Genomic DNA, 324765 nt, shown 5'->3' on the forward strand with positions numbered 1-324765 from the left:
TTATAGAGGAAAAGCCAGATTTCAGAGATGCCGGGGTGGCGGAACTGGCAGACGCACAGGACTTAAAATCCTGCGGTGAGTGATCACCGTATCGGTTCGATTCCGATTCTCGGCACTATTTATGCGCTCATAGCTCAATTGGATAGAGTGTTTGACTACGGATCAAAAGGTTGAGGGTTCGACTCCTTCTGGGCGCGTATTTTAATTTAATCTGTTATTTCGGGAAGTAGCTCAGCTTGGTAGAGCACCTGGTTTGGGACCAGGGGGTCGCAGGTTCGAATCCTGTCTTCCCGACTCGTAAGATCGCCTATCTGGCGATTTTTTTTTGCAAAAAAATATTTTTAAATAAAAAAGTGTGAAGCTCTTTATCATCAAGAACGTCACGCTTTTTTTCTTTTGTTACCATGTTTTTAAAGAAATTTCTCCAGAGTGGAGGATGATTTTTTCATGATTGGCTAATTCTACTAAAAGAGCACCGTCAGGCATAATGTCACGAGCATATCCGATATAAGTTTTTTGATTTTGTTGGAAAGAGACTTCTCTTCCTAAAACAAATGAGCGACTTTTATAAAATGTTAAAATCTCTTTCGAATCTTTTTTAAGATTGGCAAAAAAATAATTCAAAAAAGTGGCGATAAAAGTTTCTTGACTGACCACCGGATTTCCTGAAAAAAGTGAAGTTGCTTGCTGAACTAAAGTTTCTGGAAATAAGTTTTCTGGAATATTAAAGTTTAAACCGACACCGATAATTGTTTCATAAACATCAGCACTACTAATTACACGAGTAGCCAAAATACCAGCCAATTTTTTTTGCTGCAAATAAAGATCGTTGACCCACTTAATCATAGGTTTTGCCGTCGTTAGCTTTTCGATTGTTTGGCAAAGGGCAACAGCAGTAATAATAGTAGGAAAAGTGCCGCTCTCAATATCAGAAATTTTTAAACTAAAATAAATCCCACCACCAGCAACTGTAAAAAATGGACGAGAAAAGCGGCCGTGCGCTTGGGTTTGTTGATCGGCTAATAACAGCACTGGGGCGGTATAAGGTTTAATTTCAGTCATAGTAGACTGTGATGCAACTTGAAAATGAATTTGTAAGTTTTCTGGCACGTCGCGACTTAATTTTTCGTATATTTTTTCAATTTCCATTGTTTTTTCCTTTAGTTTTTATTTTAATTGTAGCATTGACGCCCATCAAGAGCTATACTTTGGATACTAAAGAAAGGATGATGAAGATGGAAAAGAAACAATATATTTGCGATAAATGCGGCAATATGCATTATGAGGCCGATCAATTCCAAGCAACTGGCGGGAATTTCGCGAAAATATTCGATGTGCAAAATAAAAAATTCGTGACGATTTCTTGTACCCAATGCGGCTACACTGAATTGTATAAAGCAACATCTAGTGACGGTTGGAATGTGTTAGACTTTTTAATGAACTAATCTAATCTAAGTGGAGCACAGGAAAATGGAGTCAATGAAAATTGGCTCTATTTTTTTTGCGGAAAACAGTTGACAAGAGCACGTATTCTGTGTAAAATTAGGAGTTGCAAATGTTGCTTGAAATGAAAACAAAAACAGGGTGAAATATTGTCCATCCTCGTTTAATAGATGCACAAAAGTAGAAACTCGCTTGATCAAGAAGAGAAAATTCTATTTTTGTCTTTTTTTTGCCCAAAAATCAGGGGTAAAAGACGATGTAAAGAAAATTTAATCTTTGCAATGTTTTTGTAACATTTCTTCTTTTTGAATAAATAAAGGAGTGAAGAGCTTGGCTGGACACGTAGTTAAATACGGAAAGCACCGAGAACGTAGAAGTTTTGCACGGATTTCGGAAGTTTTAGAATTACCAAACTTGATTGAAATTCAATCCGACTCTTATCAATGGTTTTTAGATGAAGGCCTCAAGGAAATGTTTGAGGATGTCTTACCCATTGAAGATTTCAATGGCAATTTATCATTGGAATTTGTCGATTATGACCTGAAAGAACCAAAGTACACTGTCGCTGAAGCACGGGCACATGATGCCAACTATTCAGCACCACTACATGTAACTTTACGTCTTGCTAACCGCGAAACTGGCGAAATCAAAGCTCAAGAAGTTTTCTTTGGCGATTTCCCACTGATGACTGAACAAGGAACCTTCATTATTAATGGTGCCGAACGGGTTATCGTTTCTCAATTAGTTCGTTCACCAGGAGTTTATTTCCATGGTAAAGTGGATAAAAATGGTAAAGAAGGCTTTGGCTCAACAATGATTCCTAACCGCGGTGCGTGGTTGGAAATGGAAACTGACGCTAAAGATATTTCTTATGTACGGATTGACCGGACGCGAAAAATTCCAATGACCGCTTTAATTCGGGCGTTGGGCTTTGGCTCAGATGACACGATTCTATCGATGTTTGGTGATGCGTTAACTTTACGTAACACAATCGAAAAAGATCTTCACAAAAATCCAGGCGATTCCCGCGCTGAAGAAGGATTAAAAGATATTTACGAGCGACTCCGCCCAGGCGAACCTAAAACGGCTGATTCTTCACGGAATTTACTGAATGCTCGTTTCTTTGATCCAAAACGTTATGATTTAGCGAATGTGGGTCGTTATAAAGTCAATAAAAAACTCGATTTATCCACACGTTTATTGAATTTAACTTTAGCTGAAACTTTAGTTGATGCTGAAACTGGCGAAATTCTAGTCGAAAAAGGTGTCGAAATGACGCACGAAGTCATGGACAACTTGAAACCATATTTATTGGCCGGCTTAAATGCGGTCACTTTCTATCCTTCTGAAGATGCGGTAGTCACTGAACCTATGACTGTCCAAATCATTAAAGTGATTTCTCCAAACGATCCTGAACGGGTTGTTTCAGTTATTGGTAATGGCTACCTTGGCGATAAAGTGAAAACTGTTCGTCCCGCTGACATGATTGCTTCCATGAGTTATTTCTTTAACTTAATGGATGGTATCGGCAATGTCGATGATATTGATCACTTAGGGAATCGTCGGATTCGTTCCGTGGGTGAATTACTACAAAATCAATTCCGGATTGGTTTGTCTCGGATGGAACGTGTCGTTCGCGAACGGATGTCCATTCAAGATCAAGAAACCATTACACCACAACAGTTGATTAATATTCGTCCAGTTGTTGCTTCAATTAAAGAATTCTTCGGTTCTTCTCAGTTATCACAATTTATGGATCAAACCAATCCTTTAGGGGAATTGACTCATAAACGTCGGCTATCTGCCTTAGGGCCTGGTGGTTTGACACGGGATCGCGCTGGTTATGAAGTCCGAGATGTACATTACACGCACTATGGCCGGATGTGTCCAATTGAAACGCCAGAAGGTCCAAATATTGGGTTGATTAACTCGCTTGCTTCTTATTCTAAAGTAAATAAATACGGCTTTATTGAAACACCTTATCGCCGGGTCGATTGGAAAACGCACCATGTTACCAATCGTATTGATTATTTGACTGCTGATATTGAAGATCACTATATTGTAGCGCAAGCAAACTCCCCATTAAATGACGATGGAACTTTTAAAGAAGATATCGTTATGGCGCGTTCTCAATCAGAAAACTTGGAAGTAACGATTGATAAAGTAGATTACATGGATGTATCGCCTAAACAAGTAGTTGCTGTGGCTACCGCTTGTATTCCTTTCTTGGAAAACGATGACTCCAACCGGGCTTTGATGGGTGCCAACATGCAGCGGCAAGCTGTACCGTTGATTAATCCTCATTCTCCAATCGTGGGAACTGGGATGGAATTTAAATCTGCCCATGACTCAGGTGCTGCTTTATTATGTAAAAATGATGGAACTGTTGAATATGTAGATGCCGGCGAAGTTCGCGTGCGTCGCGCTGATGGTTCTTTAGATAAATATGTAGTTACTAAATTCCGTCGTTCTAACTCAGGAACAAGTTACAACCAACGTCCGATTGTTCATGTTGGTGAAATTGTAGAAGTTGGCGATACTTTAGCTGACGGACCTTCCATGGAAGAAGGAGAATTAGCTCTTGGACAAAATCCATTAGTGGCCTTCATGACTTGGGATGGTTATAACTATGAAGATGCTATTATCATGAGCCGTCGTTTGGTAAAAGATGATGTCTACACTTCCATTCATATTGAAGAATATGAATCAGAAGCACGTGACACGAAATTAGGACCTGAAGAAATCACAAGAGAAATTCCGAATGTCGGCGAAGATACTTTGAAAAATCTCGATGAAATGGGTATTATCCGCATCGGGGCTGAAGTAAAAGACGGCGATTTATTAGTCGGAAAAGTAACACCAAAAGGGGTCACTGAATTATCTGCTGAAGAACGTTTACTACACGCTATTTTCGGTGAAAAAGCGCGTGAAGTTCGCGATACTTCATTACGTGTTCCTCACGGCGGTGGCGGGATTGTTCACGATGTTAAAATCTTTACTAGAGCAGCTGATGACGAATTGTCACCAGGAGTAAACATGCTCGTTCGAGTTTACATTGTCCAAAAACGTAAAATTCATGAAGGCGATAAAATGGCTGGACGGCATGGTAACAAAGGGGTTGTCTCTTTGATTATGCCTGAAGAAGATATGCCATTCTTACCAGATGGCACACCAGTGGATATCATGTTGAATCCATTAGGGGTACCTTCACGGATGAATATCGGACAAGTTTTGGAATTACATTTAGGGATGGCTGCTCGGTCATTAGGTATTCATGTTGCGACACCAGTATTTGATGGCGCTAATGATGACGATGTTTGGGAAACAGTCAAAGAAGCTGGAATGGCTAGTGACGCTAAAACAGTCTTGTATGACGGACGGACCGGGGAACCATTTGATAACCGGATTTCAGTTGGTGTAATGTACATGATTAAATTAGCCCACATGGTTGATGATAAATTGCATGCTCGTTCGACTGGACCTTATTCTCTAGTAACGCAACAACCATTGGGTGGTAAAGCTCAATTTGGTGGACAACGTTTCGGGGAAATGGAAGTTTGGGCCCTAGAAGCATACGGCGCAGCTTACACATTACAAGAAATCTTAACTTACAAATCAGATGACGTAGTTGGTCGGGTGAAAACCTACGAAGCAATCGTCAAAGGCGATCCAATTCCAAAACCAGGCGTACCAGAATCATTCCGCGTATTGGTTAAAGAATTACAAGCTTTAGGTCTTGATTTGCGAGTATTAGATAATGAAGATGCAGAAATCGAATTACGGGATATGGACGACGACGATGATCTAATCACCGTTGACGCCATGGCTAAATTCCAAGAACAACAAAGTGCAAAAGAAATCGAAAAACAAGCCACAGTAGAAGATATCCAAGCAGACGAAGCACTAGACGAAGCAATCGACGATGAAGAGTAAGGATGTCGAAAAGGCGTTAAGCAGTGTAGAGAAATAGGAAAATAATTAAAAATCCCGGTTTTGGATTTTCAATTATTTTATCTTTTCTCCTAACTGCTGCCTTTGAGACACCGTCAATAAGGTCATCATCAAAGATCAATCTCGTCTGAACTTCGCCCTGTTTTCAGGGCAAGTTCTTGCTTGTTGTTAAAAATGAAATGGAGGGAATCCCTTTTGATCGATGTAAATAAATTCGAAAGTATGCAAATCGGGCTAGCTTCTCCGGAAAAAATCCGTAGCTGGTCTTATGGGGAAGTAAAAAAACCTGAAACTATCAACTATCGTACATTGAAACCAGAACGGGAAGGTCTGTTTGATGAACGGATTTTCGGACCGACTAAAGACTGGGAATGTGCGTGTGGTAAATATAAAAGAATTCGTTATAAAGGTATTGTTTGTGACCGTTGTGGCGTTGAAGTAACACGCTCTAAAGTTCGTCGGGAACGGATGGGTCATATTGAACTGGCTGCACCTGTTTCTCATATTTGGTACTTTAAAGGTATTCCATCACGGATGGGTCTTGTTTTAGACATGTCCCCACGTGCGTTGGAAGAAATTATTTATTTTGCATCATATGTTGTAATTGATCCAGGTGAAACTTCTTTAGAACGCAAACAATTGCTGACTGAAAGAGAATACCGGGAAAAATTAGAACAATATGGTAATACTTTCGTTGCTGCAATGGGTGCCGAAGCTGTAAAACAACTTTTGGACCAAGTAGAATTGGAAAAAGAAGTTGAAGAATTAAAAGAAGATTTAAAAACAGTTCAAGGACAAAAACGGACGCGGGCTATTCGTCGTTTGGATATTTTAGAAGCATTCCGTGCTTCTGGAAATACACCTTCTTGGATGGTGATGGATGTTATTCCAGTAATTCCTCCTGATTTGCGTCCAATGGTGCAATTAGAAGGTGGCCGTTTTGCGACGAGTGATTTAAATGACTTGTATCGTCGTGTAATTAACCGGAATAACCGTTTGAAACGTTTATTGGATCTTAATGCACCATCAATTATTGTTCAAAATGAAAAACGGATGCTCCAAGAAGCTGTCGATGCTTTAATCGATAATGGTCGCCGTGGCCGTCCGGTAACGGGTCCTGGTAATCGTCCTTTGAAATCTTTATCTCATATGTTAAAAGGGAAACAAGGTCGGTTCCGTCAAAACTTACTTGGTAAACGGGTGGATTACTCTGGTCGTTCCGTTATCATCGTTGGACCATCACTTAAAATGTACCAATGTGGTCTGCCAAAAGAGATGGCAATTGAATTATTCAAACCATTTGTTATGCGGGAATTAGTGAGCCGTGAAGTTGCTTCTAATATTAAAAATGCGAAACGCAAAATCGAACGTCAAGAAGATGTTGTTTGGGATATTTTAGAAGAAGTGATTAAAGAACATCCTGTTCTTTTAAACCGGGCACCTACATTGCACCGTTTGGGAATCCAAGCTTTCGAACCAATTTTGGTTGAAGGCCGGGCCATTCGTTTGCACCCATTAGTATGTGAAGCGTATAACGCCGACTTTGATGGTGACCAAATGGCTGTCCATTTGCCATTAAATGAAGAAGCACAAGCTGAAGCACGGATGTTAATGTTGGCTGCTAGCCACATTTTGAATCCAAAAGACGGGAAACCAGTTGTTACCCCTTCACAAGATATGGTGTTAGGGAATTACTACTTAACAATGGAAGAAGTTGGACGCGAAGGCGAAGGGAAAGTATTCCGTGATTTGAATGAAGCTGTCATGGCTTGGCGCAATGGGTATGTCCATTTGCACACGAGAATCGGGATTCAAACCAACTCTTTAGACAAACCATTTACCGAACAACAAAAAAATCAATTATTGATTACAACGGTTGGTAAAGTTATTTTCAATGAAATTATGCCTAAAGAATTCCCTTATTTAAATGAACCAACTGACTTTAACTTGGCTGTTCAAACGCCGGATAAATATTTTATTGATCCAGCTGTTGACGTATTGGCTCATATTCAAGAACAAGAGTTAGTTTTACCATTTAAAAAGAAAAACTTAGGTAATATTATTGCTGAAGTTTTCAAACGTTTTAAAGTAACTGAAACATCAAAAATGTTAGACCGGATGAAAGATCTCGGTTATAAACATTCCACTCATGCTGGGATGACTGTTGGGATTGCCGACATTACCGTCTTAGCTGAAAAACACGAAATTATTGAAGAAGCTCACCGCCAAGTGGCTGATTTTACAAAACAATTCCGTCGTGGTTTGATTACTGATGACGAACGATATGAACGCGTTATTGCAATTTGGACCAATGCTAAAGATCAAATCCAATTGAAACTGATGGAAAGTCTTGATGCAAAAAATCCAATCTTTATGATGAGTGATTCCGGAGCCCGTGGTAATATTTCCAACTTTACACAGCTTGCTGGGATGCGGGGCTTAATGGCCGCTCCAAATGGTCGGATTATGGAATTACCAATTATTTCTAATTTCCGTGAAGGTTTGTCGGTCTTAGAAATGTTTATTTCCACGCACGGCGCTCGTAAAGGGATGACCGATACAGCCTTGAAAACAGCTGACTCAGGTTACTTAACTCGTCGTTTAGTTGACGTAGCGCAAGATGTGATTGTTCGTGAAGATGATTGTGGGACTGATCGTGGCTTAGTCGTTTCGGCGATTAAAGAAGGCAACGAAGTCATTGAATCATTAGAAGAACGTCTTATCGGGCGTTATGCACGTAAATCTGTTTTAAATCCTGAAACAGGTAAAGTTTTAGTTGCGCCAAATGAATTAATTACTGAAGATATTGCTAAACAAATTATTGAAGCAGGTGTCACTTCAGTAACGATTCGTTCCGTCTTTACATGTAATACAAAACATGGCGTTTGTCGTCATTGTTATGGGATGAACTTAGCTACTGGGACTAAAGTTGAAGTTGGTGAAGCAGTCGGAACAATCGCTGCTCAATCTATCGGTGAACCTGGTACTCAGTTAACGATGCGGACATTCCATACCGGTGGTGTTGCCGGAGACGATATTACGCAAGGGTTACCTCGGGTTCAAGAAATTTTTGAAGCTCGGAATCCTAAAGGGCAAGCAGTTATTACTGAAGTAACTGGGACAGTGACTGATATTACTGAAGACGCTGCTACTCGTCAAAAAGAAGTGACCGTTTCTGGTAAAATCGATACGCGTAGTTACGTGGTACCATTTACCGCGCGGATGAGAGTCACTATTGGCTCAGAAATTCATCGGGGCGATGCATTAACGGAAGGTTCAATTGATCCTAAACAATTATTGCAAGTGCGTGATGCCATTTCAGTGGAAAACTATTTGCTTAAAGAAGTTCAACGAGTTTACCGGATGCAAGGGGTAGAAATTGGGGACAAACATATCGAAGTAATGGTTCGGCAAATGTTACGGAAAATCCGGGTCATGGATCCAGGTGACACCGAAATTTTACCAGGCACATTATTAGATGTTGCTGATTTCCGCGCGAAAAATTACGAAACGCTGATTGCTGGTGGCACACCGGCAACGAGTCGTCCAGTCTTGATGGGGATTACTAAAGCTTCATTAGAAACCAACAGTTTCTTATCAGCTGCTTCCTTCCAAGAAACAACTCGGGTCTTAACTGATGCAGCCATTCGTGGTAAACGCGATCCATTATTAGGCTTGAAAGAAAATGTTATTATCGGGAAAATCATTCCAGCTGGTACCGGGATGGCAAGATACCGGAACATGGAACCTAAAGAAGTCGGTATTACTTCAGATGCTGTTTATTCAATCGCCGACGTTCAAGCACAAATGGAACGGGAAGACGCTGAAAAAGAATAATTTAACAGCTGTTGAAAAATTTTAACTTGTTATATGAAAAATCCGCCAAGCTATCGTAAAGATAACTTGGCGGATTTTTTTAATATAAGGAGCTGACTGCGGCGAGATATTGGCGAAATTCAGTTAAAAAAAGAGGATCACTTTTAATAATTTTAGCACGTTTACCTAAAGACATTAAAAAGCGAAAACTAGCTTCTGATTTTGGTATAGTGAGCTCGATTAAAAATTCATCTTGATTAACGGCGGTCATCTTGGCTTCACCAAAACGCTCGACTAAAATATCGCGAATTAATTGTTGAGCTTGTAAGGTAATGGCAAAAAATATAGGTTGAAAAGATTGATGAGCTGGCGGTAAAATTTGGGAGGAGAAGGGTCGCGGGGTAAAAGTTTCTGTTAGTAAAACAACGTTAGTCATTCTAGAAAGGCGAAACGTCCGAAAGTCTTGGCGCTTGGTAGCAAATCCTTCAATATACCAACGATCGCTAAGATAGGCCAGATGATACGGCTCGATGATTCGCTGGGTGGCCACGCCGAGACGATCATAATAAGAAAATTCGATAAGGCGATGTTGGGTGACGGCTTGATTTATTTTTTCCGCAAGTTTTTTTATTTCAGTTTGTCCTTGCCACTTGGAAAATTGAATCGATAAAGACTCAGGAGATTTTTCTTGTTCCATCGCTTGAATTTTTGTAATAGTAGCACTCAATTCGGGGCTGGTGATTAATTGTTGGACACTGGAAAGGGCGGTTAGTAAATTTGAAATATCTTGAGCCGTTAATAATTTTTTGTCGACTTTATAATTAGGCAATAACCCAACGCCGCCGTTGCGTCCTCTCTGGGTGTAGACGGGAATATTGGCCAGACTTAAAGCTTCCACATCCCGTAAAATCGTTCGGGGCGTCACTTGAAAAATGGCGGCCAATTCTTTCGTGGAGACTAATTCTTTTTGCAGTAAAATCATTACCATGGAAATTAAACGTTCAATTCGCATTTTTTTACCTCGCTTAAATATATGACAGACTGCTGTCAGGTATTGTTTACTATAGTATAAACATACCAAAGGAAAGAAGGCAAAAACAATGACTCAATTTGAAATAAAGAATTTTCCGGAAATCACTTTATCCGGCTACGCAACAAGTTTACCTGTACCAACGATGGAAAATATTAATGAGGTTTCGAAAAGTAAATCGGCTCACTTTTTCCAATTTGCGCAAAGTGGAAAATTTGCAGCTCTAATGAAAGAATCCCGGGACCAAATTGGTTTTGCGATAAGTACGACATCAGAAGACCAGGCAGAATATTTTGCAGGTGCTAATACAACAGCTGTTGATAAAAAGGCCGTGACGAAGGTGATTCCAGCTGGAGATTATCTCGTTTTAGCAGCGAGTGGATCAGCAAGTCGGGAGTTATTTGACCAATTGATCGCAACATTTTTTGGCGAAATTTTACCAGCGAATCCAGAAATTCACTTAGCGGATCATTTTGTAGTGGAAGCTTTATTGAATGGCAACCCACTAGACTCTGAAGTAGAGTTGCGGGTGCCAGTTTCTCAAAAATAAAAAAAATCTCGACTTTAGGTAAGTATTTACCAAAGTCGAGATTTTTTTTTTTAGGCAGCGTCTGATTCATAAAGAGCAATGAGTTCAGTGAGTTTTTCGGCGATGATTTTTTCAATGTCGGGATAAGTATGGTCACTAGGTAAAAAATAACCGACTTGAAAAGTGGTAGTTTCATTGAGTTGGGATTGAAATTTTTGTTGGAGCGCGGGATTTTCAAGATAAGTAGTTAGTGAAAGATAATCGCCATCTTCAGCGTCTTGACTCGTCCAAATATAATAATTTTCTAAGTCAGTGAAGTGTTGGGCGGCAGTTGGCAGCTGGGCGATTTTTTGATTATAATCAGCCGGGCGAATCGGTGAATTGTCGGATTTGTAATGTTGATACATAAGGTAAATCCGAAAGTTTTTCCCGTTAAGCATAGTAGCTAGACAAGGAGCTTCGTCGCTGCGAGCAATGGTGCGATAAGGACACCAATAATGAGTCCGCAACTTCCAACCGTTAGTCCAACTTTCACATTTTATTTTGGTGAAAAGAAATGGGGTAGTCACGGCTAACTGCCAACTTTTGAAATCTAGCCAAGTTGCTTGGAAGATTTTTTTAAGTTGGGCGATTTCTTCTGGCGTGCGGACTTTTTTTAATTGACTAAAACCAAAAATTTCTTGGTGAAACGTGTTGAAATGGGTGGGGGTGAGATTCATGAGGTGACCGGCTTTCCTGTTCTTTTTATTTATTTTACCAAAAATTTTGAGTCGGCGCAGTTATTTTGCTATGATGAGAGTGATGACAAGGGCGAAACTTAAAAAAGGAATAAACGGCAGAGGCTGATTGGCGCGGGAAAAAAGCAGCCCAGAAAGACTGGCGACAATAATTAACATGAGCCAATGTTCCATGTGAAACAGCGGACTCCAAAAAAGCAGTAGCAAAAGATCGGCCAATCCGATTTTTCGGCCGGCCACAAGAAATAATCCGCCGAGAAAAATTACGGCTAGCCCTAACGTTTCCAAATGCCAAATACTTCCAGTGAATCCATAGGCGATAAGTAAAATGATTTGAGAAATTAGGAGCAGGCGCAAGTCCACTTGTTGGGTCCAAAAATCTTCGAGACTTAAAAGTAAGGCTGTAAAGAGCCAGAAAAAAATCAGCCAACTGTGCCAACAACTTAAAGAAAAAAATAAAAGCAGGCCGGAAAATATTTCTAGTAGTAAAATACTTTTAGGAATGAGTGTCGCGCAATGGCGACATTTTCCCCGTAAAATAAAATACGAAACAATAGGCAGTAAGTCATAGGCGGCCAGCTGCTGTTGACAAGCGTCGCAGCGGGAACGACCAGTAAGAAAATTTTCTCTGCTCGTCAGACGACTGACTAAAACATGGCCAAACGACCCGAAAATACTGCCTAATAAAAAATAGAACATTTGACGACGCTCCTTTCTTACATACTCTAATAAAACATACGTAAAGGAAAACAAAATGGAAAAATTATATGCGGGAATCGATCTAGGGACGACCCAAACTAAAATAGTTGTCTATAACAAAGACGGCGTGGTGCGCCATCAAGTGTATCGTAGCTATCAATTAGTGCAAGATCAACCAGGAATGGCGGAGTTGAAAATTTCCGATTTATTGCAAGCGGTGCAAGGATGTTTAGCCGAAGTCTGGCAACTTTTTGCCCCGCAACTTCAATTAGTCAGCTTCAGCTCGGCGATGCACGGGCTGTTAGTCCTTGATGAAAATGTTGAACCATTGACGGAGCTGCTGACTTTTGCCGACACCCGGGCTGTGAGTGTGACAAGCAAATTAACGGCAACACAAAGAGAAAATTTCTTGCAAAAAACCGGCGTGCCAGTGCATCCCATGGCTCCAGTTTATAAAATCAAATGGCTTGAAAAAAATCGCCCAGAAATTTTTGCCAAAGCCGGCTACTTTGTGGGCTTTAAAGATTATTTATGGTATTTATTGACTGGAAAATTATGGCAAGATGTCGCTTGTGGGGCAGCAACGGGCTTAATGAAAACAGACGGCGGCATTTATGATGAAGAAATTCTCCATTGGGCCGGCATTACCACTAAGCAATTGCCGCAATTAAAAGCCATGACAGAAAGTTTTTCGCCAGTAGCTAGTGATAAGTTCCCTTTTCTAAAAGGAGACGTGCCCTTTTTTATTGGTGGCAGCGATGGTGTTTTGGCTAATTTAGGCGCGGTAAAAACCGGAAATGAAGCGGTAATGACGATGGGGACTTCCGGGGCGCTGCGTTATTTAAGTCCGGTATTGCCGGAAGTTTTGCCGGAACAATTATTTTGTTACAACTATCAAGAAAATGGTTGGTTAATTGGCGGCGCCAGTTCGAATGCCGGTTCGACGTTAGCTTGGGGCAAGGAGCGCTTTTTTCCAGAAACTGAATTTAGCCTGGCCATTACTAAGGCGTTAAAAAGTACTCAACCGCCTGTTTTTTTGCCGTATTTATTAGGAGAACGGGCACCCTTATGGCAGCCAGAAGCGACCGGGAGTTTTTGGCAATTACGTTATGGGCAAGACAATGCTGATTTATTTTTTGGCGTGATTTTAGGTATTTTATTTAATATGAAAATTATTTTGCAAAGCGTGGAAGATGCCGCGGGTCCTAGAAGTGAAATTTTAGCCAACGGTGGATTTTTTCAAACACCAGCGCTGGCCCAACTGGCCGCCGATGTCTTGCAGCGACCATTGATTTTCCAAGAAAACAACGAAGCCTCAGCGTTAGGCGCAGTGAAAATCGCGGCTCCTGAGTTAACTTTTAAAGAGGCGCAAAAAATTGGCGCCACCGTAGTGCCGAAAAAAAATTATCAAAAACAATTTCAACAATTTGTCCGACTCTTAACCTTGAATGAAAAAATGTTTGCAGACGCCTAAAAAATGAGAGTGCTTCACGAAAATATTATTTGCCAGAAATAATATTTTATGATACACTTGAATTCTTTTGGCGAAAATGGTATAATACCGTAGAGGTGAAGCCGATGCCAACAACGTTAACGGCGATCAAGAAAGAACTTGAAGGTCGCTTAGGTAGCAAGATTAAATTAGTCGCTCAAACCGGTCGTAAACGACAAACCGAGCGGAATGGAATTTTGACGGAGACGTATCCATCTGTCTTTGTTGTGGATCTCAATCAGGATGAAAATTCTTTTGAACGTGTTTCATACAGTTATTCCGATGTGCTCACCCACACGGTAGAAATTCAATTTCAAGATGCTGAGCTAGTAGAAGTTATTGCTTAGCCTAAAACACCTTAAGGAAAGCCTTGAGGTGTTTTTTTGCGCGTTTTTTTGTTAAAATGCGGATAAAGCTAACTTTTGTGGTTAAAAATAAGGCTCGTCTACTGAAAATATATAAAGGAGTCGCCATGGAAATTTTAGAAAAAGCCCCCGCTAAAATAAATTTAGGCCTCGACACGCAATTTTTGCGCCCAGATGGCTACCACGAGTTGTCCATGGTGATGACCACGGTGGATTTGGCCGATCGGGTGACTTTAAAAGAAATCCCAGGAAATAAAATTATAGTCACTAGCAATAACGCATTTTTGCCGTTGAATAAAAAAAATCACGCCTATCAAGTGGCCCATTTTCTGAAAAATAAATACCATAAGGAAACAGGGTTACATATTGCTATTGAAAAAAACATTCCGATTGCCGCCGGTCTTGGTGGCGGATCAACGGATGCCGCGGCTACTTTGCGGGGACTGAATCGGTTGTGGAATTTACAATTAAGTAAGGCGGATTTGGCGGAAATCGGCTTAATCGCCGGCTCCGACGTTCCTTTTTGCGTGCATGGAAAAACCGCCCAAGTTACCGGATTTGGGGAAATTATTACGCCACTTAAAGAGCTACCAAAAATGTGGGTCGTTTTAGTGAAGCCGCCTGTTAGTGTGTCCACCGCCAAAATTTTTCAAGCGCTAGATGTTTCCAAAGTCACTCATCCAAATATCAACGCGCTAGTGGCGGCCGTCAACGCCCAAGATTATTCAGGAATTATTGAAAATTTAGGCAACTCTTTAACTAGTGTGACGAAAGAGCGCTACCCGATTGTGGAAAAAATCGAGACTAAGATGAAACAATTCGGCGCAGATGGCGTCCTAATGACTGGATCTGGTCCGACCGTTTATGGTTTGTGTCAAAATTATTCTCGCGCCAAACGCGTTTATAATAGTATGAAAGGTTTTTGCCACGAAGTTTATTTAGTTCGGACGCTGTAAAAAAAGATTAATTTCATCTAATTTTGTTATTTTATGACCCTGAACATGTGATGAACCATACATTTGAATGAAATTTCATATTATTTTATTCTTGACGAAATCCTTTTGGGCATGATAAAGTGGAGAAGTTGAAAATGGATTGAAAAATTCAAACGCCAAGAAAAAATAAAGGGAAACTTTCAAAGGAGACGACATGAAGAAAAAATTTTTTGCCGGACTTTTATTACTATTAATGCTCACTTTAAGTGGCTGCAACGCCGCTGAAGCCGAACAAAATGGCGACGGCACGCCCGTTGATGACGATAAACCAACCATTGTAGCGACTTTTTATCCTATGTATGCTTTTGTCAAAATGGTTGTCGGCGACACGGCCAATGTGGAACTCTTGATTCCCGCCGGCACCGAGCCCCACGATTACGAACCATCCGCCAAAGATATGGCCAAAATTGCCGACGCCGATGCTTTTGTTTATAATTCGGTGGAAATGGAAACTTGGGTGACTGACGTTTTAAAAAATATCGGCGACACGCCAGCCATTGAAGCGGCCAAAGAGATTGATTTAGTTGAGACTGACGATGAGGATGACCATTCCCATGATGCCCATGATCATAGTCATGATGAAGAAACTGAAACTGCCGCTGATGAGGAAGCCGTTGAAGGTGAAACCGAAACCGGACATAATCACAGCCACACGAAAGATCCCCACGTTTGGCTGGATCCTGTTTATGCGGCGATTGAACTTTCTACTATTATGCAAGAGTTGACCACGGCAATTCCTGGCCACGCAGACATTTGGTTGCAAAATGCAGTTGATGCTCAGTATGAATTTGACGCTTTAAATGAAGAATTTGAAGCAGCGCTCGGTTCAGCTACCCAACGCACCTTTGTCACTCAGCACGCCGCCTTTTATTATTTGGCGGCCCGCTATAACTTAGAGCAAGTGGCTATCGCCGGATTATCGGCGGAAGTGGAGCCCAGTCCGAAGCGTTTGGCCGAGCTGAAAGATTTTGTCGACGACAAGCAGATTTCCGTGATTTATTTTGAACAAAATGCCAGCCAAAAAATTAGCGAAACGTTAGCTAACGAAGCCGGCGTTGAACTAGCAGTTTTAGATCCGCTAGAAAGTTTATCCCCTGAAAAAATTCAAAATGGCGCCGACTATTTTTCCGTGATGCGGGAAAATTTAGCCAGCCTGACCCTAAGCATAAAATAAAGTGAGGCGAGTGCGATGCACTACATTGATGTCAAAGATTTAACTTTTTATTACGACGAAGAACCAGTCTTGGAAGACATTTCTTATTACGTGGATCCTGGCGAGTTCGTGACGTTAACCGGGGAAAATGGCGCCGCCAAATCAACCCTCATTAAATGCACGCTCGGTTTATTGACGCCAAGAAGTGGAACGGTGACGATTGCTAAAACCAATCAAAAAGGCGAGAAATTAAAAATCGGCTACATTCCCCAACAAATTTCTTCATTTAATGCCGGATTTCCTTCGACTGTTTTAGAACTAGTGACTTCAGGACGTTATCCGGATAAAAAATGGTTTTCTAAGCTAACAAAAAAAGATCACCAACAAGTCCAAAAAGCATTGGAAGCTGTGGGGATGTGGGAATACCGCAAGCGGAGAATTGGCGAATTATCTGGCGGCCAAAAACAGCGAATTTCTTTGGCGCGCGTTTTTGCCAGTGATCCGGATTTATTTATTTTAGATGAACCGACAACCGGGATGGATGAAGTGAGCCGGGGAGATTTTTATCAACTTTTATCCCACCAAGCCCATCATCATCAGAAAAGTATTTTAATGATTACCCATGATCACGCCGATATTAAAGAATATGCGGATCGCCACATTCGTTTAGTGAAAAAGGAGGACTCCCCATGGCGCTGCTTTCATATGAATTCTTAAGACGAGCCTTGCTGGCGGTTTTATTTATGGCCGGCATCGCCCCCATGCTGGGCGTCTTTCTAGTGGTCCGCCGGCAATCGCTTTTGGCCGACACCTTAAGTCACGTCTCGCTAGCTGGTATCGCCTTGGGATTATTTTTCAATCTTAACCCGACGTTTACCACGTTATTAGTCGTAGTAATTGCGGCGATTGTTTTAGAATATTTGCGGCGGATGTACGCCGGATATTCAGAAATTTCCATCGCGATTTTAATGGCTGCCGGGCTTTCGGTAGCGTTAGTTTTAATGAGTCTCAGCGAAAATGCCCAAGGAGTTAATATTCAAAATTATTTGTTCGGTTCAATCGTGACAATTACTTGGAGCCAAGTCTGGCTATTGGCGGGATTATTTGTCGCTTTGGCGATTTTATTTGTCCTGGTCAAACGGCCACTTTATGTGATGACTTTTGATGAAGACGTGGCGTCTGTTGACGGACTGCCGGTGTCCTTGATGTCAAGCATTTTTAATATTGTTTGCGGCGTGGCGATTGCCGTCATGATTCCGATTGCCGGCGCCCTGTTGGTTTCGGCGATTATGGTGATTCCCGCAGCGATTGCTATGCGGATTGGCAGAAGTTTCAACCAAGTGTTGGTAGTCGCCGTTGTGGTCGGACTGATCGGCATGCTGGGCGGACTTTACACGAGTTTTGAAGTCGACACGCCGCCTGGTGCGACGATTACGTTACTGTTTATTGCGATTTTTATTCTCGTTAATCTCTTTAAAAAAATTATTTTACGCTTCCGACAAAATCAAGCCGCGAAAGTTCGCGATAAAAATTAAGAAAATAAAAAACGTTGCCAACACCGATTTAGGTGCAGGTAACGTTTTTTTCCGAACTTTTTTTAAAAATTCGCAGAAATTCCTCGCTTTTTTCAGTAAATCCCCATATAATAATTGAGGCTTACGATTTTTTGTGCATTTAAAAATAAAATATTTTTTGGAGGAACTTTTATGAAAATTCGCCGCAGTGAACGACTGATTGATTTAACCCAATATTTGCTCAACCATCCCCATGAACTGATTTCGCTAACTTTTTTTGCCAAACGCTTTTCCTCAGCAAAATCTTCCATTAGTGAAGACATTGCGATTATTAAAAAAACTTTCAAAGAGCGGGGACTTGGCGTGGTGGAAACTTTGCCAGGGGCGGCCGGCGGTGTCGTGTTTACACCAGCCATTTCTGAGAGCGTCGCTAAGCAAATGATTGCCGATTTGTCAGAAAAATTATCCCAACAAGATCGCTTACTGCCTGGTGGCTACGTTTATTTATCCGATTTATTAGGGCAACCCGAATTATTGCGCCAAGTCGGCCAAATTATCGCCTCCAAATATCTCGGCAAAAAAATTGACGCCGTTATGACGGTGGCTACAAAAGGCGTGCCGATTGCCCAAGCCGTCGCTTATTATTTAAATGTGCCCTTTGTAATTGTCCGCCGCGACAGCAAAATCACAGAAGGCGCCACGGTGAGCGTTAATTATGTTTCCGGCAGCTCAGAGCGGATTGAAAAAATGGAACTTTCTAAGCGCAGTTTGAAATCCGGTTCGCGCGTCTTAGTGGTGGACGACTTTATGAAAGGCGGCGGCACCGTCAACGGCATGAAGTCCATGATTGAAGAATTCGACTGCGAACTTGTAGGCATCACCGTTTTTGCCGAATCGAATTTCAAAGGACGCCGCCAAGTAGAAGACTACACCAGCTTACTTTACGTCGAAAATGTCGACACCGCCACAAAAACCATCAGTGTCGTACCAGGGAATATATTTGAATAAGGATGTGAAAAATGCGTTATGTGGTGTAGAGAATTAGGAAAATTTTTCGAAAATCCCGAAGTTGGATTTTTAAAAATTTTATCTATTCTCCTAACCACAGCTTTTTTCACACCGTGAATAAGGATGTCGAAAAGCTGATTTGCGCTGTAGAAATTTAGGGAAATGGTGAATGAACGCAAAGCGGTCAGTAGGCATTTTGTCTAATTTCCTAAGCGCAGGCTTTGAGACACCGTCAAAAAAAGGATGTCGAAGGCGCGAACAGGGACGTAGAAAAATAGAGATTCTGAATGCGAATGGAACATTCGCCGGAAGAATCATCTTTTTTCCTAGTCACTGCGCCTAAGACACCGTCAAAAAAAGGATGTCGAAAGAACGGGTTGCTCCGTAGAAAATTAGAAAAACTGAGGATGAATGGAACATTCAACAGAAGTTCTATCTTTTTCCCTAACTGCTGGACAAAACACACCGTCAATCAAAACCCCACCCCAACAATCTGTGAAAGGAGCACTCATGTCTCTTTTTGGTAAAATTGATTTCAATCAGCTTTCTGATGTTGACCGAACGATTTATCAATATTTCGCCGACCACACCGAAAAAATTGGCTACATGCGCATTCGAGAAATCGCCAATGAATCCCACACGAGCGCTAGTTCCGTGATGCGTTTTATTCGCAAAATGGGCTTTTCTAGCTTTGTGGAATTTAAAGCGAATTTTAAAAATGAACCCCGCACTGAGCTAGAATTTTTTCAAACAGGTCAGCAACTTTTGGCAGCAGAAAATTTTCCTAATAATTTGTCACAGCATTTACAAGAAGTGGCACAATTTATTTACGAAGCGGAAAATGTCGTCTTTTTCGGCATGGGAGCGTCGGGTTCTTTGTGTGATTATGCCGCGCGAAAAATGGCGACGATTGGCTACAACAGCTTTGCCCTCACCGATCCCACCTATCCCATCGCGCAAAAATTGCGGAACACCGTCAACAATGTGATTATTGTTTTGTCGGTGACTGGGACTACAACGGAGCTTTTGGAAACCATCAATGGCTTTAAAAATCGGGACGATTATACGACGGTCGCTATTTGTGCTAATGAAAATAGTTTGCTGGCTCAACTGGCCGATCACACGTTGAGCTATCACGTGGATATCCGCCATGCCGATCGTTTTAACGATCTCACCAGTCAAATTCCCGCTCTTTTTCTAGTAGAATCACTCGTAGCTGAAGTGGAAAAATTAAATAATTAAACAATTAAAAATAGCCCGATTAGCTTGAAACGCTAACTCGGGCTATTTTTTTCTTGTGTAATCTGACGATACACGGTATAACTATTTTGTAACAAAGAAGGAGGATCGTGATGCTAGAAGTAGTAACCAGAAAAGTTGGTAATTCCATTTCTATTTCTATTCCAAAAAAATTAAATGTCGCTGCCGGGACTGAATTTGTTGTCTATAAAAGTAATAGCGGGAGTTTAATTTTTTCTCCAAAAATTAAAAATCCTTTTACTTCGAATAGTGAATTTAAAAACGACGAGACAAAAATTTGGCAAGATATCGCCCAAGAAGAGTGGCAAAAAAATGTATAAGACATTATCCTTGGAAGAATAAAATCAAATGAGTTCGCTGACCGAATTAGAGGGGAAGATTTCCTTTTAGTGAAGCAAATTTTAGACTATTCATTAGAAACTGATTTTTAATTTATCGAATTTAAACAAACAAAAAAACGTCTCTGGTGCGCTGTGTACCACGATGGCGTTTTTTTCTTTTTTGAAAAAATTTGCCAAAAAGTGATAAGAGGGTAGTAAATATATGGAAGGGTTTTATAATGAGTGTAACGAGGTTGGTGACAACCTGATGAACGGTGTCTTAAGAACTGCTCCTAGGAAAATAGATAAAACTTCTGTCGAATGTTCCATTCATCCTCAGTTTTCCTAATTTTCTACGGAGCAAATCGTTCTTTCGACAACCTATGATTCACGGTGTGAAAAAGGCTGTGGTTAGGAGAATAGATAAAATTTTTAAAAATCCAGAAGCAGGATTTTCGAAAAATTTTCCTAATTCTCTACACCCCAGAACGCTTTTTTCACAACCTTACTTTAAGGAGGAATTTTTATGCCAGAATTTCCAAAAGATTTTTTATGGGGCGGGGCTGTGGCTGCGCATCAAGTTGAAGGGGCTTATAATGTTGACGGAAAAGGGCTGAGTACAGCCGACGTGATGACCGCCGGATCCAATGGCGTGGCTCGCGAAATTACGGACGGCGTGCTCCCTGGAAAATATTATCCTAACCACGAGGCGATTGATTTTTATCATCATTACAAAGAAGATATCGCTCTTTTCAAAGAAATGGGAATGAAAGCTTTTCGGACTTCGATTAACTGGACGCGGATTTTTCCAAATGGCGATGAAGAAACGCCCAACGAAGCTGGATTGCAATTTTACGATGACTTATTCGACGAATTATTAAATGCCGGCATTGAACCAGTGATCACTTTGTCGCATTTTGAAATTCCGCTCCATTTGGCTAAAGTTTATGGTGGTTTCACTAATAAAAAAGTGATCGACTTTTTCGTTCATTTCGCTGAAGTTGTCTTCACTCGTTATCAAAATAAAGTGAAATATTGGCTGACGTTTAACGAAATTAATAATCAAGCAGATGGCGCTCATGACTTGCACACCTGGACCAACTCTGCGTTTATTGCTGGCCCTGGCGAAAATAAAGAACAAATGATGATCCAAGCTTCCCTTAATGAGCTGATTGCTTCGGCTAAAGCTGTTGCCATTGGTCACAAAATCAATCCGAAAATGCAAATCGGCTGCATGATGGCTTACGTGCCGGTTTATCCATATTCTGCCAATCCTGAAGATGTGTTGGCGGCTGAAAAAGTTATGCAGCGGAGATTTTTCTACAATGATATTCATGCTCGTGGCGAAATTCCTCGTTACGCGTTGGCCGATTGGGAACAAAAAGGCTACGAAATTAATTACAACGACGAAGAACTGGCGGCACTAAAAGCCGGCACAGTGGATTATATTAGTTTCAGTTATTATATGTCGGCGGCGGTCACCACTTTGCCGGAAATCAAAGGCTCTGACGCATCGGATGCTTATCCTGGGGCAAAAATTGTCCGCAACAATCACGTTAAAGCTAGCGACTGGGGTTGGCAAATCGATCCTGTCGGCTTGCGTTACGTTTTGAATACTGTTTACGAGCGTTATAATTTGCCATTATTTATTGTGGAAAATGGTTTCGGCGCTTACGATAAAATTTCTGACGATGGCAAAATTCATGATGACTACCGCGTCGATTATTTATCCGCCCACATTGAAGAGATGATGAAGGCTGTCGTTTTGGATGGCGTGGAGCTGATGGGCTACACTCCTTGGGGCGTGATCGATATTGTCAGCTTTGGCTCTGGCGAAATGGAAAAACGTTACGGCTTTATTTATGTGGACAAAGATAATCAAGGCCACGGCACGCTGGCTCGCAGCAAAAAAGAAAGTTTCGCTTGGTATCAAAAAACTATTTCTGAAAATGGAGCCAATATATGGCACAAATAGTTAACGGTTTTGTTCGCGCCAATGGAAAAAATCTCGTCAATGATGATGGGGAAATTCTGTTAAAAGGTTGGGGGATTGGCAACTGGCTTTTGCAAGAAGGCTACATGTGGCAAGCTTCTGGTATTTCTCGCATGGACCGACCGGCGAGAATGAAACAAGTGGTCGCCGAGCTTTTAGGTGACACCAACGCCGAAAAATTTTGGCAAGATTTTACCGATAATTATTTTACAATTGAGGATTTGCTGTATCAAAAAAGTATGGGCTACAACTCGATTCGCCTGCCACTCCACTGGGATTTATTTTTGGAAAATGAACCGGAAGCTGTTTTTAAAGAAGACGGCTTTGCTCTTTTGGAAAAAATATTTTCTTGGTGCCAAGAAGCCGACTTGTATGTGATTTTAGATCTCCACGGAGCACCTGGTGGACAAACGGGAGCTAATATTGACGATTCGGCTGACGATTTGCCCCGCTTATTTTTAGATGACCAACAATTTGCAAAAGGTGTAGCGCTCTGGCAAGAAATTGCCCGACGCTACGCCCAGAACCAAGTGATTGGCGGTTTTGATTTATTAAATGAACCGATTCGTCCGGGATTTGATCCCGTGCAAGAGCAATTTTTTGTAAATCGCTTATTCGCGTTTTATCAAGAAACGATTGCCGCTATTCGTAAGTTTGATACCTATCATATGATTTCACTAGAAGGCCATCATTGGGCCACCAATCCATTAATTTTTAACCAGCGTTATGACGATAATTATGTGATTCATTTCCACCGCTATGCCACGTTGCCAGAAAAAGAAAATTTCGCCGACTTTTTAGCACTTCAGGATAAATGGCAAGTGCCGCTCTGGTTAGGGGAAACTGGTGAAAATTTATTACCGTGGTTTTCTGGTATGACCCAAATTTGTGAAGCTGAAAATATTTCTTATCACTTTTGGCCTTACAAAAAAATGGGCAAAAATAATTGTCCGGTAACGATTAAAACGCCAAAAGATTGGCAACTTATTTTAGATTATGCCGCCGGAAAAAAACACCCTGGCGCAATGAAGGCACAAGAAATTTTTTCCCAACTGCTAGAAAATCTGAAATTAAAAAATTGCCAAAAAAATTCAGCGACCGATTTCGCCGTTTTACGTAACGGTCCTTACACCTTGCGCGCGACTGAATTTATGGAAAGTGTTGGCGAAAGACAGCCTAAAGAAAATCTTTTTAATTTTCACAAAGAGGCTCCAATTTCTATTGTTGAAGTGACTCCGCGACAAGAAAATCGTTTTTCTTTTGACAACGGCTGGGATCGATTCGGTTTAAAATTACAAAAAAATGATTGCGTAACTTACTCCGCTCCAAACTTTTCAGTAAAAAAACTTTTGTTATTTATTGAGTCTGGAAATGGACAAATTTCCCTGCAAAATAAATTATACCAAGTCACAGAAAAGTGTGTCATCAAGCATGATTACGTATCCAACCAATTGCTCCAACTCAAACAAATCGAAGGCACCTGTATATACACTCACTTTGATTTTTTATAGAAAACGGTTAAAAAAGTGCTTGCAATTTCGAAACGGTCGGATATAATAGAAACATAAAAACGTTTTTATTTAAGGAGGCAAGTCGCATGAACAAAATTACTATTAGGGATGTCGCTAAAGAAGCGGGCGTCTCCATTGCGACCGTCTCTAAAGCTTTAAACGGTGTAGATGTTGTTAAGCCAAAAACAAAAGAAAAAGTTTTGTTAGCGGCTGATCGACTTCATTATGTTCCAAATCTTATGGGCAAACAGCTCAAAGGAAAAACCACTTTAATGTTGGGTTTTTATACAAATTCTATCACGGGTCCTTATTTCTCTACTTTAGTTGATGCTATTGCTAAAGAATCCGAAGCTTATGGTTATGGCGTAAATGTTTTTATTTCTACCGATAAAAAAGTTGTCCTCAATAGTATTTTAGGAAATATTGTTGATGGTGTGATTGGTTTTGAAGATATGATCACTGCTAGTGACCTAGAAGCAATTAAACGAGAAAAAATTAGAGCAGTTTTTATTGATCGAAATATTTCCTCGGAGTCAATTGGTTCTGTGGTTTTTGATTCAGCCGAAGCAGGTTATCAAGCGACGAAGCACCTAACACAACTTGGGCATCGAAATATTGCATACATTGCTGGATTTAATGACGTGTATGACAATGAAGAACGTTTCAAAGGGTACTTAAGAGCTTTACAAGAAGCTAAAATTTCTTTTGACGCGAAATTAATTATTCGCGGCTATTTTGAAGAAGAAGCATCATTTAAGGCGACGGTAGAATTTTTAAAAAGTAATCCAAAGAGTGCGACAGCATTTGTGGCCGGCAACGATTTATCAGCCATTGGTGCTATTAAAGCCATGCGCACTTTGAATTACGATGTACCAAAAGATTATAGTGTGGTGGGCTTTGATGATATTGACTTGTTAGAATATTTTACCCCACCATTAACAACGGTCCAAAATCCAATTGTGCTACAAGGAAAAACAGCGGTACATCATTTGATTAGTTTAATTAATGGAGAAAGCGTCGGTCAATCGATAGAATTAAAAGGGAATTTAATCGTCCGACAATCAACCCATAAACTAGAATAAAAGTGACCATTGTTTTATTAGATATTAAAAACGTTTTTATTCGTGAAAAACGGAAGGAGAGTTCAAATGAGAGAAGTTGCAAAAGAAACGACGGGTGATCGTTTCAAAAAGTATTGGCAAACTTTTTTTAGGCAGTGGCAATTACAGTTGATGGCCATTCCCGGCGTAGTTTATATGATCATCTTTAGTTTTATTCCGATTTACGGCATTACGATTGCCTTTAAAAATTACACCGTCATTGACACTATGGAAAGTGCGCAATGGGTCGGGATGAGTAATTTCAAAATTATCTTAAATGACCAATATTTTTGGACATCAGTTGTCAATACGCTAGGAATTAGTGCTCTGAAATTAGCGTTTGGTTTTGTTTTACCAATCATCATCGCTGTCATGATTTATGAATTGCGGGACTCAGTTTTCAAGCGTGTCGTTCAAACTATTTCTTATTTGCCTCACTTTTTGTCTTGGATTATTTTAGGCGGAATGTTAATCACTTGGATGTCTTCCAATGGGATGATGAATCAAATATTGGGGATTTTTGGGGCAACGCCTAGCACCAACCATATGCTTGATGCCAATAAATATTGGTGGATTGCTTCATTAGCTGATGTTTGGAAAGAAGCTGGGTGGGGAACCATTTTGTATTTGGCTGCCATGTCCAGAATTGATCCAACTTATTATGAAGCAGCTCGGATGGATGGCGCTAGTCGTCTTCGTCAAATATGGAGCATTACGATTCCCATGATTAAAGGAATTATTTCTTTAAACTTAATTTTAGCCGTTTCAGGTTTATTCAACTCAAACTTAGATCAAACTTTAGTCTTGATGAATTCTCAGAACCAACCAAAATCAGAAGTCATTAACTCATATGTTTATCGAATTGGTTTAATGCAAGGCGACTTCTCGTATGCAACTGCCGTTGGTCTGGGTGTTTCGATTATTTCAGTAATCTTATTGGTCATTACCAATCTTGTAACTAAAAAATTAAACGACAACAAGTCAGTTTTATAGGAAGGAGAAATTCATGGAAACTTCAAAAAAGAAAATTAGTTTTTCTAAACGTCGGGCTAATAGTTTGGCTGATAAAGATTCAAAAATTTTTAATTTCGTGAACATTCTTCTTCTTGTCGTCTTCACGATAATTATCATTGTACCTATTTGGAATGTTGTTGCTTCATCTTTAGCTAGTAGTGAAGCTTTAGCTAAAGGAGATTTTGTTTTTTGGCCGTCAGAACTTTCTTTTGACAATTATAAACGGGTTTTAAATGATTCAACTTTATGGAACGCTTTATGGATTTCTGCTAGTAAAACCGTATTAGGCGTTTTAGCTCATACTACTTTTTGTGCAATTATGGCATTTGCCCTAAGTAAACGGAATTTAAAAGCTCGTGGTCTGTATTCCACGATGGGGATTATTACTATGTTTTTCTCCGGCGGGATGATTCCAACTTACTTATTGATTAAATCTTTAGGTTTACTAGATTCATTTTGGGTCTACATTATTCCAGCTCTCTTTAGTTATTATGATGTTGTCATCTTAATGAACTTTTTCCGTGATGTACCAACAAGTTTAGATGAATCAGCTAAAATTGATGGCGCCAGCGAATGGAAAATTTTTAAAGATATTTATGTTCCCTTGTCTAAACCAGCCCTCGCAACGATTGCTTTATTTCATGGCGTTTGGCAATGGAATGATTTTATGACCACCAAACTTTACATTACTGACAAAGGATTATACCCGTTGCAAATGAAACTTTACGAAATCATCACGCAGTCACAAGCTGCAAGTTCGCAAGGTTTGAATGCGGCGATTGCAATCAATACCACATCAAAGGGGGTTCAATTAGCAACCATTGTAATTACCACAATTCCAATTTTAGTTATTTATCCATTGCTGCAAAAACAATTCATCTCTGGAATGATGCTTGGGGCAGTGAAAGAATAAAAAGATTAAAAGAATCAAAAGAATACAAAAAGAAAAGGAGCAACAAAAATGTCAATGAAAAAAGGTTACAAATGGGCACTTGGTACTACACTTGCAGCAGCAAGTATTTTAACACTAGCTGCATGTGGCAGCGGCGATAAAAAAGAAAGCAGCACAAAAGCAACAGATTTGCCAGATCTTGGCGATCGTTATGAAGTCGACAAAACAAAAGCTGCTTGGACACTAGATACAAAAGAAGAAACAGATTTAACTTGGTATGTGAATGCTGACTGGTGGAATACTGAGTTTGGTGAAGATTTAGTTACTAAAAAAGTTAAAGAAGATTTGAATATTAATATTAAATTTGTGACCGGTGATGATACTAAATTAAATACTTTATTTGCCGGTGGCGATATGCCCGACATCGTAACAATTTTTGATTCAAACTCTCAAGTTGCACGGAAAGCTGAAAGTTGGGCACTACCTTTACAAGATTTAGCTGATAAATATGATCCGTATTTTTATGATGTAGCTGCTGAAGATACTTTAAACTGGTACAAATTATCAGATGGTAAATCTTATGGTTATCCAGATTATTCCAATACGGCTGATGATTATGCAAGTGGCGATATTTATTCACGTGATGCGTTTATCATCCGCAAAGATGTTTATGAAGCTATTGGTGAACCTGATATGTCTACGCCAGAAGGTTTCCAAAAAGCAATGGCTGATATTAAAGCACAATTTCCAGATTTAGTACCATTTGGCTTTAATGATTTTGCAGCTGATGGCTCTGGAAATGGTTCGATGGATGGCGTTTTACAAGACCGTTTAGGTGTTCCTTACTTAACTGAAGATGGCACATACTACGATCGTAACCTAGATGAAGATTACTTAACTTGGATTAAAACTTTCCGTCAAGCGCGTCAAGATGGCTATATTTCTGATGATTCATTCACCGATGATGGCGATCGTTTTAAAGAAAAAATTTCTACTGGTGAATATGCTACAATGCTAATTGGTAGTTTCGTAAACCAAGGAATTTCTTTACAAACATTTGCTTCTGCTAATCCTGATGGTGAATATATTGCTGTCGATGGTGTGATGAGTACTAAAGGAAATGAACCTACTTTAACACAAGCTGGGATTTCTGGTTGGATGATTAACTACATTTCTCAAAATGCTAAAGATCCAGCGAAAGCAATTCAAGTATTTACTTATTTGTTAAGTGATGAAGGTCAAATGTTAACTAACTACGGTATCGAAGGGGAAACTTATGAAGATGCTGGCGATGGTAAAGTCCAATTTACTGAAGAAACACGTAATATTCAATTAAACGACCCTGAAAAATTCCAATTAGAATATCGGATTGGCGAATTTATTCAATTTGGTCATGACCGTTACAAAGCTTTAAGCGATCAATCATATGTGGATGCTGTTAAACAATTGCAAGAATGGGGCGACGGAAAATTAACGCCAGAATTTGCCACTGAAAATATTGGACCAGAAGCTGCTAGCCAAGAAGCTCGTGCTTTAAGTGCTATTACAACAAACTGGGGAACAACTTTAGTCGGCATGCTTCGTTCTGATTCTGATGATGCAGCAGACGATCTATTAAATAAATACAAAGATTTCCAACAACAAAATAGCATCGACGCGATTAACAAAGTTCGTAACGAAAAAATTACTGAAAACAAAGAAAAATTAGGGATGGAATAAAACTTTGATTAGCTTACATCATTTGTTTTATGATGGTAAGTTTCTCATAAAGTTCTAGTAACATCGTTGATTAAGAAATGAGCTGTGACATTAGTCTTTTTGTGACTCATGCTCCAGCTCATTTTAATTTTTGGGAAAGGAAGTGGAAAAATGAACAACTTATTTAGTCCAGATCGCGGTATTTATAAGGCAATGGCTAAGCTTTATCAGTTACTAGTGTTAAATTTCATATTTCTTTTAACTTGTTTGCCAATTGTGACGATTGGTACGGCCATAAGTGCGGCCTATGCCACAAGTTTTAAATTACAAACTGGTTCCGAAGAGAAAATTGTACGTACTTATTTCAAAAAATTCAAAGAAAATTTATTTCAAGGAAGTCTAGTGTGGCTGCTTGTGATCGCCTTTGCCGCATTGATCTTTGCCGGTTATCAAGGATTAAGAAGTTTTTTCCAAACTTTTCCAGCAACATTTTATATTTTTGCCTTTGTACTAGGCGTTTTACTATTAACGTTGGAATTTGTTTTTCCTATGATGGCTAAATTCGCTAGCTCAACGCCGAAAATCTTTATTAACAGCTTGATTTTGGCACTGAAACATTTGCCATATAGTATGTTAATCTTTTTCATGTTTGGAGCAATTGGAGTTGCGTTACCACTTTTCATTCCGCAACTTTTTGTGCTGTGGTTGTTTTTAGGTTTTGGGTTAATGATTTATTTGAGCTCAATCGTGTTTCAAAAAATTTTTAGTCAATATGTAGATTAGATAGGAAGATGACTTATGTATGTGGGATTTGATATCGGTGGAACGACAATTAAGTATGGTTTATTAAATGAATTAGGATCGGTTTTAGAACAAAATGCAATCGACACGCGTCATGAACTAGTCGAGTTGTTGGCGGATTTGTCAGCGATTGTTAAAAATTATCAAGCACGCTTTGCAGATATTAAAGGCGTGGGTATTTCAGCTCCTGGGATTGTCCAAAAAGATGGTACTTTATTAACAGCTGGCGCAATTAAACCGATTTATGGTGTGAATTTAAAAATTGAGTTAGAGAAAATAATTGATTTACCAGTGGCTATTGAAAATGATGGAAATGCTGCGGCTATTGCTGAACATTGGATTGGAAATGCTCAAGGAATCGATAATTATTTGTGTATTGTTCTTGGCACGGGACTTGGTGCAGGGATTGTTTTAAACGGTCAAGTTTATCGTGGACAACATGGGATGGCTGGCGAGTTTGGTTGGATGTTGATTAAGGAATTACCCGCTGAAGATAATATTGAATTTGTTTCTATGAACTGGAAAGGGGCAGTAATTTTAGGATTGTGCCGCCTTTACACTGAAGCGCTGAGAGAAATTGACCCCCAGCAAGAAGATATTATTGATGCGCGGATTATTTTTGAGCGACGAGAAGCAGGGGAGCAATTGGCGACAGAAATTTTAGCCCAGTACTATGAAGATTTATCGGTCATGTTACTGAATTTAATTGCTATTTTTGACCCTGAGCGGATTTTAATTGGCGGTGGCATTTCAGCCAATGATTTATTTATGGAAGAATTAAAAGCAGTGTTTGCCAAAACATTAGCTCGCCATGAAAGTCTGGCTTATCTACCAGAGGAAATTATTGCAAAAATTATGCCCGCTGAACTGAAAAATAATGCCGGGATGATTGGTGCTGTTTATCAAATACATCAACAACTAAAAAAATAAAATAGGTGAATTCAATGCAAAAAGAAAATTTAGAAAATCTTCTTTCCACCATGACTTTAGCCGAGAAAATTGGGCAGTTAGTGCAGCTAACGCCTAATTTTTTTGAAGAAACGGGGGCAACTGGTGAAATTACGGGGCCGTTAGAAGAGATGGGGATGACTGAAGACGAGCTGTACACCATTGGTTCGGTTCTTGGAACGCATACGAAAGAAGAAGTTTTAGCGATTCAAAAAAGTTATTTAGAAAAGAGCCGCTTGAAAATTCCGCTAGTTTTTATGGCTGATGTGATTCACGGGTACGAAACGATTTTTCCAGTGCCGCTAGCACTTGCTTCAAGTTTTAATCCGGAACTCATTGAAAAAGTGGCTAGCTATTCAGCCAAAGAAACAGTGGAAGCGGGCGTTCATGTGACGTTTTCTCCCATGGTGGACTTGGTGCGCGATCCGCGTTGGGGTCGGGTGATGGAAGCGACGGGTGAAGATCCATTGTTAAATAGTCGATTGGGTGCAGCTTTTGTTCGTGGCTACCAAGGGGCGCCTGAAAAATTGGCGGAAGATTTTTCAAAAATCGCCGCCTGTGTGAAACATTTTGCAGGATACGGGGCGGCTGAAGGTGGTCGTGATTACAATACGGTGGATCTTTCTACGTTGAATCTTTACGAAAATTATTTGCCAAGTTTTAAAGCAGCAATTGATGCTGGGGCGAAACTTGTTATGACGAGTTTTAACGTGATGCAAGGTATTCCGTCGACCGCCAATCGTTGGTTATTGAAAAATGTTTTGCGTGATCATTTGGATTTTTCTGGTCTGGTAATTTCTGATTGGGGAGCCGTCCGAGAATTGGTGCCTCATCGCATTGCATCGGATTTAAAAGTTGCTGCTGAACTTTCTTTAAACGCCGGCTGTGATATGGATATGATGAGTAATGCTTATATGAAAAATTTGGCCGAGTTAGTAGCTGAAGGAAAAGTTTTAGAAGCGGATGTTGATCAATCTGTGCTGCATGTTCTAGAATTGAAAAATGATTTGGGCTTATTTGAAGATCCTTATCGTGGATTAATGGCTGAAAGTCAAAAAATCACCGCGGGATCTGAAATCCGTCAAGTGGCTAGAGAAGCGGCTAGTCAAAGTATGGTTTTATTGAAAAACGAAAAAAATATTTTGCCACTCAATTCACAACAAAAAGTGGCATTAGTCGGTCCAATGGCTGAAAGTCAAGATGTTTTAGGCGCCTGGTCATGGATAGGCAAAACGGAGCAGGCGGTGAATTTGGCAACTGGTTTAAAAAAAGTTTTGCCAGAATTAACTGTTGTGGGGACAAGTGATCGGCTGAAATTTTCCGAAAAAGAATTAGCGGATATGTTTATCGCCGCTAAACATGCCGACGTGGTCATCGTCGCTTTAGGAGAAAGTTCGCTGGAATCTGGCGAAGCTACCAGCAAAGGGGATATCAGTTTACCGAAATCGCAAATGAATTTGCTGAAAAAAATTTCCGAAATTAATCCGCAAGTTGTCACCGTCCTTTTTAACGGTCGGCCGATAATTTTAGGCGAAGTTGTGGCAAGTGCGCAAGCTGTCCTGGAAGGATTTTTCCCAGGAAGTGAAGCTGGAAATTCCTTAGCCGATGTGTTAACAGGCGTAGTTGCGCCGACTGGCAAGTTACCTATGAGTTATCCAGTAAGTGTCGGACAAATTCCCGTTCACTATGATGAATTATCCACTGGTCGACCACTAACGGAAAATTATGGCGGCGGCGGATATGTTTCATTTTATTTGGATCAACCGAACGCACCGCTGTTCCCATTTGGTTACGGGCTAACTTATGGCGCGCTAGAAATTTCTGAGGTGAATTTTACTGAGAAAATGAGTGACGAACTGCCTGTTAAAATTTTCCTTAAAAATGATGGTCCAACAGCAGTCACAGAAACGCTCCAGTTATATGTTCAAGATTGTTACGGAACTGTCGCTTTACCGAAGCGCCGTTTGCGGGAATTTACCAAAGTTACCGTCGCTGCAAATAGTAGCGAAGTCGTGACATTGAACTTAAAACCAGCCGATCTTTCTTACGTGCATTCTGATTTAGAAAATTTTGCTGACCCTGGTGAATTTGAAATATTTGTAGGCTTTGATTCCAATGCCGAAAGTTTCGGAAAATTTGAATTGATTTAACTAAAATGATCACTCAATCTTGTCTGTTGAGTGGTCTTTTTTTGTACTAAAGCGACTTTATCTTGATGATTTTCGACATTAGACAAGCGTTTGATTGGAAACGGCTTTATTTCTAGTTAAAATGAAGAAAATTAAGGCGGAGGTTAAGACGATGGCAAAAAAAGCAGATCATTATTTTTTAGTGGATCCTTGGAAGATGCGCTCCTTTAAAAGATATTCTAATTCAAAGCGATGAAAAAAATAATGGGGCAATCTAGTTAATTTCACGAATTTTTTCACAAATTTTTCTTTTAAGTTTTTGAGATAGACATAAATATTTACCTGCATATAAATTGCCTGCCTTTAATTTTTCTCGAAAATTTAATGTTTAATCATGTTATTTAGGACAGAAGAGAGGCCACTTGCGCCAAGAGTATTCAAATTTTGCGGATAATATTATATGATTTAGACAAATAAAAAGAAAGGAAAACATTTTCAAAAAATATCATTTAAAAGGGAGGGAATTTATGAGAAAAAAAGCGAATCATTGTTTCGTTGATATTAATACTTCCTTTATTATTCGGTTGTTTTAATAATGAGAAGAAAATCACAGCAAAAGAAATTGAGAAAATACAGTTATCTATTTCGTATATACAAACTGATGGTAAAAAGATAGATTTGAGAGAAGAAGTTTATGTTAAGGAGGGGGGAAGCCTTCTACTAGAAATGACTAATGTGCCCGATACACTACAAGGAAATTTATTGATTGATGAACGGTCCGAGATGAAGCTAATCGCAGGTTCTAGTAAGGAGTATTCGTTTAAAATCTAGGAGAAATAATTCCCCAGCTAGCTAGTGGTCCACATTTTGTGACCATTGTTTCAGAAAACGGGAAAATACTACTTTCAAAAAAATATTTGGTTACGTATGATGCTGCCCCTTAAATAAAAAACTTCAAAATCCCATTTATTTGAGATTTTGAAGTTTTTTTATTTTGTTTTTTTCTTCAATAACACCACGTATCCGGCAAAAATGACTAGTGAACTTGTGGCAATGACTACACCTAATTTAAAACCGGCTGGGACGAATTTTAGTTCTAATTTGTGCGATCCTGCGGGGATTTCTAAAGTGAGAAAGGCATTTTTAAAGTCTTTGATGGGAATTTTTTTGCCGTCTAGATAAGCTTGCCAACCAAGATCGTAAGGAATAGTAGTAAATAATGTTTGGTCTTCAGCCGTTTCAATAGTGGCGACAGCGCCGTTATTTTCCATAGTAAAATCGACACTATTTGCTTGAATATTTTCAGCAGAGCGTACGTAAGCAGCGGTATCTAGCAGGACGATTTTTGGTTTCATAAAAGTAACACTTGGGGTGCCGTACAAATTCAAAACAAAATCAATCGTCGTTTCTTCGGAGTAATTGCCCAAATCATAATATTGACCGGAAATATTGATTTGCGATTTATGCGTTTCGCCATTGATTAAAATGGCCGCGGTGGAACTTTCTAACTCGGCAAAATTCATTGGATACAAACTTAAGTAAGCTTGCTTACCGGCTGGAACCGTTACTTGAAAATGAATATCTTTGCCGACATTACTAGTTTCTTCGGCGTAAGTGACGCTACTATTTGTCTTAGTTACTTTTGTATTTTCAGTGGACGTTTCAACCGGCTCAATGAGTTGATAAAATGTTTCTTGCGTGCCGGCCAAAGCGTTAAATAAATTTGTTTGGCTAGTGAGATTATCGAGCTCGGGAAAATCGACATCGTAAATTGTCTGATCCGTTAAAATGCCAAGTCCGGCGGCGTATTGATTTTCAAAAAGTTTATAAGTATTAGCGACACTTGTTTGGGTGAAGCCGAATTTACTCAATTGATTTTGCGAAATATTATAGCGGACACCCAGCAAATTATCCATTAGCAACGTGTTATTGGCGTAACGAATATTTAAATTGGTGCCGCGGGAGCGAAAGCCCAGCTCATTGAGTAAACTCGACGAATTGCGATTGCGAATCGAAGAAAACATGGAAACGCCGGAATACCCGTAATTAAAACTATCATTACTGGAAACGCCGTTGAGATTTTCTAAGCGGAAAAATTGATTTTGTCCTTCATTTTCATCCGCATCTGTCACTAGTTGCTTAATATCTGGATACGGTTCGGTGTAAAGGGAGCGCGAGGCGTAATTCCAATCATCCAAAATCCCTTTAATCATCCCGCCGCTATTGAGCATAGCTTCGGCGATCATCAGCGCAGCCAAGGCGCGGGTCCAAGATTTTTGATCGAGCAAACGCAATTTGCCACTGGTGAACACTAAACAATACAGCAGCAAAAAACTAAGCGACAGCACCACCGACCAAATGCTTAAATAAGGATAACTTTTGCTAAAAAAGATTTTAATCAAAAGGAAAATCAGCGCTAAGCTAAGAAAAATTCCTGCAATAAGAAAATAATCTCGCCACTCAACTAGCCGGAAACTCCGCAGTGCTAAGGCAATGACTAGAAAGGAAAAAACAAAACTGTACCGGAATAAGAACATATTGGGCGCGTGCATCCCGTGCCAAAATAAATTCATAGGTACAATATAAAAACTAGCGCCAATCACGGCAAAAAGTCCGGCGAAAATAATTTTATTTCTGGCGGGAATTTTTCTTGAGAAAAAATAAAAAAGACAAAAAACTAAAGGAATCAAACCAATATAAATAAAAGGAATCGAGCCGTATTTCGTCGTGTCGTAAACGCCGATCATATTTTTTACTAGTAAATCTAAAGGCGCCGTAGCTTCGGTTTTTAATTTGGTAATGGTGGAAAATGCCTCGCCGTTAGTTCGCAGATCCAGATACGTGGGCAAAATAATTAACATCGCCGCACCGCCAGCAGTTAGCGACGTTAGCAAGTATTGAGCGATTTTTCGTTTGGCCCAAGCCCAATGCAAAATCGTGCGGGCGACAAAATACAAAAAGGAAAACAGTCCGGCCATAAAGCCAAAATAAAAATTTGACGTAAATAATAAAAAGTAGCTGACAAAAAGCAAGAGCGGTCGGCCTTCATCTTGGATTTTTTCAATCCCCATAATGACAAGCGGCAAATAAATAAAAGCGTCTAGCCACATAATTAATTCCGAATGGGCGGTAATGAAACTCATTAAAGCATAAGTTGTAGAAAAGCTGACTGTGACTGCCGTGGATAATTTAAAGCGTCTGGCGTAATAAAAAAACGTCAGCCCCGCCAGTCCGATTTTAATAATGGTTAAAAAATAAAGCGCATCGGGCATCATTTGGTTGGGGAAAAAAATCACTAATGGCGTCAATAAGCCACCTAAATAATAAGCCGCCAGCGCAAAAAAATTCAGTCCTAAACTAGTATGCCAAGAATAAAATAATCCTTGGTCGCCTAGCAACATATTGCGAAAACTAGCGTGAAAGTTGGAAAACTGCGAGAAAGCATCAGAAGCGAGAATGCTCCGTGTGCTCCCAGGATAAATGCCAGTAAATAAATAAATAATTACCATCGCCAAAAACGGCGTAAAAAAAGCCAGCAGTGCCCCGCGATTTACACGGGGTAAAATATTATTTTTCATGAAAAACTCCTCAAATTTGTTACTATTAGTGTATCACAAGGGTGAATTTTGCGGGTGAATTTTTTGTTACTTTTTGGCGTTTCTAAAAGCTTGCTTAAAAATTTTCTTTTCCCTTAAATTGAAGGTTGAAACCCGCTTATTTCCCTAGTCTTATGGTAAACTAGAAACAGTATAAAAAACTTTTTTAAGGGGGAATTTTTATAAATACAAAAAAAAATCGTGGCTTTGAAGTAGTGACCGAATTTATCACACAAGAAATTCAATTACCAACGCGGGCTACTAAAGCGTCGGCTGGTTACGATTTTAAAGCTGCCCAAAAAGTGGTGGTCCCCAGTTTATTTGCCGCGTTGTCCCGTGGTGAAAAAATCGCACCAACTTTAGTGCCGACCGGCGTTAAAGCCTTTATGCCAGAAGACGAATATTTAGCGCTCGTCATTCGTTCATCAAATTCCTTAAAACGCGGTCTTAGCATGCCCAATGGAATTGGGATTGTCGACAGCGATTATTACAATGCACCAGCTAATGAAGGGCATATTTTTTTTCAGTTGATTAATTTTGGCACAGAAGATGTTGTGATTGAAAAAGGCGAACGCATTGGTCAAGGTATTTTCCACAAATATTTTTTAACAGACGACGATTCCACCGATACAGCGCGTACTGGCGGCTTTGGTTCGTCAGGAAAGTGAGTGAGTAAGTAAGCGATGGCCAAAAAAAGTAAAACAGAATTTGTTTGTCAAAACTGCGGTTATAACTCGCCGAAATATCTCGGGCGTTGTCCAAATTGTGGCGCCTGGAATCAAATGGTGGAAGAAATTATTGCCCCAGAAAAAGAAACGCTGGCCGGACTTAAGACCGTGGCCGCTAAAGCTCAACGCCTTAAAGAAGTGAATTTGGAAAATCAACCGCGAACGAAAACGGCGATGCCAGAATTAAATCGAGTTTTAGGTGGCGGCGTGGTGCCGGGTTCTTTAGTTTTAATCGGCGGCGATCCCGGGATTGGAAAATCGACTTTACTTTTACAAGTGTCGGCTCAATTAGCAGCCAAAGCGGGGAAAGTTTTATATGTTTCTGGCGAAGAATCAGCCACGCAAATTAAAATGCGCGCCACTCGTCTCGGGGTGACGGCGGATGATTTTTATATTTATCCGGAAACTGATTTAGGATTAATTTCGCAAACGATTCAGCAGCTGAAACCAGATTTTGTCATTATTGATTCGATTCAAACAATGCAACACCCGGAAATTACTTCAGCAGCCGGTTCCGTTTCGCAAGTGCGAGAAGTCACCGCAAGCCTGATGCAAATTGCCAAAACTAGCCAGATTGCCATCTTTATTGTAGGCCACGTCACCAAAGACGGCGCCATTGCCGGACCAAGAATGTTAGAGCATATGGTAGACACGGTTTTGTATTTTGAAGGGGAACGTCATCATACGTTTCGTATTTTGCGGGCGGTGAAAAATCGTTTCGGTTCCACCAATGAAATCGGAATTTTTGAAATGCGGGAAGAAGGATTAAAAGAAGTTTTAAATCCTTCTGAAGTTTTTTTGGAAGAAAGACTGGCGGGCTCCACCGGTTCAGCGATTGTTGTTTCCATGGAAGGAACGCGCCCGATTTTAGTAGAAATCCAAGCGCTTGTTACGCCTACCATGTTCGGTAACGCCAAGCGCACAACGGCTGGACTTGATTACAATCGAGTCAGCTTAATTATGGCGGTTTTAGAAAAACGAGCCGGACTATTGTTACAAAATCAAGATGCCTATTTAAAAGCGGCCGGCGGTGTGAAGTTGGACGAACCGGCGATTGATTTAGCGATTGCCGTCAGCCTTGCTTCGTCTTATCAAGAAAAAGAAACGGCTGTAAATGAATGTTTTATCGGCGAACTGGGCTTAACCGGAGAAATCCGCCGCGTCAATCGTATCGATCAACGCTTAGGCGAAGCACAAAAACTAGGTTTCACCAAAGTTTATTTGCCAAAAAATAATCTCGACGGCCTAAAAATCCCCAAAGGCCTCACCCTAATCGGCGTATCAACAATAAGAGAAACCCTAAAAAAAGTCTTTGGATAAAGGATGTGTTTTGAACGGTTAATGGCGTAGAAAATTAGGAAAATGGTGTATGAACGCAAAGCGGTCAGAAGGCATTTTATCTATTTTCCTAGCCATTGTTCAAACCACACCGAAAAAAAGGATGTCGCAAGCGCGGTTAGGGACGTGGAAAAATAGGAATTCTGAATGCGAATGGAACATTCGCCAGAAGAATTATCTTTTTTCCTAGTCGCTGCGCTTAACACACCGAAAAAAAGGTTGTCGCAAGCGCGGTTAATGGCGTAGGAAAATAGGAAAATTTTTGAAAATTGCTTTTTGATTTTTAAATAATTTTATCTTTTTCCCTAGCCATTGCGCTTAAGACACCGTAAAAAAGTTACAACAAACAACAAACACAAAACAAAAATCTCAAAAAAACTAAAAAGGAGGATTTCTATGCAAAAACGAGTGATCATGATTCTAATGATCTTACTTGGTGTTACGTTGGGCATTTCATTTTTACCGGATGCTTGGCACGCGTTACAGTTGGATAATACGAATTGGCTGAACAATGTTTTAACAAATGCGGTGCTTGGTGCTATTATTTCTTTTATTATTGCAATGTTTTCCGCAAAATACATTGTTTCTGGGATTAAACGTATTGAAAAAGCTGTCAGCGAATTGTCCTTAACTTATTTATTATTTGGTTCGCTGGGGGCGATTTTAGGGCTCATTATTGGGGTTTTGGTTTCCATTCCACTTTATAATGTGCCGCTGCCATTAGTTAATTTGGCTTTGCCGATTTTTATTATGGTTTTTCTTGGCTACCTCGGCTTTAAAGTGGGCACCACCCGCATTGAAGAGTGGAGTAAATTATTTGCCGGCAAGAAAAAGGAAAAAGAAGGCGAAGTGCTGGAGCGCAAAGTGGGGGATCATTTTCATAAATATAAAATTCTTGACACGTCTGTCATTATTGATGGGCGGATTTACGATATTGCTAAGACGGGCTTTTTAGAAGGCGTGCTTTTGATTCCGAATTTCGTGTTGTACGAATTGCAATATATTGCAGACTCCGGCGACTCTTTAAAGCGTGTCCGCGGTCGGCGTGGTCTAGATATTTTAAATGCTTTGCAAAAAGAAGAAGATATTTCTGTTGAAATGTACGACGGCGATTTTGAAGAAATTTCTGAAGTCGATAGTAAACTGATTAAGTTGGCCAAATTGTTAGACGGCATCGTGGTGACTAACGATTATAATTTGAATAAAGTTTCTGAATTTCAAAATGTGCCCGTGCTAAATATTAACGCATTAGCTAACGCCGTGAAACCAGTGGTGATTCCGGGTGAAAATATGCATGTGCTAGTGGTGAAAGCCGGCACCGAGCGCCAACAAGGAGTCGCTTATCTAGATGATGGCACTATGATTGTCGTAGAAGACGGGCAACATTATATGAATCAAAATATTGAAGTTGTAGTTACAAGTGCTTTGCAAACGGCAGCCGGGCGAATGATTTTTGCTAAGCCAGTTCACGCGACTAAAAACATCGCCGAGAAATAAAAATTTTATTGGATAAATCTCGGTGAAAGTTTGGAAAATAAAGGATTTGTCCTTTACTATTTCACTAATTAACGTTAAAATTTTCATGAAAGAGCTTGAATTAAAATAAGAAAGAGGCGTGTCTTAATGACTAAAAAAGTTCGTGTTCGTTACGCACCATCTCCAACAGGTCATCTACACATCGGCAATGCTCGGACGGCGTTGTTTAATTATTTATTTGCTCGTCATAATGGCGGCGATTTTATTATTCGGATTGAAGATACTGACTTAAAACGGAATATTGAAGACGGCGAAAAATCTCAGCTAGATAATTTGGCTTGGTTAGGAATGGATTGGGACGAATCACCTGACAAACCAGGAGCATACGGTCCTTACCGTCAATCAGAACGTGGCGAAATTTATCAACCGTTAATTGATCAATTATTATTAAGCAATCATGCGTATCGTTGTTTCTGTACGGAAGAAGAATTAGAAGCTGAACGGGAAGAACAACGGGCTCGCGGCGAAATGCCTCATTACGGTGGCAAATGTGCCAACTTAACACCGAAAGAACAAGCGCAAAAAGCAGCAGATGGTTTTGAAAGTGTGGTACGTTTCCGCGTTCCGAAAAATACAGAATTTGAATTTATTGATATGGTTAAAGGTCATATTCAATTTGAATCTGATTCAGTCGGTGGCGATTTTGTAATTCAAAAACGCGACGGCATGCCAACGTATAATTTTGCCGTAGCTGTGGATGATCACTTGATGAAAATTACGCACGTGTTGCGTGGCGATGATCATATTGCCAACACGCCAAAACAATTGATGGTTTACGAAGCATTCGAATGGACGCCACCAATTTTTGGTCATATGACTTTAATTATTAATTCTGAAACAGGTAAAAAATTATCCAAACGCGACGAATCTATTTTACAATTCATCGAACAATACAAAGATCTTGGCTACTTGCCAGAAGCGATGTTTAACTTTATCGCTTTACTAGGCTGGTCACCAGTCGGGGAAGAAGAAATTTTCTCCCAAGAAGAATTAATCAAATTATTTGACGAGCATCGCTTGTCTAAATCGCCAGCGGCCTTCGATGCTAAGAAATTAGCTTGGGTCAGCAACCAATATATGAAAAAAATGGATGTTAAAGATTTGGCAGCCATGTGCTTACCTCATTTTGTAAAAGCGGGTCTTTTGCCTGAAGACTTAAGCGCTGATCAAAAAGTTTGGTTGGAAAAATTAGTTTCTTTATACCAAGAACAAATGAGTTTTGCCGCTGAAATTGTTGAGTTATCGGAATTATTTTTTGCCGATCATCCAACGTTAGATGATGCAGCGCGCGAAGTTTTAGCTGAGGAAAATGCGAGTGCTGTTGTGGCTGATTTTGCTGAAAAATTTGCTAAACTAGATGTTGTCAATAACGAAACTGTTTTAGCAACGATTAAAGCCGTCCAAAAAGATATCGGCATCAAAGGAAAAAATTTGTGGATGCCAATTCGTGTCGTAACAACTGGCCAAACTCATGGTCCAGGATTAGGCGAAGCGATTGAACTTTTGGGCAAAGAAAAAACTTTAGCTCATATCAAAGAATTAACGAAATAAGACTTAAAAAGCGCGCTTCGAAAAATTTGGAGCGCGCTTTTTTTAATTTCTCGACTACTAGAAAAATCCCTTGAAAGATAGTACACTGAAGGTGGAGAAGACTTATTTGTTTTCAGTTTTAATGGGCAAATAAATTTTTCGAGGAATTTATTTTTGAGTCGGCATTTAATCATTTAGCTGATGGACGGCTCAATCTTTCTAGGTAAAATTTTCCAAAAGAAAGGATGGAAATTTTTTGATTCAATTGTATAACACCCTCACGCGCACTAAAGAACCGTTTATTCCGCTCGTGTCTGGACAAGTGTCGATCTATGTTTGTGGGCCGACTGTCTATAATTATATTCATATCGGCAATGCTCGTTCGGCGATTGCTTTTGATACGATTCGGCGCTATTTTGAATATCGGGGTTTTGCGGTGAATTATGTTTCGAATTTTACGGATGTGGATGACAAAATTATTCACGCCGGCCAAACGTTAGGTTTAACGCCAGGGGAAGTGGCGGAGAAATTTATTGCTGCTTTTAAAGAAGATGCCGCGGCTTTAAATATTCAACCGGCGACTACTAATCCGCAAGTGACAGAATTTATCCCGCAAATTATTGCGTTTATTCAAGATTTAATTGAAAAAGGATTTGCTTACGAAAGTTTTGGCGATGTTTATTTTCGCACTCGGAAATTTAAAAATTACGGGCAACTTTCCGGCAAAAAAATTGACGAATTAGAAATCGGTGCCAGCCAACGAACCGGTCAAGAACAAGAGCGCAAAGAAGATCCGATTGATTTTGCTTTGTGGAAAGCAGTTAAACCGGGCGAAATTTTTTGGGAAGCGCCATTTGGTCCAGGGCGTCCCGGGTGGCATATTGAGTGTTCCGTGATGGCGACTCAACTTTTGGGCCCGACGATTGATATTCATGGGGGCGGTCAAGATTTGGAATTTCCCCATCATGAAAATGAAATTGCCCAAAGCGAATCAGAAACTGGTCAAAAGTTTGCCAATTATTGGATGCACAATGCCTTTGTTACAGTAGGTTCCGACGATGAAAAAATGAGCAAATCTTTAGGAAATTTTGTCACCGTCCACGATTTATTGCACACTGTTGACGGACAAGTGGTCCGCTTTTTAATGGCGACGACCCAATATCGTCGGCCGATTCGTTTTTCTAAAGAAAGTTTAGCTGAAGCCAAAAATAATCTTACTAAAATTCAAACGGCTTTTGATAATGCCAGCTTTTTATTGACGAAAGATATCGCTGAAACGAATAATTTGGACGGGGAAAATCTATTATCAATTGATCAATTTGAAAAACAATTTCAAGTGGCGATGGATGATGATTTTAATGCTGCTAATGGTTTGACGGCAGTCTATGATTTTGTTCGCTGGCTGAATAGTTATAGCGAGACGGAAGAAATTTCTCGCCTCGTTTTAAATGAATCTTTGACTAGTCTAACAAAAATAGTGAGCGTCTTTGGACTTGATTTGGCGCCAACTCAGACGGAGTCGTTAGATCATGAAATCGATGATTTAATTGAGCAACGAAATGCTGCCCGCGATGCTAAAGATTTTGCCAAAAGTGATGCGATTCGCGATCAGTTAAAAGCCCAAGGAATTGTTTTAGAAGATACGCCGCAAGGTACCCGCTGGAGGAAAATAAATGAATGATCTCTCTTTATTATCAGGCTTAACGCTAGCTTATGTTGGTGACGCCACTTATGAAATTTTCATCCGGCGCCATCTAGTAGAAATTGGGCAAACCCGTCCCAACACTTTGCATCGGCTGGCGACGCATTATGTTTCCGCCAAAGCCCAAGCGTTCTTAATGGAAAAAATGCTAGTTGAAAATGTTTTGACAGAAGTTGAAGTGAATATTTACAAACGCGGGCGCAACGCTAAAAGTCATACTTTTGCTAAAAATGCCGACGTGACTACTTATCGGGTGGCCACAGGATTTGAAGCGGTCTTTGGTTATTTAGATTTAACAGGAGAAAAAGCGCGGGTAGAAGAGTTAGCTGCCTGGTGCATCGAAAAAATTGAGGAGGCCGGAAATGAATAAACACCAAGAAAAAAATTTCTCTGGAGAAAAGAAAAAACGGCCAAGTCAGAGTCGTACTGATGAAAAACGTGGAGGACAAAATCGTTCCACTGAAAAACGCGATAACAAGCGTTCAGGAAAAAATCGTTTCGACCAAGTCGATCAATTAAATAAGCAAGATGAAATTGAAACGCCAGAAACAAATGAAATTGCATACGGCTATCACGCCGTGGTGGAAGTTTTAAAACAAGGAAAAGTTAATAAATTATTTTTACAAGCAGACGGCAAAGGGCAAAATTTTGAAACAGTAAAAGCACTGGCTCAAGAAAATCTTGTCCCGGTTAAATGGGTGCCAAAATCTAAACTCGATTTACTGACTGACGATGGCATTCACCAAGGATTTGTCGCCGGCACGACGCCTTATGAATATTTAACACTAGACGCACTTTTGGAGAAAACGGAAAATCCTAATCCATTTTTCGTTTTACTAGATGAGCTGGAAGATCCTCATAATTTGGGGAGCATTTTAAGAACGGCAGATGCCGCTGGTGTCGATGGAATTATTTTGCCGAAGCATCGGGCAGTGGGCGTAACAGGTACAGTTGTGAAAACTTCGACGGGTGCGGTGGAATACGTGCCGATTGCTCGCGTGGTCAATGTCAATATGGCGGTGAAAAAATTAAAAGAAGCTGGCTTTTGGATTTTCGGAACGGATATGGAAGGTACAAACTTCAAAGAGTGGAATGCCACTGGAAAAATTGTTTTAATCATTGGTAATGAAGGACGAGGAATATCGGCTGGTTTGAAAAAAGAAGTCGACGAAATGCTGACCATTCCCATGAACGGTCACGTCCAAAGTTTAAACGCCAGTGTGGCGGCGGCTATTTTAATCTATGAAGCATTTATGAAACGGAGGTGACACCATGAAAAAAGAATTATTAATTGTCGATGGCTACAATATGATCGGCGCATGGCCAGAACTAGTGGCTTTGAAGGATAAAAATTTGTTGGAAGAAGCACGGGAACAATTGCTAAAAAAATTATCCAACTACGCTAAATTTGAAGATTTGGAAATTATCGTTGTTTTTGACGCGCAATTTGTTCCAGGCATCACTCAAACGTATAACAAATATTCATTAGAAGTAATTTTCACCGAGGAAGGTCAAACTGCCGACAGCTATATTGAAAAAATGGCCGGTGAAAAAAATAATCGCCTGACCCAAGTAGCCGTGGCAACATCAGACTTGGCAGAACAATGGGTGGTCTTTTCCCAAGGCGCACTACGAGTTTCGGCTAATGAATTATTTAAACGTATTAAAAAAGCCGAAGAACAAATTCGCGGCAAAATGGAAGATGTTAAATTTGAAAATTTCCGCCGCAACTCACCTTGGAATGAAGGTCAATTAGATCAGCTTGATACTAAGTTGACGCAGTTGTCTGGGGCTCCACGCTTAAATAAAGTGGAACTAAAAGGGAAATTACCACAAACAAAAGAAAATAATCCCACCCACAGAATGTCTAAAAAACCTATCAATAATCTTGCGGCCACTAAAGCCAAACGCGGCTCAAAGAAAAATCCGAACCGCAAAACACCTTAAATTTAAGCAAAAAACAAAAACCAAAGCGCAAATGTGCTTTGGTTTTTTGTATCAGCAAAAAAGTTTTTGCAATATTTAAAAAACATTCCTAAATGAAAAAACAAAAATAAGCTAACAAAAATATTTGTAAATTTTTGCGAGTCAAGAAATAATTAAATGCAAATTTTCCAATATTGATAGTATTTTAAAAAATGATATTTAGCGAATAAATAATTTTTAGAAAAATTAAATAACAACTCATAAAGTAAAACCAAAAATTAAAAAACAGTCAAGATTTGGGAAGGTGTGATTAAAGCTTAAAAGCTGTTAAAAAGGAGATTAAAGCCCTTGCATTGTGTTTGCGAGATGTTATAATCGTTTTATAATAAAAAGACTGTTTTTAGGGGATGGTTAAAATGAAAAAATTTTTACAATCGTTTTAACTGCAGCTTCTCTTGGCTCAGCAATGCTACTTGTCAAACCAAAAGAAGTTGAAGCGGCCGTTCCCCGAATTCGAGCGGCGTATGTCATCGACTATATTGACGAGAATGGTCAAACGTTTTTTATAGATTTATACTATTCTAATAAATTTTTATCGCAAAAAATTGTTAATCCAAATGGGTCTGTAGATTATATTTATAGCATTGATGGTGGTAATTTTGAGTACTACGGAAATACTGTCCATTAATTCGTATCAAAATGGCGTGCTAACATATTCAGTTAACACGCCATTTTAAAAAAGAGGTGAATGTTATTTTTGAGTTAAAAAACTTTTTAACAAATAAGATTTTCTTTTTATTAATTCTCACCTTTAGTTTACTGATGGGTTTTGATATTTGGCGACTTACAGTTGTTGTGCCTTTTATTCAAACTATTTATCAAGTGAAAGAAAAAAATATTACTTTTATCAAAGAAAATTCTGCAGCAACAATTAATTCTTTAAAGGAATCTAGTAATAGCTATTCTCCTCAAAAAAAGGCTAGTCAAATTAAATATTTTGAAACAGTACCGCTACAGATGGAAGAATTATTGAATAAAGATGACTACCTTCAATTTAATCAACTCCATTTAAATGCCATTTTAGATGGCACTAATGTTTTGGGTATAATGGGACTAACCGGAAAGTATCCTATTTTTCAAGAAGCAATGGTTAAAAATTTAGTTGCTAATGAAATTGATGACACGGCTTTATTTGAACAAACACGTTCCTTGGGTCAAATGGGAATTATATTAAATTTGCCATTTATGACCGCACCAAGTTCTACTTTAGATAGAATACCAAATACTCAATTTATCCCGATTTTTTTATTTGGATTATCAGCTTCAGTTGCTCTTTTTTTTACTAATGATCAACGAAATCGACATGATGCATTTGTTAATTTATTACCTACTTTTCGAGGAAAAATAATTTTATTTCGTTTTATGATAGTTGCGTCTAGTTTTCTAGTTGCTGTTTTTATTTCTTTAAGCACCATTACGTTATTTCGTGGTTTGAATCCTAACTATGGATTTGGTACGTTACATTATCCATATTCCTATGTGAATCCAGCTGATGCGGCACATCCTTTCATAGTTACGATAGGGCAATATCTTTTAAAATATTTTGGATACTTAACTGTGTGGGCTGTTTTTATGACAAGTCTTGGATTTTTAGTGAGTCGGTTTACAAAAGAAGTCTTGGTAGTTTTAGGCGTTTTATGTTTGCCCCTTTTCATGAATAATCTTGGGCTACAAAGTCTAGTAGGAAAATTTTCCGGCGTCTTTCCGACAAACTATTTGCCATTTACTAATTTACTATTAAATCGTGGGGAATTGGCACTAGTTTCTGATTTGCGGGCCGTCATGGTTATTTTAAGTTGGAGCGTGTTCTTTCTGTTAGTTTCAGGCGTTGTGATTAAAGTGCGAGGACGAATTTAAAAAAATAGACCACCAAAAGTTAGGCTAAAAAGCTCAATTTTTGGTGGTCAATTTATATTTTTTCAATAGCGACGCGCAATAATGTTTTTTGCTTTTCTGGAGCGGATCTTCTTGGATCAGATAAGTAAATTTCTTGGTGGGTTTTTCCTACTCGCCGATAGCCATTTTCTTTTAAAAAAATTTCCAAAGTGGCAAAACTTTCTGCTTCATTATCATAGGGCCCGAGATGGAGAATTTGTCCGACGATTTGGGCCGGTTCTTTTTTAAAAATCAGTTCTTTGGCGAGAGTTTCTGAAATTTTGGCGGTGGCTCTTTCAATGGCTTGTTTCATAATTTCCGGTGTCACAAAATCCGGTTGTTGAATCATCAAATCATATTCAAAAAAATCTTTTTTAATTTCAGCAGCGCCAAAATATTTTTCTTGAATCGTCCAAAAACCCATCAGTGGATAAACAGTGAATGGGAAAAATCCCGGAATAGCGAAACCATTTTTTTCGCTCATGCGAATCTGGTACGCTACTGGATAAAGAGTCGCCACCCGTTCTTTAAAATCGGCCTCGTTAGGATCGCCCAAACCGTGAATACTCAAAAAATTTTGCGCCGGAATATTTAAAATCTGTGGTTTTTTAACGGCTTTATACCAAGGTTCACTTTTTCTCCATTCGTATTTTTCCATAATACTGTCTCCTTAAATCAGTTCGATTATTCTTAAAGCATTAAAAATCCCGTTGTCATCATTACTATCGGTCACAATATCAGCAGCAGCGCGCACATGTTCTTGCCCGTTAGCCATCGCCACGCCAATACCAGCTGCTTGAATCATTTCAAGATCATTATTACCATCGCCAAAAACAATAATATTTTCTGGTGTAATCTGGGCAGCGTCCGCCATTTTCAAAAGGCCCCGCGCTTTGGAATTGCCTTTAGGAATAATATCAACGCCAAATGGATGCCAGCGGACAAAATCAAACTGAGCAAAATTTTGGCGGGCAAATTGTTGGTCGAATTCTTCAGAATAAAAAGCAATCCCTTGATAAATTTCTTCTTGCAAATGGAACGTATCATCAAAATCTGGGACCAACGCTTTAAAACTATTCATGGCCATTTTTTCTTCATTAGAAATAATTTCGTGATAGCGGCGAATCGTCGATAAGTTCTGATAGACCACATCAATTCCTAGTCCGCTAGCAAACTGAACATAGTCGCTAAAAGCAGCGCGATCCAAAATTTCTTTGACCACTTGTTGATTGTCTAGAAAAGCTGCCGCACCATTGACTAGCAAATAATTTTCAAATTGCATCGAACGAATTATTTCTTCAGCTAAAAAATACGAACGCCCGGTAGCAATCGTCACCACGTGTCCAGCGGAGCGCAATTTTTTAATAGCGTCTACGGTGGAAGGCAAGACGAAACCTTGAGAATTTAAAAGCGTGCCGTCAATATCAAAAGCAATTAATTTTTTGTGAGGATTGTTTTTGTTTGACTGCATTTTTATTTGTGGTTCAATATTTGTATCTGATTTAATTTCCATAATATTCAATGACCTCCCGATAATCTGTGTACATATGCTTTCATTTTACCTTATTTTGTCTTATTTTGAAAAAATTTTTGAAAATTTGCCGTTTATGCTTTCATTTTCTGAAAAAGTGGCTATAATCAAAAAGAGCGAAGGGGGACAATTTGTGAAAATCTATCGGCAATTTTTTTATATTTTACTTTGTTCATTCATTGGTGAATTAATTAAAAGTTTGCTCGGGTTACCGATTCCTGGCAGCGTAGTAGGCATGATTATTTTATTTATTGCGTTAGAATCAAAAATTTTAAAAATCGAGGACGTCAAAGAGGCCGGAGCGTGGTTGCTTGGTAATTTGACGATTTTATTTGTACCGGCGGGCGTCGGAGTAATGGTGAGTTTTTCGGCGCTGAAAGATATTTGGTATATTTTGGCACTGGTTTCCCTGATGGTGACCGCCATTTCCATGGGAGTTGTGGGCGTGATTGTCCAAAAAATCAAGCGGCGCTTTGAAGGAAGTTATCTAGATATTGACGACAAGGCCAAGGAGGAGGACAAATGAAGGAGTTAACTAGCAATCCGTTATTTGGTTTGGTCTTATCGATTGGCGTTTTTTTGCTCGCTTCACGCCTGTTCAAAAGATTTCCATATCCATTTTTTAATCCATTAGTCGTTTCTACTGTTGTGATTATTTTATTTTTAAAACTTACCGGCATTTCTTACGACGACTATTATGAAGGCGGAAAAATGCTCAACACTTTAATCACGCCAGCGACAGTCGCACTAGGAATTCCACTTTATAATACGTTGCACTTATTAAAACGCCACGCCCGTTCGATTTTAGTCGGTATTGTCACCGGATCTTTGATCAGTGGCGTGATGATGATTTTATTCGGCCGCTTGTTTCGTTTGGAAGATGCGGTATTAATTTCTGTCGTCCCTAAAAATGTGACAACAGCGATTGCCTTAGAATTAGCTGAAGGTCTCGGCGGGATTTCGGCGGTAACTTTAGTGATGGTGATTTTTACCGGCATTTCTGGATCAATTATGAGTCCCTTTATTTTGAAATTATTTCGCGTTACTGATCCGGTGGCCCAAGGAATTGCATTAGGATCAACGGCGCACGCTATCGGCACGGCGCGGGCGATGGAACTAGGCGAAGTCCAAGGCGCCATGAGCGGCCTTTCCATCGGCGTCACCGGCACCATCACCGTCTTTGTCATGCCCGTCCTCTTGAATTTGTTAACATAGGATATTTTTTCTGCGTTTAAGGCTTATAAAAAATAGGGAAATGGTGAATGAACGGAGCGTTCAGCAGGCATTTCATCTTTTTTTCCAAGCCTTGCATAAAAAATACTGATAAATAGGATATTTTTTCTGCGTTTAAGGCTTATAAAAAATAGGGAAATGGTGAATGAACGGAACGTTCAGCAGGCATTTCATCTTTTTTTCCAAGCCTTGCATAAAAAATACCGAAAAATAGGATATTTTTTCTGCCTTAAACCAAATAAAAAAATTCGTTAGCCAGGTGCTAGCGAATTTTTTTATTCATCCAATTGTAATCGTTGCCAAAATAATTATTTTTTCGTACACTGAAAAAGAGGTAAGAAAAGATGAACAAAATAAAATTAAAAGATTGGATTTTAGCCGCTGAGTTTGCGGCCTTTATAGCCATTTTTGCGCAACTAACTATTCCATTGGCGAGTATTCCTATTACCGGTCAAACATTTGCGGTGGGCATGACGGCGACAATTTTGCCGAAAAAAACTGCTTTTTATGCGGTGGGTATTTATTTATTAATGGGACTAGTGGGTCTGCCAGTTTTTGCTGGCGGGAAATCTGGCGTCGGCGTTTTATTTGGACCTACTGGGGGATTTTTACTAGGATTTTTAGCGGCTGCGTTACTTATTTCTTTTTGGCTGGAAAAATTCGGCTACGTGACGCTTCATAGTTTGTTGGCTAATTTTTTAGGAGCGGCGGTAACTTTATTTATTGGCACTTTTTGGCTGTGGCTAGGATTAAAAATAAATTTTTCCGCCGCCCTAACCGCTGGCGCGTTGCCGTTTATATTGCCAACTCTGATCAATGCTAGTGCTTCGGCTTATCTTGGTCTGCTTGTCCGTCGCGCCCTGTTAAAGGCCCACCTCTTAAAAAACGAGCGCTAATTTTTTGACCTAGCCACTTTTTTGTGGTGAGATAAAGAAGAGAGGAGCGCTGTTTTATGTCTTTAAAAAAATTATTTATTCCGATCATTTTTCTGAGTCTTATTTTTCTGTCGGCTTGTCAAAAAGAAGAACCGATTGACGCTGAAGAGGCCGCTACTTTATTTATTAATCGGCTCGTTTACGAAAAAGAAAGTGAGGCTTTTGAAAAAAATTTCAAAGATAGCCAAGACTTAAAAGATGTGATGGACGAAAATGCGGAAAACTTCCAGCAAAATTTATTGGCAGGACTAATTACCGCTGATGAAACAATTAGTACGGAAACGGCAAACCAACTTTCTGAAAGTTTATTGACTCAAGTGCAAGAAAAAACCAGTTACGCCGCCGAAGTGAAAACGCAAGACGAATCGTCAGCTAAAATTACCTATCACGTAACTGGGTTAAATTATCCGCAAATTATTCAAAATACCGACGTCGATTTACTAACAGCTGCTCAAGGAGATAATACAATTTTAGATGATCAAGCGCGGCTGATGGCAACGATTATTGAAAGTCTGCAAAAAAATATTGACGCAGCCACAACGATTGAAACGCCACAAAATATTAGTATTACGCTAGAAAAATCCGGCACACAATGGTCTGTTACCCAAGATCAATCAGAAGCGGTGGCTAATTTATATTTAGCTTTTATTTCCGGAGCGAAAACGCAAGACGAATTGAGTGAACAACTCACGGCAGTAGCTGAAAAAGTAAATGCGGATTTAGAAGCGCAATTACAAGAAGACAATTGAGAATGGTTTTCATTTGAAGGACTTTAATTTACAAAAAACTAGGAATTGAGTAGTATTAGATTGTAATAAAGATAAAGAGGAGGAATGTTTTATGAAATACACAGAAACGAAGAAAGTTTTAAATCAATTGGTCGCCGACCTTTCTCAAGCAGTTGCCGTCATTCACCAAGCGCACTGGTACATGCGTGGTCATGGTTTCATGAATTTGCATCCTTTAATGGATACTTACATGGATCAACTTAACGATAATTTGGATGAAATTTCTGAACGCCTGATTACTTTAGACGGCGATCCTTACTCCACGCTAGAAGAATTTGCTCAACATACTGGTTTGAAGAGCCAACCTGGTACTTGGGACAAATCAATGGATGACCATATCGCACACGTGGTAGAAGTTTTCCGTTATTTACAAGGCGTTTTCCAAAAAGGAATTGACGCATCAGCCAAAGAAGGCGATGATGTAACAAATGATATTTTAATCGGCGCAAAAACGACCGTCGAAAAAAATATTTGGATGCTCCAAGCTCAACTTGGTCACGCACCTGAAATCGACAAATAAATAATGATTCAACAGAAGATCGGGGAAAAATTTCCTCGATCTTTTTTTTAGCAAGAATTCTTGACTTTGCTTGCAGAGTTGGCTAAGATAAATCTCTAAGAACTTAACACCACAAAAGGCCGCAAGATTTTTCGCTCATTTTTATTTTACTTGAGCCGAAAAACGCCTGAGTCCAAGCTAGAAAGTCAGCGCTGATTTTTTGGCTTTTTTTGTGTCTAAAAAAGGAGGAAGATATTTGGTGCAAGAATTTATTGAAATTTACGGTGCACGGGAAAATAATTTACAAAATGTGAATTTAAAAATTCCTAAACGCAAAATCACAATTTTTACCGGCGTTTCTGGTTCTGGAAAATCGTCCATTGTTTTTGAAACCATTGCTCAAGAAGCAGGACGGCAACTCAATGAAAATTTCAGCAATTTTGTTCGCGGCTTTTTGCCGAAATATACGCAACCTGATGTGGAAGAAATTAAAAATTTATCCATGGCGGTAGTTGTTGACCAAAGTCGAATTGGCGGCAACGCTCGTTCAACTTTAGGAACCATCACCGATATTTCTCCTTTATTGCGGCTACTTTTCTCCCGAGTTGGACAACCCTATGTCGGGCCGGCGTGGAATTTTTCTTTCAATGATCCTCATGGCATGTGTCCTACTTGTCAAGGTCTAGGCAAAATCGTCACCTTGAATTTAGATCACGCGCTAGATTTTTCCAAATCGCTAAATGATGGGGCCATTTTGCTGCCCGGTCATGGCGTAGGCACTTGGATGTGGAAACAATTTGTCGGCACTGACTTTTTTGATAATGATTTACCAATTAAAGATTATTCCAAAGAGCAATTGGATAAATTACTTTACGCCAAGCCGGAAAAAGTTGAGTCCCTTTTAATTGAAGGAATGAATTCGACTTATGAAGGTCTGGTGGAAAAATTCCAGCGCCAACAGATTAATACCGCCAATGTTTCTGAAGCAGCCGCCAAAAAAATGAAACCATTTCTAGCAGAAGAAAATTGTTATGCGTGTCACGGCACTCGTTTTAATCCGCAAGTTTTAGCTTGTAAAATCAATGGGCAGAACTTACCAGAGATGCTAGCTTTACAAATTGACGAACTGCTAGCAGTCTTAGCTGAAATTAAAAATGAAGAAGTGGCTCCGCTACTGGCGTCTCTTGTTGAGCGCTTAAAAAATCTCGCTGATATTGGTCTTGATTATCTCAGTTTAAATCGGCAAACCGCAACTCTTTCTGGTGGCGAAAGTCAGCGGGTCAAAATGGTTAAACATTTATCCAGCTCTTTGACAGATGTTTTATATATTTTTGACGAACCGTCAATCGGACTTCATCCCCGTGATGTCCATCGCCTCAATGAGTTGCTGAAAAAACTTCGCGATAATGGCAATACGGTGATTGTGGTGGAACACGATCCAGATGTGATTCAAATTGCCGATTATCTTATTGATGTGGGGCCGCTTGCTGGTCGCAATGGTGGGCAAATTATGTTTAGCGGCAGCTACGAAGATTTATTGAAAAGTGACACCCTCACTGGAAAAAATATGAAGCGCCAAATTCCTTTCAAAACAAATCCCCGCACGCCAAAAGAATTTTACCAAACAGAACCGTCCACGCTGCATAATTTAAAAAATACGGTGCTTAAAATTCCACAAGGTTTATTTACCGTAGTAACCGGCGTGGCAGGTTCCGGCAAATCCACTTTAGTGAATGGCGTCTTTGCCAAACAATTTCCTGAAGCGATTTTAATCGATCAATCGGCAGTCTCAACTAATATTCGCTCGAATCCGGGAACGTACACCGGAATTATGGATAATATCCGCAAATTATTTGCCGCTAAAAATAATGTTTCAGTGGGACTTTTTTCTTATAATTCACAAGGAGCTTGCCCGACTTGTGGCGGTCATGGCGTAATTAAAACCAATTTATCATTTATGGATACGGTTGAAACAGTTTGCCAAGATTGCCACGGCACCCGTTATAAAGAAGAAGTCCTCCAGTATCATCTAGGTGGAAAAAATATTGTGGATATTCTTGATTTGACGATTTCTGAGGCGCTGATCTTTTTTGAAAATAAAGATATCCTGAAAAAACTTACTTATATAGAAGAAGTTGGTCTAGGATACATGACGCTCGGTCAACCGCTGAACACATTGTCTGGCGGCGAGTGCCAACGGTTGAAGCTGGCTAAAGAGTTGAATAAAAAAGGCAATATTTATATTATGGACGAGCCTACCACTGGGCTTCATATGGCCGACATTCAATCGATTTTAAAAATTATCGACAAATTAATTGTAAAAGGCAACACGGTCATTGTCATTGAACACAACACGGAAGTTATGAAATCAGCTGACTGGTTAATTGATGTCGGCGTTGACGGCGGTATTTTCGGGGGCGAGATTTTATTTAACGGCCATCCGGAAAATTTAAAAAATGAATCCCGCTCTTTAACAGCGCAATATTTATTTTAAAAATAATGGGCAAACTAAGAACGACTCGTCAAATGGCGGTCGTTCTTTATTTTTTCTTAAACGCCATTTAAGTCTCGGTTAAGCTTGAAGTTTTACAATCACTTTAAGCAAAGAAAGTAGGTGTCTTATGAAAAAAATTGTCAAGCGCACTTTAATCACCATCTCAACTGTCGCCATTCTGGCCATTAGTGGCATCTTGATTTTTTTTAAAACAAATATTTTTCAAACGTATCGAGATCTTTGGGTGCAAACGGCCATGACTACTAGTAGTCATCAATGGCTGGCGACAACTTTTTTATCCCAAGAAGAAATTGATAATATTTTAGCCAACTATGTAGTAACTAATGATGAAAATTCTAGCGCCGCACTTGTGGCTATCACCGATACCGATACCGATAGCCAGAGCGCTACAGACAGCACCACTTCTGAAAATACGAGTATCACAGAAATATCTGGCGACACGTATACCGGTTATGTAGTGACCATTAAAGACCCCACAACTGTTCAGCTGATCAATACTTTAAACGCCGACAACACCGGCACTGAATTATCAGAAACCGTAAGTGAAAATAATATTCAAGTGGCTATTAACGCCGCCGGATTTAATTTTTCCCGTTCTCGCAGTTCTAGCGCTAATTCAGATGCGAATTCAAGTTCAGGAACGCTAGATTCACTAACAATTATCGACAGCCAACTTCTTTACGGCGATGAGACGGAAACTTATCCCATGATTGGCTTAACGGCCGAAGGAAAATTGCTTTTAGGAAATTATACTTATCAAGAAGCACTTGACGCAGGAATTGACGATGCGATTTCTTTTTCGCCATTTTTAATCGTTAATGGCAATGAACAAATTACGGAAACAGAAACTGGTGGCTACCAGCCTCGTACCGCTATTGGTCAAGCGGCAGACGGAACATTTTATTTTGTAGTCATTGAAGGAAGGTCAACAACTAGTCTGGGAGCAACATTATATGATCTGCAAGAAATTATGAAAAATCTCGGCGCTGTGAATGCTGTGAATCTTGACGGCGGCGGCTCTAGTGAACTTTTCTATGACGGCACGCTCGTTAACGATCTATCCAATGGTTCTGAACGCAGCATCCCCAATGCTTTTATCGTCACTGACTAAAAAATATAATAAAAAAAGAAGCAACGAAAGAAGATTTTTTTCTTTTCGTTGCTTCTTTTTTTAGAAAATTCTTCCAACTTTCAACAAATAAAGTTGCATTATGTTGCGTTTCGACACAAATGCAACACAAACCGTTGCATTTATCTTCGTAAAATGAGAAAATAAAACCAACACAAATTTTTTTGTGGCGAAACAATCACCTCCTCTTGAAAAAAATGGCTAATGAAAGTCATTTGTGTTGTTTGTCTAGAGGAGTTTGAAAATGAATTTTATGAAAAGAAAGTTCGGTGATGGCCTCTAAAAATGAAAAAAATGATCGTACCATCGTCTAAAGACGAATCTTTTGTCAGAGAAAATAATAGTCTGAAAATTCCGCCGAAAAAAGCGTTTTCCTTGTGAAAATGAGAAAAAAAGTAAAAAAACTTTTCAAAATTTTTTTTCGAAATACTAACTTTTTTTCGAGTTTTGTTATTTTATTATTTTTCTTTGTTGGGAAATTCAGCGTAACACATCTCTTTTTGCCAAGTATAATTATTGATTAAAATTGCAAGTATTGTTGAAGAAACAGAGAATTTTCTGTGATAATCCAATATTTTCTCTTGATAAATCAAGCTTGTGCAAGAAGGGCAAAAAAATATTTTATGCACCTATTCATCTAGAAAAATGTTATCTGACAATTCAAATATTTTTTTGAAAATCAGTTGACGACTTTCTGAAATTCTGTTATTATCATTTCAATCTCAAATGAGTTTTCTTTAATGAACGGCTTATTAAATGAGAAAAAGTGAATTTGGAGGAATACACATGCGTACACGAAATAAAGTATTTGCCACAGCCGGAGTTCTGTTAGTTTCAACTTTAGTTTTAGCAGCTTGCGGCAGCAATAATGATGAAGGCTCAAAAGATTCCACCGGCTCGTCTGAAGTATCAACAGAAGATCTACAATCTTCTTATAGCTATGTTTACTCAACTGACCCAACAACATTTGACTACACATTCTCTTCAAGAACAACTAACTCAACCCACTATGCTAACTTTGTAGAAGGTTTATTAGAAAATGACCAATACGGTAATTTAGTTGGCGCTGGCGCTGAATCTTGGGAAGTTAGCGAAGATGGCTTAACTTACACGTACAAATTACGTGAAGGAAACAAATGGGTAGATAGCCAAGGCAATGAATATGCTGATGTTACTGCTAATGACTATGTAGCAGGTTTGAAACATGCTGCTGACGCTCAATCAGAAACTTTATACTTAGTTGCAGGTTCTGTTGTAGGTTTGGCAGACTACGCAGACGGTACAAATTCTGATTTCTCACAAGTTGGCGTAAAAGCTGTTGACGACTACACAGTTGAATACACATTAAACGCTCCAGAACCTTTCTGGAATTCTAAAACAACTTACGGAATCTTATTCCCAGTTAATGAAGAATTCTTAAATGAACAAGGCGAAAACTTCGGTGCACCTGTTGCCGATTCTATCTTATATAATGGACCATTCTTGTTAACTAACTTTACTGCTAAATCTGTTATTGAATATACACGTAATGAAGCATACTGGGATAATGAAAATGTCTTCTTAGATGATATTAAATATACCTTCTATGATGGTTCTGATCCAAGTTCTTTATTTAAAGGATTTGACGACGGTACTTACGGAATGGCTCGGGTTTTCCCTAATGACGCTGGATTTGCTGATGTTGAAGCTAAATATGGCGATGACATTATCTGGTCACAAACTGGTGGGACAACTTATAACATGACCTTCAACTTGAACCGGGCAACTTACAATGCCACGACTAAAGATGAAGCTCAACAAGAAGATACACGCACAGCTATTTTAAACAAACAATTCCGTCAAGCTTTACAATTTGCTTTAGACAAAACAACGTATAACTCACAAAACGTTGGTGCAGAAGGCGCTGAAAAATCATTACGGAATACTTTTGTTCCTGGCGAATTTGTAACAATCGATGGTAAGAACTACGGTGACACAGTTGAAACAGAATTAGCTGCTTTAGATCCAGTTTGGGAAGGCGTTGACCTTGCTGATGGACAAGATGGTTACTACGATCAAGATAAAGCAAAAGAAGTTTTTGCTGTAGCTAAAGAAGCTTTAAGTGCTGAAAATGTTGAATTCCCAATTCATTTAGATCTTCCAATGGTAGAAACATCTGAAATCAATGTTAACCAAGCGAAATCTTTGAAAAAATCAATCGAAGATACTTTAGGAACTGACAATGTTGTAGTTGATATTCAATTGCTTTCTGAAGATGCATTCAATGCAGCAACTTATGATGCAACAACAGGTTCTGCTTCTGACTTTGATATCTCCACTGCTTCTGGTTGGGGTCCTGACTACACCGATCCTTCCACTTACTTGAATATTTACAATGCTGAAACAGGTGACATGTTACAAACATTAGGCCTTGATGCTACAGTTAATGTTCAAGGTGAAGATGCTGGTGCAGTTGCTAAAGAAGCTGTCGGCTTTGCCACTTATGATCAATTATTAGATGATGCAGCTGCTATTACTGACGATCTAGATGCTCGTTACACGGCTTATGCAAAAGCTGAAGCTTGGTTATTAGATGCTGTTATCCAAGTGCCAATTCGTGCTGATGGTGGTACACCTTCATTATCTCGTCAAATTCCATTTATTAAATCATATGGTTGGGCTGGGATTTCTGACTTAAAATTTAAAAATGTTAAAATTGGACAAGATCCAATTACGACAGCTGAGTATGAAGATGCTTTAGCAACATGGGAAAAAGAAAAAGAAGAATCAACTAAGGTAGAATAAAGTAGAAAAGTAAAACGTTAGTAAAAAGGCTAGCTAAATCCTAGCCTTTTTACTTGTTTTATTAATCTGATTGGTAGGAGGCAACAAGATGAAGAAATACTTTTTCTTTCGAATCATACGTTCTATAGTCAGTATTTTTTTAGTTACGACATTAACTTATGCACTAATTTATTCTTTGGTTCCTCGGCGAGCTATTTTTCAAAATGATTCAAACGTCTCGAAGCTCAAAGGTGATCCTGATAAATTAGAGGATTATAAAAATACGGCATATGGTCGGATGGACTACATTGATTATTATGGTTCCAAACAGTTAGTCGAAAAAGTACAAGAAGATTATCCAGAAGTAACAACTGAAGATACCGCCGAAAATCGCGAATTATATCAACAATGGGCGGATAATAACTCCGGTTGGGAAATCAAACAGTTTGAAATTAGCAAAGGTTTTTACGCGGTCAAAGAATTATCCTTGGTGACACGTGTTAGTCGTTTTTATAGTGATTTAATTAAAATTGATCATCCTTGGAAAATAAATGATCCAGATAATCCTGATTTGAAACGCTCCATTAAAATTGAAAATGACGACTCAGTTGGTTGGTCGTTAGTTGGTTCTGGAACCCAACATAAATACTTAATTTATTTCAACAGCCAGTTTCCATATATTCATCAAAACATAGTTACTTTTAATTTTGGGACGTCCTATCCAACATTTGCCGGACTACCTGTACTAGATGTAATTTCTGACGGGCAAGGGAAAAATAAAACTGAACAAATTATGATTGATGGGAAAGAATTCAGATCTAATGCTGATATTGCTTCTCGTGAATATACAATGACCAGTCAAATTTCTTCGTCAGCTAAAAAACAATATGACGACAATTACACAACAACGGAAAGTCTCCACGAAGATCCATCTATGGTAGGTACATCGATGCGGATGGGTATTGTGGGGGTTATTATTGCCTATCTAGTTGCAATTCCTATGTCGATTCTAATGGCCCGCTTTAAAGGGAAGTTAGTCGATAAGGTTGGGATTGCCATCGTTACAGTTTTAATTTCTGTACCTAGTTTAGCTTTTATTTATTTCTTCCGCTTTATCGGTAATAGTGCCTTTAATTTACCATTAATGTTTCCAACGCTTGGCGCGCAAGATCTTAAATCATGGATTATGCCAACGGTTATTCTTGGACTTCTTTCAGTTCCCGGACTTGTTATTTGGGTTCGCCGTTACATGATTGACCAACAATCAGCCGATTACGTAAAATTTGCTAAAGCAAAAGGCTTATCCGCTGGAGAAATTTCTCGTCGCCATATTTTTAAAAATGCGATTATTCCAATTGCCAATGGGATTCCTGGTTCTATTATTGGTGCAATTGGTGGAGCAACAATTACTGAAACAATTTTCGCCGCTCCTGGTATGGGGAAAATGTTACCTGATGCTATTAAATCTCATAACAATCCAATCGTTATCGGTTTGGTCTTAATCTTTACGACAATTTCAGTTTTGTCGGTCTTCTTAGGTGATATTACTATGACGATTGTTGACCCACGGATTAAATTAAATACGTCAAAAGGAGATGAATAAGATGGAAGTATCAAATAATAATGATAATCAAGGATTCTCCTTTGTTAAAATTGATCGTGCAGAATCAGAAAAAATTGATGCTCCAGCTTACTCCTATTGGCGCTCAGTTGCGCGGAAATTTTTCTCAAGTAAAGTAGCGATTGCCATGCTAGTTGTGATGGTAGCTGTTTTACTAATGAGTTTTATTCAACCGTTATTTAGTAATTTTGATTTAATGGATGTGACTCATATTAATGATCTAAGCCGTCGCTATAACAAACCAAATGCTGAATTTTGGTTTGGGACTGACGATAGCGGGAACTCATTATTTGATGCCGTTTGGGCAGGTGCTAAAACATCTATTTCAATTAGTGTGTTAGCAACAATTATTACGACTTTTCTTGGAGTAGTAATCGGTGCAATCTGGGGAAGTTCTAAAAAATTCGACCGGGTGATGTTGGAAGTCTATAACGTGATTTCTAACGTGCCAACTTTACTAATCGTTATCGTTTTAAGTTATAGTTTTGGTTCTGGTTTTTGGAATTTACTTTTTGCCATGTGTGTGACTAGTTGGATTGGGACAGCGTATTTTATTCGGGTCCAAGTTATGATTCGTCGGGATCAAGAATATAATTTAGCTTCTAAGACATTAGGTACACCAAAAATGCGTTTAATTACTAAAAATATTTTGCCATATTTGACTTCAGTTTTAGTGACTGATATTTCTCGGTCATTGCCAAGTTTTATTTCTTACGAAACATTCCTTTCGTTTTTAGGTGTTGGACTTGGCGCAAACGTGCCGTCATTAGGTCGTTTGATTTCTAAATACACGACCAATATGAGCAACCAACCATATTTATTCTGGATTCCAGTAGCTGTTTTAGCAACAGTGTCGGTTTCCTTATATATTGTGGGTCAAACACTGGCTGATGCCACTGATCCACGAACACACATGTAGGAGGAGGAGTAAGATGACTGAAGAAGAAAACATTTTGACTGTTAAAAATCTTTCCGTCAGTTTTAAAGTACGGAACCGCACACTTAATGCGATTCGTAACGTCTCTTTAAACTTAAAAAAATCTGAAACCCTGGCTATCGTGGGGGAATCTGGTTCTGGAAAATCTGTTTTAACTCGTAGTTTTACTGGGATGCTTGAAGCAAACGGGGAAATGACGGAAGGAACAGTTGTTTATAACGGTCAAGTTTTAAGTGATTTGAAAAAAGATAAAGACTGGGAAGGGATTCGCGGAAAAGAAATTGCAACTATTTTCCAAGATCCAATGACTAGTTTAAATCCAATTAAAACTATCGGCTCGCAAATTGCTGAAGTCGTAGTGAAGCATCAAAAGAAAAGTAAAAAAGAAGCGAAAAAAATCGCTATTGATTTAATGGGTCGGACAGGAATTCCTAATCCAGACAAACGTTACAATGAATATCCTTTCCAATATTCTGGTGGGATGCGTCAACGGATTGTTATTGCTATTGCTTTAGCATGTCGGCCTAATATTTTAATTTGTGATGAACCAACAACGGCTTTAGATGTTACGATTCAAGCACAGATTTTAGATTTAATTAAAGAGTTACAAGAAGAATATAATTTCACGACAATTTTTATCACTCATGACCTTGGTGTGGTAGCGGCGATTGCTGATCGGGTAGCTGTAATGTATTCCGGTGAAATCGTCGAAACAGGAACAGTAGAAGAAATTTTCTACAATCCAAAACATCCTTATACTTGGGCTTTGTTGTCCTCGTTGCCACAATTAGGCGATAAAGGGGACGCGTTGTATTCGATTCCTGGTACGCCACCTTCTTTATATAAAGAAATTGTCGGCGATGCTTTTGCTCCGCGGAATCCTTTTGCGATGGAAATTGATTTTGAAAAAGCACCACCATTTTTCCAACTAAGCGATACGCATTTTGCTAAAACTTGGTTGATGGATCCAAGAGCTCCGGAAGCGAAAAAACCCGAAGCTATCACAAACTTGCACGAACATTTTACTCAATTGATGAAAGCTGATACGTTCCAAGTTTTCTCAGAAGAAGGAGGCGAAGCGGTTGGTAAATAAAAATGAAGTTTTACTTTCAATCAAAGATTTAGAAATTGCTTTTGGTGAAGGAAAAAACCGCTTTGTCGCCGTTCAAGATGTCAACTTTGATATTTACAAAGGAGAAACTTTTTCTCTTGTTGGTGAATCAGGTTCCGGTAAAACAACGATTGGCCGGGCCGTCGTGGGTTTAAATCCAACGAGCAAAGGCGATATTTATTTTGAAGGTAAGAAAATTAATGGTCGTTTAAGTTCGAAAGAACGGGCGGACGTGATTCGTAATATTCAAATGATTTTTCAAGATCCATCGGCTTCGTTAAATGAAAGGGCCACTGTCGAATACATTATTTCTGAAGGATTGTATAATTTTAATTTATTTAAAGACGAGAAAGACCGGCTGCAAAAAGTTGAAAAAATTATTGAAGCAGTTGGACTTTTGCCGGAACACTTGTATCGTTACCCCCACGAATTTTCCGGTGGACAACGACAACGGATCGGAATTGCTCGAGCATTAATTATGAGCCCAGAATTAGTTGTAGCGGATGAACCAATTTCTGCTTTAGACGTTTCCATTCGGGCGCAAGTATTAAACTTGTTGAAGAAATTCCAAAATGAGCAAGACTTAACTTATTTATTTGTTGCTCATGATTTATCTGTTGTTCGTTTTATTTCTGACCGGATTGCGGTTATTCGTGCCGGACGTATTTTAGAATTAGCTGAGACGGAAGAATTGTTCAAAAATCCGTTGCATCCTTATACCAAAGCTTTGTTATCTGCTGTGCCAATTCCTGATCCAAAACTTGCTAAACGGAAAATTTTGACTGTCTATGATCCAGAGATGCACGATTATTCCGTTGACAAACCTGTTTTTCAGGAAGTAAAACCTGGTCACTTCGTTTATGGGAACGAAAGTGAACACGCGCAGTACGTCAAAGATTTGCAGGCGACGGAAAAGTAATTTCGTCTGGATAGGAGTGATTTCATGAGTTTCAACCATTTGTCTTTGGAGGAACGCAAGATTATTGAACGGGCCTTACACGAAAATTGGTCTTTATATAAAATTGCTAAAAAATTAGGTCGTCATCGCTCAACAATTGGCCGCGAATTAAAACGCGCCGGCATTGAAGTGGAAAATGAAGACGGCAAACGTGTCTTGCGTTATCGAGCAAAACTCGCCGAGCAAGAAGCACAAAAAAGAAAATTATCAAGTCACATTTAAAAAGCTCACGAAAAAATCTTATGGGAGATTTTTTCGGAGCTTTTTTTATTTGGCTTGTAGAAGATTTTTTTTCGTTGTAAGGTAATAGAAAGGATGTGGTGAGTTGGAAGAAAATAAAAAATCAAAAAATATTGAGATGCCAAATGAGCCGACGAAAAATAAACATATTTTAATGCAGATTTTTATTTCTACATTGTATCTTAGTGCGTTTACTTTTGGTGGCGGCTACGTCATTGTGACTTTAATGAAGAAAAAATTTGTTGACGATTTTCATTGGATTGACGAAACGGAAATGTTAGATTTAATTGCTATTGCTCAATCGTCGCCAGGAGCTATTGCCGTTAACGGCGCCATTGTCGTAGGTTATAAATTAGCTAGAATTCCTGGCGTTTTAGTGGCTGTTTTAGGAACAGTGTTGCCGCCATTTGTAATTATTTCTGTGCTGTCATTTTTTTATGAAGCTTTTAAAGAAAATATTTGGGTCAATTTAATGTTAACGGGCATGCAAGCAGGTGTCGGTGCTGTGATTGCCGCGGTAGTTTATGATATGAGTCGCAGTGTTTTTTCTGAGAAAAAAGTTAGTCTAGTAGCAATTATGATTGCCGCTTTTGTTGCTAATTATATTTTTAATGTCAATGTGATTTATATTGTGCTGATTTGTATTGGTCTGGGACTATTACAAGCGCTTTGGCAAAGGGGGCGCAGCGCGGCATGATTTATTGGAAATTATTTGTGAGTTTTTTAAAGATTGGTGCCTTTAGTTTTGGTGGCGGCTATGCAGCGCTGCCCTTAATTCAAGCCGAAGTTGTGGATGGTCATCATTGGTTAACGATGGCCAGTTTTACTGATCTGATTACGATTTCTCAAATGACCCCGGGACCGATTGCGATTAATACGGCGACGTTTGTCGGAACTACTACCGGTGGAATCTTAGGAGCAGTGGTGGCGACAATCGGGGCAATTTTACCGTCTTGTATCATTGTCACAGTTCTAGCGTGGTTATATTTAAAATTCCGCAATATGAGTGTTTTACAAAAAGTTTTACAAACTTTGCGTCCGGCAGTCGTAGCCATGATCGCTACGGCGGGTGTCTCGATTATTCTTAGTGCTTTTTTTGCTGAAAAAGTTGTGGCGCTAAAAAATTTAAATTTACCCATGGTAGTTATTTTTATATTATGCGTTGTGCTACTGACAAAATTTAAAGCCAATCCGATTTTTGTAATGGTTCTTTCCGGCGTTTTAAATGTGGCCGTCTACTTAATGACAACTTTCGTTTTTTAAAGGGCAGCTTGACTTGAGACGGGGTGTTTGGTACAATGATAGCTGTGTAAAATACGCAGCAAGAAAGTTAGTTTGTCGTCAACAGTGAAGCGCCTATATGGTTTATCATTTTTTAGAAGGTTCAATTGTGTAACCACGGCTGCTACGGTGAAGATTGAAGGCTTGACTGCACGATGTCGAAATTTTCATTCGCTTATTTTACTCCAAAAAATTTTATTGGAGGAAAACTCATGTCACGTTATACTGGACCAGCTTGGAAACAATCTCGTCGTCTCGGAATCTCTTTATCAGAAACCGGAAAAGAAATCGCTCGTCGTCCCTTTGCTCCTGGTCAACACGGACCAAACTCTCGGAATAAAAAATCCGAATACGGCTTGCAATTAACTGAAAAACAAAAATTACGTCATATGTATGGTTTGAACGAACGTCAATTCCGTAACTTGTTCGTTAAAGCTAGCAAAATTAAAGAAGGAAAACATGGTGTTAACTTCATGGTGTTATTGGAACGCCGTTTAGATAACGTTGTTTACCGTCTAGGTCTTGCTACAACTCGTCGTCAAGCACGTCAATTAGTAAACCATGGTCATATTACTGTCGATGGCAAACGCGTTGATATTCCTAGCTTCATGGTTGAAGTTGGTCAAGTGATCTCCGTTCGCGAAAAATCACAAAGCCTTTCAATCATTAAAGAAGCAGTGGAAGCAACTGTTGGCCGCTTAGCATTCTTAAGCTTTGATGATGAAAAATTAGCTGGTAGCTTAACTCGCTTACCAGAACGCGAAGAATTATCTCAAGATATTGATGAAGCCTTCGTTGTTGAATTCTACAACAAATTAATGTAATTTATTTACGAAAAAGCAAAACCTTACTCGTTGAGGTTTTGCTTTTTTTGTTTAATAAATTATATAGTTTACAAGTTTTTAATTTGCACTCGCGCTATTAGTATGGGAAGAAGTTTGTTCAGAAGTTGATTCATTGTTTGATGTGAAGGAATATGAATTCTGTTCCATTTTTAGAATTTCATCGTCAGTTAACGAGGATTCATTCGCAAGATTTTCAGCTGAAAATGCGTGCGATTCTTCTTGCCAGTAATGGATCTTTCCGGCACTGTCTTCAACAGCTATCACAATGACTGGCTTGTCAGTCAGTTCTACATTTTGTGGCATCAATAGCAAATTATTGGCATGTTCTGTTAGGTATAATGATTTCACTGTAAAATCTGTATCTGAAATAGAAAAGTTAGTCCCAATCCAGTTATAACTTATATATAGGAAGAAACTGTTGGCTGTAAAGTTTTAAAGTAAGAAATCACTTCTAAATCCAATATAGCAAAACTTGCAATTTCTTGGAATTTCCTGTAAAGTCTACATGTATGAAGAATCATGCACCTGTTACCGGGTTTAGCGAATCACCAGCGTTTTACTCCGTTTCAGGCAAGAAAGAAAAAGAGGTGAAATAACATGGCAGTTTCAAAAGAAAAGAAAAATGAAATCATGAGCGAATACGCTCGTCATGAAGGAGATACTGGTTCTCCTGAAGTGCAAGTTGCAGTATTAACTTATGAAATCAATCATTTGAACGAACATTTCCAAATCCACAAAAAAGATCATCATTCACAACGTGGCTTGATGAAAAAAGTTGGTCATCGTCGGAATTTACTCGCTTATTTGCGTAAAACTGACGTCCAACGTTATCGTGAATTAATTCAACGTTTAGGTTTACGTCGTTAATTTACTAAGGAGAAAGTGAGGTTCTGTATAGAATCTCGCTTTCTTCATATTTTTTTGAATAAAATTTGGGCCGCTACTATGCAAAGAAGAGAAAAGTTATTTAATGAAGGAAAATATTTTTTTGTTCTTTGTTTAGTAGAAAATATGGCCAAATAAAAGGAGCTTATTATGTCAGAAAAACAAGTTTTTAAAACAACATGGGGTGGCCGCGACTTGCAAGTAGAAGTTGGACAACTTGCCAAACAAGCCAACGGAGCAGTTTTAGTTCGTTACGGCGACACCGTCATTTTATCGGCAGTTGTAGCTTCAAAAGAAGCCCGCGACGGCGACTTTTTCCCATTAACAATTAATTATGAAGAAAAAATGTACGCAGCTGGAAAAATTCCGGGTGGATTTATTAAACGGGAAGGTCGTCCAAGTATGGAAGCGACATTGACAGCCCGCATGATTGACCGTCCAATTCGTCCAATGTTTGCTGATGGTTTCCGTAATGAAGTTCAAGTTACCAATATTGTGATGAGCGTTGAACAAGATTGTTCCCCGTCCATGTCAGCGATGTTTGGTTCTTCTCTTTCGATTTCAATTTCTGATATTCCATTTAACGGACCAATTGCAGGTGTTGAAGTAGGTCGGGTCAATGGCGAATTTGTTTTAAATCCAACCATTGAACAAAGAGAACTTTCTGATATTCAAGTCACTGTAGCTGGAACAAAAGATGCGATTAACATGGTGGAATCTGGCGCCAAAGAAGCTTCTGAAGAAGATATGTTAAATGCACTTTTATTCGGTCATGCGGCAATTAAAGAATTAATTGCTTTTCAAGAAGAAATTGTTAAAGCTGTCGGCAAAGAAAAAATGGAAATTTCTCTTTTGCAAATTTCTGCTGATTTAAAAGAAGAAGTTTATGCAGCTTACTATGATACGATGAAAACTGCTGTTTTAACTGAAGAAAAATTAGCCCGCGAAGATAATATTGACGCTGTGAAACATCAACTAAAAGGTGATTACGCTGAAAAAACAGCAGATCAAGAAAATGCAAGTCAAGTCTTAAAAGAAATTAATCAGTTAGCTGATGATTTGGAAAAAGATGTTGTTCGCGAATTAATTACGATTGATAAAATTCGCCCAGACGGCCGGAAAGTCGATGAAATTCGTCCGTTAGCTTCTGAAGTTGGCTTGTTGCCTCGCGTCCATGGTTCTGGTTTATTTACTCGTGGTCAAACACAAGCTTTATCCGCTTGTACTTTAGCACCACTTGGCGAACATCAAATTATTGATGGCTTGGGTACGGAAGATTTCAAACGATTTATTCATCATTATAATTTCCCACAATTTTCTGTAGGATCTACTGGTCGCGCTGGATCTCCTGGTCGTCGTGAAATTGGTCACGGTGCATTAGGCGAACGGGCTTTATTCCAAGTTATTCCAAGTGAAGAAGAATTCCCTTATACGATTCGTTTAGTAGCTGAAGTTTTAGAATCTAATGGTTCTAGTTCTCAAGCAAGTATTTGTGCCGGGACTTTAGCATTAATGGATGCTGGTGTGCCTATCAAAGCGCCTGTTGCTGGGATTGCTATGGGACTTGTTTCCGATGGCGAAAATTATACAATTTTAACAGATATCCAAGGTCTGGAAGATCATTTAGGCGACATGGACTTTAAAGTTGCTGGAACTCGTCAAGGAATCACTGCTTTACAAATGGATATTAAAATCGACGGCATCACTGAACAAATTTTAAGAGAAGCTTTAGCTCAAGCGAAAAAAGCGCGGATGGAAATTCTTGATCAATTGGAATCGACAATTAGTGCACCAAGAGCTGAACTTTCACCATATGCACCAAAAATCGAAATGATTCAAATTAAACCTGAAAAAATTAAAGCCGTCATTGGTAAAGGTGGAGACACCATCAACGGCATTATTGCTGAAACAGGTGTTAAAATCGATATCGATCAAGATGGTAAAGTAAGTATTGCTTCTAGTGATGCAGCAATGATTCAAAAAGCGATTGATTTAATTGAAGAATTAACTAAAGATGTTGAAGTCGGTCAAGTTTACATGGGTAAAGTGGTCCGCCTAGAAAAATTCGGCGCCTTCGTTAACTTGATTAAAGGCAAAGATGGTCTCTTGCATATTTCTCAAATCGCTAAAGAACGAGTGAATAATGTAGAAGATGTCTTGAAACTTGGTCAAGAAATTGAAGTGAAAGTAACTGAAATCGACAAACAAGGTCGCGTGAATTTGTCCCACAAAATTTTGCTGACTAACGACAATAAATAAAAATTATTTTGCTAACCAAAGTTTCGTACTTTGGTTAGTTTTTTTTTTGAAAATCATCAGTTTAAATTTCACTTAAAGGAGCAAAGCAGACTATAAAAAGGCAAAGATTCATGGTAGAATAACAAGGACTGAATCTGAATAAGGGGCTTTTTTCGTGAAAAAATTTAATCCGAGCAAAAAATTAATTATTACCTTGATTGTGGCCATTATTGTGGTAGCTGTTGTTTCTTTGACGGCGATGCAACGAGGAAAGAACAAACAAAATAATCTCGTCCAGTCGGTCATCAACGATACGACGGGTTTCTTCGATCGCGCTTTAACCGCACCAGTGTCTTGGATTGAAAATGGGGTCAGTGCTGTGTCGGATTTATTTGTAACCTATGATGAAAATAAAAGTCTGAAAGCGCGCATTGATGCTTACGATAATATTGCGGTGCAAAATAAAAACCAAGAAAAAGAAATTACCGAGTTGAAACAACAATTAGAACTCGATGCCACGTTAACAAGTTTTGAAACAATTAACGGGAATGTGATTTCTCGTTCGCCAGATAGTTGGCAAGATATTTTAATTATTGATAAAGGATCGATGGACGGCTTAGAAACCAATATGCCGGTGATGGCGCAAAAAGGATTAATTGGTCGTGTAATTGAGGTTAATACAGCGTCGGCCAAAGTGGAACTTTTAACTTCAGAAAACCAAAATTCCAATCATTTTCCTGTCAAAGTAAGTTCCGAGGGTGGCGAATCATTTGGCTTATTGTCCATGTATGATTCAGCCGAGCAATCGTTAGTTGTCACACAATTAACGGGCAGCGCGGAAATTAAAGCTGGCGACTTGGTGCAAACTTCAGGTCTCGGTGGAAATTCACCAGCCAACTTAGTCATCGGTACAGTAGCTAAAGTGAAAAATAATAGTTTTGGTTTGGATCGCCAAATTTACATTACACCTTATGCTCAAATGTATGATATTAATGTCGTTACCGTGGTGAAACGTCTAGTAGGTGACGGTCAATGATACAAAAAGGAAATTTGAAATATTACGCGCCCTTCATTTTTTTCTTGTTTATGTTATTAGACGCGCAAATTACTCGGGCACTAGAAGTTGTTAGTCAAGATACTGTCTTTTGGCACGCGCATTTATTAATGTTGGCCTTAGTGTTAGCGACGTTGAAACTTTCCAGACGCTACATGGTAATCAGCTCAATTGTGATTGGCTTAGTGATGGACAGTTATTATATTGGCATCATCGGAATTTATGCGCTAGGGTTGCCACTGCTAGTTCTGCTAGCTTACCAAATTTTTCAATATGTCGAACCGAATTTATTTGTTTTATTGCTGACAGTCATTATTTTGGTGACTTTTTTAGAAGTGGCGTTACTAGTCATTCAAATGATTTTCTCACTAGCAGCGATTGTGCCTGCCGTTTTTATTACCCGGACGCTTGGCCCAACCATTTTATTAAATGTCGCCATTTTTCTTATTTTAATTATCCCTTTAAAAAAATTATTCGGCTTTAAAAAATAGTTGCCTCAAGCGAGAATTTATGCTTAGCGGCAACTATTTTTTTATTTTTTTTAGGGAGAATGCAAGCCTTTTAAAAAAAATTGCGATTGAAACATTTTTGTAATATAGCGTATATCTCTTCGACACATTGCTATGCTACAATCAATTTGTTAGTTAAGAAAGATTAAAGAATAAAAAAATAAAAATGACCAGAAAAGTCGGAGGAATGAACTTGAAAAAGAAGTTTTTGACAGCTGTATTAGTTAGCGCCATAACGTTGAGTTCCCTAGCATTGCCAGTATTAGTGGCTGCTGACGATTTAGACAACGTGATCAATCAACAAACGCAAGAAATTATTGAGAGCCAAAAAAATATTGATAATTTAAATGCCCAACAAGCAGCAGCTGAAGATAAAATTGCTAAATTGGAAGCAGAAATTGCTGACATTCAAGCTGATGCACAAGAATTGCAAGCACAACAAGATAAATTAAATACAGAAATTGCTGAACTTGATGTCCAAATTTCTGATTTAACATCTCGGATTGCTAAACGAAATGAAGCACTTGAAGAACAAGCTCGTAACGTTCAAGTTTCTGGTCAAGAAACATCTGTACTGAATGCTATTTTAGAAGCTGAATCATTCTCTGATGCTATTTCACGGATCCAAAGTGTTAACACGATGGTTCAAGCGAATAACGATATGATGAAACAACAAGAAAAAGATAAAGAAGATGTTGTTTCCAAACAAGATGCTACGAAAGCTAAATCTGAAGAAGTAATGCAAGCACAAGTTGAATTGGAACAAAAATTAGTACCATTAAGCGCTAGCCAATTAGAACTTGATGTTTTAAAAGCTGATTTAGAATTACAAAAAGCAACTGAACAAGGAAATATTGAACAAGCTCAAACGAAAAAAGCTGAAGCAGAAGCTGAAAAAGAACGTCAAGAAGCTGCTGCTGCTGCGGCCGAAGCTGCTCGTGTTGCCGCTGAAGCTGAAGCTGCTCGTCAAGCTGCCGCAGATGCTGCTGCCGCTGCTGCCAACAATACTCCTGCTCCTTCTAACAATGGTGGTTCATCTTCAAATGGTGGATCTTCAAACGGTGGATCAAATGCCGTTGAAGTACCTAACACCGTTACTCCTCCAGTTTCTAATGCTGGTGGGATTGTCGGAACAGCACAACAATTTCTCGGCGTACAATATGTCTGGGGCGGAACAACACCAAGTGGTTTTGATTGCTCTGGTTTAGTACAATATGTTTATAATTTAAATGGCATTTCTTTACCACGTGTAACAACACAACAAGAATATGCTGGTACAATGATTCCAATTAGCCAAGCTCAAGCTGGCGACCTTTACTTCTGGGGCGCACGTGGCAGCACGCATCACGTAGCTATTGCTACTGGCGGCGGCGGATATATCCACGCTCCTAAACCTGGTGATGTTGTTAAAACTAGCAATGTTTCTTGGTACACACCAGACTTTGCGGTTCGTCTATAATTTAAAAATGAAAATGAAAATAAAAATGAAAAACCTGCCAACGCTGGCAGGTTTTTTTATTGTAAAAAAATAAAAGAAGGAAACAAAACTGTTTTTTGTTTCCTTCGCTTAAGTATTCCTTTTCGCTAACTTTATTTAATTTTTAATTCTTTTGAACTGGAGATGACTTTATGAACGATGCCGTAATCTTTAGCTTCATCAACAGACATCCAAAAATTCCGATCAGTATCACGAGCTACTTTTTCATACGATTGGCCAGTAGCATCAGCAATTAAACGGTTGACCCGCTCGCGCATTTTGATAATTTCTTTGGCTTCGATTTGAATCTCGGTGCTTTGACCTTGGACACCGCCAGATGGTTGATGAATCATGTAGCGCGTATTAGGTAGGGAGAAACGATGCGTTTTTTTAGCTGCAAGATAAATCGTAATCCCAGCACTTGCTACCCAACCAGTCCCAATCACATAGACATCAGGTTTCACAAATTGAATCATATCATGAATCGTGTCGCCAGATTCGACGTGGCCTCCTTGGCTATTAATAAATAATTTTATCGGATCATCAGACAATGACGCTAAAAGTAAAAGTTGACTTGAGACATCTTTAGCAACGTCTTGATTAATTTCACCAAATAATACAATCGTGCGATTGTCGATCATTTTTTGTGTTAAGAGATTTTGATTTTCTTTTGGTTGTTCTTTTGTTTCGGTTTCTTCAGACATTTAATCCCATCCTTTCATCTTACTCTGTACATTTTATCCTTTTGGTCAGGATTCGTCAAAGATTATGAAAAAAGAAAGGAAAAAAATGGTTTGGTTTTAAAAATTTCGTAATCGTCATAAAAATTTCGCGGGAAAATTTTATTCTTTAAGAAAGAGTAAAACTAAAAATGAAAAAAATATGAGAATTGATACACATCTTAATTACTGATTTTTAGTAAGAAAACGTTTGTTTGGTTTATTGGCTAAGAAATGCTCCTACAACCACAAGGACTTGGCCAAAAAAGTTTCTTATGAGAATCTCAGTTAAATAAGAAAATAATTGTAAACTAAAACAGATTTTTCCACTGTATGATAAATTAAAAATATAAAAAATGAATGAACTGAAACGGATAATTTTTGAATTTTTTGTGAAGAAAAGCGCAGATAAAGGGTTTTGTTTTACGGAAGCGGTTAATGGATTTTGAAAAATATTTAAAAAAGTATGGTAAATTTTGTAAAAGTTCGATATAATATAAACAGACAGAGAGATTTACTCAACTGTTCTAATCGCGTTAAATCGCAAAAAGGAGTGACGCCTGTGTTAACCTTATATACTTCCCCAAGTTGTACGTCTTGTCGGAAAGCGCGCGCATGGCTACAAGAACATGAAATTCCCTTCGAAGAACGGAACATCTTTTCAGAACCGCTTTCTTTAACTGAACTCAAAACGATTTTGAAAATGACTGAGGATGGAACGGAAGAAATTATTTCCACAAGATCTAAAGTTTTTCAAAAACTAAACATGGACTTAGACGACTTGCCTTTGAGAAGTTTGCTAGAATTAGTCCAAGAGAATCCTGGATTATTGCGTCGACCAATTATGATTGACGAAAAACGACTCCAAGTAGGTTTTAATGAAGATGAAATTCGTCGCTTCTTGCCAAGAGAAGTTCGACAATTAGAGTTGCGCCATGCTCAAATGATGGCCGGTCTCTAAAAAGCACATGAATTAAATGACATAAAAAATCGTTTCAGCAAAATTGATTTTGCTGAGGCGATTTTTTTACACTTCCTTAAAACTTTCTGAGTTTTAGTAGGTTTATCTTTACAATTCTTGCTTTTAGCTGGAAAATAAATTATAGTAGTACCATTCGAAAACGAATTGAGGTGCCTGAAGATGGATATGGAACGCTTAAATGAAAATACAATTCGAGTCATGATTAGAAACGAAGATTTAGAAGCGCGAGGAATTACTCTAAGAGATCTAATGAAGAATCAACAAGACACAGAAAACTTTTTTTATAGCATTTTAGAAGAAGTCGACCAAGAGGCACAATTTGAAGATTCCGATTCGGTGACCTTTCAAGTATTGCCTAACCGCAATGGCTTAGAAGTCTTGATTAGTAAAGATTTGGATTTGCCAGATGATTTTCCGTTTATGAATGTGGAACCGGCCAAAGATTTTGATGCGGCTGATTTTCAAAGTTTCCTACAAGATAAAATGGGGGACATGACGGATTTTGATGATGATCAAGAGGACGACCTGCTTTTTTCAAATGTTGATCAAGCGGCCAATATTTTTAAATTAAATTCTTTTGAAGAAATGATTTCGCTAGCTCAAAATGTTGAGTTGGAACATGGATTAACGAACTTGTATTTGTTGGAAGATATTTATTACTTAGAATTAGTCGATACCCCAGATGACGCCTCAGACTTTGAACGCAAAGTCGACCGGGCATTACTATTGGAGTACGCCCACGAAACAGATGTCACGGGCGCTTATTTACACGAACATGGCACTTGTGTCATGGAGCGGTCTGCCATCGAGCTGACACGTTATTACTTTCATGAATAATTAAATGAACTGCAACTTAAGGAAAGTCTTAAGTTGCAGTTTTTTGTAGGTGGACGCTTTTTGTCACGACTTTCACGGTGTATCTAAGCTAGCACTTAGGAAAAAAGAAAAAATGCCTTCTGACTGTTGCATAGTCATACACCGTTTTCCTATTTTTCTACGGAATGAAACGCTTTTTGTCACGACCTTTTTCTTTTTCTTGGTATAATGGGCAAAAGGGTGTGATTATTTTGTTAGAGCAATTGCAAGTGGAAGATTTTAAACGGGTGCTGGAAATTTTTGATAGTGCGAAATTGAAACTAAAAAATGACGGCGTAGATCAGTGGCAAACTGGTTATCCTAATATAGAAAATTTGTGGGCAGATGTAAAAAGTGGTGTCGGTTATGTTTGGCAAGAAGAGGGTCTTATTTTAGGTTACGGGGCGTTGATTTTCGGACAAGAGCCCAGTTATCAGCAAATAAAAGGAGCTTGGCAGACGAAAGAGACGCCGTATGCGACGATTCATCGCTTCTGCATCATCACCGGAGTAGCGCCTTTGACAAGTGATACTTTTTTACAGGCGTTAAGTGACCTTGCCAGACAGAACCAGGCGCAAAGTGTGCGGATCGATACTCATGATCAAAATATTCGGATGCAGCATTTATTAGAACGTTCGCACTTTCAATCGTGCGGGGAAATTATTTTACATGATACCGGTGAGGCGCGCTTGGCGTTTGAAAAATTGATTTAAAATGAGGTGGCAAATTTGTCGGAAGAAAAAAATGAAGTAAAAAAAACAGCGGAGAATTTGGCTGAAGATGCCCAAACTTTTGCTGTGGATGCTGACGACAAACAGGCACAAGCTTTAGCCGAAAAAATTTTATCCGAAGAAAATGAAAGCAGTGAAGAACGCCCAAATGATGCGCCAAAAAACGAGGGTAAACACCAAATAGTCGCCATTGGCAAAAAAGCGCGGCTCAAACAAATTATTAAAGTCTTGTATCGTTATCAAGTGGTCCCTAATTTTTTGCGAAAAGAACATCCAGAGAAAATTCGCCAAGCACTTGAAGAGTTGGGGGTAACTTTTATTAAACTCGGGCAACTTTTGTCGGTGCGCCCGGAAATTATTTTCCCCGCGTTACTGACGGAACTAGATATGTTGCAAGATAGCGTGCCGGCAGATGATATTGCCACGGTGGAAAAAATAATTGTTCAAGAAACTGGCGTTGCCGTCGACGTTTCTTTTAAAACTTTTGAAAAAGTGCCGCTCGCTTCTGCTTCCATTGGGCAAACGCATTTGGCAACTTTGCCTGACGGAACGACGGTGGCGGTGAAAGTTCAGCATGCGTCAGTGGAACAAACGGTTCATTTAGATTTGGAGTTGGTGGGGCGCCTGTTGCCGTATTTGGAATGGGTGGCGCCGGTGGATGTGGTAAATGTCCAGGCAGTCTTTGCCGAGGTGAAAAAAAGTTTATTAGAAGAAATTGATTATCGAAAAGAGGCGGCGTTTGGCCAGCGATTTTACCAATTGAATCATAGTGCGACTGTTAAATCACCGAAATTTTATCCCGAACTTTCCACCGCGCGCTTACTAGTGATGGAGGCGATGATTGGCACCAGTTTGAAAGTTTTTTTGGCAGATAGCCAGGCTAAGTCGGAGACGAAAAAAAAATTAGGGAAAATTTTAGTTGAAAATTACGTCAAGCAAGTTTTTGTAGACGGATTTTTTCATGCAGATCCCCATCCAGGAAATATTTTCATTCAGGAAAATCCGCCTCAAATTCAATTTATCGACTTTGGTATGATGGGCACTATTTCCAAAAGTTTGATGCAAAAGTTAGCCAATACCGTCGTTAGTTTGTATTTAAAAGACACTAAAGAAGTTGGCCGCAATCTGTTGACGCTTTGTAAACAAATCGGACCGACTGATGAAGGGCAATTTTTTCGGGAGTTAGATCCATTTTTGCAGGCTTATTATACGTTGCCGATTGAAGATATCGATTTTCAATCGTTGGCTGTCGAAATTGTCAGCTTATGTCAAAAAAATTATTTGCAAATGGACCCGGCCATCACGATGTTAGCTAAGGCGATGACCCTCTTAGAAGGCGTGGTGGGGCAAATGGATCCCAGTCTTTCTTTGTTGGAAGTGGCGATGCCCATTGCTAAACAACAATTGTGGGATCATCTTTCCGTGACACAACTAGTGAAAAATTTTGGTTGGGATTTTTTAAAAGCTTTTAAAGCCGCCCCGAAATTACTTCCGGAAACTATTAATGCCTTAGAAACTTATAATCACGGGCAAGGGCATCACAGCTTTGAGTGGAAAAATCAAAATCAATTTTTTATTCAGTTGAAAAAAATTAGCGATAGTTTTCGGTTAGGCATTTTTTTAAGTGCTCTTTTAGTGGCCGGAGCGATTTTACTAGCTTCTGGCTTTAAATCATTAGGTTATATTAGTTATATTGGCGCGCTCGTTTTAATGACGGGAGATTATTTGCAAAAAAAAATCCGCCAATTTTTAAGTCGGAAGAAATAAGGATTAGTTTCAAAAAAAAGACGGAACCAAAAAGAAGAATTCTTCTTTTTGGTTCCGTCTTTTTAGGCATTTTTTTCGGCATATAGTTGGCGCAAATATTGATATAAAGACATCAAACGGGCATATTCAAAGTCCAAGTCCCAATAATAAAAAGCTAATCGGGGATTATCTTTTTTTAAACGGGTGGAAGAGCTAATAATCAGATCAAAACCCTCCGCTGCACCAGAAAAATAATCGTAAGTGACAAAATTCAAACTTGTTAAAAAAGTTTCTAGCTGCTGAGTGAACAGATGATTGTGCTCAATAGCTAAAGCAACTTTTAATTTGTGGCGCTCTTGTTGATGCAATAGTGCGGGATGGACAATTTTTTTATAAAGGAGTGCCATTTCATCAATGCCTTTAGCAAAAGGGAGAAAAGGAGATTCGTTTACTTGAGTTTCTAAAAAAGTATTAGTGGCGGCAATAAAAGCTGGGGCAAAAACTTCGCCATTACTTTCTGCTGAAAAGCTGAGCATATTAGGGAAACGACCGTCAAAAACGTAAAAAGCAAAAGTGACTTGCAATAAATTAGCTAAAATCACTTTCCGGGAATTTTCTGGTAGCGAAGTTTCTAAAAATTCATCCTCACAAAAACGCAAAAATTTTTCGGCAAATTCAGCCACCGGATTATCCCGGCGGAAAAATTGTTCCAGTGTAGGATCTAAAAGTGGATCATCTGTTTTAGAAAAATAGGGCGCAAAAAGAGACAAAAAATAAAGATAGCTACTCTCGCCTTTAGAATGGGGGCCAACTTGAGGATCATTGGCCAAAATATTTAAATCATAGCGGGGATTATTGGCGAAAATAAAATCATAGCGATAATGATAAGAACAAAAATGACCGTGCTGGGCCCGAGCGTAAGAAACCGCCAAAAAATATTCCAGTTCTTGTTGACCAATGGTAGTCGACTGCAAAGGAAAATAGGACGAAAAATATTTATCGTAGTCGGCCAAATCTTCTTTCGGAAAAGAAAAAGGCCAAACCGTGCCACGAGTGCCTAACCATAAGACATAAAAATACAAGAGACGCACTTGATTCTCGTTACCGGTAATGGTCACCATCTGATAATTTATTTTCACATGATAACTTTGCAAAAAATGATTCAACGGTTTTAATTTCCGGGTTAACGTCGAGCGGCTGACAAAATAATCATCACAAAATTCATCTAAAGAGCGATCGTCAACATTAAGAGCATATTGTAAAAAAAAAACGGCAACGATTCTTTTAATAAATGATAACGATAAACATCAATGGATAAAGATAAAAGTCGCGAGTCAACGCCGTGATTTTTAATCAAAATTGCCGGATGCTCCGGCTCTATTTCAATAATTTCGCGATTTAATTCTCGCAAATGATGATAAACTTGTTGGTAAGTTAAATTCATTTTCTGACCGATGTCGTCAATGGAATAATGAGCAGGCGTTAAGGTCGTTAGTAGTCGAAAAATATTAAAACGCACTTGTTGGGAGCTATCAAACATTAATTGTTCAAAAATCATCCCGCACCTCCATAAATATACTTTCCCTCATTATAACGGAAATGGTAGGCAAAGTCATTGTTATAACGTTATTTTTTCCGGATAATAGCGGCGTAGGAATAAGGCGATGAAAAATCCTAAAAGGGCGACAGGAAGCCAGGAAAGTCCGAGGGAAAAAAGTGGTAAATGTTGGGCGAAGGCTAATAAAAAGCGCACCGGTTGGAAATTTTTGGCAGCAGGTGGTAAGGCATTGAGTCCTTCAAAAATGGCGGCTAAAAAAGTCGCGATCGTCGTAAGTTGATAAACAATTTTAGCATGATGAAATAATTGACTCGTTAAGACAAGTAAAATTAAAGTGATGGCGAGCGGATAAACAAATTGGAGGACTGGCACGGCGGCATTAATAATTTGAGTGAGGCCGACATTAGCAAAAATCGCTGGTAAAATGGTGACAACGACTAACCATTTTTTAAATGAAATTTTAGGATACATTTCAGAAAAAGTTTCGGAAAAGGCGGTGAGTAAACCAATCGCCGTTTTAAAACAGGCGAGAATGACTAGAAGAGCTAAAATAATTTTGCCGAAGCTACCAAAATAATAATCAGCAATTTGCGTCAGGGCGATGCCGCCATTTTCAGAAGGGGCGAATTGCCCGAGACTCATAGTGCCCATCAGCGAAAGACAAGTATAAATAATTCCCATCACCACCAGAGCCACAAGCCCGGATTTAATAGTCGCTTTCGTGAGGCTGCTCGTTTTTTTGACGCCCATTTGCTGCAAACTAGTGACAATAATAATACCAAAAGCCAAACTAGCCAAAGCATCCAACGTGTTATAGCCTTCTTTAAGCCCGGTGATCAGGGCGTTACTAGTGTAAGGCGGAATCGGAGCGGCAGAAAAATCTCCTAACGGACGTAAAAAAGCGATAAGAATTAAACTAAATAATAAAATTAAAAAAATCGGATTAAGAAATTTTCCAACATAATCTAAAATCTTGGCCGGTCGAACAGCTAAAAGAGCGGCGACTAAGAAAAAAATAAGCGAAAAAAATAGTAAAGCAGTACTAGTCATAGCGCTTGGCAAAAAAGGTTTTAAGGCAATTTCAAAAGAAGTGGAAGCAAGGCGGGGCAAAGCAAAGAAAGGACCAATGACTAAATAAAGAATAGTTGTAAAAAAAAGTCCGTATTTAACAGAAACGCGCTGGGAAACTTCTAAAATTCCTTTTTGACCAGAAACGCTAATGGCTAAGATGCCTAAAAAAGGAAGACCGATACCAGTAATTAAAAATCCGAGATTTGCCCACCAAACTTGGGATCCAGCATTTTGACCAAGATTTAAGGGGAAAATTAAATTCCCAGCTCCAAAAAATAATCCAAAGAGCAGTGAACCGACAAATGCATAATCTTTTAACGCTAATTTTTTTTCCATAAACACTCCTTCAAGTCATAGCTAAGCTAAATTATTGCTGAAAAATTTATTATTTCCAGCAAGAGCTTAGAGGTTGATGTTGTAATTTTTTGTTATTTTAAGTGTAGCGCGAATTTTTCTAAAGCACAATTTAAAATGAAGACAAAGGAGCGTTGTCGTAATTTATACATTTTTTTAATAGAAATTATGTTAAAATGTATGTAGATGAAAAAAAGGAATGAATGAAGATGGATATCGCTAAATTTGTGGCTGCCCGAAAAGCTTTAGGACTGTCGCAACAAGAACTCGCTAAAGGAATTTGTACGCAAGCGACGATTAGTCGTTTTGAAAAAAATGGGCAAGTGCCTTCAGTTAAAATTTTAACAAAATTATGCCAAAAAGTCGGCCTCGGCTTAGAAGAATTATTTCCCCAAGTCGCCGGTTCCGGTTCAGCGGTAGAAAAAAAGATGGAAGAAATTGAATTTTCCTTAATCATCACTCAATACCACGAAGCGTACCAAAACTTATTGACTATTGATTTTGGTAATTTAACCGAAGAACAGCAGCTGCGCTTTTTGTATTTGCGGGGCTTTTTAACTTTATTTTTAGGGATGGAGCCGACTGATGCGCTTTTTGATTTTAATCAAATTCTTGTCAGCACTAAAGCTTCGGAAAATAATTTGTTCACTATGTTAAGTTACACGGGATCAGGTTTGGTTTTTGTGGCGCTTGGCGATGTGGATAAGGCGGAATTTTATTTTGAAAAAGTTTTTGCTGAAATCCAAAGTTTTTCTCCTCAAAATAATCTCGATTTGTGGCGGGCACTAACGGTGTTATTTTTCAGTGGGAAATTTTACGCCGATCAAAAAGCTATTAGCCCAAGTAATGCTCTTTTGCGCCATGGACTCAGCATTTGTCGGAGTCATCATGTGACATATTATGTGGCGCGGATTTTTTTGCAGCTAGCTTTAAATGCGATTACTGAAGGGGAAAGTTTGGAAAAAATTCGCGAATATTTGCAAGATGCCCAAAGTTTTTCCAAATTTAATAATAATTTAGTCGAATTGGAAATTTTAGCCGAATTACAAGAAAAATATCATTTTTGCTAAGTAGCGCGTTAGTTACTGGCGTGTTAAAATAAGGGCGAGGTGTAAACAATGGAAAAAATTAAAATTTCAACCCAGTTCTTTTTAGTCGAAGGCGGCTGTAACGCTTGTGGCATGATTAATTGCGCTACTTACACATTGCATTTTGAAGATGGGAAAGAAGCGATGACTGATCAACTTGATCCTGTGCATTTGAGCCAAAGTATCGCTATTAAAGACGGCTGGCGCGAACATGTTGAGTCGGTGGGAATCGGCGAAGATGCGTTTTTTTTGAAAAAGGAAAAAAATGCTGTAGAAATTAGTGAAGATAGCTTTAAAACAACTTTTAAAAAATTTGACGGCACGCGTTTAGCGATTGCTAAAAAGGAATGCGAACTTGCTGAAGTGATGGATCAAACCAATACTTTATTGGTGGACTTTTTTGAGTTGCCAGCTTATGAATTTGAACTGATGGACTAAACTAAATAATAAAACGTGGTGACCATATGTCGCCACGTTTTTTTGCCAGTTGGCTTTATTTTTTATGCTTAATAAGCATAGATTTCTGATTGAATGGGCATTTGAACTTAAGGTAAGTCCGGAGTAGAATGAAAAGATAACAAAAGCCAAACGATAGAAGGTTAATACATGCAAGAAATCAGGCAACACATTCAAGAAATCAACCAAGAAGTGCTAACTGGTGAACGGGCGCTTTTTAAAATACACGATGCAAAAATTTTCGATTCCGTATTTCAAGACGGTGAGTCGCCTTTAAAAGAAAGTCGCAATCTCACGCTAGAAAATGATATTTTTCGCTGGAAATATCCTTTATGGTATAGCGAAAATATTACCGGAGAAAATCTCACTATGACAGAAACCGCTCGCTCAGGAATTTGGTATACTAAAAATATTACGATTAAAAATTCTTTATTGCAGGCACCCAAAATTTTCCGGCGGGCTGAAAAAATTCATTTGGAAAATGTCCAACTGACTAACGCCCAAGAAACCTTGTGGAATTGTTCAGAGATTACTTTAAATCACGTGACAGCGGTGGGTGATTATTTTGGCATGAATAGTAAAAAAATAAAAATTGCTGATTTCAATCTTTCTGGAAATTATGCTTTTGACGGCGCAAGGGATCTGGAAATTAAAAATGCCCATCTCAACACCAAGGACGCTTTTTGGAATTGTCAGCGCGTGGTAGTTCGCGATTCAATTATTGTGGGGGAATATCTCGGCTGGAATTCAGAAGATATTACTTTTATCAATTGTACGATTGAGAGCAATCAAGGATTATGCTATATGAAAAATGTCACCCTCATTAATTGTCAGCTGCTCCATACGGATTTGGCATTTGAGTATTCCACCGTCGATGCGCAAATTACCACCGAAATTCTTAGCGTAAAAAATCCGATTAGTGGGACCATTTCAGCGCAAGGCATTGGCGAAATTATTTTTGATGATCCAACGATTGAAAAAAATGCGACAAAAATCATTTGTCAGGAGGAAATATCTGATGTCATTTAATTTCGATGAAAAAATTGATCGCCGTAAGACCCATTCAGTAAAATGGTCCGGTGGGGAAAATGAATTACCTATGTGGGTAGCGGATATGGATTTTGCCGTAGCGCCGGCAATTCAAAACGTACTAGAAAAAAGAGTCAGCCAACGCATTTTTGGCTATAATATTATTCCGGAAACTTGGAACGAAAGCTATGTTAATTGGTGGGAGACACGCCATAATTTGCCGCTTCAAAAAGAATGGATTTTATTTTGTGCCGGCGTAATTCCAGCGATTTCTTCTGTCGTTCGGAAAATGACGATGCCGGGCGACAATGTGGTAGTCTTAACGCCAGTCTATAATATTTTTTACAATTCGATTGTCAACAATCAGCGCCACGTCCTCGCCAGTCCCTTAACTTATCAAGAAGAAAATTATACAATTGATTTTGCGGATTTGGCAGAAAAATTAGCTCGACCCGAAACGACTTTGATGATTTTTTGTAATCCCCACAATCCCATCGGACATATTTGGGATAGCGCCACGCTTAAAAAAGTTGGCGACTTGTGTCTGAAAAACCATGTCTTACTCCTGAGTGATGAAATTCATTGCGACTTAGCTCATCTTGGCAAAAGTTATACGCCAATGCTTTCTGTTAGTGAAGAAATTGCCCAAAATACGATTATGTGCGTTTCACCAACGAAAACATTTAATTTGGCTGGGTTGCAAACGTCGGCGATTATTATTCCTAATGAAAAAATTCGCGCCCGGGTCAATCGGGGAATTAATACCGATGAAGTGGCTGAGCCAAATAGTTTTGCCATTCAAGCGGCGATGGCGGCTTTTAACGAAGGGGGACCTTGGTTAGACGAGCTGACGGTCTATTTAGAAAACAATAAAAATCTACTGAAAAAAACTTTGACCGAAAAAATTCCAGAAATTAAAATCATCCCCGCCGATGCGACTTATTTAGCTTGGTTAGATTGCTCGGCAATAACGAGTCATACGGAAAAATTATGTGCAATCTTACTAGAAAAAACCGGGTTGCGATTGGCGGCAGGTTCTGTTTATGAAGGTAACGGCGCCAAATTTATTCGGTGGAACTACGCTTGTCCGCAATCTGATTTAAAAGATGGCTTGGATCGCTTTATCACTGGCGTAAAAATTTTTAAAGATCAACTAGCCTAAGTTTTTTTTGAAAAAAATCACTATATCGGCGATGAATGTTCCATATTTTATTGTAAAAAAATTTCCCGCAACAAAAATTATCGCCAAAATCCGAACATTAAAGTAGACCTGAGTCATTTCAAGTCTACTTTTTATTTACAGAAAATTTTTTCTAAGGTATCCTTAAACGCGGCAAAAAAATTGATTTTTGGAGGAATTTTTTTTGAAAGAGAAATTATTAACTTATTTTGAAGTAAAAAAATTAAATACCACCGTCCGACGAGAAGTGTTGGCAGGTTTTACGACTTTTATTTCCATGGCTTATATTTTATTTGTTAATCCTTCTGTGCTGGGCGCTTCAGGCATGGATACCGGCGCAGTATTTACAGCGACGGCTTTGGCTTCAGCTATTGGCTGTATTTTGATGGGCATCTTGGCGCGCCTGCCGATCGCCACCGCTCCTGCGCTAGGAATTAATGCCTTTTTTTCTTATTCCGTTTGTATCGGGATGGGCGTTTCTTGGCAGACGGCCTTAGCTGCGGTTTTTGTCGCTTCATTGATTTTTATTTTAATTACCGTTTTTAAATTACGAGAAATGATTATCGATGCCATCCCCCGCGACTTAAAATTTGCCATTTCGGGTGGGATTGGTTTATTTATTGCCTTTTTAGGACTTAGTGAAGGCGGGCTGATTGTTAATAATGATTCAACTCTTGTGGGTCTCGGTTCTTTCACGCAAAATAATACTTGGTTAACCGTTTTTGGTTTGTTAATTACAGCAATTTTAGTCGTGCGCCGAGTACCAGGTGGCATTTTTGTCGGCATGTTAGCAACGACCACGTTAGGTATTTTGACTGGCGTTATTGCGCTCCCTAGTGCAATTGTTTCTTCGGTTCCTAGTTTGGCACCCACTTTTATGGTGGCGGTCAATCATGTGAAAGATATTAATTCTTTACAAATGTGGGTCGTCGTTCTGACCTTTTTACTAGTAACTTTTTTTGACACCGCCGGCACGTTAGTCGGTCTCGGTAATCAAGCAGGCTTAATGAAAGATAATAAAATGCCTCGTGTTGGAAAAGCTTTGGCTGCTGATTCAACGGCGATGTTAGCAGGTTCCCTTTTAGGAACTTCACCGGTAGGCGCTTATGTGGAATCTTCAGCCGGAATTGCTGTTGGTGGACGTTCAGGAATTACCGCCATAACTACTGGATTATTTTTTGTTTTAAGTTTATTTTTCTCTCCATTATTATCAGTCGTCACTTCGCAAGTTACAGCACCTGCTTTAATTATCGTCGGTGTCTTAATGGCTCAATCTCTTAAAGAAATTAAATGGAATCAACTAGAAATTGCCATTCCGTCATTTTTAATTTTAATCGGCATGCCGCTCACCTATAGTATTTCAGATGGTATTGCCCTCGGATTTATTTTTTATCCAGTGACCATGCTAGCGGCCAAACGCGGTAGGGAAGTTTCACCAATTATGTACATTTTATTTTTTGTTTTTATCGGTTTTATGTGGATCTTAAATGTCAAATAAAAAAACGCGGGGCTGTTTATTGCAGCGCCGCGTTTTTTTGTTGAATCACTTCTAAAAATACTTGTCCGTATTTGTCCCGTTTACTTTCGCCGATACCTTTAATATCCAGTAAATCGTCTAAAGTTTTTGGCATTACCGTACACATTTCTTTTAACGTTTGGTCAGAAAAAATAACAAACGGGGGCACATGTTGTTCTTCGGCTAATTGACGACGCAAACTTCTTAATTCTTCGAACAAGTCGCCATCGACTTCCAGACTTACTTTTTTCACCGTAGCAGCCATTTTCCGGAAAACTTTTTCTTGGCCGGTTAAGACCAATAAGCCACGGGGGGTAATATTTAAAACTGGATATTGACCACCAACGGCTTGTAAAAATCCGGCAGCGACTAAATAATCAATCGTTTCACTAACTGATTTTTGACTCTGGTCTTTTAAAATTCCAAAAGTCGACAGCTGATCAAAATGCAAATCTTTTATTTTTTGAACTCGGGAGCCCGTTAAAACTTGGGCGACTAATACTTTGCCGAAGCGCTGATTCATTCTTTTGACACAAGATAAAATCTTTTGCGTCTCCAAAGTAATCTCTTGTTGCTCCCGATTATCTAGACAGTTGGAACATTTGCCACAAGAGGCCGTCACTTCGCCAAAATATTTTAAAATAAATTGTGGCAAGCAGTCTTCCGTATTGGCATAGGTGGTCATTTCTTGTAATTTCAAGAAAGCTTGCTGTTTATTTTTTTCGTCCATTTCATTTTGCTGAATAAAAAAATGTTGAATTTGGACATCGCGTAATTTAAAAAGCAAAATCACATCACTATCTAAACCGTCGCGTCCGGCTCTGCCGGCTTCTTGGTAATAAGCTTCCAGCGTTCCCGGCACTTGGGCGTGAATCACAAAGCGAACGTTGGATTTATCAATCCCCATCCCAAATGCATTGGTGGCCACCATCACCGGCGTTCGATCATACAAAAAATCTTCTTGATTATTTTGCCGTTCGCTAGCGGAAAGTCCGGCGTGATATTTTGTTGCAATAATTTTTTTGTGAGTTAATAACGAATAAATCCGCTCGACTTCTTTTCTAGTAGAAGCATAAATAATCCCGGAATTGGTAGGATTTATTTTTAAATAATCTAATAAAAAACGGTCGCTGTCTTGATTTTTAACAACTTGAAAAGCAAGATTCGGGCGAGAAAAATCTGTCTGCACTTTTTTTGAAATCTCTAAGCGCTGCATAATATCTTTAGCGACTTTCGGTGTAGCCGTAGCGGTTAAAGCCATAATCGTCGGCTGACTAGGTAATTTTTTAATAATTTCGGTGACGGTTAAATAACTCGGACGAAAATCGTGGCCCCACTGCGAAATACAATGAGCTTCATCAATAGCCACCAGATCAATCGGCAAGCGCGACAATAAATTAAAATAACCTGAGTCCAAGCGTTCCGGGGAAACATATAAAATTTTTATCGTGCCATTTGTTAATTCAGCCAAGCGTGTTTTAATTTGTGTGGCAGTCAAAGTACTATTAATAAAAGTGGCGGCAATCCCATTTTCGTTTAAGGCGTCCACTTGATCTTTCATTAAGGAAATTAGCGGCGAAATCACCATTGTGACACCCGGAAAAAGTAAAGCAGGAATTTGGTAACAAAGAGATTTCCCACCACCTGTCGGCATAATTGCTAAGACGTTTTTTTCTTGTAAGGCCGCATCAATAATTTCTTTTTGACCACCGCGAAAATTATCATAACCAAATTTTGTTTTTAAAATTGTTTCTGGCGTCATTTCATCCGTCCTTTCTGCTCGTATTATTGTAACAGAAAAAAGAAGTTAGAAAAAATAAAGCTAGAGAAAAATGATTTCATTTTTCCCTAGCTTTATTAAATAAACGTCTTTTAAATATTTTTCATTCCCGCTTCAGTAGTTAAAGCTAAAGCGACAGCACCTTTTTCTTTAGCAATTAAAGCTACCCGACTTTCAATCACGCGAGTATCCATCTTAATTTCCCGCGTTAATCCTGGTTGATTTAATTTTGGTTCAAAGAATGCTTTAAATTCAGCTAAACGTTCTGGCGTGCGGAAAACACGGCTAATCACAGTAATGTAAGTGGTAAATTCCATATCGCCACCCACTTTTTCTTCAAGCCAAGCCCAATCGTTACGAATCCAATCCCAAGCTTGTTGTTGACCATCGGGATTATTTAAAGTCAGCATGAACCAGCCCCGCAAGTCTTGAGGTTTAATTGTTTCAGCATCTTCAAATTTTCCAACAAGTTTTTCAACGAGAGCTGGATCTTTGACGCTCGTTACCGCCGCGCGCAAACTTTCTTGGTAAGCAGCATCTGGTGATTTGCGGTATTCAGTCAGTAACTGATTGAAAAGTTTAGCCGTGCCATAATTTTTCACTTCCGAAGATAAAACTAAAGGCCGAATCGGTGCTGGTAATTTACTTAAATCATCGGAAAATCCTTCAAATAAATTATGTGCTTGCGCGATGGTTTCAGGATTTTCGGCATAAAGGGAGGCCGATAAAACATAAGGACGCATTAATTGGTCGTCGTTGGATTCATCAGGCAACCCGCGCCAGCCTAAGCGCTCCACTTGATCTTTACTTAAGGCGTCAACGAAAGTTTTTAAATTTTTCTCTTCGCTTGATTTTGGTTCAACAAATTTTTTCAAATTATTAACGGCAGTATAAAGAGCTTGATTCACTACCGCCGATTCGCTAGCAGCAAAATCTTTCAATAACGGAATCATTTGTCCATAAGACATTTGGCCGCCTTCAGCTAATAAGCGCCAGTCTTGCAATAATTGGAATTCATCAATTGCCACAAAATCAGAATTATTTTCTAGTAAATCAGCCAACAAAGTGTCGTCATATTTAACGATAAAGTGCGAATTGTTGCCGATATTTAAACGGAATGGTTTTTTATTTTCAGCCCGTAATTTTTGATAATCCCCAAGAACAATATTTTTATCTGAAAGAAGAGCAGGGGCGGCTGCATAATTACTATTTAAAGGAATTTGCCATAAGCGACCGATCTCATTTCCTGCGCCGATGAAAAATTGTTTTTGGCTTAAAGTAAGTTGTCCATCAACGACACTTGCTTCAACGACAGGATAACCTGGTTGTTCTAACCAAGAGTGCATCACCGCACCCACGTCAAGACCAGACGCCGCACCGAGTGCATTCCATAAATCACTCCCGGTGGCATTTCCATATTGATGAGCGGCAAAATAATTTTTCAAGCCAGCTCGCAACGCATCGTCGCCAATTAAAGCCCGCACCATAACTAACATCCGCGCGCCTTTAGCATAAACAATCGCTGCGTCAAATAACGAATCGATTTCTTCAGGATTTTTTACTTCCACGTGAACGGATTGCACGCCGTCTGTAGCATCTCTTTGTAAAGCAGAAGGAGCATCTTGTGTTTGGAAAGTTTCCCAAATATTCCAGTCCGGTTCCAAATAATCGATGCAAACATATTCCATCATATTGGCGAAACTTTCATTTAACCATAAATCATCCCACCATTGCATTGTTACTAAATCACCAAACCATTGATGCGCTAACTCATGAGCAATCACTGTTGCCACCCGATGTTGATGGGGCAATGAAGAATTATTTGGATCAACGAGTAAATACGCTTCACGATAAGTTACTAGTCCCCAGTTTTCCATAGCACCGGCGGAAAAATCAGGCAAAGCTAATTGCCAAGAGTGAGGAAGTGGGTAAGGCGTTTGATAAAAATCTTCGTAAAATTCAATCGAGCTTTTGGCAATGTCTAAAGCAAAATCCAATTCAGCTGCGTCATGGGCATAAGTGGCAAAAACACCCACTTTAACGCCAGATTTCGTTACGTCTTGTTTATTTTGCATTTGCCCAAAAGCAAAAGCGACTAAGTACGTCGACATTTTAACCGTTTCTTCAAAATAATGAACGCCATCGACAGCTTTAATTTCCGGCATATTAGCTAAAATCGTTTCGCCATCAGTTTCGTCAAATTTAATCGCTAAAGAAAAAGTAGCTTTAGCTTCTGGTTCATCGACACAAGGAAAGGCTTGGCGAGCAAAATTCGTTTCAAATTGTGTCCCGATTAATTGTTTTTTCTCACCATTTAATTCGTAATAAGACGGATAAATCCCCATCATAGTGTCAGTAATTGGCGCAGTGTAGCTGACAGAAATTTTCACTTCACCAGCTTGTTTTACGGCAACGGTTAAAGAATTTTTTTCTTGATCAATCGTAAAATCAACTGCTTGATCGTTAAGCAAAACTTCACTTACTTGTAAATCTTTTTGATGGAGTAAGACCGTCGTTTCTAGCGCTGTTCCTCTGACTGTCGTTGTTCCGGAAAAAGATTTTGTTTGGCGATTAATGTCCAGGTAAACATCATAATGATTAGGTTGGAACGTTTCAAAAAATCGTTGCAAATGTATCAGTCCTCTCGAATTTTTCAGAATAATATAATTATACGGCTCGTGGTAAATTTCCGCAACGGAAAGGGTTATAAATGCCGAAAATGTTTGACATCTTGAAGCTTTAGCAGTTATTATGCCTTGATAGGTAAAATAATTAAAACATGCTAAAGGAGCAATAAAAAAATGCGCAATATTAAACTCACCATTGAATACGACGGCACCCGTTATCTTGGCTGGCAACGGCTGGGAGACTCTGACAAAACAATTCAAGGAAAAATTGAAAATATTATTAAACAAATGACTGGCGAAACAATTGAAATCACAGGTTCCGGTCGAACGGATGCTTCCGCGCACGCTCGCGGTCAAGTAGCGAATTTTAAAACAGAATCTACTTTATCTTTAAAAGAAATGCAAGCTTTTTTCCATCGTTATTTGCCAAATGATATTGTAGTTAAAGAAATTTCTGAAGTGCCAGAACGTTTCCACGCCCGCTACAATGCCACTGGGAAAAAATATATTTATTATATTTGGAACAACGAAGTACCAACGGCGTTTTCTCGTCATTATAGTTATCACGTGCCAGAAAGATTAAATCTTGTCAAAATGGAAGCCGCCGCTGAAAAAATGGTGGGCACCCATGATTTTCTTGGCTTTTCCGCCCTCAAAAAATCTAAGAAAAAATCCACCGTTCGCACGATTAATGAAATTTCTTTTCACCAAGAAGGCAGCATGCTAGCTGTAACGTTTGTTGGGGAAGGATTTTTATACAAAATGGTCCGCATTATGATGGGCACCTTATTAGAAGTCGGCTTAGGGGAACGCTCGGTAGATTCTATTGCCGATATTTTTGACCAAAAAGTCCGCGCCACCGCTGGCGAAACAGTCCCGGCCCAAGGATTATTTTTGGATGAAGTTTTTTATAAAAAATAAAGTTTAACTTTGCAAAGCCAGCAAGTGTAAAAAAACGAACGACCAAAAGTTTAGCGAAAAATATTTGCGACAAACTATTGACAATTGCGCCAACAACTTATAAACTACCAACAACATCTCCTTTAAATTGGTCCCGTGAGGCTAACAAGGTGGACAGTCTATTTTTAGTGCGGAGAAATTCTCGAAATTCTCCGCTGACTTGCCGCAGCCTCATGACCGTTAAACGTCATGAGGCTATTTTTTTTGGATTTGTTGGATAAAATGTTTCAACTAAAATTAGAAAAAGGAGGAGTACTATGGCCAAAATTATTTTAGATGAGTTGGCTATTCAAAAAGCATTAACCCGGATGAGTTATGAAATCATCGAGCAAAATGCTAGCTTAGATCAGCTAATTTTTGTAGGGATTAAAACGCGTGGGGCGTATTTAGCCGATCGTCTTTCACAAAAAATCGCCCAAGTGGAACAAACGAAAATTCCGGTGGTTCATTTAGATATTACCGATTATCGTGACGATCGCCGCGTGTCAGAAAAAGTTGTTACCGCCAGTCAATTTCCGCTAGAAATTACCGGCAAAAAAATTATTCTCGTCGATGATGTTTTGTACACCGGACGAACGATTAGAGCAGCCATTGAAGCTGTAATGGATGCCGGCCGACCAAAAAAAATTGCGCTAGCCGTTTTAATCGATCGCGGCCATCGAGAATTACCACTGCGACCAGATTTTATCGGGAAAAATATTCCCACCGCCAAAAATGAAGTTATTAAACTTCACGTTGTTGAAGTCGACGGACGTGATCAAGCGTTACTGTATTAATTGAAAACTAAATACGAAATATAAAGGAGCGCCTCAATGAAAAAAGTAACGACGCAACATAACAAAAAGGATTCAGATATTGTTTTAGACATTGCCGATCGTCCCACATTAGGTTTAGGCTTAGCTTTATCGTTGCAACATTTATTCGCCATGTTCGGAGCCACAGTGCTGGTGCCGATTTTGGTAGGCTTGGATCCGGGGATTGCTCTTTTTAGTTCAGGTGTGGGCACGCTGCTGCATATTTTAATTACGAAACGAAAAATTCCGGCGTATATGGGTTCCAGTTTTGCTTTTATTGTACCAATGCAATCATTAATGAAAACAGTCGGTTACCCCGGCATTGCCCAAGGAATATTTGCAGTCGGCGTGGTCTATCTCGTAGTAGCTTTAATTATTTCAAAAATCGGCACTGCTTGGCTGGATCGCGCCTTGCCACCAATTGTGGTAGGACCAATTATTATGACGATCGGCTTATCACTCGCCGGATCGGCAGCCGACAATGCCACATTAGATGCTGCGGGCAATTACGATTGGAAAATTTTAGTCGTAGCGCTGCTAACTTTATTAATTACAATTTTGTTTAATATGTTTTTATCTGGCTTTTGGGGACAAATTGCGATTTTACTAGGCATTGTCTGTGGATATTTAATTGCTTTATTATTTGGACTTGTTGATTTTCAACCAGTTATAGATGCGCCTTGGTTCCGTTTGCCAAAATTTGAAATTCCTTTTGTCAGCTACCCGATGGAATTTCACTGGTCGGCGATGTTAATGATGGCGCCGATTGCTTTTGTAACTATGACAGAACATATGGGTCACATTATGGTTTTAAATGATTTAACGAAGCGCAACTTTTTCAAAGATCCTGGCTTGCATAAAACGTTAACCGGCGATGGTGTCGCTTCCCTTTTTGCAGGACTTGTTGGTGGTCCGGCGATTACAAGTTACGGCGAAAATATCGGCGTGATGGCGATTAATCGGATTTATTCTGTCTATGTGATTATCGGGGCAGCAAGTTTGGCGATTGTCTTTAGTTTTGTTGGTAAATTATCTGCCCTGATTCAAAGTATTCCTGGCGCTGTTTTAGGCGGCGTAAGTTTTCTCTTGTTTGGAGTTATTGCTACAGCTGGTTTGCGCATTCTAATTGAAAATAAAATCGACTTTAATGCCCGCCGCAATTTAATGATTGCCTCAAGTATTTTAGTCATTGGGATTGGTAATGTCACTTTGCAATTAGACACATTCCAATTTTCCGGTGTGGCTCTTGCTACCGTGTTAGGAATTTTATTAAATCTTTTCTTACCGAAAAAAGCTGTCAGCGAACAATAATTAAAATAGAAGAAAAAATTCTCCTTGGTCTTAAGTCCAGGAGAATTTTTTTATTTAATGAAGGATTTTTGACAATTATCGTCTGAGATGATACCCTGTGTAACGATGAAACACTTGCTGTGGGCATAGTCCTGCAGCTTTTTTATGTAAAGGAAGTGAAAATGTGCTCCAATTAACGAATATTACTCAACAATTTGGCGACAAAGTGTTGTATGAAAAATTAAATTTGCAAATTAATCGCAACGAACACGTGGGACTAATCGGTCAAAATGGTGCCGGCAAAAGTACCCTCATTAAAATGATTACCGGTGAACTTTTACCCGATGATGGTACGGTGGAATATCCAAAAAATAGCCGCATCGGTTATCTCGATCAATATGTGGAAGTAGACGAAGAAAAAACAATTTTTGAATTCCTGAAAACAGCTTTTCAAACAGATATCGATAAAGAAGCAGAAATTGGTGAACTGTACGCGGAATATGGCGAAAATATGGACGAACGTTTATTAGAAAAAGCCGGCCAGTTGCAAACTCAACTCGATCAAGGGGATTTTTATCAAATGGATACCCTGATTGCTGAGATGGCTACAGGACTGGGGATTGATGTGTTAGGTTTAGATACGTTACTTAAAAACCTTAGTGGTGGTCAACGGTCAAAAGTTATTTTAGCTAAATTACTTTTAGAAAAACCTGAAATGTTAGTTTTAGATGAACCAACGAACCATTTAGATGATACGCATGTCGCTTGGCTGACAGAATTTTTACGAGATTTTTCGGGAACATTTTTAGTAATTTCTCATGACCGAAAATTTCTTAACGATATCACCACCCATATTGCCGATATTGAATTTGGCAAACTGACGAAGTACACCGGCAATTTAAAACAAGCGTTGGTGCAAAAAGAAGCCAATCGCGAATCTTATTTGCGTAATTACGCAGTACAGAAAAAACAAATTGAAAAAACCGAAGCTTATATTCGTAAATATAAAGCTGGATCTCGTTCGACGATTGCTAAAAGTCGTCAAAAACAATTGGAAAAAGTAGAACGCCTGACGCCACCATCTAGTACGGCGGCCCCTCATTTAGTTTTTCCTTATCGACCAATTGTCACAACTTTTGCTCTAGAAACAGATGAATTAGTAATTGGTTATGATAAACCACTTTTAGCGCCAATTAATATTTCCATTCGTTACGGCGAAAAAGTCGCCTTGCGAGGATTTAATGGTATTGGAAAATCGACACTCTTAAAAACTTTAATCGGTGAAATTTCTCCGTTAGCTGGTGTTTTTCATTTTCCGGACAATTCGATAGTCAATTATTTTTCTCAAGAACTTAACTGGGAAAATCCTTTAGCTACACCGCTCCAATATTTAAGCGACTTATTTCCAGAGGCAACGATTAAAGATTTGCGCCGCCAATTATCGCGGGCAGGTTTAGTCAACGAGTTGGCTCAAGAAAAATTGCGCCAATTATCTGGTGGGGAACAAGCGAAAGTAAAATTTGCCCAACTTACTATGAAAGAAAGTAACTTTTTATTCTTGGATGAACCAACGAACCATATCGACCAAGAAGCTAAAGAAAATCTCCAACAAGCCATCGCTCAATTTCCCGGCACCGTCTTAGTCGTTTCTCACGAACAAGAATTTTATGAAGATCTCGTTGATCGCGTTATTGATTTAGAAAACTAATAGAAATCTCCGTTTTTAGCGGAGGTTTCTTTTTTATTTAGAATTTTGTCCGTTAATGCGCTATACTGGTCCTAAATCACTAGATAGGAGAATGAACATGTTTATCAATCCGACGAAAAAAGCGCTAAGTATTTTTAACCAGTTGCCAGCGGTGGAAAATATTCCCCAAGCCCAAAAAATAGCGGCAGCTAATCCCTTTTTTTCTTGGCACGCCAATTATTTTAATGTCGATCGCAAAAAAGTCGTGGTCTTAGTCAATGACCTAACTTACGCGACGGTTGTTTTATACGACATTAACGCCAAAAATAAAAAAAATCTGGCAGAAATTATGACAGAAGGTATTCGCGTCGCCTTTAAATTAGCCGGCATACCACCAGTTAAAATCGATAAATATTTTCAAGAAGCTGGCGACTTTGAAATTTCTACCGGCTTTAATCGCCAAGTCAGCGGAGTGGTGACTTTAATGATTCAGGATCGTTTCCCTCGGACTATTAATTCTGAAAGCCGAGTGCAACGGGTCTTGATGCAAAGCGTGCAAAGTCAATTTTTTAAGCATGGTCAAGAACATATTTTTCCTAAAGACGAGCTTCAAAAGGCGATCAAAGAGCGGATCGTTATGGTCACCCCGCCGTTAGAAACAGAAAAAGACACGACTCAAAAAGAAACGTCCACTTATCAAATCAAAAAAACATGGGCGCCATTTCAAGAAGTCGCTCTACCAGAAGATGTTGATATTTCAGATCTTTCCAGTGCGGCTTATGATAAAGCAGGCGACAAGATTGAAAAAAATAACGAGCTAGTCTTAGCCGAGTTTGAAAATTATTTAAGAGAAGGTGAACAACTGAGTGAAAAAATAATTACGCGTCATGTGGACCGGGCAAAATGGTTTATCAATGAATATTTAATGTTTGACTTTTTGGAAACACCACTAGCAATCACTCAAGAACTCGACATGTTTTTAGCTGACTGGTATCCGCGTAAAGCAGCTTCTAGTCAAGCGGATTTGCGAGCGGCCGGCAGTGCGCTAAAAAAATTCGCCAACTTCTTGTATTTAGCTGATGAAATTTCTAAAGAAGAATTAGCTGATATTAAAGAAACAATTAAAGACAGCGTTGAATACGGAATGGGTTTCGTTTAAAAATTTTTGCCAGCTTTCTTTTTTGCCACGTTTTTAGTATGATTAATTTTAGCATTTGATCGCCTCCTTAATTTTGTGTAGTGACTTAATTATTGGGCAATCAAATGCTTTTTTTGAAAAATAACGACTACAAAACTCTTTTGAGTAGCAACAAAAAAACTCAAAGCGTATGATAAGCTAAGAAACTTGAGAGAAGGTTGACTATGATTACTTTTTTGCAAAATGTTTTTTATTTGCAGACTAAAAACACATCCTATTGGTTTCAAATTACTAAACACGGACATCTTGAACAGATTTATTATGGTCCCAAATTACCTATTCAAGATCCGACTGCTTTAATTTATAAACGAACCGCCCAAACTGGCTCGACCATTGCCTATGATGCTGCCGATATTTATTATGCCTTAGATGAATTGCCGCTAGAATATAGTCCAACTGGGGTAGGAGATTATCGCTTTTTGCCTAGTGAAATTCAGATGGCCGACGGTAGTTTTGTCAGTGATTTTTTGTATGACCGCCATGAAATTATTGATGGTGTCATTTCTTTGCAGAGTTTACCAACAGCTAAAGCGACAGTAGACGAAAGTCAAAGTTTGCGCATTGAATTAATCGATGCTCTGCATCACGTGCGCTATGAGTTATTTTATACCGTTTTTTTTGAAACAAATGTGATTACAAGAAAAGTGCGAGTTGTAAATCTTGGTGCTACACCGATTACGATTCACAAAATTATGAGTAGTCAACTTGATTTGCCTAACAGAAATTATCAGCTCCACACTTTTAACGGCACGTGGGCAAAAGAAACCCATCAACAAATCAAAGATATTCAAATTGGCGAATATAGTAATAGTTCCACTACTGGAGATTCTAGCAATCGCGCCAATCCTGGCATTTTGCTAGGCGAGAAGTCGGCTACTGAAAATCAAGGTTGGGTTTACGGAATGAATCTTGTGTACAGCGGGAATCATTATAGTCATATTGAACTTTCGCCTCACGGTTTATTGCGCACGTCCATGGGGATTAATCCTCAACAATTTCAATGGGCACTTTCCGCCAATGAATTTTTCGAAACGCCAGAAGTTTGTCTCAGTTTTTCAGCCAATGGGTTTAACGGTCTGAGCGGAAACTTCCACCATTTTATTAATCACCATATTATCCCGCAACATTTCCAAGAAAAACTGCGCCCGGTGGTTTACAACAATTGGGAAGCGACTTTTATGGATTTCAATCAAGCAAAATTATTAAAATTAGCCAAGCAAGCCAAAAATCTCGGGGCCGAAACGTTCGTCTTAGATGACGGTTGGTTTGGTACCCGTAACGACGATACGCAAGGTCTAGGAGATTATGCAGTTAATCGCAAGAAATTTCCCCAAGGTCTGAAAAGTTTCGCCGATAAATTACGCAGCACCGGACTAGAGTTTGGTTTGTGGTTTGAACCTGAGATGGTCAATCCTAATAGCCAACTTTACAAAGAACATCCCGAGTTTGCCGTCCAACTGCCGGGAAAAAATTCAGTTCTCGGACGCAATCAATTGGTTTTAGATTTATGTCAAAAAGAGGTCCGGACGTATATCATTGAAAATGTCGGGAAAATTTTAGATGAAACCGGCGCAACTTTTGTCAAATGGGATATGAATCGTCATATTGCCGAAGCATTTTCGGCAACTTTAACGAATCAAGGGGAATTTTATCATCGGTATATGATGGGTTTGTATGAAGTGCTAAGCCAAATTTTCGGCCCGCGCCCAGAAATTTTATTGGAATCTTGTTCTTCTGGGGGGAATCGTTTTGATTTGGGGATGCTTTGTTTTTCACCGCAAATTTGGGCCTCAGATGATACAGATCCCATTGAACGCTTGGAAATTCAAGGCGGACTTTCTTATTTGTATCCACCTTCGACTATTTCTTGTCACGTTTCCGCCAGTCCCCACCAACAAACTTTAAGAGCCACCCCGCTGTCCAGCCGCTTTAACGTCGCTTCATTTGGGGTCTTAGGTTACGAACTAGATCTTAATCTTTTAACGCCCGAAGAACGCAAAGAAATTAAAGAACAAATTACTTTTTACAAAAAATATCGCGCGACTTTGCAATTTGGAAAGTTTTCTCGCACCGATACGCTTAAATCCACGCAAAAAATTTGGCAGGCGCAAGGAACAGATCAAGAAACTGTCGCTGGATTTTTCCAAACAAAAACGCAAGCTTCCCCAAGTTATGATTTACTTCCAGTTTCCGGCCTAGCGGAAAATACTTTTTACAAAATGACTAGCAAACCACAACGAATTTTTATCCAACAATTTGGCGAATTAATTAAACATGTGACGCCAGTCAAGCTCAATCCCCATGGTCTTGTCATCAATACGATTGCCAAACATTATAGTTTAACCGATGCTAAAGAAGAATATTTTGGAACTGGCGGGCTATTTGCCAGCGGTGTTTTATTAAAAAATCAATTTATGGGCAGCAATTATAATGATCAGACGCGACTATTAGGAGATTTCGGCTCGACTTTATATGTAGTTTCAAAGGAAGAAGGAAAAGAAGTTGGACAATAAGCAAACGAAAAAGAATCGTTATTTTTTTGGCATCGGGACAATCGGTCGTGACGCGACTTACACGATGATTAGCATGTACCTAATGTTTTACTTAACCGATATTTTGAAAGTCCCCACCAGTATTATGGCGACAATTACGGTGGTCTTTATGGTGACGCGGATTTTTGATGCGGTAAATGATCCATTTATGGGCATTATTGTTGATAATACGAAAAGTCGTTTCGGCAAATTTAAACCGTGGATTTTCGGCGGTGGCTTATTGTCTTCGGTTTTTACAATTTTAATTTTTACTGATTTTGGCTTGCAAGGAACGGCTTTTGTCGTCGTCTTTATTTTGTTTTATCTTTTATGGGAAATTAGTTTTACCGCTAACGATATTGCTTTTTGGGGCATGTTGCCAGCGCTTAATCAAGATCAAAAAGAGCGGGAGAGAATTGGCGGCGTGGCACGGATTTGTGCTAACCTCGGCATGTTCACGATGGTGGTGGGTATTGTGCCAATTACTAATGCCCTAGGAAAAGTGACCGGCAGCATGACAAAAGCGTATCAACTGTTAGCAATTATTGCCGTGAGTGTGATGTTTGTTTTCCAATTAATTATGCTGTTAACCGTTAAAGAACAAACCCACACTAAACCGCAAAAAGCGACGCACTTTAAAGATATGATTCAAGTCATCTTTAAAAACGATCAACTGCTGTGGGTAACAGTTTCCATGACTTTATTTATGGTCGGCTACATTACGACTACTAGCTTTGGTCTTTATTATTTTAAATATGTTTACGGCGATGAAAGTATGTACTCGATTTTCGCTTTAATCTTAGGCGTCTCACAAATTATTTCTTTACTCGCTTTTCCACACTTAAGCAAATTTTTCTCGCGGAAAACTTTATATTTATGGGCGACTCTAATGGTAGTTGCCGGCTACATTTTATTTTATTTGGCCCCAACTAGCACTATGGCGGTCATCGGTATTGCCGGCGTCTTGATTTTTGTCGGTCAAGCGGCGATTCAACTATTAATGCTAATGTTTATCACCGATACCGTGGAATACGGTCAGTGGCGCTTTGGTCGGCGAAATGAAAGTGTCACTTTGTCCTTGCAAGCTTTTATTAATAAATTAGGCGGGGCGATTGCTAGTGGGATTGTTGGGATGACGCTGGTGATTTCCGGAATGAAAGACGCTGGCAATGCTGCGGGCATGACAGCTCAAGGAATCACCACTTTTAAATTTTTCATGATGGTCTTGCCACTTGTTTGTATTTTAGTCGGTTATGGCGTGTATCATTTTAAATACAAAATCGACGCCAAATTTTACAGCCAAATGTTAGTAGACTTAAAGGAGCGTGAAAATAATGACGCTGACCATGAAATCTAAAGTCAAAGAACTTTATGCCACACCAATCGGTAAAGATGTTTTTGATAAAGTCTTGCTACAAGTTAATAAATCGTCAAAATGGCTTTTAAATCCCATCGTTGGCAATTTATCTTTAGCCGCCATAAAAAAAATTTCTTTTAACAAACTCGATCAAAAGTTTTTCGATAAAATTTTATTTTTATTAAATAGCGAAAAAGATTTACCTTTAAATGACGAGGTGCCAATTGAACAAACTTGGTGGAAAGAAGCGATTTTTTATCAAATTTATCCGCGGTCATTTAAAGATAGTAATGGCGATGGTGTGGGGGATTTGCGAGGTATCATCGAAAAACTCGATTATTTGCAAGAACTAGGGATTACCGCTCTTTGGTTGTCACCAATTTATCAATCACCAAATGATGACAATGGCTACGATATTTCTGATTACCAAGCTATTCTTGCTGAATTTGGTACGATGACAGATTTTGATGAATTATTAGCCCAGCTCCACAAGCGTTCCATGCGTCTGATTATGGATTTAGTAGTCAATCATACTTCCGATGAGCATCCGTGGTTTCAAAAAGCCTTGGCCGATGAAAATTCTCCTTACCGCAATTATTACTTTTTTGAAGATGGAACGCCTGATACACCGCCAAATAATTGGAAATCATTTTTCTCAGGCCCTGCTTGGCGCTATTTTCCTAAACAGAAAAAGTGGGTCATGCATTTATTTACGAAAAAACAAATGGATCTCAACTGGGATTATCCGGCAGTCAGAGAAGAAGTTGCCCAGATGGTTCGCTGGTGGTTGGCAAAAGGCGTCGATGGTTTTCGCCTTGACGTGATTAATTATATTTCTAAAAATCCCGGCCTAAAAGATGGTGATGCTTTTGTGGGTGAACTGATGGAATTTTACGGGATTGAAGAATATTATTACGGCATTCATCTCCATGAGTATCTTCATGAATTAAAAGAAAATGCGTTTGCTCCCTTTGATGCTTTTTCAGTGGGGGAAACTCCTGGTGTCGGGATTGAAATGGCCAAACTTTTAACGGGCGATTATCGAAAAGAGTTAGATATGGTTTTTAATTTTGACCAATTAGAAACTCCAGGCCACGTCCGCTTTGATGATTACCGCTATGATTTGAATTTCTTGAAAGAATACTTAATGAATTATCAAACGAATTACGGCAATCATTATTGGATGAGCTTGTTTTACGAAAATCACGACAATCCCCACATGATTTCTAAAGTCAATCCAGATCCTTTTTACCGAGAAGTTTTAGGAAAATTATTAGGAACCATCCAAATGACTTTAAAAGGCACGCCTTTTATTTTTCAAGGACAAGAATTAGGTTTAATTAATAAAAATTATCAAAAAATATCCGATTTCAAAGATGTTGAAACCCTCAATAAATACCAAGAATTGCTAGCTTCAGGACAATCAGAAACAGCAGCGCTTAAAACAATTCTCGCTGGTAGCCGCGACCACGCTCGGGCGCCAATGCCGTGGAATAATTCCAGCAATGGCGGATTTACCACTGGAACGCCTTGGCTTTTAAATGATGAAGATTATTTATTAGTCAACGTAGAAAACCAAGAAGAAAATCCTAATTCCGTTTGGCATTTTTATCAAAAATTAATTGCGCTACGCAAAGAATTCGCTACGCTTATTTATGGCGCGATTGAATTTATTGAACCTGCGAGCAAAAATTATTTTTCCTATATTAGAAAAGATGATGCGGCAGCATTTTTAATAGAAATCAATTTAGGAACCGAACCATTAAAATCACCGCAAAAAAATGTCGGCCAGTTAATTTTAGGAAACTATACTGAAACGAATCAACAAACTTTACAAGCTTATGAAGCACGCATTTACAAAATAAAATAAAATTTTTATTCATAGTTTGAAAAATGAACATATAAAAAAGGAGAAAGCTAAAAACTTTCTCCTTTTTTTGTTATTTTAAATTGTTAAATCATTATCTCCAGCCTAGGCCAGGTGCCACATCTTTGATCATTGTTTCTAAAATGTGCATATTGTACTCGACGCCCAAGGTATTAGGAATCGTAATGAGTACTGTATCAGCTTCTTTGATAGCTTCATCTTCAGCTAGTTCTTTAATCAATTTGTCTGGTTCGCCGGCAAAAGTTTTACCAAAGACGGTGGGATTCCGGTGATAAGCCAGATAACCAACTGAATCTTGTTGCGGCTGACCATCGCGGCCAAATAACCGACGATCCAAATCCGTGGTGATTGGTTGAATGGAGCGCGTAACTAAAGTTCTTGGCTCAAAGTCGTGACCGGCTTTTTTCCAAGCTTCTTTATAAGCGCGCAATTGATTCGCTTGTTGAATGTGGAAAGGTTCGTTGGATTCGTAGTTCACCAAAGTCGATGATTGAAAATTCATTCCTTGTTCAGCCGCCCAAACAGCCGTTTGTTTTGAGCCTGCTCCCCACCAAATACGTTGGCGCAAACCTTCTGAGTAAGGTTCGATCCGCAATAAATCTGAACCTTGTGGAAATAAAGGTTGTGGATTAGGTTTAGCAAAAGGTTTTCCATCCAGCAATTTCAAAAATTCAAGCGTTCGTTGACGAGCCACTTCTTTCATTTCTTCTTCGCTATAATCGTAACCAAAATGTTGCCAACCGTCCAAGGCTTGTTCAGGAGAACCACGGCCCACGCCTAATTCCACCCGTCCTTGAGTAATAATATCTGCCAGACCAGCATTTTCAGCCATCATATAAGGATTCTCGTAACGCATATCGACTAGTCCAGTGCCGATTTCAATTTTACTTGTTTTCGCACCGATAGCCGCAAGCAGTGGGAAAGGCGAACCGATTTGAGCTGCAAAATGATGAACCCGGAAATAAGCTCCGTCAATCCCAATTTTTTCTGCTTCAACTGCTAGTTCAATTGATTGCAAATACGCATCACTAGCCGTTTTAACAAGTGATCCTTGATCCATCCAGTGACCAAAACTTAAAAAACCAATTTTTTTCATGATTAATAACCTACTTTGATTTCTACTTAGTCAGCAAAAAATTACTAACTTTTTGTAACAATTTGATTTTACTACTAACTATTTCAAAAGACGAATAATTGTTCTCGGCTTAATTATTTTCCTCTTAAAAAAAATTTCTCCGCCAAATCAGATGAAATGGCGGAGAAAAAAAGTGAATGGCGGTGAAAGAATTCAGCCAGATATTTAATTATTTATTTGACTCAAAAATTAAACTTTAGCTAAGGCATCATTGATGGGCGTATCACCACTGCGCATCATGATTACTTTTTTGCTAGTGTTGGGGTGATCAATAATTGACGCTAGTGTTTTGGCGACATCGGCAATCGGATTTGTTGCCACACTGCCGTCGCCGATTTGGATTTTTCCGGTTGCTTTATCAGTAGTTAAGCTAATAGGTTGTAAAATGGTGTAATTCAAAGAAGAGTTGGTAGTCAAATAATTATCGGCAAAAAATTTGGCGATATTGTAATCCATTAATTCATTCAACCCTTCACGATACCATTCTTCCGGCTGCAAAGAAAAGATTGAGCTGAGCATAATATAACGCTGCACACCGTTTTTTTCAGCAGCTTGCATTGTTTTTACAGCTCCAAAGGCATCCGTTTGCAATAAATCATTTCCTCTAGAACCAGCTACAAAATAAATAACATCTACCGAGCCGATAACAGCGGCAATTTTTTCTACAGATTCATGGAGATTAAGTTTTACGGCAGTAATTCCTTCCGCGGTAATTTTTTCTGGGTGACGTGAACCGGCGATTACTTCATGACCTTTTTCTTTCAAGTCAGCGATTAAATCTGTGGCCACTCGTCCAGAACCACCTACTACAAAAATTTTCATAAGATTACCTCCAGTTTTTTTTAACCATTTCCTTTACTATATCTCAAATAAATAAATTTGTAAGATTTAAGCGTTCAAGAGGTAGTAATCTTGTATATCCTTACGTAAAAAAAGAAATCTTTTTTCGTTGAAATCCGGAGATAAATTCAGCACTAAAATAAAAAAACATTCAAGACAAAGAATTAACTTTATCTTGAATGTTTTAATTAGTTTTATCTTAATAAATTGCACTTCTTTGACTAAGTCTTATCTTTTCCAATAATTTCCAAACTCACGCGGCGCATTAGACGTAAAAGTTCTTTCGTATCATCTTCACCAAACAAGTCTACCCAGCCATAAAAACGTTGCGTCATAGCTTTTTCGATTGTTTCAGCGACTTTCTGACCTTTTGGTGTGAGTTTTAAATATTGGCGTCGACGATCGACTTCATCACGTTCTTGTTTAATATAATCGTTGTCTAACATCACGCGAATTTGCCGGGAGATGGCAGCCTTAGTCACTCCGCGCTTTGTGGCAACATCGGACATCGCCACTTGTTTTCCATCGGCGACATCTCGCATAATTAAAAACTGCTCAAAGGATAAATTAAATTCCTTCGTCGGTTCCGAAACTAAATCGCTAATATATTTAAAACCTGACATGTACACATCAATATAATCTTCTAATAAAGCTCCCTGGTTGTCATTTTTCATGAATTGCTCGCTTTCTTTTTCCTTTATATTGAGCGTACCATATTATTCAGGATTTAGCGCGGTTATTTTACGTTTTAAAATAAATGGCAAGCTGAAGAGGGCCACGAAAACTAGAAGAATGATCGTATTGATAAATGGACTTGTTGCTAATCCATTTAACGCATAGCTCAGGCCGTTGAGTAAATAAGTTCCTGGTAAAAATTTGCCGATTGTTTGATACAAGCCAGACAACATAGCGTTTGGTAAAAGTCCGCCAGAAACAATCAATTGAACAAATAATAATCCTAAGCTGCCTAAGACGCCCAATGTTCCCCACCAGCGATCAAAGGCAAAGACGATTAAAGTAAATAATGAACCACCTAAAACTAACAATAATAATAAAGTGATCGGATGAGTTACTACCACACCCATCCACATTGTAACAAGTAAAATGCCAACAGCTTGTAAAACAATTGCCGTAGCTAATAGCGCAATTTTTTGCAATCTTGGTTGTGCTTGGAATCGGCGGCTGTAACGATTAAAACCAAGTTCAGTTAAGACCGCGCCGATAAAGAGAACCATCATCAGAACTAAGGGGGAGAGAACGGATAATAGTGGTTTGGATAAATTATCTACTTGTGTTTGATTAGTAACCGGCGTTACAAAATGTTCAACATTTGCCGCAGTAAAATTTAAATTGCTAACTTGTTTGCTACCGTCAGCTAATTTTTCATTAAGTGTCGCCATTCCTTCATCTTCTAAAATAATACCAGCACTTAATTGATCCGCGCCGTCATTTAATTGCGTTACGCCATCAATCAACGTTGGCACTTGCGCGTCAAGTTCACCGAGGCCAGCTGCTAATGCTTGCGAACCTGCAGCAAGTTGATCGCTATTGGCTACTAGTTGATGGCTGCCTGTAGCAAGTTGATTCACACCAGAAGTCAATGTTGGCACTTGACCATTTAATTGACTTAAACCATTTGCTAAATCAGAAGCGCCTGAATTTAATTGATTATTATTAGCCACTAATTGATTGCTGCCGTCAGCTGCTTGTTGAACGCCAGCTGTATATGCTTGAATGGAAGGAAGCAAGCCGCCTGATCCATTTAATCCAGCACTGACTTGTGCTAAACCATCGTGAATGGTATTGCTAGCTTGAATGGCACCCATCGTTTCAGCAGTATCGCCTTGTTGTTTCAAACCAGCGCTGACTTGTGCTAAACCAGCTTGAAGAGTGGCGATTGCTTGTTTAGATCCAGCAACAACAGTTGGTGTACCTTCTGATAATTTAGCAACAGCTGCTTTTAAAGTTTCCAATTGATGTTGAACATCTTCCATTGGTTCTTTCGTTTGTGCTAAGGCAGTTGCTGTGTTGGTTAAATCAGCACCAACATTTGTCGCATCGGCACCGGCATTGGTTAACGCCGTTTTGCCGTCATTCATGCTAGTTGTAAGTGATCCTTTTAATTGTGCTAATTTAATCGCAGCAGAAGGATCAGCTTTCAAAATGGCCATCGCTATTTCCGGATCAGCTAAAATTTCAGCCACTTCAGTAGCAGCATCGCCAGCAGCCGTAAAATTACTTCCCGCAGCTGTTAAATCAGTTTTCAAAGATTCCATATTGCCAGAAACATTAATTAATGATGTTTGCATGCTAGTAAGAGCTCCACCAACTGTCACTAAATCATTTACCAATTGCTGGCTTCCTTCACCGTTGACACTATAATTTAAATCGATGACTCCTTGATTCAAAGCATCAAGACCGGCAAGGAGTTCTTCAATTTGTGCTTGACCTTCTGCCGATTGTTGATCGATATTATTGGCTGCCTCACTTAAAGCGGCAGTTAATTGTTGACTACCGGCAGTCAATTGACCAATGGCATCATTAATTTGTTGTGTGCCACTATTTAAAGCTGCATTATTTCCAGCTAAAGTTGCAAGACCGGAATTAATTTGACTAGCGCCAGTCGTATATGAGGCGATGCCAGAATTTAATTGGCTGCCACCATCATTTAATTGAGTGACACCAGTTGCTAACGGCCCGCTGGCGGCTTGCAATTTATCAAGTCCGTCATTGATTTGACTAGCGCCGTCAGTGTAAGATGCTACGCCAGTATTTAAATCTGAACCGCCAGTAGCTAATTGATCAACGCCAGTAACTAGAGGTTGAGATTTATCTAATAATTCATGGAGCCCGCTAGTTAATTGTTGGCTACCAGAATTTAATTGTTCCGTACCAGCTTTTAATTGCTCCGTGCCGTCAGCGGCTTGACTGATGCCAGTGCCGAGCTCGGTTAATGCTGCAAAAACATTTTCGTTGTAAGCTGTTTGAACACTAGCGATTACTTCAGCTCGTAATTTTTCTGCCACTTGTTCAGTGATCATATGAGAAGCAAAGTTATTGTGATCAGACATTTCGATATCGATTTGACTAGCGGCAGGTGATTCGTCCAGCGCAGTCGTTGCATTTGTAGAAAAATTTTCTGGTAAGGTCACTTTCATCAGAAAAGTACCATTTTTAATGCCAGCATTGGCTTCTGATTCGGAAACAAAACGCCAGGCGACTTGGTCATTTTCAGATAATTTTTCCTCAACGCCGGTTCCGAGATCAACCATTTCTCCTTGAAATTCAGCGGGCTCGTCTTCATTGACCACCGCCACATTGATATTACTTGTGCTCACTTCTTGTTCATAAGTCACGAAATCCATCGCCACATACAATAAGAGCAGAGGAACTACAACAATTAAGCCTAACAAAAGTAAAAGCTTCGAACGTTTCTTTCCAGTATTCATAAAGTTACTACCACCTTTTTTCTCAATAGTTTAGTTCACGATATAAATAGTATATGCCGTGAACTTTATGAGTATCGCACATGGAAAATGAATCTGTCAAATTAATATTTAATTAAAAAAGAAAGAAGAAATGTATTTTTATAAATTGTATAAAAAGAAGAAAGCATCTTCTTTCTTGTGGTTATCATGTTTTTTTGCGGTTAATCTCGTTAACGAATATTAAAATATGGATTTAAATAAACGAAAATGAAAGAATTATTTTTTTGATTTTTTGTGTAGAAATTAGTAAAACGACCGCTAAAAATTTAGAAAAAAAAGCTTTAACGAAAAGTTTGCTAATCCGTTAAGCTATCGAATGAATCGGCTACACTAGACTAGACAAAAAAAATAAGGTGTGTAGAATAGAAAAAAACACACTGGAGGAATTTTTATGTCAAGACGTCCACGAAGAACTTATTCAAAAGAATTTAAACAACAGGTAGTCGATCTATATCTAGCCGGAAAATCACGGGTAGAAATTATTCGTGAGTATGAATTAACCGCTTCTTCTTTTGATAAATGGATTAAACAAGCAGAAACCTCTGGTTCTTTCAAAGAGAAAGATAACTTGACCCCAGAACAAAAAGAAATGATCGCTTTGCGCAAGCGAAACCAACAGCTAGAAATGGAAAATGATATTTTAAAGCAAGCAGCGCTGATATTCGGACGAAAAGACAAGTAATTGATGCCAATAAGCACAAATACTCGATATCAGCGATGTGTAAAGTCTTAGGGATTTCCCGTCAAACGTATTATTACCATCCAAAACTCGTAAAAAATGAAGCTGAATTGGAAGAAGCTATCACAGAAGAATTTGTTCGTAATCGCAAGGCTTACGGCACAAGAAAATTAAAACAAATCTTAGCGAATCGCGACATCCAAGTGAGTCGTCGGAGAATCGGTCGCATCATGAAACAACGGGGATTGAAATCGAGCTATACTTTGGCTCATTTCAAAAACCATTCCTCTTCCTGTAATGAATCAAAAACAGATAATATTTTAGCTCGAGATTTTAGAAATAAAGAGCCTCTGGAAGCTATTGTCACTGATTTAACTTATGTACGTGTTGGGAAAAAATGGCATTATATTTGTTTGATTCTTGATTTGTTCAATCGAGAAATTATTGGGTATTCTTGTGGCAAAAGAAAAGATGCAAGCTTGGTCAAGCGGGCTTTTACTCGTATTTCTTATCCATTGACAGAAGTGCAGCTCTTCCACACCGATCGTGGAAAAGAATTTGACAATCAAACGATTGAAGAGATTATTGGAGCCTTTGGCATTACTCGCTCTCTGAGCAAAAAAGGTTGTCCTTATGATAATGCAGTAGCTGAATCTACATACAAGTCAGTGAAGGTAGAATTTGTTCATCAATTTCGGTTTGAGTCTTTGGAACAGTTAGAATTAGAATTATTTGACTACGTCAATTGGTGGAATCATTTACGATTGCATGGGACACTTGGTTACGAGACACCAATTGGATTTCGTTATCAGAGATTGGCGAAGCGAACCCTTGATAATGAGCGCGGATATGATACACCGAGTGAGGCGGCTTCATTCATTTGAGTGAGCTTCTGCCGTAGAGAATCATATCCGAGGAGGCTCATTGTCAAGGGCAATCGGAATAATAACACGAGACAAAAAATGACACCTTATAAATTTTGTCAAAAAAAGTGTTGCCATTTCACTTTTACTTTACGATGATGGAAAGCTAGAGGTAATAAGCACAGATTGGAAGAAAAAAGAATCATTGGAGAAGTTAGGTGTGCAAAGAGGAATACTTAAATAAAAGGAGCAAATATAATGAATGACGATGATATTGGATTTGCTAATAATGTATCAATCGGATTTTTGGATGTATCGACAATGGAGTTGACTAGAATTGACCATGTGGATGAGAATCACTTTATTTTCACAAGAATTCAATCCTCGTTTGATTGGTTTTACCAAGGAGACGTGATGATTATTCCTGATCCAGTACCAACACCCAGAAGAAACTGGAATAAAATCGCTTCTGTAAACGGTCAAGAAATTGAGTGCATGGGAGAGTTTATTGTGTTCTTTCATTTTGAAAACATTAAAGGAAAATTGAATTTTGCAACATCGCTTTCTTTACCAGAATTTAATCATATAAAGCAAGGCTTGGCCGAGGTGTAATTTCTCATCTGAATCATTCAAAGCGGATAATCGAATACATTGAAGTTTTTTATTGGAATATCGTGCAATTAGAAGAAGCAAAGGAGGAATAATAATGAGGGCAAATCAAGTGAGCATTAAGCTGGAAAGATTTTTTGACAAAGAAAAATTGGGTGTTGAAGACTTGGAGATTAATGTTTATGCTGATGCAAATAATGTGTATGAGGCATTGACGGCTGCGTACTTTGAGGTGTTACAAGAGCTGCAAAATGAAGGAGATATTCATCTTCCTAAATTTGGTCGTAGAGAGCATTATCCTACGAATAACTTTATTTTCAAAAGAAATTTTTCGGATTTCTTGGAGCAAAGTGAATATGAAGATAAATGGAGAGATTTTAAAAAAGTATCTCCGACACTAGAGGAACAATTCCTAGAGAAAATGAATTTGAAGGACAAATATAATATATATGTAGATAAAAAACGGAACGACTACTTGAAAGAAAAAAACGAAAACTAACTTAGTATTTGAAAATTTGGAAACTAGATTTATTAGCTATATATTTTCCTTTTTTGGATAAAAAAATAAAAGCCTAGAAGCGCTGAATTATCAGCGGTATCTAGGCTTTTGTTTTGGACTATTCCCACTCCAATATTACGGGTATACCAGAAATGCTGTCGAATCAGTGATTCTAGCACTTTTTTAATTCTTAGCGGGAAACAAGATTGATTTAGTGAGCAACTAATAATATTGGGGATTTACAATAGCACACTTTATTAAAATCAGGAGCAAGTAAATTGACAAAATAAATTTTTCTGGTATTTTTAGAATGAACGTTCTAGAAAATAAAACACAGTATTTTCGTAAGGAAAGGAGCTTTGATTTTGGGAAGAAGTAAAGAATTTGAAGAAGAAGTCGTTTTGGAGAAAGCCATGCATGTCTTTTGGCAACAAGGCTATAATAATACATCCATGCAAGAGCTTGTCGATGCAATGGGAATTCATAGACGAAGTATTTACGATACTTTTGGGGACAAACACAACTTATTCCTCTTAACTTTGGATCTATACGAAACCACACTTGAAAAAGCAATCATGGAAAATCTATCTGAAAAAATGACTATACATGAACAATTAAAAATAATTTTTTCGATTTCAATTAGTGAAAAAAGTCATGCGGGATGCTTCCTTGTGAATTCTGCTACTGAATTAGCGAACGTGGATCCTCTGATAGAGGAGAAAATTCAAAAATATTTTGACCACGAAGAACATCAACTGTTCAATATCCTTTTATTTGCCCAAGAAAAGAATGAACTATCTGCCGCTACGGATATCGAAATACTGGCTAGCTATCTTCATAATGCTTCAGTTGGTATTCGTGTTTTATCAAAAACAACAAGAAACATCAAAAAATTAAATCGGATTATTGAGCAAACATTATCCTTTGTACAATAAAGGGGCAGACAATCATGAAATACACGGTTATTACGGTGCAAGTTCAGGAGTTGGCTATGGAATAGCATTAGACTTTATAGAAAAAAGGAAGAATTTAATTTTACTCGCTCGTCGGAAAAATCGATTAGGTGAAGATTTTAGAAAAGAATGCCACGGTATCCAGAAACGCTTTATGTAAATCCAGGGGAAGATATATCGACTATCCAACAATCGATTAAAAATTTGGAAACCGTCAATGCAGAATCATGGGTGGTTTCTTTAAAAGGAGAGAAATGAACAATGAAAGCAGCGCAAATAAAACGTTATTCAAAAGAGATAAATGTGGAAGTTACAGATATTCCCACGCCAAAAATTTCGAAAAATGAGGTGCTTGTGAAAGTCAAAGTGGCAGCCGTTAATCCCTTAGAAATTTTGAATATCACAGGAAGTGTGAAACTCATCCAGGACTATGAAAAACCTTTTACTCTTGGAAATGAATTGACGGGAATTATCGAAGAAGTCGGCAGTGAGGTAACGAATTTTAAGAAAGGTGACGAGGTTTATACCAGATTGCCGATTAATAAGATAGGTGCTTTTGCTGAGTATGTGGCCGTGGATCAAGGCGCAATTGGGTACTTACCTAAAAATCTGGATTTTGTGACAGGTGCCGGTGTTCCGTTGACCGGGTTAACCGCTTACCAAGCCCTAACAGAAATTTTACAAGCTAAGCCTGGACAATCTGTCTTTATTCCTGGTGGATCAGGCAGTTTTGGCCAAATTGCTGTGCCAATTGCACAACATCTTGGCTTGCGTGTAATTGTCTCTGGAAATGCCGGTGCCAAGGAGCGGATTATCCAAGCGGGAGCCGATCAATACTTAGATTATCGTAAAGAAAATTATTGGGAAGTTTTAAATAAAGTTGATTTTGTCATTGATACGTTGGGAGCAAAAGAAATTGATCGAGAACTTTCCATCATCAAACCGGGTGGCAAATTAATTAGCCTAATTGCCGGTCCTAATAAGCAATTTGCTATTAAGCAAAATTTACCAAAATGGAAACAAGGGTTGTTTGCTGTTGCTGGGGCTAAATTAGATAAAAAAGCTAAACAGCATGATGTGACCTATCACTTTATTTTTGTCCAAGCAAACGGACAACAACTACAAAAAATTACCGAAATTGTCGAAAAGGAGAACATTGTTCCAGCAATTGATCCTCATGAATTTACTCTAGATGAAGTTAATGAAGCGCTTCTACTGGTAAGAGATGGGCATCCCAATGGTAAGGTAGTGATTAAATTTGACTAAAAAAGAAAGTGAAAAAAATGATGCTCTGGAACAGGATTATTTGACAATCCCCAATCTTTTTTTGGAAACAAATAAGCATGTATTTGCTTATCGAGAAATGGGTGAGAAAGTAGGTATTCCGCTAGTAATGCTCCACCATTTATCCGCAACTTTGGATAATTGGGATTATCGAGTATTAAACCAATTAGCCAAAAATCACTGGGTCATTGTTTTTGATAATGTTGGAGTAGGACTGTCCACTGGCAACGTGCCCAGAACCATTGCTGAAATGGTGGATGATGCCTTGGAATTTATCCATGCTCTAGATGTTAATCAAATCGACCTTCTTGGCCTTTCTATGGGAGGGATGATTGCTCAAGAGCTAGTTGTAAAAGAACCTCAACTTGTTCGGAAATTGATTTTAGTGGGGACTGGTCCGAGAGGTGGACAAGGCATATCTGATGTAACAAGGATAACGAATAAAGACCTTGTACGTTCGATTTTTACTAGGAAAGACATAAAAAATTATTTGTTTTTTACTTCAACAGCAAATGGGAAACAAAAAGCCCAAGAATTCTTGAGTCGAATCCATGAAAGAATCGCTGTAAAAGATAAAAATATCCGACTTTCTAGTTACAATAATCAGTTGAAAGCAATCAACCGCTGGGGAAAAGATTCTCATTTGGAGTTATCAAGTGTCACCCAACCGACATTGGTAGTGAATGGTGATCACGATCGAATGGTCCCAACGATTAATTCTTATCAGTTAGCCAAGGAAATTCCTAATACGAAAATCAAAATATATGAAGACGCTGGGCATGGTTCATTGTTTCAATATCCAGATGAATTTACGCAATTAGTAACGTTCTTTTTAAAATAAAATAATGCGAAGAATCAAGATACAACTACTTTAAAACAAATGAAAAGTTATTCTTAGGCGTAGTGAATTTTTAGAGAAGCTGTCCTTGGAAATATTAATACTATACAAGTTTACGTAGATACTTCTAGCGGGAATGGCATTCTATCGGTGGCTGAGAAAAATCCTCTTTTGAAAACGACTAGGGACAATGCTTTTTTCTGAAGCTCAGATAGAGCTTGATATACCTGATTAATATCCACAATTGGCGAAAATCCTATTTTATTCTCATTAATCAATATTCGATTGGTTGTGGGAATATTTTTTTGTAAAGAATAATTATTTCTGTGGCGGAAACTGGTCATTCTTTTTGCTAATTTTTCTATAGAGGATCCCGTCAAATTAAGCCTAAATCAAAAATCCCGTCAGATTTCTCTAGCGGGATTTTGGCGGGGAACCTAATAAAAACAGGCTCTTTTTATCCATTCTACATTGAGCTAACTACCGTTAAATCAACATTTTGCAACCAAGTTAGGTTACTGCTTTATTCCCACTCGAGGGTATCTTCAGCAGCGCTAACCTGCGTCACTACTGGTTTTCTATGCTTCAACTGCCGTTTTGGCGGGGAGTTTGGCGGGGCTTAATTGATCGTACTTCACCGCCTGATTCCCCACGAATCGCACCTGATTCTGACCCGCCGTCTTGATCGTGATGTTGCCTGCGATCTGTTCGGCGATGTCCGCATCAAGCCCGCCCCACAAGTGTGAGTAGTGCTTCAGAGTAATCTCAGGAGACGAATGCCCTAAGCGCTTGGACAACACCAGCACCGAGACGTTGAACTCATTGATGAGATACGACGCGTGACTGTGGCGCAGCCCTTTGCCTTCGACTGGGTGCACCTGCGCCAACTTGGCGTAGCGGTGAATAATCCGTGAGATCGTGGACTTGGTCATCGGCAGGCCGTCGTAGGTCATGATGAAATCATCAATCCCACCCAGCCCGAAACTCGTCTGTACCTCCCGCCAGCGCCGTAGAATTGCCACGGTGTCATCGTCGAGCGTCAAGATGCGCTTGCCGCTGTCTGTCTTCGTGTAGTCGTGGCGTTCCCAGTCGTGCCGGTTCTTCATCACCAGCATGTGATCAACGTGTAGCTGCTTCTTGGCGAGATCAACATCTCGCCACCGCAGCGCCGTGCCTTCGTTGACTCGCACGCCAGTCAGGAAGTACAGCCACAACATCACGAAGTTCAGGTGTCCATAGATATCATCAATGCAGATTTGCGCAATGACTTGTTCAAACTCAGCTTTCGTCCAAAATGGCACGCTGCTTTTGGCCTTAGGAATCGCCTTGACTTGCTTCGACACATTGCTGGACAGATACTGCATTTGTACCGCATGGTCGAGGGACTTGCGGAAACAGCCGAACACCAATCCAGCATAACCTTGCGAGTAGCCGGCACCGCCGTCTTTCTCATCCGTAAGCAGCCACGTGCGGAAGTTCTGCACATCGGTGATATCGATATCACGCAACAGTTGGTCGCCAAACCGCGCGATGCAGATGTCAAAGCTACGATTACGGACAGCGAAGGTGCTTTCCTCCACGTCGGTTTTGTAGGCTGGGATATACGCGTCCTTCATGAACTGGCGATAGGTCATACGGAAGTTCGTAAACCCATGCGCCTCATGATATTCACGCTTCACCCGCGTCAGCTCCTTGTTCGCGGCAAACGCGGTATTGAATGGCATTCCTTGACTGTCCTTCCGCCCTTTTTTGCGGACGCGCTTGCCACTCATCTTGTCGGTGCCTAACTCGGTTTCATAGTAGAAATTTCCTTTGGCGTCTATGAATACGCCTGGATATTTGGTTTTACTCATTCTCAACAGCCCCATTCATCGGTGATCCGAGAATGGACTCAACGACAGAGCGCGGCACGCGCCCTAAGTTTCGGTTGAGATACAAGGGATAACCCTTTTGTACCATCCTTTGCTTCGCTTGTCTAATGATATCGCGCGCAGTGTGCTGCTTAAAGCCTAATGCCATCAGATCTTGATAGCAGACAAAACTTTTATCCAATTACGTCACTTCCTTCTCATTGATTGAAGTGAGATAATCAAACCAGATAGGACCCAAATCTTATCTGTGAAGGGTGGCTACTTGCTTTGGTCGGCGTAGTCGCTCTTTTTTGATGTCTCACTCGGTTCTGAATCCGTCAAAACGCCATTACGGTGGTGCTGATAGTGGTGAATCAAGTCCCAGTGGCGTTGCGTCAGCTTGCCGCCGTCAATGATTGCCTTCAACTCGTCTGTACCATTGTACTGATCAATCAGCTGCAACATCTTCAGCGACGGCGCAACCTGCTTCTTCAACCAGTGGGTAATGTGCGCATAACTCAATGGTTCAGGATCAGTTGAGAGTCGCAGCTTGTCGCGATTATTGCCGATGAAAGCGTCCCAGCGCGGATCTGTCGCCCACTGACTCTTCGCTTTGTGGCTCGGCGTCAAGAAGCGCAGGTAACGATTGATAATTCCAAAAACCACTTTTTCTGGATCACGTTCCGCCAACAAATTCTTAATTGCAGCAGCAGCGCGTTTGCGACGTAGCCGGACTTCAAAGCGCGTGCGTATCGGCTGATCTTCAATCGCAATTTCTGGGTATTTCTGATGTTGCTCAAAAGCCTTGTCGTAAATACAGAAGTACACCTCACTTTGCGGTGACCCCAGATACAAAGTTCTGCCCGATGCCTCCCACTGCTTCGTACGATTATCTCGAAAGCCGTGGAAACGCGAGGTGAATTCATCGCGGTCACACTTCTCAATCAAGGTCGGCACATCGAGTAAACCATTACGATCATTGATGGCGAGGTCAACGCGGGTGAAGTGACCGTCAAGCGCAATGCACGTCTCCAAGAAGTCGTACCAGGTGCGATTCTGTTGACGCAAGTACGATTCAACATAGCGGCAGCCTTGACCTTTCAACTCAATCATCGTGCCGCTATCCTCACTAGGATCATACCCGTCTGCATTCACATCTTGATATGGTGACAGTAGTACGTCGATTTCACCGCATTTTAAGGTCGCCGCGTATCCATAACGCGCGCCTTCTTTAAGATTGAAATGATTGAGGTTGAGCTGGAACAACTCGGTTACCAGTTCTTCATAGTCGTGCGACTTGAAAGTAACGCCCAAGTAATCAATACAGACGTCAATATTGTTCTGACCAGTCAACGATCTCATTGCTAACGTCAGCCGCAACCGCGCTTGTTGGTTGATTGGCTTATTTCCCGTCAGCAACTGGTTCAAATGCGACCGACTGTAATTAGCCGCCTTCGCTAATTGACCTTGAGTAATCTTATGCGTGCGCATCTCATCATGAAACTGGTTTAGCCACTCGGTATTCGTCATCCCGCCGACTAAGTTCAAATCTTTCAGCATGTTAGCTCCTTTCGAAGCAGCCTGACAGCAAAGCCGCCTTTCTGCGTGCGCAGAGTGGCTTGCCACCGGCGCTTTCGTCCTACTTACGTGTATTTTGTCTCTAATATTTGCCCCCCTATTAGAGACCGGGGGCTTGTGGCGGCCGGCTAACGCTGACCGCCACCGCTCGCGCTAGCGGCTTTCGCGCTGCACGCCGCGCACGGCGGCGTACGTTGCAAGACCCTTCCGGAAGGTCTGTGAGAACTTTCGCTCTCAACATATACAGACGGTTTGTAGGACGCGTTTTGAAACTGAAAGTTGAACTGTAACGGGATCTTAATGTTCATTACCGAATTACGTGACTACTGCCCCGAAGCCATGCTATGAAAATTCACTCGCTAACAATATCAGCTGCATGGTGCAAAATGACGAGCCATTTTACACGATTTCCGCTGAAACAATACACATGTAACAAAAAAGGCCTGTACACCATGGCAACTAGAGTCATGGTACAGACACAAAGATAATGGTTTACAGTGAGCAAATGGTTCATATTGCGGGTTGTTATGTCAATATTTCGGACAAATAAATGCGAATAGTCAGTGGTACAACTAACTATCTTTAGAGAATCATTGGTGCTACGTTGAAAATGGTGAACTGACAGATTTAGGGGTATGCCAAAAAAGCCGAAAAAAGATTATTTTTTCTCAGCCCTACTTATAAAGACTTAGTCGCTACGCGACTGACGAAATACGGTCCTGATTGTACCAGCGTATATAGCGATCAATACCAGCAATAGTTTCATGAACATTTTTAAAGGAGTGGTTATTCACATATTCGCGTTTTAAAAGTGAGTCAAAACTCTCGATCCGGGCATTATCTCCCGGACATCCTTGGCGGGAATAAGAATGTTTAATACCAGCTTTAGCCAGAGTGCTTTCAAATAAGGCACTGGTGTATTGACTTCCCATATCGCTATGAATGATGACTGGTTGATCTGAACGCTTTAAAATAGTTTTAATTGGTGCAGTAGCCAGTTCCTGGGTCATCTCAGATCCGATATTATAAGCGATCACCCGCCGGGTGGTCGGATTATAAACACTGGCTAAATAGAGCCATGAACGTTGAAGCGGAATGTAGGTAATATCGGTTACGAGTACCCTAGTCTGATCAGCTAAGTCTTTAATCAGATTGGGCCGTTGCGGATACTCAGTGTGGGTTTTCGGTTTACTGATCTTTCTGACCATCCGCGATCGTATCCCTAATTCTTTCATCAAGCGGTAGACCAGCCATTGACTGACTTTTAAACCAAGCATTTGGTAGAGCGCTACCGTTAATCTAGGATAACCATACATGGGATATTTTAACCAAAGTGATAATAACTGTTTTTTGATTAATTGATGTCGGCAGGCAGTTTTACTGGGTTGCCAATGACGATAACTGTAATAGGTGGAACGGGGAATCTTTAGCATTCTTAAAATATGAGTAATGCGGTGCTTTGCTTGCAAATTAGCTTGGACAATTTCTAAAACGACTGCTCGTCCTTTAGCTATTAGTTTTTTGCCAACAGCACCGCTGCTCGTTTTAAAATATCAAGTTCCTCCTTAAGTCGGCGGTTTTCCTTGATTAGGGCTCGTTCATGGTCCGAAAGGACCTGGGTATTATTGGGATCAGCTTGGTTAATCCATTTAGTAACAGTGGAGACACTAACGTTGTATTCCTTAGCTAAGGAATTAGAAGAGCGCCCTTTTTTGTGTAATGACACGATAGATGACTTAAATTCAGGTGAATATCGATTGGAAGATTTAATAGGCATAATAAAAGACTCCTTTGAAATAATTATAGCGAACAAGTTGTCCGTAATTACATCATAAGAGCCATTGGCGGATAAAGGCTACGTTAGTACAAAATTGAAGCAGGCTTGTCACGCCATCGGCGTAGATTTATGGACTCCTTCAAAGAAAAATCAGAAAGCAAATGATACTATCGACAACAGCTTATTAAGGAAATTTCGGAAGAAAGTAGAAACCGTTATTTCCAGTTTAAGTTTAATAGGTGTTCAAAACTTTAAAAATCGATCTCTGGCGGGGTTTGAAGCACGTTTAGAAGCAATTCTATTGACCTATAGCTTTATGCTGAAAAAGGCGCAGGTCAGCGTTTCTGGAACACTTAGATATTCACTTGGTCGTTTTTAAAATTAACTAGCACAACGGGTTTTACTATATACACAGAATCAACACACCGAATAGATGAGTGGTTAAATCAATAAAAAACTATCCACGACACTGATTTGCTTAATCCAACAATTCTAGTTTGGAAAGTTATCTGTCGTGCATAGTTTTTATTTTTTCTAATTTTCATTGTCTTCTTCACGGGCATATTTTTGCTTTATTTTTTCCGCATCTTTTTCAACCATCAGCCCATCTCTAATTTCAATAATCCGGTCACAGTACTGAACCAAGCGAATATCGTGTGTCACCATGATGATCGCTTTGTTTTTTTCCTTTGATTCTTTAGCCAAAATTTCTACAACTTCAAAAGCTCGTTCTGAGTCCAAGCTAGCGGTTGGTTCATCTGCCAAAATAATTGTAGGATCATTATATAACGCACGTGCAATCGCCACACGCTGACGTTCTCCGCCTGACAATTCCTCTGGATATTTTTTTACCAACTTAGAAACTCCTAGTTGATCAAATAATTTATCTTTCGATAAGTGCTGTTCCTTGCTACTAATTTTATCGACCAATTTCAGCTGATTTTCGACACTTAAAAACGGAATCAAATTTGAAGCTTGCAAGATAAAGCCAATTTTTTTAAACCTCAACTTGGCCCGCGTTTTTTCTTTTTCTTCACTAAAGTTTTCACCGTTGATTTTAACTTGACCCTCAGTAGGTGACTGTAGTCCCCCTGCAAGCGTAAGAAAGGTACTTTTTCCTGAACCAGAAGGGCCAATTATTGCGACAAATTCGCCTTTTTCAACTTTGAAATTTGTTGTTTTTAATGCTTCGATTGTTGTGTCGCCGTCTTTGAACTGTTTTTTAACATCAATGAATTCTATTGCGCTCACACTATCACTCCTAACCTATCGCCTTTAGAGGATCGATCTTTACAATCGTCCTAACTGAGAATAACGCACCTGAAACTGCGAACAATAGCATCAAAATACTAACACCTATCAAAAATAAGTAATTATTTTGATACGGAACCGCGGCTGGCAATAGAAAAGATGTCAAAATACTTGTTAAAGCACCTATTACAACACCCACAAAAGCCAATAAGAATGTTTGAACAATGACAGATTTAGCAATGTAGCCGCTCGAAATTCCTTGTGCCTTCATGACGCCAAATATTTTTTGCTTTTGCATGGTCAAGACATACACAAAAATACCAATAACAATTGCCGCAATAACAATAAGAAACCCAATCATAAAGCCAAAAGTAAGTACTTGTGCACTGTACCCTGGTAAATCATTGATGAAATTGCCCACTGAAATTTTTTCTAAATCATCAGGATATGCGGCAAGAGGTCCCCTAATCACAATGCCGTTGATTCGCGCATTCTCACTCGTATCCTCTTTTTCAAAGCGAATTTCTTGAAACGCGTTAATGCTCGTGTATAACACTGGTGAAACGCTAAATTTTGCATTTTCTGTAAAACCAACTACTGTGAGCTTTTTTTCATTCCCCGAAAGCGAAAGCTCATCACCTATTTTAATGCCGTATTGCTCCTTCACACTACTATCAGCAACCACTTCATCATTTGAAGCAAACATCTTTCCCTCAACTATTTTAGGTGCTAAGAAGCTGTCTGCCTCAATCCCAAAAAAACTAACGTCAATTTTTTCATTATCTTCTGAAGAATTGTCAACGATTACGCCAGGTGTTTGTGCAAGTAAGGCTTTATTTTTGGCATCTACATTGTCTAATTCCTTTCTGGCAATCATTGACATATTTAAATTTGAATTGGCTTCTTTACTCAATAAAATCGTATCTGCCTGCCATTTATCAATAGCTGTTCGATTGTCTTGTGCAAGTCCATAAGCAAGTCCTGTCAAGAAAAACACCAAATAGGCGATTAAGAACATTACGCCCATTACCAAGCTATATCTTAATTTAGCATGTTTTATTTCATTCCAAGCTAAAAACATATTGTCACCTCTACTAAAAAATGTTTATTTATATACGCATAATAACATAACCACAACCCGTTGTGCTAGTGAATGCTGAACTAGGCTGCCGTAAATGACGAATCCCCAGTAACTTTGTAGTTAATTTGATACAACTTTGACGCCTTGGTAATAAGGTTCTTATGTCAAGATTTCGGACAAATAAATGCGAATAGTCAGTGGTACAACTAACTATCTTTAGAGAATCATTGGTGCTACGTTGAAAATGGTGAACTGACAGATTTAGGGGTATGCCAAAAAAGCCGAAAAAAGATTATTTTTTCTCAGCCCTACTTATAAAGACTTAGTCGCTACGCGACTGACGAAATACGGTCCTGATTGTACCAGCGTATATAGCGATTGTCAATAGCGGTTTGAAAATGCAGGATTGGGGGTGCGGACATAATCCTGGACTAAAAATGAACTTAGGAGGAATATCCGTATGTTTTCCCACGAAGAACGTGTAAAAGCAATTCAGTTATTTTTAAAATATGATTGCTCCTACGCCGCTACCATTCGGAAATTAGGTTATCCGTCCGTTGGAGCACTACGTCAATGGTATAAAGAATATTTGGTATCTGGAGAGCTCCATCAGGAACTCCGGAAGAAGTCAAAGTATTCTGAAGAACAAAAAAGAGTCGCTGTGAATCATTATTTTGAATATGGTCAATGTTATGCACGAACCATTCGAATGCTTGGTTACCCAAATAAAGGCTCCTTACGACAATGGTGTGAAGAACTCGCACCAGGTGCTAGAAAACTTCGAAAAAGTGCGGTAAAGTTAACCAAAGATCAAAAAGAAGACGTGTTGAAAAAGTTCTATAAACCTCAAACCAACAGAAAAGGCTTAGCTGAAGCTGAAGGAATCAGTAGGGTTGCTCTATATCAATGGAAGGCCACTTATCTTGGAAAGGATTTCCCTCTGCGCATGACTTCAAAAAATCAAGGAAAACAAAAAGAATTACTTTTAAAGGAAGTAGAAGAGTTACAAGAACAAGTACACCAATTGCAGCTTGAGAAAGCATTACTCGAAGGAGCAGCTGAACTACTAAAAAAAGGAAAAGGCATCAATCTACTTCGTCTATCAAATCAAGAAAAGACTCTATTGATTGATGCCTTACGAAATCAATTCAACTTGAAAGATCTTCTTCAACAGCTCCAGTTGTCTAAAAGTAGCTACTTTTATCAAAAACAGGTACTTGAGCAACCGGATAAGTATTTTGAAGAACGCCAATTAATTGTCACGATTTTCAACAGTAATTTCTGCGCTTATGGTTACCGCAGAATTCATCAAGCTTTAAAAAATATGGGGAAAATCCTTTCTGAAAAAGTCGTACGTAAATTGATGTTCGAGGAAAATCTATTTGTTAAATTTTCTAGACGAAAAAAATACTCTTCGTATGCTGGGGAGATTACTCCTGCACAACCTAATTTATTGAATCGCAACTTCAAAGCAAAAATGCCAAATGAGAAATGGCTAACAGATATTACCGAGTTTAGGATTCCCGCAGGGAAAGTCTATTTATCCCCATTGGTTGACTGCTATGATGGCGCCGTTATTAGCTGGACTATTGGAACAAAACCTGATGCAGAATTAGTGAATACTATGTTAGACGCTGGACTCGCTACCCTTCAAGACCAGGAGCGTCCAATCGTTCATTCTGACCGTGGTGCTCATTACCGATGGCCCGGTTGGATCGAACGAATGAACAAAGCGAACTTGCCTCGTTCCATGTCTAAAAAAGGTTGCTCCCCAGATAACTCAGCGTGCGAAGGTTTCTTTGGACGATTAAAAAATGAGGTGTTTTACCAACGTGACTGGAAAAACACGACAATTAACCAGTTTATGAATCAATTGGATGACTATATCTATTGGTATAATAATCAACGGATTAAGTTATCTTTAGGGGGACTAAGTCCTCTTCAATATCGGAAGAAGCAAGGATGTATTGGTTAAAAAAGGTCCAGAAAAACATCCGCACCCCCATTATGGCGGTTAAAAATGTAGGTTTTTGGCGCTTACCCACCACTTCGTAGTCGATAGGATTTGCCAGTGATCTTAATCACGTGGGCATGGTGCACTAATCGATCGAGAATGGCGGCCGTTACGGTGGGATTTTGAAAGATGTCTACCCAGGTAGAGAGTTCACTGTTGCTCGTAATGATAGTCGAATGCTGCTCATATCTGGCGTTGATCACTTGGAACAGGAGATTGGCCTCGTCGTGATCGATTGGCAGATAGCCGATTTCATCAATGATCAGTAAGTCATACCTGGAAAACTGGTGAATGGCCCTGTCCAGAGTCCCTTTTTGATATGACGTCGTGAGCCGTAGAAGTAGGTCATGACAGTTGACGAACAATGTCCGCTTATTTTGCTTACAGGCCTCAATACCGATGCTGATGGCAAGATGAGTCTTACCAACTCCCGGACTACCTATAAAAATCAGGTTTTCGTGTTTCTCTAGAAACGCGAGGTCTTTGAAACCTTTGATTTCTTGAGGATTGATACTCGGCTGAAAGGCAAAGTCGAATTCCTTTAACGTTTTCTCTTGGGGAAATCTGGCGCGTTCAATCACGCGACCAATCTGCCGGCTTTCCCGCCAGGTCAATTCTCTCTCCGTTAGATCAAGCAATGCCTCAGTAAAAGAGAGTTGCTGCGAATTGATTTGGTCAATGTATTCTGGCAAATAGGCATTCATCTTACTCAAGCCAAGCTCATCGAGGTTATTCAGTACTGCTTGAAAATTACTTGTCATGGCGGCCTCACACTTCGTCATACTGACTTAGATGTTCAGTAATGTACGCTTCGATGTCCTTGTCGCTCCGACCCTTCAGTAAATCAGAACGAAGGATCTCCATCCGATCATGCTCATTATAATTAAACTGATGAGTGGTGATGTCGTGCGCCCGAATCATTTCTCCGTTATACTTAATTTGGATACGGCGCTCATCATTGGTCAGCTCAACGTCAACTGTGCGACCGATGTAGCGTGGATCTACCGAGTACTTACATTTGCGAAAGACCACCATTGATTCCTTCGACACGACACGGCGAATGCCTTCTTCGAAGAAGGGCTCAAGTAGACCGTCTGGTAGCTGATGCAGGTACTCTTTTTCTTCGTCTTGCCACTTGTACAGTGGAACTTCGTTGGTGGCCTGTGAGACCTCATGGTTCAACTCCTCACAGAAATCGTCAACGAGGTTGATTAGCTCGACACCGTCCGTAAATTCGTAATTATAGACGCGCAAGCGTTCAGTGGTGCGCGCCAGTGCCTCGACAACTCCCTTTGTTTGGGGGCGGAATGGCCGACAGGCGATTGGCTTATAACCAGCATCCTGACTAAACTGACGAAACCGTTCATTGAAAACTGGATGTCCAAACGAAGATTTTGTGTGATCGACGACTTGTTTCATGTTGTCAAACCAAATCTCCGTCGGGACACCGCCCGTGTGCACAAACGCGTCTTCTAGACACTCGAACAACGTGTCTTGGCTACGTTCAAATATCAACGTCATGTATTTCAGCTTGGAGTACGGTAACACATAAAGAAAGATGTTGAATCGATAGGGTGTGCCATCGCTGCTGTACAAGGTCATCTCTTCTTTCCAGTCTACCTGGCCGGAAAGGCCTGGCGTGTGCTCAACTCGAATAGTTGCCTTTTGGATCCGTTGCTTGCGAACTTTGCTGCAGTAGTCTCGCACAATAGTGTAGTGGCCCTGAAAGCCTTTCTTCTTGATGAAGAGAAAAATCGACATGGCTGAGCAGTGTAGTTCTAACTTAGCGTTGATCACGTCACGGTAGTCATCAAGCAAACTAGGACGCTGCTGAACGTGAACGCCGAGAATTGAATCATCACGAGCTTCTTCAAAGGCACGCTTAGCGGTCCGATAATCTACGTTGTACTGGCGAGCTAAGGCGGCATAATTTGGCTTTATATCGTCGTTCATATATTGTTTCACTCCTTGGCGAATATCATGTCTCATCGTGTTGAACCTCCTTGGTTACGATGAGAAACATGGTATCAAAAAATGTAGGAAAACCGACAATTCTGCATTGCCATTTTCCTACATTTTATGACCGCCATTTACAAGCGATCAATACCAGCAATAGCTTCATGAACATTTTTAAAGGAGTGGTTATTCACATATTCGCGTTTTAAAAGTGAGTGAAAACTCTCGATCCGGGCATTATCTCCCGGACATCCTTGGCGGGAATAAGAATGTTTAATACCAGCTTTAGCCAGAGTGCTTTCAAATAAGGCACTGGTGTATTGACTTCCCATATCGCTATGAATGATGACTGGTTGATCTGAACGCTTTAAAATAGTTTTAATTGGTGCAGTAGCCAGTTCCTGGGTCATCTCAGATCCGATATTATAAGCGATCACCCGCCGGGTGGTCGGATTATAAACACTGGTTAAATAGAGCCATGAACGTTGAAGCGGAATGTAGGTAATATCGGTTACGAGTACCCTGGTCTGATCAGCTAAGTCTTTAATCAGATTGGGCCGTTGCGGATACTCAGTGTGGGTTTTCGGTTTACTGATCTTTCTGACCATCCGCGATCGTATCCCTAATTCTTTCATCAAGCGGTAGACCAGCCATTGACTGACTTTTAAACCAAGCATTTGGTAGAGCGCTACCGTTAATCTAGGATAACCATACATGGGATATTTTAACCAAAGTGATAATAACTGTTTTTTGATTAATTGATGTCGGCAGGCAGTTTTACTGGGTTGCCAATGACGATAACTGTAATAGGTGGAACGGGGAATCTTTAGCATTCTTAAAATATGAGTAATGCGGTGCTTTGCTTGCAAATTAGCTTGGACAATTTCTAAAACGACTGCTCGTCCTTTAGCTATTAGTTTTTTGCCAACAGCACCGCTGCTCGTTTTAAAATATCAAGTTCCTCCTTAAGTCGGCGGTTTTCCTTGATTAGGGCTCGTTCATGGTCCGAAAGGACCTGGGTATTATTGGGATCAGCTTGGTTAATCCATTTAGTAACAGTGGAGACACTAACGTTGTATTCCTTAGCTAAGGAATTAGAAGAGCACCCTTTTTGTGTAATGACACGATAGATGACTTAAATTCAGGTGAATATCGATTGGAAGATTTAATAGGCATAATAAAAGACTCCTTTGAAATAATGGGTCTAGAATTTTTGGTGTTGGTAGTAATCAACACTGGAGATGCTAGACCCTTTTTAGATAACAAAAAGACACCTGGTCTCCCCGGTGCTATGCTTTAAGCGACCAAACCCAAACAAAGCGAGGTAATGAACAGGTGTCCAACATTGATAGTACGCTTAAATTGCTCGGAATTACAGATACAAATATCCATGTTTCTGATGTGAGAGATGAATACCGCGGCCGCGGTCAAGGTCGCAAGAGGTATCAGGTCATTCACGCAGAACTAACTTACTTTCTGGAACGTTGTCCCTATTGTGGAATGTCGACATTGCGGCGCAATGGGCACATTCGTACTCATATTCACGTTAATGGCCCAACAGACCGGCCAGTACTCCTAGCGATCGATAAGCAGCGTTGGCGCTGCGGTAATTGTAAATCCACTCTGACTGCCACCACCTCGGTAGTTAAGCCCAAGTATTCAATCTCAAATGGCCTAGTTGAGTACGCCTTAAAGCTCGCAATGAAATCGACTACTAGTAAGAGCATTGCCTCAATCACTGGCATTTCGACCACGACCGTTGGACGCATCCTTGATGATAATATCAATCCGCGACCGCTCAACTATCTCCCAACCAACCTTTGTTTCGATGAGTTTCGCTCAACTCACTCACAAATGGCCTTTATCTGTATCGACGCTGATACACACAAACGTGTGACTGTGCTTGGTGATCGGCTCTCAGACACCATCAAAAAATTCTTCGAGGAAAACTACTCTAGAGACGAAAGAGCGAAGGTGAAGCATATCTGTATGGATATGAACGCTGCGTATCAGAACTTTGTTCACGAGCTCTTCCCTAACGCCGAGATTGTCATCGACCGTTTCCATATCATTCAACTGCTAGGTCGAGCGATGGACCAGATGCGCGTTCAAGCGCTACGGCAAATCAAGGATAAACATTCTCAAGTGTACAAGGCGTTAAAACCAAACTGGAAAATCTACCATAAAGCCGATCCAGACGCCAAAACTAAACATTACCGCTTCGGCATAAACGAAAGCCTGACCGACCAAGAACTCATCGATATTGGCATCACGCCTTTCCCAAACTTACACAATGCTTATGAGACCTATATCGACATTCACGATGCTTTACTTAATTCACAAACAGAGCGCCTGAGTAACCTCATCAAGACCTACAGGTCGTGCGGTGAGCCAATGGACATCGCCATTGCCACACTAAGGAAAAACCTCAAAGGGGTTTTGAATGCTTCGCAAACCAGGCTTTCAAATGGCCCGCTAGAAGGCATCAATCGTAAGATCAAAGCGCTAAAGCGTAGCTGTTATGGATTCGCCAATCAAGAGCGGATGTTTGAACGGATCTACCAACTGATTGCTTAGCAAAGTCAGTGTCCGACACCCCGGGGAGCAGTATACCCAAAAACAGTGTTACAAAGCATAATTGTGGCCATCTGGCTTCACAGACGATATTTTTCGGTTCAATAACAAAAAATCCACTCCGAAGAGTGGACCTTTCAAAAGATAAAAACTATTAATCAACACCATTTGACACAGAGCCGAAATAATTATAGCGAACAAGTTGTCCGTAATTACATCATAAGAGCCCTTGATTGTGTACAGCATAGCACAACAAGATTTCATCGTCTAGATAGGACGGCGAAGAAAATTTCACACTCTTACCTAATATGCCGCTGACTGTAAGACGTCGCACAAAAATATCCCCGCCAGCTCGGCCCTAAATCGGCCCAAACTTGGCGGGGATTCTGGCGGGGAACGTAATAATTCCCCCGCCAATCGTATCCTTTGTATCTTCCGAAAATGCCGTTAAATCAACATTCCGGGTTCAATTTACATGTACTTTTTATTCCCACTCTACAGTTGCAGGTGGCTTACTTGTAATATCATAAACGATGCGATTGACGTGGGCGACTTCGTTTACAATGCGGACGGAAATTTTTTGCAAAACGTCCCAAGGTATGCGAGCAAAGTCGGCGGTCATGCCGTCAATGGAAGTTACAGCGCGGATGCCGACAGTGTAATCATAAGTCCGGCCATCGCCCATTACGCCAACACTTCTAATGCCAGGAAGGACGGTGAAGTATTGCCAGATTTCTCGCTCAAGACCGGCATTTTTAATTTCTTCTTGCAAAATAGCATCAGAATCGCGGACGATTTTTAATTTTTCTTCAGAAAGTTCGCCTAAAACGCGAATACCTAAACCTGGTCCAGGGAATGGTTGGCGCCAAACGATGCTATCAGGCATGCCAAGTTGAGTGCCTAAAGCGCGGACTTCATCTTTAAATAAAGTGTTCAAAGGTTCAATTAATTGGAATTTCATATCTTTTGGAAGGCCGCCGACATTATGATGAGATTTAATTGTTTGGGCCGTTTCCGTGCCACTTTCAATCACGTCAGTATAAAGCGTGCCTTGCGCCAGAAAATCAATCCCCACATCGCCAGCTAATTTAATAGCTTCATCGTTAAAGACATAGATAAATTCATTGCCAATAATTTTCCGTTTGGTTTCAGGATCAGAAACGCCAGCGAGTTTGTTTAAGAAACGATCTTTGGCATCGACTTTAATAATATTCAAGCCAAATTTTCCGCCGAGAGCTTCCATAACTTGTTGGCCTTCATTTTTCCGGAGTAGGCCATGATCGACAAAAATACAAGTGAGTTGATCACCAATTGCTTTTTGCAGTAAAACACCAACGACAGAAGAGTCCACACCACCGGATAAGCCAAGCAAAACTTTGCTGTCGCCGACTTGCGCGCGGATTTTTTCAATTTGCATATCGATAAAATTATCCATCGACCAATCGCCTGTGCAACCACAAACATCGAAGGCAAAATGGCGCAAAATATCATTGCCATATTCTGTGTGGCGAACTTCGGCGTGAAATTGAATGCCGTAAAAATTGCGATTCACATCTTGAATAGCGGCAATCGGACAGTCGCGACTCGTACCCACAGCCTCAAAACCGAGAGCAAGTTCAGTCACTAGATCACCGTGACTCATTAAAACAGTTTGCTTTTGCGGTGTATTTTTAAATAAAACTGCTTGATCGCTCAGGACTTCCAGTTCGGCTTTTCCATACTCGCGGTTATTGGCCGGTTGCACTTTGCCGCCTAGATTGTAAGTCATCAACTGCATCCCGTAACAAATACCTAAAATCGGAATACCCAGTTCATAAATTTCTGGATCGACGGGAAAAGAATTTTCATCGTAGACTGAATTAGGTCCGCCAGAAAAAATAATTCCTTTTGGCGCCATTGCTTTAATTTCTGCTGCGGTGGTGCGATGGCTTAATAATTCCGAAAAAACGCCAAACTCGCGAATCCGCCGCGTAATCAGTTGGTTATATTGACTGCCGTAATCAAGAACGATAATTTTTTCTAGATCATTTGTTGCCATAGTTGAGGTCACTAATTTTTCACCTGTCCTTTAATTTTTTTCAAAGCTTTTCACAAAAGTGTACCTGAAATTTCGGTAGAGTCAACTTTTTTGAGGATTCTCTTAATATTTCCGCAAAAAAATCTCATCAACCATGTGGTGATTGGTTTTATGAATAATAAAATCCGCCCGATTGCGCGTCGGTAAAATGTATTCCTGCAGATTTTTCAAATTGACATCTTGCCAGACTTGCTTGGCCACGGCAAAGGCTTCTTCTTCAGGCCATTTGGTAAATGTATGATAATAATTTTCCGGCTTGTCTTTGGCATAGGCCAACAAAGCTTTAAAACGATCAAGATACCATTTTTCAATGAGAACTGAGTCGGCATCGACAAAAATCGAAAAATCAAAGAAATCCGAAACATAAATTTGCTGATTAGCCGGCAGCTGCAACGTATTAATCCCTTCAACAATTAAAATATCTGGCTGATTAATATACTCAAATTCGCCCGGCACAATATCATAAACTTCATGAGAATAAAGGGGCGCTTTAATATCCTCTTGGCCAGATTTGACGGCGTTTAGAAATTCAACCAAAAGTTCCATATTATAACTTTCCGGAAATCCTTTGCGCTCCATTAAATTCCGGCGCTTAAGTTCCGCATTGGGATATAAAAAACCATCCGTTGTAATTAGTTCGACGCTACGTCGTTTAAACGTCCGCTGCAAAATAATTTGCAAAAGGCGGGCGGTGGTGGATTTTCCTACAGCGACAGAGCCGGCGATGCCTACAATAAATGGCGGAACCGTTTGATATTGATGTAAAAAAAGTCCTTTGCTTAGTTGCAATGACTCGAATTCTTTCATATATAAATGAATCAAATGGGTCAGTGGGACGTAAATATCTTGTACATCTTGTAGCGAAATGCGGTCGTTAAATCCTTTGATTTTTTGCAGCTCTTCTTCGGTAATCAACGGAACGCCATCTTTATAAAAATGGCGCCAATCCCGGCGCTTGATCGCATAGTAATTCATAAAATCTTCCATTAAATAGTTTCCCCCAGTGGTGCTAAACATCAATTATCTATTTTTCATCGATTTAAAGCGATGAAAACACGACCTTGATAGGCGGTGTCTCAGGCGCAGTGCCTAGGAAAAAAGAAACAGTACTTCCTGACTGCTTTGCAGTCATCCACCATTGTCCTATTTTCTTACAGTGCTCAGCACCCAAAACACATCCTTTTACTTCTTTTGTATTCTAGCATGTTTTAAATAGGGGGTAAACTGCTAGGGGCTTTAAAAATCGTCAAGGGCTGAAAAAAATGCTACTATTAGATTGAAAAATAGATTGCCAAAAATTAGCTGTAGTAAAAGTTAAATTAAAAAAACAAATGCTAAGAAACATTTGTAAAAAAATCCAACAAAAATGCAATTTAATCAGAAAGAAGGTTTTATTATGAAAAAAGTGGTGCTCTTTGGTGATAGTTTGACCGCCGGCTTTGATGGGCAGACGACAAGTGACGTGTTGACACAAGAAGTCGCACAAGATTTAGAAAATATGGGTTTTCCCATGACGGTGAAAAATTTTGGTCATCGGGGGGATACAACGTTTGATGCCTTGAAGCGTCTACCGGAAGTTTTGGCCGAAAATCCTGATTACGTGACGGTCTTTTTTGGCAATGATTTGCTCCATAATGAGGTCACTAAAGAAGAATATATAAAAAATATTCAATCGCTGACTGAAAAAATCGGTCCGGACAAAGTGATTTTGATTACGCCGGCTTATGTGGATCCTAAGTTGCATCATGAAGATCGTCGCGGGCAGGATATTCATAGTTACGGCAAGGCTTTGGTTGATTACGCTAAAGAAAATAATTTGTCGCATCTTGATTTGGCCTACCATATGACCGTTTACCCTAAAGCCGACGAATTTCTTTTGGCAGACGGCTTGCATTTGTCCAAATGGGGCAATGAACTGCTAGGCAATTTGATTGCTAGAAATATTAAAATTTTAGAGCTTAAGAAGTTGGAAGTGTAAATGGGGGATCATTATTTTACGAAAAATCCCAATGTTGAGCACAACGAGACGACTTTCACCTATACTTTAAAAAATCGTCAGCTGCATTTTACTACGGATGCTGGGGTTTTTTCTAAATCGACAATTGATTTTGGCTCGCGTTTATTAATTGAAACGTTTAGCCCAGACAACTTACTACAAGGGCCGCTCCTAGATGTCGGTTGTGGTTATGGTCCGATTGGCTTAAGTTTGGCGCCGGATTTTCCGCTAGTGGAAATGATTGATGTCAATGAACGGGCCGTAAATTTGGCGGTGAAAAATGCCAGTGCTAATCAGATTTCAAATGTTGAGATTCATTTATCAAATATTTATCAAGAGCTCCATGAACAAGAATTTGCGGCGATTGTTTCTAATCCGCCAGTGCGGGCTGGAAAATCGGTAGTCCATGAAATTTTAAGTGGCGCTTATGATTTGTTAAAAACAGGGGGCACTTTAACCATTGTTTTACAAAAAAAACAAGGGGCACCCTCGGCTGAGAAAAAAATGTTAGAAGTTTTTGGCAATGTGCAAGTTTTAAAAAAAGACAAAGGTTATTACATTTTGCAAAGTATCAAGCAATAAAAAAATACCAAAAAAACGGCGACGGATATTTTTTCTGTCCGTCGTTTTTTTTTTGCCAACAACTAGATAAAGTATTTTTTACAAAATTTCAACTAAAACTATTCAATATATAGATTTTTTGTTACACTATTAAAGATAAATAAAGACGAATAAAATCGAATTAAATAACAAGCGTTCTGCTGATTTTCATTTGAATTTGTCAGCGATTTTCAAAATAAATCCTGACAAAAAGTTTTTTCCTCAGCAAATATTTTTGTTTTTTTAATAGAAGGAATTTCTTTTTATATGAGGAGTTTTCTGTCAACGGTTTGTTCGTTAAGTAAATTAAAGTAAATCTTACAATAAGTGTTGACACCGCTTACTGATGGTGGTAATTTTATATAGTAAGATAACGTTTCACAAAAAATATTAAGTAGTTAAGTAAATAAAAGGAAGTGTTGACCAAATGCGCATGGTGGACTTGATTGAAAAAAAACGTGACGGCGGTGCTCTCACTCAAGAAGAAATAAATTTTTGGATTAATGGTTATACAAACGGTGAGATTCCCGATTATCAAGTGTCAGCTCTTTTAATGGCGATTTTTTATCAAGATATGACGGACGAAGAAATTACATTATTAACGCAAGCCATGGCTAATTCCGGCGAAACAATTGATCTGTCTGAAATTGCTGGGGTGAAAGTGGATAAACATTCAACCGGTGGCGTTGGTGACACGACGACTTTAGTTTTAGCACCGCTTGTGGCAGCTTGCGGCGTGCCGGTGGCTAAGATGAGTGGCCGCGGTTTAGGACATACCGGGGGCACCTTGGACAAACTTGAAGCCATTCCAGGTTTTCAAGTAGAAATTTCTAAAGAAGATTTTATTCAACAAGTCAACGATATAAAAGTAGCCGTTATTGGTCAATCAGGAGATTTAGCCCCGGCTGATAAAAAATTATATGCCTTGCGCGATGTTACGGCGACTGTCGATTCCATTCCTTTAATTGCCTCTTCCATTATGAGTAAAAAAATCGCCGCCGGAGCCGATGCCATCGTGCTAGATGTGACCACTGGTGAAGGGGCCTTTATGAAAAATATTGAAGATGCTAAACGTTTGGCATCAACGATGGTCCGCATTGGCAAACTTGCTAATCGGCAAACAATGGCGATTATTTCTGATATGAGTGAGCCACTAGGTGAAGCCATCGGTAACTCGCTAGAAATTTACGAAGCCATTCAAGCGCTGAAAGGCAATGGACCCAAAGATTTAATGGAATTGGTTTATGTATTAGGTAGTCAAATGATTGTTGTTGGCAAAAAAGCTGATAATTTAGATGAAGCCCGCACGATGCTTAAAGAAAAATTAGCAAGCGGCGAGGCATTAGAACTCTTTAAACAAATGGTGGCTCGTCAAGGTGGCGACACCAGTTATGTAGATCAACCGGAAAAACTTTTAACGGCGCAATACAAATTTGAATTTTTGGCAGAAAAATCAGGACACATTCAAAAAATCGTTGCTAACGAAATCGGCATTGCCGCCATGCTTTTGGGCGCCGGTCGCCAAACGAAAGAAGATGTGATTGATCCGGCAGTCGGATTAATGCTCCACAAAAAAGTGGGCGACTATGTCAAAGTGGGCGATATATTGGTAACAATTTATGCCAATTCAAAAAATGTGCAGGAAACACGAAAATTACTAGCCGAAAACATTTTAATTGGCGAAGAATTTATTGAACCTGTTCTAATTCATGATATAATTACGGAGTGAAGCGGAATAAAGACGAATAAAAGCAAGGCCGCACCAAAATTTAAATAATGCAGCACCAAATCCGAAAATCAGAAAGGAATTTTACTATGAAATTAAATAAAATGATTGATCACACTATTTTAAAAGCTGATGCTACTGAGTTAGAAGTGTTACAAGTAATTGAAGAAGCGAAACAATATGATTTCTTCTCTGTTTGTATCAATCCAACTTGGGTGAAATTAGCTAGCGAAAAATTAGCCGGCAGTGACGTAAAAGTTTGTACCGTGATTGGCTTTCCTTTAGGGGCCAACACTAGCGAAGTGAAAGCTTACGAAACCAAAGACGCCATTCATAACGGCGCCAATGAAGTAGATATGGTTTTAAATATCGGCGCATTAAAAGCCGACCAAGATAAAGAAGTGCAAAAAGATATTGAAGCTGTTGTAGCCGCCGCTGACGGCAAAGCACTCGTTAAAGTCATTATTGAATCGGCAATGTTAACGGACGAACAAATTGTCCGAGCATGCAAATCAGCAGTAGCGGCCGGTGCTAATTTTGTAAAAACTTCCACAGGGTTTGCTAAAGAAGGTGGCGCAAGTGTTCATGCCATTTCTCTTATGCGCCAAACAGTTGGACCTAATATCGGCGTCAAAGCTTCTGGTGGCGTTCATTCTTATGAAGAAGCTTTAGCACTCGTTGAAGCTGGCGCAAGTCGAATTGGCGCATCTGCTTCGATTGCTATTAGTAGCCAAGAAAAGTAGGTCGTTTAAAAATGACAAAACAAGAACTCGAAAAACTGGCCCAAGAAAATTTAGAAATGGCGTACGTGCCTTATTCTCATTTTCCAGTGAGTGCCGTTTTAGTTACTGATGATAATCAAGTATTCACCGGAATTAATATTGAAAATTCTTCTTATGGTTTATCAAATTGCGCTGAACGAACGGCGATTTTTAAAGCCGTCTCAGAAGGACATCTGCATTTTAAACATCTCTTCATTGCCGGTCACACGGACGAACCAATTTCTCCATGTGGCGCTTGCCGGCAAGTGATGGCTGAATTTTTCGCACCAGAAATGCCAATCACTCTTTTAAGTGATTCAGGTGAAACAAAGGAAACGAATTTAAGTGAACTTCTCCCTTATTCGTTTACCGAAAAACAAATGTAACACGCAGCACCATTAACTTTTGTCAATCGGTCTTAACCGACTATTGAAAATAAAAAATTTATAGGGGGCTTTACAGTAATGAAAAAGGCAAAATTGTTTGGATTTGGCGCTATGGCGTTAGCAACTGCATTAACCTTAGCAGCATGCGGCGGCGGAACCGATGATAGTTCAGCAGGAAGCGATTCTGGTGCCGCTGATGATGTAAAATCAGCAGCAATCATCACTGATACTGGTGGAGTTGACGACCGATCATTTAACCAAAGTGCTTGGGAAGGAATGCAAGCTTGGGGAAAAGAACATGGTTTATCAAAAGATAACGGATTTGCTTATTTCCAATCCACTAACGAATCAGATTACGCACCAAACATTGATCAAGCAATCAATGCTGGTTACCAAACAATTTTTGGTGTAGGTTACAAATTAACTTCTGCAATCGTTGATGGAGCAAATAATAGTTCAGATGTTAACTTTGTAATTATTGATGATGTCCCAGTAGATAAAGATGGCAATGAAGCAATTCCTGATAATGTTTCTGCAGCTACGTTTAAAGATAATGAAGGCGCGTATTTAGCTGGAATTGCTGCTGCATATACAACGGAAACAAATACAGTCGGTTTCATCGGTGGGGTAAAAGGAACTGTTATTGACCGGTTTGACGCAGGATTTAAAGCTGGTGTTGAAGCAGCAGCTGAAGAATTAGGTAAAGAAATTGAAGTTTTAAATCAATATGCTGGTGACTTTAATGCACCGGATAAAGGAAAAACAATTGCCCAAGCTATGTATGCGCAAGGAGCCGATGTAATTTATCATGCTTCAGGTGGTACTGGTAATGGTGTTTTCCAAGAAGCCAAATCAATTAATGAATCTGGCGATAAAAAAGTTTGGGTAATTGGTGTTGACCGTGATCAGTCTGATGAAGGTGAATACAAAGATCCAGAAACTGGTGATACAGCGAATTTTGTTTTAACTTCTACAACAAAAGGTGTTGGAACTGTCGTTGAAGACTTAGCTGAAAAAGCCAATGATGGTGAATTTCCTGGAGGCGAACATGTCGTTTACGACTTGAAAGCTGAAGGTGTTGGTTTAACGGATGGACAAATTTCTGATGAGGCCAAAGAAGCAGTTAAAGCCGCTCAAGATAAAATTATCTCTGGTGATATTACTGTGCCAGAAAAACCAGCCGAATAAAATTTTTCTAAAAAAATGAGGGTGAGGGTTCTTAAACTAGATAAATACAGCTAGTTTTGAGCCCTCGTTCATCATTATTTTATAGTTTGATTTCTATCCAAGAAAAAGTTTACACTTTATTTTGGATAGGAACCCAACCAGGAACCGAATGATTACAGAAAATTTTAAAAAACTAAGCTAGGAAGTGTGAGAATGGAGCAAGAAGAATTAGTAATCGAAATGCGAGATATTACTAAAGAATTTGGAACCTTTAAAGCCAATGATCAAATAAATTTGCAAATTAAAAAAGGAGAAATTCATGCTCTTTTAGGAGAAAATGGAGCCGGGAAATCGACTTTAATGAATATCTTGTCTGGACTTTTGCAGCCAACCGCTGGTGATATTTTTATGAATGGCCAAAAAGTAGAAATATCAAATCCTACTGTGGCAAATAAATTAGGAATCGGAATGGTCCATCAACATTTTATGTTGGTAGATGCGTTCAATGTTATTGAAAATATTATTTTAGGGAGCGAACCAACTAGAGGCGGCGTTTTAAATAAAGAAGAAGCTGAAAAAGAAATTGAAGAACTATCGAAGCGTTATGGTCTTGAAGTCAATGCACATGCCAAAATTAGTGATATTTCAGTCGGGATGCAACAACGGGTAGAAATTTTAAAAACATTGTATCGAGGCGCAGATATTTTAATATTCGATGAGCCAACTGCAGTGTTAACACCGCAAGAAATAGATGAATTAATGGAAATTATGAAAGGATTAATTAGTGAAGGAAAATCAATTATCCTAATTACTCATAAACTCAATGAAATAAAAAAAGTAGCCGACCGCTGTACGGTTATTCGTCGCGGGAAAAGTATTGATACTGTAAAAGTAGAGGACGTTTCTTCGCAAGAATTAGCTGATATGATGGTTGGTCGTTCTGTTTCGTTTAGAACTGATAAAAAAAGTATCGTTCCTCAAGAAGCGGTGCTGAAGGTTGAAAATCTAATAGTTAAAGATTCTCGAGGACTGGAAGCAGTTAAAAATCTCAGTCTTGAAGTACATGCTGGTGAGGTGTTAGGAATTGCTGGGATTGATGGCAATGGTCAAACGGAATTAATTCAAGCTTTAACTGGTTTACGTAAAGTAGAAAGTGGAAAGGTCTTTGTCAAAGGTGAGGACGTCACTAATGCTCATCCGAGAAAGATTACTGAAACTGGTGTTAGTCATGTGCCAGAAGATCGACATAAGTATGGTCTTGTCTTAGAAATGAGCTTAGCAGAAAATATTGCTTTACAAACTTATTATCAAAAACCTTTGAGCAACCGTGGAATTCTCAGTTATCGTGAAATAAATCGGCATGCCCGCGATTTGATTGAAGAATTTGATGTTCGAACTACTAGCGAGTTGGTACCAGCTAAGTCATTATCTGGTGGGAATCAACAAAAAGCAATCATCGCTCGTGAGTTGAATCGAGATACTGATGTCGTAATTGTGGCTCAACCAACCCGGGGTCTTGATGTAGGTGCCATTGAATATATTCATAAACGATTAATTGAAGCTCGGGATCATTTTAAGGCTGTTTTACTAGTGAGCTTTGAGCTTGATGAAATTATGAATGTTTCAGATCGAATTGCAGTTATTCATCAAGGCCAAATTGTTGGCGTCGTTCGGCCAGAAGAAACTTCAGAACGTGAATTAGGCTTATTAATGGTCGGATCCTCTTTGGCTGAAGCACAAGCAGAATTGAAACAAAAAGAGGGGGCCCTTTAAGATGAATTTGAAAAGTGAAAAAATTAGAAACTTAGCTGTCCCTATTTTATCGGTGGTTTTGGGACTTTTATTAGGTGCTGTTATTATGTTGGCTTTTGGATATAATCCAATTTTGGGCTACTCTTCAATGCTTAAAGGTTCTCTTTCAACAAATCGAACTATTGGCGAAACCTTGCGGCAAGCGACACCTTTAATTTTTACTGCTCTGGGTTTTTCGGTAGCAAGTGCCGCTGGTTTTTTTAATATTGGGTTAGCTGGTCAGGCTTTAGCTGGCTGGGTAGCAAGTGTTTGGATGGCGTTAGCTTTTCCTGACATGCCTCGCCTGTTGTTAGTTCCTTTGTGCATTATCGTTGGTGGACTAGCTGGTGCAGCCGCGGCCGCAATTCCTGGTTTTTTACGCGCTTATTTTGGGACGAGTGAAGTAATCGTAACAATAATGCTAAACTATGTCTTTTTATATTCATCAACTTACCTGATGCAAGTGGTTATGCCTGAAAGTTTCCGGGTTTCATTGGATTCAACCAATTCAATTTCTCCAAATGCTAGCTTACGAATTCCTTGGCTAACCGAATTATTTGGTGGATCAAGAGTGAATGGTGGTCTATTTTTAGCAATTATTGCATTGGTTTTTGTCTGGTTTCTATTGAAAAAAACTACATTAGGTTTTGAAATTCGTTCCGTTGGTTTAAATCCTTTTGCTTCAGAGTACGCCGGAATGAGTAGCAAAAAGACCATCGTTATGTCGATGGTCATCTCAGGAGCGTTGGCTGGACTTGGTGGTGTGGTAGAAGGTTTAGGAACGTATCAAAATTTCTTTGTACAGACCGCTTCTCTGTCAATTGGATTTGACGGAATGGCCGTTTCGTTATTGGGATCAGGTAGCTCTTTTGGTATTTTGTTGTCGGCGTTACTCTTTAGTGTACTAAAAATTGGTGGCTTAGGGATGCAAACAGCCGCTCAAGTTCCTTATGAAATTGTTAGCGTAGTAATTGCATCAATTATTTTCTTTGTAGGAGCTAATTACTTAATTCGTCTAGGATTGGCAAAAACAGCTAGAAGTAAAAAAGAAGTTCAAGTTGTTCAAGAAATTGAAACCAAAACAGACGACAAGCATAACCAGGAAGGAGGAGCCATTTAATGAGCGCTATTCAAATGATTCATTTAATTATTACTTCGTCTTTAGTTTATTCGACGCCGCTGGTTTTTACAGCGCTTGGAGGGACTTTTTCTGAACGTAGTGGTGTAGTTAATGTTGGTCTTGAAGGAATTATGGTAATGGGAGCTTTTAGTTCGGTTGTTTTCAACCTTACTTTTTTTGAACAATTTGGTTCTTGGACACCATGGATTGGTATTTTAGTTGGAGGTCTAGTAGGACTAATTTTTTCAGCTATTCACGCTTTAGCAACTATTAATCTGCGAGCTGACCATATTATTAGCGGAACAGTCATTAATTTAATGGCACCGGCTTTAGCAGTTTTCTTAGTTAAAGTGATTTATCAAAAAGGACAAACTGATAATATTAAAGGGAATCTTGGTTACTTCACCATTCCTGGATTAAGTAAAATTCCTGTATTAGGCGAAATCTTTTTCAAAAATACTTATTTGCCTGCTTATATTGCAATTTTAGTGGCGTTTTTAGCTTGGTTTTTAATTTTTAAAACTCGCTTAGGTTTACGATTGCGGGCGGTGGGAGAAAATCCACAAGCTGCTGATACGTTAGGGATTAATGTTTATGGAATAAAATATGCTGGCGTTTTAACTTCGGGATTTTTAGGAGGAATTGGTGGAGCTATTTTTGCCCAAACAATTACCGGGAATTTTGCAGTTGGAACTATCGCTGGCCAAGGATTTATCGCCATGGCCGCTATGATTTTTGGAAAATGGAATCCATTAGGTGCAATGGGTGGAGCTTTTTTCTTCGGCTTTGCGCAGAGCTTAAGTATTATTGGGGCTCAATTGCCAGTGATTTCCAAAATTCCTTCTGTCTATTTGCAGATTACACCGTATTTATTGACGATCATCGTTCTTGTCCTCTTCTTAGGCAAGGCATCAGGTCCGAAAGCCAATGGTCAAAATTATATCAAATCTAAATAATTGTTAAAAAAGGGGGGGACTACGGGAACAACGGCCGTAGTCTGCTCTTTTATTTTTTTAAAATGGCAAGCTCTGTGCTATCTTTAAAGAGAAAAAAATAAAGAAAGAGGGAAATTAAAATGTTTAAACGTGTACACTTAATTGTTATGGATTCAGTCGGAATTGGCGAAGCGCCTGATGCTGCGAAATTTGGCGATGTGGGAAGCGACACTTTAGGACATATTGCTGAAGTTGCCGGACTTCATATTCCTAATTTGGAAAATTTAGGTTACGGGAGCATTCGCCCGTTAAAAGGCGTTAAAGATGTCAAAGATCATCTTGGCTACGCGACTAAATTAGAAGAAATTTCTGTTGGTAAAGATACAATGACCGGTCACTGGGAAATTATGGGCCTTAATATCGATAAACCTTTCCGCGTTTTCCCTGATGGTTTCCCTGAAGAATTATTAGAAAAAATCCGCAAATTTTCTGGCCGCGGAATTGTTTGTAACAAACCCTATTCTGGAACTGAAGTAATTAACGATTATGGACAACATCAAATGGAAACAGGTGACTTAATTGTTTATACGTCAGCCGACCCCGTCTTACAAATTGCCGCACACGAAGATATTATTCCGCTAGAAGAATTGTATCGGATTTGCCAATATGTGCGCGACATTACTAAAGATGAACCTTATATGATTGGCCGGATTATTGCTCGTCCTTATGTGGGCACACCTGGTCATTTTGAACGGACAAGTAATCGTCATGATTATGCGTTGGATCCATTTGGTAAAACAGTTTTAGATTATTTAAAAGAAGACGGCAAAGATGTGATTGCTGTTGGTAAAATCAATGATATTTTCAATGGTCAAGGAATAACAGATTCTGTCCGTACTAAGAGCAATATGGATGGCGTGGATCAATTGTTAAAAGTGATGGATAAAGATTTTACGGGAATTAGTTTTACTAACTTAGTGGACTTTGATGCTAAATTTGGCCATCGCCGCGATGTAGTTGGTTACGGTCAAGCCATTGATGAGTTTGATGCGCGGATGCCTGAAATTTTAGCAGCTATGGAAGACGACGATCTTTTAATGATTACCGCCGATCACGGCAACGACCCAACTTTCCCTGGAACAGATCACACAAGAGAATTTGTGCCACTATTAGTGTATAGCAAAAATATGAAAGACCACGGCGCCCTTGCCCAAGGTCATTACGCAGATATTTCAGCAACGATTGCGGAAAACTTCGGCGTGGCGCAAACAGAAAATGGCGTTAGTTTCTTAAAAGATTTAAAATAATGATCTAAAATAATTTGCCGGAGGATATTATGTCGTTACTAGAAAAAATCCAAGCAACAAAACAATATTTAGTGGCTCAAGGAATTGGTGAAGTCGAATTTGGTTTGATTTTAGGATCAGGTCTCGGAGAATTGGCAGATGAAATTCAAGATGCCGTAAAAATTCCTTATCATGAAATTCCGTATTTCCCCGTTTCAACAGTTGTAGGACACGCGGGTATGTTGGTATACGGTACTTTAAGTGGCAAAAAAGTTTTAGCTTTGCAAGGTCGCTTTCATTTTTATGAAGGCAATAGCATGGAAGTTGTCACATATCCAGTGCGGGTGATGAAAGCTTTAGGCGCCCATTCCATCGTGGTGACGAATGCATGCGGCGGCGTAAATGAAAACTTTGTGCCAGGAGATTTAATGTTGATCGATGATCAAATTAATTTCACCGGAACGAATCCTTTAATTGGTGAAAATATTGAAGCATTTGGTCCACGTTTTCCTGATATGAGTGATGCTTATACGAAAGAATATCGCGATATTGCTCACGTTGTGGCGGAGAAAATATCTTTAGATTTAAAAGATGGCGTTTATATGGGCTTTTCTGGTCCAACTTACGAAACGCCAGCTGAAGTGCGGATGGCGCGAATTCTTGGCGCGGATGCAGTCGGAATGTCTACGGTCCCTGAAGTGATTGTGGCGGTTCATTCCGGCATGAAAGTATTGGGGATTTCTTGTATTACTAATTTGGCTGCCGGCATGCAAAGTAGTTTGAATCATGCCGAAGTAGTGGAAACTACTGAACGCGTCAAAGAAAGTTTTAAAACATTTGTGAAAGCTGTTTTGGAAAAATTATAAAATCTGACAAATTTTTGTCACGAAATAAAGGAGAAATTGAATGAGTGTCCATATTGGCGCTAAGCCAGGCGAAATCGCCGATAAAATTTTACTGCCGGGAGATCCGTTGCGGGCGAAATATATTGCCGAAACTTTTTTAGAAGATGCTGTTTGCTATAACGAAGTTCGCGGCATGTTGGGCTACACGGGTACTTATAAAGGCCAAAAAGTCAGTGTGCAAGGAACAGGCATGGGCATGCCTAGTGCAACAATTTATGCCACTGAGTTAATTCAAAGTTATGGCGTGAAAAAATTAGTGCGCGTGGGAACATGTGGCGCCTTATCAAAACATGTTCACGTGCGGGATTTAATTATTGCTCAAGGAGCAGCGACTAGTTCATCTATGGTGGAGAAAAATTTTGCACCAACATTCCATTTTCCACCGATTGCTGACTTTGATTTATTGTTGAAATCTTATCAATTTGCTAAAGAAAAAGGTTTCACCACCCACGTGGGAAATATTTTGTCAGAAGATACTTTTTACAAAGATGATCTGAAAGAAACTTTCCGCTTGGCTGAATACGGCGTGTTAGGTGTCGAAATGGAAGCCGCTGCGCTTTATTATTTAGGTGCCAAATACGACGTACAAACTCTAGCAATCATGACAGTCTCTGATCACATGATTACCGGCGAAGAAACCACCGCTGAAGAACGCCAAACGACTTTCTCCGATATGATGGAAGTCGGATTGGAAACAATTTTAGATTAAAAAAAAGCCGCCAGAAGAAAATCTGGCGGCTTTTCTTTGTTTTTCAGTCAACGCTTACAGTTTGTGGTAAAATGAAGTCGAGTTTCAAATAAACCTCTAGGAGTTGCAAAAATGATTATCCAAACAAAAGAAGATTTACTGAGCTATTTTCATCAATTATTTGATCCTACCAAAAAATATCGGCAAGAAAAAAATGGACGGTTGGAGTTAGGGACTAGTGCCACTCATTATTCAGATGATCAGGCGCAGATCGAAGGGTTTTTGCGTTTATTGTGGGCGGCAGGTCCCATGGCGGGTAACGGCAGCTTTGATTTGAAGGATTTTGATTATTTTAAAAAGGCGATTATTGCCTCGACGGATCCGGAAAATCCTGCGTATTGGGGTGAGGTTCATGATTTTGATCAGCTAATTGTTGAAATGGCGGCTCTTTCGGTTACTTTAATTGAGACAAAAAAGATTTTTTGGGATACGTTAAATCCAGATCAACAAAAAAATCTCTACAATTGGTTGAATCAAGTAAATTCAGTCGGTGTTCATGGCAATAACTGGCGCTTTTTCCGCATTTTAGTCAATGTGACTTTCCAAAAATTAAAACAACCATACTCCCAAGATTGGTTGGAAAAAGATTTGGCGCAAATCGATAGTCAATATCAAAAAGACGGTTGGTATTTTGATGGTTCAGAGCATCAACAAGATTATTATATTCCGTGGGCATTTCATTATTACGGCCTTTTATATGCACATTATATGAAACAAGAAGATCCGAAACATGCCCAACTATTCACTGCGCGGGCTAAAGAATTTGCGAAAAGTTTTGTTTACTGGTTTGATAATGACGGTTCAGCTGTAGCGTTCGGGCGGAGTTTGACGTATCGTTTTGCTCAAGGTGCTTTTTGGTCAGCTTGTGTATTTTGCGATGTGGAAGTGTTGCCGTTGGAGCAAATTAAATATCTCTTGTTGCAACATTTTTCTTACTGGTCGACGTTGCCGATTCAAAAAAATGACGGCATTTTGTCGATTGGTTATGGCTACGAAGATTTTTATATGGCGGAGCAATACAATTCGCCGGGTTCTCCTTACTGGGCGTTTAAGAGCTTTTTGATTTTAGCTGTGCCGGAAGATCATCCGTTTTGGAAAGTGACGGCGATGCGTCCGAAACGCCAAGAAAAATATTTTTTGCCGGCCGCTAATATGCTGATAACCAATCAAGCAGGAGAAAATGTCCAACTATTTCCCGTGAATCAAAACTCACCGCAAATTCATGCTGCTGAAAAATATGGCAAACTGGTTTATTCTTCAAGATTTTCCTTTAGTGTTGGCAAAGGTCCGCGGGGGTTAGAACAAGGGGCATTTGATAATAGTTTGGCAGTAGCTGAAGCAGGGACCGAATATTATTTTTCCAAAGAATTGCCTTCAACTTACGAAGTGACGCCAGAATTTACTAAGCAAACTTGGTCGCCGTTACCAGGAGTGGAAATTACAACGACAGTAGTTCCCTTTGGCACGTGGCATGTTCGGGTTCATGAAATCAATACTGCTCGGGCGCTGAAGGTAGCTGATGGCGGATTTTCTAATCGGACGTTCAATGGTCATGATAATGATTACGAGATTTCCGAATTGCTGGATGAAAAAAGTTTCACTAGTGAGGTAGGAACAACGGCTGCGGCAAATATTTTTGGCTATGAAGAAATTCAAACTATTTTTTCTGAACCAAATAGTAATTTAATTTTCCCTCATGCGCTATACATGGCGGCTACCACCAATTTGCCAGTGGGGCGGCACGTGTTGATTTCTGCGCATTTAGCAACGATTGGTGAAGCTACAAGTGTGCCAACCATTGATTGGCGGGGCAAAAAATTAACCATTACTGCAGGCGATCAATCAGTAACGCTGGAACAAAAAAATTAATAAAGCAAGTTAGCGAGGAAATTATGCAAGAAGAAATCATCCATAAATTAGCAGAAGAGGCGATTCGCCAATTTGGTAAAATGCCTTATGTGGCTACTAACGGGAAATATGACGACAAAGTGGAAAATAATATTTTTTGGTGGACTAATGGGTTTTTCCCTGGCATGATGTGGCAAATGTATCATGCCACTGGTGAAGAAATTTTTAGAGAAAGTGCCGAAAAAAATGAAATTCAACTTGACGAAGCGCTAGATAAATTTACCGGACTAGATCATGATATGGGTTTTGTCTGGCTGCACACGGCGGTGGCCAATTACCGAGTGACTGGTAAGGAACAATCAAAAATCCGCGGATTAAAAGCAGCTAATTTGTTGGCGGGGCGTTTTAATTTGGCAGGAGAATTTATTCAAGCTTGGAACCATCAGCCCGGCTGGTCGATTATCGATTCCATGATGAATATTCCGCTGTTATATTGGGCAAGTGAGGAAACGGGAAATCCTCGTTTCAAACAAATCGCTCAAGCCCACGCCGATACTTTATTAAAATATTTCGTCCGTCCAGATGTTTCAGTAGGGCACATCGGCGAGTTCGATCCTGAAACAGGTGAATTTATTCAATTATTAGGTGGCCAAGGATACGACAGTCATTCTGCTTGGAGCCGCGGGCAAGCGTGGGCCCTTTATGGGTTTGCCTTGAGTTATCATCACACAAAAGAAATTCGGTTTTTAGAGGCAGCTAAAAAAATTGCCAATTATTTTATCGCCAACGTTAGCCAAACGGATTATTTAACGTTGGTGGATTTTAAAGCACCTTATGAAACGCCAAAATACGATGCATCAGCAGGATGCTGCGCGGCTTGCGGCATGTTGGAATTAACAGAACTCGTCTTAGATGATGAGAAAAATTTATACCAGTCGGCGGCTGAAAAAATTATTAAAGCCACGACAGAACATTGGTTAGATCTAGATCCGACACGTGACGGACTAGTTCAAAACTCCAGTCAGTCCTATCATAACCCAGAAGAAAGCCACGTATCAATTGTTTACGGAGATTATTTTTACATCGAAGCTTTATTGCGTCTAGAAGAGAAAAATTTATTTTTGTGGTAAAAAAAATACAAAGAAAAAGCGAGCAGAAATCTGCTCGCTTTTTTGACAACCTGATTGACGGTATAAAAAAAGCAGCTCTTAGGAAAAAAGACAAGTTGCCTTCTGAGTGCAAGCACTCATTTGTCGCCTTGCTATTTTTCTACAGAGCTACCACTTTTTTTATAACCTTTTAAACGGTATCTCAGGAACAACGCCTAGGAAAATAGATAAAACTTCCGGCGAATTTTCAATTCGTCCACAGTTTTCCTAATTTTCTACGGCATTATTCGTTCCTTCGACATCCTAATGAACGGTGTCTCAACGCCTGCGCTTAGGAAATTAGACAAAATGCCTTCAGTCAGCAAGCTGACTTACACCATTTTCCTAAATTTCTACAGCGCAAATCGGCGTTTCGACATCCTAATTTTTAAAGGTAATATTTTTTGCTCATGGAAAGGTCGTCGTTTAGTTCGTAAACTAAAGGTTGACCAGTTGGAATTTCTAATGCCATGATATCGTCATCAGAAATGTTTTCGATATGTTTTGCTAAAGCCCGTAGTGAGTTGCCGTGTGCGGCTACTAAAACAGTTTGGCCATCAAGTAAGGCTGGGGCAATTTGGTCTTCCCAAAATGGTAAAGCCCGTTCCAAAGTTACTTTAAGGTTTTCACCGCCAGGAATCGTGCGTTGGTCTAAATGTGCGTAACGACGATCTTTAGCTGCTGATTTTGGATCAGATGCTTCCAATAATGGAGGCAATGTGTCGTATGAACGACGCCATAATTGTACTTGGTCAGCGCCATATTGATCAGCAGTTTCTTGTTTGTTCAAACCTTGCAACGCACCATAGTGGCGTTCGTTTAAGCGCCAAGATTTAATTTGTGGTACCCATAATTGATCAGATTCTTCTAAAATATAGTTACATGTTTTGATGGCGCGTTTTAAAACAGACGTGTAAGCTACGTCAAATTCAAATCCAGCGGCTTTAATTTTTTGGCCAGCTTCTTTTGCTTCTTTGACCCCAGTTTCGGACAAATCAACATCTACCCAACCGGTAAATTGATTCAATGCATTCCATTCACTTAAGCCGTGACGGACAAAAACTAATTTTAACATCGTGTACGCTCCTTTGAAAAAATTTATTTACTCTTTATTTTACACTGAATTACCTGTTTTATTCAAGGCTTAGGAAAATTTTCAAAAATTTTAGAAATTTACCGGCGACCTGTTGGCCTACCCTAACAATTGCGCCACAGCCTCATCGCTTAAATTAATATATTTGTAACACGTGCCAACTGAAACATGGCATTTATTGGCGATAAATTGAATCGTTTCTTTTTTTTCAAAATGTAGCTGACGAATTTTTTTGACGATTTTGGGATCAATCTTTGGCCGGCCGCCAACTTTACCTCGTTTGCGCGCTTCGTCCAAGCCGTGAATGGTCCGCTCCTTAATTAAATCACATTCCATTAGCGATAAAGCTTGCATCATTTGCAAATAAATTTCGCCGTGAACGTTGCGAGTATCAATTGCTTCAGCCAAGGAAATAAAATGAAGCCGTTGATGCTGCAGCTGCTCGGTAAAACTCGCTAATTGTCGGGTCGAATGACCAAGTGAAGAAAGGTGACTCACCACTAAGCAGTCGTCAGGATTCATTTCAGCTAGGAGCGCATTTAATTGCATCTTCTCATTGTTGGCAGTAATTATTTTTTCCACGCCAAATGTTTCCAAGGCTAAAAATTGTTGCTCGAGTGTTTGTGCCATATTGTGCCGTGCGTATCCAACGTTCATAGTGTCTCCTTTTAGTGTTTGTGGTGATAGCTGAAATAATAAATCGCCGACACCAACCCAGCTCCACCAAGAATATTTCCAGCATAAACAGGTAAGAAGTTGGCCCAGAAATCACCCCAAGTAACTAGTCCTTCAAAAATAGCAGCTGGAATCATAAAGGCATTAGCCACACTATGTTGAAAACCAATGGCAACAAAAGTCATCACAGGAAACCAAATCGCCAAAATTTTCCCAGCGGCATCCTTAGCCCCATAACAAAGCCACAAAGATAAACCAACAAACCAGTTACAACCAATACCTGATAAAAATTTTTGCAACATCGTGGCATCGATTTTCGTTTGAACAATACTATTTAATTCTTCCAAATAAACTCCGCTAGTCGTTAACCCAGTCAAATGTCCAAAAACATAAGCGACAAAAAATCCGCCAACCAAATTCGCTAGAGTAATCACGAGCCAATTTTTCAAAAGTTCACTAGTTTTTACTTTTTTATCAAACCAAGCGATGGACACGGCCATCATATTGCCGGTGATCAACTCGCCACCACCTAATAAAATAACAATTAATCCAATCGGAAAAATCGCCGCGCCAATCAAACTTGCCAAACTTCCTAATTGTTCAGCGACACTGGCAATCACTCGCAAATAAGCCATATATCCCAAACCAATCATCGCGCCACCTACAAAACCTAACAAAACTTTTGTCAGCAAAGGCTTTTTCACTTTTTTAACACCACTATTAATACTGATTTCCATAATTTCTTCCGGTGAAAACATTTCAATTCCTCCAAGTTACAATGATATTTGTTGATAAACGTGCCTTCGACAACCTTTGTTATCGTACTTCCATGACTTTCGGGCCTTCTGGGTAACCGACGATCACGGTGTTGACCTTGTTTAAAAATAAACCGTGCTCCACCACACCTGCTAAAGGACTTAAAGTGGCGGCTAATTTTTCTGGGTCCATAATTTTTTCAACATGCAAATCTAAAATATAATTATTTGAATCGGTTTTTACAATTTCTCCTTGGTCATCGACCCGCAAGACGGGCGCCAAGTCTAATGTTTCCAAATGATTTTTCAGTTGCACCGAGCCGTAAGGAATCACCTCAACAGGTAAGGGGAATTTCCCTAAATGTTCCACCATTTTGGAGGAGTCCACAATCCAAATGACTTTTTTAGAATAAGTCGCCACAATTTTTTCAAAAAGTAAGGCCGCACCGCCACCTTTAATCCCTTGAAAATCAGCGGAGATTTCATCAGCGCCGTCAATGGTCACATCTACAAAAGGCACTTCATCGATACTTTTCAAAGGAATATTTAATTGCTCTGCGTGAGCGGCAGTTTCTTTAGAAGTTGTCACGCCGGTAATTTTCAAGCCTTCTTCAGCGACGCGCCGGCCGATTTCTTCTACTAAATACCACGCGGTCGATCCTGTGCCAAGACCTACAATCATGCCATCATTTACATATTCGGCGGCTTTAATGCCCACCATCTGTTTTAAATTTGCCAAAAATCTATCGCTCCTTTTAGAAAAATTTCGCATAACTCTAGGCATTATAGCGAAAATCCTTGCAAAAAGATAGATAACGAAGGTAAAAAATATTAAAAAAATCAACAAGTAATTATATTCCTGAATAATTCATAGCCTTAATTTTTTTGAATAGTTATTTAAAAAAAACGGACGTTTCTTTAAACGTTCTCTCTATTTCTAACAAAATTTAATTTTTTGTTCTACTTTTCTTGGCTATTGCTATTAAAGTGAAAGTCAATTCAGTTTTTTGGCAGACTCCACCCCTTTGATTTTTCATCCTTTTTTTCTAAGGTTAGGAAGGATTTATTGGCACCGCCTTAGGCGCCTGAAAATTGCATAGAATTCGTTTTGTTGCACATGATAGCTTGATAATTTAAGGTATATTTTTCTGGCTGTTTGAACAAGTTTTCCAGCAATTTTAAGAAAATGTAAACGAATCGTCTGGATAGTCATTCCTTGGTCTATTTTTTTGAATGCAATCGTTTTTAAAAAATTAACAAGGTTGTAAGCAAGAACGCTTATCATCATTCTCGTATGATTTTCTACAAAACGTGGACTATCTGTCTTGTCAAAAAAGAAACCCGTTTTGGCTTCTTTGATAAAATTTTCCATCGTTCCGCGTTTTTCATAAAGAGAGAAGACAACTTTAGGTGAGACATTTTCGGATAAATTGGTCACAATAAATGCGTGATGAAAGAGAAGTTCACCACTCTCGCGAACCGATCGTATGCAGACACGACGAGGTTTTGACCAAGATTGTGCTTGGTAAAAGGAAGAAAAATAATATACCTCTTGTTCATCCCATTTTTGATTGTCATCGTATTGAACAAATTGTTCTGCCAACTGGCTTAACTTGTTATTATTTTTCAATCGAATGACGTAGTGACTGTTGGTATTCTCGCAAGGTTCATACACCTCTGGTGTTGCAAACCCACTATCACCACGTACGAGTATATCTGTAGTAGGTAATGCTTCAATATAATGAGATAGCAATGGTTCAATGAACGCTTTTATTCCTTTCGAGGTGTATTGATTTCCTGGACGTAGTTCTGCTTTTAAAAAGTCACCAGTTAGTCCATCAAAGGCAACTAGCGGATGATATCCATAGGTTTGATAATGTGCATTGTAATTTGTTTGTTCTTGACGTCCAAATGTATCGGAGTGAGTGGAATCAATGTCAATCACTAATTCGGTGTTATTGCGAATCAAACGTACTTGATCTACCAATGCTTGATTTAACGCTTGCAATTGATGAATATTTTTCTCCATAAAACGATCAAAAAAACGAGAAAGTGAAGATTGAGAGGCTAGTTGCTTCTTACCTAAAATGGCTTGAAATACAGGGTCTTGTCTTAAAATATTCGCTGAAGAATCAGCCGAATAACCACTAATCAATTGCAAGATAAGTTGTTCCAATATTTCCACGTTATCATGTGTATAATAATTGCGCTTGTCCTCTATGTGAAGGAAATGCTTTGCTAGTTTTGAAAATTGAAGAGTATCCATTAACTCCTTCATTAGAACTAACCCTGAATCACTGGATAAGCAGCCACCTGTGTGTGAAATTATCATCGTTGAATTGAATTTCATTTGATTGTCATGTAAACTAGTCATTAGAAGAACTCCTTTCTTTTGGTTGGTTTAAGCACCTTTACCATAACAGAACGGAGTTCTTTTTTCATCACCTAATGGGTGAAAATGAAAAATGAGTGTTTTGATTATTGTTAAGCGATTTGTGAGCATTCGAATAGAATGTATGAATTATTCAGGTATATTTTTTGTCGGATATTTTCCGCCATTTCCCAATGAATCCTCACAAGCGTCATCTCTACTAACTAAAATCCCTCCTCTTCAAGGGAAACACCTAAAATTTTATCAAAAAAAATCCTAAAAAGATTTGACAAGTGGAGTCAATCCATGATAATCTACAAAAGGTGCTTTACTGACAGGTCTTTTTGTGTGAATTGATATTATTATTAGTCACAAGAAAAAGTTTTTTTCTTTTTTGATAAAAAAAGAACCACCTGGATGTGTGGAACTAGCAGTAATTTTAGGAAGGAGGAAACAAGGAATGCCTACAATTAATCAATTAGTACGTAAACCTCGTAAATCAAAGGTAACCAAATCTGGTTCACCTGCCTTGAACAAAGGATACAACAGCTTTAAAAAAGCACAAACAGACTTGAATGCTCCTCAAAAACGTGGGGTGGCTACTCGTGTCGGAACTATGACACCGAAGAAACCTAACTCAGCTTTGCGGAAATATGCTCGTGTACGTTTGTCTAACTTAATTGAAGTTACAGCTTATATCCCAGGTATTGGCCATAATCTTCAAGAACACAGTGTTGTCTTAATTCGTGGCGGTCGGGTTAAAGACTTGCCAGGGGTTCGTTACCATATTGTTCGTGGTGCGTTAGATACAGCCGGCGTTAACGATCGGAAACAATCTCGCTCTAAATACGGTACCAAACGTCCTAAGAAATAAGTAACATAAACAACTACCGAAATAAATTTTTGTAAAGGAGGAGTTACGGATGCCTCGAAAAGGTCCAGTGACAAAACGCGATGTTTTGCCCGATCCAATGTATAACTCAAAATTAGTCACTCGTTTGATCAACCGGGTAATGGTTGATGGTAAACGGGGAGTTGCTTCTAGCATTATTTATGATGCTTTTGCAACAATCAAAGAAACTTCTGGCAATGATCCTTTGGAAGTTTTTGAACAAGCTATGAAAAATATTATGCCCGTCCTTGAAGTAAAAGCTCGCCGTGTTGGGGGTTCTAACTATCAAGTACCCGTTGAAGTTCGCCCTGAACGTCGGACAACATTGGCTCTTCGTTGGTTAGTAAACTACGCTCGTTTGCGTGGGGAACATACTATGGAAGAACGCCTTGCCAAAGAAATTATGGATGCCGCTAACAATACAGGTGCTTCTGTTAAAAAACGTGAAGACACTCATAAAATGGCTGAAGCCAACCGCGCTTTTGCTCATTATCGTTGGTAAGATCCTTTCTCTTTTGTCAATGCAACAATAACTTTAATAAAGAGAGGAGTAACGCCTACCATGCCTAGAGAATTTTCGCTAGAAAAAACTCGTAATATCGGAATCATGGCTCATATCGATGCCGGTAAAACTACTACAACTGAACGTGTTTTATATTACACTGGTAAAATCCACAAAATTGGTGAAACCCATGAAGGAGCTTCCCAAATGGACTGGATGGAACAAGAGCAAGAACGTGGTATTACAATCACTTCTGCTGCTACCACCGCCCAATGGAAAGGTTACCGTGTAAATATCATCGACACCCCAGGACACGTAGACTTCACTGTTGAAGTTGAACGTTCTTTGCGGGTTTTAGATGGTGCCGTTACTGTGTTAGATGCCCAATCCGGTGTTGAACCACAAACGGAAACTGTATGGCGCCAAGCAACAACTTATGGTGTACCTCGGATCGTTTTTGCCAATAAAATGGACAAAATCGGTGCTGACTTCTTGTACTCCGTTCGGACTTTGCATGATCGTCTGCAAGCAAATGCTCATCCAATTCAATTGCCAATTGGCGCAGAAGATGATTTCACTGGAATTATCGATCTTGTGACCATGAAAGCTGAAATGTACAAAAATGACTTAGGAACTGAAATCGAAGAAACCGAAATTCCTGAAGATTATGTTGAACTTGCTAAAGAATGGCGTGACAAATTAGTTGAAGCTGTTGCTGAAACTGATGAAGAACTCACCATGAAATATTTGGAAGGGGAAGAAATTTCCCAAGAAGAATTAAAAGCCGGCATTCGTCGTGCAACTTTAGCAGTTGAATTTTATCCTGTTTTAGCTGGTTCAGCTTTCAAAAACAAAGGGGTTCAATTATTATTGGACGCTGTTATTGATTACTTACCAGCACCAACTGATATTCCTGCGATTAAAGGAACAAATCCAAAAACAGATGAAGAATTAGACCGTCATGCTGACGATTCTGAACCATTCTCTGCTTTGGCCTTTAAAGTTATGACCGATCCTTTCGTTGGTCGTCTAACTTTCTTCCGGGTTTACTCAGGTGTCTTGCAATCTGGTTCATACGTCTTGAATGCTACTAAAGGCAAACGCGAACGTGTAGGACGGATCTTGCAAATGCACGCTAACTCTCGTTCTGAAATTCCTGAAGTTTACGCCGGTGATATTGCGGCTGCTGTTGGTTTGAAAGATACCACAACTGGAGATACATTAGCTGATGAAAAAAATCCTGTAGTTCTTGAATCTATGGAATTTCCTGAACCAGTTATCCAAGTGGCTATTGAACCTAAATCAAAAGCAGACCAAGATAAAATGGGTGTGGCTTTACAAAAATTATCTGAAGAAGATCCAACCTTCCGCGCTGAAACGAACTCGGAAACGGGCGAAACAATCATTGCTGGGATGGGCGAACTTCACTTAGATATTATTGTTGACCGGATGCGTCGTGAATTTAAAGTTGAAGCTAACGTTGGTGCACCACAAGTTTCTTATCGTGAAACTTTCCGTGGATCCACACAAGCTGAAGGTAAATTCGTCCGCCAATCTGGTGGTAAAGGACAATACGGACACGTTTGGATTGAATTTACACCAAACGAAGAAGGTGCCGGTTTTGAATTTGAAAATGGTATCGTCGGTGGGGTTGTTCCTCGTGAATATATCCCAGCTGTTGAAGCTGGTTTGAAAGCTTCAATGGAAAATGGTGTATTAGCAGGTTACCCACTTGTTGATATTAAAGCTCGTCTTTATGACGGATCTTATCATGATGTCGATTCATCTGAAACAGCTTTCCGTGTGGCCGCTTCTATGGCATTACGGGCTGCTGCTAAAAAAGCAAATCCAGTAATTTTGGAACCTATTATGGGTGTAGAAATTGTTATCCCTGATGAATATCTTGGAGATATCATGGGCCACGTTACTGCTCGTCGTGGACGCGTTGAAGGACTTGAAGCTCGTGGTAATTCACAAGTTGTTCGTTCAATGATTCCATTAGCAGAAATGTTTGGTTATGCTACAACACTTCGTTCTGCAACACAAGGTCGCGGTGTGTTCACCATGTCCTTTGACCATTATGAAGATGTACCAAAATCTGTACAAGAAGAAATCATTAAGAAAAATGGCGGCAACGCTAACTAGGCTTAATGTCACCCACAGCACCACCCAATAGAATGTATATTCCTTTGAGCGGTGTTGCGGTTTTTTTCGCGGAATTTTCCGCGCTTAACTAAGGATGATTGGGAGTTTTCCCGTCAGATAAAAAAATTAAAACTTTTTAGGAGGAATTTTCTCAAATGGCAAAAGCAAAATTTGACCGTTCGAAACCACACGTTAACGTTGGTACAATCGGACACGTTGACCACGGTAAAACAACTTTAACAGCAGCAATCACTACTGTTTTAGCTAAACAAGGTGGAGCTGAAGCTCGTGACTATGCTTCTATCGATGGCGCTCCTGAAGAACGCGAACGTGGAATCACAATCAACACTTCTCACGTTGAATATGAAACAGCAACTCGTCACTATGCTCACGTGGACTGCCCAGGACACGCGGACTATGTTAAAAATATGATCACTGGTGCTGCCCAAATGGACGGCGCAATCTTAGTTGTTTCCGCTGCTGATGGCCCAATGCCTCAAACACGCGAACACATCTTGTTGTCTCGCCAAGTTGGTGTACCTTACATCGTTGTTTTCTTAAACAAAGTTGATATGGTTGATGACGAAGAATTATTAGAATTAGTTGAAATGGAAGTTCGTGAATTATTAACTGAATACGATTTCCCTGGCGACGACATTCCTTTCATCGCAGGTTCTGCTTTGAAAGCTTTGGAAGGCGATCCTGCTTACGAAGAAAAAATTCTTGAATTGATGGAAGCTGTAGATACTTACATTCCAACTCCAGTTCGGGAAATTGACAAACCATTCATGATGCCAGTCGAAGATGTATTTTCTATCACTGGTCGTGGAACAGTTGCAACTGGTCGTGTTGAACGTGGCCAAGTGCGCGTTGGTGATGAAGTTGAAGTTGTTGGTCTTGCAGAAGCTACTTCTAAAACAATCGTTACTGGTGTTGAAATGTTCCGTAAATTGTTGGATTACGCTGAAGCTGGCGATAACATCGGTACTTTACTACGTGGGGTTGCTCGCGAAGATATCGAACGTGGCCAAGTATTAGCTAAACCAGGTACAATTACACCTCATACTAAATTCCAAGCTGAAGTTTATGTATTAACCAAAGAAGAAGGTGGACGTCATACTCCATTCTTCACTAACTACCGTCCTCAATTCTACTTCCGTACAACAGACGTTACTGGTGTTGTAGAATTACCAGAAGGCGTTGAAATGGTTATGCCTGGCGATAACGTTGGAATGACTATTGAATTAATCCACCCAGTTGCTATCGAAAAAGGAACTACATTCTCAATCCGTGAAGGCGGACGGACTGTTGGTTCTGGTATCGTTGCTGAAGTGAGCAAATAATTCTATAACCGATTAAAAAGCTGCTGACAATTGTCAGCGGCTTTTTTTGTGTTTAAATTTTGATCCGAAATGGTTGTTCATATTTGAGAAACCTCTTTCAAAAGCTTTCTATTTGTAACGATGATATACTGAAAATGAAGGGAGGAATTTACATGGCACAAGGTGGTTTTGGAATGCGTTCCTTTGCAAAAGACAGCTCCATTAAAGGAACGAAATTAAAAAAGGGAACAGCCAAACGAGTATTAACGTATGCTGCTCCTTACAAAAAGCTTTTAGTTCTTTTTCTTTTTTTAATTATGATGAATGCCGGCATCGGCGCATTGACTCCTTTGATTTTAAAAACTATTATCGATACCGGAATTACGAATGGGGATATTCCTTACATCGTTAAATTTTCTTTATTAGCAGGTGGATTAGCCGTTGCCAGTGCCTTTTTGACTTTAGGAGAACGCTGGTTGTCTTCTAAAATCGGCGAGGGAGTTATTTTTGATTTACAAAGTGAACTATTTGAACACATTCAAAAAATGTCATTGTCATTTTTTTCCCGTACAAAAACTGGCGCATTGGTTCAGCGGATTAATGGTGACGTAACTGGTGCCCAAGCAGTATTCACGCAAACCTTATCTAGTGTTTTTAGCAATACTTTATCCGTTACATTTGTCTTAATTGCGATGTTTTCTATGTCATGGCAACTGACTCTGGTGGCACTGTTACTCGTTCCAGCTTTTATTATCCCGGCACGAATTGTAGGACCAAAATTAGCAAAGCTCATGCGCGAATCTTATGACCTAAAAGCAGAATCCAATCAATTGTCTAATGAGCGCTTCAATGTTGCCGGAGCGCAATTGGCAAAGACATACGGTACACCGGAAGCCGATGCTCAGCAATATTCGGAACAAATTCGTAAAGTTCGGGACTTAAGCATTAAACAAACGCTGACCGGTTCACTGATGCGTGTCACCATTGGGACGGTCAGTGCGTTAGCTGTTGCTGTTGTTTATGGATTAGGCGGTGTCTTAGCGGTTAGAGGGAGCTTAACAGTTGGTATCGTTGTTGCCTTGGCTTCTTATCTAAATCGGTTGTACGGACCGATCACGTCACTGTCCAATGTCCAAGTCGATGTTTTGACTGCGATGGTTAGTTTTGAACGGGTCTTTGAAATTTTAGATTTAGAACCTAGCGTAAAAGAATTACCCGATGCGAAACCATTAAACGATTATGTAAAAAAGAATGGTGCCAGTGTTATTTTTGACCATGTCCAGTTTCGTTACCCTACAGTGAAGGAAGTTTCGCTGGCTTCTTTAGAATTGATGCCAGGAGCTGAGCGAGAATCGGAAGATCCGATTTTAAAAGATGTCTCCTTTACCATTCAGCCAGGACAGATGACAGCTTTAGTTGGTCCTAGTGGTGCGGGAAAATCTACTTTGTCGCAGTTAGTCACTCGAATGTATGACCCGCAAAAAGGTGAAATTCGAATCGGTGACTTTCCATTAAAAAATGCTACATTGGATTCGGTGCGTCAAACTATCGGAGTCGTCAGTCAAGATGCGCATATGTTCCACGATACGATTGGAAATAATCTGCGCTATGCCAAACCCGATGCAACTACGGCCGAAATTGAAGAAGCTTTGAAAGAAGCTTATATTTGGGAATTAATTTCCTCTTTGCCTGACGGAATCGATACGGTTATTGGCGATCGCGGCTACCGTTTATCTGGCGGTGAACGGCAACGTTTAGCTATTGCGCGATTACTTTTGAAATCTCCTGAGATTGTGATTTTAGACGAGGCGACAGCCCACTTAGATTCAGAGAGCGAACATTTTATTCAGGAGGCTTTTCAGACTGCTTTAGCCGACCGGACTTCTTTAGTCATCGCCCATCGCCTATCCACCGTGCGAGAAGCAGATCAAATTTTAGTTTTAGAAAAAGGCCACATCATTCAAAGGGGGACCCATGAAAAATTAATTCAAGAGTCTGGTCTTTATCAAGAACTGTATCATTTACAATTTGAATAGCTTTTGTTTTTCAATGAATAAACTGGGACTCGTAAAAGAAAATATATTTTTTAGGAAACTCAAGACGAAAATATTTTTTTGTCTTGAGTTTTTTTATTATGCAGCAAGAAGTTCGCTGTTTAGATTTTTAATCAGAATTATCAGAATATTCATTGACTTTTGTGTGAAGATTAGCTATAGTAAGAACAAGTTTTTAATTGGAGGTAGCTGATGAAATTAAAAAAATTATTTTTACTAAGTGTTTTTCTTTTATTGTTCAGTGGATGTACCGCGAAAAACACGCAAAAAGCGCAAGGGAATACAGCCAGTGGTGACACAATAAAAATTGGTTTGAATCTCGAACTTTCTGGTGCGGCGGCCGCTTATGGAAATCAAGAAAAAGAAGGCGCAGAATTTGCAGCAGCTGAAATAAATCGGAACGGTGGAATTTTAGGAAAAAAAGTGGAGCTGATTTTAAAAGACAATAAATCAGAAACTACTGAGGCTTTTACCGTAACGGCTAATCTGGCAAGATCTGGAGTGGTGGCAATTATTGGACCGGCAACATCAAGCGGGGCAAAAGCGGCGATTCCTAATTTAAAAAAATCTGGCGTACCGATGATTACCCCATCGGCTACCGATGATGCTTTGACCTTTAGCGATGGACAAGTCCAAGAATTTGTTTTTCGTTCTTGTTTCCAAGATAGTTTGCAAGGGACGATTTTAGCAAAATTTGCCGCTGAAAATCTTCAGGCGCAAAAAGTCGTTATTTTAGGAGATAATTCTAGCGATTATGCGGTGGGATTGAGTAAAGCCTTTAAAGAAAATTTTGTTGGCGAGATTGTGGCGGAAGAAAATTTTAGCGCAGGCGATAAAGATTTCCAAGCCCTTTTAACAAAAATTAATGGTCAAGATTTTGATGCTTTATATGTACCTAGCTATTACACGGAGGCCGGATTGATTATTAAACAGGCGCGGGAGATGGGAATTACCCAACCGATTTTAGGCGGAGATGGTTTTTCTGATCCAGAGATGATCGCTATTGCTGGGGCAAAAAATGTTTCTAATGTTTTTTACTCAAATCATTTTTCAACTTCAGCTCCAGCTACTAAAAAAGCGGCTGACTTTCTGGCTGAATGGCGCCAGAATTTTGGTAGCGATCCTTCTGCTTTTCAAGCTTTAAGTTACGACGCCCTTTACATGATTAAAGCGGCAATTGAAGAAGCTGGCGTGGCTAACTCGCTAGATATTAAAAAAGCTTTAGCTAATTTGCAAAATTTTTCTGGCGTTACTGGGAAAATGTCAGTCAATGATCAGCATAATCCGCAAAAAGATGTAGTCGTTTTAGGACTGACTGAAGGCGTGGAAACTTCAGCAGAAATAGTTTCGCCAGATGAGAAGGGGTGAGAGATTTGGAAATGTTTCTTCAGCAAGTACTTAACGGTTTATTTTTAGGAAGTATTTATGCTTTATTGGCATTAGGCTATACGATGGTTTACGGCATTATAAAATTAATCAACTTCGCCCACGGTGAGGTCTACATGATTGGCGCATTTTTCGGGCTTTATTTGATTGAAGAATGGCAAGCGAATTTTTTTATTGCTTTAATTGGGGCAATGATTTTTTGTGCTCTATTAGGAATGCTAATCGAATTTCTCGCGTATCGTCCATTGCGGCATTCTCCACGAATTACGGTTTTGATTACTGCCATTGGGATTTCTTATTTATTGCAAAATGTTATGATTTATTTTTTCACCAGCGCCACGCGACCATTTCCACAAGAAGTGTTACCGAAAAAAGAATGGGCTTTTGCCGGCGTTCAGTTGACGAGTATCCAGTTGACGATTTTGTTGACCGCCATTTTCTTAATGATTGCTTTACAAGTGATTGTCAAATATACAAAGATGGGACGGGCGATGCGAGCTGTTTCGGTTGATGAAAAAGCCGCACAATTAATGGGCATTAATGTCAATCGGACCATTTCTTTCACCTTTGCTTTGGGTTCAGCTTTAGCCGGAGCCGCCGGGGTGTTAATTGGTTTATATTATAATTCGGTAGATCCCATGATGGGAGCAATGCCGGGGATTAAAGCCTTTGTCGCGGCCGTTTTTGGTGGAATCGGCATTATCCCTGGAGCCGCCCTTGGTGGGGTGACAATTGGTTTACTGGAAACTGGCGTAGTAGCTACTAGTTTATCGCCGTTTAAAGATGCGGTGGTTTATTTGATTTTGATTGTTATTTTGTTAGTTAAGCCGGCTGGTTTATTAGGAAAAAATCGAAAGGAGAAAGTCTAATGAAAAAAAATCTCCGCGTTAATCTTTACTGGTGTGGTCTTTTTCTTTGCGGTTATCTTCTATTATATATGTTACAAGCGGTAGGTCTCTTTAATCTTTTTTTTGAAAATACCTTCGTTTTTATTGGGATTAATATTATTTTGGCGGTGGGACTTAATTTGATTATTGGTTTTTCTGGTCAATTTTCATTGGGTCATGCGGGATTTATGGCGATTGGTGCGTATGGAACGGCGCTTTTTTTGCAACAACACCAAAATATGACGGGTTTAATTTCTGGTCTAATTATTGGGATGACGTTATCTGGGGCGGTTGCTTTTCTTGTTGGCGGGCCGACCTTACGTTTGAAAGGTGATTATTTAGCGATTGCGACTTTGGGTGTTTCAGAAATCATTCGCATCATTATTATTAATTTGCCAACGGTCACTAATGGGGCAGCCGGCATTTTTCAAATTCCTAATTTAGTGACGTGGCCGATGGTGTATGGGGCGGTGATTGCTAGTACCTTAATTATTGTCAATTTCATCCATTCAGGGACTGGTCTGACAGTCCAAGCCATTGCCCAAGATGAAATTGCCGCTGAATCGGTAGGAATTAATACGACCCGCTATAAATTAACCGCCTTTGTGATTGGCGCCATAACAGCAGCGCTAGCAGGTGGGTTATATGCCAGTTACTTACAGACGATCACGCCAAAAGATTTCACCTTTAACAAGAGCATTGATATTTTAATTATTGTCGTCTTTGGCGGAATTGGCAGCATTACTGGAAGTATCGTAGCGGCGATTGTTTTGGGGATTTTAAATATGTTTTTACAAGACTTTGGTCAGTTGCGGATGATTATTTATGCGCTAGCTTTAATTATTATGATGCTCTTTAAACCTAATGGCCTTCTAGGAAAGAAAGAATTTTCTTTAGGCCAATTGCTGAAAAAGAAGGTGCGGTCATGAGTTTATTAGAAGTGGAAAAATTAACGAAAAATTTTGGTGGCCTGCAAGCAGTAGCTAATGTTTCTTTAAAAATTCAGCGGCGAGAAATTTTAGGTTTGATTGGACCTAATGGCGCTGGGAAAACGACTTTATTTAATTTACTCACCGGCGTCTATGCGCCAACGGAAGGTTTTATTGTCTTTGATGGGCAAAATATTACCAAATCTAAACCCAATCAAATCGCTAATCTTGGCGTGGGTCGGACCTTTCAAAATATTCGTCTTTTTAATCAATTAACCGTCGCTGAAAATATCGAAGTCGCCTTGCACCAGCAAAATGCCGACTTACTATCAGAAATTTTCCGACTACCACTTTTTTCTCAACAACAAAAAATACGACAAGAAAAAGTGGCGCAACTACTGGAATTTTTCCAGTTAGCAGACTACGCGAATTTACCAGCTAATAGTTTAGCTTATGGCTTGCAACGCCGTTTAGAAATTGCTCGAGCGCTGGCCTCCGCGCCTAAAATTTTATTTTTGGATGAACCGGCGGCCGGAATGAATCCTAGTGAAACAAAAGAGCTGATGGATTTAATTTTAAAAATTCATGATCAATATCAAATCGCGATTGTGTTAATTGAACATGATATGAAACTAGTAATGAACGTTTGCCAGAGAGTTTGTGTTTTGGAATATGGCCGCGTAATTAAAAATGGCACCCCTTATGAAGTGCAAAATGATCCGCGGGTAATTGCCGCCTACTTAGGAGGGGATGTGTGATGCTAGAAGTTGAAAATTTATCTTTGAATTATGGGGCGATTGAAGCAGTTAAAGGTGTGAGTTTTCATGTCAAGCAAGGAGAAATCGTCACTTTAATTGGGGCAAATGGTGCTGGAAAGTCTTCAATTTTAAAAAGTTTGTCCGGCTTATTACCAGTAGCCAACGGGAAAATCACTTACGAAGGAAGCGACCTTAGTAAAATGTCTTCTGTCCAAATTGTCAAAAACGGACTGATCCAAGTGCCAGAAGGTCGTCATGTGTTCCCGGGATTAACCGTCAAAGAAAATTTAGCGTTAGGTGGTTTTTTGCAAAAAAATAGCGCCCAGGAACTAACAGAAATTTTTGCCCGGTTTCCAATTTTAAAAGAACGAATCAACCAAGACGCCGCTACATTATCTGGTGGTGAACAACAAATGCTAGCTATGGGGCGGGCATTAATGAGCAAACCCCGCTTATTACTATTAGACGAACCTTCCATGGGGTTAGCGCCGCTTTTTATTACAGAAATTTTCCGCATTATTGAAGCCATTCGCAAACAGGGGACGACCATTTTATTAGTCGAACAAAATGCTAAGCGCGCTTTAGAAATTGCTGACCGCGCCTATGTTTTAGAAACTGGCCGAGTCGTTTTAGAAGGGGCTGCTAGTGATTTATTATCTTCAGAAATTGTCAAAAAAGCATACTTAGGAGGATAAAAAATGAGTATTTCAGATTTTATGAGTAGCGACTTAATTACCGTTACTAAAGAAACCAAAATTTTTGATTGTCTCGATTTAATGAAGGAAAACAATCTTCACCGTTTGCCAGTAGTCGATGGTCAAAAACTCGCCGGCTTAATTACAGAAGGGGTTATCAATGAGGCCTTACCGTCAACCGCGACTAGTTTGTCCGTTTATGAAGTGAATTATTTACTCAATAAAACAACAGCTGAAGAAATTATGATAAAAAAACTCGTAACAATTTCCCCAGAGGCGCAGCTAGAAGATGGTATTTATGCTATGCGGCAAAATAGTGTCGGCGTCTTGCCGGTGGTAAAAGAGGATCAGCTAGTAGGAATGATTACGAATAATGATATTTTTGATGCCTTTTTAAATATTTCTAGCTATTTTGAAACGGGAATGATGGTCACGATTGAAATTAGTCAAGATACGCCAGGCGTTTTAGCGCAAATTACCGCCGTCTTAGCTCAGGCAGGATTCTCGATTTTATCACTTCTTGTTTTGCGGAAAGAAAAAACATTAGTCGAACTAAGAATGCCAACAACACAAGAAAATAAAGTCAGCCGACTATTAAAAGAGTCCGGCTTTGAAAATATCACCACCCAACTGATAAATCCACCGAAAAAATAAAAAATCTTAACTATCCTGAATAATTCATACATTCTATTCGAATGCTCACAAATCGCTTAACAATAATCAAAACACTCATTTTTCATTTTCACCCATTAGGTGATGAAAAAAGAACTCCGTTCTGTTATGGTAAAGGTGCTTAAACCAACCAAAAGAAAGGAGTTCTTCTAATGACTAGTTTACATGACAATCAAATGAAATTCAATTCAACGATGATAATTTCACACACAGGTGGCTGCTTATCCAGTGATTCAGGGTTAGTTCTAATGAAGGAGTTAATGGATACTCTTCAATTTTCAAAACTAGCAAAGCATTTCCTTCACATAGAGGACAAGCGCAATTATTATACACATGATAACGTGGAAATATTGGAACAACTTATCTTGCAATTGATTAGTGGTTATTCGGCTGATTCTTCAGCGAATATTTTAAGACAAGACCCTGTATTTCAAGCCATTTTAGGTAAGAAGCAACTAGCCTCTCAATCTTCACTTTCTCGTTTTTTTGATCGTTTTATGGAGAAAAATATTCATCAATTGCAAGCGTTAAATCAAGCATTGGTAGATCAAGTACGTTTGATTCGCAATAACACCGAATTAGTGATTGACATTGATTCCACTCACTCCGATACATTTGGACGTCAAGAACAAACAAATTACAATGCACATTATCAAACCTATGGATATCATCCGCTAGTTGCCTTTGATGGACTAACTGGTGACTTTTTAAAAGCAGAACTACGTCCAGGAAATCAATACACCTCGAAAGGAATAAAAGCGTTCATTGAACCATTGCTATCTCATTATATTGAAGCATTACCTACTACAGATATACTCGTACGTGGTGATAGTGGGTTTGCAACACCAGAGGTGTATGAACCTTGCGAGAATACCAACAGTCACTACGTCATTCGATTGAAAAATAATAACAAGTTAAGCCAGTTGGCAGAACAATTTGTTCAATACGATGACAATCAAAAATGGGATGAACAAGAGGTATATTATTTTTCTTCCTTTTACCAAGCACAATCTTGGTCAAAACCTCGTCGTGTCTGCATACGATCGGTTCGCGAGAGTGGTGAACTTCTCTTTCATCACGCATTTATTGTGACCAATTTATCCGAAAATGTCTCACCTAAAGTTGTCTTCTCTCTTTATGAAAAACGCGGAACGATGGAAAATTTTATCAAAGAAGCCAAAACGGGTTTCTTTTTTGACAAGACAGATAGTCCACGTTTTGTAGAAAATCATACGAGAATGATGATAAGCGTTCTTGCTTACAACCTTGTTAATTTTTTAAAAACGATTGCATTCAAAAAAATAGACCAAGGAATGACTATCCAGACGATTCGTTTACATTTTCTTAAAATTGCTGGAAAACTTGTTCAAACAGCCAGAAAAATATACCTTAAATTATCAAGCTATCATGTGCAACAAAACGAATTCTATGCAATTTTCAGGCGCCTAAGGCGGTGCCAATAAATCCTTCCTAACCTTAGAAAAAAAGGATGAAAAATCAAAGGGGTGGAGTCTGCCAAAAAACTGAATTGACTTTCACTTTAATAGCAATAGCCAAGAAAAGTAGAACAAAAAATTAAATTTTGTTAGAAATAGAGAGAACGTTTAAAGAAACGTCCGTTTTTTTTAAATAACTATTCAAAAAAATTAAGGCTATGAATTATTCAGGACTATTTTTCAAAAAAACAAAATTTTTTCTCTTGCCAGAAAAAGTTTTGTTTTTTTTCTTTTAAGCTGGCTTTCAAAAGTTTTTTTCAAAAAAAACGCACAAGAGCAATCTTTTTTGAAAATATTTCTTGCCAAGCGTCAATATTTTTAGTACAATAACAAAGGTGCTGTGAAAAAAAGCAACACCCCAGTCGTAAAAGACTGAGACGGCGATGATTTGAGAGGTTGCGACACGCCCGGGCGCTTTGCCACGAACCAGCGTGACGGAAAATTTTCAATGAGCTATGTCTACTTTTAAAAATAGGCGAGGAGGGAAACAAAATGGCAAAACAAAAAATTCGTATTCGTTTGAAGGCTTATGAACATCGTATTTTGGATCAAAGTGCGGAAAAAATCGTTGAAACGGCAAAAAGAACTGGAGCAAGTGTTTCAGGTCCAATTCCATTACCAACTGAACGCAGTTTATACACTGTAATCCGGGCAACACATAAATACAAAGACTCACGCGAACAATTCGAAATGCGGACTCACAAACGTTTGATCGACATTGTGAATCCAACACCAAAAACAGTTGACGCTTTAATGAAGCTTGACTTACCATCCGGTGTAAACATTGAGATCAAATTATAATTTTAAAAATTAGAAAAATGGAGGTGTACTCATGACCAAAGGAATCTTAGGGAAAAAAGTAGGAATGACTCAAATCTTTACTGAAGCTGGCGAATTAATTCCAGTAACTGTAGTCCAAGCAACTCCTAACGTAGTATTACAAGTTAAAACGTTAGAAAACGATGGCTACGAAGCTGTACAATTAGGTTTTTCAGATCTTCGTGAAGTTTTGTCAAACAAACCTGCGAAAGGTCATGCTGCAAAAGCAAAAACGGCTCCTAAGCGCTTCATTAAAGAATTCAGAGATGTAGAGCTTGCGGAATACGCTGTTGGAGACGAAGTAAAAGTAGATGTATTTTCTGCTGGCGACATCGTTGATGTTACAGGTAAGTCGAAAGGTAAAGGATTCCAAGGTGTTATTAAACGCTACGGACAATCTCGCGGGCCAATGGCTCACGGTTCTCGTTACCATCGTCGTCCTGGGTCAATGGGTCCAGTTGCACCAAACCGCGTCTTTAAAAACAAACACTTAGCCGGTCGGATGGGCGGAGATCGTATTACGATCCAAAACCTTGAAATCGTTCGTGTAGACGTAGATAAAAATGTTATTTTAGTTAAAGGAAATATTCCTGGCGCTAAAAAATCTCTTATCACAATTAAATCAGCTGTTAAAGCTAAATAAACATACAGGAAGGAGGAACTAAGGAATGCCTAACGTAGCATTATTTAAACAAGACGGTACAAACAATGGCGAAATTAAGTTAAACGACGAAATTTTCGGTATTGAACCTAATGAAAATGTTGTCTATGATGCCATCATCATGCAACGTGCTTCATTACGCCAAGGAACGCATGCGGTTAAAAATCGCTCAGCAGTTTCCGGTGGTGGACGTAAACCATGGCGACAAAAAGGAACTGGTCGGGCACGTCAAGGATCAATTCGCTCCCCACAATGGCGTGGTGGTGGGATTGTCTTCGGACCAACCCCTCGTTCTTACAGCTACAAACTTCCAAAAAAAGTTCGTCGCTTAGCTATTAAATCAGTTTTATCTCAAAAAGTTTTAGATGAAAAATTTGTGGCAGTAGACACATTACAATTTACTGCACCAAAAACAAAAGAATTCAAACAAGTTTTAACAAACTTAGCTGTAGATTCTAAAGTTTTAGTAGTCTTAGAAGGCGGAAATGATTTCGCTGCTTTATCTGCTCGTAACCTTCCAAACGTTTCTGTCGTTGAATTTGACAATGTAAGTGTATTGGATGTTGTTAGTGCCGATAAATTATTGATTACTCAAGCTGCTCTTACTCAACTAGAGGAGGTGCTTGCATAATGGAATTACTAGACGTCATCAAACGCCCCATCGTCACTGAAGCTTCAATGCTGATCATGGACGACAAAAAATATACATTTGAAGTAGATACACGCGCTAATAAAACATTAGTAAAACAAGCTGTTGAAAAAGTTTTTGACGTAAAAGTTGAAAAAGTAAACATCTTAAACGTGAAACCTAAATTCAAACGTCAAGGTAAATACGATGGATATACACGGAAACGTCGTAAAGCAATTGTTACCTTAACTCAAGATTCAAAACAAATTCAAATTTTCGAAGCTGCTGAATAAGCAGTAAATAAACATAAGTAGGAGGGAAAAAGACGTGGCGATTAAAAAGTACAAACCAACCTCAAACGGTCGTCGTAATATGACAGCTTCTGACTTTGCTGAAATTACAACGCAAACGCCAGAAAAAACGTTACTACAACCATTGAGCAAAAACGCCGGCCGGAATAATAACGGACGTATTACAGTTCGTCATCAAGGCGGCGGTCACAAACGTCAATACCGTCTCGTAGACTTCAAACGGACTAAAGATGATGTTGTTGCTCTTGTTAAAACTATTGAATATGATCCAAACCGTTCAGCAAATATTGCCTTACTTCATTATGAAGATGGTATTAAAGCTTACATTTTAGCCCCTAAAGGATTAGAAGTAGGCATGCACGTTGTTTCTGGTGTGAATTCTGATATTAAAGTCGGTAATGCATTACCATTAACTAACATTCCAGTAGGTACTGTGATTCATAATATCGAATTAAAACCTGGTAAAGGTGGACAATTAGTACGGTCTGCTGGAACTAGCGCTCAAGTTTTAGGGAAAGAAGGCAAATATGTCCTCGTTCGTTTAAACTCTGGCGAAGTTCGGATGATTTTAGGTACGTGCCGGGCAACAATTGGTTCTGTTGGTAATGAACAACATGAATTAATTAATTTAGGTAAAGCTGGTCGTTCTCGTTGGTTAGGCAAACGCCCAACTGTTCGTGGATCAGTAATGAACCCTAACGATCACCCACACGGTGGTGGTGAAGGTAAAGCTCCAGTTGGACGTAAAGCACCTATGACTCCTTGGGGTAAAGTTGCTATCGGTCTTAAAACTAGAGATACAAAAGCTAAATCCAATAAACTTATTGTGCGTCGTCGTAACGATAAATAATAGCAGAGGAAATCTGAGAGGAGGTTCACCATGGGTCGCAGTTTGAAAAAAGGACCTTTTGCCGATGAGCATTTACTAGTTAAAGTAGCTGCTCAAAAGGATGAACAAAAGAAAAAAGTTATTAAAACTTGGTCTCGTCGTTCAACAATTTTCCCTAACTTTGTAGGGTTCACAATTGCTGTATATGACGGACGGAAACATGTACCTGTTTATATTCAAGAAGATATGGTTGGACATAAATTAGGCGAATTCGCACCAACAAGAACGTATCGCGGTCATACCGGAGACGATAAAAAAACGGCTAAACGCTAAGAGCGAGGGGAGGACTTAATATGGCAGAACAAATTACTTCAGCTAGAGCGACTGCAAATACAGTTCGCACTTCACCTCGCAAAGCTCGGATTACCATTGATCTAGTTCGAGGAAAAAGCGTAGGCGAAGCTATTTCTATTTTGAAATTCACACCTAACAAAAATGCCGGCATCATCGAAAAAGTTTTGATGTCAGCTATTGCAAATGCAGAAAACAACTTCGACTTAGATGTTGAAAACTTGTTTGTAAAAGAAGCTTTTGTTAATGAAGGACCAACGATGAAGAGATTCCGCCCACGGGCAAAAGGATCAGCTTCACCAATTAACAAACGGACAAGTCACATCACAGTTGTCGTATCAGAAAAATAAGGAGGGATAAGTAGTGGGTCAAAAAGTACATCCAATTGGTATGCGCGTCGGCATCATCCGTGACTGGGACGCAAAATGGTATGCCGAAAAAGACTATGCAGATTTCCTACACGAAGATTTACGTATTCGTAAATTTATCGCAACCAAACTAGCTGATGCCGCTGTGTCCACAGTTGAAATCGAACGTGCCGCAAATCGCGTGAATGTTTCCTTACACACAGCAAAACCTGGTATGGTTATTGGTAAAGGCGGATCCGAAGTTGAAAATCTTCGTCAAGCTTTAAATAAATTAACAGGCAAAAAAGTTCATATCAATATTATTGAAATTAAAAAACCTGATCTTGACGCTAAACTTGTCGGCGAAGGAATTGCTCGTCAATTAGAAAGCCGGGTTGCTTTCCGTCGCGCTCAAAAACAAGCGATCCAACGGACAATGCGTTCAGGCGCTCTAGGAATTAAAACTCAAGTTTCTGGTCGTTTAAATGGTGCTGATATTGCTCGTTCAGAAGGTTATTCTGAAGGAACTGTTCCATTGCATACATTGCGTGCAGATATCGATTATGCATGGGAAGAAGCAGCAACAACTTACGGAAAATTAGGAGTTAAAGTGTGGATTTACCGGGGAGAAATTCTTCCTGAAAAGAAAAACACTGCGAAAGGAGGGAAATAATCAATGTTAGTACCTAAACGGGTAAAACACCGTCGCGAATTCCGTGGTAAAATGCGGGGCGAAGCAAAAGGCGGTAAAGAAGTAGCATTTGGTGAATACGGTTTGCAAGCCATTGAATCTCATTGGATTACCAACCGTCAAATCGAATCAGCTCGTGTAGCCATGACTCGTTATATGAAACGTGGTGGGAAAGTATGGATTAAAATTTTCCCTCATAAATCATATACATCCAAACCAATTGGTGTGCGGATGGGTTCTGGGAAAGGGGCTCCTGAAGGTTGGGTTGCTCCCGTTAAACGCGGCAAAATTCTTTTTGAAATTGCTGGTGTACCTGAAGAAGTTGCTAAAGAAGCACTTCGCCTTGCTTCCCACAAATTACCAATCCAAACTAAGATTGTAAAACGTGAAGAAATGGGTGGTGAATCTAATGAAGGTTAATGATATCAGAGCATTATCCACTACCGAAATGCAAGCTAAAGAAAAAGAATTTAAAGAAGAACTTTTTAACCTTAGATTCCAATTGGCTACTGGCCAATTAGAAAACACGACGCGAATTAAAGAAGTTCGTACTTCTATTGCGCGGATCAAAACTGTTTTGAAAGAACAACAAGCTAACTAAATTGGAAAAGGAGGCCATTTAACACATGTCTGAAAGAAATCAACGTAAAGTTTATCAAGGACGCGTCGTTTCTGACAAAATGGATAAAACCATTATCGTTGTCGTTGAAACACGTAAAACGCATAAAACTTACGGCAAACGTGTAAAATACTCGAAGAAATTCGTCGCGCATGATGAAAACAATTCGGCTAAAATCGGTGATATTGTTACGATTATGGAAACTCGTCCATTGTCAGCTACGAAACGTTTCCGCTTATTAGAAGTTATTGAAGAATCTGTAGTTATTTAAATTAAATATTTTCTAGTCTGAAAGGAGGATACCTTCGTGATCCAAACAGAAAGCCGTTTGAAAGTCGCAGACAACTCAGGCGCTCGTGAAATCTTAACGATCAAAGTACTTGGTGGTTCTGGTCGCAAGTTTGCTGGAATTGGCGATGTAATTGTTGCTACGGTTAAACAAGCAACGCCAGGTGGGGTTGTCAAAAAAGGTGAGGTTGTTAAAGCCGTCATCGTTCGTACCAAATCAGGCGCTCGTCGTGCTGATGGTTCTTATATCAAATTTGATGAAAATGCTGCGGTAATTATCCGTGACGACAAAAGCCCAAGAGGAACTCGGATTTTCGGACCAGTTGCCCGCGAACTACGCGACAACAACTTTATGAAAATTGTTTCTCTAGCTCCAGAAGTTTTATAAGATAATTCGATCATAAAGGAGGTGCGCTTAAGCATGTTTGTTAAAAAAGGCGATAAAGTCAAAGTTATTACTGGTAAAGATAGAAATAAAGAAGGCATCGTTTTAGAAGCTTTCCCTAAAAAAGACCGTGTAATTGTTGAAGGTGTTAACATGATCAAAAAACACCAAAAACCTAACAACGCTGCTCCTCAAGGTGGAATTCTTGAAAAAGAAGCTTCTATCCATGTATCAAACGTTGCGTTAGTTGATCCAAAAACTGGTGAAGCAACCAAAGTTTCTTACAAAGTCATTGAGGGCAAAAAAGTCCGGGTTTCTAAAAAATCCGGCGAAGTAATCGATAATAATTCAGAAGCATAGAAAGGAGGACCTATTGTAATGGTGAACCGCCTAAAAGAAAAATTTACCAAAGAAGTTAGCCCATCATTAGTTGAGAAATTTAATTACAAATCTGTAATGCAAGTTCCTAGAGTTGATAAGATCGTTATTAACATGGGTGTTGGCGAAGCTGTTTCTAACACAAAAAGTTTAGATAAAGCTGTTGAAGAATTAACTTTAATTACTGGTCAAAAACCTTTAATTACCAAAGCTAAAAAATCAATCGCTGGTTTCCGTTTACGTGAAGGTATGCCAATTGGCGCTAAAGTAACTTTACGTGGAGACAGAATGTATGAATTCTTAGATAAATTAGTTAATGTTTCTCTTCCTCGTGTTCGGGATTTCCACGGCGTTTCAAAGAAAGCTTTTGATGGCCGAGGCAACTATACACTAGGCATCAAAGAACAACTAATTTTCCCTGAAGTAGATTATGATTTAGTAGATAAAGTTAGAGGGATGGATATTGTCATTGTGACTACAGCCAATTCTGACGAGGAATCTCGCGAATTGTTGACACAATTAGGCATGCCATTCGTAAAATAATAGGAGGCGTACTACTTGGCTAAAAAATCAATGATTGCTAAAAACAAACGTCCAGCAAAACATTCCACGCAAGAATACACGCGTTGTGAACGTTGTGGCCGTCCGCATTCAGTTTATCGTAAATTTAGACTATGCCGTATTTGCTTCCGTGAACTTGCCTACAAAGGACAAATTCCCGGCGTGAAGAAAGCTAGCTGGTAAGAAAAAAACTCTCAAAAAGGAGGTAAATCGTCAAATGGTCATGACAGATCCAATCGCAGATTTTCTAACGCGTATTCGTAACGCCAACATGGTGAAACACGAATCCTTAGAAGTGCCTGCCTCAAAAATGAAACATGATATTGCTGAAATCTTAAAAAGTGAAGGCTTTATTAAAAGTGTCGAATATATCGAAGATGACAAACAAGGCATCATCCGTGTTTTCTTGAAATATGGAAGAGACGATGAACGGGTCATCACGAACTTAAAACGGATTTCAAAACCAGGTCTTCGGGTCTATGTGAAAGCCAATGAAGTTCCCAAAGTGTTAAATGGTTTAGGAATTGCTATCCTTTCAACATCTGAAGGAGTAATGACTGACTCTCAAGCACGCGCTAAAAATACTGGTGGCGAAGTTCTCGCCTACGTTTGGTAATATCTAATATTTAAGGAGGTGTCATAAGTGAGCCGTATCGGAAATAAAATCGTTGAGCTCCCTGCAGGTGTTTCTGTAGATATGAATGGTCAAGAAGTGACTGTTAAAGGTCCAAAAGGCGAATTAACAAGAACTTTCTCACCAGACATTACCATCAACGTCGACGGAAACGTCGTAACTTTTACTCGTCCTAACGACGAAAAAGAAATGAAAACTATCCACGGAACAACTCGTGCCTTGTTTAACAACATGGTTATCGGTGTTTCTGAAGGATTCCAAAAAGGATTAGAACTTATTGGGGTTGGGTATCGTGCCCAATTACAAGGCTCTAAATTAGTTTTGGCTGTCGGCTACTCTCACCCAGTGGAAGTTGTTGCGCCAGAAGGAATTACTATTGAAGTTCCTGCAAATACGCAAGTACTAATCAAAGGTAGTTCAAAAGAAGCTGTTGGACAATTAGCTGCCAATATTCGTAGCATTCGTCCGCCAGAACCTTATAAAGGCAAAGGGATTCGCTATGTTGGTGAATTCGTACGTCGTAAAGAAGGTAAAACTGGTAAATAAAGCCAGTTGATCAAGTATTCAACAAAATATTAAAGAGGTGACCAAAGTGATTACAAAACCAGATAAAAATAAAACACGTCAAAAAAGACATCAACGTGTCCGTAATAAAATCTCTGGTACTAGTGAGTGCCCACGCTTGAACGTTTTCCGTTCAAATACTAACATCTACGCTCAATTAATTGATGACGTAGCGGGTGTGACACTGGCGAGTGCCTCTACCTTGGATCCAACCGTTACTGCTGGAACAAAATCCGAACAAGCTGCTGCTGTCGGCAAATTAATTGCCACTCGTGGCGTGGAAAAAGGCGTGAAAGTTGTCGTCTTTGACCGGGGCGGATATTTATATCACGGTCGGGTAGCTGCTTTAGCAGATGCTGCTCGCGAAAACGGACTAGAATTTTAAGGAAAAGGAGGAATACCATTCATGGCTTATATCGATCCATTGCATTTGGAATTAGAAGATCGCGTTGTATCTATTAACCGCGTTACTAAAGTTGTTAAAGGTGGACGTCGGATGCGTTTTGCTGCTTTAGTTGTTGTTGGTGATCGCCAAGGACACGTTGGTTTTGGTACTGGTAAAGCTCAAGAAGTTCCAGAAGCAATCAGAAAAGCAATCGAAGACGCAAAGAAAAACCTTGTAGAAGTGCCAATGGTTGGTTCAACCGTGCCCCACGAAACTCTAGGCGTTTTTGGTGGCGGCCGGATTTTAATTAAACCTGCTGTTGCCGGTGCTGGAGTTGCCGCTGGTGGTCCTGTTCGGGCTATCATGGAACTTGCTGGTGTTCAAGATATCACCAGTAAATCTCTAGGCTCAAATACACCAATCAATGTTGTTCGCGCAACAATTGAAGGCTTAAAACAATTGAAACGTGCTGAAGATGTTGCTGCTTTACGTGGCAAATCTGTAGCCGAACTTATCGGATAAGGAGGACTATACAATGGCTGAATTGAAAATTACTTTAAAACGCTCAATCATCGGACGTCCCCTTAACCAACGTGAAACTGTTAAAGCTCTTGGTTTAAAAAAAATCAATAGTAGCGTAGTTAAAAACGACGGTGCATCTATTTTAGGAATGATTAAAACCGTTTCTCACTTAGTGGACGTTGAAGAAGTAAAGTAAACAAGTTTGACTTAAGTTAAGGAGGTGCCAAATCAATGAAACTTCATGAATTAAAACCGTCAGAAGGATCTCGCCAAGTACGTAACCGTGTCGGACGCGGAACTTCTTCAGGTAACGGTAAAACAAGTGGACGCGGACAAAAGGGTCAAAACTCCCGTTCCGGTGGTGGCGTACGTTTAGGTTTTGAAGGTGGACAAACTCCATTGTTCCGTCTATTACCAAAACGCGGCTTTACCAATGTAAATCGGAAAGAATATGCGATTGTAAATTTTGATATTTTAAATCGTTTTGAAGATGGAGCAGAAGTAAACCCTGCTGCTTTGGTCGAAGCTGGATACATTAAAAATGAAAAAGCTGGAATCAAAGTATTAGCTAACGGGTCTTTAGAAAAGAAATTGACTGTGAAAGCAGCAAAATTCTCGAAAGCTGCCCAAGAAGCAATTGAAGCTCGTGGTGGATCAATCGAGGTGATCTAATGTTTAAACTTTTAAAAGATGCTTTTAAAATTAAAGACATTCGATCCAAAATTTTATTTACAGTAGGAATATTATTTGTCTTCCGTCTCGGAAGTCAAATTACTGTTCCCGGTATTAATGCCGCTGCTTTAAATGATTTGGCCTCATTGCCATTTTTCAATATGCTCAACATGGTTTCTGGTTCCGCGTTGCAACAATTCTCTGTTTTTTCCATGGGCGTCTCGCCTTACATCACAGCTTCAATCGTTATCCAATTATTGCAAATGGATATCGTGCCTAAGTTTGTTGAGTGGGGGAAACAAGGGGAAGTCGGTCGTAAAAAACTGAATCAAGCAACACGTTGGTTAACTTTGGTTTTAGGATTTATCCAATCAGTAGGGTTAACTGCCGGATTCAATGCTTTGGGTTCTAATTTTCAATTGGTCCAAGATCAAACAATTGCTAGTTATGTAGTGATTGGCTTGATTTTAACTGCTGGGACAATGTTTGTTACTTGGCTTGGTGAGCAAATCACCGACAAAGGGCTCGGTAACGGCGTGTCGATGATTATTTTTGCTGGTATTATTTCTCGTTTGCCGCATTCACTTTCCGAATTATATGAAGATATGTTCGTTAATGTGGATTCAAGCGATATTTTACCAAACGTCCTTTTTGCCATTTTATTGGTAATTGCCGTAATTGCTATTGTGACAGTAACTACTTATGTCCAACAAGCAGAACGGAAAATTCCAATTCAATATACAAAACGATCAGCAGGGGCACCTGCAAGTAGTTATTTGCCATTGAAAGTAAATGCTGCTGGGGTTATTCCGGTAATCTTTGCTAGTTCATTTATTTCCACACCAAATGCTATTTTGCAATTTTTCCAAACAAGATATGGTGGACAAGGCTGGTATGACATGTTGATGTCACTCTTTAGCTATTCGACAGTGCCAGGAGCTATTTTTTATACGGTCCTGATTGTCGCTTTCACCTTCTTTTATGCCTTCGTCCAAGTAAACCCTGAGAAATTAGCGGAGAACTTGACGAAACAAGGAAGTTATATTCCAAGTGTTCGGCCTGGTAAAGGGACAGAAGAATATGTTTCTAAATTATTAATGCGACTTTCAACAGTCGGTTCAATCTTTTTAGGTGCGATTGCGATTATTCCAATTATCGCCCAAATGGTTTGGAACTTGCCTTCTTCTATTGGTTTAGGAGGAACAAGTTTACTAATCGTTATCGGTGTTGCTTTGGAAACAGCTAAACAACTAGAAGGATTATTATTGAAAAAGAAATATACTGGCTTTATCAGTTAAAGGAAATTCAGGTTGGAGAACTTCTCCAACTTAAGTTTCCAACATTTTAGGAGGGTAACTAATGAACCTCATTTTAATGGGTCTGCCTGGTGCAGGTAAGGGAACGCAAGCGGAAGAAATTATTGACAAATATAGTATTCCTCATATTTCTACTGGGGATATGTTTAGAGAAGCCATGGCCAATGGAACTGAGCTTGGTAAAAAAGCGAAGTCTTTCATGGATCAAGGAAATCTCGTACCAGACGACATTACTAATGGTATTGTTAAAGAACGCCTAGCTCAAAGTGATACGAAAGACGGCTTTTTATTAGATGGCTTTCCAAGAACACTTGACCAAGCCCAAGCGCTGGACGAAATTTTAGCCGATTTAAACAAAAAACTTGATGCAGTAATTGAAATTGATGTGAAACCAGATGTTCTAATCGATCGTTTGGCAGGTCGCTTCATTTGTAGAACTTGTGGCGCTACTTATCACAAAACATTCAATCCACCAAAAGTGGAAGGAACTTGTGATCGTTGTGGTGGACATGATTTTTATCAACGTGAAGATGATAAACCAGAAGCCGTGAAGAATCGTTTGGATGTTAACATTAAAAATTCGCAGCCGATTTTAGCATACTACCAAGCGCAAAATCTTTTGCATAAAGTAGACGGCGATCGTGATATTCAAGACGTCTTTACCGACGTTAAAAAAATCATTGGAGCCTAAGTTTTTGACGTTTTCCCTAGTTGAAACTCTTGCCAATCATCTAACAGTTATGTTAGAATGTAACAGTCCGACTTTAGGAGTCATTCTATAAGAAGGTTTTGTAATTAGTTTCTGGTGAGAGCATGTGCTTTCGCCGTTTTATCGTGTATACGCGAAACAACTTCAAGGAGGTACTATGCGTGGCAAAAGATGATATGATCGAAATTGAAGGAAAAGTCGTCGAAACTTTGCCGAATGCAATGTTTAAGGTGGAATTGGAGAATGGGCACGTTGTGTTAGCTCACGTTTCTGGCAAAATTCGGATGCATTACATTCGGATCTTACCTGGAGATAAAGTTACTGTGGAATTGTCTCCTTATGACCTTTCCCGCGGTCGCATCACCTATCGCTTTAAATAATTGTACTCCGTAAATCTTTAGGAGGTAAACATCAATGAAAGTAAGACCATCAGTAAAACCAATGTGTGAACATTGTAAAGTAATTCGTCGTAAAGGACGGGTTATGGTAATTTGCCCAGCAAATCCAAAGCACAAACAACGTCAAGGTTAATAGGAGGTGTAGTCTAAATGGCTCGTATTGCAGGAGTAGATATTCCTCGTGATAAACGCGTAGTTGTATCCTTAACTTATATTTTTGGTATTGGGGACACTACAGCGGCAAAAATTCTAGCAGATGCTGGAGTTTCTGAAGATATTCGCGTTCGGGATTTAACAAATGAACAAACGGACGCAATCCGTGTAGAAGTTGATAAGTTAAAAGTTGAAGGGGATCTTCGTCGTGAAGTGAACTTGAACATCAAACGTTTGATGGAAATTAATTCTTATCGGGGTATCCGCCATCGTCGTGGATTACCAGTTCGCGGACAAAATACTAAAAATAACGCACGTACTCGTAAGGGTCCAGCTCGCGCTATTGCTGGTAAGAAAAAGTAACCAGAAAAGGAGGTTAGTCATTCATGGCACAAAAGAAAGTTAGTCGTAAACGTCGTGTGAAAAAGAATATTGAAGTTGGGATTGCCCATATTCATTCTACTTTTAATAATACGATCGTTATGATCACCGATGCGCATGGAAATGCTTTGGCATGGTCATCCGCTGGTGCGTTAGGTTTTAAAGGTTCTAAAAAATCAACACCCTTCGCTGCTCAAATGGCCGCAGAAACTGCGTCTAAAGTAGCAATGGAACATGGTTTGAAAACAGTTGAAGTAACTGTTAAAGGCCCTGGTGGTGGACGTGAAGCTGCTATTCGCTCTTTACAAGCTGCTGGTTTGGAAGTGACCGCTATTCGCGACGTCACCCCAGTTCCTCATAACGGATGTCGCCCTCCAAAACGCCGTCGTGTTTAATGTGCGCGCCCTTTTGAGAAAATTTGAAACGTCATTAAACAAGAACTGTTCGTTTTGAAAGGGGTATAGAAAAGAATGATTGAATTTGAAAAACCAAGAATCACGAAAATTGATGATGAAAAAGATTATGGCAAGTTCGTGGTTGAACCGTTAGAGAGAGGTTATGGGACAACCCTCGGCAACTCTTTACGGCGGATTTTACTTTCTTCTTTACCAGGGGCAGCTATTACGAATTTGCAAATTGATGGCGTCTTGCATGAATTTTCCACCATCAAAGGCGTTCGCGAAGATGTAACGCAAATTGTTTTGAATATCAAAGGACTTGCGTTAAAACTCTATGCTCAAGAAGAAAAAACATTGGAAATCGATATCACCGGACCAGCCACAGTTACCGCTGGCGACATTTTAGTCGACAATGATGTAGAAATCTTGAATAAAGATCTTTACATTTGTACTGTAGCACCTGGCGCGACTTTTCATGCCCGTTTAACGGTTAAACCGGGTCGTGGTTATGTCCAAGCAGATGAAAACAAACGCGAAGATATGCCAATTGGTGTCCTTCCCATTGATTCCATCTACACCCCCGTTCGTCGTGTAAACTATCAAGTAGAACAGACCCGTGTTGGTCACCGTGAAGACTTTGATAAACTGACAATGGAAATTTGGACTGACGGCTCTATTATTCCCCAAGAAGCTATTAGCTTAGCGGCTAAAATTTTGACGGAACATCTTGATATTTTCGTTAATTTAACCGATGAAGCAAAAAATGCTGAAATCATGGTGGAAAAAGAAGAAACACAAAAAGAAAAAATGTTGGAAATGACAATTGAAGAATTGGATCTTTCCGTTCGATCTTATAATTGTTTAAAACGTGCCGGAATTAACACCGTGCAAGAATTAACAAGTAAATCTGAACCAGAGATGATCAAAGTGCGTAACCTTGGTCGTAAATCTTTGGAAGAAGTGAAAGTTAAATTGCATGATTTAGGACTTGGCTTACGTAAAGACGATTAAATCTACAAAGGAGGTACGTACAAGTGGGTTACCGTAAACTAGGACGCACATCAAGCCAACGTAAGGCAATGTTGCGTGATTTAACAACTGACCTAATCATTAACGAACGCATCGTTACGACTGAAGCGCGTGCGAAAGAAGTGCGTTCAACAACAGAAAAAATGATTACTTTAGGCAAACGTGGCGATTTACATGCTCGTCGTCAAGCCGCAGCCTTCGTTCGTAATGAAGTTGCTGATGTTCGGGAAGAAAATGAAGAAGTTGTTATCGAAACAGCTCTACAAAAACTTTTCAATGACATTGCTGGTCGTTACACTGAACGTCAAGGTGGATACACTCGTATCTTAAAAATGGAACCACGTCGCGGCGATGCTGCGCCAATGGTTATCATTGAACTTGTCAAATAGTTTTTTCGCATCACTTTTATGATGATTCGTATTGAGTGTTATGATGATGGAGAAATCCAAGTCTAGCTCTGGCTCGCTTCTTGAGGATAACCTTAAGAAGCAGAGCACTCATCATAAGGTGTTTTTTTATACAAAAAAAAGGTGTCAAGACATTTGATAAAATCAGTGAGAACAATTGAAAAATACATAGATTTTTGGTAGTCTTAGAAAGAAAATAAAAAGGATGTGACCTGCATGACTGAAGCCATTAACATTAAAAACTTAACCTTCCGCTATTCTCCAGACGACAAACGAAATGCATTAGATGACGTGTCTTTGACAATTCAACAAGGGGAATGGGTGGCGATTGTTGGATCTAATGGCAGCGGCAAGTCCACCTTAGCTAAAACGATTAATGGCTTAATTTTGCCAGAACAAGGTAGCGTTGAAGTCTTTGGCCAAACATTAGCAGAAGAAAATATTTGGGATATCCGAAAGAATGTCGGGATGGTTTTTCAAAATCCAGACAACCAATTTGTAGGAGCAACGGTAGAAGACGATGTTGCTTTTGGGTTAGAAAATCAAGGGATTCCTAGAGATGAAATGGTGCAGCGGGTTATGAGCGCCTTAAAAAAAGTGCGGATGGAAGAATTTATGACGCGGGAACCCGTTCGTTTATCCGGGGGGCAAAAACAACGTGTAGCTATTGCTGGCGTGGTTGCCTTAGCACCGAAAATGATTATTTTAGATGAAGCAACCTCAATGTTAGATCCTAAAGGTCGACGTGAGGTGATTGCTACTATTCGTCAATTGAAAGAAGAAGAAAACTTAACTGTAATTTCTATTACCCACGATATTGATGAAGCGGCTTTGGCCAATCGGATTTTTGTGATGCAAGAAGGTCACTTGAAATTAGAAGGCACACCCGCGGATATTTTTGCTTACGGTGAACAATTAATTGAACTTGGGTTAGATTTGCCATTTGCAGAAAAATTAAAAGCAGCACTAGCTAAACTTGGTGTAACAGTGCCAGCAGCTTATATGACTGAAGAAAGGATGTTGGACTGGATATGGACATCACTTTTAAAGAAGTAGACTACACGTATCAACCCGGAACGCCTTTTGCTCAGCGGGCTTTGTTTGATATTAATTTAGAAATTAAATCAGGTTCTTATACCGCCCTAATTGGCCATACGGGATCAGGGAAATCAACGCTGCTCCAACACTTGAACGCGTTAGTTAAACCCACTAGCGGGACGGTAACGATTGGTACACGGGTGATAACACCTGAAACGAGCAATAAAAATTTGAAACCTGTCCGGAAAAAAGTTGGGATTGTCTTTCAATTTCCGGAAGCGCAACTATTTGAAGAAACGGTAGCCGCTGATATTGCTTTTGGCCCGAAAAATTTTGGGGCGAGTGATGAAGAAGGAATAAAATTAGCCGCCAAAATGTTGGATCTAGTTGGACTAGATGAAACGTTTATGGAACGTTCACCTTTTGAACTTTCTGGCGGACAAATGCGTCGAGTAGCCATCGCTGGAGTGTTGGCAATGGAACCTGAAGTGTTAGTTTTAGACGAACCAACAGCGGGACTAGATCCCGAGGGTCGTCGTGAAATGATGACGATGTTTAATCGATTGCACCGAGAAGAAAACTTAACGATTGTTTTAGTGACGCATTTAATGGAAGACGTCGTGCGGTTTGCTGATTATGTCTTAGTTTTAGAAAATGGACGCTTAGTAAAATCTGGGGAACCTGCAGAAATTTTTCAAGATACAAACTGGCTAGTGGAAAAACAATTAGGTTTACCACAAGCCACAGCTTTCGCTGAAAAATTAGCAGCACGCGGCGTTTCATTTAACAGTTTGCCGCTCACTCCGGAACAATTAGCTAAAGAATTAGTGGAAAAAGCAGGTGAAGTCCGTGAATAAATTATTGTTAGGCCGTTTCATTCCCGGAGATTCTCTTGTTCACCGCTTAGATCCGCGAGCTAAGTTTTTAGCTAGTTTTTATTTTATTATTATTATCTTCTTTGCCAACAACTGGGCTAGTTATTTACTAATGTTTTTGTTTGTCTTAGGAGCAATTTTCTTATCAAAAATTAAAATAAGTTTCTTTTTACGAGGCGTTAAGCCGCTGATTTGGTTAATTATTTTTACCACTTTATTGCAAGTGCTCTTTACAAAAGGTGGGACCGAATATTTTTCTTGGTGGATTTTTTCTATTACTGAGTTTGGCTTAATCAATGGGGCATTTATTTTTTGCCGCTTTGTTTTAATTATCTTTATGTCTACGCTACTCACCTTAACAACTGCGCCACTTTCTTTAGCTGACGCGCTAGAATTTTTATTGCGTCCGTTGCGGATTGTGCGTTTCCCAGTTCACGAAGTTTCCTTAATGTTGAGTATTGCTTTACGCTTTGTACCGACTTTAATGGATGAAACAGAAAAAATCATGAATGCCCAACGCGCACGTGGTGTGGATTTTGGCGATGGTAATTTATTACAAAAAATGAAAGCTATTGTGCCGTTGTTAATTCCCTTATTTGTTTCCAGTTTTAATCGCGCGGAAGATTTAGCTACCGCGATGGAAGCGCGCGGCTATCAAGGAGGCGACGGTCGGAGTCGATATCGCGTATTGCATTGGCAAATGCGTGATAGTTTGACGATGGTTGTTTTCGGTTTATTGACGGTAGCTTTAGTTTTTTTACGTCAATAAAAATTGATATTGTCAGGTAAGGAAGGAACAAATTCATGCGATACAAAGCAATCATTGCTTATGATGGGACAAATTTTCACGGCTTTCAAGTCCAACCGAATGGACGGACCGTAGAAGCTGAATTAAATAAAACTTTAATTAAAATCAATCGCGGTTTACCAGTAGTTGTGGCAGGATCTGGTCGAACAGATGCTCACGTCCATGCAAGAGGTCAAGTCATTCATTTTGATTTAGATGAAGCCCGCGATTTGGAAAAATTGCGTTACGGCATTGATACGCAAAGTCCGGCTGATATTGCTTGTTTGTCAGTAGAAGTTGCGCCTGATGATTTTCATGCTAGATATCATGTAGTAAGTAAAACTTATGAGTTTCGAGTGGATTTAGCCAGAGCGCGTAGTCCTTTTAAACGGCATTACGCTAGTTACTTTCCTTATCCGCTAGATGTTGAAAAAATAAATGCCGCACTCCAGCTGCTCTTAGGAACGCATGATTTTACCGGATTTTGCGCTAGTGGTTCGTCAGTGGAAAATAAAGTTCGTACAATTACTGAAGCGACGGTGGTCCATGATTTTGAAGCTGAAGAATTGTTATTTACTTTTTCTGGCGATGGATTTTTATATAAAATGGTCCGAATTATCGTCGGTACTTTATTAAAAATTGGCAATCACCGGATGCCAGTTGATCAGATTACGAAAATTTTATCAGAAAAAAATCGCCAACTGGCAGGACCAACTGCTCATCCGGAAGGTTTGTATTTAAAAGAAGTTCATTATAAATGAAAAAAGCCATTCTCTAGTGCTGTTAGCAGAACAAGAGAATGGTTTTTTTTATAACCTATTTTTCGGTATAAAAAAAGCTGTGACTAGGTGATTAGATAAAATGCTTGCTAATTGCGATGCAATCATTCACCATTTTCCTAAATCACTACGTCACAGACCGCTTTTTTAATAACCTATTTTTCGGTATAAAAAAAGCTGTGACTAGGTGATTAGATAAAATGCTTGCTAACTGCGTTGCAATCATTCACCATTTTCCTAAATCACTACGTCACAGACCGCTTTTTTTATAACCTATTATACGATTTTGATTTCTACGGGGATGTTGTTGCGAGTGGCTTTAGAATAAGGGCAGACTTGATCGGCTTTTTCGGCCAATTCTTTGGCGCGGTCTTCAGAGACGCCGTCAATATGAACTTCTAAAACAACTTCAACGTGGAAGCCTTCTACATCGTCAGCGAATAATGAAACGCGGGCTTTAACGATACTTGGATGAACATCTTTTTCAGCGTCCATTACGATTTCTAAAGCGCCATTGAAACATGAAGAATAAGCTGCGGCAAAAAGTTGTTCTGGGTTCGTAGCAGTAGGGACGCGTTTGCCTGGAGAAGTTACGACATGTTCAAAGCTATGGTCAGGTGAGTAAACTTTTCCTTCACGGCCGCCAGTATTTTCAGTTTGTGTTTCGTAAATTTTTTTCATCTAAAATGCCTCCAATGTTTTTTTCTAAATCTTTCATTTGTTGTAGGATCGTGAAATATTGTTCCGGCGTTAAGGTCAATTGGTTAAGACAGTTGCCGACTGCATTTAAAATGGCGTCTCGATTATTCAGTCCTTTTTCAGTGAGGGAAACAATTAATTTCCGCTCGTCTGCAAGGTCACGCGTCCGTGTCACATATCCGCTTTTTTCCATCCGTTTGATCATGGGAGTCAGCGTGCCAGAATCCAGCGTCAAATTATCGCCGAGTTCGTGAATCGTTTGCTGATTTTTTTCCCATAAAGAAAGTAAGACGAGATATTGAGGATAAGTTAACTGAAATTTTTCTAAAGCGACACTATACATTTTATTAAATGTTTTTTGTGTGCGGTAAATGGCAAAGCATAATTGATCATCTAAAGTTGTGGAAATCAAAAAATCACTCCTAACAAAATTAATTGTACACAATTTAATTGTGTACGTCAATAATAAATGCTCAAAATTTTCGCAAAAAAAATGTCGACAGTTAAGCGACATTTTTGAAGCATGTTATTGAGCTAATTTAAAAAATTTTTTGACTGTTTTTAAGCGGTGGTGCGGACGTTTTTAGTACCTTGAAAAGTTTTACGTTGAGCCATTTCTTGATCAATCGCATTTAACACTTCCCATTTTTTTAGCGACCAAGTAGGACCAATTAAATTTTCCCGCGGCGCATCGCCAGTAAGACGATGAATGGTAATTTCAGGAGGAATCATTTCTAACTGATTACAAATTAGTTGGACGTATTGATCTTGAGTCATGAGTTTTAAGCGACCTTCGCGATAATCTTTCACCATGCGAGTTTTGGTCATTAAATGCAAAAGGTGCAATTTAACGCCTTGAATATCAGAATCAAGGACCATGCGCCGAACATTTTCTTCCATCATAGGAATCGTTTCGCCAGGTAATCCATTAATTAAATGCACGCAGACGCGAATATTTTTAGCGCGTAATTTTTCAACGGCGGTTAAAAAAGTTTGATAATCATGGGCGCGATTAATCGTATCGCTAGTGGATTGAAAAGTAGTTTGTAAGCCCAGTTCCACCCATAAATATAACCGCTCGTTGAGTTCGGCTAAATAGTCAATCGTTTCATCAGGCAGGCAATCGGGTCGGGTGCCAATGGAAAGACCAACCACGCCAGGTAAATTGACCACTTGCTCATAACGTTGTCTTAAAACTTCAACGGGTGCATGAGTGTTAGTAAAATTTTGGAAATAAACAATATATTTTTTTGTGTCGGACCATTTGTGGTGCAAAAATTCAACTTCTGTTTCAAATTGTTGGGCAAAAGGCGCGCTAGGAGCCATAATAAAATCGCCAGAACCGGAGACGCTGCAAAAAGTACAACCGCCAGTTGCTACCGTACCGTCGCGATTTGGGCAATCAAAGCCGCCGTCAATGGGCACTTTGAAAGTTTTTTCGCCAAACACGTGACGCAATTCATAATTCCAAGTGTGATATCGTTTGGTGGGGTCATCGCTATAAGGGAAATTCATCGTTTCATCTTCTTTTTCAAAGGATTTTTAAAACGTTCAATAAAGGCGTAACGATAGTAAAGAGGATACGTTGCACAAAGCCAAGTCGCGCCAAAGAGGTAGCCGCCGATAATGTCACTTGGATAATGGACGCCTAAATAAATTCGCGAAAGACCGATTAATAAAATCACCACGCCAAAAAATATTTGCAAAGTACGTTGTAAATAGTGATTACTAGAAATTTTTGGCGCTAAAATAGCTAAGGTGCCAAATAAAAGGAGCGATCCGGTGGCATGGCCCGAGGGAAAACTGAGGGAAGTTTCAGTCACTAGATGGACTAAATCTGGCCGTGGTCGTTGGTAGACGAGTTTTAATAAATGATTAACGAGTCCCGCGCCAACAACAATGTTAAAGCCTAACCATAAAGTAGCGATATATTCTTTTTGTAAAAGGAAAAAAAGCATAAAAGCCGCCGTGATAATCGAAAGTGGGACCGGATTAGCAAATTGCGTAATCCATTTGAAAAAAGTTGTGACTGCATCAGGCAGCTGGCCGCGAATAAAATTTTGCACGGGTTGATCGAAAAATAGCCACTCGTCGTAAAATTTCACCAAGTAACCGAGAAAAACAAAAATCAAAGCTAAAGTAGACGCGGTGGAAAAATATTTTTGAGAATTTTTCATAAAAGTCCTTTCTGAAACTAACTGTAGTCATTATAACAAAAAAAGCGCCAGTCAGAAATGACCGACGCTGTTTATTTTATTCGTTGGAGCTTTCAGTTATTGCAGAAGATTGAGATTGGTTTTCATCAACACTTTCTTGAACAGTGTTTTCATCATCATCGTAGTCTTCATGGTAATCATCATCGTTAGCTTCATCATAATCATCATCAAAAGCTTCGTCATAGTAACCTCCGTAACTGTCTAAATTAATATCGCCAAGGGTAGTGTTTAGTTGCCAGAGATATTTTGTTTCGCTATTGCCAAATTCTTTCTGGTCGAACAAACTAATTTGGCCAGCGTCACTTTTTGCGACGATTTTAGTTTCGGTAGGTTTTTCATTAAAGTTACCATAAATGCTACCATGGGTCACAGTCAAATCTAAGTTGCCCATAATCCCATCAGAAAGATTTACACCCACTGATTGACCGTCTAAAGAAAATTCGCCGGTATAGTTCCCTAAAGTGATATCGCCTTTTGTTAGGGTAGTGGCAATTTTTTTGGTGGAGACATTTTGCAAATTCAAATTTAAATTGTCTCCAGTAACTGTTCCTTGATCAACTTTGACAGAAGACAATTCTAAAAATCCAGATTTGGCATTGGCATTTAGAGATTTAATGACAGAATTTTGCAGGGAAACGTTTGACTCATCGCCACTAGTAGAAAATTCATCCACAGTCAGGTTATAAAGATTAATCACTTCATTGTAAGAGGAAACGTCTAAACTTTCTAAACTCAGATCAGAAACGTAACCATTTGAACCAATTAAATGTAAATGTTTAACGGATGCTGGAATTTCAATAGTAAATTCTTGTTGTTGTATGACTCCGTCATTGATAGTGTTTAATGCTTTCTCAGCGGTGTCGTTGGTGGCAGTAGCAACTGTCAGTTGGTCATTTTTTAAATCAGCAGAAAGCGTCGTTTGACCAAGATCTAAATAACTGGCGCTAACTTTCACTTCATCGCTACTGCCAGCGACTAATTGGTAATAAAATTTCGTATTAACATCAATGGTTAAAGTATCGCTCTTTAAAGGAAATGATTCCGCATAAACGGTCGTTACGTCTTCTTTAGCGCCGGTAAAAGTGAAAGCCGCAATAAGTGCACCAACGACAATAAAAATCATACTAACGATTAGTAAGGCTAAACTTGATTTTTTCATTTGGCACCTCTCATAACTCGGCGATTAAAAGCCCAGTAGTTGCGGTTGGCTTGCGTTAAAAATTTGGTCACTGCTTGTCCAACTAAGAGGCCCAGTAAACCTAAACCAAATAATCCTATACAAATGCCAAGTTGGAAAAGGGCAACGGACATGGAAGAGACGGTGAAAAATAAAAATATACCAATAAGTGGGGCTGAAAGTAGACAAGTCACTATTAACCATGCGCCAACTAGAAGTAAAAAGACGCTAATGACTACCCAAATCATCACAAAAAGATTAAATAAGACTAAGCATAATTTAACTAAAAAATTGCTGGATTGACGAGATGTATTTTGTCGGCAATAATTTTGAGATTCTTGGTCATCTTCTTGAACGTCTTCTTGATAAGGATTTTCTTCAGCGTGACCAGAAGTGTAATCATGTTTATCAAAACGTGGTCCCTGATAATCGCGGGGGGAGAATTCTTGCCACCCATTGCGATAGATTTTTTTCTCCTCAAAAGAAAGATTGAAGCTAGAAAGAATTTCAGTGGCGATGTCTTTTGGTTTCCCTAAATTTTTTGCTATTAATTCCTCAGCTTGTCCGGTAGCTTTTCCTTCTTGAAAAAGTTGGGCATAGGAGGCTAAAATTTCATCTTTTTTTTCTGGCGCAAGAGGTTTTAAATAAATCGCCAGTTCCGTTAAAAAATGTTCTTCATTCATGGGCGGACTCCTTTTTTATTTTGTATCTTCACTATAGGAAGAAATTCAGCAAAAAACAAGAGGTTTTAGCGAAAATCAGTCTAAGGTAAAGCGCGCTCTCCGCCTTAAGACTGAGAAAAAATTCGCAAAAAAAGCGAACAAAAATCATTTGTCACCAATTTGTAATATGAATGGTCATTTTAAGATAACAGGCTATTTAAAAAAATGGCGTTGAAACAAGGTGTAATCGTCGAAAAAAAACAAGTGATTTACCAATGTTACAGGCAGTTTAAATCGTGCTTGTTCCCCTCTAGTCTTGCTTTAATAAATGGCGGATTCGGGCTATAATTGTATTAGTTAAGAAAAGTTTAAATTCAGAAAGTGAGAAGCGTATGAATCGTTTAGATATCCCTCGAAAATATTCACGGCGTCAGCTGCAACAAAAAAATAAGCGCGCCCAGCTTAAAAAAAATATTGCGCTAACTAGTTCGACATTGGCTTTAGCAGGGGTTTGTTTACCGCTAGCTAATGTTACTCAAGTTTCCGCCGATTCCATTGCACCAGCTGCTAGTTTTTCTGCCAATAATCAACAAGCCTTCATCGAGATGGTGGCAAGTTACGCGGCGAAATGTGCCAATCAAAATGATTTGTACGCTTCGATTATGATTGCCCAATCGATCTTAGAAAGTGGTTGGGGAACAAGCCAACTTGCCTCTAGTCCGAACTTTAATTTATTTGGCATTAAAGGAAGTTATCAAGGGCAAACAGTTTATATGAATACCCAAGAGTGGATCAATGGTCAGTATGTGACTAAATATGAACCATTTAGAAAATATCCATCTTATTACGAAAGTTTCCAAGATAATGCCAACGTGTTAAAAACGACGCGCTTTGGTAGCGGCCCTTATTTTTATGCTGGCGCTTGGAAAAGTAATACGAATAATTATCAAGAGGCGACGCTTTTTCTTACTGGGCGTTACGCCACTGATCCAAGTTATAATGTAAAATTAAATAATTTAATTGTCCGTTATAATTTAACTCAATATGATACGCCAAGTACAAATCCTGGGGGCAATACAAACCCAGGAAACGGTGGTGGTTCAAGTAGTAGCCAAACACCCATTTATTATACAGTGAAATCGGGCGACGGCTTGTGGCGGATTGCTCAAAATCATGGCGTGACCATTGCGCAATTACAACAATGGAATCATTTAACGAGCGAAATGATTCATCCAAATCAAAGATTAATTGTCGGCTATCAAGCGATCAGTAATCCAGAAACTAGCACCCCAGAAACAAATGTCCCTGAACAAGGCGGTAATGCGACTTCGCAAAATTATACTGTAGTTCGCGGCGATTCGTTATGGGCGATTGCACAAAAATTTGGCACGAGCATTAATCAAATTAAAACTTGGAATAATTTATCTAGCGATATGATTCATCCAGGCGATGTTCTTATTGTAGGTCAAAGTGCAGGTTCAACGACGCCAAATCCATCTACGCCAGCACCATCGACACCAAATCCTTCGACACCATCGACGCCAGCACCAAGTCAAACGACTTACACAGTCAAAGCTGGCGATGGCTTATGGCGGATTGCTCAAAATCATGGTGTGTCCGTAGCTCAGTTGAAACAATGGAATCATTTATCTAGTGATATGATTCATCCAGGCGATGTTCTGGTGGTTAGCCAAAGCGCTGGTTCAACGACGCCAACTCCAACGCCAAGTGCTACTTATAGCGTAAAATCTGGCGATACACTTTGGGCCATTGCGCAAAAAGCTGGAATTTCAGTGGATCAACTAAAAAGTTTAAATCAATTAACAACTAATACGATTTATGTCAATCAAGTTCTAAAATTAAGCTAACCTGAATAATTCATAGCCTTAATTTTTTTGAATAGTTATTTAAAAAAAACGGACGTTTCTTTAAACGTTCTCTCTATTTCTAACAAAATTTAATTTTTTGTTCTACTTTTCTTGGCTATTGCTATTAAAGTGAAAGTCAATTCAGTTTTTTGGCAGACTCCACCCCTTTGATTTTTCATCCTTTTTTTCTAAGGTTAGGAAGGATTTATTGGCACCGCCTTAGGCGCCTGAAAATTGCATAGAATTCGTTTTGTTGCACATGATAGCTTGATAATTTAAGGTATATTTTTCTGGCTGTTTGAACAAGTTTTCCAGCAATTTTAAGAAAATGTAAACGAATCGTCTGGATAGTCATTCCTTGGTCTATTTTTTTGAATGCAATCGTTTTTAAAAAATTAACAAGGTTGTAAGCAAGAACGCTTATCATCATTCTCGTATGATTTTCTACAAAACGTGGACTATCTGTCTTGTCAAAAAAGAAACCCGTTTTGGCTTCTTTGATAAAATTTTCCATCGTTCCGCGTTTTTCATAAAGAGAGAAGACAACTTTAGGTGAGACATTTTCGGATAAATTGGTCACAATAAATGCGTGATGAAAGAGAAGTTCACCACTCTCGCGAACCGATCGTATGCAGACACGACGAGGTTTTGACCAAGATTGTGCTTGGTAAAAGGAAGAAAAATAATATACCTCTTGTTCATCCCATTTTTGATTGTCATCGTATTGAACAAATTGTTCTGCCAACTGGCTTAACTTGTTATTATTTTTCAATCGAATGACGTAGTGACTGTTGGTATTCTCGCAAGGTTCATACACCTCTGGTGTTGCAAACCCACTATCACCACGTACGAGTATATCTGTAGTAGGTAATGCTTCAATATAATGAGATAGCAATGGTTCAATGAACGCTTTTATTCCTTTCGAGGTGTATTGATTTCCTGGACGTAGTTCTGCTTTTAAAAAGTCACCAGTTAGTCCATCAAAGGCAACTAGCGGATGATATCCATAGGTTTGATAATGTGCATTGTAATTTGTTTGTTCTTGACGTCCAAATGTATCGGAGTGAGTGGAATCAATGTCAATCACTAATTCGGTGTTATTGCGAATCAAACGTACTTGATCTACCAATGCTTGATTTAACGCTTGCAATTGATGAATATTTTTCTCCATAAAACGATCAAAAAAACGAGAAAGTGAAGATTGAGAGGCTAGTTGCTTCTTACCTAAAATGGCTTGAAATACAGGGTCTTGTCTTAAAATATTCGCTGAAGAATCAGCCGAATAACCACTAATCAATTGCAAGATAAGTTGTTCCAATATTTCCACGTTATCATGTGTATAATAATTGCGCTTGTCCTCTATGTGAAGGAAATGCTTTGCTAGTTTTGAAAATTGAAGAGTATCCATTAACTCCTTCATTAGAACTAACCCTGAATCACTGGATAAGCAGCCACCTGTGTGTGAAATTATCATCGTTGAATTGAATTTCATTTGATTGTCATGTAAACTAGTCATTAGAAGAACTCCTTTCTTTTGGTTGGTTTAAGCACCTTTACCATAACAGAACGGAGTTCTTTTTTCATCACCTAATGGGTGAAAATGAAAAATGAGTGTTTTGATTATTGTTAAGCGATTTGTGAGCATTCGAATAGAATGTATGAATTATTCAGGGCTAAATAAAAATTTTAAAAAAGATCGCAAAATTTAATTTTGCAGTCTTTTTTGTTTACGGTAACAGGCTGATTTTTCGCGCTTTTACTTGTAAATTTTTTTAAGTTTAGTAAAATTAAAGATAGTGACAGCACTTACAGGGAGGCTGATTTTTTGAAGGAAACAAAATGGTGGCAACAAGCGGTAGGATATCAAATTTATCCTCGTAGCTTTAATGATAGTAATAATGATGGAATTGGTGATTTGCCAGGGATTATGGAAAAAATTCCTTATTTGAAAAAACTTGGTGTGGATTTTTTGTGGCTAAATCCGATTTTTGTTTCGCCAAATGTGGATAATGGTTATGACATTTCAGATTATCAAGGAATTGCTCCGGAATTTGGCACGATGGAAGACTTTGACAAGCTCCTAGATCAGGCGCATCAAGCGGACTTAAAAATTATTATGGATCTGGTGGTTAATCATACGTCTGATCAACATCCTTGGTTTTTGCAAGCCAAATTAAGTCGCGACAATCCGTATCATGATTATTACATTTGGCACGACGGGAAAAAGGACACGCCGCCTAACGATTGGCCGTCGATTTTTGGGGGCTCAGTTTGGGAATATAATGAAGAATGCGGCCAGTATTATTTTCATACTTTTGCCAAAGAGCAGCCTGATCTCAATTGGGATAGTCCTAAGTTGCGGCAAGATATTTTGGAGATGATTACTTGGTGGCTAGATAAAGGAATTGATGGGTATCGAGTCGATGCGATTTCTCATTTGAAAAAAGCAGATTTTACTTTGCCGCAAGGAAACGATAACGCCCGACCCTTCGCCCATTTTCAAAATGTGGCCGGCATTGAAGATTACTTAAATGAATTGAAAAATGTTTTTGCTAAATATGATTTGCTAACAGTCGGTGAAGCGTCCGGAGTTTCTGCGGGACAAGCGCCAAGTTGGGTGGGGCCAGATGGTTATTTTAAAATGATTTTTGAATTTGACCATATCAATCTTTGGCAAAAAACGGAGCAAAAAATAAATATCCCGGGATTTAAAAAAGCTTTAAGCACTTGGCAAAATGGGTTAAGTCACGGTCAAGGTTGGAATGCCCTTTATATGGAAAATCATGATGTGCCTCGCTCGATTTCTCTTTTTGATGTGCCAGAGGATTTAGAAGTGACTGCCGGCAAAGCGATTGCCATGATGTATTTTTGTTTGCAAGGGACGCCGTTTATTTATCAAGGGCAAGAATTAGGGATGACCAATTTTCCTTTTACTAAAATTGAACAAATTGAAACGCAAAATTCCCACTATCAATATCAAGAATTGTTGGCCCAAGGATTAACAAAAAAAGAAGCGATGGTGGTGATTCAAAGTACCACTAGAGACAACGCCCGGACGCCGATGCAATGGGACGACAGTAAAAATGCCGGCTTTTCTGAAGTTAACTCGCGCCTGGCAGTTAATCCTAATTATAAAAAAATTAATGCCACAGCTCAAATAGATCAGCCAGACTCACTTTTTTCTTTTTATCAAAAGTTGATTCAGCTAAGAAAAAATCATCCGGTCTTAATTACTGGCGAATTTTTAGAACTCTTACCAGACCATCAGCAGATGTTTGTTTATAAGCGGCTAGGGGAAACAAAAGAATTCGCCGACTTTTTAGTGTTAGTGAATTTAACAGATGAAGTCGCCCGATTTAATTTGCCGGAACAAAAAGAGGCTCAGTTGATTTTAAGTAATTACACAGTGGAAAATTCATTAACGAATTCAGAAATTTTTCAACCATTTGAAGCGCGACTTTATCAAGTGGCTAGCGAAAAATAAATTTGAGATATGCTATACTTTTTTAAAGGGGGAATTTTTATGAAACATTGGTGGCAAGATGCGGTCGTTTACCAAGTGTACCCGCGAAGTTTTCAAGATAGTAATCACGATGGCATTGGCGATATTCCCGGAATTATCGAGCGCCTGCCTTATTTAGAAAAATTAGGGATTGACGCCATTTGGTTGTCGCCTGTTTATGCTTCACCTAATGACGACAATGGCTATGATATTTCCGATTATCAAGACATTATGCCCGAATTTGGGACGATGGCTGATATGGATCAATTGTTAAAAAAATCTTCTGAACATCAAATTAAAATTATTATGGATCTGGTGGTGAATCATACTTCTGATGAGCATCATTGGTTTCAAGAAGCGAAGAAAAGTCGCGATAATCCTTACCGTAATTATTATATTTGGCACGATGCTGTCAATGGACAAGCGCCTAATGATTTACTTTCGACATTTGGCGGATCGGCGTGGACTTTTGATGAAGCAACGCAACAATATTATTTGCATTTATTTTCCAAAAAACAACCTGATTTAAATTGGGAAAATCCAAAAGTCCGGCAAGAAATTTATCAAATGATGAATTTTTGGTTAGCAAAAGGCGTCGGTGGGTTTCGGATGGATGTGATTGATTTAATTGGCAAAGAACCGCTGAAGAAAATCACCGGCAATGGTCCGCATTTGCATGAGTATTTACAAGAGATGAATCAAGCGACGTTTGGTCATTCCGAGGTGTTAACTGTGGGTGAAACTTGGGGGGCAACGCCTGAAATTGCCAAATTATATTCCAATCCTGCTGGAGAAGAATTATCGATGGTCTTTCAATTTGAAACAGAAGACGTCGATCGCGTTTTCGGTGATAAATGGGAAATCGCTCCGGTGGACTTTGCCAAACTAAAAAATATTTTAGCCAAATGGCAAACCCAATTAGGCGATGAAGGTTGGAATTCATTATTTTGGAGCAATCATGATTTGCCACGGGTCATTTCCCGCTTCGGTTCAGAAAAATTCCGAGAAAAATCCGGCCAAGCACTAGCGACTGTTTTGCATTTTTTAAAAGGAACGCCTTATATTTATCAAGGAGAAGAGATTGGAATGGTCAATCGCAAAATGACTAGCCTCGAAGAAATTTCTGATATTGAAGCTAGAAATATGGCGGTAGATTATGCCAAACGCGGTTGGAGTCAAGAAAAAATTATCACCGCTCTTAATACTAAAGGGCGAGATACCGCGCGCTCACCAATGCAGTGGGATGAGAGTCTTCATGCTGGTTTTTCTGATGCCACGCCTTGGCTTTCCATTACTCAAGATTATCAAAAGGTGAATGTTAAAAAAGCACTAGAAAATCCGCAGTCGATTTTTTATACGTATCAAAAACTAATTGCTTTGCGGAAAAAATATCCGGTGATTGTAAGCGGAGATTTTAAATTAATTGAAACCATTCCTGAAATTTTTGCTTACTGGCGGACAAATGAGCAAGAAAAAATTTTAGTAGTAGCCAATCTTTCAGAAAATGTCCAAACATTTCAGTTGCCAAAAGAAATACAAGCAGCAGATTTATTAATTTCCAACACCGAAAACATCACCAATCAATTGCAGCCCTATGATGCATTTGCTTATTTGATTCATTTGTAAAGGGGGAATTTTATGGCTACCTTGGCTGATGTTGCTAAGCGCGCTAATGTTTCGAAGATGACTGTCAGTCGGGTGATAAACCATCCCGAGCAAGTGACGGTGGAATTAAAAGAATTGGTTTTTGCGGCCATGAAAGAATTAAATTATCAGCCAAATATTGCAGCCAAAGCTTTGGTCAACAATCGTTCACAAATTATCAAGTTATTAATTTTAGAAGAAATTGATGTGACGGAGCCTTACTATGTTTATTTGTTGATTGGCATTGCCAAAGCAGCCGAAAAAGCCCATTATTCTTTGCAAGTGGTCACCGATCCGCTGGTGGATATCGGCACGTGTGATGGTTATATTATTACCGGCTTTAGGCAGGAAGATTTTGAATGGATTAAGGCGCTGACTAAACCGGTGATTTTATTTGGCGAAAATGAAGAAGGCATTGATTTTGTCGATAGTAATAATAATTATGGAACGGTGATTGCCACCAATCATGCGCTAGAGTGTGGCTATGAACATTTGATTTATATTGGGATTGATGTGCCGGAAGTTTTTGAGCGGTCGCGGGAAAATGGCTACCAAGAAGTGATGGATACGGTGGAAAAACCAAGCAAAATTTTACGATTTGCAAATCGTTCGACTTTAACGGAACATTTTATTAAAGAACATTGGACGGAATTTGCTCCTAATACTTGTTTTATTTGTAGTAGTGATCGGTTGGCTATTGGCGTGGAGCGAGGAATTTTAGCACGCGGTGGTCGAATTCCGGAAGATTTTGGTATTATTGGTTTCGATGGTGTGTTTCTCGATCAAGTTTCTTCACCGAAACTCACCACTTTAAAACAAGCGATTACTAAAATGGGTGAAGTTTGCGGAGAAATGTTAGTTAAAAAAATTGACGAAAATGGCGCTTCACAAGGTTTTCGTCGTTTCTTACCGCAATTAAAAATTCGCCAAACGACAAAATAAATTTTTCTAGAGCAATAGAAAATAAAAATCTTTCGCTTACAAAATAAAATCCTGTTATCGCTAACAAAAAAGCTTTGGTAGAAACCAAGGCTTTTTTTGTTTATGCTTAGGTTAAGAAAATTTTTAAAAAAGAGGAGAGTTAAATCTATGCAAACAGCCGCAATTGAACATCGCCCTGAATCAGAATTCGCTTATTTATACACGAAAGAAAATTTTCGAATTCGTTTAAAGACAGCCAAAGATGATATTAAAGAGGTTCATTTAATCAGCGGGGACCCTTACGACTTTGCCGAAAAATGGTACGAAAAAAAAATTCCAATGAAAAAAACAGTGTCTACTAAATTACATGACTATTGGGAAATTGAAATCACTTCAGAAACCAAGCGAGTGCAATACGGTTTTTATATTAAAGGGGTTGATGGCCTAGAAGTTTTTTATGGCGATCAAGGACTTTATCCATACGCGGAGAAATTTTTAGCTGTGGCCAATTATTATTTCCGTCTGCCATATTTTCACGAAATCGACCGCTTTAAAGCGCCAGCTTGGGTGAAAAATACAGTTTGGTATCAAATTTTTCCTGAGCGTTTTGCCAATGGCGATAAAAGTAATGATCCAAAAGGGACGCTTCCTTGGGGTTCAAAAGATCCTGATCGCGATGATTTTTTTGGTGGCGATCTGCAAGGAATTATCGATCACTTAGATTACTTGGAGGATTTAGGGATTAACGGCCTTTATTTGTGCCCCGTCTTTAAAGCTCATTCCAATCATAAATACGATACGATTGATTATTTAGAAATTGATCCAGATTTTGGCGACAAAGAAACCTTTAAAAAATTAATTGATGCCTGTCACAAACGCGGCATTAAAGTGATGTTAGATGCGGTATTTAATCATACTGGAGACACGTCGCCGCTGTGGCAAGATGTGATTAAAAACGGCGCGGACTCTAAATATGCTTCTTGGTTTCATATTCATGAATTTCCAGTGGACCAATATAAAGAAGTGGGAGTCGAAAAAGCAGAAAATCTAACGTACGATACGTTCGCCTACACACCTCATATGCCAAAATTAAATACTGCTAATCCCGAGGTGCAAAAATATTTATTAAATATTGCTACGTATTGGATTTCCGAATTTGATATTGATGGTTGGCGCTTAGATGTAGCTAACGAGGTGGATCATCATTTCTGGAAAAAATTCAGAGAAGCCGTTCTAGCTGAAAAAGAAGATTTGTATATTTTAGGCGAAATTTGGCACTCTTCTCAACGTTGGTTAGAAGGCGATGAATTTGACGCGGTTATGAATTATGCTTTTACTGATAAAATTAAAGATTATTTCGTCAAACAATTAATTTCTGCTTCCGACATGGTTTCTGGGCTCAATGAAATTCAAATGCTTTACCGCGATCAAGCCAATGAAGTAGCGTTTAATTTATTAGATTCCCACGATACCGCCCGAATTTTAACTTTAATGAAAGAAGATCAAGAACGCGCTAAAACGGCTTTAACTTTTATGTTTTTGCAAACAGGTTCCCCTTGTATTTATTATGGGACTGAAATTGCCATGACTGGAGGCGACGATCCCGATTGCCGTAAATGCATGATTTGGGAAGCGGATAAACAAGATTCAGATATGCTGGACTTTACTAAAAAATTAATTGCGCTAAGAAAAGATTTTGCGGAACTTTTATCCACCGGCCACACCACTTGGGAAATTGACGATCAAAATGATTTTATTAAAATGGAAAAAACAGATGGCACCCAAACAATTACTGCTTATTTTAATGAAGGAAATAAAGAACAAATGATTTCTAAAGGCCATTTGATTTGCCAACAAAATGTTCAAGAGTCAGAAAACGATTTAACAATTGGTACTCATGGCTTTGCGATTTTTATTAAGTAAAAAAAGCTGTTATCGGTAACACACCGAAATCGATTGCAAAATGATTTTCTACAAGGGATAATAATAGAGAAGCAAGCAAATAAAAAATAGTTTCGAGGAGGAACAAACATGAAACAAGGATTATTGAAGAAGATTGGCCTAGGTTTAGTAGGTGTCGGATTAGTTGGGGGATTGGCTGCATGTGGTAGTAGTAACGACAGTGGTTCAGGAGATTCTGCTGAAGAATCTGGCACAAAAACCTTAACAGTTTCTGTTGACCAAGGTTATACCGAATACATTAATTCGATTAAAGATAAATTTGAAGAAGACAATGATGTTGAACTTAAATTAGTCGAAAAAGATATGTTTGATCAATTAGAAGCTCTTGCCCTTGATGGTCCGGCTGGTAAAGGTCCTGATGTAATGATGGCCGCTTACGACCGGATTGGTTCACTTGGTCAACAAGGACATTTAGCAGAAGTTACTTTGGGTAATGAAGCTGACTACGACGATACGGATAAAGCACAAGTAACCATCGATGGAAAAATTTACGGCGAACCTGCTGTTATTGAAACATTAGTTCTTTACTATAATAAAGATTTAATTTCTGAAGCACCGGAAACATTTGCCGACCTTGAAGCTTTGGCTCAAGATCCTCAATATGATTTCACTTCTGAAGCTGGCAAAAATATTGGTTTCTTAGCAAAATGGACTGACTTCTATTATTCTTATGGCTTACTTGCCGGTTACGGTGGTTACGTCTTTGGTGAAGACGGAACAGACGCTACGGATGTTGGTTTAAATACAGCAGGTGCGGTTGAAGGAATTACTTATGCTTCTGATTGGTTCCAAAATGTTTGGCCACAAGGAATGCAAGATGTTACTTCCGCTGGTGATTTTGTAACGACACAATTTAACGATGGCAAAACGGCAGCAATTATTGACGGACCTTGGGCTGCAGCTGGCTATAAAGAAGCTGGCGTCAACTACGGTGTAGCTCCAATTCCAACTTTAGACAATGGCGAAGCTTACCAATCATTTGGTGGTGGTAAAGGTTGGGTCGTTTCTAACTACTCAAAAAATAAAGATGTTGCTCAAAAATTCTTGGATTATGTAACGAACCAAGAAAACCAAGAAGCATTCTTTGAAGCAAGAAATGAAATCCCAGCCAATCAAAAAGCTCGGGAAACAGCAAATGACGGTAGCGATGAATTAACAACAGCCGTTATCGAACAATATGCTAACGCACAACCAGCTCCAAATATTCCAGAAATGGCAGAAGTTTGGACAGGCGCTGAAAACTTAATGTTTGATGCAGCTTCAGGCAACAAAACGCCACAACAATCTGCAGATGATTCAGTCACAATGATTACAGAAGCCATTGAACAAAAATATTAATTTGAAGTAAAGTGGCAGCGGAGAAACTTTCTTCGCTGCTTTTTTTAAAAGGAGGAATCCCTTGTGGAAGGAAGTCAAAAAAACGTCAAGCGCGCCATGTTACTGTCACTGATTCCCGGCCTTGGCCAAATATATAATAAACAACTTTTTAAAGGGCTAGTTTTTTTAGGCATTTTTGTAGCCTTTGTTGTGCAAATGATTGTCTCTGGTGGCCATGCATTAGCCGAACTGGTTCAACTAGGTGCCGTACCAATGGAAGATCATTCGCTCTTTTTATTAATTGGTGGTACGTTGCAATTAATTGTTACGGCGATTTTCTTATTATTTTATGGATTAAATATTTTTGATGCTAAACGAGTTGCCCAACGTTGGAGTCGTGGGGAAAAAGTAAACACAACAATTAAAGAAATTATTTTAAACATTGGCGATGCAGGATTTCCGTATTTGCTAACGATGCCAGCGTATATTTTAATGATCTTTACGATTGTTTTTCCCGTATTAGTAACTTTGTTTATCGCCTTTACTAATTACGATTTTAAACATATTCCACCGGCAAGTTTGATTGACTGGGTGGGCTTTGATAATTTTAAAAACATGTTTTTCTTAAGCTCTTATCGCAGAACATTTGGGGCGGTCTTTGGCTGGACGGTCATTTGGACGTTAGCAGCAACGACTTTACAAATTGTTTTAGGTGTTTTCACCGCCGTTGTGGCGCACCAAAAATTTATTAAATTCCGCCGCGTTTTTGGAATTATTTTCTTACTTCCTTGGGCGGTGCCAGCGTTTATTACGATTATGAGTTTCTCGAATATTTTTAATGATTCCATTGGAGCGATTAATACGCAAGTTATTCCCTTTATAAATAATTTGCCACTAATAGATATTCCATCTATTGCTTGGAAGACCGATCCTAATTGGACGAAAGTAGCGATTATTATGATTCAAGGATGGCTGGGATTTCCTTATATTTACGTAATGGTTACCGGAATTTTGCAAAGTATTTCTGAAGATTTGTATGAAGCGGCCAAAATTGATGGCGCCAATGCGTGGAAAAGATTTTTCAATATCACTTTGCCAGCTATTTTCTTAGTAGCCGCACCAACTTTTGTTACGCAATATACGTTTAACTTCAATAACTTTTCGATGATTTATTTGTTTAATAACGGTGGGCCAGGTTCTGTTGGTGGTGGTGCCGGTTCAACGGATATTTTAATTTCGTGGATTTATAAATTAACTACCGGAACGAGCCCGCAGTATTCCATGGCCTCGGCGGTTACTTTGATCATTTCTATTATTGTTATTTCTATTTCCCTATTGGTCTTTAAAAAGACTAACGCATTTAATTTGGAGGATTAACTAATGAAATCATTAAATTCTTCGGCCAAATTTCGCCGTGGTGTGACCCAGTTTTTCACCTACTTATTTTTAATTGTTTTGTCGATTATTATTATTTATCCATTGCTGATCACCGCATCTACTGCGTTTAAAACTGGAAACGTAGCGGCATTTTCATTGAGTTTTGATGCTGATTGGACTTTGAATAATTTTTCAAGACTTTTCAGTGAAACTTTATATGGTACTTGGTATAAAAATACTTTGATTATTTCTGTCTTGACGATGGTCATTCAAGTAGCAGTAGTTACTTTAGCCGGCTACACATATTCTCGTTATCGTTTTTATGGGCGGAAAACAAGTCTCGTTTTGTTTTTAGTCATTCAAATGGTTCCAACGATGGCGGCACTAACGGCCTTTTATGTGATGGCCTTTTTACTCAATGCGCTAGATCATTATTGGTTTTTAACGGCCATTTATATTGGTGGCGGAATTCCTATGAATACTTGGCTGATGAAAGGATACTTTGATACAGTGCCCATTGATTTAGATGAATCAGCGAAACTAGATGGCGCCGGACATTTCCGGATTTTTGGGCAAATTATTTTGCCACTAGTGAAACCAATGATCGCCGTCCAAGCATTATGGGCGTTTATGGGACCATTTGGCGATTATATGTTGGCGCGCTTCTTACTAAGAACGCCAGAAAATCAGACGGTAGCAGTTGGTTTGCAAACATTTATTACTGATGTTACTAATCAACGCGTTCCTTTGTTTGCCGCTGGGGCAATTTTAATTGCTTTACCAATTTGTATTTTATTTTTCTTCTTACAAAAAAACTTTGTGACCGGACTTACTTCAGGTGGCACGAAAGGATAGACGCAGATGAAAAAACATTTTCCCCTCAATTATTTTTCAGCCTGCTTTCCACCTAAAACAATTTTTGCCAAACGCGGTCAATTAAATTGGCTGCAAAATGTAGTTATCTTAATTTTTTTAGCAGCAGTGATGGTGATTCCAGTAACGCATTTTTACACTAACACGATGAAGCAATTTCCTATGACCAACTTTTTGCCAGAAGCGACTACTTTTTTAAATGATTCAGCAGCTGAAAAAGTTAGCACACTGACAATTAATGACAACGAAATGCTAGAAAGTGATTCGGTAGTTTTTAATCAAGATGACAATGGTGCAATCGGAACGAATTTGGATCAAGAAGTGATGGAAAATGCGCCAAGTACAGTCAGTTTTAATACCGACGACTGGCAAATTACATCAAGTTCTGGCGAAATTATTTACACGATGAAATACATGCCGGACTTTGCTAAAAGTGTGAGTGAAGTACAAACGGCAGACGATTTGAAAAATTTTTTAGAGGCTCAATTTTATCAAAGCAATCGGCCGACGTTGATTTTATCAAATAGTTGGGGTTTAGGATTAGTCATGTTTCTAATGACTTCAGCGATTGTTTTTGGTGGGGGATTTTTCTTGTGGTTGACCCGCAAAAGTAAATTATCCGATATTCATAGTTACAAAGAAAGTGTCAACTTAATGCTCAATATTTTTGGTTTGCCAACGCTTGTCGCTGCAATCATCAGTTTGTTTTCTTTTGATTTTTCGTGGCTAATTGGTGTGCAAACTTTTGGTGGAGTATTCATGCTTCTGGCCGTCTGGGCCCAAACGAAATTCAAGGATAAGAAGGTGTAGAAACATGTATAAACGATTATTTGAAGTAGACCCGTGGACATTAAAGACGACTAGTTTGCCTAAAGAGGATAAACGGTTAATGGAGTCTTTAACTTCATTGGGTAATGGTTATATGGGAAGTCGCGGGATGTTTGAAGAACAATATTCTGGCGACACTCATCAAGGGGTATACATCGCCGGCGTTTGGTTTCCGGATAAAACGCGGGTTGGCTGGTGGAAAAATGGGTACCCAGATTATTTTGGTAAAGTAATTAATGCCACGAATTTTATCGCCGTAGATTTATTTGTCAACGGAGTAGCAGTGGATCTAGCAACTATTGCGCCAGAAGATTTTTTAGTGGAATTAAATATGCACAACGGACTTTTGACCCGCAAATTTGTGGTGACAATTGACAAGGTGCAAGTTGAATTTACGTTGGAAAGATTTTTATCGATTGTTGAATCCAGATTATCTTTGCAAAAAATTTCTGCTCGTATTTTAAAAGGAAGCGGAGAAATTTCTTTTATTTCTCGTTTGCAAGGAAATGTCCAAAATGAAGACGCCAATTACGATGAAAATTTTTGGGAAGAGCGCCAAGTAGCTCTAATGGAAAACTATGGCGTGTTAACTGCTGAAACGAAGGCTAATCCTTTTGGCGTGTCGCGCTTTACCGTCAGTTACGTAATGGATAACCAAGTGACGCCGCAAACGGAAAAAATATTTACAAGTGGACCTTTAGTTTGCCAAGAAGAAATGATTTGGCAAGGCGCACAAGGCGATGTCTTTACTTTAGAAAAAACAGTTGCCGTAACTACTAGTCGAGACGAAGAAATGGATCAACTTGTGGTTAAAGCGAGCGATTTGTTAAAAAATGCCGCTAATAAAAATTTCAGCCAACATTTACAAGAGCAAACCGCAGCTTGGGAAAAACGTTGGGAACAATCGGATGTTAAAATTTTCGGTTCTGATGAAGCGCAACAAGGGATTCGGTTTAATTTATTCCAATTATTTTCCACTTACTATGGAGAAGATGAGCGGTTGAATATCGGTCCCAAAGGCTTTACTGGCGAAAAATATGGCGGAGCCACTTATTGGGATACAGAAGCTTGTATCGTGCCGATGTATTTATCAGTAGCGCCAAAAAAAGTCACTGAAAAATTATTGCAATATCGCTTAAATCAATTGCCGGGCGCATTTGTCAATGCTAAGCGTCAAGGGTTAAAAGGCGCTTTGTATCCGATGGTAACTTTCACTGGTGTGGAGTGCCATAACGAATGGGAAATTACTTTTGAAGAATTGCACCGCAATGGCGCCATTGTCGAAGCGATTTATAATTATACGACGTACACTGGCGATGAAAATTATTTATTAAATGACGGCATCAAAGTAGTGGTGGAAGTGGCTCGGTTTTGGGCTGACCGCGTGCATTTTTCAAAACGGCGTGGCCTCTATATGATTCACGGTGTCACAGGACCCAATGAATATGAAAATAATATTAATAACAATTGGTACACCAATTATTTGGCGCGCTGGGTATTAACTTATGCCTTAGAAAATTTGCCTAAAGCGAGTGTTGACGCCCAAAAATTTTTACAAGTTAGCTCAGAAGAAATTTTTCACTGGCAAGATATTGTTAAAAAAATGTATTTGCCTGAAGATGACGAGCTAGGGATTTTTGTCCAACATGATACATTTTTAGATAAAGATTTAATGCCCGCTGAAAATCTGGATCCAAAAGAGCGGCCTTTAAATCAACATTGGTCATGGGACAAAATTTTGCGGAGTTGCTTTATCAAACAAGCGGATGTATTGCAGGGGATTTATTTTTTCAATGATGCATTCACGCTAGAAGAGAAAAAACGGAACTTCGATTTTTACGAACCAATGACAGTCCACGAATCTTCTCTGTCAGCTTCAGTCCACGCCATTTTAGCAGCAGAACTTGGCTACGAAGAAAAAGCCGTGGAAATGTATCAACGGACTTCGCGATTAGATTTGGATAATTATAACAACGATACCGAAGACGGATTGCATATTACTTCTATGTCTGGCGGTTGGCTGTCCATTGTCCAAGGATTTGCCGGCATGAAGACGACTAATGGCTTAAGTTTCAAACCATTTTGTCCAAAAGATTGGCAAGGTTATAGTTTTACAATCGGCTATCAAGAGCGCCTAATTGAAGTCGTTGTCGATCACGATTCAGTTACTTTAAATCTAAAAGAAGGCCAAGCCATAGAATTAGAACTCTACGGCCAAACCGTCGCCTTAAAAGACACAGTAAGCGCCGTGTATTAAAACAGGTTGTGAAAAATGCGTTTTGGGATGTAGAGAATTAGGAAAATTTTTCGAAAATCCCGGTTTTGGATTTTTGAAAATTTTATCTATTCTCCTAGTCACAGCATTTTTCACACCGTCAAAAAAGGTTGAAAAAAAATTGTTCTGCCCTGAATAGAATTAGGAAAATATTTTGAAAATCCCGGTTTTGGATTTTTAAATATTTTATCTATTCTCCTAACTGCAAGACAAAACACACCGTGAAAATTTCATTCAACCCCCAAAAAACTACGGAGAATTTTCCGTAGTTTTTTTGGTTTCGTTAAATTTTTTACAAACAAAGACACGCCCGGTTTGTTATGCTATAATGAGAACAGAAATTTCTTTCATATAAGGAGGAACAAGATGGAGCAAGCAGAGCAATTAAAATTAGTAATTATTACCGGTATGTCTGGTGCCGGGAAAACGGTGGCGATGCAAAGTTTTGAAGATCTAGGTTATTTTTGTATCGATAATTTGCCACCGTCATTAATTCCAAAATTTTGGGAATTAATTAAAGAAAGCGGCAAAGTCACCAAAATTGCCCTAGTGATTGATATGCGTTCGCGGGAATTTTTTAGAGAAATTCAAGATATGTTAGTTGAAATTGAAAATACCAATCTGATTGATACAACCGTTTTATTTTTAGAAGCCAGCGATGCTGAACTTGTTTCGCGTTATAAAGAAACCCGCCGCACGCATCCCATGGCGATGGACGGCCTAGTGACTGAAGGCATTAAAAAAGAACGATCGATTATGGAAGAAATTAAAGGCGACGCTCAAATTGTGATTGATACCACCAGTTTGTCGCCGCGACAATTGCGTGAAGAAATTTATAAAAATTTTAAAACGCAAGATGCGCATACATTTCGAATTGAAATGGTTTCTTTTGGCTTTAAATATGGCTTGCCAATCGATGCTGATATTGTGATGGACGTCCGCTTTTTGCCAAATCCCCATTACATTCCCGAATTGCGTCCTTTGACTGGACTTTATCCGCAAGTTTATGACTATGTGATGAATTTTCCTGAGACGCAAGAATTTTATGATAAATTCATGGCGCTATTGACGACTATTTTACCTGGCTATCAAAAAGAAGGAAAAAATAATGTGACGATCGCCATTGGTTGTACGGGTGGGCAACATCGGTCAGTCGCTTTAACGAAACGAATCGGCGAAGCGCTAGCGAAACATTATCGGGTGAATGTCACCCATCGTGATGCTGAAAAAAGAAAAGAAACGGTGAATCGTTCGTGATAAAAACATATCGAATAAAAAAACCAAAAATTGTCGTGATCGGCGGTGGCACGGGACTACCAGTTATTTTAAAAGGCTTGCGTAATCAAGGGGCAGAAATTACTGCGGTAGTTACTGTGGCCGATGACGGCGGATCTTCTGGCAAATTAAGGCAAGCGATGAAAATTGCACCGCCAGGAGATTTGCGCAATGTTTTAATTGCTCTTTCTGATATGCCGGAAATTTATGCCAATCTTTTTCAATATCGTTTTAATGAAGAAGATGATTATTTTGCTAATCACGCTTTAGGAAATTTAATTATTGCCGCTCTTGCGGAAATGAAAGGCAGCATGTATGACGCGGTGCAAATTTTAGGAGAAATGTTGCATATTGAAGGGCATGTTTATCCTGCTTCGGAAACGCCGCTAACTTTACACGCAGTATTTAAAGATGGTAGTGAAGTTTCTGGGGAAAGTTTTATCGCCAAAGATCGCAAAACAATTGATCATGTGTATGTGAAAAATTTTGAAGATAGCGATGTTCCAAAACCAGCGCGCAAAGTGATTAAGGCCATTGAAGAAGCGGATTTAATTTGTTTAGGGCCGGGAAGTTTATTTACAAGTATTTTGCCAAATCTAGTCATTCCTGAAATTGGCGAAGCCCTTTTAAAAACTCAGGGCGAAGTAGTTTACATTTGTAATATTATGACGCAAAAAGGTGAGACGGAACATTTTAGTGATGCCGATCATGTGCGAATTTTGCATGAGCATCTGAAAGCGCCGTTTATTAACACGGTGCTAGTTAATAGCGAAGTCGTTCCGGAAGGCTATATGGATCCGGAAATTTATGATGAATATTTAGTCCAAGTCAGTCATGATTTTAATGGCTTGCGCAATGAAGGGTGTCGCGTAATTTCAACGGATTTTTTGGCGTTGCATGACGGTGGCGTTTTTCATGATGGCGAAAAAGTTGTCAAAGAATTAATGCGATTAATTTATTAAAAAGGTGGAGATTTCTTGAGTTTTGCAGCTGAAGTAAAAAGAGAGCTAACCACTTTAGAAGTGCATCGGGAACATGCCAAGGCGGAACTTGCCGCCTTGATCCGGATGAACGGTTCATTGAGTTTACTCAATCATCAATTTATTTTGAATGTGCAAACGGAAAATGCCGCGATTGCTCGCCGGATTTTTTCGTTGTTAAAAGATCATTATCAAGTGAAAAGTGAATTGTTAGTTCGAAAAAAAATGAAATTAAAAAAAAACAATGTCTATATTGTCCGTCTGAAACAAGATACACGGCGGATTTTACTAGATTTAGATATTATGGACGGCATGATGTTTCAAGCCCATGTCTCTGATGAAATTATGGGGAATGCCCAAAAAATGCGTTCCTATTTACGAGGGGCGTTTATGGCGGCAGGTTCTGTTAATAATCCAGAAACGAGTCGTTATCATTTGGAAATTTATTCTTTGTACGATGCCCACAATAACGATATTTGCGAGATGCTGAATTATTTTGATTTAAATGCGCGGACATTGGAGCGCCGCAACGGTTATATTTCTTATTTAAAAGGTGCCGAAAAAATTGCCGATTTTCTAACTCTAATCGGAGCGACTAATGCCATGTTGAAATTTGAGGACGTGCGGATTGTGCGAGATATGCGTAATTCAGTCAATCGCCTTGTCAATTGTGAAACGGCCAATCTCAATAAAACCATTGATGCCGCCGCGAAACAAATTGAAAATATTTTATATATCGACCAAAAAGCCGGTCTTGCCAGTCTACCAATAAAATTACAAGAAATTGCTGAACTACGCTTGGAATATCCGGAGATGTCCATTAAAGAATTAGGGGAAATGGCCCCTAGTGGACTCGTTTCAAAATCAGGCATGAATCACCGCTTGCGAAAAATTAATGAGTACGCCGAAAAGTTGAGAGAAGAATAAAATAAATTTTAAGTTGAAAGAAGAAACAATTAAAAATGAAAAAAGCCTTATTATTTGATCTAGATGACACGTTATTAGATTTTCAAGCGGCAGAAAAAATGGCGCTGGAGAAAATTTTTGCCGATTTCTCAATTGCCTACACAGTTGAAAATCTAAAGTTCTATCAAGAAATCAATCACGGACTCTGGCATGATTATGAGATAGGAAAAATTCAACGAGAAGCCATTACTGCCGGACGCTTCCCATTATTTTTTGCCGCTTGTCATCTAGAAGCAGATGGCCTAAAAGCCGAAGAAAAATTTCGTTCTTATTTAGCCCAAGCAAAAGTAGAAGTACCCGGTGCGGCCGAATTATTAGGACGGCTTAAGACCAATTATCAATTATATTTAGTCACTAATGGTATTGCTCAAACACAGCGCGCCCGCTTAAAAAATACCGGCTTCGATCAATATTTTTCCGAAGTTTTTATTTCAGAAGAACTAGGGGCGGCTAAACCTGATCCGCAATTTTTTTCTGCGGTCTTAAGTCGTTTGCCTCAACTAAAAAAAGAAGAAATGTTAATTATTGGCGATAGTTTATCTGCCGATATAAAAGGAGGATTTTCCGCCCATATCGATACGGTTTGGTTTAATCCTAAAAATGCTACGCCGAAATATTTTCCCACCTATCAGATTCAAACACTGCCTGAGTTAACGAATTTGTTAGCTAAAATTCGTTAAAAATTAGTCAGTATTTTATATTGGTATTTTAAATTGTGATATACTAATTGAAGAATCTCAAAGGAAGAGAGGTTTGCCCATGAATTTTGAAATTTCTCGTATTTTTGATGCCAGTTATTGGAGCGAAATTTTTTCCAGTAATGTGTTGTCGTGGCCATTTCTCATGAATATTTTAGATATTGTGGTGGTTTGGTTTGTTGTTTATAAATTAATTATGCTCCTTCGTGGGACCAAAGCTGTTCAACTACTTAAAGGTGTGGCTGTATTTTTTGTTTTGCGAATTTCCGCCGGTCTTTTAGGGTTGAATACAGTTAAATGGCTGATGGACCAAATTATTACTTACGGGGTGATTGCGGCGATTGTTATTTTTCAACCGGAAGTAAGGCGAGGTTTAGAACATATCGGTCGTTCCACTTTTTGGACGAAGGCTCGAAAAGAAGCTTCACAAGAAGATCAAATGGTGGCCGCCTTTGATAAAGCGATTCAATATATGTCCAAACGAAAAATTGGCGCCTTAGTAACGATCGAACGCAATACCGGCTTAGATGAATATATTGAAACGGGTATTTCTTTAGATGCCGATATTACCGGCGAGTTATTAATTAATATTTTTATTCCTAATACGCCATTACACGATGGTGCGGTAATTATTAAAAATAATAAAATAGCCGTTTCCAGTGCTTATTTGCCCCTAACTGAATCGCAAGTTATTCCTAAAGAATTCGGGACGCGTCACCGGGCAGCCGTTGGTATTTCTGAAGTCTCCGATGCGTTAACTTTTGTTGTCTCAGAAGAAACGGGCGATGTCAGTATTACTTTAAATAACACGTTTATTCCGCATTTGACCCAAGATGAATATTTAAAAATTCTTCATGAAGAATTAACTAGCGCAGAAGAAAAAGAAGATAAGAAAAAAAATATCCTCCAACAATTTATTGATGGAATCAATAAAGGAGGGAAAAAATAATGCCAAAAGTGTTTCGTAGCAATTTTTTCTATAGTTTTATTGCTTTGCTTTTTGCCCTTTTACTATTTTTCAATGCCAACGCCGATTCCAATACGCGGATTACGCAAAGTGCTCAGACTTATGACGCTACCGTGTATGACGTGCCGATTAATATTGATTACGATGAGGACAGTTATTATATTTCTGGTTTTCCAGATACAGTGACCGTTCATTTGTCTTCAGTTAATCGCGTAAAATTAGCTCAAGAAACCAATGCAGATACTCGTTCATTTAAAATAGTCGCGGATTTGACTAAGCAAACTTCTGGAACTATGGATGTCGTCTTGCGCACTAGTAATTTAACAAGTGGTGTGGAAGCAGTGATTGATCCGGCAATTATTTCAGTGACAATTGAAACGAAAGTTAGCAAATCATTTCCAGTGAAAACTGTCGTCGACGAAAGTATTGTTGAAGATGGCTACTCGGTAGGGGAAGTTACGCTCGACCAAGATAGTGTTGAAGTAACTACCGGCGAGCAGACAATGACCCAAATTAAAGAAATTCAAGCTAAACTAAACGCCAATCGTTCCACGACGGAAGATTTTACCGAAGACGTAACGCTTCAAGCCGTGGATACAAATGGAAATGTCTTGCCAGTAACGATTAAGCCGACAACAGTTCGAGCAAGTGTGGAAGTTATTCCCCCGGAAAAAGAAATTAACGTGACTTTTTCTCAAACGGGTCAGCTTTCAGCGGGCATTGATCGTTTTACAATAACTTCAGAAACGCAGACGGTGACCGTGAAAGGATCAAACGCAGCTTTAGAAAATCTGACGCAAGTTGAAGTACCAGTAGATATTTCTAGTATTCGTATGCAGCGAGAGGTTACAGTTACAATTCCTACTAGTGACGGACTTACTTTTGATCCTAAAACAATTGTGGTGACAGTCGTTCCTGTATTTGTCACTGGAACTTCTAGTGCAACGACCACGACCCCATCGAGTTCTAGTTCAACTAGTAGTCAAAGTAGTGTATCATCTGAAATGGAAGAAACAGCAAGTTTAGAATCGACACAAGCGACAGACGAAACTAACTCTACAGAAACATCGAATGAATGAAAATTGAAAAGGAGTTTACTTAAACATGGGAAAATATTTTGGAACTGACGGCGTGCGGGGCATTGCCAATCAAGAATTAACACCGGAGTTGGCCTTTAAATTAGGCCGTTGTGGCGGTTATGTTTTATCGCGCCATCATGAAGGTGAGGATCGTCCCCGCGTTTTAGTCGCTCGGGATACACGAATTTCTGGCGAATTGTTAGAGATGTCTTTAATTTCTGGCTTATTATCAGTGGGCATTGAAGTCTTTCGGCTAGGTGTAATCTCAACTCCCGGCGTAGCTTATTTAACTCGGGTCCAAAAAGCGGCAGCAGGCGTAATGATTTCTGCTAGTCACAATCCAGCGCTAGATAATGGAATTAAATTTTTCGGTTCCGATGGTTATAAATTAGTCGACGATCAAGAATTGGAAATTGAAGCTTTACTGGATGCACCGGTGGATACTTTACCACGACCATCCGCAGCTGGTTTAGGGACTGTTGATGAATATCCAGAAGGTTTATTAAAATATTCGCAATTTTTACGGCAAACAGTTCCCAATGATTTATCAGGTTTAACAGTTTGCGTTGATGCGGCTAATGGAGCGACTAGTACGACCGTTAATCGTTTGTTTGCGGACTTGGAAACTGACTTTTTCACCATGGGCACAGCGCCTAATGGAATAAATATAAATGATGGCGTTGGTTCAACGCATCCTGAAAAATTGCAAGCCTTTGTTTTAGAAAAAAAGGCTGACGTCGGCTTAGCTTTTGATGGCGATGGGGATCGGGTAATTGCAGTTGATGAGCTAGGTAATATTGTTGACGGCGATAAAATTATGTACATTTGCGCAAAATATTTGGCTGAGAAAAAACGTTTGAAAAAAAATACCGTCGTTGCGACTGTAATGAGCAACTTAGGATTTTATAAAGCGTTAGAAGCAGCCGGATTAGAAGTAATCACAACAAAAGTCGGTGACCGCTATGTTGTAGAAGAAATGAAAAAAAATGAATATAATTTTGGCGGCGAACAATCCGGCCATATGATTTTCTTAGATTTCAATACAACCGGCGACGGAATGCTGTCAGGAATTCAATTGTTAAATATTATGAAACAAACCGGTCAAAAATTATCCGAATTAGCAGCCGGCATAAGCGAATATCCACAAAAATTGGTCAATATTAAAGTGACTGACAAACACGGCGCCATGGAAGTGCCAGCTATTAAAGCGGCTATTGAAGAAGCTGAAGCTGAAATGAATGGCGACGGTCGGATTCTCGTTCGCCCTTCCGGTACCGAACCATTATTGCGGGTCATGGCCGAAGCTCCAACGCCTGAAAAAGTAGATTATTACGTAGAAAAAATCGCCGCAGTAGTAAAAGAAGAAATCGGGTTAGATTAAGGCTGTAAAAAAAGGTTGTCTGAGCTTGCGGGAGTGCTGTAAGAAAATAGAAAAATGGTGGATGGGCGCAAATGCGCACAGGAAGTATTTTATCTTTTTCTCTAAGCACTGCAAGTTCAGACACCGTCAATAAGGTTGTAAGAAAAAGCGAGTTGTGGTGTAGAGAATTAGGAAAATTTTTTGAAAATCCCGATGTTGGATTTTTAAAAATTTTATCTATTCTCCTAACCACAGCTTTTTTTACACCGTCAAATAAGGTTGTCTAATCTTGCGCAAGCACTTAAAAAAAGATTGAAGGAAAATTTTCCTTCAATCTTTTTTTGTTGCGCGTAATTTTTTTAACATTTCTAAAGCAGTTGTTTGATTAAATATTTTTGCTGATTGCAATAAATCAGTTAGCTCGGTAATTTCTTTTCCAGTGGCGCCAACGCTGAGCGCTAGGGCGCTTGCTTGCAGGTGCATATGGCCATGTTGAATGCCTTTGGTGACGATCGCTTTAAGGGCTGAAAAATTTTGCGCTAAACCAACAGCGGCGGCCAACTCAGAAAATTCAGCAGCATCAGTAATTTTTAATAGCGCCCAAGCGGCTTTGGCTTTAGGTAAAACATGAGTGGCACCACCGACCGTTGCTACAGCTAAAGGAATGATTAATGTGCCAACAAGTTGTTGCTGCTGAATTTCCCACTGGCTTACGGATTGATAACGACCTTCTTCGCTAGCAAAGGCGTGGAGATTGGCGGCGACTTGTCGCGTATCATTTCCGGTGGCCAACATTAAAGCATCGATTCCATTAGCAATTCCTTTATTGTTGGTCACGGCGCGATAGGCATCAAGTGATGCGTAATGACTAGCGGCGACAATTTTTTTGGCGATTTTTTCACCCATAGCAGGATCGGAGTCAAGTTGCGTAAAATCAAGACGACAAGTGGCCGTCACTAGTGATTCAGTTGTAAAATTACTTAAAATCGCCATTAAAATATCGGCAGTAGGGAAAATAATTTTCAGCTGTGCGGCAATTTTTTCTAATGAGCTATTGATAACATTAGCGCCCATCGCATTTTTAGTATCGAAAAATAAATCTAAGGAGACAAAATTTTCCGGTAAAAGGCGCGGCAAAATACCTTTTAAGCCGCCGCCGCGAGAAACCATGCTCGGCATTGAATCGTTAGCTGAAATAAATATTTCTGCTTGGTGTTGTTTCAGCTGATTAATAAATGATTCTTGCGCTGAAACATTTTGAAAAATAATTTGTCCGAGTTTTAAAGATTGCTCACTGGTACTTGTAAAATTTTTAATGATTTTACTGGCGGAATTAAGGGCGGCCACGACGGAAGGTTCTTCAGTCGCCATGGGGACGTCATAGTTCTTATTATTGACAGAAAAATTCCGGACAACGCCAAGAGGTAATTCGATTTCACTGATTTGATTTTCAATTAAATTTTCAGCAACTTCAGGTGGTAAGGACATTTTGGTAAATTCTTGATACGTAGCAGCATCTAGTTCTAATTGGTCCAGACGTTGGTTCGCTGTGAGCTGATAAAATTTTTTCTCAGGTTGATTTTCATTTTTTTCTGGACGTTTTAATAAAATGGCTAAGCCTAAACCGCCGCCCACACAAAGAGCAGCGATGCCTAATTTTTTTTGTTGGGTTTCTAGTTGATGACATAAAGTAGTGACTAAACGACTGCCAGTAGCGCCAATGGCATGGCCTAAAGAAATACCGCCACCATAAAGATTTACTTTGGCCGAATCAAGTTTTAATTGTTGCTCTACCACAAGTGAGGTGGCGGCAAAAGCTTCATTAATTTCAAAAAGATCAATGTCATGGACGCTTAACTTTTGGCGGGTCAATAATTTTTCGATGGCGTCAATAGGCGAGATGCCCATTAAGCTTGGATCGATGCCCACTTCAACCGCATCTTCAATCACCGCTAAATAAGGTAAATGATGGGCGTCGGCAAAACTTTTTGAAGCTAGCAAAACCGCAGCTGCACCGTCATTAATTGTAGAAGCATTGCCAGGGGTGACGGTGCCGGAATTTTTAAAAGCAGGCTTTAAAGTGCTTAACTTTTCTAGCGTCGTTTTCGGACGAATACTTTCATCTTGGGTGACGATTGTGCCGTTGCTAAGTGTGACCGGAGAAATTTCTGGAGCAAATAAATTTTTCTTTTGCGCAGCGGCGGCTTTTAGTTGTGATTTTAAAGCAAAATTATCTTGCGCTGCCCGCGTTATGCCAAATTTTTCGGCGACATTTTCAGCGGTGAGACCCATATGTTTTTTGGAAAAAGCATCGGTGAGGCCATCATTGAGTAAAATAGAAATTTCTTGCTCATTATTTTCAGGATTTTTTGATTTAATAGTAGGTGCTTGAGACATATTTTCCACGCCGCCGGCTAAGACGACTTGCGCTTCATTTAGTTGAATCATCTGGCGGGCTAGCAAAATAGATTTAAGACCAGAGCCACAGACTTGATTAATCGTTGTAGCAACGACATTTTCTTTAAGGCCACTGTTTAAAGCAATTTGCCGAGCAGGGTTTTGTCCGTTACCCGCTTGTAAAACATTGCCAAAATAAACATGTTCAATATATGGTGTTGCCAATTGATTTTGTTTGATAATTTGTTTAGTGACGCTCACGCCCAAATCCACTGCGCTCATTTCGGCTAAAGATCCGCGAAATTTGCCAATCGGGGTGCGCAAGGCATCTAAAATTACGACTTCGTTCAAAAAATCCACCTCCACCACGAAATATAACATGTTTTTGTAAAGCTGCCAAAAAAACATTTACTTCGTGAAAATTTTTTAACAAACTTTTAATTTTACTACTTGTTTCTCGTCTAATGAAAAAAAATATGGTACGTTTATTGAGACATTGAAGAAATCATTTTAAAGGAGTAATTCATGACACTGGGAATTGATGGAATAAGTTTTTTTGTGCCGCCTTTTTATTTACCATTAACAGATTTAGCACTGGCGCGAAAAGTGGATCCAAATAAATATACAATCGGGATCGGCCAAGAAAAAATGGCCGTCGCACCGGTGAGTCAAGATATTATCACTTGGGGTGCCAATGCCGCTAAAGACGTATTAGTCGGAGAAAATGTAGAAAATTTGGCGATGGTGATTTTTGCTACAGAATCTAGCCTGGACGAATCAAAAGCCGCTGGCGTTGTGCTTCATAGATTATTAAAGTTGCCAAAATTTGTCCGAACTTTGGAAATTAAACAAGCCTGCTACGGTGGCACTGCCGCTTTAATGTTGGCCAAAGATTTTGTCGCTGTACATCCGGGAAAAAAAGTATTAGTCGTCATGAGCGATCACGCTCGTTACGGATTAAATTCCGGCGGCGAAGTAACGCAAGGAGCCGGCGCAGTGGCACTTCTAGTGAGCGAAAATCCTAAAATCCTAGCTATAAACGACGACAGCGTGAGTATGACTGCCGATATTAATGATTTTTATCGGCCGACTGGAGAAAAATTTCCAATTGTCGATGGGCCATTATCCAATGCCACTTATATCGAAATGTTTGCCGACTTATGGCAAACTTACCAACAACAAACGGGATTGGATTTTGCAGATTTTTCCGCCCTCGTTTTTCATTTGCCTTATGCAAAAATGGGCCAAAAAGCTTTACGCCCGCAACTAGAAAATGCGCCTGAAAAAGTACAAACGCAGTTAATGGACAATTATCAATTGAGCACACTTTATTGTCGGCAAGTGGGAAATTTATATACGGGGTCATTGTATTTGAGTTTACTTTCATTATTAGAGCAAAGCGAAAATTTGCAAGCCGGTTTGCGCCTAGGATTTTTTTCATATGGATCAGGTGCGGTGGGGGAATTTTTCTCTGGCGTTTTGCAACCAAATTTTGCTTCGTTTTTAAATCAGGAAAAAGACGCTAAAATGTTAGCAAATCGACAAGCCATAAGTGTCACTGAATATGAAAAAATGTTTAGTGAACATTTGAGTGAAGAACTGACCTTAAATGATCCAACTCTATTTTCGGTAGCTGATTTTAACGGGGAAGTTCGGAACTATCGCTCTTAAAAAAACAAAAAAAGGCTGGGACAAAATGAATTGTCCTAGCCTTTTTGTTCAAGATTTTTATTCTTTTTATCTTTTTATTTCGTGCCGGTAGCTTGGTTTTCAGGTTTTTTGTTTCTTTCTAGCATGGAAACTTTTTTAATTTTAGCTAAGGCTAACAGCTGGATCGTATCTTCCTTTTTTAACGGTTTTACTACTACTGTTTCGTCTAATATTTGTTTTTTGCCAATGAAGCCGGCGATGGAAATGAAATTTCTTTGGTCTTGTTCCACTTGCAAAACCACCAGGCGCCCGCTAGCTTGAGCCTCAAGTAAGCGGTCGTGAATCATTTTTTGATCCCGAGCAACCGGTGTGTCTTGTAATAAATTGCGCAAAAATTGTTTTGATGAGCGTGAAACGAAGCGTTTGAATTGATGAAAAATAAGTTTCGATTGTTCAGCAGCCATCCGTTTTCCTCCCAAAGACAAAGTTCTTTGGTCCTATTTTACTGAAAAAATAAGATCAACGCAAGAGAACGTTAATTTTTTTCGAACCATTGAACGAGTGTTTTTTTCGTTTCGTCTTTAAATTCTGGTTTAATCATGCTTAATAAACTTGGTAACATCGTGGCGATAACGACTTTGCTGGAGAAATCTTTAGTATTTACCGAGGCGAAAATTTTCCCCGATAATTCTTTAGCTTCTTCCATTTTGTCTTCTTTAACCACTTTTGCTAAATATTTCTCGAAAAACTCTTCTTCTTTCATTGTAAATGCCATGATGATGTCCTTTGTCAAAAAAATTTCTGACCGGTAAAAATATGCGCCAGGCAAAAATTTGGTTACCCTTTTGACAATTTTCCTTTCGTAAATTTAATCGTCGTAACAAACGATTTGTTTAAATTGTGAAAATAACTTGGTGCAAAAAAACATGCTGAAAACAAAATCTGCACATCTAGTACAATTTAATTGTAGCCCTTTTCGGCAAAAATGTATCATGAAATGATTTGTGCACATTTTTGGTATAATAAAGTATGTTGGTCTGAAAATCGGGAGGTGAAAAAGATGCTTTTAAAATTAAATCTATCGGACAGTGAAAGAATTGGCGTATTTTTAAATGAAGCCATTTTGCCGGCACCTTTTTTTGCCGATCGTCCAAAAGCTCTCCGGCATGTTTGGCAAAGTTTATTTTCTGTAAAAGCACGTATTTATGGTTTGTTCACTCAAAATAAACTAACCGCTTTAATGATTTTTAAAAAGCAAACTAACGACTTACATTTAGAAAATTTATTGTTTTCTCGCTACAGCACCCCTGATAAAAAAAATATACAACAAGCTTTTTTCATGATTGGTCAAAAAGAATTTGTGCAAACAATTTACTTTGGACTAAGCGAACAATTATTTGGCGCCAAGTTAGCTATTCCTAAAGTAAAAACGGCGCTCGTCTTAGGTGGCGGTGGGGCGCGCGGAGCGTATCAAGTCGGGGCGATGCAAGCATTTCTTGGAGCTGGATTTACTTTTGATTTAATTTGCGGGACCTCAGTTGGCGGGTTGAACGGCGCTTTGTTTTTAAACGGCGACATCGATCAGGCGATTCAATTATGGGAAACAATTGAAACGGGGAAAATTTTAGCCTTTGAGCAACCGGTAGATTCGGCGCGTTTTAAAAGAGAATTTTTAAAAACAGCTTTAAGAGAAGCCGGAATTTCGTCAGCCCCTTTAAAAAAATTAATTCTTGACTATTCTAATGTAGATTTGATTCAAAAAAATACTTGCCCATTGTATATCGTTACTATCCAAGTGCCGAGTTTTAAAGAAGTGGTGGTGGATATGCAAAAAGTGCCGCCGGAAGAATTCGCCGATTGGTTAGTAGCTTCGGCTTCATTTTTTCCCGGAATGGCAGTGGCCGAAATTGCTGGTGAATTTTATATGGATGGCGGCTATAAAAATAATTTGCCACAAGATGTCGCTGTAGCTCATGGGGCCAAGCGGCTGGTGTCCATTGATGCAAAAGGCCCGGGGATGATTAAAAAAATTTCTCATCGCCTACCGGAACTAATGGTAAAAAGTCCTTGGGCATTAGGTGAAGTCTTATCTTTTACCGCCCAAACCGCCCAAGAAAACTTGCAACTAGGTTTTTTAGAAACGCAAAAATTATTACAACAAGCGCAAGGCTATTGGTATACTTTTACTAACGAAAGTTTGCAACAACAATTAAAATTAAGCCGGCGCTTTTTACAACAAAAAAAAATAAATATTACCCCAGGCATCTATCGCTCGCTGACGCATTTTTATGGTCAAAATGTTACACCAGCGAATCTCGGCTTGGCCCTTTTAGAAACATTAGGCCGTTTTTGGCAAGTGAGTCCAGCGGTTTTATATACGCTGCCGGAATTTTGCCAAAAGTTAAGGCAACAAGCGTTAAAAAATCAGGAAAATCCATTTGTTCCCCGTTTAAAATGGGAAACAAATAATCCATCTTTACTATTACAACGACGACAATTAACCCGCCATTTCCACGGCGAAAAAAACGTCACGCTCCACCGAGGCGCATTAAAAATTTTTCAACAATTTGTTGAATTTTTACAGGAGGAAGAAAATGGCAATCCAATTTGAAATTTTAGAAACAATCGGCGTATTATCAAGCAATCAAAAAGGTTGGCAAAAAGAATTGAATTTGGTGAGTTGGAACGAACGACCGGCCAAATTTGATCTACGGGACTGGTCGGCTGATCATAGTAAAATGGGCAAAGGGATTACTTTAAGCAATGAAGAAGTCGCAGCGCTTAAAAAATTACTGACGGAAATGGATGTCTAAATGGCTAAAATTATTACCATTTCCTTAGCATTCCGCCAAAAATTGCGAGAAGACTTGAAAAATTTCTAAAAAAAGTGCAAAATAGGGGTAATCTATAAAATGAGGGGATTTTTCGCACATGTCTGACAAAGGCTTACTGATTGTTTTATCAGGACCTTCTGGTGTTGGTAAAGGCACCGTCCGCAAAGCACTTTTTGCTAGCGACCATAATGAATTTCAATATTCCATCTCCATGACGACCCGAAACAAGCGCGAGGGCGAAGTGGAAGGTGTGGATTATTTTTTTAGGTCTAAAGAAGAATTTGAACAAATGATTGAAAATGGCCGCATGTTAGAACATGCTCAATATGTTGGCAATTATTATGGCACGCCACTAGATTATGTGGAAGAAACATTAGCCACTGGAAAAGATGTTTTTTTAGAAATTGAAGTCAAAGGCGCCATGCAAGTTCGGGAAAAAGTTCCTGATGGCGTGTTTATTTTTTTGACGCCACCTGATTTAGGCGAATTAAAATCGCGAATTGTTGGCCGTGGAACGGATAGTCCAGCGGTGATTGATGAGCGAATGAATGTTGCTGTTTCAGAAATTGAAATGATGGCTTCATATGATTACGCAGTAGTAAACGATCATGTCGATTCCGCTGTGGATCAGATTCGCGAAATTATTCGCGCTGAACATTGCCGCGTTGATCGTGTGATTGGCAAATACATTAAAATGATTAAGGAGATTAACTAATATGATGCTCAAACCTTCTATCGATTCCCTGTTAGACAAAGTCAATTCCAAATATTCTTTAGTAATTTTATCCAGCAAACGGGCCCACGAACTGGACGCCAAAGCAAAACCAACCTTAGATCATTTTGAATCTGTAAAAAGTGTCGGACAAGCTTTAGAAGAAATCGACGCCGGGAACGTGATTGCCGATCCCCATCCAGAATTAAAACGCGAACGCATTCGCCAAGAATCTGAAAAATTAGCAGTCAAAGCAAAAGCTGAACAAGCTGCTATGGCTGAAAAAATTAGTAACGACAAAATGTAAATTTAAAAAAATAATCGTAGGCTGAGACAAAACCTTTTTGGCGGTCTCAGCCTTTTGAAATAAAAGGAGGAAACGCGGTTGCTGGCTGAAATTATTGTAGATGTACCAAGTCTGAATACGGATCAACCATTTACTTATGGCGTTTCCGAAAATTTTTCTTTTGTTAAAAAAGGGTGTCGCGTGGTGGTGCCTTTTGGGAAAGGCGATCGCTTAGTGACAGGTTTTGTGGTAGGTTTAAAAGAAGAAGACGTGAGCGAAGAGTTAAAAATGATTCAAGAAGTCTTAGATTTTGAGCCTGTGTTAAATGACGAGCTACTGGCTTTAAGTCAATTTATGCAAGAAAAAACTTTTGCTTTTAAAATTACTTGCCTGCAAACGATGCTCCCTAATGCTTTAAAAGCAGATTACGATAAAGAATTTTGGCCTACTGAACAAATTTCTGCTGAGGAAATGGAAATTTTTCAAGGACAAGAATGTCTTCATTTAAAAGAAGTGAATGAACGGGGACTTTTAAATCAGCTGATCAAATGGCGGGACCAAAAAAAAATTGAAATTATTTATCGGGTAGCTCAAAAAAGTCAGCCGAAAACCCAACGTTATGTGAAAAATTTGTTGACTGCAGCTGAAATCAAAACGCAACAAAATTTGCAACGAAAAAATGCCACGAAACGTCTGGCCTTGCTAGAAGCCTTGCTAGCTGTAAAAGAAGAAGAAGTCTCCACGCAATTTTTTTATCAACTAGGACTAGACGCTAGCATTTTAAAACAAGGAGCGCAATCAAGCTGGCTTTCTTTTATTGAAAAAGAAGTGTATCGCGATCCATTTGCTAATAAAAATTTCCCCCAAACAACGCCGCAAGTTTTAACAGACGAACAACAAGTAGCCTTTACTAAAATTGATGACGCCCGAAAAGAAAAACAAGCCGAAACTTTTTTATTAGAAGGGATTACCGGCTCTGGTAAAACAGAAGTTTATTTGCAAGTGATTCAAGAAGCTTTAAATAATGGGCAAACAGCATTAATGTTAGTGCCAGAAATTGCTTTAACACCACAAATGGTGCAACGTTTTAAAGGGCGCTTTGGAAATTTAGTCGCCGTCTTACATAGTGGTCTAGGCCAAGGGGAGCGTTACGATGAATGGCGCAAAATTCAAAGAGGCGAAGCGAGCGTTGTCGTTGGTGCGCGCTCGGCGGTTTTTGCACCACTAGAAAATCTTGGGGTAATTATCATTGATGAAGAACATGAAACAAGTTACAAACAATCCGATACCCCTCGTTATCATGCCAGAGATTTAGCGCAATTTCGCAGTCAATTTCATCATTGCCCGCTCGTTTTAGGATCAGCCACACCGTCTTTGGAATCGCGGGCCCGAGCACAAAAAAAAGTGTACCAATTATTAACATTAACAAAACGTCCTACCCAACAAGCACTTCCGACTGTCGAAATTATTGATTTAAAAGATGAATTTAAAAAGGGCAATTTTTCAACTTTTTCGACGACATTGACAGAAAAAATTCAGCAACGGCTGAAAAAACGCGAACAAATTGTTTTAATGCTTAATCGCCGCGGATTTTCTTCCTTTGTAATGTGTCGAACGTGTGGTTTTGTTCTTCCTTGTCCAAATTGTGATATTTCTTTAACGTTACATATGGATATTAAAAAAATGAAATGTCATTATTGTGGCCATGAAGAGCCGATTCCTAATCGTTGTCCGCAATGCCAAAGTGAAAAAATTCGCTACTATGGCACTGGCACCCAAAAAGTAGAAACCGAACTGGCAGAACTTTTCCCCGAAGCGAGAATTTTACGGATGGATGTCGATACAACTAGAAAAAAAGGCGCTCACGAAAAAATTCTTGCACAATTTGCCGCTCACGAAGCGGATATTTTATTAGGCACGCAAATGATTGCTAAAGGTCTTGATTATCCGTTAGTCACTTTAGTTGGCGTATTAAATGCCGATACGGCGTTACATCTGCCGGATTTTAGAGCTAGCGAGCATACTTTTCAATTATTAACGCAAGTGGCCGGTCGCGCCGGACGGGGAGATTTGCCAGGTGAAGTGGTAATTCAAAGTTTTAATCCGGAACATTATGCGATTCAACTAGCGCAAAAGCAAGATTACGAAAATTTTTATCAAAAAGAAATGAACTTGCGCCATCTCGGTGGCTATCCGCCGTATTTTTATACGGTGCAAGTCACCGCTAGTCACAAGGAAGAAGATGTGGCTGCCAAAACAATTTTTAATTTTTTTACGTTGTTAAAAGAAAATTTAACAGACCAAGCGATTTTTATCGGTCCAAGTCCCAAAGCTATTTTGCGGGTCAATAATCAATTTTACTATCAATTATTAATCAAATATAAAAATGAACCAAATTTAGCAGAGTTGTTAAAACAAATTCAAGAAAAAACGCTGGAGCTGGCCTTTAAAGGTGTGAAAGTCGCCATTGATGTCGAGCCGTTGCAGTTTATGTAAGGAGAAATCATGATAATACCTGTGATTATTGCCCCTGACAAGCGGCTGCAAAGAGCCAGTCAGGCGGTGGTGGAAATTACTGAAGATACCGAACAATTACTAGACGACTTATATGAGACCATGATTGCCCACGATGGCATCGGCATTTCCGCGTGCCAAGTCGGCGTGATGCAACAAGTTTGTGTCATTCAAATAGATGAAGAAGATGAAGTGATTGAAATGATTAATCCGCGTCTGTTAAAAGGTTCCGGCGTTAATCTTGATTTGGAAGCTTGTTTATCGCTGCCGTATGTTTATGGAACGGTGGAACGTTTTGATCAAGTACTCGTAGAATATTTTGATCGCCAAGGAAATTTAATGGAGCTTGAAGCTGATGATTATTTAGCCCGCTGCGTGCAACACGAGCTGGATCATTTGGCCGGACATTTATTCACTGAAAAAATTATCGAACAAATTGCTTTAGAAAATGTTGATCAATGGATGGAGGAACACACACATGACTAGTATTATTTTTATGGGTACGCCACAATTTAGTGTGCCAATTTTAGAAGGACTCGTAGAAAATGAAAATTATCAAGTACTCGCTGTGGTCACTCAACCAGATCGATTGATCGGACGCAAAAAAATATTGACCCCAACTCCAGTGAAAATGGCAGCAACGCGTCTTAATCTTCCTGTGTTTCAACCAGAAAAATTATCCGGCTCAGACGAACTACAAGAAATTATTGCTTTAGCGCCAGACTTTATCGTGACGGCCGCTTACGGTCAATTTTTACCAGAAAAATTATTACAAGCGGCCAAAATTTTTCCGCTGAACGTTCACGCCTCTTTATTACCAAAATATCGAGGAGGCGCACCGATTCATTATGCCGTGATAAATGGCGATGAAAAAACTGGCGTCACAATTATGGAAATGGTGAAAAAAATGGACGCTGGCGGGATTTTTTCCCAAAAAGAAATTCCCATTGCCAAAACAGATGACACAGGTTTATTATTTGATAAACTTTCTATCGTTGGCCGCGATTTATTATTGGAAACTTTACCAGAAATTATCGCCGGCCTAAAACCAGTGCCGCAAGATGAAACGCTAGTGACTTTTGCTCCGAATATTACAAAAGAACAAGAAAAAATTAATTTTGAAAAACCGGCCAAAGAGATTGTTCGCTTAATTCACGGCTTGCGCCCGGCTCCAGGAGCTTTTGCGCTATTATCAAATGAAGCGCGCTTTAAAATTTGGGAAGCTACTGTGGCAACTGAGGTAACGAATGCTAACTGCGGAACTGTCTTAGCGGCGGATGATAAAATTTGGATTGCGTGTGGCGAAAATTCTGTTTTAGATGTGCAACAAATTCAAGCAGCTGGAAAAAAACAAATGACGACCGCCGAATTTTTAAAAGGCGCTAGTAAAGAATTACAAGTTGGGATGGTTTTTGAATGAAAAAAGTTCCTGAAGGATTTAAAAGAAATCCGCGTTTTTTAGCTATGGCGGCGATTGAACAAAGTCACAACGGTGGCTATTCGAACCTCCTAGTGAAACAAACGATTAAAAAAAATAAATTAAGTCCGGAAGACGGCCGGCTTTTTACCGAAATTGTCTACGGCACGATTATGTATTCTCTATATTTAGATTATCAACTGGCACCTTATCTTGAAAAACAAAAAAAGATTTTGCCTTGGGTCAATGTTTTATTAAAAAGCGCCCTTTACCAAATGATTTTTTTAAGCCGAGTACCTGATCATGCGATTTTAAATGAGTCAGTGGACATTGCCAAGAAATATGGTCATACCGGTCTAGGAAAATTAATTAATGGTGTTTTACGAAACGTCCAAAGAAATGGCAAAAGAAATCTCGATGAAATTACTGATCCGCTAGAACGTTTGTCTATTGAAGCTAGTTTCCCGTTACCTTTATTAACTTTTTTAGATCAACAATTAGGATTTGAAAAAACTAGCGCCTTAGCAAAAAGTTTGCTAACCCCAAGTCGCGTTTCAGCTCGGGTGGACCTGTCTGAAATTTCCCGCAAATATGCCCAACAGCAATTAACGAAAGAAGGAATTGAAACAGAATTTTCTCGTCTTTCGCCAGCTGGACTAGTGGGGGAAAAAGGATTTTTAGCCGGTTCTTCTTTATTTGAACAAGGACTCATCACTATTCAAGATGAAACATCGATGTTAGTGGCGCCGATTTTAGATGTCCATGAAGATGCCCAAGTGCTAGATGCTTGTGCGGCTCCTGGTGGCAAAACGACACATATCGCAAGTTTTTTAACAACGGGTCGGGTAACCGCGATTGATATTCATCAACATAAAGTCAAATTAATTGAAGAAAATGCGGAACGTCTTCATGTGACTGAAAAAATTTGGGCAGAAATTGGCGATGCCAGACTAGCCCATAAACAATTCCAAAAAAATTCTTTTGATCGTATTTTAGTTGATGCACCATGTTCAGGTCTTGGTCTGATGCGGCGCAAACCAGATATTAAATATCAAAAAAATCCCCAAGATTTTCTAAGATTGCCTGAAATTCAGCTGGAAATTTTAGAAAGTTGCGCACAAGTCTTGAAATTAGAGGGTATAATGGTTTACAGTACATGTACGATTAATATTTTAGAAAATGAAGAAGTCGTGCAAGAATTTTTGAAACGTCATCCAGAATTTATTTTGGAACAAATAAAAACAGATTTTGCAGGAACAGTGGATACATTAACGATTTATCCGCAAGATTTCGGGACAGACGGCTTTTTTATTAGTCGTTTGAAAAAAATTGCTTAGGAAATTTTTGAGAAGGTGAAATGATGGAGATCCAATATTTAGTGGACCAAGGGCTAAAACGCAGAAGCAATCAAGACTTTGCCGGGCTCTTTAAAAATCAAAGAAACCAAACGCTAGCTATTGTTGCTGACGGCATGGGTGGACATTTAGCCGGTGACGTTGCTTCAAAAATGGCAGTGGAAGAATTAGGGGAACAATTTAAACAGACTTCTTTTGAGCGTGCGCAAGAAGCCACCTACTGGTTTATTCAACAGCTCCAAAATGAAAATCAACGGATTTATGCTAAAGGTCAAGAAAATCCGAATTTTTTTGGCATGGGAACAACCGTTGTGGCTTTAATTATTTTTGAAGACGAATTTGTTTTGGCTCATGTGGGTGATTCGCGGGCTTATTTATTGAAAAACCAACAGTTGCGGCAAATTACAGTGGATCATTCTCTCGTCCAAGAATTAGTCAACCAAGGAGAAATTACGCCGGCGATGGCCAAAGCCCATCCACAAAAAAATGTGGTGACTCGTTCAGTAGGGATGCCAGGCACGGTGGAAGTTGACGTAATGAGCATGAAAATTTTTGGCGACGAACAAATTTTGCTAAGCTCAGACGGTTTAACCAATATGGTTGACGACGATGTTTTAGCAGAAGTTCTAATGAGCGAGCGCACTACCCAAGAAAAAGTGAATACTTTAGTTGAGACGGCTAATAAAAATGGCGGACTCGATAATATTACAGTAATGGTCATCGACTTTAATAAAGGAGCAAGGCATGATTGAAATTGGCAAAAAACTAAATGGTCGTTATAAAATCATCGGCAATATTGGTCAAGGTGGAATGGCGAATGTTTATTTAGCGCAAGATCTTATTTTAAAAAGACAAGTTGCAGTCAAAGTATTGCGCTTTGACTTTCAAAATGATCAAGCTGCGATTCGTCGTTTCCAACGGGAAGCTTTGGCGGCCACTGAACTTGTTCATCCAAATATTGTGCAAGTTTATGACGTCGGTGAAGAAGACGGCATGCAATATTTAGTGATGGAATATGTAAAAGGAATGGATCTTAAAAGATATATTCACCAAAATTCGCCGTTGCGGTATCAACAAGCGGTAAACATTATGGAACAAATTTTATCAGCTATCGCCCTGGCACATCAACATCGCATTATTCATCGGGATTTAAAACCGCAAAATATTTTAATTGATGAAGACGGCGTTGTAAAAATTACGGACTTCGGGATTGCGATTGCTTTATCGGAAACTTCGATTACTCAAACCAACAGCATGCTCGGTTCCGTTCATTATTTATCGCCAGAGCAAGCCCGCGGTGGCATGGCCACTCGCCAGTCAGATATTTATGCACTAGGAATTATTTTATATGAAATGCTTTCTGGAAAAGTGCCATTTGACGGAGAGTCGGCCGTTTCTATTGCTTTAAAACATTTTCAAAATGATTTGCCTTCTTTAACAGTGGCCGATCCGAATTTGCCGCAAGCATTAGAAAATGTTGTCTTACATGCAACTTCTAAAGAACCGGTGGATCGTTATCAAACGGTGGAAGACATGGCAGAAGATTTAAAAACATGTTTAGATATTTCTCGCGCCAATGAAGCGCGCTTTGAACCCGTGGGCTTAAATGGCGACACGGTAATTTTAGGACCGATTCCAAAAGATGCGCCAATGCCTACTTCATTTAAAAAAATGGAAAATGTTGAAGAAAATGAAACACCTAGCGCATCAGTGGCACCTGAGATGCCGCCGAAAAATAAAACTAAAAAAAATCGCAAACCATTAATTATCGGTTTAGTTGCGGCACTTGTTTTAATTTTAGGAACAGTCATTGCTTTGGCACTTAGCGCGCCCGATGATGTGACGGTGCCAGATGTTAGCGAGTTGACAGTGGAAGAAGCGACTGATGAATTAATTAGCGCGAAGTTAAAAGTAGCAAGTGAAGTGAAAGAAGTAGCCGATGACGAGATTGAAAAAGGGTTAGTCGTTAAAACAGATCCAGAATCAGGCGCTGAGGTGAAAGAAGAACGGGAAGTTATTTTATATGTAAGTTCTGGTCCTGGAGAAATTGAAATGCCTGATGTCACCAAGATGAGTTTGGCTGAAGCGACTAGCCAATTAATTAAAGCAGGTTTTTCAGAAGAAAATATTAAAAGTGAAGAAGATTTTTCGGCTGATGTTGAAGCGGAATTAGTTGCTAAACAAGATCCAGAAGCTAAAGAAAAAGCCAATCCCGATCAAGTAATCACTTTAACGATTTCTAAAGGTCCTGAACTAAAAGAAATTGATAATTATGTCGGCCGCACAGAAAGTGAAGCCACCGATTCTTTATTAGCATTAGGTTTTTCTAGTAGCCAAATTCAAATTGTTTATCTCGAATCAACACAAGCGGCTAACACTGTCCTTTCACAAGATCCTGCCAGTGGCACTTCTTTAAATCCTAAAGAAGATAATGTCACCTTAACTGTTAGCCAGGCACCAGAAGTAATTACTTTGCCAAGTTTTGCTGGCCAAACAAAAACGCAAATTTCACAATATATGACCGATAATGGTTTGTATGTGACTTATGTAGAAGAATACAGCAGTACGGTTGCTAAAGGATTGGCTGTTTCTAGTAATCCAGCATCGGGTTCGACTGTTAAAGTCGGCGCCACAATTTCGGTAGTTATTTCATCGGGACCACAAGCGGTAACGCCGCCAAGTTCTTCCACACCGGAATCATCGACAGTAGAATCATCAACGGAAGAATCAACGCCAACATCTTCAAGCGAACAACCATAAAATAAATAAAAAAAGCAATCAAAACCTCACAAGATTTTGGTTGCTTTTTTTGTGTTAAAATAGAATGAATGAATAACGGAGGTGGATTTTTGCAAGGACAAATTATTAAAGCAGTCAGTGGATTTTATTATGTAGCTACAGTGCAAGGAGAAATTTTTCAAACGCGCGGACGAGGAATTTTGCGGCAAAAAAAATTAGCCCCCCTCGTTGGCGATTATGTAGAATTTTCAGCGGCCAATCAAACAGACGGCGCTTTAGAAGAAATTTTACCGCGAAAAAATCAAATGATTCGTCCCACCGTGGCCAATGTTGATTTAGGTGTGGTAGTCATGAGTGCTAGAAAACCTAATTTTTCGCTAAATTTATTGGACCGCTTTTTAGTGCATTTAGAATTTTTCAAAATTTCAGCTTTACTTTTTGTCACGAAACTTGATTTAGTCGAAGATATCGATCAAGATGAATTTTTAACAGTGCAAAAAGATTATCAAAAAATTGGCTATCCGGTGATTTTAAGTAACAAAAATGAACTGGAAAAATATTTTCCTCATCAGCTGACGGTTTTTATGGGTCAATCTGGAGCTGGCAAATCGACTTTATTAAATGAATTAGCACCGGACTTAACTTTAGCCACCGGTGAAATTTCAGAAAGTCTTGGCCGTGGTCGCCATACTACGCGCCACGTGGAGCTGCATCCCTTATTCAATGGATTAATTGCCGACACACCAGGATTTAGTTCTTTGGATTTTCCTGATGAGATGACTCCAGAAGTGTTGCCGTATTTATTTCCGGAAATTGGTGAGACGAGTGCCGGCTGCAAATTCCGCCAGTGTTCTCATACAAATGAACCAGGTTGCGCGGTTAAAGAAGCAGTGTTACATCACGAAATTTTAAACAGTCGTTACGAAAATTATCAACAGTTTTTAAAAGAGATTAAAGAAAAAAAACCGCAGTATAAAAAAGGAGTCTAACTAATGAAAATTTCCCCCTCGATTTTATCCGCTGATTTTGCCCATTTAGCCCGCGATGTTCAAATTGTTGAAAAGGCCGGCGCACAGTACTTGCATATTGATATTATGGATGGCCATTTTGTTCCTAATCTTACGTTTGGGCCAAATGTTGTGGCCGCTTTAAGAAAAGATTCGCAACTAGTTTTCGATGTTCATTTGATGATTGAACATCCGGAAAATTTTGTGGAAGATTTTGCTAAAGCAGGTGCTAATATTATTATGGTTCACCAAGAAAGTACCGTTCATTTGCATGGAGTTTTACAACAAATTAAAAAACTCGGCGCTCGGGCTGGGGTGGTCATTAATCCCGGAACGCCGGTAGTGATGATTGAACCTGTTTTATCATTAGTCGATCAAGTTTTAGTGATGACAGTCAATCCTGGTTTTGGCGGCCAACAATTTATTCCAGAAACGGTTGAAAAAATTGTCGAACTGAAAAAGTTACAAAAAAAATTAGGCCTTGATTTTGATATTGAAGTGGATGGCGGTATTAATGAAAAAACTGCTGTAACTTGTCAAGAAGCTGGCGCCAATGTTTTTGTCGCAGGATCTTTTATTTTTAATAGTGAGAATCCTACTGAAAAAATTCTAACATTAAAAGAGGCCTTAGCATGAAAGTAGTTTTAGTGGCAGGTCATTTGGAAAAAGACTTTGCTGAACAATTTTTAAAAAAAATCAATCCCGACGATCAACTCGTGGGGATTGATTATGGGGCTTATTTTTTAATTGAAGCAGGCTTCAAACTAGCTTTAGCGGTGGGAGATTTTGATTCATTAAGTGCGAGCCAATTAGAAAAAGTGAAAAAAGAAACGCCTGAAGTAATTTTACTGCCCGCTGAAAAAGATGATACCGATACGCAAGCTGCGTTAGTAAAAGCGCTAGAAAAATTTCCTGAAGCTACGCAATATATTTTATTAGGGGCGATTGGCGGACGGATAGATCATTTTTTGGCTAATTTATATTTGCCATTAGAAAGTCGATTTTATCCGGTAATGAAAAAAATCCAATTGCAATCTTCCGACAATCAAATTAATTTTTTCGCCCCAGGTCAATATACGATTGAAAAAAATCCGGAGATGACTTATTTAGCTTATGTGGCGCTTGTTCCAGTTGTCAATCTTAGTTTAACTAAAAGTCGCTACACGTTGGATAATCAAATTGTCAGCCAACCTTTTTCATTTGCTAGTAATGAATTTATCGGAAGTACGGCTGAATTTTCCTTTGATAGTGGAGTTATAGCCGTGATTCAAAGTCGCGATCAAATAAAAAAAGACCGATGAGTTAGACTCACCGGTTTTATTTTTATGAAATTAAACGCGTTCAACTTTACCTGATTTCAAAGCACGAGCAGACACCCAGACTTTTTTAGGTTTGCCATCGATTAAAACACGAACCTTTTGCAGATTAGGTTTTACGGTACGTTTAGATGCATTCATTGCATGGGAGCGATTATTACCGCTACGAGTTTTACGTCCGGTAAAATAACATACTTTTGCCATTTGTTGTTCCTCCTTTGCTTCGATCTTCGAGCTAACTTAAGCTCATACTAGAATAATTTAGCATAAATAGCTGGTCAATGCAAGTAAAATTCCAAGTTGAACTATTTTTTTTCATTAAATCCGGCTGCTTTTTTTAACGTTCCTTTATTTTCCAGCCGGGGTATGATAGAATTGTCAAAGAAAATGGGAATTTATTTTCCATTTTTTTAAACTGAAAATGAAATGTTAAAAATGAATTTTAAAAGGAGGATTTCCGATGGCAGTCAAAATTAAAACACCAGCCGGGACGATTGAAATTGCTAATGAAGTCATTGCCACTGTAGTTGGTGGAGCAGCAACTGATATTTATGGCATCGTCGGGATGGCCAGCAAAAATCAAATTCGTGACAATTTAAATGAAATTTTACGTAAAGAAAATTATTCAAGAGGCGTTGTTGTTCGTCAAGAAGAAAATGGTGTGGCCGTTGATGTCTACACGATTATTAGTTATGGCACGAAGATCTCGGAAGTTTCTAAAAATGTCCAAGAAAAAGTAAAATACAATTTAGAAACCATGTTGGGGATTAGCGCAAATTCCGTGAATGTTTACGTTCAAGGCGTTCGTGTGTTACCAGACTAAGTCGAGATTTGAGGAGGATTAATCGTGAGTGTAAATACAATTACCGGAGAAAAATTTCAGCAAATGATTCAACAAGGAGCCAATCGTTTAGGCGTCAATGCTGAATATGTCAATTCATTAAATGTTTTCCCGGTGCCTGATGGTGACACAGGAACAAATATGAATTTGTCGATGACTAGTGGTGCAAAAGCTGTCGCTGATGCCCATGAAATAAAAGTAGGTCAGTTAGCTACACATTTATCAAAAGGATTATTAATGGGCGCTCGAGGAAATTCCGGCGTTATTTTATCGCAATTATTTCGTGGCTTTGCTAAACAAATTGTTGACGTTGATCAACTTGGCGGCAAAGATTTAGCGCAAGCTTTTGCCCACGGCGTTGAAACAGCTTATAAAGCAGTGATGAAACCTGTTGAAGGAACGATTTTAACCGTCGCTAGAGAAGCAGCAAAAGCCGGCATTAAAGCGGCGAATAATACTGACGATGCTACTGAAGTTATGACGGCTGTTTTAAAAGCTAGCAAAATTTCTCTAGCTAACACACCGAATTTATTGCCTGTTTTAAAAGAAGTTGGCGTAGTAGATTCTGGCGGTCAAGGATTGGTTTTTGTGTACGAAGGATTTTTAGAAAGTTTAACTGGAAAAATTAGCGAAACAACAAATTATCAACCAACGCCTGCTGAAATGGATGAAATGGTTAATGTGCAACATCATCGTGCCGTTCAAGGACATATGGCTACAGAAGATATTCATTTTGGCTATTGTACAGAAATTATGGTTTCTTTAGGCACTGGTCCAACCGTTACAGATACTTTTGATTACGATACATTCCGCAATCATTTGGATAAAATTGGTGACTCGTTACTAGTAGTTAATGACGATGAAGTCGTTAAAGTCCATGTCCATACCGAACAACCTGGTGAAGTGATGAATTACGGACAAAAATTTGGCTCATTAATTAAAATTAAAGTGGACAATATGCGTTTGCAACACGAAACGATTTTGGAACATGATCAAGAAGTTGCTGAGTTTAAACCAGCGCCAAAAGAATTGGCGGTCATTGCGATTGCTGCTGGAAGTGGCGTGCAAGAATTATTTAAAAGTTTAGGGGCAAGCTATGTGATTTCTGGTGGACAAACGATGAATCCTAGCACCGAAGATATTTTAAAAGCAATTCAAGACGTCAATGCGAAAAATGTTTTAATTTTGCCAAACAATAAAAATATTTTCATGGCGGCGAGTCAAGCAGCTGAAGTGGCTGAAGTGGCCGTTGATGTAGTAGAAACTAAAACTATTTCTCAAGGGTTAACGGCGATGTTAGGTTATAATCCAGAAGGGAATTTAACTGATAATCATGCAAGTATGACCGCATCGGCTAAAGAAGTTGTTTCAGGTCAAGTGACTACTGCCGTTAGAGACACATCTATTGATGGTGTGGTAATTAAAAAAGATGATTACTTAGGAATGATCGATGGTAAAATTGTCATTTCCGAATCGAATTTAGCGGCTGCTTCACTAGATACTTTGGCTAAAATGATTAACGACGACACCGAAATTGTGACAATTATTTTTGGCGACGGCGCAACGCAAGAAAGTGCTGAAAAATTATCTGAACAATTGAATGAGAAATTTCAACATTTAGAAATTGAAGTACATGAAGGCAATCAACCAGTTTACCCATATTTATTTTCAGCTGAATAAGATTTTTAGAAATTAAAAAAATAAAAAAAGGTTGGAACGCAAAATTGTGTTTCAACCTTTCTTACATAAGAAAGGGGAAAAATGGCAAGCTTACAAGATTCAGTAGCAGTTTTAAATGGAGTCGGCCCTAAGATGTTAGAAGATTTGGCTAGTGTCGGTATTGAAACGATTTTGGATTTGCTAACCTATTTTCCTTTTCGTTTCGATGATATTAAAGAGCGGGAAATTACTGAAATTTTTGACGGGGAAAAAGTGGTCTTAAAAGGCTTAGTAGTTTCTGATGCAGTAGTAAATTATTACGGTCCGAAAAAATCTCGGCTGGCGTTTCGGTTAATGCAAGACGGCGTCGTTATTAACGTGACTTTTTTCAATCAGCCATATTTAGCCCAAAAAATTATTTTAGGGGAAAATTTGGCAGTTTTTGGTAAATGGGACGCGAAAAAAAGAGCCCTGACTGGGATGAAAATTTTTGGACAAGCAGTGACGGCTGATTTTCAACCGGTTTACCATGTGGTGAAAAGTTTATCGCAAGCGAGATTAATTAAAATCATTCATCAAGCTTTCGCCGATTACAGCAGTTATATTACCGAAACTTTACCAGCAGATTTAATTAAAAAATATCAACTACTCGACCGAGCCACCGCATTATATGCCATGCATTTTCCAAAAGATGCCACGCAAGGACACGAGAGTCGCCGGCGAGTAGTTTTTGAAGAATTTTTTTATTTCCAATTAAAAATGCTAAGTCTCAAACAAAAAGAACAACAAAAAAATGTTGGCTCCACTCTTCATTTTGATAATCAAAAGTTAAAACAATTTATTGAGACTTTGCCTTTTGAATTAACGACCGCCCAAAAAAAAGTCACCAATGAAATTTGTCGTGACCTTTTGCAGCCGATTCACATGCAACGATTGCTACAAGGCGATGTGGGGAGCGGGAAAACAATTGTCGCTCTGTTAGCCATGTACGCCGCCATTACCGCAGGCGCGCAAACAGCTTTAATGGTACCAACGGAAATTTTAGCCCAACAACATTTTGAAACGTTTCAAAAATTATTAAAAGAAACGCCAATTAAAGTCGGACTTTTAACTTCCAGCACGAAGACCGCTGAAAAAAGAGAGATTTTAGCCCAATTAGCCAATGGTGAAATGAATTTAGTGATTGGGACTCATGCTTTGATTCAAGAGACGGTGCAATTTAAAAACTTAGGCTTTGTGGTCACCGATGAACAACATCGTTTTGGGGTCAATCAAAGAAAAACTTTGCGAGAAAAAGGACATTTCCCAGAAGTTCTCTTTATGACCGCAACGCCCATCCCTCGAACGCTGGCGATTACAGCATTTGGCGAGATGGATGTTTCCATTATTGATGAATTACCAAAAGGCCGGCAGAAAATTTTAACTAAATGGGTGCGCCCGCCGCAATTTGATCAAGTAATGGAATTTATGGCGCCGAAAATTAAAGCCGGCGATCAAGCCTATCTGGTGTCGCCGTTAATTGGTGAATCAGAAACATTAGATTTAGAAAATGCCCAAGCTTTATTTGTCGAAACACAAGCGAATTTTCCTGATTTAAAAGTCGGCTTGCTTCATGGACAAATGACCTCAGCAGAAAAAAATGAAATCATGGGCCAGTTTAAAGAAAATAATATTCAAATCTTAGTTACCACGACAGTTGTTGAAGTAGGAGTCGATGTTCCTAATGCGACGTTTATGATTATTATGGACGCCGATCGCTTTGGCTTATCCCAATTACACCAGTTAAGAGGGCGCGTTGGTCGAGGGAGTAAAGCTTCGTTATGTGTTTTAGTAGCTGATCCAAAAGGGGAAAACGGCAAAGAGCGGATGAAAATTATGACTGAAACTACTGATGGCTTTGTTTTGGCGCAAAAAGATTTAGAAATGCGGGGGCCGGGAGAATTTTTCGGACAAAAACAATCAGGCTTGCCACAATTTCAAGTAGGGGATTTAGCACGCGATGAAGATATTTTACAACTTGCCCAACAAGAAGCGAAACAACTTTTAGCTAACGAGCGTTCGGCTGAAATTTTACAACGACCGCCTTTTAAAGAAGCACTTGCTCAACAAGTTTTTTCCAGTTATTTTGATTAGAAGCTATGTTATACTAAACAAAAACAAGTAAGGAGCATAATATGAAAATTGCAGTTGACGCGATGGGCGGCGACTTTGCCCCAAAGGCGATTGTTGAAGGGGTCTTATTAGCCCACGAAAAGACACCAGAAATTGAATTTATTTTATTTGGCGACCAAGAACAAATCAATCCGCTTTTAACTAGTCACGAAAGAATTACCGTCGTTCATACGACAGAAAAAATTACCGGAGACGATGAACCGGTAAAAGCGATTCGTCGTAAAAAACAAGCATCGATGGTTTTAGCAGCTCAAGCAGTGAAAAATAGAGAAGCCGATGCCATGTTTTCAGCAGGAAACACTGGCGCTCTTTTAGCTTGTGGTTTACTGATTGTTGGCCGGATTAAAAATATAGAACGTCCCGGATTATTATCGACTTTACCTGTAGTAGGTTCTGATGCAGGATTTGATATGATTGATCTTGGTGCGAATGCGGACAATCGGCCAGAGCATTTAGTAAATTATGCTATTTTAGGAAGCTTTTATGCTGAAAAAATTCGCCATATTAAAAATCCGCGAGTCGCTCTTTTAAATAATGGTACGGAAGATTCAAAAGGAAATGAATTGACGAAAGAAACTTTTGGCCGTTTAAAAGAAAATTTCGCTATTAATTTTATTGGTAATGTGGAAGCTCGTGATTTATTAAAAGGGGCAGCTGATGTAGTAGTGACGGACGGATTTACCGGCAATGCCGTTTTAAAATCCATTGAAGGCACAGCAATGACTATGATGGATTTAATTAAAGCTTCGATTAATGAAGCCGGCGTGCGGGGAAAAGTTGGTGCATTATTATTAAAACCTGCTTTGCGCAATGTCAAACACGCCCTTGATTATTCTAGTCATGGTGGTGCCGTGCTCTTTGGCTTAAAAGCGCCAGTGATTAAAACGCATGGTTCAACTGAAAAAGAAGCGGTGGCCCAAACTATTTATCAAATTGAAGAAATGGTGAAAAGCGGACTGATTCCAGATTTAGTAGCTCATTTTGAAGAAGAAAAAGCTTAAGAAAATAGTATTTATGCACCAGATTTCACAAAAAAACTAGACAAATGACTAAAAAATCAGTACAATATTTTAGAAGTGTTCGTGCATTTGACTTTTGTTGGGAGGTGTTATTTTGACGCGAAACGAAATTTTTAGCAAAGTGGCCTCAATCATTGAAAAACATTTTGATGTAGCCCAAGAAAAAATTACCGATACTTTAAGCTTACAAAATGATCTAAACGCCGATTCGATTTCAGTAATGGAATTTGTTTTGGATTTAGAAGATGAATTTGGCATTGAAATATCTGATGAAGATGCTGAGCAAATCGAAACAGTCGGAGCGGCTGTCGATTATATTGCCTTACATTTAAATTAATTTGCTCAATCCAGTGGCATTAGTCTAAGACTAGTGTCGCTGTTTGTTTATAGACCAGTAAAACGTTATAATGAACAAGTCAGAAAAATTTATTAAAAAGGGTGTTAGTCATGGATAAGCAACTCCAAGATTTACTAAAAGAAAATTTCCAAATCGTTTTTCATGATGTGAATCTCTTAGAACAAGCGTTTACCCATTCATCTTATGTGAATGAACATCGCTATTTACAATTAGAAGATAATGAACGACTAGAATTTCTCGGCGATGCCGTTTTGGAAATTTTAGTTTCTAAATTTTTATACGATGAATTTCCCCATGTGCCAGAAGGTAAATTAACAAAAATGCGCTCGCGGGTCGTCCAAGAAGATTCCTTGTCTAAATTTGCCCAACAAGTTGGCTTTGATCAATTTGTAAATTTGGGTAAAGGCGAAGAAGCTTCCGGCGGCAGAAGTCGGCCAGCGTTGTTGTGTGATTTATTCGAAGCGTTTCTTGGTGCTTTTTATCTGGACCAAGGATTAATTGCGGTTCGTGGATTTTTAGAAAAAGTTGTCTTTCCTAAAATTAAAGCTGGTGTTTTTTCCCATGAGATGGATCACAAAACGCGTCTCCAAGAAGTATTGCAAAAAGACGGCGATATTAAAATCGAATATCGGGTCGTTGAAGCCGTGGGTCCAGCTCACGAACGACTCTTTGCTATTGAAGTTTGGGGCAAAGAGCAACTGCTTGGACATGGATCAGGTAAATCCAAAAAATTAGCCGAACAAGCCGCCGCTAGAAATGCTTTAGAAAAACTAGGCGCAGAGTTTTAAAAATTTTTTAGAACAATACTTTTTTATCTTATGGAAACAAGGAGTTCTTTTGTGCACTTAAAAAAAATCGAAATCATCGGCTTTAAATCATTTGCCGATAAAACCATTTTAAGTTTTGAACCAGGAATAACTGGTGTTGTAGGGCCCAATGGTTCGGGGAAAAGTAATATTACTGAAGCCATTCGTTGGGTGCTAGGAGAGACATCGGCCAAATCATTGCGGGGCGGGAAAATGCCGGATATTATTTTTGCCGGTACCCAAACGCGTAAGCCGGTAAATATTGCTGAAGTAACGGTGATCTTGGATAATCAAGATCACTATTTGCCGTTAGATTTTACTGAAATTTCTGTTACGCGTCGTTTGAATCGTAACGGCGATAGTGATTATTATATTAATCATAAACGGGCGCGCTTAAGAGATATTCAAGAACTTTTTATGGACTCGGGCCTTGGTAAAGAAAGTTTTTCGATTATTTCGCAAGGGAAAGTCGAAGCGATTTTTAATTCTAAACCGGAAGAGCGCCGGGGGATTTTTGAAGAAGCTGCCGGTGTTTATAAATATAAGCAAAAGAAAAAGGCAGCCGAACAAAAATTATTCGAAGCCCAAGATAATCTCAATCGGGTGACCGATATTATTTATGAACTGCAAGAACAATTAGCACCACTGAAGCTAGAAGCCGTGCAAGCGGAAAAATATATCGCCTTTAAAGCTCAATTAAAAGAAGTCGAAGTGGCCTTAAACGCTGAAAAAATTGCCCAGTGGCAAGTAGATTTTACAACAGGCCGAGAAAAAATTGCCGAACTAACGCAAGTGTTGCAAGAAAAAAATCAACAACAAGAGCAATTAGAAGCGGCATTAGCAAAACAAAAAGAACAACACCAAAACTTTGACGAAAAACTAACCCACGGGCAATCACAATTGGTGGAAGTAACCAAAACTTTTGAACAAACCCAAAGTAAAAAACAATTATTCGAACAACAACAAAAAAATGTTTTAGAAAAAAAAGCTGAACTTACGGCCAATGTAACTAATTTAGCAGCTGAAATTGCTAGTTTGACAGAAAAAATAATTAACGAGCAACAACAATTGCTAACAAATCAAGCCACGATGGATGAAATTGCCGCGATAGTAGAACAAGCAGAAGCGGATGTCTTGCAGTATTCTAAATCAGTCAAAGAACAACTGGCTGATTTGCGGGCCGATTTTATCGAACTGATGCAAGATGAAACAACGATCAAAAATGATGCTAAATACGCCCAACGCCAAAAAGAACAAGCACAATTGCAACAAGAAGTTATTGAAAAAAAATTAAAAGAAATTGAAAAGCAACAACAACAACTAACGGAAAACTTGCAAGAACTTCGAAATCGCCAACAAGCAGCTAGCGAAAAATTGCAACGTTTATTAACAATTGTCACTGATAAACAACAACAACTGGATTCGTTACAAGAAAATGAACAACAATTACATCAAGTGTATTATCAAAAGTTAGGTGCGTTGCAACAAAAAAAAGCCCGACTGAAAAATTTAAGCGATATTGCTAACAGTCACTCTGGTTTTTATCAAGGTGTCCGGGGTATTTTACGCAATCAAGACTTGACCGGGATTGTTGGTGCTGTAGCCGAATTAGTCACGGTTCCCAGTAACTTAACTTTAGCTATTGAAACGGCAATGGGCGCGACGATGCAACAAGTCGTAGTAGAAAATGAACAAGCCGCCAGTGCTGCTATTCATTATTTAAAAAGTAAGCGTCTTGGGCGGGCAACCTTTTTACCGGTAACAACGATTAAAGAGCGGCACTTGCCAGATTATTTACTAAAAGAATTGGCACAAGATTCGCGAGTAGTGGGTGTGGCGGTTGATTTAGTTTCTTTTCCTGAAAAACTAACAGCTATTTTTCGCTCTTTGTTAGGAACGACAATTATTGCCAAAGATTTACCACAAGCCGTTGAATTAGCCAAAAAAATTCGCCACCAATATAAAATTGTCACCTTAGCAGGAGATGTAATGAACGCCGGCGGATCTATGACCGGTGGGGCTACTAGTAGTAATCAAGCAGGTCTGCTTAGCCAAAAAGCGCAACAAGAACAATTGATTCAAGAAATTGCCACCTTAGAACAAGAGGTTTCTGAGGATGAAAAAAAAGTCAGCCAAAGCAGTAGCACCCAAGAAAAATTAAAAAATGACTTAGGGATTTTACGGAAAAATGAAGAAAGTGGTCGGCAATTTCTTCAAGAAATGGCCGCAGCATTATCTAACGATCAAAAAGATTTTGACCAATTAGCAAAAGAAAAAACAGTTTTAAAGCAAGATTTAAATCGTTTAACTATTGATTTAAAAGAAGCTGAAAAAAACAACCTTTTGTCAGAAGAACAATTAACGGTCAAAGAAAATCAAAAAAACAAATTACAAGCACAAATGAATCAGCTAGAACAAACAGGATCCAATAATGAGAATTTAAAAACAGCCGCCAATGAACAGTTACAAGAAGCCCGAAAAAATTTGGCCGTTATGACAGAAAGCCAAAATCATTTGCGCCAATCACTAGCTAGTCAGACAGCCCAAAAAGAACAACAAATTGCACGTCTGACTCAAATTCAAGGCGAATTGACCGAGAATTTTTCGCAAATGATTGAATCACCCGAGCAAATTGCGCAATTATTAGCTCAAGCTTTAGAGCGCCAAAATTTGTTAACTGAAGAAATTGACCGCTTAAAAGAAAAAAAACAAACCGCGCAAGTCGCCTTAAATCAGTTAGAAGCTCAAAATCAAGAAAACCAACAAAAAATCCAAGAAATTTTAAAAAAATTAGCCGCCGGAAAAGCTGAGGATTCTCGCTTAGAAACACGACTAGATCATGCGCTAGAATTTCTCCAAGAAGAATATGAATTAACTTATGAAAAAGCGCGGGAATTTAAACTGACGGTGACCATTGAAGAAGCAATGCAAGTAGTAAAAGATTTGAAAAATAATTTGCAAGCTTTAGGAAACGTTAATTTAAATGCTATTGAGCAGTACCAACAAGTCAGTCAACGCTATGAATTTTTGGCGGCCCAAAAAGAAGATTTATTGCAAGCTAAAGATCATTTATTTGCAACAATGGATGAAATGGATCAAGAAGTGAAACAACGCTTTAGCCAAACTTTTGAAGAAATTCGCCTCGCTTTTGAAAATATTTTTCCGAAAATGTTCGGCGGTGGCGTGGCGGCCTTGCGCTTAAGTGATCCTGATGATTTATTAAATACGGGAGTAGAAATCGAGGCGCAACCACCAGGAAAAAGATTGCAAAATTTAACTTTGCTTTCCGGTGGCGAACGGGCGTTAACGGCAATTACATTGTTATTTGCTATTTTGCAAGTCCGTCCGGTTCCTTTTACCGTTTTAGATGAAGTGGAAGCCGCACTTGATGAGGCCAATGTTCATCGCTTCGGTCGCTTTTTGCAAAGTTTTAAAGCCGAGCGCCAGTTTATTGTGGTGACTCACCGCAAAGGTACCATGGAAGCTTGCGATGTTTTATATGGCGTCACTATGCAAGAGTCGGGGATTTCAAAAGTGCTTTCCGTTTCTTTGAAAGATGCTCAGAAAACTACCAGTGGAAAGGAAAATCATGATTAAATTACTTGCTTTAGATTTAGATGGAACTTTACTCAATGACGAAAAAAAAATCTCTGTCGCCAATAAAAATGCTTTGAAAAAAGCACAAGAGCTAGGGATTAAAGTGGTCATCACTACTGGTCGACCTTTAGTGGCAATTCAACCTTTCGTGGAAATGTTAGAGCTGCGAGGCCCGAAAGAATATGCCATCACTTTTAATGGCGGCTTAGTCCAACAAATTAAAACGGGTAAAATTTTAGCCAAAACCGTTTTAGATGTCAAAAAAATTCCTCAGGTGGCGGAAGTCTTTAGCCAAATGAATTTGCCTTTGTCAGTTGTCTCAGAAGAAAAAGTATTTGAGTTTAAAACATCTAGCCATGAGTCAATTTACAAAAGTTTGAACCCCCGTTTAATTTATCAAAATACGACACCAGAAAAATTACCAGAAGACCGGATTTATAACAAAATGGTCAGTGCTGTCAGCGCAACGATTTTAGATCAACAATTACCGCGTTTGCCAGAATCTTTAAAATCTCAGTTTGAAATTATGAAATCTCGCGACTGTCTCTTAGAAATTTTACCAAAAGGGGTGGAAAAAGGTCGCGCTTTGGCCATTTTAGGAGAACAATTAAATATTCAACTTTCTGAAATGATGAGTTTTGGCGATGAAGAAAATGATTTGTCCATGATTAAAGCGTGTGGCATTGGCGTAGTAATGGAAAATGGAAATCCAGAAGTGAAAAAACAAGCCGATTTTATTACGAAATCAAATCAAGAAGATGGCGTTGCTTTTGCCATTGAAAAATTTATTTTGAAAGGAGAAAACTAATATTATGGGAATTTTTGACAAAATTAAACAAGCTTTTACTGGCGAAAAAGTTGAGACCCAAACTGAAGAAAAATATGAAAAAGGCTTAGAAAAAACGCGGAAAACATTTGGCGAGCGCCTGAATGAATTATTTGCTAATTTTCGGACTGTCGATGAAGAATTTTTCGAAAACTTAGAAGAAACTTTAATCGAAGCCGATGTTGGTTTTGACAATGCGATTGCCATTACCGATAGTTTGCGCCAAGAAGTAAAATTAAAAAATGCCAAAAAAACGAGTGAAATTCAAAATGTCATTGTGGAAAAATTGGTAGCCATTTATGAAGAGGAAGGCTTAGATGAACAAGCTGGCTTAAACATTCAAGAAAATGAATTAACCGTCATGCTATTTGTCGGCGTGAATGGTGTCGGGAAAACGACGTCCATCGGCAAACTGGCTGCTCGTTATCAGCGCCAAGGAAAAAAAGTTGTTTTAGCTGCCGCCGATACTTTTCGGGCCGGAGCCATTGATCAACTTGTTGTCTGGGGCCAGCGCGCCAATGTGCCAGTAGTCAAGAGCCAACCTGGAGGCGATCCTGCGGCAGTGGTTTTTGATGCCGTTGTTCAAGCTAAAAAAGAAAAGGCTGATTTTTTATTAGTCGATACTGCCGGACGTTTGCAAAACAAAGTCAACTTAATGAAAGAACTAGAAAAAATTAAACGAGTCATTCAAAAAGAAATTCCCAATGCGCCCCACGAAGTATTATTAGTCATTGATGCTACGACGGGACAAAATGCTTTAGTACAAGCCCAACAATTTAAAGAAACAACCGATGTATCAGGAATTATTTTAACAAAATTAGACGGTACCGCTAAAGGTGGAATTGTTTTAGCGATTCGTTCTAAGTTGCATTTGCCAGTGAAATTAGTTGGCTTAGGTGAAGGGATTGACGACTTGGCTGAATTTGATGCCAACGCGTTTGTTTATGGATTGTTTAAAGGACTCGTTAAAGAGTAGGTGAAAAAATGAAAAAAACCATTTATGCAGGAATGATGAATGGCTTACGCATTGATCGCTGTACACGAGACGGCGCTTATAATATGATTAAACATTGGCACCCAGAATTTGAAATTCAATATTTTATTAAAGGGCGCCGCCATTTTTTTATTGAAGATCGTGCGTTTGCCGTGAAACCAGGCTCGCTGGTTTTAGTAAATTCTGGTCAAATCCACAATACTTATTCAGAAAAATTTATTTTTCATGATCGCGTATTACTTCTTTTTGAACAAGAAAAATTCGCCCCACAAATGAAAACTTTCGATCTTGATTTGCTCGCTTTTTTTGCTAAAAATTGGGGCGTGATTCAGATTCCGCAAGAAGATCGAGTGTATATTGAACATTTATTTGCCCGCCTCGCCCAAGAAGCAGCGGATAAAAACTTTATGTTTAAAGCAGAAGCTGACTTGTTGATGGTGGAGTTATTTATTTATTTGGCCCGCTTAAAAAATTCCGGCCAAGCTGAAACTCTAGCGCCGCAATCACAAGAAATTAATGAAGTGGTCCAACAAGTGACGCACTACATTCGGAAAAATTATGCCACAGTTGGTTCTCTAGATGAATTGGCAAAATTATTTTTTGTCGATAAATTTTATTTAAGCCGGATTTTTAAAAAAAGTACCGGCCAAACCATCACCGAGTTTACAAACATTCAAAAAATTCAGCACGCGCAAAAACTATTGGAAGATACAAATGATTCAATTGCCCAAATTTCTCTTAAAGTCGGTTACGAAAATAAAACATATTTTGATCGGGTCTTTAAAAAATATGTCGAGACCTCGCCTGTCCGTTATCGCAAAAAACAAAGTGCCTACAAAAAGTCATTACGAGATATTAATGATTACTAGTTTTCACAAATTAAATCATGCACAATCTTTTATCTTTCCCACGCTTTCAACCTAATCTAAAAACACTTCGTTTTATACGGAGTGTTTTTTTATTTTTCATATTTCACAAAAAAAGAGCAATAATCAACCAAAATCAATCAAAATCGCGCTAAATTTTTTTTGAAAAAAATTTGTTTTTTTGTTCTATAAATTTTGCTGTCTTAAATGACTTGTGCACGTGAACCTTTTAATAACAAGCGTTCTTGAAAAAAATCCTGCTATGCTTTCATCCGGAATTTTCTCATAAGGAAAGTCAATATTGGATAAAATTGCACAAAATTGTTCACTCCTTTGTTTAAGTGCTTTCAAGAGGTTGACTGTTTTTTTTAATGAGGTATATTTAGGGTAAGCGTATGCAGATACGACGAAAAATTTGTTCAACAATTACACAAAAAGTGGAGGAAAAGCAGATGAAGAAAAGTTTAGTAAAACGTCTCGCCGCTAGCGGATTAGTTTTGACTAGTATCGTAACGTTAGCAGCATGCGGTAGTGGGAACAACGGTAGTGGGGATGATAGCGCAAGTACTAAAGACACATTGCCAACTGAAGATGTCACGATTAAATTTTCTTGGTGGGGTGCTGACAATCGCCATGAAGCGATGCAAGCAGTCGTTGATCTTTACGAAAAAGAAAATCCAAATGTTACCGTTGATGTCGAATATGGTGCATGGGATGGTTGGCAAGCTAAAATTTTGACGCAACTTTCCGGAGAAACAGAAGCTGATGTAATGCAAGTCAACTATAACTGGCTCTTCTCTTATGGAAAAGGGAAAAATGTTTTCTACGATTTAAATAAAGTATCCAAATTTTTAGATCTTGATAACTGGGATGCCAATTATTTAGAAGCAATGCAAGTTGACGGCGAACAAGCAGGTGTACCACACGGTATGACTGGTCGGGTATCATTAATTAATCAAAGCTTATACGAAGCAAACGGCTTAGAACTTCCAACAACCTATGAAGATTTAGAAGCTGCTGGTAAAGTTATCGGCGCAAACAACACGCCAACTGGTGCTGACAACCAATACGCTATTCAAAATATGGGCGAAGTTTCCAAAGATTTATTTATCGCTCAAATGCTCTTTAACGAAAATGGTAAAGTAATGCAAACAGACGGTAAAGTAAATTACACTGTTGAACAAGTTCAAAAAGTTTTAGAAGAATATAAAGCTTTAGAAGATTCCGGTGCTATGCCAACATTTGAACAAGATCCTTCAGTTGAAACAAATGCCAATCCTCAATGGACCGGCGGACAAATTGGTGGTATTTACGAATGGGCAAACTCTTTAGCTCAATGGGCTGGTTCATATAAAGAAGGCCAAGCTGAAGATGAATTAACAGTTGCACCTTACTTACAAACAACTGCAGATCAAAAACCTAACATTTATGTAAAACCAAACTTTGGTTATGCTATTTCTAAACATTCTAAAAACCCTGAAGTTGCTGCTGACTTCATCAACTTCTTATTCACTAATGAAGCTGCTGTTGTTGCATCTGGCGATACATTAGGAATTTCTTCCAACACTGTAACTAATGAATTACAAGTTAAAAATAATTTATTAGAAGGTGTTGTTAAAGAAGGTTACGCTATGCTTGATCAATATGACCAAACGGTAATGGACCCTTACTTTGAAGATGAAAATGTTCGTAACGAACGTTACACAGCTGTTGAAGCTTTCCGCTCAGGAAAATCAACTGCTGAAGAAGCTGCCAAAGAATATGTTGAAAAACAACAAGCTGCTTTAGACAAATATTATTTAGAATAAGCGCTAATAAAGAGGGGCAAAGCGGAAAAATAAATGTTGTAAAAATTTTTCCGCTTTCCAATCTTTTTTTGATACGTGATACATATCAAAGAAATGTGTAGTTTTAAAAGAGGGGACGAACCACGATGTCGAAAGGACAAACAAAAAAACATACCCGGAAAATGAATTGGCTAGTTTTAGTCATGTTACTTCCGTGGTTAATTGGCTTTATTGTGTTTAAAGTCTATCCAATCATTGCTTCATTTATTTATTCATTACAAGAATACCCAATCTTAGGTGAACCAGAATTTGTTGGTTTTCAAAACTATCTCGACATTTTCACCACCGATGATACGTTCCGGGCTTCGATTGTAGCCACTTTAAAATACGTGTTAATCGGAACGCCAGCAGTTATTATTGTGGCCTTCATCGTAGCGGCTATTTTAAATTTCAAACTAAAAGGCGTAAACTTTTTCCGGACGGCTTATTATATTCCGTCGATTCTCGGAGGTAACGTTGCGGTCTCGATTTTATGGACGATGCTTTTTGATGTCAACGGACCAGTCAATACGGTTTTAAGTATTTTTAATTTTGGTGGCGATGTGGCTATTAACTGGACCAAGAATCCAACATTTGCCGTGTTCACTTTAATTATTTTGAAGACTTGGCAATTTGGTTCTACTATGTTGATTTTCTTATCGGCTTTACAAGGTGTTTCTAAATCCGTTTATGAAGCAGCTGAAATTGATGGCGCTGGTAAATTCCGCCAATTAGTTAGCATTACGATTCCGATTATTACACCAGTCATTTTGTTTAACATGATTAACGTCTTGGTAAAAGCATTCCAAGAATTTAACTCGGCTTACTTAATTACCAAAGGCGGACCGAATAAGGCGACGTATTTCTTAAATCTTTATATTTACGATCAAGCCTTCCAAAATGGGAACTACGGTTACGCGTCGGCTTTAACTTGGATTTTACTGGCCATTATTGGGGTGTTGACATTGATTGTCTTCCGCACTTCCAACAAATGGGTGTTCTACAATGATTAGGAGTGAAAAATAATGGAAATGAATCGCACACAACGAAGAATCAATCAAGTGATTCGCTACACCTTGCTTATTTTGGTGGGAATTATTTTGATTTATCCGCTCTTTTGGATGATTGGCTCAGCGTTTAAAGAAAATCAAGATATTTTTGGAACGCTAAGTTTATTTCCACCTAAAGGACGGGCCAATACAGGGAACTTTGCTTCTGCTTGGCAAATTACTAAAGATCACACAATTTGGTTTTACTTTTTAAATACGTTGAAATTTTTAGTACCAAAAACAATTTTTACTGTTCTTTCTTGTTTACTAACAGCTTATGTCATTGCTCGTAAATCATTTAAAGGGAAAAAATTTGTTTTCGGTGCAGTTATTGTTACTTTATTGATGCCAGAATTAGCTTTTAGAATTCCGTTATATTTATTGTATCGGGAAGTTGGTTTACTAGATACATTTGCCAGTTTGTTTGTGGCTGATATTTTTGCATCATCATCGTTCTTTGTCTTTATGATTATTCAATTCATGCGGACAGTACCGCGCGAATTAGATGAAGCAGCTGTAATGGATGGTTGTAATGATTTTCAAATTTTATTTAAAGTCATTGTGCCAGTAATTAAACCAATTTTAATTACCGTTGCTCTTTTATGTTTCATGTGGGGCATGAACGATTTCCAAGGACCATTAATTTACTTGAACTCGGCTGATAAAGCCACACTATCCATTATTATGAAACAACAGATGGATGGCGAAAATATGATTTCGTACGGACGAGTCTTTGCAGCATCAACACTAGGTCTATTGCCAATGGTTGCCTTGTTCTTTATGGGCTCTCGTTACTTTGTCGATGGTGTTGCTACAACAGGTGGGAAAGAATAAACGAAAAGAGGAGTAAGAGATGCTTTTAATGAAACGAATAATGGCGCAAGTGATTGATTTAATTGTTGGCTTACTCATCATTTTTGGGACATTCGGTTTCCTCGTTCCATTTGTAGGGAAATTTATTGGAAATGATGTTGTCTTAGCGATTTTAGGCATTGTCGTAATCGCCTTAGTGACTTACGGCGTGCAATTTCCATTTATGACAACCGGTCAAACGATCGGCAAAGCATTTTTCCAATTAAAAGTAATTTCTACAGATAAGATTCGAAAAAATGTGCCGGTAGCGGTCATGATGCAACGAGAAATTTTGTGTAAGTTGATGAGCTGTTATTTCATTTGTTTGCCGATGTTGGCAGGGAAAATGGGCGGCCATGAAGAAGCGACCCACACGAAATTAGTAAGAGCTTAAAATAAATCGCGCCAGTAGCTTTTTTCTGGCGCGATTTTTTTGTAGAAAAAAAGTGGAGGATTGAAAATTAATGAAGCAAATCAAACAATATTTAGATGAATTAATGGAAAAATCTACACCAGACAAACCTGTTTGGAACATGGAAGCTATTTTAGAAAACAAGCCTGCTCATTGGAGTTATGTGGACGGCGCGATGGGGATGGCCATATTAAATATGTATGAAGCCACCGGTGAAGAAAAATATATCGAGTTTTTGGATAATTTCATCGACTATTATATTGAAGAAGATGGCTCGATTTTAGGATATGAATTGATTGTTTATAATTCAGATTCGATTAACGAAGGGAAATTGCTTTTTGCCTTGTTGGAAAAAACCGGCAAAGAAAAATATCGTCTGGCCTTAGATAAATTATATACGCAAGTCAAATGGCAACCGCGGACTAATGAAGGCAGCTTTTGGCATAAATTAGTTTATCCGTATCAAGTTTGGTTGGATGGTTTGTATATGGTGGAACCATTTTACGTGCAATATGAGCTAACTTTTAACGACGGGAAAAACATTAAAGATATAATGGCGCAATTTGAAAATGTCGAAAAGTTAATGAAAGATCAAGAAACTGGGTTGTTTTATCATGGGTACGATGAGAGTCGTCAATTATTTTGGGCCGATAAAAAAACCGGCTTAAGCAAACATTTTTGGACTCGGAGTCTCGGCTGGTACGCGATGGCTTTAGTGGACACAATTGCTCTTTTGCCAGAAAAATTCGCCGCTGAAAAAAATAGTTTAAGCAAACAATTAAATGATTTGTTAGCGTCTTTATTGAAATTCCAAGATGCCGATTCAAAATTATTTTATCAAGTGACTGATTTAGGTGGACGTGAAGGAAATTATTTGGAGACTTCAGGATCATGTGCCATTAGTTATACTTTGATGAAAGCTGCTCGTTTGGAAATTATTGCTAGCGAAAATTTTGAACGGGGAAAAGAAATTTTGGAACATGTCGTTTCGGAAAAATTAAGCAACGATCAAGATGGATTTGCTTTAAATGATATTTGTTTAGTAGCGGGACTTGGGGGCATGAACGGACGCGGAACAGTAAAAGTTCGCGACGGTTCATTTGAATATTATATTTCCGAACCAAAAGTTCAAAACGATGCCAAAGGAGTAGCCCCATTAATTTTCGCCTACAGTGAAGTTTTGAAAAATAAGTTGTGAGAAATTGGGGGTTGGCCCGTAGAAAATTAGGAAAATGGTGAATGATTGTGTAACAATCAGTAGGCATTTTATCTATTTTCCTAGGGACACCAATTTTCACACCGAAAAATAGGTTGTGAGAAAAAGTGGTTTGGGACGTAAGAAAATAGCAAAATGGTGGATGAGTGCTTGCGCTCAGGAAGTATTTTGTCTTTTTCTCTAGCTCCAGCTTTTCTCACACCGAAAAATAGGTTGTGAGAAAACTTCTAAAAGAACTGCGCTAGACATTTGGCGCAGTTCTTTTTTGTAGTTTTTAAAAAAGTGAAGTATGATTAAGAAAAAGAATGGAGGGAACAATATGCATGATCATTATGAAAATATTTTAGTTGCTGTTGACGAGTCCGAACAAGCACAAACAGCCTTTATCGAAGCGGTGGCCATTGCCAAACGCAATCAAGGGAAATTAACAGTCGCTGCTGTGGCGGATACGACGAATTTGTGGGGAGACGGTTACGGTGTGGCAGAAGCCATGACTGCTCAAAAAGAAGCCGCGCAAATGGTGATGGATGTTCTCGTGAATAGTTTTGCCGATGGATTAACCGTAGAAAAAATTATCGAAGTTGGCTCGCCAAAATCAGTTATTGCCAAAGATTTACCAGAAAAATATCATTACGATTTAATCGTGATGGGTGCCACTGGTAAAGGCGCCATTGAACGCGTCTTACTTGGTTCCACAACTAATTTTGTTGTCACTCACGCCCCATGCAATGTGATGGTCGTTAAATAATTTTTTAAAAAAATATTTTTTCAGGAGAGAAATAATGGAAGTATATCAACCGAGTCGTTATTTATTAGATTTTCATTTGGCTGGTTTTGCTTACTGGGATGGAACGAAAGTGGCCAATGAACTGGAAATCGGTTCACCTTTGCAACTGCAAATAGAGACCAGTAATCCGTTTGACCAAGAAGCTGTCGCTATTTATTTTCACGATAAAAAAATTGGCTATGTCCCTGCACAAAAAAATAGCTGGTTGTTTTCCCTTTTATTTTTTGGCTACGGGGAATTTTTAGAAGCCGAAATTCAAAGTGTTGATTTACATCAACATCCTGAACGCCAGTTTCGCGTGGTCGTCCGTTTAAAAGATCATCGTTAAAGCAAAAAAGTCATTCGTTATTAAAAACGAATGGCTTTTTTTGATTTTGGAAAGAAATAAATGAGTAAATATTGTTTTTTTTTAATAAAAGTGTACAATTTGAAAAAAAGAGGCGAAAGCGGTGGATCGGATGAATAAATTAACGCGCTATGGTTTATTGATTTGGACAGTTGTTGAAGGATTAGTGATGGGGTTATTTTTATATTTTGAAACACAAAGACTAATTGTTGATGACGCTCGTTATTTAACAGATTGGAAATATCGAGAATTTGTTAAAGAATGGATGGCCATCGGAGAGTTCCATTTACTAGGCAACGAATTAAAAGTCACATCGCCAATCTTATTATTTAGTTTACTTTCTGGTCTCGTCGTTTTTTCTTTGTTATGGAAAAAATTTCGCCTGGCTAAAATTCCCCGCAGCTTATTGTTAATTTTTCCGCTGGGAATTGTGATTCCTTTACTTCCGCCTTTTGAAAGTAATGTATTGCCGCGCTTGGTGACAGGATTTATTTTGTGTCTATTGGTTAGTTTGATTTTGCCAAGTTTTGTAAGGACCCATGTTGGCAAAAATCGAGTGGAGAAAAAAATTGAGTTTCTTTAAACAAAAAAGACCGGTAAAAAATTAGCTGCTTGGCTAAAGTTTTACCGGTTATTTTTAATTAGAGGACGAATTTTTCTAAAGCAAAAGCGACGCCAGCTTCATCATGGGTTTTAGTAACAAAGTCGGCGGCGTTTTTGACAAGCTCCACCGCATTACCCATCGCCACACCAATGCCAGCTGTTTCAATCATGGATAAATCATTTTCATTGTCGCCAATGGCCATCGTTTCTTTAACATCAATATTCAAATGCGCGCAAAGATCTAACAAAGCTTGGCCTTTAGAAGCTTTCTTATTTAAAATTTCAAAAAAGAAACGTTCTGAGCGGACACAAGTATATTTTTCGTAAAAATCTTTTGGCAGTTGGGCTAGAGCGGTCCCCAACTTTTCTTCTTCATTAATGTACATCATTTTAATAATTTGATCTTGGGGCGTAATTTCTTCCGGCGATCGATACATTAAAGGAATATCTACTAAAAAGGATTCATAAACCGAATATTTGTTAATATTGCGATTCACACAGACTAAATGTGCCGGATCATTCAGATGAATATGCACCGGCGTAAAAATTTTGCGACTCATAGCTTCAATCTCTAAATAATTATCGTAAGTCAGGCGGCGTTGGGAAATTGTTTTACTTTCGGTATTTTCCACCACCGAACCATTGTAAGTCACTACATAATTTTCAGGACCTGTGATATCCAGTTCGGCCAAAAAGTTTTTCACGCCTGTAAAAGGCCGACCGGTACATAAAACAATTTTCACATCAGCATTATTAGCGCGGGCAATAGCCTCTTTTACTGCAGGTAAAATTTCGCGGCGACTGTTAAGCAAAGTGCCGTCAATATCGATAGTTACAAGTTTAATTGTCATAAAATCCCCACTTATTTAATTTTTCCATTTAAAATAAAATCTTGAAATGCTTGATATTTTTTTTCAAATAATTGGCTTTGCTCTTCACATTTTAACATTTCTTTTGGAAAATAAAAACGCTCATCTTTTTGTCCTTGGCCTGCAAGTGCAGCTACTAGTGGTGAAATCTGGGAAAGTTCAATTAAAGTGCCATCTGGTTCCAGTAGTTCAATTTGCGTGCGATGACTAATGGCTTCCGGACGATAAAAATCATAAGGCAGATCGTAACTAGAATTAATCGCCGTATAATATTGAGTTGGATAACCCACTTCTTCAATAATATTTTTCATTTGATTCAATTTTTCAAGGTCGGTTTCAGAATTAAATTGCACTGATTTAAAAGGTTTACGATACAAAAAGTGGGCCGCTAAATCGGCTAAAATTTTATCAGGAGCTTTCAGCCATTGTAAAAAGGCAGTATTCAAAACGCCGTCGTCTAACATTAAATAATCTTGCAAAGTGAAATCTTGTTTTAAAAAAGGAACCAATAAAGGCGCCGAGTAATTGAAGAAATCCGGATTTTTTTGAAATAAAAAATGGGCCCGATTTAATAAATGATCTAAAATCACTTCCATTCCGCGACTCGTCGGATGAAAATAAACTTGGACATACATTTGATAACGGGAAACAATGTAATCTTCTACGGCATGCATGCCGTTAATTTGAAAGGCGATGCCATTTTCATAAGGACGAATCACCCGCAAAATCCGCGTTAAATCAAACGTTCCATATTCCGTGCCAGTATAATAAGCATCCCGCAATAAATAATCCATCCGATCAGCATCGATTTGTGAAGAAATCATTTGCACGACTTGCGGATTGGGATACGTTTTGGCAATGACTTGGGCAATTTTTTCGGGAAATCCTGCTTCCACGCGATTCAAGACTTGATAAATTTCTGTTTCCGGACTAGTAATAATTTGTTGGGTAATTTCTTCATGGTTCGTATGAAAAATATGTTCAAAAGTATGGGAATACGGACCGTGACCGACATCGTGGAGTAAGGCCGCACACAAAGCCACCAGGCGCTCAGAATCGTCCCAACCTTTTGCGCCCATTTTTTCTTTAGGAAAATTCCGCAAGAAAAAATCACAAATGCGGCGGGTCACTTCATAAACGCCTAACGAGTGAGAAAAACGGGTATGCTCGGCTCCATGAAACGTAAATGATGTAGTACCTAATTGCTTAATCCGGCGCAAATGTTGAAATTCTTTTGTGTCAATCAAATCAAGAATCACTTGATGTTGGACGTGAATATAATTATGGACCGGATCGCGAAAAACTTTTTCTAAGGGTAAGAGTTGCTCTTTATAAGGGGTCATTATTTTTTACCTCCTGAAATAATTGATGGAGCGTTTCATTGCGCTCGGTCATTTTGGTAAATTTTTCTTGTAAAAACAATTGAGCGGCAGTTTTTTTGAGTTGTTCTTTAATAACAATTTCAGAAATGTCGGTGGCAAAATAATCAGCAAAGGCGATCGTTATTTTTTCTTTGACACTAGTGACATTCACTGGATAAAAATCATTGAGATTTTTCATCACAGCAGGATTTACTGCCGGATAACCACGTGCGCCGAAATTTTCTTTTAAAGCGGCTTGATAAAAATTTTTTACTAATTCGCCGCGGGCCAGTTGCGGGCCATCCACTGACAAATAAAGCATCACAGCAATGCCTTCATTCAGTCGACGTTGGGCGATGCCGGCGATTTTCTTGCCGTGAATCGATAAATCATATTTTCCAGGACAATAAGAATCAGAAATTTCATAAGCTTCAATTGGAAATTCCGCGGTACCCAGTGCTTTTTGAATTAATTCTGTCATGATTTGGTAGGCATTGTCGACAGAAATTTTCCGCTGGGGATTTGGCAAAAACAAAGAAATATTTAAAATGCCCGCATCGTTGAGCACCCCCAGCCCGCCAGCGTTACGGACAACCGGTTGATAATTACTTTTAGCAATTATTTTTAAACCATTTTTTAAATCATCCACCCGCAAATCCTTCATCCCTAAAATAAATGTTTCCGGCAATTGCCAGAAATGTAAAACGGGCTCTTTTTGCGTTTGGACCCAATCAATTAAATAATCGGTTAAAGCAAAATTCAGCAAGCGATTTTCTTGAATTTTTTCATCATAAAGATGGGCGTTTTTCACAGACGTCACTACTTTCACATAATATACTTCCAGTATATAACAAAATACGCAAAAAAGGCCTTTTTTCGCTATTTAAAGGGAATTTCCACTAAATTTTCGTTTGTTTTACTTTGTTTAAAAAAAGTTTTCTTTGGTATAATTATTAGAGGGAAAAATACAGAAAAGTGGTGTGGACAATGGAAATAATGAAAATGAATGAAGTAAGATCCGATGTCAGTTTTAAAGTGAGCAAGATTTTTGTGGAAGGATTTTATCAATGGTTGAAATTTTTTTCTAAAGATCAAAAAAAACTCACCAAAACATTTGCCCATATTTTTAATCCGGATGTTTTTTATGTTGCGATGATTGATGAAAAAGTCGCGGGATTTGCCGCTTGTGCCCGGCCAGAGAATCCTTCTGTTCACTTAGTTCAAAAAGAATTTCGCCAGCATCTAGGTTTCTGGAAAGGAACACTAGCGTATCGAATTTTAAAAAAGGAATTTGAAGATAAACCTTATCCTTTTTCTATTCCAGAAAATATGGGGATGATTGAGTTTGTGGCAACGGACGCTGAATTTTTTGGACAAGGCGTGGCCACACGTATTATTCAACATATTCAACAGACAACGCCATTTAAGGAATACGCCTTAGAAGTCGCCGATACGAATTTACCAGCTGTGAAATTATATGAAAAACTCGGCTTCAGGGAGTTTCAGCGTGTCCCTGAGAAACATCCAAAGCAAAGCGGACTGAATTTTTATTTATATCTGAAAAATATACCTGACAAAAAAATTTAACCTCAAGTTGAAATTAAAAAAATTTGTCAGCTGCACCTTTTTAAGGACGAAAATAAAAGAAAGACAGCGCCCGTACTTGACAAGTGTCCCAAAAGCTACGAAAATAAATATAGTATGTTTAAGGAGGAATGGGCGTGGATTTAAAAAATGGTCAAGCCATTCAATTGCATCTAGAAACAAAGGTCCAGCAAAAAGAGGAAAATTCTGACTTTGTCTTCGATGGAAAAGGCCAGTTAGTAAAAATTGGCGACACATTATATATTCGCTACAGCGAGCTGCAATCAGATGAGCTGACAGAAATTCCAGTGACAATTAAAATCGAACCTGATGGCATCGTCCAAATTATGCGCGGCAAAGAACTTCACTCGCGCTTGAAATTTTCCTATCAGAAAAAAATCCCCATGACTTATCGAACACCATTTGGTTTATTTACGATTGAAAGTTTTACGAAATATTTGCATTTTTCCTTAAAAGATCGACCAACTTCAGGAATTTTGACGCTAGATTATGATTTGTTTTTGCAAGATGAGCTGATGGGTAGCTACCAAATGAAATTAAATTTTACAGCATAATTTTCTGCCTTTTTAACAGCCAATATTTTAACTATTTATAGTAGAAAATGTTGGTCTGACGTTTACTTTCATTGGTAAATATTGTATGATAAATTGCAGACTGGGAAAGGACGTGCACACTTGGAAATTAAAGGATTAGAAAACGACATTCGGGAAGAACTTTCCATGATCGAAGTGGCTCATGCCATTTTAGAACAAAAAAACGAAGTGATGGAGTTCACCGATTTAGTGAACCAAATTCAAAATTATTTAAATAAAGCCAATCAAGATGTTCGTGAAGAATTAGCACAATTTTATACTGATTTAAATATTGATGGGAGTTTTATTTCTTTAGGGGACAATCGTTGGGGCTTGCGTAGCTGGTATCCGATCGATTCTGTCGATGAAGAAGTGACTCACGCCGATGAAGATGAAGAAGATCTGCCAAAGAAAAAGAAAAAGAAAAAAGTGAACGCCTTTTTGGCCGGTGCTGAAGATGATGACGCCATTGATTACAATGATGACGATCCAGAAGATGCCGATTTAGATGATGACGATGATGATTTATATGATGACGACGATGACGATGATGAAGAAGAAATCGCCGTTTATAATAAAGATCTCAAAGAAATCGGCGCAGACGAAGTGACCGATGACGAAGAAGAAGTCGAAGGTAGCATCGAAGACGAGCTAACAATTGTTGTCGATGATGATGATGACGACGATGAAGAAGAAGTCGAAGAATTTTTCACCGAACCCGAAGATAAATAGGCATGGCGATTTTTATCCCGTCTAATAGGTGAACAAAAAATCGCGGTGAATACCGGAATAGACATGGAGACGACATTATTGTCTCGGTGTCTATTTTTTATGAAAATTGTAATGAAAATCTGTGACTTTCATTACAAAAATAACTTTGATAGTAGCCAAGTTTTGAAAACAATGTTAAAATTAAGCCGTTAGTTGAGTGAACTCAACAAAAAAATAGTTTCATCATTTTAGGAGGAGAAACGATATGCCTTTAGTAAGAGGAACTGAATTTGTGAAAGCTGCTAGAAAAAGTGGCTATGCTGTCGGTGGATTTAACACCAACAACTTAGAATGGACGCGCGCTATTTTAGCTGGAGCACAAGAAGCAAATGCTCCAATTTTAATCCAAACATCCATGGGTGCTGCAAAATACATGGGCGGCTACAAAGTTTGTTACGATTTAGTAAGAGACACAGTAGAATCCATGAACATTACAGTACCAGTTGCATTGCACTTAGATCATGGTGCTTATGAAGATGCTTTAGAATGTATCGAAATTGGTTACAACTCCGTTATGTTTGACGGCTCTCATTTACCATTTGCTGAAAACTTGGAAAAAGCTAAAGACGTTGTAGCTAAAGCTCACGCAAAAGGCGTTTCAGTTGAATGTGAAGTTGGAACAATCGGCGGCGAAGAAGACGGTATTATCGGTAGCGGCGAATTAGCTGACGTTAACGAATGTATCCAAATGGCTGCGACTGGTTTAGATTACTTAGCATGTGGGATTGGTAATATCCACGGCGTTTACCCAGAAAACTGGGTTGGTTTAGACTTCGGTCATTTAAAAGAAATCACTGATGCTTTAGGCCCAGATGTGCCTTTAGTATTACACGGTGGTTCTGGGATTCCTAAAGAACAAGTTCAAAAAGCTATTTCAATGGGGATTTCTAAAGTCAACGTAAATACTGAATGTCAACAAGTATTTGCTGCTGCTACTCGCAAATATATTGAAGAAGGTAAAGACCATGATGATAAAGGTTTTGACCCTCGTAAATTATTAGCACCAGGAACAAAAGCAATCGAACAACTTGTTGTAGATCGTATCGAATGGTTCGGTTCAACAAATAAAGCTTAATTTTAAATAAAAAAACCTCACTGGAAAATTTTCCAGTGAGGTTTTTTTAGAGTTCTGATAAATGAATGGAAATTATTTCTTCAGAAGTGGTGAAGGTTAGCAAATTACCATTCAAAGTGTAACTTGGCAATTTTTCTAACGGATAGCTTTGATGACCCGCGCCGAGAAAAGCTGCTGCTAGGAAATTTTTTCCAGGCCGGATGGTTCCTTTTAAAATTGGCAAAACTGTTTTTGCATAAAGGACATTCGTATTAGGTTCAGGCATTTGTAATTCAGTCTGCCAATTATCGGTGAGCGCTAAGGCAGCAGTAGTCCCAACTGAACTTTGGTAAAGAGTCATTTCTTTAGAATCTTTTAAAAGTTGCCCATCATCGGGGGCTGAAAAACTTCCCCCTTGGATAAAAAGCGTCTGCTGATTATTAATGATATGGAGCCGTAGATGCCAAGGATAACTAGGAATGACAAAAGTTTCAATCGTCGTGCCAGGAAATGGCGTCCATTTGCCATATAAATAATTTTCGTGGACGCAATAATCATCGTAGCCAAAAACAGTTTGTAAATGATTTTCAGTTGACGAAACAGCGAGGGTCGAGTCAAAGGCACCTTGTTTCGGTAAAACAGATCCTTTGGCGACGCTAAAACCAAAAGTAGTGGAGTAGGCATATTTTTCATATTTGGCCTCACCGTGAGCATGTTCGTGTGAATGTTGCCCCATAGTAAAAACAGTTAAATCTTGACCGCTGGCATCGTGGCGCAAAATTTGGTGAGTATACGGATTGCTTTCTTTTTCATTCCATTGTGGGGATTTTTCTGAGACCTGCCAAAACGAATCGTTATTATCTAATAGAAGGACGATAAAATTTTTAAAAGACCAGTAAGGAGATCCCGGTGCGTTGTATCCTTCGCCCATAATCAAATTCGGATAGCCATAACCAATCGACAAAAATCCTTCTGCAGTAAAAATGGGCCGAGCAAACCACTGACGCATATTTTGGAGCAATAAATATTTACTTTCAGCTGTAGAAAAATTTTCATAGTCTAGCTGAGCCACTGAAGCGATGGCAAAAAAACTACTTTGGGCGAAACGATAGGTTAAGCTTCGACCAAAAGGCAGGGCTGTTCCGTCTTTGACAAACCAATCTTTAAAAGTTTGCGCAAATTGACTACCACGCGCTAAGAAATTTTTAACAGCCGGAATATTTTTATCTTTAGTAAGAATCGAAAAAAGCAAACCATAATATTGCATGCCAAAAGGAATATAATAATCGATTTGGTTTTCGTAGCCATCAAAATACCAGCCGTCATCTAAATAGTACGTTTCAATTTCAGCGAGATCTTTTGTTAGCTGCTGCTCATTGGGGCGCTTGATATAGTCAAAGAAAGTATTTACTAAAATTCTAAAAAAGAGCCAATTTGTATTAGGAATCGTGTGGAGGTTAATCTGGTTAAGCCAGTTGTATATATTTTGTTGTTGTTGCGTCGTTAATCGATCATAGAAACTTTTTTTAGTAACAATCAAATAAGTGGCTAACGAGCCCATCTCCACAAAAAGTTGATCATAGTCGTTTAATTGCCCCCAGTAAAATTCACTTGCCGGATTAGTACCAGCAATAATGCCGTCTTCAGCTTGAATTTTTAGTTGGGGATATTTTTGGCAAGCTTCTTCATGGGAAAATAATGGTCCTAAGCCCCAAAGTGTTCTTAAAAATCCCTCAACATCACGTCTTTTTTCATCGTAAACAGCTGCACTATCGCTCAGGTGGACGGCACCTAATTTATTTTCGGCGGTCATTTGTTGGTAAACGGGAGTGACTAAATCAATTAAACATTTTTCAAAATCAGAGCGGGTCTTTAAGGGATTATTTTTTACTGCGGCATTAAAATCGCGACTCATTTGAAATCCTCCTTTGTAGTTGCTTTTAGTGTATAACTTTTAGTAAAAAAATAAAAGGTTTAAAAAGAAAAAAGATTTTTTTCCTAAAATATTTGGTTTTCTTTTTTGTTCGGCCTATAATGGACAAAAGAGAGGAGCTTATAGATGACAAAAATTAAAATTTCAATTTTAAATCAAGACAGTCAAGTGAAACAAGGAAAAAATGATTATGAGGAATTTTCACGTGAGATGAGTAGTGAAATGGACAACCAATGCTATTTATCAACGCAAGATTTAAGCTTGGAAGATGGCGATCAAATCATTGTTGAATTAGATGAAAAAAATCAATTTCTAGTAGTGAAATTAGATGAAACACTGGATTCGACTATGATTTTTGTGCCTGAAAAAAGATTTACCTATCACGTTCAATTATCGGAAAATGCACGTAATGCGCAAAGTGATTTGAAATTTACAGGGAAACGCCATTATTTTTCCGCGCGGCTAGCTTATGATTTTGAAATCTCTAACTACCAAAATCTTAGTCAAAATACTCATGACCAAAAAGATTTTGCCGGGGCATATCCGCATGCTCATGCCAATGTGGAAACTAGAAATGATGCAACATTTTTTGCAGCCAATGCTATTGATGGTATTCAAGCGACCCATTCTCATGGCGAGTATCCCTATCAATCGTGGGGCATTAACCAACAAGCAGATGCTGCTTTAACAATTGATTTTGGTCGGAGAGTTTTGGTAAATCGAGTGGGTCTTACTTTACGAGCAGATTTTCCCCACGATAGTTTTTGGGAAGAAGTGACCATCGTTTTTTCTGATGGTTCTGCTGAAAAATTTCAAACGAAAAAAAGCGACCAAATGCAATTCTTTGATTTTTCCAATCATCAAGTTACATCAATTACGCTCCAAAACTTAAAAAAAGCACAGGATGAATCGCCATTTCCAGCTTTAACTGAGCTTGCTCTTTTTGGAAGTAATATTTTAAAATAAAAAAAGGGCTGTGGGAAAATTTCTTTTCCTACAGCCAATCTTTTTAATTTTTTCGTGGTTTACCAGTAGATTTACGTTTGACAAGTTCGGTACTTAAAATAATTCGCCGACCAATCGAGGAATTTTCAATTCTTTGGTGTAAGGTGTCAAAACCAATTTCACCCATCTCTTCTGTAAATACTTTTACAGTAGTGAGTGCTGGTGTCACATAACGGGAGATTGCTAGGTCATTGATCCCGATGACTGAAATTTCTTCTGGGATTTTTATTTTTTTTGCCGTTAACTGATTAATAACGCCCACGGCCATCGAATCATTGGCCGCTAATATTGCAGTAGGCAAGTGTTCTTGCCATTTTTCAAGAGCTAGTGCTGTTAGTCTGGCACCACTTTTCACATCTAATTTGGCATTAGGATCTAAAATAAAATAATCTTCGTCAAATAAGTCTTTGCTAGTCATAAAATCCACATAAGCATTAGTCGTTGGTGTCCGATATTGCCGGTAACTATAAAGATTTTCCATTTCCTCAGCCCCAATAAAAGCAATTTTTTTATGGCCAAGGCTTAAAAGATGAGTTAAAGCAATCTCAGTTGCTTGGGCAAAATCGCTGTTAATCGTGTCGTAATTGTTCAATGGAAAATTGGTACCGATAAAGACAACATTTTCGTGTTTGTGGAGAACTTTTTCAATAAAAGGTTCGTCAAATTTACCAATACCCAAAATACCGTCGACTGCCGGCAATTGATTTAAGTCTTCAGAAACTTTGATTAAATTATAACCCAATTCTTGCGCTCGTTTTTCTACGCCCATGCGAATCGACATGTAATAAATATCTACCAACTCTTCTTCAAAAGAGCGCCATTGGATAAGAGCAATATTTTTTGTGAGCGTTGGCGTTTCTAGTGATTTTTTTTGTTGAATTTTTTTGGCGTGTTTGGTTTTGTATTTTGTGTAATTTAAGTCTTCGGCAGTTTCAAAAATTTTCCGTTTCGTGTCTTCAGTGACTGATAAAGTTTCGTCATAATTTAACACTCGGGAAACTGTCGAGATGGAGACTTGTGCTTTTTTTGCAATATCTGTAATTGTAGCCATTATTAATTCCTTCCCTCAGTGAACTACTTTAATAATAGCAGAATTTCTTGCTTTTGGAACTTTTTTTACGGAAAAAATTTTTTTTACTTAAATTGGAGGTAAAATTTATGCTGAATTCATTGATACAAGAGGTTTTACAAGAAGGAAAAAAATATCGAGAAGAAAAAATTGAATTGACTTTACCATTTTCTGGCTTAACTAATTATTTACAGACAGGAAATCGGCTAGTATTTGAAAATATTTATTTTGCTAAGCGTCGGCAATTAGCTGTGCTAGCACTTGATTACTATTTAGAACCACAAAAAGCTAAATTAGACTATTTACAAGAAGTCATTTGGCAAGTATTGAACGAATACACTTGGGCTTTGCCAGCTCATTTGCCGATTTCTGAGGGTCACTTTAGTTTGGAATCCCGTCATTGTATTGATTTATTTGCAGCTGAAACTGGAGAAACTCTGGCTGAAATCAATCATTTGATTGGTAAAGATTTAAATTTATTTTTGCAACAACGAATAACTGAAGAAATTGAAGAACGCATTTTTACTCCTTTTGAAGAAAAAAATTGGAGCTGGGAAGAAAAGGAAAATAATTGGAGTGCCGTAATTGGCGGAAGCGTCGGCTTAACGGCCCTTTATCAAATCGAAAAAAATTCTACTCGCCAACAAAAAATAATCCAACGGCTAGATATTGCTATGCAAAGTTATTTGCGGGGCTTTTTAAGTGACGGCGCATGTCTAGAGGGTGTTGGTTACTGGGTCTATGGCTTTGGTTATTTTTGTTATTACGCAGAAAAACTCGCTGAAGTTACCGGCAATCGTTATTATTTAGAACTTCCTTTAGTAAAAAAAATTGCTGAATTTCCTTTTCATGCAGCTTTATCTGATGCAGAATTTCTTCCATTTTCTGATGCAGATAATGTGGCTCTTCCTAGCGGGTTACTTAGCTTTTGCAAAAAAGAATTCGGTGTGCAAACGCCAGCTGTCGACGATTATTCACCTATAGACTTTGATGAATGCTATCGCTTTGCTCATTTATCAAGGAATATTTTATGGACCAATCCAAAAGATTTTGGTGGAGAAATTGGACCAGATAGCTATTTATATGACCAGGCACAGTGGCAAATTTTTAAAAATCCAGCCGAACAATTAATTTTTGCTGCCAAAGGTGGGCGTAATGATGAAAGTCATAATCATAATGATTTAGGGCATTTTATTTTTGGCTCAGCGACCACTTTATTTTTAACTGATCTTGGGGCGGGGGAATATACGAAGGATTATTTTCAAAATGAGTTTCGCTATAACTATCTAGTTAATGCCGCTATTGGACACAGTGTGCCAGTAATTAATGGAGTGGGTCAACAGTTTGGCAATTACTACACAAAAATTGTTAGCCACGAAGAACAGAAAGAAACTTTAACTTTTGTTTTAGATTTAACTACAGCTTATCCGTCTACTGCAAAATTAACTAAATTTCACCGGAAATTTATGCTCAATAAACTTGAAAAAAAACTAACAATTATTGATGATTTTTCTTTTGCCCAAGAAAAAAATCAAATTACCGAAAATTTTGTCACTCAAATCCAACCAATTCAGAAAAAAAATCTTGTAGAATTAAATAACAAAAGTTCTCTTTGCCAAATAAAATTTGAAGAGGCGGATTTACAAATTATTTCCGAGAAATATTCGAATCATCAAGGAATATCGAGTCAGGTTTTTCGAATTGAAGAAAAATTATCGACCGAATTAAATAGCTTAAGTGCTTCCATAGAAATGATTTTAGTAAAATAAACTGGTGATTTTGCCAAAATTTTAGCAAAAAAAGCTTGCATTTTTTTTAATTCACGATTACAATTCATATGTAGAAAGCGTTTCAAATGTTTTTAACTGTGCTAGAGGTAATGAAAATGAAAAAAGTAAAAATTGTGGCGATGACGCTCATTATTTTCAGTTTGGGTCTCATTGGACTGACGAGTTGTAAGAATACTTCGGAAAAAAATCAAAATTTTACTGAAGAAACAATTTTACAACTGAAACAAAAAGCGAAGACTTATACGGCAGCAAAGTTTCAAGACGGAACGATTCCGCTGAATGATTTTGTTCAATTATCTGGTGTCATTACTAAAACAGATGGTGATGCAGATAATATTCAAAAAGGCGATCGTTTTGTTATAGAAGACGATCAAACCAAAGTCCAAGTTTTTAATCAGCAAAATACAATTTTAAAACTTGGTGATCAGGTGACCGTTTACAGTGAGTATTACGGCTTCATTACTGCTAGTCTCATTGAAAAAACAAACGCAAAATAAGTCAGAGAAGGGGAGCGCATGGAAAACGTAAATGATTTGTCAAATCCACCAGATACAAGTTTTTTGTCGGAACAAGTGGCATTTGTAATCAAAAAAATTTTTGAAAATCAAAAAGATTTTCAAACCCTTGTTCCACCGGCAGCAAGTAAAAATTTGGTGTACGAACCAGAAGAAAATAATGATTGGACCGCAAGTTTTTGGATTGGCCAATTATTTTTAGCAAAAGAATTAACAAAAAGTCACGACTTCGATGTAACCATCGAAAAGCAACTTAAAAGTTTTGCCAATCGTCTCGAGAAAAAAATCGAATTAGAAACTCATGATATTGGTTTTCTTTATAGTTTATCAGCCGTGGCTGATTATAAAATAAACCACACCGAAAGTTCCCGACAAACGGCACTTGATGCAGCGGATTTATTGATGAAACGCTACAGCCCAAAAGCTAAAATTATTCAGGCTTGGGGGGATTTATCAGATCCAGAGCAAAATGGAAGAATGATCATCGATTGTCTGATGAACTTGCCTTTGTTATATTTTGCAACGAACGAAACAGGGAATCCTAAATATGCTGAGGCAGCCTATCAACACGCCTTGCAAACTCAAAAATATATTGTGCGACCTAATTACACGACGTATCATACTTATTATTTTGATACGCAAACGGGCTTAGCTAAATATGGCAAAACACAACAAGGTTATTCTGACGATTCATGTTGGGCTCGGGGACAAGCGTGGGGAATTTATGGATTTACCTTAAGTTACCTACACACTGGCGATCTTAGCTTTTTAGAAACTGCCCAACACTTAGCTGATTATTTTATCGCTCAACTTCCCGAAGATAAAGTTTGTTATTGGGATTTGATTTTTAATGATGGATCTAATGAAGAACGAGACAGTTCCAGTGCTGCCATCGCGGTTTGCGGTCTGCTAGAATTGGCAAAACAATTGCCACTGACTTCAAAAAAGAGAACAGAGTACGAAAATGTTGCTCTAGAAATTATGAAAAGTTTGGCGGAAAATTATTCTACTAAAGATACACCACAATCAAATGGACTTTTATTACATGGCGTCTACGACAAAAAATCAGATAAAGGCGTCGATGAATGTATGAGCTGGGGCGATTATTACTACGTTGAGGCTTTGACTCGCTTAGCTCAATCTTGGTATATGTACTGGTAACAATTTTAATTTGGATAAAATTTTAAAAAAAATAGTAAAAACGGAGGGTATTAAAATGAAAGCTTGGAAAAAAGGTTTAGTATTTTCAGCTATCTTAGGTTTATCAGCTGTAACATTAGCTGCTTGTGGTTCTTCAGACAACGGTGAAGGAGACAAAACGGCCGATGGAAAAACAGAATTAACTGTAACTACTTGGAACTACGAAACAACACCTGAGTTTGCCGCCTTGTTTGAAGCATTTGAAAAAGCAAATCCAGATATCACAGTTAAAAATATCGATATCGCCTCTGACGACTACGATACAAAATTAACGACCATGTTGTCTTCTGGCGACACTACTGATATTTTGACGATGAAAAATTTACTTTCATATTCAAACTATGCTTTGCGTGATCAATTAGTTGATGTGACTGATCATATTAAAGACATTGATGCCGAGCCCGCACAAGCGGCTTTTGATATGTATGATATCGACGGAAAAACTTATGCCGAACCATATCGGAATGACTTCTGGGTTCTTTATTACAACAAAACATTATTTGATAATGCCGGTCTAGACTATCCAGATAATATTACTTGGGATGAATACGAAGAGTTAGCTGCAAAATTAACTAATCCTGATGAACAAGTATATGGTGCTTACCAACATACATGGCGTTCAACAATTCAAGCTATTGCCGGTGCACAAAATGGCGCTAACTTAATTGAACCAAAATATGATTTCATGGAAGATTATTATGAAAGAGCTGTCCGGATGCAAGAGGATAAATCAATGATGGACTTTGGGACGGCCAAATCAACAAAAGTAACTTATCAATCACAATTTGAAACACAAAAAACAGCTATGATGCCGATGGGTTCTTGGTACATGGGTGCATTACTTACCAATATTGACGCTGGAAAAACCGACGTTGAATGGGGAATTACTGAAATGCCTCAAAACGAAGCTGGCGGAGAGGTAACTACATTTGGTTCACCAACTGCTTTTGCCATTAACAAAAAATCTAAAAACCAAGAAGCAGCTCAAAAATTCTTAGATTTCTGTGCTGGTGAAGAAGGCGCTAAAGTATTAGTAGAAGTAGGAATCGTTCCTTCATATAAAACTGACGCCATTGATGCAGCTTACTTTGCAAGAAAAGGTATGCCAACAGATGAAGTATCACAAAAAGCGTTTAACCCAGATACAGTAGCCATTGAATTTCCTGTAGATAAAAATGCACCAGCTATTGATAAAATTTTGCAAGAAGAACATGAATTAATCTTAACCGGCGACAATTCTCCTGAAAAAGGAATTGCCAACATGGAAAAACGTGTTAAAGACGAAATCGGTGAATAGTTAAACATGTCGATACGATGCGTAAGTATCGTATCGACTTCACTTTTAGAAAGGGGGAACTGTTTAAAGGGTTCTTTAAACAGTAAATTATGCAAGTAACTTCTAAATCAAAAACTGCTCACAAATTAAAAAGAAAAAACACTTGGACAGCGATTTCGTTTATCGCCCCAAACTTTATTGGCTTCTTTATTTTTACTTTAGTTCCCGTTATTTTTTCATTAGTTTTAGCATTTATGGAGTGGGATTCATTTGCCACCCCGAAATTTGTCGGCTTGAAAAACTTTGCTAAAATGATGAAAGACGAAACATTTTGGATCTCTTTTAAAAACACAATTTTATATACCGTTGGGGTTGTACCTTTAACCTTAATCATAAGTTTGTTGTTAGCTCTTTTATTAAATCAAAAAATTCGCGGGATGAAATTTTTCCGGACGGCGTTTTTCTTCCCTTATGTAACGAGTTTAGTAGCTATTGCAGTCGTTTGGAATATGCTCTTTCATCCAACGATGGGACCGATTAACCAAGTCTTAAAAATATTTATGGAAAATCCGCCCGGCTGGACATCGAGTTCTGATTGGGCACTATTTGCCGTCGTTATTGTTAGTGTTTGGCGAGGCGTCGGTTATTATATGATTTTATATTTGGCTGGTCTTCAAAGTATTCCTAAAGAATTATATGAAGCAGCATCGATGGATGGCGCAAGTAAATGGAAACAATTTTTAAATGTAACCATTCCTTCATTGCGACCAACAACTTTCTTTGTCACAATTATGTTAGTTATCAACAGTTTCAAAGTCTTTGATTTGGTCCAAGTTATGACCAATGGTGGACCAGGTCGAGCAACGAATGTGTTAGTCTTTGATATTTATAATGAAGCTTTTGTTAAATTCAATTTCGGTTACGCATCGTCGATTGCTTTAGTCTTGTTTGTTTTAGTTTTAGGAATCACGGTTGTTCAATTTAAATGGAATCAAATTCGAGAACGGGCGTAAGGAGGAAAGATCATGGAAATTACTAGTGCAAATAAAAAGAAAAAAGTTTCATTAAAAAATGTGATCATTCTTGTTTTACTAACGGTTTTTGCCCTCTTTACTTTGATTCCGTTTTTCTGGATGATTTCAGCTTCATTTAAAACAAATAATGAAGTTTTTGCGATTCCAATTCAATGGATTCCTAAAGAATGGCACCCTGAAAACTATTCTGTTATTTGGGATCGGATTCCATTAGGTACTTTCTTTAAAAATACAGCAATTCTAAGTATTGTCATCACTTTGGTGCAATTATTTACTTCAAGTTTTGCTGCGTACGGATTTTCTAAAATGAATTTTAAAGGTCGGGACACACTATTTTTGGCCTATATCGCAACGATTGCTGTTCCTTGGCAATCATATATGATTCCTCAATTTATTATGATGCGTCAATTAGGCTTGACTGATAAATTATTATCTTTAATTTTACTACAAGCATTCAGCGCATTTGGTGTTTTTTTACTGAAACAATATTATAGTAGTATTCCAGATTCATTAGCGGAAAGTGCTCGGATTGATGGCTTGTCTGAATGGGGTATTTACCGCCGGATTATTTTACCATTGACCAAACCAGCACTAGCTTCCTTAACGATTATTACTTTTGTTAACACATGGAATGATTATATGGGGCCTTTCATTTATTTGTCTTCAACGGAAAATAAAACCATTCAATTAGGATTAAAAATGTTCGTTGGTTTGTATGATGCTGAATATGCTTTAATTATGGCCGCATCAGTTGTTTCAATTTTACCAGTAGCGGTTGTCTTTATGGCGATGCAAAAATACTTCGTCGAAGGAATTGCCACTTCTGGGGTTAAAGGTTAGGATACGTGCAAAGTTAAAGATTAATTTACAGATGAGAAAGAAGGGGACGGAATGTTTAATAAAAAGTCATTTGAAGATAATATCTATATGAAAATTTTCTATTGGGCCTATTTGATTTTATTTTTAAATGTCACTTTGATTGTGACGAACATTCCCTTTTTTCTAGCAAGTTTATTTTTAAGTTTTTTGCCTGGAAATTATTGGATATTTTGGTTGGCGTTGATTTTATTTGGGCCAGGGATTATTACCGTTCTTGCTTGTGTGGATGAATTTTATGAAACACATGATCTAAGTCTCTGGAAGTCTTTAAAAAAATATTTTCGGGCATACTTTGTCCGCGGCTTAGCTTATTGGGGGATTTTCTTAGTTGCTTTGTTGATTTCTCTAATGGACATTTGGTTTTTCTATCAAACATCTATGGCAGCAGTAGCTATTCCCGTATTTATTGTGTTAAGTGTTGTAGCTTTAGCAATAAGCTTGAGTGCGATGTATTTTCAAATTCGTAATCCAAAAAGTAAAATCAAAGATATTTTGCGAGCTAGTTTTTATTACAGTTTGAAAAAGTGGTACGCGTCAATTTTAAATGTTGTCTTACTTTTGGCGATGATTACTTTGATGATTTTAAAGCCACAATTTGGTTTTATTTTAACGCCGACGATTTTTTTAGGGATTATTTATCTCAATTGTCGAAAACTAAATCCCGACAAGTAAAAACCGTCTCCGGACGGTTTTTTTCTTGAGAAAAATGAATGATAAGAAATATGTAGAGAAACTCTTGCTTACTAAAAATAATATTTTTTTAAAGAGCATTTTTTAGGAGGAAATTATGGAAAAACAGCAAATCAAAAACTGGAAATTTATCTTAAAAGATGAGGCTGAAGCGTGGCAAAAAGATTTTGACGATGCCAATTGGTCAGAGGTGCAAGTTCCTCATGATTGGAGTATTCACCAGGACTTTTCGCGCCAAGCTTCAACTGGGACAGGTAGCTTACCGGGAGGAATTGGTTGGTATCGGGCGACTTTCCCTTTTGAAAAAAAAGTTGCTGCGACCAAATATCGATTGGTTTTTGAAGGAGTTTATAAAAACACTCAAGTTTGGGTCAATGGCTATCATGTCGGTGGGCGACCTTCTGGTTATGCTTCTTTTTCTTTTGATTTTACAGATATTTTAAATGAAAATCATAACGATCAAGTAGTGATTGCCGTTAAAGTGAACCACACCGATATTGCAGATTCTCGTTGGTATAATGGTTCGGGAATTAATCGACCTGTTTGGCTTGAAAGCCATCAATCATGGCAAATTGCTGAATACGGTACTTTTTTTCAAACAAAAACTGTCGATCAAAACGACGCCACTATTTTACTGGAACAAAAAATAATTAACGATGACCTGAAAAATCGCCAAGTACGTATTCAACAAACGTTAAGGTCACTAACAAATGGCCAGGAATATCAATTTAAACAAGTTGAAAATTTCCAACCATTTGAGGAAAAGAAAGTTATTTTTAATGAGCAACTTACTGGAGTAGAGCTATGGTCAGCAGAAAATCCGCGTCTTTATCGTTTAACGACAGAACTTTTTGATCAAGAAACTTTAGAAGTCAGTACGTATCAGGAATTAATTGGCATTCGCGAATTTTCTTTTAATCCAGATAGCGGATTTTTTATTAATGGAAAGAACGAAAAAATCAAAGGCGTTTGTCTCCATGAAGATGCCGGAAGTTTTGGCACCGCAGTACCAGTTGAAGTTTGGACTCGTCGTTTATTAAAATTAAAAGAAGCTGGCGTCAATGGTATTCGGATGGCGCATAATCCTCACAGTCAAGTGCTTTATAAATTATGTGACTTGTTAGGCTTTTATGTGATCGATGAAGCTTTTGATGAATGGGAAAATCCAAAAAATAAATGGTGGCAAGGTCACAATGTCTATCCGCCAAAACATGAAGGGTATGCTGAATTTTTTCCTAATTGGTATCGTCAAGATTTAGAAAATATGGTCAGACTGAATATCAATCATCCGTCAATTATTTCTTGGAGCATCGGAAATGAAGTCGATTATCCTAATGATCCGTATGCTAACCCACTCTTTGCAGAAATGAAGGGGAATAATGATTCGGCAAAACCTGCCGCTGAACGAATGTATAATCCCAATCGACCAGATACACGCCGTTTGTCGAGTATTGCGGAAAAATTAATTCAAGTGATTAAAGAAATTGATACAACGCGACCCGTCACATTGGCAGCAGCCTTCCCGGAACTTTCTAGCCAAACTGGCTTGTTAGATCACTTAGATTTGATTGGTTATAATTACAAAGAACATTTATATGAAAAAGATCATCAACGTTTTCCTAAGCAGCCATTTATTGGTAGCGAAAATGGTCATAGCTATCAACAATGGTTAGCTGTTAAAAATAATGACTATATTGCGGCCCAATTTATTTGGACTGGTTTTGATTATTTAGGAGAAGCTTTCGGTTGGCCGATTCATGGATCTGGTCAGGGAATGCTGACTTTAGCTGGATTTCCTAAACCAAATTGGTTTTTGCGAAAAAGTTGGTGGACAAAAAAAGCAACGGCAACCTTGTTCACTCGTCCAATCCGCTCAGATAATACAGGTGATGGACCATTTTATCGTCAGTGGAATTATTTAACGGGTGAATCAGTTGAAGTATTTTGTTTTAGTAATTGTGAAAATGCTAAGTTAATGATTGGTGAAAAAAATTATCCTATGACTTATGATCAAGAGTTTGGTTACTTTAAAGCAGTGGTTTTAGCTGAGGATAGTTTGCTAAAAGTTATTTGTAAAACTGGACAAGAAGAGTTAGCCACTGATTATCTAACACCAAGCAGAGGCGCTTGTCTTCTTGATTTGAAATCATGGACTTTACGAGAAAAATTAGCAAAATTATTAGTGTCAGCTGACCTTTTGTCTGATGAGGACGAACACGTTTATCAAATTGAAGGAAAATTAATCGATAACCAAGGAGAATTATCCGCCAATGATTTAATGGCGCAAGTCCAAGTTCAAAATGGCGAACTTCTAGGGATTGAAAATGGAAATTTGGCAGATATTACTAGCTACGATGAACCTTATCGATCCACTTTTAATGGTCGAATAATTATTTTTGTCAAGGGTACGCCACAAACTAAAGTAGTTGTCAGTTTGCCAGGGATTAAAAATCAAGAGCTGGTTTTATCTGAATTTACCAATGAAGATAGTAAAGAAAACCCAATATGAATTAATTAGTATTGTGTAGATTGGAAAAGTAAAACAGAATAAAAATTTTAAAAAAGTCGCCAATCAAGCGGCTTTTTTATTTCCGAAACTTTTGCGGTATAATAAGTGAAAGTAAGAATTCAGGAGGAATTTAGATGAATATTCGTTTGAAAAAATTACAAGAAAAAATAATTGCTGAAGATGTCTCAGCAATTTTAATTACTAGTCCGTATAATTTGCGGTACATCACGGGATTTACGGGGACGACAGGACTAGCGGTGGTGACAAGCAACAAAAGTTTTTTTGTGACGGATTTTCGTTACCAAGAACAAGCGGCCGATCAAATTAAAGATTTTCAAATTCTGCAAAATCGTGGACCAATTTTTGAAGAAGTTGAAAAAATTGTTCAAGCCGAAAAAATTGATGATCTAGGTTTTGAACAAGAGTATCTTACTTTTGCGGCTTTTGATGATTTAAGTAACACTATAAGTTGTGATCTAACAGCACTTTCTGGAGTCATCGAAAGTATGCGGGAAGTGAAAGACGAAAAAGAAATCGACTTAATTCAACAAGCTTGCGCAATTACTGACGAAGCGTTTAGCCATATTTTGAAATTTATTACGCCGGGCATGACGGAAATTCAAGTAGCTAATGAGTTGGATTTTTTCATGCGTTCAAAAGGAGCTAGCGGTGTTTCCTTTGAAACGATTGTGGCAAGTGGTGTGCGTTCGGCGATGCCTCATGGTGTGGCAAGCACTAAAAAAATTGCGTCTGGCGAACTTGTAACGATTGATTTTGGTTGCTACTATCAAGGATACGTTTCTGATATGACCCGGACATTTGCTTTAGGCGATCCTGGAAGTCAATTAAAAGAAATTTATCAAATTGTTCTAGCGGCTAATCAAGCGGTGATTGAAAATGCGAAAGCTGGCATCAATGGATTAGAACTTGATACGATTGCTCGCAAAATTATTGGCGATGCAGGTTACGGCGAAAATTTTGGTCATGGGTTAGGTCACGGGATTGGTTTAGAAATCCACGAAGCACCAGCTGTTTCTGCTAGCCAAGTGACACCTTATGTGGCAGGAAATATTATTACCGATGAGCCAGGCATTTATTTGCCAAAAATTGGCGGGGTGCGCATTGAAGATGATTTGTTGATTTTAGAAAATGGTTGCCACGTCTTTAATCATGCGCCAAAAGAATTAATTATTTTGTAAAATGTCTTGAAAACGAATTTTGCTAGCGACTGTGGGCTTTACGTGATAAACTAAGAACAGAAAATATTCGTAAGCTTGCAAAGGAGAATGAGATGATTTCAGTAAATGATTTTAAAACAGGTCTAACAATTATTGTCGATAATGACATTTGGCGTGTAGTGGAGTTTCAACATGTGAAACCAGGTAAAGGGGCAGCTTTCGTTCGGTCAAAATTAAAAAATATGCGGACCGGCGCCGTGCAAGAAAAAACATTCCGGGCTGGCGAAAAAGTGGGCAAAGCTCAAATTGATAATAAAAAGATGCAATATTTATATGAAAGTTCCGGAGCTTATGTTTTTATGGATTTAAATACTTATGAACAAATTGAAATTCCCGAAGCCCAAATTAAAAATGAATTGAAATATATTTTAGAAAATGCCGAAGTAACAATTATTATGTACGGCACAGAAATTTTAGGAGTCGATCTTCCCAATACGGTTGTTTTGGCGGTGGCGGAAACTGAACCGGGAATTAAAGGCGATACAAGTTCTGGCGGAACGAAAACAGCGATGATGGAAACTGGACTTAATGTCAACGTGCCATTTTTCGTTAACCAAGGGGATAAATTAATTATTAATACATCTGATGGTTCGTACGTTTCACGGGCTTAAAGTTTAGAAAGTTAAAGGAGGAACAATCATGGCTGAAGAAAAAAATTTACATTTAAATGGTAATGATGCGTTAGGAGAAATTATTTTAGCGCCTGAAGTAATTGAAGTGATTGTGGGCATTGCCGCTAGCAAAGTGCCAGGCGTCTATGGGATGCAAGGGAGCTTTAGCGAAAATGTTGCGGCAATTTTTGATCGCAAAGCCGCTCGTCATACAAAAGGTGTTTATTTAAAAGTGGAAGAAGCAGGTTTAGTGGTGGATCTGTATTTGTATTTGGAATATGGCACCAACGTCCCTAAAGTAGCTTTAGAATTGCAAGAAAAAGTGAAACAACAAGTTTTATTTATGACGGATATTCAATTGGCCCAAGTAAATATTCACGTGGAAGCAGTTGTGCCAGAAAAAGTCGTTATGCCAGATTTTGATGACTTGTTGGGACTTGAGGATGAAGATGAACAATAATATCTCGCGTCATGAAATCCGGGAAGTGGCTTTTCAAGCGTTATTTCCGTTAGATTTTAATGCCGACTTAGAAAAAAAAGATGCCATTGAAGCGGTCTTTGAAATGGATCAAACCCAGTGGCTTTCTGAAGATAATTCTGCTTTTGTGCCAGCGTATTTAGATTTATTAGTCGAAGGCGTTGTAGCAAAAAAAGAAGAGTTAGACGAAATTATTACTAGCCATTTGCAAAAAAATTGGACTTTAAAACGGATTGCTAAAGTTGATTTAGTGATTTTACGTTTAGCTATTTTTGAAATGAAATTTGTGGATGAAGAAGATGTGCCGGATCGAGTGGCCTTAAATGAAGCGTTGGAGCTGGCCAAAAAATACAGCGACGATGCCTCTAGAAAATTCATCAACGGTGTCTTATCAAATGTTATGCAAAGTTTAGAAGAAAAATAAAATTATTTGAAAAAAAAGTCGGAGTTTCCTTCGACTTTTTTTTAATCTGGAATTTTAAGTCAAAATGCTTGCAAAAATTGTAAAATATTTGTAGAATGAAAAAGTAAAGAAAGGGATTTCTTTTTTTATTAATCGAAAATGTTCACGTGAACATTTTCCTTAAAAAATAATAAAGGGGCGTTTTATTTTGTTAAAACAATTAAAAGCTGAAATCGAAAGTATTTTAGCAGATGATAAGAATTTATCGACAGTTGAGCTGATTGAAAAAAATTCAGTGCAAGTGGATCGTAAAAATATATATTTCATTTTTAATCATCAAGGGACGCGGCAATTAGGTGTATTGGAAAATCGTTTGACTGTTGGCGATTTTTCGGCGACTGATCAAGTAGATTATGACAATCAAACGTTACTGATCGGTGACTTAAATGAACAAAATTTACACGCTTTAGAAAAAAGATTTACTTGGTTAAAACCAACAAGCCGCCACGGGTACAAATATACATTTGGCTTAGGCGATCGCTTAGGGCTCGCCGGAGATGCGCATTTGCAATTATTTAAAGGTCGGGGAATTTTCCCAGTCTTAGCTCAACAATCAATTCGCGAATTATTATTGACCGGTCGTACATTTACTAGCGTTTTGCAAAGTGCAGAATGGTCCGTCTTTTCTCAAGGCTACAAAGATGGCTGGGGCGCTGATGGCGATCATGTGAAGACACCTTACGAAGTGGATTATGCGGTAAAAACTGGCTTTACGATGATTACTTTAGATTGTACCGAAAAAATTCATAATGAAATTGCCGAACTTAGTGAAGAAAATCGGAAAGCGCGCTTTGCAAAGTTAAGTACAGCGCAAAAAAATTATTTTGAAGAAACGTATTTAAATAAAACTTTTTCTTTAGATAATGGCTTAAAGGTGCATTTCAGCGAAAAAGATTTGCAAGAGTCGGTTTTAATTTTTTATGATGCAGTACTTTTTGCAGAAACTATTTTTCATCAATTTGTGCAACCTTATAATTTGGATTTTGAAGTCAGCATGGATGAAACAATCGTGCCGACGACGCCGGCTAACCATTACTTTTTTGCCAATGAATTAGCAGCTAAAAAAGTAGCTGTAGAAACTTTGGCACCGAAATTTTACGGAGAATTCCAAAAAGCAATTGATTATATTGGTGAGCTAGGTCGCTTTGAAGAAGAGTACGCCGTTCATGAAGCTATCGCCGAACACTTTGACTACCGGTTATCGATTCATTCCGGTTCTGATAAATTATCCGTTTATCCAATTATCGGCAAAATTTCTCATAACCATGGTTGGCACGTAAAAACTGCCGGCACTAACTGGTTGGAAGCTTTAAAAGTAATTGCCATTAAAGATCCCGAATTGATGAAAGAAATTTACACCTTTAGCTATGAAAATTTGGCAGATGTGAAAAGTTTTTACGAATTTAAAGCGACACAAGAAACGGCGCCAAAACCAGATTCTGTTGCACTAAAAGATGTTTATCAATTATTGTTAGATGACGATCCGCGCCAAGTATTGCATACGATGTACGGTTCGATTTTAAATATTCAAGAAAATTATCAATATGTTTACCGCGACCGTTTCTTCAAAGTTTTAAATGCAAATTTAGATTTATACCAAGAAATGTTGAATTTACATTTAGCTAAACATTTGGATCTTTTGCAAGGATTAGCTAAAGACAAAGAAGAAGTATTAGCAAAATACAATTATAAAAAATAAAAAAACGAGGAGCGCTCCTAGGCGTTCCTCATTTTTTTGTATTTGTGATGTCAGTGGCGATATTGAGATTTTGATGACTGGCGAGATAAGCCATTTTTTTTGCGCGGCTTTGATGTTTAAAAGCATATTCAGCTTTAAGTGCTAAACTTTTAGTAGGGAAAATTTCGGCGTGAAGTAAGGTGACAGGTCGCCGCGTCTTTGTATACTTGGCGCCTTGGCCTTTATTATGAGTTGCCACACGCTTTTCAAGATTGTTAGTAAATCCGCCGTAAAAACTATGGTCGGCACATTCCAAGACGTAAAAAAAATAATTTTTTTCTTTTTGATTTTTATTTTCCATAGAGCATCTCGTGGATTTCTGGGGTGTATTGATTATCGTCTGTGTAAACAATTTGAGCCGGCAGTACTTTTAAACCTGGTTTGCCGTCTTTAATCGCCTCAATCAAAACCATATTAGCTTCGCGACCAGCCTTGGGATAAATAAATTGCAGACGCTTTGGCATCAAGCGAGCGGCCGTTAAGACACTGAGAATTTCTGTTAAACGTTCGGGGCGATGGACTAAAGCAAAATGGCCTTTTGATTTTAAAAGTTTGCCGGAAATGGCGGCAACTTCTTGTAAATTAGTCGTGATTTCATGACGCGCTAAAGCCAAATGTTCATTAGGATTTATTTTTTTGTCGGGGGCATCTTTAAAGTAAGGTGGGTTGCAAAGGATTAAATCGACAGAATTAGCCGGCACATTAGCTAAAATATTTTTTAAATCGTCGTTAATCATCGTGTATTGTTTTTCTAAATGGTTTAAAATAATACTTCGCCGTCCCATATCGGCTAATTTTTCTTGAATTTCCACTTGAGTAATTTGCGCGGTGGTTTTTGGTGCTAAAAATAAACCAACCGCCCCATTACCGGCACACAAATCGACAATCGAACCAGTGTGAGGAACACGCGGGAAATTCGCCAACAAAACGGCGTCCAAAGAAAAAGAAAAAACAGTTGGGCTTTGAATAATTTGAATATCGGCTGAGTAAAGTTGATCGATTCGTTCATTTTCCAAAAGATAATGCCCTCCTTAATTCTATTTTTTTTCAAGTTTCTATATTATAATACCATTATGTATCGTTAAGCAAATGCTTGGCGGCGTTTCGAAAGGAGAACTTATGTTTTATCGTTTTATTCGCGGATTATGTAAAGGAATACTCTGGCTTATCAATGGTCGCCCTCAATTTATCGGGCGTGAACTTTTGCCTACTGATGAAAATTATATTTTAGTAGCGCCGCATCGGACGTTTTGGGATCCAATGTATTTAGCAATTGGAGCTAGTCCGAAACAATTTTCATTTATGGCCAAAGAAGAATTATTTAAAAATCCGATTTTGCGTTTTATTTTAGTTCATGCCCACGCATTTCCAGTGGATCGGGCCAAACCAGGACCGTCTGTTATTAAACGGCCAGTGCGGGAATTGAAAAATTCTGATCTATCGCTCATTATGTTTCCTTCTGGCACGCGGCACTCGGATGATTTAAAAGGCGGCGTAGCTTTAATTGCCAAAATGGCCAAAGTAAAAATTGTTCCTAGCGTCTATCAAGGACCGGTGACTTTGGGCGGTTTGTTTAAACGCCAAAAAGTAAAAGTCCATTTCGGGGAACCTTTTGATATTAGCGATGTTAAAAAATTGGATGCAGATGGCTTGAAAATAATTGAAGAGCGGATGAACGCGTCTTTTAATTATTTAGATGCGCTAACTGATCCGAATTTTAAATACATTCCAGAAAAAACTTCTGAAAAAGAAGGTTAATGTAACGAAAAAACCTCTCTATTTTTGGGAGTTGAAAATAATGAGTTTAAGTCTGCGGACTTAGGCTCATTATTTTTATTTTCCTAGCTAAAAACCGTGGTATAATGGTGGGAAGAAGATTTTTCGAGGTGAGAAGATGCGATTTATTCATACAGGCGATTGGCACGTGGGAAAAAGAGACCACGGCTATGATTTATTAGCCGATCAAGAAGCTATTTTTCAACAAATTATTCGGCTAGCTAAAACCCATCAAGCTGATGCGATAGTGATTGCTGGTGATTTATACGATCGAGCAGTACCGAATCAAGAAAGTGTGGCTTTATTAAATGCCGCGTTACAACAAATGAATTTGACTGAAAAATTTCCGCTATTAGTTATTTCTGGCAATCACGATTCAGCGGTGCGCCTAGCGACCGGATCGGCGTGGTTTAGTGCGCAACAATTTTATTTGCAGACGACTGTTTCACAAGCCTTAACGCCAGTTGAAATGTTTGATGTGCAATTTTATTTATTGCCCTATTTTGAAATTTTTGATGTCCAACAAGTTTTTCCAAATATAGAAATTAAAACTTTGCAGCAAGCTTTTGATCTGGTAGTTGAAACGATGGCAAAAAGTTTTGATCCCTCAAAAAAACATGTCTTAGTCAGTCATTTTTTTGCCAGCGGGGCAACGCCAACAGATTCTGAAACTAAAATTCAAGTAGGTGGCTTGCAAAATATTACTACCACGAGTTTAGAAATTTTTGACTATGTGGCGCTAGGGCATCTGCATAATCCTAAAGCGCTGAACCATCCGTCGATTCGTTATTCCGGCTCACCTTTGCCTTTTTCAATTTCTGAAGCAAATCAACAAAAAGGGGTCGTTTTAGTGGATACTGAAAAGATGACGCAAGAATTTTTACCTTTAACGCCTCCTAGGAAAATTCATCTTTTAACCGCAAGTTTTGAAGAATTGACCACCGATGAAAATTATTTACAATATAAAAATGATTTTGTGGCGATTAAACTGACGGATCAGGCAGTGATTTATAATGTGATGGCCCGCTTAAATGAACATTATTCATTTATTTTAGAGTTAACGCGCGCCAATGCGCCACAAATGAAGTTAGAAAAGAAAGTATTGCTAGCTAAAAGCCCGCTGGATCTATTTGAAGATTTCTATCAAACTATGACGGAAAAAAAAGTAAATGATAGTCAAAGGAAAATTTTAGAGAAAAGTTTTCAAGAAATTGGTAAAGGAGAGTTGCTATGAGACCATTACGTTTAACTTTGGAAAATTTTGGTCCATTTGCGCAACAAACCGTTGATTTTTCAACCTTAGCCAACGACCATTTATTTTTAATTTCTGGTAAAACGGGCAGCGGCAAGACGACTATTTTTGATGGTTTGTGTTATGCATTGCACGGACAAACTAGCGGGAATACGCGCTCGCCAAATGAGATGCGTTCGAAATTTGCCGGTGATAAAATAACCCAAGTGAGTTTACTTTTTGCCATTGATGATGTGGAATACGAAATTACTCGTAGTCCAGAATATGTGCGGGAAAGTAAACGGGGAACCGGGCTAGTTAAAGAAAGTCAGAAAACAGTTTTAATTAAATATGTCGATGGAAAAGCAGTCGACCAATGGAAAAAAGTTAGCGAAGTAGACGAAAAAATTCGCGAGTTAATTGGGTTAACGCGCCAACAATTCGTCCAAATTGTTCTCTTGCCCCAAGGAGATTTCCAGCGATTTTTACTAGCCGACTCAAATGAAAAAGAAGAAGTCTTGCGGAGTTTATTTCATACGAATGATTATTTGCAAGTAGCGCAGTATTTAAAAGACGAAGTGAAAATCCAAGATAAAAATTTGGAGAAAATGGATTTGACCCAAAGCATGCTCCTCAATCAAATGGAGTGGCAAGGTCCATTTTCTAAATCTCTTTTCCTGGAAAAAATAAGTGCTGAAAAAAATATTCAGACAGAGTTTCTGGCAGAAAATCAAAAAGCTAAAGAGCAAGTTGGACTAAAACAAGCAGCAGTAAGCGATGCCCAGCAACAATTGGCGCAACGGGAAAAAATGAAACAACTATTAATTGTCGAAGAAGAACTGGTGCAAGAAGAAAAAACAGTAACTATTTGGCAAGATGAAGTGGCTCTTTTGGACCGAGTGGAAAAAGCAGAGCATCTTTTTCAAGTCGTAGAACAGCAGTCAACGCAAAGTAAAATGCTAGCTGAAAAAAGACAAGAAGAAGAAGTTCAGCAGCATTCCCTTGAAAAAGCGCAAGAAACACTAGACCAAGAAAAAAATGAACTCGCTAGTCAACAAGACGAAATGAGCGAAATCAAACAAAACTTAGATCAATTAATTTCTAAAAAAGCACAATACGAAAAGGTTGAAGAACAAACAAACCAACTGCAAAAAGCCAATCAAGCACTCAGTGAAAAAAAAGAAAGTTACGATAATGAAAAAAATGCTCTGACTGAAAAAGAACAAATGGTCGTCACTTTAGGAAAAAAAGTTTTTCCAGTCGATTCTTTTTTCCGGCGCCAAACGCAATTACAAACGGAGCAATTTGAACTAGAAAAAGTAACTCAACAAGTCGCTTCTTTTGAAAAATTACAGAGTGCTCTTGTGCAAGGAGAAAAACAGCTGGCAAGTTTTGAAAAAGAATTAACAGCGGTTCAAGAAAAATTAGCCACAGCCGAAAATTATTTTCAAGAAAAAAATAAAGCTTGGGCCCAAATGGAAATTTCCAGACTGGCGGAAATGTTGACTGATGACGAGCCTTGCCCATTATGTGGCAGTACTCATCACCCTAACAAAGCGCCATTTGAAGCAGGCGATGTGGAGTTGGCCAATGATTTAAAAAATCAAGCAGCAAAACAATTGGCAAACCTGCAAGGGCAAAAAGCACAAGTGCAAGAAAAAATTACCACCCAAAAAAATCAGCAACAAGAAGCGAAGCTACAAAAAGAACAATTAGGGAATGTTTTAAGTAGTGAAGAACTTTCCCAGCGCCGAGAAATTTGGCAAAAAGAGCAAGCACAGCTTGAAAAAGATCAACAAGAAAATAAGCAAAATCAACAAGAACTCACCAGCACGACGGAACAATTAAAAACATTGCAAGACCAAGTGCAGCAACAAGAAGAAACGGTGCAACAAGAGACACAAGAAATTAAAATTCTCGCCGCCCAAATTGAAAGCTTAAAAGAAAATTTGGATGCTAAATTTTTAACGAAGGATCTTCGCCAAGACCAAGAAAAAATTTGGCAAAAGCAATGGACTGATTTTGAAGGAAAAACAATTGAAAATACGAAAGCTTGGCAAAATTTGCAAGAGCAAAAAATTATTAATTCCACTCAATTAAAGAGCTTAGTCCAACAACAAGAAGAACAAACAGAAAAACTCCAAAAAGCAGTAGCAGATTTTCAACAACAATTAACTTTACAGCAGTTAAGCCAAGAAGAATTTAAGACGGCCCGCGTAAAATTAGATCAACGCCAAAAATACCAACAACAAATTGCCGACTGGATCGAAAAAGAACGGAATTTCCAGGCTGAAAAAAAGGCTCTAGCCCAAGAAATTACCGACGTTCCGCTTGATTTACTGGAGTTAACCGAACAATTAGCTACTGAAAAAAATAATCAAATGGCCGCTGAAGAAAAATATTACCAACAAAGCAATCGCGTCACCCAACTAGAAACAGTGGGGGAAAAATTAGCTCAACATAGTGAAAAAACAGCAGCTGCCCAAAAGAAGCGTCAAGATTGGCAAGAACTTTCTGCGGTAGCTAATGGAGACAGGCCGTATAATATTTCAGTGGAACGATTTATTTTGCAACAAAGCTTTAACGAAGTCGTTGAACGAGCCAATGAAAAGCTCCAATTTCTTTCTGATGGTCGTTATTATTTACGGTTAAAAGAAGAAAAAAATGCCGCCCGAAAAAATTCCGGCTTAGAATTAGATGTTTTCGATTTTCATTTAGGAGAAACGAGACGCGTTCAAACTTTATCTGGTGGCGAAAGTTTTAAAGCTGCTCTAGCTCTGTCTTTAGGATTAGGCGAAGTGGTTCAAGAAAAAACCGGGGGCGTGAATATTTCGCTCCTCTTTATTGACGAAGGCTTCGGCACGTTGGATGAAGAGTCGCTAGATTTGGCGATTGAAGCTTTGGAAAGTATTGAATCAAAAGGAAGAATGATCGGCATTATTTCCCACGTGGAAACTTTGAAGCAGAGAATTTATAATCAGCTGATGGTGGAAACTAAAGGAAATGGTCGCAGTATTATAAAAAGTCACAAAGGAGGTGGTGCAAAATGAAATGGAGTATCCCCGAACGAATCATTGAAAAAGGCCGGCGCTATGTAACAGAAGGCCGGGTATTGTCAGTCAATCCCGACTACGAAGAAAAAATTTGGCACGCCCAAGTGATGGGACACGAATTGTATTTGGTGGATCTTGACGGCACGGCCAAAGAAAATGACCACTGCCAATGTTTATTTTGGCAAGAAAAAGGGTATTGCAAACATACTGTCGCTGTGGAATTATATTTGAAACAACAAAAAATGAGCCGAATTTTAACGGAGAACACCCCGGTTCAAGCCAATCGTTCCGCCGTTTCTTTTCACGAATTATTTACCCAAGGACTAATCGAAGGGCGCGGTTTGACCAATGCCGTGTTAACTGAAAAAATCAGCATCGCTTATCAAATCGAAACCGTAAGCATGAATCCTTATCAAAAAGAAAAAGATTTACTAGCTCTCTCGTTAAAAATTGGCCATCCTGGAGAAAAACAATATGTGATTAAAAATATTGGCGAATTTTTCCAAGCTTTTTCAAAAAGCGAAAAAATTACCGTGAATCAGCAATATATTTTTTATTTGCAACCAGAAAACTTTTCGGCAGAAAATCAAAAAATCATTCGCCAATTAGCCCAACATTATGAATCACAACAAGTGCTTTTAAGTGGCGGATTTACTAAAAAAGGCAAGCCTGAAAAAAAATATCTTTTGTTAGGACTTTTTGGTCTGACTGATTTATTAACTGAAATCTTTGCCACCCAACAAGCCGTGTTACTCTTAGACAGTCGCTACACGGGCGTTGTTTTTTCAACGGAAAAACCATTATCAGTGACGATTTCACCTGAAAAGAAAAACTTTTTGCTGACAATCGATAATCCTGTCACGCATTATTTCGCCAACTATCACTGGGCATTTGCAAAAGGCGTTTTTTATTTATTATCGCCGCGCCAAGAAGTGATTTTACAAACTATTTTAAATTTAATGAAAAAACGCTCCAAAAACCAAATTACGTATGCCGCCGATCAATTGTCGGTTCTTTTTGCCCAAGTGGTGCCGGTGCTAAAAGAATGTGCCACAGTGAGTGTAAGTGCATCGCTAGAAGAACTTGTGGTGCAAGAAACATTAAAGACGACTTTTCATTTGCGGAAAATACAAGGCGACATTCGTCTACAAGTTGATTTTCAATATGGGGAAAATATTTTTTCTAGTGATCCGACAAAAACAGTCGAAGTGCAAAAAAATGTTGTCCGCCAAATTCCAGCTGAAGAAAAAATTATTGAACAAATTCAACTGCTAGGTTATCAAAAAAGCGCGAAAGATTTTCGTAAAACAATGCCTACCGGAAGTCAGTTGTATCAATTTTTCACTAGAGAAATTCCTCAGTTGCAAAAATTAGGGATTGTTCGGATGGGTAAAAAACTGCGCGGCTTGTTCTTAAATGAAGCAAAAACGCCGCCGAAAATTAAAGTGACCACCGAAGATTCTTGGTTGGCGGTGCATTTTGATATTGTTGGCGTCCAAGAAAGTGAAATTCGCCAAGTAGTGGCTGCTATTTTAGCTAAAGAAAATTTTTACGAAACGCAAAATGGTGAAATTTTAGATCTTACAGAAGATATGCAAGACACGAGTGCTACTTTGCAAAAATTGCGCGGTCGTTGGCAAAAAGATGGCACGTTAAAAATTCCTAATTATCAAAGCTTGCTGGTGGAGAATTTATTTTCCGAGGCAACATTTGATCATGATTTTAAAAAAATGGCCGAAGATTTAACTAAGGTCCATGCTTTTAAAGCAAAATTGCCGCAAGGGTTGCAAGCGAAGTTGCGCACTTATCAAAAAGAAGGTTTCCGCTGGCTAAAAATGCTAGCTCATTATCAATTAGGCGGCGTTTTGGCCGATGAAATGGGTCTTGGGAAAACGGTCCAAGCGATTGCTTTTATTTTGTCTCAAAAAGAAGAAAAAAAATTCAACGCGCCGACTTTAATTGTGGCTCCTGCTTCTTTAACTTACAATTGGCAAAGTGAATGTGCCAAATTTGCGCCGGATTTGACTGTAGGTTTGGCAGTTGGCGTCAAAGATGAGCGGGAAAAAATTATCGAACAAGCGCATCAATTTGATATTGTTATTACGAGTTACGCCAGTTTACGGCAAGATGCCCAAGACTACGAGGTCCACGATTTTTCTTGTCTGATTTTAGATGAAGCGCAAATGGTAAAAAATGCCGCCACTAAAACCGCTCAAGCTTTAAGAAAATTGGATATTCCGCAACGTTTTGCATTATCAGGAACACCGATTGAAAATAATTTGAGCGAATTGTGGAGTTTATTTGCGATTATTATGCCGGGCTTTTTCCCGAAAAAACAACTTTTCAAACAATTAACAACCGCTGAAGTAGCCAAGATGATTCAACCTTTTGTCTTACGCCGAGAAAAGGAAAATGTGTTAAAAGAATTACCAGCAAAAATCGAAACCAATTTGTATTCATCACTCTTGCCGGAACAAAAAACCGTTTATTTGGCTTATTTATCCCAGATGCAACAAACTTTATCAGGCATGGACAAAAAAGCTTTTGCGAAAAATCGTTTGAGTATTTTGGCTGGTCTGACACGATTGCGGCAAATTTGTGGCGATCCAAGAATGTTTATGGAAGATTTCGAAGGTAGTTCAGGAAAATTAGAACAATTGAAAGAGTTTTTAGTGAACGCCAAAGAAAACGGCCGCCGTGTTTTAGTCTTTTCACAATTTACTAAAATGCTAACCTTAATTGAAGATGAGCTGGCAGGATTGGGATTGAGCCATTTTTATTTGCGCGGGTCAACGCCTGCTTTGGAACGTTTAAATATGGTCAATGAATTTAATGACGGAGCAGGAGATGTCTTTTTGATTTCTCTAAAAGCCGGCGGAACCGGATTGAATTTAACCGGGGCTGATACCGTGGTCTTGTATGATTTGTGGTGGAATCCCGCCGTGGAAGATCAAGCTGCCGGCCGCGCCCATCGCATTGGTCAGAAAAAAGTCGTAGAAGTTTTTAGGATGATCGCCAAAGGAACCATCGAAGAAAAAATGGCCGCACTGCAAAACGAAAAACGCGCTTTGTTTGATGAAGTCTTAAACGGCCAAGAAGCCAAAACCAACCAACTCACCGAACAAGACATCAGAGAAATCTTCGCCATTGAATAAAAGGTTGTGTTTTGACCGGTTAGCAGTGTAGAGAATTAGGAAAATTTCAAAAATCCCGAACTTGGATTTTTAAAAATTTTATCTATTCTCCTAACTGGTGGTCAAAACACACCGTCAATAAAGCAGATAAACAAGTTATAACAAATCTAAAAAGGTCTAAAGCGTACTTTGCTTTGGGCCTTTTTATGCATTTATTTTTTATTTTAATGTTCGGTGTTTTTTTGGCAAATTACCATAATATTTGGCTGTTTTTTTAAGTAATCATTTGCTATAATGCTTCTTCAGAGAGCAAAATAAAGAAATGGAAAGGCTTTAATTACTAGATGGAAAAGTATAAAAGGAGAATAAAAAAGCAATGAATAATTATCAGTGGATTTGGCGCTTTGTAGCTCCAAATAAAAAAAGGTTGTTGGTGGCCTTAATATTTATTTTGATTAATGCAGGCTTAATTTTGGTGAATCCATATTTAGCCGGGGTTTTAATTGATCAAGTCATCCAAGGTGGAAAAGTAGAATTACTGATTCCAATTTTATTGATTATGATTGGTGTCACACTCGTTAGAACAGTCGTGCGTTATTTGTATCAAATTTTATTTGAACGCACCGGACAAAATACAGTCTTTGATTTGCGGCAAACAATGTACAAAAAATTACAAGAACTGGATTTTGATTTTTTTAATCACACACGGGTGGGGGATATTATGGCCCGCATGACTGGTGATACCGATGCGATTCGTCATTTTGTTTCTTGGGTGGATTATAATGTCATCGAATGTGTGACTTGGTTTATTTGTGCGGTGGTGGTTATGAGCTGGATTTCTTGGCCGTTGATGTTGGCTCTCGTTGCTGTGACGCCTCTAATTTTTATTTTTACGATGTTGATGAGTAAGCAAGCTCGTCCGCGCTTTTTAGAAATTCGGAATAGTTTTGCCCGCTTAAATTCCATGGTGGAAGAAAATATTGGTGGCAATCGTGTGGTGAAAGCCTTCACTCGGGAAGCTTTTGAAATCGATAAATTTAATGAACACAATGAAGATTTTAAACAAAAAAATATGGAGTCCGCTGCTGTTTCTCGTAAATATTTACCGTGGCTGGACGGCTTTGCTTCCAGTTTAGCGGTGATCGTTATTGTCTTTGGCGGTTATTTAGTGATTGATGGCTCCATGACTTTAGGTGATTTGGTGGCGTTTAACGGTTATTTGTGGATGTTGAACCAACCCATGCGGATGTCTGGTTGGCTGATCAATGATGTGCAACGTTTTAATGCCGCTTGCGTTAAAATTCGGCAAATGCTAGGAACAGCGCCACAAATTTTATTAGAAGATCGCCCAATGGAAAAAAGAATTCACGGCGATGTAGAATTTAAAAATGTTGGCTTCCACTTTTCCGATGATCCAACGCATATGGTGTTAGAAAATATTAGTTTTTCAGCAAAAGTTGGCGAAACTGTCGGAATTTTAGGTGAGACGGGTTCTGGAAAAACGACGTTAGTTAATTTAATCGCCCGCTTTTACGATCCAACAGCAGGCGACGTATTAATTGATGGGAAATCGGCTAAAGAATACCCCATTCGAAAATTGCGGGAAAATATTGCTATGGTCATGCAAGATGTCTTTTTATTTTCCGATTCTATTTCTGATAATATTGCTTTTGGTAATCCAGTAGTAGATCCTACTTTCATTCAGCAAATGGCAAGTGCCGCCGACGCGGATGCTTTTATTTCCCGGATGCCAGAAGGATATGCAACAATTGTTGGCGAACGAGGGGTTGGTTTATCTGGTGGTCAAAAACAACGGATTTCATTGGCGCGAGCGCTAGTGAAAGATCCTTCCATTTTAATTTTGGATGATACAACTTCTGCGGTGGATATGGAAACAGAAACGAAAATTCAAAAAGAATTAACCACATTGACGCAGCAAAAAACTACTTTCATTATTGCCCATCGGATTTCTTCAGTGCGAGATGCTAATTTAATCTTGATGATGGAAAAAGGGCGCGTGGTGGAACAAGGAAGTCACCAAGAGTTGGTGGCCCTTAAAGGAAAATATTATGAAGTCTACCAAAAACAATTAGGTTTGTCAGGAGGTGTGGAAAATGGCGCGGAATAAATTTGATGTCGATGAAGAACTACAACAGGAATTCAATTGGCGCCAATATAAACGCCTCGGTCAATATATCAAGCCTTACAAAAAAAGAATTGTTCAAATTTTATTTGTTATTATTTTTGCCAATGTTTTAGGAATGTTTGGTCCGTACTTTACTAAATACGCTATTGATACGGCAATTCCTAACAAAGATTTCACGGCGCTTTTGATTATCGGCGGATTGTTTTTACTAACCTTGATTATCGGCGGCATTTGCATGCGTTATCGGATTTATCACATCACTGAACTCGGACAAGATGTTTTAAAAGATATGCGTTTTGATATTTTTTCTCACTTACAGAAATTATCATTTTCTTATTTTGATTCTCGCCCGCACGGCAAAATTTTAATTCGTGTCGTTAACTATATTAATACGTTAAGTGACTTATTAAGTAATGGTTTAATCAATTTAATTTCTGATTTCTTCAATGTTTTTATTACGTTAATTTTTATGATCTTTTTGGATGCTCGCCTAACATTGTGGTCGTTAGCCCTAATGCCAGTGCTTTTTGCGCTCGTTATGGTGATTAAAAATAAACAACGGAAAGCTTACCAAATTTTGAGTAACAAGCAGTCTAATATGAATGCATATATTCACGAGTCTATCGCCGGGATTAAAATTACCCAAAGTTTTGCTCGGGAAAAAGAAAACTATCAAGTATTTAAAGACATCAACCAAGAATATCGCTCTAGTTGGATGAAGGCTGTAAAGATTCAATTTCTTTTATGGCCTGGGGTGCAAAATATTTCCGTTATTGCGACGAGCTTGATTTATTTTGTAGGAATTCGCCAAATCGGCGTAGAAGTTTCCACCGGGACATTAATTGCTTTTATTGGGTATATTAATAATTTTTGGAATCCAGTTATTAATATTGGGAACTTTTATAATTCTTTAATTACCGCGACAGCTTACTTGGAACGGATTTTTGAAACACTAGACGAACAACCAGAAATTATCGATCACGACAATGCGGAAGTGTTGCCACAAATTGAAGGCACGATTGATTTTGAGCATGTGACCTTTAGTTATGAAAAAGATAAAACAATTTTAAAAGATATTTCATTTCACGTCGCTCCGGGTCGATCCATTGCTTTAGTGGGACCAACGGGTGCTGGTAAGACGACGATTATTAATTTATTGAGTCGCTTTTATGATGTAGATAGCGGGAAAATTTTAATTGATGGTCACGATATTTCTAATGTCACTTTGCCAAGTTTGCGTAGTCAAATGGGTGTTATGCTGCAAGATACGTTTATTTTCTCAGGGACGATTTTAGAAAATATTCGTTACGGGCGCTTAGAAGCTACGAAAGAAGAAATTATTGAAGCTGCCAAAGTTGTTCGGGCCCACGATTTTATTATGGAATTAAAAGATGGCTATGAAACAGTAGTTGAAGAACGGGGAAGCACATTGTCGGCTGGGCAACGCCAACTCTTAGCTTTTGCCCGCACATTGTTAGCCAATCCTAAAATTTTAATTTTAGATGAAGCTACTTCAAGTATTGATACTAAAACGGAAGAATTATTGCAATTAGGTTTACAACAATTGTTAAAAGGGCGGACGAGTTTTATTATCGCTCACCGTTTGTCGACGATTAAAAACTCAGACCAAATTTTTTACATTGCCGACCAAAAAATTCAAGAAGCCGGCAACCATCGTCAATCGATGGAACACCGTGGCCTTTACTATCACTTATATCAATCGCAATATGATTTAATTAAAATGGATTAACGAGTTGTAAATGAAAAGCCGACAGAAAATTGTCGGCTTTTTTGTTAGGGAAATTTTAGATTAGAGAAATTTTTTCAGCGATTTCTTTTAGTTGTATTCAGTTTGCAAGACGTTTATAATTAAAGTGTCCAGTTCGTCACATGCAAAATTTTTTGTGTGCATTTTTTTTAGCGGCTTTAAAGTAAAAAATACTAAAAAAGGAAGTTGATTAAATGACTGATTTTAACTCACCAAAATATTTAGAAAAAGTGGATAAATGGTGGCGGGCAGCAAATTATTTATCCGTGGGCCAATTATATCTTAAAGATAATCCTTTGTTGACCCGACAACTACAAGCAACGGATCTTAAAGTTCATCCTATTGGCCATTGGGGCACGATTTCTGGTCAAAATTTTATTTATGCGCATTTAAATCGCGTCATTCAAAAATATCAACTGAATATGTTCTACATTGAAGGCCCGGGTCATGGTGGCCAAGTGATGGTATCTAATGCTTATCTTGATGGATCTTATTCAGATATTTATCCAGAAATTACTGAAGATGCTGCCGGGATGAAAAAATTATTTAAACAATTTTCTTTCCCAGGCGGGGTAGCTTCTCATGCGGCTCCAGAAACGCCAGGCTCCATCCACGAAGGCGGCGAACTTGGTTATTCATTATCCCACGGCACAGGCGCAATTTTAGATAATCCTGATTTAATTGCCGCAACGGTCATTGGCGATGGCGAAGCAGAAACTGGCCCGCTAGCTGCTAGTTGGTTCAGTAATACTTTTATTAATCCTGTAAATGATGGGGCCGTTTTGCCGATTTTACATTTAAATGGGGCCAAAATTTCTAATCCGACCATTTTAGCTCGGAAAACGGATGAACAATTAAAAAATTATTTCACCGGCCTTGGTTGGGCGCCTTATTTTGTTGAAGGTGATGACCCGGCTAAAGTCCATCCGCAAATGATGAAAGTCATGGACGAAGTAATTGAAAAAATTCAAGCGATTCAAAAAGAAGCCCGAAAAAATCCAGCTGACCAAGCACAAATGCCACAATGGCCAATGATTATTTTTCGGACGCCAAAAGGTTGGACAGGTCCTAAAACTTGGGACAATGAAACAATTGAAGGATCATTTCGCGCCCATCAAGTGCCAATTCCAGTGGATCAATTGCATTTTGACCATGCCGAAGCTCTAGTTTCTTGGTTAAAATCATATCATCCGGAAGAATTATTTAATCAAGACGGGAAATTTTTTAAAGAGATTAAAGAATTAGCGCCAACAGGTGATGCGCGGATGGCCAAAAATCCTGTGACCAATGGTGGATTAAATCCGAAAAAATTAGACGTCGCTACTTGGCAGAAATTTGCTTTACCAATTGAAATACCAGGCGCAATCATTGGATCTGATATGATGGAATTTGGGAAATATGCAGCTGAATTAATTGAAAAAAATCCTAATAATTTCCGAGTATTTGGACCAGACGAAACAAAATCCAACCGCTTGAATCATTTATTTGATGTCACACGTCGTCAATGGTTAGAGCCAACTTCCAAAAAATTCGATGAATGGCTGTCACCAGCAGGTCGGGTTATTGACTCCCAACTTTCCGAACACCAAGCAGAAGGATTTTTAGAAGGGTATGTTTTAACTGGACGGCACGGATTTTTTGCTAGCTATGAATCATTTTTCCGGGTAGTCGATTCCATGATTACTCAACATTTCAAATGGTTGCGTAAAGCTCACGATCAAAAATGGCGGAAAAATTATCCATCACTGAACTTAATTGCTTCTTCCACCGTTTTCCAACAAGATCACAATGGTTATACGCACCAAGATCCAGGCATGTTGACGCATTTGGCGGAGAAAAAACCAGAATTTGTGCGGGAATATTTACCAGCCGATGCCAATAGTTTGCTGGCGGTAATGAGTGAAGTCTTCACCACCGAAGAAAAAATTAATTTAGTGGTGACTTCGAAACATCCACGCCCACAATTTTATTCCGCTGATGAGGCCGAAGTTTTAGTTAAAGAAGGATTGAAAGTGATCGACTGGGCTTCAACGGTTGAAAAAAATGAAGAACCTGATTTAATTATCGCCGCAGCTGGAACAGAACCGAACTTGGAAAGTTTAGCAGCAATTTCTTATTTGCACGAAGAATTTCCTGAGCTGAAGATTCGTTTTATTAATGTCGTTGATTTATTGAAATTACGCCACCCATCCGTGGATCCTCGTGGCCTGAGTGATGATGAATTTAACACTTACTTCACGAAAGACAAACCAGTTATTTTTGCTTTCCACGGTTATGAAGGCTTAATGCGGGATATTTTCTATCCACGAGAAAATCGCCAAATTCATCTTCACGGTTATCGGGAAAATGGCGATATTACAACACCATTTGATATGCGCGTTTTAAATGAGTTGGACCGGTTCCATTTAGCTAAGCAGGCAGCCGAACTCGTTTATGGAGAAAAAGCAGCCGGATTTTCTAAAGAAATGCAAGACTTCTTAGATTTACATCACGACTTTATTCGTGAAAATGGTCAAGATATTGAAGAAGTCGAAAATTGGCATTGGGAAAAATTAGATTAAGAGATTTTTAAAAAAAGTTGGCGCAGTTATTTTGCGCCAACTTTTTCATTTTTCCTTGACGAATCCATCTAGTCACACTATAATGAGAACATTCAAAGAACTGGAGGATTTTTTTATGAATCAGCAAATGCAAATCCCTCAACTAAATAGTTTCTTTAGCTTTAGCTTCTTCTTTAGATAAGTTTGTATTCAGACATTATGGATGCAAACATCAAACGATGGTTTGAATCTATGATGGCTAAGGCGACTTTGAATGTGCTGGCCATGTAGGATTTTCTAGATGGCTTAAGCAAAATAATTCTTTTTTTTGCGAAACTTCCTCCATTTAGAAAATTCTAAATGGAGTTTTTATTTACCCAAAATTTTTTCTGCCTGATCAACAGGAAAAATTCAAGTAAATTATTTTAAAAAATGAAGGGACGGAAAAAAATGAAAAAACAAAAAATTATTTTAGCAGGATTGATAACAGTAGGCGGTTTATTATTTGCCGGATGTAAAAAAGAAGCAGTGGCGCAAGAGGGACAGATGACAATTGGCGTCTTGCAGTTGGTGGCTCACCCGTCATTAGATGCGTCTTATGAAGGATTTAAAGAAGGGGTCAAAGAAGGCGGCGTCGATGCGGTTTATATTTATCAAAATGCCCAAAACGCCCAAGATAATTTAAAATCCATGGCAGAAAAACTCGTCAAAGATAAACCAGATTTAGTATTAGGCATCTCAACGCCGGCCGCCCAATCACTAGCTAACGAAACGCAAGATATTCCTATTGTAGTTACGGCAGTTACTGATTTAGAAGCTTCCAAACTAGTAGCGTCAAATGAGAAACCCGGTGGAAATTTAACAGGGACTAGTGATGCCGTTCCGGTGGACAAACAAATTGAACTTCTGTTGTCCGTCACTAAAGATCCTGAAACAATCGGTTTAATTTATAATTCTGGCGAGGCCAACTCTAAAATCCAAGCCGACCTTGCTGAAGCAGAAATTAAAAAAGCTGGTCTTAAAGTGAAAACTGTCACTGTAAATTCCACGAATGATGTGCAACAAGCTATGACATCACTGGCTAAAGATGTGGAGGGCATTTTTATTCCTACTGACAATACCATGGCTTCAAGTGCGGCCATCGTTGGAGAAATTGCCAAAAGTGAAAAAGTACCAGTAGTTACCGGTTGGGCAGAAGGAGAAACTGGTGGATTATGTAGTATCGGTATTGATTATTTTGCATTAGGAAAACAAACGGGCTTAATGGCCGCTAAAATTTTACTAGGAGAAGCGCAACCTAGTGATATGCCAGTGGAAACACAAGAACATTTACAATTAGTTGTCGATGATAAAATGGCTGAGGCACTAGGAATTGATCCGGCTACGATTCAAGAACCGTAATCAGAGTCTGGATAAATGTTTTATTGCTTGAGCCTTGAATTATTCCATAAACTTTGCTAACATAAAGACAATTGAAATGCGGAGTAGTAGGAAACTTTTTTCTTAAAGAGAGTGTATGGTGGTGAAAATACACAGAAAAAAATCTGAACTCGCCGCTAAAAAGGTCAATCGCGTCGTTGCGTTATCAACTTGTAAGGCAAATTCATATGATGGATTTGTAAAATTAGGTGGTACCACGTGCATTCGTCCTATAGTTGAAAAACTATAGGACTTTTTTTTATTTTGAAAGGAGAAAAAAGTTTATGAATTATCAACACAAAGTCATCGAGAAAAAATGGCAAAAATACTGGGCCCAAACCAATATGTTTGCCACGCTAGAAGAAAGTTCAAAACCAAAATTTTATGCGCTAGATATGTTTCCTTATCCATCAGGGCAAGGGTTGCACGTAGGACACCCTGAAGGCTACACAGCCACAGATATTTTATCGCGGATGAAAAGAGCGCAAGGATTTAATGTAATGCATCCCATGGGTTGGGACGCTTTTGGTTTGCCAGCAGAACAATATGCGCTAGATACTGGTCATGATCCAGCTATTTTTACAGAACAAAATATTGCGACTTTCAAGCGTCAAATCAATTCTCTTGGTTTTTCTTATGACTGGAATCGAGAAATTAACACGACTGATCCAAAATATTATAAATGGACGCAATGGATTTTCACAAAATTATATGAAAATGGCTTGGCCTATGAAGCTGAAGTAGCTGTGAACTGGGTGCCAGAATTGGGCACAGTTATTGCCAATGAAGAAGTTATCGACGGAAAAAGTGAACGAGGCGGTTATGATGTCGTCCGCAAACCAATGCGTCAATGGATGTTAAAAATTACTGCTTACGCGGAACGTTTGTTAGATGATTTAGATTTAGTTGATTGGCCAGAAAGTATCAAAGATATGCAACGCAATTGGATTGGCAAATCAGTGGGCGCAAAAGTAACTTTCAAAGTAGCCAATTCTGATGAAACATTTGAAGTATTTACCACTAGACCGGATACGCTTTTTGGTGCAACTTATGCTGTCTTAGCACCAGAGTTACCTTTAGTTAAAAAAATCGTCAGTGCCGAGCAAGAAAAAGAAGTTTCTGCTTATATTGAAGAAGCAGCTAAAAAATCTGATTTGAAACGGACCGATTTGGCCAAAGAAAAATCAGGTGTCTTCACTGGGGCCTATGCAATTAATCCAGTCAACGGGAAAAAAATTCCTATTTGGATTGCCGATTATGTTTTAGCAAGTTACGGCACCGGGGCTATTATGGCCGTCCCTGCGCACGACGAACGAGATTACGATTTTGCCAAAAAATTTGATTTGGAAATTATTCCCGTTTTAGCAGGTGGCGATGTAACTACAGCAGCCTATACCGAAGACGGCGTGCATATCAATTCCGAATTTCTTGATGGGTTAAATAAAGAAGAAGCGATTGCTACCATTAATGAATGGTTAACTGAAAAAAATGTTGGTCACCAAGAAGTTTCTTATCGCTTAAGAGATTGGTTATTTTCTCGTCAACGTTATTGGGGCGAACCAATTCCTGTAATTCATTGGGAAGATGGTACCACGACAACTGTGCCGGAAGATGAATTGCCATTGCGTTTGCCAAAAACCACCGACATTAAACCATCTGGAACAGGTGAATCACCATTAGCCAATATTACCGATTGGGTAAATGTTGTTGACGAAAAAACTGGGATGCACGGAAAACGAGAAACCAACACCATGCCACAATGGGCTGGTAGTTCTTGGTATTATTTACGCTTTATCGATCCTCATAATGAGGAATGCCTCGCGGATTTTGAAAAATTAAAACATTGGATGCCAGTAGATATTTATATTGGCGGAGCAGAGCATGCGGTTCTGCATTTATTGTACGCTCGTTTTTGGCATAAATTTTTATATGATATTGGTGTGGTGCCAACGCCAGAACCATTCCAAAAATTATATAATCAAGGAATGCTTTTAGGTGATAATAATGAAAAAATGTCCAAGTCTCGTGGAAATGTTGTTAATCCTGATGATGTAGTGGAACAATATGGCGCGGATACTTTGCGTTTATACGAAATGTTTATGGGCCCATTGGACGCTTCGATTCCTTGGAGTGAGAATGGACTAGAAGGCGCTCGTAAATTCCTTGATCGTGTTTGGCGTTTAATTGTTGATGAAGATGGCAAAATGCGCGACCGAATTACGAAAGTAAATGACGGTAAACTGACTAAAGTCTATCATCAAACAGTAAAAAAAGTGACGGAAGATTTTGAGCAGTTGCGGTTTAATACCGGAATTTCTCAGTTGATGATTTTTGTCAATGAAGCCAACAAAGACGATTCCTTGCACTATTCTTATATTGAAGGATTTGTCCAAATGCTCGCTCCAGTGGCTCCGCATTTGGCTGAAGAATTATGGGAAATTCTTGGCAACACAGAAAGCATTAGCTACGTGCCATGGCCAACTTATGATCCTGAAATGTTAGTGGAAAGCACAGTGGAAGTCATTGTTCAAGTCAACGGCAAAATGCGCGCTAAATTGACCACTGAAAAAGATTTATCAAAAGAAGAATTAATTGAACTAGCTCAAAATGATCCACAAATTGAAAAATATCTCACGGACCAAACGATTCGAAAAATCATCGCCGTCCCAAATAAATTAGTCAACTTTGTAATCTAAGGATGTCGAAAAGGCGATAGAAAAAAAGCTGTTCCCTAAAAAATCAGGGAACAGCTTTTTTTTATACAGATAAATTGTACAAAATTAAGGTGGTAAGTTGGACCGGACGTCCACAAAAATGAATTATGAATAAATTACTTAGACTAGATCCCTCTTTTTATTATCAGTATTAATCTTTTACATTGACATCTTTTTGAATGAAAATAAAAAAGGGATAAGTATAAATACTGGATGAATAGGTGAAAAACTTTAAATTAAAAAAACACAGATAAAAATTTTGTTGACACTCAGAATTGTAAAAGGTACCATTTTTATAAGATGATTTTTAACATCGGTTGAAATTTTTCAAAAAACATATTTATTGGTGGTTCATGTATGCCGATACCCAAAAAAATATTATTTTTTATTTTGGTCTATTTGTTACATTTTTGATTATAAGCCGTTCCAAATCCCTAGCTAAAGACCAGTCAATTCTTTTTTAATAGGTTACTAACAGCAACACATAAACTACAATAAAAAATTGGGATAACTTGGCTAAAGATAGTTGAGATTTTATCTAGAAATGCGGAGTGGACGAATGTCTATAAGTAAGAAAACAAAAAGGTTGATCATCCTTAGTCTTATTTTGATTGCAAGTGTTGGGATAATTTTTGAACGAGCAATAAGTAGAAGCGATAGAGTTTCTTCTGCAGATTCAAAAAATCAAAATCTATTGCCCACTGTATTTTCCACAGAATATCCTTCTACTGATGGAAAGAACCACCACCTAGATTATTGGTCAATGAGACCTTCTAGATTATCCGTGGGGTATCCTCCTAAAGGTGAAAATTTATACTATCTAGACTATTTAACAATAGGTCCTTACAATATTAACTCGCTCTTTTATAGCCAAGGCGAACGCATTCTACCAAAAGGAAGATGTTATTTAATTAGGCAAGTAGGAAGCCAAAGATTACTCCTAGCCATTATCGAAATTCCTAAGAATGAAGTGACGGAAAAAGAAATTACCACCTTAATCGAAGAGTTTCAAGCTACTGGTAAGATGAAAATTGGTTCACAACAGATTAAAAAAAATCTTTTGCGAGAAATTTTTATACCGTATAAAGTTGAGTTTTGATTCAAAAGTTAAGTAGTAAAAGGATTTCTTGTCAATATAAGAAATCCTTTTTTTATTTTCTCTTTGTTTAAAATATGCCCTTTTCCAGTAAGGTCTGGGGTTGATATTTTTTTGTGCTAGAAGATTGCTCAGCTAAGTTAAGTTGTTGGGCTTTGATTTGATTTAAAACCATAAGACGGTGCTCGGGGTTATTGACGAAATCATAACGATTGCCGTCGATTTTCATTTTTGGCGTTAAGTGAAATTGTTCAAACCAAATTTGGTAGCGGCGGGTTAATTCGGCGTAATAATTTTTCAACCCAGCATGAACGTCCACTTGCTCGTAAGGATTGCCCCGCTCTTTGATGCGACTAAGCATTGTTTCTAAGCTTACCTCGATAAAAATCAAAAGGTCGGGACTTTGTTTTTCAGAATTTTCCCCAGCAGCTAAATGTTCCAATTCACTTAACATAGTGTTCAACAATAAATCGTATTGCGCCACTTGGGAAGCATCAATTCGTCCCAAGTCAGCATTCAAATGAAAAATCAAACTGTCCTCATAAATCGAACGATCCAAGACGGAATCATTTTTGACGAGTGCTTGTTTCATGGCGATGAAACGTTTATTTAGAAAAAAGATTTGCGACGGATAAGCATAAGTTTTTGGATCTTTATAAAAAAGTGGGAGCACGAGATTATCATCTACCGTTTCCACAAACGTTTTTCCGGAAAATTCTTGGGCCAGCAAATGAGTTAAACTCGTTTTGCCACTGCCGATAGTGCCGGCAACTAAAAGCATGACGCGCCTCCTTTAATAAATGTAAGATGAACCTATTTTACAAGGAAAAATTTCAATAAGCAATTGCTGTTTTCAAATGAAGGTCAAAAAATCAGGTGAAACGCCGAAAAATTGAATGAAATTTAATTTGAAAAACTCGCCTATTTTTTTAAGAGTTTGCTATAATGAGGGCAGACGAAATCTCCGTCAAAAAGGAGTGACAAATTGGATTACCAGATGCAAAAAACAGTTGGCAAATGTTTTCGTGCTAAGTCTGATCAATATTTGGGATCGATTAGGATTTATGGTTCGTGGTACGATTACAAAGTGACTGAAGGAACGCCGGAAGTTGGCTCCATGTTGGAAGTGACAAATTATTCCCCACGAGAACTTTTTGTGCGGGTCAATAATTATTTATTTGAAAGTGATGTGAATTTCATTGTTGAGTAGCCTAATTATTATTGGAATTATCGTAATTATCGCCCTTGTTCTGATTTCTAAAATGGTCGTGATCGTTGAACAAGGTGAAGTAAAAGTTGTAGAAAGTTTCGGGAAATATGTGCGCAATTTGGAACCGGGGTTGCATTTTCTCGTTCCGATTTTGTATAACGTTAAGCGTCGGGTTTCTTTAAAACAAATTCCGATTCAAATTGATCCGCAAAGTGTGATTACTAAAGATAATGTTATTGTGGAAATTGATGAAGCCATTAAATATCACGTCACCGACGTTCGGGCGTTTGTTTATGAAAACCAAGATTCTGTTACTAGTATGATTCAAGATTGTCAGTCGAATCTGCGGGGGATTATTGGGAAGATGGATTTGAATGCCGTTTTAAATGGGACTGAAGAAATTAATGTCGCCTTGTACGAAAGTGTCAAAGATATTACCGCCGGCTACGGCTTGTCCATTGATCGGATTAATATTGGGGAAATTTCCGTTTCTGATGAAATTGTCAATTCCATGAATAAATTAATTACCGCTAGTCGAGACAAAGAGTCGACGATTACGATTTCTGAAGGGAAGAAGCAGTCGGTTATTTTGGAATCGGAAGCCAAAGCCTCTGAAATGGAAATTGATTCTGAAGCTCGCGCGAAACAAACAAAAATCGACGCCATGGCCCGCGCTGAACGAATGAGCATTGATGCCACCGCTGAAGCAGAACGAATCCGCGTCATTACCGAAGCTGAAAAACAAAAAATTATTGAAATCAATCAAGCCATTGAAGCAAGCAAATTAACGCCGGAAGCTTTGCAGTATTTAGGAATCGAAGCTTTCAAACATGTGGTGGAAAATAACCACAACACCGTCATCATGCCAAGTAATTTAACCGAACTAGGCAATGTCCCTGCTTTAAAAAAATTATGGGACGCCAGCGAAAAATAAGGTAAAAAAAGGTTGTGAGAAAAAGCGCAATGGGGCGTAGAGAATTAGGAAAATTTTCCAAAAATCCCGTTTTTGGATTTTAAAAATTTTATCTATTCTCCTAGTCACAGCTTTTTTTACACCGACAATCAAAGGAAAAAAAGAAACGCAAAAGATTTTTTCTTTTGCGTTTCTTTTTCTGTTTTTAATTTCGTTCGCGGACGCTTAGGGCGGTGACATCGTCCAAATAATCAGCAGCGGAACCGACTTGCCAATTTTCTGGTAGATGAAGTAAACTTTTATCCAGCACTAAATTGCGCCAAATAAATTCTTGCAGGCAAATTTTTTCAACGGCTGCTAAACTTACCTCAGTTGTATTGGCTAAAAAAAGTAAAAGTTTGCTATCTTCGGCCAGTTGTCCAGAAGTTAAGTTGCGCATAAAAATTTCGGTGACAAATTGCTGCAGTTGTTCATCGCTACAATTTCTAATCTCTTCTAACACTAGAATCACTCCTTTTCTTCATTATAATCTTTACTTAAGGAAATGCCCAATCTTTAAAGAAATATTTTGTAACCGAAATGTCGTTGAAAGAAGTGAGCCAAACGTTTAAAATAAAGAAAGTATCTGAAAGAAAGTTGGAAAATTAATGGAGAAAAGAAACACAACGGCCACTCAGCTTTCCCCGCAGGAAAAAATGGTCAGAGGATCCATTTGGATGAGTGCCGGAAATATTATTTCGCGGCTTTTAGGCGCGATTTATATTATTCCTTGGTACGCTTGGATGGGAGAAAACGGGCGAAATGCCAATAGTTTATTTACCATGGGATATAATATTTATGCGCTGTTTTTAATGATTTCCACAGCCGGCATTCCCAGTGCCATCGCCAAACAAATTTCACATTACAATTCGTTAAACGAATATAAAGTTTCGGCGCGTCTTTTTAAACAAGCACTGGTGTTAATGGGGGGCATCGGCGTAGTAGCAGCAGCAATCATGTACGCGGCCTCACCAATTTTAGCAGCGGGAAATCCTGATTTAATTCCGGTTATGCGCTCGTTGAGCGTGGCGGTTTTAATTTTTCCGATGATGAGTGCGGTGCGGGGATTTTTCCAAGGGAATCATGATATGATGCCCACCGCCATTTCACAAATTGTTGAACAAGTTGCCCGCGTTTTTTATATGTTGCTGACGACTTTTATCATTATGAAAGTCTTAGAAGGCGAGTACACGACAGCCGTTGTTCAATCGACATTTGCTGCTTTTATCGGGATGTTGGGAGCTGTCGGAGTTTTAATTTATTATTGGCTTAAACAAAAGCCGGTGTTTGATTATTTACAAGCCCACTCCGAAAATCAGCTGACGGTTTCCACGCGAAATTTATTTGTCAATATTGCCCGCGATGCGATTCCTTTTATTATTGTTGGCTCGGCGATTACGATTTTGAAAATTTTTGACCAATATACATTTTTCGGAATTATGAACACCTTCACCAATTATAGTCAAAATCAATTATACGAATTGTTTTCCGTCTTTTCGGCCAATCCTGATAAATTAACTATGGTAGTCATTGCGCTGGCCACTTCGATTTCTTCCACCGCGCTACCGCTAATTTCGGAAGCTTATACTTTAAAAGATCACAAAGGTTTAGCCAAATTAATTACCGACAACTTACAACTTTTTTGTTTCATTATGTTCCCAGCGACATTAGGGATGATTTCGCTAGCCTATCCGCTAAACACTTTATTTTATGAACCGAGTCGCCTCGGCAGCGCCGTTTTAATCGAGGCCTGCATTGTAGGAGTTATCATCGGTCTTTACATGCTAGTGTCATCAACGTTGCAAGGACTGGGCCATCACTTAGCTACGTTAAAATATTTAGCCGCCGGATTTTTAGTAAAAATGGTTTTACAAGTGCCGTTTATTTATTTCTTTGAAGTTTACGGCCCTTTATTATCGACGGCGCTAGGACTTTTATTGGCCGCCTTTTTCTCATTAAGAGATATTCACCGGATTAGTCATTTCAATGCCAAATTAACCCTTCGCCGCGGCGTGTTAATTAGCTTGTTAAGTTTGGTGATGATGTTCGTTGTTTTACTCGCGCGCTTTGCCTTTTCATTTGTGTTGTCACCAGAACATAAATTAACGGCCTTTGTGTTAATTATTTTAGTGGCAGCCATTGGAGCAGGCGTCTATGGTTACTTAGCATTAAAATTGCGTTTAGCTGATAAATTAATCGGCAGTCGCGTAGCAAGTTTACGTCGCAAATTGCATATTAAATAAATCAAAAAGCAGGAAATTTTCCTGCTTTTTTTGTAGGGGGAAAGCAAATGCGCTTAGATCGTTTTTTAACGGAAACTAAAGTGGGCAGTCGTTCCGAAGTGAAAAAATTTATAAAAAAAGGGCAAGTCACCGTAAATGGACAAGTTGAAAAAAATATTGGCGCTCAAATTGACGAAAATAATGCCCAAGTAGAGTTTCAAGGGGAAAAATTACATTATGAAAAATTCGTTTATTATTTACTTCATAAGCCCCAAGGAGTAGTCTCGGCGACAAAAGACGCGCAAAAAACGGTGCTGGATTTATTATTGGAAAAAGATCAGCGCGGCGACATTTTCCCGGTGGGGCGTTTAGATAAAGATACCGAGGGCTTATTATTATTGACGAACGACGGCAAGTTGGCCCATGATTTGCTCAGCCCGAAAAAACATGTGGAAAAAGAATATTTTGCCAAAATAAATGGACTAGTCACTGAAGAAACGATTGCTTTTTTTGCTGGTGGCATGACGCTTAAAGAAGATGAAAATATTTCTCCTAGCCAATTAAAAATTGTAGCAGTCGATCAAAAGGTGCAAACATCAGAAATTTTGTTAATCATTCATGAAGGGAAATTCCATCAAGTGAAGCGGATGTTTCATAAAGTGGGGATGGAAGTGACTTACTTAAAACGCGTGCGGATGGGCACTTTAACACTAGGACAATTGGCTCAAGGGCAATATCGCGTGTTAAGTGAAAAAGAAATGGAACCATTAAAAAACAATTGAATACAAGAAAAGCCACTAGTCGCTTGACTAATGGCTTTTTTTAAAACAAAAAACCGCCTGATTCCACTCAGACGGTTAGAAAGGAGTTTATTTACTTTGGAGGAGTAAATAAATGAAGAAAAAAAGTGTTAGGGTTTTGTTGGTATGAATATAGTATAGCGAGAAATTTTGAAGAAAGTGTGAAAGAAGTTGTAGGAAATCTTTACGATTGAAAAAAATAGTTTTTTTATTTGGAACGTTTGAACTTTCAAAAATTAATAAATAACGCCAGGTGACAAGACCTGTCAACTTCTTGATAGTAAAAAGCTTTTAAAAAAGAGTATTCGTGGCTTTTTTGGAGAAGTTTCTATATAATTGTAGAAAACGGTAACACCTTTAAAAAATAAAAATTTGCGGAGGCGGATGATGAAAATTTTTTTTGAAAAATGGTTCCGGAAAAAAAGTTCAGAAGAAATTCCAGAAGTTCCAATTGAAAAAAATCCGATTAGATCGGTAGAAAAAAAAGTAGACGAAAGGTGGCAAGAAATTCCATTATATATTGAAGTTTCAGAGGAAGAAAAAAGCTTGGTGGCCGTTGTTGCCGCCAGTGTCGCAAGTTCACTGAAAAACGAGACCGCACTTTCAATCAAAAATATTCGAAAAAAAAATCCGGAAGCGCAGGCGGTTAGTTTGATTGCCGCCGCCTTGGCCGCTGAAATAAATCCAAACAGTCAATTTGTTATAAAAAAAATTTATCAAAAGAAAGGTGAGCGCGATGCTTAGAAAATTTAAAATCAATATCGATGGCAAAGAATATTTAGTAGAAATGGAGGAAATTACTGAAGGAGGACAGCCAGTAAATGTGGCAGCTGGTCCTGTTGCGCCAGTCGCGCCCGTTACACCCGTTACAACCGCCGCACCAGTCGCACCAGTCACACCCACGGCACCTGCATCCGTTCCAAAAACTACCAGCGGTAAAGTTATGAGGGCGCCAATGCCCGGCACGATTTTGAAAATTTTGGTGGAATCTGGAAGTTCAGTGAAAAAAAATCAACCTCTCTTAATTCTCGAAGCTATGAAAATGGAAAATGAAATTGTCGCTGAAGAAGATGCGGTTATCGGTGAAATTTTTGTTATTCCTAATCAAGTCGTCAAAGCCGACGATGTGCTTTTATCTTTTAGCTAAAAAATAATTTACGCAAGGAGGTTTTTGTTTGGACACTTTAATTCAAGGTATCACCTCAATTTCCCTAGGCCAAATCGTTATGATGGTGATTGGCGGGGTGCTCATTTACCTAGGGATAAAAAAAGAATACGAACCAACATTATTAGTGCCCATGGGTCTCGGGACAATCTTAGTGAATTTTCCTGGCAGTGGCGTCTTAACGCAAACTATTTCGGGTAGTGAGCAAGTAGGTGTTTTTAATATTTTATTTGACGCCGGGATTGGCACGGAATTATTTCCATTACTGATTTTTATTGGCATCGGGGCGATGATTGATTTCGGCCCGCTGTTGCAAAATCCATTTATGCTGATGTTTGGCGCTGCCGCCCAGTTCGGTATTTTCTTTACAATTATTATTGCTGTACTTTTTGGTTTTGATTTAAAAGAAGCTGCGACAATTGGAATTATCGGGGCCGCCGATGGACCCACGGCAATTTATGTTTCTAATACATTGGCCAAAGAGCTGATCGGACCGATTACAGTGGCCGCTTATTCTTATATGGCGTTAGTGCCGATTATCCAGCCGATTGCCATTAAAGCTGTCACTACCAAAAAAGAACGACAAATTCGCATGCACTACAAAGCAAGCTCCGTTTCAAAAACGACCCGCATTTTATTTCCGATTATTATTACGATGGTGGCCGGTTTTATTGCTCCGATTTCGTTACCGCTAGTGGGCTTTTTGATGTTTGGTAATTTATTGCGGGAGTGTGGCGTGCTAGACAGACTTTCAAATTCCGCGCAAAATGAATTAGTGAATATCGTCAGCATTCTTTTAGGACTGACGGTTTCATTTAAAATGCAAGCTGATGAATTTCTCAACTGGAAAACGATTATGATTATTTTGTTTGGTTTAGTTGCTTTTATTATGGATTCCGTTGGGGGCGTCTTGTTTGCCAAATTGCTAAATCTTTTCCGCAAAGAAAAAATCAATCCCATGATTGGTGCGGCCGGTATTTCGGCTTTTCCAATGTCTAGTCGGGTCATTCAAAAAATGGCCATTAAAGAAGATCCGCAAAATTTTATTTTAATGTATGCAGTAGGAGCCAATGTTTCCGGTCAAATCGCCTCGGTTATTGCCGGCGGTTTAGTGTTAGCATTTTTTGCCTAGAGAGGATGAGCTAAATGACAGAAAATTTAAAATCAGCCTTTGAACTTTTAGTTTTTGGTTGGGGCGGCGTCTTTTTAGTTTTATTTATTTTATATTTATTTTCAAAATTACTTTTAAAAATATTTCCAGTAAAAAAAGAAAAAGGGAGCGATTGATGTGCCAAAAATTCGCTTTGTAGAAACAGTTTTACGCGATGGACAACAAAGTTTAATCGCCACTCGCATGCCGATTTCTGATATGTTGCCGATTTTAGATGTGATGGATCAAGCAGGTTATCACGCGTTAGAAATGTGGGGCGGGGCAACTTTTGATTCATGTCTTCGGTTTTTAGATGAAGACCCGTGGGAACGTCTGCGGCAAATCCGCGCCCAAGTAAAAAATACTAAGTTACAAATGCTTTTGCGAGGACAAAATTTATTAGGCTACAAAAATTATGCTGACGATGTAGTGACTGAATTTGTAAAAAAATCCGTCGAAAATGGGATTGATATTATTCGAATTTTTGATGCTTTAAATGACGTCAGAAATTTACAGACGGCTATTACGGCCACTAAAGAAGCGGGCGGACATTGTCAAACGGCAATTTCTTATACGACTAGTGATTTTCATACGATGGATTATTTTGTGAATTTAGCTAGCCAAATGGCAGAAGCTGGCGCCGATTCGATTTGTATTAAAGATATGGCCGGCGTTTTGACACCAGAAGCGGGCTTTGAATTAGTAACTCGCTTGAAAGATCGCTTAATCTTGCCGATTGATGTTCACACCCACGCCACTTCGGGAATTGCTGAGATGACTTATTTAAAAGTTGCCGAAGCTGGAGCAGACATTATCGATACGGCGATTTCTTCTTTTGCCGGCGGATCCAGCCAACCAGCCACGGAATCTATGGCGATTGCTTTAGAAAGTTTAGGCTTTGAAACCGGATTGAAGATGGACAAAGTAGCTAAAATTGCTGAACATTTTAATCCCGTCCGCGACCGTTTCCGAAAATCCGGTATTTTAAATCCTAAAGTAAAAGATATTGAACCGAAAACTTTGTTATATAAAGTGCCAGGCGGGATGTTGTCAAATTTACTCAATCAATTAACCGAAAGTAATTTGCAAGACCGCTATGACGATGTGTTAAAAGAAGTGCCGAAAGTGCGGGCCGACCTTGGCTATCCGCCGCTAGTTACCCCAATGTCTCAAATGGTGGGAACCCAAGCGTTAATGAATGTTCTTTCCGGCGAGCGCTATAAAATGGTTCCTAATGAAATTAAAGATTATGTCAAAGGTTTGTATGGCCGACCAAGTGCGCCGTTAAATCCCGAGGTCGTAAAAAAAATAATTGGCGATGAAAAACCAATTACGGTGCGTCCCGCTGATTTATTAGCGCCGCAACTGCCGGTCTTTACTGAAGAAATTAAACCTTACGCCAAATCAATGGAAGATATTTTACTGTACGCTCTTTTTCCTAAACAAGGAAAAGATTTTCTCGGGCGCCGCGAAGATAAATTTTACGATGTGCCTGTCCAAAAAATAAACGTCACTTTTGCTACGGAATAAATAAAAAAAGCCGAGTCAATTTAATTTGACTCGGTTTTTTTAGCCTGCTTATTTTCTTGACTAAACTGATGCATTAATTGTGGCAATAATTCACTGATGTGCGTGGGTAAGGCGACATAATTATTTGCGGCAATTCTTTCGGCAGCATAACTATGAATAAAAACGGCCGCTGTCACTGTATCAATGAAATTTTGTCCGGCCCAATCTTTAGTAAATTGTCCTAGAAAACTAGCAATAATTCCAGCTAAAGTATCACCCATGCCACCTGTAGCTTGCGCGGGAGTACCTAATGGATTTTCCAGTATTTTTTCTTGCCATAAAATCTGCGTGTGATGACTTTTTAAAACAATCAAAGCTCCGAGTTTTTGTTGGGCCGCTAGATTATTAGTTGCCGTTTGTTCTTTAATTTTTAGTCCAGAAAGACGTTGCCACTCCATGGCGTGGGGGGTAAAAATAACTTTTTTAGGATAACTCAATTCAAATCCTCCGCCACCAAATAAAGAAATTGCCGAACCGTCAATGACTAAATATTGATTTTCATTTTGCATTGATAAGACCAAGTGTAAAATATCAGCAGCTTTTAGACTTTCACTAAGACCAGGACCGACCACGACAACTTCAGCTGTTTTTAGTTGCTGAGTTAAAGAATCAAAATCGGTAAAATCAATCGTCATAGCTTCTGGCACTGCACAACGCAAACTTGAGCGGACCGTTTGATCAGTTGCACAAGTCACCAAACCTGCTCCAGCAAAAACACAAGCTTTGGTAGCTAAAATAATGGCTCCGCCAAATTCCGCAGATCCTCCTACTAACAGCACCCGACCAAAAGTTCCTTTATGAGAATTTTCCGGGCGCGGTTGAATGACTTTTGTTAAAATATTTTCTGAAATTATCTCCATCACTAATCACCTCACCTTCATTATAAACTAGTGCAAGGTTTTTGCCTTTTAACTTTCCTAAAAAATGGTATCATAGGAGAGAAAAGAAAAAGGAGTGGATAATATGACTATTGATTGGAAATCAGAAGTTGAAGCACGCAAAGATGATTTGTTAAAAGATTTATTTTCCTTATTAGAAATTAATAGCGAAAGAGACGACACGAAAGCGACCGACGACGCGCCAGTTGGACCAGGACCAAAAGAAGCTCTTTTAAAGATGCTCTCATTAGGTGAACGAGACGGCTTTATCACCAAAAATGTTGAAAATATTGCCGGCCATATTGAATATGGAGCAGGAAGTGAAACGCTAGGAATTTTTGGCCATATGGATGTTGTGCCAGCAGGTTCTGGTTGGGTGAGTGATCCTTACAAACCAGAAATTCGCGACGGAAAAATTTACGCTCGTGGTACTAGTGACGATAAAGGACCAAGTGTGGCCGCTTATTACGCACTAAAAATTATTAAAGAATTAAATTTACCATTGTCTAAACGGATTCGCTTTGTTATCGGTTCCGATGAAGAAAGTGGTTGGAAAGATATGGATCGCTATTTTGCAGTGGAGGAAAAACCTGACTTTGGTTTTTCACCTGACGCAGAATTTCCGATTATTAATGGAGAAAAAGGAAACATTACCATTAAAGTTACCGCCAAAGGAACCAACGGCGACGGCTTGAAATTAAATTCTTTTGCTTCTGGTTTGCGCGAAAATATGGTGCCCGAATCAGCCACGGCAAATTTAACTGCAGAATCGATTGAAGAAGCGGCTAAAATCGAAGTAGATTTTCTTAATTTTGTGGAAGGTCATCCTGTCACTGGAAAAGTTGAACGGAGCGATCAACAACTGACTTTAAAAGTAATTGGCAAATCAGCCCACGGCGCTAGCCCACAAACAGGAATTAATGCCGGCACCACTTTGGCGAAATTTTTAAATAAATTATCTCTAGAACAAGGCGCCAAAGATTTTGCTTTTGTAGGTTCTTTAATTCATACTGATTTTTATGGAAAAAATCTCGGCGTCGCTTATAAAGATGAAAAAATGGGCGAGTTGACTATGAACGCCGGACTTTTACATTTTACAGACGGTGAAGATGACAACTTGATCACTTTGAATTTCCGTTACCCTCAAGGCACAAACCCTGATATTTTATTAGCAGGTGTAACTAATGCTGTAGGTAAAGATCTCCAAGTTGAAAAAGGTGCTCGCGATAGCCAACCACATTATGTACCAATGGATGATCCATTGGTGAAAACTTTACTGGACGTTTATCAAGAACACACCGGACTTCCCGGCTTTGAACAAATTATTGGCGGCGGAACATTTGGCCGCTTGTTAGAACGCGGCGTGGCGTTTGGCGCCCAATTCCCTGGTTACACGGACACCATGCACCAAGCCAATGAATTTATGGCCGTGGATGATATTTTGCGCGCGACCGTCATTTATGCCGATGCTATTTATCGTTTGGCAAAATAAATAATTCAAATTAAAAAATCCAGCAAAATTTTTGCTGGATTTTTTTTGTGCGCAAAAAAAATAGCGAGCCGGCAAAAAACTTTGCCAGCTCGCTAGAAAAAGGGGGACCTAGGTTAATTAACGGACAACAAGTTCCGTTTCTGGGTCGAAGAAGTGACCTTTAGAAATATTAAAGGAAAGATCAATTTGATCGCCAGGACGATAGAAGTTACGTGCATCGACTTTAGAAACAAATTCAGTTTCGTCGATTTTAGTGTATAACATCGTTTCAGCACCTAAAAGTTCTGATACAACGATTTCAGATTTTACAACAGCTTCAGGAGCAGTTTCTAAGGCAATTGGTTCGGAGTGAATATCTTCTGGACGAATCCCGAAAATGATTTCTTTTCCTTCGTAGCCATGTTCAACTAAGACTTTATGTTTGCCTTCTGGTAATTTCAATTTCAAATCTTTACCATTTGAAATGTAACCATCTTTGTCCAAAGTAACAGTGAAGAAGTTCATAGCAGGAGAACCAATGAAAGAAGCGACGAATAAATTATTCGGTGTATCATAAACTTCTTTTGGTGTACCTACTTGTTGAATCAAACCAACGGACATAATAACAATCCGGTCAGCCATGGTCATAGCTTCTGTTTGGTCATGGGTTACGTAAATTGTAGTAGTTTCCAAACGACGGTGCAATTTAGCGATTTCTGCCCGCATGGAAACACGTAATTTGGCATCCAAGTTAGACAAAGGTTCATCCATTAGAAAGACTCTTGCATCACGAACGATGGCCCGACCTAAAGCAACCCGTTGACGTTGTCCACCAGATAATGCTGCTGGTTTACGTTTCAAGAATTCTGTTAAGCCTAAAATTTCAGCGGCATTTTCTACCCGTTTTTGAATTTCAGCTTTTTCATATTTACGCAATTTCAAACCAAAAGCCATGTTATCATACACAGTCATATGTGGATACAAGGCATAGTTTTGGAAAACCATGGCGATATCGCGGTCTTTTGGTGCTACATCGTTCATCACTTTGTCGCCAATTAATAATTCGCCTTCAGTGATATCTTCAAGACCGGCAATCATCCGCAAAGTAGTAGATTTACCACAACCGGAAGGACCTACGAAAACGATAAATTCGCGGTCAGCGACATCCAAGTTAAAGTCGTTAACAGAATAAAAGTCGTTGTTTTCGTATTTTTTGTAAATATGTTTTAAACCAATTTGTACCATTAGTTTCACTCACCTTTATTTTTTATTTATGAGTTAAGTATAGTGAAAGCGGAATCGCTCCGCAATGGGAAATTGCACAAGAAAGCCTTTACTGATTTCGGCAATCTGCCAAAAAATGAAAAGAACCGCGATATTGTTTTCAATCGCAGTTCTTTTTTTTATTTTAAGCAAATTGAGCGTGGTACAACTGATAGTAAACGCCTTTTTTAGTTAAAAGTTCTTGGTGGGTGCCACTTTCAACAATCGTTCCGGCATCCATGACGACAATTAAGTCGGCATTTTGAATAGTGGCTAGGCGATGGGCAATCACAAAACTCGTTTTGCCTTCCATCATCGTGTTAAAACTTTTTTGGATTTGTTTTTCCGTCAGCGTGTCCACATTACTTGTCGCTTCATCTAAAATTAAAAGCGGCGGATTTTTTAAAATTGTTCGAGCAATGGTCAGCAGTTGCCGTTGCCCATTGGAAATTGAAAAATCTTTTCCTAAAATCGTTTGATAACCATTGGGTAACGTTTTAATAAAATGATCAATGCGGGCTTGTCGGCAAGCGTCTTCCAGTTGATCTTGCGTCGCTTCAGGATTTCCGAAGCGTAAATTATCAGCAATGCTGGCATTCATCAACCAGGTTTCTTGCAAGACTAAGCCAAAATATTCTCTTAAACTTGTTCTGGAAAATTCTGTAATGGGCTGATTATCAATTAAAATTTGCCCAGCATCTACTTCATAAAAACGCAAGAGCAAGTTAATTAAAGTCGATTTTCCAGCGCCAGTTTTTCCAACAATAGCCACTTTTTGCCCGGGTTGCACTTTTAAATTTAAATCAGTAATTAGCGTTTGATTTTTTTCATAGGAAAAATCAACATGAGAAAATTCAATTTGACCAATAATTTCTGGGAAATGAGCTGTGCTAGTGACAATTTCTGGGGTGGCATCGAGAATCATAAAGCTGCGGTCGAGTCCGACTTTGGCAGTTTGCAATTGGGTCATCAGGCCAGAAAGTTCAATAATTGGCTTAGAAAATTGCCCAGCATAAATCGTAAAGCTAGATAAAATACCAATTGACATCGCATTAGGATGCTGAAAATAAAACCAAGCGGCCACAAAGGCAATTGCCACGTAAGCCAAATGATCTACAAAGCGGGCCGCCGGATTAGTTAAAGACGATGCAAATTGTGCTTGTTGCCCTGTTTGATAAAGTTTTTGATTAGTAGTATCAAAAAGATTTTGGCGAACATTTTCTTGTTGGAAGGCTTTAATAATTTTTTGACCAGTAATGCCTTCATCGGCAATGCTGGCTAGTTGCCCTAGCATTTCTTGTTGGGCGAAAAAAGTTTTTTGTGAATGCTTTGCCACTAAGAAATTTACTAGAAAAATAAGTGGTGTGGTGGCTAGCAAAGTTAAGGTGAGCGCAGGCGACAAGCTTAGCATAAAAATCAGACCGAGAACAATCATCGCCACTCCTTGAAATAATTGAGTAAAAATGGCAGTAATCGCCACAGAAATATTGTCCATATCATTCGTAAAACGACTGACTAAATCCCCATGACTGTGCGTGTCAAAAAATTTCACCGGCAATAAATCTAGATGAGTAATCGCCTTTGTTCGTAAAGCATGAACACTTTCATAAGCCATTTTATTAGCAAAATATTGCGTGAGATACTGGGTCAGACTAGTGCAAATAATAAGTAAGGCTAGGCGCCACAAAATAATTTTTAAAGCAGAAAAATTCACCGCACCTTGGCCAATTAATAGGTCGACTGCTTTTCCTAAAAAATAAGTCGTAGTGACACTAGCTAAGCTACCAATAATTCCCGTGACAAATCCCCAATAAAGAGCGGATTTTGGTTTGAGAAATAGTTTAAAACGACGGATGTTTTTCATTGGGCATCCTCCTGTTGTGAGGCGTAAATTGCTTGATAGACGGAACAAGTTTCAAGTAAGGAGTCATGAGTGCCAAGGCCTGCTTGATGACCATTATCTAAAACTAAAATTTGATCGGCATGAATTAAAGAAGAAATCCGCTGAGAAATAATGATTTGGGCAGTCTCGGGATAATTTAGAGCGAGTGCTTGTTGGACTTGTCGTTCCGTTTGGTAATCTAAAGCGCTAGTGGCATCATCTAAAATTAATAAGGCCGGATGTTTCATTAAGGCGCGGGCTAAAGTTAGCCGCTGCTTTTGTCCGCCGGAAAAGTTTTGCCCGCCGGCTTCAACTGGGGTATCAAAAGTTTGCGGAAGTGATGTTACAAAATCAAGAGTTTGCGCACTTTGTAATGCTTTGGTCATGGCTAGGATATTTGCGGTGCTACCGAATGCTAGATTTTCAGCAATCGTTCCGGAAAATAAAACTGCCTGCTGAAAGACCACAGCTAATTGCTCAATTAATTGCGCTTTTTCTAAAGTTAAAATATTTTTCTCAGCAAAATAAATTTCGCCACGGCTCGCTTCATATTCATGAAAAATTAAAGGAATTAAAGAAGATTTTCCACTCCCCGTGCCGCCAATAACACCTAATGTGCCGCCTTTTTTTAAAGAAAAAGAAATATCGGTGAGTACAAGGCCGCTTTCTGTCGTGTAACGAAAATCAACGTTTTGAAAAGTTAAAATATTTTTATCGTCAGCAAGTACATCGACTATTTCATGTCCGACTGTCAAAGTATCTTTATCGGCCAACACTTCTGCTACCCGTAAGCCTGATGCTTGGGCGCGGGTAAAAAGCACCACTAAATTAGCCACCACAATGAGCGCTAGTAACATTTGTGACATGTAATTAATTAGCGCCAAAATCGTTCCTTGCGTCAGGTGACCGACATTGACTTGTTGGCTACCAAAGAAAAGTAAGGCGATGATGCCGAGATTTAATAGAAAACTCGTAATCGGGGTGAGCAACGCAGAAAGATTGGCCACTTTTTCATAAGAAATCGCTAAAGACTTGGAGATTTTTTTAACTAAACCAGTAGCCAGATCAGTTTTAGTAAACGAGCGAATCACCCGGACACCAGTTAAGTTTTGCGATAATTGCTCATTAAAGTTATCGAGATTTTTTTGAACTTTAGAATAAAGAGGAACTGAAAAATAAATAATCAACCCTAAAACAATGGCAAAAATGGGTAAAACGGCTAAAAAAATCAAACCTAACTGTCGATCTAAATAAAATGCTAGCACTACCGAACCAATACTTAAAAAAGGGGCTCGCACAAACAAGCGAATAAACATCGCCAGAGCCGTTTGTACTTGGGTAATGTCATTGGTGAGTCGATTGACTAAAGTTTTCGTACCGAAATGATCTAATTGCTGATAAGAAAATCCGTTAATTTTTTTCATTAAAGCACTGCGTAATTCGGTGCCAAATCCTTGTGAGGCAATCGAGGCAAAATACTGACAAATAATTGCACTAATCAGTCCGAGAATGGAAAGAGCCAACATCCATAATCCGTAGCGCCAAGCTGTTGCCGGATTATTTTTATTTAATCCTAAGTCAATCATGCGTGCCAACAAGAGTGGGAGTAATAATTCAAAGACCGCTTCTAAAAATTTAAAAAATGGTCCGAGAAATATTTCCTTTCGATATTTTTTGGCAAATGGTAATAATTTAAACAAGCTGACCCCTCCGTTTCATTCCTTATTTTTACATAGTTGGCGATATTTGCAAAGGACAGTAAGTGAAAAATTTGCTACAATGACAAAAAGAGCGGAGGTTGAGTGGATGTTTGAGATGTTGGTCATCATTTTATTATTTTTTATGTATTCATTTCTCGGTTGGAGCTGGGAGACGGTCTATGTTTCGTTACGGCAAAAACATTTTGCCTATCGGGGATTTTTATTTGGTCCGATTACGCCGATTTATGGTTTTGCTATTTTAGGTGTGCTGTATTTTTTAGAACCGCTGCAAAATAATGTCGGCCTGCTGTTTGTAGGCGCGGTGGTGATTTGTTCGGTGGCAGAATATGTAACGAGTTTTGCTTTAGAAAAAATGTTTCACGCTTCTTGGTGGGATTATCATGATGTCCCGTTAAATGTTAATGGGCGCATTGCTTTACCGATTTCACTTTTTTGGGGACTGGCTTGTCTAGGAATTGTTTATTACGTTCAACCACTTTTTTTACAAGGAGCGCAATTTGTTTTACGCAAAACAGGCCCTTGGTTGCCTCTAACGCTTACGGCAATCACAATCGCCGATCTGATAATGACTGTAAAAAATATGGTGGCCTTTCAAAAAGCGGTGGCGGCTATCAACGCCTCTTTGGCTGAAAAAGTTCAAGAGGTCACTAGTAATTTAGAAGAAGTGAAAACAAGCATTGCTGAAAAGCGGGATAATGCCGAAAGTTTATTAAATAAACGACGTCAAAAATTAGCCCAGTGGCGAGAAGATTTATTTACTCAGCCAGAAAAATTATTAAAAGTGCCCCAATTTAATTTCCATCAACGGCGCTGGTTGAAAAACTTCCAACGGTTAGAATTGAAAAATTCCGCCCTCTCCTCAGAAGAAATCCGTAAATTCATCAAAGAACGCCAAGCAAAGTTCACCGATAAAAAAAGGTAAATTTTGGGTGTTCAGTACTGTAAGAAAATAGGAAAATGGTGTAAGAGTGAGCATCACTCTGGAGGCATTTTATCTTTTTCTCTAAGTGCTACCCAAAGTTCACCGATAAAAAAAGGTAAATTTTGTCTGATAAAGTCGATCTACACTAAAAAAAGCCACAGAAAAAAGTCTTTTACTTTTTTCTGTGGTTTTTTCTTCCACGCTAAAAGACGAACAATAATAAAATTCTATCTATTAATTTACGAATTACTCTTGTGTCTCCGGACAAAAGGAACTAAAGTAAAAGAATCTTCCAGTTAATGGAAAAAAGGAGAGTGCCTCGTGGAAAAATTTTTTCAGCTTAAGAAGAACAAGACAACTGTTTCAACAGAAGTAATGGCCGGTCTCACCACGTTTTTTGCAATGAGTTATATTTTATTTGTTAATCCGGAGGTCCTCGGACAAGCAGGGATGCCAACTCAAGCGGTATTTCTAGCAACGATTATTTCAGCAGTTATTGGTACGCTAGTGATGGGACTTTTTGCCAACGTTCCGTACGCGCAAGCACCGGGAATGGGTTTATCGGCCTTTTTCACTTATACAGTGGTTATGGGCTTAGGTTATTCGTGGCAAGAAGCTTTGGCGATGGTTTTTATTTGTGGACTGATTAATATTTTAATTACTGTCACTAGAATCCGTAAAATGATTATTGCGGCCATTCCTGAAAGTTTGCAACACGCCATTGCAGGTGGGATTGGGATTTTTGTAGCGTATATCGGATTGAAAAATGCTGGCTTTTTAAATTTCACTTCTGATCCAGGAACGTATTCGGTTTTAGGCGATGCTAATGCCGGCAGCGGAACGGTAATTAGTAGTGGCGGAATCGTACCGGCGCTCGCCGCTTTTAACTCTCCAAAAATTATTTTGGCAGTTCTAGCACTTATTTTAACCATTATTTTACTTGTCTTAAAAGTGAGAGGAGCGATTTTAATTTCGATCGTCGCTTCAACCGTTTTGGCGATTGTCATGGGTGTAGTGGATGTTTCGGCAATTGATTGGCAAGGCAATTCATTAGGAAATGCTTTTTCAGAATTGGGAACGACTTTCGGGGCAGCCTTTGGGTCAAACGGAATGGGTTCACTGTTTTCAAATGCCAGCAAAATTCCCCAAGTTTTAATGACGATTTTAGCCTTTTCATTAGCGGATACTTTTGATACGATTGGTACTTTTATTGGTACTGGACGAAGAACAGGTATTTTTTCAAAAGAAGACGAAGAAGCAGTTGATGCCGCTAGCGGCATGAAAACAAAAATGGATCGCGCTTTGTTCGCTGATGCGATTGCGACTTCCATTGGCGCCATCTTTGGGACAAGTAACACAACAACTTATGTAGAATCAGCAGCCGGCATTGCAGCTGGCGGTCGTACCGGGTTAACTTCGGTAGTGACAGCGGGATTATTTTTACTCAGCAGTTTATTCGCACCCGTTTTAGCTATCGTGCCTACTCAGGCAACTGCGCCGGCTTTAATTTTAGTCGGAGTAATGATGATGGCTTCCTTTAAAAATTTAAATTGGCCAGATTTTGACGAAGCTGTGCCTGCCTTTTTCGCTTCCATTTTCATGGGCTTTAGTTATTCTATTTCTAACGGGATTGCCGTTGGGTTCCTATTATATACGTTAATCAAAGTAGTCAAAGGGCGCGCCAAAGAAATTCCGGTTATTTTATGGATTGTCGATGCACTGTTTTTATTGAATTTTATTATTTTAGCCATTCTATAAGTAAATTACAAAATATCTCCACGAAAAAAGTCGGCCTAGTAGCCGACTTTTTTTGTTCTCTTTTCCATTTTTCAAAAAAAGGGTATAGTGGAAACAATGAGATGGAAAATAAAAAAAGCTCTGGTGGATTCACCAAAGCTTAAGTTAAATCTTATTCATTTTTTGCAGTTTTCTTCTGGTCTGGTTGAGCAATAAAGCCAATTCCTACCACTAATAAGCCAGCAATCAATGAAACAACGGTGGTCATTATAGGATCATATACTTGATGATTTAACGCACCGCCAATATAGCCCACAATTTGTCCTAAAAGCATCGCCCAAAAAACGACAATAACGTAACGCATGGATAGGCCCCCTTTTCATTATGTATTCTAACATGTTTTTCTAATTTGTAAAATAAATGTTCACTAAAAAAATGGAGGTGATTTTTTTGTTTCCCCAAATACATACGACAAGTGCTTTTTCCTTATTAAAATCCACCATTCGGCTACCTCAATATATTCAACAAGCTAAAAAATTTGGCTATCAAACATTAGCTTTAACAGATGAAAATCAACTATCAGGTGCCTTAAGTTTTTGTTCACTAGCACAAAATGCCGGCCTGCAACCAATTATAGGTGTGGCTCTTTCTTATATTTACCAAGAAAAAACTGAAAAAATCCTTTTGTATGTGGAAAATCAAACCGGCTATGAAAATATTTTGCGCTTAACGACCTTAACGCAATTTAATGGCCCCATGCCACTAGAGACGATTTTAGAAAAAGTAGCCGGTCTTTTTGTCGTTTTACCGAGTGATAATCCGGCTTTTGTTCTTAGCGGCGGGGGGCAAAAAAAAGCGGCGCGCTTATTTTTGCAACAGTTTGAAAAAATTTCTCATTTTTCAGTGGGGCTAGAAGTCCAATTAGAAACTTCGGATGTAATAAAGATGCAACAAGATAATTTTTTAGAACTTTTAGCCGAAGAAAAAATAGCTTGTCTACTATTACATGAAGTCGCTTATTTAAAAGATACGGACGCCTTTTCCTTAGAAGTTTTGCACGCTTTAGATACTGGCGAAAAATTAGATTTACCCAATACTACTAAAACGGGAAATCATTTTTTATGGTCCCAAGAGCAGTGGCAAAGTGCGCTAGAAGAGGTGACTACTAGTGGAATTCATCAAAAGTTGTGGCAACAAGCGCAAGAAAATACATTGCGTTTTGCTAGCTATTTCGATTTTACACCGGCACTTCATCAAAATTTATATCCACAATTTCCTTTACCAACAGAAATCACGGCGGCGAGTCATCTTAAAAAATTAGCCAATGAAAAAATGCCTCAACGGGTAAAAGAAATCACGCCAGCTTACCAAAAACGTCTGGATTACGAACTTTCAGTCATTGAACAAATGGGTTTTGCGGATTATTTTCTAATTGTGGAAGATGTTTTACATTTTTGTCACACCCATCAAGTAATGACTGGCGCAGGTCGGGGGTCGGCGGCCGGTTCTTTAGTGGCATTCGTCTTAGAAATTACTGATGTCGATCCTTTGCAATATGATTTGTTATTCGAACGGTTTTTAAATCCCGAACGAAAAAATATGCCAGATATTGATATTGATTTGCCAGACAACAAACGGGAATTTGTCTTGCAATATGTCGCCGATAAATACGGGCGCGACCAAGTAGCCCAGATTGCCACATTTGGCACTATGGCAGCAAAAATGGTTTTAAAAGATGTCGCTCGGGTTTTTGGACTTTCGACAAGTGAGGCCAATCAATGGAGTAAAGCTATTCCCAACATTTTAAAAATTACGTTAAAAGAAGCTTACCGGCAGTCCAGCACTTTAAAAGAACTGGTCAACGCCAATGAAAAAAATACATTGCTCTTTCAAACGGCCCTTACTTTAGAAGGATTGCCTCGGCATATTTCCACCCATGCGGCCGGTGTGGTGATTGGTTCAGGTCCACTAGTTCAATGGGTGCCGCTTCAAACCGGCGCCAATCAAATTGCGTTGACTCAATTTACTATGGGGAACGTGGAAACGGTTGGTCTATTGAAAATGGATTTTCTAGGACTGAAAAATTTATCTATTTTACAAGATGCCGTAGATAATGTCAGTCAAACAATCGGTCGCACGTTTGACGTTCATGAGATTCCTTTTGACGATCAAGAAACGTTGAAATTATTTGCCAGAGGTGACACTAGTGGAATTTTTCAATTTGAATCTAATGGGATTCGTTCAGTTTTAAAACGTCTGAACCCAACCACTTTTGAAGATGTGGCGGCAGTCAACGCCTTATATCGACCAGGTCCCATGGAGAATATTGATCACTTTATTCAACGAAAAAAAGGGCTGGAAAAAATTACTTACCCCGATGAATCACTTTCAGAAATTTTAGGCAATACGTATGGCATTATTGTTTACCAAGAACAAGTTATGCAAGTGGCCAACCGACTTGCCGGCTTTACTTTAGGCCAAGCAGATATTTTGCGACGGGCCGTTTCGAAAAAAAATCAAGCCGTCCTCGATGCCCAGCGGGATATGTTTGTCAAAGGCGCAGTCAAACTCGGTAAAAAAGAAGCCGTCGCCCAACAAGTTTACGATTATATTGAACGGTTCGGAGATTATGGCTTTAATCGGTCTCATACTGTTGCTTATAGCTTTGTAGCTTTTCAACTTGCTTATTTAAAAGTGCATTATCCAAAAGCTTTTTTCACCGCCATCTTAAATTCTGTCAGCAACAATGACACAAAAATTAAAAATTATTTAGGCGAAGCTCGGCGTTCAGGCGTAAATATTTTACCGCCGGATATTAATCAGTCGTTTGCTAGATTTACCCAAGTACCCACGGGAATTCGTTTTGGTCTAGGCAAAATCAAAACCGTCCGCCGCGATTTTCTTAAAGAAATTTTAGCGACACGTCGAGCGGATGGACCTTTTACTTCATTAGAAAATTTTTTATTTCGAATTGATAATAAGTGGCTGAAAGAAGAAACTATCGGGCCATTAATTATGGTGGGCGCTTTTGATACGCTCCATAAAAATCGCCGCCAACTAATTAGTCAGTTAGGGGGCATCATGAATAATATTATTTTTGCCGCTGGATCAATGGATTTACTAACAGTGATGACTTTAAAAGAAAATGAAATCAATGATTATACTTTAGAAGAACGCCTTGATTTGGAAGAAGAATACTTAGGGACTTATTTATCCGGACATCCGATTGAAGCAGCCAATGCTTTTCAAGAAAAATATCAAACAACCCAGATTGCTGATTATCAAGTCGGACAAAAAATTCAAAGTTTTATCTATATTAAAGAGATTAAAAAAATCCGCACGAAAAAAAATGAACAAATGGCTTTTGTAATCGCAATGGATAATAGCGGTGAAACGAGTTTTACGATTTTTCCACAGCTGTTTCGCCAACATATTGCTTTATTACAAGAAAAACAAATTATTTTTGTTACTGGTAAAGTCGAAATGTCTCGTTATCAAGAGCAACTGCAAGTCTTAGTCGAAAGCATTGAGAGCTTTGAAGAAATTCTTTCGGCTAACCAAGGGCGATTGTATTTACAACTGCCAGAACAAGCCGGCATCCTGAAAAAAATTCAAACTATTCTTGCTAACTCCTCGGGAAATACAGCAGTCATTCTATATTTTCCGCAGCAAAAAGTCACTAAACAATTAACTAGTCAATATAATGTCGCCGTTACTGAAACATTGCTAGGTGAATTAAAAGAATTATTAGGAGCAGAAAATGTTGTTAGCAAAGATTTATGAAAAAATTGCCATGTAAACGACGGGCAAACGATATTTTTACTCAATTTTCAAGACAAATTTGTTCTTTAATGGTAGAATATACCTCGAGCGATGAAGATTTAGTGAGGGCAAAATGTGCTATGGCGCCTGCAACTAAATCAATAACTTGTCACAGACAAGATTTTATTTGAAGAGGTGAAGGAAATGAAGCGTATCGGTATTTTAACCAGCGGGGGAGACGCTCCGGGAATGAATGCAGCTGTGCGTGCCGTTGTCCGTAAAGCTATTTATGATGGCTTAGAAGTTTATGGAATCAATTATGGCTTTGCTGGACTTGTTGCTGGTGATATTCGCCGTTTAGACATTGCTGATGTCGGCGATAAAATCCAACGAGGTGGAACATTTTTATATTCGGCTCGCTATCCTGATTTTGAGTTTGAAGAAGGCCAATTAAAAGGCATCGAACAACTTAAAAAATTCGGGATTGAAGGCTTAGTAGTGATTGGTGGCGATGGCTCTTATCATGGGGCAATGCGTTTAACCGAACATGGCTATCCAACAGTCGGTATTCCTGGAACCATTGATAATGATATTCCGGGAACAGATTTTACAATTGGGTTTGATACAGCAATCAATACGGTTTTGGAATCTCTTGACCGCATTCGCGATACCGCCACAAGTCATGTGCGGACATTTGTGATTGAAGTCATGGGTCGTAATGCTGGTGATATTGCTCTTTGGAGTGGTGTAGCTGGTGGAGCGGATGAAATTATTATCCCTGAACATAACTTCGATATTGCCGAAGTGGCTCGTAAAATTCAAGAAGGCCGTGACCGTGGCAAAAAACATTGTTTAATTGTTTTAGCTGAAGGTGTCATGGGCGGAAATGAATTTGCTGAAAAATTGAGCGAATATGGTAATTTCCATGTCCGTGTTTCTATTTTAGGACACGTCATTCGCGGGGGAGCTCCTTCTGCTCGTGATCGTGTGTTAGCTTCAAAATTCGGCTCTTATGCCGTTGAATTACTAGAACAAAATCGTGGCGGCTTATGTATCGGCGTTGTCGGTGGCAAAGTTGTTGCAGCAGAAATCATTGATACCTTGGAAAATCATAAACATCAACCAGATTTGAGTTTATACGAGCTAAACCAAGAGATTTCTTATTAACCTTGAAAAATGGCAAGAAATTGCTATTAATAAATAGAATTGGAGCGATATTATCTAATGAAAAAAACAAAGATCGTTAGTACTTTAGGACCTGCCAGTAATGATGTAGAAACAATTGCAGCTTTAATTGAATCAGGTGCCAATGTTTTCCGTTTTAACTTTTCACACGGAGACCACGAAGAACAATTAGGACGGATGACATTAGTTCATGAAGCTGAAAAGAAAACTGGCAAAACTGTTGGTTTATTATTAGATACAAAAGGTGCTGAAATTCGGACAACTGTTCAAGGCACAGAATCAGGAAAAATTGAATTTGAAGTAGGCGACGAAGTTCGTATTTCAATGGACGGCGAACATGTTGGATCCAAAGAAAAAATCGCTGTTTCTTATCCAGGACTTTTTGATGACGTTCATGTGGGCGGCCATGTTTTATTTGATGATGGCTTAATCGACATGAAAATCTTAGAAAAAGATGATGCAATGCGTGAATTAGTAACAGTTGTTGAAAATGCTGGACTTTTAGGTTCTAAAAAAGGTGTCAATGCACCTGGCGTTTCCATTTCTTTACCTGGGATTACTGAAAAAGATGCTGACGATATTCGTTTTGGTTTAGACAACGAAATTAGCTTTATCGCTGCAAGTTTTGTCCGCAAAGCTTCTGACGTTTTAGATATTCGTGAAATTTTAGAAGAAAAAGATATGGGCCATGTCCAAATCTTCTCTAAAATCGAATCTCAAGAAGGTATCGATAATATCGACGAAATTTTAAAAGTTTCTGACGGTATTATGGTTGCTCGTGGCGACATGGGTGTGGAAATTCCACCAGAAAACGTACCAATGGTTCAAAAACGGATCATCAAAAAATGTAATGCGTTAGGCAAACCAGTTATTACAGCTACGCAAATGTTAGAATCTATGCAACAAAATCCTCGTCCAACACGCGCTGAAGCATCTGACGTTGCTAATGCTGTATTTGACGGAACTGATGCAACAATGCTTTCTGGTGAATCAGCTAATGGGGATTACCCAGTAGAAGCTGTTGCTACGATGGCTCGGATCAACGTAAAAGCTGAAGAAGCTTTAAGCGAATTAAAGAGCTATGAAATCAATCAATTTGATAAAACTGATGTAACTGAAACTGTAGGAGCTGCTGTGGCTACTGCTGCTAAAAATCTTGGCGTGAAATTAATCGTTGCTGCAACTGAATCTGGTTACACTGCACGGATGATTTCTAAATACCGTCCTGATGCTGATATTTTAGCCGTTACTTTTGACGAACGTACGCGTCGTGGTTTGACAGTTAACTGGGGTGTTTACTCCACTGTTGCTCAAAAACCAGCTAACACGGATGAAATGTTTGAATTAGCAACTAAAAAAGCTGTTGAAACTGGCTTAGCTAAAGAAGGCGACTTGATTTTAATTACAGCTGGCGTTCCTGTGGGCGAAAGCGGCACTACTAACATTATGAAAGTTCAACTTGTTGGTGGAAAATTATTAGACGGTCAAGGCGTTGGTACACAAACTGTTCATGGTAAAGCTGTTGTTGCTCATTCAGCTCAAGAAGCTAATGAAAAAATGCAAGAAGGCGCCATTTTAGTTGTTCCAACAACGGACAAAGATTATATGCCAGCGATTGATAAAGCTGCTGGTTTAATCGTTGAAGATGGTGGCTTAACTAGCCATGCAGCTGTTGTAGGAATTGCTAAAGATATTCCTGTTATCGTTGGTGGTGCAAATGCAACTGGCGTTGTAACTGATGGTGAAGTAATCACGATCGATCCTCGTCGGGGCCTTGTTTACCGTGGCGAAGTAACAGCTATCTAATTTTTTTCAACTAGATAAATTTATGGAGCTGCAGGATTAGCCGAAAGCTAACCTGCAGCTTCATTTTTAAAAAAAGCTTGTCTTTTATCCGTCAAGAATTTTACGTTGACAAGGAATAGTCAAGCCTGTATAATTGCTAATGTTGCTTAGAGGTGAAACGATGAAATTTTCAGTCCAAGAATTACTTAAACATATTCAAGAACCGATAGAAATCTCGGAAACCTTAGATGTGAAAAAAGATTTACAAGCGCGCTATCCAGAAATACTGGACATTACGCCAGTAGTTGTTTCCGGTTTGCTGATTCCTAGTAAATCAGATACAGTAGCTCATTTGCAAATTCAAGCAACACTCACTCTTCCGTCAAGTCGTTCCCTTGAACCAGTAGAACTTGCGATGGATTTTACCATCGATGAAGTTTACTTAACACATGCTCAAGCGCAGATGACTGACACTTTAACTGATGAAGTAATTATCGTTGAAGGACAAACAATTGATCTTGTGGAAGCAGTGGAAGATTATCTTTTATTAGCCATTCCAACGCAAATTTTAACGCCGGAAGAAATTGCCGGAAAAAATTTACTGAAGGACGAATTTTGGGAAGTTCTCACTGAGGATGAATACGAAATACGTCAGGCTGAAAAAGACCAACAAATTGATCCGCGCCTAGCAAAATTAAAAAATCTTTTAGAAGATTGATAATTTTCTAGATTGGAAATCGCAGTTTTCTGCAGGAAATTTTAAGGAGGTAGATAGTTGTGGCAGTACCAGCAAGAAGAACTTCTAAAGCAAAAAAAGCAAAACGCCGGACACATTATAAATTGACCATCCAAGGTCTAAATCCTTGTCCAAATTGTGGCGAATTGAAACGTTCACATCACGTTTGTGCCAACTGTGGCCAATACGACGGTAGTGAAGTTGTCGCTAAACAAGCTTAATTTATTAAGCTGCAACTAAATAGTTTGCTATTTAGTAAAATCTCAAGCCAACCATGGGGCTTGAGATTTTTTTGTTTAGCATTCGTTGTATTTAGGCTATAATGAGTCGTAGATAATTTAAAAGGAGGATATAAGATGAGTTTGCAACAAATTGGTGTCGTAGGAATGGCCGTAATGGGCAAAAATTTAGCTTTAAATATCGAAAGCCGCGGGTATTCTGTTAGTCTTTTTAACCGGACGGGCTCAAAAACTAAAGCAGTAGCTGAGGAACATCCTGATAAAAAATTATTTCCAACGTATACAGTGGAAGATTTTGTAAAATCTCTTGAAGTGCCACGCCGTATTATTTTAATGGTTAAAGCTGGTGGGCCAACCGATGCGACGATTCAAGAATTATTGCCACTTTTATCTGTTGGAGATATTTTAGTCGATGGCGGCAATACTTTCTTTAAAGATACGATGCGTCGGAATGCCGACTTAGCGAAATCCGGTATTAATTTTATTGGTATGGGCGTTTCCGGTGGCGAAGAGGGAGCTTTAAAAGGTCCTTCACTAATGCCTGGCGGACAAAAAGAAGCATATGCTTTGATTGAAGATATTGTGGAACAAATCGCCGCGGTCGCTCCTGATGGAAAACCTTGTGTTACTTATATTGGACCCGATGGCGCTGGTCATTATGTAAAAATGGTTCATAACGGGATCGAGTATGGCGATATGCAATTAATTGCCGAAAGTTATGATCTTTTGCAACGGGTATTAGGTCTAGATACTGCTGAAATTCAAGAAATTTTTAGCGAATGGAATAAAGGCGAACTTGATTCTTATTTAATTGAAATCACGACTGATATTTTAACTCGCCAAGACGAACTAACTGGCAAACCAATTGTCGAAGTGATTTTAGACGAAGCGGCTAATAAAGGAACCGGTAAATGGGCCTCACAATCGTCACTAGATTTAGGCGTGCCACTGCCGTTAATTACTGAATCAGTTTTCCAACGTTTTATTTCTTTTTACAAAGAAGAAAGAGTCGCTGCAAGTACTGTTTTGTCCGGACCAGAGAGTGTCGAAGCTTCTGGCAATAAGTCAGAATTAGTAGAAAAAATTCGCCAAGCATTGTATTTTTCAAAAATTATGAGTTATGCTCAAGGTTTTGCTCAATTAAAAGCGGCTAGTGATGAATATGATTGGGATTTACCATTTGGACAAATCGCAAGTATTTGGCGGGCTGGTTGTATTATTCGTGCGCGGTTCTTACAAAAAATTACCGACGCATATGACCGCAATCCGCAATTAGCGAACTTAGTGATGGATGAATATTTCACCGATATCACTAAAAAATATCATCAAAGCTTGCGTGACGTAGTAGCTCTTGCTGTTCAAGCAGGTGTTCCGGTTCCGGCTTTTGCTTCAGCGATTTCTTATTACGATTCATATCGTTCTAGTGTGTTACCAGCTAACTTAATCCAAGCACAACGGGATTACTTCGGTGCCCACACTTATCAAAGAAATGATCGTGAAGGAACCTTCCATTACGATTGGTATACAGAACAATAAAATATTTTAAAAAAAAGAAGCCGCGATGCTTCTTTTTTTTAGAAAAAATAGCCGATTCGCTTGCACTTTCTAAATTTTCGTTTACAATTAAAATGAGAAAGATTAAAAACAACCAAGAACCCTGGGGTGAGGTTTTAAATCGCACATAGAGAGGAAATCCGCTGTGAGTAATATTTTAATTATTGAAGATGAAAAAAATCTCGCTCGTTTTGTAGAATTAGAATTAAAACATGAAGGCTACAATACGGAGAGTCAATTTAACGGTCGGACTGGACTAGAAGCTGCTTTAGAAAAAGATTGGGATGCCATTTTACTAGACTTAATGCTGCCTGAACTTAATGGCCTGGAAGTTGCTAGACGGATTCGTCAAGTGAAAAACACACCGATTATTATGATGACTGCTCGTGATTCAGTGATTGATCGGGTTTCTGGTTTAGACCACGGGGCCGATGATTATATCGTTAAGCCATTTGCCATTGAAGAATTATTAGCGCGCTTGCGGGCCTTATTGCGCCGCATTGATATTGAAGGCGATAAAAATTCTTCCAAACAAACAACGGTTACTTACCGCGATTTAGTAATTGAAAAAGAAAATCGTGTCGTTCGTCGGGGTGGCGAAATGATCGAACTTACTAAGCGTGAGTACGAATTGCTTTTAGCTTTAATGGAAAATGTGAATGTTGTTTTAGCCCGCGATGTTTTACTTTCTAAAGTCTGGGGCTATGAGTCTGAAGTGGAAACCAATGTAGTGGATGTTTATATTCGCTATTTGCGGAATAAAATTGATGTTCCCGGTGAAGAATCTTATATTCAAACAGTTCGCGGCACCGGTTACGTTATGCGTTCATGAAAAAAATAGCAAAAAAAATGAAAAAACTTGCAATTAAAGGCCCTTCTTTAACAGTTAAATGGGCCTTAGCAAGTTCTTTCTTTATATTTGTGGTCTTTACGATTTTTGCGGTGTTCACGTATAAAACAACTTCCAATTTAATGATTGGGCGGGAACGGAATAATTTAGCAAAAACTATGGACCAACTGGTGGATCGTCTTTCGGTTAGTGAAAGCGAACTTACTTACTTAAGCGCCATCCATCAGCTGACAGAAGTCAACACGTATATGCCTAATAATAGTGCTAGCCAAAATAATCCGGAAAACCAGACTAGCCCGGATAATCAAACGGATCCAGAAAACCAAAATAGCCAAGACAGTCAAAGCAGTCAAAGCAGTTCGAATGCCGATAGTAATTTACCAGAGTACAACAGCTTTGTTTCGGATTTGTCGCAGCCGGAATTATCGGTCTACGTCTATAATCGCTCTGGCAAATTAATTTTTAATTCCCAAGGAGAGGCTCTGGAATTAGCGGCTACTCAAAAAAAGGAACCGACTATTGTCACAAGACAAGACAAAACTGGTTTTATTACTGTTGTTCCTATTTATAGTCAAAAAGCTAAAAATTTAGTTGGTTACGGTCAAGCATTTTATGATTTGTCGCCATTTTTTGAAATTCAAGAACGTCTTTTGACGACATTAATCATTTTAGAAGTCATTTCGCTATTACTAAGCTCAGTCTTAGGCTTTTTCTTATCGTCTTATTTCCTAAAACCAGTCAAAGTTTTGCGCGACACGATGGATACCATTCGGCGCGACCCGCAATCTATGGTTAAAGCACCAGTGTTAAACACCCACGATGAGCTGGCCGACCTTTCAGAAATTTTTAATGAAATGATGGAACGGATGCGGCGCTATATCGAACAACAAGAACAATTCGTGCAAGATGTTTCTCATGAACTTAGGACGCCGGTCGCGATTATCGAAGGACATTTAAAATTATTAGATCGTTGGGGGAAAGATGACCCAGAAGTACTAGAAGAATCATTAAGCGCCTCCTTGCAAGAAATTTCCCGCATGAAGATGTTAGTTCAAGAAATGCTAGATTTGTCCCGGGCCGAGCAAGTAGACATTCAATATTACGATAAAACGTCAGAAGCTAAAGAAGTTGTCCACCAAATTTATCACAATTTTGAATTGCTGTACCCGGATTTTAAATTTACGCTAGATGATGAGCTGGATCAAGAAGAAACGGTAGCCATTTATCGTAATCACTTTGAGCAAATGATGATTATTATTCTAGACAATGCAGTAAAATACTCTACTAAGCGTAAAGAAGTTCATATTTCGATGGATAAAGGGACGCGCTATTTGGAATTAGCAATCCAAGATTTTGGAGAAGGGATTCCAAAAGATGAAGTTGAAAAGATTTTTAATCGATTTTATCGCGTCGATAAAGCACGGAGCCGCAACCAAGGAGGCAATGGTCTCGGTTTAGCCATTGCTAAACAACTGATTGATAATTACAAAGGAAAAATTCATGCCGAAAGTGTTTTAGGTTATGGCACGGTTTTCCGAATTTTTCTACCAATTGTCCCTAAAAAAGAAATAGATTCATAATCGAAAGCTCGCCTAATTGGCGAGCTTTTTCGTTATTTGAAAACTACAAACGTTTTTGTGTGTTTCAAGAGTTTTTAGGTTACCTTTTCTATTATTATCGAACTATATACTTGCAAAGAAAAGTAACGTCCGCTTTTTCAAAAAAAGATAAAAATTTGTAATTTAATTGTTGCTTTTTTGGCAAACTCTTGGTATATTTAAATACGTCGCTTGAGTAATTAACTAACTTATCTCAACCTTTGCAACGCTTCATAATTTTTTTTAAAAAAATTAAAAAAAGTCGTTGACAGAGAATTATTGTTATGTTAAATTATTAAAGTCGCTGAAATAACTTTTCAACTTCCTTCAAAAATAAAATAAAAAAGTTCTTGACTTTCACTTTTACTTTTGATAAGATATAAAAGTTGCTAACGCGACAAATAAGTGAATGTAGACCTTTGAAAACTGAACAAAGTGAAAACGAACCAAATTGTGTAAGGACGTTTTGATTAGTCAAAACAACCAAAAAGCAACAAAATTTTTAAGCGAGCAATCGCTAGTGTAACAAA

The 324765-nt window shown here is 38.8% G+C and carries 293 protein-coding genes, 3 tRNA genes and 4 pseudogenes; 241 read left to right on the forward strand and 59 right to left on the reverse strand.

Going from position 1 to position 324765, the window contains the following annotated elements; all coding sequences use genetic code 11:
* The first annotated feature begins 29 nt into the window (after positions 1-29).
* The 3 genes from BQ5341_RS00325 to BQ5341_RS00335 all read left to right on the forward strand — a co-directional run bounded on the left by BQ5341_RS00325 (position 30) and on the right by BQ5341_RS00335 (position 294).
* Positions 30-115, forward strand: a tRNA-Leu gene (locus tag BQ5341_RS00325).
* 8 nt (positions 116-123) lie between these two features.
* A tRNA-Arg gene (locus BQ5341_RS00330) sits at positions 124-197 on the forward strand.
* Between the two features lie 23 nt (positions 198-220).
* Positions 221-294 (forward strand) — tRNA-Pro (locus BQ5341_RS00335).
* 105 nt (positions 295-399) lie between these two features.
* Here the strand turns inward: BQ5341_RS00335 and BQ5341_RS00340 are convergent.
* Entirely contained in the window at positions 400-1149 is a 750-nt protein-coding gene (locus BQ5341_RS00340; protein ID WP_071130090.1) for a biotin--[acetyl-CoA-carboxylase] ligase, read from the reverse strand.
* 86 nt (positions 1150-1235) lie between these two features.
* On the opposite strand from BQ5341_RS00340, the gene BQ5341_RS00345 reads away from it, so the two are divergent.
* From BQ5341_RS00345 to rpoC, 3 genes are all read left to right on the forward strand, one after another.
* Complete coding sequence (locus BQ5341_RS00345; protein WP_071130091.1) at positions 1236-1445, forward strand: zinc ribbon domain-containing protein; 210 nt, start codon at positions 1236-1238, stop codon at positions 1443-1445.
* A 328-nt stretch (positions 1446-1773) separates the two neighbouring features.
* A complete protein-coding gene (gene rpoB / locus BQ5341_RS00350; protein ID WP_071130092.1) occupies positions 1774-5376 on the forward strand; it encodes a DNA-directed RNA polymerase subunit beta in 3603 nt (1200 codons plus the stop codon).
* Between the two features lie 213 nt (positions 5377-5589).
* Positions 5590-9231: a DNA-directed RNA polymerase subunit beta' gene (rpoC, locus tag BQ5341_RS00355; RefSeq protein ID WP_071130093.1), complete on the forward strand. Its 3642-nt coding sequence runs from the start codon at positions 5590-5592 to the stop codon at positions 9229-9231.
* A 79-nt stretch (positions 9232-9310) separates the two neighbouring features.
* Here rpoC and BQ5341_RS00360 read toward each other — a convergent pair whose 3' ends face one another.
* Entirely contained in the window at positions 9311-10222 is a 912-nt protein-coding gene (locus BQ5341_RS00360; RefSeq protein WP_071130094.1) for a helix-turn-helix transcriptional regulator, read from the reverse strand.
* 88 nt (positions 10223-10310) lie between these two features.
* Here BQ5341_RS00360 and BQ5341_RS00365 point away from each other — a divergent pair, with 88 nt between their 5' ends.
* A complete protein-coding gene (locus tag BQ5341_RS00365) occupies positions 10311-10790 on the forward strand; it encodes a GyrI-like domain-containing protein (RefSeq protein ID WP_071130095.1) in 480 nt (159 codons plus the stop codon).
* A gap of 50 nt (positions 10791-10840) precedes the next feature.
* Here the strand turns inward: BQ5341_RS00365 and BQ5341_RS00370 are convergent, their stop codons facing one another.
* Both BQ5341_RS00370 and BQ5341_RS00375 read right to left on the reverse strand, forming a co-directional pair.
* A complete protein-coding gene (locus tag BQ5341_RS00370) occupies positions 10841-11488 on the reverse strand; it encodes an HI_0552 family protein (protein ID WP_071130096.1) in 648 nt (215 codons plus the stop codon).
* A 60-nt stretch (positions 11489-11548) separates the two neighbouring features.
* Positions 11549-12205: a prepilin peptidase gene (locus tag BQ5341_RS00375; RefSeq protein WP_071130097.1), complete on the reverse strand. Its 657-nt coding sequence runs from the start codon at positions 12203-12205 to the stop codon at positions 11549-11551.
* A gap of 55 nt (positions 12206-12260) precedes the next feature.
* Here BQ5341_RS00375 and BQ5341_RS00380 point away from each other — a divergent pair, with 55 nt between their 5' ends.
* The 18 genes from BQ5341_RS00380 (at position 12261) to BQ5341_RS00465 (ending at position 32419) form a co-directional block, all read left to right on the forward strand.
* Positions 12261-13679 (forward strand): gluconokinase, encoded by a 1419-nt coding sequence (locus tag BQ5341_RS00380; RefSeq protein ID WP_071130098.1) that lies wholly within the window; start codon positions 12261-12263, stop codon positions 13677-13679.
* A 104-nt stretch (positions 13680-13783) separates the two neighbouring features.
* Positions 13784-14044 carry a Veg family protein gene (locus BQ5341_RS00385; protein WP_071130099.1) on the forward strand — a complete coding sequence of 87 codons (261 nt, stop codon included), beginning with the start codon at positions 13784-13786 and terminating at the stop codon, positions 14042-14044.
* Positions 14045-14169: 125 nt separating this feature from the next.
* Positions 14170-15018, forward strand: a complete 849-nt coding sequence (gene ispE, locus BQ5341_RS00390) for a 4-(cytidine 5'-diphospho)-2-C-methyl-D-erythritol kinase (protein WP_071130100.1) — start codon at positions 14170-14172, stop codon at positions 15016-15018.
* Positions 15019-15211: 193 nt separating this feature from the next.
* Complete coding sequence (locus tag BQ5341_RS00395) at positions 15212-16231, forward strand: metal ABC transporter solute-binding protein, Zn/Mn family (RefSeq protein WP_071130101.1); 1020 nt, start codon at positions 15212-15214, stop codon at positions 16229-16231.
* 15 nt (positions 16232-16246) lie between these two features.
* Positions 16247-16927 (forward strand): metal ABC transporter ATP-binding protein, encoded by a 681-nt coding sequence (locus tag BQ5341_RS00400; RefSeq protein WP_071130102.1) that lies wholly within the window; start codon positions 16247-16249, stop codon positions 16925-16927.
* Positions 16900-17745 carry a metal ABC transporter permease gene (locus tag BQ5341_RS00405; RefSeq protein ID WP_071130103.1) on the forward strand — a complete coding sequence of 282 codons (846 nt, stop codon included), beginning with the start codon at positions 16900-16902 and terminating at the stop codon, positions 17743-17745. The genes BQ5341_RS00400 and BQ5341_RS00405 overlap by 28 nt, the downstream gene beginning before the upstream one ends.
* Positions 17746-17916: 171 nt before the next feature.
* Positions 17917-18732, forward strand: a complete 816-nt coding sequence (gene purR / locus BQ5341_RS00410) for a pur operon repressor (protein WP_071130104.1) — start codon at positions 17917-17919, stop codon at positions 18730-18732.
* Between the two features lie 510 nt (positions 18733-19242).
* Complete coding sequence (locus BQ5341_RS00415; protein WP_071130105.1) at positions 19243-19974, forward strand: MurR/RpiR family transcriptional regulator; 732 nt, start codon at positions 19243-19245, stop codon at positions 19972-19974.
* A gap of 110 nt (positions 19975-20084) precedes the next feature.
* Complete coding sequence (gene mazE, locus BQ5341_RS00420) at positions 20085-20312, forward strand: type II toxin-antitoxin system PemI/MazE family antitoxin (RefSeq protein WP_071130106.1); 228 nt, start codon at positions 20085-20087, stop codon at positions 20310-20312.
* Positions 20313-20838: 526 nt separating this feature from the next.
* Complete coding sequence (locus BQ5341_RS00425) at positions 20839-22287, forward strand: 6-phospho-beta-glucosidase (protein ID WP_071130107.1); 1449 nt, start codon at positions 20839-20841, stop codon at positions 22285-22287.
* Positions 22275-23816 (forward strand): glycoside hydrolase family 5 protein, encoded by a 1542-nt coding sequence (locus tag BQ5341_RS00430; RefSeq protein WP_071130108.1) that lies wholly within the window; start codon positions 22275-22277, stop codon positions 23814-23816. The genes BQ5341_RS00425 and BQ5341_RS00430 overlap by 13 nt, the downstream gene beginning before the upstream one ends.
* Before the next feature lie 86 nt (positions 23817-23902).
* Positions 23903-24898, forward strand: coding sequence for a LacI family DNA-binding transcriptional regulator (locus tag BQ5341_RS00435; protein WP_071130109.1), 996 nt, complete (start codon positions 23903-23905; stop codon positions 24896-24898).
* Between the two features lie 66 nt (positions 24899-24964).
* Positions 24965-25909 (forward strand): ABC transporter permease, encoded by a 945-nt coding sequence (locus tag BQ5341_RS00440; protein WP_071130110.1) that lies wholly within the window; start codon positions 24965-24967, stop codon positions 25907-25909.
* Between the two features lie 13 nt (positions 25910-25922).
* Positions 25923-26843: a carbohydrate ABC transporter permease gene (locus BQ5341_RS00445; RefSeq protein ID WP_071130111.1), complete on the forward strand. Its 921-nt coding sequence runs from the start codon at positions 25923-25925 to the stop codon at positions 26841-26843.
* 48 nt (positions 26844-26891) lie between these two features.
* The gene (locus BQ5341_RS00450) at positions 26892-28541 is read left to right on the forward strand and encodes a type 2 periplasmic-binding domain-containing protein (protein WP_407920120.1); all 1650 of its coding nucleotides are present in this window, start codon (positions 26892-26894) and stop codon (positions 28539-28541) included.
* Between the two features lie 150 nt (positions 28542-28691).
* A complete protein-coding gene (locus BQ5341_RS00455) occupies positions 28692-29303 on the forward strand; it encodes a DUF624 domain-containing protein (RefSeq protein WP_071130112.1) in 612 nt (203 codons plus the stop codon).
* Between the two features lie 15 nt (positions 29304-29318).
* Entirely contained in the window at positions 29319-30251 is a 933-nt protein-coding gene (locus BQ5341_RS00460) for an ROK family protein (RefSeq protein ID WP_071130113.1), read from the forward strand.
* 14 nt (positions 30252-30265) lie between these two features.
* The gene (locus tag BQ5341_RS00465; protein WP_071130114.1) at positions 30266-32419 is read left to right on the forward strand and encodes a glycoside hydrolase family 3 N-terminal domain-containing protein; all 2154 of its coding nucleotides are present in this window, start codon (positions 30266-30268) and stop codon (positions 32417-32419) included.
* Between the two features lie 968 nt (positions 32420-33387).
* On the opposite strand, the gene BQ5341_RS00475 is transcribed toward BQ5341_RS00465, so the two are convergent.
* Complete coding sequence (locus BQ5341_RS00475) at positions 33388-35976, reverse strand: YfhO family protein (protein ID WP_071130116.1); 2589 nt, start codon at positions 35974-35976, stop codon at positions 33388-33390.
* A 233-nt stretch (positions 35977-36209) separates the two neighbouring features.
* Here BQ5341_RS00475 and BQ5341_RS00480 point away from each other — a divergent pair, with 233 nt between their 5' ends.
* The 10 genes and pseudogenes from BQ5341_RS00480 to BQ5341_RS00525 all read left to right on the forward strand — a co-directional run bounded on the left by BQ5341_RS00480 (position 36210) and on the right by BQ5341_RS00525 (position 46671).
* Positions 36210-36662: a dCTP deaminase/dUTPase family protein gene (locus tag BQ5341_RS00480; protein ID WP_235836348.1), complete on the forward strand. Its 453-nt coding sequence runs from the start codon at positions 36210-36212 to the stop codon at positions 36660-36662.
* A gap of 15 nt (positions 36663-36677) precedes the next feature.
* On the forward strand, positions 36678-38042 hold the full coding sequence (gene radA, locus BQ5341_RS00485) for a DNA repair protein RadA (protein ID WP_071130118.1): 1365 nt from the start codon (positions 36678-36680) through the stop codon (positions 38040-38042).
* Between the two features lie 414 nt (positions 38043-38456).
* Entirely contained in the window at positions 38457-39557 is a 1101-nt protein-coding gene (locus tag BQ5341_RS00490; RefSeq protein WP_071130119.1) for a PIN/TRAM domain-containing protein, read from the forward strand.
* A gap of 126 nt (positions 39558-39683) precedes the next feature.
* A complete protein-coding gene (gene gltX, locus BQ5341_RS00495) occupies positions 39684-41147 on the forward strand; it encodes a glutamate--tRNA ligase (RefSeq protein WP_071130120.1) in 1464 nt (487 codons plus the stop codon).
* 235 nt (positions 41148-41382) lie between these two features.
* Complete coding sequence (gene cysS / locus BQ5341_RS00500) at positions 41383-42807, forward strand: cysteine--tRNA ligase (RefSeq protein ID WP_071130121.1); 1425 nt, start codon at positions 41383-41385, stop codon at positions 42805-42807.
* A complete protein-coding gene (locus tag BQ5341_RS00505) occupies positions 42800-43198 on the forward strand; it encodes a Mini-ribonuclease 3 (RefSeq protein WP_071130122.1) in 399 nt (132 codons plus the stop codon). Before cysS ends, BQ5341_RS00505 begins: the two co-directional genes overlap by 8 nt.
* Positions 43176-44096 (forward strand): 23S rRNA (guanosine(2251)-2'-O)-methyltransferase RlmB, encoded by a 921-nt coding sequence (rlmB, locus tag BQ5341_RS00510; RefSeq protein ID WP_407920121.1) that lies wholly within the window; start codon positions 43176-43178, stop codon positions 44094-44096. The genes BQ5341_RS00505 and rlmB overlap by 23 nt, the downstream gene beginning before the upstream one ends.
* Positions 44097-44100: 4 nt before the next feature.
* Positions 44101-44616: pseudogene (locus BQ5341_RS00515) on the forward strand (NYN domain-containing protein); the annotation flags it as partial.
* A 604-nt stretch (positions 44617-45220) separates the two neighbouring features.
* Positions 45221-45442 carry a hypothetical protein gene (locus BQ5341_RS00520; protein ID WP_071130124.1) on the forward strand — a complete coding sequence of 74 codons (222 nt, stop codon included), beginning with the start codon at positions 45221-45223 and terminating at the stop codon, positions 45440-45442.
* Between the two features lie 56 nt (positions 45443-45498).
* Positions 45499-46671, forward strand: a complete 1173-nt coding sequence (locus tag BQ5341_RS00525; RefSeq protein WP_071130125.1) for a hypothetical protein — start codon at positions 45499-45501, stop codon at positions 46669-46671.
* A 52-nt stretch (positions 46672-46723) separates the two neighbouring features.
* Here the strand turns inward: BQ5341_RS00525 and BQ5341_RS00530 are convergent, their stop codons facing one another.
* Positions 46724-47347, reverse strand: coding sequence for a GyrI-like domain-containing protein (locus BQ5341_RS00530; protein ID WP_071130126.1), 624 nt, complete (start codon positions 47345-47347; stop codon positions 46724-46726).
* Positions 47348-47359: 12 nt separating this feature from the next.
* Positions 47360-48202, reverse strand: coding sequence for a Cof-type HAD-IIB family hydrolase (locus BQ5341_RS00535; protein ID WP_083378543.1), 843 nt, complete (start codon positions 48200-48202; stop codon positions 47360-47362).
* Between the two features lie 151 nt (positions 48203-48353).
* On the opposite strand from BQ5341_RS00535, the gene BQ5341_RS00540 reads away from it, so the two are divergent.
* From BQ5341_RS00540 to rpsD, 16 genes are all read left to right on the forward strand, one after another.
* Positions 48354-48746 (forward strand): CidA/LrgA family protein, encoded by a 393-nt coding sequence (locus tag BQ5341_RS00540; RefSeq protein ID WP_071130127.1) that lies wholly within the window; start codon positions 48354-48356, stop codon positions 48744-48746.
* Complete coding sequence (locus BQ5341_RS00545) at positions 48743-49435, forward strand: LrgB family protein (RefSeq protein WP_071130128.1); 693 nt, start codon at positions 48743-48745, stop codon at positions 49433-49435. The genes BQ5341_RS00540 and BQ5341_RS00545 overlap by 4 nt, the downstream gene beginning before the upstream one ends.
* A 362-nt stretch (positions 49436-49797) precedes the next feature.
* Positions 49798-50349, forward strand: a complete 552-nt coding sequence (locus BQ5341_RS00550) for a biotin transporter BioY (protein ID WP_071130129.1) — start codon at positions 49798-49800, stop codon at positions 50347-50349.
* A 56-nt stretch (positions 50350-50405) separates the two neighbouring features.
* Positions 50406-51137 carry a DUF5105 domain-containing protein gene (locus BQ5341_RS00555; RefSeq protein ID WP_071130130.1) on the forward strand — a complete coding sequence of 244 codons (732 nt, stop codon included), beginning with the start codon at positions 50406-50408 and terminating at the stop codon, positions 51135-51137.
* Positions 51138-51228: 91 nt separating this feature from the next.
* Positions 51229-51696, forward strand: coding sequence for a Dps family protein (locus tag BQ5341_RS00560; RefSeq protein WP_071130131.1), 468 nt, complete (start codon positions 51229-51231; stop codon positions 51694-51696).
* Positions 51697-51934: 238 nt separating this feature from the next.
* Positions 51935-54169 carry an ATP-binding cassette domain-containing protein gene (locus tag BQ5341_RS00565; protein ID WP_235836349.1) on the forward strand — a complete coding sequence of 745 codons (2235 nt, stop codon included), beginning with the start codon at positions 51935-51937 and terminating at the stop codon, positions 54167-54169.
* Positions 54170-54296: 127 nt separating this feature from the next.
* A complete protein-coding gene (locus tag BQ5341_RS00570) occupies positions 54297-55301 on the forward strand; it encodes a phosphodiester glycosidase family protein (RefSeq protein WP_071130133.1) in 1005 nt (334 codons plus the stop codon).
* An 804-nt stretch (positions 55302-56105) separates the two neighbouring features.
* Positions 56106-58103 carry a peptide ABC transporter substrate-binding protein gene (locus tag BQ5341_RS00580; protein ID WP_071130135.1) on the forward strand — a complete coding sequence of 666 codons (1998 nt, stop codon included), beginning with the start codon at positions 56106-56108 and terminating at the stop codon, positions 58101-58103.
* A gap of 88 nt (positions 58104-58191) precedes the next feature.
* The gene (locus tag BQ5341_RS00585; protein ID WP_071130136.1) at positions 58192-59685 is read left to right on the forward strand and encodes an ABC transporter permease; all 1494 of its coding nucleotides are present in this window, start codon (positions 58192-58194) and stop codon (positions 59683-59685) included.
* 1 nt (position 59686) lies between these two features.
* Complete coding sequence (gene oppC / locus BQ5341_RS00590) at positions 59687-60622, forward strand: oligopeptide ABC transporter permease OppC (protein ID WP_071130137.1); 936 nt, start codon at positions 59687-59689, stop codon at positions 60620-60622.
* Positions 60623-60635: 13 nt separating this feature from the next.
* The gene (locus tag BQ5341_RS00595; protein ID WP_071130138.1) at positions 60636-61733 is read left to right on the forward strand and encodes an ABC transporter ATP-binding protein; all 1098 of its coding nucleotides are present in this window, start codon (positions 60636-60638) and stop codon (positions 61731-61733) included.
* Positions 61723-62670 (forward strand): ATP-binding cassette domain-containing protein, encoded by a 948-nt coding sequence (locus BQ5341_RS00600; RefSeq protein ID WP_071130139.1) that lies wholly within the window; start codon positions 61723-61725, stop codon positions 62668-62670. Before BQ5341_RS00595 ends, BQ5341_RS00600 begins: the two co-directional genes overlap by 11 nt.
* 24 nt (positions 62671-62694) lie before the next feature.
* The gene (locus BQ5341_RS00605) at positions 62695-62931 is read left to right on the forward strand and encodes a helix-turn-helix domain-containing protein (RefSeq protein WP_071130140.1); all 237 of its coding nucleotides are present in this window, start codon (positions 62695-62697) and stop codon (positions 62929-62931) included.
* Between the two features lie 103 nt (positions 62932-63034).
* The gene (locus BQ5341_RS00610) at positions 63035-63646 is read left to right on the forward strand and encodes a chromate transporter (RefSeq protein WP_407920122.1); all 612 of its coding nucleotides are present in this window, start codon (positions 63035-63037) and stop codon (positions 63644-63646) included.
* Entirely contained in the window at positions 63643-64212 is a 570-nt protein-coding gene (locus BQ5341_RS00615) for a chromate transporter (RefSeq protein ID WP_071130141.1), read from the forward strand. The genes BQ5341_RS00610 and BQ5341_RS00615 overlap by 4 nt, the downstream gene beginning before the upstream one ends.
* A 230-nt stretch (positions 64213-64442) precedes the next feature.
* Positions 64443-65054: a 30S ribosomal protein S4 gene (rpsD, locus tag BQ5341_RS00620; RefSeq protein WP_071130142.1), complete on the forward strand. Its 612-nt coding sequence runs from the start codon at positions 64443-64445 to the stop codon at positions 65052-65054.
* Between the two features lie 78 nt (positions 65055-65132).
* Here rpsD and BQ5341_RS00625 read toward each other — a convergent pair whose 3' ends face one another.
* The gene (locus BQ5341_RS00625) at positions 65133-65423 is read right to left on the reverse strand and encodes a hypothetical protein (RefSeq protein ID WP_158661716.1); all 291 of its coding nucleotides are present in this window, start codon (positions 65421-65423) and stop codon (positions 65133-65135) included.
* 249 nt (positions 65424-65672) lie between these two features.
* Between BQ5341_RS00625 and rpsO the strand changes: the two genes are divergently transcribed.
* The 5 genes from rpsO (at position 65673) to BQ5341_RS10725 (ending at position 71220) form a co-directional block, all read left to right on the forward strand.
* Positions 65673-65942, forward strand: coding sequence for a 30S ribosomal protein S15 (gene rpsO, locus BQ5341_RS00630; protein WP_071130144.1), 270 nt, complete (start codon positions 65673-65675; stop codon positions 65940-65942).
* 168 nt (positions 65943-66110) lie between these two features.
* Complete coding sequence (pnp, locus tag BQ5341_RS00635; protein ID WP_071130145.1) at positions 66111-68219, forward strand: polyribonucleotide nucleotidyltransferase; 2109 nt, start codon at positions 66111-66113, stop codon at positions 68217-68219.
* A 154-nt stretch (positions 68220-68373) separates the two neighbouring features.
* Positions 68374-69234 carry a rod shape-determining protein MreC gene (gene mreC / locus BQ5341_RS00640; RefSeq protein ID WP_071130146.1) on the forward strand — a complete coding sequence of 287 codons (861 nt, stop codon included), beginning with the start codon at positions 68374-68376 and terminating at the stop codon, positions 69232-69234.
* Complete coding sequence (gene mreD, locus BQ5341_RS00645; protein ID WP_071130147.1) at positions 69231-69743, forward strand: rod shape-determining protein MreD; 513 nt, start codon at positions 69231-69233, stop codon at positions 69741-69743. Before mreC ends, mreD begins: the two co-directional genes overlap by 4 nt.
* A 211-nt stretch (positions 69744-69954) precedes the next feature.
* Positions 69955-71220 carry a C40 family peptidase gene (locus BQ5341_RS10725; protein WP_071130148.1) on the forward strand — a complete coding sequence of 422 codons (1266 nt, stop codon included), beginning with the start codon at positions 69955-69957 and terminating at the stop codon, positions 71218-71220.
* Positions 71221-71351: 131 nt separating this feature from the next.
* On the opposite strand, the gene BQ5341_RS00655 is transcribed toward BQ5341_RS10725, so the two are convergent.
* Positions 71352-71942, reverse strand: coding sequence for an ATP-dependent Clp protease proteolytic subunit (locus BQ5341_RS00655; protein WP_071130149.1), 591 nt, complete (start codon positions 71940-71942; stop codon positions 71352-71354).
* A 577-nt stretch (positions 71943-72519) separates the two neighbouring features.
* Between BQ5341_RS00655 and spxA the strand changes: the two genes are divergently transcribed.
* The 4 genes from spxA (at position 72520) to BQ5341_RS00675 (ending at position 76292) form a co-directional block, all read left to right on the forward strand.
* Positions 72520-72918 carry a transcriptional regulator SpxA gene (spxA, locus tag BQ5341_RS00660; RefSeq protein WP_071130150.1) on the forward strand — a complete coding sequence of 133 codons (399 nt, stop codon included), beginning with the start codon at positions 72520-72522 and terminating at the stop codon, positions 72916-72918.
* Between the two features lie 180 nt (positions 72919-73098).
* Positions 73099-73776 carry an adaptor protein MecA gene (locus tag BQ5341_RS00665; protein ID WP_071130151.1) on the forward strand — a complete coding sequence of 226 codons (678 nt, stop codon included), beginning with the start codon at positions 73099-73101 and terminating at the stop codon, positions 73774-73776.
* Between the two features lie 176 nt (positions 73777-73952).
* Positions 73953-74507 (forward strand): GNAT family N-acetyltransferase, encoded by a 555-nt coding sequence (locus tag BQ5341_RS00670; protein ID WP_158661717.1) that lies wholly within the window; start codon positions 73953-73955, stop codon positions 74505-74507.
* Positions 74508-74522: 15 nt separating this feature from the next.
* A complete protein-coding gene (locus BQ5341_RS00675; RefSeq protein ID WP_071130153.1) occupies positions 74523-76292 on the forward strand; it encodes an ABC1 kinase family protein in 1770 nt (589 codons plus the stop codon).
* Between the two features lie 62 nt (positions 76293-76354).
* Here BQ5341_RS00675 and BQ5341_RS00680 read toward each other — a convergent pair whose 3' ends face one another.
* The 3 genes from BQ5341_RS00680 to brnQ are packed head-to-tail and all read right to left on the reverse strand — an operon-like array spanning position 76355 to position 79236.
* Complete coding sequence (locus tag BQ5341_RS00680) at positions 76355-77560, reverse strand: helix-turn-helix domain-containing protein (protein ID WP_083378544.1); 1206 nt, start codon at positions 77558-77560, stop codon at positions 76355-76357.
* Positions 77497-77829, reverse strand: coding sequence for a helix-turn-helix transcriptional regulator (locus tag BQ5341_RS00685; RefSeq protein ID WP_071130155.1), 333 nt, complete (start codon positions 77827-77829; stop codon positions 77497-77499). The genes BQ5341_RS00680 and BQ5341_RS00685 overlap by 64 nt, the downstream gene beginning before the upstream one ends.
* A 60-nt stretch (positions 77830-77889) precedes the next feature.
* Positions 77890-79236: a branched-chain amino acid transport system II carrier protein gene (gene brnQ / locus BQ5341_RS00690; protein ID WP_071130156.1), complete on the reverse strand. Its 1347-nt coding sequence runs from the start codon at positions 79234-79236 to the stop codon at positions 77890-77892.
* Positions 79237-79457: 221 nt separating this feature from the next.
* Between brnQ and BQ5341_RS00695 the strand changes: the two genes are divergently transcribed.
* From BQ5341_RS00695 to BQ5341_RS00715, 5 genes are all read left to right on the forward strand, one after another.
* Positions 79458-80324, forward strand: coding sequence for a helix-turn-helix transcriptional regulator (locus BQ5341_RS00695; RefSeq protein ID WP_083378545.1), 867 nt, complete (start codon positions 79458-79460; stop codon positions 80322-80324).
* 48 nt (positions 80325-80372) lie between these two features.
* A complete protein-coding gene (locus BQ5341_RS00700; protein ID WP_071130158.1) occupies positions 80373-80780 on the forward strand; it encodes a DUF4809 family protein in 408 nt (135 codons plus the stop codon).
* Positions 80781-80969: 189 nt separating this feature from the next.
* Complete coding sequence (locus BQ5341_RS00705; RefSeq protein WP_071130357.1) at positions 80970-81827, forward strand: DUF3737 family protein; 858 nt, start codon at positions 80970-80972, stop codon at positions 81825-81827.
* Entirely contained in the window at positions 81814-82989 is a 1176-nt protein-coding gene (locus tag BQ5341_RS00710; RefSeq protein WP_407920123.1) for a MalY/PatB family protein, read from the forward strand. Before BQ5341_RS00705 ends, BQ5341_RS00710 begins: the two co-directional genes overlap by 14 nt.
* A 202-nt stretch (positions 82990-83191) precedes the next feature.
* The gene (locus tag BQ5341_RS00715; protein WP_071130160.1) at positions 83192-84505 is read left to right on the forward strand and encodes an NCS2 family permease; all 1314 of its coding nucleotides are present in this window, start codon (positions 83192-83194) and stop codon (positions 84503-84505) included.
* Positions 84506-84521: 16 nt separating this feature from the next.
* On the opposite strand, the gene recQ is transcribed toward BQ5341_RS00715, so the two are convergent.
* Positions 84522-86285, reverse strand: a complete 1764-nt coding sequence (recQ, locus tag BQ5341_RS00720) for a DNA helicase RecQ (protein WP_071130161.1) — start codon at positions 86283-86285, stop codon at positions 84522-84524.
* 110 nt (positions 86286-86395) lie between these two features.
* Positions 86396-88942: a M1 family metallopeptidase gene (locus tag BQ5341_RS00725; RefSeq protein ID WP_071130358.1), complete on the reverse strand. Its 2547-nt coding sequence runs from the start codon at positions 88940-88942 to the stop codon at positions 86396-86398.
* A 162-nt stretch (positions 88943-89104) separates the two neighbouring features.
* Between BQ5341_RS00725 and truA (BQ5341_RS00730) the strand changes: the two genes are divergently transcribed.
* From truA (BQ5341_RS00730) to BQ5341_RS00765, 8 genes are all read left to right on the forward strand, one after another.
* The gene (gene truA, locus BQ5341_RS00730; RefSeq protein WP_071130162.1) at positions 89105-89851 is read left to right on the forward strand and encodes a tRNA pseudouridine(38-40) synthase TruA; all 747 of its coding nucleotides are present in this window, start codon (positions 89105-89107) and stop codon (positions 89849-89851) included.
* A gap of 296 nt (positions 89852-90147) precedes the next feature.
* Positions 90148-90666: a bifunctional pyr operon transcriptional regulator/uracil phosphoribosyltransferase PyrR gene (gene pyrR / locus BQ5341_RS00735; protein ID WP_071130163.1), complete on the forward strand. Its 519-nt coding sequence runs from the start codon at positions 90148-90150 to the stop codon at positions 90664-90666.
* Between the two features lie 36 nt (positions 90667-90702).
* Entirely contained in the window at positions 90703-91995 is a 1293-nt protein-coding gene (locus tag BQ5341_RS00740; RefSeq protein WP_071130164.1) for a uracil-xanthine permease family protein, read from the forward strand.
* Between the two features lie 163 nt (positions 91996-92158).
* Positions 92159-93682 carry an ABC-F family ATP-binding cassette domain-containing protein gene (locus tag BQ5341_RS00745; RefSeq protein WP_071130165.1) on the forward strand — a complete coding sequence of 508 codons (1524 nt, stop codon included), beginning with the start codon at positions 92159-92161 and terminating at the stop codon, positions 93680-93682.
* 97 nt (positions 93683-93779) lie between these two features.
* Positions 93780-94820 (forward strand): DUF6933 domain-containing protein, encoded by a 1041-nt coding sequence (locus tag BQ5341_RS00750; RefSeq protein ID WP_071130166.1) that lies wholly within the window; start codon positions 93780-93782, stop codon positions 94818-94820.
* Positions 94821-95023: 203 nt separating this feature from the next.
* Positions 95024-97372 carry an alpha-galactosidase gene (locus BQ5341_RS00755; RefSeq protein ID WP_071130167.1) on the forward strand — a complete coding sequence of 783 codons (2349 nt, stop codon included), beginning with the start codon at positions 95024-95026 and terminating at the stop codon, positions 97370-97372.
* The gene (locus tag BQ5341_RS00760; protein ID WP_083378546.1) at positions 97362-98747 is read left to right on the forward strand and encodes a glycoside-pentoside-hexuronide (GPH):cation symporter; all 1386 of its coding nucleotides are present in this window, start codon (positions 97362-97364) and stop codon (positions 98745-98747) included. Before BQ5341_RS00755 ends, BQ5341_RS00760 begins: the two co-directional genes overlap by 11 nt.
* Complete coding sequence (locus BQ5341_RS00765) at positions 98725-100617, forward strand: alpha-glucosidase (RefSeq protein WP_083378547.1); 1893 nt, start codon at positions 98725-98727, stop codon at positions 100615-100617. Before BQ5341_RS00760 ends, BQ5341_RS00765 begins: the two co-directional genes overlap by 23 nt.
* A 91-nt stretch (positions 100618-100708) precedes the next feature.
* On the opposite strand, the gene BQ5341_RS00770 is transcribed toward BQ5341_RS00765, so the two are convergent.
* From BQ5341_RS00770 to BQ5341_RS00785, 4 genes are all read right to left on the reverse strand, one after another.
* Positions 100709-101731 (reverse strand): LLM class flavin-dependent oxidoreductase, encoded by a 1023-nt coding sequence (locus BQ5341_RS00770; RefSeq protein WP_071130168.1) that lies wholly within the window; start codon positions 101729-101731, stop codon positions 100709-100711.
* 228 nt (positions 101732-101959) lie between these two features.
* Positions 101960-102592 carry an NAD(P)H-binding protein gene (locus BQ5341_RS00775; protein WP_071130169.1) on the reverse strand — a complete coding sequence of 211 codons (633 nt, stop codon included), beginning with the start codon at positions 102590-102592 and terminating at the stop codon, positions 101960-101962.
* A gap of 239 nt (positions 102593-102831) precedes the next feature.
* Positions 102832-103284: a MarR family winged helix-turn-helix transcriptional regulator gene (locus BQ5341_RS00780; RefSeq protein ID WP_071130170.1), complete on the reverse strand. Its 453-nt coding sequence runs from the start codon at positions 103282-103284 to the stop codon at positions 102832-102834.
* 42 nt (positions 103285-103326) lie between these two features.
* Entirely contained in the window at positions 103327-106059 is a 2733-nt protein-coding gene (locus tag BQ5341_RS00785; RefSeq protein WP_071130171.1) for a YhgE/Pip domain-containing protein, read from the reverse strand.
* A gap of 430 nt (positions 106060-106489) precedes the next feature.
* Between BQ5341_RS00785 and BQ5341_RS00795 the strand changes: the two genes are divergently transcribed.
* From BQ5341_RS00795 to BQ5341_RS00820, 7 genes are all read left to right on the forward strand, one after another.
* A protein-coding gene (locus tag BQ5341_RS00795) for an IS3 family transposase (RefSeq protein WP_106396147.1) occupies positions 106490-107661 on the forward strand; the annotation gives its coding sequence in 2 pieces (ribosomal slippage) (positions 106490-106766 and positions 106766-107661; 1173 coding nt in all).
* A gap of 237 nt (positions 107662-107898) precedes the next feature.
* Positions 107899-108252, forward strand: a complete 354-nt coding sequence (locus tag BQ5341_RS00800; RefSeq protein ID WP_071130173.1) for a hypothetical protein — start codon at positions 107899-107901, stop codon at positions 108250-108252.
* Positions 108253-108346: 94 nt separating this feature from the next.
* The gene (locus tag BQ5341_RS00805) at positions 108347-108748 is read left to right on the forward strand and encodes a hypothetical protein (protein ID WP_071130174.1); all 402 of its coding nucleotides are present in this window, start codon (positions 108347-108349) and stop codon (positions 108746-108748) included.
* A 365-nt stretch (positions 108749-109113) separates the two neighbouring features.
* Positions 109114-109683, forward strand: coding sequence for a TetR/AcrR family transcriptional regulator (locus BQ5341_RS00810; protein WP_071130175.1), 570 nt, complete (start codon positions 109114-109116; stop codon positions 109681-109683).
* A gap of 147 nt (positions 109684-109830) precedes the next feature.
* Entirely contained in the window at positions 109831-109959 is a 129-nt protein-coding gene (locus BQ5341_RS10710) for a hypothetical protein (protein ID WP_268873188.1), read from the forward strand.
* Positions 109960-109962: 3 nt separating this feature from the next.
* The gene (locus tag BQ5341_RS00815; protein WP_071130176.1) at positions 109963-110967 is read left to right on the forward strand and encodes an NADP-dependent oxidoreductase; all 1005 of its coding nucleotides are present in this window, start codon (positions 109963-109965) and stop codon (positions 110965-110967) included.
* Positions 110960-111826: an alpha/beta fold hydrolase gene (locus BQ5341_RS00820; RefSeq protein ID WP_235836350.1), complete on the forward strand. Its 867-nt coding sequence runs from the start codon at positions 110960-110962 to the stop codon at positions 111824-111826. Before BQ5341_RS00815 ends, BQ5341_RS00820 begins: the two co-directional genes overlap by 8 nt.
* Before the next feature lie 575 nt (positions 111827-112401).
* Here BQ5341_RS00820 and BQ5341_RS00825 read toward each other — a convergent pair.
* From BQ5341_RS00825 to BQ5341_RS00840, 4 genes are all read right to left on the reverse strand, one after another.
* Positions 112402-113676, reverse strand: coding sequence for a tyrosine-type recombinase/integrase (locus BQ5341_RS00825; RefSeq protein WP_071130177.1), 1275 nt, complete (start codon positions 113674-113676; stop codon positions 112402-112404).
* On the reverse strand, positions 113669-113875 hold the full coding sequence (locus tag BQ5341_RS00830) for a DUF3173 domain-containing protein (protein ID WP_003575700.1): 207 nt from the start codon (positions 113873-113875) through the stop codon (positions 113669-113671). The genes BQ5341_RS00825 and BQ5341_RS00830 overlap by 8 nt, the downstream gene beginning before the upstream one ends.
* A gap of 77 nt (positions 113876-113952) precedes the next feature.
* On the reverse strand, positions 113953-115233 hold the full coding sequence (locus BQ5341_RS00835; RefSeq protein ID WP_071130178.1) for a replication initiation factor domain-containing protein: 1281 nt from the start codon (positions 115231-115233) through the stop codon (positions 113953-113955).
* A 713-nt stretch (positions 115234-115946) separates the two neighbouring features.
* A protein-coding gene (locus tag BQ5341_RS00840; protein ID WP_106396148.1) for an IS3 family transposase occupies positions 115947-117028 on the reverse strand; the annotation gives its coding sequence in 2 pieces (ribosomal slippage) (positions 115947-116800 and positions 116800-117028; 1083 coding nt in all).
* Between the two features lie 64 nt (positions 117029-117092).
* On the opposite strand from BQ5341_RS00840, the pseudogene BQ5341_RS00850 reads away from it, so the two are divergent.
* Positions 117093-117407, forward strand: a pseudogene (locus BQ5341_RS00850) (IS982 family transposase); the annotation flags it as partial.
* 155 nt (positions 117408-117562) lie between these two features.
* Here BQ5341_RS00850 and BQ5341_RS00855 read toward each other — a convergent pair.
* A complete protein-coding gene (locus BQ5341_RS00855) occupies positions 117563-118279 on the reverse strand; it encodes an ABC transporter ATP-binding protein (protein ID WP_048603271.1) in 717 nt (238 codons plus the stop codon).
* A 10-nt stretch (positions 118280-118289) separates the two neighbouring features.
* Positions 118290-119360, reverse strand: a complete 1071-nt coding sequence (locus BQ5341_RS00860) for an ABC transporter permease (protein ID WP_048603272.1) — start codon at positions 119358-119360, stop codon at positions 118290-118292.
* Positions 119361-119820: 460 nt separating this feature from the next.
* Here BQ5341_RS00860 and BQ5341_RS00865 point away from each other — a divergent pair, with 460 nt between their 5' ends.
* Entirely contained in the window at positions 119821-121335 is a 1515-nt protein-coding gene (locus BQ5341_RS00865; protein WP_016179228.1) for an IS3 family transposase, read from the forward strand.
* A 62-nt stretch (positions 121336-121397) separates the two neighbouring features.
* Here BQ5341_RS00865 and istB read toward each other — a convergent pair whose 3' ends face one another.
* The 3 genes and pseudogenes from istB to BQ5341_RS00880 all read right to left on the reverse strand — a co-directional run bounded on the left by istB (position 121398) and on the right by BQ5341_RS00880 (position 124506).
* Positions 121398-122135: an IS21-like element helper ATPase IstB gene (gene istB / locus BQ5341_RS00870; protein WP_071130363.1), complete on the reverse strand. Its 738-nt coding sequence runs from the start codon at positions 122133-122135 to the stop codon at positions 121398-121400.
* A 7-nt stretch (positions 122136-122142) separates the two neighbouring features.
* Positions 122143-123363 (reverse strand): IS21 family transposase, encoded by a 1221-nt coding sequence (gene istA, locus BQ5341_RS00875; RefSeq protein WP_071130179.1) that lies wholly within the window; start codon positions 123361-123363, stop codon positions 122143-122145.
* Between the two features lie 101 nt (positions 123364-123464).
* Positions 123465-124506: pseudogene (locus BQ5341_RS00880) on the reverse strand (IS3 family transposase).
* Here BQ5341_RS00880 and BQ5341_RS10535 point away from each other — a divergent pair.
* Positions 124487-124630, forward strand: a complete 144-nt coding sequence (locus BQ5341_RS10535; RefSeq protein ID WP_162493214.1) for a hypothetical protein — start codon at positions 124487-124489, stop codon at positions 124628-124630. The pseudogene BQ5341_RS00880 and the gene BQ5341_RS10535 overlap by 20 nt on opposite strands.
* Positions 124631-124665: 35 nt before the next feature.
* Entirely contained in the window at positions 124666-125907 is a 1242-nt protein-coding gene (locus tag BQ5341_RS00885) for an ISL3 family transposase (protein ID WP_071130180.1), read from the forward strand.
* 481 nt (positions 125908-126388) lie between these two features.
* Here BQ5341_RS00885 and guaA read toward each other — a convergent pair whose 3' ends face one another.
* Positions 126389-127942: a glutamine-hydrolyzing GMP synthase gene (guaA, locus tag BQ5341_RS00890; protein WP_071130365.1), complete on the reverse strand. Its 1554-nt coding sequence runs from the start codon at positions 127940-127942 to the stop codon at positions 126389-126391.
* Positions 127943-128044: 102 nt separating this feature from the next.
* Complete coding sequence (gene coaA / locus BQ5341_RS00895) at positions 128045-128968, reverse strand: type I pantothenate kinase (protein WP_071130181.1); 924 nt, start codon at positions 128966-128968, stop codon at positions 128045-128047.
* Between the two features lie 409 nt (positions 128969-129377).
* Between coaA and BQ5341_RS00900 the strand changes: the two genes are divergently transcribed.
* The 14 genes from BQ5341_RS00900 to BQ5341_RS00965 all read left to right on the forward strand — a co-directional run bounded on the left by BQ5341_RS00900 (position 129378) and on the right by BQ5341_RS00965 (position 144380).
* Positions 129378-129959 (forward strand): GDSL-type esterase/lipase family protein, encoded by a 582-nt coding sequence (locus BQ5341_RS00900; protein WP_071130182.1) that lies wholly within the window; start codon positions 129378-129380, stop codon positions 129957-129959.
* The gene (locus BQ5341_RS00905) at positions 129960-130559 is read left to right on the forward strand and encodes a class I SAM-dependent methyltransferase (RefSeq protein WP_071130183.1); all 600 of its coding nucleotides are present in this window, start codon (positions 129960-129962) and stop codon (positions 130557-130559) included.
* Positions 130560-131004: 445 nt separating this feature from the next.
* A complete protein-coding gene (locus tag BQ5341_RS00910) occupies positions 131005-132306 on the forward strand; it encodes a pyrimidine-nucleoside phosphorylase (RefSeq protein ID WP_071130184.1) in 1302 nt (433 codons plus the stop codon).
* An 86-nt stretch (positions 132307-132392) separates the two neighbouring features.
* A complete protein-coding gene (deoC, locus tag BQ5341_RS00915) occupies positions 132393-133046 on the forward strand; it encodes a deoxyribose-phosphate aldolase (protein ID WP_071130185.1) in 654 nt (217 codons plus the stop codon).
* 11 nt (positions 133047-133057) lie between these two features.
* The gene (locus BQ5341_RS00920; protein WP_071130186.1) at positions 133058-133450 is read left to right on the forward strand and encodes a cytidine deaminase; all 393 of its coding nucleotides are present in this window, start codon (positions 133058-133060) and stop codon (positions 133448-133450) included.
* A 78-nt stretch (positions 133451-133528) separates the two neighbouring features.
* A complete protein-coding gene (locus BQ5341_RS00925; RefSeq protein ID WP_071130187.1) occupies positions 133529-134638 on the forward strand; it encodes a BMP family lipoprotein in 1110 nt (369 codons plus the stop codon).
* Between the two features lie 192 nt (positions 134639-134830).
* Positions 134831-136390: an ABC transporter ATP-binding protein gene (locus tag BQ5341_RS00930; RefSeq protein WP_071130188.1), complete on the forward strand. Its 1560-nt coding sequence runs from the start codon at positions 134831-134833 to the stop codon at positions 136388-136390.
* A 1-nt stretch (position 136391) separates the two neighbouring features.
* Positions 136392-137528, forward strand: a complete 1137-nt coding sequence (locus tag BQ5341_RS00935) for an ABC transporter permease (RefSeq protein WP_071130189.1) — start codon at positions 136392-136394, stop codon at positions 137526-137528.
* A complete protein-coding gene (locus tag BQ5341_RS00940) occupies positions 137528-138484 on the forward strand; it encodes an ABC transporter permease (protein ID WP_071130190.1) in 957 nt (318 codons plus the stop codon). The genes BQ5341_RS00935 and BQ5341_RS00940 overlap by 1 nt, the downstream gene beginning before the upstream one ends.
* A gap of 119 nt (positions 138485-138603) precedes the next feature.
* The gene (gene deoB, locus BQ5341_RS00945; protein ID WP_071130191.1) at positions 138604-139770 is read left to right on the forward strand and encodes a phosphopentomutase; all 1167 of its coding nucleotides are present in this window, start codon (positions 138604-138606) and stop codon (positions 139768-139770) included.
* 29 nt (positions 139771-139799) lie between these two features.
* Positions 139800-140615, forward strand: a complete 816-nt coding sequence (locus tag BQ5341_RS00950) for a purine-nucleoside phosphorylase (protein ID WP_071130192.1) — start codon at positions 139800-139802, stop codon at positions 140613-140615.
* Positions 140616-140655: 40 nt separating this feature from the next.
* The gene (deoD, locus tag BQ5341_RS00955; protein WP_071130193.1) at positions 140656-141363 is read left to right on the forward strand and encodes a purine-nucleoside phosphorylase; all 708 of its coding nucleotides are present in this window, start codon (positions 140656-140658) and stop codon (positions 141361-141363) included.
* 111 nt (positions 141364-141474) lie between these two features.
* On the forward strand, positions 141475-143271 hold the full coding sequence (locus BQ5341_RS00960; RefSeq protein ID WP_071130194.1) for a DUF2264 domain-containing protein: 1797 nt from the start codon (positions 141475-141477) through the stop codon (positions 143269-143271).
* Between the two features lie 23 nt (positions 143272-143294).
* Positions 143295-144380: a glycoside hydrolase family 88 protein gene (locus tag BQ5341_RS00965; protein WP_071130195.1), complete on the forward strand. Its 1086-nt coding sequence runs from the start codon at positions 143295-143297 to the stop codon at positions 144378-144380.
* 406 nt (positions 144381-144786) lie between these two features.
* On the opposite strand, the gene gpmA is transcribed toward BQ5341_RS00965, so the two are convergent.
* The 5 genes from gpmA to BQ5341_RS00990 form a co-directional block, all read right to left on the reverse strand.
* Entirely contained in the window at positions 144787-145473 is a 687-nt protein-coding gene (gene gpmA / locus BQ5341_RS00970) for a 2,3-diphosphoglycerate-dependent phosphoglycerate mutase (RefSeq protein ID WP_071130196.1), read from the reverse strand.
* 117 nt (positions 145474-145590) lie between these two features.
* Positions 145591-146148, reverse strand: a complete 558-nt coding sequence (locus BQ5341_RS00975; protein WP_071130197.1) for a recombinase family protein — start codon at positions 146146-146148, stop codon at positions 145591-145593.
* Positions 146149-146159: 11 nt separating this feature from the next.
* Positions 146160-146924, reverse strand: coding sequence for a formate/nitrite transporter family protein (locus BQ5341_RS00980; RefSeq protein WP_071130198.1), 765 nt, complete (start codon positions 146922-146924; stop codon positions 146160-146162).
* A 58-nt stretch (positions 146925-146982) separates the two neighbouring features.
* Positions 146983-147642 (reverse strand): ribose-5-phosphate isomerase RpiA, encoded by a 660-nt coding sequence (gene rpiA / locus BQ5341_RS00985; RefSeq protein WP_235836354.1) that lies wholly within the window; start codon positions 147640-147642, stop codon positions 146983-146985.
* Positions 147643-147984: 342 nt separating this feature from the next.
* Entirely contained in the window at positions 147985-149295 is a 1311-nt protein-coding gene (locus BQ5341_RS00990) for an IS1380 family transposase (RefSeq protein ID WP_071130199.1), read from the reverse strand.
* Between the two features lie 457 nt (positions 149296-149752).
* Between BQ5341_RS00990 and rpsL the strand changes: the two genes are divergently transcribed.
* The 45 genes from rpsL to truA (BQ5341_RS01215) all read left to right on the forward strand — a co-directional run bounded on the left by rpsL (position 149753) and on the right by truA (BQ5341_RS01215) (position 180927).
* A complete protein-coding gene (gene rpsL / locus BQ5341_RS00995) occupies positions 149753-150166 on the forward strand; it encodes a 30S ribosomal protein S12 (RefSeq protein WP_071130200.1) in 414 nt (137 codons plus the stop codon).
* 49 nt (positions 150167-150215) lie between these two features.
* Positions 150216-150686: a 30S ribosomal protein S7 gene (rpsG, locus tag BQ5341_RS01000; RefSeq protein ID WP_071130201.1), complete on the forward strand. Its 471-nt coding sequence runs from the start codon at positions 150216-150218 to the stop codon at positions 150684-150686.
* 60 nt (positions 150687-150746) lie between these two features.
* Entirely contained in the window at positions 150747-152831 is a 2085-nt protein-coding gene (gene fusA / locus BQ5341_RS01005) for an elongation factor G (RefSeq protein WP_071130202.1), read from the forward strand.
* A 155-nt stretch (positions 152832-152986) separates the two neighbouring features.
* Positions 152987-154174, forward strand: a complete 1188-nt coding sequence (gene tuf, locus BQ5341_RS01010; protein WP_071130203.1) for an elongation factor Tu — start codon at positions 152987-152989, stop codon at positions 154172-154174.
* Positions 154175-154326: 152 nt separating this feature from the next.
* Positions 154327-156189: an ABC transporter ATP-binding protein gene (locus tag BQ5341_RS01015; protein ID WP_071130204.1), complete on the forward strand. Its 1863-nt coding sequence runs from the start codon at positions 154327-154329 to the stop codon at positions 156187-156189.
* 210 nt (positions 156190-156399) lie between these two features.
* Positions 156400-157575, forward strand: a complete 1176-nt coding sequence (locus tag BQ5341_RS01020; protein WP_071130205.1) for an ABC transporter substrate-binding protein — start codon at positions 156400-156402, stop codon at positions 157573-157575.
* 5 nt (positions 157576-157580) lie between these two features.
* Entirely contained in the window at positions 157581-158462 is an 882-nt protein-coding gene (locus tag BQ5341_RS01025) for a branched-chain amino acid ABC transporter permease (protein WP_106396150.1), read from the forward strand.
* Positions 158462-159409, forward strand: coding sequence for a branched-chain amino acid ABC transporter permease (locus BQ5341_RS01030; protein WP_071130206.1), 948 nt, complete (start codon positions 158462-158464; stop codon positions 159407-159409). Before BQ5341_RS01025 ends, BQ5341_RS01030 begins: the two co-directional genes overlap by 1 nt.
* Positions 159406-160167, forward strand: coding sequence for an ABC transporter ATP-binding protein (locus tag BQ5341_RS01035; protein WP_071130207.1), 762 nt, complete (start codon positions 159406-159408; stop codon positions 160165-160167). Before BQ5341_RS01030 ends, BQ5341_RS01035 begins: the two co-directional genes overlap by 4 nt.
* On the forward strand, positions 160167-160862 hold the full coding sequence (locus BQ5341_RS01040; protein WP_071130208.1) for an ABC transporter ATP-binding protein: 696 nt from the start codon (positions 160167-160169) through the stop codon (positions 160860-160862). The genes BQ5341_RS01035 and BQ5341_RS01040 overlap by 1 nt, the downstream gene beginning before the upstream one ends.
* Before the next feature lie 3 nt (positions 160863-160865).
* A complete protein-coding gene (locus tag BQ5341_RS01045; RefSeq protein WP_071130209.1) occupies positions 160866-161516 on the forward strand; it encodes a CBS domain-containing protein in 651 nt (216 codons plus the stop codon).
* Positions 161517-161686: 170 nt separating this feature from the next.
* Positions 161687-162997 (forward strand): IS1380 family transposase, encoded by a 1311-nt coding sequence (locus BQ5341_RS01050; protein ID WP_071130199.1) that lies wholly within the window; start codon positions 161687-161689, stop codon positions 162995-162997.
* A 525-nt stretch (positions 162998-163522) separates the two neighbouring features.
* Positions 163523-163831 (forward strand): 30S ribosomal protein S10, encoded by a 309-nt coding sequence (gene rpsJ / locus BQ5341_RS01055; RefSeq protein WP_071130210.1) that lies wholly within the window; start codon positions 163523-163525, stop codon positions 163829-163831.
* Between the two features lie 31 nt (positions 163832-163862).
* Positions 163863-164492, forward strand: coding sequence for a 50S ribosomal protein L3 (gene rplC, locus BQ5341_RS01060; protein ID WP_071130211.1), 630 nt, complete (start codon positions 163863-163865; stop codon positions 164490-164492).
* A gap of 25 nt (positions 164493-164517) precedes the next feature.
* Complete coding sequence (rplD, locus tag BQ5341_RS01065; protein ID WP_071130212.1) at positions 164518-165141, forward strand: 50S ribosomal protein L4; 624 nt, start codon at positions 164518-164520, stop codon at positions 165139-165141.
* Positions 165141-165431 (forward strand): 50S ribosomal protein L23, encoded by a 291-nt coding sequence (rplW, locus tag BQ5341_RS01070; protein ID WP_071130213.1) that lies wholly within the window; start codon positions 165141-165143, stop codon positions 165429-165431. The genes rplD and rplW overlap by 1 nt, the downstream gene beginning before the upstream one ends.
* Before the next feature lie 34 nt (positions 165432-165465).
* Positions 165466-166299: a 50S ribosomal protein L2 gene (gene rplB / locus BQ5341_RS01075; protein ID WP_071130214.1), complete on the forward strand. Its 834-nt coding sequence runs from the start codon at positions 165466-165468 to the stop codon at positions 166297-166299.
* A gap of 30 nt (positions 166300-166329) precedes the next feature.
* Complete coding sequence (gene rpsS, locus BQ5341_RS01080) at positions 166330-166611, forward strand: 30S ribosomal protein S19 (RefSeq protein WP_071130215.1); 282 nt, start codon at positions 166330-166332, stop codon at positions 166609-166611.
* 20 nt (positions 166612-166631) lie between these two features.
* Positions 166632-166979, forward strand: a complete 348-nt coding sequence (gene rplV / locus BQ5341_RS01085; protein ID WP_071130216.1) for a 50S ribosomal protein L22 — start codon at positions 166632-166634, stop codon at positions 166977-166979.
* 13 nt (positions 166980-166992) lie between these two features.
* On the forward strand, positions 166993-167649 hold the full coding sequence (gene rpsC / locus BQ5341_RS01090) for a 30S ribosomal protein S3 (protein WP_071130217.1): 657 nt from the start codon (positions 166993-166995) through the stop codon (positions 167647-167649).
* 3 nt (positions 167650-167652) lie between these two features.
* Entirely contained in the window at positions 167653-168087 is a 435-nt protein-coding gene (gene rplP / locus BQ5341_RS01095; protein WP_071130218.1) for a 50S ribosomal protein L16, read from the forward strand.
* A complete protein-coding gene (gene rpmC / locus BQ5341_RS01100) occupies positions 168077-168268 on the forward strand; it encodes a 50S ribosomal protein L29 (RefSeq protein WP_071130219.1) in 192 nt (63 codons plus the stop codon). The genes rplP and rpmC overlap by 11 nt, the downstream gene beginning before the upstream one ends.
* Positions 168269-168293: 25 nt before the next feature.
* Positions 168294-168557, forward strand: a complete 264-nt coding sequence (gene rpsQ / locus BQ5341_RS01105) for a 30S ribosomal protein S17 (protein ID WP_071130220.1) — start codon at positions 168294-168296, stop codon at positions 168555-168557.
* A gap of 36 nt (positions 168558-168593) precedes the next feature.
* The gene (rplN, locus tag BQ5341_RS01110) at positions 168594-168962 is read left to right on the forward strand and encodes a 50S ribosomal protein L14 (protein ID WP_071130221.1); all 369 of its coding nucleotides are present in this window, start codon (positions 168594-168596) and stop codon (positions 168960-168962) included.
* 33 nt (positions 168963-168995) lie between these two features.
* Complete coding sequence (gene rplX, locus BQ5341_RS01115) at positions 168996-169319, forward strand: 50S ribosomal protein L24 (protein WP_071130222.1); 324 nt, start codon at positions 168996-168998, stop codon at positions 169317-169319.
* 18 nt (positions 169320-169337) lie between these two features.
* A complete protein-coding gene (gene rplE / locus BQ5341_RS01120) occupies positions 169338-169880 on the forward strand; it encodes a 50S ribosomal protein L5 (RefSeq protein ID WP_071130223.1) in 543 nt (180 codons plus the stop codon).
* A gap of 15 nt (positions 169881-169895) precedes the next feature.
* Positions 169896-170081 (forward strand): type Z 30S ribosomal protein S14, encoded by a 186-nt coding sequence (locus BQ5341_RS01125; protein WP_071130224.1) that lies wholly within the window; start codon positions 169896-169898, stop codon positions 170079-170081.
* Between the two features lie 34 nt (positions 170082-170115).
* The gene (gene rpsH, locus BQ5341_RS01130; protein WP_071130225.1) at positions 170116-170514 is read left to right on the forward strand and encodes a 30S ribosomal protein S8; all 399 of its coding nucleotides are present in this window, start codon (positions 170116-170118) and stop codon (positions 170512-170514) included.
* A gap of 27 nt (positions 170515-170541) precedes the next feature.
* Positions 170542-171078, forward strand: a complete 537-nt coding sequence (gene rplF / locus BQ5341_RS01135; protein WP_071130226.1) for a 50S ribosomal protein L6 — start codon at positions 170542-170544, stop codon at positions 171076-171078.
* 46 nt (positions 171079-171124) lie between these two features.
* A complete protein-coding gene (gene rplR / locus BQ5341_RS01140; protein WP_071130227.1) occupies positions 171125-171481 on the forward strand; it encodes a 50S ribosomal protein L18 in 357 nt (118 codons plus the stop codon).
* Between the two features lie 21 nt (positions 171482-171502).
* Positions 171503-172003 (forward strand): 30S ribosomal protein S5, encoded by a 501-nt coding sequence (rpsE, locus tag BQ5341_RS01145; protein ID WP_071130228.1) that lies wholly within the window; start codon positions 171503-171505, stop codon positions 172001-172003.
* Between the two features lie 13 nt (positions 172004-172016).
* On the forward strand, positions 172017-172199 hold the full coding sequence (gene rpmD / locus BQ5341_RS01150) for a 50S ribosomal protein L30 (RefSeq protein WP_071130229.1): 183 nt from the start codon (positions 172017-172019) through the stop codon (positions 172197-172199).
* 35 nt (positions 172200-172234) lie between these two features.
* Positions 172235-172675, forward strand: a complete 441-nt coding sequence (rplO, locus tag BQ5341_RS01155) for a 50S ribosomal protein L15 (RefSeq protein ID WP_071130230.1) — start codon at positions 172235-172237, stop codon at positions 172673-172675.
* Positions 172675-173973 (forward strand): preprotein translocase subunit SecY, encoded by a 1299-nt coding sequence (secY, locus tag BQ5341_RS01160; RefSeq protein ID WP_071130231.1) that lies wholly within the window; start codon positions 172675-172677, stop codon positions 173971-173973. Before rplO ends, secY begins: the two co-directional genes overlap by 1 nt.
* 61 nt (positions 173974-174034) lie before the next feature.
* Positions 174035-174682, forward strand: coding sequence for an adenylate kinase (locus BQ5341_RS01165; RefSeq protein WP_071130232.1), 648 nt, complete (start codon positions 174035-174037; stop codon positions 174680-174682).
* 179 nt (positions 174683-174861) lie between these two features.
* On the forward strand, positions 174862-175080 hold the full coding sequence (gene infA, locus BQ5341_RS01170; protein WP_071130233.1) for a translation initiation factor IF-1: 219 nt from the start codon (positions 174862-174864) through the stop codon (positions 175078-175080).
* 34 nt (positions 175081-175114) lie between these two features.
* Positions 175115-175231: a 50S ribosomal protein L36 gene (rpmJ, locus tag BQ5341_RS01175; RefSeq protein WP_002288710.1), complete on the forward strand. Its 117-nt coding sequence runs from the start codon at positions 175115-175117 to the stop codon at positions 175229-175231.
* 17 nt (positions 175232-175248) lie between these two features.
* Positions 175249-175614, forward strand: a complete 366-nt coding sequence (gene rpsM / locus BQ5341_RS01180; RefSeq protein ID WP_071130234.1) for a 30S ribosomal protein S13 — start codon at positions 175249-175251, stop codon at positions 175612-175614.
* A gap of 23 nt (positions 175615-175637) precedes the next feature.
* The gene (gene rpsK, locus BQ5341_RS01185; RefSeq protein WP_071130235.1) at positions 175638-176027 is read left to right on the forward strand and encodes a 30S ribosomal protein S11; all 390 of its coding nucleotides are present in this window, start codon (positions 175638-175640) and stop codon (positions 176025-176027) included.
* Positions 176028-176102: 75 nt separating this feature from the next.
* Positions 176103-177041, forward strand: coding sequence for a DNA-directed RNA polymerase subunit alpha (locus BQ5341_RS01190; RefSeq protein ID WP_071130236.1), 939 nt, complete (start codon positions 176103-176105; stop codon positions 177039-177041).
* A 23-nt stretch (positions 177042-177064) separates the two neighbouring features.
* On the forward strand, positions 177065-177448 hold the full coding sequence (gene rplQ, locus BQ5341_RS01195; protein WP_071130237.1) for a 50S ribosomal protein L17: 384 nt from the start codon (positions 177065-177067) through the stop codon (positions 177446-177448).
* Between the two features lie 234 nt (positions 177449-177682).
* Complete coding sequence (locus BQ5341_RS01200) at positions 177683-178522, forward strand: energy-coupling factor ABC transporter ATP-binding protein (RefSeq protein WP_071130238.1); 840 nt, start codon at positions 177683-177685, stop codon at positions 178520-178522.
* Entirely contained in the window at positions 178498-179361 is an 864-nt protein-coding gene (locus BQ5341_RS01205; protein WP_071130239.1) for an energy-coupling factor ABC transporter ATP-binding protein, read from the forward strand. The genes BQ5341_RS01200 and BQ5341_RS01205 overlap by 25 nt, the downstream gene beginning before the upstream one ends.
* A complete protein-coding gene (locus BQ5341_RS01210; RefSeq protein ID WP_071130240.1) occupies positions 179354-180148 on the forward strand; it encodes an energy-coupling factor transporter transmembrane component T family protein in 795 nt (264 codons plus the stop codon). Before BQ5341_RS01205 ends, BQ5341_RS01210 begins: the two co-directional genes overlap by 8 nt.
* Before the next feature lie 35 nt (positions 180149-180183).
* Positions 180184-180927 carry a tRNA pseudouridine(38-40) synthase TruA gene (gene truA / locus BQ5341_RS01215; RefSeq protein ID WP_071130241.1) on the forward strand — a complete coding sequence of 248 codons (744 nt, stop codon included), beginning with the start codon at positions 180184-180186 and terminating at the stop codon, positions 180925-180927.
* A gap of 294 nt (positions 180928-181221) precedes the next feature.
* Here the strand turns inward: truA (BQ5341_RS01215) and BQ5341_RS01220 are convergent, their stop codons facing one another.
* The 6 genes from BQ5341_RS01220 to BQ5341_RS01245 all read right to left on the reverse strand — a co-directional run bounded on the left by BQ5341_RS01220 (position 181222) and on the right by BQ5341_RS01245 (position 185720).
* Complete coding sequence (locus tag BQ5341_RS01220; RefSeq protein ID WP_071130242.1) at positions 181222-181626, reverse strand: Ohr family peroxiredoxin; 405 nt, start codon at positions 181624-181626, stop codon at positions 181222-181224.
* Complete coding sequence (locus tag BQ5341_RS01225) at positions 181598-182056, reverse strand: MarR family winged helix-turn-helix transcriptional regulator (RefSeq protein ID WP_071130243.1); 459 nt, start codon at positions 182054-182056, stop codon at positions 181598-181600. The genes BQ5341_RS01220 and BQ5341_RS01225 overlap by 29 nt, the downstream gene beginning before the upstream one ends.
* Positions 182057-182205: 149 nt before the next feature.
* Entirely contained in the window at positions 182206-183159 is a 954-nt protein-coding gene (gene mnmL, locus BQ5341_RS01230; protein WP_071130244.1) for a tRNA modification radical SAM protein MnmL/YtqA, read from the reverse strand.
* Complete coding sequence (locus BQ5341_RS01235) at positions 183156-183821, reverse strand: phosphatase PAP2 family protein (RefSeq protein WP_071130245.1); 666 nt, start codon at positions 183819-183821, stop codon at positions 183156-183158. Before BQ5341_RS01235 ends, mnmL begins: the two co-directional genes overlap by 4 nt.
* A 76-nt stretch (positions 183822-183897) precedes the next feature.
* A complete protein-coding gene (locus BQ5341_RS01240) occupies positions 183898-185019 on the reverse strand; it encodes a DUF4097 family beta strand repeat-containing protein (protein ID WP_071130246.1) in 1122 nt (373 codons plus the stop codon).
* Entirely contained in the window at positions 185016-185720 is a 705-nt protein-coding gene (locus BQ5341_RS01245) for a DUF1700 domain-containing protein (protein ID WP_071130247.1), read from the reverse strand. The genes BQ5341_RS01240 and BQ5341_RS01245 overlap by 4 nt, the downstream gene beginning before the upstream one ends.
* Before the next feature lie 371 nt (positions 185721-186091).
* Here BQ5341_RS01245 and BQ5341_RS01250 point away from each other — a divergent pair, with 371 nt between their 5' ends.
* The gene (locus BQ5341_RS01250; RefSeq protein WP_071130248.1) at positions 186092-187567 is read left to right on the forward strand and encodes a LysM peptidoglycan-binding domain-containing protein; all 1476 of its coding nucleotides are present in this window, start codon (positions 186092-186094) and stop codon (positions 187565-187567) included.
* A gap of 205 nt (positions 187568-187772) precedes the next feature.
* Here BQ5341_RS01250 and BQ5341_RS01255 read toward each other — a convergent pair whose 3' ends face one another.
* Entirely contained in the window at positions 187773-189083 is a 1311-nt protein-coding gene (locus BQ5341_RS01255; protein WP_071130199.1) for an IS1380 family transposase, read from the reverse strand.
* 309 nt (positions 189084-189392) lie between these two features.
* Between BQ5341_RS01255 and BQ5341_RS01260 the strand changes: the two genes are divergently transcribed.
* From BQ5341_RS01260 to BQ5341_RS10455, 17 genes are all read left to right on the forward strand, one after another.
* Entirely contained in the window at positions 189393-191051 is a 1659-nt protein-coding gene (locus tag BQ5341_RS01260; protein WP_071130249.1) for an alpha-glucosidase, read from the forward strand.
* Between the two features lie 39 nt (positions 191052-191090).
* Positions 191091-192695 (forward strand): glycoside hydrolase family 13 protein, encoded by a 1605-nt coding sequence (locus BQ5341_RS01265; protein ID WP_071130250.1) that lies wholly within the window; start codon positions 191091-191093, stop codon positions 192693-192695.
* Between the two features lie 12 nt (positions 192696-192707).
* Positions 192708-193655 carry a LacI family DNA-binding transcriptional regulator gene (locus tag BQ5341_RS01270; RefSeq protein WP_071130251.1) on the forward strand — a complete coding sequence of 316 codons (948 nt, stop codon included), beginning with the start codon at positions 192708-192710 and terminating at the stop codon, positions 193653-193655.
* Positions 193656-193802: 147 nt separating this feature from the next.
* Positions 193803-195557 (forward strand): glycoside hydrolase family 13 protein, encoded by a 1755-nt coding sequence (locus BQ5341_RS01275; protein ID WP_071130252.1) that lies wholly within the window; start codon positions 193803-193805, stop codon positions 195555-195557.
* 108 nt (positions 195558-195665) lie between these two features.
* A complete protein-coding gene (locus BQ5341_RS01280; protein WP_071130253.1) occupies positions 195666-196934 on the forward strand; it encodes an extracellular solute-binding protein in 1269 nt (422 codons plus the stop codon).
* A gap of 63 nt (positions 196935-196997) precedes the next feature.
* The gene (locus BQ5341_RS01285; protein WP_268873192.1) at positions 196998-198290 is read left to right on the forward strand and encodes a sugar ABC transporter permease; all 1293 of its coding nucleotides are present in this window, start codon (positions 196998-197000) and stop codon (positions 198288-198290) included.
* A 3-nt stretch (positions 198291-198293) separates the two neighbouring features.
* A complete protein-coding gene (locus BQ5341_RS01290) occupies positions 198294-199145 on the forward strand; it encodes a sugar ABC transporter permease (RefSeq protein ID WP_071130254.1) in 852 nt (283 codons plus the stop codon).
* A gap of 6 nt (positions 199146-199151) precedes the next feature.
* A complete protein-coding gene (locus tag BQ5341_RS01295) occupies positions 199152-199973 on the forward strand; it encodes a hypothetical protein (RefSeq protein ID WP_071130255.1) in 822 nt (273 codons plus the stop codon).
* A gap of 4 nt (positions 199974-199977) precedes the next feature.
* Positions 199978-202248 (forward strand): glycoside hydrolase family 65 protein, encoded by a 2271-nt coding sequence (locus BQ5341_RS01300; protein ID WP_071130256.1) that lies wholly within the window; start codon positions 199978-199980, stop codon positions 202246-202248.
* A gap of 384 nt (positions 202249-202632) precedes the next feature.
* Positions 202633-203523, forward strand: a complete 891-nt coding sequence (gene rapZ, locus BQ5341_RS01305) for an RNase adapter RapZ (protein WP_071130257.1) — start codon at positions 202633-202635, stop codon at positions 203521-203523.
* Positions 203523-204503, forward strand: coding sequence for a gluconeogenesis factor YvcK family protein (locus BQ5341_RS01310; RefSeq protein WP_071130369.1), 981 nt, complete (start codon positions 203523-203525; stop codon positions 204501-204503). The genes rapZ and BQ5341_RS01310 overlap by 1 nt, the downstream gene beginning before the upstream one ends.
* Before the next feature lie 15 nt (positions 204504-204518).
* On the forward strand, positions 204519-205448 hold the full coding sequence (whiA, locus tag BQ5341_RS01315; protein ID WP_071130258.1) for a DNA-binding protein WhiA: 930 nt from the start codon (positions 204519-204521) through the stop codon (positions 205446-205448).
* Positions 205449-205483: 35 nt separating this feature from the next.
* Positions 205484-206167, forward strand: coding sequence for a YjjG family noncanonical pyrimidine nucleotidase (locus BQ5341_RS01320; RefSeq protein ID WP_071130259.1), 684 nt, complete (start codon positions 205484-205486; stop codon positions 206165-206167).
* Between the two features lie 79 nt (positions 206168-206246).
* On the forward strand, positions 206247-207134 hold the full coding sequence (gene cdaA / locus BQ5341_RS01325) for a diadenylate cyclase CdaA (RefSeq protein WP_071130260.1): 888 nt from the start codon (positions 206247-206249) through the stop codon (positions 207132-207134).
* Entirely contained in the window at positions 207134-208231 is a 1098-nt protein-coding gene (locus BQ5341_RS01330; RefSeq protein ID WP_071130261.1) for a CdaR family protein, read from the forward strand. The genes cdaA and BQ5341_RS01330 overlap by 1 nt, the downstream gene beginning before the upstream one ends.
* Before the next feature lie 25 nt (positions 208232-208256).
* Positions 208257-209612, forward strand: coding sequence for a phosphoglucosamine mutase (gene glmM, locus BQ5341_RS01335; protein ID WP_071130262.1), 1356 nt, complete (start codon positions 208257-208259; stop codon positions 209610-209612).
* Positions 209613-209683: 71 nt separating this feature from the next.
* Positions 209684-209878: a hypothetical protein gene (locus BQ5341_RS10455; RefSeq protein ID WP_158661718.1), complete on the forward strand. Its 195-nt coding sequence runs from the start codon at positions 209684-209686 to the stop codon at positions 209876-209878.
* Positions 209879-209921: 43 nt separating this feature from the next.
* Here the strand turns inward: BQ5341_RS10455 and BQ5341_RS10275 are convergent, their stop codons facing one another.
* Positions 209922-212339: a hydroxymethylglutaryl-CoA reductase, degradative gene (locus BQ5341_RS10275; protein ID WP_205408726.1), complete on the reverse strand. Its 2418-nt coding sequence runs from the start codon at positions 212337-212339 to the stop codon at positions 209922-209924.
* A gap of 174 nt (positions 212340-212513) precedes the next feature.
* On the opposite strand from BQ5341_RS10275, the gene BQ5341_RS01350 reads away from it, so the two are divergent.
* Positions 212514-213659, forward strand: a complete 1146-nt coding sequence (locus tag BQ5341_RS01350; protein ID WP_071130264.1) for a hydroxymethylglutaryl-CoA synthase — start codon at positions 212514-212516, stop codon at positions 213657-213659.
* A 74-nt stretch (positions 213660-213733) separates the two neighbouring features.
* Here the strand turns inward: BQ5341_RS01350 and BQ5341_RS01355 are convergent, their stop codons facing one another.
* Together BQ5341_RS01355 and BQ5341_RS01360 are read right to left on the reverse strand one after the other, a co-directional pair.
* Entirely contained in the window at positions 213734-214102 is a 369-nt protein-coding gene (locus BQ5341_RS01355) for a hypothetical protein (protein ID WP_071130265.1), read from the reverse strand.
* Positions 214103-214173: 71 nt separating this feature from the next.
* Positions 214174-214413: a hypothetical protein gene (locus tag BQ5341_RS01360; protein WP_071130266.1), complete on the reverse strand. Its 240-nt coding sequence runs from the start codon at positions 214411-214413 to the stop codon at positions 214174-214176.
* Between the two features lie 285 nt (positions 214414-214698).
* On the opposite strand from BQ5341_RS01360, the gene BQ5341_RS01365 reads away from it, so the two are divergent.
* The 13 genes and pseudogenes from BQ5341_RS01365 to BQ5341_RS01425 all read left to right on the forward strand — a co-directional run bounded on the left by BQ5341_RS01365 (position 214699) and on the right by BQ5341_RS01425 (position 227803).
* Positions 214699-216249, forward strand: a complete 1551-nt coding sequence (locus tag BQ5341_RS01365) for a patatin-like phospholipase family protein (protein ID WP_071130267.1) — start codon at positions 214699-214701, stop codon at positions 216247-216249.
* Entirely contained in the window at positions 216233-216451 is a 219-nt protein-coding gene (locus tag BQ5341_RS01370) for a YdbC family protein (protein ID WP_071130268.1), read from the forward strand. The genes BQ5341_RS01365 and BQ5341_RS01370 overlap by 17 nt, the downstream gene beginning before the upstream one ends.
* A gap of 118 nt (positions 216452-216569) precedes the next feature.
* Positions 216570-217187 (forward strand): guanylate kinase, encoded by a 618-nt coding sequence (gene gmk / locus BQ5341_RS01375; RefSeq protein ID WP_071130269.1) that lies wholly within the window; start codon positions 216570-216572, stop codon positions 217185-217187.
* A gap of 1 nt (position 217188) precedes the next feature.
* Positions 217189-217417: pseudogene (gene rpoZ, locus BQ5341_RS01380) on the forward strand (DNA-directed RNA polymerase subunit omega); the annotation flags it as partial.
* A 152-nt stretch (positions 217418-217569) separates the two neighbouring features.
* Positions 217570-219966: a primosomal protein N' gene (gene priA, locus BQ5341_RS01385; protein ID WP_071130271.1), complete on the forward strand. Its 2397-nt coding sequence runs from the start codon at positions 217570-217572 to the stop codon at positions 219964-219966.
* Between the two features lie 9 nt (positions 219967-219975).
* Positions 219976-220470: a peptide deformylase gene (gene def / locus BQ5341_RS01390; RefSeq protein WP_071130272.1), complete on the forward strand. Its 495-nt coding sequence runs from the start codon at positions 219976-219978 to the stop codon at positions 220468-220470.
* Positions 220463-221404 carry a methionyl-tRNA formyltransferase gene (gene fmt, locus BQ5341_RS01395; RefSeq protein ID WP_071130273.1) on the forward strand — a complete coding sequence of 314 codons (942 nt, stop codon included), beginning with the start codon at positions 220463-220465 and terminating at the stop codon, positions 221402-221404. The genes def and fmt overlap by 8 nt, the downstream gene beginning before the upstream one ends.
* Positions 221401-222738, forward strand: a complete 1338-nt coding sequence (rsmB, locus tag BQ5341_RS01400) for a 16S rRNA (cytosine(967)-C(5))-methyltransferase RsmB (protein ID WP_071130274.1) — start codon at positions 221401-221403, stop codon at positions 222736-222738. Before fmt ends, rsmB begins: the two co-directional genes overlap by 4 nt.
* Positions 222739-222761: 23 nt before the next feature.
* Positions 222762-223508 (forward strand): Stp1/IreP family PP2C-type Ser/Thr phosphatase, encoded by a 747-nt coding sequence (locus tag BQ5341_RS01405; protein WP_071130275.1) that lies wholly within the window; start codon positions 222762-222764, stop codon positions 223506-223508.
* Positions 223501-225516 carry a Stk1 family PASTA domain-containing Ser/Thr kinase gene (gene pknB, locus BQ5341_RS01410; RefSeq protein WP_071130276.1) on the forward strand — a complete coding sequence of 672 codons (2016 nt, stop codon included), beginning with the start codon at positions 223501-223503 and terminating at the stop codon, positions 225514-225516. Before BQ5341_RS01405 ends, pknB begins: the two co-directional genes overlap by 8 nt.
* Before the next feature lie 68 nt (positions 225517-225584).
* A complete protein-coding gene (gene rsgA, locus BQ5341_RS01415) occupies positions 225585-226484 on the forward strand; it encodes a ribosome small subunit-dependent GTPase A (protein ID WP_071130277.1) in 900 nt (299 codons plus the stop codon).
* A 3-nt stretch (positions 226485-226487) separates the two neighbouring features.
* Entirely contained in the window at positions 226488-227138 is a 651-nt protein-coding gene (gene rpe, locus BQ5341_RS01420; RefSeq protein WP_071130278.1) for a ribulose-phosphate 3-epimerase, read from the forward strand.
* Positions 227135-227803, forward strand: a complete 669-nt coding sequence (locus BQ5341_RS01425; protein WP_071130279.1) for a thiamine diphosphokinase — start codon at positions 227135-227137, stop codon at positions 227801-227803. The genes rpe and BQ5341_RS01425 overlap by 4 nt, the downstream gene beginning before the upstream one ends.
* A gap of 30 nt (positions 227804-227833) precedes the next feature.
* Here the strand turns inward: BQ5341_RS01425 and rpmB are convergent, their stop codons facing one another.
* Positions 227834-228022 carry a 50S ribosomal protein L28 gene (gene rpmB / locus BQ5341_RS01430; protein ID WP_071130280.1) on the reverse strand — a complete coding sequence of 63 codons (189 nt, stop codon included), beginning with the start codon at positions 228020-228022 and terminating at the stop codon, positions 227834-227836.
* Positions 228023-228278: 256 nt separating this feature from the next.
* Between rpmB and BQ5341_RS01435 the strand changes: the two genes are divergently transcribed.
* The 18 genes from BQ5341_RS01435 (at position 228279) to BQ5341_RS01520 (ending at position 248027) form a co-directional block, all read left to right on the forward strand.
* Positions 228279-228641 (forward strand): Asp23/Gls24 family envelope stress response protein, encoded by a 363-nt coding sequence (locus BQ5341_RS01435; RefSeq protein WP_071130281.1) that lies wholly within the window; start codon positions 228279-228281, stop codon positions 228639-228641.
* A 24-nt stretch (positions 228642-228665) separates the two neighbouring features.
* Positions 228666-230339, forward strand: a complete 1674-nt coding sequence (locus BQ5341_RS01440; protein WP_071130282.1) for a DAK2 domain-containing protein — start codon at positions 228666-228668, stop codon at positions 230337-230339.
* Positions 230340-230420: 81 nt separating this feature from the next.
* Complete coding sequence (recG, locus tag BQ5341_RS01445; protein WP_071130283.1) at positions 230421-232451, forward strand: ATP-dependent DNA helicase RecG; 2031 nt, start codon at positions 230421-230423, stop codon at positions 232449-232451.
* 41 nt (positions 232452-232492) lie between these two features.
* The gene (gene plsX, locus BQ5341_RS01450) at positions 232493-233491 is read left to right on the forward strand and encodes a phosphate acyltransferase PlsX (protein ID WP_071130284.1); all 999 of its coding nucleotides are present in this window, start codon (positions 232493-232495) and stop codon (positions 233489-233491) included.
* Between the two features lie 112 nt (positions 233492-233603).
* Positions 233604-233846 (forward strand): acyl carrier protein, encoded by a 243-nt coding sequence (gene acpP, locus BQ5341_RS01455; protein ID WP_071130285.1) that lies wholly within the window; start codon positions 233604-233606, stop codon positions 233844-233846.
* 110 nt (positions 233847-233956) lie between these two features.
* A complete protein-coding gene (gene rnc / locus BQ5341_RS01460; RefSeq protein ID WP_071130286.1) occupies positions 233957-234655 on the forward strand; it encodes a ribonuclease III in 699 nt (232 codons plus the stop codon).
* A gap of 51 nt (positions 234656-234706) precedes the next feature.
* Positions 234707-238270, forward strand: coding sequence for a chromosome segregation protein SMC (gene smc, locus BQ5341_RS01465; protein ID WP_071130287.1), 3564 nt, complete (start codon positions 234707-234709; stop codon positions 238268-238270).
* The gene (locus tag BQ5341_RS01470) at positions 238263-239078 is read left to right on the forward strand and encodes a Cof-type HAD-IIB family hydrolase (RefSeq protein WP_071130288.1); all 816 of its coding nucleotides are present in this window, start codon (positions 238263-238265) and stop codon (positions 239076-239078) included. The genes smc and BQ5341_RS01470 overlap by 8 nt, the downstream gene beginning before the upstream one ends.
* A gap of 4 nt (positions 239079-239082) precedes the next feature.
* Positions 239083-240072 (forward strand): signal recognition particle-docking protein FtsY, encoded by a 990-nt coding sequence (gene ftsY / locus BQ5341_RS01475; protein ID WP_071130289.1) that lies wholly within the window; start codon positions 239083-239085, stop codon positions 240070-240072.
* Between the two features lie 8 nt (positions 240073-240080).
* The gene (locus tag BQ5341_RS01480) at positions 240081-240959 is read left to right on the forward strand and encodes a helix-turn-helix domain-containing protein (protein WP_071130290.1); all 879 of its coding nucleotides are present in this window, start codon (positions 240081-240083) and stop codon (positions 240957-240959) included.
* 449 nt (positions 240960-241408) lie between these two features.
* The gene (locus BQ5341_RS01485) at positions 241409-242764 is read left to right on the forward strand and encodes an ABC transporter substrate-binding protein (RefSeq protein WP_071130291.1); all 1356 of its coding nucleotides are present in this window, start codon (positions 241409-241411) and stop codon (positions 242762-242764) included.
* Between the two features lie 125 nt (positions 242765-242889).
* Positions 242890-243795: a carbohydrate ABC transporter permease gene (locus BQ5341_RS01490; RefSeq protein WP_071130292.1), complete on the forward strand. Its 906-nt coding sequence runs from the start codon at positions 242890-242892 to the stop codon at positions 243793-243795.
* A gap of 12 nt (positions 243796-243807) precedes the next feature.
* Positions 243808-244665, forward strand: a complete 858-nt coding sequence (locus BQ5341_RS01495) for a carbohydrate ABC transporter permease (protein WP_106396153.1) — start codon at positions 243808-243810, stop codon at positions 244663-244665.
* Positions 244666-244684: 19 nt separating this feature from the next.
* Entirely contained in the window at positions 244685-245077 is a 393-nt protein-coding gene (locus tag BQ5341_RS01500) for an RDD family protein (protein WP_071130293.1), read from the forward strand.
* A gap of 70 nt (positions 245078-245147) precedes the next feature.
* Positions 245148-246293, forward strand: a complete 1146-nt coding sequence (locus tag BQ5341_RS01505; protein ID WP_071130294.1) for a glycoside hydrolase family 88/105 protein — start codon at positions 245148-245150, stop codon at positions 246291-246293.
* Between the two features lie 337 nt (positions 246294-246630).
* Entirely contained in the window at positions 246631-247059 is a 429-nt protein-coding gene (locus BQ5341_RS01510) for a universal stress protein (protein WP_071130295.1), read from the forward strand.
* A gap of 34 nt (positions 247060-247093) precedes the next feature.
* Entirely contained in the window at positions 247094-247426 is a 333-nt protein-coding gene (locus BQ5341_RS01515) for an HIRAN domain-containing protein (protein WP_071130296.1), read from the forward strand.
* 130 nt (positions 247427-247556) lie between these two features.
* A complete protein-coding gene (locus BQ5341_RS01520) occupies positions 247557-248027 on the forward strand; it encodes a hypothetical protein (protein WP_158661719.1) in 471 nt (156 codons plus the stop codon).
* 58 nt (positions 248028-248085) lie between these two features.
* Here BQ5341_RS01520 and yidA read toward each other — a convergent pair whose 3' ends face one another.
* From yidA to BQ5341_RS01535, 3 genes are read right to left on the reverse strand one after another with little or no spacing between them, the layout of a single operon-like run.
* The gene (yidA, locus tag BQ5341_RS01525) at positions 248086-248898 is read right to left on the reverse strand and encodes a sugar-phosphatase (RefSeq protein ID WP_071130298.1); all 813 of its coding nucleotides are present in this window, start codon (positions 248896-248898) and stop codon (positions 248086-248088) included.
* 11 nt (positions 248899-248909) lie between these two features.
* On the reverse strand, positions 248910-250262 hold the full coding sequence (locus BQ5341_RS01530; RefSeq protein WP_106396154.1) for an HD domain-containing protein: 1353 nt from the start codon (positions 250260-250262) through the stop codon (positions 248910-248912).
* The gene (locus BQ5341_RS01535; protein ID WP_106396155.1) at positions 250246-251106 is read right to left on the reverse strand and encodes a lipoate--protein ligase family protein; all 861 of its coding nucleotides are present in this window, start codon (positions 251104-251106) and stop codon (positions 250246-250248) included. Before BQ5341_RS01535 ends, BQ5341_RS01530 begins: the two co-directional genes overlap by 17 nt.
* 173 nt (positions 251107-251279) lie before the next feature.
* Between BQ5341_RS01535 and BQ5341_RS01540 the strand changes: the two genes are divergently transcribed.
* From BQ5341_RS01540 to BQ5341_RS01555, 4 genes are all read left to right on the forward strand, one after another.
* Complete coding sequence (locus BQ5341_RS01540; protein WP_235836351.1) at positions 251280-251864, forward strand: GNAT family N-acetyltransferase; 585 nt, start codon at positions 251280-251282, stop codon at positions 251862-251864.
* Between the two features lie 134 nt (positions 251865-251998).
* Positions 251999-252436 (forward strand): YwiB family protein, encoded by a 438-nt coding sequence (locus BQ5341_RS01545; protein WP_071130301.1) that lies wholly within the window; start codon positions 251999-252001, stop codon positions 252434-252436.
* A gap of 120 nt (positions 252437-252556) precedes the next feature.
* The gene (rpoE, locus tag BQ5341_RS01550; RefSeq protein ID WP_071130302.1) at positions 252557-253186 is read left to right on the forward strand and encodes a DNA-directed RNA polymerase subunit delta; all 630 of its coding nucleotides are present in this window, start codon (positions 252557-252559) and stop codon (positions 253184-253186) included.
* Positions 253187-253430: 244 nt separating this feature from the next.
* The gene (locus BQ5341_RS01555) at positions 253431-254300 is read left to right on the forward strand and encodes a class II fructose-bisphosphate aldolase (protein WP_071130303.1); all 870 of its coding nucleotides are present in this window, start codon (positions 253431-253433) and stop codon (positions 254298-254300) included.
* Between the two features lie 46 nt (positions 254301-254346).
* Here the strand turns inward: BQ5341_RS01555 and BQ5341_RS01560 are convergent, their stop codons facing one another.
* A complete protein-coding gene (locus tag BQ5341_RS01560) occupies positions 254347-256194 on the reverse strand; it encodes a DUF2264 domain-containing protein (RefSeq protein WP_071130304.1) in 1848 nt (615 codons plus the stop codon).
* 144 nt (positions 256195-256338) lie between these two features.
* Between BQ5341_RS01560 and BQ5341_RS01565 the strand changes: the two genes are divergently transcribed.
* The gene (locus BQ5341_RS01565) at positions 256339-257178 is read left to right on the forward strand and encodes a hypothetical protein (protein WP_071130305.1); all 840 of its coding nucleotides are present in this window, start codon (positions 256339-256341) and stop codon (positions 257176-257178) included.
* A 43-nt stretch (positions 257179-257221) separates the two neighbouring features.
* Here the strand turns inward: BQ5341_RS01565 and BQ5341_RS01570 are convergent, their stop codons facing one another.
* Positions 257222-258268, reverse strand: a complete 1047-nt coding sequence (locus tag BQ5341_RS01570; protein ID WP_071130306.1) for a LacI family DNA-binding transcriptional regulator — start codon at positions 258266-258268, stop codon at positions 257222-257224.
* Between the two features lie 107 nt (positions 258269-258375).
* On the opposite strand from BQ5341_RS01570, the gene BQ5341_RS01575 reads away from it, so the two are divergent.
* The 13 genes from BQ5341_RS01575 to BQ5341_RS01635 all read left to right on the forward strand — a co-directional run bounded on the left by BQ5341_RS01575 (position 258376) and on the right by BQ5341_RS01635 (position 272668).
* A complete protein-coding gene (locus BQ5341_RS01575) occupies positions 258376-260055 on the forward strand; it encodes a heparinase II/III domain-containing protein (protein WP_083378551.1) in 1680 nt (559 codons plus the stop codon).
* 116 nt (positions 260056-260171) lie between these two features.
* On the forward strand, positions 260172-260573 hold the full coding sequence (locus BQ5341_RS01580; RefSeq protein WP_158661720.1) for a hypothetical protein: 402 nt from the start codon (positions 260172-260174) through the stop codon (positions 260571-260573).
* A gap of 18 nt (positions 260574-260591) precedes the next feature.
* Positions 260592-261752: a glycoside hydrolase family 88 protein gene (locus BQ5341_RS01585; protein WP_071130307.1), complete on the forward strand. Its 1161-nt coding sequence runs from the start codon at positions 260592-260594 to the stop codon at positions 261750-261752.
* Between the two features lie 55 nt (positions 261753-261807).
* Positions 261808-263088 carry an ABC transporter substrate-binding protein gene (locus BQ5341_RS01590; RefSeq protein WP_071130308.1) on the forward strand — a complete coding sequence of 427 codons (1281 nt, stop codon included), beginning with the start codon at positions 261808-261810 and terminating at the stop codon, positions 263086-263088.
* Between the two features lie 89 nt (positions 263089-263177).
* Positions 263178-264080 (forward strand): carbohydrate ABC transporter permease, encoded by a 903-nt coding sequence (locus BQ5341_RS01595; protein ID WP_071130309.1) that lies wholly within the window; start codon positions 263178-263180, stop codon positions 264078-264080.
* Positions 264081-264092: 12 nt separating this feature from the next.
* A complete protein-coding gene (locus BQ5341_RS01600) occupies positions 264093-264941 on the forward strand; it encodes a carbohydrate ABC transporter permease (RefSeq protein ID WP_071130310.1) in 849 nt (282 codons plus the stop codon).
* A 51-nt stretch (positions 264942-264992) separates the two neighbouring features.
* On the forward strand, positions 264993-265652 hold the full coding sequence (locus BQ5341_RS01605; RefSeq protein WP_071130311.1) for a YesL family protein: 660 nt from the start codon (positions 264993-264995) through the stop codon (positions 265650-265652).
* Positions 265653-265767: 115 nt separating this feature from the next.
* The gene (locus tag BQ5341_RS01610; protein ID WP_071130312.1) at positions 265768-268179 is read left to right on the forward strand and encodes a glycoside hydrolase family 2 TIM barrel-domain containing protein; all 2412 of its coding nucleotides are present in this window, start codon (positions 265768-265770) and stop codon (positions 268177-268179) included.
* A gap of 134 nt (positions 268180-268313) precedes the next feature.
* Positions 268314-269378 (forward strand): M24 family metallopeptidase, encoded by a 1065-nt coding sequence (locus BQ5341_RS01615; protein ID WP_071130313.1) that lies wholly within the window; start codon positions 268314-268316, stop codon positions 269376-269378.
* 92 nt (positions 269379-269470) lie between these two features.
* Positions 269471-270028 (forward strand): elongation factor P, encoded by a 558-nt coding sequence (gene efp / locus BQ5341_RS01620; protein WP_071130314.1) that lies wholly within the window; start codon positions 269471-269473, stop codon positions 270026-270028.
* Positions 270029-270056: 28 nt separating this feature from the next.
* The gene (locus BQ5341_RS01625) at positions 270057-270488 is read left to right on the forward strand and encodes an Asp23/Gls24 family envelope stress response protein (protein ID WP_071130315.1); all 432 of its coding nucleotides are present in this window, start codon (positions 270057-270059) and stop codon (positions 270486-270488) included.
* Complete coding sequence (gene nusB, locus BQ5341_RS01630; protein ID WP_071130316.1) at positions 270478-270930, forward strand: transcription antitermination factor NusB; 453 nt, start codon at positions 270478-270480, stop codon at positions 270928-270930. The genes BQ5341_RS01625 and nusB overlap by 11 nt, the downstream gene beginning before the upstream one ends.
* Positions 270931-271114: 184 nt before the next feature.
* A complete protein-coding gene (locus BQ5341_RS01635; RefSeq protein WP_071130317.1) occupies positions 271115-272668 on the forward strand; it encodes a tagaturonate epimerase family protein in 1554 nt (517 codons plus the stop codon).
* A 28-nt stretch (positions 272669-272696) separates the two neighbouring features.
* Here BQ5341_RS01635 and BQ5341_RS01640 read toward each other — a convergent pair whose 3' ends face one another.
* Positions 272697-273008 (reverse strand): GIY-YIG nuclease family protein, encoded by a 312-nt coding sequence (locus tag BQ5341_RS01640; protein WP_071130318.1) that lies wholly within the window; start codon positions 273006-273008, stop codon positions 272697-272699.
* Entirely contained in the window at positions 272998-273723 is a 726-nt protein-coding gene (locus tag BQ5341_RS01645; RefSeq protein ID WP_071130319.1) for a tRNA1(Val) (adenine(37)-N6)-methyltransferase, read from the reverse strand. Before BQ5341_RS01645 ends, BQ5341_RS01640 begins: the two co-directional genes overlap by 11 nt.
* Before the next feature lie 103 nt (positions 273724-273826).
* Here BQ5341_RS01645 and BQ5341_RS01650 point away from each other — a divergent pair, with 103 nt between their 5' ends.
* The 10 genes from BQ5341_RS01650 (at position 273827) to BQ5341_RS01695 (ending at position 293587) form a co-directional block, all read left to right on the forward strand.
* Positions 273827-274465 (forward strand): lysophospholipid acyltransferase family protein, encoded by a 639-nt coding sequence (locus tag BQ5341_RS01650; RefSeq protein ID WP_071130320.1) that lies wholly within the window; start codon positions 273827-273829, stop codon positions 274463-274465.
* A 136-nt stretch (positions 274466-274601) separates the two neighbouring features.
* Positions 274602-275717, forward strand: a complete 1116-nt coding sequence (locus BQ5341_RS01655; RefSeq protein WP_071130321.1) for an exonuclease SbcCD subunit D — start codon at positions 274602-274604, stop codon at positions 275715-275717.
* Positions 275714-278764: an AAA family ATPase gene (locus tag BQ5341_RS01660; protein WP_071130322.1), complete on the forward strand. Its 3051-nt coding sequence runs from the start codon at positions 275714-275716 to the stop codon at positions 278762-278764. The genes BQ5341_RS01655 and BQ5341_RS01660 overlap by 4 nt, the downstream gene beginning before the upstream one ends.
* Positions 278761-281922, forward strand: a complete 3162-nt coding sequence (locus BQ5341_RS01665; protein WP_071130323.1) for a DEAD/DEAH box helicase — start codon at positions 278761-278763, stop codon at positions 281920-281922. Before BQ5341_RS01660 ends, BQ5341_RS01665 begins: the two co-directional genes overlap by 4 nt.
* 355 nt (positions 281923-282277) lie before the next feature.
* A complete protein-coding gene (locus BQ5341_RS01670; protein ID WP_071130324.1) occupies positions 282278-284029 on the forward strand; it encodes an ABC transporter ATP-binding protein in 1752 nt (583 codons plus the stop codon).
* On the forward strand, positions 284016-285797 hold the full coding sequence (locus BQ5341_RS01675; protein WP_071130325.1) for an ABC transporter ATP-binding protein: 1782 nt from the start codon (positions 284016-284018) through the stop codon (positions 285795-285797). Before BQ5341_RS01670 ends, BQ5341_RS01675 begins: the two co-directional genes overlap by 14 nt.
* Before the next feature lie 212 nt (positions 285798-286009).
* Positions 286010-288376 carry a phosphoketolase family protein gene (locus BQ5341_RS01680; RefSeq protein WP_071130326.1) on the forward strand — a complete coding sequence of 789 codons (2367 nt, stop codon included), beginning with the start codon at positions 286010-286012 and terminating at the stop codon, positions 288374-288376.
* Between the two features lie 429 nt (positions 288377-288805).
* Positions 288806-289756, forward strand: coding sequence for an ABC transporter substrate-binding protein (locus BQ5341_RS01685; RefSeq protein WP_071130327.1), 951 nt, complete (start codon positions 288806-288808; stop codon positions 289754-289756).
* Positions 289757-290058: 302 nt separating this feature from the next.
* Complete coding sequence (leuS, locus tag BQ5341_RS01690) at positions 290059-292470, forward strand: leucine--tRNA ligase (RefSeq protein WP_071130328.1); 2412 nt, start codon at positions 290059-290061, stop codon at positions 292468-292470.
* Positions 292471-293047: 577 nt separating this feature from the next.
* Positions 293048-293587, forward strand: a complete 540-nt coding sequence (locus BQ5341_RS01695) for a hypothetical protein (protein ID WP_071130329.1) — start codon at positions 293048-293050, stop codon at positions 293585-293587.
* A gap of 67 nt (positions 293588-293654) precedes the next feature.
* Here the strand turns inward: BQ5341_RS01695 and BQ5341_RS01700 are convergent, their stop codons facing one another.
* Entirely contained in the window at positions 293655-294365 is a 711-nt protein-coding gene (locus tag BQ5341_RS01700; RefSeq protein ID WP_071130330.1) for a deoxynucleoside kinase, read from the reverse strand.
* 216 nt (positions 294366-294581) lie between these two features.
* Between BQ5341_RS01700 and BQ5341_RS01705 the strand changes: the two genes are divergently transcribed.
* Positions 294582-294794, forward strand: coding sequence for a hypothetical protein (locus tag BQ5341_RS01705; protein WP_071130374.1), 213 nt, complete (start codon positions 294582-294584; stop codon positions 294792-294794).
* Between the two features lie 52 nt (positions 294795-294846).
* On the forward strand, positions 294847-295728 hold the full coding sequence (locus BQ5341_RS01710) for an SPFH domain-containing protein (protein WP_083378557.1): 882 nt from the start codon (positions 294847-294849) through the stop codon (positions 295726-295728).
* Between the two features lie 184 nt (positions 295729-295912).
* Here the strand turns inward: BQ5341_RS01710 and BQ5341_RS01715 are convergent, their stop codons facing one another.
* A complete protein-coding gene (locus BQ5341_RS01715; protein WP_071130332.1) occupies positions 295913-296209 on the reverse strand; it encodes a hypothetical protein in 297 nt (98 codons plus the stop codon).
* A 145-nt stretch (positions 296210-296354) separates the two neighbouring features.
* Here BQ5341_RS01715 and BQ5341_RS01720 point away from each other — a divergent pair, with 145 nt between their 5' ends.
* From BQ5341_RS01720 to BQ5341_RS01745, 7 genes are all read left to right on the forward strand, one after another.
* The gene (locus BQ5341_RS01720; protein WP_071130333.1) at positions 296355-297989 is read left to right on the forward strand and encodes a putative polysaccharide biosynthesis protein; all 1635 of its coding nucleotides are present in this window, start codon (positions 296355-296357) and stop codon (positions 297987-297989) included.
* A 47-nt stretch (positions 297990-298036) separates the two neighbouring features.
* Positions 298037-298750: a pseudouridine synthase gene (locus tag BQ5341_RS01725; protein ID WP_071130334.1), complete on the forward strand. Its 714-nt coding sequence runs from the start codon at positions 298037-298039 to the stop codon at positions 298748-298750.
* A gap of 402 nt (positions 298751-299152) precedes the next feature.
* On the forward strand, positions 299153-299512 hold the full coding sequence (locus BQ5341_RS01730; protein ID WP_158661721.1) for a hypothetical protein: 360 nt from the start codon (positions 299153-299155) through the stop codon (positions 299510-299512).
* Positions 299505-299915 carry a biotin/lipoyl-containing protein gene (locus tag BQ5341_RS01735; RefSeq protein WP_071130336.1) on the forward strand — a complete coding sequence of 137 codons (411 nt, stop codon included), beginning with the start codon at positions 299505-299507 and terminating at the stop codon, positions 299913-299915. Before BQ5341_RS01730 ends, BQ5341_RS01735 begins: the two co-directional genes overlap by 8 nt.
* 28 nt (positions 299916-299943) lie before the next feature.
* Positions 299944-301065 carry a sodium ion-translocating decarboxylase subunit beta gene (locus BQ5341_RS01740; protein ID WP_071130337.1) on the forward strand — a complete coding sequence of 374 codons (1122 nt, stop codon included), beginning with the start codon at positions 299944-299946 and terminating at the stop codon, positions 301063-301065.
* Between the two features lie 14 nt (positions 301066-301079).
* Positions 301080-301220, forward strand: a complete 141-nt coding sequence (locus BQ5341_RS10540) for an OadG-related small transporter subunit (protein ID WP_162493215.1) — start codon at positions 301080-301082, stop codon at positions 301218-301220.
* A gap of 1 nt (position 301221) precedes the next feature.
* Positions 301222-302613: an oxaloacetate decarboxylase subunit alpha gene (locus BQ5341_RS01745; RefSeq protein WP_071130338.1), complete on the forward strand. Its 1392-nt coding sequence runs from the start codon at positions 301222-301224 to the stop codon at positions 302611-302613.
* 20 nt (positions 302614-302633) lie between these two features.
* Here BQ5341_RS01745 and BQ5341_RS01750 read toward each other — a convergent pair whose 3' ends face one another.
* Entirely contained in the window at positions 302634-303512 is an 879-nt protein-coding gene (locus BQ5341_RS01750) for an NAD(P)H-hydrate dehydratase (RefSeq protein ID WP_071130339.1), read from the reverse strand.
* A 103-nt stretch (positions 303513-303615) separates the two neighbouring features.
* On the opposite strand from BQ5341_RS01750, the gene pepV reads away from it, so the two are divergent.
* On the forward strand, positions 303616-305022 hold the full coding sequence (gene pepV, locus BQ5341_RS01755) for a dipeptidase PepV (protein WP_071130340.1): 1407 nt from the start codon (positions 303616-303618) through the stop codon (positions 305020-305022).
* A 117-nt stretch (positions 305023-305139) separates the two neighbouring features.
* Here pepV and BQ5341_RS01760 read toward each other — a convergent pair whose 3' ends face one another.
* The 3 genes from BQ5341_RS01760 to BQ5341_RS01770 all read right to left on the reverse strand — a co-directional run bounded on the left by BQ5341_RS01760 (position 305140) and on the right by BQ5341_RS01770 (position 309846).
* Positions 305140-306246, reverse strand: coding sequence for an ABC transporter ATP-binding protein (locus BQ5341_RS01760; protein ID WP_071130341.1), 1107 nt, complete (start codon positions 306244-306246; stop codon positions 305140-305142).
* A gap of 163 nt (positions 306247-306409) precedes the next feature.
* The gene (locus BQ5341_RS01765; RefSeq protein ID WP_071130342.1) at positions 306410-308128 is read right to left on the reverse strand and encodes an ABC transporter ATP-binding protein; all 1719 of its coding nucleotides are present in this window, start codon (positions 308126-308128) and stop codon (positions 306410-306412) included.
* Positions 308125-309846 carry an ABC transporter ATP-binding protein gene (locus tag BQ5341_RS01770; protein WP_071130343.1) on the reverse strand — a complete coding sequence of 574 codons (1722 nt, stop codon included), beginning with the start codon at positions 309844-309846 and terminating at the stop codon, positions 308125-308127. The genes BQ5341_RS01765 and BQ5341_RS01770 overlap by 4 nt, the downstream gene beginning before the upstream one ends.
* A 106-nt stretch (positions 309847-309952) precedes the next feature.
* Here BQ5341_RS01770 and BQ5341_RS01775 point away from each other — a divergent pair, with 106 nt between their 5' ends.
* Positions 309953-310789: a putative ABC transporter permease gene (locus tag BQ5341_RS01775; protein ID WP_071130344.1), complete on the forward strand. Its 837-nt coding sequence runs from the start codon at positions 309953-309955 to the stop codon at positions 310787-310789.
* A gap of 321 nt (positions 310790-311110) precedes the next feature.
* Positions 311111-312547 carry an NCS2 family permease gene (locus tag BQ5341_RS01780; RefSeq protein WP_071130345.1) on the forward strand — a complete coding sequence of 479 codons (1437 nt, stop codon included), beginning with the start codon at positions 311111-311113 and terminating at the stop codon, positions 312545-312547.
* Between the two features lie 151 nt (positions 312548-312698).
* Here the strand turns inward: BQ5341_RS01780 and BQ5341_RS01785 are convergent, their stop codons facing one another.
* Positions 312699-312890 (reverse strand): YjzD family protein, encoded by a 192-nt coding sequence (locus tag BQ5341_RS01785; protein ID WP_071130346.1) that lies wholly within the window; start codon positions 312888-312890, stop codon positions 312699-312701.
* 77 nt (positions 312891-312967) lie between these two features.
* Between BQ5341_RS01785 and dnaE the strand changes: the two genes are divergently transcribed.
* From dnaE to BQ5341_RS01825, 8 genes are all read left to right on the forward strand, one after another.
* Positions 312968-316309, forward strand: coding sequence for a DNA polymerase III subunit alpha (gene dnaE / locus BQ5341_RS01790; RefSeq protein WP_407920124.1), 3342 nt, complete (start codon positions 312968-312970; stop codon positions 316307-316309).
* A gap of 183 nt (positions 316310-316492) precedes the next feature.
* Positions 316493-317455: a 6-phosphofructokinase gene (pfkA, locus tag BQ5341_RS01795; protein WP_071130347.1), complete on the forward strand. Its 963-nt coding sequence runs from the start codon at positions 316493-316495 to the stop codon at positions 317453-317455.
* 57 nt (positions 317456-317512) lie between these two features.
* Positions 317513-319279 (forward strand): pyruvate kinase, encoded by a 1767-nt coding sequence (gene pyk, locus BQ5341_RS01800; protein WP_071130348.1) that lies wholly within the window; start codon positions 317513-317515, stop codon positions 319277-319279.
* Positions 319280-319439: 160 nt separating this feature from the next.
* Complete coding sequence (locus tag BQ5341_RS01805; protein ID WP_071130349.1) at positions 319440-319976, forward strand: YceD family protein; 537 nt, start codon at positions 319440-319442, stop codon at positions 319974-319976.
* Between the two features lie 59 nt (positions 319977-320035).
* Entirely contained in the window at positions 320036-320215 is a 180-nt protein-coding gene (gene rpmF, locus BQ5341_RS01810) for a 50S ribosomal protein L32 (protein ID WP_071130350.1), read from the forward strand.
* A 135-nt stretch (positions 320216-320350) separates the two neighbouring features.
* The gene (gnd, locus tag BQ5341_RS01815; RefSeq protein WP_071130351.1) at positions 320351-321769 is read left to right on the forward strand and encodes an NADP-dependent phosphogluconate dehydrogenase; all 1419 of its coding nucleotides are present in this window, start codon (positions 320351-320353) and stop codon (positions 321767-321769) included.
* Between the two features lie 163 nt (positions 321770-321932).
* Entirely contained in the window at positions 321933-322619 is a 687-nt protein-coding gene (locus BQ5341_RS01820; protein ID WP_071130352.1) for a response regulator transcription factor, read from the forward strand.
* Between the two features lie 17 nt (positions 322620-322636).
* Positions 322637-324217: a HAMP domain-containing sensor histidine kinase gene (locus tag BQ5341_RS01825; RefSeq protein ID WP_106396159.1), complete on the forward strand. Its 1581-nt coding sequence runs from the start codon at positions 322637-322639 to the stop codon at positions 324215-324217.
* Positions 324218-324765 lie beyond the last annotated feature (548 nt).

The organism is Enterococcus timonensis (assembly GCF_900104595.1).
In the GTDB taxonomy this organism is placed as follows: domain Bacteria; phylum Bacillota; class Bacilli; order Lactobacillales; family Enterococcaceae; genus Enterococcus_J; species Enterococcus_J timonensis.

Bases quoted from the DNA above. Each gene is read 5' to 3' on its own strand.
- BQ5341_RS00340 (WP_071130090.1), bottom strand. From the start codon at position 1,149: ATGGAAATTGAAAAAATATACGAAAAATTAAGTCGCGACGTGCCAGAA.
- BQ5341_RS00345 (WP_071130091.1), top strand. From the start codon at position 1,236: ATGGAAAAGAAACAATATATTTGCGATAAATGCGGCAATATGCATTAT.
- BQ5341_RS00360 (WP_071130094.1), bottom strand. From the start codon at position 10,222: ATGCGAATTGAACGTTTAATTTCCATGGTAATGATTTTACTGCAAAAA.
- BQ5341_RS00365 (WP_071130095.1), top strand. From the start codon at position 10,311: ATGACTCAATTTGAAATAAAGAATTTTCCGGAAATCACTTTATCCGGC.
- BQ5341_RS00370 (WP_071130096.1), bottom strand. From the start codon at position 11,488: ATGAATCTCACCCCCACCCATTTCAACACGTTTCACCAAGAAATTTTT.
- BQ5341_RS00375 (WP_071130097.1), bottom strand. From the start codon at position 12,205: ATGTTCTATTTTTTATTAGGCAGTATTTTCGGGTCGTTTGGCCATGTT.
- BQ5341_RS00380 (WP_071130098.1), top strand. From the start codon at position 12,261: ATGGAAAAATTATATGCGGGAATCGATCTAGGGACGACCCAAACTAAA.
- BQ5341_RS00385 (WP_071130099.1), top strand. From the start codon at position 13,784: ATGCCAACAACGTTAACGGCGATCAAGAAAGAACTTGAAGGTCGCTTA.
- ispE (WP_071130100.1), top strand. From the start codon at position 14,170: ATGGAAATTTTAGAAAAAGCCCCCGCTAAAATAAATTTAGGCCTCGAC.
- BQ5341_RS00395 (WP_071130101.1), top strand. From the start codon at position 15,212: ATGAAGAAAAAATTTTTTGCCGGACTTTTATTACTATTAATGCTCACT.
- BQ5341_RS00400 (WP_071130102.1), top strand. From the start codon at position 16,247: ATGCACTACATTGATGTCAAAGATTTAACTTTTTATTACGACGAAGAA.
- BQ5341_RS00405 (WP_071130103.1), top strand. From the start codon at position 16,900: ATGGCGCTGCTTTCATATGAATTCTTAAGACGAGCCTTGCTGGCGGTT.
- purR (WP_071130104.1), top strand. From the start codon at position 17,917: ATGAAAATTCGCCGCAGTGAACGACTGATTGATTTAACCCAATATTTG.
- BQ5341_RS00415 (WP_071130105.1), top strand. From the start codon at position 19,243: ATGTCTCTTTTTGGTAAAATTGATTTCAATCAGCTTTCTGATGTTGAC.
- mazE (WP_071130106.1), top strand. From the start codon at position 20,085: ATGCTAGAAGTAGTAACCAGAAAAGTTGGTAATTCCATTTCTATTTCT.
- BQ5341_RS00425 (WP_071130107.1), top strand. From the start codon at position 20,839: ATGCCAGAATTTCCAAAAGATTTTTTATGGGGCGGGGCTGTGGCTGCG.
- BQ5341_RS00430 (WP_071130108.1), top strand. From the start codon at position 22,275: ATGGCACAAATAGTTAACGGTTTTGTTCGCGCCAATGGAAAAAATCTC.
- BQ5341_RS00435 (WP_071130109.1), top strand. From the start codon at position 23,903: ATGAACAAAATTACTATTAGGGATGTCGCTAAAGAAGCGGGCGTCTCC.
- BQ5341_RS00440 (WP_071130110.1), top strand. From the start codon at position 24,965: ATGAGAGAAGTTGCAAAAGAAACGACGGGTGATCGTTTCAAAAAGTAT.
- BQ5341_RS00445 (WP_071130111.1), top strand. From the start codon at position 25,923: ATGGAAACTTCAAAAAAGAAAATTAGTTTTTCTAAACGTCGGGCTAAT.
- BQ5341_RS00450 (WP_407920120.1), top strand. From the start codon at position 26,892: ATGTCAATGAAAAAAGGTTACAAATGGGCACTTGGTACTACACTTGCA.
- BQ5341_RS00455 (WP_071130112.1), top strand. From the start codon at position 28,692: ATGAACAACTTATTTAGTCCAGATCGCGGTATTTATAAGGCAATGGCT.
- BQ5341_RS00460 (WP_071130113.1), top strand. From the start codon at position 29,319: ATGTATGTGGGATTTGATATCGGTGGAACGACAATTAAGTATGGTTTA.
- BQ5341_RS00465 (WP_071130114.1), top strand. From the start codon at position 30,266: ATGCAAAAAGAAAATTTAGAAAATCTTCTTTCCACCATGACTTTAGCC.
- BQ5341_RS00475 (WP_071130116.1), bottom strand. From the start codon at position 35,976: ATGAAAAATAATATTTTACCCCGTGTAAATCGCGGGGCACTGCTGGCT.
- radA (WP_071130118.1), top strand. From the start codon at position 36,678: ATGGCCAAAAAAAGTAAAACAGAATTTGTTTGTCAAAACTGCGGTTAT.
- BQ5341_RS00490 (WP_071130119.1), top strand. From the start codon at position 38,457: ATGCAAAAACGAGTGATCATGATTCTAATGATCTTACTTGGTGTTACG.
- gltX (WP_071130120.1), top strand. From the start codon at position 39,684: ATGACTAAAAAAGTTCGTGTTCGTTACGCACCATCTCCAACAGGTCAT.
- BQ5341_RS00505 (WP_071130122.1), top strand. From the start codon at position 42,800: ATGAATGATCTCTCTTTATTATCAGGCTTAACGCTAGCTTATGTTGGT.
- BQ5341_RS00520 (WP_071130124.1), top strand. From the start codon at position 45,221: ATGCTACTTGTCAAACCAAAAGAAGTTGAAGCGGCCGTTCCCCGAATT.
- BQ5341_RS00530 (WP_071130126.1), bottom strand. From the start codon at position 47,347: ATGGAAAAATACGAATGGAGAAAAAGTGAACCTTGGTATAAAGCCGTT.
- BQ5341_RS00535 (WP_083378543.1), bottom strand. From the start codon at position 48,202: ATGGAAATTAAATCAGATACAAATATTGAACCACAAATAAAAATGCAG.
- BQ5341_RS00545 (WP_071130128.1), top strand. From the start codon at position 48,743: ATGAAGGAGTTAACTAGCAATCCGTTATTTGGTTTGGTCTTATCGATT.
- BQ5341_RS00550 (WP_071130129.1), top strand. From the start codon at position 49,798: ATGAACAAAATAAAATTAAAAGATTGGATTTTAGCCGCTGAGTTTGCG.
- BQ5341_RS00555 (WP_071130130.1), top strand. From the start codon at position 50,406: ATGTCTTTAAAAAAATTATTTATTCCGATCATTTTTCTGAGTCTTATT.
- BQ5341_RS00560 (WP_071130131.1), top strand. From the start codon at position 51,229: ATGAAATACACAGAAACGAAGAAAGTTTTAAATCAATTGGTCGCCGAC.
- BQ5341_RS00570 (WP_071130133.1), top strand. From the start codon at position 54,297: ATGAAAAAAATTGTCAAGCGCACTTTAATCACCATCTCAACTGTCGCC.
- BQ5341_RS00580 (WP_071130135.1), top strand. From the start codon at position 56,106: ATGCGTACACGAAATAAAGTATTTGCCACAGCCGGAGTTCTGTTAGTT.
- BQ5341_RS00585 (WP_071130136.1), top strand. From the start codon at position 58,192: ATGAAGAAATACTTTTTCTTTCGAATCATACGTTCTATAGTCAGTATT.
- oppC (WP_071130137.1), top strand. From the start codon at position 59,687: ATGGAAGTATCAAATAATAATGATAATCAAGGATTCTCCTTTGTTAAA.
- BQ5341_RS00595 (WP_071130138.1), top strand. From the start codon at position 60,636: ATGACTGAAGAAGAAAACATTTTGACTGTTAAAAATCTTTCCGTCAGT.
- BQ5341_RS00605 (WP_071130140.1), top strand. From the start codon at position 62,695: ATGAGTTTCAACCATTTGTCTTTGGAGGAACGCAAGATTATTGAACGG.
- BQ5341_RS00615 (WP_071130141.1), top strand. From the start codon at position 63,643: ATGATTTATTGGAAATTATTTGTGAGTTTTTTAAAGATTGGTGCCTTT.
- rpsD (WP_071130142.1), top strand. From the start codon at position 64,443: ATGTCACGTTATACTGGACCAGCTTGGAAACAATCTCGTCGTCTCGGA.
- rpsO (WP_071130144.1), top strand. From the start codon at position 65,673: ATGGCAGTTTCAAAAGAAAAGAAAAATGAAATCATGAGCGAATACGCT.
- pnp (WP_071130145.1), top strand. From the start codon at position 66,111: ATGTCAGAAAAACAAGTTTTTAAAACAACATGGGGTGGCCGCGACTTG.
- mreD (WP_071130147.1), top strand. From the start codon at position 69,231: ATGATACAAAAAGGAAATTTGAAATATTACGCGCCCTTCATTTTTTTC.
- BQ5341_RS00655 (WP_071130149.1), bottom strand. From the start codon at position 71,942: ATGTCTGAAGAAACCGAAACAAAAGAACAACCAAAAGAAAATCAAAAT.
- BQ5341_RS00665 (WP_071130151.1), top strand. From the start codon at position 73,099: ATGGATATGGAACGCTTAAATGAAAATACAATTCGAGTCATGATTAGA.
- BQ5341_RS00685 (WP_071130155.1), bottom strand. From the start codon at position 77,829: ATGATTTTTGAACAATTAATGTTTGATAGCTCCCAACAAGTGCGTTTT.
- brnQ (WP_071130156.1), bottom strand. From the start codon at position 79,236: ATGGAAAAAAAATTAGCGTTAAAAGATTATGCATTTGTCGGTTCACTG.
- BQ5341_RS00695 (WP_083378545.1), top strand. From the start codon at position 79,458: ATGAAGATGGATATCGCTAAATTTGTGGCTGCCCGAAAAGCTTTAGGA.
- BQ5341_RS00700 (WP_071130158.1), top strand. From the start codon at position 80,373: ATGGAAAAAATTAAAATTTCAACCCAGTTCTTTTTAGTCGAAGGCGGC.
- recQ (WP_071130161.1), bottom strand. From the start codon at position 86,285: ATGACGCCAGAAACAATTTTAAAAACAAAATTTGGTTATGATAATTTT.
- truA (WP_071130162.1), top strand. From the start codon at position 89,105: ATGCGCAATATTAAACTCACCATTGAATACGACGGCACCCGTTATCTT.
- pyrR (WP_071130163.1), top strand. From the start codon at position 90,148: ATGGCCAAAATTATTTTAGATGAGTTGGCTATTCAAAAAGCATTAACC.
- BQ5341_RS00740 (WP_071130164.1), top strand. From the start codon at position 90,703: ATGAAAAAAGTAACGACGCAACATAACAAAAAGGATTCAGATATTGTT.
- BQ5341_RS00750 (WP_071130166.1), top strand. From the start codon at position 93,780: ATGTTTATCAATCCGACGAAAAAAGCGCTAAGTATTTTTAACCAGTTG.
- BQ5341_RS00755 (WP_071130167.1), top strand. From the start codon at position 95,024: ATGATTACTTTTTTGCAAAATGTTTTTTATTTGCAGACTAAAAACACA.
- BQ5341_RS00765 (WP_083378547.1), top strand. From the start codon at position 98,725: ATGACGCTGACCATGAAATCTAAAGTCAAAGAACTTTATGCCACACCA.
- BQ5341_RS00770 (WP_071130168.1), bottom strand. From the start codon at position 101,731: ATGAAAAAAATTGGTTTTTTAAGTTTTGGTCACTGGATGGATCAAGGA.
- BQ5341_RS00775 (WP_071130169.1), bottom strand. From the start codon at position 102,592: ATGAAAATTTTTGTAGTAGGTGGTTCTGGACGAGTGGCCACAGATTTA.
- BQ5341_RS00780 (WP_071130170.1), bottom strand. From the start codon at position 103,284: ATGAAAAATGACAACCAGGGAGCTTTATTAGAAGATTATATTGATGTG.
- BQ5341_RS00785 (WP_071130171.1), bottom strand. From the start codon at position 106,059: ATGAATACTGGAAAGAAACGTTCGAAGCTTTTACTTTTGTTAGGCTTA.
- BQ5341_RS00800 (WP_071130173.1), top strand. From the start codon at position 107,899: ATGAATGACGATGATATTGGATTTGCTAATAATGTATCAATCGGATTT.
- BQ5341_RS00805 (WP_071130174.1), top strand. From the start codon at position 108,347: ATGAGGGCAAATCAAGTGAGCATTAAGCTGGAAAGATTTTTTGACAAA.
- BQ5341_RS10710 (WP_268873188.1), top strand. From the start codon at position 109,831: ATGCCACGGTATCCAGAAACGCTTTATGTAAATCCAGGGGAAGATATA.
- BQ5341_RS00815 (WP_071130176.1), top strand. From the start codon at position 109,963: ATGAAAGCAGCGCAAATAAAACGTTATTCAAAAGAGATAAATGTGGAA.
- BQ5341_RS00825 (WP_071130177.1), bottom strand. From the start codon at position 113,676: ATGAGTAAAACCAAATATCCAGGCGTATTCATAGACGCCAAAGGAAAT.
- BQ5341_RS00835 (WP_071130178.1), bottom strand. From the start codon at position 115,233: ATGCTGAAAGATTTGAACTTAGTCGGCGGGATGACGAATACCGAGTGG.
- BQ5341_RS00860 (WP_048603272.1), bottom strand. From the start codon at position 119,360: ATGTTTTTAGCTTGGAATGAAATAAAACATGCTAAATTAAGATATAGC.
- BQ5341_RS00865 (WP_016179228.1), top strand. From the start codon at position 119,821: ATGTTTTCCCACGAAGAACGTGTAAAAGCAATTCAGTTATTTTTAAAA.
- istB (WP_071130363.1), bottom strand. From the start codon at position 122,135: ATGACAAGTAATTTTCAAGCAGTACTGAATAACCTCGATGAGCTTGGC.
- istA (WP_071130179.1), bottom strand. From the start codon at position 123,363: ATGAGACATGATATTCGCCAAGGAGTGAAACAATATATGAACGACGAT.
- guaA (WP_071130365.1), bottom strand. From the start codon at position 127,942: ATGGCAACAAATGATCTAGAAAAAATTATCGTTCTTGATTACGGCAGT.
- coaA (WP_071130181.1), bottom strand. From the start codon at position 128,968: ATGGAAGATTTTATGAATTACTATGCGATCAAGCGCCGGGATTGGCGC.
- BQ5341_RS00900 (WP_071130182.1), top strand. From the start codon at position 129,378: ATGAAAAAAGTGGTGCTCTTTGGTGATAGTTTGACCGCCGGCTTTGAT.
- BQ5341_RS00905 (WP_071130183.1), top strand. From the start codon at position 129,960: ATGGGGGATCATTATTTTACGAAAAATCCCAATGTTGAGCACAACGAG.
- BQ5341_RS00910 (WP_071130184.1), top strand. From the start codon at position 131,005: ATGCGCATGGTGGACTTGATTGAAAAAAAACGTGACGGCGGTGCTCTC.
- deoC (WP_071130185.1), top strand. From the start codon at position 132,393: ATGAAATTAAATAAAATGATTGATCACACTATTTTAAAAGCTGATGCT.
- BQ5341_RS00920 (WP_071130186.1), top strand. From the start codon at position 133,058: ATGACAAAACAAGAACTCGAAAAACTGGCCCAAGAAAATTTAGAAATG.
- BQ5341_RS00925 (WP_071130187.1), top strand. From the start codon at position 133,529: ATGAAAAAGGCAAAATTGTTTGGATTTGGCGCTATGGCGTTAGCAACT.
- BQ5341_RS00930 (WP_071130188.1), top strand. From the start codon at position 134,831: ATGGAGCAAGAAGAATTAGTAATCGAAATGCGAGATATTACTAAAGAA.
- BQ5341_RS00935 (WP_071130189.1), top strand. From the start codon at position 136,392: ATGAATTTGAAAAGTGAAAAAATTAGAAACTTAGCTGTCCCTATTTTA.
- BQ5341_RS00940 (WP_071130190.1), top strand. From the start codon at position 137,528: ATGAGCGCTATTCAAATGATTCATTTAATTATTACTTCGTCTTTAGTT.
- deoB (WP_071130191.1), top strand. From the start codon at position 138,604: ATGTTTAAACGTGTACACTTAATTGTTATGGATTCAGTCGGAATTGGC.
- BQ5341_RS00950 (WP_071130192.1), top strand. From the start codon at position 139,800: ATGTCGTTACTAGAAAAAATCCAAGCAACAAAACAATATTTAGTGGCT.
- deoD (WP_071130193.1), top strand. From the start codon at position 140,656: ATGAGTGTCCATATTGGCGCTAAGCCAGGCGAAATCGCCGATAAAATT.
- BQ5341_RS00960 (WP_071130194.1), top strand. From the start codon at position 141,475: ATGATTATCCAAACAAAAGAAGATTTACTGAGCTATTTTCATCAATTA.
- BQ5341_RS00965 (WP_071130195.1), top strand. From the start codon at position 143,295: ATGCAAGAAGAAATCATCCATAAATTAGCAGAAGAGGCGATTCGCCAA.
- gpmA (WP_071130196.1), bottom strand. From the start codon at position 145,473: ATGTTAAAATTAGTTTTTGTCCGTCACGGCTTAAGTGAATGGAATGCA.
- BQ5341_RS00975 (WP_071130197.1), bottom strand. From the start codon at position 146,148: ATGAACGTTGGATACGCACGGCACAATATGGCACAAACACTCGAGCAA.
- BQ5341_RS00980 (WP_071130198.1), bottom strand. From the start codon at position 146,924: ATGTTTTCACCGGAAGAAATTATGGAAATCAGTATTAATAGTGGTGTT.
- rpiA (WP_235836354.1), bottom strand. From the start codon at position 147,642: ATGGTGGGCATTAAAGCCGCCGAATATGTAAATGATGGCATGATTGTA.
- BQ5341_RS00990 (WP_071130199.1), bottom strand. From the start codon at position 149,295: ATGACTAGTTTACATGACAATCAAATGAAATTCAATTCAACGATGATA.
- rpsL (WP_071130200.1), top strand. From the start codon at position 149,753: ATGCCTACAATTAATCAATTAGTACGTAAACCTCGTAAATCAAAGGTA.
- rpsG (WP_071130201.1), top strand. From the start codon at position 150,216: ATGCCTCGAAAAGGTCCAGTGACAAAACGCGATGTTTTGCCCGATCCA.
- fusA (WP_071130202.1), top strand. From the start codon at position 150,747: ATGCCTAGAGAATTTTCGCTAGAAAAAACTCGTAATATCGGAATCATG.
- tuf (WP_071130203.1), top strand. From the start codon at position 152,987: ATGGCAAAAGCAAAATTTGACCGTTCGAAACCACACGTTAACGTTGGT.
- BQ5341_RS01015 (WP_071130204.1), top strand. From the start codon at position 154,327: ATGGCACAAGGTGGTTTTGGAATGCGTTCCTTTGCAAAAGACAGCTCC.
- BQ5341_RS01020 (WP_071130205.1), top strand. From the start codon at position 156,400: ATGAAATTAAAAAAATTATTTTTACTAAGTGTTTTTCTTTTATTGTTC.
- BQ5341_RS01030 (WP_071130206.1), top strand. From the start codon at position 158,462: ATGAAAAAAAATCTCCGCGTTAATCTTTACTGGTGTGGTCTTTTTCTT.
- BQ5341_RS01035 (WP_071130207.1), top strand. From the start codon at position 159,406: ATGAGTTTATTAGAAGTGGAAAAATTAACGAAAAATTTTGGTGGCCTG.
- BQ5341_RS01040 (WP_071130208.1), top strand. From the start codon at position 160,167: ATGCTAGAAGTTGAAAATTTATCTTTGAATTATGGGGCGATTGAAGCA.
- BQ5341_RS01045 (WP_071130209.1), top strand. From the start codon at position 160,866: ATGAGTATTTCAGATTTTATGAGTAGCGACTTAATTACCGTTACTAAA.
- BQ5341_RS01050 (WP_071130199.1), top strand. From the start codon at position 161,687: ATGACTAGTTTACATGACAATCAAATGAAATTCAATTCAACGATGATA.
- rpsJ (WP_071130210.1), top strand. From the start codon at position 163,523: ATGGCAAAACAAAAAATTCGTATTCGTTTGAAGGCTTATGAACATCGT.
- rplC (WP_071130211.1), top strand. From the start codon at position 163,863: ATGACCAAAGGAATCTTAGGGAAAAAAGTAGGAATGACTCAAATCTTT.
- rplD (WP_071130212.1), top strand. From the start codon at position 164,518: ATGCCTAACGTAGCATTATTTAAACAAGACGGTACAAACAATGGCGAA.
- rplW (WP_071130213.1), top strand. From the start codon at position 165,141: ATGGAATTACTAGACGTCATCAAACGCCCCATCGTCACTGAAGCTTCA.
- rpsS (WP_071130215.1), top strand. From the start codon at position 166,330: ATGGGTCGCAGTTTGAAAAAAGGACCTTTTGCCGATGAGCATTTACTA.
- rplV (WP_071130216.1), top strand. From the start codon at position 166,632: ATGGCAGAACAAATTACTTCAGCTAGAGCGACTGCAAATACAGTTCGC.
- rplP (WP_071130218.1), top strand. From the start codon at position 167,653: ATGTTAGTACCTAAACGGGTAAAACACCGTCGCGAATTCCGTGGTAAA.
- rpmC (WP_071130219.1), top strand. From the start codon at position 168,077: ATGAAGGTTAATGATATCAGAGCATTATCCACTACCGAAATGCAAGCT.
- rpsQ (WP_071130220.1), top strand. From the start codon at position 168,294: ATGTCTGAAAGAAATCAACGTAAAGTTTATCAAGGACGCGTCGTTTCT.
- rplX (WP_071130222.1), top strand. From the start codon at position 168,996: ATGTTTGTTAAAAAAGGCGATAAAGTCAAAGTTATTACTGGTAAAGAT.
- rplE (WP_071130223.1), top strand. From the start codon at position 169,338: ATGGTGAACCGCCTAAAAGAAAAATTTACCAAAGAAGTTAGCCCATCA.
- rpsH (WP_071130225.1), top strand. From the start codon at position 170,116: ATGGTCATGACAGATCCAATCGCAGATTTTCTAACGCGTATTCGTAAC.
- rpsE (WP_071130228.1), top strand. From the start codon at position 171,503: ATGGCTTATATCGATCCATTGCATTTGGAATTAGAAGATCGCGTTGTA.
- rpmD (WP_071130229.1), top strand. From the start codon at position 172,017: ATGGCTGAATTGAAAATTACTTTAAAACGCTCAATCATCGGACGTCCC.
- rplO (WP_071130230.1), top strand. From the start codon at position 172,235: ATGAAACTTCATGAATTAAAACCGTCAGAAGGATCTCGCCAAGTACGT.
- secY (WP_071130231.1), top strand. From the start codon at position 172,675: ATGTTTAAACTTTTAAAAGATGCTTTTAAAATTAAAGACATTCGATCC.
- BQ5341_RS01165 (WP_071130232.1), top strand. From the start codon at position 174,035: ATGAACCTCATTTTAATGGGTCTGCCTGGTGCAGGTAAGGGAACGCAA.
- rpmJ (WP_002288710.1), top strand. From the start codon at position 175,115: ATGAAAGTAAGACCATCAGTAAAACCAATGTGTGAACATTGTAAAGTA.
- rpsM (WP_071130234.1), top strand. From the start codon at position 175,249: ATGGCTCGTATTGCAGGAGTAGATATTCCTCGTGATAAACGCGTAGTT.
- rpsK (WP_071130235.1), top strand. From the start codon at position 175,638: ATGGCACAAAAGAAAGTTAGTCGTAAACGTCGTGTGAAAAAGAATATT.
- BQ5341_RS01190 (WP_071130236.1), top strand. From the start codon at position 176,103: ATGATTGAATTTGAAAAACCAAGAATCACGAAAATTGATGATGAAAAA.
- BQ5341_RS01200 (WP_071130238.1), top strand. From the start codon at position 177,683: ATGACTGAAGCCATTAACATTAAAAACTTAACCTTCCGCTATTCTCCA.
- BQ5341_RS01205 (WP_071130239.1), top strand. From the start codon at position 178,498: ATGGACATCACTTTTAAAGAAGTAGACTACACGTATCAACCCGGAACG.
- truA (WP_071130241.1), top strand. From the start codon at position 180,184: ATGCGATACAAAGCAATCATTGCTTATGATGGGACAAATTTTCACGGC.
- BQ5341_RS01220 (WP_071130242.1), bottom strand. From the start codon at position 181,626: ATGAAAAAAATTTACGAAACACAAACTGAAAATACTGGCGGCCGTGAA.
- mnmL (WP_071130244.1), bottom strand. From the start codon at position 183,159: ATGAATTTCCCTTATAGCGATGACCCCACCAAACGATATCACACTTGG.
- BQ5341_RS01235 (WP_071130245.1), bottom strand. From the start codon at position 183,821: ATGAAAAATTCTCAAAAATATTTTTCCACCGCGTCTACTTTAGCTTTG.
- BQ5341_RS01240 (WP_071130246.1), bottom strand. From the start codon at position 185,019: ATGAAAAAATCAAGTTTAGCCTTACTAATCGTTAGTATGATTTTTATT.
- BQ5341_RS01245 (WP_071130247.1), bottom strand. From the start codon at position 185,720: ATGAATGAAGAACATTTTTTAACGGAACTGGCGATTTATTTAAAACCT.
- BQ5341_RS01250 (WP_071130248.1), top strand. From the start codon at position 186,092: ATGAATCGTTTAGATATCCCTCGAAAATATTCACGGCGTCAGCTGCAA.
- BQ5341_RS01255 (WP_071130199.1), bottom strand. From the start codon at position 189,083: ATGACTAGTTTACATGACAATCAAATGAAATTCAATTCAACGATGATA.
- BQ5341_RS01265 (WP_071130250.1), top strand. From the start codon at position 191,091: ATGAAACATTGGTGGCAAGATGCGGTCGTTTACCAAGTGTACCCGCGA.
- BQ5341_RS01270 (WP_071130251.1), top strand. From the start codon at position 192,708: ATGGCTACCTTGGCTGATGTTGCTAAGCGCGCTAATGTTTCGAAGATG.
- BQ5341_RS01275 (WP_071130252.1), top strand. From the start codon at position 193,803: ATGCAAACAGCCGCAATTGAACATCGCCCTGAATCAGAATTCGCTTAT.
- BQ5341_RS01280 (WP_071130253.1), top strand. From the start codon at position 195,666: ATGAAACAAGGATTATTGAAGAAGATTGGCCTAGGTTTAGTAGGTGTC.
- BQ5341_RS01290 (WP_071130254.1), top strand. From the start codon at position 198,294: ATGAAATCATTAAATTCTTCGGCCAAATTTCGCCGTGGTGTGACCCAG.
- BQ5341_RS01295 (WP_071130255.1), top strand. From the start codon at position 199,152: ATGAAAAAACATTTTCCCCTCAATTATTTTTCAGCCTGCTTTCCACCT.
- BQ5341_RS01300 (WP_071130256.1), top strand. From the start codon at position 199,978: ATGTATAAACGATTATTTGAAGTAGACCCGTGGACATTAAAGACGACT.
- rapZ (WP_071130257.1), top strand. From the start codon at position 202,633: ATGGAGCAAGCAGAGCAATTAAAATTAGTAATTATTACCGGTATGTCT.
- BQ5341_RS01320 (WP_071130259.1), top strand. From the start codon at position 205,484: ATGAAAAAAGCCTTATTATTTGATCTAGATGACACGTTATTAGATTTT.
- cdaA (WP_071130260.1), top strand. From the start codon at position 206,247: ATGAATTTTGAAATTTCTCGTATTTTTGATGCCAGTTATTGGAGCGAA.
- BQ5341_RS01330 (WP_071130261.1), top strand. From the start codon at position 207,134: ATGCCAAAAGTGTTTCGTAGCAATTTTTTCTATAGTTTTATTGCTTTG.
- glmM (WP_071130262.1), top strand. From the start codon at position 208,257: ATGGGAAAATATTTTGGAACTGACGGCGTGCGGGGCATTGCCAATCAA.
- BQ5341_RS10455 (WP_158661718.1), top strand. From the start codon at position 209,684: ATGCGCACAGGAAGTATTTTATCTTTTTCTCTAAGCACTGCAAGTTCA.
- BQ5341_RS01350 (WP_071130264.1), top strand. From the start codon at position 212,514: ATGACACTGGGAATTGATGGAATAAGTTTTTTTGTGCCGCCTTTTTAT.
- BQ5341_RS01355 (WP_071130265.1), bottom strand. From the start codon at position 214,102: ATGGCTGCTGAACAATCGAAACTTATTTTTCATCAATTCAAACGCTTC.
- BQ5341_RS01360 (WP_071130266.1), bottom strand. From the start codon at position 214,413: ATGGCATTTACAATGAAAGAAGAAGAGTTTTTCGAGAAATATTTAGCA.
- BQ5341_RS01365 (WP_071130267.1), top strand. From the start codon at position 214,699: ATGCTTTTAAAATTAAATCTATCGGACAGTGAAAGAATTGGCGTATTT.
- BQ5341_RS01370 (WP_071130268.1), top strand. From the start codon at position 216,233: ATGGCAATCCAATTTGAAATTTTAGAAACAATCGGCGTATTATCAAGC.
- gmk (WP_071130269.1), top strand. From the start codon at position 216,570: ATGTCTGACAAAGGCTTACTGATTGTTTTATCAGGACCTTCTGGTGTT.
- def (WP_071130272.1), top strand. From the start codon at position 219,976: ATGATAATACCTGTGATTATTGCCCCTGACAAGCGGCTGCAAAGAGCC.
- fmt (WP_071130273.1), top strand. From the start codon at position 220,463: ATGACTAGTATTATTTTTATGGGTACGCCACAATTTAGTGTGCCAATT.
- rsmB (WP_071130274.1), top strand. From the start codon at position 221,401: ATGAAAAAAGTTCCTGAAGGATTTAAAAGAAATCCGCGTTTTTTAGCT.
- BQ5341_RS01405 (WP_071130275.1), top strand. From the start codon at position 222,762: ATGGAGATCCAATATTTAGTGGACCAAGGGCTAAAACGCAGAAGCAAT.
- pknB (WP_071130276.1), top strand. From the start codon at position 223,501: ATGATTGAAATTGGCAAAAAACTAAATGGTCGTTATAAAATCATCGGC.
- rsgA (WP_071130277.1), top strand. From the start codon at position 225,585: ATGAATAACGGAGGTGGATTTTTGCAAGGACAAATTATTAAAGCAGTC.
- rpe (WP_071130278.1), top strand. From the start codon at position 226,488: ATGAAAATTTCCCCCTCGATTTTATCCGCTGATTTTGCCCATTTAGCC.
- BQ5341_RS01425 (WP_071130279.1), top strand. From the start codon at position 227,135: ATGAAAGTAGTTTTAGTGGCAGGTCATTTGGAAAAAGACTTTGCTGAA.
- rpmB (WP_071130280.1), bottom strand. From the start codon at position 228,022: ATGGCAAAAGTATGTTATTTTACCGGACGTAAAACTCGTAGCGGTAAT.
- BQ5341_RS01435 (WP_071130281.1), top strand. From the start codon at position 228,279: ATGGCAGTCAAAATTAAAACACCAGCCGGGACGATTGAAATTGCTAAT.
- recG (WP_071130283.1), top strand. From the start codon at position 230,421: ATGGCAAGCTTACAAGATTCAGTAGCAGTTTTAAATGGAGTCGGCCCT.
- plsX (WP_071130284.1), top strand. From the start codon at position 232,493: ATGAAAATTGCAGTTGACGCGATGGGCGGCGACTTTGCCCCAAAGGCG.
- rnc (WP_071130286.1), top strand. From the start codon at position 233,957: ATGGATAAGCAACTCCAAGATTTACTAAAAGAAAATTTCCAAATCGTT.
- BQ5341_RS01470 (WP_071130288.1), top strand. From the start codon at position 238,263: ATGATTAAATTACTTGCTTTAGATTTAGATGGAACTTTACTCAATGAC.
- ftsY (WP_071130289.1), top strand. From the start codon at position 239,083: ATGGGAATTTTTGACAAAATTAAACAAGCTTTTACTGGCGAAAAAGTT.
- BQ5341_RS01480 (WP_071130290.1), top strand. From the start codon at position 240,081: ATGAAAAAAACCATTTATGCAGGAATGATGAATGGCTTACGCATTGAT.
- BQ5341_RS01485 (WP_071130291.1), top strand. From the start codon at position 241,409: ATGAAGAAAAGTTTAGTAAAACGTCTCGCCGCTAGCGGATTAGTTTTG.
- BQ5341_RS01490 (WP_071130292.1), top strand. From the start codon at position 242,890: ATGTCGAAAGGACAAACAAAAAAACATACCCGGAAAATGAATTGGCTA.
- BQ5341_RS01495 (WP_106396153.1), top strand. From the start codon at position 243,808: ATGGAAATGAATCGCACACAACGAAGAATCAATCAAGTGATTCGCTAC.
- BQ5341_RS01500 (WP_071130293.1), top strand. From the start codon at position 244,685: ATGCTTTTAATGAAACGAATAATGGCGCAAGTGATTGATTTAATTGTT.
- BQ5341_RS01505 (WP_071130294.1), top strand. From the start codon at position 245,148: ATGAAGCAAATCAAACAATATTTAGATGAATTAATGGAAAAATCTACA.
- BQ5341_RS01510 (WP_071130295.1), top strand. From the start codon at position 246,631: ATGCATGATCATTATGAAAATATTTTAGTTGCTGTTGACGAGTCCGAA.
- BQ5341_RS01515 (WP_071130296.1), top strand. From the start codon at position 247,094: ATGGAAGTATATCAACCGAGTCGTTATTTATTAGATTTTCATTTGGCT.
- BQ5341_RS01520 (WP_158661719.1), top strand. From the start codon at position 247,557: ATGAATAAATTAACGCGCTATGGTTTATTGATTTGGACAGTTGTTGAA.
- yidA (WP_071130298.1), bottom strand. From the start codon at position 248,898: ATGACAATTAAACTTGTAACTATCGATATTGACGGCACTTTGCTTAAC.
- BQ5341_RS01540 (WP_235836351.1), top strand. From the start codon at position 251,280: ATGAATGAAGTAAGATCCGATGTCAGTTTTAAAGTGAGCAAGATTTTT.
- BQ5341_RS01555 (WP_071130303.1), top strand. From the start codon at position 253,431: ATGCCTTTAGTAAGAGGAACTGAATTTGTGAAAGCTGCTAGAAAAAGT.
- BQ5341_RS01560 (WP_071130304.1), bottom strand. From the start codon at position 256,194: ATGAGTCGCGATTTTAATGCCGCAGTAAAAAATAATCCCTTAAAGACC.
- BQ5341_RS01565 (WP_071130305.1), top strand. From the start codon at position 256,339: ATGACAAAAATTAAAATTTCAATTTTAAATCAAGACAGTCAAGTGAAA.
- BQ5341_RS01570 (WP_071130306.1), bottom strand. From the start codon at position 258,268: ATGGCTACAATTACAGATATTGCAAAAAAAGCACAAGTCTCCATCTCG.
- BQ5341_RS01575 (WP_083378551.1), top strand. From the start codon at position 258,376: ATGCTGAATTCATTGATACAAGAGGTTTTACAAGAAGGAAAAAAATAT.
- BQ5341_RS01580 (WP_158661720.1), top strand. From the start codon at position 260,172: ATGAAAAAAGTAAAAATTGTGGCGATGACGCTCATTATTTTCAGTTTG.
- BQ5341_RS01585 (WP_071130307.1), top strand. From the start codon at position 260,592: ATGGAAAACGTAAATGATTTGTCAAATCCACCAGATACAAGTTTTTTG.
- BQ5341_RS01590 (WP_071130308.1), top strand. From the start codon at position 261,808: ATGAAAGCTTGGAAAAAAGGTTTAGTATTTTCAGCTATCTTAGGTTTA.
- BQ5341_RS01595 (WP_071130309.1), top strand. From the start codon at position 263,178: ATGCAAGTAACTTCTAAATCAAAAACTGCTCACAAATTAAAAAGAAAA.
- BQ5341_RS01600 (WP_071130310.1), top strand. From the start codon at position 264,093: ATGGAAATTACTAGTGCAAATAAAAAGAAAAAAGTTTCATTAAAAAAT.
- BQ5341_RS01605 (WP_071130311.1), top strand. From the start codon at position 264,993: ATGTTTAATAAAAAGTCATTTGAAGATAATATCTATATGAAAATTTTC.
- BQ5341_RS01610 (WP_071130312.1), top strand. From the start codon at position 265,768: ATGGAAAAACAGCAAATCAAAAACTGGAAATTTATCTTAAAAGATGAG.
- BQ5341_RS01615 (WP_071130313.1), top strand. From the start codon at position 268,314: ATGAATATTCGTTTGAAAAAATTACAAGAAAAAATAATTGCTGAAGAT.
- efp (WP_071130314.1), top strand. From the start codon at position 269,471: ATGATTTCAGTAAATGATTTTAAAACAGGTCTAACAATTATTGTCGAT.
- BQ5341_RS01625 (WP_071130315.1), top strand. From the start codon at position 270,057: ATGGCTGAAGAAAAAAATTTACATTTAAATGGTAATGATGCGTTAGGA.
- nusB (WP_071130316.1), top strand. From the start codon at position 270,478: ATGAACAATAATATCTCGCGTCATGAAATCCGGGAAGTGGCTTTTCAA.
- BQ5341_RS01640 (WP_071130318.1), bottom strand. From the start codon at position 273,008: ATGGAAAATAAAAATCAAAAAGAAAAAAATTATTTTTTTTACGTCTTG.
- BQ5341_RS01650 (WP_071130320.1), top strand. From the start codon at position 273,827: ATGTTTTATCGTTTTATTCGCGGATTATGTAAAGGAATACTCTGGCTT.
- BQ5341_RS01655 (WP_071130321.1), top strand. From the start codon at position 274,602: ATGCGATTTATTCATACAGGCGATTGGCACGTGGGAAAAAGAGACCAC.
- BQ5341_RS01660 (WP_071130322.1), top strand. From the start codon at position 275,714: ATGAGACCATTACGTTTAACTTTGGAAAATTTTGGTCCATTTGCGCAA.
- BQ5341_RS01665 (WP_071130323.1), top strand. From the start codon at position 278,761: ATGAAATGGAGTATCCCCGAACGAATCATTGAAAAAGGCCGGCGCTAT.
- BQ5341_RS01670 (WP_071130324.1), top strand. From the start codon at position 282,278: ATGAATAATTATCAGTGGATTTGGCGCTTTGTAGCTCCAAATAAAAAA.
- BQ5341_RS01675 (WP_071130325.1), top strand. From the start codon at position 284,016: ATGGCGCGGAATAAATTTGATGTCGATGAAGAACTACAACAGGAATTC.
- BQ5341_RS01680 (WP_071130326.1), top strand. From the start codon at position 286,010: ATGACTGATTTTAACTCACCAAAATATTTAGAAAAAGTGGATAAATGG.
- BQ5341_RS01685 (WP_071130327.1), top strand. From the start codon at position 288,806: ATGAAAAAACAAAAAATTATTTTAGCAGGATTGATAACAGTAGGCGGT.
- leuS (WP_071130328.1), top strand. From the start codon at position 290,059: ATGAATTATCAACACAAAGTCATCGAGAAAAAATGGCAAAAATACTGG.
- BQ5341_RS01695 (WP_071130329.1), top strand. From the start codon at position 293,048: ATGTCTATAAGTAAGAAAACAAAAAGGTTGATCATCCTTAGTCTTATT.
- BQ5341_RS01700 (WP_071130330.1), bottom strand. From the start codon at position 294,365: ATGCTTTTAGTTGCCGGCACTATCGGCAGTGGCAAAACGAGTTTAACT.
- BQ5341_RS01705 (WP_071130374.1), top strand. From the start codon at position 294,582: ATGCAAAAAACAGTTGGCAAATGTTTTCGTGCTAAGTCTGATCAATAT.
- BQ5341_RS01710 (WP_083378557.1), top strand. From the start codon at position 294,847: ATGGTCGTGATCGTTGAACAAGGTGAAGTAAAAGTTGTAGAAAGTTTC.
- BQ5341_RS01720 (WP_071130333.1), top strand. From the start codon at position 296,355: ATGGAGAAAAGAAACACAACGGCCACTCAGCTTTCCCCGCAGGAAAAA.
- BQ5341_RS01725 (WP_071130334.1), top strand. From the start codon at position 298,037: ATGCGCTTAGATCGTTTTTTAACGGAAACTAAAGTGGGCAGTCGTTCC.
- BQ5341_RS01730 (WP_158661721.1), top strand. From the start codon at position 299,153: ATGATGAAAATTTTTTTTGAAAAATGGTTCCGGAAAAAAAGTTCAGAA.
- BQ5341_RS01735 (WP_071130336.1), top strand. From the start codon at position 299,505: ATGCTTAGAAAATTTAAAATCAATATCGATGGCAAAGAATATTTAGTA.
- BQ5341_RS10540 (WP_162493215.1), top strand. From the start codon at position 301,080: ATGACAGAAAATTTAAAATCAGCCTTTGAACTTTTAGTTTTTGGTTGG.
- BQ5341_RS01750 (WP_071130339.1), bottom strand. From the start codon at position 303,512: ATGGAGATAATTTCAGAAAATATTTTAACAAAAGTCATTCAACCGCGC.
- pepV (WP_071130340.1), top strand. From the start codon at position 303,616: ATGACTATTGATTGGAAATCAGAAGTTGAAGCACGCAAAGATGATTTG.
- BQ5341_RS01760 (WP_071130341.1), bottom strand. From the start codon at position 306,246: ATGGTACAAATTGGTTTAAAACATATTTACAAAAAATACGAAAACAAC.
- BQ5341_RS01765 (WP_071130342.1), bottom strand. From the start codon at position 308,128: ATGAAAAACATCCGTCGTTTTAAACTATTTCTCAAACCAAAATCCGCT.
- BQ5341_RS01775 (WP_071130344.1), top strand. From the start codon at position 309,953: ATGTTTGAGATGTTGGTCATCATTTTATTATTTTTTATGTATTCATTT.
- BQ5341_RS01785 (WP_071130346.1), bottom strand. From the start codon at position 312,890: ATGCGTTACGTTATTGTCGTTTTTTGGGCGATGCTTTTAGGACAAATT.
- pfkA (WP_071130347.1), top strand. From the start codon at position 316,493: ATGAAGCGTATCGGTATTTTAACCAGCGGGGGAGACGCTCCGGGAATG.
- pyk (WP_071130348.1), top strand. From the start codon at position 317,513: ATGAAAAAAACAAAGATCGTTAGTACTTTAGGACCTGCCAGTAATGAT.
- BQ5341_RS01805 (WP_071130349.1), top strand. From the start codon at position 319,440: ATGAAATTTTCAGTCCAAGAATTACTTAAACATATTCAAGAACCGATA.
- gnd (WP_071130351.1), top strand. From the start codon at position 320,351: ATGAGTTTGCAACAAATTGGTGTCGTAGGAATGGCCGTAATGGGCAAA.
- BQ5341_RS01825 (WP_106396159.1), top strand. From the start codon at position 322,637: ATGAAAAAACTTGCAATTAAAGGCCCTTCTTTAACAGTTAAATGGGCC.